The 461,373-nt window shown below is 62.0% G+C and carries 396 protein-coding genes, 3 tRNA genes, 8 pseudogenes, 2 riboswitches and 1 other annotated feature (2 of these 410 cut by a window edge); of the genes and pseudogenes, 228 read left to right on the forward strand and 179 right to left on the reverse strand.

All coding sequences use genetic code 11. The features are described 5' to 3' along the window. Positions 1–286 carry the 3' portion of an alpha/beta hydrolase gene (locus GC125_RS06470; protein ID WP_151984739.1) on the forward strand. 1,157 nt of this gene lie to the left of the window's left edge, so only the last 286 of its 1,443 coding nucleotides appear in the window; the start codon falls outside the window, past its left edge; it ends in the stop codon at positions 284–286. A 374-nt stretch (positions 287–660) separates the two neighbouring features. Here the strand turns inward: GC125_RS06470 and GC125_RS06475 are convergent, their stop codons facing one another. After that, entirely contained in the window at positions 661–1,257 is a 597-nt protein-coding gene (locus GC125_RS06475; RefSeq protein ID WP_151984741.1) for a hypothetical protein, read from the reverse strand. Next, positions 1,250–1,770 (reverse strand): annotated as a pseudogene (locus tag GC125_RS20215) (DDE-type integrase/transposase/recombinase); the annotation flags it as partial. The gene GC125_RS06475 and the pseudogene GC125_RS20215, both read right to left, overlap by 8 nt. Before the next feature lie 159 nt (positions 1,771–1,929). Between GC125_RS20215 and GC125_RS20220 the strand changes: the two are divergent. The 5 genes and pseudogenes from GC125_RS20220 to GC125_RS06505 form a co-directional block, all read left to right on the forward strand. Beyond that, positions 1,930–2,171: pseudogene (locus tag GC125_RS20220) on the forward strand (IS481 family transposase); the annotation flags it as partial. Further along, the gene (locus GC125_RS20340) at positions 2,172–2,438 is read left to right on the forward strand and encodes a transposase (protein ID WP_353617101.1); all 267 of its coding nucleotides are present in this window, start codon (positions 2,172–2,174) and stop codon (positions 2,436–2,438) included. A gap of 243 nt (positions 2,439–2,681) precedes the next feature. Beyond that, entirely contained in the window at positions 2,682–3,521 is an 840-nt protein-coding gene (locus tag GC125_RS06500) for a hypothetical protein (protein WP_151984749.1), read from the forward strand. 393 nt (positions 3,522–3,914) lie between these two features. Further along, positions 3,915–4,121, forward strand: a pseudogene (locus tag GC125_RS20145) (IS481 family transposase); the annotation flags it as partial. A 46-nt stretch (positions 4,122–4,167) separates the two neighbouring features. Beyond that, positions 4,168–4,308: pseudogene (locus GC125_RS06505) on the forward strand (IS630 family transposase); the annotation flags it as partial. A 136-nt stretch (positions 4,309–4,444) separates the two neighbouring features. On the opposite strand, the gene GC125_RS06510 reads toward GC125_RS06505, so the two are convergent. The 4 genes from GC125_RS06510 to GC125_RS06525 form a co-directional block, all read right to left on the reverse strand. Beyond that, positions 4,445–4,816, reverse strand: a complete 372-nt coding sequence (locus GC125_RS06510; protein ID WP_151984751.1) for an excisionase family DNA-binding protein — start codon at positions 4,814–4,816, stop codon at positions 4,445–4,447. Positions 4,817–5,602: 786 nt separating this feature from the next. Then, a complete protein-coding gene (locus GC125_RS06515) occupies positions 5,603–7,585 on the reverse strand; it encodes an AAA family ATPase (protein ID WP_151984752.1) in 1,983 nt (660 codons plus the stop codon). After that, entirely contained in the window at positions 7,582–8,010 is a 429-nt protein-coding gene (locus GC125_RS06520; protein WP_151984754.1) for a hypothetical protein, read from the reverse strand. The genes GC125_RS06515 and GC125_RS06520 overlap by 4 nt, the downstream gene beginning before the upstream one ends. 103 nt (positions 8,011–8,113) lie before the next feature. Continuing rightward, positions 8,114–9,073, reverse strand: coding sequence for a hypothetical protein (locus GC125_RS06525; RefSeq protein ID WP_151984756.1), 960 nt, complete (start codon positions 9,071–9,073; stop codon positions 8,114–8,116). 1,059 nt (positions 9,074–10,132) lie between these two features. On the opposite strand from GC125_RS06525, the gene mbhE reads away from it, so the two are divergent. The 11 genes from mbhE (at position 10,133) to GC125_RS06580 (ending at position 22,420) form a co-directional block, all read left to right on the forward strand. Next, positions 10,133–12,451 (forward strand): hydrogen gas-evolving membrane-bound hydrogenase subunit E, encoded by a 2,319-nt coding sequence (gene mbhE, locus GC125_RS06530; RefSeq protein WP_151984758.1) that lies wholly within the window; start codon positions 10,133–10,135, stop codon positions 12,449–12,451. A 6-nt stretch (positions 12,452–12,457) separates the two neighbouring features. Further along, on the forward strand, positions 12,458–12,862 hold the full coding sequence (locus tag GC125_RS06535; RefSeq protein WP_151984760.1) for an MnhB domain-containing protein: 405 nt from the start codon (positions 12,458–12,460) through the stop codon (positions 12,860–12,862). Next, positions 12,859–13,245, forward strand: coding sequence for an NADH-quinone oxidoreductase subunit K (locus GC125_RS06540; RefSeq protein WP_151984762.1), 387 nt, complete (start codon positions 12,859–12,861; stop codon positions 13,243–13,245). Before GC125_RS06535 ends, GC125_RS06540 begins: the two co-directional genes overlap by 4 nt. Next, entirely contained in the window at positions 13,238–14,743 is a 1,506-nt protein-coding gene (locus GC125_RS06545) for a Na+/H+ antiporter subunit D (RefSeq protein WP_199864477.1), read from the forward strand. The genes GC125_RS06540 and GC125_RS06545 overlap by 8 nt, the downstream gene beginning before the upstream one ends. Then, a complete protein-coding gene (locus tag GC125_RS06550; RefSeq protein ID WP_151984766.1) occupies positions 14,740–15,075 on the forward strand; it encodes a Na+/H+ antiporter subunit E in 336 nt (111 codons plus the stop codon). The genes GC125_RS06545 and GC125_RS06550 overlap by 4 nt, the downstream gene beginning before the upstream one ends. Further along, complete coding sequence (locus GC125_RS06555) at positions 15,072–15,365, forward strand: MrpF/PhaF family protein (RefSeq protein ID WP_151984768.1); 294 nt, start codon at positions 15,072–15,074, stop codon at positions 15,363–15,365. Before GC125_RS06550 ends, GC125_RS06555 begins: the two co-directional genes overlap by 4 nt. Continuing rightward, positions 15,362–16,594 carry a monovalent cation/H(+) antiporter subunit G gene (gene mnhG, locus GC125_RS06560; protein WP_151984770.1) on the forward strand — a complete coding sequence of 411 codons (1,233 nt, stop codon included), beginning with the start codon at positions 15,362–15,364 and terminating at the stop codon, positions 16,592–16,594. The genes GC125_RS06555 and mnhG overlap by 4 nt, the downstream gene beginning before the upstream one ends. A gap of 40 nt (positions 16,595–16,634) precedes the next feature. Then, positions 16,635–18,077 carry a sensor histidine kinase gene (locus GC125_RS06565; protein ID WP_199864478.1) on the forward strand — a complete coding sequence of 481 codons (1,443 nt, stop codon included), beginning with the start codon at positions 16,635–16,637 and terminating at the stop codon, positions 18,075–18,077. Between the two features lie 4 nt (positions 18,078–18,081). Next, positions 18,082–19,407 (forward strand): sigma-54-dependent transcriptional regulator, encoded by a 1,326-nt coding sequence (locus tag GC125_RS06570; protein WP_151984773.1) that lies wholly within the window; start codon positions 18,082–18,084, stop codon positions 19,405–19,407. Positions 19,408–19,532: 125 nt separating this feature from the next. Continuing rightward, positions 19,533–20,990 carry a phosphohexomutase domain-containing protein gene (locus GC125_RS06575; RefSeq protein WP_286165390.1) on the forward strand — a complete coding sequence of 486 codons (1,458 nt, stop codon included), beginning with the start codon at positions 19,533–19,535 and terminating at the stop codon, positions 20,988–20,990. Further along, a complete protein-coding gene (locus tag GC125_RS06580) occupies positions 20,990–22,420 on the forward strand; it encodes a mannose-1-phosphate guanylyltransferase/mannose-6-phosphate isomerase (RefSeq protein ID WP_151984775.1) in 1,431 nt (476 codons plus the stop codon). Before GC125_RS06575 ends, GC125_RS06580 begins: the two co-directional genes overlap by 1 nt. A gap of 12 nt (positions 22,421–22,432) precedes the next feature. Here the strand turns inward: GC125_RS06580 and GC125_RS06585 are convergent, their stop codons facing one another. The 7 genes from GC125_RS06585 to GC125_RS06615 all read right to left on the reverse strand — a co-directional run bounded on the left by GC125_RS06585 (position 22,433) and on the right by GC125_RS06615 (position 30,909). Beyond that, positions 22,433–24,046 (reverse strand): ABC transporter ATP-binding protein, encoded by a 1,614-nt coding sequence (locus GC125_RS06585; protein WP_151984777.1) that lies wholly within the window; start codon positions 24,044–24,046, stop codon positions 22,433–22,435. 1 nt (position 24,047) lies between these two features. After that, a complete protein-coding gene (locus tag GC125_RS06590; protein WP_151984779.1) occupies positions 24,048–25,178 on the reverse strand; it encodes an ABC transporter permease in 1,131 nt (376 codons plus the stop codon). Between the two features lie 11 nt (positions 25,179–25,189). Beyond that, on the reverse strand, positions 25,190–26,113 hold the full coding sequence (oppB, locus tag GC125_RS06595; RefSeq protein ID WP_151984781.1) for an oligopeptide ABC transporter permease OppB: 924 nt from the start codon (positions 26,111–26,113) through the stop codon (positions 25,190–25,192). 116 nt (positions 26,114–26,229) lie between these two features. After that, on the reverse strand, positions 26,230–27,801 hold the full coding sequence (locus GC125_RS06600) for a peptide ABC transporter substrate-binding protein (RefSeq protein WP_286165609.1): 1,572 nt from the start codon (positions 27,799–27,801) through the stop codon (positions 26,230–26,232). Positions 27,802–28,071: 270 nt separating this feature from the next. Next, positions 28,072–28,605, reverse strand: coding sequence for a hypothetical protein (locus tag GC125_RS06605; RefSeq protein WP_151984785.1), 534 nt, complete (start codon positions 28,603–28,605; stop codon positions 28,072–28,074). A gap of 243 nt (positions 28,606–28,848) precedes the next feature. After that, the gene (locus GC125_RS06610) at positions 28,849–30,624 is read right to left on the reverse strand and encodes a sodium:solute symporter family protein (protein WP_151984786.1); all 1,776 of its coding nucleotides are present in this window, start codon (positions 30,622–30,624) and stop codon (positions 28,849–28,851) included. Between the two features lie 21 nt (positions 30,625–30,645). Further along, positions 30,646–30,909: a DUF4212 domain-containing protein gene (locus tag GC125_RS06615; protein WP_199864479.1), complete on the reverse strand. Its 264-nt coding sequence runs from the start codon at positions 30,907–30,909 to the stop codon at positions 30,646–30,648. A 218-nt stretch (positions 30,910–31,127) separates the two neighbouring features. Between GC125_RS06615 and ggt the strand changes: the two genes are divergently transcribed. Together ggt and GC125_RS06625 are read left to right on the forward strand one after the other, a co-directional pair. Beyond that, complete coding sequence (ggt, locus tag GC125_RS06620) at positions 31,128–32,882, forward strand: gamma-glutamyltransferase (RefSeq protein WP_151984788.1); 1,755 nt, start codon at positions 31,128–31,130, stop codon at positions 32,880–32,882. 58 nt (positions 32,883–32,940) lie between these two features. After that, positions 32,941–34,782, forward strand: coding sequence for a monovalent cation:proton antiporter-2 (CPA2) family protein (locus GC125_RS06625; RefSeq protein WP_151984789.1), 1,842 nt, complete (start codon positions 32,941–32,943; stop codon positions 34,780–34,782). A gap of 3 nt (positions 34,783–34,785) precedes the next feature. Here GC125_RS06625 and GC125_RS06630 read toward each other — a convergent pair whose 3' ends face one another. From GC125_RS06630 to GC125_RS06640, 3 genes are read right to left on the reverse strand one after another with little or no spacing between them, the layout of a single operon-like run. Next, the gene (locus GC125_RS06630) at positions 34,786–35,664 is read right to left on the reverse strand and encodes an NAD(P)-dependent oxidoreductase (protein ID WP_151984791.1); all 879 of its coding nucleotides are present in this window, start codon (positions 35,662–35,664) and stop codon (positions 34,786–34,788) included. 22 nt (positions 35,665–35,686) lie between these two features. Then, entirely contained in the window at positions 35,687–36,526 is an 840-nt protein-coding gene (locus tag GC125_RS06635) for a hormone-sensitive lipase (protein WP_151984793.1), read from the reverse strand. Then, entirely contained in the window at positions 36,523–38,040 is a 1,518-nt protein-coding gene (locus tag GC125_RS06640) for an NAD(P)H-hydrate dehydratase (protein WP_286165392.1), read from the reverse strand. The genes GC125_RS06635 and GC125_RS06640 overlap by 4 nt, the downstream gene beginning before the upstream one ends. A 49-nt stretch (positions 38,041–38,089) precedes the next feature. Between GC125_RS06640 and GC125_RS06645 the strand changes: the two genes are divergently transcribed. Both GC125_RS06645 and GC125_RS06650 read left to right on the forward strand, forming a co-directional pair. Further along, positions 38,090–38,893: an HAD-IIB family hydrolase gene (locus GC125_RS06645; protein WP_151984795.1), complete on the forward strand. Its 804-nt coding sequence runs from the start codon at positions 38,090–38,092 to the stop codon at positions 38,891–38,893. After that, positions 38,890–40,107 carry a glycosyltransferase family protein gene (locus GC125_RS06650; protein ID WP_151984796.1) on the forward strand — a complete coding sequence of 406 codons (1,218 nt, stop codon included), beginning with the start codon at positions 38,890–38,892 and terminating at the stop codon, positions 40,105–40,107. Before GC125_RS06645 ends, GC125_RS06650 begins: the two co-directional genes overlap by 4 nt. 3 nt (positions 40,108–40,110) lie before the next feature. Here the strand turns inward: GC125_RS06650 and GC125_RS06655 are convergent, their stop codons facing one another. The 8 genes from GC125_RS06655 to blh form a co-directional block, all read right to left on the reverse strand. Continuing rightward, positions 40,111–41,862 (reverse strand): sugar phosphorylase, encoded by a 1,752-nt coding sequence (locus GC125_RS06655; RefSeq protein ID WP_151984798.1) that lies wholly within the window; start codon positions 41,860–41,862, stop codon positions 40,111–40,113. 57 nt (positions 41,863–41,919) lie between these two features. After that, positions 41,920–43,113, reverse strand: coding sequence for an MFS transporter (locus GC125_RS06660; RefSeq protein ID WP_199864480.1), 1,194 nt, complete (start codon positions 43,111–43,113; stop codon positions 41,920–41,922). A 19-nt stretch (positions 43,114–43,132) separates the two neighbouring features. Further along, positions 43,133–44,368, reverse strand: a complete 1,236-nt coding sequence (locus GC125_RS06665; RefSeq protein WP_151984802.1) for a cation:proton antiporter — start codon at positions 44,366–44,368, stop codon at positions 43,133–43,135. Between the two features lie 86 nt (positions 44,369–44,454). After that, a complete protein-coding gene (locus GC125_RS06670; protein ID WP_151984804.1) occupies positions 44,455–46,161 on the reverse strand; it encodes a SulP family inorganic anion transporter in 1,707 nt (568 codons plus the stop codon). Positions 46,162–46,193: 32 nt separating this feature from the next. Next, positions 46,194–46,622, reverse strand: a complete 429-nt coding sequence (locus tag GC125_RS06675; RefSeq protein WP_151984806.1) for a YeeE/YedE family protein — start codon at positions 46,620–46,622, stop codon at positions 46,194–46,196. A gap of 5 nt (positions 46,623–46,627) precedes the next feature. Then, on the reverse strand, positions 46,628–47,056 hold the full coding sequence (locus tag GC125_RS06680) for a YeeE/YedE family protein (RefSeq protein WP_151984808.1): 429 nt from the start codon (positions 47,054–47,056) through the stop codon (positions 46,628–46,630). Positions 47,057–47,076: 20 nt separating this feature from the next. Then, positions 47,077–47,394, reverse strand: a complete 318-nt coding sequence (locus tag GC125_RS06685) for an ArsR/SmtB family transcription factor (protein WP_286165393.1) — start codon at positions 47,392–47,394, stop codon at positions 47,077–47,079. Then, positions 47,391–48,701, reverse strand: coding sequence for a bifunctional sulfur transferase/dioxygenase Blh (gene blh / locus GC125_RS06690; RefSeq protein ID WP_151984810.1), 1,311 nt, complete (start codon positions 48,699–48,701; stop codon positions 47,391–47,393). The genes GC125_RS06685 and blh overlap by 4 nt, the downstream gene beginning before the upstream one ends. Before the next feature lie 109 nt (positions 48,702–48,810). On the opposite strand from blh, the gene GC125_RS06695 reads away from it, so the two are divergent. After that, a complete protein-coding gene (locus GC125_RS06695) occupies positions 48,811–49,398 on the forward strand; it encodes a GNAT family N-acetyltransferase (RefSeq protein WP_151984812.1) in 588 nt (195 codons plus the stop codon). A 4-nt stretch (positions 49,399–49,402) separates the two neighbouring features. Here GC125_RS06695 and GC125_RS06700 read toward each other — a convergent pair whose 3' ends face one another. From GC125_RS06700 to GC125_RS06720, 5 genes are all read right to left on the reverse strand, one after another. Next, positions 49,403–50,101 carry an ABC transporter ATP-binding protein gene (locus GC125_RS06700; RefSeq protein WP_151987640.1) on the reverse strand — a complete coding sequence of 233 codons (699 nt, stop codon included), beginning with the start codon at positions 50,099–50,101 and terminating at the stop codon, positions 49,403–49,405. Continuing rightward, complete coding sequence (locus tag GC125_RS06705) at positions 50,094–50,837, reverse strand: ABC transporter ATP-binding protein (protein WP_151984815.1); 744 nt, start codon at positions 50,835–50,837, stop codon at positions 50,094–50,096. Before GC125_RS06705 ends, GC125_RS06700 begins: the two co-directional genes overlap by 8 nt. Beyond that, positions 50,830–51,834 (reverse strand): branched-chain amino acid ABC transporter permease, encoded by a 1,005-nt coding sequence (locus tag GC125_RS06710; protein WP_151984817.1) that lies wholly within the window; start codon positions 51,832–51,834, stop codon positions 50,830–50,832. The genes GC125_RS06705 and GC125_RS06710 overlap by 8 nt, the downstream gene beginning before the upstream one ends. A gap of 11 nt (positions 51,835–51,845) precedes the next feature. Next, a complete protein-coding gene (locus GC125_RS06715) occupies positions 51,846–52,706 on the reverse strand; it encodes a branched-chain amino acid ABC transporter permease (RefSeq protein ID WP_151984819.1) in 861 nt (286 codons plus the stop codon). Positions 52,707–52,816: 110 nt separating this feature from the next. Then, on the reverse strand, positions 52,817–53,980 hold the full coding sequence (locus tag GC125_RS06720; RefSeq protein ID WP_151984821.1) for an ABC transporter substrate-binding protein: 1,164 nt from the start codon (positions 53,978–53,980) through the stop codon (positions 52,817–52,819). Positions 53,981–54,325: 345 nt separating this feature from the next. Here GC125_RS06720 and GC125_RS06725 point away from each other — a divergent pair, with 345 nt between their 5' ends. The 9 genes from GC125_RS06725 (at position 54,326) to GC125_RS06765 (ending at position 64,889) form a co-directional block, all read left to right on the forward strand. Continuing rightward, positions 54,326–55,882, forward strand: a complete 1,557-nt coding sequence (locus GC125_RS06725) for a benzoate-CoA ligase family protein (RefSeq protein ID WP_199864481.1) — start codon at positions 54,326–54,328, stop codon at positions 55,880–55,882. Continuing rightward, positions 55,879–56,703, forward strand: coding sequence for an alpha/beta fold hydrolase (locus GC125_RS06730; protein ID WP_199864482.1), 825 nt, complete (start codon positions 55,879–55,881; stop codon positions 56,701–56,703). Before GC125_RS06725 ends, GC125_RS06730 begins: the two co-directional genes overlap by 4 nt. Then, complete coding sequence (locus tag GC125_RS06735) at positions 56,700–58,265, forward strand: 3,4-dehydroadipyl-CoA semialdehyde dehydrogenase (RefSeq protein ID WP_151984823.1); 1,566 nt, start codon at positions 56,700–56,702, stop codon at positions 58,263–58,265. The genes GC125_RS06730 and GC125_RS06735 overlap by 4 nt, the downstream gene beginning before the upstream one ends. Continuing rightward, complete coding sequence (locus tag GC125_RS06740; RefSeq protein WP_199864483.1) at positions 58,249–58,767, forward strand: DUF309 domain-containing protein; 519 nt, start codon at positions 58,249–58,251, stop codon at positions 58,765–58,767. The genes GC125_RS06735 and GC125_RS06740 overlap by 17 nt, the downstream gene beginning before the upstream one ends. 106 nt (positions 58,768–58,873) lie before the next feature. Then, a complete protein-coding gene (gene boxC / locus GC125_RS06745; protein ID WP_151984827.1) occupies positions 58,874–60,535 on the forward strand; it encodes a 2,3-epoxybenzoyl-CoA dihydrolase in 1,662 nt (553 codons plus the stop codon). Positions 60,536–60,565: 30 nt separating this feature from the next. Beyond that, entirely contained in the window at positions 60,566–62,017 is a 1,452-nt protein-coding gene (gene boxB, locus GC125_RS06750) for a benzoyl-CoA 2,3-epoxidase subunit BoxB (protein ID WP_151984829.1), read from the forward strand. Positions 62,018–62,220: 203 nt separating this feature from the next. Further along, positions 62,221–63,426, forward strand: coding sequence for a benzoyl-CoA 2,3-epoxidase subunit BoxA (gene boxA, locus GC125_RS06755; RefSeq protein ID WP_151984831.1), 1,206 nt, complete (start codon positions 62,221–62,223; stop codon positions 63,424–63,426). Next, a complete protein-coding gene (locus GC125_RS06760; protein WP_151984833.1) occupies positions 63,426–63,866 on the forward strand; it encodes an acyl-CoA thioesterase in 441 nt (146 codons plus the stop codon). Before boxA ends, GC125_RS06760 begins: the two co-directional genes overlap by 1 nt. Positions 63,867–63,974: 108 nt before the next feature. Continuing rightward, positions 63,975–64,889: a helix-turn-helix transcriptional regulator gene (locus tag GC125_RS06765; protein ID WP_151984835.1), complete on the forward strand. Its 915-nt coding sequence runs from the start codon at positions 63,975–63,977 to the stop codon at positions 64,887–64,889. A 3-nt stretch (positions 64,890–64,892) separates the two neighbouring features. On the opposite strand, the gene GC125_RS06770 is transcribed toward GC125_RS06765, so the two are convergent. After that, positions 64,893–65,705: an enoyl-CoA hydratase-related protein gene (locus GC125_RS06770; RefSeq protein WP_151984837.1), complete on the reverse strand. Its 813-nt coding sequence runs from the start codon at positions 65,703–65,705 to the stop codon at positions 64,893–64,895. Between the two features lie 84 nt (positions 65,706–65,789). Here GC125_RS06770 and GC125_RS06775 point away from each other — a divergent pair, with 84 nt between their 5' ends. Both GC125_RS06775 and GC125_RS06780 read left to right on the forward strand, forming a co-directional pair. After that, complete coding sequence (locus tag GC125_RS06775) at positions 65,790–67,859, forward strand: FAD-dependent oxidoreductase (RefSeq protein WP_151984839.1); 2,070 nt, start codon at positions 65,790–65,792, stop codon at positions 67,857–67,859. A 475-nt stretch (positions 67,860–68,334) separates the two neighbouring features. Continuing rightward, the gene (locus tag GC125_RS06780; protein WP_286165394.1) at positions 68,335–68,613 is read left to right on the forward strand and encodes a PIN domain-containing protein; all 279 of its coding nucleotides are present in this window, start codon (positions 68,335–68,337) and stop codon (positions 68,611–68,613) included. 9 nt (positions 68,614–68,622) lie between these two features. Here the strand turns inward: GC125_RS06780 and GC125_RS06785 are convergent, their stop codons facing one another. The 4 genes from GC125_RS06785 to GC125_RS06800 form a co-directional block, all read right to left on the reverse strand. After that, positions 68,623–69,324, reverse strand: coding sequence for a glutathione S-transferase family protein (locus tag GC125_RS06785; protein WP_151984841.1), 702 nt, complete (start codon positions 69,322–69,324; stop codon positions 68,623–68,625). A 72-nt stretch (positions 69,325–69,396) separates the two neighbouring features. Continuing rightward, complete coding sequence (gene gtdA, locus GC125_RS06790) at positions 69,397–70,437, reverse strand: gentisate 1,2-dioxygenase (protein WP_151984843.1); 1,041 nt, start codon at positions 70,435–70,437, stop codon at positions 69,397–69,399. 74 nt (positions 70,438–70,511) lie between these two features. Beyond that, the gene (locus GC125_RS06795) at positions 70,512–72,137 is read right to left on the reverse strand and encodes a benzoate-CoA ligase family protein (RefSeq protein WP_151984845.1); all 1,626 of its coding nucleotides are present in this window, start codon (positions 72,135–72,137) and stop codon (positions 70,512–70,514) included. After that, positions 72,134–73,276 (reverse strand): FAD-dependent monooxygenase, encoded by a 1,143-nt coding sequence (locus GC125_RS06800; RefSeq protein WP_151984847.1) that lies wholly within the window; start codon positions 73,274–73,276, stop codon positions 72,134–72,136. The genes GC125_RS06795 and GC125_RS06800 overlap by 4 nt, the downstream gene beginning before the upstream one ends. Before the next feature lie 96 nt (positions 73,277–73,372). Between GC125_RS06800 and GC125_RS06805 the strand changes: the two genes are divergently transcribed. The 4 genes from GC125_RS06805 to GC125_RS06820 all read left to right on the forward strand — a co-directional run bounded on the left by GC125_RS06805 (position 73,373) and on the right by GC125_RS06820 (position 76,051). Then, entirely contained in the window at positions 73,373–73,795 is a 423-nt protein-coding gene (locus tag GC125_RS06805; RefSeq protein WP_151984849.1) for an acyl-CoA thioesterase, read from the forward strand. Beyond that, positions 73,788–74,606, forward strand: a complete 819-nt coding sequence (locus tag GC125_RS06810; RefSeq protein ID WP_286165395.1) for an IclR family transcriptional regulator — start codon at positions 73,788–73,790, stop codon at positions 74,604–74,606. Before GC125_RS06805 ends, GC125_RS06810 begins: the two co-directional genes overlap by 8 nt. A 97-nt stretch (positions 74,607–74,703) precedes the next feature. Then, positions 74,704–75,264 (forward strand): DUF2076 domain-containing protein, encoded by a 561-nt coding sequence (locus GC125_RS06815; protein ID WP_151984852.1) that lies wholly within the window; start codon positions 74,704–74,706, stop codon positions 75,262–75,264. Between the two features lie 91 nt (positions 75,265–75,355). After that, the gene (locus GC125_RS06820) at positions 75,356–76,051 is read left to right on the forward strand and encodes an exopolysaccharide biosynthesis protein (protein WP_502706040.1); all 696 of its coding nucleotides are present in this window, start codon (positions 75,356–75,358) and stop codon (positions 76,049–76,051) included. Positions 76,052–76,079: 28 nt separating this feature from the next. On the opposite strand, the gene GC125_RS06825 is transcribed toward GC125_RS06820, so the two are convergent. Next, a complete protein-coding gene (locus tag GC125_RS06825; protein WP_199864484.1) occupies positions 76,080–76,970 on the reverse strand; it encodes a LysR family transcriptional regulator in 891 nt (296 codons plus the stop codon). A 110-nt stretch (positions 76,971–77,080) separates the two neighbouring features. Between GC125_RS06825 and GC125_RS06830 the strand changes: the two genes are divergently transcribed. Beyond that, positions 77,081–77,521, forward strand: coding sequence for a c-type cytochrome (locus GC125_RS06830; RefSeq protein WP_151984856.1), 441 nt, complete (start codon positions 77,081–77,083; stop codon positions 77,519–77,521). Positions 77,522–77,920: 399 nt separating this feature from the next. Beyond that, positions 77,921–78,610, forward strand: coding sequence for a response regulator (locus GC125_RS06835; protein WP_151984858.1), 690 nt, complete (start codon positions 77,921–77,923; stop codon positions 78,608–78,610). A gap of 240 nt (positions 78,611–78,850) precedes the next feature. Here the strand turns inward: GC125_RS06835 and GC125_RS06840 are convergent, their stop codons facing one another. Beyond that, positions 78,851–80,338 (reverse strand): sensor histidine kinase, encoded by a 1,488-nt coding sequence (locus tag GC125_RS06840; protein ID WP_151984860.1) that lies wholly within the window; start codon positions 80,336–80,338, stop codon positions 78,851–78,853. Between the two features lie 418 nt (positions 80,339–80,756). On the opposite strand from GC125_RS06840, the pseudogene GC125_RS06845 reads away from it, so the two are divergent. The 5 genes and pseudogenes from GC125_RS06845 to GC125_RS06860 all read left to right on the forward strand — a co-directional run. Then, positions 80,757–86,543, forward strand: a pseudogene (locus GC125_RS06845) (peroxidase family protein); the annotation flags it as partial. Between the two features lie 348 nt (positions 86,544–86,891). Then, positions 86,892–87,689 (forward strand): annotated as a pseudogene (locus GC125_RS20410) (M10 family metallopeptidase C-terminal domain-containing protein); the annotation flags it as partial. Between the two features lie 103 nt (positions 87,690–87,792). Beyond that, positions 87,793–89,559 (forward strand): type I secretion system permease/ATPase, encoded by a 1,767-nt coding sequence (locus GC125_RS06850; protein ID WP_151984864.1) that lies wholly within the window; start codon positions 87,793–87,795, stop codon positions 89,557–89,559. A gap of 21 nt (positions 89,560–89,580) precedes the next feature. Continuing rightward, the gene (locus tag GC125_RS06855; protein ID WP_151984866.1) at positions 89,581–93,903 is read left to right on the forward strand and encodes a cadherin-like domain-containing protein; all 4,323 of its coding nucleotides are present in this window, start codon (positions 89,581–89,583) and stop codon (positions 93,901–93,903) included. Between the two features lie 46 nt (positions 93,904–93,949). Continuing rightward, complete coding sequence (locus GC125_RS06860; RefSeq protein ID WP_286165396.1) at positions 93,950–95,266, forward strand: HlyD family type I secretion periplasmic adaptor subunit; 1,317 nt, start codon at positions 93,950–93,952, stop codon at positions 95,264–95,266. Between the two features lie 98 nt (positions 95,267–95,364). Here GC125_RS06860 and GC125_RS06865 read toward each other — a convergent pair whose 3' ends face one another. Next, positions 95,365–96,426, reverse strand: a complete 1,062-nt coding sequence (locus GC125_RS06865; RefSeq protein ID WP_151984870.1) for an SCO family protein — start codon at positions 96,424–96,426, stop codon at positions 95,365–95,367. A 21-nt stretch (positions 96,427–96,447) separates the two neighbouring features. After that, positions 96,448–98,664, reverse strand: a complete 2,217-nt coding sequence (locus tag GC125_RS06870; protein ID WP_286165397.1) for a multicopper oxidase family protein — start codon at positions 98,662–98,664, stop codon at positions 96,448–96,450. A gap of 452 nt (positions 98,665–99,116) precedes the next feature. Here GC125_RS06870 and GC125_RS06875 point away from each other — a divergent pair, with 452 nt between their 5' ends. Genes GC125_RS06875 through GC125_RS06915 form a run of 9 tightly spaced genes read left to right on the forward strand, consistent with a single transcriptional unit; the run spans position 99,117 to position 105,152 of the window. Beyond that, on the forward strand, positions 99,117–100,316 hold the full coding sequence (locus GC125_RS06875; protein ID WP_151984874.1) for a type II secretion system F family protein: 1,200 nt from the start codon (positions 99,117–99,119) through the stop codon (positions 100,314–100,316). Continuing rightward, positions 100,313–100,774 (forward strand): type II secretion system major pseudopilin GspG, encoded by a 462-nt coding sequence (gspG, locus tag GC125_RS06880; protein WP_151984876.1) that lies wholly within the window; start codon positions 100,313–100,315, stop codon positions 100,772–100,774. The genes GC125_RS06875 and gspG overlap by 4 nt, the downstream gene beginning before the upstream one ends. Beyond that, on the forward strand, positions 100,752–101,210 hold the full coding sequence (locus GC125_RS06885) for a pilus assembly FimT family protein (protein ID WP_151984878.1): 459 nt from the start codon (positions 100,752–100,754) through the stop codon (positions 101,208–101,210). Before gspG ends, GC125_RS06885 begins: the two co-directional genes overlap by 23 nt. After that, positions 101,207–101,599, forward strand: a complete 393-nt coding sequence (locus GC125_RS06890; RefSeq protein ID WP_151984879.1) for a hypothetical protein — start codon at positions 101,207–101,209, stop codon at positions 101,597–101,599. The genes GC125_RS06885 and GC125_RS06890 overlap by 4 nt, the downstream gene beginning before the upstream one ends. Next, entirely contained in the window at positions 101,596–102,240 is a 645-nt protein-coding gene (locus GC125_RS06895; RefSeq protein WP_151984881.1) for a type II secretion system protein, read from the forward strand. Before GC125_RS06890 ends, GC125_RS06895 begins: the two co-directional genes overlap by 4 nt. Next, a complete protein-coding gene (locus tag GC125_RS06900; protein WP_151984882.1) occupies positions 102,237–103,115 on the forward strand; it encodes a type II secretion system minor pseudopilin in 879 nt (292 codons plus the stop codon). Before GC125_RS06895 ends, GC125_RS06900 begins: the two co-directional genes overlap by 4 nt. After that, on the forward strand, positions 103,115–104,161 hold the full coding sequence (locus GC125_RS06905; protein WP_199864485.1) for a PilN domain-containing protein: 1,047 nt from the start codon (positions 103,115–103,117) through the stop codon (positions 104,159–104,161). The genes GC125_RS06900 and GC125_RS06905 overlap by 1 nt, the downstream gene beginning before the upstream one ends. Beyond that, complete coding sequence (gspM, locus tag GC125_RS06910) at positions 104,158–104,694, forward strand: type II secretion system protein GspM (RefSeq protein ID WP_151984886.1); 537 nt, start codon at positions 104,158–104,160, stop codon at positions 104,692–104,694. The genes GC125_RS06905 and gspM overlap by 4 nt, the downstream gene beginning before the upstream one ends. Continuing rightward, positions 104,691–105,152 carry a hypothetical protein gene (locus tag GC125_RS06915; RefSeq protein WP_151984888.1) on the forward strand — a complete coding sequence of 154 codons (462 nt, stop codon included), beginning with the start codon at positions 104,691–104,693 and terminating at the stop codon, positions 105,150–105,152. Before gspM ends, GC125_RS06915 begins: the two co-directional genes overlap by 4 nt. Positions 105,153–105,171: 19 nt before the next feature. On the opposite strand, the gene GC125_RS06920 is transcribed toward GC125_RS06915, so the two are convergent. Further along, positions 105,172–106,869, reverse strand: a complete 1,698-nt coding sequence (locus tag GC125_RS06920; protein WP_199864486.1) for a GspE/PulE family protein — start codon at positions 106,867–106,869, stop codon at positions 105,172–105,174. Positions 106,870–107,077: 208 nt separating this feature from the next. Here GC125_RS06920 and gspD point away from each other — a divergent pair, with 208 nt between their 5' ends. From gspD to GC125_RS06940, 4 genes are all read left to right on the forward strand, one after another. After that, entirely contained in the window at positions 107,078–109,225 is a 2,148-nt protein-coding gene (gene gspD / locus GC125_RS06925; protein ID WP_286165398.1) for a type II secretion system secretin GspD, read from the forward strand. Between the two features lie 4 nt (positions 109,226–109,229). Beyond that, a complete protein-coding gene (locus GC125_RS06930; RefSeq protein WP_151984891.1) occupies positions 109,230–109,829 on the forward strand; it encodes a prepilin peptidase in 600 nt (199 codons plus the stop codon). Positions 109,830–109,957: 128 nt separating this feature from the next. Further along, positions 109,958–111,328 (forward strand): sensor histidine kinase, encoded by a 1,371-nt coding sequence (locus tag GC125_RS06935; protein ID WP_199864487.1) that lies wholly within the window; start codon positions 109,958–109,960, stop codon positions 111,326–111,328. After that, positions 111,325–111,990 carry a response regulator gene (locus GC125_RS06940; protein ID WP_151984895.1) on the forward strand — a complete coding sequence of 222 codons (666 nt, stop codon included), beginning with the start codon at positions 111,325–111,327 and terminating at the stop codon, positions 111,988–111,990. Before GC125_RS06935 ends, GC125_RS06940 begins: the two co-directional genes overlap by 4 nt. Before the next feature lie 110 nt (positions 111,991–112,100). On the opposite strand, the gene GC125_RS06945 is transcribed toward GC125_RS06940, so the two are convergent. Beyond that, positions 112,101–112,319, reverse strand: a complete 219-nt coding sequence (locus GC125_RS06945; protein WP_151984897.1) for a hypothetical protein — start codon at positions 112,317–112,319, stop codon at positions 112,101–112,103. 12 nt (positions 112,320–112,331) lie between these two features. Here GC125_RS06945 and GC125_RS06950 point away from each other — a divergent pair, with 12 nt between their 5' ends. The 4 genes from GC125_RS06950 to GC125_RS06965 all read left to right on the forward strand — a co-directional run bounded on the left by GC125_RS06950 (position 112,332) and on the right by GC125_RS06965 (position 119,294). Further along, positions 112,332–112,655, forward strand: a complete 324-nt coding sequence (locus GC125_RS06950; RefSeq protein WP_151984899.1) for a hypothetical protein — start codon at positions 112,332–112,334, stop codon at positions 112,653–112,655. 363 nt (positions 112,656–113,018) lie between these two features. Continuing rightward, complete coding sequence (locus GC125_RS06955) at positions 113,019–114,260, forward strand: metallophosphoesterase family protein (protein WP_151984901.1); 1,242 nt, start codon at positions 113,019–113,021, stop codon at positions 114,258–114,260. Positions 114,261–114,262: 2 nt separating this feature from the next. Next, positions 114,263–117,736, forward strand: coding sequence for an ATP-binding protein (locus GC125_RS06960; protein WP_199864488.1), 3,474 nt, complete (start codon positions 114,263–114,265; stop codon positions 117,734–117,736). A gap of 61 nt (positions 117,737–117,797) precedes the next feature. Next, positions 117,798–119,294 carry a PAS domain S-box protein gene (locus GC125_RS06965; RefSeq protein WP_286165399.1) on the forward strand — a complete coding sequence of 499 codons (1,497 nt, stop codon included), beginning with the start codon at positions 117,798–117,800 and terminating at the stop codon, positions 119,292–119,294. Here the strand turns inward: GC125_RS06965 and GC125_RS06970 are convergent. The 7 genes from GC125_RS06970 to coxB form a co-directional block, all read right to left on the reverse strand. Next, positions 119,291–120,142, reverse strand: a complete 852-nt coding sequence (locus tag GC125_RS06970) for an SDR family oxidoreductase (protein ID WP_286165400.1) — start codon at positions 120,140–120,142, stop codon at positions 119,291–119,293. The genes GC125_RS06965 and GC125_RS06970 overlap by 4 nt on opposite strands. 59 nt (positions 120,143–120,201) lie before the next feature. Then, positions 120,202–120,600, reverse strand: coding sequence for a hypothetical protein (locus GC125_RS20225; protein WP_286165401.1), 399 nt, complete (start codon positions 120,598–120,600; stop codon positions 120,202–120,204). A 298-nt stretch (positions 120,601–120,898) separates the two neighbouring features. Then, a complete protein-coding gene (locus GC125_RS06980; protein WP_151984907.1) occupies positions 120,899–121,531 on the reverse strand; it encodes a hypothetical protein in 633 nt (210 codons plus the stop codon). A 368-nt stretch (positions 121,532–121,899) separates the two neighbouring features. Beyond that, positions 121,900–123,219, reverse strand: coding sequence for a ferredoxin reductase family protein (locus tag GC125_RS06985; RefSeq protein WP_151984909.1), 1,320 nt, complete (start codon positions 123,217–123,219; stop codon positions 121,900–121,902). Positions 123,220–123,238: 19 nt separating this feature from the next. Beyond that, positions 123,239–123,595, reverse strand: a complete 357-nt coding sequence (locus GC125_RS06990; RefSeq protein ID WP_151984911.1) for a hypothetical protein — start codon at positions 123,593–123,595, stop codon at positions 123,239–123,241. Beyond that, positions 123,592–126,129, reverse strand: coding sequence for a cytochrome c oxidase subunit I (ctaD, locus tag GC125_RS06995; RefSeq protein WP_151984913.1), 2,538 nt, complete (start codon positions 126,127–126,129; stop codon positions 123,592–123,594). Before ctaD ends, GC125_RS06990 begins: the two co-directional genes overlap by 4 nt. Next, complete coding sequence (gene coxB, locus GC125_RS07000; protein ID WP_286165402.1) at positions 126,126–126,815, reverse strand: cytochrome c oxidase subunit II; 690 nt, start codon at positions 126,813–126,815, stop codon at positions 126,126–126,128. Before coxB ends, ctaD begins: the two co-directional genes overlap by 4 nt. Before the next feature lie 54 nt (positions 126,816–126,869). Between coxB and GC125_RS07005 the strand changes: the two genes are divergently transcribed. After that, on the forward strand, positions 126,870–127,370 hold the full coding sequence (locus tag GC125_RS07005) for a DUF2231 domain-containing protein (protein ID WP_151984917.1): 501 nt from the start codon (positions 126,870–126,872) through the stop codon (positions 127,368–127,370). Here the strand turns inward: GC125_RS07005 and GC125_RS07010 are convergent. The 3 genes from GC125_RS07010 to katE all read right to left on the reverse strand — a co-directional run bounded on the left by GC125_RS07010 (position 127,351) and on the right by katE (position 130,891). Then, a complete protein-coding gene (locus GC125_RS07010) occupies positions 127,351–127,848 on the reverse strand; it encodes a CopD family protein (RefSeq protein WP_286165403.1) in 498 nt (165 codons plus the stop codon). The genes GC125_RS07005 and GC125_RS07010 overlap by 20 nt on opposite strands. Beyond that, positions 127,848–128,606, reverse strand: a complete 759-nt coding sequence (locus GC125_RS07015) for a cytochrome c oxidase assembly protein (RefSeq protein WP_151984920.1) — start codon at positions 128,604–128,606, stop codon at positions 127,848–127,850. The genes GC125_RS07010 and GC125_RS07015 overlap by 1 nt, the downstream gene beginning before the upstream one ends. Positions 128,607–128,776: 170 nt before the next feature. Continuing rightward, positions 128,777–130,891, reverse strand: a complete 2,115-nt coding sequence (katE, locus tag GC125_RS07020) for a catalase (RefSeq protein ID WP_151984921.1) — start codon at positions 130,889–130,891, stop codon at positions 128,777–128,779. Between the two features lie 205 nt (positions 130,892–131,096). Here katE and GC125_RS07025 point away from each other — a divergent pair, with 205 nt between their 5' ends. The 8 genes from GC125_RS07025 (at position 131,097) to GC125_RS07060 (ending at position 141,715) form a co-directional block, all read left to right on the forward strand. Continuing rightward, entirely contained in the window at positions 131,097–131,726 is a 630-nt protein-coding gene (locus GC125_RS07025; protein WP_151984923.1) for a TetR/AcrR family transcriptional regulator, read from the forward strand. Between the two features lie 138 nt (positions 131,727–131,864). Then, entirely contained in the window at positions 131,865–133,094 is a 1,230-nt protein-coding gene (locus GC125_RS07030; RefSeq protein WP_286165404.1) for an efflux RND transporter periplasmic adaptor subunit, read from the forward strand. Between the two features lie 2 nt (positions 133,095–133,096). After that, positions 133,097–136,252, forward strand: a complete 3,156-nt coding sequence (locus GC125_RS07035; RefSeq protein ID WP_151984925.1) for an efflux RND transporter permease subunit — start codon at positions 133,097–133,099, stop codon at positions 136,250–136,252. Between the two features lie 126 nt (positions 136,253–136,378). Continuing rightward, on the forward strand, positions 136,379–136,888 hold the full coding sequence (locus GC125_RS07040) for a Dps family protein (RefSeq protein ID WP_151984927.1): 510 nt from the start codon (positions 136,379–136,381) through the stop codon (positions 136,886–136,888). A 289-nt stretch (positions 136,889–137,177) separates the two neighbouring features. Then, entirely contained in the window at positions 137,178–138,260 is a 1,083-nt protein-coding gene (locus GC125_RS07045; protein ID WP_151984929.1) for a TRAP transporter substrate-binding protein, read from the forward strand. A gap of 6 nt (positions 138,261–138,266) precedes the next feature. Beyond that, positions 138,267–138,803 carry a TRAP transporter small permease subunit gene (locus tag GC125_RS07050; protein ID WP_151984931.1) on the forward strand — a complete coding sequence of 179 codons (537 nt, stop codon included), beginning with the start codon at positions 138,267–138,269 and terminating at the stop codon, positions 138,801–138,803. A 1-nt stretch (position 138,804) separates the two neighbouring features. Continuing rightward, positions 138,805–140,130, forward strand: a complete 1,326-nt coding sequence (locus GC125_RS07055; protein WP_151984933.1) for a TRAP transporter large permease — start codon at positions 138,805–138,807, stop codon at positions 140,128–140,130. Positions 140,131–140,134: 4 nt separating this feature from the next. Beyond that, entirely contained in the window at positions 140,135–141,715 is a 1,581-nt protein-coding gene (locus GC125_RS07060) for a gamma-glutamyltransferase family protein (RefSeq protein ID WP_151984935.1), read from the forward strand. A 14-nt stretch (positions 141,716–141,729) separates the two neighbouring features. Here the strand turns inward: GC125_RS07060 and GC125_RS07065 are convergent, their stop codons facing one another. Together GC125_RS07065 and GC125_RS07070 are read right to left on the reverse strand one after the other, a co-directional pair. Continuing rightward, a complete protein-coding gene (locus GC125_RS07065; protein WP_151984937.1) occupies positions 141,730–142,374 on the reverse strand; it encodes a GntR family transcriptional regulator in 645 nt (214 codons plus the stop codon). Positions 142,375–142,510: 136 nt separating this feature from the next. Continuing rightward, positions 142,511–143,368, reverse strand: a complete 858-nt coding sequence (locus GC125_RS07070) for a DMT family transporter (RefSeq protein WP_151984939.1) — start codon at positions 143,366–143,368, stop codon at positions 142,511–142,513. 195 nt (positions 143,369–143,563) lie between these two features. Between GC125_RS07070 and GC125_RS07075 the strand changes: the two genes are divergently transcribed. Continuing rightward, positions 143,564–144,508, forward strand: a complete 945-nt coding sequence (locus GC125_RS07075; RefSeq protein WP_151984941.1) for a LysR substrate-binding domain-containing protein — start codon at positions 143,564–143,566, stop codon at positions 144,506–144,508. Positions 144,509–144,510: 2 nt separating this feature from the next. Further along, positions 144,511–145,566 carry a pyridoxal-phosphate dependent enzyme gene (locus GC125_RS07080; RefSeq protein WP_151984943.1) on the forward strand — a complete coding sequence of 352 codons (1,056 nt, stop codon included), beginning with the start codon at positions 144,511–144,513 and terminating at the stop codon, positions 145,564–145,566. Positions 145,567–145,569: 3 nt separating this feature from the next. Here the strand turns inward: GC125_RS07080 and GC125_RS07085 are convergent, their stop codons facing one another. Then, positions 145,570–146,043 carry an Lrp/AsnC family transcriptional regulator gene (locus tag GC125_RS07085; RefSeq protein WP_151984945.1) on the reverse strand — a complete coding sequence of 158 codons (474 nt, stop codon included), beginning with the start codon at positions 146,041–146,043 and terminating at the stop codon, positions 145,570–145,572. A 109-nt stretch (positions 146,044–146,152) separates the two neighbouring features. Here GC125_RS07085 and GC125_RS07090 point away from each other — a divergent pair, with 109 nt between their 5' ends. The 18 genes from GC125_RS07090 (at position 146,153) to GC125_RS07175 (ending at position 164,617) form a co-directional block, all read left to right on the forward strand. Then, positions 146,153–147,613 (forward strand): aminotransferase class V-fold PLP-dependent enzyme, encoded by a 1,461-nt coding sequence (locus tag GC125_RS07090; protein ID WP_151984947.1) that lies wholly within the window; start codon positions 146,153–146,155, stop codon positions 147,611–147,613. An 18-nt stretch (positions 147,614–147,631) separates the two neighbouring features. Beyond that, positions 147,632–148,255 (forward strand): helix-turn-helix domain-containing protein, encoded by a 624-nt coding sequence (locus GC125_RS07095; protein ID WP_199864490.1) that lies wholly within the window; start codon positions 147,632–147,634, stop codon positions 148,253–148,255. 124 nt (positions 148,256–148,379) lie between these two features. Next, positions 148,380–149,576 (forward strand): glycine C-acetyltransferase, encoded by a 1,197-nt coding sequence (locus tag GC125_RS07100; RefSeq protein ID WP_151984949.1) that lies wholly within the window; start codon positions 148,380–148,382, stop codon positions 149,574–149,576. 17 nt (positions 149,577–149,593) lie between these two features. Then, on the forward strand, positions 149,594–150,664 hold the full coding sequence (gene tdh, locus GC125_RS07105; protein ID WP_151987658.1) for an L-threonine 3-dehydrogenase: 1,071 nt from the start codon (positions 149,594–149,596) through the stop codon (positions 150,662–150,664). Further along, positions 150,661–152,169 (forward strand): NAD(P)-binding domain-containing protein, encoded by a 1,509-nt coding sequence (locus tag GC125_RS07110; RefSeq protein WP_151984951.1) that lies wholly within the window; start codon positions 150,661–150,663, stop codon positions 152,167–152,169. The genes tdh and GC125_RS07110 overlap by 4 nt, the downstream gene beginning before the upstream one ends. Next, positions 152,166–152,675, forward strand: coding sequence for a CMD domain-containing protein (locus GC125_RS07115; RefSeq protein ID WP_151984953.1), 510 nt, complete (start codon positions 152,166–152,168; stop codon positions 152,673–152,675). Before GC125_RS07110 ends, GC125_RS07115 begins: the two co-directional genes overlap by 4 nt. Next, positions 152,672–153,253, forward strand: a complete 582-nt coding sequence (locus GC125_RS07120) for a peroxidase-related enzyme (protein ID WP_151984955.1) — start codon at positions 152,672–152,674, stop codon at positions 153,251–153,253. Before GC125_RS07115 ends, GC125_RS07120 begins: the two co-directional genes overlap by 4 nt. 50 nt (positions 153,254–153,303) lie before the next feature. Then, positions 153,304–154,428 (forward strand): NAD/NADP octopine/nopaline dehydrogenase family protein, encoded by a 1,125-nt coding sequence (locus GC125_RS07125; RefSeq protein WP_286165406.1) that lies wholly within the window; start codon positions 153,304–153,306, stop codon positions 154,426–154,428. A 118-nt stretch (positions 154,429–154,546) separates the two neighbouring features. Then, positions 154,547–155,659: an extracellular solute-binding protein gene (locus tag GC125_RS07130; protein WP_151984957.1), complete on the forward strand. Its 1,113-nt coding sequence runs from the start codon at positions 154,547–154,549 to the stop codon at positions 155,657–155,659. A 100-nt stretch (positions 155,660–155,759) separates the two neighbouring features. After that, on the forward strand, positions 155,760–156,746 hold the full coding sequence (locus GC125_RS07135) for an ABC transporter permease (protein ID WP_151984959.1): 987 nt from the start codon (positions 155,760–155,762) through the stop codon (positions 156,744–156,746). Beyond that, positions 156,743–157,528: an ABC transporter permease gene (locus tag GC125_RS07140; protein ID WP_151984961.1), complete on the forward strand. Its 786-nt coding sequence runs from the start codon at positions 156,743–156,745 to the stop codon at positions 157,526–157,528. Before GC125_RS07135 ends, GC125_RS07140 begins: the two co-directional genes overlap by 4 nt. A 1-nt stretch (position 157,529) precedes the next feature. Then, positions 157,530–158,621 (forward strand): ABC transporter ATP-binding protein, encoded by a 1,092-nt coding sequence (locus GC125_RS07145; RefSeq protein ID WP_151984963.1) that lies wholly within the window; start codon positions 157,530–157,532, stop codon positions 158,619–158,621. Positions 158,622–158,834: 213 nt separating this feature from the next. Then, positions 158,835–160,709: a DEAD/DEAH box helicase gene (locus tag GC125_RS07150; protein ID WP_151984965.1), complete on the forward strand. Its 1,875-nt coding sequence runs from the start codon at positions 158,835–158,837 to the stop codon at positions 160,707–160,709. A 117-nt stretch (positions 160,710–160,826) separates the two neighbouring features. After that, a complete protein-coding gene (locus GC125_RS07155) occupies positions 160,827–161,894 on the forward strand; it encodes a YeeE/YedE thiosulfate transporter family protein (protein WP_151984966.1) in 1,068 nt (355 codons plus the stop codon). A 176-nt stretch (positions 161,895–162,070) separates the two neighbouring features. Next, the gene (locus GC125_RS07160; RefSeq protein ID WP_151984967.1) at positions 162,071–162,535 is read left to right on the forward strand and encodes a thiosulfate oxidation carrier protein SoxY; all 465 of its coding nucleotides are present in this window, start codon (positions 162,071–162,073) and stop codon (positions 162,533–162,535) included. A gap of 14 nt (positions 162,536–162,549) precedes the next feature. Further along, positions 162,550–162,873 carry a thiosulfate oxidation carrier complex protein SoxZ gene (gene soxZ / locus GC125_RS07165; protein ID WP_151984968.1) on the forward strand — a complete coding sequence of 108 codons (324 nt, stop codon included), beginning with the start codon at positions 162,550–162,552 and terminating at the stop codon, positions 162,871–162,873. A 34-nt stretch (positions 162,874–162,907) separates the two neighbouring features. Further along, positions 162,908–163,264, forward strand: coding sequence for a c-type cytochrome (locus tag GC125_RS07170; RefSeq protein ID WP_151984969.1), 357 nt, complete (start codon positions 162,908–162,910; stop codon positions 163,262–163,264). Between the two features lie 39 nt (positions 163,265–163,303). Next, the gene (locus tag GC125_RS07175; RefSeq protein ID WP_151984970.1) at positions 163,304–164,617 is read left to right on the forward strand and encodes an NAD(P)/FAD-dependent oxidoreductase; all 1,314 of its coding nucleotides are present in this window, start codon (positions 163,304–163,306) and stop codon (positions 164,615–164,617) included. 102 nt (positions 164,618–164,719) lie between these two features. On the opposite strand, the gene GC125_RS07180 is transcribed toward GC125_RS07175, so the two are convergent. Continuing rightward, on the reverse strand, positions 164,720–165,346 hold the full coding sequence (locus GC125_RS07180) for a TetR/AcrR family transcriptional regulator (protein ID WP_151984971.1): 627 nt from the start codon (positions 165,344–165,346) through the stop codon (positions 164,720–164,722). Between the two features lie 116 nt (positions 165,347–165,462). On the opposite strand from GC125_RS07180, the gene GC125_RS07185 reads away from it, so the two are divergent. The 8 genes from GC125_RS07185 (at position 165,463) to GC125_RS07220 (ending at position 173,791) form a co-directional block, all read left to right on the forward strand. Continuing rightward, complete coding sequence (locus GC125_RS07185) at positions 165,463–166,572, forward strand: extracellular solute-binding protein (protein WP_151984972.1); 1,110 nt, start codon at positions 165,463–165,465, stop codon at positions 166,570–166,572. A gap of 28 nt (positions 166,573–166,600) precedes the next feature. Then, positions 166,601–167,452, forward strand: coding sequence for an ABC transporter permease (locus GC125_RS07190; protein ID WP_286165407.1), 852 nt, complete (start codon positions 166,601–166,603; stop codon positions 167,450–167,452). Continuing rightward, positions 167,449–168,222, forward strand: a complete 774-nt coding sequence (locus tag GC125_RS07195; RefSeq protein ID WP_151984973.1) for an ABC transporter permease — start codon at positions 167,449–167,451, stop codon at positions 168,220–168,222. Before GC125_RS07190 ends, GC125_RS07195 begins: the two co-directional genes overlap by 4 nt. After that, positions 168,219–169,244, forward strand: a complete 1,026-nt coding sequence (locus tag GC125_RS07200; RefSeq protein ID WP_151984974.1) for an ABC transporter ATP-binding protein — start codon at positions 168,219–168,221, stop codon at positions 169,242–169,244. The genes GC125_RS07195 and GC125_RS07200 overlap by 4 nt, the downstream gene beginning before the upstream one ends. Further along, the gene (locus GC125_RS07205) at positions 169,241–169,984 is read left to right on the forward strand and encodes an MBL fold metallo-hydrolase (RefSeq protein ID WP_151984975.1); all 744 of its coding nucleotides are present in this window, start codon (positions 169,241–169,243) and stop codon (positions 169,982–169,984) included. Before GC125_RS07200 ends, GC125_RS07205 begins: the two co-directional genes overlap by 4 nt. Next, the gene (locus GC125_RS07210; RefSeq protein ID WP_151984976.1) at positions 169,981–171,426 is read left to right on the forward strand and encodes an aldehyde dehydrogenase family protein; all 1,446 of its coding nucleotides are present in this window, start codon (positions 169,981–169,983) and stop codon (positions 171,424–171,426) included. The genes GC125_RS07205 and GC125_RS07210 overlap by 4 nt, the downstream gene beginning before the upstream one ends. Beyond that, positions 171,423–172,385 (forward strand): agmatinase, encoded by a 963-nt coding sequence (gene speB / locus GC125_RS07215; RefSeq protein ID WP_151984977.1) that lies wholly within the window; start codon positions 171,423–171,425, stop codon positions 172,383–172,385. Before GC125_RS07210 ends, speB begins: the two co-directional genes overlap by 4 nt. A 71-nt stretch (positions 172,386–172,456) precedes the next feature. Next, positions 172,457–173,791: an ABC1 kinase family protein gene (locus tag GC125_RS07220; protein WP_199864493.1), complete on the forward strand. Its 1,335-nt coding sequence runs from the start codon at positions 172,457–172,459 to the stop codon at positions 173,789–173,791. A gap of 148 nt (positions 173,792–173,939) precedes the next feature. Here GC125_RS07220 and GC125_RS07225 read toward each other — a convergent pair whose 3' ends face one another. From GC125_RS07225 to GC125_RS07240, 4 genes are all read right to left on the reverse strand, one after another. Next, positions 173,940–175,832, reverse strand: a complete 1,893-nt coding sequence (locus tag GC125_RS07225) for a bifunctional sugar phosphate isomerase/epimerase/4-hydroxyphenylpyruvate dioxygenase family protein (protein ID WP_151984978.1) — start codon at positions 175,830–175,832, stop codon at positions 173,940–173,942. Continuing rightward, on the reverse strand, positions 175,829–176,668 hold the full coding sequence (locus GC125_RS07230) for a shikimate dehydrogenase family protein (protein ID WP_151984979.1): 840 nt from the start codon (positions 176,666–176,668) through the stop codon (positions 175,829–175,831). The genes GC125_RS07225 and GC125_RS07230 overlap by 4 nt, the downstream gene beginning before the upstream one ends. 122 nt (positions 176,669–176,790) lie before the next feature. After that, complete coding sequence (locus GC125_RS07235) at positions 176,791–177,465, reverse strand: GntR family transcriptional regulator (RefSeq protein ID WP_151984980.1); 675 nt, start codon at positions 177,463–177,465, stop codon at positions 176,791–176,793. A 64-nt stretch (positions 177,466–177,529) separates the two neighbouring features. Then, a complete protein-coding gene (locus tag GC125_RS07240) occupies positions 177,530–178,213 on the reverse strand; it encodes a GntR family transcriptional regulator (protein WP_151984981.1) in 684 nt (227 codons plus the stop codon). A gap of 208 nt (positions 178,214–178,421) precedes the next feature. Between GC125_RS07240 and dctP the strand changes: the two genes are divergently transcribed. The 4 genes from dctP (at position 178,422) to GC125_RS07260 (ending at position 181,748) form a co-directional block, all read left to right on the forward strand. Next, positions 178,422–179,411: a TRAP transporter substrate-binding protein DctP gene (gene dctP, locus GC125_RS07245; RefSeq protein WP_151984982.1), complete on the forward strand. Its 990-nt coding sequence runs from the start codon at positions 178,422–178,424 to the stop codon at positions 179,409–179,411. Between the two features lie 71 nt (positions 179,412–179,482). Then, a complete protein-coding gene (locus GC125_RS07250) occupies positions 179,483–179,995 on the forward strand; it encodes a TRAP transporter small permease (protein WP_151984983.1) in 513 nt (170 codons plus the stop codon). Then, the gene (locus tag GC125_RS07255; protein WP_151984985.1) at positions 179,992–181,293 is read left to right on the forward strand and encodes a TRAP transporter large permease; all 1,302 of its coding nucleotides are present in this window, start codon (positions 179,992–179,994) and stop codon (positions 181,291–181,293) included. Before GC125_RS07250 ends, GC125_RS07255 begins: the two co-directional genes overlap by 4 nt. Positions 181,294–181,310: 17 nt before the next feature. Next, positions 181,311–181,748 (forward strand): type II 3-dehydroquinate dehydratase, encoded by a 438-nt coding sequence (locus tag GC125_RS07260; protein ID WP_151984987.1) that lies wholly within the window; start codon positions 181,311–181,313, stop codon positions 181,746–181,748. Positions 181,749–181,772: 24 nt separating this feature from the next. Here GC125_RS07260 and GC125_RS07265 read toward each other — a convergent pair whose 3' ends face one another. The 13 genes from GC125_RS07265 to GC125_RS07325 all read right to left on the reverse strand — a co-directional run bounded on the left by GC125_RS07265 (position 181,773) and on the right by GC125_RS07325 (position 197,644). Next, on the reverse strand, positions 181,773–183,290 hold the full coding sequence (locus tag GC125_RS07265) for an aldehyde dehydrogenase (NADP(+)) (protein WP_151984989.1): 1,518 nt from the start codon (positions 183,288–183,290) through the stop codon (positions 181,773–181,775). 7 nt (positions 183,291–183,297) lie between these two features. Beyond that, on the reverse strand, positions 183,298–184,224 hold the full coding sequence (locus GC125_RS07270; protein WP_151984991.1) for a Gfo/Idh/MocA family protein: 927 nt from the start codon (positions 184,222–184,224) through the stop codon (positions 183,298–183,300). Then, positions 184,211–185,953 carry an L-arabinonate dehydratase gene (araD, locus tag GC125_RS07275; RefSeq protein WP_151984993.1) on the reverse strand — a complete coding sequence of 581 codons (1,743 nt, stop codon included), beginning with the start codon at positions 185,951–185,953 and terminating at the stop codon, positions 184,211–184,213. The genes GC125_RS07270 and araD overlap by 14 nt, the downstream gene beginning before the upstream one ends. A 3-nt stretch (positions 185,954–185,956) precedes the next feature. Beyond that, positions 185,957–187,153, reverse strand: a complete 1,197-nt coding sequence (gene mmsB / locus GC125_RS07280; RefSeq protein ID WP_151984995.1) for a multiple monosaccharide ABC transporter permease — start codon at positions 187,151–187,153, stop codon at positions 185,957–185,959. 3 nt (positions 187,154–187,156) lie between these two features. Then, a complete protein-coding gene (gene mmsA / locus GC125_RS07285) occupies positions 187,157–188,686 on the reverse strand; it encodes a multiple monosaccharide ABC transporter ATP-binding protein (RefSeq protein WP_151984997.1) in 1,530 nt (509 codons plus the stop codon). A gap of 82 nt (positions 188,687–188,768) precedes the next feature. Further along, positions 188,769–189,836: a multiple monosaccharide ABC transporter substrate-binding protein gene (chvE, locus tag GC125_RS07290; RefSeq protein WP_151984999.1), complete on the reverse strand. Its 1,068-nt coding sequence runs from the start codon at positions 189,834–189,836 to the stop codon at positions 188,769–188,771. Between the two features lie 149 nt (positions 189,837–189,985). Continuing rightward, positions 189,986–190,840 (reverse strand): SMP-30/gluconolactonase/LRE family protein, encoded by an 855-nt coding sequence (locus GC125_RS07295; RefSeq protein WP_151985001.1) that lies wholly within the window; start codon positions 190,838–190,840, stop codon positions 189,986–189,988. Further along, entirely contained in the window at positions 190,837–191,805 is a 969-nt protein-coding gene (gene yjfF, locus GC125_RS07300; protein ID WP_199864685.1) for a galactofuranose ABC transporter, permease protein YjfF, read from the reverse strand. The genes GC125_RS07295 and yjfF overlap by 4 nt, the downstream gene beginning before the upstream one ends. 2 nt (positions 191,806–191,807) lie before the next feature. Beyond that, positions 191,808–192,830 carry an ABC transporter permease gene (locus GC125_RS07305; protein WP_151985006.1) on the reverse strand — a complete coding sequence of 341 codons (1,023 nt, stop codon included), beginning with the start codon at positions 192,828–192,830 and terminating at the stop codon, positions 191,808–191,810. Then, positions 192,830–194,332: a sugar ABC transporter ATP-binding protein gene (locus GC125_RS07310; RefSeq protein WP_151985008.1), complete on the reverse strand. Its 1,503-nt coding sequence runs from the start codon at positions 194,330–194,332 to the stop codon at positions 192,830–192,832. The genes GC125_RS07305 and GC125_RS07310 overlap by 1 nt, the downstream gene beginning before the upstream one ends. A 61-nt stretch (positions 194,333–194,393) precedes the next feature. Beyond that, positions 194,394–195,341: a galactofuranose ABC transporter, galactofuranose-binding protein YtfQ gene (gene ytfQ, locus GC125_RS07315; RefSeq protein WP_151985010.1), complete on the reverse strand. Its 948-nt coding sequence runs from the start codon at positions 195,339–195,341 to the stop codon at positions 194,394–194,396. A 164-nt stretch (positions 195,342–195,505) separates the two neighbouring features. Beyond that, on the reverse strand, positions 195,506–196,498 hold the full coding sequence (gene araD1, locus GC125_RS07320; protein ID WP_151985012.1) for an AraD1 family protein: 993 nt from the start codon (positions 196,496–196,498) through the stop codon (positions 195,506–195,508). A gap of 165 nt (positions 196,499–196,663) precedes the next feature. Continuing rightward, positions 196,664–197,644, reverse strand: coding sequence for an aldose epimerase family protein (locus GC125_RS07325; protein ID WP_286165611.1), 981 nt, complete (start codon positions 197,642–197,644; stop codon positions 196,664–196,666). Between the two features lie 105 nt (positions 197,645–197,749). Here GC125_RS07325 and GC125_RS07330 point away from each other — a divergent pair, with 105 nt between their 5' ends. Next, positions 197,750–198,733 (forward strand): LysR family transcriptional regulator, encoded by a 984-nt coding sequence (locus tag GC125_RS07330; RefSeq protein WP_151985015.1) that lies wholly within the window; start codon positions 197,750–197,752, stop codon positions 198,731–198,733. Between the two features lie 73 nt (positions 198,734–198,806). On the opposite strand, the gene GC125_RS07335 is transcribed toward GC125_RS07330, so the two are convergent. After that, entirely contained in the window at positions 198,807–199,703 is an 897-nt protein-coding gene (locus GC125_RS07335; protein ID WP_151985017.1) for a LysR family transcriptional regulator, read from the reverse strand. 102 nt (positions 199,704–199,805) lie between these two features. Between GC125_RS07335 and GC125_RS07340 the strand changes: the two genes are divergently transcribed. Next, positions 199,806–200,915 (forward strand): aldo/keto reductase, encoded by a 1,110-nt coding sequence (locus tag GC125_RS07340; RefSeq protein ID WP_151985019.1) that lies wholly within the window; start codon positions 199,806–199,808, stop codon positions 200,913–200,915. A gap of 30 nt (positions 200,916–200,945) precedes the next feature. Here GC125_RS07340 and phnF read toward each other — a convergent pair whose 3' ends face one another. Continuing rightward, entirely contained in the window at positions 200,946–201,680 is a 735-nt protein-coding gene (gene phnF, locus GC125_RS07345) for a phosphonate metabolism transcriptional regulator PhnF (RefSeq protein WP_199864494.1), read from the reverse strand. A gap of 79 nt (positions 201,681–201,759) precedes the next feature. Between phnF and phnG the strand changes: the two genes are divergently transcribed. The 11 genes from phnG to phnE (GC125_RS07400) all read left to right on the forward strand — a co-directional run bounded on the left by phnG (position 201,760) and on the right by phnE (GC125_RS07400) (position 210,715). Next, a complete protein-coding gene (gene phnG, locus GC125_RS07350; protein WP_286165408.1) occupies positions 201,760–202,200 on the forward strand; it encodes a phosphonate C-P lyase system protein PhnG in 441 nt (146 codons plus the stop codon). Between the two features lie 2 nt (positions 202,201–202,202). Continuing rightward, positions 202,203–202,802 (forward strand): phosphonate C-P lyase system protein PhnH, encoded by a 600-nt coding sequence (gene phnH / locus GC125_RS07355; protein ID WP_151985023.1) that lies wholly within the window; start codon positions 202,203–202,205, stop codon positions 202,800–202,802. Position 202,803: 1 nt separating this feature from the next. Next, a complete protein-coding gene (locus tag GC125_RS07360) occupies positions 202,804–203,910 on the forward strand; it encodes a carbon-phosphorus lyase complex subunit (protein ID WP_151985025.1) in 1,107 nt (368 codons plus the stop codon). Beyond that, positions 203,907–204,785, forward strand: a complete 879-nt coding sequence (locus tag GC125_RS07365) for an alpha-D-ribose 1-methylphosphonate 5-phosphate C-P-lyase PhnJ (protein ID WP_151985027.1) — start codon at positions 203,907–203,909, stop codon at positions 204,783–204,785. The genes GC125_RS07360 and GC125_RS07365 overlap by 4 nt, the downstream gene beginning before the upstream one ends. Next, a complete protein-coding gene (gene phnK, locus GC125_RS07370) occupies positions 204,782–205,558 on the forward strand; it encodes a phosphonate C-P lyase system protein PhnK (RefSeq protein WP_151985029.1) in 777 nt (258 codons plus the stop codon). Before GC125_RS07365 ends, phnK begins: the two co-directional genes overlap by 4 nt. 9 nt (positions 205,559–205,567) lie before the next feature. Continuing rightward, positions 205,568–206,275, forward strand: coding sequence for a phosphonate C-P lyase system protein PhnL (phnL, locus tag GC125_RS07375; RefSeq protein WP_151985031.1), 708 nt, complete (start codon positions 205,568–205,570; stop codon positions 206,273–206,275). Between the two features lie 2 nt (positions 206,276–206,277). Beyond that, a complete protein-coding gene (locus GC125_RS07380) occupies positions 206,278–206,889 on the forward strand; it encodes a DapH/DapD/GlmU-related protein (RefSeq protein WP_151985033.1) in 612 nt (203 codons plus the stop codon). Between the two features lie 143 nt (positions 206,890–207,032). Continuing rightward, entirely contained in the window at positions 207,033–207,950 is a 918-nt protein-coding gene (gene phnD, locus GC125_RS07385; protein ID WP_151985035.1) for a phosphonate ABC transporter substrate-binding protein, read from the forward strand. A 119-nt stretch (positions 207,951–208,069) separates the two neighbouring features. Then, positions 208,070–208,930: a phosphonate ABC transporter ATP-binding protein gene (gene phnC / locus GC125_RS07390; protein ID WP_151985037.1), complete on the forward strand. Its 861-nt coding sequence runs from the start codon at positions 208,070–208,072 to the stop codon at positions 208,928–208,930. A gap of 4 nt (positions 208,931–208,934) precedes the next feature. After that, positions 208,935–209,861 (forward strand): phosphonate ABC transporter, permease protein PhnE, encoded by a 927-nt coding sequence (phnE, locus tag GC125_RS07395; RefSeq protein WP_199864495.1) that lies wholly within the window; start codon positions 208,935–208,937, stop codon positions 209,859–209,861. Beyond that, on the forward strand, positions 209,858–210,715 hold the full coding sequence (gene phnE, locus GC125_RS07400) for a phosphonate ABC transporter, permease protein PhnE (RefSeq protein ID WP_151985039.1): 858 nt from the start codon (positions 209,858–209,860) through the stop codon (positions 210,713–210,715). The genes phnE (GC125_RS07395) and phnE (GC125_RS07400) overlap by 4 nt, the downstream gene beginning before the upstream one ends. Before the next feature lie 81 nt (positions 210,716–210,796). On the opposite strand, the gene GC125_RS07405 is transcribed toward phnE (GC125_RS07400), so the two are convergent. The 4 genes from GC125_RS07405 to GC125_RS07420 all read right to left on the reverse strand — a co-directional run bounded on the left by GC125_RS07405 (position 210,797) and on the right by GC125_RS07420 (position 216,220). Then, a complete protein-coding gene (locus GC125_RS07405; RefSeq protein WP_151985041.1) occupies positions 210,797–212,179 on the reverse strand; it encodes an aldehyde dehydrogenase family protein in 1,383 nt (460 codons plus the stop codon). A gap of 42 nt (positions 212,180–212,221) precedes the next feature. Then, complete coding sequence (locus tag GC125_RS07410; RefSeq protein ID WP_151985043.1) at positions 212,222–213,877, reverse strand: acetolactate synthase large subunit; 1,656 nt, start codon at positions 213,875–213,877, stop codon at positions 212,222–212,224. 129 nt (positions 213,878–214,006) lie between these two features. Continuing rightward, positions 214,007–215,002, reverse strand: coding sequence for a saccharopine dehydrogenase family protein (locus tag GC125_RS07415; protein WP_199864496.1), 996 nt, complete (start codon positions 215,000–215,002; stop codon positions 214,007–214,009). Between the two features lie 99 nt (positions 215,003–215,101). Continuing rightward, positions 215,102–216,220: an alpha/beta fold hydrolase gene (locus tag GC125_RS07420; protein WP_286165409.1), complete on the reverse strand. Its 1,119-nt coding sequence runs from the start codon at positions 216,218–216,220 to the stop codon at positions 215,102–215,104. 165 nt (positions 216,221–216,385) lie between these two features. On the opposite strand from GC125_RS07420, the gene GC125_RS07425 reads away from it, so the two are divergent. Then, positions 216,386–216,973: a TetR/AcrR family transcriptional regulator gene (locus GC125_RS07425; RefSeq protein ID WP_151985047.1), complete on the forward strand. Its 588-nt coding sequence runs from the start codon at positions 216,386–216,388 to the stop codon at positions 216,971–216,973. Between the two features lie 20 nt (positions 216,974–216,993). Here the strand turns inward: GC125_RS07425 and GC125_RS07430 are convergent, their stop codons facing one another. The 4 genes from GC125_RS07430 to GC125_RS07445 all read right to left on the reverse strand — a co-directional run bounded on the left by GC125_RS07430 (position 216,994) and on the right by GC125_RS07445 (position 220,905). Next, complete coding sequence (locus GC125_RS07430) at positions 216,994–217,779, reverse strand: phosphodiester glycosidase family protein (RefSeq protein ID WP_151985049.1); 786 nt, start codon at positions 217,777–217,779, stop codon at positions 216,994–216,996. 121 nt (positions 217,780–217,900) lie between these two features. Further along, entirely contained in the window at positions 217,901–219,592 is a 1,692-nt protein-coding gene (gene lhpI, locus GC125_RS07435; RefSeq protein ID WP_151985051.1) for a cis-3-hydroxy-L-proline dehydratase, read from the reverse strand. A gap of 116 nt (positions 219,593–219,708) precedes the next feature. Continuing rightward, a complete protein-coding gene (locus GC125_RS07440) occupies positions 219,709–220,347 on the reverse strand; it encodes a hypothetical protein (RefSeq protein WP_151985053.1) in 639 nt (212 codons plus the stop codon). Between the two features lie 99 nt (positions 220,348–220,446). Continuing rightward, positions 220,447–220,905 (reverse strand): metallophosphoesterase family protein, encoded by a 459-nt coding sequence (locus GC125_RS07445; RefSeq protein WP_151985055.1) that lies wholly within the window; start codon positions 220,903–220,905, stop codon positions 220,447–220,449. Between the two features lie 113 nt (positions 220,906–221,018). On the opposite strand from GC125_RS07445, the gene GC125_RS19965 reads away from it, so the two are divergent. Further along, positions 221,019–221,174, forward strand: coding sequence for a hypothetical protein (locus GC125_RS19965; protein ID WP_199864497.1), 156 nt, complete (start codon positions 221,019–221,021; stop codon positions 221,172–221,174). A gap of 155 nt (positions 221,175–221,329) precedes the next feature. Then, positions 221,330–222,319, forward strand: coding sequence for a ribosome small subunit-dependent GTPase A (rsgA, locus tag GC125_RS07450; RefSeq protein ID WP_151985057.1), 990 nt, complete (start codon positions 221,330–221,332; stop codon positions 222,317–222,319). A gap of 72 nt (positions 222,320–222,391) precedes the next feature. Here rsgA and GC125_RS07455 read toward each other — a convergent pair whose 3' ends face one another. Continuing rightward, positions 222,392–223,630, reverse strand: a complete 1,239-nt coding sequence (locus tag GC125_RS07455) for a sensor domain-containing diguanylate cyclase (RefSeq protein WP_286165410.1) — start codon at positions 223,628–223,630, stop codon at positions 222,392–222,394. A gap of 130 nt (positions 223,631–223,760) precedes the next feature. Continuing rightward, positions 223,761–224,504, reverse strand: a complete 744-nt coding sequence (locus tag GC125_RS07460) for a L,D-transpeptidase (protein ID WP_199864498.1) — start codon at positions 224,502–224,504, stop codon at positions 223,761–223,763. A gap of 166 nt (positions 224,505–224,670) precedes the next feature. Here GC125_RS07460 and GC125_RS07465 point away from each other — a divergent pair, with 166 nt between their 5' ends. Continuing rightward, complete coding sequence (locus GC125_RS07465; RefSeq protein ID WP_151985059.1) at positions 224,671–225,573, forward strand: LysR family transcriptional regulator; 903 nt, start codon at positions 224,671–224,673, stop codon at positions 225,571–225,573. A 185-nt stretch (positions 225,574–225,758) separates the two neighbouring features. Here the strand turns inward: GC125_RS07465 and GC125_RS07470 are convergent, their stop codons facing one another. After that, positions 225,759–226,724: an MBL fold metallo-hydrolase gene (locus GC125_RS07470; RefSeq protein WP_151987676.1), complete on the reverse strand. Its 966-nt coding sequence runs from the start codon at positions 226,722–226,724 to the stop codon at positions 225,759–225,761. 155 nt (positions 226,725–226,879) lie between these two features. Between GC125_RS07470 and GC125_RS07475 the strand changes: the two genes are divergently transcribed. Further along, positions 226,880–227,806 carry a LysR family transcriptional regulator gene (locus GC125_RS07475; RefSeq protein ID WP_199864499.1) on the forward strand — a complete coding sequence of 309 codons (927 nt, stop codon included), beginning with the start codon at positions 226,880–226,882 and terminating at the stop codon, positions 227,804–227,806. A gap of 12 nt (positions 227,807–227,818) precedes the next feature. Here GC125_RS07475 and GC125_RS07480 read toward each other — a convergent pair whose 3' ends face one another. Both GC125_RS07480 and GC125_RS07485 read right to left on the reverse strand, forming a co-directional pair. Further along, positions 227,819–229,231, reverse strand: a complete 1,413-nt coding sequence (locus GC125_RS07480) for an ATP-binding protein (RefSeq protein ID WP_151985063.1) — start codon at positions 229,229–229,231, stop codon at positions 227,819–227,821. Continuing rightward, positions 229,228–229,953: a response regulator gene (locus GC125_RS07485; RefSeq protein WP_151985065.1), complete on the reverse strand. Its 726-nt coding sequence runs from the start codon at positions 229,951–229,953 to the stop codon at positions 229,228–229,230. The genes GC125_RS07480 and GC125_RS07485 overlap by 4 nt, the downstream gene beginning before the upstream one ends. Before the next feature lie 356 nt (positions 229,954–230,309). Between GC125_RS07485 and GC125_RS07490 the strand changes: the two genes are divergently transcribed. The 5 genes from GC125_RS07490 (at position 230,310) to GC125_RS07510 (ending at position 235,890) form a co-directional block, all read left to right on the forward strand. After that, a complete protein-coding gene (locus GC125_RS07490; RefSeq protein ID WP_151985067.1) occupies positions 230,310–230,771 on the forward strand; it encodes a (2Fe-2S)-binding protein in 462 nt (153 codons plus the stop codon). 9 nt (positions 230,772–230,780) lie between these two features. Beyond that, a complete protein-coding gene (locus tag GC125_RS07495) occupies positions 230,781–233,093 on the forward strand; it encodes a xanthine dehydrogenase family protein molybdopterin-binding subunit (RefSeq protein WP_151985069.1) in 2,313 nt (770 codons plus the stop codon). A 178-nt stretch (positions 233,094–233,271) separates the two neighbouring features. Further along, on the forward strand, positions 233,272–233,877 hold the full coding sequence (locus GC125_RS07500) for a DedA family protein (protein WP_199864500.1): 606 nt from the start codon (positions 233,272–233,274) through the stop codon (positions 233,875–233,877). A gap of 113 nt (positions 233,878–233,990) precedes the next feature. Continuing rightward, the gene (locus GC125_RS07505) at positions 233,991–234,374 is read left to right on the forward strand and encodes a DUF2231 domain-containing protein (protein ID WP_151985073.1); all 384 of its coding nucleotides are present in this window, start codon (positions 233,991–233,993) and stop codon (positions 234,372–234,374) included. Further along, positions 234,367–235,890, forward strand: a complete 1,524-nt coding sequence (locus GC125_RS07510; RefSeq protein WP_151985075.1) for a PQQ-dependent sugar dehydrogenase — start codon at positions 234,367–234,369, stop codon at positions 235,888–235,890. The genes GC125_RS07505 and GC125_RS07510 overlap by 8 nt, the downstream gene beginning before the upstream one ends. Positions 235,891–235,937: 47 nt before the next feature. Here GC125_RS07510 and GC125_RS07515 read toward each other — a convergent pair whose 3' ends face one another. The 26 genes from GC125_RS07515 to GC125_RS07635 form a co-directional block, all read right to left on the reverse strand. Continuing rightward, a complete protein-coding gene (locus tag GC125_RS07515; protein ID WP_151985077.1) occupies positions 235,938–236,951 on the reverse strand; it encodes an SIS domain-containing protein in 1,014 nt (337 codons plus the stop codon). Next, on the reverse strand, positions 236,948–237,922 hold the full coding sequence (locus GC125_RS07520) for an eIF2B alpha/beta/delta subunit family protein (protein ID WP_199864501.1): 975 nt from the start codon (positions 237,920–237,922) through the stop codon (positions 236,948–236,950). Before GC125_RS07520 ends, GC125_RS07515 begins: the two co-directional genes overlap by 4 nt. Next, a complete protein-coding gene (locus GC125_RS07525; RefSeq protein WP_151985081.1) occupies positions 237,915–238,877 on the reverse strand; it encodes a carbohydrate kinase family protein in 963 nt (320 codons plus the stop codon). The genes GC125_RS07520 and GC125_RS07525 overlap by 8 nt, the downstream gene beginning before the upstream one ends. Continuing rightward, positions 238,877–239,857 carry an ABC transporter permease gene (locus tag GC125_RS07530; RefSeq protein ID WP_151985083.1) on the reverse strand — a complete coding sequence of 327 codons (981 nt, stop codon included), beginning with the start codon at positions 239,855–239,857 and terminating at the stop codon, positions 238,877–238,879. Before GC125_RS07530 ends, GC125_RS07525 begins: the two co-directional genes overlap by 1 nt. Continuing rightward, positions 239,854–240,834: an ABC transporter permease gene (locus GC125_RS07535; protein ID WP_199864502.1), complete on the reverse strand. Its 981-nt coding sequence runs from the start codon at positions 240,832–240,834 to the stop codon at positions 239,854–239,856. Before GC125_RS07535 ends, GC125_RS07530 begins: the two co-directional genes overlap by 4 nt. A 72-nt stretch (positions 240,835–240,906) precedes the next feature. Then, a complete protein-coding gene (locus GC125_RS07540) occupies positions 240,907–241,893 on the reverse strand; it encodes an autoinducer 2 ABC transporter substrate-binding protein (protein WP_151985087.1) in 987 nt (328 codons plus the stop codon). 72 nt (positions 241,894–241,965) lie between these two features. Continuing rightward, positions 241,966–242,706, reverse strand: coding sequence for an ATP-binding cassette domain-containing protein (locus tag GC125_RS07545; RefSeq protein ID WP_286165412.1), 741 nt, complete (start codon positions 242,704–242,706; stop codon positions 241,966–241,968). 41 nt (positions 242,707–242,747) lie between these two features. Then, a complete protein-coding gene (locus GC125_RS07550; protein WP_151985091.1) occupies positions 242,748–243,938 on the reverse strand; it encodes a carbohydrate kinase family protein in 1,191 nt (396 codons plus the stop codon). 245 nt (positions 243,939–244,183) lie between these two features. Further along, positions 244,184–244,864: a response regulator gene (locus tag GC125_RS07555; RefSeq protein ID WP_502706041.1), complete on the reverse strand. Its 681-nt coding sequence runs from the start codon at positions 244,862–244,864 to the stop codon at positions 244,184–244,186. Beyond that, positions 244,864–247,554, reverse strand: coding sequence for a DUF4118 domain-containing protein (locus GC125_RS07560; protein WP_286165413.1), 2,691 nt, complete (start codon positions 247,552–247,554; stop codon positions 244,864–244,866). Before GC125_RS07560 ends, GC125_RS07555 begins: the two co-directional genes overlap by 1 nt. A 2-nt stretch (positions 247,555–247,556) precedes the next feature. Further along, on the reverse strand, positions 247,557–248,141 hold the full coding sequence (kdpC, locus tag GC125_RS07565) for a potassium-transporting ATPase subunit KdpC (RefSeq protein ID WP_151985097.1): 585 nt from the start codon (positions 248,139–248,141) through the stop codon (positions 247,557–247,559). A 9-nt stretch (positions 248,142–248,150) separates the two neighbouring features. Further along, complete coding sequence (gene kdpB / locus GC125_RS07570) at positions 248,151–250,187, reverse strand: potassium-transporting ATPase subunit KdpB (RefSeq protein ID WP_151985099.1); 2,037 nt, start codon at positions 250,185–250,187, stop codon at positions 248,151–248,153. A gap of 9 nt (positions 250,188–250,196) precedes the next feature. Beyond that, on the reverse strand, positions 250,197–251,903 hold the full coding sequence (gene kdpA, locus GC125_RS07575; RefSeq protein WP_151985101.1) for a potassium-transporting ATPase subunit KdpA: 1,707 nt from the start codon (positions 251,901–251,903) through the stop codon (positions 250,197–250,199). Positions 251,904–251,923: 20 nt separating this feature from the next. Further along, entirely contained in the window at positions 251,924–252,013 is a 90-nt protein-coding gene (gene kdpF / locus GC125_RS07580; RefSeq protein ID WP_151985103.1) for a K(+)-transporting ATPase subunit F, read from the reverse strand. An 8-nt stretch (positions 252,014–252,021) separates the two neighbouring features. Further along, positions 252,022–252,153, reverse strand: a complete 132-nt coding sequence (locus tag GC125_RS20230) for a hypothetical protein (protein ID WP_286165414.1) — start codon at positions 252,151–252,153, stop codon at positions 252,022–252,024. A 190-nt stretch (positions 252,154–252,343) separates the two neighbouring features. Continuing rightward, positions 252,344–252,997, reverse strand: coding sequence for a class I SAM-dependent methyltransferase (locus GC125_RS07585; protein WP_151985105.1), 654 nt, complete (start codon positions 252,995–252,997; stop codon positions 252,344–252,346). Positions 252,998–253,007: 10 nt separating this feature from the next. Next, positions 253,008–253,805: an ABC transporter ATP-binding protein gene (locus GC125_RS07590; RefSeq protein WP_151985107.1), complete on the reverse strand. Its 798-nt coding sequence runs from the start codon at positions 253,803–253,805 to the stop codon at positions 253,008–253,010. Continuing rightward, positions 253,802–254,866 carry a FecCD family ABC transporter permease gene (locus GC125_RS07595; RefSeq protein WP_151985109.1) on the reverse strand — a complete coding sequence of 355 codons (1,065 nt, stop codon included), beginning with the start codon at positions 254,864–254,866 and terminating at the stop codon, positions 253,802–253,804. Before GC125_RS07595 ends, GC125_RS07590 begins: the two co-directional genes overlap by 4 nt. Beyond that, a complete protein-coding gene (locus GC125_RS07600) occupies positions 254,863–255,876 on the reverse strand; it encodes an ABC transporter substrate-binding protein (protein ID WP_151985111.1) in 1,014 nt (337 codons plus the stop codon). The genes GC125_RS07595 and GC125_RS07600 overlap by 4 nt, the downstream gene beginning before the upstream one ends. A 129-nt stretch (positions 255,877–256,005) precedes the next feature. Further along, positions 256,006–256,201, reverse strand: a riboswitch (cobalamin riboswitch). Positions 256,202–256,370: 169 nt separating this feature from the next. Beyond that, on the reverse strand, positions 256,371–257,072 hold the full coding sequence (locus tag GC125_RS07605) for a class I SAM-dependent methyltransferase (RefSeq protein ID WP_151985113.1): 702 nt from the start codon (positions 257,070–257,072) through the stop codon (positions 256,371–256,373). Positions 257,073–257,176: 104 nt separating this feature from the next. Next, the gene (locus GC125_RS07610) at positions 257,177–258,460 is read right to left on the reverse strand and encodes a metallochaperone AztD (RefSeq protein ID WP_151985115.1); all 1,284 of its coding nucleotides are present in this window, start codon (positions 258,458–258,460) and stop codon (positions 257,177–257,179) included. Positions 258,461–258,868: 408 nt separating this feature from the next. Then, a complete protein-coding gene (gene phnE / locus GC125_RS07615; protein ID WP_151985117.1) occupies positions 258,869–259,690 on the reverse strand; it encodes a phosphonate ABC transporter, permease protein PhnE in 822 nt (273 codons plus the stop codon). Positions 259,691–259,700: 10 nt separating this feature from the next. After that, on the reverse strand, positions 259,701–260,498 hold the full coding sequence (gene phnC / locus GC125_RS07620; protein WP_199864503.1) for a phosphonate ABC transporter ATP-binding protein: 798 nt from the start codon (positions 260,496–260,498) through the stop codon (positions 259,701–259,703). Between the two features lie 113 nt (positions 260,499–260,611). Then, positions 260,612–261,493, reverse strand: coding sequence for a phosphate/phosphite/phosphonate ABC transporter substrate-binding protein (gene phnD, locus GC125_RS07625; RefSeq protein ID WP_151985119.1), 882 nt, complete (start codon positions 261,491–261,493; stop codon positions 260,612–260,614). Between the two features lie 232 nt (positions 261,494–261,725). Continuing rightward, positions 261,726–262,757: a CNNM domain-containing protein gene (locus tag GC125_RS07630; protein ID WP_151985121.1), complete on the reverse strand. Its 1,032-nt coding sequence runs from the start codon at positions 262,755–262,757 to the stop codon at positions 261,726–261,728. Further along, positions 262,754–264,127 (reverse strand): hemolysin family protein, encoded by a 1,374-nt coding sequence (locus GC125_RS07635; protein WP_199864504.1) that lies wholly within the window; start codon positions 264,125–264,127, stop codon positions 262,754–262,756. The genes GC125_RS07630 and GC125_RS07635 overlap by 4 nt, the downstream gene beginning before the upstream one ends. 330 nt (positions 264,128–264,457) lie before the next feature. Here GC125_RS07635 and GC125_RS07640 point away from each other — a divergent pair, with 330 nt between their 5' ends. From GC125_RS07640 to GC125_RS07655, 4 genes are all read left to right on the forward strand, one after another. Next, a complete protein-coding gene (locus GC125_RS07640) occupies positions 264,458–264,955 on the forward strand; it encodes a phosphatidylglycerophosphatase A family protein (protein ID WP_151985123.1) in 498 nt (165 codons plus the stop codon). A gap of 244 nt (positions 264,956–265,199) precedes the next feature. After that, the gene (locus tag GC125_RS07645) at positions 265,200–266,213 is read left to right on the forward strand and encodes a Tim44 domain-containing protein (RefSeq protein ID WP_151987682.1); all 1,014 of its coding nucleotides are present in this window, start codon (positions 265,200–265,202) and stop codon (positions 266,211–266,213) included. A 241-nt stretch (positions 266,214–266,454) separates the two neighbouring features. Further along, complete coding sequence (locus GC125_RS07650) at positions 266,455–268,077, forward strand: ABC-F family ATP-binding cassette domain-containing protein (RefSeq protein WP_151985125.1); 1,623 nt, start codon at positions 266,455–266,457, stop codon at positions 268,075–268,077. A gap of 175 nt (positions 268,078–268,252) precedes the next feature. Beyond that, positions 268,253–269,707 (forward strand): sensor histidine kinase, encoded by a 1,455-nt coding sequence (locus GC125_RS07655; protein WP_151985127.1) that lies wholly within the window; start codon positions 268,253–268,255, stop codon positions 269,705–269,707. Positions 269,708–269,905: 198 nt separating this feature from the next. Here GC125_RS07655 and GC125_RS07660 read toward each other — a convergent pair whose 3' ends face one another. Both GC125_RS07660 and GC125_RS07665 read right to left on the reverse strand, forming a co-directional pair. Then, complete coding sequence (locus GC125_RS07660) at positions 269,906–270,757, reverse strand: universal stress protein (RefSeq protein WP_151985129.1); 852 nt, start codon at positions 270,755–270,757, stop codon at positions 269,906–269,908. Positions 270,758–270,772: 15 nt separating this feature from the next. Further along, positions 270,773–272,257, reverse strand: coding sequence for a SulP family inorganic anion transporter (locus GC125_RS07665; RefSeq protein ID WP_151985131.1), 1,485 nt, complete (start codon positions 272,255–272,257; stop codon positions 270,773–270,775). 78 nt (positions 272,258–272,335) lie between these two features. Continuing rightward, positions 272,336–272,391, reverse strand: a sequence feature (sul1 is cis-regulatory element that is thought to sense ions involved in sulfur or methionine metabolism; They are found in Alphaproteobacteria). Positions 272,392–272,864: 473 nt separating this feature from the next. Here GC125_RS07665 and GC125_RS07670 point away from each other — a divergent pair. After that, positions 272,865–273,128: a DUF1488 family protein gene (locus GC125_RS07670; RefSeq protein ID WP_151985133.1), complete on the forward strand. Its 264-nt coding sequence runs from the start codon at positions 272,865–272,867 to the stop codon at positions 273,126–273,128. Between the two features lie 16 nt (positions 273,129–273,144). Here the strand turns inward: GC125_RS07670 and GC125_RS07675 are convergent, their stop codons facing one another. Together GC125_RS07675 and GC125_RS07680 are read right to left on the reverse strand one after the other, a co-directional pair. Then, a complete protein-coding gene (locus GC125_RS07675) occupies positions 273,145–274,989 on the reverse strand; it encodes a heavy metal translocating P-type ATPase (RefSeq protein ID WP_151985135.1) in 1,845 nt (614 codons plus the stop codon). Between the two features lie 356 nt (positions 274,990–275,345). Continuing rightward, positions 275,346–276,263 (reverse strand): alpha/beta hydrolase, encoded by a 918-nt coding sequence (locus GC125_RS07680; RefSeq protein WP_151985137.1) that lies wholly within the window; start codon positions 276,261–276,263, stop codon positions 275,346–275,348. A 105-nt stretch (positions 276,264–276,368) separates the two neighbouring features. On the opposite strand from GC125_RS07680, the gene GC125_RS07685 reads away from it, so the two are divergent. Then, the gene (locus tag GC125_RS07685) at positions 276,369–276,779 is read left to right on the forward strand and encodes a MarR family winged helix-turn-helix transcriptional regulator (RefSeq protein WP_151985139.1); all 411 of its coding nucleotides are present in this window, start codon (positions 276,369–276,371) and stop codon (positions 276,777–276,779) included. 173 nt (positions 276,780–276,952) lie between these two features. Then, positions 276,953–277,429, forward strand: a complete 477-nt coding sequence (locus GC125_RS07690) for a hypothetical protein (RefSeq protein WP_151985141.1) — start codon at positions 276,953–276,955, stop codon at positions 277,427–277,429. Positions 277,430–277,542: 113 nt separating this feature from the next. On the opposite strand, the gene GC125_RS07695 is transcribed toward GC125_RS07690, so the two are convergent. After that, positions 277,543–278,307, reverse strand: coding sequence for an alpha/beta hydrolase (locus GC125_RS07695; RefSeq protein ID WP_199864506.1), 765 nt, complete (start codon positions 278,305–278,307; stop codon positions 277,543–277,545). 636 nt (positions 278,308–278,943) lie between these two features. Here GC125_RS07695 and GC125_RS07700 point away from each other — a divergent pair. Genes GC125_RS07700 through GC125_RS07710 form a run of 3 tightly spaced genes read left to right on the forward strand, consistent with a single transcriptional unit; the run spans position 278,944 to position 281,034 of the window. After that, positions 278,944–279,633, forward strand: coding sequence for a CPBP family intramembrane glutamic endopeptidase (locus GC125_RS07700; RefSeq protein ID WP_151985143.1), 690 nt, complete (start codon positions 278,944–278,946; stop codon positions 279,631–279,633). Between the two features lie 46 nt (positions 279,634–279,679). Next, positions 279,680–280,060: a nuclear transport factor 2 family protein gene (locus tag GC125_RS07705; protein ID WP_151985145.1), complete on the forward strand. Its 381-nt coding sequence runs from the start codon at positions 279,680–279,682 to the stop codon at positions 280,058–280,060. 32 nt (positions 280,061–280,092) lie between these two features. Beyond that, entirely contained in the window at positions 280,093–281,034 is a 942-nt protein-coding gene (locus GC125_RS07710; RefSeq protein ID WP_151985147.1) for an alpha/beta hydrolase, read from the forward strand. Positions 281,035–281,055: 21 nt separating this feature from the next. Here GC125_RS07710 and GC125_RS07715 read toward each other — a convergent pair whose 3' ends face one another. After that, the gene (locus GC125_RS07715; protein ID WP_151985149.1) at positions 281,056–281,277 is read right to left on the reverse strand and encodes a hypothetical protein; all 222 of its coding nucleotides are present in this window, start codon (positions 281,275–281,277) and stop codon (positions 281,056–281,058) included. Between the two features lie 227 nt (positions 281,278–281,504). Here GC125_RS07715 and GC125_RS07720 point away from each other — a divergent pair, with 227 nt between their 5' ends. Further along, complete coding sequence (locus tag GC125_RS07720; RefSeq protein WP_151985150.1) at positions 281,505–282,188, forward strand: DUF8692 domain-containing protein; 684 nt, start codon at positions 281,505–281,507, stop codon at positions 282,186–282,188. On the opposite strand, the gene GC125_RS07725 is transcribed toward GC125_RS07720, so the two are convergent. The 4 genes from GC125_RS07725 to GC125_RS07740 form a co-directional block, all read right to left on the reverse strand. Further along, complete coding sequence (locus tag GC125_RS07725) at positions 282,164–282,508, reverse strand: hypothetical protein (RefSeq protein WP_151985152.1); 345 nt, start codon at positions 282,506–282,508, stop codon at positions 282,164–282,166. The two genes, GC125_RS07720 and GC125_RS07725, sit on opposite strands and share 25 nt — an antisense overlap. A gap of 83 nt (positions 282,509–282,591) precedes the next feature. Beyond that, entirely contained in the window at positions 282,592–283,881 is a 1,290-nt protein-coding gene (locus tag GC125_RS07730; protein WP_151985154.1) for an O-antigen ligase family protein, read from the reverse strand. Between the two features lie 12 nt (positions 283,882–283,893). Then, complete coding sequence (locus tag GC125_RS07735; protein ID WP_151985155.1) at positions 283,894–285,147, reverse strand: polysaccharide biosynthesis/export family protein; 1,254 nt, start codon at positions 285,145–285,147, stop codon at positions 283,894–283,896. A gap of 44 nt (positions 285,148–285,191) precedes the next feature. Continuing rightward, positions 285,192–285,872, reverse strand: coding sequence for a sugar transferase (locus GC125_RS07740; protein ID WP_151985156.1), 681 nt, complete (start codon positions 285,870–285,872; stop codon positions 285,192–285,194). A 585-nt stretch (positions 285,873–286,457) separates the two neighbouring features. Between GC125_RS07740 and GC125_RS07745 the strand changes: the two genes are divergently transcribed. Continuing rightward, positions 286,458–286,712: an exopolysaccharide production repressor protein gene (locus GC125_RS07745; RefSeq protein WP_286165417.1), complete on the forward strand. Its 255-nt coding sequence runs from the start codon at positions 286,458–286,460 to the stop codon at positions 286,710–286,712. A 107-nt stretch (positions 286,713–286,819) separates the two neighbouring features. Beyond that, positions 286,820–287,842 carry a glycosyltransferase family 2 protein gene (locus GC125_RS07750; protein ID WP_151985157.1) on the forward strand — a complete coding sequence of 341 codons (1,023 nt, stop codon included), beginning with the start codon at positions 286,820–286,822 and terminating at the stop codon, positions 287,840–287,842. Positions 287,843–287,860: 18 nt separating this feature from the next. Here the strand turns inward: GC125_RS07750 and GC125_RS07755 are convergent, their stop codons facing one another. After that, positions 287,861–288,814: a polysaccharide pyruvyl transferase family protein gene (locus tag GC125_RS07755; RefSeq protein ID WP_151985158.1), complete on the reverse strand. Its 954-nt coding sequence runs from the start codon at positions 288,812–288,814 to the stop codon at positions 287,861–287,863. Beyond that, positions 288,811–289,785 carry a glycosyltransferase family 2 protein gene (locus tag GC125_RS07760; protein ID WP_151985159.1) on the reverse strand — a complete coding sequence of 325 codons (975 nt, stop codon included), beginning with the start codon at positions 289,783–289,785 and terminating at the stop codon, positions 288,811–288,813. Before GC125_RS07760 ends, GC125_RS07755 begins: the two co-directional genes overlap by 4 nt. A 108-nt stretch (positions 289,786–289,893) precedes the next feature. Here GC125_RS07760 and GC125_RS07765 point away from each other — a divergent pair, with 108 nt between their 5' ends. From GC125_RS07765 to GC125_RS07800, 8 genes are all read left to right on the forward strand, one after another. Next, entirely contained in the window at positions 289,894–291,360 is a 1,467-nt protein-coding gene (locus GC125_RS07765; protein ID WP_151985160.1) for a lipopolysaccharide biosynthesis protein, read from the forward strand. 166 nt (positions 291,361–291,526) lie between these two features. Further along, entirely contained in the window at positions 291,527–292,327 is an 801-nt protein-coding gene (gene exoK / locus GC125_RS07770) for an endo-1,3-1,4-beta-glycanase ExoK (RefSeq protein WP_151985161.1), read from the forward strand. 8 nt (positions 292,328–292,335) lie between these two features. Continuing rightward, positions 292,336–293,493, forward strand: a complete 1,158-nt coding sequence (locus GC125_RS07775; protein WP_151985162.1) for a glycosyltransferase family protein — start codon at positions 292,336–292,338, stop codon at positions 293,491–293,493. Further along, positions 293,490–294,518 carry a glycosyltransferase family 2 protein gene (locus tag GC125_RS07780; RefSeq protein ID WP_151985163.1) on the forward strand — a complete coding sequence of 343 codons (1,029 nt, stop codon included), beginning with the start codon at positions 293,490–293,492 and terminating at the stop codon, positions 294,516–294,518. The genes GC125_RS07775 and GC125_RS07780 overlap by 4 nt, the downstream gene beginning before the upstream one ends. Then, complete coding sequence (locus GC125_RS07785; protein WP_151985164.1) at positions 294,515–295,432, forward strand: glycosyltransferase family 2 protein; 918 nt, start codon at positions 294,515–294,517, stop codon at positions 295,430–295,432. Before GC125_RS07780 ends, GC125_RS07785 begins: the two co-directional genes overlap by 4 nt. After that, positions 295,422–296,372, forward strand: a complete 951-nt coding sequence (locus tag GC125_RS07790; RefSeq protein WP_151985165.1) for a glycosyltransferase family 2 protein — start codon at positions 295,422–295,424, stop codon at positions 296,370–296,372. Before GC125_RS07785 ends, GC125_RS07790 begins: the two co-directional genes overlap by 11 nt. 58 nt (positions 296,373–296,430) lie before the next feature. Next, complete coding sequence (locus tag GC125_RS07795; protein ID WP_151985166.1) at positions 296,431–297,336, forward strand: UTP--glucose-1-phosphate uridylyltransferase; 906 nt, start codon at positions 296,431–296,433, stop codon at positions 297,334–297,336. 107 nt (positions 297,337–297,443) lie between these two features. Then, positions 297,444–299,738, forward strand: a complete 2,295-nt coding sequence (locus GC125_RS07800; RefSeq protein ID WP_286165418.1) for a polysaccharide biosynthesis tyrosine autokinase — start codon at positions 297,444–297,446, stop codon at positions 299,736–299,738. 16 nt (positions 299,739–299,754) lie between these two features. On the opposite strand, the gene GC125_RS07805 is transcribed toward GC125_RS07800, so the two are convergent. After that, positions 299,755–300,534, reverse strand: a complete 780-nt coding sequence (locus GC125_RS07805) for a metallophosphoesterase family protein (RefSeq protein WP_286165419.1) — start codon at positions 300,532–300,534, stop codon at positions 299,755–299,757. A 105-nt stretch (positions 300,535–300,639) separates the two neighbouring features. Between GC125_RS07805 and GC125_RS07810 the strand changes: the two genes are divergently transcribed. Continuing rightward, positions 300,640–301,752, forward strand: a complete 1,113-nt coding sequence (locus tag GC125_RS07810; RefSeq protein WP_151985168.1) for an acyltransferase family protein — start codon at positions 300,640–300,642, stop codon at positions 301,750–301,752. Between the two features lie 241 nt (positions 301,753–301,993). On the opposite strand, the gene GC125_RS07815 is transcribed toward GC125_RS07810, so the two are convergent. The 5 genes from GC125_RS07815 to GC125_RS07835 are packed head-to-tail and all read right to left on the reverse strand — an operon-like array spanning position 301,994 to position 306,578. Continuing rightward, on the reverse strand, positions 301,994–302,884 hold the full coding sequence (locus GC125_RS07815; protein WP_151985169.1) for a polysaccharide deacetylase family protein: 891 nt from the start codon (positions 302,882–302,884) through the stop codon (positions 301,994–301,996). A 23-nt stretch (positions 302,885–302,907) separates the two neighbouring features. Beyond that, complete coding sequence (locus tag GC125_RS07820; RefSeq protein ID WP_151985170.1) at positions 302,908–303,894, reverse strand: asparaginase; 987 nt, start codon at positions 303,892–303,894, stop codon at positions 302,908–302,910. Next, positions 303,894–304,724, reverse strand: a complete 831-nt coding sequence (locus GC125_RS07825; protein WP_199864507.1) for an ABC transporter permease — start codon at positions 304,722–304,724, stop codon at positions 303,894–303,896. The genes GC125_RS07820 and GC125_RS07825 overlap by 1 nt, the downstream gene beginning before the upstream one ends. Beyond that, positions 304,702–305,526 (reverse strand): ABC transporter ATP-binding protein, encoded by an 825-nt coding sequence (locus tag GC125_RS07830; RefSeq protein ID WP_151985172.1) that lies wholly within the window; start codon positions 305,524–305,526, stop codon positions 304,702–304,704. Before GC125_RS07830 ends, GC125_RS07825 begins: the two co-directional genes overlap by 23 nt. Further along, entirely contained in the window at positions 305,523–306,578 is a 1,056-nt protein-coding gene (locus GC125_RS07835; protein ID WP_151985173.1) for an ABC transporter substrate-binding protein, read from the reverse strand. The genes GC125_RS07830 and GC125_RS07835 overlap by 4 nt, the downstream gene beginning before the upstream one ends. A 238-nt stretch (positions 306,579–306,816) precedes the next feature. Here GC125_RS07835 and GC125_RS07840 point away from each other — a divergent pair, with 238 nt between their 5' ends. The 3 genes from GC125_RS07840 to GC125_RS07850 all read left to right on the forward strand — a co-directional run bounded on the left by GC125_RS07840 (position 306,817) and on the right by GC125_RS07850 (position 309,284). Further along, on the forward strand, positions 306,817–307,560 hold the full coding sequence (locus GC125_RS07840; protein ID WP_199864508.1) for a GntR family transcriptional regulator: 744 nt from the start codon (positions 306,817–306,819) through the stop codon (positions 307,558–307,560). Positions 307,561–307,587: 27 nt separating this feature from the next. Continuing rightward, on the forward strand, positions 307,588–308,604 hold the full coding sequence (locus GC125_RS07845; protein WP_199864509.1) for an amidohydrolase family protein: 1,017 nt from the start codon (positions 307,588–307,590) through the stop codon (positions 308,602–308,604). Between the two features lie 383 nt (positions 308,605–308,987). After that, positions 308,988–309,284, forward strand: coding sequence for a PRC-barrel domain-containing protein (locus tag GC125_RS07850; protein ID WP_151985175.1), 297 nt, complete (start codon positions 308,988–308,990; stop codon positions 309,282–309,284). Between the two features lie 689 nt (positions 309,285–309,973). On the opposite strand, the gene GC125_RS07855 is transcribed toward GC125_RS07850, so the two are convergent. Continuing rightward, positions 309,974–310,050, reverse strand: a tRNA-Met gene (locus GC125_RS07855). A gap of 229 nt (positions 310,051–310,279) precedes the next feature. On the opposite strand from GC125_RS07855, the gene GC125_RS07860 reads away from it, so the two are divergent. Next, positions 310,280–311,248 (forward strand): Gfo/Idh/MocA family protein, encoded by a 969-nt coding sequence (locus GC125_RS07860; protein ID WP_151985176.1) that lies wholly within the window; start codon positions 310,280–310,282, stop codon positions 311,246–311,248. A gap of 15 nt (positions 311,249–311,263) precedes the next feature. On the opposite strand, the gene GC125_RS07865 is transcribed toward GC125_RS07860, so the two are convergent. Next, the gene (locus GC125_RS07865) at positions 311,264–312,640 is read right to left on the reverse strand and encodes an MFS transporter (RefSeq protein ID WP_151985177.1); all 1,377 of its coding nucleotides are present in this window, start codon (positions 312,638–312,640) and stop codon (positions 311,264–311,266) included. 452 nt (positions 312,641–313,092) lie between these two features. Here GC125_RS07865 and GC125_RS20235 point away from each other — a divergent pair. From GC125_RS20235 to GC125_RS07925, 12 genes and pseudogenes are all read left to right on the forward strand, one after another. Next, positions 313,093–313,398, forward strand: a pseudogene (locus GC125_RS20235) ((2Fe-2S)-binding protein); the annotation flags it as partial. Beyond that, complete coding sequence (bfr, locus tag GC125_RS07875; protein ID WP_151985178.1) at positions 313,370–313,855, forward strand: bacterioferritin; 486 nt, start codon at positions 313,370–313,372, stop codon at positions 313,853–313,855. The pseudogene GC125_RS20235 and the gene bfr, both read left to right, overlap by 29 nt. A 240-nt stretch (positions 313,856–314,095) precedes the next feature. Then, complete coding sequence (locus tag GC125_RS07880; protein ID WP_151985179.1) at positions 314,096–314,860, forward strand: DeoR/GlpR family DNA-binding transcription regulator; 765 nt, start codon at positions 314,096–314,098, stop codon at positions 314,858–314,860. A gap of 144 nt (positions 314,861–315,004) precedes the next feature. Beyond that, positions 315,005–316,534 (forward strand): glycerol-3-phosphate dehydrogenase, encoded by a 1,530-nt coding sequence (gene glpD, locus GC125_RS07885; RefSeq protein WP_151985180.1) that lies wholly within the window; start codon positions 315,005–315,007, stop codon positions 316,532–316,534. Positions 316,535–316,584: 50 nt separating this feature from the next. After that, a complete protein-coding gene (locus GC125_RS07890; RefSeq protein WP_151985181.1) occupies positions 316,585–317,667 on the forward strand; it encodes an ABC transporter ATP-binding protein in 1,083 nt (360 codons plus the stop codon). 10 nt (positions 317,668–317,677) lie between these two features. Beyond that, positions 317,678–318,742 carry an ABC transporter ATP-binding protein gene (locus tag GC125_RS07895; RefSeq protein ID WP_151985182.1) on the forward strand — a complete coding sequence of 355 codons (1,065 nt, stop codon included), beginning with the start codon at positions 317,678–317,680 and terminating at the stop codon, positions 318,740–318,742. A 2-nt stretch (positions 318,743–318,744) separates the two neighbouring features. Further along, entirely contained in the window at positions 318,745–319,611 is an 867-nt protein-coding gene (locus tag GC125_RS07900; RefSeq protein WP_151985183.1) for a carbohydrate ABC transporter permease, read from the forward strand. Between the two features lie 109 nt (positions 319,612–319,720). Further along, positions 319,721–320,539 (forward strand): carbohydrate ABC transporter permease, encoded by an 819-nt coding sequence (locus GC125_RS07905; protein WP_151987692.1) that lies wholly within the window; start codon positions 319,721–319,723, stop codon positions 320,537–320,539. A gap of 16 nt (positions 320,540–320,555) precedes the next feature. Next, complete coding sequence (locus GC125_RS07910; RefSeq protein ID WP_151985184.1) at positions 320,556–320,837, forward strand: DUF2160 domain-containing protein; 282 nt, start codon at positions 320,556–320,558, stop codon at positions 320,835–320,837. Between the two features lie 73 nt (positions 320,838–320,910). After that, a complete protein-coding gene (locus GC125_RS07915; protein WP_151985185.1) occupies positions 320,911–322,740 on the forward strand; it encodes an ABC transporter substrate-binding protein in 1,830 nt (609 codons plus the stop codon). A 78-nt stretch (positions 322,741–322,818) separates the two neighbouring features. Next, positions 322,819–324,321 (forward strand): glycerol kinase GlpK, encoded by a 1,503-nt coding sequence (gene glpK / locus GC125_RS07920; protein WP_151985186.1) that lies wholly within the window; start codon positions 322,819–322,821, stop codon positions 324,319–324,321. A gap of 197 nt (positions 324,322–324,518) precedes the next feature. Further along, on the forward strand, positions 324,519–324,722 hold the full coding sequence (locus GC125_RS07925) for a hypothetical protein (protein ID WP_151985187.1): 204 nt from the start codon (positions 324,519–324,521) through the stop codon (positions 324,720–324,722). A gap of 149 nt (positions 324,723–324,871) precedes the next feature. Here GC125_RS07925 and GC125_RS07930 read toward each other — a convergent pair whose 3' ends face one another. Together GC125_RS07930 and GC125_RS07935 are read right to left on the reverse strand one after the other, a co-directional pair. Next, entirely contained in the window at positions 324,872–326,974 is a 2,103-nt protein-coding gene (locus GC125_RS07930; RefSeq protein WP_151985188.1) for a putative bifunctional diguanylate cyclase/phosphodiesterase, read from the reverse strand. A 134-nt stretch (positions 326,975–327,108) separates the two neighbouring features. Further along, positions 327,109–327,777: an SDR family oxidoreductase gene (locus tag GC125_RS07935; protein WP_286165420.1), complete on the reverse strand. Its 669-nt coding sequence runs from the start codon at positions 327,775–327,777 to the stop codon at positions 327,109–327,111. Positions 327,778–327,957: 180 nt separating this feature from the next. Here GC125_RS07935 and GC125_RS07940 point away from each other — a divergent pair, with 180 nt between their 5' ends. Both GC125_RS07940 and rirA read left to right on the forward strand, forming a co-directional pair. Next, entirely contained in the window at positions 327,958–329,586 is a 1,629-nt protein-coding gene (locus tag GC125_RS07940; protein WP_151985190.1) for an alpha-D-glucose phosphate-specific phosphoglucomutase, read from the forward strand. A 142-nt stretch (positions 329,587–329,728) separates the two neighbouring features. Continuing rightward, positions 329,729–330,190: an iron-responsive transcriptional regulator RirA gene (rirA, locus tag GC125_RS07945; protein ID WP_151985191.1), complete on the forward strand. Its 462-nt coding sequence runs from the start codon at positions 329,729–329,731 to the stop codon at positions 330,188–330,190. Between the two features lie 12 nt (positions 330,191–330,202). Here rirA and GC125_RS07950 read toward each other — a convergent pair whose 3' ends face one another. Together GC125_RS07950 and GC125_RS07955 are read right to left on the reverse strand one after the other, a co-directional pair. After that, the gene (locus GC125_RS07950; RefSeq protein ID WP_151985192.1) at positions 330,203–330,604 is read right to left on the reverse strand and encodes an ArsR/SmtB family transcription factor; all 402 of its coding nucleotides are present in this window, start codon (positions 330,602–330,604) and stop codon (positions 330,203–330,205) included. A gap of 60 nt (positions 330,605–330,664) precedes the next feature. Further along, positions 330,665–331,441, reverse strand: coding sequence for a HugZ family pyridoxamine 5'-phosphate oxidase (locus GC125_RS07955; protein ID WP_151985193.1), 777 nt, complete (start codon positions 331,439–331,441; stop codon positions 330,665–330,667). A gap of 133 nt (positions 331,442–331,574) precedes the next feature. On the opposite strand from GC125_RS07955, the gene GC125_RS07960 reads away from it, so the two are divergent. From GC125_RS07960 to GC125_RS07970, 3 genes are all read left to right on the forward strand, one after another. Next, positions 331,575–332,177 carry a thymidine kinase gene (locus GC125_RS07960; RefSeq protein WP_151985194.1) on the forward strand — a complete coding sequence of 201 codons (603 nt, stop codon included), beginning with the start codon at positions 331,575–331,577 and terminating at the stop codon, positions 332,175–332,177. Between the two features lie 82 nt (positions 332,178–332,259). Beyond that, positions 332,260–332,646, forward strand: coding sequence for a c-type cytochrome (locus GC125_RS07965; RefSeq protein WP_151985195.1), 387 nt, complete (start codon positions 332,260–332,262; stop codon positions 332,644–332,646). Between the two features lie 227 nt (positions 332,647–332,873). Next, on the forward strand, positions 332,874–333,524 hold the full coding sequence (locus tag GC125_RS07970; RefSeq protein WP_151985196.1) for a hypothetical protein: 651 nt from the start codon (positions 332,874–332,876) through the stop codon (positions 333,522–333,524). On the opposite strand, the gene GC125_RS07975 is transcribed toward GC125_RS07970, so the two are convergent. Further along, positions 333,496–333,957: an Lrp/AsnC ligand binding domain-containing protein gene (locus tag GC125_RS07975; RefSeq protein WP_151985197.1), complete on the reverse strand. Its 462-nt coding sequence runs from the start codon at positions 333,955–333,957 to the stop codon at positions 333,496–333,498. The two genes, GC125_RS07970 and GC125_RS07975, sit on opposite strands and share 29 nt — an antisense overlap. A 113-nt stretch (positions 333,958–334,070) precedes the next feature. Here GC125_RS07975 and putA point away from each other — a divergent pair, with 113 nt between their 5' ends. The 3 genes from putA to GC125_RS07990 all read left to right on the forward strand — a co-directional run bounded on the left by putA (position 334,071) and on the right by GC125_RS07990 (position 339,678). Further along, the gene (gene putA, locus GC125_RS07980) at positions 334,071–337,190 is read left to right on the forward strand and encodes a bifunctional proline dehydrogenase/L-glutamate gamma-semialdehyde dehydrogenase PutA (RefSeq protein ID WP_151985198.1); all 3,120 of its coding nucleotides are present in this window, start codon (positions 334,071–334,073) and stop codon (positions 337,188–337,190) included. 129 nt (positions 337,191–337,319) lie between these two features. After that, positions 337,320–338,999, forward strand: coding sequence for a formate--tetrahydrofolate ligase (locus GC125_RS07985; protein WP_151985199.1), 1,680 nt, complete (start codon positions 337,320–337,322; stop codon positions 338,997–338,999). A gap of 4 nt (positions 339,000–339,003) precedes the next feature. Then, positions 339,004–339,678: a spermidine synthase gene (locus GC125_RS07990; RefSeq protein WP_151987694.1), complete on the forward strand. Its 675-nt coding sequence runs from the start codon at positions 339,004–339,006 to the stop codon at positions 339,676–339,678. Between the two features lie 4 nt (positions 339,679–339,682). Here GC125_RS07990 and GC125_RS07995 read toward each other — a convergent pair whose 3' ends face one another. Beyond that, positions 339,683–340,633: an extensin-like domain-containing protein gene (locus GC125_RS07995; RefSeq protein WP_151985200.1), complete on the reverse strand. Its 951-nt coding sequence runs from the start codon at positions 340,631–340,633 to the stop codon at positions 339,683–339,685. A 324-nt stretch (positions 340,634–340,957) separates the two neighbouring features. On the opposite strand from GC125_RS07995, the gene GC125_RS08000 reads away from it, so the two are divergent. Both GC125_RS08000 and GC125_RS08005 read left to right on the forward strand, forming a co-directional pair. Continuing rightward, a complete protein-coding gene (locus GC125_RS08000) occupies positions 340,958–343,144 on the forward strand; it encodes an anthranilate synthase (protein ID WP_151985201.1) in 2,187 nt (728 codons plus the stop codon). Positions 343,145–343,156: 12 nt separating this feature from the next. Beyond that, positions 343,157–344,068: a cation diffusion facilitator family transporter gene (locus GC125_RS08005; protein ID WP_151985202.1), complete on the forward strand. Its 912-nt coding sequence runs from the start codon at positions 343,157–343,159 to the stop codon at positions 344,066–344,068. 52 nt (positions 344,069–344,120) lie between these two features. Here the strand turns inward: GC125_RS08005 and GC125_RS08010 are convergent, their stop codons facing one another. Continuing rightward, positions 344,121–345,287 carry an acyl-CoA dehydrogenase family protein gene (locus GC125_RS08010; RefSeq protein WP_151985203.1) on the reverse strand — a complete coding sequence of 389 codons (1,167 nt, stop codon included), beginning with the start codon at positions 345,285–345,287 and terminating at the stop codon, positions 344,121–344,123. A 156-nt stretch (positions 345,288–345,443) separates the two neighbouring features. On the opposite strand from GC125_RS08010, the gene GC125_RS08015 reads away from it, so the two are divergent. The 8 genes from GC125_RS08015 (at position 345,444) to GC125_RS08050 (ending at position 352,526) form a co-directional block, all read left to right on the forward strand. Further along, positions 345,444–346,139 carry a winged helix-turn-helix transcriptional regulator gene (locus GC125_RS08015; RefSeq protein ID WP_151985204.1) on the forward strand — a complete coding sequence of 232 codons (696 nt, stop codon included), beginning with the start codon at positions 345,444–345,446 and terminating at the stop codon, positions 346,137–346,139. A 68-nt stretch (positions 346,140–346,207) separates the two neighbouring features. Further along, positions 346,208–346,322: riboswitch (TPP riboswitch) on the forward strand. After that, on the forward strand, positions 346,315–346,926 hold the full coding sequence (locus GC125_RS08020; RefSeq protein WP_151985205.1) for a YkoF family thiamine/hydroxymethylpyrimidine-binding protein: 612 nt from the start codon (positions 346,315–346,317) through the stop codon (positions 346,924–346,926). It overlaps the preceding riboswitch by 8 nt. 53 nt (positions 346,927–346,979) lie before the next feature. Further along, positions 346,980–347,561: an ECF transporter S component gene (locus tag GC125_RS08025; RefSeq protein WP_151985206.1), complete on the forward strand. Its 582-nt coding sequence runs from the start codon at positions 346,980–346,982 to the stop codon at positions 347,559–347,561. Beyond that, positions 347,554–349,212, forward strand: a complete 1,659-nt coding sequence (locus GC125_RS08030) for an ABC transporter ATP-binding protein (RefSeq protein WP_151985207.1) — start codon at positions 347,554–347,556, stop codon at positions 349,210–349,212. Before GC125_RS08025 ends, GC125_RS08030 begins: the two co-directional genes overlap by 8 nt. Next, complete coding sequence (locus tag GC125_RS08035) at positions 349,206–349,949, forward strand: energy-coupling factor transporter transmembrane component T family protein (protein WP_151985208.1); 744 nt, start codon at positions 349,206–349,208, stop codon at positions 349,947–349,949. The genes GC125_RS08030 and GC125_RS08035 overlap by 7 nt, the downstream gene beginning before the upstream one ends. A 138-nt stretch (positions 349,950–350,087) precedes the next feature. After that, entirely contained in the window at positions 350,088–351,083 is a 996-nt protein-coding gene (locus GC125_RS08040) for an ATP-binding cassette domain-containing protein (protein WP_151985209.1), read from the forward strand. After that, positions 351,080–351,901 carry an ABC transporter permease gene (locus GC125_RS08045; protein WP_151985210.1) on the forward strand — a complete coding sequence of 274 codons (822 nt, stop codon included), beginning with the start codon at positions 351,080–351,082 and terminating at the stop codon, positions 351,899–351,901. The genes GC125_RS08040 and GC125_RS08045 overlap by 4 nt, the downstream gene beginning before the upstream one ends. A gap of 82 nt (positions 351,902–351,983) precedes the next feature. Next, the gene (locus GC125_RS08050; protein ID WP_151985211.1) at positions 351,984–352,526 is read left to right on the forward strand and encodes a hypothetical protein; all 543 of its coding nucleotides are present in this window, start codon (positions 351,984–351,986) and stop codon (positions 352,524–352,526) included. A 160-nt stretch (positions 352,527–352,686) separates the two neighbouring features. Here GC125_RS08050 and GC125_RS08055 read toward each other — a convergent pair whose 3' ends face one another. Beyond that, positions 352,687–353,058 (reverse strand): DUF2019 domain-containing protein, encoded by a 372-nt coding sequence (locus GC125_RS08055; RefSeq protein ID WP_151985212.1) that lies wholly within the window; start codon positions 353,056–353,058, stop codon positions 352,687–352,689. A gap of 1,198 nt (positions 353,059–354,256) precedes the next feature. On the opposite strand from GC125_RS08055, the gene leuA reads away from it, so the two are divergent. From leuA to GC125_RS08070, 3 genes are all read left to right on the forward strand, one after another. Next, complete coding sequence (leuA, locus tag GC125_RS08060) at positions 354,257–355,999, forward strand: 2-isopropylmalate synthase (RefSeq protein WP_151985213.1); 1,743 nt, start codon at positions 354,257–354,259, stop codon at positions 355,997–355,999. Further along, positions 355,996–356,811 carry an alpha/beta fold hydrolase gene (locus GC125_RS08065; RefSeq protein WP_151985214.1) on the forward strand — a complete coding sequence of 272 codons (816 nt, stop codon included), beginning with the start codon at positions 355,996–355,998 and terminating at the stop codon, positions 356,809–356,811. Before leuA ends, GC125_RS08065 begins: the two co-directional genes overlap by 4 nt. 95 nt (positions 356,812–356,906) lie before the next feature. Further along, positions 356,907–357,599: a hypothetical protein gene (locus GC125_RS08070; RefSeq protein WP_151985215.1), complete on the forward strand. Its 693-nt coding sequence runs from the start codon at positions 356,907–356,909 to the stop codon at positions 357,597–357,599. Positions 357,600–357,695: 96 nt separating this feature from the next. On the opposite strand, the pseudogene GC125_RS08075 reads toward GC125_RS08070, so the two are convergent. Beyond that, positions 357,696–358,559 (reverse strand): annotated as a pseudogene (locus tag GC125_RS08075) (metallophosphoesterase family protein); the annotation flags it as partial. Between GC125_RS08075 and GC125_RS08080 the strand changes: the two are divergent. After that, positions 358,542–359,072, forward strand: a complete 531-nt coding sequence (locus GC125_RS08080) for an NUDIX domain-containing protein (protein ID WP_502706042.1) — start codon at positions 358,542–358,544, stop codon at positions 359,070–359,072. The pseudogene GC125_RS08075 and the gene GC125_RS08080 overlap by 18 nt on opposite strands. Positions 359,073–359,080: 8 nt before the next feature. Here the strand turns inward: GC125_RS08080 and GC125_RS08085 are convergent, their stop codons facing one another. After that, positions 359,081–360,070, reverse strand: a complete 990-nt coding sequence (locus GC125_RS08085) for a glutathione S-transferase family protein (RefSeq protein ID WP_151985218.1) — start codon at positions 360,068–360,070, stop codon at positions 359,081–359,083. Between the two features lie 259 nt (positions 360,071–360,329). Between GC125_RS08085 and GC125_RS08090 the strand changes: the two genes are divergently transcribed. Then, the gene (locus GC125_RS08090; RefSeq protein WP_151985219.1) at positions 360,330–360,830 is read left to right on the forward strand and encodes a GNAT family N-acetyltransferase; all 501 of its coding nucleotides are present in this window, start codon (positions 360,330–360,332) and stop codon (positions 360,828–360,830) included. 117 nt (positions 360,831–360,947) lie between these two features. Here GC125_RS08090 and GC125_RS08095 read toward each other — a convergent pair whose 3' ends face one another. The 4 genes from GC125_RS08095 to GC125_RS08110 are packed head-to-tail and all read right to left on the reverse strand — an operon-like array spanning position 360,948 to position 367,780. Beyond that, positions 360,948–363,005 (reverse strand): hypothetical protein, encoded by a 2,058-nt coding sequence (locus GC125_RS08095; protein WP_151985220.1) that lies wholly within the window; start codon positions 363,003–363,005, stop codon positions 360,948–360,950. 13 nt (positions 363,006–363,018) lie between these two features. Further along, positions 363,019–365,832, reverse strand: coding sequence for a DUF4159 domain-containing protein (locus tag GC125_RS08100; RefSeq protein ID WP_151985221.1), 2,814 nt, complete (start codon positions 365,830–365,832; stop codon positions 363,019–363,021). Further along, positions 365,832–366,749, reverse strand: a complete 918-nt coding sequence (locus GC125_RS08105) for a DUF58 domain-containing protein (RefSeq protein WP_151985222.1) — start codon at positions 366,747–366,749, stop codon at positions 365,832–365,834. Before GC125_RS08105 ends, GC125_RS08100 begins: the two co-directional genes overlap by 1 nt. A 14-nt stretch (positions 366,750–366,763) precedes the next feature. Next, complete coding sequence (locus GC125_RS08110) at positions 366,764–367,780, reverse strand: AAA family ATPase (protein WP_151985223.1); 1,017 nt, start codon at positions 367,778–367,780, stop codon at positions 366,764–366,766. A gap of 213 nt (positions 367,781–367,993) precedes the next feature. Here GC125_RS08110 and GC125_RS08115 point away from each other — a divergent pair, with 213 nt between their 5' ends. The 3 genes from GC125_RS08115 to GC125_RS08125 are packed head-to-tail and all read left to right on the forward strand — an operon-like array spanning position 367,994 to position 370,565. Further along, the gene (locus GC125_RS08115; RefSeq protein WP_151985224.1) at positions 367,994–368,599 is read left to right on the forward strand and encodes a DUF1285 domain-containing protein; all 606 of its coding nucleotides are present in this window, start codon (positions 367,994–367,996) and stop codon (positions 368,597–368,599) included. An 8-nt stretch (positions 368,600–368,607) separates the two neighbouring features. Further along, the gene (locus tag GC125_RS08120; protein ID WP_151985225.1) at positions 368,608–369,267 is read left to right on the forward strand and encodes a CoA pyrophosphatase; all 660 of its coding nucleotides are present in this window, start codon (positions 368,608–368,610) and stop codon (positions 369,265–369,267) included. Next, a complete protein-coding gene (locus tag GC125_RS08125; RefSeq protein ID WP_151985226.1) occupies positions 369,264–370,565 on the forward strand; it encodes a CCA tRNA nucleotidyltransferase in 1,302 nt (433 codons plus the stop codon). The genes GC125_RS08120 and GC125_RS08125 overlap by 4 nt, the downstream gene beginning before the upstream one ends. On the opposite strand, the gene GC125_RS08130 is transcribed toward GC125_RS08125, so the two are convergent. Next, complete coding sequence (locus tag GC125_RS08130; protein ID WP_151985227.1) at positions 370,566–370,760, reverse strand: DUF1059 domain-containing protein; 195 nt, start codon at positions 370,758–370,760, stop codon at positions 370,566–370,568. A gap of 85 nt (positions 370,761–370,845) precedes the next feature. Further along, on the reverse strand, positions 370,846–371,757 hold the full coding sequence (gene hemF, locus GC125_RS08135) for an oxygen-dependent coproporphyrinogen oxidase (RefSeq protein WP_151985228.1): 912 nt from the start codon (positions 371,755–371,757) through the stop codon (positions 370,846–370,848). A gap of 167 nt (positions 371,758–371,924) precedes the next feature. Between hemF and GC125_RS08140 the strand changes: the two genes are divergently transcribed. Further along, positions 371,925–372,185: a hypothetical protein gene (locus GC125_RS08140; protein ID WP_126012931.1), complete on the forward strand. Its 261-nt coding sequence runs from the start codon at positions 371,925–371,927 to the stop codon at positions 372,183–372,185. A gap of 24 nt (positions 372,186–372,209) precedes the next feature. Here GC125_RS08140 and GC125_RS08145 read toward each other — a convergent pair whose 3' ends face one another. Then, a complete protein-coding gene (locus GC125_RS08145; protein ID WP_151985229.1) occupies positions 372,210–372,680 on the reverse strand; it encodes a tRNA (cytidine(34)-2'-O)-methyltransferase in 471 nt (156 codons plus the stop codon). 255 nt (positions 372,681–372,935) lie between these two features. Here GC125_RS08145 and GC125_RS08150 point away from each other — a divergent pair, with 255 nt between their 5' ends. The 6 genes from GC125_RS08150 to GC125_RS08175 all read left to right on the forward strand — a co-directional run bounded on the left by GC125_RS08150 (position 372,936) and on the right by GC125_RS08175 (position 380,481). Next, positions 372,936–374,789, forward strand: a complete 1,854-nt coding sequence (locus GC125_RS08150) for an ABC transporter ATP-binding protein (RefSeq protein ID WP_151985230.1) — start codon at positions 372,936–372,938, stop codon at positions 374,787–374,789. Between the two features lie 66 nt (positions 374,790–374,855). Beyond that, entirely contained in the window at positions 374,856–376,721 is a 1,866-nt protein-coding gene (locus tag GC125_RS08155; RefSeq protein ID WP_151985231.1) for an ABC transporter ATP-binding protein, read from the forward strand. 244 nt (positions 376,722–376,965) lie between these two features. Then, positions 376,966–377,541 carry a ubiquinol-cytochrome c reductase iron-sulfur subunit gene (petA, locus tag GC125_RS08160; protein ID WP_151985232.1) on the forward strand — a complete coding sequence of 192 codons (576 nt, stop codon included), beginning with the start codon at positions 376,966–376,968 and terminating at the stop codon, positions 377,539–377,541. A 20-nt stretch (positions 377,542–377,561) separates the two neighbouring features. After that, positions 377,562–378,863, forward strand: a complete 1,302-nt coding sequence (locus tag GC125_RS08165) for a cytochrome b (protein ID WP_151985233.1) — start codon at positions 377,562–377,564, stop codon at positions 378,861–378,863. A 29-nt stretch (positions 378,864–378,892) separates the two neighbouring features. Continuing rightward, the gene (locus tag GC125_RS08170) at positions 378,893–379,747 is read left to right on the forward strand and encodes a cytochrome c1 (protein ID WP_151985234.1); all 855 of its coding nucleotides are present in this window, start codon (positions 378,893–378,895) and stop codon (positions 379,745–379,747) included. A gap of 191 nt (positions 379,748–379,938) precedes the next feature. Then, positions 379,939–380,481: an adenine phosphoribosyltransferase gene (locus GC125_RS08175; protein ID WP_151985235.1), complete on the forward strand. Its 543-nt coding sequence runs from the start codon at positions 379,939–379,941 to the stop codon at positions 380,479–380,481. 15 nt (positions 380,482–380,496) lie between these two features. On the opposite strand, the gene GC125_RS08180 is transcribed toward GC125_RS08175, so the two are convergent. From GC125_RS08180 to GC125_RS08200, 5 genes are all read right to left on the reverse strand, one after another. Continuing rightward, the gene (locus GC125_RS08180; RefSeq protein WP_151985236.1) at positions 380,497–380,964 is read right to left on the reverse strand and encodes a MaoC family dehydratase; all 468 of its coding nucleotides are present in this window, start codon (positions 380,962–380,964) and stop codon (positions 380,497–380,499) included. Further along, a complete protein-coding gene (locus tag GC125_RS08185; RefSeq protein WP_151985237.1) occupies positions 380,961–381,440 on the reverse strand; it encodes a MaoC family dehydratase in 480 nt (159 codons plus the stop codon). Before GC125_RS08185 ends, GC125_RS08180 begins: the two co-directional genes overlap by 4 nt. A gap of 18 nt (positions 381,441–381,458) precedes the next feature. Next, complete coding sequence (gene ychF, locus GC125_RS08190) at positions 381,459–382,562, reverse strand: redox-regulated ATPase YchF (protein ID WP_151985238.1); 1,104 nt, start codon at positions 382,560–382,562, stop codon at positions 381,459–381,461. Between the two features lie 82 nt (positions 382,563–382,644). Continuing rightward, complete coding sequence (gene pth, locus GC125_RS08195; RefSeq protein WP_151985239.1) at positions 382,645–383,376, reverse strand: aminoacyl-tRNA hydrolase; 732 nt, start codon at positions 383,374–383,376, stop codon at positions 382,645–382,647. 102 nt (positions 383,377–383,478) lie between these two features. Beyond that, positions 383,479–384,153: a 50S ribosomal protein L25/general stress protein Ctc gene (locus GC125_RS08200; RefSeq protein WP_151985240.1), complete on the reverse strand. Its 675-nt coding sequence runs from the start codon at positions 384,151–384,153 to the stop codon at positions 383,479–383,481. A gap of 303 nt (positions 384,154–384,456) precedes the next feature. Between GC125_RS08200 and chrA the strand changes: the two genes are divergently transcribed. Further along, on the forward strand, positions 384,457–385,797 hold the full coding sequence (gene chrA, locus GC125_RS08205; RefSeq protein ID WP_502706043.1) for a chromate efflux transporter: 1,341 nt from the start codon (positions 384,457–384,459) through the stop codon (positions 385,795–385,797). A 114-nt stretch (positions 385,798–385,911) separates the two neighbouring features. Further along, positions 385,912–387,747 (forward strand): dihydroxy-acid dehydratase, encoded by a 1,836-nt coding sequence (gene ilvD / locus GC125_RS08210; protein WP_151985241.1) that lies wholly within the window; start codon positions 385,912–385,914, stop codon positions 387,745–387,747. 78 nt (positions 387,748–387,825) lie between these two features. Here ilvD and GC125_RS08215 read toward each other — a convergent pair whose 3' ends face one another. From GC125_RS08215 to lgt, 6 genes are all read right to left on the reverse strand, one after another. After that, positions 387,826–388,758 carry a ribose-phosphate pyrophosphokinase gene (locus GC125_RS08215; protein ID WP_151985242.1) on the reverse strand — a complete coding sequence of 311 codons (933 nt, stop codon included), beginning with the start codon at positions 388,756–388,758 and terminating at the stop codon, positions 387,826–387,828. 89 nt (positions 388,759–388,847) lie between these two features. Continuing rightward, a complete protein-coding gene (locus GC125_RS08220) occupies positions 388,848–389,450 on the reverse strand; it encodes a hypothetical protein (RefSeq protein ID WP_151985243.1) in 603 nt (200 codons plus the stop codon). A gap of 88 nt (positions 389,451–389,538) precedes the next feature. After that, positions 389,539–390,690 (reverse strand): M24 family metallopeptidase, encoded by a 1,152-nt coding sequence (locus tag GC125_RS08225; protein ID WP_151985244.1) that lies wholly within the window; start codon positions 390,688–390,690, stop codon positions 389,539–389,541. A gap of 5 nt (positions 390,691–390,695) precedes the next feature. Further along, complete coding sequence (gene pgeF, locus GC125_RS08230) at positions 390,696–391,490, reverse strand: peptidoglycan editing factor PgeF (RefSeq protein ID WP_151985245.1); 795 nt, start codon at positions 391,488–391,490, stop codon at positions 390,696–390,698. A gap of 70 nt (positions 391,491–391,560) precedes the next feature. Further along, the gene (locus tag GC125_RS08235; protein ID WP_151985246.1) at positions 391,561–392,700 is read right to left on the reverse strand and encodes a class I SAM-dependent methyltransferase; all 1,140 of its coding nucleotides are present in this window, start codon (positions 392,698–392,700) and stop codon (positions 391,561–391,563) included. Position 392,701: 1 nt separating this feature from the next. Further along, on the reverse strand, positions 392,702–393,562 hold the full coding sequence (gene lgt / locus GC125_RS08240; protein ID WP_151985247.1) for a prolipoprotein diacylglyceryl transferase: 861 nt from the start codon (positions 393,560–393,562) through the stop codon (positions 392,702–392,704). A 175-nt stretch (positions 393,563–393,737) separates the two neighbouring features. On the opposite strand from lgt, the gene GC125_RS08245 reads away from it, so the two are divergent. The 5 genes from GC125_RS08245 to GC125_RS08265 all read left to right on the forward strand — a co-directional run bounded on the left by GC125_RS08245 (position 393,738) and on the right by GC125_RS08265 (position 397,376). Beyond that, positions 393,738–394,010: an accessory factor UbiK family protein gene (locus tag GC125_RS08245; protein WP_151985248.1), complete on the forward strand. Its 273-nt coding sequence runs from the start codon at positions 393,738–393,740 to the stop codon at positions 394,008–394,010. 386 nt (positions 394,011–394,396) lie between these two features. Beyond that, a complete protein-coding gene (locus GC125_RS08250; RefSeq protein WP_151985249.1) occupies positions 394,397–394,897 on the forward strand; it encodes a type III secretion system chaperone family protein in 501 nt (166 codons plus the stop codon). Between the two features lie 10 nt (positions 394,898–394,907). Then, complete coding sequence (gene proC, locus GC125_RS08255; protein WP_151987698.1) at positions 394,908–395,735, forward strand: pyrroline-5-carboxylate reductase; 828 nt, start codon at positions 394,908–394,910, stop codon at positions 395,733–395,735. Beyond that, entirely contained in the window at positions 395,735–396,085 is a 351-nt protein-coding gene (locus tag GC125_RS08260) for a tRNA-binding protein (RefSeq protein WP_151985250.1), read from the forward strand. Before proC ends, GC125_RS08260 begins: the two co-directional genes overlap by 1 nt. A gap of 139 nt (positions 396,086–396,224) precedes the next feature. Continuing rightward, entirely contained in the window at positions 396,225–397,376 is a 1,152-nt protein-coding gene (locus GC125_RS08265) for a GGDEF domain-containing protein (protein ID WP_151985251.1), read from the forward strand. A gap of 17 nt (positions 397,377–397,393) precedes the next feature. On the opposite strand, the gene GC125_RS08270 is transcribed toward GC125_RS08265, so the two are convergent. The 3 genes from GC125_RS08270 to GC125_RS08280 are packed head-to-tail and all read right to left on the reverse strand — an operon-like array spanning position 397,394 to position 400,097. Beyond that, positions 397,394–398,833, reverse strand: coding sequence for an ATP-binding protein (locus GC125_RS08270; protein ID WP_151985252.1), 1,440 nt, complete (start codon positions 398,831–398,833; stop codon positions 397,394–397,396). 15 nt (positions 398,834–398,848) lie between these two features. Then, positions 398,849–399,559 (reverse strand): response regulator, encoded by a 711-nt coding sequence (locus GC125_RS08275; protein WP_286165424.1) that lies wholly within the window; start codon positions 399,557–399,559, stop codon positions 398,849–398,851. 55 nt (positions 399,560–399,614) lie between these two features. After that, positions 399,615–400,097, reverse strand: a complete 483-nt coding sequence (locus GC125_RS08280) for a MarR family winged helix-turn-helix transcriptional regulator (protein ID WP_151985254.1) — start codon at positions 400,095–400,097, stop codon at positions 399,615–399,617. A 184-nt stretch (positions 400,098–400,281) separates the two neighbouring features. On the opposite strand from GC125_RS08280, the gene GC125_RS08285 reads away from it, so the two are divergent. The 3 genes from GC125_RS08285 (at position 400,282) to GC125_RS08295 (ending at position 403,055) form a co-directional block, all read left to right on the forward strand. Next, a complete protein-coding gene (locus GC125_RS08285) occupies positions 400,282–401,172 on the forward strand; it encodes a branched-chain amino acid aminotransferase (protein WP_151985255.1) in 891 nt (296 codons plus the stop codon). Between the two features lie 118 nt (positions 401,173–401,290). Then, the gene (locus GC125_RS08290; protein ID WP_151985256.1) at positions 401,291–402,304 is read left to right on the forward strand and encodes a YrzE family protein; all 1,014 of its coding nucleotides are present in this window, start codon (positions 401,291–401,293) and stop codon (positions 402,302–402,304) included. A gap of 103 nt (positions 402,305–402,407) precedes the next feature. Further along, the gene (locus GC125_RS08295; protein ID WP_151985257.1) at positions 402,408–403,055 is read left to right on the forward strand and encodes an MBL fold metallo-hydrolase; all 648 of its coding nucleotides are present in this window, start codon (positions 402,408–402,410) and stop codon (positions 403,053–403,055) included. Positions 403,056–403,122: 67 nt separating this feature from the next. Here the strand turns inward: GC125_RS08295 and GC125_RS08300 are convergent, their stop codons facing one another. The 3 genes from GC125_RS08300 to GC125_RS08310 all read right to left on the reverse strand — a co-directional run bounded on the left by GC125_RS08300 (position 403,123) and on the right by GC125_RS08310 (position 405,206). Next, entirely contained in the window at positions 403,123–403,599 is a 477-nt protein-coding gene (locus GC125_RS08300) for a BA14K family protein (RefSeq protein ID WP_151985258.1), read from the reverse strand. Between the two features lie 215 nt (positions 403,600–403,814). Next, positions 403,815–404,030: a cold-shock protein gene (locus GC125_RS08305; RefSeq protein WP_126009215.1), complete on the reverse strand. Its 216-nt coding sequence runs from the start codon at positions 404,028–404,030 to the stop codon at positions 403,815–403,817. Between the two features lie 282 nt (positions 404,031–404,312). Continuing rightward, the gene (locus GC125_RS08310; protein WP_151985259.1) at positions 404,313–405,206 is read right to left on the reverse strand and encodes a DMT family transporter; all 894 of its coding nucleotides are present in this window, start codon (positions 405,204–405,206) and stop codon (positions 404,313–404,315) included. A 138-nt stretch (positions 405,207–405,344) separates the two neighbouring features. Between GC125_RS08310 and GC125_RS08315 the strand changes: the two genes are divergently transcribed. After that, positions 405,345–406,406 carry a DUF1176 domain-containing protein gene (locus GC125_RS08315; protein ID WP_151985260.1) on the forward strand — a complete coding sequence of 354 codons (1,062 nt, stop codon included), beginning with the start codon at positions 405,345–405,347 and terminating at the stop codon, positions 406,404–406,406. A 7-nt stretch (positions 406,407–406,413) separates the two neighbouring features. On the opposite strand, the gene GC125_RS08320 is transcribed toward GC125_RS08315, so the two are convergent. Together GC125_RS08320 and GC125_RS08325 are read right to left on the reverse strand one after the other, a co-directional pair. After that, the gene (locus tag GC125_RS08320; protein WP_151985261.1) at positions 406,414–406,899 is read right to left on the reverse strand and encodes a DUF1499 domain-containing protein; all 486 of its coding nucleotides are present in this window, start codon (positions 406,897–406,899) and stop codon (positions 406,414–406,416) included. Positions 406,900–406,954: 55 nt separating this feature from the next. Next, positions 406,955–407,914: an EAL domain-containing protein gene (locus tag GC125_RS08325; protein WP_151985262.1), complete on the reverse strand. Its 960-nt coding sequence runs from the start codon at positions 407,912–407,914 to the stop codon at positions 406,955–406,957. A 199-nt stretch (positions 407,915–408,113) separates the two neighbouring features. On the opposite strand from GC125_RS08325, the gene GC125_RS08330 reads away from it, so the two are divergent. Beyond that, positions 408,114–409,316: a pyridoxal phosphate-dependent aminotransferase gene (locus tag GC125_RS08330; protein ID WP_151985263.1), complete on the forward strand. Its 1,203-nt coding sequence runs from the start codon at positions 408,114–408,116 to the stop codon at positions 409,314–409,316. Positions 409,317–409,637: 321 nt separating this feature from the next. Here the strand turns inward: GC125_RS08330 and GC125_RS08335 are convergent, their stop codons facing one another. Next, positions 409,638–410,540, reverse strand: coding sequence for a LysR family transcriptional regulator (locus tag GC125_RS08335; RefSeq protein WP_151985264.1), 903 nt, complete (start codon positions 410,538–410,540; stop codon positions 409,638–409,640). A 31-nt stretch (positions 410,541–410,571) separates the two neighbouring features. Then, entirely contained in the window at positions 410,572–411,546 is a 975-nt protein-coding gene (gene trxB, locus GC125_RS08340; protein ID WP_151985265.1) for a thioredoxin-disulfide reductase, read from the reverse strand. Positions 411,547–411,765: 219 nt separating this feature from the next. Here trxB and GC125_RS08345 point away from each other — a divergent pair, with 219 nt between their 5' ends. Continuing rightward, positions 411,766–412,236: an Lrp/AsnC family transcriptional regulator gene (locus GC125_RS08345; RefSeq protein ID WP_126009231.1), complete on the forward strand. Its 471-nt coding sequence runs from the start codon at positions 411,766–411,768 to the stop codon at positions 412,234–412,236. Between the two features lie 99 nt (positions 412,237–412,335). On the opposite strand, the gene greA is transcribed toward GC125_RS08345, so the two are convergent. From greA to GC125_RS08360, 3 genes are all read right to left on the reverse strand, one after another. Next, complete coding sequence (gene greA / locus GC125_RS08350; protein ID WP_151985266.1) at positions 412,336–412,812, reverse strand: transcription elongation factor GreA; 477 nt, start codon at positions 412,810–412,812, stop codon at positions 412,336–412,338. A 209-nt stretch (positions 412,813–413,021) separates the two neighbouring features. Next, positions 413,022–416,522, reverse strand: coding sequence for a carbamoyl-phosphate synthase large subunit (gene carB / locus GC125_RS08355; protein ID WP_151985267.1), 3,501 nt, complete (start codon positions 416,520–416,522; stop codon positions 413,022–413,024). Positions 416,523–416,698: 176 nt separating this feature from the next. Then, on the reverse strand, positions 416,699–416,923 hold the full coding sequence (locus GC125_RS08360) for a helix-turn-helix domain-containing protein (protein WP_151985268.1): 225 nt from the start codon (positions 416,921–416,923) through the stop codon (positions 416,699–416,701). Positions 416,924–417,578: 655 nt separating this feature from the next. Here GC125_RS08360 and GC125_RS08365 point away from each other — a divergent pair. The 7 genes from GC125_RS08365 to GC125_RS08395 all read left to right on the forward strand — a co-directional run bounded on the left by GC125_RS08365 (position 417,579) and on the right by GC125_RS08395 (position 442,742). Next, the gene (locus GC125_RS08365) at positions 417,579–418,094 is read left to right on the forward strand and encodes a response regulator transcription factor (RefSeq protein ID WP_199864511.1); all 516 of its coding nucleotides are present in this window, start codon (positions 417,579–417,581) and stop codon (positions 418,092–418,094) included. A gap of 475 nt (positions 418,095–418,569) precedes the next feature. Continuing rightward, the gene (locus tag GC125_RS08370; RefSeq protein ID WP_151985270.1) at positions 418,570–435,942 is read left to right on the forward strand and encodes a carbohydrate-binding protein; all 17,373 of its coding nucleotides are present in this window, start codon (positions 418,570–418,572) and stop codon (positions 435,940–435,942) included. Between the two features lie 144 nt (positions 435,943–436,086). Continuing rightward, entirely contained in the window at positions 436,087–437,814 is a 1,728-nt protein-coding gene (locus tag GC125_RS08375; protein ID WP_151985271.1) for a type I secretion system permease/ATPase, read from the forward strand. Beyond that, positions 437,804–439,114, forward strand: coding sequence for an HlyD family type I secretion periplasmic adaptor subunit (locus tag GC125_RS08380; RefSeq protein ID WP_199864512.1), 1,311 nt, complete (start codon positions 437,804–437,806; stop codon positions 439,112–439,114). Before GC125_RS08375 ends, GC125_RS08380 begins: the two co-directional genes overlap by 11 nt. Next, entirely contained in the window at positions 439,111–439,776 is a 666-nt protein-coding gene (locus GC125_RS08385; protein ID WP_151985273.1) for a hypothetical protein, read from the forward strand. The genes GC125_RS08380 and GC125_RS08385 overlap by 4 nt, the downstream gene beginning before the upstream one ends. A 211-nt stretch (positions 439,777–439,987) precedes the next feature. Next, positions 439,988–440,902, forward strand: a complete 915-nt coding sequence (gene ypfJ / locus GC125_RS08390; protein WP_151985274.1) for a KPN_02809 family neutral zinc metallopeptidase — start codon at positions 439,988–439,990, stop codon at positions 440,900–440,902. A 145-nt stretch (positions 440,903–441,047) separates the two neighbouring features. Further along, positions 441,048–442,742, forward strand: coding sequence for a TadE/TadG family type IV pilus assembly protein (locus GC125_RS08395; RefSeq protein ID WP_151985275.1), 1,695 nt, complete (start codon positions 441,048–441,050; stop codon positions 442,740–442,742). Positions 442,743–442,751: 9 nt separating this feature from the next. On the opposite strand, the gene carA is transcribed toward GC125_RS08395, so the two are convergent. Further along, positions 442,752–443,963 (reverse strand): glutamine-hydrolyzing carbamoyl-phosphate synthase small subunit, encoded by a 1,212-nt coding sequence (gene carA / locus GC125_RS08400; RefSeq protein ID WP_151985276.1) that lies wholly within the window; start codon positions 443,961–443,963, stop codon positions 442,752–442,754. A gap of 302 nt (positions 443,964–444,265) precedes the next feature. On the opposite strand from carA, the gene GC125_RS08405 reads away from it, so the two are divergent. The 5 genes from GC125_RS08405 (at position 444,266) to GC125_RS08425 (ending at position 451,293) form a co-directional block, all read left to right on the forward strand. Further along, complete coding sequence (locus GC125_RS08405) at positions 444,266–444,715, forward strand: GatB/YqeY domain-containing protein (RefSeq protein WP_151985277.1); 450 nt, start codon at positions 444,266–444,268, stop codon at positions 444,713–444,715. Positions 444,716–445,008: 293 nt separating this feature from the next. Further along, entirely contained in the window at positions 445,009–445,248 is a 240-nt protein-coding gene (locus GC125_RS08410) for a hypothetical protein (RefSeq protein WP_151985278.1), read from the forward strand. A 150-nt stretch (positions 445,249–445,398) separates the two neighbouring features. After that, on the forward strand, positions 445,399–447,378 hold the full coding sequence (gene dnaG, locus GC125_RS08415) for a DNA primase (protein WP_151985279.1): 1,980 nt from the start codon (positions 445,399–445,401) through the stop codon (positions 447,376–447,378). 473 nt (positions 447,379–447,851) lie between these two features. Continuing rightward, complete coding sequence (rpoD, locus tag GC125_RS08420) at positions 447,852–449,888, forward strand: RNA polymerase sigma factor RpoD (protein WP_151985280.1); 2,037 nt, start codon at positions 447,852–447,854, stop codon at positions 449,886–449,888. Positions 449,889–450,012: 124 nt separating this feature from the next. After that, on the forward strand, positions 450,013–451,293 hold the full coding sequence (locus GC125_RS08425) for a glycosyltransferase (protein WP_151985281.1): 1,281 nt from the start codon (positions 450,013–450,015) through the stop codon (positions 451,291–451,293). 47 nt (positions 451,294–451,340) lie between these two features. Here the strand turns inward: GC125_RS08425 and GC125_RS08430 are convergent, their stop codons facing one another. Continuing rightward, on the reverse strand, positions 451,341–451,940 hold the full coding sequence (locus GC125_RS08430; protein WP_151985282.1) for a TetR/AcrR family transcriptional regulator: 600 nt from the start codon (positions 451,938–451,940) through the stop codon (positions 451,341–451,343). A 65-nt stretch (positions 451,941–452,005) separates the two neighbouring features. On the opposite strand from GC125_RS08430, the gene GC125_RS08435 reads away from it, so the two are divergent. Continuing rightward, positions 452,006–452,434, forward strand: a complete 429-nt coding sequence (locus GC125_RS08435; protein WP_151985283.1) for a VOC family protein — start codon at positions 452,006–452,008, stop codon at positions 452,432–452,434. Between the two features lie 76 nt (positions 452,435–452,510). Here the strand turns inward: GC125_RS08435 and GC125_RS19970 are convergent. After that, the coding region (locus tag GC125_RS19970) for a transposase (protein ID WP_210251654.1) at positions 452,511–452,717 on the reverse strand (207 nt) is incomplete at its 5' end. Positions 452,718–452,741: 24 nt separating this feature from the next. Here GC125_RS19970 and cysC point away from each other — a divergent pair. The 5 genes from cysC (at position 452,742) to GC125_RS08465 (ending at position 455,850) form a co-directional block, all read left to right on the forward strand. Further along, positions 452,742–454,172 carry an adenylyl-sulfate kinase gene (gene cysC, locus GC125_RS20345; protein ID WP_353617102.1) on the forward strand — a complete coding sequence of 477 codons (1,431 nt, stop codon included), beginning with the start codon at positions 452,742–452,744 and terminating at the stop codon, positions 454,170–454,172. Between the two features lie 127 nt (positions 454,173–454,299). Continuing rightward, on the forward strand, positions 454,300–454,920 hold the full coding sequence (locus tag GC125_RS08450) for a L,D-transpeptidase (protein WP_151985286.1): 621 nt from the start codon (positions 454,300–454,302) through the stop codon (positions 454,918–454,920). 148 nt (positions 454,921–455,068) lie between these two features. Further along, a tRNA-Gln gene (locus GC125_RS08455) sits at positions 455,069–455,142 on the forward strand. Between the two features lie 78 nt (positions 455,143–455,220). Next, complete coding sequence (locus GC125_RS08460) at positions 455,221–455,679, forward strand: MaoC family dehydratase (protein ID WP_151985287.1); 459 nt, start codon at positions 455,221–455,223, stop codon at positions 455,677–455,679. 94 nt (positions 455,680–455,773) lie between these two features. Beyond that, a tRNA-Pro gene (locus GC125_RS08465) sits at positions 455,774–455,850 on the forward strand. Positions 455,851–456,509: 659 nt separating this feature from the next. Here GC125_RS08465 and GC125_RS19975 read toward each other — a convergent pair. The 3 genes from GC125_RS19975 to GC125_RS08485 all read right to left on the reverse strand — a co-directional run bounded on the left by GC125_RS19975 (position 456,510) and on the right by GC125_RS08485 (position 460,311). Continuing rightward, entirely contained in the window at positions 456,510–457,256 is a 747-nt protein-coding gene (locus GC125_RS19975; RefSeq protein WP_199864515.1) for a hypothetical protein, read from the reverse strand. Between the two features lie 84 nt (positions 457,257–457,340). After that, the gene (locus GC125_RS08480; protein WP_151985288.1) at positions 457,341–457,781 is read right to left on the reverse strand and encodes a hypothetical protein; all 441 of its coding nucleotides are present in this window, start codon (positions 457,779–457,781) and stop codon (positions 457,341–457,343) included. A gap of 250 nt (positions 457,782–458,031) precedes the next feature. Beyond that, entirely contained in the window at positions 458,032–460,311 is a 2,280-nt protein-coding gene (locus GC125_RS08485) for an MHYT domain-containing protein (RefSeq protein ID WP_151985289.1), read from the reverse strand. A 269-nt stretch (positions 460,312–460,580) separates the two neighbouring features. On the opposite strand from GC125_RS08485, the gene GC125_RS08490 reads away from it, so the two are divergent. Beyond that, on the forward strand, positions 460,581–461,373 hold the 5' portion of the coding sequence (locus tag GC125_RS08490; RefSeq protein ID WP_151985290.1) for an extracellular solute-binding protein. The gene runs 335 nt beyond the window's last position; 793 of the gene's 1,128 nt are visible here — the first part of the coding sequence; the start codon lies at positions 460,581–460,583; its stop codon lies off the right edge, out of view.

The raw sequence follows: 461,373 nt of genomic DNA on the forward strand, positions 1-461,373 counted from the left end.
GAATACGGCGCGCCTGCCGATCATCGCCGCCATTGCCGTCGGAACCGTGCCGTACATGGTCGCCGACAGTCTGGCGCTGAGCGGTGGTTATGCCCCGCTATGGCGTGTGCTGGTTGCACGTGGGGCTTTTCTGGCATCGCTCGCGGCAGCGGTGGCACTGGATTTCGAACGGCTGTTCTTCCTCCTCATCATCATACCCGTGATCGTCCTGTTCTTTGTCGTCTTCGGTCTGATGGGCGGGTGGGTGGGCCACACGCCGCCCATGGCGGACAGCCGCCCGCCGTGATCTACTTCACCAGCATCGAAACCGATCAGCAGGTGCAGGCAGTAGCTTAAGTCACGCCGAAATCTGTCCAGGGATCGGGGGGTAGCTCAAATTTCAATTGTTCCAGAGCCCGCATCAGAACGTATCGCTAAAAAAACTAAATGCTCGTGGTTCAGTCTGCAGCGTCCTGCGAAGCAGACGAGAGGGGATATAAACACCTAGATATAGTTGTACCGGAGCTAACGGGATAAGCCTTAAAACGAGATCGAGCATAATTCGCGCCATACTAAAAATCTCGGAATTTGGAGACAGTCCTACGTTTAAACCAGCAATGTTCTCTCATGTTTGAAAGTGAAACTGGTGCGATTTCGGAATTATTCCTCTCAACTTCAATATTAATCACATTTTGCTGCGGCTGTATCTTCGATATATTCCAGTGCGGCGTTGTAAATTGGAAAAATAAATGCAGTCCGATGGAGAGTTGGTCTCCTAACGTCGCCGATGTGCCGAGGCATGGCATCAGACAGAGTCGCTTTGTAAGCGAGATATATATCAAAGCAGCCGACGGACGATTGGATATCTAAAATCCAATTGCCCGGTTCCCAGGTTTCCCCGTAAAGGATGTAGTGCATTGGTTCATGGTAATAAAATAATATATTATTCATAGCGGCATCAATATTGTCGTGCATTGAAATGATCGTGCCATCTTTGCGCGTGACGAGGTTGGTCAATTCAGTTTCCCGAGGGATATTCATCAAATCGTGAAAATCAATTATTCTCATTTTTGTTCCTTTTAGGTACTTAAGTGTGCTGATACAAAAATCATTGCTTGCGTTTTCATCGGCTGCAACTCTTTTCTTGCAGATTTCGAAATTTATGGAACATCGACGATCACGCTTCAATGTCAGGAAAGCGCCGCGCGCGGAAATGCTGAGGCGGCCATGTGGAGTAGACCCCGTTTCACCGGACAGTCGGCGGTTGGGTTTAGGCACTAAGACGCAGGAACTCGCGTGGTGAGCGGAACCTGAGCCCGGAGTGCGGGTGGACTCACAGTAGTCGTCGATCCAGTCGGGCAGCAAGGCCAGGATGGTATCGGCGTCTGGGAGGATGGCGGTCGAGGCGTAGTCTCTCTTCAGTGTTTGACGAAGGCCTCGGACATGCCGCTACTCTGCGGGCTTCGAACCGGAGTGAAGAGCAGATTGATGCCGAGGGCAGCGGCGACCTGCGCGGTCTGCCTGGCAATATAGGCGCTGCCATTGTCCGAGAGCCATTCCAGTCGGTGCGGGACCTTAAGGGTCTTGAAGCGGCGTTCCACCGCGGCAAGTCACAGACCATTTCACCACAGATGCCGGCATTGGCCACGGCTGACCAGCGATGATCTCCCGGTCGCAGGCATCGATGACGAACACAATGCGGACCACCTCGCCATTGCGGGCACGGATCTCCAGATGATCTGAGCACCAGCGGATGTTGGAACTCAGCGCAACGACGACGCCGTCGTGGGTGTGGGTATCCGAAAGGTCGCCGCGTGCCAAAACCGCCTCCTAAAAAGCAGTCGTGAATCACGCGTCTGCTGATTTGGGAGTCCACTTTGTCAACAGGGCCTAGGTGTTTGATCCAGGAGTTTGATGGTGCAATGTTTTCGATCGATGGAAGGAGGCACTATGGACCAGGTTCATGGGAGCGCCACGACGACAGAGGCGATCCGTCGAGCGATACAGCATAGTCAAGAGAGCCTGAGGGCGCTTTCGAAGCGCTACGGCATCAACCAGAACGGTTGCGAAGTGGAAGAAGCGGACCTCGGTCGCCGACGTGCCAACTGGGCCGAAAGACCCCAAGTCAACTGTGCTGTCGATCGAAGATGAGGCGATCATCGTCGCTTCGCAAGCACACGCTGCTTCCGCTGATCCCGAAAGCCTACACAGCGACATCAGCCCGATTCCTCGATCGTTTCGTCTCACCGGACGCCCGCATCGTGTCAGATGCAGACCCTGCGATCCGTAAGACCGCGAAACCCTTCAAAGGCTATGCCTCAGTCGTCCATGGGGACGATGTCTTCGCCCAGGGCGACGTCCATTCAAATACGGCCGAGAGCGTGATCTCGACGCTGAATCGGGCTCAGATCGGCGTATTCCATTGGCTAAATCGGGAGCATCAGCAACGGTATCGATGAGATTGTCTTTCGCCGAAATCAGAGGGAGCTGATCGTCAGACAGCTTGGCCGCGATGAGCCTGAGTCCGTCGAACTGAGATACCGTTCGTTCACATCGCAACTGCAGGACTTAATTGCTCGCGCTCTTGGTCGGCAGGTTAGTAGGTCTAAGATTGGCGGGATGGATTGGCCGCCGCCGATCGCCTTTTTTGATTGACGTCGTGAAAATTTGCGATGACCATACTGTGATGATTGAGGACAAACATGTTTCAGATCGACCAATTACCTGTTTATGGGGACGTCACACATCTCTGCAGGGTCGCGCGTGGGCATCGCGACCATCTCATAGGCGACCCTCTCCTTGCCGGGGATGACATCGAGATCAAGATTAGCTCGGACAAAGGGCCGTATATCGACGCAAACGCTAAGTTCCTGGCTTCCGAGCACGGCAGGAAGGCTGCGACAGCGATCGCCGAGGAACACGCATTACTGAAGAATTTGTCGGATCACATCGTGGTCCGCTCCAACGAGATCGCAGACATGCGAAAATGTTGGACCGTCTCAATTCTTGCACGCGTCTCTACGGTGTCAGGACAGATTTTTGGTCGTGAATTCGCCGACCCGACGTCTATCATTCAATCGCTGTTCTTCTCGCTGGATACAGACGAGGATCATAGGATCGTGAGATATCCTGTTGCGATAACCGCCTACGACCAGGCGAATTGGCTCCCTCGGTACAAACTCGATACCAGCAAGGTCGAAATCTGCGAACGGGCGGCGATTGAGGTCGCCCAGGGTTTCGCCGACACAATCCGCAGCGACGCTGGCGATCATGGGACTATATTTGACGGAATTTTGTGGTCCCTGGATTCCGGTGACGTCGTAAGTCAATGGGTTAAGATGTCGCCGCCGGTGGGCAGAAGCGGAATGCCAACGTGGCGTTCTCCGCAGCCGCTCGACGTCGATATCGCCAGTCCTGGATTGGCATGTCAGTCCAGTGATTGGATCTTCGGAATGGAGAGACTGGCAGGTCCTGCGGACAAGCATGTGTCTGATGAAGGTGGGCGGCATTGGTCAAGTTCGCCTTTAACAACACGCCATTGAACGACTACGATTGATGACTGGCTTTCATTGATACTTCGAGCTTTCCGCGCCGTTCTGCAATCCATCTTAACTCATCGAACGAAACAGTGCTGCAAGTTGAGCGTCGAAGCTTACCGTGGTGCCTGCAGAACGGGTCGCGCGTGCTTTTCCTCAACGTTGGCATCAGGAAATTTCCTCCCACCGTCTGCAGATGTTTCTGTTTCATATTTGCTGAGGTAGCCGGAACCAGAGTGCCAGCGCAAATGAAATGCGGAACCACGCGGCGTTATTGTCTCTGGCGGCGTACTACACTTGAAGACTGATCCCGATGTCTGGTCCCAGGCTTTGATGGTGCTCTGTTTTCCAGACTGAGAGGGACGCACTTAGGCCAGGTTCTACGTGGCAACGCCACGGCTTCGACAGAAGACCGTACCGAAGTGGAAGAAGCGTTGCTCAGTCGGCGATCTGCCGACCGGAACGAAGGAGGCACTATCCGCTGTCTTGTTGCCGGAGAAGCAGGCGGTCCGCGTCGCTTTCCGGAAGTACACATTGCTGCCGCTGGACAACTGCGCCTACGCGCTCCAGCCGACTATCTCGCAGCTGACACCTTATCTCTGCCACGCAGCCTGACATAGAAGGTGTCGAAGCACCCAGTGGCCGCGTTTGGACGTATAAAAAAGACGCACACGCACTGTAGCAGGACCGTCCCGACATCCGGAAGCGGAGGCAGGCCTGGTTCGACGGCCAGCTCGCTCTCGATCCAACAAAGCTCGTCTTCATCGACGAGACGGGATTGTCGACGAAAATGGTCCTGTCGCCCCATTCTGCTTCGATCTCAGCGTCCAATGGAGACGAACAGGTTTTCGACAGCCAACTTCATCAGGATGTTTCGCTGCTCTTGGCCAAACAGAACGTTGGCGTTGGCTAGGACAACAGGACAAGATTCAGGGCTTGTGGGGAGCTTCAAAGTCTCCAATCTCGTCAAAGTTCTGGTAAATTTCGTTCATCAGATCGTTCTGCTCTTCCTCTTTCGCCTTCAGCGCGATCACGTCTGCCAATGTGCTGCGCCGATGGGTGCCGACGTAGTGAAAGGGAAGACGCCCATCCTCCATTCTTCGGACGACCATCGGCCGTGACACACCGAGTATCTTGCCTGCTTGGACAGGCGTCAGTTCAGTGCCGAGCGGACCATATGCAACCCCTCCCTTCTTTAATGCAGTCGACAAAAAGCGTGAAAAGACTAATGCTAATGGCGGATCAAGCGATACGGTCAGGGCGTCGCCCTGCTGACCTTCCTGCACGGTGAGCGCAGCCAAGGCCTTTTATGCGGCCTGCTTCATTCGATCATCAAAATCCTCGAAAACGATGTGTCGATTGCTCATTGAATGGACCTCCTAACTGAAATAAGTGAAACGGGTGAGAAAGCGAATGATGAAACACCGTCTTAGGCAAGGCGGGGTGGATCGAATTCAGAGCCGTAAAAGGGGCTTCTACCGGTGTTTGGAGGACAGGCCCGTCCGCAATAAGGCTTAGTGTTTTATAAGGGGGATGGGGTTGGATGCGCGCTCGCGATCACTGAATCTTCGCGCTCGCCAGCTTGAAGATGTCCGGCGCAAATGAGACACCGATTGACCGGATGACGCCGATCAGGCCGAGCCTCGGGCGACGCTTTCCGAACCTTCCCACGATGTGGAACCCCTCTGATAGAATCGAACTCCTGTGCGGGCTGAATCGCATTTCTCAGCTGCGGAATCGCGGATGTAGATCGTTGAATCGCCGAAGCGCGCATTGATCTGGTTTGTCATTGCATCATCCGGATAGATCCTGCTCTGTATTCAAATGGCAATGCTTGTCGCTGCGATGCCAAAGGATCAAGGGCGGCAGCGCGCCGGGAGAAGCGTCGCATCTTCTCAGGACAATGATCGATCGGCGTGGAGTCGTTGGCCTCCATGGCAATACTCAGCATTGCCGCGATAGATCGTAGGTTCTTCAACGCCGTTGGCCGGTGGATCAGCATCCCAAACCTTTGCGGCGGTTTTAATTAAGGGGCAGCTGTCACTGCGAGTAGAAGCTCTTTTTTAAGCCACCACGGCGCGCCGCGATCATGCTGCAGTCGCCGTCTGGGTCTCAGAGGCTTGGCCGACGTCATTCTGCTGCCCACTGACCCGTCTTTTGACCTCAGGCTCATTCATCGATCCAAAGCGGATAAGATGGCTCGCAATTGCCTCGATCGCTTCTCTGTTGGCAGCGACTAGATCAGTTGCTTTATCGAGGCTTGATTGGAGGATGGTATCGACCCGCTTCTTCAGTGTTGGATCAGAACAACGAAGGCGGTCGAGCGCAGCCGGGTCTTGTGCGTCGTGATAGACCAGAGATGGTCCGAAACCCAAACTTGCTTCCATCAATGTCGCGAGATCGGTGGCCATCTGCAAATCGCTGCCATGAAGTGCGCCCGCACCATCAGCGTGATCACCGAAATAAAGCGTCTCAGCTGCAATTCCCGCCATCAGGATTGCGATTTCATCGAGGTAGTTGTCCCGTGAGCGGCGCTTCAGCGGCTGCGACTTGAGCGTCACATGGCCACCGAGCCGGGATTGATCGCGTCGGACAGTCCGGCTGATATGGACTGCTTCTACGCCACGCCCAAGCACTGACGCGACAACAGCATGTCCAGCTTCGTGAATGGCCATCACTTCGACCAGTTCATCGGGCACGGCCACCTCCTCGGGAAGCTCTGACAAGAAGTCATCGAGCGCTACAGTCCGGCGCGCTTTCCTCGCATGTCTTCTTGCTCGTCGGCAGAGCGCTTCGATGTCAGCACCGGTCCAGCCATCAGTTGCGGCAGCGACCCTTTCAAGAATTTCAGCGTCCAATTGATCCGGCTGATGAACGCGCAAGATGGCCTGTCGAGCATCCTCATCGGGGAGTGGGATAGCGATTTGGCGATCAAGCCGCCCAGAGCGCAGAAGCGCCGGATCGATGCCATCGCTCATGTTGCAGGCACCAACGATGATGACACCTTCCCGATCATCCAAGCCGTCGATGCATTCGAGCAGCCCATTGACGACCTGAATCGAATAGCTCGCGTGCTGATCACCGAAACGGGCCCGATCGCCGATGGAATCGAATTCGTCGATGAATAGGATACTTGGCGCTTGTTTCCGGGCTTCCGCGAAGTCATGGCGCATCGCTTTGAGCAGCTCGCCCAAATGTCCGGCGGCTTGCCATCTTGCAACCGATGCCGCGATGAGTTGGGCATCACAAGTGGCTGCCAGTGCTGCTGCAAAAGTCGTTTTGCCGGTGCCGGGAGGGCCTGACAGGAGAACGCCGCGATCGACGTCAGCCCAGTCGAGCGTTCCCTCTTTCCACGCCGCAAGGTCTGCCGCCAAATCGAGCCCCCATGTTTTCGCGGGACCATAGCCAGCCAACTCTTCGAGCGTCATCGTGCGCGGCTGGCGCGAAGGCGGACGTTCGGTCGGTTGATCTTCTGCCAGATTATCTTCTGCGATCGCAGCTTCGACATCATTGATGATTTCGGTAACAGAACCACGCCTTCCGGTGGCGAGTGCAACAAGGTCCATCGGCAGCTGCGAGATGCGATCGATTTCGGCGTTGTTTGCCGTGAGACCAAGACAAGCCTTGAGCGCTGCCCGCCAGTGCGCTGGGGTCGGCGGCTGCACCTGGAGCACCGCATCAAAGCCCAGTCGGGACTTATGTGGAATGATCTGCAAGTTGTCGGTCATCAGAATGTAGCGAGGTGTGTCGACGAGGCGCACAGGAAGTTCGCGAAACCATCTTGATGGTGTCTCCGCGTCGACGACATCGACGTCATAGTCGTAGAGGTTCTCAAGGTCGGGCTTGCACTCAAGCAGCACGCGGGTTGCTGCGTCAGTGAGCGTTCTCGGTTTGAGTGTCGGCGGCACAATCAGGATGTAGCGACCTGGTTGGCCCGAGCGGAACTCGCTCTCGTCGCGCAGAGCACGGACGATCATCGCGCGACGCAGAAACCTGGCGAGGCTCATGAAACTCTTTTGACCGGCTTGCGATGGAGAAACGCGGTGGGGGAGCATTCTGTAAGGCTTCATAGTGCACCTCCGATTTCGCGTTCAGCCTTCGTCTTGAGATGGATGCGTCCATCGGAGCCTTGAATTTGTTGGAGCCCGCGACTGTGGATGTAGCCGAGAACCCGAAGTGCATTTTCATCTCCCGCCAGGCCCTGGCGGCCGAGTTCGGACAGGATCGCGCGCGGCACGCAGCCGGGATGAAACCTGCCTGCTCTGGCATGCCCCATGGCGAGACCGATCAAAGTGGTAGTGTCAGTAAGCCCATCAGTCAGGCGTGCAATTTGGTGAGCGCGCCGCGCCTGCTCACCGGTGTGGCCATCAATATCGGTGATCGGACGCTCTGACGCGGCGGATGAATGCGCCACAGATGTCGGTCCGGTCGGCGAGGTAAGGCGCGCATTGCGAATTCTTGCTGATTTCGAGGGCAGTTTGGTACGTTTTGACATGACAAAGCTCCGCTGCAGCCGCTGCTCTCTGGCGCGGCGCAGTTCTGGGAAAGATCATTGGAAGAATGAGGCGGGGGCGTAACTTACGTTCGGCTCGCGAACCTCAAGCGTTTGCGCTGGCTGCACGAAGCCGCGCAAGACCCACGGGCGCGATAGTCGCCCCTCGTAGGTGCGACGATATTCGTCTCGTGTCGTTGACGGCGCCATTCTCTTCTGCATCTGCCGCAGACAACGTTCCGATCGCTTCCGATGTCGATCCGCTCGCCGCTGAGGAGCTGACAAGGTTAAAGGTGCCCTCCGCCATCTCGCGCAGAAACGCATCGACTGCATCACGGTAAACCGCGCGGCACCGCTGCAAATCAGATGCCAGGCCGGGCGTACCGAGCAGCGCATCGAGATGGCAGAGACCGAAAATACCATCGCCATAAGACGCGCGACTGTCGGCAAGATCGACGATCGCAATCTCGGTGCGTGTCACCATCGTCCGTTGGTGTTCGGTGTAAAGGATCTGCGGCGCGACCAGTGCTGCAGCCAGCATTTTTGTTTTTAGGTGATTGAGCTGCCGGTTGCCGGAATAGGATGACAAGGATCGTTTGACATCGATGAGAATGGCGCGGCTCGTTTCCTTTTCGATCGCGATCAGATCTGGTCGGTAGTGTCGCGTCGCGCGTCGGTTTGGATCCACCGCCAGACTTGCGAGGTCAGCCCATTCGTTGAGCGCAAGCATACGTTCCGCGTCATCGAGCACCGGCAGCTCAATGCCTCGGTCCAGGAGCTTAAATCTCGGCTCTGTGGAGACGCGTTCACGCAACAGGTGTTCCAGCATGCGGCCTTCTGCTGCCGTGACCTGGGCGGCGGCAGCAATAAGACCAGCAGAGAGCCAGCAGGCATCGGTGCTCGCGGAATAGCAGGAGCGCAGTTGACGAACAGCTTCGTCAACAAAGAGCCGATGCTGAGGGTCGATTTTAGACGACGAGGAGGTCGGCGCTGGTCGGTGTGATTGCATATGGGGTTCGGGCGCGGCAAGGCGCACGTCATGGGAAAATGACATGATGAATTTCATCCTGAAAAGATCGCATCAAGCGGAAGGCAGGCGCGGATCAAGCGACGTCAGACTCCACACAACGCAAGTTGTTGGCGGATTTGGCGCGAATGACCGGCAACCAAAAAACCGGATGCGGAGATTGAACTGATGGGAGCTTGTGTGTGGGAGTCCGCGATTACAGCGGATGACCGGATATACCGATAGGGCGTGCATCGGCATGGTACGCGGACGCTGTCCGCAAACCGATACTGCTCTCGGCACGCTCACGCAGTTCTAGGCAGGATGGGGGAATCTGAGTATGGGTGTTCATAGCCTGTTGGACCTTCACAAGAGGTTTGGCGGGTCAGGCCTTCGTTCGGTGTTGGCGCACCGGCGGAGGCCGTCTCTCTGATGAGAGATCGTTAGAATATTCACGCGCGCATTGAAATCAAGCGGAAAAAGCGCTCACTGTTTTGCTTTTGTTCTCATGGTTAACGGCGCTAACGCGTTCTGTTGCCCAAGAGCAGGTCTATCTGCTGAGCCGACTGGTTCGCTCCCTTCATTATGCGCTTCAACAACGGAGGCTGGTCCAGGCGACCGGGCTGTCCTCCTCATCCCGGTGCGCTGCGAGCCATCGTGGGTCAAGACTAGATGGGGGGGGGGCATGTGGCGCGCTGAACTCGGAACTCTTTCCCTTGCATGGTCTTCCGTCATTCTTCATCCAGGCTGCTCCGCCGTTCGATGCCTTGCATTGTTATGGCTGACGCCATCCTTCCGGATTCCGGTCTCAGGTGTCTGAGCGTGCGCTTCGGAGACAGGGAAGGACCCCAAAAGGATGCCCCGGATGGAAATGTCGTCGCCCTCCAGGGCCATTTGGAGACTTGGACGCTTGCTACAAGATCTGGAACGCGGAGAATCTGCCTCACGGATCGCATGGGCAGCGGATGTTCAGAATTCCCGACATTGACCGCGCTTCCATGTTCAGTTTTCTGAACACACCTTCACCGCTTTCGGCCTAACTCACTGTAAAATAGATACTTTCAACTCTGGCATGCCGCTTGCTGCTCTGATTGTCACGAGCAAAGAGGAACGCGTGCCGTGACATTTGAGTGGAGCATATTGATCGCTTTGGCGGGCGCCGTGATCGCGCGACCGGTCTCGTCGGTACTGGGGCGTCATACGGGTTGGGCGATCAGTCTCATCCCGCTGTTCATTTTCGTGTCCATCTTCCTTCACGTCACTGAGGTGGCGGGCGGGGAGGTGTTGTTCGCGCAGCTTTCCTGGGTGCCTTCGCTTGGCGTCGAACTTGCCTTCCGACTGGACGGTTTCTCGCTGCTCTTTGCGTTGCTCATCACTGGCATAGGCACGCTGGTGACGATCTATGCAGGAGCCTATTTCGCCGAGAAGCCGAGCGCAGAGCTTGGCCGCTTCCTCAGCCTCATCATGTTGTTCATGACAGCGATGCTCGGCACCGTTCTGTCCGACAACCTCATTGTCATGTTTGTCTTCTGGGAACTGACGAGCCTTGCGTCCTTTCTCCTGATCGGCTTCGACGGTCACAAGGAGGCCGCCCGCAAGTCCGCGCTTCAATCGCTGATCGTCACCGGTGGCGGCGGGCTTGTCCTCTTCGCGGGGATCGTCGTGATCGGCATGACGCTCGGTACATTCTCCTTCACCGAGGTGCTGGCACGTTCGGACGAGCTAATCGCAAGTCCCTGGGCGAGCACGATCGCGGTGCTGATCATGATCGGCGCTTTCACTAAAAGTGCCCAGTTTCCCTTCCATTTCTGGCTGCCCAATGCCATGGCCGCGCCCACACCTGCATCGGCGTATCTCCACTCCGCCACGATGGTGAAGCTCGGCGTCTTTCTCCTGGCGCGGTTCGATGGCGTCTTCGCCGATATGCCTGCTTTCGGGAACACGCTGGTCGTCGTCGGTTCCCTCACGATGATCGTTTCAGCGCTCCAGGCGCTGCGCGCGGAAGGCTTCAAGGCAGTGCTGGCGCAGTCCACCGTGGCGTCGCTCGGCATCCTCGTCATGTTGATCGGCCTCACCGGCGAAGTTGCTGCCGTGGCCACTGTGGGCTTCATCCTAACCCACGCTCTCTACAAGGCCGCACTTTTCTTCTGCGCCGGTACGGCGATACACGCGACGGGCGAGGCAAGCCTCGGTCGATTGGGGGGACTTGCTCGCTTCCTGCCGATCACCGCCGTTGCGGCCGTGCTAGCAAGCCTGTCCATGGCCGGTCTGCCGCCGTTCGTCGGCTTCATATCGAAGGAATATCTGTTCGAGGCACAGCTCGCCAATGACTGGAACATCATTCCCATCGCAGTGGCGGTGCTCGTCAATGCGGTGATGGTCGGTGTGGCCGGTGTCGTTTCGATCCGACCGTTCTATTTCAAGCCGGAGCGGGTTTCGGAAGTCCACCACGGGGAGACGACCGGCTTGCTCGTCGGCCCGATGCTGCTTGCCACCGGCGGCATCCTGATCGGTCTCGTGCCCGCGCCGGCCGCGCAATGGCTGATCGGCCCGGCCGCTTCGGCCCTCTACGGGCAGCCGATCGACGTGTCGTTCTCGCTCTGGCACGGGCTGACCCCAATGCTTCTCCTGTCGGTTCTGGTCGTCTCCATCGGCGCGTTGATCGCCATCAAGTGGACCCAGATCCATACGGCGCTCAAGAGCTTCGATCATCTTTACGCCTGGCTCGGCGATCGGCTCTACCACGGTGCCCTCAACGGTGTTCTCGGCGCTGCGCGGATATCGACGCAGACCCTGCAGAATGGCGACCAGCACCGCTACACAACGATCGTCATGCTGACCGTCATCGCCGGACTGGTCATTGCCTTCTTCGCGGCGCCAAGTGGAGATTTCCTGGCGGGCGAGGGCGATATCCGCATCTCAGTGGCGTTGGTTCTCCTTCTCACCGTCGTTGGCGCTTGTGCAACGATCGTCGTACGCTCGTTGATCGCAGGTCTCGTTTCCGTGGGTATCGTAGGGTTCGGTTCTGCGGTCATTTTCATGCTGAATGGCGCACCCGATCTTGCCCTGACGCAGGTCGCGGTCGAAACGCTGATCGTAATTCTCATGACGGCCGTTCTGCTGAGGCTACCCTCCCGTAGCCGCCACTCTCGCACCGTCTCTGAGCGTCGGCGCGACGGGACGATCGCCGCTGTCTTCGCAATGGTGATGTTCGTGGCGCTGGCATCCATTGGCGTTACGCCCATCGACCTCAGGCTATCCGACTATTTCGGGGAGACCAGCTACCTCGAAGGATATGGCCGAAACGTCGTCAACGTCATCCTCGTCGATTACCGCGCGATCGATACGCTCGGCGAAATCGCCGTCGTCGCACTAGCCACCATCGCAGCCTGGGGCCTGCTGCGCGGTGCTCTCAAACCTCTTCGCACAAAGGAGTAAGCGGCCATGTCCGTCATTTTCTCAACGATGTCGCGTCTCTTCTTCGTGCTGATGCTGGTCGCCGCGGTTTACATGCTGTTTCGCGGTCACAACGAGCCCGGCGGAGGGTTCATCGGCGGGCTCTTTGCGGCGCTTGCCTTTGCACTTCTGGCGCTTGCAGACAGCGTGAAAGCCGCCCGCAAGGCACTCATCGTGCATCCGATGGTGCTGATCGGTTCGGGCCTCTTCCTGTCGTTTCTCAGCGGCCTGCCAGGCCTTTTGTCCGACCAGTCTTACCTCACCCATTGGTGGGCAGAACTCGGTTCGACGCATGTCGGCACCGCGACGGCGTTCGACATCGGCGTCTTCATGGTCGTCATTGGGGGCGTGCTGGCGCTGGTCTTTCGATTTTATGAAGGAGTGGAGCAGTGAGCCTGATCTACGCATTCGCCGTCGCCGCCCAGATGGGTGCCGGCGTCTATCTTCTCCTCTCGCGTCATGTGATGCGCATCCTCTTCGGCGTTGTTCTGCTGTCGACCGCCGCAAACCTGCTGATCTTCGTATCGGGCGGGCTGCAGTTCACGGCTCCCCCGGTTATCCAGCCGGGCAATCAGACGCTGGGCGAGGGTGCTGCCAATCCGCTGCCGCAGGCGTTGATCCTCACTGCGATCGTCATCGGCTTCGCGCTGGTCGCCTTCGCTGCGGCTCTGGTGCTCAAGGCGTACCAGGCCCTCGGTTCAGTCTTCACTGACGAACAAAACGACGCCGAGGCGCTCGGTTCGCCTTTCACGAAAAAGGCAGCTGACCATGTTTGAGACGCTTCTTCTCTGGCCCGTAATCCTGCCGCTTGCGGGCGCAGCGCTCGCAGCTGCCCTTCATGCATTTCCCGCAGCTCAGCGGGTCGTCGCGCTGACCGCGATGGTGCTGACCTTCGGCGCCTCGCTGTTCCTCGTCGACGCGGTCATGTCGGGCCTCATTCTCACCAAGGCTTTCGGCGGCTGGATGCCCCCATTCGGGATCGTCTTCGTCGCGGATCGCTTCAGCGCTGCGATGGTGGTGATCTCGAGCTTGCTGGCGCTCTGCGCGCTGGTTTTTTCGATGGGAGATCTCCGCAAGCGCCAGATACGCTCGGGCTTCTATCCGCTTTTCCTGGGGCTGATGATCGGCGTCAACGGCGCGTTCCTGACCGGCGACATCTTTAACCTATACGTGTGGTTCGAAGTCATGCTGATCGCGACGCTCGGTCTCATCACGCTGGACCGGACGCGGGCGCAGATCGACGGCGCAATCAAATACGCCGTCCTCAACCTCTTTTCCACGATCCTGTTCCTGATGGCGGTCGGGCTGCTCTACGGGGCGACCGGCACGCTGAACATGGCGGATCTGGCGGTGGTGCTGCCGCAGACCGAGCCATCGGCTGCGCTCACGCTTACGGCGATGATGTTCCTGCTGGCATTCGGCATCAAGGCCGGGTTCTTCCCGATGTTCTTCTGGCTGCCGGCGTCCTATCACACGGCGTCCATCATCGTTTCCGCGGTCTTTGCCGGATTGCTGACGAAGGTCGGCGTCTACGCGCTCTTCCGCGTCTTCACGCTGCTGTTCGAGGTGGATAACGGCACCTTGAAGCCGCTGATCGCGGTGATCGCCGCCGGAACCATGCTGTTCGGCGTCTTCGGCGCGGCAATTCAGTGGGACGTCCGCCGCATCCTGTCGTTCCATATCATCAGCCAGATCGGCTACATCATGCTGGGCCTTGCGGTCGCCACGCCGCTCGCGCTCGCCGGCGCCGTTTTCTACATAATCCACCACATCGTGGTGAAGGCGAACCTGTTCTTCGTCGCCGGCGCCATCCATCGCGCCACGGGATCGTTCGACTTGCGCAAATCCGGCGGACTGATGAAGTCGTCGCCGCTGCTGGCGGTGCTCTTCGCCATCCCGGCGCTGTCCCTGGCGGGGATACCGCCATTGTCGGGCTTCTGGGCGAAGTTCATGGTCGTCGATGCGTCGTTCCAGGGCGAAGCCGCATGGCTGGCCGCCGTCGCGCTGTTCGTCGGCCTTCTGACGATCTTTTCGATGAGCAAGATCTGGATCGAGGCCTTCTGGAAAGAACCGCCGCGCGCTGTGCGTGCCCGGCCGGTTCCGGTCGCGATGCTGGTCCCGATCGCGGCGCTTGGCATCATCACGCTCGCCATCGGTTTCAATCCCGAGCCGCTCGTCGCATTCTCGAACCTTGCTGCGGAAAGCATGGGCGATCGTACGCAACTCATCGGGGCGTTCTTCGGTGGGGAGCACACGGCAGGAGTAGCGCCATGACCATTCTAAATCGTGGAGTCCAGACCGTCGTCCTTTCGGGCGTGTTCATCAAGGAACTGGTCATGTCGTCCGTCGCCGTCGCGCAACAGGTGATCGGGGACAGCTCCGCGCTGAAACCGGCGATCCTCGCGGTCCCCGTTGGGCTACGCAGCCGGGCCGGCATCACGACCCTCGCAAATTGCGTGAGCCTGACGCCCGGCACCACCTCGCTGCATGTCAGCGAGGATCTGTCCACGCTCTACGTCCACGTGCTCGATGCGCCGGACCCGGACGCGGTGGTGCAAAGTATCAAGGACACATTCGAGACGCGCATCAAGGAGATTGAAGGATGATCGAGTTTCTGGACGGCATTCTGTCGACCTTCGCCGCCGTCATGATCGTGATCCTGATGGCGCCACTGACGCTGGCTGCCATCCGCATGATGACGGGCCCGGGCTATGCGGATCGCTTCGTCGCGCTCGACATGCTGACGGGGATAGCCGTGGCGATCGCGGCGCTGACGATGATCGTGACCGGGCGCCGGGAGTTTCTCGATATCGCCTTCGGCATCGCGCTTATCGGCTTTCTCGCGACATGCTCGCTGTCGGCCCTGCTCGAGAAGAAAAAGGAGAATGAACAATGATCGCGCTCCTATCCATTCTTTTCAAGCTGGCAGGCGTCATCTTCCTGTGCATTGCGGCACTGGGCGTCATGCGCCTGCCGGATCCATTCCAGCGCATGCATGCCGCCACCAAAGCGGGGACTCTCGGCGCCGGCCTCGTCATCATTGGCAGCGTGATCGCCCATGGGGCGCTCGATGCGACCATCATGGGTCTCTTCACCGTCATATTCCTGCTGCTGACGGTGCCTGTCGCCGGCCATCTGCTCGGCCGGGCTGCCTACGTGTCCGGGGCTCGACTGGCGCTCAGCGGTGAAGACGCGCTCGATGGTGTTCTTGAGCGGTCCAGCCTGCCGCTCGACGAGCGCTTGGGCTGGCTCCCTACAAGCGTTGATACCCCGAAGACACCGGAACCGAAGAGCGTCGCGCCGCAGCGATCGCGCGCGTCGTTGCAGCGCCTCGAGGCGGTTCGATTTGCGGTGATCGATGGTAATGTCGATTTGGTCGCGCAACGTGCGTCCGCCGTCGCAAAGCAGAACGAGGCGAAGCTTTCCGCCCATGTGTTGATCGATGGCCATGCGATCGATACGGCGGAAGACCCCGCACAGATGCGACGGCTGATCCGCGATCGCGCGAGCAAGGCCGTCAACACGCTCAAAGGCTTCATCGGCGTCGATGCTGTGCTCAATTACAGCGAAGGCGATCCGGAACGGCTTCTCGCTTGCGACGGACTGGGCGAGGAACTTCTTGTTTTGCCGTGTGAAGGCTGGTTCCATCACCAGGTCGAAGGGCGTCGCAGCCTGACCACGTGGGAGCCGGACGGTCTGTTGCGGCTGCCTGCCGTTCACCGTGGGCCCGTGCTTTTTGCCGGCAAGCATCCCGCACAGGGGTCTGCGAAAATCGTGGTGCGCGACTGCGGGGAGAGCCATCTGCCGGCATTGGTGGAGTGGGCGCTGATGGCGCAGTTGTGGCCCGTGGACAGCCTCGTGCATGTCGCGGATCGCGGCGCCGACACGAGCGCCGTCGAAGACATCGCCAGGAACTTCCGTGTCGGTTACAGGCTTGTCGAAGCCACGGCCGAGGGGTGCGCGGTACCGGATGACCTCGGTGATGCAGACGCCGTTATCCTCGGCGCGACGCCCAGGCCGCTGCGCACCAACTGGTTCGGTGCGCATTGGCGGTCGCGCATCGCACCCGACATGGGCGGCGACGTTCTCATCATGGAAGCGCCGGAGGGCGGCGCCTCTGCCTGAGTCTGGTGCAGCAGCGGCAAGGTGATGTATGGCTGGCTCCATGCAGTCGCGACTTCGCCAGACCTTGCCGCTGACCCTGGCTTTGCCGCTGTTCGTGGCGGTCGCGATTTTCGTCGTCGCGGTGGGCACGACGCAACTCGGCGTGAGGCTGCTTCAGTCCAACAGTGAATCGGCATTGCGCGATCAGGCAGTCGTGTTTCTTGACGCGCTGGCGGGCAACATCGCAGCGGAAACGAACGACACGCCCGAAGCGGTGCGCCAACAGCTTGAGGCAGCCCTGACGTATCGGACGGCGCTTCTCGAAGAAGCCATGGCGGCGCGCTGGAGGGATGTGTCCGGCACCACGCAGACCATGGTTCTCGGCGAAGCGCATCGACCGCTTCTGGTCGCAGCTCTGGATGACGCGGCAACGCTTGGCGCCGGGGAGACCGCATTCAGCGAGTTTCCCGATCGCGGTCTGCTGCTCGTTCTCAGAACCTATGCGTTGGATGATCGCATTCTGTTCCTGGCCGCTACCTTCGACACGACGCCCGTCAAGGAGACGGCCGACACCGCTTCGGGCGTCGCTCTCGGGATCGATTTTCTGGTGGCGATCATCGCGGCCATCGCGGTATACGCGATCACCCGGCGCGCGCTCGCCCCGCTCGACACATTCATCAACCGACTGGCCGATCAGGACGCGCTGACGACCGCGCTGACCTCGTGGCGCCAGGGAGACGAGTTGCGCCAGCTGGAAGCGGCTTTGGCGCTGCGCGAGCGATCGGAAGCCGAACGCATGAAACTGCTCGAACAAATGGCGCAGCAGGAGCGCGATGCGTTGCTCGCGCGCATGGCGGCCGGCATCGCCCACGAGGTACGCAATCCGCTCGCAGGCCTGAAGAACGGCATCTCGACATTGAAGCGCTATGGTGAGCGTGCCGACGTCCGCGAGCAGACGCTCGACCTCCTCGAAAAGGGTCTCGACAGCATCGGTCGTGTCGTCGACGTGACCCTTTCGACTTATCGGCGACGGTCGGGCACAAGCCGCCTCTTCGCGCGCGATATCCGCGACCTCGATCTTCTCATTCAGCCCGAGGCAAGGCGCTTCGGCGTCCAGCTTCGGTGGGTGCTCGACGAAGCGGTGGCGATCGATGTCGATGGCGACGCATTGCGGCAAATCCTTATCAATTTGCTGCTCAATGCCGTGCGCGCGTCGCCCGCTGATGGAACCGTCACCGTAACGCTCGCGCGTGACATGCGGGAGAACACGGTTTCGATCGAAATCCAGGATGAAGGCCAGGGCATGCCGCCTGAAATGGTCGCCGCGATCATCTCGGGCCAGTTGGAAGCGATCCCGGCCGAGCGCGGCATCGGCATTTGGGTCATTGCCAATCTGGTCGAGCAGATCGGTGCCAGCCTTTCCATCCGCAGCGAGGATGGCGCCGGGACGATGGTGAGGATAACGCTTGCCGCACCATCCGCTCCAGCGGCAACCAACGGGTGACTTGATGTCGGGCGCACTGATTTTGCTGGTCGAAGACGATGCCACGCTCGGAGCCTCCCTGCGGCAAAGGCTGGAACTTGAAGGGTTTGGCGTGAGCTGGGCGCGCTCCGCCGCCGAGGCGCGCGCTTTGCTTGCATCGCTGCAGCCGGCGATCATCCTGTCCGACATTCGCCTGCCGGACGGAGATGGCGAGACAGTCATGCGCAGCCATTTCGATCGCAATGGTCTCGTGCCCACCATCTTCATGACGGCATTCGGCGATATCGACCAGGCCGTGCGGCTCGTGCGGGCCGGTGCGCTGAACTACGTGACCAAGCCGTTCGACCTCGATCAGCTGATCGAGGAACTTCAAAACATCACCCACAGATCGCTTGTCAGGGAAACACCGGCCGATCCGTTCGAGAACAGCCCGGTAATGCGCGAGATCGGACAGATGCTGAAACGCGCGGCTGCGACAGACATGCCGGTGCTGCTTCTCGGCGAGACGGGCACGGGCAAGGAAGTTGCTGCGCGATATCTCCATGCCAGCGGTCCACGGGCGTCGACGCCCTTCGTCCCGGTCAATTGCGGTGCGCTGCCGGCTGATCTTGCCGATTCCATGATCTTCGGTCACGAGCGCGGTTCGTTTACCGGTGCCGTCGGTGCGCATCGCGGCTTCATCGAGGAAACGGAAGGCGGCACGCTGTTCCTCGACGAGATCGGCGATTTGCCGCTGCCGCTCCAGGTGAAGCTTCTGCGGGTGCTGGAGTCGCGGGAATATCGCCGGCTTGGCGGGAGCGATACGCGGACGTTCAACGGCCGCATCGTTTGTGCGACGAACCAGGATCTCGCGGTACTCATCGGTGAGGGCAAGTTTCGCGAGGACCTCTGGTTTCGCATCAATGTGATCACGCTCGAGCTTCCCCCCTTGCGCGACCGGGCGGACGATATTGGCGGGCTTCTCGAGACCTTCGTCGCCTCGGCGGCGCAAAAAGCGGGTCGCATGCCGCCGGATATCGACGCGGAAGCAATCGACGCTGCCTTGGCGCATCGCTGGCCGGGCAACATCCGCGAGATGATCAACCGCGTCGATCGGGCGGTGGCGCTCGGCAACGACACCGTGCTGACCGAGCGCGACCTCTTTCCCGACGGCAGCGTGGCGCGATTGAAGATACGGGCGCAGCCCGCGGACGACACGCTTCTGGCGGCCCGGGAGGCGGCTGAACGTTCCCAGATCGTCTCGGCTCTGGCCAAGACCGAAAGCTCGCTCAAAGACGCTGCCGAGTTGCTCGGCATCTCGCGCACGACATTGTGGGACAAGATGCGCCGCTACGGTCTAAGCGATCAATGACGTTCGCGTGTAAGACTGGCTACCCTTGCGGGAAACGCTATCTTCATTGCACCGCGCCTTAATTCCAGGATCATGTATTCCATCATGCATTTTGAACCCGCCTGTGCTCATCGAGTGGCTTTTTCGTGAACGAACGATCCGTGCCTGAGGGCGTCAAATTCGGCACCAGCGGCGTTCGGGGCCCGGCCGATCGGCTGCTGAGCGGCGACGCCGGCATCTATACAAGTGCCTTTATCGAGCATCTCCTTCGCTCCGGCCTGGTCGGAGAGGGCGGTTCGATCGCCATCGGCGAGGATCTGCGGCCAAGCTCGCCCGCCATCGGCGAGGCGGTGTGCGCAGCGATCCTGCGAGCTGGTTTGAAGCCCGTGCGCTGCGGCGTCGTGCCGACGCCCGCTCTGGCGTGCTTCGCCATGTGGCGCGATATGGCGGCGATCATGGTCACGGGATCGCACATTCCAGCGGACCGCAACGGCCTGAAATTCTATCGACCGGACGGCGAAATCGACAAGCAGGACGAAGCTGCGATCGTGCACCTCGTCGCCAAGCACGCTGCTCTTGCCGTGACACCGCAGGCTTGGGGGCGTGTCGCTGCGGCCGAGGCCGACGCGCTTGCGCCCTATCGCGAACGGTACCGCGGCTTACTCCCGAGCACGGCACTTTCCGGCCGCCGCATCGGCATTTGGGAGCAATCCTCCGTCGCGCGGTCGCTGCTCGCCGAGATCGTCTCCTCGTCCGGTGGCGAGCCTGTGCTGCTCGGTCGCTCCGCGCAGTTCGTACCTGTCGACACGGAGGCGTTGAGCCCGGCCGACGCGGCTCGGATTGCGTCCTGGATTGAGAGCGAGCGGCTCGATCTCATGATCTCGACCGATGCGGATGCCGATCGGCCGCTCGTCATCGACGAAAAGGGGCGGCAGGTGCGCGGAGATGCGCTTGGCCTGATCGCAGCGAAGATCCTCGATGCCGGTGCGGTCGTGACGCCCGTGACGTCGAGTTCCGGCATCGAAGCAGGCCTCGCGGCGCCTGTGCTGCGCACCAGGGTCGGCTCGCCATTCGTGATTGCCGGCATGTCAGACGCCGTCTCCGCCGGCCACCGAAACATCGTCGGCTTCGAGGCCAATGGCGGATTTTTGACCGGCAGCGACATCACATATTCAGGCCATGTGCTGAGGGCCTTGCCGACGCGCGATGCGTTTTTGCCGATTCTGTGCCTGTTTATCGCCTTGGACCAGACCGGCGCTGCAGCCTCGGAAGTCATCTCGGGGCTTGGCCTGCCGGCGGCGCTCAGCGATCGGCTGCAGGATTATCCGGTCGCCAAGGGGCAGGCGCTCATGCGCCGGCTGGTGGAGGATGAGGCGTTCTCCGGACAGTTTCTCGATGGTCTTGGTCCCGTCGAAGGGAGAGACACGACCGACGGCGCGAAGTTTTTCCTGCGAGGCGGAGCGATCCTGCATTTTCGGCCTTCGGGTAACGCTCCCGAAATGCGTTGCTATGCGGAAGCGTCGAGCCGCGATGCCGCGGAGGTACTCCTCGCCGAAGGACTGCAGCGCCTGCAGGCGTTCGATTCCGCGGGAGGGGAGAACTGATGTCTGTATCGGCTCCGCTCATTCCAGTGCTTCTGGCCGGTGGTTCAGGCTCGCGTCTCTGGCCGCTGTCGCGTCAGCTCAATCCGAAACAGTTCCTGCCGCTCACCAGCGATCGCACCATGCTGCAGGAAACGGCGCTGAGGCTCACCGGCATGGCGGCCGATCCGATCCTCATCTGCAACGAGGAGCACCGCTTCCTGGCCGCCGAACAGTTGCGCGGCATCGGTGCGAGGGCGCAGTCGATCGTGCTCGAGCCGGTCGGTCGGAACACGGCACCGGCAATCGCTGTAGCGGCGCTGAAGGCGCTCCAGGTGCATGAGGATCCGCTTCTCATCGTTCTGGCTGCGGATCATCTGATCCAGAATGTCGCCGCCTTCCGACAGGCGGTCGAAAGGGCGCTGCCGCTGGCGCAGGCAGGCCGGCTGGTCACCTTCGGCATCGTGCCGGATCGTCCCGAGACCGGCTACGGCTATATCCAGCAGGGCACTCCGCTTGGCGAGGTCGGCTTCGAGGTCGCCCTTTTCGTCGAGAAACCGGATCGGACGACCGCTGAGGGATACATCGCTTCAGGGGATCATTTGTGGAACAGCGGCATGTTCCTGTTCCAGGCAAGTGATTATCTCGATGAGCTGGAGCGTCATGCGCCGGAGATCGTCGCGGCGTGCCGCCAGGCGCTCGACGGGGCCGTTGCGGACCTCGATTTCCTGCGCCTGGACCGGGCTGCATTCGAGGCGTGCCCCGCGGTCTCCATCGACTATGCCGTGATGGAAAAGACGACGCGGGCGGCGGTGGTGCCGCTCGAGGCAGGATGGAGCGATATCGGATCCTGGTCCGCGCTCTTCGATATTCGCGCCAAGGACGATGACGGCAACGCCTTTCGCGGCGACGTGATCGCCACGGGAAGTTCCCGCAGCTTCGTGGAGGCTGACCACCGGCTGGTCGCCCTTGTCGGCACGACCGATCTCGTCGTGATCGAAACGAAGGACGCGGTTCTCGTTGCGCACAAGGACCGGGTTCAGGACGTGCGCCACATCGTCGATGCCATCAAGGCCGACGGGCGGCACGAGCATCTGAACCATCGCGAACTCTACCGTCCCTGGGGCGCGATCGACACGGTGGACCAGGGCGGGCGCGATGTCGTGAAGCGTATTACGGTCAAGCCGGGCGCGGCGATGTCGACGCAGATGCATCACCACCGCGCCGAGCACTGGATCGTCGTGAAGGGCACGGCGAAAGTGACGATCGGTGACCGGGTCGTGGTGCTGTCGGAAAATCAGTCCACCTACATTCCGGTGGGCGAGGTCCATCGGCTCGAGAACCCCGGGCTGATCCCGCTCGAAATCATCGAGATCCAGACCGGCAGCTATCTTGGGGAAGACGACATCGTTCGCTTCGCGCCGCCGAAGCTACTCGGAGACGACGATCGTTAGGCCAACGATCTGTCACGCAGAACGGCTGAACCTCGTCTGGTCGACCGCCGCCGCCATCAGCGCCTGGGTATAGGCTTCCCGCGGATGGTCGAAGATCGCGGCCGTCGCGCCTTCCTCGACGATTCTTCCCTCCTTCATCACGATGATGTGGTCGGCCATGGCCCGCACCACCGCCAGATCATGGCTGATGAAGAGATAGGCGAGGTCGTGCGCCTTCTGCAGATCGCGTAGGAGATCGACGATCTGTTTCTGCACCGAGCGGTCGAGTGCCGAGGTCGGCTCGTCGAGCACGACGATCTTCGGCTTGAGGATCATGGCACGGGCAATCGCGATGCGCTGGCGCTGACCGCCGGAGAATTCGTGCGGGTAGCGGTTGCGCATCAGAGGATCCAGCCCGACCTCGGCCAGGGCCTCGATCGCACGCGCATCGCGTTCGCGTCGCGTCAAATGCGGCTCGTGCACCAGAAGGCCCTCCGTCACGATCTGGCCCACCGTCATACGGGGGGACAGCGAGCCGAACGGATCCTGGAAGACGAGCTGCATTTCATGGCGCAACGGCCGCATGGCTTCGCGGTCAGCATGGGAAATGTCTTTTCCCTCGAAACGCACTTCGCCCTTGGATGGCGCGAGCCTCAGGAGCGCTCGCCCGAGCGTGGATTTGCCGGACCCCGATTCGCCGACGATCCCGATCGTCTGGCCTTGCCGCAGCTGCAGCGAAATGCGGTCGACCGCCTTCAGGTCGACGGCCGCACCCTTCATGAAGCCGCCGCCGACGCGGAAGGTGACGGCAACATCGCGGCCTTCGAGCAGGACCGGCGCCGTCGGTGGCGGAGGTGCCTTGATGCCGGTCGGCTCGGCCGCCAGCAGCATTTGCGTGTAAGGGTGGGCAGGGGCAGTGAACAACATCTCGGCATCGTTCGTCTCGACCACCTCGCCCTTCTGCATGACGTAGACGCGGTCTGCGAAGCGCCGGACGATGCCGAGGTCGTGGGTGATGAAGACGATTGCCATGCCGAGGCGCTTCTGCAGATCGGCAAGAAGCTCGAGGATCTGCGCCTGGATCGTCACGTCGAGTGCCGTCGTCGGTTCATCGGCAATCAGGATGTCAGGGTCGTTGGCGAGCGCCATGGCGATCATCACGCGCTGGCGCTGCCCCCCCGACAGTTCGTGCGGGTAGGCATCGATCCGTCGTTCCGGGTCGGGCAGACCGACGAGTTTCAACAGCTCAATGATGCGGGGCCGCACCTCGCGTCGCTTGAGCTTGCCGTGATGGATGATGGGCTCCGACAGCTGCCGGCCGATCTTGTAGAGCGGATCAAGCGAGGTCATCGGCTCCTGGAAGATCATGGTGATCTTCTCGCCGCGGATGCGGTTCAGCGCCCGGTCGGAGAGGCCGATGATTTCCTTTCCGCGGTATTGCGCCGAGCCCTTCGCCCGGCCGTTGCCGGCGAGCAGGCCCATGATCGCCATCATGGTCTGGCTCTTGCCGGAGCCGGATTCGCCGACGATCGCCACGGTTTCACCCGGCATCACGTCGAGGTCGACGCCTTTGACGGCGTAGACCGGGCCATCATTGGTGCCGAATTCGACCTTCAGATCGCGCACTTTGAGGATCGGGTCGCTCATCTCATCGGTCCTTCGGATCGAGCGCATCGCGCAGGCCATCGCCGAGGAAGTTCAGCGCGAACAGGATGATCGTCAGCGTCACCGCCGGATAGATCAGGAGCCAGCTCGCGCCGCGCATGTTCGCCGCGCCATCGGAGATCAGAAGCCCGAGGCTCGTCAGCGGCGGCTGGACGCCGAGGCCGAGGAAGGAGAGCAGGCTTTCCAGCAGGATCGCCTTCGGCACCAGAAGCGTGACGAAGACGATCACCGGGCCAAGCGTGTTCGGGATCACGTGCCGTCGCAGGATGCCCCAACTTGTGACCCCCATGGCCTGGGCGGCTTCCACATATTCCTGCCGCTTGATGGTGAGCGTCTGCCCACGCACGATCCGCGCCATGTCCAGCCATTCGGTGCAGCCGATGGCGATGAAGATCAGCACGAAACTTCGGCCGAAGAAGACCACCAGCAGAATGACGAAGAAGATGAAGGGCAGCGAATAAAGGATATCCACGAAGCGCATCATGACGTTGTCGACGCGGCCGCCAAGATAGCCGGCGACAGCGCCGTAGGTGACGCCCAGCACAAGCGCCATCAGTGAGGCGAGAAGCCCGATCGCAAGCGAGATGCGGATGCCGATCATCGTGCGGGTCAGCACGTCCCGGCCATTGGCATCGGTGCCGAAGATGAAGCGCAGCCGCTGCACGTCCGCCACCATCTCGGCACTCAGGCCGTCGGCGCTGAGGTTTTCGATGCGTGCATTGGAGAACAGGTCGGAGCGGTCGACATAGCGGGTGATGCGGTCGTCGATGGGCTCGTCGTTCGAAATCAGCGCCCGTGCGGTCTGGCCCTCGATCGTGATTTCGCCGATCGTAACACGGCCGCGTTCGATCGCGCTTTCGAGGGCTGGCGTGATGTTTTCGGCGCGGGGATAAGCCTCGAAGCTGGCCGGCGCGCGGACGAATTGCGGGTAGATGCGGTCATAGGGGTGTGGCGAAAGCATCGGCCCGAAAATACCCGTGAGGGCGAGGGCGATGAGCACGATCATCGAGACGACGGCAGCCTTGTTGCGGCGCAGGCGAAGCCAGGCATCCTGGCCGAGCGAGCGGCTCTGGCGATAGTCGAGTTCGGAATGGGCTGAGATTGTTTCGGTCATCGCGATGGGCCTCAATCGTAACGCACGCGCGGGTCGAGCCACGCATAGAGGATGTCGACGATCAGATTGAAGATCACGACGAACACGGCGATGACGATCACCGTGCCCATGACGAGCGTATAGTCTCGTCCGAGCGCGCCCTGGACGAAATAGCGTCCGATGCCGGGTATCCCGAAGATGGTTTCGACGACGACGGAGCCGGTCAGCAGCGCAGCCGCCGTCGGACCGAGATAGGAAACGACGGGCAGCATGGAGGCACGCAGCGCATGGGTGACGACCACGACGCGGGTGGGAAGGCCATAGGCGCGGGCGGTGCGCACATGGTTCGATCGCAGCGCCTCGATGGTGGCGCCACGCGTCAGCCGGGCGATGATCGCGATTTGAGGCAGGGCGAGCGTCGCTACGGGCAGGACGAGATAGCGAAACTGCCCGCCGCCCCACCCGCCGGCCGGCAACCAGCCGAGCATGACGCCGAAGAACAGCGACAGGACTGGCGCGATCACGAAGGGCGGTATGGTGATGCCGAGCGTCGCGGTGCCGACCACCATATAGTCGATCCAGGTGTTCTGCCGCAGCGCCGCGAGCGCGCCGAGAGCCGTGCCGACGACGAGGGCAAGCGACAGCGCCATGGCTCCGAGCTGGATCGAGACGGGCAGGCCGGTGCGGAACAGATCCATGACCGTGAAGTCACGCCGGGTGAAGCTTGGTCCGAGATCGCCCTGCGCCAGATTGCCGAGATAGAGCAGATATTGCTGCCATAGCGGCTTATCGAGATTGTAGGCGCGGTTGATGTTTTCCATGATCAGCGGATCGAGCGGGCGTTCGAGATCGAACGGACCGCCCGGTGCGATGCGGATCATGAAAAAGGCAAGCGTGACGATGATGAACACCGTCGGTATGGCGCTCAACAGGCGCCGCAGCACATAGCCGACCATTTAGGGTTTCCTGACGACGCCCACAGGCGAAGAGTGGCGCTTAGGCGCTCAGATCGAATGCTCCCGGCGATGGAAGCCAATGACTGGCCACGCGTCGCCGGGAACGGGCTGAAAGCCTATTGGGTGATGGACATCCAACGGCTGCCGTGGACGTTCATGACGTTGTCTTCCCAACCGACGAGGTTGTCGGAAACCAGCGCATTGGCCGTATAATAAAGGATCGGAATGATCGGCACTTCCTGGAGCAGAAGCGTTTCCGCCTCCTTCAGGATTTCGGCGCGCGTATCGACATCGGTTTCCACGGATGCCTGATCCATCAGTTCGTCATAGTCCTCGCTGACCCAGCGCGAATAATTGAAGCCGAGATTGTCGCTCTCGTGCAGGAAGAGGAAGTTTTGCGGGTCGGAATAGTCGCCGATCCAGCCGGCGCGAGCGATGTCGAAGTCGCCGTCTTCGCGCAGATAATTGAAGTAGGTGGCGCCTTCCATTTCGACAGTCGTTGCCTGGATGCCGATATTGCCCAGCATGTCGGCGATGGCGGTCATGGTGTTCGCGTTGTTTTCCGACGTGTTGTAGAGCAGCTCGACGGATAGCTCGTTCTCGCCGTAGCCGGCTTCTTCCAGAAGCGCGATCGCGGCATCCTCGCGGTCCAGCATGTCGTCGTTGGCATAGGGCATCTCTGCCGGCTCGCCGTAATTGCCGATGCCCTGCGGCACGTAGGAGTGCGTCGGGATCATAGCGCCCTGCCAGATCTCCTCGGCAAGGAACTCACGGTCGATCGCCATGGACATCGCCTGGCGGACGCGTGAATCGGACAGACCTTCCTTGGTCGTCTTCACCGGCAGGTAGTAGGTGCCGAGATAGGGGACGATTCGCAGCGAGTCGCCGAGATTGGCTTCCATATAGTCCATCTGCTCGAGAGGAACGTCGGAGCAGGACTGCACTTCGCCGGCCTCGAAGCGGCGCAGGCAGGTCGCGCGCTCTTCGAAGGGGATGTAGTTCACGACGTCGATGGCGACGTTGTCCGCATCATGGAACTCGGAGTTCTTGCGCAGCACGATCTGGTCGTTCGGCGTGAAGCTTTCCAGCATATAGGCGCCGTTGGTCACCAGATTGTCGGGGCTGGTGTAGTCCGAGCCGTGCTCCTCCACCGACGCCTGGTGCAACGGCAGGCCGGTCTGGTGGGTCAGAAGCTCAAGGAAATAGGGAGCTGGCGTCTTCAGCGTGATTTCCAGCGTGCGATCATCGATGGCGCGGGCTGCGATGTCCTCGAGCGCGCCATCGGCAGTGTTGGCCTCTTCAGCGCCTTCGATCACATAGAGCATGTTGGCGTAAGGTGCCGCCGTTGCCGGATCCTGGATGCGGCGGTAGGCGAAGACGAAGTCGTTCGCGGTCACCGGATCGCCGTTCGACCAGCGTGCATCTTCGCGCAGATGGAACGTGTAGGTCATGCCATCTTCGGATATGTCCCACCTCTCGGCCACGCCCGGCACCACTTCGGCCTCAGCGCTTTGCACCACGAGCCCTTCGTAGAGATCGCGCATGATGTGGCCTTCCGCCACCGTCGACGTGAGATGGTGATCCAGCGTCGAAGGGTCAGTGTCGTTGCCGCGATTATAGACCACCTCTGCATCCTGTGCGGACGCGCCTGTCGGGAGGGCGGAGATGGCCAGCGCGGAGGCCAGCATCGTCGAAGTGAAAAGGCTCTTGAGCATCGATCGGTGTTCCCTGTTCTCTTGTTCTTCGATTGCCCCTGCATCTGCGTGCAATCACGCCTTCTGCATCCCCCACCTGCGAAGGTGTTGTAATAAAATTTCGGAGTCAAGCTGAAGCGAACCGGCCGCGCCCCCATTCAAAGGGCTTTGAATGGATCGAACGTTTGGCGCCGAATTAGAATCGTAAAATTGCGCAGCCCTAGAAGTCGCGGCAACGATCACCGCATTGCCGCGTGGCAGGCATCAACCGATGGGTGCTGGCTCGGCGCAGACGATTGGGATCAGCGGGTGATCGTTTTCGAGATCGACCCAGTTGACGTTCTGCGGCATCCCGCTGTCGTCGAATTCGGTTGAATCCGTGAGGTCAGCCCGCCGCGTATCGCCGCAATCGAAAATCTGGCGTGCCTGCAAGGTCGGCTGATAGCGCTGGACGAAGATGATGTCGGCCATGACGTAGCCCGGCAGCGCTTCGTTGCGCTGGATCGATGCCCGATCGACTGCCGTGAAACGGTTGATGCGCGGCTTAACCAGCGTCCAAGGCTGGAGGGCCCCGCTATAGGTGAAACTCTCGACGACGGCGACGCGCTCGGGCAGTTCCGCAACGGTACGACCATACCATGAATAGTCGTTCCAGAGGACGAAGACGAGGAGCGATATACCGCCTACGATCGGCATCAACCCGCGGGGCACCGGCCTCTTGGCAAGGCGATACGGCAGGGAAGCGATCGCCCCGGCGCTGACGGCCACCAGAAGGCCCCCGATCAAGATAAAAAACATCGTCTCTTCCCGCCAGGATCGCGTCGGTGCTCCCCCAAGCCCGTGCGTGATCCACCCCGTTCATCGCGCGGACGAAGCGTCCCACGCCGCAGCGTATTCCAAAGCCCTCATCGCCCGAATCATGTTTCGGATCAACCGATCGTGGGCCAGAAGATGAAAAGACCCCGCAAACAGAGGCTTGCGGGGTCTTTTCCTGGTGATATTCGACCGTTCCCGACGTGGATTGCCGGGGCGTTCTTTTGCTTAGTGATCCAGCGCGGTGCTGGCGCCACGCGGCGTGCGAACGCTTTCGACGAGATCCTGGATTTCGCGCGGCGGTGCTTCGGTCGCATTGGACACGAAGTAGGCGACGCCGAAGTTCAGGATGGCACCGATCGTACCGAAGGATGCCGGCGAGATGCCGAAGATCCAGCCAGCCGGGTTGTCCGGCAGGATGTTGGTTTCCGGAATGAACAGGAAGCCTTTGTACGCGAAGACGTAGGCGCAGGTCGTGATCAGACCGACGAGCATGCCCGCAATCGCACCCGACGAGTTGATGCGCTTGGAGAAGATGCCCATCATCAGTGCCGGGAAGATCGTCGCCGCAGCAAGGCCGAAGGCAAGAGCCACGGTCTGGGCTGCGAAGCCGGGCGGGTTGAGCCCGAGCCAGGTAGCAAGCGCAATGGCACCGGCCATGGCGACACGCGCGGCCAGCAGCTCGCCCTTTTCAGAGATGTTCGGGTTGAACACGCTCTTGATCAGATCGTGCGAGATCGCGGATGCGATGGCGAGCAGCAGACCTGCTGCAGTGGACAGAGCGGCTGCGAGACCGCCGGCAGCGACAAGCGCGATTACCCAGCCCGGAAGGTTTGCGATTTCCGGATTGGCGAGAACCATGATGTCGTTGTTGACGGTGAGTTCGTTGCCCTGCCAGCCGCGAGCCGTTGCCGTTTCTTCGTAGCCTGCATTGGTGCCGTTGTAGAACTGGATGCGGCCGTCACCATTCAGGTCGTTGAAGGTGAGAAGACCAGTGGTTTCCCAGTTGCGCATCCACTCTGGACGATCCTCATAGACCAGTGCGGTCTCTTCCACGGCGCCGTTGCCGGGATAGATCGTCTCGATCAGGTTGAGGCGCGCCATTGCGCCGACGGCCGGAGCCGTGAGGTACAGGATGGCGATGAAGACCAGCGCCCATCCGGCAGACCAGCGTGCGTCGGAAACCTTCGGCACGGTGAAGAAGCGGATGATGACGTGCGGCAGGCCGGCGGTACCGATCATCAGGGACATGGTGAACAGGACGATGTTCAGCATGGAGTCCGTCGAACCGGTGTACTGGTTGAAGCCGAGATCGGTGACGATCTGGTCAAGCGTCGTGAGAAGCGGCTGGCCCGATGCCGTGTGCTCGGAGAAGAGACCGAACATCGGAAGCGGATTGCCCGTCAGCTGCAGCGAGATGAAGATCGCCGGGATCGTGTAGGCGAGAATGAGCACGATGTACTGGGCGACCTGCGTGTAGGTGATGCCCTTCATGCCGCCGAAGACCGCATAGAGGAACACGATCGCCGAGCCGATCAGAAGACCGGTCGTGGTATCGGTTTCCAGGAAGCGGGCAAAGGTGACGCCGACGCCGGTCATCTGTCCGATAACGTAGGTGACCGAGACGACGATGAGGCAGATGACGGCGACGATGCGCGCGGTGCGCGAATAGAAGCGGTCGCCGATGAATTCCGGCACCGTGAACTTGCCGAACTTGCGCAGATATGGCGCAAGCAGCATGGCCAGGAGCACGTAGCCGCCGGTCCAGCCCATGAGATAGGTCGAGTTGTCATAGCCGACCGAAGCGATGAGGCCTGCCATCGAGATGAACGACGCAGCCGACATCCAGTCCGCGGCAGTCGCCATCCCGTTCATCACCGGGTGAACGCCGCGGTTTGCGGCGTAGAATTCGCCGGTCGTTGCGGCGCGTGAATAGATCGCGATGCCGATATAGAGCGCGAAGCTCAGGCCGACGACGATCAGATTGAGTGTATATTGATCCATGTTACCCCTCCCTATCGCGGTCTATTGTTCGTCGACGTCGAATTCCCGGTCGAGCTTGTTCATGCGCCAGGCATAGAAGAAGATCAGAACGAGAAAGACGAGGATGGAGCCCTGCTGGGCGAACCAGAAACCGAGATCAGTGCCACCGACGGGAATGCCGGAGAGCAGAGGGCGCAGAATGATGCCGAAACCGAACGAGACCAGCGCCCAGATAACGAGCGAGATCTTGATGATCCGGAGATTGGCCTGCCAATAGGCATCGGCCTGTGCGGACTTGGGATCCAAAACGATTACCTCCCATTTCGAGCCGTGGCGCGGCCACGGCAAACCCCTGCGGCAAGCCTATGCCACCGCAAACGGACCCTACTGCCGTGCCGGAAATGCAACCAGTTAGCCGTTCGGATTATAAACGAATGGCGAATACGACCGAGAGCGGGCGTTTTGCTCTTTCGGGTTGGAGCGCTTAGGATGCACTCCGGTTGGGGCTAGAGGAGAAATCGACAATGATCCCAAGGTCTTGGGCTGTGTCCACCATTGCCTTCGTCGCTGCGGTGGGCGGCGAAGCGCTCGCGCAGGAGGCGCGCCCTGCGCCCGAGCAGGCAACGGGTCGGATCCAACAATCAGCTGTTTACGCACAGGATTTCATGGTCGCCGCCGCACATCCTGCCGCCAGCGAAGCCGGATTGGCGGTTTTGGAAGCGGGCGGCAACGCAATCGACGCCATGGTCGCCGTGCAGATGATGCTCAATCTCGTCGAGCCGCAGAGCTCCGGGATCGGCGGTGGGGCCTTCCTCGTCTATTTTGACGCCGAGACCGGGGCGGTTCGCACATTCGACGGGCGCGAGACGGCTCCGAAGGTTGCGGGCCCCAACCTCTTCCTCGGGCTCGATGGGGAACCGATGGAGTTCTTCGATGCGGTGGTCGGCGGGCGATCGGTCGGTACGCCCGGTACGCTGAAGCTGATGGAAGCGACACACGCGCTTCACGGCACCATGCCTTTTGCGGAATTGCTTCAGCCGGCCATCGACCTGGCCGAAGAAGGGTTCGAAGTCGGTCCGCGCCTTGCCGGGCAACTCACCGGCGATGGTGCCGCGCGGCTCCATACATTCGAGACGGCCCGCGACTACTTCTTTCCCGGAGGCACGGCACTTCAGGCCGGCGATATGGTTCGCAATCCGGAATTCGCCGAGACGTTGCGGCGCGTGGCCGAGGAAGGGACCGACGTCTTCTATGGCGGCGAGATCGGGCAAGCGATCGTCGAGACGGTGCGCACCGCGCCCGGTCGTCCCGGGCTGCTGTCGATCGAAGACCTTGAAGCTTACGAGATCGTGGAGCGCGCGCCGGTGTGCCATCCCTACCGCGTCTACGAGGTTTGTGGCATGGGCCCGCCGAGTTCGGGGGCAACCACCGTTGGCCAGATCCTTGGGCTCCTCGAACATTTCGATATGGCCTCGCTCGGGCCCGGCGACCCGGATGCCTGGCATCTCTTCACAGAGGCAAGCAAGCTCGCCTTTGCCGACCGCGCGATGTTCCTGGCCGATGCCGACTTCGTCGACGTGCCCGTCGACGGTCTGCTTGACCCGGCCTATCTGACGGCGCGGGCCCAATCGATCTCGCTCGATGAAACCGCCGCGGCACCTGTCGCCCATGGCAATCCGCCTTGGCGCGCATCGCGCAGCCAGGCACCCGACACGTCGCCCGGACGCGCCGGCACCAGCCATGTCTCGATCGTCGACGCTAGAGGCAACGCGGTATCTCTGACGACCACCATCGAAGGCGGGTTCGGCTCCCAGCTGATGGTCGGCGGATTTCTTCTCAACAATGAGCTTACCGATTTCTCCCTCTCGCCGCGTGACGATGCAGGCCGGCCGATCGCGAACCGCGTGGAAGGCGGGAAGCGGCCGCGCAGCTCCATGGCGCCGACCATCGTGCTCGAGGATGGTGACCTTGAACTGGTGATCGGCTCGCCTGGCGGCGTCTCGATCATCGGCTATGTTGCGCAGGCGCTGGTGGCGACGCTCGATTGGGACATGGACCTGCAGGCCGCCATCGATCTCGGCCACATCTTCAATGCGAACGGGAGGACGACGCTGGAAGAGAGCACCGACGCAGAGCGCTTTGCCGACGAGCTTACCGCCCGCGGCCATGAGGTGCGTATTGCGGAAATGAACAGCGGCCTGCATGCGATCCGCGTCGACGATGGCGGCTTTGTCGGTGCGGCCGATCCAAGGCGCGAAGGTCTCGTTCTGGGACGATAGACAAATCCGGGTGGTCGTTTAGAGGTTCCTTTTCGAACGACCGACGAGAGGACGCACAATGGCAGTCGAGGGATCCGGATCCGATCTGGCGCAAGTCGTCGTGCTGCTCAGCGCCGGCGTGCTGGCCGTGCCGATCTTCAAGCGCCTTGGCCTCGGCTCGGTGCTCGGCTATTTCACGGCGGGCCTCATCATCGGGCCGTTCGGGTTCGGTTTCTTCTCCGATCCGGAGGCGATCCTGCACATCGCCGAACTCGGCGTCGTCATGTTCCTCTTCGTCATAGGGCTGGAGATGCAGCCCTCGCGGCTCTGGAACCTCAGGCGCGAGATATTCGGTCTCGGCCTGTCGCAGGTGTTCTTCTGCGCGTTCCTGCTGACGCTGATCGGGATCTATCTTCTCGACCTGTCGCCGGTCATCGCTTTTGTCGCGGCCTCCGGTTTTGTCCTGTCGTCGACGGCCGTCGTCATGCAGATGCTCGACGAACGGGGCGAGACCTCCACGACGGAAGGGCAGCAGGCGGTGTCGATCCTGCTTCTTGAAGACCTGATGATCGTGCCGCTGCTCGCCATCGTCACCTTCCTTGCACCCGGCGAAAGCGCCACAGCGACCGAACGGCTTGTCGACATCGCGATCGCGATCGGCGCGGTTGCTGCCCTCATCCTCGCCGGACGTTTCCTGCTCAATCCGTTCTTCAGCATCCTCGCGGCGGCGCGGGCGCGCGAGGTGATGACGGCCGCAGCACTTCTGGTGGTGCTCGGGTCGGCACTGCTCATGGATGTTGGCGGCTTGTCCATGGCGATGGGCGCGTTCCTGGCAGGCGTGCTCCTATCGGAATCGACCTTCCGACATCAGCTGGAGGCAGATGTCGAACCTTTCCGCGGCATCCTGCTCGGTCTCTTTTTTCTCGCGGTCGGCATGTCGCTCGATCTCTCGGTCATCGGTGACGAGTGGCAGATGATCCTGCTCGCCGTTGCGGCCTTCATGGTCACGAAGTCGATCGGCATCTACGTCATCGCGCGGATCTTCGGCACGGCCAATCACGCGGCGATCACCCGCGTGGCACTCTTCGCGCAGGGCGGCGAGTTCGCCTTCGTCCTTTATGCGGCAGCGCTTGCCGGCGGCATCTTTGACGCACGCACCAATGCGATATTCTCCGCAGTGATCATTCTTTCCATGGCGCTGACGCCGTTGATCGGGATAACGCTGCAACGCCTGATGCCGCGCGCGCCGACCGATCTCGACGGTATCGACAAGGCCGATGGGCTTGAAGGGAACGTGTTGATGATCGGCTTCGGCCGGTTCGCGCAGGTGGCGAGCCAAGGCCTGCTCGCGCGAGGCTTCGATGTGTCGATCATCGAAAACGACGTGGAGATGATCCGGGCCGCAGCCGATTTCGGCTTCAAGGTCTACTATGGCGACGGGACGCGGCTCGATACGCTGCATGCATCGGGCGCTCGCGAGGCGGAAGCGATTCTCGTGTGCGTCGACGATCGTGCTGCCGCCGACCGGATCGTGGAACTGGTCAAGCACGAGTTTCCATTGGCCAAGCTCTTCGTGCGTGCCTTCGATCGTGGCCACGCGCTCGATCTCATCGCCAAGGGCGTCGATTACCAGATCCGCGAGACCTTCGAATCCGCGATGCGCTTCGGTGAGGCCGCGATGATCGAGCTTGGCGTGTCGATCGAGGATGCGCAGGCGATCAGCGCGGATGTGCGCCGGCGAGACGAGGCGCGGTTCGAGCTACAGATCGTCGGCGATATCTATTCCGGCAGCGATCTCATGCGCGGCAACATGCCGAAGCCGACGCCGCTCACGACGCCGAGGCGGGCCGGCAAGGTCTATGGCGCCGATACGCTCAACGAACCCGCCGGTCCCGATCGGGAGAACGAGCGGATCGAATAGAGTTCAGCTTTTGGCGCGGCCGATCAGCTCGAGATAGAGCGCTGCGTGATCGAGATCGGGTTCGTTCATCGCATGGACCAGCGTCTCGTAGCGTTCGCGAATGCTGTGTGCGAGCGGCAGCTCGATGGCGAGCGCATCGGCTTCCTTCACAATGTTGTTCATATCCTTCAGCTGGATCGAGGATTTCGCGCCGGGCGTGAAATCGCGGCTGTCCATGCGCCAGCCATGGAGCTGCAGGATCGCGGAATCGGCAAAGCCTCCCTTCAGCGCGTCGCGAAACGCCTCCGCGTTGCCGCCGCCTGACTGAACGAGCAACGTCGCTTCAGCCACGGCACCGATCGTGATGCCGACGATCGCCTGATTGGCGAGCTTCGCCAACTGTCCCGTGCCGGATGCGCCGACGCGGACCGGACGTCCCAGTGCTTTGAGGACCGGGGCGGCATCATCGAATGTTTCTTCCTCGCCGCCGGCCATGATGGCGAGCGTTGCGGCTTCGGCGCCCTTGGTGCCGCCGCTGACCGGGGCATCGAGGTGACGAAGGCCCATCGCCTGAAGTTTTGCTGCATGGTCGCGGGCTTCCGCCGGGGTGATCGAGCTCATGTCGATGAAGATCGCACCACTTTTCATGGCGGCCGCCACGCCCTGCGCGAACAAAAGATCCGCGACGGCCTCGCCATTGCTGACGATGGTGACGACGATGTCGGCTTCTTTCACCGCGTCGGCGGCGCTTGCGGCAATATCGGCACCGAGCTTGCCAAGTGGCTCGGCTTTCTCCTTGCTGCGGTTCCAGACCGTCAGGCGGTGGCCGGCCTTCAGGAGGTTGGTGGCCATGGGCGCACCCATGAGGCCGGTGCCCAGGAAGGCGATGTGTCGCGATGTCATGGTGAGATGCCTCGAAAGCTCGTCAGAAGGAATGGAGAAGTGCCTGCGTCAAGGCGCTGTCGCGCAAAGCCAGGCCGTCGATGACATCGAAATGGTGCGTGCCTTCATCGACGTGGAGCTTGGTCTCGACGCCGAAACCGTCCCAGAGTTCGGGAAGGATGCGGCTCTGGCGCAGAAATTCCGGCCGTTCCTTGGCGCCGACCCAGGCAAGAAGCCGGGTTCCGGGAAGGGGGCGCAGAAGTGCCGGGCTTTCACGGTAGGCCTCGTCTTCATCTATGGCGAGGATCGCGTTCATCTCCGTCAGCATCAGCGGGCGAAGATCGTGTACGCCCGAGATCGAAACCACGTGTTCCACGCGCTCAACGAGCGGGGCGGCAAGCGGCGAATTCTCCGAGACCATGCGCGAGACGAGATGGCCGCCGGCCGAATGTCCTGCGAGCCGGATCGGACCGGCGATCGTTTTGCTTGCCGTACCGATTGCCGCGGCGACCTCGCGGCCGATCCGGGTCAAACGCGCGTCGGGTGCCAGCGTGTAGGAGGGCAGCGCCACCGCGAAGCCGTGATCCACCGCGCCGCGTGCCAGGTGCGACCAGAAGGATTTATCGAAAGCCTTCCAATAGCCGCCATGGACGAAGACGACGAGGCCCTTGGGTGCACCGACCGGCAGGAACAGGTCCAGAAGGTTGCGCGGTTGCGGGCCGTAAGGAACGTCGATCTGCGCGCGACCGTCCTTCGAAAGCTCTGCGCGGAAGGCCGCCGCCTCGGCCGCCCAGCGATCGGGATAGGCTTCGGCGCCGTCGATATAGGCACCGTTCGTATAAGCGTCGTCCCAATTTGTGATGGGGTAATTCGGTCTCGTCATGTCGTCCTCCCGGGATCGGCCGTTGCGGCGTGATCCTCGATCAGAGCGCCTATCGCCTGATGCAGGGCCTTGTCCAGATCGTCCGCCGTCAGTCCCGGTCCTGCGACTTGCCCCGCACGCCCGTGAAGCCATGCGGCAGCACATGCGGCTTCGAACGGGGCCATGCGCTGCGCGAGCAGTCCGCCGATGATGCCGGCGAGCGTATCGCCGGAACCGGCGGTGGCGAGCCAGGGCGGCGCGTTTGTGTTCACTGCTGCCCGGCCCTCGGGCTCTGCGATGACCGTGTCACCGCCTTTCAGCAGAACGGTCGCGCCGCTCAAGGCAGCAGCCCGCTCGGCGCGTTCGATTTTCGAAAGGCTTTCGTCTGTTGCCAGATTGGGGAAGAGGCGCGCGAATTCGCCGGAATGGGGCGTCATGACGACCGGCGCGCGGCGATCGCGGATGCGTGCGAAAAGCGCCTGCGGATCGTCCTTGAAGACTGTCAGGGCGTCGGCATCCAGAACGAGGGCGGCGCCGCTTTGCAATGCCGCCAGCACCAGGTTGCGGCTGGCGTCGTCTACACCGAGGCCCGGACCGATGACAACCACATTCAGGCGCTCGTCTTCCAGCAAGGTTTTCAGATCGGCAGGGCCGTCGCAGCGGGCGAGCATGATTGCGGTCAGGTGCGCGGCATTCACCAGAAGCGCGCTGCCCGGCGAAGCCACCGTCACCAAGCCGGCGCCGGCGCGCAGGCAAGCGGTTGCCGCAAGACGCGCGGCACCGGTGCGGGTGGGGCCGCCGGACACGACGATGGAGTGGCCGCGCCCGTACTTGTGACCTTCCGCCGTTGGAACCGGATAGGCGGTGGCCCAAAGCCCCGTGGTATTCTCGAAGCGCCCGATGCCGAGGGTTTGCAATGCCGCGTCCTTGATCCCGATCTGCGCCACGCGGATTTCGCCGCAATGTGCACGGCCCGGAAAGAGAACGTGGCCAAACTTCTTCCGGAAGAAGGTGACGGTCCGCGCGGCGTTGATCGCAGTCCCCCGTACCTTGCCGTTCGTCCCATCGATTCCGCTCGGCAGATCGACGGCCAGCCCGGGGATACCGGCTCGGTTGACGGCATCGATCAGCTCGGCAGCCTGCCCTTCGATCGCGCGATCGAGACCGGCACCGAAGAGCGCATCGATCACGAGCCCGAAACGGGTGAGGTCGGCCGGCAAAGCCGCGGACGTATCGCCCTGCCAATCGGAGAAAGCCAGTGCCGCATCGCCGCGAAGCCGCTCGCGATTGCCGACGAGGATAACAGTCACAGGAAGCCCCTGCAGACGCAGCGCTTCGGCTGCCACGAAGCCGTCGCCGCCATTGTTGCCGATGCCGGCAAGGACGAGCACACCGCGTTGCGCCGACGGAAAGAGCAGCGCTTCCTTCGCCACGGCTTGCCCTGCCACGCGCACGAGATCGATGCCGGGCGTGCCCGCCTCGATCGTCAGGCGGTCGGCTTCGCCCATTTCGCTCGGTGTCAGAAGTTCATGCATCACAATTCAGGGTCGTGTCATTTGTGCGCAGCACAAAATCTGGTAGCTCATGAAAATGATCATCTTTTCCGATCTCGACGGGACGCTGCTCGATCACGCGACCTACTCCTTCGACGCAGCCCGGCCTGCGCTCGATGTCATCAAGGCTAACGGCATCCCACTCATCTTCGCAACCAGCAAGACAGCTGCGGAAATCGCGCCGCTGAGGGAAGCCACCGGCATTGACCTGCCTGCGATCGTCGAGAATGGCGCTGGTATCGCCTGGCCGGGCTATGCCGACGGGCAGGACGATGCCTACCGGCAGATCCGCGCGGCGCTGGACAAGGTGCCGACGCCGCTTCGCGCATTCTATCGCAGCTTCGGCGACATGAACGATGCCGAGGTGGCAGAGCGCACGGGCCTTTCGCTCGATGCAGCCGTCTTGGCCCGTCGTCGCCATTTTTCCGAGCCGGGACTGTTTTCGGGCAGTGCCGATGCGCTCACCGCGTTTCTGGATGCGCTACGTGACGAAGGCTTATCCGCGGTGCAGGGCGGACGATTTCTCACGATCTCGGCCGGCGCGAGCAAGGCCGATCGCATGGCGGAGATCATCGCCTGGCACGAAGCTGAAACAGGGCGAGCAGGCGGGCCGACGCTCGCGCTCGGCGATGCCGCCAACGACATCGCAATGCTCGAGGCAGCCGATTTCGGCGTGGTCGTGGCAAACAAGGCCCACCCGCCCCTTGCGCCGTTGGCAGGCGAGCATGCAGGTCGGATCAGCCGTACCGAAAAAGAAGGTCCGGCCGGATGGAACGAGGCGGTGCTCTCGTTCATTCGGCGCGTCGGAACGATCGAGAAGGGGACAGACAATTGACCGATTTCCACCAGACAGGCGCGATAGCGACCTTGCACAATCTCACGCGCCGGCCGGTCGAGGAGATGGAGCGCGAACTCGTCGCCTTCAGCGAGAACCGGCCGATCTCGTTGATTTTGCCCTCGCTCTACTCAGAGCTCGAAGGCGAGGCGCTGCCGCTCATTCTCGACCACCTGACGAAGGTGCCCTATCTGAAGGAAATCATCATCGGCCTCGATCGGGCGAGCGAAGCGGAGTTCCACAAGGCTAAGGAGTTCTTCGGCCGCCTGCCGCAGCACCATCGCATTCTCTGGAACGATGGGCCGCGACTGACGGCGATCCATGACAAGCTGATGGAATACGGCGTTGCGCCGACCGAGTTGGGCAAGGGCCGCAACGTCTGGTACTGCATGGGCTACGCGCTGGCGTCCGGACGATCGGATGTGGTGGCGTTGCACGATTGCGACATTGTCACCTATCACCGCGAGCTGCTGGCGCGCCTGGTCTATCCCGTCGCCAATCCGCGCTTCGGCTATGTGTTTGCCAAGGGTTTCTATTCGCGCATCGCGGACGGCAAGCTCAACGGGCGCGTTTCGCGCCTGCTGGTCGGGCCACTGCTCGATGCGCTGGAAAAGACGATCGGCCCGCAGCACTACATCGATTATCTTGCCGCCTTCCGGTATCCGCTCTCCGGCGAATTCGCGATGCGCATGGCGACCATTCCGGATATTCGCATTCCCACGGACTGGGGTCTGGAAATCGGCGTTCTCTCCGAGATGCGCCGCAATGCCAGCCAGCGCTCGATCTGTCAGGTCGATATCGCCGACGTCTACGATCACAAGCACCAGGACCTGTCGCAGGACGACGCGGAAAAAGGCCTGTCGCGCATGTCGATCGACATCACCAAGGCGGTGTTCCGCAAGCTTGCGACGGAAGGCGTAACCTTCACTTCCGGCACGTTCCGCTCGGTCAAGGCCACCTATTACAGGGCGGCGCTCGACATGATCGAGAGCTATAACGCCGACGCGGTGATGAACGGTCTGCGGCTCGATCGCCACCGCGAGGAACAGGCCGTCGAGCTTTTTGCCGGCAACATCATGAAGGCCGGCGAGATGTTCCTTGAAAACCCGATGGAGACGCCGGTCATACCCAATTGGCGCCGCGTGAACTCTGCCGCTCCGGGTATCCTGGACGATCTGCGCAACGCGGTCGAAGCCGACAACCGCAACGATTGATGATCATCCCGCCTTGTTGGCGAGCCAGACGCACTGATAGGGCTGAAGTTCGAGGGCACTGCCGATTTCGGCATCGATCTCCTCGCCATTCAGGAGATCGGTCCACGTCTCGCCCCTGATCAGGTTCAGGCTAACAAGCGGCAGCGTGATCAAGCGATCCGTCACGTTGTGGATGGCAAAGATCGACTGCTCGCGGTCGATGCTCTGGCGCCAGACGCCGAACAGGCCTTCGCCCAGTTGCAGCGTGAACTGCGTTGCGTTCGGGTGAAACGCCTTCTGGGCGATGCGAATTTCGACTTGGCGCTTCAACTCGCCAAGCACGATTGCCTGCTCGCTTCCGGGGTTCGATAGTCGCTCGGTCAGCGCATCGTAGTCCCATTGGTGGCGATTGAGCGACCGGTTGTGGCCGGTACTGGCGCGCCGGTCGTGGTCGTTCGGGGTCGCGAGAAGGCTGTGGATGTAGAAGGCGGGAATGCCTTCGAGCGCCATCATGATCGTCTGCGAGCACAGGAAGCGCACGCGGCGCCACTCGTCCGGTGTGCCGTCGATCTTGCCCTGGAAAGCATCGAAGAGCGCGATGTTCATTTCGTAGGGCCGGTAGGTGCCGTCCGGCATGGCTCGCAGGGATACCGCGCCGCCGAAGGCTTCCACGGCGTCGATCATCTTCGCGATCTCCTCGTCCGGCAGAAGGCCTTCGGCCGGTCTGAGGCCGATGCCGTCATGGGACGCGACGAAGTTGAAATAGAAGCAGCCGGCGGGCGCCGGAGGCATCGTCATCTGCCAGCGGTTGAGCGCGGTCGCATCGCCGGACAGCAGCGCGTGGACGACCAGCGGCGGGAACGAGAAATTGTAGACCGCATGGGCCTCGTTGCGGTTTCCGAAATAGGAGAGGTTCTCCATGTTCGGAACGTTGGTTTCCGTGATCAGAAGCAGCGGCACTTCGGCGTAATCGGCCAGCGTGCGCATCAACCGGACGATTTCGTGCGTCTGCGGCAGGTGGATGCAGTTGGTGCCGATTTCCTTCCAGACGAAGGCGACGGCGTCCAGCCGGATGGTGCGCACGCCGCGATCGATGTGGAAGCGCATGATGCGCAGGAACTCGATCAGCATTTCCGGATTGGCGAAGTTCAGATCGACCTGGTCTTCGGAGAAGGTGCACCAGACGTGCCGCTCGCCATTTGCGGTCTCCACCTTCCGCAGCAGCGGATGCGGACGCGGGCGCACGACGGCGGAGAGATCGATCGCGGGGTCGACCTCGACGAAGAATTCGTTGCCGGGGCTCTCGCCGCGCAGATACTGCTTGAACCAGAGTGACGCCGAGGAGACGTGGTTTAGGACCAGATCAGCCATCATCCGGTAGCGCCGGCCGAGCCGCTGCAAATGCTTCCAGTCGCCGACGTCCGGATTGACGCTGTAATAGTCGACGACGGCGAACCCGTCATCCGATGTGTAAGGAAAGAACGGCAGGACGTGGACGCTGTTCACGCTGCCGTCGAGATGCGTGTCGAGGAAATCCTGCAGCAGCGCCACGGGGGCGGTCTTGCCGTCTATCAGCGAATTGCCATAGGTGATCAGAACGGTGTCGCGCTGGCTCCAGGGCGGCTGGTTGGTCAGGCGGCCTTTGTTGCGCGGCCTGGCCTTGCCGCCTTCGGGCCAGAAGGCCGCAATCATCGCATCAGTCAGAGCAACGCTGTCGTGCTCGGGATAGATGAAGGCGAGATGACTTTCCAGGCGCGAACGAAGAAATGAGGGCATCGATCAAGCTTACCGCGCTGCAACAACAAAACTCAATGGGTTAAGCAGGAACGTGGCTCAAGTGCGGCGGGGAGCCCTGTGGCGGGTCGCGAGATACACGCAGATGCCGCCGGCGGAGACGGCTGCGAGAATGATCACGAGCACGGTGTCGTAGCCGCCGAATTCCCAGACGAGCGATCCGAAGAACGGCGCGACGGCAACCCCGAGCAGGTATGGAACTGCCATCGCGCCTGCAACCGCGCCGAAATTCGCCGCACCCATCGTGTCGCGCGTGATCGCCGGCTTTGCGATGCTCATGACGCCGAAGGATGCTCCGTGGAGCAGGACGAAGCCGGCGATAAGCAGCGGGAAACCGGCCGCGCCGATCAGGGCGAGCGTCGCGAAAGTGATGCCGACGAAACAGGTCAGCACGATCGCCCGCGTTGACACGCGGCTTGGCGTCATCATCATCACGATGCGGCCGACGACCTGCATCGGGCCGATCATCGACGCGGCGAAGACTGCGCTTGCCGCATCGAAACCGCGCTCGCGCAAAAGCGGCAGGATGTGGTTGAGGATCACGCCGTGATTGACGGCGAGCAAGGTGAACCCGGCGGCGAGCAGCCAGAACGGCACCGAATGCAGATGCACGTTGCTTGGATCGGACCTGGGAAGGGCGTGCATCTCTAAATTCGATCGAAATCCATGCTCGAAATGCCGCGCCCCCCACCACATCAGCGGTGCAGCGAAGGCGATGATCAACGCCGCGTAGGTCAGGGAGGCTGCCCGCCAGGATGACAGCTCCGACACATAGTGGCCAAGCGGAAAGGACAGCGTGCCTGCAAAACCGGCGAACAGCGTGACGAGGGTGATGGCGCGCGTCGCAGTCCTGCCGATCGCTCGGGTCATGAAGGCGAAGGTCGGTTCATAGAGCGAGCCGCCCATGGCGATGCCGATCAGTGCCCACACAAGATAAAACTGCCAAAGCGTCTGAACCTGCGACAGGATGAGCATCATCAGGCCGCCGAGAAGTATGTTGCTGGTCAGGACATGAGGCCCCAGGCCACGATCGATCAGCCGCCCGAAGAGTGGCGAAACGAGCGCGGAGGCAACGATCGCGACCGTCAAGGCGCCGGTGATCGCTGGTTTCGACCAACTGAATTCTGCTTCAAAACGCACGAAAAGCGCTGGAAACGCATAGAATGTGCCGCACCAGATCAATGTTTCGGCGATGGCGATGGCGGCGATCGCCCATTTGTCAGTGCGGTGCATGTTGTATCCGTCTCGCCCTTCAGGTGGGCGTGTCGGTATAACGCTTGACGACAATGCCCGCCGTGAAACCATGCACAATCGATGACAGCACGATGACAAGAGCCGTCGCCGCCCACAGTTTTTCAATGTCAACGAACGACGCGTGCCCGGCGGCGAAGGCCATGTAATAGATCGAGCCGACCCCGCGAACGCCGAAAAAGGCGACATCGTTGCGCGCCTGTCCGCGCAGCGATGTGCCAATGAGCGACAGCCAGGCGATGACCGGGCGGATCACGAAGATCAGAAGAGCGGCAAGTGTTGCGAGCCGCCAGTCGATGAAGGGCAGGAGATCGAGGAATACGCCGCCAAGCATGAAGAGCATGACCGCGGTCAGCGCATATTCCAGCGGCTCGATGAAGTCGTGGAGCTTGCGGTGATAGACGTTTTCCGGCTCGTAGCGGCGGATCGTCAGGCCGGCAACGAAGACTGCGACGAAGCCGTAACCTTCCACCAGCTCCGTCGTGCCGTAACACAGGATCACGGCCGCAAAGGCGATGACGCCGGCGCCGGACTTGGCGATCGGATTGTGGCTCGGGATGGAGAAGACGATGCGCGAAAGAATGAAGCCGGTGACGAAGCCGCCGGCGATGCCCATTGCGATGCGGTAGACGACATCGCGCAGCAGCCATTCGAGCCCCCATTGGGTGGGTTCGAAGCCTTGTGCCGCTACGATGATCGCTAGATAGACGAAGGGAAAGGCGAGCCCGTCATTGAGGCCAGCTTCGGTCGTCAGCGCCAGGCGCACTGGATGCTCGTTGCCGCGCTGCGGTGGGCCGACCTGAAGATCGCCCGCAAGGACGGGGTCGGTCGGCGACAACGCGGCACCAAGCAGGATCGCGCCTGCGATCGACAGGCCGGCGAAGGCCCAGCCGGTAAAGGCGACGGCCGCGATCGTCAGCGGCATGGCGATGAGAAGCAGTCTCATGGTCGGCGCGAGAAGCTGGCGATTGAAACGGGTATCGATCCGGATGCCGGCCCCGAACAGCGCGACGATGACGGCAAACTCGCTGGCTATTTCCCAGAGATAGCCTTCGTTGATCGGATGAAGAATGTCCGGCATGCCGGGAATGAACGTGTAGGCGACCACTCCGGACGCGATGAGCAGCGCCGACGCGGCCGGCTCCCAACCGGGAATGAACCTTGGAAACCAGTAGGAATTGACGACGCTGGCGCCGATCACGAGAAGCAGGATATGGTAGCTGCTGAAATCGAACATGCGTGTCCAGGGCGGCGGTTGCCTTTGGAAATTGGCCGCTCAACCCGTCTATAGCGGTTCGGCGCGCTCGATGACGACCGCTTTTCTCAATCGGTCGCGCGCATGGCTTCAAATTGGGAGAGATGGACGCCGCCGGATAGATGCGCGAGAAATTGCGTGGTTCGCAAGCGGTCCATGACGGGGCCTTTCACCTCGCTCAGATGGAGGCGAATGCCGGAATCCTTCAGCCGCTGATTGATCTCCTCAAGGCTTTCGAGAGCGCTTGAGTCGATGGCGTTTACGGCGGAGCACATCAGGATGACGTCGCGCAATGCCGGCCGTTCGGTGACCAGTTCGGCAATGCGATCCTCGAGAAAGCGGCTGTTGGCGAAATAAAGGCTCTCGTCGACCCGGAGCGTCAGCACATGGGGCACGGTCTGCACCCGATGGCGGTCGACATTGCGGAAATGCTCCGTGCCTTCGACATTGCCGACGATGGCGATGTGGGGGCGGCTCGTGCGGTGCAGATGCAGGACGAGCGAGAGGACGACGCCGAGCACGACACCCGGCTCGACACCGAGCAGCAGCGTACCGAGGATCGTGGCGGCCATTGCCGCGAAGTCGGTCCTCGAATAGGCCCAGAGCCGCCACAGCGCGCCGAGATCGACAAGCGACAGGACGGCGACGATGATGGTGGCGGCAAGCGTCGCCCGGGGCAGGTCGGCGAGGAATGGCGTCAGGAACAGGGTTGCCAAAGCGATACCGACAGCGGTGAAGAGACCTGCGACGGGCGTCTGCGCCCCGGCATCGAAATTGACGACGGAACGGGCAAAGCCGCCGGTGACCGGATAGCCTGCCGAAAGTCCCGACGCGATGTTGGCAGCGCCGAGCCCGATGAGTTCCTGATCCGGCACGATGCGCTGGCGGCGCTTGGCGGCGAGCGTTTGCGCGACCGAAACCGATTCGACGAAGCCGATCAGGCTGATCAGGAGCGCCGGGACAAAGAGTGCCTGAACGACACCGAGATCGATTGCGGGCAGGCCTGGGACCGGCAGACCTTGCGGGATTTCGCCGACAAGGGCGACGCCGCGCGAACCGAGATCGAGAAGCTTCACGGCGATGACGGTGACAACAATAGCGAAAACAGGACCCGCTTTTGCAAGCATGTCGGCCGGGCGCGAAGCGAGACCCAGGCGCATCAGCATGGCTTTAAGGCGCAGGCGGATGGCGTACAGGAAACCAAGCGTGAGCACGCCCAGAACAAGCGTCGGGACATTGATTGCGTGCGCGTTGCCAAACAGCGCAGCGCCGATTTCCGGCAATGTGTCCCCGCGCACGGGAACGCCGAGGATTTGGCCGAACTGGCCGATGGCAATCAGCAAGCCCGATGCGGTGATGAAGCCGGAGATCACCGGATGGCTCAGGAAATTGGCGAGAAAGCCGAGGCGCAGGATCCCCATCACGAGCAGGATCGCGCCGGAGAGAAGTGCAAGCACGATCGCAGCGGTCAGATAATCTGCCGTGCCTGAGGCCGCTACCTCGCCCACGGCCGACGCCGTCATGAGTGAAACGACGGCAACCGGGCCAACGGCAAGCGTTCGGCTTGTGCCGAAAACAGCATAGGCGACGAGCGGCAGGATCGATGCGTAAAGCCCGACCTCCGGTGGTAGGCCAGCGAGCATGGCGTAAGCCAGCGATTGCGGGATCAGCATGATGGTTACGATAACCGCCGCCAGCAGATCGTCCGCAAAGGTCACGCGACTATAGCTGCGGCCCCATGTCAGAATCGGGAGATAGCGGTGGAGCGCGGCCATGGACCAAGTGCCTTTCGTCAAAAATCAGCCGATCAGGCCCTGCGCGGTTGTGGCAGGGCGCCGATCATGCGTGCGCCCCACATACCGACCAGCATGGCTGGGACAAAGGCGAGCGTGCCTATCGCACCGAGGCTGAGCGCGGTCAGTGCCGGCCCTGGGCAGAAACCGCCAAGGCCCCAGCCTATGCCGAAGATCGCCGGCCCGACGAGGATGCGGCTGTCGATGTCTGTGCGCGTCGGCAAATGGAAGCGCTCGGCCAGAAGCGGCCTGTCGCGCTTCAGTACAAATCGGTAGCCGACGAAGGCGACGATGACGGCGCCGCCCATAACGAAAGCGAGCGACGGGTCCCAGGTGCCGAAGACGTCCAGAAAATTGAGGACTTTGGCAGGATCCGACATGCCGGAGATGACCAGTCCGACGCCGAAGAGCAAGCCGATAAGAAGATTGATGAGGATGGACATGGTGCTCAGGCTCCGAGGACGTGGCGCGTCACGAAGACCGTGACGAAGGCGGTGGCCATGAAAATGATCGTCGCCACGAAGGATCGGGCGGAAAGGCGCGAGAGGCCGCAGACGCCGTGGCCGGAAGTGCAGCCATTGCCGTAAACCGAGCCAAATCCGACGAGGAGGCCAGCCGCAACCATCAACGACACGTTGGATGAGATGGTCTGCTCCACAGGTACGCCCGTGACGAGACCATGGGCAAGAGGCGCGGCGACGAGGCCGACGACGAAGGCCATGCGACTTGCAAGGCCATTGTCCTCATAGGGCGGAAGCAGGCGGCCGGCGATGCCGCTGATGCCGGCGATGCGGCCTTCGAAGGCCATGAGCAGGACGGCCGACAGGCCAATGAGCGCGCCGCCGAACAGCGAAGCGATGGGCGTGAATTCAGTCATGATCCAAAATCCGTTCGTTGTCAGGGTTTCTGGCAGAACATGCGGTGCATCATGGTGATGAACTCGGCCACGCGGGCATCCGCCAGGCTGTAGAAGACCGATTTCGATTCCTTGCGGCCGGCGATGAGGCCGGCTTCGCGCAGCTCGGCCAGCTGCTGAGAGAGACCGGGCTGGCGAATGCCAAGCCCATCTTCCAGTTCGCGAACCGACCGCTCGCCCTCGACCAGCGCACAGACGATCATCAGCCGGTTGGGGTTCGAGAGCTTTTTCAGAAAGTCGGACGCCTCACCGACATTTTTCAGCATGTCCTCGACGGCGGCGGTCGTGAGTTCGTTCATGCGTCGGTGTCCCATGGTGCGCCGCCGAGGGCGTCGAGCGGCAGCTTCAGATAGCGCCGGCCGTTTGCTTCCGGCTCGGGCAGGCGCCCGCCATTGATGTTGACCTGCAGCGAATGCAGGATGAGCTTGGGCATGGGCAGGGTCTTGTCGCGTGCCTCTCGAATGGCGACGAACCCGGCCTCGGTCTTCGCCTTCGAGATGTGCGTGTTCTTCGCCTTCTGTTCTGCGACGGACGATTCCCAGAGCGGCTCGCGGCCATCCGGCTGATAATCGTGCCCGGTGAACACGCGCGTGTCGTCAGGCAGGGCGAGGATCGCCTGGATCGAGTTCCAAAGCCGCGAAGCGCTGCCGCCAGGAAAATCGGTTCGCGCCGTTCCGCTGTCGGGCATGAACAGGGTGTCATGCACGAAGGCGGCATCGCCGATCACATAGGTGATCGATGCGAGCGTGTGGCCGGGTGAGAACATGATCTTCCCGTCGATCCCGCCCAGCTTGAAGGTCTCGCCCTCGGCGAAGACCTTGTCCCATTGCGACCCGTCGGCCGGGAAGTCCGGCCAGTTATAGATGTCTTTCCAAAGCTTCTGCACCTGGACCACCTTGTCGCCGATGGCCGTCGGCGCGCCGGTCTTTTCCTTCAGATAGCGGGCGGCGGAAAAATGGTCGGCATGGGGGTGCGTGTCGAGGATCCATTGTACCTTCAGCCCGTGCTTTTTCACGTAGGCCAGGATCGTGTCGGCGTTTTCGGTGCCCGTCGAGCCGGATTTCTCATCGAAATCCAGCACCGGATCGATGATGGCGCAATTCTTTGTTGCCGGATCGGAAACGACATACTGGATGGACGAGGTGCGCTTGTCGAAGAAGCCGGCCACATCCGGACGCTGCGGCTTGGCCGCGCGCCTGGTGAGCCATGCCTTGATGCTGCCGAGGTCGGCGCCGTGTTCGGCTGCCAGCGCGTCGAGATCGTCGATCGTCATGCGGCCATCCAGCACTTCGCCCGCCGCCCAAAGCCCGAGCGAGCGGCCACCGAGCCTACAATGGGCGAGAACTGGACCCTCCGACCCTTCGAGCGCACCTTGGAATTGGCGTATGCGATCTTCCGTCAAGACGCCCGGCGTCATCGGGATGTAGACGAAGTCCATGTCGCGCGATTTTGCCGCCTGGCGTGCAGCTGCCAGCGCCGGCTGGTCGTCGGCCTCGCCCGACACGCGATTATTGATCACGCGGGTGACGCCTGCCTGCCGGGCGCGATCGAAGTCGGCCTCGCTGGGTTGGCCGGAGATCCAAAGCTTGTCGGTGATCTTTTTCATGTCGTCATCTTTTCAGTAGTGTCATAGGGCCGGATGTCGGTTTGATGATTACTACGTAGTTTCGATTGCAAAAAAACGCAATAGAAAATTTGCATGCGATGAGGTTGGGATGAGATTGGAGGTTCTCAAGGGATCGGCGATCAGTCCGCATGTGGGGGATCTCGCGCGGTTGAGACCGACCGTCTTTCGCGCCTTTCCGTATCTTTACGAGGGCTCGGATGCCTATGAGGAGCGCTATCTGGCATCTTATGCCCGGTCCGAAGACAGCGTCTTCGTGCTTGCGTTTGATAGCGACCGGGTCGTTGGTGCGTCGACCGGCATTCCCATGGCGGATGAGACGGACGAGGCGCAGGCTCCGTTCCTCGATGCCGGGTGGGACGTCGATCGCATCTTCTATTTCGGGGAATCGGTGCTCTTGCCCGACTATCGCGGGCAGGGAATCGGCGTACGGTTCTTCGAGGAACGGGAGGCCCATGCGGCGGGCCTCGGTCGGTTCGACTGGGCGGTTTTCTGCGGTGTCGTTCGCCCGCTGGATCATCCGGCACGGCCGGCCGACTACATATCGCTCGACGAGTTCTGGCGCCGACGGGGCTATGCGCCGTTAACGGACCTGCAGACGACGTTCAGCTGGCGCGACATTGGCGACGATGCGGAGACGGCCAAGCCCATGAGGTTCTGGGGCAAGCGGATCGGATAGACCCTCAAACCCCAAGCCATTTCTTCTGGACGGCCTTGTCGGCGATGATGTCGGAGGAAGAGCCCTTCCAGACGGTCTCGCCGCGGCCGATCACATGGACGTCGTCGGCAAGCTCCGTCGCAAAGCCGAAATTCTGTTCCACCAGCACCATGGTCATGCCGGCGGCCTTCAGTTCCGACAGCTTCTCATGGATCTGGCGCACGATGATCGGCGCAAGGCCCTCCGTCGGTTCGTCGAGCAGGAGCAGTCGCGGGTTCATCAGAAGGGCGCGCGCGATCGACAGCATCTGCTGTTCGCCGCCAGAGAGCTCGTTGCCGCCATTGGTCAGGCGCCGCGAAAGGTTCGGGAAGAAATCAAGCACCCGCTCCATGGTCCATTCGGCATTGGCCGGCGCCAGGCGCGTGGCGAGCTGCAGGTTCTCCTTGACCGTCAGCGACGGAAAGATGTCGCGCGTTTCCGGCACGTAGGCGATGCCGCGACGGGCAATGTCGAACGTGCGCTCGCCGGCTATATCCTTGCCCTCGATCCTGATCGAGCCGCGCGTTGCCGGCAGCAGGCCCATGATAGCCTTCATGGTCGTCGTCTTGCCGGCGCCATTGCGGCCGAGAATAGCGAGCACGCGCCCTGCGGCGGCGCGCAGGTTGAGGCCGTAGATGACCTGGGTTTCTCCGTAGCCGGTGTGGAGGTCGTCGATCTCAAGCATCGGCGCGCCCGCCCAGATAGATTTCATTGACGAGGCTGCTGCCTCGCGTCTCGTCGGGCGTGCCTTCGAAGACGAGTTCGCCGTAATTGAGCACGCTGACGCGATCCGCGACATCGAGCGCGAGATCCATGTCGTGTTCGATGATCACCACCGTCAGGTCGCGGGGCAGCGTCTTCAGCAGACGGTGAAAGCCGTGGATCATTTCGGGGCCGACGCCGGATGTCGGCTCGTCCATAAGAATGACGCTCGGATCGGTCGCCAGAGCAAGGCCGACTTCCAGCTGCCGCCGCGCGCCGTAGGAGACGGCATCGACCGGGTGGTCGAGGAGATCCGACAGCCCGACCTTGGCCGCCACGTCCTTGACCTTGGCCGAAATCTCGCCATCACTCAGCGTATCGCGCAGGAACCAGCCCGATGCCCCGGAAGCCGTGGCAACGGCGAGCGCCAGGTTTTCCTTGAGCGTCAGCTCGGTGAACAGGTTGTTCTTCTGGTAGGAGCGCGCAAGCCCGCGCTTGGCCCGCGCTTCCACTGTGTCGCCCGTGACGTCGCGGCCATTGAGGTGAATCGTGCCGGCGGACGGTTTCAGTTCGCCGACGAGGATGTTGAAAAGCGTGGTTTTGCCGGCGCCGTTCGGCCCGAGGATGACCCGGCGTTCGCCTTTTTCGACAAGGATCGTCACGTCATTGGTGACGTCGATTTGGCCGAAGGATTTCTTGAGGCCGCGTGCTTCAAGCATGGCTGGCATCCTTCTCGGCGTCGACTTCCAAGGCAGACGGCTTGGGCGTCACCTTTCTGCGGCGATCCAGCAGATGTTCGATCTGGCCGTAAGCGCCCCGGTTGCCGAGCACGACGACGAGGATGAGGACGAGGCCGACCACCATGTGCCAGTAGCGCGTGAACTCGCTGACCTCGTGCTGGAGAAAGACGAAGAGCACGGCGCCGACAGCGGCGCCAACCAGCGTGCCGAGCCCGCCGAGAATGACGATGACGAGCGCTTCGCCGGACATCATCCAGCTCATCATCTCCGGCGAAACGAACATGGTCTGTTGGGCAGCGATCGTTCCGGCAAGGCCTGCCATCGCACCGGAGATGCCGAAGGCGAACGCCTTGTAGCGCAGCACCGGCAGGCCGAGAGCGCGCATGCGCACCTCGTTGGAGCGGATGCCGACGAGCGTGCGGCCGAAGCCGGAGCGCATGATGAAGGCGGCGACAGCGTAGGACAGCGCCGCGAAGACGATGGCGAGAAGCGCGAATTGCAGGGAGTCGTTCGTATCGATGCCGATCATGGACAGATCGAGGCGGGCGACGCCCGACATCCCGTCGTCGCCGCCGAGCGCGCGGTTCTCGAAGGTGTAGACGTAGACCATCTGGCCGAAGGCAAGTGTGGTCATGATGAAGAAGATGCCGCTGGTGCGCGACGTGACAGCGCCGACGAAGAGGCCGAACAAACCGCTCGCCGCCATGGCGGCAATCAAAGCGATGAAGGGCGAAACGCCCATCATGCCGGTCAGAGCGGCAAAGACATAAGCACCGATGCCAAAGATGGCGCCGTGGCAGAGCGAGACCATGCCGCCATAGCCTGCGACCATGTCGAGGCTGATTGCGAGGATGACGAGATACGCCGCCTCGATGACCAGTTCGCGGCCGTAGAAGCCGGCGAAGACGGTGTAGATCGCCATGCCGATGAAGAGGAGGAGGATGGTGACGGTCTTGGTGGTCGTCTGGTGAAACATGATGCCGCCCCTTACGCCTTCGCCGGAAACAGGCCGGCCGGCCGGAAGATCAGCACCGCCGCCAGCAGGGCGTAGATTGCGACTGATGCCAGTTGCGGCGCAAGCACGGCGCCGAAGGTCTGGATGAAGCCGACGAGCAGCGAGCCGGCGATGGCGCCCTTGAGGCTGCCGAGGCCGCCGATAACGACGACGATCAAGACCGGGATGAGAAGCTGGGTGCCCATGCTGGGTGTCACCGACAGAACCGGCGCCGCGACCGCTCCCGCAAGTCCAGCCAGCGCGCAGCCGATGCAGAAGACGATGAAGAACAGGCGCTCCACATTGATGCCAAGGCAGGCGGCCATCTGGTCGTTGTCGACGCCGGCGCGGATCATCGCGCCGATCTGAGTGCGCGAGAGCAAGAGCCAGAGGCCCGCCATGACGGTGAGGCCGAGGCCGATGATGAAGAGACGGTAGGTCGGATAGGCCACTCCGAGCAGCTCCGATCGGCCCGTGAACAACTGCGGCTCAGGTATGGACAGTGCAAGGTCGCCCCAGATGATGCGCGTGATGTCGAGAAGCACGAAGATGAGGCCGAAGGTGACGAGCACCTGGTTCATCGGCCCGGCTTTTCGCATGCGCCTGATGAGGCCGACATAGAGCACGACGCCGGCAAGAGCGACCGCGATCGGCGCCAGCAGGAACGCGCCCCAATACATGCCGGTCAATGCGAACGCCGACACGCCGACATAGGCGCCAAGCGCGTAGAGCGCGCCATGGGCAAGATTGACGAAATGCATCAGCCCGAAGATGACGGTCAGCCCGATCGACAGGAGAAAGAGCAGCATCGACAGCTGGAGCCCGTTCAGGGCCTGCACGATCCAGAAATTCATGGCATCCGCTTCGGTCCGGTAGGGATAAGGGTGGCGGGAACCCTGAGGCTCCCGCCATGCACTCAAAGTGCGCATCGCGCAAAGCGATGCGTCAGGTGAGCGATCGCGTCTTAGAGTTCGCAGCCGTTCGGTTCGTCACGCACGGCTTCGACCGTGTCGAGCAGTTCCTGCGTCAGCTTGCCGTCTTCGCCTTCGACGATATCGTAGATGTAGACGTTCTGGACGATGTTGTTGGTGGCCGGATCGATTTCCAGCGGACCGCGGGGACCCGTATACTGCACTTCGCGCAGCGCATCCTTGATGGACTCACGATCCGTGGCGCCGGCATTGACGGCTTCGACGAGCGCGCGGCCGGCGTCATAACCCTGAACGGCGTATTCGGACGGCAAGCGGTTCGCCTTGGCCTGGAAGGCTTCGACGAAGGCCTGGTTTTCCGGCGTGTCGAGCGTCGGCAGGTAGTGCAGCGAGGTGACGACGCCCACTGCGGCCGGGCCTTCGGCGTCGAGATAAAGCTGCGACGTCAGGAAGCCGGAGCCGTAAAGCGGCGTCTCTTCCTTGATGCCAAAGGAATCGTACTGCTTCACGAAGTTGATCGCTTCGCCGCCAGCATAGAAGACGAAGATCGCATCCGGATCGGCCGCCTGCGCCGTCGTCAGATAGGGTCCGAAATCCTGCGTCTGGCCGAAGGGCGTGTAGTCCTGGCCGAGCACTTCGCCCCCGGCGGCCTCGAAGGCCGTCACGAAAGCGCCGATATGCTGGCGACCAGCCGCGTAGTCGGGGGCGAGCGTGTAGACGGTGCGCACGCCCTGGTCATAGAGCCACTGGCCCATGGGGCGGTTGACCTGCGCATTCGAGAAAGACACGCGGGTGATATAGGGGCTGCAATCGGCGCCGGTCGCTTCGTCGTTGCCGGCGTTGGAAACGATCAGCGGCGTCTGTGACTGGTCGACGAAATCGCGGATGGCGGCGAGGACGCCGGACGAGACGAGGCCCGTCAAGACGTCGACTTCGTCCTGCAGGACGAGCTTGCGTGTGGCCGCGACGCCGACCTGCGGCGAGGCTTCGGTGTCCTCGCGGATGATGTTGAAACGGTCCGTCATGCCGGCTTCTTCGAGCGCCAGCACGAAGCCGAGGTCGATCTCTTCGCCGAGCGAGGCGTAGACGCCGACATAGGGCAATATCATGCCGACATCGATGACGTCTTCCTGCGCCATCGCCGTCGTCGCGCTGAGCGCGAATGCGCCGGCCAATGCAGATTTCACTGTCAAATTCATCGTGTTCTCCTCCCGTTTTTTCCTCGACCGAACTTTCCCGTTCGCGAACCGGAAAGCAAGCGGTCGTCTCCTCGACCCAAACTCTAATCAAGCAGCGGGCGGCATTCAAGCAATATAATGCATAAGCATTGGAATTTCCGTGTGACCAACTCATCCGCATGAATTCAAACAATAATTCCGGAATGAACAAGTGCCATTTCGCCGAGCAGGCGTCAAAGTAATAGGCATTATCTTGCAACATAGCTTTTGCTGGGTCATAGTGCGGGCATCGGAGGCGGCGGGGGAGATCGTCGTTTCAGCCGCTTAAGCGGTGCCGATATGTCTGGAAAAATGGGAGGACTGGCGTTGCGTAGGGAGAACGCGAACGCTGCGGAATTCTTCGTGGATCGCCACGTGGAAACGCAAGCAGCCGACAAGAACGCATTCGTTGAAGGCGTCGATCCGGGCAGGTCCATGACCTATCGCCAGCTCGCCGAGCAGGCGGGGCGCATGGCGGCGCTTTTCGAACGTCATGGGCTCGCGCGGGAAGACCGCGCCGCCATGATCGTGCTCGATACGATAGAGTTTCCAGTAATCTTCTGGGGTAGTTTGAAGACGGGAATCGTGCCGGCGCCTTTGAACACGCTGCTCTCTGCCGATCTTTACGCGTTCATCCTGCGTGACAGCCGCGCCAAGGCGCTTTTTGTCTCCAAGGCGCTGCTGCCTGTGGTCGAGCCCGTGCTGAAGGACATGCCGTTTCTCAGGGCCGTCTTCGTGATCGGTGGGGACGGCAGCGAAGGCTACCTCGATTTTGCGGCAGAACTCGATGCCAGCGCATCGTCGCCGGCAACGCTGGATGCATGCAGCGACGAAACCGCCTTCTGGCTCTATTCTTCCGGCTCGACCGGTGCGCCGAAAGGGGTTCGACACGTCCATTCCAGCCTTCGCGCGACGTATGAGACCTACGGCGTCCAGGTGCTCGGGATCCAGCCCGACGATGTCGTCTTCTCGGCGGCGAAGCTGTTCTTCGCCTATGGCCTCGGCAACGGCATGACCTTTCCAATGGGAGCAGGGGCGACCGCCGTCCTTTATCCGGGTCGCCCGGTGCCTGCGGATCTCTTCGCTGTTACCGAGCGCGTGCAGCCGACGATCTTTTATGGTGTTCCGACGCTCTACGCCTCGATGGTGCAGGCGATGCGGGATGCACGTCCTGCAGGTTTCAAGCGCCTGCGCCAGTGCGTTTCCGCGGGCGAGGCGCTGCCCGAGGAAGTCGGAAAGCGCTGGCATGCGATCACCGGCGTCGACATTCTCGACGGTGTCGGGTCGACCGAGATGCTGCACATCTTTCTCTCCAATGCGCCCGGCGCCGTCGCCTACGGCACGTCCGGCTTTGCTGTGCCGGGCTACGAGCTCCGCCTCGTCGACGAGGCCGGAGCGGACGTGCCGGTCGGTGGTGTCGGCGAACTGCTCGTGAAGGGGCCATCGGCTGCCGACGGCTACTGGAACCAGCGGGAAAAATCACGCAGCACGTTCGAGGGCCATTGGACGCGGACAGGCGACAAATACGAACGGCGGGCCGACGGGCGCCTCGTTTACTGCGGCCGTACCGACGACATGTTCAAGGTTTCCGGCATCTGGGTGGCGCCGTTCGAGATCGAGCAGGCGCTGATCACGCACCCCGCCGTGCTCGAAGCCGCGGTCATTGCGCAGAAGGACGAGACCGGTCTCGACAAGCCGAAGGCTTTCGTCGTCGTGAAAGACAAGCCTGCACCCGCCGATCTCCATGAAGTGCTGAAGGAGCATGTGAAGGAGAAGGTCGGGAAATGGAAATATCCGCGCTGGATCGAGATCGTCGACGAACTTCCCAAGACGGCGACGGGCAAGATCCAGCGGTTCAAGCTGCGCCAGCAGGAGGTGGCATGACCATGCGCTGGGAGACGGGCAGAGACCTCCAGATCGAGGCAGGCGGCAAGACGCTGGAGGCGCGGTGCTTCGGACCGGCGCCAGGCGTCAGACCGACGATCGTCATGTTGCATGAGGGGCTCGGCTCGGTCAGCCTCTGGCGCGATTTTCCGGAGCGGCTTGCAGAACGGACAGGCTGCGGCGTCTTCGTCTATTCGCGCGCCGGCTACGGCAAGTCCGATTCTGCGGAGCTGCCGCGTCCGCTCGACTATATGACGTGCGAAGCGGTCGACGTGTTGCCGGGCGTTCTCGACGCCATCGGCTTTCAGGAAGGCGTGCTTCTCGGCCACAGCGATGGCGCCTCGATCGCCGCGATCTATGGCGGCAGCGTTCAGGACCACCGGGTTCGCGGTCTCATCCTGATCGCTCCGCATTTCTTCACCGAACCGGAAGGTCTCGATGCCATCGCCGCGGCCAAAGTCACCTACGAGACCGGTGATCTTCGTGAAAAGCTCGCGCGGCACCACACCCATGTGGATGTGGCGTTCAAAGGGTGGAACGACGCTTGGCTCGATCCCCGATTCAATGCCTGGAACATCGCCGAGGTGATCGACTATCTGCGCATCCCTGTGCTCGCGATCCAGGGTCGGGACGATCAGTACGGAACGCTCGCGCAAATCGAAGAGATCGAGAACCGCATCTATTCCCCGGTCGACGTCGAGATCCTAGCCGAATGCCGGCATGCGCCCTTCGTCGATCGGGCGGACAAGACGCTCGACGTCATCTCCGAGTTCGTCGCACGGCTCGACCGGATCGAGCACAGCCAAGTGGAAATCGCATGAAACTGGAAAGCTATGTCGGCGGCCAATGGCGCGCCGGTGACGGTCACGCACGGGCGTTCATCAATCCGACCACCGGCGATGCGCTCGGTGAGGTGGTCGATGGTGGCTTCGACGTTGCCGAGGCGCTGAGTTTTGCGCGCGAAAAGGGCACGCCCGCATTGTCATCCATGGGCTTTGCGGAGCGCGGCAATCTCCTGCGGGGCATCGCCGACGTGCTTGCGGCAAATCGCGACAAATATGGCGAGATCGCGCGGCTGAACTCGGGCAACACTGCGGGTGATGCGGCGATCGATATCGATGGCGGCATCGCGACGCTCAAGGTCTATGCGCGCTACGGCAAGACGCTGGGTGACGCGCATTGCCTGCTGGAACCGGGCCAGGATCAGCTGGCCAAGGAGCCGGGTTTCTTCGCGCGGCATTTCTGGACGACGCGGCCGGGCATCGCGCTGCAGATCAACGCGTTCAACTTCCCATCCTGGGGCCTGTGGGAGAAGGTATCGACTGCGTTGCTCTCTGGCGTCGCCAGCGTCGCCAAGCCTGCCTCGGCGACGGCGTGGCTTTCGCACGAAATGGTGCGCGACGTGATCGCCGCCGACATTTTGCCCGCCGGCGCGCTTTCGCTCGTCTGCGGCAGCGGGACCGGGCTTGCAGACCATCTCGGCCCGATGGACAGCCTCGCATTTACCGGCTCTGCCGATACGGGGCTGAAGCTGCGTTCGGGCAAAAGCCTGTTGGAAAGCGGTGCGCGGGTCACGATCGAGGCCGATAGCGTCAACGCGACGATCCTCGGGCCAGACGCAGCGCCGGGAACGGCCGTGTTCGATCTCGCGGTTCGGGAAGCGGTGAAAGCGCTGACCGTGAAAGCGGGGCAGCTTTGCACCAATATCCGGCGCATTCTCGTTCCGGCGCAGCATCGGGCGGCATTCGAGGAGGCCGTCGCGGCCAAGCTCGACCAGATCGTGGTCGGTGATCCGGCACTCGAGACTGTCCGGATGGGCCCGCTTGTCGATCTCAAGCAGCGCGATGCGGCGCTTCGCGGTATCGAGGCGCTGACATCCGAGGCGCGCGTCATTCGTGGCGGTGACATCGGGAAGGTGGAGGCCGCGGACGCGCAAAAGGGCGCCTTCCTGCAGCCGACGCTGCTGCGATGCGACGATCCCGGTGGTGCGCGGATCGTGCATGAGACGGAAGTGTTCGGGCCGTGTGCAACGGTCATGGCCTATGAGCATGCAGACGACGCGGTGCGGCTCGCGGCAAAGGGTGGCGGTTCGCTCGCCGTCAGTCTCTTTTCCGATGACGTTGCGGTCCAGTCGCGCATGGTTGCCGGGCTCGCTCCGTGGCACGGCCGGCTTCTGGTCGTCGACGAGATGGTCGGTAAGAACCACACGGGCCACTCGATCGTTATGCCGCAGTGCGTGCATGGCGGCCCGGGTCGTGCCGGAGGCGGCGAGGAGTTGGGCGGCCTTCGCGGGCTTCGCTTCCACATGCAGCGTTCCGCCATTCAGGGCTCGCCTGGTCTTTTCGAAGCGCTTCAAAGCGATGCGGTTGAAGCCAGTCTTTGAAACCGCGCGAGGGCAGGCGGCCCATCGGGCGGCGCATGAATGGCCGCTGCCACGGGAGCCCTATCTCCCGGGCCTGACGAAGCGGCCGGATGGTGACGACGACGTGCATCGGATTGCGGCGCTGGCGCCGAACCCGACCGATCCGCTGCTCTGGCGCGAGAATGTCGCCTATCTCGCAGGCTTCAGGCTCTACGGGGAGGGTTTTGGGTGGGAAGCGCATGAAGTCTGGGAGCCGGTCTGGATGCATGCCGTGCCCCACACCGCAGAACGCTACCTGCTGCAAGGGCTCATCCAGCTCGCCAATGCCCGGCTGAAATTCGCGATGAAGCGCGAGCGTGCAGGTGGCCGGCTGTTGGGGATCGCGGCCGGGCTGATTGAGCAGGCTAGTTTTGCGGGCGGGGAAGAGGAGGTCATGGGCGTCGATCTCCCGACGCTTCTGAGAGACACCCGTCTCGCCAGCGATATGCCGGGGCGAACACCTGAAATGCATTATAATGCATGAATTGACTTCACGATTTCATAATATTGCAGGTTTACGCCCAAGGTGGGTGGACAGAATGCACTAAATTGCATTAAACGTCATCAGCGAACGACAAGGGAGGACAGTCGTGTCCAAGCGCATCGATTTTCAGGTCGACCCGGAGAGCTATCGTCACTGGCGCGTGGCCTATGAGGGCGATGTCGCCAAGCTCTTCATGGACGTGGACGAAAAGGGTGGCCTTTTCGAAGGCTACGATCTCAAGCTCAATTCCTACGATCTCGGCGTCGACATCGAGCTTGCCGACATCGTGCAGCGGATGCGGTTCGAGCACCCCGAGGTAAAGGCCATCGTGCTGCAGTCAGGCAAGGATCGCGTGTTCTGCGCCGGTGCGAACATCCGCATGCTCGGCAGCGCAACCCACGCCCACAAGGTCAATTTCTGCAAGTTCACCAACGAAACGCGCAACACGTTCGAGGCGGCCGGCCGCGAGTCGGGCCAGTACTACATCTGCGCCGTGAAGGGTGCCTGTGCGGGTGGCGGCTATGAACTCGCGCTTGCCTGCGACCACATCATGCTCGTCGATGACGGGGCGTCGAACGTGGCGCTGCCGGAAGTGCCTTTGCTGGCCGTGCTTCCCGGTACGGGCGGACTGACGCGTGTCACCGACAAGCGCAAGGTGCGCCGCGATCTGGCCGATGTATTCTGCTCGATCGAGGAAGGCGTTAAGGGCAAGCGCGCCGTCGACTGGAACCTCGTCGACGAGATCGTCGCCAAGTCCAAGTTCGAAGAGACGATCTCCGAGCGCGCCAGCGAATTCGCCGGCCGATCGAAGCGTGCAGCGGCCGAAAAGGGCGTCGCGCTGACGCCGCTCAACCGCACATTCAACGACGATGGCGGCGTGATCTATTCGACCGTCGAGGTGGACCTCGATCGCTCGAAGGGCATCGTCACCATCACCATCAATGGCCCCGATGGAGAAGCGCCGAAGGATTCCGCGGACCTGCTCGCACAAGGCGCCGATGCATGGATCCTGCGGGCAGCGCGCGAGCTCGACGATGCGATCCTGCATCTGAGGCTGAACGAACTCGAACTCGGCACCTGGGTCATCCGCAGCCAGGGCGATCCGGCTGCCGTGCTGGCGCACGAAAAGGTGCTGACGGACAACGCCGACCACTGGCTGGCCAACGAAATTCTTCTCTACTGGAAGCGCGTGCTGAAGCGTGTGGACGTGACCTCGCGCTCGCTCGTGGCTCTCGTGGAGCCGGGCTCGTGCTTTGCCGGCGTCCTGGCCGAACTGCTTTTTGCCGTCGACCGTTCCTACATGGCCGAAGGCGATTTCGAGGGTGACAACCGTCATGTCGCGTCGATCACGCTGTCCGACACGAATTTCGGGCCGTTCCCGATGGCGAACGATCTGACGCGTCTTCAGACGCGGTTCCTCGGTGAACCGGCGAAAGTCGATGAAGCCAAGGCGCGGATCGGTGAAGCGCTCGAAGCCTTTGATGCCAACGAGCTCGGCCTCGTCACCTACTGCTTCGACGACATCGACTGGGAAGACGAAGTCCGCATTTTCCTCGAAGAGCGCGCCTCGTTCTCGCCGGATGCCATGACCGGGATGGAAGCCAATCTGCGCTTTCCCGGGCCGGAGACGATGGAAACGCGGATTTTCGGTCGGTTGACCGCCTGGCAGAACTGGATTTTCCAGCGGCCGAACGCCGTCGGGGAGAATGGGGCACTGCAACGCTACGGGACGGGGATCCGCGGCGATTACGACATGCGCCGCGTGTGACGGCGTCGGACATCATCGAGGAGAAGACGAATGCTTGATCTCATCAATGTCGCCTACGATACCCAGATCCCGAACAATGTGGGTCTGTCCTCCGACAAGCGCGTCCTGAAGGCGCTGGAAAAGTGGCACCCCGGCTATATCAGCTGGTGGAACGACCTTGGACCGGACGGCTTTCAGGAAAGCCTCGTCTATCTGCGCACCGCCGTTTCGGTCGATCCGAAGGGCTGGGCGAAATTCGATTATGTGAAGATGCCCGAATATCGCTGGGGCATTCTCTTGGCTCCGCAGGTCGAGGGTCGTACGATCCCGTGCGGCGAGCACGCAGGCCAGCCGGCCTGGCAGGAAGTGCCCGGAGAATACCGCAACATGCTGAAGCGGCTGATCGTCATTCAGGGCGATACCGAGCCGGCGTCGGTCGAACAGCAGCGCCATCTCGGCAAGACCGCGCCGTCTCTCTACGACATGCGCAATCTCTTCCAGGTGAACGTCGAGGAAGGCCGCCACCTCTGGGCGATGGTCTATCTGCTGCAGAAATACTTCGGTGCCGATGGCCGCGAAGAGGCAGACGACCTGCTGCGCCGCACCTCGGGATCGGAAGAAGCCCCGCGCATGCTCGGCGCCTTCAACGAGGCGACGCCGGACTGGCTGTCCTTCTTCATGTTCACCTATTTCACCGACCGCGATGGCAAGATGCAGCTGGAATCGCTGGCCCAATCGGGCTTCGATCCGCTGTCGCGCACCTGCCGCTTCATGCTGACGGAAGAAGCGCACCACATGTTCGTCGGCGAGACGGGCGTCGGCCGCGTCATTCAGCGCACCTGCGAGGCGATGAAGGAAGCCGGCATCGACGATCCCTACGACACTGAGAAAGTTCGCGCGCTCGGCGTGATCGACCTGCCGACCATCCAGAAGAAGCTGAACCTGCACTATTCGCTGTCGCTCGATCTCTTCGGCTCCGAAGTTTCGACCAATGCGGCGAATGCGTTCAATGCGGGCATCAAGGGCCGCTATCAGGAAGCCAAGATCGACGACGATCACAAGCTTCACAACGACACCTATCCCGTGATCCAGCTGAAGGACGGCAAGATCGTTTGGGAGGAAGTCGCGGCGCTGTCGGCCATCAACATGCGGTTGCGCGATGACTACGTCCGCGATGCATCCGGTGGCGTTAAGCGCTGGAATGCGACGATCGAAAAGACCGGCATCCAGTTCGAGATGAAGATGCCGCACCAGGGCTTCTACCGTCACATCGGCGTCTTCGCCGACGTCAATGTCGATCCGGACGGCACCATCATCTCCAAGGAAGAGTGGGACGCCAAGAAGGACGACTGGCTGCCGACCACGGCGGATGGCGACTTCATCCAGTCGCTCATGAAGCCCGTCTGGGAGCCAGGCAAGTTCGCCGGCTGGATCGCGCCGCCACGTGTCGGCATCGACAACAAGCCGGGTGATTTCGAATATGTGAAATTGCACATGGCTTGAGACTGGGCCGAAAGTCGCTGCAGCGGCCATCTGGCGGCCTGTTCTGCGCTGCCGGTGCTCACGGACCATACGTCCGCTGCGCTCCGGTTCTCGAACAGACCGCCATCTGGCTCTCCGCACCGACTTTCCATCCCAGTCTCGATCAAGCGGGCGGCAGCAACCGCCCGCTCTCGACTGTCGGAATTGTGGGAGGCATCAGCATCATGACTGCGCCGCTGAAACAGCACCTGATCGACCCGGAAATCTGCATCCGCTGCTATACCTGCGAAGAAGCCTGTCCAATCGACGCGATCACGCACAACGAGGACAATGTCGTCGTCGATGCGGCGAAGTGCGATTTCTGCATGGCCTGTATTTCGCCTTGCCCGACCGGCTCCATCGATGCGTGGCGGGTCGTCATGGAGCCCTATTCGCTCGAAGAGCAGATGGGTTGGATGGAGCTTCCCGAGCAGGAAGAGATCACCAAGCCCGATGGGACGGGGCCGGCTGAAGGCGGTGACGTCGAGGCGCTCGAGGATTCCGTCGAACGGTTGCTCGCCGAAGCTCACGCGGGTGCCGGCGGCAAGGCTCGTGCGCCCGCGACCGCCTCGAAGCCTTCGATCAATCTCTACAATCTCAAGAAGCCTGCGGTCGGCATCGTGCAGGGCAATTACCGGCTGACGAGCGAAAGCGCCGACAGCGACGTGCGCCACATAATCATCGATCTCGGCAATCAGCACTTCCCGGTTCTCGAAGGCCAGAGCGTCGGCATCCAGCCGCCCGGCACGGACGCCAACGGCATTGCTTACTTGCCGCGGCTTTACTCGATCTCGAGCCCGCGCGATGGCGAACGGCCGAACACCAACAACATCTCGCTGACGGTCAAGCGCGAGGAGCAGGGGGTTTGCTCCAACTATGTCTGCGACCTGCAGAAGGGCGACGAGGTTCGGTTGACCGGGCCGTTCGGTGCGACGTTCCTGATGCCGAACGATCCACAGGCGCAGATCGTCATGATCTGCACGGGGACAGGCTCGGCACCGTTTCGGGCGTTCACCATGCGCCGGCAGCGGCTCACGGCAGATGGCGGCGAGCGCATGCGACTCTTCTTCGGCGCACGCACATCCGATGCGCTGCCTTACTTTGGGCCGCTCAAGAAGGTGCCCGATACGATACTGGAAAAGCACCTCGTCTTCTCGCGTGCCGAAGCGGTCGAAAAGGAATATGTGCAGGATCGTATGCTGAAACAGCGCGCCGATCTCGCCGATCTGCTCTCAGCGCCGCACACGCATATCTATGTCTGCGGGCTGAAAGCCATGGAGCACGGTGTCGAGGCTGCTTTCGAGCAGATCGCCAAGGATATCGGGAACGACTGGGTGAGCCTGCGCGATCAGATGCGCGAAGGCGGCCGCTATCACGTCGAGACCTATTGATGGCAGCAGCTGACATGCAATCGGATCCGTTCGTTCACGCCATCATTGTGCAGTGGGCGGACTGCGATCCCGCGCGCATCGCCTATACCGGCCAGATTCCGAAATTCGCATTGTCAGCCATCGATGCATGGTGGGCCGAGCGGGTGGGGATCGACTGGTTCGCGCTCAATGTTGATCACCGAATGGGAACACCCTTCGTCCATCTCGACATGGATTTCCGTTCGCCGATCACGCCGAGGCACCCGTTGCTCTGCACGGTGACGCTTACCAAGCTGGGAACGACGTCGCTGACGTTCACGGTCGTTGGCCGCCAGAACGACACGGTTTGCTTCGAAGGCAATTTTGTCTGTGTCGCCGTGTCTGCCGACGATTTTCGGCCGGGATATCCTTCCGCTGACATTCGCGCCAGGCTCGAAAGGCTTGTGCTGGCGGGCGACTGAATGGGCGCTCGCTGTGGACCGGTGAATTAAAATACTGGTCAACAAGCAATATGAAATATAATGCATATAGGCGTTGGCTGCGTCGGCCCGCTGCATTATGGTTCGGCTATGGATGAGATCGTCACATTTGGCGGCAGAGTGACGCTGGGTCAAGAGCGCCAGGCGAATGACACCGAACGTTTCCTCGAAATGGTGGGCGATCGGGTGCGCGCTGCGCGCAACCGCCGCAGCATTTCCCGCAAGACGTTGTCGGAAATTTCCGGTGTTTCCCAGCGCTACCTTGCGCAGTTGGAGAGTGGAACGGGCAACATCTCGATCCTCCTGTTGCGGCGCGTGGCGGAGGCGCTCGACCACAAGATCGAATGGCTGGTGGGCGAGGAAGATCCGTACACTTCCGACGCGGTCGCCATGATGTCGCTCTATCGCCAGGCAACCGGCGAACAGCGTATGCGCGTGCTGGAAATCCTCGATCCCGACAATCCGCATCTGCGGCGCTCGCGGCGGCTGGCCTTTATCGGTCTGCGCGGTGCGGGCAAGTCCACCATCGGGCGTCTCGCCGCAGACCGGCTCAAACTGCCGTTCCTCGAACTCAACGAAGAGATCGAGCAGGCGAGCGGCATGCCGGTCAACGAGGTCATCGCGCTTTATGGTCAGGAAGGCTACCGGCGGCTCGAGAAGCAGTCGGTCGAGCGGATTGCAGCGACATACGATTCGATCGTGCTGGCGGTTGCCGGCGGCATCGTCTCGGAGCCCGAGACGTTCAACTACCTGCTGCGGCACTATCACACGATCTGGCTTAAGGCGCGGCCGGAAGAGCACATGGGCCGCGTGCGCGCACAGGGCGACGAGCGCCCCATGGCTGGCAACCCGGCGGCAATGGATGAATTGCGCAATATCCTGATGAGCCGGGAAGCGCTTTATGCGCGTGCCGAAGCGCAGATCGACACCAGCGGACGCGGTCTCCCCGAAACGTTGGATGCCGTGCTCGACCTGATCGAGAAGCGCGGCTTCCTGCGCAACTGACAGTCAGCGTCCCCTGAACGCGGCAGGACGCTTCTCCAGGAATGACAGCACGCCTTCGCGGTAATCTTCCGAGCGACCCGCGACGCCCTGCAAGCGTGCCTCTTCGGCGAGGTACTCATCGAACGGCATGGTCTCGGCTGCAGCGACGGCTTTCTTGATCAGCCCGTAGCCGAGCGTCGGTCCTTCCGCGAGGCGGCGGGCAAGGGCGCTTGCCTCGGCTTGGAGTTCGTCTTCCGGCATGCTTTTCCAGATCAGGCCGGCGGCGGCGGCTTCACTGCCCGACAGGCTGCCTGCCGTTAGCAGCAGTGCGCGCGCCGTTGCCGCGCCGAGCGCTTGGACGAGGGTTTGTCCGGCCCCCGCGTCGACCGATAGACCGACTTTAGCGAACGACCAAATGAACTTGGCATCATCGGCAGCGAGCACGATGTCGCCGGCGATGGCGATCGATGCGCCGGCACCTGCAGCAGCGCCATGAACAGCGATCACGACGGGCTTATCCATCGTGCGGATCAGCGTCACGATCGGATGGAAGAGCTGTTTCTGGATCGCTTCGAGATCGAACGGCTCGGTGAATTTCCGCGGGTCGCGCGCCGAAAGGTCTTGGCCCGTGCAGAAGGCACGGCCGGCGGCCCGAATGAGCACCGCGCGGATGGCCCGATCGGCGGCGGCACGATCGAGGGCTTCGCGGAATTGGAGGAGCATCGCTTCGGTCAGCGCATTCATTCGCTCCGGCCGGTTCAAGGTGATGGTCATCACGCCAGCTTGGATGGTCTCATCGATCAGGCGGGCGGCCGGATCGTCATTCTCTTTTGACATTCGTCGGGAATCCACGCAGGTGGCAGGTTGAATGCTGTCACGATGCACTATAACGCATCTCCCAACAAGGCTTGGAGGAACATCATGGCCGTCACCGTCGCGCGCGAAGGATCCATCGCTATCGTCCGGCTCGACAACCCGCCGGTAAATGCGATCGGGCTTTCCGTGCGCCAGGGCCTGATGCTGGCGCTGGAGGAACTGGCCGAGGCTTCCGATCTCAAGGCGGTGGTGCTGACCGGGTCGGATACGATCTTCGCCGCCGGCGCCGATGCGCGCGAATTCGATGCAGATCCGGTCGCGCCGCATCTTCCCGATATCCTGGATGCAATCGAGAATGCCCCTCAGCCCTGGATCGCCGCATTGACGGGTGCGGCGCTCGGTGGTGGCTGCGAACTGGCCCTTGCCTGCCACAAGCGGATAGCCGGCCCGAAGACCACGATCGGGCTGCCGGAAGTGACGCTTGGCGTCGTTCCGGGTGCCGGCGGAACGCAGCGCTTGCCGCGTCTGGTCGGTCTCGCCTCCGCACTCGACAGTATTGCGAACGGTCGCACGCTGAAGGCCCGGGAAGCGCTCGAGCTGGGGATGATCGATGAGATCACTGATGATCCGCTTGCTCGGGCGCGGCAGATTGCCGAAGCGGAGAACCTGTCGGCGATCGTGCCTCTGTCGCAGCGACCGCAGGTGGCGGACGATCAGGCAGCGGTGGATGCGGCCAAGGAAAGGGCAGCCAAGCGCATGCGCGGACAGGACGCGCCGCAGCGCGCGATCGAACTTGTCGCGCTTTCCAGCTCCATGCCGTTTGCGCAAGCGATGCTGGAGGAGCGGCAGACCTTCCTGACGCTGCGGCAAGGCGCGCAGGCGAAGGCGCTGCGGCATGTGTTTTTCGCCGAGCGAGGGGCGAAGAAGCCTGCATCGGTCGAAGCGCCGCCGGTCGATGTGAAGACGGTCGTCGTCATCGGTGGCGGGACGATGGGCGCGAGCATCGCCTATGCGCTCGACAGTGCCGGATATGGCGTGGCGCTGGTGGAAACCGACGCGGATGCCAAGGAGAGGGCCAGCCATAATGTCGGCCGGCTGTTCAAGGATGCGGTGAAGCGTGGTCTGATGAGCGAGGCCGATGCCGCCGAGCGGCAGGAGCGCATCCGGCTTCTCGTAGGCTACGACGATCTGCCCGAGGCGGAACTGGTGATCGAAGCCGCTTTCGAGAGCATCGAGGTGAAGCGCGACATCTTCGGCACTCTCGACCGCGTCATGCCGGCCCACGCGATCCTGGCCACCAACACCTCCTATCTCGACGTCAACGAAATTGCGGCGTCGACATCGCGGCCGGAGCGCGTGCTCGGCCTGCATTTCTTCTCGCCGGCCCATATCATGAAGCTTCTGGAGATCGTTCGCGCCGACCGGACGTCACAGGAGGCGCTGGCAACGGGCTTTGCCGTCGGTGCCAAACTGCGCAAGATTCCCGTCCTCGCCGGCGTGTGCGATGGCTTCATCGGCAACCGCATTCTGTTCCGCTATCGCGAGGAAGCGGACATCCTGATGATGGACGGTTCGCTGCCGTGGCTCATCGACGAGGCCATGGTCGAGTTCGGCATGGCGATGGGGCCCTACGAGGTGCAGGATCTTTCGGGCCTCGACATTTCCTACGCCCAGCGCAAGCGCCGGGCACCGACGCGTGACCCGAAGCGGCGCTATATCCCGATCGCCGATCGCATGGTCGAGGAAGGCCGGCTCGGCAAGAAGGTCGGCGTCGGCTGGTACCGCTATCCCGGCGGTGGCGGCTCCGTCGTCGATCCCCTCTTGGAAGACCTGATCACGGAAGAAGCCCATTTCGGCAAGGTCGCGCGCCGCGACGTGTCGGATGCAGAAATCCGGGAACGGCTGACGCTCGCCATGATCAACGAAGCAGCCGACATCCTGCATGAAGGCATCGCGGAAAAGGCTGCCGACATCGACCTGGTGATGATCCACGGCTACGGCTTCCCGCGCTGGCGCGGCGGCCCTCTGCACTACGCCGACACGCTGGGCGCAGCCGCCATCCTCGCGCGGATCGAAGAGCTCGAGAAACAGGATCCCGTCATGTGGAAGCCGAGCCCCCTGATCCGGGAACTGGCAGACACCGGCAGTCGATTTGCCGATGTGAAGCGTGGTTGAGGCCGATTACAGTCAGACTAGAGTTCCGGTAAGATTTCCGGAAATGTTCGGAGCTCGTAATGGCAGGGTCAGCACAATCTCTCGCTAGGCATCGTCGCCGTCAACGCGCAAAGGGCGTCGTTCGTGTTGAGGTTCAGGTGCCGGCCGAGGACGCGGCTCTGCTGCGCTCTGTTGCTCAGGTTCTCAATGATCCATCCAGGCGTGATGAAGCACGACATTTCTGGCGCGAGCGCTTCGGTGTTCCTTCACTGCAAAGCCGCAAGGCTTTGCTGGCTGCCGCTCCGCTTGACGACATCGATCTGTCACGCAGCGGGGATCGGGGTCGGGCGATCGATCTCTAGATGTACCTGGTCGACACCAACATCATCTCGGAGCTCCGCAAACGCGATCGAATGGATCGCAACGTAGCTTCCTGGTTTGCTGCGGTGAAGATGACGAACTCTATCTGAGCGTGGTGGTGCTCGGAGAAATCCGCATGGGTATCGAACTTGCTCGCCCGAAAGATGCAGAACAGGCGGAACGCCTCGACCATTGGCTTACCGAGCTAGTCATCGCGTTCGATGGGCGCATTCTTTCCATAGATGGCCCGATCATGGATATATGGGGCCGAATGAACGCCATTCGCTCGGTGCCGGTCATCGACGCGATGCTTGCAGCCACGGCACAAGTCCATCGACTAACGCTCGTAACCCGCAATGATAAGGATGTCGTCGGGCTCGGCACCGAAATTCTAAACCCGTTCAGACCTGCCTAACAACGGCGTCTACCCGATATCCAGCAGGTGCCGCGCGCTCTGGTTATAGAGCGTGGTGTTGTTGCCCGAGTTGTGCTCGCCCTTGTTCTGGCGGTCCTTCATCAGCGCTATGGCCCGTTGAACGGCCGGGCGGGCCTTGATGGTTTCGCGCCAGCGCTTCACTTCGGGGAATGGCTCGAGCGAGACATCGAGGTTCTTGGCGATGAACGCCCAGGGAAAAGCCAGCATGTCGGCGATCGAATAGCTGCCGACGATAAATTCGTCCTGCCGCAGGCGTCGTTCGAGGACTGCGAGCGACCGCTCATATTCGCCGCGATAGCGTTTCAGGGCGTAATCCTGTCCGCCGGTCGGCCCGAACATGCGGAAATGGGCCAGCTGGCCGGCCATCGGGCCCTGATTGCCGGTTTGCCAGAAGAGCCATTCCATCGTCTCTTTCCGGGCGATCGGATCATTCGACATGAAGCGACCGGTCTTTTCGGCGAGGTACCAGAGGATGGCGCCGGATTCGAAGACCGGGATGGCTCCGCCATTTCCGCCATGATCGACGATCGCGGGCATCTTGGCGTTGGGGCTGATGGCCAGAAATCCGGGCGTCAGCTGTGCGCCGTGGAAAATGTCGAGAAAGCGGGCCTGATAGGGCAGGCCGCATTCCTCCAGCATGATCGTCACTTTCCACCCATTGGGGGTCGGTGCGTAATAAAGATCGATCATCCCGCCTCTCCCTGATCGCAAATGCGAGGCCTTTGAAGCCTTCGTCCTCTTATCAGGTTCGAGTTTCCCGCGTCAGGCGTTGCCGCGGGCTTCGCGCCAAAGGCCAAGCTTTTCCTGCACCGCGCGGTCGGAATAGGAAAACAGAACCGTTTCCTCCGCGGGTTCATGGACGATCGTCTTCCAGGACGGAGCGACGAAGATGTCCTGCGGTCCCCATTCGATGACCGCGTCGCCGATCCGACTTTTGCCGCGGCCTTCGACGCAGACGAAGATCGTGGCATCGGTCGAGCGATAGGGCGTGGTCGGCTCCGGCGCCAGAAGTTGGATGGAGGTCGCGATCGTCGGCATGGCGAAGCCGCCGTCGAGCGGGTTCGTATAGCGCAGCTTGTAGCCGTGGCAGGGGTGCGGATCGCCGCCCTTCTTCATGGCTTCGAGCGTCGCGCGGCTCTTTTCGTAAGGGTAGTTGAAGATCGGCGAGACGTGGCCGCCGCGAGGCGCGTCGACCGGCATCAGGTTGTTGCCGAACTCGTTGTAGGATTGACCCGTCTGACGGGTGATCTTCTGCGTATCCTCGCCAAGACCTTCGGCGAAGGATGCGTCGAGGAAGGATACGAGCGGGATATCGAGGCCGTCCAGCCAGAACATAGGCTCGTCGGTCTCGTTGCCGTGGTCGTGCCAGGCCATCTGCGGCGTGATGACGAAATCACCGTAATGCATCACGGTCTTCTCGCCGTTGACCGCGGTGTGGGCGCCGGAGCCTTCTAGCACGAAGCGGAGGGCCGATTGCGTGTGGCGATGCGCCGGCGCCACTTCACCCGGCAGCACCAGCTGCACGCCGGCATAGAGCGAGGTCGTGACCTTGGATTCGCCGCGCAAACCGGGGTTTTCGAGGATCAGAACGCGCCGCTCGGCCTCCTTGGCGGTGATCAGTCCGCCGGCTTCCATCATGGCCGTGCGGATTTCCGAGAATTTCCAGCCCACGGCCTGGCACTTCGAGACTGGCTCGGGCGTGACGAGCGCGCCCAGTACGGTCCAGAGCGGCGTCATGTTCTGCTTGTCGATCTTCTCGTAGAAGGCGCGGCGCTCGGGCGTATCCTGCGGCTTGGGGTGCATGGGGTTTCTCCTCAAAAGCGTTTCCAGGGGAAGTGGAACCGGTTCACCGTTCGGAAACGCGACAAACCAGGAACCTAGAGTTTCGCGAGCGCCTGACGGTCTAGCTTACCGGTTCCGGTCTTCGGCAGTTCCGGCAGATAGGTCACGATGCGTGGATATTTATAGGGCAGCAGCCGCTGCTTCACATGGTCCTGCAGAAGCTTCGTCGTTGCGGCATCGGGCGTGAACCCATCGCGCAGCCGGACGAACGCCTTCAAGGTCATGCGCCGGTCGTCCATTTGGTGCGCGAGCACGGCGCATTCATGGATATGGGGATGTTCGGCGAGACAACGCTCCACTTCGAGCGGCCAGACCCATTGGCCGGACACCTTGATCAGATCGTCGGCCCGACCCTGGAAGAAATAGAAGCCGTCCTTTTCGATGAAGCGGTCACCGGTGTAGAGCCAGTCGCCGCGCATGGTCTCGGCGGTCTTGTCGGGCCGGTTCCAGTAGCATGGGGCCGTCGATTGGCCGCGGACCCACATCACCCCTTCCTCACCTGGCGCAACTTCGCGGTCGTCCTTGTCCTTGAGCAGGATTTCGTAGCCCGGCACGCGCTTTCCAGCCGACCCGATGCGCTTTTCGTCGGGCAGGTTCGACAAGTAGATGTGCAGCACTTCGGTCGAGCCGAGCCCTTCCATGACGTCGAGCCCGGTCAGGTTCTTCCATGCGTTGAAGATGTCCTCCGACAAGGTCTCGGCGGCAGAGACGGAAAGTCGGATCGAACCGAGGTCGCGGTGATCAACCTGGTCGGCGCGGCAGAGAGCAGTGTAGAGCGTCGGCAGGCCGAAGAAGATCGTGGGGCGGAAATCCTCAATGGTCGCCAGGATCCTGTCGGGCTCAGGCCGGCCCGGCATCAGAAGGCTCGTTGCGCCGGCTGCGAATGGAAACGTGATGCCGTTGCCGAAGCCATAGGCGAAAAAGAGCTTCGGTACGGAAAAGCAGATGTCGCCGGGTGCGACATCCAGGAAGTGCCTGGCGAAGCTCTGCACCGTGTACGCCATGTCGTGCTGGAGGTGGACGATACCCTTCGGGCGTCCCGTCGAGCCTGACGAGTACATCCAGAAGCACATGTCGTCCGGGCCGGTGTCGGCTACCGTAAGGGTGTCACTCTGGCCGCTGACGAACTCGCTCGCATGGACGAAGCGCTCGTCCGGTGTCGCGCCTTCGCCATTGGCGACCACGATGTAATCCAACGCGATACCGACCAGTGCTTCGTCGGAGAACTTGTCGACGAGATCGGATTCGCACAGCGCGATCCGGGCGTCGGTATCGGCGAGAAAGAAATTGAGAAGGTCGGGGGTCGTCAGCGTGTTGAGAAGCACGGGAACGAAGCCGGCCCGCGCGGCTCCGAAGAATGCAGCCACGAACACGGGGGTGTCGTCGAGGAAGAACGGAATCCGATCGCCGCGCTGCAGGCCGGCGGCGATGAAGGCATTGCCCCAACGGCAGGCCGAAGCGCACAGTTCCGCATAGGTGAGCGTGCCGGCCGGACCGGTAACGGCGACGGCCTCGGGATTGCGATCGAGATTGTCGAAGAGGATCGCCGATGCGTTCGGATGATCTTCCTTGATGAAGCCGATTTCCCGGCCGCCGGATGTGTCCCCAACGGGATCGGTAATGGGAGAGACCGTGGCCGCGCGGATGGCTGTCGCACTCATGCCGTGCTCCTCAGTTTCGATGCTTCGTATTCGGCCATGAAATTCGGCGCGAGCATACGCAGCCTCGCCATGTCGATGCGGCCGGATCTGGTGATGTAGTCGAAGCCGAAATCCAGCGGGTCCAAAGCCATTTTCTCAGCGAACCGGTCGTACCATTCGGCCGACGTGTTTGCCGCGGTGACGATCTTCTTCGCGATGGGCAAACGCTCCTGCTGATAGGCTGCAAGCGCGTCATCGAGCGTATCGCTCGCGCCAAGGGCGCGGGAAAGCGCGATTGCGTCTTCCATGGCGAGCCGGGTGCCGGAGCCGATGGAAAAATGCGCCGTGTGGGCCGCATCGCCCAATATGACGCGGTTGTCGCTGACCCAGCGCTCGCACCACAGCTTGGGGAAGCGCCGCCAGACCGAACGGTTAGTGATGAGGCGCGCACCGGCGAGCGTATCCGCAAAGATTTTCTCGCAGATACCCGCAGAAGCGTCCTCATCCAGCCTGTCGAAATCGTAGGCGGCGAATGTTGCCGCGTCGCATTCGACGATGAAGGTCGAGCGATCGGGCGTATAGCGATAGTGGTGCGCGTTGAACGCGCCGCGCTCGGTTTCGATGAACGTCTGGGTCAGGGTGTCGAAGGGTCGATCGGTTCCGAACCAGGCAAAGCGATTGTCGAAATGATCGAGCGTCGTGCCGAATGCATCTTCGTCCGATCTGCGGACCAGCGAATTCAAACCATCCGCGCCGATAACAAGGTCCGCTTCAACAGTATCGATATCGGAGACGGGCTGCCCGAACAGAAGTTCCACACCCTCGGCGCGCGCGCGTTCCTGCAGCAATTGCAGGAGATGGAGCCTGCCGATCGCGGCGAAGCCGATACCATCAATGACGATGCGCTCGCCCTTCAGCACTAACGTCATGTTGCGCCAGCGCTCCATATGCGGCGTGATGAGGTCGTGGGTCTGCGGATCGTCGGCTTTCAGGAAATCGAGCGCCTGATCGGAAAAGACCACGCCGAAGCCGAATGTGGCGTCGGCAGGGTTCTGCTCGCGAACGACGATGCGGGCATCCGGCATCGTTCGCTTGAGCAGGATTCCGGCGTAAAGACCGGCCGGGCCGGCACCGATGATGTCGACTGTGGAAAGCTGCAACTCGCTCCGCCTCCTCTCCTGCGATACGAGCCATAGTTATTGACAGTGAGGCTAACCAAGGATTGCATGATATGCAAATAATTTTACGGAGCGGAAATGACCACTGAGACCTTCAAGACGGACGTCACGGTCAGCTTCGGTCATTGCGACCCGGCCGAGATCGTTTTCTATCCGAACTTCTTCCGCTGGTTCGACGCTGCGTTTCACGCATTTCTGGAAAGTCGCGGCTGCGGGCAGAAGCGGCTTAAGCACGATCTCGGCACTGTCGGTACGGGCCTCATCGATGTCGGCGCGACCTTCCGCTCGCCCGTGACCTTCGGCGAAACGCTGACGCTGTCCCTGACGATCGTCGAGTGGACGAGCAGGACCGTGAAGATCACCTATGAAGGGCATGTCGGCACTCGCCTGGCCTTCACCGGCCATGAGGTGCGCGGGCTGTTCATGGCGGAGGAGGGCGGCCGTCTTCGCGCGGCGCCTATCGAGCCGTTCAGGCAGATGCTGGAGCGAGGCCGTGGCTGAGAGCGACGAACAGGGCCTAGCGACCGAGGCGACGGGCGGTATCCAGTCGCTCGATGCGGCGTTGCGGGTCCTGCTGGCCATGGGCGAGATGAAGGGCGCGGTGGGGCTTTCGGAACTCGCCCGCGCCTGTCACATGCCGGCGAGCAAGGTGCATCGCTATCTCGCGTCCTTCATCCATGCTGGTCTCGTTCGGCAAAACGGCCGGTCGGGAACCTACGACCTCGGCCCGCGCGCGATCGATCTGGGCTTGGCTGCCCTCGGCCGGCATGATTTCGTCAATTCGGTTGCCGAAGGCATGCCGGAGTTGACGGCGCAAACGGGGCTGACCTCACTTCTGTGCGTCTGGGGCAATTCCGGGCCGACCGTCGTTCGCTGGGAGCGGGCGGCGTCATTCATCGTCACGTCGCTCGGTCTTGGCACGACCTTGCCGCTGCTGACGTCCGCGACGGGCCATGTCTGCCTCGCCTATCTGCCGAGCCAGGTGACCGAGCGCCTCCTCGAAACCGAACTGGCCCGGGCGACGGCCAGCCCGCGGATCTTCGACGGGCAACTGCCGAACGGAGCCGCGATCGCAACGTTGACCGAAGACATTCGCCGAAAGGGCTATGCCACGGTGGACGGCCGCTTCATTCCCGGGCTCGTGGCGATGGCCGCCCCAATTGTCGATTGGCAGGGGCAGGCACAGGCGGTTGTGACGCTGATCGGAGCTGACCCTTCCAGCATTGCCGAAGGGTCGGCAGCGCTGTCTTCTCTTAAGAGCTTCTGCGCCCGCGAGGCGGTTCCGGCTGGCAAGCCGACTGGCATCGCCTGACGACTGAAGATGGAACGATATCCCTCTCGTCGTCTTTTCGTCACGCAAATCAGCACCTATGTGGTTCAACACTGAAAGCATCGAGGAGGCCCTGGGCATGGACGGCAATGACAAGAAGGCAATCGAGGATCTGTTTGCCCGACTGACCGAGGTCGAGCGCCAAGGTGTCGCGCGCGACGGTCAGGCCGAGGCTTTCATTCGCGATCAGATCTCGGTCCATCCCGGCGCGCCCTATTACATGGCGCAGACGATCGTGGTGCAGGAGCAGGCCCTCCAGGCCGCGCAGGCGAGGATCGAGGCGCTCGAGCAGCAACAGGAACAACGCGAGCCGGAGGGCGGCGGGTTTCTCGGCGGGCTCTTTGGTGGGCAGCGGCCTTCGGGCCGGGTCCCCAGCATTCCGCGCCGCAGTGCTACGGGCGCGGTGCCGCCACAAGGCTCTGCCTTCGGTGGGCGCGGCGCGGGCGGTGGCGGCTTTCTCGCAGGTGCCGCACAGACCGCGATGGGTGTCGCCGGTGGCCTGCTTTTGGGCAACATGATCGCTGGCGCCTTTGCCGGTGACGAAGCTGCCGCAGCCGAGGAGGTGCCTGCCGACGATGTCCCTGCGGACGATTTCGGCGGCGACGACATGGGCGGCGATTTCGGCGACATGGAATTCTGATCGCTTCAATCCGGCTTTTCCGGGTGGGCCGAAGCAGCTATCACTTTGCGCGGAATGGGCGGCCGGGAAGGTCGTTGGGAGCTCTGGCAGCATGACCGGTCCGGTGGAAGATCCAACGGTTGACGATATCCCGATGGATGGCGACAGACGCTCCCGTCGTCGGTTCCTGAAGCGGCGCAAGAAGCGGCGCCCGCGCTTTTCGCGCATCCTTGAGGGACTTGCGGGCGATCCGACGCGCGAACGCGTGTCTGTCGGAGATATCATCGCGGCAATGGGCGACCGTGCTTTCGGCGCGCTCATGCTGGTGTTTGCGCTTCCGAACGCGATCCCGACCCCACCCGGAACATCGGCCATCCTTGGCGCTCCGCTGATCTTTCTGGCAGCACAAATGATGTTCGGGCGGCGACCATGGCTGCCTCAGTTCATCGCCAATCGGTCCATGGCACGGCAGGACTTCGCAACTCTCGTAGGCCGGCTGGCGCCTTGGCTGTCACGTGCTGAAAAACTGCTGCGCCCGCGTCTCAGCACGCTGACGTTGCCGCCGATGGAATACCTTATCGGCTTTGTCTGCCTTGTTCTGTCGCTTGTGCTCGTCCTGCCGATCCCGCTCGGCAACATGTTGCCGGCCATCGCCATTAGCATCTTTGCCTTCGGCGTTCTCGAGCGGGATGGTGTTTGGACGATCGCGGGACTGATCGTTTCCGCGATCTCGCTCTTCGTCGCGGCGGGGGTCGTCTACGCGCTGATCAAGGCCGTGTTTTACCTCATCACCAACGCGTTGCATTGAAAGCCTTCGCTCCAGCGAAAGCGCAGGTCTAAGGCCGACCCTCCATTGCGGACTTGCGCCGTCTCAGCGCCCGCGCAAGGAAATCGCACAGCGTTCGCACGCGCAGCGACGACTGGTGGCCTTGCGCCGTCAGCACCCAGACAAAGCTGTCCATGTCACGCCGCACCGGGCCTATGCGCATCAGGCCGTCGCTGGAATCGCCCATGCAGCATGGCATGATGCTAAGGCGTCGCCCCATCAAGAGCATCGTGGGAACAAGTGCGAAGCTGTCAGCGCGAAGGACGATGCGCTCGGGTAGAACGTTCTCGCTGATCCAGCCATGAGGGGGAGAGCCAGTCAGCGCCTCTCCAAGTCCTACCCAGGAGCATTGCTCAGCGAGCGGATCGTCGACGCCCGCGAACTCGTCGCGTGCGCCGTAGAGCGCAAAGGATAGTCCGCACACGCGGCGGCCGGTTAGCCATTGTGGTGGCGCGCGCGAAGGGCGCACGGCGATGTCGGCCGCATAGCGTCCGATATCCAGCTTGGCGTTGGTCACATGCGTCTCGACGACGATATCGGGGTGCAGCGCACCGAATTCCGCGAGGATTTCTTCCAGACCACACAGATAGATCGTGTCGGTCGTGGTGAGCTTGACGCGACCCTCCAGACGTCGGTGCCGCCCTATGATCTCTTGCTCGATCTCCGACACTGAGTGGCTGACCGAGCGCGCGATTTCGACGATCGCGTGGCACGTGGGCGTCGGGCGGTAGCCGGACTGGTCGCGATCGAAGAGCTTTACGCCATATAGCTTTTCCAGCGCGCTGACCCGGCGGAGCACTGTCGTGTGGTCGACGTCCAGCGCTGCGGCAGCGGCCTTGGCAGAGCCGCCATCCACGACGGCAAGTACGAACCGAAGATCGTCCCAGTTGGCGGAATGCATAATCGCACAGCCTGACTGCATTGTTGCAAATTGTCGAGCTTAGATGCGGCGTCTACAGTCGAGATACGACCTTTTTCCTTCGACCAACCAATTCAATGGGAGGACAATCGATGAACAAGCATTTTAGTCTGGCAGTGGCATGCGTTCTTGTTTTTGCAGGAGCGGCTGCCGCCGATGAAATCGAGGATCGACAGGCGCTGATGAAGCGCAATGGCGACACCATGAAGATCCTTGCGCCAATGGCCAAAGGGGAGGCGCCGTACGATCAGGCAGCGGCGATGGAGGGCTTTCAGCAATTTGTCGACACAGCTGATCGGCTGCCTGATCTATTCCCGGAAAGCTCGCAGACCGGCGGGGACACGGAAGCAAGTCCAAAGATTTGGGAAGACCAGGCTGGCTTTGAGACACAGATAGATGCGTTCCGCGAGGACTCGGAAGCGGCTCTCGCTGCTGCGCCGGCCGATCTTGCGAGCTTCCAGGCGGCGTTCGGTGCCGTGGCTGAGAATTGCGGTGACTGTCACGAGACTTACCGCGTCGAGAAGGAAAATTGACATTTCTCTACCAGGTCCAGCTCGAATGTAACAATTGCCGAGCGCAATCCTGAGTGGAGGCCCGTTGATGGGCAGGTGATGCCGACCCGACCCGGCTGGTGTTCCAAGCTGGGTCGAACGAGGGGTCTTCGCCCGCTCCGCGAAGGCCGGTCGCGCGAAGTTAAGCTTGCCCATCAACGGGTTGTTGTTCGTCTCGAAATAGGAAACTTCCGTTCGGAAATGTCAATTATGCTGACTTACTTGGAGCCTATACACCCACCACCGGTGGCAGGGGGATGTGTACAACACCCAAACTGTTGAATTCCAGAATAGGCCAGTTAATCACAAATTAACAAACCCGTTTACAGCAAATCCCTGCGCGCGTATTATGCTGAATAGTTGAGACAGCGGGGGTTCAACATGTCGGCGATTTCTATCGCGTTCGTCGACGATCATCCTATCCTGTTAGAGGGGATCGTCAGCGTCTTTTCACGCAGCAGTGAACTGAATATCGTTGCGAAGGGCTATACCACCGAAGACGCCTTGAAGATTGCAGAGACCCATTCTCCGGATATTCTCGTCGTTGATCTGAGTATGCCCGGTGATATTTTCGATGCGATTTCCAAGATATCAGGGCGGCAGACTAACACCAAGGTCATCGCTTTCACCGCGGCGACAGGGATCGATCAAGCGGTTAGGGCGCTCGATTCCGGAGCAAGCGGCTACGTGCTCAAGGGCAGCACCGCAGACGATCTCCTTAATGCCGTCCATGCAGTCCGCTCAGGCGAGACCTTCATCACCCAGGGTTTTGCCGGCAAGGTGATTGCTGCTCTACGCAATGCGTCGCTCCGTAAGGCTGCGGTTCAAGCCATAAAGCTCAGCATCCGCGAAGAACAGATCGTACGGCTTCTCATGCGTGGCCGGACCAATCGCGAGATCGCCGAGCAACTTCACATCAGTGAGAAAACGGTCAAGCACTACATGACCGTGCTGATGCAGAAGCTGAACGTGCGCAATCGTCTTGAAGTCGTCATCGCAGCACAAAAACTGGGCGATGTAGTCGACCCGGGAGCTGCCGCGGCTTCCGCCCATCAGAGCTACTTGAACTGACCTCAGTTTAAGCATTCTCGAGACATTTGGGGATGTCTTTCAGCGCCATGCGTAGCCTGATCCCTTAACGCGACAGGCGTTCTGGGCGGACAGGAACAATCGACTGGTTGGGGCACTGGCGTCAGAACGCGGCGCCTCTTCCAGCGTAGACCAAGCCTCATGGCGCCGTCGCTTCGATTCATATGGCAAAGAAATATCGTAAGACAGGGACGGGTCCGGCTTTGATCGCGCAGCAGCCATTCAAAGTTGCGGGATATGCGCGGTGATGCGGGTGCCGCCCTCCCGCGAGCTCTGAACATCGAGGCGACCGGCGAAGGCGCGAATGCGGTTGCGCATTCCCTTCAGGCCAAGACCCTGTGATGCGGCGGTGCCTTTGAAGGCATCAGATGCCTGAGCATTCATGCCTGGTCCTTGATCGGACACCACAAGCTCAATCTCCTCGGCGTTCGAGTGTGCCGCGACATGCTGGCCAACGCCGCCAGCATGTTTCACAGCGTTCGACAGGCCTTCCTGCACGATGCGATAGGCGCATATCTTTACTGGATGCGATACCGAAGAGGGGAGCGGTCCGATGTCGGTGATAACGCTTGTGCCAGTGAGATTTTCGTGGCGATTGACAGCAAGGCTCACCACTTCTGCCAGCGACAAATGTTCAAGCTCGGGCAGCGAGAGGCCGGCTGAGACAGTGCGGATCTCGTTCATGATCTCTTCGGCCAGTGCGATGATCTCGCGGTCACTGTCGGCCCGCTCCTCAGAGGTCATGTGCCTGTCGGCGAATGCGCCCGATCGCGCACCGAGCTTGAGGATGAGCAAACTCAGCAGTTGTACGGGCCCGTCGTGGAGGTCCGAGCCGATACGTCCAAGCAAGGTTTCGTTTGTGCGGGTCGAGTCCACGCGCGCCTTGTCCGCACACCGGCGCAGGCGGGCGTTCTGAGCGGCCAGTTCGTTGGCCTCCTGAAGCTGTATGCGCAGTTGCAAATCCTGTACTTCGATCCGTTTGCTGCCGCGCCGGACAAGTAGATGCAGCAGGCCGAGCATAGGAATGGCGGTTACCCCGACCAGCAACCAGGTCCATGTCTCCAGACGGCGTATCTCTGCCTTCAGAGATTCTGCCTGCTGATAGAATTCGCCGACGGCAACGATTTCGCCGGTCTCGCGATCGCGCAAGGGGGTGTAGATTTCGACGAGTGGAACGCCGACCTTGACGGGTTCGGCGGAGTCGTCGTTTTCGCTTTCTTCGTAGTTGGTCACGACATGGCCAGCGAAAGCGTTGGCGAGGTCGTCGCTGCCGGAATGCAGGCCGATATTATTTTTGTCATCGCTGTAAATGACAATGCCGTCACCGTTCCAGATCTTCACTTCGACGATCTGCTGTTGGTCGACATTGGCATGCATTCGACTGTCGATCTGATGATGGACGTAAAGCGGCAACGTGCCTTGGGGCGTCATCTGCTGAACGTAGCGTTCCAGAAAGCTCTCAATATAGACCGCGCCGAATTCGCCGGCGGATCTCAAAATGGCTCTTTCCAGCCTGCTGTTCGCCCAGTAGCCCAAAACGATCATGAGCGTCAAAACCACGGCTGTGGCGCCGAGCATGAACTGGCTGGCCAGGCTCCCGGGAAAAAGCCTTCTCCAACCGGCGCGCCACAAGGATGCGACAGAGCGCGTGTTCGCGCCTTCCAAACCGAAGCGGCCCGTCTCGATATCGGTTCTGATGCGCTCAGACATCCGATGCTATCCGAGGCGAGACAGTCATACCGAAATTCCCCAAGTGAAGTCGGCGGCAATTTCCGTAGTTTATAACACAAAGCTTAGCGAACGATGGAACCAAACTGCCAAACCTTGGCCGTCAGCGTTGCCAAGCAGCAAAAGCTGGGGATGTCATCAGACCAAAGTCCGTGATCGTCTCTCCTCCAAGGTCGATATTCGTCCTCTCTGAAGTCCTCCAACACCGTTCGACCTTGTGTGCTCGCAAAGAAGCTCGCGTCACGGGATTATCCTTTCAAGCTCAAGCCAGTCCCGGTCCGGGGAAAGATCGGGGGTGGTGGGGGGCTTCAAGGTTCAAACCAAGGGCGTCCGATCGGTTCGGAACCGGTGCGAGAGCACCGGTGGGAGATCGGCCCCATTTCATCCGATGGAGGGCAACATGACCGTCAAGCTCAATCTCGCCGACATGCAATTCATCCTCAAGCAGATCAAGATCGCTGAGGGCAATTCCACCGCGCATTCCGGGAGCAACGCTCTTGAGCTGACGGACATTTATGTCGACGCGCTCGGGAATGTCGTCCCGCAGGGAACGCCCGGCGCGGTGCTCGCCATTCCGGATCCGCATACGCCCTTTGGCCTGAGAACGGTTGACGGCAGCTACAACAATATCCTGCCGGGCCGCGAATTCTGGGGCGCATCGAACCAGCCGATGCCGCGTCTCTTCGAACCGAATTACATCAACGACAGTGACTTGGACAGCATCGACCTCAATGGACCGGCTCCCGGTGGCAATCTGGTACAAGGCAATTATGCGCCCGGCCAGAGCGTCGTCGATGCTGATCCGCGCACGATCTCGAATCTGATCGTCGACATGTCGATCAACAACCCGGCGGCGATCTACGCCGCTCTGGTCTTCGCGGGTTCCGAAGATCCGCAGGCGGATCTTGAGGAAATCCTCGCCCGAAATATTTCAGTAGCCGACGCCGCCGAAAACGTGACGGAAGCGCAGGCTGCAGTCGACGATGCCACTGCAGCCTTGACGGCGGCCGTCGGCGCTTATTCGGCCGCAGTGCCTGCCACGATCGACGCTATCCAGGCGGCGGCGGTCGATCTGGCGGAAGCCGAAGCCACGCTGGCGACGGCGCAGACGGTCGCGGCCAATCCCCAGGCGTCGATGAAGGCGCTCGCCGAAGAAAAGGGCATCACGTTCAACGGCAACACGATCGACATTCCGAACGTCGCGCCGGACGAAGGCCTGTCCGCGCCCTTCAACGCGTGGATGACGTTCTTCGGGCAGTTCTTCGACCACGGCCTCGACTTGATCACCAAAGGCGGCGCCGGCACGGTCTATGTGCCTCTTGCCGCTGACGATCCGCTGGTCACGCACGGGCCCGACGGCATTCTCGGCAATGGCGACGAAGTTCCCGAAAGCTCGCAGTTCATGGTGCTGACGCGGGCGACGACAGTTCCGGGTGCAGGTGGCGTTCCCACACAGGTCAACGTCACGACACCCTTCGTCGACCAGAACCAGACCTATACGTCCAATGCCTCCCACCAGGTGTTCCTGCGCGAATACACCATGGTCGAGGGCGAACCGATGGCGACCGGCAGGTTGCTGACCGGCACCAGTGGCGGCCTCGCAACCTGGGCCGACGTCAAGGAACAGGCCCTGGAGATGCTCGGCATCCAGCTATCCGACATGGACGTGTTCGCCGTGCCTCTCTTAAGAACCGACGCCTATGGCGAGTTCATAAGAGGTGACGATGGCTTCCCGCAGGTCATTCTCTCTCTCGGCGCCGACGGAATTCCAAACACCGCCGATGACGGCGTCGCCAGCGGAACTCCCGATAACCCGGTCGTTCTTCATTTTCCAGTCACCGGCGTACCTGTTCCGCCTGGAGCCGTCGTGCCCATTCGAACAGCCAACGCCTTTCTCGACGACATCGCGCACAATGCTGTGCCGAAGCTCTTGGTCGACCACGACCGTAATCCAGGCACGCCGCCATTGGCCGTCACGCCTGACGAAGACGATGTCCCTGGAAATGTGATTGAACCAAACGAATTCGGCGTCAACCTGACCTATGACGACGAGCTGCTTGATCACCACTTCATCACGGGTGATGGCCGTGGGAACGAGAATATCGGCCTCACAGCTGTCCACCACATCTTCCACTCGGAACACAACCGCCAGATCGACGCTCAGAAACTCACGATCCTACAGAGCGGCGACCTCTCCTTCATAAATGAGTGGCTGAACGACGACCTTCCCGCAGGCACGGTGCTGCCAACCAATCTCGCCGAGGCTCAAACTCTGGCGACGCAGTTGAACACTGCCGCAGCTTGGGATGGCGAACGCCTCTTCCAGGCCGGCCGTTTCGCAACGGAAATGCAGTACCAGCACCTGGTCTTCGAAGAGTTCGGTCGCAAGATCCAGCCGATGATCGACGTCTTCGTCTTCAACAGCATCACCGACGTGGATCCATCGATCTTCGCGGAGTTCGCAAACGTCGTCTATCGCTTCGGCCATTCGATGCTGACGGAAAACATGCCCCGCATCGATGCGGCTGGAAACGTGCTCGAGGATGTCGGGCTTGTCGAAGCGTTCCTCGATCCGATCCTGTTCGACGAAGGCATGTCGTCCCACGACGAAGCTGCGGCCTCCATCATCCGCGGCATGACCACCGAGCGCGGCAATGAAATCGACGAATTCGTCGTCAATGCGCTGCGCAACAACCTGCTCGGCCTGCCCCTCGATCTCGCGGCGATCAACATCGCCCGTGGCCGTGACACCGGCATGCCGACACTGAACGAGGCGCGCGAACAGCTTTACGCAGCCAGCGGGTCTTCGTTCCTGACGCCCTATACCAGCTGGTCGGAGTTTGCCGCCAATCTGAAGAACCCGATCTCGGTCGTGAACTTTATTGCGGCCTACGGCAAGCATCCGGCGATTGCCGGTACATTGGAGCAGAAACGCGCAGCTGCGCTGGAGCTTGTTCTCGGTGTGGACGCCGCAGGCAATCCGACGGCTCTCGCTGGCCGTAGCGACTTCCTGAACAGCACCGGCGCTTGGAACGCTGAACTGAGCGGCCTCAACGACATCGATCTCTGGATCGGCGGCCTTGCCGAAAAGAAGATGCCGTTCGGCGGCATGCTCGGCTCGACCTTCAACGCGGTCTTCGAACTGCAGATGGAAAACCTGCAGGACGGCGATCGCTTCTACTACCTCACCCGCACACAGGGCCAGAACTTCCTCAACGAATTGGAGCAGAACTCCTTCTCCAAGATGATGCTGGCCAATACGGCTCTGGCGCAGGCAGGACCCGACGGCATCCGAGGCACGTCCGACGACATTGTGAACCGTCATATCGGGGTCGATTCCTTCGCCCGCTACGACTACGTGCTGGAAGTCAACGAAGCCAACCAGGCAGATCAGAACGGTGATCTCGCCGGCAAAGACCCGGTTGGTACCGATCCGTTTCTGGAAGCGATGGGTCTTGGCAAGGTCGTCCGTGACGATCCCGGCACGATCGAAGTCGATGAGAACTACCTTCGCTTCTTCGGTGGCGAGCACGTCGTCTTCGGCGGCACGAACGGCAACGACACGATCATCGCCGATTTCGGGGATGACGGCATCTGGGGCGACGCCGGCGACGACCGGATCGAAGCGGGCGCAGGCGTCGATCTCGTCAATGGTGGTGCCGGCAACGACATCATCACCGACTCCGGCGACACGGGCGACTTCCTGAAGGGCGAGGAAGGCGACGACGTCATCGCCAATTCCAACGGCCTCGACATCATCATGGGCGGTTCCGGCAAGGATGCGGTCTTCGTCGGTGTCGATGCGACCGAAGTCTTCGGCGGTGAAGGGGATGACTTCATCCTCGGCGGCGACGACATGGACTTCCTGATGGGCAATGAAGGCAACGACTGGATGGAAGCCGGAGCCGGGTTCGATACCACGGCCGGCGATAACTCGGAGTTGTTCTTCAACTCGGCCATCAAGGGCCACGACGTGATGTTCGCCGGTAGTGACGAGCATGATTTCGACGCCGAATCCGGCGACGATATCATGGTCCAGGGCGAAAGCGTCATGCGCAACGAAGGCATGTTCGGTTTCGACTGGGCAATCTTCAAGGGCATGCAGTTCGACGGCTATGCCGACATGCGCATCCCGATCTTCACGACCGAAGCGGAAGACATCCTGCGAAACCGCTTCGACAAGACAGAAGCGCTGTCCGGTTGGAACAACAACGATACGCTGATCGGCGACGACCGCGTATTCGGCGAACTCGCTCCGGGCGATACGGTGGCCACGACCGAAAACATCTTCTTCAACGATGGGCTCGACGCGGAGGGCCTGGCCCGAATTGAGGGTCTGTCGGAGATCGTTTCCCTAGGGGCAAGCGGCCTCTTCGAGAGCGGCAACGTGCTCCTCGGCGGCGCCGGCAACGATCGGCTTCAAGGCAATGGCGGCGACGACATCATCGATGGCGATCGCTGGCTGAACGTGCAGATTGCCATTACGAGCAGCAGCGGAAACGCCGAGGTTGCCGTCGATACGATGAAGCATGTCTTCACCGCGTCAGAAGTGGCGACTTTAGGCCTGCAGTCTGAATGGGCGAACAAGTCTCTGTTCGAACTGATGGTGGCGCGGCAGATCGAGCCGGCACAGATGCGGATCGTCCGCTCTGTGGTCGACAGTAACGATGCGGCATCGACCGACGTCGCGGTCTTCAACGACGTCATCACGAACTACACGATCACGCACAATGCCAATGGCAGCCTGACTGTTACGCAGAATGCCGTGACCAACGTGGTCGATCCACAAACGGAGCGCAATCTGGTCTCCGACGGGACCGACACGGTCTGGAACGTCGAGGAACTGCACTTTGCCAATGGCGTCGTCTATACGGTCGATCAGCCGGCACAGGGCAATCTGGTACTCAGCACCACCACGCCAACCCAAGGCCAGGCGCTGACGGTCGCCATAGATGGGATCACCGACGCCAACGGCACGACGGGCGCAACGTTCGCTATAAGTTGGCAGAGGCTGGTAGACGGCACCTGGGTCAACCTTCCAGGCGCAACAACGGCAACGTTCACGCCGGGTCTCGGGGATGTCAATTCCTCGATCCGCGCAGTGGTGAGCTTCATTGACGACGCGGGCAACGCCGAGCAGATATTCTCGGAACAGACCGAAGTGGTTGGCATGCTCTATAATGGCAATGGGCAGGCCAACAACGAGCTCGGCACTGCCGGCGCCGACTTCATGAACGGTGCTGGCGGCAACGACATCCTGAACGGTCTCGGCAGCGGCGACACGCTGCTCGGCGGCGGTGGCAGCGACACGCTCGTCGGTGGCGACGGCGACGACACCCTGAACGGCGAAGGTGGTGCCGACACGCTCAGCGGCGATGCCGGAAACGATATCCTGCTCGGTGGCGCAGCCAACGACGTTCTGACTGGCGGCATAGGCGATGATACGCTGAACGGCGAGGCCGGTGCGGATACGCTCAACGGTGACGATGGCGATGATCTACTAGATGGCGGCGCCGGCAATGACACGCTGAACGGCGGCGCCGGCAACGACGCACTGAGTGGTGGTCTTGGCAGGAACACGATCAACGGGGGCGATGGCGACGACACGATCACCTGGAACGTCGGCGACGGACGCGACATTATCGACGGCGGGGTCGGCGGTACGGATACGGTCATCATCAACGGTGATGCGTCGGAAGAAATCTACCGTGTCTGGACGCGACAGACCTGGGACGAGTTCCCTGGCAACAACATCGTCGCGTTGCATGCAGACACCGAGATCGTAATCACGCGCAACGGGGTCAACAATGCCTCGGTCATCGCGGAACTCCGCAATGTCGAAGAGATCGTCATCAACACAGGCGACGGGGCCGACACCATCCTGACCAACGGTGATTTCGAACCGACACAGCTCAGTCAGAACACCATCCGGGTGAACTCGGGCGTCGGCGACAAGACCATCGATATTTCCGGTCTTCTGTCATCGCACCGCCTCCACTTCACTTCGCTCGGCGGCAACGTCACGCTGATCGGCACGCTCCGTCCGCAGGACGTAGTTGTTCTCGCGCCTGGCGACGATCTGTCGACCTATACGCTCGCCACCAACACCGACGGTTCAAAGACGTTCGGCAACGGGACAAACTCGATCACCTTCACGGGCGACGTGCCCCCGCAGTTTCAGCAGGCTCTGCCCCCTGAAGACAATGACGACGAACACGAAGACGACGAAACCGAAAACGAAGACGGAGATGACAACGGCGTCGGCGACGGTGACGAAGAGCATGAGGACGGCGAGGGAGACGACGACGACTCCGATGATGATGGAGACGACGAAGCTGAGGACGAAGACGAAGACGAAGACGAAGACGAAGAATCAGAGTCCGAAGATGATGAGGATAATTCCGAAAACGACGACGATGATGATGACGATGGCGACGCCGACCAAGGCACGGTTACCATCGGGGGCACCAATCCAGGCGAGATCATCGGCGGTCATGGTGCGGACGTCCTGATCGGACGAGCTGTCGCCGATACGATCATCGGTCTTGGCGGCAACGACAAGATCAGTGCCGGCGACGGCGAGGACGCGATCTTCGGTGGCGATGGCGACGACACCATCCATGCCCATGGCAACCAGGACGAAGTCTTCGGCGGGGCCGGAAACGACCAGATCGATGCCGGCTGGGGTCATGATACGGTCTATGGCGAGGATGGCGACGACATCCTCACCGGTGCCGAAGGCAACGACAAGCTCTTCGGCGGGGACGGCGACGACCTCTTCATCGCTTCGGTCAGCGACGAAGCCGACACCTATTGGGGCGGCGAAGGCATCGACACGATCGACTACGCAGCTCTCACCGAGGACCTGACGATCAATCTCGGCAACGGCCTCAACGAGCGGGGCAGCGTGACGACGGCGGCGGGTGTCCGCGACGTCATCTACTCGATCGAGAACGCGATCGGCGGTGGCGGCAACGACACCATCACCGCAAGCGACGCGATCAACGTGCTCGATGGCGGCGAAGGGTCGGATGTCTACCGCTTCCTGTCGACGCTCGCAGCCGATGGCGACACGATCATGAACTTCGAGCCGGGCGACCGGATCGACGTCTCGGCTATCGACGCGAATGTGGGGGTCGGTGGAAATCAGCAATTCCAGCTGGTCTCAGGGGGATCGTTCACGTCGGCAGGCCAGATCAGGCAAAGCCACATCACGACGGCGGACGGCGAGTTCACCATCCTCTCGGGCAATGTCGACGGCAACACGGACGCGGACTTCGAGATCGCGATCAAGGGCCGGCATCACCTGACAGACACCGACATTCTGAGCTGACAGTGCATGAGAAATGCCGATCCGCCGGTCGAGGAACCGGCGGATCGGTCGCAAGAAAAGGCAATGGTTCCAACGCAGTTGCCATTCTCCGGGGGTTCGTTCAATGAACAAGACCAGCAAGAAGACCAATACTGCCGCAAGCGCCAAGGTGCCGAACGTTCTCGGCAAGATGCGCTCTATCGGCATCTACCTTTTCGCCCTCTCGGGCATCATCAACATCCTGGCGCTCACGGGCGCCATGTACATGCTTCAGATCTACGACCGGGCCCTGACGTCCGGTAGCATGCCGACGCTGATCGCGCTCTCCGCGCTTGCGATCGGCCTTTATCTGTTTCAGGGCATCTTCGACATCCTGCGTTCGCAAATCCTGGTGCGCATTGGCGCACGCTACGACAGCGAGCTGGCGCCAATGGCGCACAGCGTTGTGATCGAGATGCCGCGTTTCGGCTATTCCACGTCCGAGGCGATGGAACGCGGCCGTGACGTCGATACGATCCGCGGGTTCCTCGCCAGCCAGGGTCCGGTTGCGTTGTTCGACCTGCCGTGGATGCCGGTCTTCCTGATTTTTATCTATCTGTTGCATCCGATGCTCGGGCTTCTGACGCTTGGCGGCGCGATCGTGCTGGCCTGCCTGACGATCGCGACGGAGATGCTGACGCGCCGCTCGAGCCGCGAGATGAACAAGGCGGCATTGACCCGCAACACGCTTGCCGACGGCCACGCCGCCAACGCCGAAATCCTGAAGGCGATGGGATTCACCGGGCGCGCGGTGGAGCGGTTCGAAGAGGCCAACAAGGCGCATCTCGCATTACAGACGAAGACAAGCGACATCACTGGCACGTTCAGCGGCCTTTCCAAGGTGCTGCGCATGATCCTGCAGTCGGCGGTCCTCGGTATGGGCGCATTTTTGACCATCCAGGGCGAATTGTCCGCAGGCGGCATCATCGCCGCGTCCATCGTGTCTGCCCGTGCTCTGGCTCCGGTCGATCTGGTCATCGGCCAGTGGAAGGGCATGCAGGCGGCCCGGCGCAGCTTCAAGCGGCTGGGCGAAACGCTGGCGGCAATGGAGGACAAGTCGGCTCTTATCGACCTTCCTGCACCGGCACGCAGTCTCAAGGTCGAGAACGTCACGATTGCCGCCCCGGCGTCGGGTGCAGTCCTCCTCGGCGAAGTCAGCTTCGAACTGAAGGGTGGACAGGCGCTTGGTCTGATCGGCCCGAGTGGCGGCGGCAAGACATCGCTGGTTCGGGCCATGGTCGGCATCTGGCCGCTGTTGCGTGGTGCGATCCGTCTCGACGATGCCGATCTCGAACAGTATCGCGAGGACGTGCTGTGCAAGGCGATTGGCTACCTCCCGCAGGACGTGGCGCTGCTGGACGGCACGATCGCCGAGAACATCTCGCGGTTCGACCGCGAGCAGAACGCCCGCAAGATCGTCGTGGCTGCAAAGGCGGCCGGCGTGCACGAGCTGATCGTGAGGCTGCGCGAAGGATACCAGACACAGCTCGGTTCGAACGGCATGGCGCTTTCGGCCGGCCAACGTCAACGCATCGGCCTTGCCCGTGCGCTCTATGACGATCCATTCCTGGTCGTGCTCGACGAGCCGAACTCCAACCTCGACGGGGAAGGCGAAGCCGCGCTCACAGCGGCGATCACCGGCGTGCGCAACCGTGGCGGCATCGTTGTCGTCGTGGCGCATCGGCCGAGTGCGCTTGCTGCGGTCGACATGGTCGGCATGGTTCAGAACGGGCGACTGGTCGCATTCGGGCCGAAGGAGGAAATCCTCCAGGACACGCCACCGCGCCGCAAGCCAGCCTTGGCGGAGCGTGGCGAACTCGCGCGCCGATCTCTTGAACGCACCAACGCCTGAGCAGATTGAGGGACTGAGACAATGGATGAGCGGCTCTTTCTCAATCGGTGGCAGAACACCAACCCGACGGCGGCCAAGAAGCGCTTCGAGGAGACCGAGGGCGGCGGGCGCATGCAGACGATGGCCATGATGCCCTTCATCGCCGTCGGCCTGTTCACGGCGTTAAGGAAGCTCTTCGCCAACGAGGTGGAGCCTTTCTCGTCCGACAAGCCGCTGCGCGACCTGGCACAGGCTACACCGGAGCCGGAAAGTGACCCGCTGTCGTTCGAGGCCGACCTCGATCGCATCGGGCAAATCGCCTCGTCGCTCAACCAGCTCTCGGTCGACATCGCAGCCGGCGTCGGTGCGCGCATCTCATTTCTGGGTCAGACGGGCGACGCCGTTGCTTTCGAGGCTGGCCTGCGCGCGGCCGGAGGCGGCTCCTTGCGTCCTTTAAAGCCGGGGAAAGCTGGGCGGGCGAACGACAACCACGTTGAAGGCACGCCATCTCCTCGCAAGGTGAAGTCGGATGAACGAGCCACCAAGCGGCGCGACGACGATGACGGCAAGGACAAGACGCCGAACCGGGCCCCGACGCTTGCAGGACCCGTGAGCCTGAAGGACAGTCTGGTCAACCAGGCGATCGTCATCGCAGCTGCGGATTTGCTCGTCGGTGCATCGGACGCCGACGGCGATGTCCTGACGGTTCAGGATCTTTTGGCTTCGTCCGGCACGATCACGCAAACGGCGCCGGGCAAGTGGCTCTATACGCCCGCCTACGACTACGTCGGCGAAGTCATCTTCACCTACAAGATCAGTGACGGAAAAACGTCCGTCCAGCAGGTGGCCTACAGCGATCTCGATCACGAAAATCCCGACATCATCGGAACGAGCGGCAACGATATCCTGATCGGCACGCCGGATCCGGACCGTATGTTCGGTCTCGATGGCGACGATCTGATCTACGGCCGGGCCCAGAACGACACGCTGTTCGGCGGCAACGGCAACGACCGGCTCTATGGCGAGGATGGCGACGACACGCTCTTCGGGGGTTTTGGCGACGACATGCTGTTCGGTGGCCGGGGCAACGACCGGCTCTTTGGCGAAGACGGCAATGACAAGCTCTTCGGCGAAGACGGCGATGACACGCTCGTCGGTGATGCGGGCCACGACCATCTTGAAGGCGGCGCGGGCAAGGACAATCTCGACGGCGGGATTGGGGACGACGTTCTCGATGGCGGAACCGAAGACGACATTCTCCTGGCAGGTCTCGGCAACGACCTGGCTCGCGGTGGCGACGGTGCCGACCTCATCCGGGCAGGTGCGGGCGACGACGTGGCTGAAGGCGGAGCGGGCGATGACGTCATCGAGGGCGAGGCGGGCGACGATCACCTTTCGGGCGGCGATGGCGCAGACCAGATCTCCGGTGGCGACGGCGAGGATCAGCTGAGCGGCAACGATGGCGACGATATCCTCGCGGGCGATGCAGGCGACGACGTCATTTCCGGCGGTGATGGCCGCGACGAGCTGTCCGGCGGAAGCGGCGCAGACGAATTGTCCGGTGGAAACGGGAACGACGATCTCAGCGGTGACGCCGGGGACGATGTGCTTTCAGGTGATGCCGGCAATGACGTTCTCGACGGTGGTGAAGGCCGTGACACGCTCGATGGCGGCGAGGGTGCCGACCTGATCCTCGCCGGTGCTGGCGACGACGTTGTCGAAGGCGGGACAGGTGACGATGTCATTCAAGGCCAGGCCGGGGACGATGAGCTTTCGGGGGGCGAGGGCGCCGACCAGATGTCTGGCGGTGAAGGAGCCGATCAGCTGAGCGGGGACGCGGGCAACGACGCGCTCTCGGGTGATGCCGGCGACGACGTTCTCGACGGCGGCTCTGGCAACGACGAGATCGACGGTGGCGATGGTCACGACACGATCGATGGCGGCGAAGGTGCCGACATAATCCTGGCCGGCGCAGGCGACGATGTCGCCGATGGTGGGTCGGGTGACGACGTCATCGAAGGCGAGGCAGGCGACGACGAGCTTTCGGGTGGCGATGGCGCGGATGACATTTCAGGCGGTGACGGCGCGGATCAGCTGAGCGGCGACGCAGGCGACGATGTGCTTTCGGGCGACGCAGGCAACGACTTGCTCGACGGTGGTGATGGCCACGACACGATCGATGGCGGCGAAGGCGCCGACATGATCCTGGCTGGCGCCGGTGACGATGTCGCCGAGGGCGGGGCTGGTGATGATGTCATCGAAGGCGAGGCAGGCGACGACGAGCTTTCGGGTGGCGATGGCGCGGATGACATTTCAGGCGGTGACGGCGCGGATCAGCTGAGCGGCGACGCAGGCGACGATGTGCTTTCGGGCGACGCAGGCAACGACTTGCTCGACGGTGGTGATGGCCACGACACGATCGATGGCGGCGAAGGCGCCGACATGATCCTGGCTGGCGCGGGTGACGATGTCGCCGAGGGCGGGGCTGGTGATGATGTCATCGAAGGCGAGGCCGGCGACGACGAACTTTCGGGCGGCGACGGTGCGGATGACATTTCCGGCGGTGACGGCGCGGATCAGCTGAGCGGCGACGCAGGCGACGATGTGCTTTCGGGCGACGCAGGCGACGATGAGATTGACGGTGGCGATGGTCACGACACGATAGATGGCGGCGAAGGTGCCGACATGATCCTGGCTGGTGCCGGTGACGATGTCGCCGATGGTGGGGCTGGTGATGATGTCATCGAAGGCGAGGCCGGCGACGACGAACTTTCGGGTGGCGATGGCGCGGATGACATTTCAGGCGGTGACGGCGCGGATCAGCTGAGCGGCGACGCAGGCGACGATGTGCTTTCGGGCGACGCAGGCAACGACTTGCTCGACGGTGGTGATGGCCACGACGCGATCGATGGCGGCGAAGGCGCCGACATAATCCTGGCTGGCGCCGGTGACGATGTCGCCGAGGGCGGGGCTGGTGATGATGTCATCGAAGGCGAGGCCGGCGACGACGAACTTTCGGGCGGCGACGGTGCGGATGACATTTCCGGCGGTGACGGCGCGGATCAGCTGAGCGGCGACGCAGGCGACGATGTGCTTTCGGGCGATGCCGGCGATGACGTTCTCGACGGTGGCGACGGCAGTGATGACCTCTCGGGCGGGACCGGCGCTGACGAATTGATCGGCGGCGAAGGCGATGACAGTCTGGATGGCGGCGAGGGAGCCGATGTGATCCTCGCCGGCCTTGGCGATGATGTGGCAGACGGTGGATCCGGCGACGATGTCATCGAGGGGAATGAGGGCGACGATGTCCTGTCCGGCGGCACCGGCAACGATTGTGTGGACGGCGGTGCAGGCGATGACCTGATCCGCGGCGGCGCGGGCGGCGACCTGCTTCTTGGTGCTGAAGGCGACGATGTCGTCGAAGGCGGTGACGGCAACGATACCGTCAACGGTGGCGAAGGCGCCGACACGCTGAGCGGCGAGCAAGGTGACGACGTCATCATCGGCGGCGCCGGTGACGATACGATGGCCGGCGATGAAGGCGACGACGTCCTTCATGCGGGCGTCGGAGAGGACGTCCTCGATGGCGGCGACGGTAGCGATATCCTGCACGGTGACGAAGGCGATGATATCGTCGACGGCGGTGCAGGCGATGATGTCATCGATGGGGGCGAAGGCGACGATGTCCTGGCTGGAAGTGCTGGCGACGACATCGTTTCCGGTGGCGAAGGCCAGGACGTTCTCAGCGGCGGCGAAGGGTCCGACATGCTGTATGGCGACGAAGGGGACGACCTTTTCATCGCGATCTCGGAAGACGGCGATGATCTGATTATCGGCGGCACCGGTACCGACACCTACGACCTTTCCCAGATCGTCGCTGACGTGCTGGTCGATCTGCCGGGCGGCTTCGTGCAGAGCCTCGACACGGGCTATGACGAAGTCTTCGATATCGAGAACGTGCGCGGCGGTCGGGGCAACGATTGGCTTGTTGCCGATGATGAAATCAACGTCTTCACCGGTGGATACGGTAATGACACCTTCGTCTTCCGAAAGATGAGCGATCTGACGAACGAGGGTGGCCCGCGCGACGAGATCACCGACTTTACGGTTGGAGACCGCATCGATTTCTCGCGGATATCCGGCCCGGAAGGCCAGCTCTTCGTCGATATCGCAGGCGCGACATTCACCGAGGCCGGCAGCGTCGGCTTCCGCCATGAGCGGTTCGGCGACAGTGATTACACGATCGTTTCGGGAACGACCGACACCGACCCGGACGCAGAATTCGAACTTGCACTTCTCGGACACCATCAGTTGACGCGTGAAGATTTCATTCTCGCGGCACGAGACGTCGACGCACAGGCCTGACACGCGGCAGCGAACGCGCCGCCCCTTTATCCAGTGGAGCATGAGCATGGGAATGATGATCGGTAAATCGCAGGAAACGCGAAACGTTGGCACCTTCGGGATTCGCTCACGCGTGATCATGTCGGCGTCGCTTGCGGGGCTTTTGATCATCGGATGCGGCGGCTGGGCCGCGCAGGCAAGTCTTGCCGGCGCTGCGATCGCGCCGGGCCAGATCGCGGTCAAGCGTCAGGTGAAGGAAGTCCAGCATCGTGATGGTGGCATCGTCGCCGAGATACGCGTCTCGAACGGAGATCGCGTGCAGGAGGGCGACGTCCTGGTCAAGCTGGACGAAACCGACACACGGGTCGAGCTGTCGATCATCCGCTCGCAGCTGGCGGAACTGACCGGTGTCTATTCCCGTCTGCAGGCCGAGCGGGATGGCCAGGCAGAGGTCGCGTTTCCCGAAGGCTTTGACGCGACGGGTACGACATCCGGCGTCATCGCCGGCGAAATCAAACTCTTCCTCGACAATCGCGCGATGCGCGACAGCCAGAAAGAGCAACTGTCGCTTCAGGCCGAACAGTTGCGTGACCAAATCAAGGGGATGGAGGCGCAACTCGCTTCCAATCAGGCTGAGCACACGCTGCTGTTCGACGATATCACTCTCATGCGCAAGCTTCTGGAGCGCAAGCTGACCGAAGGTTCGCGCGTGCGGCAGATGGAACGGGAACTGGCCCGCATCGAAGGGCAGAGGGGCGAGATCGAATCGCGCGTCGCCCAGGCGCGCGGCCAGATCAGCGAAACCGAGTTGAAGATCCTCGCGATTGACCAGGAACTGAAGGCAACGGCGCAGACGCAGATCCGCGACATCGATGCGCGCATCGCAGAGCTGCACGAGCGTGAGATCGCTGCGGTCGACCGCCTTTCGCGGACCGAGCTGCGGGCGCCCGCATCCGGCCTCGTCTACGATCTGGCGGTCCATACCGTCGGCGGCGTCATAGGTTCGGGTGAGACGATCCTTTCGCTCGTGCCCGAAGACGAAGAAATGATGGTCGAGGTACGCGTGTCGCCGACAGATATCGATCAGGTGACGATCGGCCAGCCGGCGCGTCTTCGCCTGACGGCCTTCAACCAGCGCACGACACCGGAATTTGAAGGCCAGGTCACGGCGATGGCTGCGGCCGCGACCCGAGACCCTGCGTCCGGACGCGACTTCTATTTGGGTACTGTGGAGATCACGTCCGATCTCGCTCCGCTCGGCGACAAGGTCCTGATTCCCGGCATGCCCGTCGACGTGCTTCTCGTAACCGGTGAGCGTTCCGCGCTTTCCTATCTCGTGAAGCCATTTACGGACCAGATGGCCAAGGCATTCCGTGAAGAATAAGGGCGGGCTCCCGAATCGATCGCGGCGGGCCTGTACAGCGTCCCGCTAAAACGGCCGGTGTCCTGAAGGACACCGGCCGTTTTGTTTCACTCGAAAATTCAGTGATGGTGTGGCGTTTCTTCCGGCCCATGTTCGTGCGGGGCGCCATGGGCTGCATGGGCATCCTTTGCAGTGGGTTCGGCAGAAGCCTGGCCGCCATGTTGGTGTGCGGGATCCGCATCATGCGCGATCGCATCCGCGCGGGCCGTCATTACTTCTTTCGTGCGCGTTTCGAGATAGCTGATGAGGTCTGCCGCATCGTTTTCAGTCAAGGCGAAAGACGGCATGCGGACGCCCGGGAAACGCGCTACCATTTCCAGCGCGATCGGATCGCCGGCACGTCGGCTCGTTTCCGGGTCGCGGATGAAGGCTGCGAGCCAGTCGCGTTCGCGCCGTTCCGTCACGCCCATCAGGTCCGGTCCGACCATGTCGCCCACGCCAACGGTGTGGCAGGGTGCGCACATCTTCTTGAAGAGCGCCTGACCCGGTTCCGGACTGATCTGCAGATGCGCGAAATCGGCCGGATCGAGATAGGCCTGATTGGGCATGCGGCGCTGCTCGCGCCACACCGGGTCCAGATCGAGAACCGCGCTGGTCAATATCCCGATTTCGCCGAACGGCGTGTTTCTCGACCAGTCGCCGGTCTTGGCATTGCCGAGCACGACCTCGTTGCGATGGTTCGCCGGCACTTCGGAATTGTTGCCGAGCTTCGAGCCGATCAGTCGCAACGTCTCCTCGTCGCCGGTGATGAATGTCCAGCCGGGGCCGTCATAGAACGCGTCGGCGAAAGCTTTCAGGCGCTCCGGCGTGTCGTTGACAGGATCGACGCTGATCGACACGAAGAAGATGTCCTTGCCCATTCGGCCTTCCAGACGGCGGGCGACTTCCGCCAGCCGTGCCGTGTTGATGGGACATAGGTCGCGGCAGGAGGTGTAGATGAAGCTGATCAGCACCATGCGGTCGCGGATCAGATCATCGAAGAACCGGACATCCGTGCCGTCTTGTGTGACAACGGTACTGTTGGGGAAATAATTTTCTCCCCAGGGCGATGCGGCGTGAACCGCCGTTGTCGCAAGAAGACTGGCGGCCAGCGCCGCCAGCATGCGTTTCGTCTTGCCCATGTGCCGAGCCCCTTCGGATGGTCAGTTCTTCGGAATGAGATCGGTGACAGAGGCCAGTTCTTGCGGATTGATGTCGCGTGGCACGCCTTCCGGGATAATCTCCGGCGTCGTGAAGAAGACACCATCCGGCGTCGGATTTGGCGTCGGTGTGATCGAGCGCTGCGGCGAACCCGGGACGCCGGTCAATGCCTGGAAGCGAGACAGCATCGCAAAGTCCTCGTGAACCGTATTGTGGCAATGGTTCACATAGGAGCCGCCGAATTCGCCGAACTGGACCTGGAAGGTGACGCTTCCGCCCTCGCCAAGCCGCCAGACATCCTTGCGCGCGCCATATTCGAAGGACGGCATCGACATGCCCTGACGGCCGATGGTGACGCCTTCCTCGAAATGAAGGTGGATCGGATGGTCCCATCCGCCGCCGCCATTTTCATAGGTCCAGTGCTCAACGTCGCCTGACTGCGGGATGATCATCGAGATTCGGTTGGCGTTGAAGGAGTGGTGGTCTTCGCCGTTGATGCGCACCGTCCACGGGAAAGTGGCGTGTTCCGGGCAATCCGGCGTGCACGAACCGTCCGGACCGCGCGAATTGCCGCCTGACTTCTTGAATTCCACATGGCGGCGCCGCACCGGCTCCACGATTGGGATCTGTTCGGTCAGTTGCATGGGCACGCGGCTCGGATCAGGATCGGTCCATTTGAGCATGACGCTCTTGACGTCGACGCTGCGCACCCGGTCGACGATACGGAATTCCATGATCGAGCCGACGACCGGATCTTCCTCATCCCCGCGCATTGAGGACTTGATTGACAATTGCTCCTTCATGCGCAGTCCGTCGACGTGCTTTGCCTGATTGACGAGGTAAAATCGCTGGGCCAGCGGGAAGGCAGAGAAATCGACGACGATATCAAAGCGCTCGCCCATGCCTTGCGGCGGGAGGGTCGAGAGGGTGTACGGTTGTGTCAGGAAGTTGCCATCCGTCGCGATCAGCTGGAACGGTACCGGATTGCCGTTCTGATCCGCGATTGCGAGTTTCCAGAAACGCGAAACGCTGGCATTGAGGAGTCGGAAGCGGTACTTGCGCGGCAAAACTTCCATGTAGGGTGCATAGCCGCCATTGATGAGCGGGATGTCGCCGACAAATCCATCGACATCAAAGATGTCGAAGAAGAGCTGTCCGCTTGCGTCACAAGCGCAATCCGAGATGATCAGATTGACGTCGAAATCGGTATTGCCCCAGTCGAGAAGCGAACCACTTGGAAGCCTGAGATTCACGCCGTCTTGCAGCGTCTCGTTGCCACGGTCCGGTCCGCTGTACATGTTCACGGCGCCGAAATTGCCCTTATAGACATTTTCGGCGGTGAAGAAGAAGCGGTGATCGTGGGCCCACATGGAGCTTTGGATTTCGCGGAAATCGCCTTTCACGTGCACAAGGCCGCCGGCCCCGTCCGGTCCCGATGCGCGCGGATCGCTGGCGTCGGTATTGATCTTGTCGGCACGCGCAAGGGTGGTGCTCCAGCGATAGTCGTAGAAGGTGCCGGGGAAATGGTGCGTATTGGCGCCACCATCGCTTTCGGCGCCATTGTGCGCGTTGTGAAAATGCAGCTGCGTTTCGTTTCGCCCGAAGCCGTTGTTCTGCGATCTGTCGACGGGCATGTTGTTGTAGACGCGTGTGACGACTGGCTCGCCATAGCGCATCTTGATCAGGAACGGCGGCATTGATCCGTAGCTGTCCTTGCCTGAACCGTAGCACCAGAAACTATCCGGCGACTGGGTCGGAAAGAGATCGTGAAGATACGTGTCGCCGGCGCACTGCCCGATCGACATGACATAGGCGGCCTTGGGGAAATATTCGTCCCACCGCTGATGCGCAAAGATTTCACCCGGCGGCCGGCCTTCGATCGGGCCCCGATGAGTTTTCGGGTTGACGTAAGCCATATTGGCGTAGGGATTTTTGCTGAACTCGGTGTGATAGGAAAGCCGCCTTGCCGGCGGCTCTTCGAATCTGGCCGGGAACACCGCGTTGAATTCCTTGCCGGCCTGAAGTGTGTCACGCTTGCGCCTCAAGGGAATTGGCTTCTGCAATTGTGTTCTGTGCATCGGCTCGGTGAATTTCTTGACGCCGAAGAGCGGGCTCCTTGGAGCGCCGGTCGGCACGGATGCGTAGGCGCTCGTGGCGAACGGGCTCAGGCCGTTCTTCAGTGCCAACGCGCCGGTGGCGGTAAAAATGCCCCAGCGCATGAGGTCGCGTCGCGATACTTGCTCTTGATTGAGTGCCTGAACGATCTCTGCTCGGTTCGCCCGCGCCCGTTCAGCTTCCAACTTTCGGATTCTTGAAGCGTTTTCCGCTATATACATTGGCTAGTCCCCGCTCGGAACACGTTGAAAATTGATTTTTTTGTGATTTTGTGACTTCTATATTACGCCGCATCTTCAGAGATTCAATTATTAGCTAAGTCTATTTTGTATAGGACCAAAGTCCAAGCCGGTGCGGACCTTTGTCTCTTCATATATTCGACATCGGAGTATTCGCTTTCCTTGCTTATCGCCTTAGTCTGCAAGTCTGTTCTCGTTGGGAACGGTCAAGGAAATTAGGGGGTTAGAATTCCTCCGGCCCAAGGTCCGATGCAGGGGCACAAGCGTCAGCCGTAGGGCCGAAAGGAGCTTCCACAGGCGAGCGGGCGCCAGGGAACATGCAGGGATTTCGGTTCAAGGCACTGACGCCGGACGGCCAGGTCGTCGAGGGCGTCGAACACGCCATATCGCGCACCCAAGCGCTCGTCGCGCTCGAAGCGCGCTCGCTTGTTCCTGTGCTCGTTCAGGATGCCGCTGCCGAAATCGCGCCGGTGAAAACAAGTGGGCATGTCGCCCGGCGCGAGATCACCGACACCACCGAACAATTGGCGTTGCTTCTGCGCGCAGGCGTTGCCCTCGACCGCGCGCTTGCGCTTCTGGCGCAGGGCGCATCGCGCAGCCTCGCACGGGTCCTCGATCGGATCGCCCGGTCCGTTTCTTCCGGCGCCGCACTTTCGGAAGCCCTTGCACCCTACACGGCGCAGTTCGGAACCACCTATCTCGGCGTCGTTCGCGCCGCCGAACGGTCTGGCGCGATGGAGGCATCGCTCGAGATGCTCGTCGTGGAGAGGCGGCGGGTCGAGCGCCTGCGCGAACGGCTGTTTGCCTCACTCGCCTATCCGGCCTTTTTGGCGGTGGCAGCCGTCGCGGTCCTCGCCTTCGTGCTTCTCTACGTGATCCCGCAGTTCAAATCGGCGCTGTCGGATCTCGAGATCGCTGCAGGCGGCCAGGCTTCACTGGTCTTCGCGCTTTCCGACTTCGCGCTTCATCATCAAACATCACTTCTTGCGGTGGCAATCCTTCTGCTCATCGGCGCCCTGGTGGTCATGCGCAGTGCCGCCGCGGCAGACCTGTTCTTCGACACGGCCGGTGCGCTGCCCGGCTTGAAGCGCATTCTCGAATATGAGCGGACGGCGAGCCTGACGGCGATCCTCGGGTTGTTGCTCGCAAGTGGCGCGGATTTGCCATCTGCGCTGCGCCACAGTGGCGACGTGCTACGCCAATCGCGCCATCGCAGGGACCTAGCGGACGTAGTGCGCGCCGTGCGCGGCGGCACGCGGCTCAGTGCGGCGTTTGCGCGGGGCGAGATCATCGCTCCGGCGGCCGGCCAGATGGTCAAGGTCGCGGAAGAAAGCGGCGAGCTTGCCGATGCGTGCCTGCGGGTTTCGAGCGTTTATCAAACGATGCTGGACAAGGCGCTGGATCGGATGACGGCGGTCGCCGCACCGATGCTGCTCCTGCTCGTCAGCGCGCTCATCGCCTGGATGATCGTGGCCGTCATCGGCGCGCTCCTCAGCGTCAACGAGATCGTGCTATGAGAATCCGAAAAGCCCCAGCTGCAAAGCCGACATCGACGGACGCTCAGCGCCGCACCCGGCGTGGCGAAGAAGGGTTCACACTCGTCGAGCTGCTGGTCGTGCTCGTTATTCTCAGCCTCATCTCCGGTCTCGTGGCGCCGAGGGTTCTCGGCTATCTGACCGATGCGAGGGCACGGGCAAGCGCGCTTCAGATGACCGCCCTGACCGCAGCGCTCGATCTCTTCTACCTGGATACAGGACGCTACCCCTCCGACGCCGAGGGTCTCGGCGCGCTCGTCGATGGCAACGGGATCGCCCGCTGGTCGGGTCCCTACATCCAGCAGGCTGCCATCCCAACCGATCCCTGGGGCAACGCCTACGCCTATCGGGCGGAACCGGGTGGACAGTACCGTATCGTTTCTTTCGGACCGGATGGCGTGGAGGGGGGAGGCGACGATGCCGACAGCCAGACGCCCTGATGACGGAACGGCCGGTTATGCTCTCCTGGAGACAATGATCGCGATCGTGATCTTCGCTTTGGCAGCCGCTCTCGTGGTTCCGCCGGCACAGGCGCTCGTGGCATCGGCGCGTCTCGAGCGCACGACGAGTGCCGTCGTCTCGTTGCTGCGGGCGGATCGCAATGCGGCTTTGCGCAGCGGCAGGCTGGTCGCAACGACCGTCGATACCGCGGGCCTGTTTGTCCATTCCAGCGCGAACGGGATCGTCGTCCCCATCCCCAGCGGCGTCCTGGTAGATGTGCAGGCACAATCGTCCGGCGTCGTCTTCTATCCGGACGGACGCTCGTCAGGCGGTTGGTTTCGTCTGGCACAAGCTCAGTCCCTGAACGTCATCACCATCGATCCTGCCACTTCCGCCGTCCGGCTGTCCGCTCCGGGGACCGGGAGCAGCCAATGAAAACCTCAGCACGCGACAGCGAGGCCGGCTTTACGCTGATCGACAGCCTCGTCGCCGTCGCGACGCTCTCGGCCATGACGGCTCTTCTGCCGCAAGCGATCGTGACGGCGCGGCAGATGTCGAGTGAGACGGCAAGTTTGGTGAGCGCGCGGCTGGCCGCCGATAGCGTTTTGGCCGATCTGGCGCAAAGCGCTCCCCATGCTGGCCAACTGACGGGCGCAACCGACGGCCATAGCTGGCGCACGGAGACGAAGATTCGCGAAGCCGGACTGAATTCCAGGACGGAAGACGGCGCGTCGCCTGCGCTTTTCACCACGCGCATCAGCATCCAGGTGAGCGGCAATCGAACGCTCGTGATCGAGCGCCTTTCCTATGGAGCGGTCGAATGAGCGGCACCGTTTCTACCGGACGGGAAGATGGTTTCGCACTCCTGGAAGCCGTCGTCGTGCTGGCGATCACCGCGTTGGTGTTCGTCGCGCTCGCCGTCTCGACCGGTATGGTGGTGCGCAACGCCAAGGCGATGAGCGAACGAACAAACCTCGCCGAAACGCTGATCGGCGGCCTGGAGGCCTGGCGCCACGATGTCGCCGCCGCCTTCATCCCCGGAGACGTCGTCAACGGTCCGGCCATGACCGGAAGCGCCAATGCGATGACCTTCGTTGCAGCCCGCTCCGGCATCGACGGCATTTCGGCACTCGTTACGTATCGGGCGCAAGGCGTGCGGGTCGAGCGATCGGTTGCGAACTATACCTCCGTCGAGGCTGATCAACGCGCTGCCGCAACCGCCGAAGCGGTGCTCAACGGTCCATGGCGTTTTCGGTTCGCCTATCGTGCCCGCCACGGCGAAGGCCGATGGCTCGACAGCTGGACCCGGGCAAATGAACTGCCCGCGTTCGTCCGGCTGAGCGTCCTCACCGGGCGCGCGCCTGAAACCATCATCGCCGAAGTCGTGGCGCCCATCCGCGCCAACCGCACGACCGTTTGCATCGGTGCCTGCGTCGCGGTTCTCGACAGAACGGAGCGGCCATGATGCGCGCACCGGTTGGTTACGATGCGAGAGGGCATGATGCGGGATACGTCACCATTTCGGTGCTGCTCGTCTGCTCGCTGCTTGCGACGATCGCGGCCGGTCTGCTGACGACGCCGCGACCCACGCTCGGCCGATCGCTGATCGAACTGCAAATGGTCGAGGTGGAAGCGCTGCTCGACAGTGGGCTCGATGTTGCCGCGTTTCGTTTGTTCGGGGCTGAGGCCGGCAATGAGGATTGGCAACCCGGCGCTGAAACGATCGTGCTCGAGAATGGCCGCGTGGTGGTCGAGACATCATCGGAAACCGGTCGGGTCGATGTGAATTGGGCCGATGCTGCTTTCTTGGCGAACCTCTATTCCGAGGTCGGCGCAACCTCCATGCCAGCGGCAAGCTTTGCCGACCGCGTGCTGGCGCTGCGTTCAGCCGGTGATCCGCAAGCGCAAGCATCCGGAGCCTTGACGACGATCGGCGATCTGGCTGCGATCGAAGGTCTTGCGCCGGCGGATTTTGCACGCCTTTCCCCCTATCTCACCGTGTTCGGCGGCATGGGGCAGGTCGATCCGTGGAGCGCCGACAGGCTGGTGCTTCGCGCCGTGCCGGAGATCTCGCTACGGGAGGTCGAGCGAATTCTCTCGGCGCGCCAGGCGCGAAGCGCGACCGCCGATGAGACGATTCTCGAGATTGCCCGCGATCACGCCGATTATCTTTCCACGCAGACGCCGCAACGGTTTCGCGTGACCGTCGATGCCTGGGCCGGGAACGGGCTGGCAGGCCGGGCCGAGGCCGTGATCGAGGACGGAACCGACCAGGATCCTTTCACCGTTCTCGCATGGGCGCGGCGCCCGATCGCCGATACCGGACGGGGAGGACGCTGATGCGCGCGCTCGTTTCGCCCCTACACGGCATTTGGAGCCTGCTGGTCGACGAGACCGCCGGACTGATCGCGCCGACGCACGGGCGTCGTTCGCGAAGCCGTCATGTGCTCACACAGACCGCCGGTGGTTTCGTTCTGCAGAAGCGGCGCGGTCGCAAGCTGGTGACCGTGGCCGAAGGGTCTCTGGACAGCATCGGCTCCGTTCTCAAACGAACCGCCAACCAATCGGCGCTTGATGTCGATGTTCGCCTCGGCGATCGCATGGTGATGCGGCGTGTGGTGCAATTGCCGCCGACGCCTGCTGAGCACATCCCAGCGGTTGTCGGGCTGCAGATCGAGAAGCTCAGTCCCTGGAACAACGGCAGCGCGCTGCATGCTTTCCGGATCCAGCGAGACGGCACGCAGGCGCCAGGCGCGCTGATGGTCCGGATCGCCATCATGGCGCGCAAGTTCTGGGAGCGGATGGAAAAGGACTTGGCTGCAGCCGGTCTGCGCGCGGTGACCCTCGGGCCGATTTCCGAAAGCCTGGCGGATGGACCGGCGCTGGATTTGCTGGCCGATCCGCAGGCTCGCCATGCGAGGGCGCGGCGCAGCGCTTCCGCCATCATTCTGCTCCTGGTTGCCGGAGCGCTGGCGGGCAGCACCTTCGCCTATCTGCAGGTCGCCGCTTCGCAGAGTGCGCTGGCGGTCAGAGTGGCGCAGGCGGCCGAGCTCCGCGCAGAACTCGAAACGCGGCTAGCGAGCAACGCGCCCGGTGAAGGTGCGCAATTTTTGCTGCAGGCAAAATTGGCAGACGAACCGCTGGTAATGTTGCTCAACGCTTTGAGCGCGACATTGCCCGATGGCACCTACCTGACCGCATTCGAAGCGTCCGGAGCGGAAATCCGTCTTTCCGGTTATTCGGATGACGCGGGCGCGTTGATCCCGTTGCTCGAAAGCGATCCAAATCTCGATCAGGTTCGCTTCGCCTCGTCGGTCTTCGTCGATCGCGACACGGGGTCGGAGCGTTTCGAGGTCGTGGCTGTCCGGGCGGGAGACACGTCATGAGCCGCGCTCGCGCCGTCACAATTGCCTGCCTGGCGCTGCTCGCGACAGCGCCTGTCGCTGCATTTTTCTGGGCTCAAGACCGGCTTTCCGATCTGCGACAAGAGACGTCCATCGTCGACAATACCATTGCCCAGCTGCAGCAGCGGCTGCAACCGAGTGCCAGGGGCGACGACCGCTCTGGCGAGGGGATGCTTGTCGATTTCTATTTGGATGGGGCGACCGAGGCCGTCGCTGCGGCTGGTCTCCAGGCCCAGTTGGCGACGCTTGCGCGTGAGGCGGGGATCGACATCGATGAATTCGAAGTCATGCGCGCCCTGGATGCGGAGACCCAGGCAGCGGCCAAGCCGGGCATCCGGCTTCGGTTGGCGTTCAAAGCCGAGAACGATGCTTTCCAGGAAATGCTCTACGCGATCGAACAGGGTCGGCCGGCGATGCGTGTCCAATCACTGCGGTTGGCAACGTTCGATGCCGATGAAGCACCGATTCTCAACGCCGATCTGGTTGTGGAAGCCTATCGGAGGATGGAGCCATGAGATGGCGCATCGCGAGCTTGGCTTTCGCTCTGATCTGTTCAGCCCCGGTCTGGACAGCCGCAATGGCCGACGGCACCGAGGAAACGGCCGCAGAAACACCATTCTTTCCGCAGATGTCGCTTGAGACCTTGGCAGACATGCGGGAGAGACCGCTGTTTGCGCCCTTTCGGCGACCGACCGCCCCACCGCCGCCCGCGATCATCCAGCCGGTGGCGATCGCCGAACCCATGGCGCAACCGCCTGCGCCGCCACTACCCGAACCAGCCGTACGGCTGGTCGGCGTCACGATTGGCGACCAAACAGGCTTTGCGATCATCGAGCATCAGCCGACGGGCGAGGTGCTGCGGATGGAGGATGGCGCCTTGCTCGATCTCTGGGTGCTGTCGGTCGTCGATGCGCGCACCATCGCCTTCGAGCATGAGGGGAGGCGCGCGGTCTATGCATTGTTCGAGCGATAGACGAAATCCGTCCCGCGCCTCAGATGGTTGCCTTCAGCAGCTCGTCCACGCTTGTCTGGCCGGTACACACTTTGGCGTATCCGTCCTGCAGCATGGTGGTCATGCCGCTCGAGACGGCCGCGGCTTCGATGTCGCCGGCGGAGTGGCCCGATCGGATCATGCCGCGCAAGGGTTCGTCCATGCTCAGAACCTCGAAGATACCGATCCGTCCGCGGTAACCGGTCTGTGCGCACTGGCCGCAGCCCTCGGCACGGTAAATGACTGCGTCGGCCTTCATCGTCAGACGACCGCTGTCGGCAAAGGGCTTGAGAGCCCTTCCGGCATTCTCGTCGACCGTCCGGCAATGCGGGCAGAGTTGCCGCACGAGGCGCTGGCCGACGACGCATCGAAGCGTCGCGTTGATCAGGAACGGCTCGACGCCGAGGTCCACCAGTCGCGTCACGGCATCGGCGGCACTGTTGGTGTGCAGCGTCGTCAAGAGCAGATGGCCGGTCAGCGCGGCCTGGATGCCCACAGCCGCCGTCTCGCCATCACGCATTTCGCCCACCATCAGGATATCCGGGTCGTGGCGCAGGAAAGCGCGCAGCGCGGTGGCAAAATCGAGCGCGATTGCCGGCCGAACCTGGGTCTGGCTGATGCCGGGGATCTGGTACTCGATCGGATCTTCGACCGTCATGATCTTGCGGTCGGATCGGTTCAGCGCGGCGAGCGCTGCCGTCAGGGTCGTCGTCTTGCCGCTGCCGGTCGGGCCAGTCACCACGATCATGCCATGCGGTTGCTCGAGATGCGCGCTGAAGCGTGCAAGGTCGTCGGGCGCCATGCCGAGGCGGGCGAGATCGAGCGCATGGGCTCCGCGCGCCAGAAGCCGCATGACGAGGCTTTCGCCGTGAAGGGCAGGGGCAGTCGCCACGCGAATGTCGGTCTCCAGCGTTCCGATGCGCATGCGGGCGCGACCGTCCTGCGGCAGGCGGCGTTCGGCAATGTTGAGGCCAGACAGAATCTTGACGCGCGAGATGATGCCGCGCGCGGTCTCTTCCGCGACGCGCTCGTGCAAACGCAACACACCATCTACGCGCAAGCGGATGCGTGCGCCGGATTGCTCCATCTCGACATGGACATCGGTGGCACCCGCAATCAGCGCCGCCTCCACGAGCCCGTCGACCGCCGTGACGATCGGCGCATCGCTCGCAAGATCGTGCAGGCGCTCGCTGTCCCCTTCGCCGATGGACAGCGGACGCTCAGCAGCTACGGCAGCCCCGGTGTGGCGGCGCTCCGACGTCGCCTCGTCGAAACGTGCAGCCAGCGCGTCGAAGGACGCGACTGCCAGCGGCACGTCTTCGCCCATGGCAAGCTGCAGGACGACGATGTCATCGGTGCGTGTCGGGTCGGCGGTCGCGATGGCAACCGAGCCGTTCAATCGACACGGAAACAGCCAGCTGCCGCGCAGGAAACGGATCGACAGGCTTTCCAGGAGCTCGGGGTCGTAGATGATCGCCTGGTCGTCGGCACGCTGCAAGCCGTGGAAGGCGGCGACGGCATCTGCAAGTCGCGGAGCAGGTATCAGCGCGGCATCGTGCAAATCGCCGTAAGACGTGCGTCCAGCCTGGCGAAGGTTTCCCAGAATAGGCTCGTCGCCGGACATGTAACCGTTGTTTTGCAGGAACGCGATAAAGGGCGCCGAATCCCTGATTTGAGCATCTGTAACGAAAGCATCCATGTGGATTTTCCGACGCGTTGCCGAACGGAGCTGCATCAAGCCCATGGCTTATTGCAGACTTTGACAATACCATTACCGCACTCGCCTTACGAATCAGTTTTCGGAAAAGTCGAGCGGGCGTTTTCTGTTTGGGGGCAGAAGATGTCGGGGATGCTTGCTTCGGTAATACATGCGCGGCGCGGCCGGTGGTGGGCCAGGAGGGACGGCGTTGCATATCAAGCGTAGTATGGGCGCTCTGGCCGCCATCCTGCTTTCGTTGCCCATGGCTGGCGGCTGCGCGAATTCCGAGGGCGGTGCCACTGCCGAGCGGCCATCGGTTCTCAGCCAGGTCTTCCGACCGGATTTTTCGGCGCGTTCTCCGCGCGGCAGTGGTAATTCTTCCGGCGGCTCGCAGGGCAATCAGGAGATTGCCGCCTCTCGCATCTTTGGCGCCAGCAGCCCGGGCATCGATGGCACGGTTACCGGCCAGACGCCGACTTCGACCAATGGCGGCGTGCAGCTGAATTTCGAGGATGCCGACCTCCTCGAATTCATCGACACGGTGCTTGGTCAGACGTTGCAGCTGAATTACACGGTCGACCCCAATGTTTCCGGAACCGTGACGTTGTCGACGGCCCGGCCGATCGGTCGTGACAGCCTGCTTGAGCTTCTGGAAGCCGTTCTTCGCGTCAACGGCGCGGAACTGACGCGCAGCGGCGAGACCTACCAAGTGGTCGAGGCGACGTCCGCGACGACCTCTCGGGTGGACTACGGCATGGCAGGTGCCGGCTACGGGCTCAGCATCATCCCGCTGCAGTTCATCTCGCCACAGACGCTCAGCCAACTGATCAACGGCTTCGGTGCGCGGCCCGGCTCGCTCCGCGTTGAGACCACGCGCAATCTCTTGATCGTGCTCGGCAGTTCCGCGGACCGACGGTCGGCGATCGAAACGGCGCTCGCTTTCGACGTCGACTGGATGCAGGACCAGTCCGTTGGCATTCTGACCATGCGCACTGCAAAACCGGAGGCTGTGATCCCCGAACTGGAGCGCATCTTCGCAGCGCAGGGCGGCGGCAGCGGCTCCAATGTCATCCAGTTCATGCCGATGCCGCGGCTGCAGGCCGTTCTCGCCGTTTCCCAGAACAGGGAGCTCATCGAACGCGCGCAGACCTGGGTGGAACGACTGGACCGGGAGAATGCCGATCTGGACGAAAGCGTGCATGTGTATCGGCTGAAATATCGCGAAGCCTCCGTTGTCGCCGAACTGCTCAATCAGTTGTTCCAAGGCCAGAGTGCTAGCCCGTCAGCCCCGTCGCTTGCGCCGGCGGAGGATTTGACGCTGGCGGGCAACGAGCCCTTGACGCAAGGCGAGCAACTGATCGATGCCGCTTTCGGCGATGATAATGGGGTTTCGGGCGCCTTCACCGTTGCCTCGCAGCCGGTCCAGATTTTCAATGCACCGACGGCAAGCGGTGGAATACCGCGCATTCAGCCGGATACGTCGAACAACTCGATCATCATCTATGGCGATCTGGATGCCCGGCAGAGGGCCCTGTCAGCGCTCGGGCGCATCGACGTTCCACAATTGCAGGTGGCGATCAACATCACCATGGCCGAAGTCCGGCTGACTGACGAGTTGCGCTATGGCGTTCAGTATTTCGTCAAGAGCCAGAATGTTGGGCTCGGCAGCGACAACGGATCGATCGGGCTGTTCAACACGCTGGCCGACAACATCGGGCGCGAACTGCCTGGCTTCAATTTCGTGGTCGGCAGCGAGTCCAGTCCGGACATTATCATCAATGCACTCGATGCCGTGACCGATGTGCAGGTCCTCTCATCGCCGTCGCTGGTTGTCATGGAGAATGAGGAAGCCCGTTTTCAGGTCGGCGATCAGATACCGATCGTCACGCGCACCGTCACTTCGGTCGAGGACGCGAATGCGCCGGTCAGCAACCAGGTCGAATATCGCGACACGGGGATCATCATGCGCGTGCGGCCCCGTATCTCGGAAGACGGCATCGTGACAATGCGGATCGAGCAGGAGATATCGGCGGTATCTTCCAACGCGGGAACGCTCACGCCCGTCATCTCCAACCGTTCGATTTCGAGCAATGTCGCGGTCGTCGATGGACAGACCGTGCTTTTGGGCGGTCTAATCCGGGATCAGTCGGAAGCTGGCAAGGACGGTATTCCGGGCTTGCGGCGCATGCGCGGCATCGGCAATCTTTTCGGCAGCACGAACCGGTCCAACGAACGCACGGAACTTCTGATTCTGATCCGCCCGTCGGTCATTCGCGATGGCAAGGATGCGCAGACAGTTGCGGAAGAGCTTCAGTCGCGCATGTGGGAATTGGGACCGCGTACCATCAAGCGCTGAACCGATGTCCAAGGTGTCGCGGCGAGAGCTGATCGGGATCTGTGCCGGAGCATTTGGATTGGTGATTGCTGTCGCCTTGACCGTAAAAGGCGGCATCGACCCGACCTGGCCGTTCGGCCTTTGGCTCGGCGCTCTTTGCCTCGCCATCGCCGTTGAGGATGTGCGGCATCTGCGCGTCGCCGATAGCGCCAACGGACTGTTGTTTGTCGGTGGTTGCGCTTGGCGGATTCTGCAGTCGCCAGCGGCGGGTTACGAAGCGCTCGTGCTCGCACTGTTGGCATCCTTGGTTTGTGGCGGGGCACTTCTCGCGCTGCGTGCGCTGCATGCGCGAATATCCGGACGCATCGGCCTCGGGTTTGGCGATGTCAAATTCTGCGCCGCTGCAGCCACGTGGACCGGCCTGGCCGGATTTCCGTTCATGCTCCTGCTGGCAAGCCTGACGGCATTGATCGTCGTCGGCCTGATGAGCGTGTCACGTTTTGGATGGAACATGCAGCGGCGATTGCCCTTTGCGGCCTTCCTCGCTCTAGCGTTGCTCATGCTCTGGCTTGCGGTCAGCCCTCTCGCAGGTTCGCTCGTGGATGGGCTGCTTCAGCACCCTTGATGGTTGCGGGTTCGGCCCTTGGTCGCTTTTCAGGCTGACTTTCGTCCAGTTGTTAGAGGCGCCTCGCGAACGTAGAGTTTTTGCAACTGATCCGCTGCTGGAGTGCATCAACGATGCTTGGCGGGCCCATGGGACGCTTGTCGCTTTCGCTTCGTTTTGCTCTGGCCGGTGCAGCGGTTCTCATCATGGGGACGCTGATCATCGGAAACTGGGTCGTTGCCCGGATTTCCAGTGGCGTGACGGCCAATGTCGCCATTTCCACGGCTCTCGTCGTCGATGGTCTGGTCACGCCGATCGCCCAGGAACTGAAGGACAAGAACGTCCTCTCCATCGGGCCCGTGCGCGCGCTCGACGAATTGCAGAAAAGCGCGCCGCTCGCGGGCCGGGTCGTCGGCATGCGCATCTGGAAACCCGATGGTCGGGTCGCATACAGCAACGACTTCGATATGATCGGTATGCATTTCACGCCGTCCGACGAACTGCTGCGGGCAGTCGCGGGCGAGGTCGTGGCCAGCCGCGACTCGTTGCACGATGACGAGAGCGCCCGGGTTGCCGCTCTCGGCGTGCCGCTGCTTGAAATCTACAGTCCCGTGCGAGACCGCTGGACCGGTGAGGTTCTGGCGGTGGCCGAGTTCTACGAGGACGCGACGAAGCTCGAGGCGATGTTGGCGCAGGCGCGCGGGCAATCCTGGCTCGTGGTCATCGCCACGATGAGCGGCATGGGGCTTCTCTTGTTCGGCGTCGTGCATGGCGGCAACCGGCTGATCGAACGACAGAAGACCGCGCTGCAGGACGAGATCGAGCGCGTCGCCGCGATGTCTCACCAGAACGCCACGCTGAGGGAGCGGATCGAGCGCGCCTATACGCTCTCGACCGAACTCAACGAGCGCTACTTACGCCGTGTAAGCGCCGATCTGCACGACGGACCGGCGCAACTCGTCGGGCTCGCATCTCTGCGGATCGGGAGCCTTCGCGACAGCGCCGACGAGATGCGTCGCCGCTCGGAAGCAGGGCTCGTGCAGCAGGTCCTGGGTGAAGCGATGAGCGACATTCGGACTATCTGCAATGGACTATCCCTGCCGCAGATCGAGAACCAGTCTTTGACCGAGCTGCTTTGGGATGCCGTCCGATCACATGAACGTCGTACCGCTACGAAGGTGGAGCTCAGCGTCTGCAACGACGATCTCGATCTGCCGGTTCACCTGAAGATCTGTTGTTATCGCTTCGTGCAGGAAGGTCTGAACAATGCTTTTCGCCACGCGGGCGGAAACGACCAAGCGGTGCTTTGCCATTTGGAGCGCGGCGTGCTGCATCTCAGCGTAACGAACGGACCCTACCAGCCAGACCACCTCAGACCTCCCAACGACCGAAAAAGCCTTGGATTGGAAGGGCTTCAGGGTCGTCTGGAGGCACTGGGGGGCCTGTTCCATTTCGAGACATTTCCCCAGACCGGCAGCCGGCTGGAGATGTCCGTCCAGGTTGAAAGGATTGCGGCATGAACAGTGCGATACGGCTTGTGGTGGTGGACGATCATCCGCTTTATCGCGACGGGGTCGTCCGCACGCTTAGCGAGCATGACGGCCTGGAAGTGGTCGGGCAGGGTGGCTCGGCCGATGATGCGGTGCTTCTGTGCATGGCGCACAAGCCGGATGTCGCCTTGCTCGACGTTTCGATGCGCGGTGGCGGTATCGCTGCAGCCGGGCGGGTGATGGACGCGGTTCCGGACACGAAGGTGATGATGCTCACGGTCTCGGAGCAGGACACGGACGTCATTAATGCGCTGGAGCAGGGCGTCAAAGGCTATGTCTTGAAGGGTGTGGAAGGCAGCGAACTCGTTTCGATTATTCACCGGGTAGCATCTGGCGAATCCTACGTCGCGCCATCGCTTGCCGCCGGCCTTCTGGTCTCCATGAAGCTGACGATGAAGCGCAATGGCGAGAGCACGCGCGCGAACATGTTGACGGAGCGGGAGGAGGGCATTCTCCGGCTCGTCTCGCTTGGATGTTCAAACAAAGAGATCGGCCGCCACCTCGATCTGCAGGAAAAGACGGTGAAGCACTACATGACCGGCATCCTGCAGAAGTTGAATGTGCGCAACAGGGTCGAAGCGGCCGTCGTCGCACGCGAACAGCTCGGCATGCGTCCTGTTGACAGCGCCTGAACGATTCTGCGTCCAATCGCGCCAGACAAAACCGCGGCCTCATCGACAAAAGAAAACCGGCAGCGGCCTGAGCCGCTGCCGGATCGCTGAACCCCTTGGGGGGCGGGGGGCTAGAATGCGGAGTTCAGCCGATCTATGTCAGACTGGGTCGCCGGTCTTTCGACGACTGTCTGGTTGGTGGGATCCTTGAGTTCATAACGGCCGTTTTCGACTTCTTCCTTCCAGCCGTCGCTATAGGTCACTTCGAGGGCGGAACCCTCGCTTTCCGCTTTCGCTACCGAACCGCGTTCGCGATCCGGCGAGAAGAAGTCGGCCAGGTTGACCGGCATGCTGTCACGACCATGTCTGCCACGGTGGTCGTCATCATCGTCATTTCGGCCATGACGGCTCTCGTCGTCATCGCGATCATTGTCGCGGCCACGGTTGTCGGCACGATCACCACGATCATGGTCGTCGCCGCCACGGTCATCACCGCCACCACGATCGCTATCGCTGTCGCCACCTCTATCTCCTCCGTGGCCACCGTCGCTATCGCCATCGCTATCGCCGCCGCCACGACCGGAGCTGTCGCCATCCTTCGCAAAGGACTGGCCGAACTTGAACTCCAAACGCATCCCCCCATCGCTTTCCTTGACGAGACTGCCGTTCAACGCCAATCCGGCTGATACGACTGCCATCGCCAACAGTGTCCGATTGAGTTTTGCCAATTTCATCGAATGCTCCTCAGCTATCCGCCACGTTCATTCGTAGTTGCTTTTATATCTGCCGAAAATCCGGCCCGGACCGATGCGCGGGGGTGCGGCCCCTGGGTCGGTCGCGCTTTCAGACCATGGGCTGAAATGTTTCGGACCGGCACGCTTGGACGCTATGGAGCCTCGTTGAGAGAAAGCAGCCCCATTTGCATCAAACTGCCTGTGGATTGGCAGCCTGAAGGGCCTGCAAAGGTCGCTTGCGGTCCGGTTTGCACCTAGTATCGATTGTTTCTGTCATTGCGTCAGGTCTGATGCTGTCAGCCCGCTGAGGACAATTTGAGCCGATTCAGATTCATCCACGCCGCCGATCTGCATCTTGGGAGCCCTTTCGAAGGGTTGGCGATCAAGGATCGCGTCATCGCCGAGCGCTTCGCTGCGGCCACGCGCGACGCCTTCTCCGAGCTGGTCCGTCGCGCGATCGAGGAGGAAGTGGCGTTCTTCATCGTCGCCGGGGATGTCTATGACGGTGAATGGCGCGACAATTCGATCGGGCTTTTCTTCAACCGCGAAGTGGCGCGGCTCGACCGGGCAGCCATCCCTGTCTTCCTGCTGAAGGGCAATCACGACGCCGACAGCGTCGTGACGAAGAGCATCACGCTGCCGACGTCCGTCAGCCAATTCGACACCCGCAAGCCCTCGAGCTTCGCGTTGGATGACTTGAAGGTCTCGCTGCACGGGCAGGGATTTGCGGAGCGGGCGGCAAGCGACAATCTCGCGCGGGCCTATCCGGCGCCGGTGCCGGGGCATTTCAATATCGGCGTGCTTCACACATCGCTTACCGGCAGGCCTCCGCATGCGAATTATGCCCCTTGCTCCGTCGATGATCTGAGGGCGCGCGGGTACGACTACTGGGCGCTCGGCCATGTCCACGACCACGAAATCGTCGCCAACGATCCGCCGATCGTTTTTCCAGGCAATTTGCAGGGCCGAAACATCCGCGAGAGCGGGGAAAAAGGCGCGGTTCTCGTCAGCGTCGAGGACGGCCGCGTTGCGTCGATCGACCGCCTGGTCGTGGATCAGGCGCGCTGGCAGCTGGTGAGCGTCGACGTTTCCGCAGCCGAGACGGTGCCGGCGCTTCTGAGGCTGGTGGAAGATGCGCTCGGTTCAAGCTGTGGTGATGGCAACGGTCGGCTGACGGCGCTTCGTGTCGCGCTCATCGGTGCCAGTGCGCTGCGACCGCAGATACTGATGGGCCGCGCCGAACTGGTCGACGAGATTCAGGCTGCGTGCCATCGCATCGATCCGGATATCTGGCTGGAGAAGCTCGATCTTCGGGTCGGGCCGATCGAACGGCCACTGGCGGTCGATGAAGGAGACGCGCGCGTCGATCTGCAGCCGCTGCTCGCCGATCTCGTCCATGATCCGGCGCTCGTCGATGCCGCCGAGGCCGCGTTGCGCGAAATCCTGGCGAAGCTGCCTGCCGCTTCCGGGTCAGGAGATGCTCCACTCGGTGCGACCGTCGACGACCTTCTGGCAGAAGCGCGCGACGTGCTGCTTGCGCGCAGCGGGAGCGACTGACCGTGCGGCTCTTGCGCCTCCATCTGCTGCGCTACGGGGCCCTTACGGACCGCGTGCTCGATTTTCGACCTGATGCGCGCCTCCACGTGGTCTACGGGCAGAACGAGGCGGGCAAGAGCTCGGCTCTGTCGTCGCTTTCGGATCTGTTCTTCGGCTTTCCGCACCATGCCCACTACGCGTTTCTGCACAATGCGCAGACGTTGAGGCTTGCGGCGACGATCCGGGCCCGCTCCGGCGATGAACTTTCCTTTCGCCGCCGCCGGGGGAAGAAGGATACGCTACTCGCAGACGACGAAGCGGAAACGCCGCTCAAGGACGACGCGCTTGCTCCTTTTCTTGGAGGTTTGTCCCGTGCGGTCTTCGAACGGGCCTTCGGGCTCGATTCCGAGCGGCTGCGTCTCGGTTCGCGGGCGATGCTAGACGCCGACGGCGAAGCGGGCGACCTGCTCTTTGCAGCCTCGGCCGGAATTCTGGGGCTGCGGCAGGTCAAGACGGCCATGGATGAAGAGGCGAACGCGCTTTTCACGCCAAGAGCCGCCGCCGGGAAGGCATTCTACCAGGTGCTTGCCCGCCATGACGATGCTCGGCGCCTGGAACGCGACCACGAACTGCGTGCCGGCGATTGGAAATCGGTTAACGAGGCCATCGACGATCTTTCGGAGCGCCACGCCGCCAAAGTGCTCGAGCGCACCCAGCTTCGACGGCGCGAGCAGGGCCTGGTTCGGCTGAACCAGTTGCGGCCGATCCTCGCCGAGATCGACCGCGAAAGGGAGCAACTTCGCGCGTTTGCGGATTTGGAGCAGATCGCCGAAGGGCAGGGTTCGGCGATTTCAGCGGCACTTGCGGCGCTGCGCCACGCGAGCGAGGGGGTCGCAGCTGCCGAAAAGGCGCGGGAACGGGCGGAAGCCAAGCGCGCCGACATCCCCATCGATGTTGCCTATCTCGACCACAGCGATGAGATCGCTCAGCTTCTGTCCCAGTCTGCGTCTCACCTCAAGGATCTTCGGGATCTGCCGCGTGTGGTGGGTGAGCGCGACGACTTCAGCCGCCTGTTGGAGGATCTTGCCCATCGCCTGGGGTTGGTGCGCGGCGATCTGGACCGTCTTCAACCGACCGACATGGCAATCGCTGGCCTTGCCGAACGTGCCGCGGCCGCCCGGCAGGCGGCGGAGCGCGTCGGTCTGCTGGACGAGCGGTTGGCGGCGGAGCAGGAGCAGGTCAACACGCTCGAAGGCCAGGCCACACAGGTCGCCGCCATCGATCCACGCCCTTGGCTCGACCGGCTGGAAGCGTTGCGCCCTGATATCGAGGCCTTGGGTGATGTGGAGGACCGAACGGTCAAGCTCGAGACGGAGCGGCGCCGGATCGCGGAAGCAGTGAGCAGGCTCGTTCCGCCCGTCGGGGATCTCGATGCGTTGGCAAAGACCAGCCTGCCGGACGAAACAACGCTTGCCGCCCAGCGTGATCGCATGCGCGATCTGCAGCAGGGTGCGCGGGTCGTTCAGGAACGCATCGACCGGGAGCGCGCGGAAATCGAGGCGCTCGAAGCCGAAGCGCGCGCCGAGGCGCATCGCGGGGTGACGGCAAGTCCGGCTGCAATCCATCAGGCGCGTTCAGATCGCGATGGTTTGTTCAAAGAGATCGCCGCTTCGCTGACAGGCGAGGATCCGCCGATCGAACCGGCGAGCGCTTCAGCCTCGATCGGGCGATATCGCTCTGCCGTGACAGCGGCCGATGCGCTTGCCGATGCCGCATTGGAGCAATCTGACCGGCTTGCCGACGCGGCCGCGAAGTCCCGTCGGCGGGAAGATCTGCTGCGCAGCTACGCCGCTCTTTCGAAGGACCTTGAAGCCAACGAAGCCGAGCGGGCAAAGGCGCAGGCCGAGTTCGCCGGACCCTTCGCCGCGCTTGGGCTGGCTGCCGGTCTGCCGGATGACATGATTGTCTGGAGCCGAGCGCTCGCTGCTCTGCTTGCTGCGCGAAACGCTCTCCTGGAAGAGACCGACCGTTTGGCGAGCCTCAGGCAGATTGCGCAGCAGCTGCGCGAGCCGTTGGAGGCAATCGCCCACGGCATCTGGCTTGAGGGGAGTGAAAGCCTTCCGCTGCGTGCGCTCGATCGTGGCCTGCGCGAACGGCTGCGCCAACTTGGCGAAGCGTGGGATGCGAGCCGGGATCTGGCCGCGCGCAAGCGCGATACGGCGCGCAGGGTCGAGGATCTCCGCGAAAGGCGGTCCGTTGCGGATCAATCAGCTCAAGAGGCGCTTGCCGCGCTGAGAGCCGAAACCGCGCGTCTCGGTCTTTTCGAGCCAGGTTCGCCAGCAGAGACCGAAGCCGCACTTGCCCTGTGGAAGAAGGTGCCCGACCTCAGGCGCGAAGAGGACAACCGGGCACGACGGGTCGCGGGAATCGAACGCGACATCCGCGGGTTCCAAGAGAGCGTCGAAGCGCTCGTCGCGAAGCTGGATCCGTCCATGTCGGGCTTTCCACCGGCGGAGGCGATCCGTGTCTTTCACGACCGGGCGCAGGCAGCGCGAACGGCCGATACGATGGACCGTCAGGCGCGGAAGGATATCTCGGAGGCGGAAAAGGGGCTGACCGAGGCAAATGCAGCGCGAGACGACGCGGCAGAGCTTCTGGCCGCGTTGGTTGCCGGGTTTGGGGACGCGCCGGATGCGGAAGCAATTGCGGCGCGGCTCATCGAGCGCGACGGCCTCCGTGTCAGCCTGTCGCGGTGCCGCACCCGGCTTGGCCAAGTGGCTTCGGGAGAAGACGAAGTTTCGATCCGCGCCGCCATTCAGGCGGCAGACCAGGACACGGCGCTGCCGGACCTCGCGCAGCTCGAGGAAGATATCCATCGTATCGATGGCGAGGTCGACGAACTCTTTGCCCAGCTTTCCGCGGAAAAAGCGCGGCGGGAGGGGATGATGGGCGCCAAGGGGGCGGAGCTTGCAGCTTTCGAGCGGAAGGCCGCCGAAGCCGAACTCGTGCAGGTCGCCCGCCAATGGGCCGTGCTGAAGTTCGGGTCTTTACTCCTTGGGGCGGCCATGGAACGGCAGCGGGCGGCGCAAAGCAACCCGATGCTGCAGAGGGCGGGCGCCTTGTTTTCAGCCATCACCGAAGGCCGGTTCGACGGGCTTCGCCAGCAATTCGACGAGAACGACCGGCCGACGGTCGTCGCCGTTCGCAACAATGCCGATTTCGTCGGCGCTTCCGGAATGAGCGATGGCACGCGCGACCAGCTTTATTTGGCGCTCAGGCTTTCCTATCTGGAGGATTATGCGGAGCGGAACGAACCGGCGCCCTTCATCGCGGACGACATATTTCAGACGTTCGACGATGAGCGCACTCTTGCCGCCCTGAAGGTCCTTGGGGAAACCTCCGAACGGGTCCAGCCGATCGTTTTCACGCACCATCGACGGGTCGTGGAACTTGCACAGGCTGCTCTCAGTTCTGCGCTCGACGTCGTCGAGCTTTGATGGCACCTCCGAAATATCAGGGGTCGGCGCATGCTGTGCGCTGGTCCTATGTTAATGTGAAATGACTATATCCGGTCCAGATGAGGTGATCGCCGAGATCGCGGAAGAAGAAGCAATGCCGCCTGCTGAAAATGGCGTGCTGACGGGCGCCCATTGGGGCCTGTCCAGCGCCGAATTGATGAACGCCATGCCGGTTGCTGTATACACCACTAACAGCGACGGTTTCATCACGTCCTATAATGACGCCGCGGAGAAACTCTGGGGCAAGGCGCCGAAGCTGAACGAGACCCGTTGGTGCGTCTGGGAAACATTCTTCGACGAGATTGGCGTACGCATCCCCACCGACGAGTGCCCAATCGCGAAGGCACTGACCGAGAAGCGCGATGTGGAGCCTGTCGAGCTTTGGGCCGTCCGCGAAGACGGCAGCCGCGTCGCTTTTCTTGCCCATCCCAAGCTTCTGCGCAACGCGGAGGGCGAGGTCGAGGGGGCCATCAACACGCTGGTCGACATCACGCCGCACAAATCGGCCCAAGCCGCCGAATCGCGGCTGTCGGCGCTCATCGCGTCATCGGCCGATGCAATCGTGAGCAAGGATCTCAACGGCGTCATCACCAGCTGGAATGATGGCGCCATGCAGCTTTTCGGCTACGCGCCGAACGAGGCGATCGGTCGGTCGATCCGGATGCTGATACCGGAGGACAGGGCAGGCGAAGAGGATCTGATCCTCACGCGCATTCGGTCCGGCGAAAAGGTGGAGCACTTCGAGACCCGGAGGCGCCACAAGGATGGACGTCTCATCGCGGTCTCGCTGACGATTTCACCGATCAGATCCCGGCACGGCCACATCATCGGTGTTTCGAAGATCGCCCGCGACATCTCCAGCCAGCTGGAGCGTGAAAGCCGGATCCGCTCATTGATGGGCGAAGTCAACCATCGCGTGAAGAACCAGTTCGCCGTCATCCTGTCGATGGTTCGCGAGACGCATCGGCGCAGCGGCGATGCCGGGGATTTCGAAAGTCAGGTTCAGGACAGGATTCTGGCACTGTCGCGCTCGCACGATCTCCTGGTGCAGGGCGACTGGCGCGGCACGACCCTCAATGAACTGGTACGAGCCCATGTGCTTCCCTTCGGCCTGGAGGAGAGGATCGAACTTTCAGGACCCCGTGTCCTGCTGAGGCCGATGGCCGTCCAGTATCTCGGCATGGCGTTCCACGAACTCGCCACCAACTCCGCAAAATACGGCGTCCTGAAGCAAGACAACGGCAAGATCCTGATCAGCTGGGCCTTCGTCGAGGGCGAGAACGGACTGCGCTTTCTGTTCGACTGGCAAGAAGGATTTGAGGGGCGCCGCCCCGAGGCCGTGGAAAAGCGATCGGGTCTCGGCATGGCCGTGCTGGAGCGCATCGCACCGTCGGCCGTGGGTGGCAAGGGTTTTATTGAGATCGACGCTGAGCACGCCCAGTGGTCCCTAAACGCTCCTGCGCGCCAAGTCGAAGTCGCTGAAAGCGACCTCGACGAGACGAGCCCCTGGTCCAATCTCGGGGCGCAGCGGATTTAGCTGACGGGCGTCCCGCCATTCGGGTGCAGGACCTGCCCGGTGATGTAGGACGCATCCTCGCAGGCGAGGAACAGCAGCGACGGTGCCACCTCATTCGGCTGACCCGGGCGCTGAAGCGGCGTGCTCTTGCCGAAATCCTCGACCTTGTCTGCAGGAAACGACGCCGGAATGAGCGGCGTCCAGATCGGACCCGGCGCGACGCCGTTCACGCGAATGCCCTTTTCGGCAAGATTGGCCGACAGGGCCCGGATGAAGGCAAGCAGAGCCCCCTTCGTCGAGGAGTAATCCAAAAGTACCGGCTGGCCCCGATAGGCGGTGATCGATGTGGTGCAGATGATTGAAGAGCCTTCCTTTAGGTACGGCAGCGCGTGCTTCGTGATGTGAAAGGCGCCGAAGACGTTGGTGCGGAACGTGCGCTCCATCTGCTCTTCAGAAATGTCGGTGAGCTCTTCCTGATAGTGTTGCTCGGCGGCATTGTTGACGACGATGTCGATCCCGCCGAATTCCTCCACCGCCTGTGCGACGAACGCTTCGGCGACGCCGCTCGAGCCGATGTCGCCCATTTTGGCGAAGCACTGTGCGCCTTCTTCCCGGACGAGCCGCATCGTTTCCTCAGCATCGGCCGTCTCTTCCTCGTCTTTATAAAGAATGGCGACCTTTGCGCCTTCGCGGGCGAACAAAATCGCGGTGGCGCGGCCAATGCCGGAATCGCCGCCGGTGATGATCGCGGCTTTGCCGCTGAGCCGGCCGGAGCCGGGGTAGCGCGGCATGAAATCGGGCTCGGGATGCATTGCTGCCTCCGAGCCCGGTTGGTGGTCCTGTTCCTGACGTTCGGGTGCCTTGTTCATCGTCGAGATCGCTCCTTTGGGTTCATCAACCCAACAGAAGCGCGGCGATGAAGTTCCTCTCAGCGGAGACCGGCTTTGCGTTCCATGGCGGCACCGGTCCGCTCGGCTACCGTCTCGACCTTCTCCGCCACCGTGCGGCCACCGCGGGTGGAAGAAGGGGCGAGCCCTTCGTCCTGCATGGCATCGCGGGCTGTTCGCAGCGTGTCTTTGACCGCATCTGCCGTATCGTGGCGGACTTTGCGCGCGCGTTTCTGGACACCTTCCACCGCGTCGTCATGGAGTTCGCCGAGCAACTCGTCTTCACGCCGCGTCGATGGCAAGGCAGCGCCGATCGCGATGCCGGCAAGGACGGCTCCAAGACCGATGATCAGCGGATCGTTATCGAATATCCGGCCGACAGCCGTGTCGCGCCATGTCGAACGCTTCGACGTCACAGGTAGATTTTCAGGATTGTTCATGGGCTTAATCCTCTTGGGCGGTTGTCGCCTTTTTGGTCCTGTCGATTCCGACGATGCCTTGTAAATGAGCCAGCCGAGGCCAGCGCCGACGGCAGCAAGAGCAAGTGGCTGACGCGAAAGTGTCTCGGGGAGATTTTCGTCGCCGAGCCCCGTTCGATGGGCAGCCTCGTCGACGATGCTTCGGACGGAAAACTGGTCGCGCAATGCGTCCAGTCTCAGGCTCAATTGGGCGCGCTTCAGCTCGACTTCCTGCGCCAAATCGGCTGACGATTGTCGGATTGCGGACATCGGCTCTGCCTCAGGCACGATCATCGGTGCCAAGCACCGATGTCGAGCGAGCCGCATCGGTTTCACGCTCGAACGCGCTCATATCCAAGCCGACGTCTTCGTCGACGTAAGGACTATCCTCGTCGTGATAGTCTTCGATGTCGTCGTCTTCGTACTCGTATTCCACTGCCCGGTCGCTGCTCGCTTTCAGGAAGCGCGCAAGGGTGAGACCGGCCAGCAGGCCACCGGCAACGAAAAGCAGGGGATGGCGGCGGCCGATATCGCGCAGGTCGTCGGCTGCGTTGACCAAAGAACGTTCCTGGATCGAGCGCGAAAGATTATCAAGGCCATCGGCGGCTTCGCGCGCAAGGCGCCCGGTCAACGCAGCGCCGGTCGTGTCCTCGCGCACGGATCCACGAACGCTGTCCGCGATATCGTGCAGGCCTTCGGCAAGCGCATCCTTGCGCTGGTCTGCTTCGTCGATGGCCTTTAGCCGCATTTTCTCGCTGAACGATGCCGCCTTCGAAAGGGTGCGCGAGCCAGCGTTGGAAAGCTTTTCGCGGGCATCCTCCATCTCGGCATCGAGCGCGTCGCGAATGGGCGTGTGCTTTTCCGACAGGTGATCGCTGGTGTCGAGGTCGGTCGGGTTGGGATAGGTTGCCATTGGCTGATCCTTTCAAGTGCGGTTGGCCGCGCGTCTTGCGATCTCAACCGCTCCTGAAGAGAATTGTTCCTCGATTCCGTGCCCGGAAAAATTCGATCTCGGTGGAACATCAGCGTCTAGAGCCGGTTCGACTGCCAGCGAACCGCGGCTGCGTCAGCCGGACGCGGCGATATAGGACACAGGCTGGTTTTTCCGGCTTCCCACCTGGCCTCGGGATTGGCACCCATCCTTGTCCCGCCCAGCCGCGGTTCGCTGCTTTCCAGTCGTTAGTTCAGAACCGTCGAGAAGATCGTCGCATAGCCGACGACGATGGCGATGATGCCGATGGCGAGTGACAGGGCCACAATGGGTCGCATCTCTGTTCTCCCTCAGACCATGTCGAAGATTTCGTTGGTGATCGTGTTGAAGGGCACCCCGAGCTTCAGGAGATCCTTGCGTGCCGCGTCGGTCAGCGGCTTCGGTCCGCACAACATATGCGGCCATTCGCGACTGTTTTCGGGAAGATGCTGCTTCAGGATCTCCGCCGAGAGCCTACCGGTTTCGCCGTCCCAGTCTTCTGGAGGCTCTTCCAGCACGTGCACGACCTTGAGATTGATCCGGCCTGACAGCTCAGCGAGTTCGTCGCGGAAGGCGGCGTCATCCCACGCCTTGTTGCAGTAGAAGAGGACAGCAGGCCGCGTGTCGTGACGGGCATCCATGGCATGGAGGTTTGACATCATCGGCGTGATGCCCACTCCGCCCGCAATCATCACGAAGCCGCCGGCGTCCGGGTGGGTGTCGATCGAGAACGTGCCGTAGGGACCATCGAGATAGGCGACGGCGCCGTTTTCAACCTCAACGGCTTGTTCGGTGAAATCGCCCAGCGCCTTGATCGACAGCGTGACGTCGGGGCCATGCTCGGGCGGGGACGAGATCGTGAAGGGATGCTCCCCCAAGCCGAAGGGCGATCGCTCGAGCGTCAACCAGGCGAACTGGCCGGGCTTGTGGTTGCTCAGCGGCTTGCCCTGCGGCCTCAGCACGAGTTGGTGAACGCCACCGTGATGGGCGATGTTGTCGACGACGATCCAGGGATTTCGCTTCTGGCTCCAGGGCTTGCCGATGCGCACCCAGAGCAGCATGGCCAGCCAGCCGAGAGTTACGCCCAACCAGAGTACGCGTGTGCTCGGATCGGCGGTGAACCGCCCGACGCCGAGGACATGGGCGATGGCGGCACCGAAGCCGATAATGGCGAGCGCGACGTGCAGATAGCGCCACCAGCCGTATTCCAGCTTCAGCCATTTGCGCAGCTCGGACGTCGCTACCAGGCCAACGAAGCATAGCAGCGCGAGGCGGGCGGCGGTGAGTTCCCAGCGCGCCTCGAGAGGATTGAGGATGCCCAGCGCTTCCTCGAACCAGAAGTACAGAATGCCGAAATGAGCGAGCATAAGGCCGAGCGCGCCGATCGCCATGTAGCGGTGGAAGACGTAGACGATGTCGATGCCGAAGGGATGGGAAAGGCGCCGAAATCGGGCGGTCAGGGCAAATTGCAGGCCGGCCACGGCAAGTGCGCCGAAGCCGAAACCCATCGACAGATCGAACAGGAAGCCGTTGCCCTCGACCCGCTCGCCGCGAAGCAGGACGACGAACGGCAACGCCAGCACCGCCGGAATGGCCGCAATCCAGGCGATTTGCCTTAAGGTCCGGCTCATGCGCGGTTCCTTTGCATGGTCAATGACATGGGCTCAGCGCCACGACCGGGCCGAAGGTGAAGATGATGCAGATAAGAGCCGCGATATTGAGCCTGTCCGCTGCGACGCCGATGGTATCGCGGCGCTCGTGCACGTCCGATCTTCGGTATAGGCGGATCATCCCGATATTGGCGACGCAGGCAAGGAGCGCCAGCGTGACGAGCACGATGCGCTGGAGCGACAGGCCGAAAGCATATTCGGTCATGTGCCAGCGAAAGGCGCAGCCGAGCGTCAGCACCATGTAGAGAGTCAGGAAGGTCAACGACCAGAGGCCGAAACCGGCCACCAGCCATAGAATTGGGAAGCGTCTGGCGGTTCCAGTTGCGGGGCCGGTCATGGCTGATCTCCGCTCGGGATGTTGAAGCCGATCAGAAGCGGCAGCAAGAGGACCAGGCCGACACCCGCCAGGACGGACACGGCCGTATAGTCGTGCCACAGCTTGCCGATCCTAAGGTCGAGCGTCCGGCGCGCCGAAACATAGCCTGCGTGCTGACGCCACGCGCCGAAGCCGGCAAAGATCACTCCAAGGCCTGCGTGCAGTGCGCAGTAACCCAGTACGACGAAGCTCGCAGCCAGATAGGCGTGGCTCGTCGGGTCGGGAATGGCGGTTGCCATCAGAAAGACGAGGATCAGGCAGGTTGCAAGCTGGGCCGCCGTTGCCAGCACCTGCGGCACCAGTGCCGAAGCGGAGTTTTGGGCCGCGGCAATGCCGCGTCGCGCCAAAAGCGTCGCCGCTGTCGAAAGCAGGACCGCTGCAAGAGGCAGGACAAGGCCAGGCTCTGCAATGGCGGGTGGCGGCCAGCCCGGGGCGACGAGCCAGAGGAACAGAACGCCGAACAGCAGCGAGGTATAGAGCGTCGTGTTACCGACGAGCGCAAAGACCATCGCCCACCAGGAGGGAGGACGGTCCACCTCATAGTGGATCGGGAGGTCCAGCCCGTTGCCGATGGGCAGACGGCCGTGATCTTTGCGGAAGCCGCACGGCACCGTCCAGGCCAGCAGAAGAACGACGACGCCGGCCAGAGGGACGAGCGAAATCCAGTAGAGCTTGAAAAGCAGGCACAGCACGAAAGCGCCGGTTGCGATCGCGGTATAGAGCGGCAGAAAGGTGGAATTCGGCAAAAGCACGATGTGGTCGGGCTTTCCGGTCGTCATGTCGACGGCGAGCGTTTCCATCCACCCATTGCGCGTGAAGCCGAGATAGCCTTTGCCGGCCGCAAGTTCCGGGCCGATCTTTGCCGGCTCCAGTCCGTCGGCTCGCCGGTCGATCTCCGGCAGCGATGCGAACGCATAGGAAGCGGGCGGGGTGGCGGTCGCCCATTCCAACGTGCCGGCTTTCCACGGATCGCGGCCATGCGCCTTGCCGAACCGGACCTGAAGGATGATGTCGACGACGACGAGCGCAAAGCCGATCGTCATGATGAAGCCGCCGACCGATGACAGGAAGTTCAGCCACTCCCAGCCCACGCCATCCGGATAGGTGTGGACACGTCGCGGCATGCCCCGAAGACCGGTGAGGTGCATCATGAAGAAGGTGATGTGGAAGCCGACGAAGATCAGCCAGAATGCCGGCACGGACAGATGGTGCACCGGGAATTTGCCGGTCATGTGCGGGAGCCAGTAATAGGCTGCCGCCAGCATTGGGAAGACGAAGCCGCCGACCAGCACATAATGGAGGTGGGCAACGACGAAGTGGGTGTCATGCGCCTGCCAGTCGAAGGGCACCATCGCCAGCATCACGCCGGTCAATCCGCCCATCACGAAGACGACGAAGAAGCCCACCAAATAAAGCATCGGCACATCGAAGCGTGGCCGTCCTTGCGATAACGTCGCGAGCCAGGCGAAGATCTGGACGGCGGTGGGGATGGCGACGAGGGCACTCGCCGCCGAAAAGAAGGCCAGCGCGAGATGCGGAATGCCCACCGTGAACATGTGGTGGACCCACAGGCCGAAAGACAGGAAGCCCACCGCTATTGCCGCAACGACGATCGCGCCATAGCCGACAAGGCGCGTCTGGGCGAAGACGGGCAACATGGTGGAGACGGCACCGGCTGCGGGCAGGAAGATGATGTAGACCTCGGGATGGCCGAAGAGCCAGAAGAGGTGCTGCCAAAGCAGCGAATCGCCGCCCCGCAGCGGGTCGAAGAAGGGCAGGTCGAAGGCTCGCTCCAGTTCCAGGAGCACCGAGGCGAGGATCATCGGCGGGAAGCCGACCAGCATCATCAGCGCGACGACCAGCAGATACCAGGCGAAAATCGGCATGCGGGTGAGCGACATGCCCGGCGCCCGCAATTTGAGGATCGACACGGTGATCTCGACGGCGGCCGACATGGCCGAAATCTCGACGAAGGTGATGCCCAGCAACCAGACGTCCGCATTGATCCCCGGCGTATAGGTCGACGAGGATAGCGGCGTGTACATGAACCAACCGCTGTCGGGCGCCACTCCGAAGAGCAGCGCGACGATCAGGATCGAGCCGCCGAAAATGTAGCAATAGAAGCCGAAGGCGGTGAGCCTTGGGAAGGCAAGGTCGCGGGCGCCCAGAAGCTTCGGCAGCAGATAGATCGCGAACCCTTCGAACATCGGGATCGCGAAAAGGAACATCATCACCGTGCCGTGCATGGTGAAGACCTGATTGTAGATATCCGGTCCGAGGAAGGCGCTGTCGGCGGTCGCGAGCTGGATGCGGATCAGCATCGAGAGCACGCCGCCGATCGCGAAAAAGGTGAAGGCTGCGATGATGAAGCGGCGGCCGAGCACGGTGTGATTGACGGCAGCCAGGCGCCCGAGCCCAGGCTTCGTGTCCCAGATTTTCGCCAGCGCGTGGTGCAGGCGGATTGCGTCGCTGGCTGGCTCTGGCGTCGTCGTCATTGCGATGCTTCCGTAGCGGCGCCGCTTACGGTGGCGACGTAGTCTTCTGGTTGATGGGCCTCCACGGTGAAGTCCATGTTGGAATGGCCGACGCCGCAAAACTCGGCGCAGACGCCGCCATAGGTCCCGGGTCGTTCGGCCTGGAGGCGCAACACGTTCTCATGGCCCGGAATGGCATCGAGCTTGCCGCCGAGCCGCGGTACCCAGAACGAATGGATCACGTCTTCCGCAGTGATGACGATGTCGACCGGCTCGCCGGCAGGGATGTGCAGCACCGAGATCGTGTCCGCCGCGCCTTCGCGGTCGGGGTAGGAAAAGGTCCACGCCCACTGGCTCGCGCGCGCCTCGACGCGCTCGGGTGCGCTTGCAAGGGGGCTGGCGATCAGCCTTTCGCCCATGGCCAGGGCGAAGATCACGAGAGCGGTCAGCACGACGGTGGGCATCGCAAGTCCGCCCCATACGATCCAGCGGCGGGGCGACAGGCTTTTGCCGAAGCCCGGCTTGAGGAGTGTGGCCAGAAGCAGGCCGATGGTCAGGACAAACAGGATGACCGCGCCGGCGAACATGACGTAGAAGAGATTTGCGATGGCACCTGCCGATGGTCCGGCCGGGTCCAGCGTGGACAGCGGACCTGAGCAGCCGGCAAGAACGACGCCACCGAAGGCAGGGATCGTTGCCTTGATCAAGGTCCTGCAGGCCGGCAAGTTGCCCCGGCGGAAACGACCGAACGGAGTGATGGAATGAGCGAAACGGAAAATCTCGAAAGCCCGGTGATCAAGAAGGTCGCCGAAAGCAAGATCGATTCCGCTATCGCCGTTGCCGGCCATCCCATTCACGCCATGAGCGTGCACTTTCCCATCGCGCTGGTCTTCGCCACGTTTGGTGTCGATGTCTTCTATTGGTGGAGTGGCGATCCCTTTTGGGTCCGCGTTTCGGTCTGGTCTTCGGGTTTCGCCTTCGCGACGGGCGTGGCGGCCGGTCTCGTCGGCACGGCAGAACTGCTGTTCGTGCGCGGTATTCGCATTCGCGTGGCGAGCTGGACCCACGCTGTTGCTGCTATGACCCTGATCGCCATCATGGGCACCAATTGGGGCATGCGCCTTGCCGATGACAGCATGGTCCTGCCGCACGGGCTTCTGCTGTCCGTTCTGGCGGGCATCATGGCCGGCATGGCGGGTTGGCATGGTGGCAAGCTGGTGTTCGATCATGGCGTCGGACTGGTCATAAATAGCGATCAATGAGCGGTTGGAGCATCTCGCCTAGAGCGCCGGGCTCCGACAAAATGCCAGGCAGGAGTTGATCTCCGAGGTCCGGCTTCAGCAGAACCACGCCGATGATCGCCGTCGCGATCACCACGGTCAAAACGGTGACCACCACGGCGCGCCAAGTCGAGTAGGTCTCGCCTTTCTGGAACAGACGGATGATGACAAGACCCGTCAGCACATGGACGACGACCAGGAGCGCGACCAGAACAAGCTTCAGGTGAAACCAGGGCTCGAAGGTTTCCTGGACGAGGATCAGCGCCGTTCCCGTGGCGATCGCGACGAAAGCGGCAGGCGAGATCAGGGCAACATAGGCGTATCGGACCATGCCCTGCAGGCGATAGAGCGTATCATCGTCCCGTGCGTGGGCGCGCTGCACATAGAGACCCGGCAGGCTGACGAGCCCGGCGCTCCAGACCGCAATCGTCGCGATATGAAGGAACTTCAACCATACCATCATCCTCGGTCATGCCCGGCGGATGCGGCGAAGCGCTCTTGAACCAGCGCAGACGAGAAGATCAGCGCGACGATGAGGTAAGGCAGAGCGGCCGGTACCCACATGAGGATGCCTGCCAACTGCTGGTCGGCCAACGGCGACAGACCGAACGCCTCCGTCGTCGCAATGTGGTCACCGTAAAGCGGCGCGCGGGCGAAGGTCAGAAGGGCTCCCAGCATGCCCATCTGCACGATTGAGCCGAAAAGGGCAGCCAGAGCCGGCAGGCAATGCTCGCGGCGTGCGCCGAAGATCAGTTGCCACAGGACGATGGCCGAACCGAGCAGCGTCAATTCCATCGCCCAGTAGGCCCAGTTGGACGATAGGGCGAACGCATAGGGGGCCGGTGCATGCCATATCCAGACGAAGATCGTGTGGACAAGGAAGGCAGCAGAGAGCAGACCAGGCGTGCGCCGTCGGCGCATTGGCAGGGCGAGCGCGACCAGCGGTGCGGCAATCGCAATCAGCATGACATGATGGAAGATGCGCGCCGAAAAGAGCGCGGAGCTCAAGGCGCAAAGTGGAGACACGAAGGCGATGAAAAGTGTGACGAAGGCGGCTGCGGCGTAGAACCGGCCGTGCGGCGTGCCTGCAGTTTTCGCATTCGAGATGAGAAGGCCGGTTGCGACGAACAGGGCACTCAAGAGGTATGGGTCGAAGTTCCAGGCTTGCCAGAGCGTGTCCGGCGTCGGGCTTGGGCCGCAATAGACCTCTGAATTCATGTAAAGCGCTTCCTTGCTGTCACGTGCATCCTTGTCATTTCACGACGCGAATTCATACTGATTTTGGTCGAAAAAATACGACCGGGCGGAGATTGGTCCGCCCGGTCGTGGAGATATTGGACCATTCCGATCAGATGACGTACCGATCGGGGAATGGGCTTCGACGACGGTTAGAGCTTGACCTTGGGCTCGCGCGCCCAAAGACGCAGCTTGCCCAGCATCTCGATGAAATCAGGGATGCCGTCGGCGCTTTCCAGCTCAACGACGCCTTCGTCCATCTCGATCCCTGCCTTTTCGAGCAGCGGCCGAGCGCCATCGACGAAAGCGATGAACTTGCAGTGGGCGAAGGCGTCGGCGACGAAATCGCGTGCCGCCGATTCCTTCGACAGCTTTTCACCGCCATCCGGACCGAGGATCAAGGCCACTGCGTCATATAGAACAGAGGGGCCGCCATCGATCATTTGGTCACCCTCGATGAACGATCCGTCGGATGCTTCGACGCCGCCGACCTTCGGAGCGATGATCTCCATGGTTGCACCTTCGTCGGCAAGTGCCGAGCGCAAGCCTTCCACCAGGTCGGCATCGCAGCCATCGCTGACCATCACACCCAATTTGCGGCCTTCAAAGCTTTCAGGACCGTTCTGTATGATCGACAGAGCAGGAGAAGGTTCCAGATCGTCGCGAGGGGCCACTGCGGCCTGCGCAGCTTCCGGCATGTCACGGATACCTAGGTTTTCGGCGACCATCGTTGCCAGAGCTTCGTCGATGTTGAGCAGATGGGCGACCATCCGTAACCGGATCGGCAACGTTTCAACTTTCGACAACTCGAAGGTCAAAGCCATGGCGATGTGTTTCTGCTCGACGGCTGTCTGGCTGTTGTAGAACTGACGCGCCTGGCTGTAGTGATCGGCAAAGCTTTCGGCGCGCAGCCGGACCTTCGGTCCTTCGACCTCGTCACGATAGGAGCGGAATCCACGCTTGGGATCTTCGCGGGGGCCTTCACCCCAAGAGTTGGGCTGATAGTTCGCCCGTCCGACGGGATTGCGCATCGCCATGTGCCCATCCTGCTGGAAATGGTGCATCGGGCACTTCGGCGCGTTGATCGGCAGATGGGTGAAGTTCGTGGACCCCAACCGCTTCAGCTGCGTGTCGAGATAGGAGAAATTTCGGCCCTGAAGCAGCGGATCGTTCGAGAAATCGATGCCGGGCGGGACGTTTTGGGTCATGAAGGCGACCTGTTCGGTCTCCGCAAAGAAATTGTCCGGCATGCGATCGAGAACAAGGCGGCCGACCGGGATTGGCTTGATGACCTCTTCCGGGATCAACTTGGTCGCGTCGAGTACGTCGAAGTCAAAGCTGTCCGCGAATTCCTGGTCAAAGAGCTGAACGCACAGCTCCCATTCCGGGAAATCGCCGGACTGGATCGCGTTCCAGAGATCTCGACGATGAAAATCGGGGTCCGCACCGTTGATCTTCACGGCCTCGTTCCACACGACGGACTGGAGACCGAGCTTCGGCTTCCAGAAGAATTTGACGAAGGTGGACTCGTCATTTTCGTTCAACATCCGGAATGTGTGGACGCCGAAGCCTTCCATGAACCGGAACGACCGTGGGATCGACCGATCGGACATGATCCACATGATCATGTGCATGGATTCCGGCGTCAGCGAAATGAAGTCCCAGAAATTGTCATGGGCCGACTGGGCCTGCGGAAAGCCGCGATCGGGCTCGGGCTTCACCGAGTGAATGATATCCGGGAACTTGATCGCATCCTGGATGAAGAAAACCGGGATGTTGTTGCCGACGATGTCCCAGTTGCCCTCCTGGGTATAAAGTTTGACGGCAAAGCCACGCACGTCGCGGGCAAGGTCGGCGGAACCTTTCGACCCAGCTACGGTCGAGAACCGCACGAATGCGGGCGTCCTCTCGCCGGCGCGCTGGAAAATGTCGGCACGCGTGTATTTCGCAAGCGACTCGTATGTCTCGAAATAGCCGTGCGCACCGTAGCCGCGCGCGTGAACCACGCGCTCCGGAATGCGCTCATGGTCGAAGTGGAACATCTTTTCGCGGAAGTGAAAGTCTTCGATGAGCGACGGCCCGCGTTCGCCGTACTTCAAAGAGTTCTGATCGTCTGCGACGGGTCCGCCCTGGGCTGTCGTCAGGATCGGTTGGCCTTCTTCAGCGACCTGGTGAAGTTCGCCGCCATTCCCTCGCTGCAGCGTCAGATCATGCACGGTGGTCGTCGCATCGGATTTGCGCGCGCTCCGTTTTCCATTGTCGGCCATGGTGGAGGATTTCCTTATTTTGAGCTGGTCTGCCCGCGTAGAGGCATGGCGGCCCAAGCTGCGAATAACCGATATGTTCCAGGTTGGCGGCGAGGGAGCCGCAGCATGATTCATTTCGTGATCAGCTAAAGAATGAAGGGCCGTTGTCAAAACCCGCGCGCTGTGCGAATGAACATTCGCTCTCATTTTGGATCGCGCAAATCTGATGAATATCTCAGTCCTTCTCAAAGCGGCCGATGCGCCGGAAACCGCCCAGGACTGCCGCCGGCGTCACATCATGGAATCCGCCGAGCGATGCTTCGCGCGATCGGGATTCCACAAGACGTCGATGCAGGAGATTTGCGCGGAGGCTGCGATGAGCCCCGGCGCGCTCTATCGCTATTTCAAATCCAAGGAAGCGATCATCGAGGCGATCTGCCTGGATGAGCGGCAGCGTTGCCATGGCACGCTGGAGCCACTTCTTGTGGAAGGCGATTTCACCGAAGCATTGGTGGACATGGCCATGGCCTATTTCGAGCAGATGCGCAGGCCTGGTGCCACTCCCATGATGCTTGAAGTCTTTGCGGAGGGCCTTCGCAACGGCGCAGTCGGCCGAAACTTCTTGGAAAACGAAGCAATGGTGCGCGAGCACATCAGTGAATTTGTCCAGCGGGCAGCGGATCGCGGCGACATCGATGCATCGGTCGACCACGATGCGGCGATCGGGATGATGATGGCGCTGGGGGAGGGCATCGTCATGCGTTCTGCCATCGATCCAGCGCTCGAGCCGGAGCGTATCCGCCCCATGCTGGCCGCGATGATCGACGCGGTGTTCGGGCGCGGAAAGCGGGGCTGAAGATTTTTCGTCGCCGCCGACCTTTGGCGGATGACGCAGACTGAATGGCATGCATTGTCGGAAACACGACCGCTCGATGGCCGCAGAGTCCTTGTACTCTTCAAAGCCTCGATGCGCGCTTTCGCGGAACCAGTAACGATGACCGAAGCCTTGGACTATCCTTCGCACACGCCACGCGCGGGTGACATTGGGGGGATGCGCGGATGGGCAATGCTCGTTTTCGCAGCATCGCTTCTCGCTGCACCCATGGCCTTCGCGCAGGAACCGCCTCAGACTCCGCAAGTGCGCGCCCCGGCTATTTCGACAGTCGAGGCACGTGAAGGCGAGATCGCGACGACAGCCACGGTCACCGGGACCCTGGTTGCCCGCGAGGAAGTCATCGTCGGCGTCGATGTCGAGGGCTTCAAGATCATGGAGGTCCTCGCGGAGGTCGGAGACACCGTGAAGGCCGGTCAAGTGCTCGCGCGTCTCGACGGGGCGACCATCGACATCCTCCTTGCCCAAAACACCTCGCAGCTAGCGAGGGCGGATGCCGGCATTGCTCAGGCGCGGGCGACGATCGCTCAGGCCGAAGCCGCCAAGCTCGAAGCGGACTCGGCCCTGGAGCGTGCGCAGAGTTTGACGGGCAGCGGCGTGACGGCACAGCAGACGCTGGATCAGCGGATTGCTGCGGCAAGTTCGGCCGAAGCGCAGCTGAATTCGGCGCGCCAGGGCCTGGAACTTGCGCTTGCCGACAAGACCCTGGTCGAAGCGCAGCGGCGCGAGATCGATCTGAACATGACCAAGACGGAGATCAAGGCACCGACCGACGGACTTGTGCTGTCGCGATCGGCGAGGATCGGCGCGGTCGCATCGCCTGCAGCAGAGCCGCTTTTCCGACTGGCCGAGGACGGCGACGTTGAATTGAGCGCGGATGTCACGGAAACGAGCCTTGCCTCGCTGACAACCGGTATGGCGGTCCACGTCACCCCGGCGGGGTTCTCGAAGCCCGTGGAAGGCGAAGTGCGGTTGATCTCCCCGCAGATCAACGCCGCAAGCCGGCTTGGTGAAATGCGCGTCTCACTCGAAGCCGATCCGGCGCTTCGGCCAGGCGCGTTCGCGCGCGGTGTCGTCGAAGTGGCCAGTTCCAACGGTGTCATCATACCTCTATCCGCGCTTGTCGTGACCGATGGTGAGGCCACCGTGCAGGCCGTGGTGGAAGGGCGCATCGAAACCCGCACCGTGACGACGGGCTTGCGGACGGCTGATCGTGTCGAAGTGTTGACGGGCCTCGAGCCCGGCGAGGTGATCGTCAGGCGAGCCGGATCTTTCGTGCGGGACGGCGACGCCGTGACAGCTGTGGCTCAGGCCGAGAGCGGGGACCAATAGCCATGAACTGGAACATCTCCGCCTGGTCGATCCGCAACCCGGTTCCGTCCATTCTTCTCTTCGTCGTGCTGGTGGTGCTCGGTTGGGTCTCGTTCCTGAACCTGCCCATCACGCGCTTTCCGAACATCGACGTGCCGGTCATCTCCGTCGTCATCACCGAGTCCGGTGCTGCGCCAACGGAGCTCGAAACCCAGGTCACCAAGCTTGTCGAGGACAGTGTTGCCGGCATTGCCGGGATCGACGACATCCAGTCGACCGTCACGGACGGTCAGTCCATTACCTCGGCGATCTTTCGGCTCGAGGTGGATACCGATCAGGCGCTGAACGACGTCAAAGACGCGGTCGCCGAAATCCGGGCAGACCTGCCGCGTACGATCGACGAACCGATCATCAGTCGCGTCAACGTCGAGAACCAATCGATCGTCACCTATGCCGCTTCCGCGCCGGGCATGACGCCGGAAGAACTTTCCTGGCTGGTCGACGACGCAGTGATCCGCGAGCTGCAAGGCCTGCCGGGTGTCGGTCAGGTCGACCGCATGGGTGGCGTAACCCGCGAAGTCCACGTCGAGCTCGATCCAGATCGTCTTCTCTCGCTGGGCATCACCGCGGCAGAGGTCAACGCGCAACTGCGCGCAACCAACGTGAACCTGCCCGGGGGACGCGGCGATTTCGGCGGGCAGGAACAAACCATCCGCACGCTCGCCTCCGCCGATTCCATCGAAACGCTGTCGCAGACGAGCATCGCACTGTCGGGTGGGCGCACGGTGCGCCTTGGTGACATCGGAACCATCTCCGACAGCTGGGAAGAGCCGCGCGCGTTTGCCTCGCTCGATGGCAATCCGGTCGTGTCTTTCTCGATCTACCGCGCCAAGGGCGCAAGCGACACGTCGGTCGCCGATGCCGCTGCAGCCAAGGTGGCAGAACTCGCCGCGCTCTATCCGGACGTCACCTTCTCGAAGATCGACGACAGCGTCACCTATACCTACGGCAACTTCGAATCCGCGATGCATACGCTGGTCGAAGGTGCCGCGCTCGCCGTCATCGTGGTGTTCCTCTTCCTGCGCGATTGGCGGGCGACGCTGGTCGCGGCGATAACCTTGCCGCTTGCAGCCATTCCCACTTTCTGGGCACTCGACATGATGGGCTTTTCGCTCAATCTCGTCAGCCTGCTCGCCATCACGCTCGTCACCGGCATTCTGGTCGACGATGCGATCGTGGAAATCGAAAACATCGTCCGACACATGCGCATGGGCAAATCGCCTTATCGCGCGGCGATGGAGGCGGCCGACGAGATCGGTCTCGCCGTCATCGCGATCACCCTGACCATCATCGCCGTATTTGCGCCGGTGTCCTTCATGGGCGGCGTTGCGGGCCAGTATTTCAAGCAATTCGGCCTGACGGTGGCCGTCGCCGTGTTCTTCTCGCTGCTCGTCGCGCGTCTCATCACGCCGATGCTCGCGGCTTATTTCATGAAGAACCATGGCGAGGAAGACGAGCGCGAAGGCTGGCTGTTGCGCGGCTACACCCGGTTCCTCAGAGCCACGCTGCGGTTTCGCTTCGTGACGCTCGCTGTCGGTGTCGGCCTTTTCGCGGCCTCGGTCTGGAGCATCGGCTTCCTGCCGACCGGCTTCATTCCACGCGAGGATTCCTCGCGTGTCGTGACCTCCGTCGAGCTGCCGCCGGGCTCCACGCTCGACGATACCCGCGAGACCACCAACGCGATTGCCGCCAGCCTCAAGGATATTCCCGAAGTCGCATCGGTAATGGTCGTCGGCGGCTCCAGCCCGACAGGCACGCTCGAAGTCCGCCGTGCGTCGATCATCACCAATCTGGTGCGCAAGGGCGAACGCGAACGGACGCAGTTCGATGTGGAGGAGGAGATGGCTGCCCGCATGGCGCAGGTGCCGGATGTCCGTTTCTTCAACGTCAATGAGCGTGGCGAACGCGAATTGTCGGTCGGCGTTCTCGGCCAGGATGGCGCACAGGTCGCGGAAGCGGCGCGGATGCTGGAAGAAGAAATGCGCGATGCGCCGATGTTCTCCAATCCATCCGCCATGTCGGCCTTCGACCGCCCGGAAATCCGCATCACGCCTAGGCTCGATCAGGCTGCCGATCTCGGCATCGCCCCCGAATTGATCTCGCAGACGATCCGTGTCGCCACCATCGGCGATGCGGGCGCCAATCTCGCCAAGTTCAATCTGCCGAACCGGCAGATCCCGATCAAGGTGCAGTTGAACGACACCGCGCGCAACGATCTCGCGACCATCCAGTCCATGCGCATCCCGACCGGCAATGGCGGGACCGTACCGCTGACGGCAGTGGCCGATGTCGGCTACGGCCAGGGTGCATCGACGATCGACCGGTTCGACCGCGAGCGGCTGGTGAAGGTCGGCACGGGCATGGCCGCCGGCTACGAGATCGGGCAGGGCACGGAATGGATCATGGCCAGTGAGGCTGTGAAGAATTTTCCCGCCGGTGTGCGTATCCAGGAAACGGGTGATGCGGAAATCCAAGCGGAGGTATTCTCCGGCTTCGCGACCGCCATGGGCGCCGGCATCATGATGGTGCTATGCGTGCTCATCCTGCTGTTTGGTTCGTTCTTCCTGCCGATTACGATCCTGGCGTCCCTGCCACTGTCGATCGGCGGCGTGGTGCTTGCGCTTCAGCTGACCAACAACGCCGTCTCCATGCCCGTCGTCATCGGTATCCTCATGCTAATGGGCATCGTGACGAAGAACTCGATCATGCTGGTCGATTTCGCGGTCGAGCAGGAAAAGCACGGCATGCCGCAGATGGATGCCATCGTCGATGCAGGCCGCAAGCGTGCGAGGCCGATCATCATGACGACGCTTGCCATGGCGGCTGGCATGATCCCGGCAGCGCTCGGCACGGGCGAGGGCGGTGAGTTCCGTGCGCCCATGGCGATCGCCGTCATCGGCGGACTGCTGGTCTCGACGCTTCTGTCGCTGATCTTCATCCCGTCCTTCTACACGCTGATGGACGACCTCACGCACCAGGCCTCGCGTCTGGCCGGCTGGATACTCAAGCCCAATGCGCCGGACGAGCCTGACCTTCCGACCGGTGGTCATGGGGGTGGTGACGAGGCGGATGAGCGGGACGACCGGAAGCGTTATCCGATGCCGATTGCGGCTGAATGAAACTTGCCAAAGCCGGTTGCGTCACTGAACGCGGCCGGCAAGCTGTCGCGTCAAAACGTCCATTGGCAAAATGCAACCGCGCTCCATCTTACGAGTTACTAAGATAACAACAAGAAGGAGCATTCCATGAGCAAAGCAACGAAGGCGCTGGATCCCAAGCCCCGGGAAGAAAACGTCAATTTCGGCCTCGACGCCAAGGCGCGCGAGACAATCGCGCAGAACCTGTCGGCCATCCTGGCGGACACCTATGCGCTTCTGGTCAAGACGCATATCTATCACTGGAATGTCGTGGGGCCGCTGTTTCACTCGATCCACGAGATGACTGAAGTTCAGTACAACGACCTCTTCAAGGCGACGGACGAGATTGCCGAACGCATTCGTGCGCTGGGCTACCGCGCGCCGGTCGTTGGCAACAAGGGCCATGATATCGTCATCGAGCTTGGTGCCGAGAGCAAGACCGCCCATGCCATGATCGACGACCTGATCGCCGATCACGAGAGCACGATCCGCAAGATGCGCGAAGCCGCCGAAGTCGCCGAAGAGGCAGACGACTTCGTGTCGCACGACATGCTGGTCGGTCGCATGACCATCCACGAAAAGACCGTCTGGATGCTACGCGCGCTCGTTACCGAGTGAGCGCCGCCATCCTTGCGTCGTAAAGAGAGCCGCACGCCGACCGCGTGCGGCTTTTTCTGTCGAGGTGGAGGTGTTCGCGCGGCGATGGTCGATGCCTCCGGTGACGCCTTCCTGTTCATCCGCTGCCGAATTTGTACGCAAAATGCGTCTTCAAAGGGCTTCTTGTATACAATTTTCCGGCGTTGATCGGCTTAACAGCCTTCTAATTCATGATCTTCTGATCTGGCATGGGCATTGCTTGCGTTGGTTCGCATCTTCCCAAGCGCACTTCCAGATCTGAGGACATCCCATGAAACGCCGCAACTTCCTGACAGCATCCGCGCTCGCAACGGCAAGCGTTCCATTGGCCGCCCCGTCCATCGCGAGGGCGCAGGACACCTTTACCTGGCAGATGACGAATGCCTACGGACCCGGTTCGCCTTTCTACGTGGAAGGCCCGGGCAGCCCGACGGATTTCTGCGCCAAGGTCGAGCGCATGTCGGGCGGACGGTTGCGCATCCAGCATTTTGCCGCCGGCGAACTGATCCCGGCGCTCGAGGGCTTCGATGCGGTCTCATCCGGGACGGTCCAGATGAATGCGGCCAACTCCTACTTCTGGGCCGGGCGCGTGCCTGCCGCGCAGTATTTCACCACGGTCCCGTTCGGCCTCAACTTCCAGGGCCAGAACGCCTGGCTCTATCATGGCGGCGGCATGGAGCTCTGGGACGAACTCTACGAGCCGCTGGGCGTCAAGGCGCTGCCCATGGGCAACACCGGCGTGCAGATGACCGGCTGGTTCCGCGAGCCGATCGAGACCGTCGAAGATTTCCGCGGCCTGGTCATGCGCATTCCGGGTCTCGCTGGACGCGTCTATGCGACGCTCGGCGTCGATGTCCGCCTTCTGCCGGGCGGTGAAATCTTCCCGGCGCTCGAGCGCGGCGTCATCGACGCGGCCGAATTCGTCGGCCCCTACCAGGATCGTCGTCTCGGCCTGCAGAACGCGGCGAAGTACTACTACACCACCGGCTGGCACGAGCCGTGCAACGTCACGGAGCTTTTGATCAATCGGGCAGCCTGGGATTCGCTGCCGGACGATCTGAAGGCGATCGTCGAAGCGGCCGCCATGGCCTGCAACATTGAAAGCCACACCTGGTGCGAAGCCACCAACGCGGAAGCGCTGGCCGACCTCGTCGAAAACGAAGGCGTCATTGCCGACACGCTGCCGGAAGCTGTCGTCGAGGCACTGCGCGAAGCCACCATGGCCGTGCTGGAAGAGGGTGCCGCCGCCGATCCGAGCGTTCGAAAGGTCCACGACGCGTTCATGGCGTTCAAGGCCCAGCACGACCAATGGTCAGGTGTTTCCGAGCGGCCGTTCCACAATATGGCCGGCTGACGTGGCATGATCGCAATCATCGAAAAGGCTGCGAACGGCACTGCGCGTGTCGTTCGCATCGTCGGCCAGACGGCGGCGTGGCTCGGTCTCGCGCTTGTGCTTCTCGTCGCGTTCAACGTGCTGTCGCGCTACGCGTTCGGCATCAGCAGCGTCGCGACGCAGGAAGCCGAGTGGCACCTGATGGCGGCAGGTGCTCTGTTCGGCATGTCCTATGGATTGAACCAGGGCGGCGAAGTCCGGGTCGACGTTCTTTACGACAAGTTTTCTCCCGAGCTGAAAGCAACGATCGACATCATCGCAGCGCTGATGCTGATGCTCGCGTCGATCTTCATCGTGTGGCTGTCGATCAACTACGTGCATCAGAGCTACGCGATCGGCGAAATCTCCCCCGACCCTGGCGGCCTGCACTATCGCTTTCTGCTGAAGGCCCTCATTCCCGTCGCCTTCGTTCTGCTCGCGCTTCAGGCGCTGTCGATGATGCTCGAAAACATCGTGCGGCGCGCACATCTGAAGCAGCCTCTCGCCAATCCGGACACGCACTGACATGCCATTCACCGAGTTTCTGGCGCTCGCCATGATCGGCGCCTTCTTCGTCATGCTGATGGCCGGCATTCCTGTCGCCATCTGTCTTGCGGTCACTGGGTTCGTGTTCGGTTATGCGGGCTTCGGGCCCATGCTGTTCAATCTGGTGCCGGCGCGCATCTACGGGGTCATCACCAACTACACGCTGCTGGCATTGCCGCTCTTCATCTTCATGGGCCTGATGCTGGAGCGATCGAAGATCGCGGAGCAATTGCTTGACGTGATCGGCTTGGCGATGGGCGGCATTCGCGGCGGCATGGCGCTCGCGATCATCATCGTCGGAGTCCTGATGGGCGCGGCGTCCGGCGTCGTCGGCGCCACGGTGGTGACGCTTGGCCTCATCGCGCTCGCTCCGGTGCTCAACCGCGGTTACGATAAGGGTGTCGCGACCGGCGTGATCTGCGCTTCGGGCACGCTCGGGCAGATCATTCCGCCGAGCCTAGTCTTGATCCTGCTGGCCGATATTATGGGCCAGTCGGTCGGCACGCTGTTTGCCGCGGCGCTCATTCCCGGTCTTCTGCTGTCGGGCATGTTCGTCCTCTACATCATCGTGCTGGGCCTGATTAAGCCCGGCTCCATGCCGCCGATCCCGCAAGCCGAGCGGGATGCCATCTCAGGCCGCGAACTGGCGGTGAAGCTTCTGCAGGTCGTCGCACCGCCCATCGCTCTGATCTTTCTGGTCTTGGGCTCGATCATCGGCGGCGTCGCGGCGCCGACCGAAGCAGCCTCCATGGGCGCGCTCGGCTCCATCCTGCTTGCGGCGTTCACCGGTCGGCTGACCTACCCGATGATGCGCGAGGTCGTGCGGGCGTCGTTCATTGCCTCGGCCATGGTGTTCATGATCCTGATCTTCGCGCAGCCCTTCGCATTGGCATTCCGCGGTCTCGGCGGCGAGCGTCTTGTCCATGACGTGTTCACGATGGTGCCCGGCGGTCTGGACGGCCAAATCCTTTTCCTGATGATCCTGATCTTCTTCCTCGGTTTCTTCCTGGAATGGATCGAGATTTCCTACATCGCGCTACCGCTGTTCCTTCCGGTTTTCGCCAGCGCAGGCGCCGACCTCACCTGGATCGCCATTCTCGTTGCGGTGAACCTGCAGATGTCGTTCCTGACACCGCCCTTCGGCTGGGCGCTCTTCTTCCTAAAAGGCGTCGCGCCGCCGGGCGTGACCACGCTCGATATCTATCGAGGAGTTGTGCCCTTCATCGCGATTCAGGCATTGGCGGTGCTGATGGTCTATCTGTTCCCGGGCCTTGCGACATGGCTGCCGGAAGCAATCGGTTGGTGATGACATGCTGAAGAGTGCGTTGGGTTACAAGGGTGCCTTCACGGCGCCGCATCGTGCGGCGGCGCTTGCCGGGCGCGATATCCTCGAAGCGGGCGGCACCGCCGTCGAGGCGATGGTGGCTGCAGCGGCGACGATCGCCGTCGTCTATCCGCACATGAACGGCATCGGCGGCGATGGCTTCTGGCTGATCAAGAAGAAGGGCGCGCCGCCCATCGGCATTTCCGGCTGTGGGCGGGCCGCGGCTCTGGCAGATGTCGCCTTTTACCGGAACGCCGGCCATGCCGACGCCATCCCTGCGCGCGGCGGCCTGGCGGCGCTGACCGTGCCCGGGACCATCGATGGATGGCGGCTGGCCTTGCAGCATGGCGGCGGACGCTTGCCGCTTGCCGATCTGCTCGCCGCGGCGATCGGCTACGCCCGCGATGGCATCGCCGTCACCGGCAATCAGTCCGACTGCACGCGCGACAAGCTGTCGACGCTTAAGGACGTGCCCGGATTTGCCGAGCACTTCCTCGTCGAGGGTGCACCGCCTCGGGCCGGGCACCGGATGAAGCAGGTGCCGCTGGCGGATACGCTGTCGCATCTCGCCGAGCAGGGTCTCGAAAGCTACTACAAGGGCGACATCGCAGCCGCGCACGCGCGCTATCTCGAGGCCAATGGCAGCCCGTTGCGGCTTTCCGACTTTCACGGCTTCGAAGCGACGGAGGTTGTGCCTCTGTCGCTCACGACATCGCTCGGCACGCTTTTCAACATGACGCCGCCGACGCAAGGCATCTCGTCGCTGATGATCCTCGGGCTGTTCGACCGCCTGGGTATCACGCAAGCCGAAAGTTTCGACCATCTCCACGGTCTGATCGAGGCGACCAAGCAGGCATTCATCAAGCGCAATGCCGAGCTTGGCGATCCAGACGCGATGGCAGAGCCGGCGCAGTCCTGGCTCGATGCCGCGGGGTTGGATGCCATGGCCACACGGATTGACCGCAAACGCGCGTTGCCCTGGCCTTATGAGCCGAAGGAAGGCGATACGATCTGGATGGGCGCGGTCGATGCCGAAGGCACCGTCGTTTCCTTCATTCAGAGCGTCTTCTGGGAATTCGGTTCCGGCCTGACCTGCCCCGAGACGGGCGTGTTCTTCCAGAACCGTGGCGCAGGGTTCTCCCTGAAACCCGGGCCGAACGAACTCGCCCCCTTCAAGCGGCCGTTCCACACATTGAACCCCGCGATGGCCGAGCTTTCCGACGGGCGCGTCTTCGCCTACGGCACGATGGGCGGTGAAGGCCAGCCGCAGACGCAGGCAGCCGTCTTCACCCGCTACGCGCAGTTCGGTCAGGATTTGCAGCAGGCCATTTCTGCGCCACGTTGGCTGCTCGGCAAGACGTGGGGCGATGCGACGACGACGCTGAAGCTCGAAAGCCGGTTTCCCGCGGATTTGATCGAAGATCTTGGCAACGCAGGCCACGACGTGGAGATCATTCCTGAATTCTCCGATCTTGCAGGTCACGCCGGCGCCGTCGTTCTCCACGCCGATGGGCTTATGGAGAGTGCTTCAGACCCGCGCTCGGACGGTGCCGCCATCAGCTATTGATGCGTTTCGGCGGATCAGTTCCGCCGATCGAGCACGGCGCGCGCCGCACTCTGCAGGTGCCGGCGGAGCGCCTTTTCGGCGTCGCGGGCATTGCGATCGAGGATTGCAGTGACGATCGTGTCGTGCTCGGCACAGGAGCGGGCGATGCGCTCCGTCATCCGGAACTGCGAGGAGCGGAACGGCGCAAGCTTCAGGCGCAGGGACTGCGCGATCTCGACGACCTCGCAGTTGTGCGATCCGTCGAAGATCATGCCGTGAAAATCGGTGTTTGCCAGATCATAGCTTTCGAAATCGCGCTGTTCGGCCATGCGCTGCATCTTGAGGTGCAGCGTTTCGAAGGCTGCACGCTCGCTGACCGTCATCCGCTCGGCAGCCAGCCGACCGCATAACGCTTCGATCTCGCCCATCGCCTCGAACATCTCGCCGATCCGCTCGCTCGACTGCTCCGAGACGATGACGCCGCGATAGGGGACGCGCTGCGCGAGCGATCTGGAGACGACCACATGGAGAGCTTCGCGCACGGGTGTTCGGGAGACGCCGAAGCGCTTGGCCAGCGCATTTTCATCGAGCTTGCTGCCCGCCGGCAGAACCTGATTGACGATTTCCCGTTCCAGCTCGGCGGCGATGAATGCGCTGTGGACATTCTTGTGCATGTGCATGACGTAATTTTTCGACCAGACGCTCGGCGGCAATTCATTCAAGCTTTCGCCACGAAAGTGTCTTCCGAACGGCCGCGCCGCGCAACATGCATTCCGTCTTGTCCTCGCCGGAACTTGGCCCTGGTGGGTCCGATGACTAGGTGGCATTCTTCCTGCGCTTGCTCTCGCGCCAGGCCAGGAGCAAAGCCCCGCTGACGATCAGGGCCGCGCCGATGAAGCTCGTTGCCGGCGGCACGATGCCGAACAGGGCAAAGTCGTAGATCGCTGCAAATATGAGCGTCGCGTAGAAGATCGGCATGACGAGGCTGGCATCGCCGCTCTTCATGGCCTGGATGAAACAGGCCTGGGCGCAGACCATGATTGAGCCGAGCAGCGCGAGCATCATCCATTGCGTAGGGGTCGGCCAGATCCAGACGAAGCTCGCGGCCGTGACAGCGATGAGCATGCCGATCGTGTTGTTGATGACGAGGATCCGCAAGGGCGGTTCTCCACCTGCGAGCACCTTGATCATGATGGCTTCGAGGCCGAGGAAAAGCGCGGAGGCGAGGGCGACGAAGACCACCGGCTGGAACGCCTCGCTTCCGGGCCTGATCAGCACCATGGCTCCGATCAGCGCCAGACCGGCGGCAGCCCAGCGCCACGGCCCGACGCGTTCGGACAGGAGCGGGATGGCAAGGACCATCGCGACGATGGGATTGAGAAACGAGATCGCCGTAGCGTCGGCAAGGCGCATATAGGACGATGCTGCGAAAAGGCACGTGACGCCGGCCCAACCGGCGATCGAACGACCTAGATGATACGGGAGCTTTGCGCTCTTGAGCGACGGGCGCAGTATCGCGACGATCGGCATCAATGCGAGCCAGGCGAACAAAAAGCGGCCGGCGCTTACTTGCAGGGGATGCAACGGCCCGCCGCCCCCTGCACCGATGCCCTGACCGAGCGCCTTGGCAATCAGCGTCGTCGCGGCGATCAACGCACAGGCAAGAAGCATCATCACGATGCCTCTTATGGCGCTGCCTGCCGGTTCGGCTGGGCGTGGTGCGGCATGGGGCGTGGTGGCTTGGGGGTGCTGGGCGTGGGTCGAGGACAAGGTAGACTCCGATACGGTGCGTCGGCGCCTCAATGCCATTGTTTTCCATACGCAACCAATAGAGACTGACGCGGTATCTATTCATTTCGGATATGGATAATGCGTCCGTCGGCCCACCAACTCGAATGTTTCTCCGCCGTCATGCGGCTCGGCACCGCGACTGCAGCTGCCAACGTTCTCAACACCTCGCAACCGAGCGTCACCCGGGCGCTCAGGCAACTGGAAGATGTGACGCGGCTCCAGCTGTTCGAGCGTCGCGAGGGGCGTCTGCATCCGACCGCGGAGGCAAGAGAGCTCATGGCGCAGGTGGAGGCAAGCTTTGCCGGGCTCGAGCGGATAGGTCATGCAGCCGAGATGATCCTGCGCCGCCGTCGCGGCACGGTCCGGATCGGTTGCCTGCCGGCTTTTGCGCAAGGCTTCATCGCCCGTGCAACGGCATCGTTTTTGCGCGACGAGCCGGATCGTCACGTCTCACTGGTGCCGCTGACCGTGCGAGAACTCATGAAGGCGATGCGGGACCAGGAGCTGGACCTCGGCATCGTGGCGTTCGAGGTGGCTGCGTCGGACGAGCTTGATGCGGAGCGGTTCACCGACATCAACGAGATCGCGTTGCTGCCACCGGGGCATCGGCTTGCGGGGCGGGATGCGATCGGCCTCGCAGACCTCGACGGCGAGGCGATGATTGCGATTGCCGGAACGGATCCCTATCGGCGCCGAACGGAAGCGATCATGGCTGCGGCCGGCGCTCGTCCGCGGCATGTGGTGGAAACGGCGACAAGCCATGGTGTCGGTGCGATGGTCGCAGCCGGGCTCGGCATCGGGATCATGAACCCGATCACCGCTCTCGACTTCCTCGGCTCCGGCGCAACCATGCTGCGCCTGACCGACCGGCTGCCATTCCTCACGACGTTGGTGACGCCACGACGGCTTGAACGGCCTGGCGCAATACGGCACTGCATCGAAGCTCTGAACGCGGAGCGGGCGGCATCGCTCGAAAGGGTCGACGTACTGCTCGGGCAAATGAAGCCGGCAAAAGAGGACTGACGATGTATCGCGCGAACCCTTGGAAGGCGAAGGATCTGCCGGCGGATCTGGCGACACTGCCACAGGTCGCGGACGATGCCGGTCCCGTGCTCGCGCTTCTGTCGCGGTGTCCAGCATATCGGCCGACGCCGCTGCTGCCCATTCCTTCGCTCAGCGAAGCGATCGGTGGTGCAAGCCTTTGGGTCAAGGACGAAACGGCGCGGATGGGGCTCGGATCGTTCAAAGCTCTCGGTGCCGCCTATGCGATTGCGCGCGACGCCGTTGCGGTCGCGGGCGGAGGCGATCTTGCGTCGGCGCTTGTCGGCCGCACCTATGTGACGGCGAGTGCGGGCAATCACGGCATGTCGGTCGCTGCCGGAGCGCGCGTCTTCGGCGCGAATGCCGTCATCTTCATCAGCGAGACAGTGTCGGGCGCGATCGCCGAAAGGCTGCGTGGAAAAGGCGCGCGGGTGATCCGGCAGGGCCATGACTACGAAGCGAGCATGGCTGCGGCGGCAGAGGCTGCCGACGTCAATGGCTGGATACTGCTCTCCGATTCCACGTGGCCCGGTTACACGACGCCGGCGCTCGACGTGATGGCCGGTTACCTGGCGCTCGCCGAAGAGATCGTCGGCGAGATGGCGACGCCGCCGACGCATGTCTTTCTGCAGGCAGGTGTGGGCGGGTTTGCGGCGGCGATGCTTGCGCGCTTCAGAAGCGCTTGGGGACGCGATGGCTTCGAGGCGATCGTCGTCGAGCCGGCATTCGCGCCGTGCATCATGGAGAGTCTTCTCGCTGGGCGCGCAGTGCGGGCCGACGGACCGGTCTCTGCAATGGGCAGGCTCGACTGCAAGGAGCCGTCGCATGTCGCTCTCGCCACGATCGCCCGGCTCGCCGACGGCTGCCTCACCGTGACGGAAGAGGAGGCCGCGGAAGCCGCCAGCATGCTCGCCACGGTGGAGATTGCAACGACGCCTTCCGGCGCTGCCGGATTTGCCGGCGCCATCGGCTGTCAAAGTGCGGTTGGTGCTCTTGGGCCTAAGGCCCGTGTGCTGGTTGTGGTCACTGAAGGCACGTGACGCTCAACGATAGGGGTGGATCGTCAGCGGACGCTGTTCCTCGATCGCTTCCATCGCAAAGTAGGACGTGACGGATTCGAGCTCGACCGCCTCGATCAGGCGCTGGTAGACGGCGTCGTAGCTGATCATGTCGCGGGTCACAATTTTCAGCATGTAGTCGTAGTCGCCGCCGATGCGGAAGAAATCCGTGATGTCGGGGATGGACGATACATGGGTGCGGAAGGTCTTCAGCCAGCTCGTCGAGTGATGGCGCGTGCGCACCATGACGAAGACGACGAGGCCGAGTTCGACCTTGTGCCGGGCAACGCGGATCGTGCGACCGGCGATGATGCCGTCGTCTTCCAGCGCCTTCAGCCGTCTCCAGCAGGCGTTTTGCGACAGGCCGATCTTCTGGGCCAAATCGCGTTGCGACAATCCCGCATCGAGCTGAAGTTCCCGCAATATTCTTGCGTCAAATTGATCTATCTTTCGGGTCATATCCGATCATTTGACCCAATTATCGATGTTTGTGCAAACATTTTGATGAACATTTCCCACCTTGCTTGCGTCAGAATCGTTTTAGCCAATTGAAGCAAGGCATGCGCAGATGGATGGTATCCTGGAGACCTGGGCCAGAACACTGGGGGAAGCGGGCGACCTGATCGGACGGCTCCGTGAGGGTTTGATCGGCGAGGGCGCCTTGATCGACGGGCCGCACGGACCCCGTCGGCTCGTTTACGCAGACTATACCGCGTCCGGTCGGGCGCTGCGGCAGATCGAGATGTTCGTGATGGAACAGGTTCTGCCGTTCTACGCCAACAGCCATACCGAAGCATCCCATTGCGGCGCCTACTCCACCCGCCTGCGCGAAGCGGCTCGAGCATCGATCGCCCGCACACTTGAGGCGGGCAGTGCGCACAGCGTCATCTTCACCGGGTCAGGCGCGACGGCGGCCATCAACCGGCTCGTTGGATTGCTGGCGATCCCGGAACGGATCGCGCGCGGCGAAGCGGTGACTGTCATCATCGGTCCATACGAGCATCACTCCAATCTCCTGCCGTGGCGGGAGAGCGGGGCCCAAATCGTGGAGATCGCCGAACAGCACGGTGGCGGCCCCGACAAGGCGGATCTGGAAGCAGCGCTCGTCGATGCGACGTCCCGTGGCTTCACTGTTGCTGCGTTCTCCGCGGCGTCCAACGTGACCGGCATCGTCAGCGACGTCGTCGGCGTGACGCGGCTGGTTAAGGCACATGGCGCGATCGCCATCTGGGACTACGCAGCCGGTGCACCCTATCTGCCGATGTCGATGGTGCCTGCGGATGACGCAGCCATCGATGCCATCGTGTTCTCCCCGCACAAGTTCATCGGCGGGCCGGGTGCGTCCGGCATCCTCGCATTGAAGAATGACATTGTCGCCACCGCGCGGCCGACGCTTCCAGGTGGGGGGACAGTGTCTTTCGTCTCGCCCTGGGCGCACCGTTACAGTGATCGGATCATTGCGCGCGAGGAGGCCGGAACGCCGAATGGGATCGGCGATATCCGCGCCGCACTCGTGCTTCTGGTCAAGGAAGCGGTCGGTCAGTCCTTCATCACCAGGCGCAACCGTGAACTGCGGGAGATGGCGCTCAAGCGCTGGCTGAACAATCCACGGCTCGACGTTTTGGGCCGTCAAACGGCGGAAGCATTGCCCGTCGTGTCGTTGCGCGTGCGGGATGGTCGAGGCGGCCATGTGCACCACCAGCTCGTCACCCGCATGTTGAGCGATCACCACGGCATTCAGGCACGGGGCGGATGCGCCTGCGCCGGCCCTTATGCGCACCGACTTCTCGGTATCGACGAGGCAGCTTCGCGCGATCTCGCGGCGGCGATCGATGCGGGGATGGAGATGGAAAAGCCCGGTTGGGTGCGGTTGAACTTCAGCTATCTGCTGAGCGACGAGAAGGCGCGCTTAATTATCGATGCGGTGGACGAACTGGCGTCAAAGGCTGCGGATCTCGCTGCCGACTATCGCTCCGATCCCGCAACCGCGCGCTTTGTGGCAGGCCGCGAGAGCAGTGTCGCCGCATGAGATGAGGGGCCGCCATTGATGCTTGCCGCACCGTCTCAGCTCGGGCATGATATCTTCCAATATATTGGAGGAGGGACTGTCCGTATGGATCTGGGGAAAAGGATTTCCGAGCGCCTGAAGGAGATCCGCCGTGAGCGCAATCTGTCGCTCGATGCCGTCGCCCGGCTATCGGGTGTGTCGCGTTCGATGCTGTCGCAGATCGAACGCGGAAGCTCCAGTCCCACCGTCTCTACCTTGTGGAATTTGACGCGCGCACTCGACGTGGATTTCGCGGGATTGATCGACGGAAAGGTGCCGGTCAATGACGGTTTCCGGGAAATCGTTAAAGCTGATCGAGTCCCCACGATCGAATCGAAGGGCGAAGGATGCCGCCTGAAAATTCTCAGTCCGCCGGATTACGCGGGCGACTGCGAGCTTTACGAGGTGATTTTCGATGCTGGCGGGGCGCTGCGGAGCGAACCTCATCGCGATGGCTGCGAGGAGCACCTGACCATTCTGGAAGGAGCGATCACCGTCAAGTCCGGTGCGCGCTCGCTCGATCTCGAAAAGGGCGATACGGCCTGCTACCGGGCGGATAAAGCCCATGCGCTGGAGGCCAAAGATGGTCCGGCGCGCGCAATTCTCATGGTGCGCAACTCTTAGTTTGCATCAATCGCGGGCAGTGAAGGTCCGTGCATTCTTATTGCTCACCATCGATTGACATGTCCGCTATATTGGATAACCTTCTTAGTCGAAAGTGTTAGCCGGCGTCTGCAAGGAGACCGTCTTGTCCGCATTTCTCGCCCGCATCGATGCCGAACTGGCGGAGATCCGCGCTGCCGATCTGTTCAAGACAGAGCGGCCGATCCGGTCGCCTCAGGGCGCCCGCGTGTCGATCGAGGGCCGGGCCGGCGACGTCATCAATCTCTGCGCCAACAACTATCTCGGCCTTGCGGACAATCCAGAACTGGTCGCTGCAGCCACCGCGGCACTTCAATCGTCCGGCTACGGTATGGCGAGCGTGCGCTTCATCTGCGGCACGCATGATTTGCACCGGGAACTGGAAACATCGATCGCGCGCTATCTCGGCAAGGACGACGCGATTTTGTTCGCCGCGTGTTTCGATGCCAATGGCGGGCTGTTCGAACCGCTCCTGACCGACCAGGATGCGATCGTTTCCGATAGCCTGAACCATGCCTCCATCATCGATGGTATCCGGCTCTGCAAGGCGAAGCGCTATCGCTATGCAAATTCCGACATGAACGAACTGGAATCCGCGCTCAAGCAGGCACGGGCCGATGGTGCGCGCACCATCATGATCGCGACCGACGGTGTCTTCTCCATGGACGGCTATCTCGCCAAGCTGCCTGAGATCGTGGCGTTGGCGCAGGCTCATGACGCCGTCGTTATGGTCGACGATTGTCACGCGACGGGCTTCATGGGTGAGCGCGGCGCCGGCACGCATGTTCACCATGGCGTTGCCGACGGGATCGATATCCTTACGGGCACGCTGGGCAAGGCGCTCGGCGGCGCGATCGGCGGCTATATTGCGGGCCCGCAGGCCGTCATCGATCTTCTGCGCCAGCGCGCGCGCCCCTATCTCTTTTCGAACGCGCTTCCGCCCATGGTCACGGCTGCCAGCATCAAGGCGATCGAACTGGCCGAGAAGGGCGACGATCTGCGCGCGCGGCTTTTTGCAAATACGAAAAAGTGGCGCTCGGGCCTCGAGGCGCTCGGCTTCCGCCTGCTGCCGGGCGAGCATCCGATCGTGCCGGTCATGTTCGGCGAGGCCGCCATTGCGCAGGCCATGGCCAAGCGCCTTTACGAGGCGGGCGTCTATGTCAGCGGCTTCTTCTATCCCGTCGTGCCGAAAGGCCAGGCGCGCATCCGCACCCAGATGAACGCGGCTTTGACCGAGGACGATTTGGACACAGCACTTGCCGCGTTCGGCGAAGCGGGCCGCGAATTGAAGGTGATCTCGTGATCTCGAATACCGGAACCATGTTCGCTCTGGCCAAGTCGGAACCCCGCGAGGGTCTCTGGCAGACGGAAGTGGCGATTCCGGAGATCGGCCCGGATCAGGTTCTGATCAAAGTCTCGAAAACCGGCATCTGCGGCACCGATGTGCACATTTGGAAATGGGACGAGTGGGCGCAGCGGACCATTCCTGTGCCCATGGTCGTCGGGCATGAATATTCCGGCACCATCGTCGATGTGGGGCGTTCCGTCACCAATCTGAAGGTCGGCCAACGGGTGTCGGGCGAAGGCCATATCGTCGGCAATTCGAGCCGCGCCGCGCGGGCGGGCCGCTTCCATCTCGATCCCGAAACGCGCGGCATCGGCGTCAATATTCCGGGCGCCTTTGCGCAATATTTGGCTCTACCGGCGTTTAACGTCATTCCGTTGCCCGATGAAGTGGACGACGAGATCGGCGCGATCCTCGATCCGCTCGGCAACGCCGTGCACACGGCTCTCTCCTTCGACATCATCGGCGAGGATGTGCTGATTACAGGCGCCGGTCCGATCGGCATCATGGCGGCGATCGTGGCTCGGCATGTCGGGGCACGGCACATCGTCGTCACCGATGTGAACCAGTCTCGGCTCGATCTCGCCGCCAAGCTCTGTGACGTCGTTCCCGTGAATACCGCGACCCAAGATTTGCGCAGCGAAATGGGCCGCATCGGCCTGCGCGAAGGTTTCGATGTCGGCTTGGAGATGAGCGGTTCGGACGTGGCTTTCCGGCAGATGGTCGACACGCTCGTCATGGGCGGCCGCATCGCGTTTCTTGGGCTCCCGGCTAAGCCCGTGCTCGTCGACTGGTCGACGATCGTGCTGAAGAGCCTTGTGATCAAGGGCGTTTACGGCCGCGAAATGTTCGAGACCTGGTACAAGATGCTCGCCATGCTGCAGTCCGGGCTGGATGTGCGCGGCGTGATCTCCCATCGCCTCGCTGCCGCCGATTTCGACAAGGGGTTCGAGGCCATCAAGCGCGGCGAAGCAGCAAAGATCGTGCTGGACTGGTCGGATGCGGGCACAAGCGGCTTCGCGGCGCAGAAGGAGGCGGCGCAATGAGCCGTTCTTTCGAGAGTGATCACTCCGCTGCCGATGGGCTCACTGCCCTAAATGCACGCGTGCGCAAGGATCTCGAACTTTTGTGCCGTCCGCCGGCCAATTGGGTTCCTCCACGCCAGACGGTCGGCCAGCCGGTCGTCGATGTTGTGATCATCGGCGGTGGCATGTGCGGCCTTGTCGCTGCGTTTGCTCTGCACTCCGCCGGCATTCGCAACGTGCGCATCTTCGACCGCAATCCCGCCGGGTACGAAGGGCCGTGGGTGAATTACGCGCGTATGGAAACGCTGCGCTCGCCCAAGCAATTGACCGGGCCTGCCTATGGCATTCCCTCACTGACATTCCGCGCCTGGTTCACCGCACAGTTCGGCGCGGCGGAATGGGACGCGCTGGACAAGATCCCCCGTCCGATGTGGATGGACTATCTGCGCTGGTATCGCGCTGTGCTGGAAATCCCGGTCGAGAACGACGTCAATGTCGACCGCATTCTGCCTGAAGGCGATTGTCTGAAGCTCGAACTCTCGGGCTCCGGCACGCATGACGTCCAGGTTTTCGCCCGCAAGGTCATCATGGCAACAGGCCGCGACGGGACTGGGCATCCGAATATCCCGGCCTTTGTGGAAGGCCTGCCAAAATCGGCATGGGCGCATTCGTCGGAAGCCATCGACTTCAAGGCACTCAAGGGCAAGCGCGTCGCCGTTATCGGGGTCGGCGCATCTGCGGTCGACAATTCCGCCGAGGCGCTCGAGGCCGGCGCCGCGGAAGTGCGCCATCTGATCCGGCGCAAGCAGATGCCGACCGTCAACAAGATGATGGGGATCGGCTCCTTCGGCTTCACAGCTGCGTTCTCGCGTCTCTCGGATGCGTGGCGCTGGCGCTTCATGCATTATTCATTTCTGACGCAGACGCCATCGCCGCGCGGTTCGACCTTGCGGGTCAGCCGCCATTCCAATGCCTATTTCCACTTCGGCAAAGGTATCGCGCGCGTCACCCATGATGGTCACGAACTCGATATCGCGATGCAGGACGGCAGCCGTCTGAAAACCGACTTCCTCATTCTCGGCACGGGCTTCACGGTCGAGCCCTTGGCCCGCACCGAGCTCGATGGCTATGCCGACAAGATCCTGCTTTGGGGCGATCGCTACGTGGCACCTGCCGAGTTGCGGCATTCCGAGCTCGCGAAGTTTCCCTATCTCGCCGACGATTTCGCATTCCAGGAGCGCGAAGCGGGCGCGGCACCTTGGCTCTCGGCGATCCACTGCTTCAACTACGGCGCGTCGGTCAGCCTCGGTAAGGTCAGCGGCGACATCCCCGGCATCAGCGAGGGCGCCGCTTGGCTTGCCCGTGAAATCGCCGCCACGCTTTATCGCGAGGATGTCGAGGCCCATTTCGCGGCCATGGAGGCTTACGACAAGCCGGAGCTTCTGGGCGACGAGTGGACCGAAACGCCGCTCGATCCGGAAGGCGTCGATCTGCCGGAATTGAAGACGGGGAGCGACGCCCGATGAGCACCGATTTCGACACCAATGTCGTGACGCGGCTCGCTTCGGTGCGCGATGATGGTTCAAAGGTCGCGGCTGCTGTGGCGTTGCGCTTCGATGTCTTCGAGATGACACAGGCGGCGCACGATGCGGCGCTGAAGCCGCACGATACCGGCGGGTTCACCCACGTCGAGCGGGCAGCGCTTGCGACGCGGATTTCGAAACTCAACCACTGTGCGGAGCTGGCCGAGCACTATTCGGAACTGCTCGCCACCTACGACGCCAATGAAGACACGCTCGCGATCGCCGATCCGGCCTTCGATGGTGATGCGTGGTCGCGCATCAATGCCGTCTTGACGTTTACGGACCTGGTCGCCGCCAACCCGAAGGCAACGCAGCCCGACGACGTCGCGTCGCTTCAGGCCGCCGGCGTTTCGGATGCGGATATCGTGCGGCTGGCCGAGCTCAATGCGTTTCTCGCCTATCAGATCCGGCTTCTGGAAGGGCTGAAGCTAATGCGGGGTGCGGCATGAGCGCGGTGATCCATACGTTCACGACCGAGGTTCCCGAATGGCGCCCGCGGGTCAAACCCATCGACCTCGCCGAGGCGACACCTGAACAGCTCGATGCGCTCAAGGTGACGCCTTCGAACACGAAGGTTTCCGACTACGTCCTGGTTCTGGCAAACGACGTAGAGACGCTGAAGGTACGTACGCCGCTCTTCAACGCGATCATGTACAACAAGGGTGGTTTGAGCCGCGCGGAGCGGGAGATCGGTGCTACCGCCGCGTCGGTCGTCAATCGCTGCGTCTATTGCGCTGCCGTCCATTCCAGCCGCTACAACCAGCTTGCCAAGGACGAGACGGTCATGCAGCGCATCTTCGCGGACGGCGAAGAGGCGCCCCTTGACGACCGGGCATCCGCGATCTTCAAATTCGCGACCAAGCTTTCCAAAGCCCCGAGCGAGACCGCCCCGGAGGACATGCAGCGCCTACGCGACATCGGCATGAGCGAGGAGGAAATCCTCGATCTCATCCTGTCGACGGCGCTGTTCGGTTGGGCAAACAGACTGATGCACGTGCTTGGCGATCCGGTGGCGGAAGCGGACTGATCATGGGCCCACAAAAGCCCATTCGAATTATGAAATGAAAGGAATTGAGAGTGGAACAGGGCAATCAGGGGATCGGAAAGGTCGGCATCGTCGGGGCAGGGTCCATTGCATTCGGTGCTGCCGCCTACCTGGAAAAGGCCGGTCACCGCGCCATGCTCTGGTCGCCATCCGGCGATCGCACGAAGCGTCTTGCGAGCGGTGAAGCGCTCATCGCTTCCGGCGCGCTCGAAGGGACGTTCTATCCGGCGGTGGCGAAGTCAGCGCAGCAACTCGTCGAAGCCAACGACGTGCTGATGATCGCCTTACCGGGATATGGGCACAAAGCCGTCATGGACGCGATTGCACCCTATATCCGCGAAGGTCAGAGCGTCCTGATCAGTTCCCATGCATCTTTCGGCGCGCTTTATCTCAACCGGCTTCTCGCCGAGCGCGGGGTTGTCGTTCCGATCGTTGCCTGGGGCACCACCGTCACGACTGGGAGGCAGCCGAGCCTGGTCGAAGCGCAGATCAACACCGTGCGCAGCAAGGTCGATGTCGCCACGCTGCCCGAAAGCATGAGCGCCGAGGGGCTGGCAGTTTGCCAGAAGCTCTTCGGCGACCGCTTCGTCCAGCGGGACGGGCTTCTTGCGATCGCGCTCTCCAACCTCAATCCGCAGAACCACATGGGCATTGCGCTCTGCAACATGACACGCATGGAACACGGCGAAATCTGGCCGCAGGGCCTCAATGTCACGCCGCATGTCGGACGGCTGCTCGAAGAACTTGACCGCGAACGCATCGCCATTGCGGAAGCGCTGGGGCTCAAGGTGCGGGACATCTTCGAGCACTTCCATCTGTCGTTCCATGTGCCGAAGGACAGCGTCTCGGCGATGAATCAGGAGATGCACCGCGAGGGGCGTGGCGGCACCGGCCCCGCGACGGCGGATTCACGCTATGTCACCGAAGACGTGCCGTTCGGCCTCCTCATGACGGTGAAGCTCGGCGAACTCACCGGTCGCCCGGCAGTCCTCCACGACGCCGGCGTGCGCATCTTCTCGGCGATGTATGGCCGCGATTTTGCGACCGAAAACACGCTGCTCGACGCGATCGGCATGTCGGATCTTTCGCTGGAAAGATTGCGCAAGCTCGCCCGCGACGGCTTCGAAATTGCGTCGGGGGCCCGCGCCGCCGGATGAAACTTGCACACGGGACGACAGAAGCCCGGTCCAACAAAAGATCAAAACAGGCACTGGCCGCTTTAGCTCTCACATGCGAGACGGCCGATCATCACCGGAAACAGAGGGAGACTATGAAATGACGAAATTCCATATCAACCGCCGCAGGCTGATCCAGACGTCGGCAGCCGGCGCAGCAATTCTGGCGGCACCGGCAATCCTGCGGTCGCGCGAAGCGCGTGCCCAGGAAGGCACCGTCAACATCTGGACCTATGCCAACTTCATTCCGCAGGACTTCATCAGCGAATTCCAGAACGAGACCGGCATTCAGGTTCAGGTTCGCCTGGTCGACGATCAGGGCAAGCAGTTCAATCTGTTGGCTGCCGAACAGCCGGAGCCGACCGTCGACATCCTGACAGTTGCCGGCCATCGATTCCTGCAGTTCATCGAGTCGGGCTTGCTCGCCCCGATCGACACGGGCCGTCTGACAAATTGGGGCAACATCAACACCATCTATTCGGAAAGCGATTGGGGCACGATCAACGGCGAAAAGTGGGGCGCTCCCGTGCTCTCCGGCGCCGAGGTGCTCGCCTGGAACACGGAATTGGTCGACGCAGCAGAGACGGCTAGCTGGGACGTCATGTTCGACCCGAAATACCAGGGCCAGACCGCTTACATCATCCAGGACATGATGTCCGTGCTGATGCTCTACAAGGGCTATGACGGCAACATGATCGAGTACATGGACGATCCCGAGCGCGCTGCCGAGATCGTGCGCGAAACGCGCGATTTCATGATCGAAAACAAGGGCATGGTTCGGAAGTTCTACGATTCCGGCGCCGAGATCCAGCAGATGTTCATCAACCAGGACGTCGTGCTTGCCCACGCCTGGAACGGTCCGATCTCGAAGCTGATCATGGATGGCTTCCCGATCGACATGACGATCCCGAAGGAAGGCTCCTACGGCTTCATCTACACGTTCAACATCGCCGAAAACGCACCGAACGCCGACAACGCCTACACCTTCCTCGACGCGCTTCTCGCCCGTCCGGAAATCGGAGCTGCGATGACCCGCGCTTCGGGCTACCTGTCGACCATGAACGGCGTGAACGAGCACCTGAGCGAGCTCGAACAGCGCGCTTCGTCCTTCACCGAAGAGGAGTTGGAAGGTCTGCAGTTCTTCCGCGCCGAGGCCAACGAGATGAAATACGAACTCGTCGACCCGGCCGTCGAAGAAGTGAAAGCAGCCTGATCCTTCACCGGAGCGGGCGGTCTGACGTCCGCTCCGGTCCCTTACGCACTTCAAAGCAAGACGGTACCGCACGCCGGTAAGCGTCGAAGGAGCATCGCTGATGGCTCAGAGCCAGTCCTCCACGCTCGAAAAGAGCGGCGAACGGTCATCGACCGGGCGGCGCAGCTTCTGGGGCGCGCTCGCGCAGAACGGAACCTACAACGCGGTGACGGGCGTGCTCTTCAAGACGCAGCGGCGCCAGTTCCTGCTGCTTGCCAGCTTTCCCCTGATCTGGGTGTTCGTGGCGCATCTCGGGCCCATCATCCAGATGTTCTATATCAGCTTTGTGGATTCCTACCCGCCGCGTGTCGGCTATGAACCGCAGTTTACGCTCGACAACTGGGCGACCTTCTTCGGCCAGAGCATCTTCGTAACCCCGTTCATGCGAACGCTGGTCTATGCCTTCACCTTCACCTTCGCGACGCTGCTGATCACCTATCCGGTGGCCTATTTTCTTGCCAAGCACGTGAAGCGGCAGAACCAGCTCATCTTCCTGCTTCTGCTTCTCATCCCGTTCTGGGTCGGGGAGATCGTGCGCACCTATGCGATCATGATCCTGCTCGGCAACACGGGCGCCGTAAACCGTCTGTTGATGATGCTGGGCATGATCGAACGGCCGATCCCCTTCATGTATACGAGCTTTTCGCTGGGCGTCGGCATCGTCTACCTGACGTCGCTCTACATGCTGCTTCCACTCTATTCCGCGCTGGAAAAGATCCCGCGCAGCTATCTGGAAGCGGGCGCCGATCTCGGAGCGGGCGCCTGGACGCGGTTTCGCAAGATCACGCTACCGCTCTCCAAGGAGGGCATCGCCTCCGGCTGTACGCTCGTTTTCCTGATTTCGACAGGTTACTACGCCACCCCGGTTCTTCTCGGCGGGCCAAGCACCACGGTCTTTGCCGAAACCATCGCAGGCTTCTTCCATGTGGCAGGCGATCAGTGGCCGACCGGTGCCGCGTTCTCCTCGATCATGCTGATCGCCGCGCTGTCGATCACCGGCATCTTCCTGAAACTCATGGGCCGCTCCGGGAAAGGTCTGATGAAATGACCAAGTCCACCCGCATTTTCATGTCCGTCATCTACTGGGCATTCGTGGTCTATCTGTTCGTGCCGCTGGTGCTGATGGTGGTCATGGGGTTCAAGGATTCCGCCTTCATCGGCTTCCCGATCCAGTCCTGGACGCTCGACTGGTACAGGGGCGTCTTCCAGGACACCGAGGTGATCAACGTCTTCATCTATTCGATGACGATCGCGATCACGAGCACGCTGCTCTCGCTGGTGATCGGCACCTGGGTGGCGTCCTTCCTCGGACCGTACAAGTTTCCGGGCAAGGTCATCATCTTTGCCATCACCTGCCTGCCGGCGGTCATTCCCGGCATCATTTCGGCGATCTCGCTGCGCATCTATGCGCGCTTCCTGGATATCGATCCGGGCATGCTGGCTATCATTCTCGGCCACACGGTGCACAACGTTCCGTTCGTGGCGCTGGTTGTCATGGCGCGGCTCGCGACCTTGCCGAAAAGCCACATCGAAGCGGCGCGCGATCTCGGCGCCGACAGCTTCATCGCCTTCTTCCGCGTGACGCTGCCCTATCTCCGTCCGGCGCTCATCGGGGCTGGCATCTTCTGCATGCTGCTCAGCTTCGACGATTTCGTCCGCGCCTTCTTCCTCGGCAGCTACCAGCCGACCCTGCCGGTGCTGATCTTTGCGAAGCTGCGTTCGGGCATGTCGCCGGAAATCAACGCTATCTCCACGGTCGTGCTCGTCATGACAGCAATTCTGGGCATCTGGGCAGAACGCTCGATGCGCCGCATGAACAAAGGGGCCTGACATGGACCAGCACGGCAGAAAAACGATCGTTCACATCGAGAACGTGTCGAAGAGCTTCGGTCAGACAAAGGCCATCGACAATCTCGACATGAAGATCATGGCGGGCGAGTTCGTCACCTTTCTCGGACCGTCGGGCTGCGGGAAGTCGACGACGCTCCGCATTCTCGGCGGTTTCGAAAGCCCTGACCAGGGCCGCGTCATTCTCGATGGCGTGGATGTGACAAAGCAGCCGCCGAACAAGCGCAACGTGAACATGGTGTTCCAGGACTATGCGCTTTTCCCGCATATGACGGTCGGCGAGAACATCGCGTTTGGTCTTGAGCTCAAGGGCCAGCAGCGCGGCGAAATCGACCGGCGCGTCGAGAGCCTTCTCGATTTCCTGCAGCTTTCCGGCTTTCGCGACCGGACGCCGGATCAGCTTTCGGGCGGCCAGCGGCAGCGTGTGGCGCTTGCCCGCGCGCTTGCCCCAGATCCGAAGCTTCTGCTTCTCGACGAGCCTCTTGGTGCACTCGATGCAAAGCTGCGCGGTCAGGTTCAGGTGGAGCTGAAGGACATCCAGCGGCGCACCGGCAAGACGTTCTTCTTCGTCACCCATGACCAGGAAGAGGCGCTGACCATGTCCGATCGGATCGTCGTCATGAATGCCGGTCGTGTGGAACAGGATGGTACGCCGGAGGATCTCTACTACCGGCCGGCGAGCCGCTTCGTTGCCGAGTTCATCGGCGAAACGAACCTGCTCGAAGGCACGGTGCGCGGAAGTGACCAGGGCGCGGTGATCATCGATTGGCAGGGCCACAACGTCTATGGCTCGGCCCATGGCGGCCAGCCGCAGACAGGGACGAGCGTTGCCGCGTCGATCCGGCCGGAAAACGTGATTTGCCTGCCGCAGAAGCCCGCTGACGATCGTGCGCTTAAGGGGCGGATCGTCAACCGCGTGTTCAAGGGGAGCAAGACGACCGTCGACGTCCAGATCGATGAGCGGGATCCGCTGATCATAAAGGCCCATGTGGATCCGGCCGTTGCGCATCAGTTCGCCGATGACACGGTGTGGCTCACCTGGGACACGCACCGGCTGGCCGTACTCGCCGGCTGACACAGTCTCTCCCCGACGGCGATCGGTGACTTGGGGCAATTTCGCTTTTCTTTAAATCGCTCAATTGCTCTAAGTTTTTGATTTGGCGCGTTTCCGAACGGTGGACCGGTATCCACTTCATCTGGAAACGCTCTAATTTGTCCCGAATCGCCGTCGAAGGCTGGCTCTTTGCGTGCTTCTTCTGGTATGCGGCACGACAAAGAGGCCTCATTCATGACATCGTCCACCGAAAATGCGCCGGCAGCACTGCCGGCAGCCATCCATCCTGCTCTATCTTCCGCGCTCGAAGCGCACGGCTATGCCCAGCTGACGCCCGTTCAGACGGCCATGCTCGACGACGATCATGCGGGAGCCGACCTGCTCGTCTCGGCACAGACCGGATCGGGCAAGACAGTCGCCTTCGGGCTCGCCATCGCTTCCACGCTGCTCGACGGCGCGGAGCGGTTCGGCGCTGCCGGCCAGCCACTCGGCCTCGTCATTGCACCGACCCGCGAGCTTGCGCTTCAGGTCCAGCGAGAGCTCGACTGGCTTTATGCGGTTGCCGGCGTTCGTACGGCGACCTGCGTCGGCGGCATGGATATGCGCGACGAACGGCGGGCGCTCGAACGGGGCGCGCATCTCGTCGTCGGCACGCCCGGTCGTCTGCGTGATCATATCAACAAGCGCGCGCTCGATCTCGCGGGTCTGCGCGCTGTCGTGCTCGACGAAGCTGACGAGATGCTCGATCTCGGCTTCAAGGACGATCTTGAGTTCATTCTCGCCGCAGCGCCCGACAATCGCCGGACGCTGATGTTCTCGGCAACCGTTTCGCGTCCGATCGCCGAGCTTGCCAAGACCTATCAGCGCGATGCGGTGCGCGTCGCCGTCACCGCATCCACCGAGCAGCACGCGGACATCGACTATCAATTGATGCTCGTGCGCCGCGACGAGCGCGAGCATGCCATCATCAACACGCTGCTGCATTCCGACAGCAAGAGCGCGCTCGTCTTTTGCCATACGCGCGAATCCGTGCGTCATCTGACGGCACGGCTCGGCAATCGCGGTTTTGCGGTCGTTGCGCTGTCCGGCGAGCTCGCACAGTCGGAGCGCTCCAGCGCGCTTCAGGCCATGCGCGATGGTCGGGCGCATGTCTGCGTCGCTACCGACGTCGCCGCTCGCGGCATCGATCTGCCCAATCTCGATCTCGTCATCCATGCGGATGTGCCGAGCAATCCGGCCACGCTGCTTCATCGTTCGGGACGTACTGGTCGCGCGGGACGCAAGGGCGTCTGCGTGTTGATCGTTCCCGAACATCGCCGTGGCGCGGCGGCGCGTGTGCTGTCGCTTGCCAAGCTCAATGCGACGACCGTTCCGGCGCCGGGCATCGCCGCCATCGAAGCGCGCTACCGGGAGCAGATCCTGGAGGCGGCCGCTTCCGCTCCGCCAGCGGAAAGGGCCGATCAAGCTTTCATTGCCGAGTTGCTGGAGAAGGTCACGCCGGAGCAACTCGCAGCCGCCTACCTGCGACAGCAGCTCGCATCGCGTCCAATCCCCGAAGACGTGGCGGAGATCCCGATCCGTCCGATCATGCCGCGTCCTCCGAAGGGTGAGCGCAGCTTCGATCATGACGGGAGCGGCCCACGGGAGCCACGTGAGCCAAGGGAACCGCGCACGGAGATGGCCGGTGGCGTCTGGTTCAAGCTGTCGCTCGGACGCAAGCAGCGGGCCGATCCGAAGTGGCTGTTGCCGATGATCTGCAAGGCGGGCGGCGTCACGAAGAAGGACGTCGGCTCGATCAAGATCGACGAAACCGAAACGCGCTTCGAGATCGCCGGCGACAAGGCTGCGGCCTATGTCGAGCATCTGGCGGAACGCGGAACCGGTGAAAAAGGTGTGACGATCGTGCCGCTCGATGGTGCGCCCAGCCATCGATCTGCGCCACGCGGCAAGCCGTCTGGTCCGAAACCGTCAGGCCCGAAGCCGGCCAAGCGAGCTGCCGAAAAGCGGCCCGACTGGTCCGATCGCCCCGATCAGGCACGCAAGGGACCCAAGCCCGGCAAGCCCGCAAAGCCCGGGAAGTTCAAAGGCGCAAAGCGTCGGGACGACTGAATTTGCCGCGCTGAGAAGGAGCGTGCGATCTCTCCATCCGTCGGGCTTCAGCAAATCGTCTGCGTGATGTAAGGCGGGTTGTCCGCACATCGCGCTGCAAGAGCTGGGGTTGCTTCGATGGATTTCGTGCCGCTGATCGATCGGGTCGGTGAAGAGATGACGGCGACGCTCGGTGGCGGCGTCATCGGTTTCATTCTCGGTTTCGCACTGCTGAAGACCGGCTTTTGCACGCGGATGGCGGTGATCGACACCGTGCGGGGCAGAAGCCTCGTCGGGCCGGCGACATGGCTTCTCGGCTTTGCCGCCGCGCTTCTTGCCGTGCAGGCAATGCTCTATTCCGGTGTGATCGCCGTTGACACGAGCCGCTTCTTCGCCACCGGCCAGAGCTTGTCCGGCGCGCTCATCGGCGGCGCCATCTTCGGCATAGGCATGGTGCTGACACGCGGATGCGTGTCCCGGCTGCTCGTTCTCGGTGCGGCCGGCAATCTACGCGCGATCTACAGCCTCGTTTTCGTTGCGCTGGCGGCCTATGCGACGCTCTACGGCTTTTTAACACCGGGCCGCGATGCGATCGCACCGCTTCTCAGCACGGCTGCGATCGGCGGCAATGCGCTCGTCGACCACACAGGCGGCGGCAACGTCACGGGCGTCATCCTCGGGGCCGTCGCGGCGGTGATCGCTTTTGCCCTGGCCGCCCGGGCGAAGCTCGGTTTCGGCCAGTCTATCGGTGCGGTGATCGTCGGGCTCACAGTGGCGGCGGCCTGGTACTTCACCGCGACACTGACGGCGCAGCTTTTCGAGCCGATCGCCATCGATAGCATCTCGTTCATCCGTCCGCTCGCCCAGACGAGCGGCGCGCTCATCGGCACCGTTGCATTGCCAACATTCGATTTCGGCCTGGTGATCGGCACCTTTGTGGGCGGGCTTGTTGCCGCGCTCGTCCTCGGTCGGTTCAAGGTCGCGACGTTCTCCGAGCCCGGCGCACCGCATATTCTGCGCTACACGATCGGCGCGGTCATGATGGGCTTCGGCGGCGTTCTCGCCGCAGGCTGCTCGATCGGGGCCGGATTGACCGGCGGATCGGTACTCGCTGCATCAGCGCTCTTAGCACTGCTCTCCATGGCGATTGCCGGAGCAGTCACCGATACGGTGTTCGATCGCCCGCGAGAGCAAAGCTCCGGTTGAGGGTGCGAGGTGCCGCGTGCCGATAAAATCTCCCACCGCACTGCGTCTCTGGAGAAGAGTTTTGCGCGAACGCCGGTGATCGCGCACGTCGTTCCTTTGAGCTTTGGCCGCGTCTCAACGATATTGGGAGCACACTGGTCGGACTTTGCCGGCCGGCCGCTTGCTGGGGATTGTTCATGATATTGGCCACACGACGCCATGTGCTCACGCTGACCGCAGGCGCGGTCGCCGCTTTTGCTGGCGGTGCGATGATCGGCATCGCGCCGGCACGTGCCGACGAGGAAGCCTTTCAGGCGGCCATTCGCGACTTTACCGGCGGCGTCGAGCCTCAAGCCGGCCGTGTTGCACTGACACTTCCCGATGCGGTGGAGAACGGCAGTTCCGTGCCGGTCTCCGTGACGGTCGAAAGCGCGATGAGCGATGGCGATCTCGTCGAAGAAGTCGCGATCTTTGCCGACGGCAATCCGCTACCGGGCGTTGCGACTTTCGCCTTCACAGCGAGCAGCGGCGTGGCATCGGCCGGAACGCGCATTCGGCTGGCTGCGTCGCAGACAGTCGTTGCCGTCGCGCGCTTTGCCGACGGTTCGGTTTTTATGGACGGCCGCGCGGTGGAAGTCACCGTCGGCGGTTGCGCAGCCTGAGCGGGGAGAAATTCATGTCATCGAGACCACGCGTCAGCGTTCCCGCCACGGCCGCCTCGGGCGATATCATCGAGATCAAAGCACTGATCTCGCACACGATGGAATCGGGCCAGCGCCGCGACGCCTCGGGCAACCGCATCCCGCGCAAGATCATCAACCAGTTTGCCTGCAGCTTCAACGACGAGCCGGTCTTCTCCTGCGCCATCGAGCCGGCCGTCGCCGCCAATCCCTTCCTGTCGTTTTCAGCGCGGGTGACGGAAAGCGGAACCTTCCGCTTCACTTGGACCGATGACGATGGCTCCGTCTATGAGGCGGAAGAGGCAATCGAAGTTAGCTGACGAAAGTTGATGCGGTGTAGCCGAGGGGGGGCGATTGATCAGGGCAGCAACCATTCTTTCCGCAGCGATGCTGGTCGTCCTTGTGACGCCGGCTGGCGCCGAGGAAACGGCCGGATCGGTATCTGGGGTCGAGGCGTATGTCGGGCAGGTAAGCGGATTGTCCGTCGACCCCGCCTATGGGGATTACCTCTCGTCGCAATGCACATCCTGCCACGGGACGAATGCGGCAAGCGGCATTCCCGCTATCCAGGGTCAGCCCGCCGAAGCGATTATTGCAGCGCTCTTCGAATACAGGACAGAATTGCGCGAGAATGCCGTGATGCGTTCGGTCGCGTCGGCGCTTTCGGACGAGGATGTCGCAGCGCTCGCTGCGCATTTTTCGGGGCAGTGAATTTCAGCGAACACCACATTCATCATTGGGGGCAATCACATGACAATCTTTAAACAACACCGCGGCGCTGGGCCGCTCCTGACGCGCAGAACATTTGGTCTCCTTGCCGGCGCAGGTGCCGCCTCGCTTGCCCTGCCATCCTACCTGCGTGCGCAAGACAAGCCGCGTGTCGTCGTCATCGGCGGTGGTGCCGGCGGTGCGACGGCCGCCCGCTATCTCGCCAAGGACAGTGATGGTGCGCTCGACGTCACGTTGATCAACAACACCGAGACCTACACGACCTGCTTCTTCTCCAACATCTATCTCGGCGGTTATCGCGACCTGCAGTCGATCACCCATGGCTACGATGCGCTCGTTTCGCAGTACGGGATCAACAAGGTCACCGGCACGGCCGTCGCCATCGATCGCGACGCCAAGACGGTCCGTCTCGAAGACGGTACTGATATCGCCTATGACCGTCTGGTTGTCGCACCCGGCATCGATATCATTTACGATTCCGTCGCCGGCTACTCCGAGGAAGCGGCCGAGACTGCGCCGCATGCCTGGAAGGGCGGTCCGCAGACGGAGATCCTGAAGACTCGTCTCGATGCGCTGGAAGACGGCCAGAACATCGTGATGGTGACGCCGCCCAACCCCTATCGCTGCCCGCCCGGACCCTATGAGCGCGTATCGATGATGGCGCATGTCCTGAAGGCGAAGGGCTACACGCAGTCGAAGATCTTCGTGCTCGATCCGAAAGAAACCTTCTCCAAGCAGGCGCTCTTCCAGGGAGGCTGGGAAGCGCATTACCCGGGCATGGTGGAGTGGTACGGTCCCGACGTCATCGGCGAAATCGCCGGCGTCGACGTCGCAGCCGGTGCGGTGGAGACGGGCTTCGACACGTTTGAAGGCGCTCTTCTCAATATCATTCCGGCACAGCGGGCCGGTGCCATTGCGATTGAGGCGGATCTCGTCAATGAGACCGGCTTCTGCCCTATCGATGCCGCTTCGATGAAGTCGTCTGCCGACGAAAACATCTATGTCATCGGCGATGCGAGCATTGCCGGCGACATGCCGAAGTCCGGCTTCTCGGCCAACAGCCAGGCGAAGGTCGCGGCGATGAACATTCGTGCCGAACTCACCGGCTCGAGCGCATTTCCGGCCCGCTACGCGAACACCTGCTGGAGCCTCATCGAAACCGATGACGGCGTGAAGGTCGGCGCACAGTACGAGCCTGCGGAAGGCAAGATCACGGCGACCTCGACCTTCGTCAGCCAGCCGGGCGAGACCGCTGAGCTGCGCAAGGAAACCTACGAGGAATCCGTCGTCTGGTACGACAGCATGATCGCCGACACGTTCGGCATCACGGCCTAAAAACAAAAAGGGCCGGGCTGCATCCGCCCGGCCCTTCAATTCAAGGTTTTCGTCGATCTCGACAAACTGCTTCGGTCCAAAATCAAGAGAACAACTCGATTGTTAGGACGCCGCCGAGGAGCGGATCAAGCGCAGAAGCGGAGCGTTCTGCTGGGTCACCCGGTCCTTCAGCAGGCTGAGCGGCATGCGCTCTTCCTTCACGAACTCCATGAACATCATGTTCAGATTGTTGAAGATCATCTGCCCGATCGCCGACGTGTCGAGACCCGCCGTCACAAGGCCGGCGATCTGTAGCCGCTTCAACAACTGGCAAATCTGGTCGGCCAGTTGCTGGTCGAGCGCGGTGTAGCGCCGGCTGACGGCACCGTTCGGATCGCGGATCGAAAGTGCCATCGCCATGCGCCACATCTCCTTGTTCAGGTAGACGAGCGAGTGATCGTAGTAATGCGTGACGAGAGCACCGACCGCATCTTCGACGGAAAGGTGCGGCCGGTCGATCATCAGAGCACCGTCGGCGAGGATCTCCTCGACTTCCATCGCCACGATGGCGACGAGTACGTCGCCCTTGTAACCGAAGTAATTGTAGACCGTGCCCGGCGACACGCGCGCCAGTTCCGCGATGTCCTCCATGCGGGCGGCTTCGTAGCCGAGATTGCGGAAAAGGGCCGATGCCGCATCGAGAATGCGCCGGTGCCGATCCGCCTTCTGCTGTTCGCGCAAGCCCGCCAAAACCGTCTCTCCGAAAATTTGTAGTCCACTTCAAAATTCAAATTGACTTCAAAAATAACTCGCGTCAACCTCGCCTCCAGCATCGAAACAAGGTGCATCCAACAGAGGAGAGAACCATGACTGCCGCGCCATCGTCTTCGCCTTCTTCGCCGTTCCGCAAAGCCATTTTCTTGTCGCTGCTTGCCGCCACGGCACTGGCCGGCGCAGCACCGCTTGCCGTTCAGCCTGCCTACGCACAGAGCCAGGAACTCAACGCGCTCGTCTGGTGCGACCATACCGATCCGGAACTCGTCCAGCCGTTCGAGGAAGAGCACGATGTGCGCGTGAACCTGCGCGAATATGAGGGTACTGCCGCGGGCCTTGCGATCCTCGATCAATCGCAGCCGGGCGATTGGGACGTGCTGGTGATCGATGCCGTCGATGTCGGCCGTGCCGTCGATCTCGGCATCATGGCAGCGCTGCCGGCGGACGAATTGCCGACGGGCGACTTCTTTCCCGAACTCGTGATGGAAGACCTAAACGCGCGTGACGGCACGACCTACGCGGTGACCGAGAAATTCGGTTACAACACGATCGCCTACAACAAGGCCGCCGTCGATCCGGCCGACATGACCAATTTCGAGAATCTCTTCTCCGGCAAATATGACGGCCGCATCGCCATCTACGACTACTATCTCCCGGTGCTTGGCATGCTGTCGCTCAGCGAGGGCATCGATACGGGTGATCTGGATGCCGAAGCTCTCGAGACCCTGCGCGAGCCCCTTTTCGATCTGCGTGCTCGGTCGAGCCAGGTCAGCGAAGTGGTCGCGAGCCAGACGGCGCTTGCAACGGGCGAAGTCGATATTCTGGTCGGTGGCGGCGAATGGTTGACGGCGGTTCTCGCAGGCGAGAATGCCGATCTCGATTGGACCATCCCGGAACAGGGCGGCGTTCTCTGGGCGCAGTCGATCGGCGTTCTGGAAAGCAGCGAAAACAAGGATCTCGCGACGGAATTCGTGAAATACATCGTCAGCCCGGAAGGTCAGGCACGGCTTGCGACCTCGTCCTGCTACTGGGGCATGCCCTCCAACGCGGCCGCAGGCGACGTGCTGACGGATGAGGAGAAGACGGTTCTGCGTTGGGACGACCAGGCGGACTTCCTCACGCGCGTGCAGCGTTATCCGGTGTCGGATGCCGAACTCGACACCGCCATGCAGGATCTCTGGACCGACATGCTGCAGCAGTAACGCGGGCTGAAGCCGGAGGCTGACGAGCGTGGCGTATCCACACAACAACCGCCAGGGCTGGGGCCTCGTTGCCCCCGCCCTGCTCTGGACGATCGCCTTCTTCGTCGTGCCATTCCTGATGATGCTGGCCTTAAGCTTCGCCAAGATGGAAGGGCGCAGCGTCGTCTCCGGCTTCTTTCCGGACAACTATATCCGCATCTTCACCGAGCCGTCGCTTTTGCGCGGACTCGTCGTATCGCTCGAGATCACTGTCACCGTCACGGTGATCTCGATGGTACTTGCCTATCCGCTCGCCTGGATCATCGCGTTCCGGGTTCCGGAGCGCTGGCAGCGGCTCGTGCTGATCCTCACGATCCTGCCGTTCTGGACGTCCTATGTGGTGCGGTCCTATTCCTGGCTGCTGGTGCTCGGCCAGAACGGGATCATCAACAAAACGCTTATTGCGCTCGGCGTGGTCAGCGAGCCGATCTCCATGTCCGCGTCGCGCTTCGCCACCGTGACGGGCTTCGTGCACTTCTTCGTCATGCTGCTGACGCTGACGATCTACGCGAATTTGAAACAGCTCTCGCCGAACTACGCCCGCGCCGCGCAGGACCTCGGGGCAGGGCGCTTCGCCACGTTCAGGCACGTGATCCTGCCGCTGACGCTGCCGGGCCTTATGACCGGTGCGTTTCTCACCTTCGTGCTCTGCATCGGCGACTACATCACGCCGCAGATTTTGGGCGGCAACAACGAGCTGACCTTGCCGCAGCTCATCATGATGCAGCTTGGCCGGCGCGGTGATTTTCCCATGGCATCGGCGATGGCCGTGGTGCTGATGGGGATCGTGACGCTTGCCTATCTCGCAAGCGCGCGCTGGTTGCGGATCGACCGACTATGACGCGCGCCTTCTCCTGGATCTATCTCGCCATCGCGTTTGCCTTCATCTTCCTGCCGGTCGGTGTACTTCTGCTGTTTTCCTTTCAGGATGGCCGCCTGCCGGTGCCACCCTTCAACGGGCCGTCTCTGCGGTGGTATGCCGATGTGCTCGGCGACCGGCGGCTGATGTCGGCGCTCGGCAATTCGATGCTCGTCGCGGCCATATCGTCGGCGATCGCGCTTCTTCTCGGGTTCCTCGCGGCGCAAGGGCTTGCGCGCTACCGCCTGCCGGGAACGCTGGCGATGCGCGTTGTGCTGATCGCGCCGTTTACCGTCAGCTACCTGATCATCGCGCTCGGTCTACTCAATCTCTACAACCGGACCGGCACCGGCCTGTCGCTGTGGACCGCCGGCGTCGGCCATGTGGTGATCAACCTGCCGCTCTGCTTTGCGATCCTTTACGCTGCGATGGGTGACCACCACCGTAATGCGGAGCGGGCGGCGCGCGATCTCGGCGCGTCGGAATTCAAGATTCTCGCGCTCGTCACCGCGCCGATGCTGATGCCGTCGATGCTGGCGGCCTATTTCCTGGCGTTCACCTTCAGCTGGGACGAGTTCATCATCGCGTTTCTGCTGACCCGGTTCGACGTCACGCTGCCGGTGGAAATCTGGTCGCTGCTGCGATCGGGCCTGACGCCCCGCGCGAATGCGGTGGGCAGCCTCGTCTTTCTCGTCTCCGTCAGCCTGCTCCTCATTCTGGAGCTCGCCGTCTTCCGCAAGGTTCGCCGATGACCGCCGCTCTCTCGATTCAGTCCATCGACATGAAGTTCGGCGAGGTACGGGCGCTGCATGCCGTCGATCTCGAGATCGGAGCCGGCGAGTTCATCGTGCTTCTCGGACCATCGGGCTGCGGAAAGACGACGCTTCTTTCCATCCTCGGCGGCTTCCTGCAACCGACGAGCGGCAAGGTCATGATCGGCGGGCGGAACATGACGCACGTTGCGCCTAAGGATCGGCCGACGACGACGATGTTCCAAGACTACGCGCTCTTTCCGCATATGAGCCTGATCGACAACGTGGCCTTTGGCCTGAGGATGCGCGGTGTCGGCAAGAAAGAGCGGCATCGCCGTGCGGGCGAGTTGCTTGCTCTCGTCGGCTTGCCGGATGCCGGGCATCGCCGGCCGCACGAGCTTTCCGGGGGCCAGCGCCAGCGCGTCGCGCTTGCCCGTGCCCTTGCCGTCGACCCCGATGTGCTGTTGCTTGACGAACCTCTCGGAGCGCTCGACCTGAAGCTGCGCCGCCAGATGCAGGACGAACTGAAGGCGATCCAACGGCGCGTCGGGACGACGTTCATTCACGTCACGCACGACCAGGAGGAAGCGATGGCGCTTGCCGACCGGATTGTGGTGATGAATGCCGGCCGCATCGTGGATGTCGGCGCGCCACAGCATATATATCTGCAACCGCGGACGCTCTTTTCCGCCGCCTTCATGGGCGAGATCAATCGGATCGACGGACAAGGAACCGACGCAGGGCTCGAAACGCCACTCGGGCGCCTGCCGCTCGCAGCGAACGGCAAGACCGCGCTGCTGATCCGCCCGGAAGCGATCGGCGGCAGCGGGGACCTGGCGCTCGGGCCGGCGACGCTCGTCGATGCGGCCTTCTTCGGAACGCATCACCGCTGCCATTATGCGCCGCTTTCCGCGCCCGAGCTCATTATCGTCGCGCATCTGCCCCAATCGGCCGTGCCGGTCGAGGGAAGCGTCACCGAGCTCTATGCCGACCACCATGTGCTGATTGCGGAGGAACGATGAGCGCGCTGCAACGGGCGAGGCCCGAAGACTGGTACCGCATCCGTTCGCTCTCCGATGGCGTGACCTGGATCGACGAGCCGCATATCCTTGAATTCTTCCGCTGCAATGTCTGGCACGTGCGGGGACGCGACCGCGACATGCTCATTGACAGCGGCATGGGGGTCGTCTCCTTGCGCGAATGGGTGCCGCTCGTGACGGAGCGCGCGCTGGATGCCGTCGCGAGCCACACGCATTTCGACCATGTCGGCTGCCATCACGAGTTCGAGTGCCGGCTTTGCCACGCGGCCGAGGCGGACATTCTCGCCAATCCGGACCGGGTCAACACGCTTGCCGCTGACTATGTGACGGACGACATTTTCACGGCGCTGCCACCGGAGCCCTACAGCTCGGTGCTCTACGACCTGAAGGCGGCGCCCGCGACGCGCATTCTGCAGGAAGGCGACGTGATCGATCTCGGCGACCGCGCCTTCGAAGTGATCCATACGCCGGGTCATTCGCCGGGCGGCATCGCGCTCTTCGAGAAGGCGACCGGCATCCTGTTTTCCGGCGACATCGTCTATGACGGTGAACTGATCGAGGGGCGCACAGCCGAAGATCAGGCCGACTACATCCGAAGCATGGAGCGCCTTTTGACGCTGCCGGTAACGACCGTGCACGGGGGACATTTTCCAAGCTATTCGGGTGCCCGACACCGGGAGATCATCACGCAATGGCTGAAGACGAAGGAGACGGGCGCATGATCGAAAGACGCCAGTTTTATATCGGCGGCGCCTGGATCGATCCGGTCACGCCGCGCGATCACGCGGTCATCGATCCGGCCACTGAAGAGCAGATCGGGGTGATTTCGCTCGGCACCGCGGCCGATATCGACCGGGCGGTGGCGGCTGCGAACCGGGCGTTTCCGCTCTGGTCGGCGTCATCACCGGCGGAGCGACGGGCTGCTTGCGAGCGGCTTCTGGCGGTCTATAAGCGTCGCTACGACGAGATGGTGGAGACGATCACGCTGGAGCTCGGCGCGCCGGCCACGATGTGCCGGGAGCAGCAGGCCGATGTCGGCATCGGGCATCTGCAAGGTTTTCTGGCTGCCTTCGACCGGTTGAAATGGCGCGAGGTTCTGCCGAACGGCGATACGATGCTGCGCGAACCAATCGGTGTCTGCGGACTGATCACGCCCTGGAACTGGCCGATGAACCAGATCGTGCTGAAGGTCATCCCGGCGCTTCTGACGGGTTGCACGGCGGTGTTGAAGCCATCCGAGCTGACCCCGCTCAACGCCATGCTCTATGCCGACATGATCCATGAGGCGGACATACCGGCCGGCGTCTTCAACCTCGTCAACGGCACCGGGCCGGAGGTGGGTGCCGCACTTTCGCGCCACCCGGACGTGCAGATGATGTCTTTCACCGGCTCGACGCGCGGCGGCACGGCCGTGGCGCAGGATGCGGCGCCGAGCGTCAAGCGCGTGACGTTGGAACTCGGCGGCAAATCGCCGAACATCGTCTTTGCGGACGCCGATCTCGCCACCCGCGTTCCGGCCAGCATCCGCGAGGTCTTCAACAACACTGGGCAGAGTTGCGACGCGCCCACCCGCATGCTGGTGGAGCGCAGCGTTTACGACGAGGTTGTCGCGCTCGCGCGTGAAACGGCGGAAGGGCAGGAGGTCGGCGATCCGAAGCAGGAAGGCGACCGGATGGGACCGCTTGTCAGCGACACGCAGTTCCACCGCGTGCAGGCGCTGATCGAGGCCGGCGTCGCGGAAGGCGCACGGCTCGTGGCCGGTGGTCCGGGACGGGCGGAGGGCCTAGCCAAAGGCTATTTCGTGCGGCCAACTATCTTTGCCGATGTCGACAACGGGATGCGCATCGCGCGCGAGGAAATCTTCGGGCCGGTGGTCTGCCTGATCCCCTTCCACGACGAGGCCGAGGCGATCGCAATCGCGAACGACACGCCTTATGGGCTTGCCGCCTATCTGCAGACCGGTGATCCGGACCGTGCCGAGCGCGTCGCCGCCCGCCTGCGCGCCGGCATGGTGCACATCAATGGTGGGCCGCACCGTTACGGCAGCCCGTTCGGCGGCTACAAGCAGTCCGGCAACGGACGCGAGGGAGGTCTCCCCGGGCTCGAAGATTTCCTTGAGATCAAGACGCTGCATTTCCCTCAAGAGGTTTCAGAGCACGCATGACGACGCATCGATTCAACCAGCCGCTGGGCGGCAACGAGATGCCGCGTTTCGGTGGCCCGGCGACGATGATGCGCCTGCCGACCCAGCCGACTGCGGAGGGGCTCGACGCCTGCTTCGTCGGCATCCCGATGGACATCGGCACCTCGAACAGGCCAGGCACGCGCCTCGGCCCGCGCCAGATCCGCGACGAATCCCGAATGCTGCGGCCTTACAACATGGCAACGGGCGCCGCGCCATTCGAGTATCTGCAGGTGGCCGATATCGGCGACGTGCCGATCAACACCTTCGATCTAAAGAAATCCGTCGACATCATCACGGAGTTCTATCGCGGCATCCTTGCCCATGACGTGATCCCGCTGACGCTTGGCGGCGACCACACGCTGACTTGGCCGATCTTGCGGGCGATCAAGGAAAAGCACGGGCCGGTCGCGCTCATCCACGTCGATGCGCACGCCGATATCAACGACGAGATGTTCGGCGAGAAGGTCGCCCATGGATGCCCGTTCCGGCGCGCCTACGAGGATGGCTGCCTGATCAACGACAAGGTTTTTCAGATCGGCCTGCGCGGCACGGGCTACGGGCCCGCCGATTTCGACTGGGGCCGCGAGCGCGGTTGGCGCGTGGTGCAGGCGGAGGATTGCTGGCACAAATCGCTCACGCCGCTCATGGCCGAAATCCGCGCAACCATCGGCGATGCGCCGGTCTATCTCAGCTACGATATCGACAGTCTCGACCCCGCATTCGCGCCGGGCACGGGGACGGTCGAGCCCGGCGGGCTGACGATCTGGCAGGGTCTCGAGATCGTGCGCGGTGCCGCTGGCCTCAATCTCGTCGGGTGCGACCTCGTCGAAGTATCGCCGCCCTACGATCCTTCGGGCAACACGGCGCTTATCGGGGCGAACCTGCTCTACGAAATGCTGTGCGTCCTGCCGGGCGTCGGGGTCGGCCGGACAAGCTAAAACTGCTTTCCCGCTCGACTTGCGACCATGTCGCTCCAGATATCTGCTTGCAGGCAACGAGGCGGCATCTCTTGAACGATCGAACAAGACGAGAAGGATCCGCGATCCCGAGCGGCCGGCTGTCGCGGCTCTTCAGCCTGGGCGGGATCGCCGCTGGTATTGCCGGTAATGCTGCCGCATCCGGCTTGCGGCAGGTGGCGTCGGGCCAACGACCGCAGCTCGGCAACATGTTCCTCACGCCCGCCAACGCGCTGCGGCTAACGGAGGGCCTGTCGCACATGCGCGGGGCTGCGCTGAAGCTCGGCCAGATGCTGTCGATGGATCCGGGCGTCCTCCTGCCGCCCGACATGGCGTCGATCCTCGCCTCGCTTCAGGCCGATGCGCGTCACATGGCGCCGCACCAGTTGAACCAAGTGCTGGCTGCCGAATGGGGCGAGGGTTGGCGCGCCCGCTTCGCGCATTTCGAGGACGTTCCGTTCGCCGCAGCATCGATCGGCCAGGTCCATCGCGCCCGCACATCGGATGGACGCGACCTCGCCATCAAGGTCCAGTATCCGGGCGTACGGGACAGCATCGACAGCGATATTGACAACATCGCCACGCTCGTTCGCGTGCCGGGCCTCGTGCCACCCGGCATGAATCTCGCGCCGCTGCTTGCCGATGCGAAGCGGCAGTTGCACGACGAGGCGGACTACGAACGCGAAGCTCGCTGGCTCGTGCGCTTCGGCGAGCTTTTGGTGAATTCGGAGCATTTCATCGTCCCAACGCTTGATGCGGACTTCAGCACAGGCCGCGTGCTCGCGATGGACTTCGTTGAAAGCCGTCCCCTCGATGCGCTCGTTGCCGAACCGCAAGCGCTTCGCGATCAGGTGGCGGGGCGGCTGATCGATCTCGTCTTCCGCGAGCTCTTCGCGTTTTGCGCGATGCAGACTGATCCCAACCTTGCGAATTACCGCTTCGAGCCGGTGTCCGGGCGGATCGTGCTTCTGGATTTCGGCGCCGTCAGAGGTTTCGATGCCGAGCTCAGCGAAGCGTTCCGCGGGCTGCTCAACGCCGGGCTCGATAATGAGCGTGAGATGATCCGGGCCGCGATGCTCGCCATCGGCTATTTCGGCGAAAGAACGCCCCTGATGCAGCGCGAACTGATCATCCGCATGTTCCAGACCGCGATGGTGCCGATGCGCCAGCCGACGCCGTTCGATTTCGGAAGTTCGGACCTGCTCGAACGTTTGCGCACCATGGGCCAGACGATTGGGAGCGACCGCGATCTCATGCACGTGCCGCCGGCCGAAACGCTTTTCTTGCACCGCAAGATCGGCGGCATCTATTTGGTGGCCGCCAAGCTGCGCGCTCGCGTCGATCTCAGCGCAATCGCTGAACCTTATCGGGTGCCCGTTGCGGCATGACATCCGCGCGAAGTGCTACTGCTTCGACTAGGGCACGACGTGACCGGCCGGTCGCGATCCTTGTCGGACGTCGGTCGCCAAGCGTAATCGCCGGCACGGCCAAGAACCTGCCGAAGCTTAAGTGAGCCGTCGGTGAAGCTGGTCGTTCTTAAGCGGCAGGCATGCCCTTCGGCCGCATATGCCGCTTTTGTGCGGCGATGCGGAACGTGGCGTTCGGGGCGCCGTAGCCGCGATAGTCACCGCGCCGTTCGATGATCTCGAAGAGGAAGCCTTCGCCCCAGGTGGGAGCGTAGAGCTGGAAATATTCGCCATTCTCGTCGCGGTCGTAGAGAATGTTTTCCGCCCTCAGCCGGTCGGCAAGTTCGGGTTCCAGTCCGAAGCGGGCTTCGACGTCGTCATAGTAGTTCGGAGACAGCGCCAAAGGCTTGAAGCCGGCTTTGCGCAGGGACGCCGCCGTCGCGAAGATATCGTCCGTTGCGAAGGCAATGTGCTGGACGCCCGAGCCGAAGCTTTGGGAAATGAAGTGGCCGGCCAGTGTGCGCTGGTTGTCCGCACCGTTCAATGTCAGGCGCAAGCCGCCGTCTTCGGACTCGATCGCCTGGCTGCGCACCACGCCCGCTGGATCGACGACGTCGACCGTCGGAGTTTTGTGGGCGCGGAAGATGGATGTGTAGAAGAGAAGCCACGACAGCATCTCGCCATGCTCCATCGTCTGGCCGACATGGTCGATGCGGGTGAGCCCGGCGGTATCGGCAGGTGATGCGCGATCGCTGCGGGCAAAGTCGATGTCCCAGAGCTTGGAGAGATCGGAACCCCGGTCGAGGAAGTAGATCACACCGCCGCCGGCGCCGCGGATGGCGGGGATTTTCAGTTCGCCCGGGCCGACTTCCTGTTCGAAGGGCTCGGCGCCGAGCGCGCGGGCACGCTCGACGGTTGCTTTCGCATCGTCGGTCCAGAGCGCAAAGGCGTAGACCGACGTGCCATGGACCAGGAAGGACGAGTGCGCGAAGCCTGAATTGTCGGTGTTGACGACGATGTTGATATCGCCTTGGCGCCACAGCGCGACGTCTTTGGAGACATGCCGGCCGACTTCGGAAAATCCCATCGCGGAAAGAAGCGCGGCAATGTCGGCCGCTCCCTTCTGATCTGTCGCGAATTCAACGAAGGCGACACCCTCGACGCCGATCGGTGCCGGCATGGCTGGCAGGTCGACCGACAGAGCGGGTTCGTCGCGCCGGATCCGGTCTATCAGCCAGATGAGCGACCGATGTCCATCGACGGCGATCGCACGCGGCGAACCACCGCGGAACTGGTCGTTGAAGATCTCGAGCGAGAGATAGCCGTCATAGCCCGTCGCGGCGACGGCTGCCATGAATGCCGGGACGGGCAGGTCGCCTTCGCCCGGCATATTGCGATAATGGCGGCTCCAGTAAAGCAGATCCATGTCGATCGCCGGCGCATCGGCGAGTTGCACGAAGAAGATCTTGTCCTTCGGGATCGAGCGGATGGACTTTAGATCCGTGCGGCGCGCAAGCGTGTGAAAGGAATCGAGGATGAGGCCGACATTGGGATGATCGGCGCGGCGCACGATTTCCCAGGCGTCGCGGTGGTCGTTGACATGCCGCCCCCAGGCCAGCGCCTCATAGCCGATGCGCAGGCCTCGCTTGGCGGCACGCTCGCCGAGTTCGCTCAGATCATCGGCAGCGCGGTCGATGCCGCCCATGGCGATCGGCGATACCGACGAGCAGACGAGGATGAGGTCGGTTCCTAGTTCCTGCATGACGTCGAACTTGCGTTCAGCCCGGTCGAATGCGCGGGCGCGCTGCGGCTCCGGCAGACCTTCGAAGTCGCGGAAAGGCTGGTAAAGCGTGATCTCAAGACCGGCATCGGCTGCCATCTTGGCGACATCGCGCGGCGACCCGTCGAAGGCGAGGAAGTCGTTCTCGAAGATCTCGATGCCGTCGAAACCGGCGCGGGCTATGGCCGCGAGTTTTTCGGTAAGATTGCCGCTGATCGAAACGGTTGCGATCGATGTCTTCATGCCTGCTCCAGCGCCTCTGCTGTAAGCGCATGGCGCAGTTCCTTGGTATCGACACGGGCGCCGGTGAATGCGTGGAACGCGTCGACGCCCTGATGGAAGAAGAGTTCGTAGCCGCTGATGGTCGCCAGTCCGCGCTTCTGGGCGTCCAGCAGGAATTGCGTTTCGACCGGCGTGTAGACCGCATCGAACGCCCAGCCAGCCTTGGGCATCAGGCCCAAGGGAACAGCCGTGCCGGGAATGCCGGTCATGCCGAGCGGCGTGCAGTTGACGATTCCATCGGCGCCGGCCGTCGCGTCTTCGATCGTCGGTGAAACCGATACGGCCAAGCCAGGGGCGTTCACTCGCAGCGCGTTCGCGAGGGCTTCGGCGCGTACAGGGTCGGTGTCAAAGATGTGCAGCGCACTGGCTTTGAGTTCGGCCAGCGCAAAAGCCACCGCTTTGCCGACCCCACCTGCGCCCGCCATGGCGACAGTGCCGGGCTTCATACCCGGCATACTTTCACGGAAAGTGGCCACGAAGCCGGTGTAGTCGGTGTTGGTGCCCGAGGAACCTGTGGGATCGAAGATCACCGTATTGCAGGCAGCTATCGCGCGGACACGGGGATCTGGAACGTTCAGCGCGGGGAACACGCGCTCCTTGTACGGATAGGTGATGTTGATGCCGCGAAAGCCGCTCTCACGGCATCGATCGAACACCGCATCGAAATCGAGACCCATGTCGGCCGGGATCAGCGGCTCGTAGCTGACATCCATGCCGCAGAGCCGTCCCGCCAGCCGGTGCAGCATGGGCGACTTGGAGCGCTTGATGTTGTCACCGATTAATCCGAGCCGAAACATGTCCTGTAATCCTGTCGTCGCAACGCACGGCGCTCCGATGCGCCATTACAATGGCAACAGACATAATCCATTTCATCGGATATTTTCAACTTTGAATGATCAACGCGCGATCAGGTTCTGTGTCAGGTCTTGATCGTTCCCGTGGCCAACGCGTGCTCGACCCCTCCGCCGACGTGCTTTTCGAGCATCGACTTGGCCGTCGGGGCATCGCGATCAAGCGCAGCTTCCAGCATCACCCGGTGCTCGCGTGCGGCGATGTCGCCTCGAAACGACAGCGCGATCATCTGATAGCGCAGGTATTTGTCGAAGACGGCGGCATGCGTATCCATCAAGACCTTGGAGCCACAGGCCGAGATGAGTGCCTGGTGAAATTCCCAGTCATAACGCTTCCACATCTCCGTCTGGCTCATGTCACCGTCGCGCATGCGCTGCTCCAGCGCCGCGAGCTTGTGGTGGGCGGCAACGACGCGGCCTTCCCATTCCACATCGCCGGCCGCAAAGGACTGCTCGAGCGCAAATCCCTCGAGAAGCTGGCGCAGCGCCGCAACTTCGCGCAGGTTCTCCACCGACACCGGGGCGGCTTCGAAGCCACGCTGGCCTTCGGCGACGACCAACCCTTCCGAGGTCAGTCGGCTGAGGATTTCGCGCAAGGTACTGATGCTTGCACCGTAGACATCCTTCAGCTTGTCGAGCTTCAGCTTCTGGCTGGGTGCGATGCGGCCGAAGATGATATCGGCGCGGATGCGGCGATAGGCATTGTCCCCGATCGTTTCGGTATGAATAACCGGTTCAGTCATCTTTCACTCTCTGCCGCAGATTTCCACAGAAGCTGCCCGAGCACGGTGAGCAATTCAACTGATCTTACTGAGCTGCCAATGGAAAGAGCCCTTGCTCGACTGTGTAATCCACGCAGGCGTGGATGTGTCGATCGAGCGTGCGGAGGGCCGTCTCGGCGTCGCGGACAAGGGCGCATTCCAGCAGCGTCCTGTGTTCGTCGACCGCGATCTCGCCGCGGAAACGCACGGCCAGGATCTGGTAGCGCAAGAACTGGTCGAAGATGATGCCGTGCGTGTCCATCAGCGCACGGGACCCGCAGGCCGATATCAGCGCATGATGAAACTCGCGGTCGTAGTGCTTCCATGCCGATGTCTGGTGAAGATCGCCCGCAAGAATCAGCGTTTCCAGCCGTGCGAGCTTGTGATGGGCTGCGACGACTCGGCCTTCCCATTCGATGTCGCCGGCGGTGAACGACTCTCTCAGCGCATGGCCTTCCAATAGGCCCCGCATTGCGGCCACTTCGCGGAAGTTCGCAACCGAGATCGGCGCGACCTCGAAACCGCGTTGGCCTTCGGCGGTGACCAGACCTTCGGACGAGAGGCGGTAGAGCACTTCGCGCAACGTGCTGACGCTCGTCGCATAGCGTCCGCGCAACCGCTCCAGCCTCAGGCGTTCGCCTGGGCCGAGATGGCCGAAAATAATATCGGTTCGAATGCGGCGATAGGTTGCGTCGCCCGCAGTCTCCGTTGAATGGAAGTCGCCGCTCACGCTCAAGTCCTCCTCAGCGTCCAGCCCATCTGCCCGACATGAGAGCTGCAGGCAAGCTTGGCGAGCGCGTCTCAGTGACCAGATATAATCAATAATCTCATATGAAATCCACGACGCCTATTGAAATGCGCTTTGTCGAGTGGCATGAAAAGCGGTATCCGCCGGCTGGAGGCCATGGGCGGGCAAGAAATTCAAAGGGAGGACCCTCATGTTTTCGAAGTTTTCACGCCGCTCCATCCTTGCGGCCGGTGCGCTGGTGTTGTCGGCTGCCGTCAGTGTTCCGGCGATCGCCCAGGAACCCGTCGAACTGCGTTTCTCGGCCGTATTCTCGGATCAGGACATTCGTGCGCGCATGATGGAGCGCTTCACTGAAGAGCTCGGCGGCGAGTTCCAGTTCCAGGGCTATTACGGCGGCAACCTGTTCAAGCAGGGCACCGAACTGGTCGCGCTTCAGCGCGGCAATTTGGAGATGGGCAACATCGCCCCACAGGACATTTCCAACCAGATCCCGGCCTGGTCGATCCTGACATCGGCTTACCTTTTCCGCGACGCCGACCACCTGCGCGCCTTCTTCGCCAGCGAAGCCGGCGATGAGATGAAGCAGATGGTTGAGGACCAGCTCTCGGTCAAAATCCTCGGCCCGACCTATTTCGGCGCGCGCCATGTGGGCCTGCGCACCGAAGAGCGTGTCGAGACGCCGGAAGACCTGCAGGGGATCAACCTGCGCATGCCCGGTGGCGATGCCTGGCAGTTTCTCGGTCAGGCGCTCGGCGCAAACCCGACGCCGATGGCCTATGCCGAAGTCTACACCGGCCTGCAGACCGGCGCGATCGACGGCCAGGACAACCCGCTTCCGAACGTTCAGAACATGAAGTTCTACGAAGTGATGTCGCAAATCGTGCTGACGTCTCACCTCGTCGGCTTCGACCTTCTGACGATCTCGCTGGATGCTTGGAACGGGTTGACCCCCGAGCAGCAGGAAACGCTGCAGACGGCCGCCGATAACGCGATCGACTGGAGCCAGGCCGAGCATGTGAAGCAGGAAGAGGAACTCGCCGCCTATTTCGAAGAGCAGGGCCTCGAAGTGTACGAGCCCAATCTCGATGCTTTCCGCGAGTATGCTCAGAATCTCTACCTGGAATCGAGCCTCGCCGAAAGCTGGCCCGAGGGTATGGTCGAGACCATCAACGGCATGTGATGCGATAACGGCCAGCCGTGGCTCGTTGAATAGCCACGGCTCGCCGGCTTGCAATCATCGAGGAGGTCGCGATGCAACTCATGCCCGTGTTGCGCTGGCTCTACCGGCGCGCCGAGAACATTCTCGCCATCATGATGGGCGTGATGTTCGTAGCGTTCATCGCGCAGATCATCTTCCGATACTTCCTCAATTTCCCGATCGGCTGGACGTCCGAACTGTCGGTCATCATGTGGCTGTGGATGGTTCTCTGGGGCGCGGCCTTCGTGATCCGCGAAGATGAAGAGATCCGGTTCGACCTTCTGTTCTGGATGGTCCCTCCCGTAGCGCGTCGCGTCATGCTGATCGTCGGCGGCGTCTTGCTGATCGGGCTTTACGTCTTCTCGCTGCCGGCAGTCGTCGATTACGTCACCTTCATGAAAGTGCAATCGACGGCTTACTTGAAAATCCGCTTCGACTGGCTCTTCTCGATCTACGTGTTCTTCGCCGTCGCCGTGATCTGCCGTTACGCGTACCTCGTCTGGCGCGCTATCCGGGGTGGCGAGACCCGTGACGCCGACCCCACAGAAGCGAGTTCGGGTCTATGAGCCTTTCCGATCCTTTCACGCTGTGCATCGTCACGCTCGTTGCGATGAGCGTCCTCGGCCTGCCGATCGGCCATGCGATGATCGGCGCATCGATCCTCTATCTCTTCGCCGCCGGCCTCGACATGGGCACGGCCGCCGAACAGCTGTTGAACAGCATGTTCACGAGCTACACGATGCTTGCCGTGCCGCTGTTCATCCTCGCCGCCGAGCTGATGAATTCCGGCTCGATGACCATCCGCCTTCTGAACTTCTGCAATGCGCTCGTCGGGCGTTTCCGCGGCGGTCTGGCGCAGGTCAACGTTCTTCAGAGCCTTATCTTCGCGGGCATGTCCGGTTCGGCGATCGCCGATGCCGCCGGCATGGGCAAGATGATGCAGAAGATGATGACGGAGAACAACAAGTACACGCCGAGCTTTGCTGCGTCGCTTACGGCCGTATCGGCCGTCATGGCGCCGATCCTGCCGCCGTCCATTCCGCTCGTCATCTATTCGCTGGTGTCGAACGCCTCCATCGGCTTCCTGTTTCTCGCCGGTATCCTGCCCGGCCTGCTCATCGCTCTCAGCCAGATGGTTATTGTCGCCTGGAGCGCGCGCCGGCAGAATTTTCCGACGGAAGCGCCGGTGCCCCTGCGGAAGCTACCCGGGATCACCATTCGCGCGTTGCCTGCATTGATGCTGCCTGTGGTGCTTCTCGTCGGTCTGCGCGGAGGCGTGATGACGCCGACGGAAGCGGCCGCAGTCGCGGCTGCCTATGCGCTGGTCGTCTCCGCCATCATTCACCGTGACGTCGGCTTTCGCGAGTTCTTCGGCTCGTTGCTGTCGGCCGGCCGCATGACCGCTTCCGTCGGCATGCTGATCGCCGGTGCGATGGTCTTCAACTATGTGGTGACGGTCGAGAATATCCCCGCGTCGCTCAGCGCTTTTCTTTTGAGCTTCGAACTCACGCCGCTGACGTTCCTGCTGCTCGTCAACCTCGTGCTTCTGCTGCTCGGCTGTTTGCTGGAAGGAACGACGATCATTCTCGTGATCGTGCCGGTGCTCGTGCCGACCGCCCAGGCGCTGGGCATCGACATGGTGCATTTCGGAATCGTTGTCGTGTTCAACGTGATGCTCGGCCTGATCACGCCGCCCTATGGGCTACTGCTCTTCGTCGTCGCCCGTGTCTCGGGCGCGCCGCTGCGCGATATCGTGCGTGACACGATGCCGTTCCTACTCGGCATGTTCGTCGCGCTGGCGATCATCACCTTCATCCCGTCGGTCGTGCTCTTCGTGCCGCGCCTGTTCGGCTACTCCGGCTAATCTTGGAAGTCGTGTCCATGCCCCATCCGATCTATGTTCTGAACGGCCCGAACCTCAACCGGCTCGGCAAGCGAGAGCCCGAAATCTACGGCCACACGACGTTGGCCGAAGTCGAGGCCATGTGCCGCGATGCGGCAGGGGATAGCGAGATTGTCTTCCACCAGTCGAACCGCGAATATGAGCTCGTCGATTGGATCCATGAGGCGATCGATCAGTCGGCCGCGGGCATCATCATCAATCCGGCGGGGCTGACCTTCACGTCGGTGCCGATCATGGATGCGCTGAAGATGTTTCCTGGCCCGATCATCGAGCTCCACATCTCCAACATCCATCGCCGCGAAGCGGTCTACCACAACTCGCTGATGTCGAAGGTTGCGACTGCCGTCATCGCGGGGCTCGGTCCCAAGGGTTACCGCACGGCCGTGCGTGCCATGGGTGATCTCGTCGACGCCTGACCTTCGCCAGGCGCAGACGGATGCTCAGACCATGTCGGCGGGAAGAAGCGCCTCAGGCAGGTTCTGGTAGGCGACGGGGCGCAGGAACCTGCGGATCGCGAGCGTCCCGACGGACGTGGCCGCAACGTTAGTGCTGGCGGGGTAGGGGCCGCCATGCATCATGGCATCCACCACCTCGACACCCGTCGGAAAGCCGTTCGCGAGGATGCGGCCAGCTTTCTGTTCCAGGATCGGCATCAACCGCTTCGCGGTGTCGGTATCCGCCTCATCCATTTGCAGGGTAACGGTGAGCTGGCCTTCCAGCGCATTCGCGATCGTCAGCAGGTGATCCTCGTTGCGGGCCCGCACCACGATACCCGCGGGGCCGAACACTTCTTCCGCCAACTCCGGGTTCGAGATAAACGTGTCGGCGTCGGTTACGAAGAGGCCGGCGGTGGCTGCGCGTCCGCTGGCTTCGGGTGCGCAGATCGTGCGCACGGCATTGCCGGCAGCGAGCTTCCCGGCATTGCGTCCGAAAGCCTGAGCGATGCCGGCCGACAGCATTGTCTGCTGAGGCACCTGACGAAGCTGATTGGCCGCTTCGGTCTCGATGAGGTCGGCGCTCGCTTCCGGAACGATCAGGACGCCGGGATTGGTGCAGAATTGGCCCGCACCCATCGTCAGCGATGCTGCCCAGTTGCGTGCGATATCGGCGCCACGGGCGTCGGCTGCTTGAGCAAGCACGAAGACGGGGTTGACCGAACCCAGTTCGCCGAAGAACGGAATGGGCTCCGGCCGGCTGACAGCCAGATCAAAGAGGGCGCGCCCGCCGCGCAGCGACCCGGTGAAACCGATCGCCTTGATGAGGGGATGCTTGACGAGAGCCGCACCGGCTTCATTCGTATCTGACTGGACCAGCGCGAAAATGCCCGGGTGTTGATCCGTCGCACGGATCGCCGCGAGGATTGCGTCGGCAACGATCTCCGATGTTCCGGGGTGCGCTTGGTGGCCCTTAACCACGACCGGACAACCGGCGGCGAGCGCCGAGGCGGTGTCGCCACCAGCCGTCGAGAATGCCAGAGGGAAATTGGATGCGCCGAACACGCCGACGGGGCCGATCGGGCGCTGGACGAGGCGGATCTCCGGGCGCGGCAGCGGCTTGCGCTCCGGGTCGGCCGCGTCATGGCGCCGGTCGAGATAGGCGCCGTCACGGACATGCTTTGCGAACAGCCGCAACTGGCCGGTGGTGCGACCACGTTCGCCTTCGAGGCGTGCGGCCGGAAGTCCGGTCTCGGCCATTGCAACGGCAGTGATTGCCGCGCCGCGCTCTTCGATGGCATCGGCGATCGCTTCGAGAAATTGAGCCCGGCTTTCGCGGCTGGACTGGCTGTAGGGCAGGAACGCCGCCGCTGCCGCCTGGACGGCACGGTCGATATCGGCGGCGCTGCCGCGTGCGAACCTGGTCTCCACTCCGTCAGTGCGGTCGGCCGTGAAAAAGTCTGAGCCCTCGACCCAGGCCCCTTCGATCAGATGGCGGCCGTGGAGTGTGATGGGATCGGTCATGGAAATCTCATTCCTCGAAGGGTTCGACCGTGATCTTACGGCCGAGCATGAAGGCATCGGCGACATGAACGAGCGGGGCGAGATCCACATCGATCTCGCGCGCGTCGATCAGTTCGGCGAAGCGGCGATAGATGCCGGCATATTCGACATCGGCTTCCGTCATCTCGCGCCGCCCGCCGATCGTCAACTCCGCTCCGCCCTTGGATAGGCTGAGGGAGCCCGTGTCGGTCCCGATTTCGATGTCCCAGGTTTGCGGACCGGTCTGGCGCCAGTCGAAATCGGCCTCGACCGTCAGGCCGGCGGGGCCCCGGAACCGCAGCGCTGCGGCAATGGGGGCTTGGCGTCCGTCCGGCACTTCGAGCGTCGATTGGACGAGATGGACGGGTTCGGGCAGGATTTCGGTGAGGATCGACAGGGCGTTGATGCCGGGGTCGAATACGCCGAGGCCGCCCGGTTCCCAGATCCAGGCCTGGCCGGGGTGCCAGCGCCGCACGTCTTCCTTCCAGGTGATGCGAACATGCCGGACCATGCGCTCGGCAAGCCAGGCGCGGGCAGCGGGAACGCCCGCCGCGAAGCGCGAGTGCCACGTCGCGAAGAGGCTGACGTTCTTGGCACGCGCTCGTTCGACGAGGTCCTGAACTTCGGCAATGGTTGCGCCCGGCGGCTTTTCCAGCAGGACATGCCGGCCAGCTTCGATGGCGAACCTCGCCGCCTCGTAGCGCATCTGCGGCGGCATGCAGAGGGCGACTGCGGGGATGTCGGGTCGCTTTTTCAGAAGATCGGTCAGCTGAGCGTGGTTCTCGATGCCGGGCAGGCCGTCGCGGCTGCTGACAGTTGCCGCAAGCTCGAAGGCCTCGTTGCCCTTGATGGACGGAACGTGCTGGTCCTGCGCGATCTTCCCGACGCCGACGATCGCGATCCTAGTGGCTGTCACGGCCCACATCCTTGCCGCGGTGGCCCTTGAGGAAGTCGAAGTCGGCTCCGGTATCTGCACCTTGCACATGGTCATGAAAGAGGCGCGCATAACCACCCGTCGGCTTCTCGACCGGCGGTGTCCACGCGGCGAGCCGCGCTTCGATCTCCGCGTCGGAAACATCCAGGTGCAGACGGCGACCCGGGACGTCGAGCTCGATCATGTCGCCGGTGCGCACGATCGCGAGCGGCCCGCCGACCGCCGCCTCCGGTGTCGTGTGCAGGACGACCGTCCCGTAGGCGGTGCCCGACATCCGCGCATCCGAAATGCGCACCATGTCGCGAACGCCCGTGCGCAGCACCTTCGGCGGCAGGCCCATATTGCCGACCTCGGCCATGCCGGGATAACCGCGTGGTCCGCAATTCTTCATGACCATGATGCAGGTGGCGTCTATGTCGAGGTTCTCGTCGTTGATCTTCGCCTTGTAGTCGTCGATGTCCTCGAACACCACGGCGCGGCCGCGATGCTGCAGCAGTTCCGGGCTCGCAGCCGATGGCTTGAGGACGGCACCATTCGGCGCAAGGTTGCCTTTCAGTACGACGATACCGCCATGGGGCGTCAGCGCGCGATCGACCGGCAGTATGACGTCCTCGTTCCAGTTGCGGGTGTCCTTGACCTCGTCCCAGATGGCAGCGCCCGAGACCGTGATCGCATCGCGGTTGAGCAATCCCGCTTCGCCGAGCCGCTTGATCACCACCGGCAACCCGCCGGCGTAGAAGAACTCCTCCATCAGGTATTTTCCGGACGGCATGAGATTGACGATCGTCGGAACGTCGCGGCCGAGCCGGTCCCAATCGTCGAGCGTGAGGTCGATGCCGACACGTCCTGCAATAGCCAGAAGATGGATCACGGCATTCGTCGATCCACCGATAGCGCCGTTGGTGCGGATGGCGTTCTCGAAGGCCTCGCGGGTCATGATATCCGATGGCTTGAGGTCGTCCTTGACCATGTCGACGATGCGACGACCGCTCAAATGCGCCATCACGCGGCGACGCGAATCCACCGCAGGAATCGCGGCATTGCCGGAAAGCGCCATGCCGAGCGCTTCCGCCATGGAGGCCATTGTGGAGGCTGTGCCCATGGTGTTGCACGAGCCGGGGCTGCGCGACATGGACTGTTCCGCCTCCAGGAATTCGTCGCTGGTCATGGTGCCGGCCTTGATGGCCTCGCTCATCTGCCAGAGCGCCGTGCCGGAGCCGACACGCTCGCCGCGGAACCATCCGTTCAGCATCGGGCCACCCGAGACGGCGATGGCCGGGATGTCGACGCTGGCGGCCCCCATCAGCAGCGCCGGCGTGGTCTTGTCGCAACCGACCAGCAGAACGACGCCGTCGATGGGGTTGGCGCGCAATGCTTCCTCGACATCCATGGCGCAAAGGTTGCGGTACATCATCGCGGAGGGGCGCAGAGCGCTTTCACCCGGCGAAAAGACGGGGAACTCGACCGGCAGGCCGCCGGCCTCGTAGATGCCGTGCTTCACGCGCTGGGCGAGATCGCGTAAGTGCGCGTTGCAGGGCGTGAGTTCCGACCAGGTGTTGCAGATGCCGATGACGGGGCGCCCGTCGAACAGGTCGGCCGGCAATCCCTGGTTCTTCATCCAGGAGCGGTGGTAGATGTGGTCGCGGCTCGTACCACCGAACCATTCGGTCGATCGCAGTTTGCGCGGCCACTCAGCCTTCTTGAAGGTCATCGGTCAGGCCTTGTTCTTGTTGTAAACGTCGAAGATGACGGCAGCGAGCAGCACCAGGCCCTTGATGACCTGCTGGTAGTCGATGCCGATTCCGAGGATCGACATGCCGTTGTTCATCACACCCATGATGAAGGCGCCGATGACGGCACCGACGATGGTGCCGACGCCACCGGACATCGACGCACCACCGATGAACACGGCGGCGATGACGTCGAGCTCGAAGCCGAGGCCGGCTTTCGGCGTCGCGGTGTTCAGCCGGGCGGCGAAGACGAGGCCGGCAAGCGCGGCCAGCATGCCCATATTGGCGAATGTGAGGAACACGAGCCGCTCTGTGCGAATGCCGGACAGCTTCGCGGCCTTTTCGTTGCCGCCGATCGCATAGATGCGGCGTCCGACCGTCGTGCGATTGGCGACGAAGGAATAGACCGCGATCAGCAGCGCCATGATGATGAAGACGTTCGGCAGGCCGCGGAACGACGCCATGAGATAGCTCATATAGGCGATTGCGAGGGCGATAAGCGCGTTCTTGACGGTGAAAATCGCGGCCGGTTCGGTCGGAAGACCGCGCTTGATCTCCTGGCTGCGGGTGCGCATCGCGAGATAGAGCAGCAGCGCGGCCACGCAGAGGCCGATGACGAGCGACAGAATGTTGATGCCGTCGCCGCCGAAAAGGTCCGGCAGGAAGCCCGAAGACATCAACTGGAAGGTCGGCGGGAAAGGCCCGACCGATTGGCCGGCGAGCAGCCAGAGCGTGAGGCCCTTGAAGACCAGCATGCCCGCGAGCGTGACGATGAACGAGGGAATGCGGAAATAGGCGATCCAGAAGCCTTGTGCCGCGCCGATCGCGGCACCGACGCCAAGGCACAAGATCGAGGCCAGCACGTAGTTCATGTCCCACTGGACGATCATGACCGCGGCGAGCGCGCCGACGAAACCGAGCACCGATCCGACCGAAAGGTCGATATGGCCTGACACGATGACCAGCAGCATGCCGACGGCCATGATGACGATGTAGCTGTTCTGCAGGATCAGATTGGTCAGGTTGACCGGTCGAAGCAGAATGCCGCCCGTTGCGAACTGGAAGAATGCCATGATCACGACCAGCGCGATCAGGATCCCGTATTCGCGCATGTTCGCGCGGAAGAAGCTGACGCCGGAAGCGCGGACGGGTGTGGGTTCGGTCGTTACGGTCTGGTCCATGGGTCAGCCGCCCGCCTTGATGATGATGGACATGATCTTCTCCTGGCTGGCTTCGACCGTCGGCAATTCGCCGACGAACCGGCCCTTGTTCATTACGTAGAGACGGTCGGTGATGCCGAGCAGTTCCGGCATCTCCGACGAGATGACGATGATCGATTTTCCCGAGGCGGCGAGGTCGCGGATGATCGTGTAGATCTCGAACTTGGCGCCGACATCGATGCCGCGGGTCGGCTCATCGAGAATGAGAATGTCCGGGTTGGCAAAGAGCCATTTGGACAGCACGACCTTCTGTTGGTTGCCGCCGGAAAGATTGACCGTTGCCTGTTCGATCGACGAACTCTTGATGCGAACGCGGTTGCGGTAATCCTCCGCCACATGCGCCTCGCGGTGACGATCGACGATGCCTTTGTTGGCGATGCCATCGAGATTGGCGAGCGGGACGTTGCGGCGGATCGTCTGGTCGAGCACGAGGCCGAAGGTCTTGCGGTCCTCGGTTGCGTAGGCGAGGCCTGCATCGATCGCAGCCGGCACGGTCGACAGATCGACCGTCTTGCCGCGGATCAAAGCCTCCCCGCTGACATAGGTGCCGTAGGAACGGCCGAACATATTCATGGCGAGCTCGGTTCGACCCGACCCCATCAGGCCGGCGATGCCGAGCACTTCGCCTTCGCGAAGCGTGAAATTGACCTTGTCGACCACGAGCCGACTCGTGTCGATCGGATGCCGTACGGTCCAGTCGCGCACATCCAGGATCGTCGGGCCGATCTTCGGGTCGCGCGAGGGATAGCGGTCCGAAAGCGAGCGGCCGACCATGTCGCGTATGACGCGGTCTTCCTTCACCGGGCCTTCGGAGCAGTCCAGCGAGGACACCGCCATGCCGTCGCGCAGGATCGTGATCGTATCGGCGACCTTCGAGACCTCGTTCAGCTTGTGCGAGATGAGGATCGAAGAAATGCCGCGGCGGCGGAATTCGAGCAGGAGTTCCAGAAGCGCGTCGCTGTCGTGTTCGTTCAGCGAAGATGTGGGCTCATCCAGAATGAGCAGCCGCACTTCGCGCGACAGCGCCTTGGCGATTTCGACCAGTTGCTGCTTGCCGAGGCCGAGATGCATGACCTTCGTTTCGGGCCGTTCGCGCAGTCCGACGCGGGCGAGCAGTTCGCCGGTCCGCCGGTTTGTCTCGCGCCAGTCGATCACGCCGTGCGATGCGCATTCGTTGCCGAGAAAGATGTTTTCCGCGATCGACAGTAGCGGGACGAGCGCGAGTTCCTGATGGATGATGATGATGCCGTCGCGCTCGGAATCGGCGATGCCTCGGAAGGCCTTGACCTCGCCCTCGTAGACGATGTCGCCTTCATAGTCGCCATGCGGATAGACGCCGGACAGCACCTTCATCAGCGTCGATTTGCCAGCACCGTTTTCGCCGACGAGGGCGTGGATTTCACCGCGTCTTACCGAGAAAGAGACATCGTCGAGTGCCTTCACGCCCGGAAACGTCTTGGTGATGTTGCGCATCTCAAGGATGGTTTCGCTCATGGCGCGCTCCAGATCGCCGTCGGTTGCCGTCCCATGGTCTGCAGGCCCCGGCTGATGCCGGGACCCGCTGTCCTTGGGAGGATCACTCGATCTCGGATGCTTCGTAGTAGCCGCTGTCGACCAGCAGTTCGCGCCAGTTCGCTTCGGTTACCGGAAGCGGCTCGAGCAGGTAGGACGGCACGATCTTGACGCCGTTGTCATAGGTCTCCGTGTCGTTGATCTCGGGCTCGCTGTCAGAAAGCACCGCATCCACCATGCCGACGGTGACGCGGGCAAGTTCACGCGTATCCTTGAAGATCGTCGAATACTGCTCGCCGGCGAGGATCGACTTTACCGATTGGACTTCGGCGTCCTGTCCGGTCACGATCGGCATTTCCATATCGCCGGATCCGTAGCCGACGCCCTTGAGCGACGAAAGGATGCCGATGGACAGGCCGTCATAGGGCGAAAGCACGCCATGCACCTGATCGTCGGTATAGTTGGCCGACAGAAGGTTATCCATGCGTGCCTGGGCAACCGAGCCATCCCAGCGCAGCGTGCCGACGGTCTGCATGCCGGTTTGTCCGGACTTCACCACGATATCGCCGCTGTCGATCAGCGGCTGGAGCACGGACATGGCGCCGTCGTAGAAGAAATAGGCGTTGTTGTCGTCCGGAGAGCCGCCGAAGAGCTCCACGTTCCAGGTTTCGACGTCGCCGAAACGCTCTTCCAGTCCGGCAACCAGCGTTTCAGCCTGCTGCACGCCGACCTGGAAATTGTCGAAGGTCGCGTAGTAGTCGACATTCTCGCTTTCGCGGATCAGCCGGTCATAGGCGATGACCTTGATCCCGGCGGCAGCCGCATTGGCGAGAGCGTTGGACAGGGTCGTGCCGTCGATGGCTGCGATTACGAGGACGTTGACGCCCTTGGTGATCATGTTCTCGACCTGAGCGAGCTGGTTTGGAATATCGTCTTCGGCGTATTGCAGGTCGGTTTCATAGCCGGCAGCTTCGAACTGCTCGACCATGGAATTGCCGTCCGAAATCCAGCGTGAGGAGGACTGGGTCGGCATGGCGATGCCGACGTAACCTTTGTCCTGGGCGAAGGCCGGCACCGCCAGCGTAGATGCAGAAAGCAGCGCTGCGGCAATCGCAGCTGAAAGATAGCGCATGAGTTCCTCCCATTGGCCGCGCGACAGCGCTGGCCTCGATCCGATCTCCTCATCGGACCCCGAGGGTTAGGCAAAAGAGATATGACGGTCAAATTCCGTATCGGACGAGTGATATATCGCCGCCGGTATACCTGAATGGCTGCCGGATCTCAGTCGATACCAACGGCCGGCTCGGCCCGCCCCCTGAGATCGAGACGGACCGCGTAGGTCAGGCCGTCTGCGGGACGGGGAGACGCGATGTTTTCGAGAGCACTCGTCACGAAGAGGGTCGAGAAGTCGGCTCCGCCGAATGCGGGGCACGAAACGTGCGCGGCCGGCAGAGGTACAACTCGCTTCAGCGTGCCGTCCGGTGCATAGCAGGCGACACGCGAAGCGCCCCATTGGGCATTCCAGAAACAGCCCTCCGCATCCGTCACGGCTCCGTCCGGCGAAATGTCCTCGGAGGCAAGGTCGAGGAATATCTCCGGCTCGCCCGTCGGCCACCCTTCAGGGTCCAATGCTACGGCGCGCACGATCCCGGATGCGGTGTCGGCGAAATAAGCCCTGCGTCCATCCGGCGCGAAACAGATGGCGTTGGGGATCGTGATGGCGCCGTAAAGCTTTTCGACGCGGCCCTGGAAGAAGCGGTAGATCGCACCTTTTCCTGGCTCGGCCTTCTTGCCCATCGTGCCGAACCAGAAGCCGCCGAATGGATCGGCGCGACCGTCGTTGGAACGGGTCGAAGCATCATCCGCCTCTACGGCAGCGATCGTCTTTCGCTCGCCGGTCGCGACGTCGAAGAGGCTGAGGCCGGTTTCACTGGCGATCAGCAACCGATCACGGTCGATCCAGCCTGCGGCCGATACGCATTCTCCGAAGCTCCATTCGAGAGGGCCGTCAGCTGACCGGCTGAGGAACTTGCCCGCGAGAATGTCGAACCAGAAGAGCTGGCCGCGCTCGGGATGCCAGAGCGCGCCTTCGCCCAGCATGCACGCGCGTCCGTCATGGACCGTGACCTCACTCATGCGCGCGCCGCGCCGAAGGCTGTCAGGCGAAGAAGGCCCTTCTGAAGCAGGATGAAGAGCAGGAGCAGCATGCCGATCACGATCTTCGTCCACCAGCTGGAAAGGCTCCCGTCGAAGACGAGGTACGTCTGGATGAGGCCCATCGTCAGCACGCCGAACAGAGTGCCGATCACGTAGCCGGCGCCGCCTGTCAGGATTGTCCCGCCGATCACGACGGCGGCGATCGCCGTCAGTTCGGTGCCGACGGTGGCGAGCGGGTAACCGGAGCCGGTGTAGACGGAGAATACCACGCCGGACAAGCCCGCCATCAGGCCGGAGAATGCGTAGATCAGGACGGTCGTTCGCCCGACATTGACCCCCATAAGCCGTGCGGTCTGTTCGCCGCCACCGAGGGCGAACACGCTTGCCCCAAACCGTGTGCGATGGCCGAGCAGGGCGCCTGCCAGTACGACCACAACCATCAGAACGCCGATCAGCGTCAACCGTCCCTTGCCAGGCATCAGCCAGTAGGCGTTTTGAATCGCAGCAAAGATGGGGTCGGTGATGGCGATCGAGTCAATCGTCAGCATGTAGGCGGCGCCGCGCGCGAGGAACATGCCGGCAAGCGTGACGATGAAGGCCGGCATGGCAAGCGCATGGATCAGCCACCCCATCGCTGCTCCGAAGGCGCTGGTGATTACCAGCAGTATGACGATCACGAGCGGCGCCGGCAGGTCGGTATCGCGCAGCATCACGGCGATGAACACGCCGGAGAATGCGATGACGGAGCCGACGGACAGGTCGATGCCACCCGATAGGATGACGATCGTCATCCCGACCGCCACGATGCCGAGATAGGCGTTGTCGGTCAGCAGATTGCCGACGACCCGGGTCGACAGGATGTTCGGGAACTGCAGGTAGCAGAGGAAATAGCCGACGATGAAGATGCCGATCGTCGTGAGCAGGGGATAGAGGCGCGGATTGATGGTCATGACGCTTCCTTCCGCTCTGCGCGTGCGGTGCGCCGTTCGCTGATCAGCGCCTTCAGATAGAACCAGTCGGCCGAGAGGTTCGGCGACTGCATCACGAGGATCACGAGGACCAGGCCGGCCTTGATGACGAGATTGTATTCCGACGGAAAGCCGGCAAGCACGATGCCCGTGTTGATCGTCTGGATGATCAATGCGCCGATCATCGCGCCGGCGATCGAGAAGCGTCCGCCGAGCAGCGAATTGCCGCCGATCACGACGGCCAGGATCGCGTCGAGTTCAAGCCACAGCCCGGCATTGTTCGCATCGGCGCCGCGGATGTCAGCTGTCGCTACGATACCTGCCAGCGCCGCGCAGAAACCGGATGCCATGTAGACCGCGACGAGGATGACGGTGGCGTTGACGCCGGCGAGCGCGCTTGCCGCACGGTTAATGCCCGTTGCTTCGATCAGAAGGCCAAGCGCGGTTCGCCGCATCAGTGCGGCGACAAGGATCGCCGTTGCAAGCCAAAGGATGGTGGGAAACGGGATGCCGTAGACCGTTCCCGAGCCGATAAACGCGAAATCGTCGTTGGAAAAGGTCAGGATGCGACCTTCAGTTATCAACTGGGCGATGCCTCGACCAGCCGTCATCAGGATCAGCGTCGCGACGATGGGCTGGATGCCGATGAGCGCGACGAGACAGCCGTTCCACAATCCGGCGGCGAGACCTGCCAGCAGCGCCAAGGCCAATGTCGCGGGCAGGCCGAAACCGGACGTGATCGCGTAGGCGGCGACGGCGCCGGCGATCGCCATGACGGTGCCGACGGAAAGATCGATCCCGCGCGTGGCGATGACGAGCGTCATCCCGACGGCGAGCAGTGCGACGGGTGCCGATCGCTTGAGCACATCCACGATCGGTCCGACAAAGCGTGTGCCATCGTAGGAGATCGAAATGAAGTTCGGGAAGAACATCGTCACGAGCGCGATGAGGGCTGCCAGCGTCAACAGCTGGGGCGTGATGCGTCGGAGCGTGCGTATCATCAAGCAGCCTCGGGCTGGGCAATGGCGCGGACGATGGCGTCCGTGCTGATGTCGGAGCCCGCGAGTTCGGTGACATGCCGCCGGTCGCGCACCACGATGACGCGATCGCAGACCGCGACAAGTTCCTCGAGTTCGGACGAGATGACGAGCACGGCCATGCCGGTTTTCGTGATCTCCTGGATCAGCCGGACGATCTCGGCATGGGCGCCGACGTCAATGCCGCGGGTGGGTTCGTCGAGGATCAGGAAGCGGGGGTTCATCGCCAGCCAGCGCGCGAGGACCACCTTCTGCTGGTTGCCGCCCGACAGCTCTCCGATCGGCTTGTCCGCGCTCGAGGTGCGGATATCGAGGCGCCCGATATAGCGTTCGGCAAGCGCATCCTGCTCCTGGCGCGAGATCTTCGACATCCAGCCGCGTTTGGCCTGCAGCGCCAGAATGATGTTTTCGCGCACCGACAGGTCGGCGATGATGCCATCGACCTTGCGGTCTTCCGGCGCAAAGCCGAAGCCGGCAGCGATCGCCTCGCGCGGGCTGCCGTGGGCGACGCGCCCCTGCTGATCGGACGCGCTGCCGGTATCGCTGGTGCGAACGCCGAAGAGAAGCTCTGCACTTTCGGTGCGCCCGGAGCCGAGCAGGCCGGCAAGTCCGATCACTTCGCCTTTGCCGACAGCCAGGTCGAAGGGTTCGATCATGCCGGCGCGGCCGACGGCTTTGAACGTGAGCAGCGGCCCGCGCTGAGCGTGATCCGAATCGGCATGCTTGCGGTGCTCGTGCGCCGCTTCCTCCAGATCGCGGCCAAGCATATGCGAGATCAGGCGCACGCGGTCGAGATTGGCGGTTTTCTCCGTAACGATCTTGCGTCCGTTTCTAAGCACGGTGACGCGATCGCAGATGGCGAAGACCTGATCGAGAAAATGCGAAACGAAGATGATGCCGAGGCCTTCGGCGCGAAGCTTGCGCACGATGGTGAACAGCATCCGCACCTCGGCCGCATCAAGGCTCGCGGTGGGCTCGTCGAGAATGAGAACCTTGCCCGAAAGCGCGACGGCTCGCGCGATGGCGATGATCTGGCGGATGGCGACCGAATAGGCGCCGAGGTCGCGGTCGACATCGATGTCGAGCCCGTAAGGCTCCAGCATCGCACGGGCCTGCGCTCTTTGCGCCCGCGCATCGACAAGGCCGAAGCGGCGTGGCTCGCGGCCGAATGTCAGGTTCTGCGCGACGGTGAGATTGGGCAGGAGGTTCACCTCCTGATACACGGTGCCGATGCCGAGCGCCTGCGCTTCGGCGGTCGACGATGGGTCGATCGACACGCCGTCCAGGCGGATTTCGCCAGCATCGCGTTCATAGGCGCCCGTCAGGCATTTGATCAGCGTGGATTTTCCTGCGCCGTTCTCGCCGAGCAGCGCGTGCACCTCGCCGGCTGCAAGCTCGAAATCCACGCTCTGCAGCGCCTTGGTGCCGACGAAGCTTTTCGACAGCGATGTGATCGACAGGAGCATCGGTTCTTTCCCGCAAGAAAACCGGGGCAATTGCTGCCCCGGTTCTGGTTGGCAGGATCTCTCAGTAACCGAGATCCTTGCGAGCCTCGTATTCGCCTGCCGGATCGTCGCCCTGGGTGTAAAGGCGCGATTCCGTCTGGATGAACTTCTCCGGTTCGGTGCCGTCTGCCCAGTAGGCTTCAAGAGCGTCGAAGGCAGGGCCGGCCATGTTCGGCGTCAGTTCCACCGTCGCATTCGCTTCACCTGCAGCCATGGCCTGGAAGATGTCAGGGACGGCGTCGATCGAGACGATCTTGATCTCTTCGCCCGGTGCAAGACCGGCTTCCTTGATGGCCTGGATGGCGCCGATCGCCATGTCGTCATTGTGGGCGTAGAGCGCGCAGATGTTTTCGCCACCGCCTTCGGCCTGCAGGAAGCTTTCCATCACGCTCTTGCCGCCGGCGCGGGTGAAGTCGCCGGTCTGGCTGCGAACGATCTCGACATTGGCATTGCCTTCGATGGCATTGCGGAAGCCTTGTGCCCGGTCGATAGCGGGCGACGAACCAGTGGTCCCCTGCAATTCGACCACGCGGCACTCCTCTTCACCGATCTCACCGAGCAGCCATTCGCCGGCCACTTCGCCTTCGTGAACGAGATCCGAACCGACGGCCGTCAGATAGAGATCGTCGGAGGAATCGACCTGACGGTCAAGAAGCACGACCGGAATCTCGGCCTCCTGGGCTTCCTGGAGCACGCTGTCCCAGCCCGTCGCGACGACAGGCGCGATGAGAATGGCGTCAACGCCCTGAGCGATGAATGAACGCAATGCTGCGATCTGGTTTTCCTGGCGCTGCTGCGCGTCGGAGAACTGAAGCGTATATCCGCGCTCTTCGGCCTGCTGCCGCGTGAGCGTCGTTTCGGCTGCACGCCAACCGGATTCCGATCCGATCTGCGAGAAGCCGACCGTCTGTGCTGATGCTGCTGCCGAAAGAGCGAGCAAGGCCGCTCCGGCAAGAAGTACTCTGGTCATGGTGTTCCTCCACTGTCCACGGGTGGGGCTATCGCGCCCAGCCATGCTCCTCCTCGGACCCGTCGGCGCCGGCCCCCTCGCGCTTGCGAACCGGCAGCTCGGCCGGATCGTGTCTTTTCCCGACATCGAAAGCGCAGCAAAATGCGCTTCGATGCGTCCTAAACTCAAAGCATGCGCACCGCTTGGCGCTTCTCCTGATGGAGCTGTCTTGCGATCGTCAGCCGGTTGGTCAGGGGCAGCCCGAAGGACGCAGCCTCGATCTCGAAAACATCGCCATCCTGCGCAGCGAACCCTTCGGCGAAGGACAGCGTCGCCGTGCCGAACATGTGGACGTGGACGTCACCCGGCCGGCGGAAGATGCCGTATTTGAAGTGATGATGCTCCAGATTGGCGATCGAATGGGACATGTTCGCCTCACCCGAAAGGAACGGCTTTTCAAAGACGACTTCTTGGCCACGCCGTATACGGCTCGTCCCTTCGATGCTGTCCGGCAAGGGGCCGACGAGCAGTTCCGGCCCGACCGCCGCCTGGCGCAGCTTGGAGTGCGCGAGATAGAGGTAGTTCCGCTTCTCCATGATGTGGTCGGAAAACTCATTGGCGAGCGCGAAGCCGACACGATAAGGCTCACCATCGTTGCCAATGACATAGATGCCGGCAATTTCGGGCTCTTCACCGCCGTCTTCGGCATAGGCAGGGCATGCAAGCGCGCCACAAGGCGCGACCAGCGCGTCGCCATTGCCTTTGTAGAACCATTCCGGCTGCACGCCCGGTGCGCCGTTCAAGGGCTTGCCGCCTTCGAGACCCATGCGGAACATCCGCATGGAATCGGTCTCGTTATCGCTAGCCTTCTCGTGCATGGCCGCGCGTGTCGATGCCGATCCCAGATGGGTCAGCCCGGTTCCCGTCAGGTGCAGGTGGCTCGGATCCGGATGCAGGACGGGCGGCAGGAGCCGGCCATCGGCGCAGAGCGATGCCAGGTCCACGGCTTTGCGCAGGCCAAGATCAAGGATCGACGATCTGAGATCGGCGCCATCGTTCGCGCAGGCTAAGGCCAAATCGTAAAGCGATGCATCGGTCGCGACGTCGTAGGCTTCCGTGCCCTCGCGAGCAACGATCTGAGCCTTCCCATCCTCGCGACGGTACTGTGAAAGCAGCAATTCGGACCTCCTCCATACCCTCTCGGCGACCGCGGCGGCGCGGTGGCGAAGAAGTGCGGTCCGCAGTCTCCCCCCGCAGACCTCATAATGTGAGCCCGTGGGTACCATCGGCTGATATGCGGTACAAATTCCGATATTTGCCGAAGCTATACCACTCCGGCCATATCACTTGTCAAAGCGGCGGAATTCGAAGTGCGTTTCGTTCTTGTAGACATCTCCCGGGCGCAGGATGGCATCTGGAAAATTCGGGCGGTTTGGCGCATCGGGCCAAGCCTGCGTTTCGAGGGCGAGGCCGGCGAATGACGGGAGGCTGGTTCCCGCTTCGTCGACGGAAAATTGCGTGTTTTCGCCATCGTAGAATTGCAAACCGGGCTCGGTCGTCGAAACATGGAGCGCGATACCCGCGACAGGATCCTCGAGAATGGCCGCCAGGCGAAGTGGTGCGGGATGTTCGCCAAGACAGAAATTGTGGTCGTATCGATGCTCGCCAATGCGGCGTGGTTGCCGAAAGTCGAAAGCGGTTCGTTCGACCGGCGCGATATCGCCGGTCGGGATCAGGTCTGCGTCGACCGGCAGATAATGCGCGGCGTTAATGGTCAGCATCTGCTGCCGGATGTCTCCTTTGCCCAAACGGAAATAGGCATGGTTGGTAATGCTGCAGGGTGTGGCGCGGTTCGTCCTTGCCGTCGTCGTGACCCTGAGGGAGGAGGGCGCCTCGACCTCATAGCGCGTGTCGATGTGCATCTTGCCTGGAAACCCCTCGTCGCCGTCCGGCAACTCGATCGTCAAGGTGACATGCCGATCGCTATGGTCGGCGAGGTTCCAGATCCGGGCGTGCAGACCAGTGCTTCCGCCGTGCAGTGTGTGGCGGTCGAGAAAATTCGGGGTTGTCGCAAAGGGGGCGCCATCGATGGAGAATCGTGCGTTGCCGATGCGATTGGCAAACCGGCCAACCATCGCTCCGAAATAAGCCATGGAGCCGAGATAGGGTTCGAGCGTTGGAGCGCCGATGACGAGCGACTGGTCGAGCCCCACCATCTCGAGCGACTGCAGCCGTGCACCATGGGTCAGGATGCGTGCCTTCAAGGCTCCCGCCTGAATGTCGAGCCCGACGACCTCTTGCCCATCGGGCATCGTTCCGAACACAGCCAAACCGTTCACTCCGTTGCATGCTCTAAGCCAGCGTTGCTAGAAGTCGACATGCGCGTCAAATCGCGTTTCAGCTTCGAGAAATAACAGTATGGTCATGTCATGAGCCAGGCCGAGGGTCTTAACAGCCAGAACCACCTCGTCCGCAAGGGACTGAAATTCTCGCAGTTGCGCCTGCTTGCGGTTTTGCGGGACACGGGCCAGATCGGGGCGGCGGCCGAACAGGTCGGCATGACGCAGCCGGCTGCTTCGCGTCTCATGGCACAGCTGGAAGAGATGATCGGAACGCCGATCTTCACCCGCCATGCGCGTGGCGTCTCCTTGACGGAAGCCGGCCACATCATGGCCGATCAGGCGGTTCGGACCCTGCGAGAACTCGACCTCTCCCAGGAGCGGGTTGTCCAAGCCATCCAGGGAACGCGCGGTCTCGTGCGCATTGGATCGGTGACCGGCCCTTCGCTAGAACTGATCCTGCCACTGGTGCGCGAAATCCGCGTGCTCTCGCCAGCCGTCGAGATTGCGGTTCAGGTCGATACGTCGAACAAGCTCGCGGAAGCGCTGCTTGCGCGTGAACTGGATTTCTACGTCGGCCGCATTCCCGATGGCGTCCATGCACAGCCTTTTGCGGTGTCCGATATTGGCGACGAACCGATCGGCCTCGTGGTGCGCGCCGATCATCCCCTGACACGGATCGATCCGTTGTCGCTCGACCGGTGCCTCGATTACGATTGGGTCATGCAGCCGCCGGGCGGCCTTCTGCGGCGCACTGCGGAGGATTACATCCTGTCCAAGGGGCTGCGTCTTCCCCGCCGCGTGCTCGGCACCGCGTCCACGCTATTCACCCTCGCGCTCGTGCAGAAAACCAACGCTATCGCGCCGCTGGCGCGGGCGGTTGCGGAATTCTTCATCGACAGCAGTGGCCTCGGTAGCCGGCTCGCCACATTGCCCGTGGCGCCCGACCTGACGGTCAAGACCTACGGCATCGTAACCCGCCAGGAGCGCGATCTTTCTCCCGCCGCCGAGACGATCCTTGCAACGCTCCTGCGCCGCTGTTCGCCCGGGAAGGACGGCGTGGACGCCGGCTGAGGCCAAGCGGCAATGACCGACTGATATGAGTGGAACTGCCATCGGCTGCTGCGATTCCGCAGAGCCGTCCGGATCACGCGTTTCGTGTTCTCAGCGTTTCGATCAACGCACGAAGGGCTGGCGGGCTCTGGCGCCGGCTCGAATGGTAGAGGTAGCAGCCTGGGAAGATCGGGCACCATTCGTGCAGGACCTGGACGAGGCGACCCGAAGCCAGGTCGTCGGCCACGTCCTGCTCCAGGATATAACCGAGTCCAGCCCCTGCACGCACGGCTGCGGCAGCAAGGGGGCCATCGTTTACAACGAGAGGGCCCGATGTCTGGATCCGAATGTCTTTTCCCGCGTGAGAGAATTCCCAAGGCAGCAAGCCGCCGGACGTGGAAAGCCGATAGTTGATGCAGGCATGACGCTCGAGGTCATAGGGCGAAGTCGGCGGCGGATTTCGCCGGAAATAGTCCGGTGTGGCCACGACGATGGTGCGCAGATCCGGGCCAACCCGCACCGCCACCATGTCCTTCTCCAGCGTCTCGCCGAAACGAATTCCAGCATCGAAGCCGGCACTGACGATATCGACCAATGCGTCTTGGATGTCCACTTCGACCCTCACCTGCGGGTTGGCGATCAGGAATTCGGGAAGCCGAGGCTCAAGCACTGTTCTTGCCGCCCAGCCGAACGTCGTTATCCGCAACAAGCCGGATGGATTGTCTCGCCATTCGTCGAGATCCGAGACGCCGCGTTCGATTGCCGAAAGTGCCGGCGCGAGCGAAGCCAGAAGCTGCTCGCCTGCGGACGTCGTGGACACACTTCGAGTGGTGCGCGACAGCAGTCTGACCCCTAGACGGGCCTCCAAGCCGCGCATGGCATGGCTGAGCGCCGACGGCGATACGCCCAGCATCGCGGCCGCGCGCGTGAAACTGCCCTCGCGCGCAATGGTGGCGAACAACGCAAGATCATTGAATGGCAAGCGTTCCATTGCTGCAATCTGCTCACAAGCTTATGCGGCGCGCAACGGCTAATCCGCATGGGGGGACCGCCCTATCTCCGGGTCGACATATGGCCAAAGAAGGGAATTCTCATGAGCCTCGCGTATCATCGAACACTCGGCGCTTCCGGATTGATCGTCAGCCCGCTCGCGCTCGGAACCATGACCTTCGGCACTGGACGCTGGGGCACCGACGACGATGCCTCGCGTGCCATTCTGCACGCTTATGTCGATGCGGGCGGCAATTTCGTCGACACGGCCGACATCTATTCAGGCGGGCAAAGCGAGGACATGCTGGGCCGCTATATTGCGGACGCCGGATTACGCGACAGGCTGGTGATCGCCACCAAGTCCGGCTTCTCCCGCACGGAAGGCACGGCGCTTGCCGGCGGCAACGGCAAGAAGAACATTCGCGCAAGCCTGGAAGCCTCGCTGAAACGACTTCGTACCGACTACATCGACATGTACTGGATGCATGTCTGGGACCGCACGACGCCTGCGGAAGAGGTTCTCGGCACGTTGACCGACGCGGTGCGCGCCGGAAAGATCCTGCACTACGGCTTTTCCAATACACCGAGCTGGTATGTGGCCAAGATCGCGACGCTCGCAGCCGCGCACGGCCTGCCGAAGCCTGTCGGCCTGCAATACAGCTATTCACTGATCGATCGCGGCGTGGAACTGGAGATCGCTCCGGCAGCGGCAGAGTTCGGCCTGGGTCTGGTGCCCTGGAGCCCGCTCGGGGGCGGCCTGCTGACAGGCAAATACGGTCGCGACATGCTTGCCCGGGCGAGCGTCATGCCGGCGATGCCCGATAGCGCCAGCACTGCGGAGCCCGAAAGCAGCACGGGTCGCCTTGCCGGCGACAATCCGTTTGGCGGTATGCTTTTCACCGAAAGAAACTTCGACGTCGTCGACGAAGTTCGAAAAATCGCTGAGGAAACCGGCAAGTCGATGGCCCAGGTCAGCCTGGCCTGGGTGGCCGCTCGTCCGCTTGTCTCCTCGGTGTTGATCGGAGCGAGCAGTGCCGACCAGCTTAGGCAAAACATCGGTTCGCTGGACGTCTCGATCTCGGCAGAGCAGTTGCAGAGGCTTGATGCGGCGACGGCCATGCCGCTTCCCAACCCCTATTACATATTCCAGCTGCCTCGCCCCATGCTGTTCGGAGGCAGTGCGGTAACGCCTTGGGCCGTGGCGCCGCACTGACCGTCGCTTCGGTCGCCTCGATGCCTTGCCTTAGTGCTCGATCCGCAATTCGATACGGTCGGCGGCGAAGCGGGTTCGGGTGAGGTGGAAGACCTTGCCGTCGAGCGTGGCGTTGGTCCCGGTCGCCACGAGGACGATCGAGCCCTTGGGCAGGTCGAGATGGACGAGCTCGGCCTCGCCGGCGCCCTCGGCCAGCACGCGGGTTTCGCGGCGAATGTAATCGTCGATTCCGAAATGGCTGAAGGACGCGGTCATCGATCGCGTCCTGGCAAACGTCTCGGCAAGGCCGTTGAATCTGCGGGCGTCCAGCCAGTGCGTCGCAAGCGAGATCGGGCGGTCTTCCGCTATGCTCATCGTCTCCAGCTCGAGCACGCTATCGCCCGGGCTGAGACCGAGCTCTTCGGCGATACTCGGTATAGCGTCGTGTTCCTGCGCGTTCAGCAGTCGACTTTCGACCGACGCGACCTGACCGGATAGACCGGTGCTGAGCCTTGTGCGAAGGCGTATCGGGTAGGACAGGCGCCCTGAGCGGGTGACGATGGTGCCGAGACCGTGTCGGGTCTCGACCAACCCCTCCGCGGCGAGATGCGCGATTGCCGCGCGTACGGTGTGTCGATTGACCCCGAACTGTCGTCCGATCTCGAATTCGGACGGCAGCTTGGCAGCGGGCGGGAACTCGCCGCGATCGATCGCGCCACGCAGCTGATCCGCAACCTGCCGCCAGAGCGCGACGCCGCTTCTGGAAATGCTCACCCTGCCTACCATCGTCACAGCCTTGTCATGGATCATCCGTAGTGTAGGCTACAGTTGTCTATATAAACAGACAAGTGACGGGATGGTTTCGATGAGTTGGGACGGCCGCAAGGAAGCGATGGGTCTACTTGCCCGCGCGGACATGACAGTACTGGATCGCCTGTGCCAGCAGGCTGGCCTGCCTCGGGAAACGCGCGTCGTTCGCCCGCCGGAAACCGGCCTTGTGACCCTGCGCGGCCGCATCGGCGGCGGCGGTTCACCGTTCAACGTCGGAGAGGTGACCGTAACCCGGGCGAGCGTCGAACTCGACGGATTCGTCGGCCATGCCTATGCCCTCGGCCGCGACCGAAAGAAGGCTCTGCAGTCGGCCATTTGCGACGCACTTTGCCAGGACGAGACGCGGCGCGAGACGATCGAGCGGCAGATCCTCGACCCACTCCGCACCGCGGAGCGGGAGGCCGACACGAGGCGTGCAGAAGAGACCGCCGCGACGAAGGTCGACTTTTTCACCATGGTTCGCGGCGAGGACTGAGCATGACCGCTTTTGCAAGACAGCAACCGGCCGATCCGGTCTTCCGTGCGCAGGCCAACTTTCGGGCATTGATGGACGCACTGTCTCGTCCGGGCACAATTCAGCGCCTGTCTGTCGACGATGGGGCCATGGGGCTCGATGCGGATCTGGCCGCCGTCGCACTGACGCTCGTCGATCACGAGACTTCGGTGTGGCTGAGCCCGTCGCTCAGCGACGATCGCAAAGCTCGGGAGTGGCTCGCCTTCGCAACCGGCGCTCCGCAAGTCGATGCGCCGGAACTCGCCGCCTTCGCGCTCATTGCCGAGGCCGATCCGCTTCCGGACTTCAAATTCTTCGGGCAGGGCACGCAGGAATATCCCGACCGCTCGACAACCATCGTCAAAGCCTGTGGGGGCCTGACGCATGGACCGCGCCTGACCTGCTCCGGGCCGGGCATCAAGTCGACACTGACCATCACGCCTGCCGGTCTCGGCACGGACTTCGTCGAACGCTGGTCAGAGAACCGCGCGCAATATCCGCGCGGTGTCGATCTCATCTTGTGTGCCGGGGGCGCCGTGATGGGCATGCCGCGCACTCTCACCATCGAACGCCTGGAGGTCTGATATGTATGTTGCCGTCAAGGGTGGCGAAAAGGCGATCGTCAATGCGCACCGGCTTCTGGCTGACCGTCGTCGCGGCAGCCGCGACCTGCCGGCGATCGGGCTCGACCAGATCGTCGAGCAGCTGGCGCTCGGGGTCGATCGGGTGATGTCCGAAGGATCGCTTTATGATCGCGAACTCGCAGCACTCGCCGTTCGGCAGGCGCGGGGCGATCTGATCGAGGCGATCTTTCTCCTGCGAGCCTATCGGACCACGCTCAGCCGCTTTGGCTATTCGCGCCCGGTCGAGACGGGAGAAATGCGGATAGAGCGGCGCGTTTCGGCAACTTTCAAGGATCTGCCCGGCGGACAGCTGCTCGGGCCGACCTTCGACTACACGCATCGCCTGCTCGATCCGGCGCTGGCCGGCGACGATGCGGTTCCCGAAGGCACGCGGCTGAGCGTCGAAGATGAATCACCGCCGCCGCGCGTGTCCGCGCTTCTTGCCGAAGAAGGACTGGTGGAAGAAGACGGCAGCGTGGACAGCGACCATATCGCCGACATCACCCGCGAGCCGCAGGAATATCCGATGGGTCGCGACGGTCGGCTTCAATCTCTGGCACGCGGCGATGAAGGCTTCCTATTGGCGCTCGCCTATTCGACGCAGCGCGGCTTCGGTCGCTCTCATCCCTTTGCCGGTGAAATCCGCATCGGCGAGGTGGAGGTGGAGCTTGATATTCCCGAACTCGATTTCGCCGTGCCGCTCGGGCGTGTGCGCGTCACCGAATGCCAGATGATCAACCAGTTCAAGGGCTCGGCAAAGGCACCGCCGCAATTCACCCGAGGGTACGGCCTCGTCTTCGGCCAATCGGAGCGCAAGGCGATGGCGATGGCGCTGTGCGACCGGGCGTTGAGGGCGCAAGAGCTGGGTGAAGAAAGTCGCGCGCCGGCGCAGGACGAAGAGTTCGTGCTTTCCCATTGCGACAACGTGCAGGCCACCGGATTTGTCGAGCACTTGAAGCTGCCGCACTACGTCGATTTCCAAGCTGAACTCGATCTCGTGCGCCGCATGCGCGCGGTACACGAAACACAAAACGAGACTGCCGAAGACCAGCGCGAGGCCGCGGAATGACCGGGGAACCCTTCTACAATTTCGCCTATCTGGACGAGCAGACAAAGCGCATGATCCGGCGCGCGATCCTGAAGGCGATCGCGATACCCGGCTATCAGGTGCCTTTCGCCAGTCGCGAAATGCCGATGCCCTACGGCTGGGGCACCGGAGGCGTCCAGGTGACTGCCGCCATCATCGGCCAGGACGACGTGCTCAAGGTGATCGATCAAGGCGCGGACGACACGACGAATGCCGTCTCAATCCGTGCATTCTTCCAGAAAGTCACCAATGTCAGCGTGACCACCGACACCGCCGCCGCGACGATCATCCAGACCCGTCACCGCATTCCCGAGCATCCGCTGAGCGACGGCCAGATCATCGTCTACCAGGTGCCGATCCCCGAGCCGCTACGCTTCCTCGAGCCGCGCGAAACCGAGACGCGGACGATGCATGCGCTTGAGGAATACGGACTAATGCACGTCAAGCTCTACGAGGACATCGCCCGTCACGGCGAGATCGCGACGACCTATGCTTATCCGGTAAAGGTGGAGGGTCGCTATGTGATGGACCCTTCGCCGACACCGAAATTCGATAACCCGAAGATGCACATGTCGCCGGCGTTGCAGCTTTTCGGGGCAGGGCGCGAGCGTCGCATCTATGCGATCCCACCCTATAGCGACGTCGTGAGCCTCGATTTCGACGATCATCCCTTCACCGTCCAGAGCTTCGACAAGCCCTGTGCATTGTGTGGCGCGGACGATGTCTATCTCGACGAGGTGATCATGGACGATCGCGGCACGCGCATGTTCGTCTGCTCCGACACGGCGCACTGCGATGGGCGACGCTCGGAAGGTCATGTCGGGAAACAGGCAACTGTCGAGGAGGCACGGCGATGAGCGATCTGCCTCTGATGACGGCACGCGGCGTCACGAAGATCTATGGAGAGCGCATCGGCTGCGAAGCCGTCGACCTCGACATCCATCCGAGCGAAATCGTCGCGATCGTCGGCGAATCCGGATCGGGAAAGACCACCCTCCTAAATTGCCTTTCGGCGCGGCTCGCCCCTTCGTCCGGGAGCATCGAATACCGCATGCGCGATGGTCGGCTGCAGGATCTTTATGCGATGGGCGAGGCCGAACGCAGGTTCCTCATGCGCACCGACTGGGGCTTCGTGCACCAGAACCCGGCCGATGGCCTACGCATGGGTGTGTCGGCCGGCGCCAATGTCGGCGAGCGCTTGATGGCTGTCGGTGAGCGCCACTACGGGCGGATCCGCGATACCGCTCTCGACTGGCTGGAGCGTGTCGAAATCGCGACAGACCGCATCGACGATCGACCGAATGCGTTCTCCGGCGGCATGCGCCAGCGGCTCCAGATCGCGCGCAACCTCGTCACCGGGCCACGCCTCGTCTTTATGGACGAGCCGACCGGCGGTCTCGATGTTTCCGTCCAGGCCCGGCTTCTCGATCTGCTGCGCGGGCTCGTCGGCGAATTGGGCCTTGCGGCCATCGTCGTCACTCATGACCTCGCCGTGGCGCGCCTGCTCTCGCAGCGGATCATGGTGATGAAGGACGGCCGCGTCATCGAGCACGGTTTGACCGATCGCGTGCTCGATGATCCGCGCGAGCCCTATACGCAGCTTCTCGTCTCTTCCATCCTGCAGGTGTGAGTGCAGACCATGTCAGATCCACTCGTCGTTTCGGGCGTCGCCAAGAGTTTCACCATGCATCTGAGGGGCGGGCTGCGTTTGCCCGTCGTCGACAATGTCGATTTCCGTGTGGCGCGCGGAGAATGCGTCGTGCTCGGCGGCCCTTCGGGCGCCGGCAAAAGCTCGATCCTCAAGATGCTCTACGGCAACTACGTCGTCGACGCCGGCCAGATCCTCGTTTCCCATTTGGGCGAGACGGTCGATCTTGCCCAGGCGTCACCGCGCCAAGTGCTGCAGTCACGCCGCGATGTCATCGGCTATGTCAGCCAGTTTCTGCGTACGGTGCCACGCGTTTCCGCTCTCGACGTCGTCGCCGAACCGCTGATCGCACGCGGCCATGATGGTGATGACGCGCGGCGGCAGGCAAGCGCGCTGCTCGAACGACTGAACCTTCCCCACGCGCTCTGGTCGTTGCCGCCGGCGACGTTTTCCGGTGGCGAGCAGCAACGCGTGAACATCGCACGTGGCTTCATCACCGAACATCCGGTGCTGCTTCTCGATGAGCCGACCGCGTCGCTCGACGCGCAGAACCGGCGCGTGGTCATCGCCATGATCGACGAGAAGAAGCGCTCGGGAACGGCCTTGCTGGGCATCTTCCACGACGAAGAAGTGCGCGAGGCGGTGGCAGATCGGATCATCGACGTCACGGCCTTTCGGCCGACGCAACGGGCTGCCTGACCATGGGACGGCTTTCGCTTGAGCCTTCCGTCCACGAAACGGCCGAGCTCAAGGGAACCACGCTCGGGCGCTACACGGAAATCAGCGCCCGCAGCCGTGTCGCTGAAACGCAACTCGGCGATTATTCCTATATCATGCAGGATTGCGACGTGTGGTGCACGACGATCGGCAAGTTCGTGTCGATTGCCGCGGCCGTACGCATCAATGCCACCAACCATCCGACCTGGCGGGCGAGCCAGCACCATTTCACTTACCGCGCCGGCGACTATTTCGACGGTGCCGAGAACGATACCGCGTTCTTTTCCTGGCGCCGGGAAAACGCCGTCATGATCGGCCACGACGTCTGGATCGGCCATGGCGCGACACTTCTTCCAGGCGTCACGATCGGCAATGGCGCAGTGATCGGCGCGGGTGCCGTCGTGTCGAAAAATGTCGAGCCTTACACGATCGTTGGTGGTGTTCCGGCCAAGCCGATCCGCAAGCGTTTCGGAGCCGATATCGCTGCCGAACTTGACGCGCTTGCCTGGTGGGATTGGGAGCATGACAAGCTTCAAGCGGCGCTTGACGACTTCCGCACGCTCGCCATCGGCGACTTCATCTCCAAGCACCGCTGACGCGTCCGGCTCGAGCACCGCGAGCCTTCATCAATCTGTTGCAATACCGTCAACGCACTGTCGTGAACGCCCGGTACGGATTGGATGTCAGGCCGGATGGGGTGTCCGGACCGCAACAATTCCAATTGATCATGGAGATCATGATGATCGCTCAAATTGCTCGCGGCGCCGTCAACGTAGCGCTCGCAACCAGCCTTCTCGCCGGCTCGGCACTTGCCCAGGACATCGACGTTTTCCGCGTTGGTCTTCTCGGTGGTGAAAACGAAGCAGACCGCCTGCGTGACAACGCCTGCATGGTTGAGCAACTCGGTGAGGTTCTCGGCGTGCCGGTCGAACTCTATCCGGCTTCGGATTACGCCGGCGTGATGCAGGGCCTCGTCGCAGGCCAACTCGATGCCGCCCAGCTCGGCGCCTCCGGTTATGCCGGCATTTACCTTCAGGATCCCGAAGCTGTCGAGCCTGCCTTCGTTGCGCTCGAAGCCGACGGATCAGATGGCTACTACGCCATGATGTACACCAAAGCCGACAGCGGCATCGAGTCCCTGGAAGACATGGAAGGCAAGTCTCTCGCCTTCGCCGACCCGAACTCCACGTCCGGCTACCTCGTGCCGAAGGCCGAACTCGAAGCCCAGGAAATCGTCATCGAGGAGTATTTCTCGCAGACCGGTTTCGGTGGTGGCCACGAGCAGGCGGTCGTCGCCGTTCTGAACGACCAGTATGACGCAGGGGTCACCTGGACCTCGGGCGTTGGCGAAGAGTCGGAAGGCTTCTCGCGCGGCGCGCTGCGGTCGATGGTCGATAAGGACCTTCTCGACATGTCGGACCTGCGCATCATCTGGCAGTCGACCCTCATCCCGAACGGCCCCTGGGTAAATCGCAAGAGCCTGCCGCAGGACGTCAAGGACAAGGTCAATGGCTGGCTGGAAACTCTGAACGAGACCGATCCGGACTGCTACTTCAACGTCTCGCAGGGAGAAGGCCAGGGCTTCAAGGCTGTCGACCATTCGTTCTTCGAAGGTGTCGTTGCGATGCGAGAGCGTGAACTCGAAGGTTCGCGTTGATCTGATCGCCTAAGGCCGCTTCGGCCGGGACAGGTCCGCAGGTTCTGCGGGCCTGTCGTTTTGCGAAAACGGATCGCCTCGGCATCCGTCTCAGCATTGGCAAATCCAAAGGACATCCCATGCTTGCGATCAAGAACCTGACCAAGAGCTTCAAGACGCGCAATGCCGTCGACAATATCTCGCTCGATATCACCGACGGCCAGATGGTGGGGGTCATTGGGCGTTCCGGTGCCGGCAAGTCGACGCTTCTGCGCATGATCAACCGGTTGGCCGAGCCGACCAGCGGCTCGATCATCTTCGACGGCCGCGACGTGACGGCGCTGAAAGGCCGCGAGCTGCTCGAATGGCGGGCAAGCTGCGCCATGGTGTTCCAGCAATTCAACCTTGTCGGTCGCCTGAATGTCCTCACCAACGTCCTGACCGGACGTCTTTATCATCATGGTTTGATCGCGAGCATGTTCCAGGTCTTCACGCCTGCCGAACGTGCCTTCGCGATCCGCGCGCTCGATCGGCTAGGCATGGCCCACACGGCTCTGCAGCAGGCCGACACGCTGTCCGGTGGCCAGATGCAGCGCGTCGCCATCGCCCGTGCACTGGCCCAGGAACCGAAGATCGTGCTTGCGGACGAGCCGATCGCATCGCTCGATCCTATGAACGCGAAAGTCGTCATGGACGCGCTGCGCACGATAAACCGCGAAGACGGCATCGCCGTCATCTGCAATCTCCATACACTCGACACGGCCCGCAATTATTGCGACCGCGTCGTTGGGCTTTCGGAAGGCCGCGTCGTGTTCGATGGGCCGCCATCGGCGCTGACGGAACAGGCAGCACGTGAAATCTATGGCGCGGAGGCCGACGAAGCCTTCAGCGAAAGCATGACATCGACGACGCTGAAGCCTGCAGGCACCGAAGTGCCTGCGGAGCGCCTGACGGAGCTGGACTTGCAGCAGCGCGCCCGCGCAGAACTCCTGGCAGGCTGAGCGTATGGCCTCCGTCGATATGAACGCAGGTCCGCAGCAGGACGATGCGGTTACGGTTTTCGAGCGCCATCGCAGCGAATTGCAGCGCCAGCGCCTCGGCATGAACATCCTGTTCGTCGGAGGATTCTTGCTGGCGCTCGGCCTATCAATCTGGGTGTCGCGCTTTTATCCCGAGCGATTGGCCGGTGGCCTGCCGCGTATTTTCGAATATTTCGGCACGATCATGCCGAATCTGCAGTTCGATGTCCTGTTCGAAGGCCGCGGGGCGGATGGCCGTGCGGTTCCAGGCTCGCTCACCTACTGGTATTCGGATTTCAACGATTACATCCGCCTGATCGTCGAGACGATCTTCATGGCGCTGACGGCAACGATCCTCGGCGCCGTCGCAGCCTTTCTACTTTGCTTTCCGGCTTCGCGAAACCTCGCACCGAACAGCTTCGTCTATATCCTCTCGCGACGCTTCATGGAAATTTGCCGCGGCGTCCCGGAAATTCTCTACGCCCTGGTCCTCGTTTTTGCGATCGGCATCGGTCCGCTCGCCGGGGTGCTTGCTATCGCGATCCATACGGCCGGGGCACTCGGCAAGCTTTTTTCCGAAGTCAATGAAAACGCTTCGATGCGCGCCGTGGAGGGTATCCGTGGCGTCGGTGGGAATTGGTTCGAGGAAATCCGTTACGGCATCGTGCCACAGGTGATGCCGAATTTCGTTTCCTACACATTGCTGCGTTTCGAGATCAACGTGCGAGCGTCCTCCATCGTCGGCTTCGTCGGCGCCGGTGGCATCGGGGCAGAGCTCAACCGCGTCATAAGCCTCTATTCCGATGACCGCGTCGTGGCTGTCCTCCTGCTGGTCGTGATCACCGTCACGCTGATCGACCTTCTCTCGGAACAGATGCGGACACACTTCATCGGCCGGGAGAATCTGCAATGACCGCGATGACGCTCCAGTCGATCTCGGAGACCGAAATCAACGCCGCTCGACAAAGCAATCCGAAGGCATTCGGATCGGTATCGTCGACGCTGACCCAATGGGCACTTTGGCTTGCGGTCATCTTCTACGTGATCGGCTCGCTCTACTATTTCGAGGTCTACCGGCTTCTCGACGCTTCAGGCCGCGCGCTCAGTCTCATTGCCGCATTCTTCATCTGGGAAGACATGGGCGAGTGGCAGTACCGGCAGATCTATATCGGGATAGCGCAGACCCTCGGCATGGCGTTTCTCGGCACGCTGCTCGGCACGTTCATGGCGCTCTTCATCGGGTTCTTCGCGGCGCGCACGACCATGCCGTTCGTCGTCGTGCGGCAGATCGTGCGACGCATTCTCGATGTCCTGCGCGGCGTCGACCAGCTGGTCTGGGGTCTCGTCTTCGTCCGGGCGGTCGGGCTCGGGCCGCTCGCCGGCGTTCTCGCCATCGCGATCTCCGATACGGGCACGCTATCCAAGCTTTACTCCGAGGCGCTGGAAAACGTGGACCGCAAACAAGTGGAAGGCATTCGATCGACGGGCGCCGGTCCGCTCAAGATCGCGCGTTATGGTTATCTGCCCCAGGTGCTGCCGATCTTCATTTCGCAGTCGCTGTATTTCTTCGAATCCTCCACGCGCAGTGCCACGATCCTCGGTCTGGTCGGCGCGGGCGGCATCGGCATGATCATCATCGAGCGCTTTCGCGCGAACCTCTTCGATCAGGTCGCATTTGTCGTACTCAACGTGCTCGTCTGCATCTTCGTCATCGACTGGCTGTCGAAGAAGATACGCACGCGGCTGATCGGCGAGATATCCCACTAGGGACAAGCTTTCCGAACCAGATCGGCCTCGCCATGTCTGGCCTGAAGGAGTAGCGCGCATCGATGATCCTGTGGAATGTGCTCAGCTGTTGCGCATCAGGATCATCTTTTCCTGCGTCAGGTCACGCATCGTGTAGGGGATGCCGCCGGTGCCATATCCGGATTCCTTGCGGCCGGAGAAGGGCATCCAGTCGGTTCTGAAGGCGGTGGGATCGTTGATCATCACGGCTGAGGCGTCGATACGATTGGCGGCGCGCATTGCGACATCGATGTCCTGTGTGAAGATGCTGGCCTGGAAGGCTGTCGGCAGCGCGTTCGCCTGCGCAATCGCGGCATCGAGATCGCCATAGCGATAGACCGCGACGACCGGACCGAAGACCTCCAATTTCGATATCTTCGCGTCGGGAGCGGGATCGAGTAGCACAGCAGGCTGAAGGGTCGTCTCGGAAAGCCGCTTGCCGCCGGTCGCAAGGGTGGCGCCGCCCTTGACTGCCTCCTCGATCCATTGTGCCACACGGTCGGCCTCGCGCGGCAGGATCAAGGGTCCGACTTCGGTGTCCTTCAGCGTGGGGTCGGCGGTGCGCAGTTTCTCGACACGCGCAACCAGCATCCCGGTGAAGTCGTCTGCAATCTCCTCGTGGACGTAAATCCGTTGGGTGGAAACGCAGACCTGGCCAGCGTGGTAATAGCTGCCCTTGACGATCGGCTCGATGACCTTGGCCAGATCAGCTTTTCGGTCGACGATGGCAGGTGCTGCACCACCATGCTCCAGCGCCGAGCGCGTGCCTGGCGCGAGCTTGGCATGCAGCGACCAGCCGACCTTGGCCGAGCCTATGAAACTCAGAAAGGCGATGCGCCTGTCCGTCGCCAGCTTTTCGGCGAGTTCGTTGCCGTCGGGGATGAAGCTCTGGCACAAAGGCTCGGGCAGGCCGGCCTCGTGGACCAGCGCTATGAAGTCGAGGCAGGAAAGTGGCGTCGTGCCGGCCGGCTTGACGATGACCGGACAGCCGACGGCAATCGCGGGTGCGACCTGGTGGACGATCAGGTTCAACGGATGATTGAAAGCCGAGATCGCTGCGACCACGCCGATCGGCTCCCGCGTGGTGAAGGCCCAGCGGTTCTCGGCCGCCGACGAAAGACCCATCGGGATCTCCCGTCCGGCGAAATTGCGCAGCTCGTCTGCGGCATTGTTGACGCCGTCGATGGCACGGTTGGTCTCGATGATGGCGTCCGGCAGAGGCTTACCGCCTTCACGCGCGATCTGCATGGCAAGATGATCACGCTTGCCCTCCATCAGCGCCGCCAACTTCCGCAGGATCGCGATACGCTGGTGCGGCGTGAGCCAGCCGTCGCGATCCTGAAAGGCGCGCTCGGCGGCTTGCAGCTTGCGTTCCAGGGCAGCCGCATCGTCAGTCTCGATCTCGGCGATGGGCGCGCGGTCGAAGGCTTGCACGACCTTCAGCATTGTCGCTCTCCTTAAATGGTCGGGCCTGGTTCGCGGTCGTGCTCACATGCAGTTCACGTCGGGCGTGCGATTGCGCAACTCGTCGACCAGCACGCGCGTGTTCTCGGAATAGTCGATCGGGACGTCGACCAGGTGCACACCGCCGCCGGCGAATGCAGCCTCGAGCGTCGGCACGAGGTCCTCGACTGCGTTCACGCGGGACCCCTTTGCGCCATATGCCTCGGCATAGCGCACGAAATCGGGATTGTCGAAGCTCATGCCGAAGTCCGGGAAGCCATCCACCGCCTGCTTCCAGCGGATCATGCCATAGGCGCTGTCGTTCAGGATGACCACGACGAGGTTCAGGCCGAGCCGCACCGCCGTTTCCATCTCTTGGGAATTCATCATGAAACCGCCGTCACCGCAGACGGCGAGCACGCGCCGATCGGGGTAGAGCATCGCCGCCATCATCGCCGAGGGCAGACCGGCGCCCATCGTCGCCAGCGCATTGTCGAGCAACAGCGTGTTGGCGACATGGGTGCGGTAGTTGCGGGCAAACCAGATCTTGTACATGCCGTTGTCGAGGCAGACAATGCCGTCCTCCGGCATGACCTTGCGGACATCATGGACGATGCGCTGCGGAATGATCGGAAAGCGATCGTCCTCGGCGCGGTCGTTGATGCGGGCGAGGATCCGCTGGCGCAGTTCGAGGATCCCATCGTCGGAGGCCAACTGGCCGTCGAGCCGCTCGCCGAGCGCCTCGACGGTGGCCCTGATGTCGCCGATCACCTCCATGTCTGGATGGTAGACCTGCTCGACCGTGGCGGACTGGTAGCCGATATGGACGACCTTCGGGCCGCCTGCACTCTTCATCAGGAAAGGCGGTTTCTCTACCGTATCGTGGCCGATGGCGATGATCAGGTCCGCGCGCTCTACCGCCTCATGGACGTAATCGCCTTCCGAAAGGGCGGCGGTGCCCATGTAGAGGTTGGAGCCCCCGGTCACGGCGCCTTTGCCCATCTGCGTGTTGAAGAAGGGCAGGCGGGTGCGGGCGACGAAGGTCGACAGCGCGTCGATCAGCGATGGCCGGTTTCCTGCCGCGCCGATCATCACCAGAGGCCGCTTGGCGGCAAGGATCGCCTCTGCCGCACTGTCGAGCGCAGCCGATCCGGCAACGGGACGCTCCAGCGCGTGGCGCGGAATGACGAAGGCGTTCTCGACGTCCTCACCCGCAACGTCCTCGGGCAATTCCAGATGTACTGGACCCGGCCGCTCGTCCATCGCCACCCGGAAGGCATCGCGGACGGTGGCGGGAATGCTCGAGGCGCTGATGATCTGGCGCGTCATCTTGGTGAGCGGCTTCATCGAGGCGACGATGTCGACGATCTGGAAGCGGGCCTGTCGTGCGCTCATCAGCGGCTTCTGGCCGGTGATGAGGATCATCGGCATCGCCCCAAGATGGGCATAGGCGGCACCCGTCGCGAGATTGAGCGCGCCGGGTCCGAGCGTCGCGAGGCAGACGCCGGGCTGGCCGGTCAGTCTGCCATGCGTCGCGGCCATGAAGGCCGCCGCCTGCTCGTGACGCGTGAGGACCAGTTCGATGCGAGAGGGGCGAAGCGACTCCAGGAGGTCCAGGTTCTCTTCCCCCGGTACACCAAAGACGCGCTCCACGCCCTCGTTTTCCAGCGCGGCGACAAACAGGTCGGACCCTTTGGGCATGGCTTCGATCCTCATGGTGCATTCGACGGAACTGGCAACGATCATACACATGCGGGCGCGATTGCCACATGACGACCATACAGTCTTTCCGGAATGACGCCCTAAGCGCCTCCCGGTAGGTCGAGACGCCTATCGCAAGTCGACGTCGATCGTCGCGCCTTCCCGCCGCAATTCGTCCAGGAACCAGTCGGGATCCATGAGCTGTTCGGGGAAATATAACCCAGGAGGAGCGGCAGGTTGGCGTTCCAGACCGAGAACGGTTGAAAGCGAGAGCACGGCGCTGAGGCCGGTCAACGTCGCCTGTCCCTTGGTGAACTCCAAGCTCGAACGCCGCATTGTCGTTCGCCCGTCCGTCTCGCCCTCGATTTCGAGAACGATTTCCGTTCCAACCGGGCCACCGCGCATCCGGCTGGAGGAGATCCCGCTTGCGATATCGAAGCGAATGGTTTTCGCCGCGGTCGCAGCGTGAAGACTGACGATATCGTAAGGCGCGAACGCCTGTGCGGGAAGCGTTCGGCCATCTATTGCCGTGATCTCTCTGCGGGCGGTGTCGCCCTGCAGCCAGACGCGTCGTCCGTCCGCGAATCCCAAGACGTTGCCCTCTGCGCCGTGTTCCATGTCTTCCAGTGCCGTCGGGCCGGTGGGGTCACGTTCATCCACCACCGCACCGACTTTCACCGAATGGATGGTGTCCAACCCTTTGGAAGAAGCTATCGCCAGGAAAACCGTGGGCCCGCCATGCCAGTGGCTGGAAAGAACGACCGGCGACGCATCGGGGCGACGGATGAAATGGGCCATTTCTGCGCCCACTTCGATCAACCAGTTCCCGATGCTCAGATAAGGAATACGGCTGTCCTGCGCCAAGGCGAGACCGTGAAGGCCTGCGTCCGGTACCAGCATCACCACGGCGGAAACCGCGATGTTGGGCGCAAGACCAAGCCGGGGTCGGCTGGTATCGATCCTGACTGCTTCGGCCAGACCGACCTCATCGGCGATGGCCGCCGCCTTGTCGAAATCCCGTCCACCGACGAGGATTTCCAGTTCGGGATGTCTCTGGCGAAAAAGGCGGACCGCCTGTTGGCCAACGATGCCTGAGCCGCCTGCGAAGAGTAATCTTCCAGTCACTGAATTTCTCCTGTCGATGCGCGTTAAAGACCGAATTCGAAGGCGTGCCCCGCAATGGGCACTTGGATGATCGGCGCTGCCTAGGGGAGTGGATCCGGATCAGGAGGGGAAACGGCTCTCCAGCCAGCCGAGGACGATGCGGTTCACCTCCTCCGGCCGTTCTTCCGGGGTCCAATGCCAGGCATCGGGCACGACGTATTTTTCCAGATCAGGCACATGGGCATCCATGCCGTCCGTCATGCTCGGTCGAAGCACCACATCGTTTTCCGCCGACACCATCAGCGACGGCACGCGGATCGTCTGGTCGATCTCCAGCCCCGCCTCCCAGTTGCTGGTGATGTTGCGATACCAGTTGATGGCGGGTGTGAAGCCCGTGCGCTCGTAGTGGCTGACATAGACGTCGAGCTCTTCGGGAAGGAGCACATCCCGGCCCGGGAATTCTTCCGGCGCGGGTTGCCCGTCATATTCCATGTTCTTCGCGGCGGCCGGCAATCGGTCCCAACCGTCCGGCGTGCCGAGGTCTTTGCGTAACGCGCTGCGTAGCGTGCCGCGCGGATCGCTGTTCATCACGCTGTCCGCGGCGTCGCGGTCCTGGAACATCAGAACGTACATGTCCGTGCTGTAGACTTCGCGCATCTGGGCAATGGGGTCGATCGCAGGATTCGCTTCGAACTGGCCACCTTCGGGCAGTACCGGATCGACGAGATCCGGATGTAACCAGAGCCCCCAATGGGGAATGTGCGGCGTGTTGAGCGAGATGACACCCGCGGTTTTTTCCTCATGCAGGAGCGCCATCTGCCAAGCGAGCAAGCCGCCCCAATCATGCCCCATGAAAACAGCCTTCTCGACGCCCAGGCCATCGAGCAAGCCCGCGACATCTCCAGTCAGATCGTCAATGTCGTAGTCCTCGACAGCCGGCGGCGCATCGCTGAGGCCGTAGCCGCGCAAATCGGGAACGATGACGCCATACCCCGCTTCGACGAGCGCGGGTATCTGATGCCGCCAGGTATAGGCCAAGCCCGGAAAGCCGTGGAGCAATACGACCGCCGGACCGTCGCCGGCCTCGTAGACGGCCAATTCGATGCCGTTCGTGCTCACCATTTCGACAGGGGGCATTGTGGGTGGTGACGTGCCTTGGTCGCCGAAGGCCGGTACGGCTGAGGTCAATGCGGCCGCAGCAAATCCTGCGAGAACTGCTCTTCGTGCGAATCGGGTCAAGGAAACAACCTTTCAGATTTGTCGCGCAACTTGCGCGGTCCTTCGGAAGCCGGCAGGACCTGTCGGTCGATGGGCTGGCGGAAAAAGCTAGTCGGTGTTACTTTATGTAAGTTACCAAACGTAACATGTGGGATGCGTCGTGCAGAGTCAAACGAGGAGCAAATGATGCCGAAGAAACTGCCAAGGGCCGATCGCCGTGCTCAACTGCTCGATGTGGCGCACACGATCGTCCGGGAGCAGGGCACCGATGCTCTGACACTGGGGGCGCTCGCCGAGCATGCGGGGGTGAGCAAGCCCATCACCTACAATCACTTCGAGACCCGGGCTGGTCTCATGATCGCGCTCTACCAAGAAATCATGGATCGCCAGGTTCGTGCCCTGGCTGCCGCGATCGAAGACACGCCCAAGCAATTGGCCGCCGTCGCCCACGTGCTCGCCGATGCCTATATGGACTGCTATCGCGCAGTCGGACCGGAATGGCATGCAATCGGTGCGGCTCTAAGAGGCGACGCCCAAATGGATGCCGCGCAACGGCAGATGATCGACGGACACATCGCCTTCTTTGCGAAGGTATTGACGCCTCTTTCGAGACTGTCGCCCGAGATGACGCGCCGGCGCTGCATCGGGATCATCGGCGCGGGCGAAGCCTTGTCCGATGCTATGGTTCGGGGAGAGATCAGCCGAGACTGTGCCGTGCAGGACTTTACGGATCTGATTACGAGCTGGCTGACTTCGAATTCCAGCGCTTCATAGTCACACGACTGTTGCCTCAGCTATTCGACGACCCCGAGGATCGGGCCGTAGCCCCCGTGCCAGGAAAAGTCGTTGCGTCTCTTCTCGGGAAGGAAGAGTCCGGCGCCGCGGCCGCCGTCGAGGAAAAGCGCGTTGGGACAGGCCAGATGGTCGCGAAAGAGCCTGGCGAATTCATGAAAATTCACGCGCCAGTCGCTGATCGCGAACCGGACGAGCCCGCCTTCGCAGACGCCCACGCCGCTGCGGCGCGTCGTGTCCGTCGAGCCGGGAATGAGCGCCGGGTGCAACGCATTTTCGATGACGAGCATCGGTCCCGATTGGGTCGCGAGACGCACATTAGGTCTCAGTTCGAGAAATTCTTCCGTCGGCAGAATGCCCGCTTCGGCATCGCCGAGAAAGAAGACGCCGTTGGGCTTCTTGTAGAAGTTAGGCACCTGTCGCGGCGGGCCGTCGATGGTGGCGGTATCGGCTACCTGCAGTTCCTCGCCATTCTCGACATAGAGCCCGAGAGGGGCGAAGTCGGTCTGATACATGCCCGCATTGATCGCGAAGACAAGGTCCTGCTCCTGCTCCCGTAGCGCCCCGGCCAGGCTGGAGAAACGGCGATAAGGCTGACCGTCGCTATCCTTCCAGAACAGACGCAGGTCGGATGCGGCCGGATCGATCGTGCAGACGACGTAACCGGACCCTTCGAAACGCTCGTCGGTGCACTGCAGGGCCTCAGACTCCGGCGTCGTGACGAACACAGCGATGACCGCCAATACGGCCGCGAACGACGGACTGGCCAAGTCTCGTATTGCAATCATGCGCTGCCCTCGCTTGCTTTGACGGATTGCTCGATAGCAGGAGAGTCCTGATATTCTGAGACCATCTTTTGCCCGCGCTGAGGAATTTCTGCGAATTCGGCGGGACGATCGAGAACGGCTGTCAGCGAAGCCATTCCGGCAGCCGGGCAGGGACGCTGCCGGAAACAATCGCATCCACGCAATCTTGGAGCGCGCCAAGGCGAACGGTGCAGCCCGACAATCCCGGGCCGTAATGGGCGTACTTCCCTGAATTCGTCATCACTGTCGCCGCGTCGGGCGGAAAGACCGGCCGTGAGATCGAACACCAGCAGAGGTCTGGAATGACGTCGACGCCGCTGGCGCGCAGAATTGCACGGGTTCCGTCGGCTTCCGCCATGGCAATCACATGGCGTCCCGCCGTCACGATCGCGGTGATGTCGGGGTGGCGCGATTTCCCGTCCAGCAAAGCGGCAAGCGAGCGGCATTCGTCGAGCGAGGCGTGCGGACTGCCGATCGCAACGAGGTCGATCTTGTGCGGGCCATCATTGAGACGCCGCCAACCCTCGATGAGGTCCATGCGCGTGAGTGCGATCCGAGTGGCATCGGGGGGCGCGGCATTGGCAGCCTCGGGGGTCACGCCCTCGACGTGCAGCATGGGTGCGGCGGAGGTCGTGCCGAAGGCCGCGCAGAGCGCCTTGAGGTCATCGCGGCGGGGCGTGGCCTTGGCAAGGCCTCTCAGAAGCGGGATCCTGTCAGGCGCTGCAAGGCCGGCAAGGTAGCCGACGAGGGGCCAGGCCGAGGCATCGGCGTTGTTCCCGAGATCGATATCGATGACCACGCGCGCCCTTCGCTCCTCGTCCAGAAAAGGGCCGACGAGCGGAGCGCGCCCGGTGATGGCGATGCAGAAATCCAGGAAATCGGGGTGCTTGGCGGTGCGGGCTCCGAGAACGCTGTTGGCAAAGATGACGGCATTGGATTCCGACCAGCCAATCGTTTCGCCAAACCCGGGCGGATGTTCCAGAAGATAGGGCGCGCACGTGAATGTCGGCTTGCAGCCCATCCGCACATAGGCGTCCGCGAGCCGCGCTGCCGGTTCCCCGAAAGTGGATGGAACGCGTTGCTGCCGCCAGTTCTCGCGATCGACCGAGATTGCATTCATTGTGGTCGGGACGCGCACGCGCGCGCCCTTTGCCTCCATGGTTTCGGCAAAGACGAGATTGGCAGGTCCGGCATAGATGCAGCCGTCGATATGGGCACGCGAGACGTCGACGAGTGCGCCGGCGCCTTGCTGCCTTGCTGTGGCGATGACGATGCGCATCGCCTGCATCGCAGCTTCGCCCTCAGCGCCCGACAACAGGGCTTCGTCACCGGCCGTCAGCGTCAGCGGCGCAGCGGGCATGGGAACAATTGGAATGGAAAGGCCCATCGCAGCGATGGCGTCCGGCAGGATGTGGGCGTGCGATCTGGCTGCAATCTCGGCAAACACAGGCTCCGGGAGCCGCAGCACGGGAAGGGCGATCTCGAACATTTCCAAAGCCACCAGGGCGCCAAGCGTCGCCACTTCTTCCGGTTCGGTGAAAATGAGCGTGGCGGGGCCTTTGCCTGCGAGCAGAAGGTCTAGGAGCACGCCCGACCCGGAGCAGGAGCCACGGGTGGTCGGCATCATCACCACGGCCCCGCTCAAGCCGACGCCGTGCTGGGGATGATGCACATCGATGATGCGGCCGGTGGCTGGATCGACGCCTCCCCATAGGCTCAGGCCCTCCGACAAGGCCACGATGGGTCCTTCGGCGTTACCGGCGAGGATCGAATATGCTGCGGTGACGAGGCTCATTTCGCGATGACCGTTCAGGTGTCCGAAGCCGGTCTTATCACGGGCGGTTGGCGCAATGCAGGAGATCGTATCTGGAGAACATTCGTCTCTGCTCCGCACATCAGCACTCGGTCCGACTAGCGGAGCAATCCGTCGAGGTCGAAGTCGTCCCACCCCTTCAGCCCGGAGGACTGTTTTTCACGGCCGACTGCGCCATTGGTGTCGGGGGATGTGCTGCCAAGTTTACCCGCTTTCTTCAGTGCGGCCTTTTGGGCACCGCGCCGTCTGTTTTCGGCTGCGGTAGCCAAGTCTTCTTCACGCCAAACCTCCGGGAGGTCGCGGTCAAGGACGTCCTCGATATGGCGCGGATCGAAGACATGAAAAGTGATCTTTCGCGCCCGGCCACGCAGTTTGACGGTCCGCGTTCCGGCGCTCTCCAACCGGCCATCCTTCAGCCAACGAAGTCGCTCGGCCGGCTTGATGGTGAGGATGTCCTCGACCTCGCGGGGGATCACGGCGAGACTTTCGATGCCGACAAGCTTGCTTGTGATGGTTGTCACCGTTTCGAGGTGCTCGTCGTCATCGTCCTCCGGCACTCGGAGCACGATGGCTCCGGTTTCGATGTCGACCTTCTTGCGCTCCTTGAAAGGAAGCTGCGCGCGGATTTCGAGGAGAATGCCCTTCATGCGGACCGCCGACCCCAATGTCGCGGTCGGCGAAAGTGGCCATTCCTGGATAAGTCTGGTCGGTGGTTTCGGTTTGGGTGATCGAGGCATGATGCTCAGATGGAGCCTGACGGAGCGGCCTTCAATCGGATTCTTGCGGTCGTCTGAAGTCCTTGCCAATTCACGGCAACCGGAACTTGCCCACTGGCCTCATGCGATTTCGTGGATCTGGGGCACCAACCGCCCGTTCGAGATCTGCACCGTTGCCAATGTGATGGGCAACTTGAACCTGCGCGGGCCAGTACTGCCGGGGTTGAGGTAGAGCACGCCATCCAGCATTTCGATGTTGGAACGATGGGAATGTCCCGAGATCACGAGATCGATGTCTGTTTCGCCGGGAGAGAACGCCAGATCCTTGCGATCGTGGATCACGAAGATCTCAGAATCGAAAAGCCGCATCCGCAGCGTCTCGGGATAGGTCGCTGCCCAGTGGTCGCGATCGATGTTGCCGCGGATGGCCGAAACCGGGGCTATGGTTTCAAGTCGTTCGATGATCTTGGGGTCTCCGATGTCGCCGGCATGTATGATGTGATCGACGCCTTCCAGCAGCGCGATGGCCTCATCGCGGAGAAGACCGTGCGTATCCGAGATGACACCGAGCGTGGGCATGGCAGGCAGGTCCTTTTCGTTGCCTTGGAATTCGAGCAATCCTCGCATTCGCTACGCAGGTCTGGCACACCATGTATCGGGGTGCGGACGACACCGCCCCAGTTGGAGGACCGATGCCGAAGAACAAGGGCCAGAGCATTCTCGACAAAGAGCGTGCGAAGACGGAGAAACTCCTTAAGAAGGTTGGATATACCGCTTTGAAAGAGGCCGGAGTCAAATCGATGCGGCCCAGCCTTCCGAACCTGAAGACCGCAAAGCGCGAGCCGTAGCCTGGCCAGCAAATACCGGCTCCCTTTGCTCCCAACAGGCCCCGAACATGCAAGCACGGCATGTTGTGCTGTGATAAGCAGGCGTCGCATGTCGGCGAACGCATCTTCTGCGTCGTCCAAGATCTCGGCTGCGCAGGTGTAAAAAGAGAACAACAATGGTTGAACCGACCGGCTTAGCCGCACTTGGTGCTTTGGGCTGGGCTTCCTTTTTCAGCGATCAGATCGGCGAGGGCGACGCCCATCTCGTGCCCGTCCGCATCGCGAATATCCATCGCGCACGCGTAAGCGGATACTCCGCCCATGGCCCAATCGATCTCGTTCTGCCGGCGAACGAAGCCGTCGGCGACTATGCGGTTGGCGATTTCGTGTTGGCAGAGTCAGGTAATCATCTCGTTCGGCGGCGCCTTCAGCGTACATCTCTTCTGGCGCGGCGCATGAGTGACGGTAGCACGCAGCTGTCCGGCGCTAATGTCGACACGCTGTTCATTGTCACCTCATGCAACGACGATTTCAGTGTTCCGCGGCTCGAGCGCTATCTGGCCATGGCAGCCCAATGTGAAATCCCTCCAGTTCTGGTGCTGACCAAGGCCGATACCCAGGAGGATGCGGGTCCGTTCGTGGCACTTGCCGCTGAGCTGGCGCGCGACCTGCCTGTCGTCGTGGTCGATCCGCGCAGGCCCGACGCGGTTATGAAACTTCAGTCCTGGTTCGGCGTCGGCAAGACCGTGGCGCTCACAGGCTCTTCGGGGGTGGGCAAGTCGACGCTCGTCAATACGCTCGCTGGTTCCGGCGCCGACACCGCTCAACTCACCGGTGCCGTTCGCGCAAACGATTCCAAGGGTCGGCACACGACAACCGCGCGCTCGCTTCATGCGGTGGCCGGCGGCGGCTGGGTGCTGGATTCGCCGGGTATCCGGTCTCTGCATCTCGGCGAAATGGCCGAAGGTCTCGATGTGGTGTTCGCCGAGATCACCGAACTGGAGAGCCAGTGCAAGTTCAGAAATTGCACGCACAGCCACGAACCGTCCTGCGCGGTGCTCAAAGCCGTCAATGACGGGCGGATCGATCCCGAGCGCTTTGCCCGTTGGCGCAAGCTGCAAGACGAAAACAATGCTTTCGGCGCGCACAAGTCACCGCGGCGCTAAGACTGCCCGATTAGACGAATGAGATCAGGTGTCCGGTGGGTGCGGGCCAAGACACGTTCGGGTGGGTGACGGTCATCCAAAGTCCACTTCGATGCGTCGATCGCCCCTCACTCGGACCCGGCAAGCGCGCGAGACATCGTCGGCCATGATGAGAAGCTTGAAGCGGTCGGGTACGTCCGCCGTGCTGATGAAATCGATCCCGGCACCACTGTCGGATAAGCTGCGCACGGTGCAGTCCATCGTCGATCTTCCTCCATTGAACGCGATGCGTCCGCCTTTCAACACGCGGCGACGCACATCTCCTGGAATGGGCGTTGCAGGGGTTTCCCATCTGATACAGCGGTTTCGTCCGTCCGACTTCGCCGCATAGAGCGCGGCGTCTGCCCTTTCCAGCAGAGTGTCGATGTCTTGCGTCGTCCGATCCAGACCAGCAACGCCGACACTGATTGTCGCCCCGACGGCTCCGTCGACATGATCGATCCGAAGATGGGCAATTGCCGAGCGGAGCTTTTCTGCGACTTCGAGCGCTGCTGAAGCGCTGGATTGATGGAGGACGAGCCCGAATTCCTCGCCGCCAAGTCGGCCGATGATGTCCGATTGACGGGCGTTCGACCTGAGCGTGGAAACGACCTCGACCAAGAGGCGATCGCCGAACTGATGCCCATAGGTGTCGTTGACGAGCTTGAAGTGGTCGAGGTCGACCATCAGGACGCTGAGTTCGGTGGCATGGCGTCTGGCCAGTGCGATGGCTCTTGCGGCCTCCTCGCGAAACGCCCGGCGCGAGAGGGCACCCGTCAACGCATCGGTCATCGCCAGCGTTCTCAGTTCCAGTTCGCTGACGACGAACTGCGCAAGATCGGCGAGGATACCCTGGTCGCGCTGCGAGAAGGCGCGCGGACTGGTATCTGCCGCGCAAAGCGTGCCGATGACGTGGCCATCCGGCGTGCGCAACGGCATCCCGGCATAAAAGCGGAGCTTAAGCCCATCGATGACAGCCGGATGATTTTGAATTGTCCGGTGAGCAAGCGCGTCTTCAACGATCAGGGGTTCGCCTTTCACGACGGCGATATGGCAGAGCGATTGCGAAAGATCGGTTTCCGCCACATCCACACCCTGGCGGGATTTGAACCACTGCCGATGGCCGTCGATCAGCGTCACCGTAGAGATCGACACATCAAAAATCTGGCGCGTCAGCCGGGTAATCCGATCGAACGCTTCTTCTGGAGGCGTGTCGAGCACGTCATAGCGTTCGAGGACAGCGAGACGCTCATCTTCATCGCTGATCTGGCGTACTGCGTCGCGCTCACTCACGCTCGGAATCCTTCAGCTGGTTGATTGAAACCGTGCTGCCAGAAAATTAAGGATGAATTAACCCCCCGCTCGCAATTTAGCGGGTTGATCGAGACAGACAGCGCAAGGGCATCAGCCCGCGTTGAGGCGTTCAGACGGTCAGCGGCGATTGGCTGACAACGATCGGCGCGTGATGCGGCACGCGCTCGTAGAGGTCTATCACATCCTGATTGGTCAGTCGCACGCAACCTGACGAGGCTGCGGTTCCCATGGTCCACCATTCGGGCGAGCCGTGGAGGCGATAGAGCGTATCCTGCCCGTCCTGATGAATATAAAGCGCGCGGGCACCCAGCGGATTGCCAATTCCCGGCTCCATTCCGCCGTTAGCGACGGAATAACGCTCCAGATCGGGCTGACGGGCAATCATCTCGGCAGGTGGCTTCCAGCGCGGCCAGTGCTGCCGCCAATGCACGACGCCTCGCCCTTGCCAGGTGAAGCCGATCCGGCCGATGCCAACGCCGTACCGCATCGCCGTCCCGCCGGGTTCCACCAGATAGAGGAAGCGATTGGGCGTATCGACGACTACGGTCCCGGGAGCCTCGCCTGTCGGGTCTGGAACCTGCTGTCGATACAAACTCGGATCGATCTTCCAATAGGGCACCTCCGGTATCTCATGCCCGTCGTCGAGAACCGCTGCGTAACGCGCGTCCAGTTCAGGCGTGCGTCGGGCTTCGTATGCGGTAGGCTCGACGATAGCTGGTTGAGGCGCCGGCGTCGGCGCCCGCGAAGTCAGGAGAGGCCGATTGATCGGCGAAACGGCACAGCCGAAGGAGAGTGCGTTGATTGCGAGCGCTCCAAACACGAGGCTGCGGCGGGAAATACTGTCTGTGGTCAAGTCTGCTACCCGGCTTCAAAGGGAGGCCGATACCTACAAACTTTGGTGGGTATTCATATCGGCTCTTGCCTTATCCTAGCCATAACCAATTGGAATGAATGTTGGCTGATATGCCGTATCAGCCTTAGCGCGAGTAGGCGGGATGATAGCCGAGAGGTGACGACGGATGGATCTGGCAGCCGCTCTCAGAGCTTTCACAAGAACCGTGGAGCGCGGATCGATCACCGCCGCTGCTCGCGACCTGTCTCTTTCCCAGCCCGCCGTTTCCAAGCATATCGCAAACCTCGAACGGCGCGTGCACGCCCGCCTGCTTGAACGATCGAACCGCTTGGTCCGCCCTACACCCGAGGGGCAGGCGCTCTATGATGCGAGCCGGTCGGCACTGGCTTCCATCGATGCCGCGGTGGAGGGGCTGAATTCCGTGTCCGGCACCATCGAGGGCGCGATCCGCGTTCATGCTCCTTCCTGTATCGGCGGCAAATACCTTCACCCGATGCTCATGCGGTTCCAGGAGGTCCATCCCGGCGTCTCGTTTGAATTGATGCTCGAAAACCGCACGATCGATCTCGTCTACGAGAACTTCGACATGGCGTTCATCCACGGGCGCCCGAGTGCACAGGATTTGATCGTGCGTCGGCTGGGCATGACGCGGCGCGTCCTCGTCGCCAGCCCTGCCTATCTCGAAAGATATGGTCCTGTCGAAACGCTCGAGCGATTGTCCGAGATACCGCTCGTCACGACATCGCGCTCAATGACCACGAAGAACCGGTTGGCGCTGCTCTCAAAGGGAGCGTCGACTGAGCTGGAGGTGCGTTCGATCTTGCAGACAAACGATGCGCACGTGATCGCCAGAACACTATTCGATGGGCACGCAGCCGGGCCGGTTCAGTATCTCCTCGTATCGGAGGAGATCGCGAATGGTCGCTTGGTTCATATCCTTCCCGATTGGGAAGTGCGCCCGACCGAACTGTTCATGGCCTATCCGTCCGTTCGCTTCATGCGACCGGCAGTCCGGGCCTTCTCCGATTACGTGCTGAACCATATACGGTCGGTCGAAGGACTCGACTGAATGCCGAGTGATGTCGCCCTTGCCGGAGTGCCACGGCATCGTGCCAATGGCGTAAAAGCCGGGGCTCGCCTCCATGTCGCGCCGCATGGCCTCATCGGGCAGAGGACCGCACGGCATGCATCAATCGCGCTTTTTCCAGAACGAACAGAGCCATCGTTCAAATCATCAGAGGAAAAAGGAGAAATTCAGAACTGCCAGCCTGCGGGGACCCAGGCGTAGGCGTTGTCGGTCCGCAAGATCCGGCCGAGGCCTGGGAACGGGTAATGAAAGCCGAGAACGAGCATGCGGTCGGCCGCAGCCTGATCGAAGATGCGCTGGCGGGCCTGTGCAGCCGCTTCCGCATCCCGGTCGGGTCCAGGTCGCCAGTTCCGGTCGATATTGACCACGGGGTGATAGGCGAGGTCCGCGGTCAGCAGCAATTGTTCGCGTCCGGACTGGACCAGGAACGTGGCCATGCCCGGCGTGTGCCCCGGCGCGGCGATGGTGGTCAGGCCAGGCAGGATTTCCGTGCCGGCTTCATAAAGTTCGATATCACCGGCAAATGGTTCCAGGCTCGCTCTGATATTGGCTGCAAAGCGCTGTCGGAATTCCGCGGGCACGGGCATGTAGGACAGATCCGGCTCGTCTTCGATGAAGAACGCCCAGTCCGCCCTTGGTGCCATGACCGTCGCCCTCGGAAACGCTCGGCTGCCGTCCGGCATGAGCAGATTGCCGACATGATCCGGATGCGTGTGGGAGATGACCACCAAATCGATGTCGCTCCGGGACAGTCCGATGGCTTCGAGATTGGCGAACAGGCGCCCGCCATTCGGGCCCATCGTCGTTCCGGCACCCGCTTCGAGGAGGACGCGTCGTCCGTCGATTTCGAGCAGCAGCGTGTTCAGGTTCAGCGTCATGAGATCGGTCGGCAGGAATGCGCGACGCAACACCTCTTCCAGTTCCGCTTCCGGCGCATCGCCGGCATAGACGGTCGGAGGACCGCTGATATTGCCGTCGCTGAGCACAGTCGCCGCGATGTCGCCGATGGTGAAGCGATAATGGCCGGCATTGTCCAGCCTCGTCGCCGGCCCGGGTGCGGGCTGGGCAGCAACGGTTCCCAGAAGCGGATTGGTCAGCAGTGCCCCCGATGCGCCGGCCATGGCCGTCAGCATGATCTTGCGTCGGTTGATCGTCAGCATGGTCGTCTCCTCATCAGTGGTCGCAACGAAGCGCAAAAGGCTGCTCCGCGATTTTTGCGAGGATGACGGGTGATGGCTGCGCTGATAAGATCATCAAAGACAAGCAGGCTGATCTGAAAAACAGAGCAATGAAATCCATCCGGCTGGACCATCTCGAAACCTTCGCGATGATCGTGCGATGCGGCGGCTTCCGGGCGGCGGCAGCTGAACGCGGCGTTTCATCGTCGGTCATGAGCCAAACGATGTGTGCCTTGGAGCAAGCGCTCGGCATTCGGTTGCTGAACCGGACCACCCGCAGCATCGGCCCGACGGAAGCCGGCGAACGCCTGCTGGAAAGGCTTCGCCCGGCGCTCGATGACATCCGCCTTGCGCTCGTCGAACTGGATCAGTTGCGCGAGACGCCTTCCGGGACGCTACGCATCAACGCGCCGGCGCCAGCAGTCGATCACATCCTCTGCCCCTTGGCTTTCGAGTTCATGGACCTGCATTCCGAAGTCGACGTCGAGATCATCAGCGACGCCGCGATCATCGACATCGTCGATCAGGGTTTCGATGCCGGTGTCCGTTTCGGCCAGCAACTTGCACAGGACATGATCGCCGTGCCGCTCGGCCCAGCCTTGCGCTATGCGATCGTGGCATCTCCGGATTACCTCGCACGTTACGGAGAACCGAAATCTCCTGCCGATCTCGTCGACCACAATTGTATCCGGCGCCGCTATCCTGGCGGGCGCCTGGCGATGTGGTCGTTCGAGCGAGCTGGTGAAGCGATGGAGATTGCGCCGTCCGGGCGACTGACCCTCAGTTCAGCGCAGGGAGAGCTTCAGGCCGCGATTGCCGGGCAGGGCGTTGCCCATGTCTTCGACGATTATGCAGAAGCCGCCATCGCGGACGGCAGGCTGATCGAACTGCTGGTGGACTGGAGCCCCAAGCTGCCGAGCTGGTATCTCTACTATCCCAGCAAGCGGCACCACAGCGCAGCCATGAAGGCGTTTCTCGACTTTGTTCGCAGGTCGACGCGGACACCTGAGGCCAACGCGCCGGGCCAGGTCCGGTAATCGCGGAAAGCTCTAGCCGGGCAGAACGACTGCGGCCTGAAGACCGGGCTCGCGCGAGGACAAAATGATGTCGCCGCCATGCTGGCGAGCGATGGCACGGGCGATCGACAGGCCGAGGCCGATGCCGCCGGTCTCGCGTGAACGGGAGCTTTCCAGCCGGAAGAAGGGCGCAAACACCTCCTCGACGCTGTCGAGCGGGATGCCGGGGCCGTCATCCTCTACCAGAATCTTGACGGTCGATGCTTCGACGACAAGCCGCACTTCCGCGCCGCCGGCATAACGCACGGCGTTCTCGATGAGGTTTCGAATGACCCGCCGCAATCCTTCCGGCCGGCAGCGATAGTTCAGGCGTTCGCTGGGCAAGAAGCGCACGGGCTGGCCGAGTTCGGCGAGGTCGTCGCACACGCTTTCGACCAGAGCGCTGAGATCGATGGTCCGCGTCTGCTCTGCGCTGGTCTCCTGGCGCGCAAGCGACAGGGTGGATTCCGTCATCGCCTGCATCTCGTCGATGGTATCGAGCATCCGTTCCTGCAGTTCGGCGTCTTCGACAAGTTCAGCGCGCAGCCTGAGCGTCGTCAACGGCGTCCTCAGGTCATGACCGATGGCGGCAAGCATTCTCGTCCGGTCGGCGACGAAGCGGTGGAGCCGCTCCTGCATGCTGTTGAAGGCGATCGTCATTCGCCGGATGTCTTCCGGTCCGCTCTCACGCAGCGGTGAAACCGGCTCACCGCGCCCCAGCGTTTCCGCCGCCTGGGTGAGCTGGCGCAGAGGGCTCGCTATGCGCCTGATGGTGAGAACGCCGACGAGCGAGACGAGAATGGCCGTGAGTGTGAGAGACAGCGGCAGATGGGTTCGCCAGATCGAGGGGTTGATGGCCTTGTAGAATGCGGCGTTCAAAACCTGGCCGTCATCGAGCGGCACGATAACCCCGGCGCCGCTTCGTTTTGCGTAATCGAGATAGCGGGCCATCACCGGCAGTTCCGCCTGGCCAGCCGCAGGCATGGTCCAGGTGGCGCCGTCCAGGAAGTATTGTGCGTCGGCACTTGCCGGCAGCCGGTTGGCATTGTCGACCCTGTCCTCGTCGCTCAACATCTCGCTGAGCGGGATCTGGAACTGGGCGAATGCCTGCTGCACCCATTGATCCAAGGCGACAGGCCGTCCGTCGGAAATCCAGAAGCGGGACGTGTCGGTGCTGCTGATGCGAATGAGATCGTAGCGCAGCTCATCGGGCGCGGTCTCGACCAGCCGGGATACGGCGGCGGCGCGGTTGCTTAACTCGGCCCGCGCCGAAGCACGCAGATCGGCCTGCAGATAATCCCACATGATCACAAGCCCGATGGCCTGCGACGCGAAGAGGGCGATCAGCATCCATGACAGGAGCTGCGCGGTGAGGCTCTTTTGCCAGAAGCCGAACAGGTGCCTCATACCGCGTAAACCTCCGGCATGAAGCTGTAGCCGCCGCCGCGGTGGGTCTGGATGATCGTCGGGTTCTTGGGGTCGACCTCCACCTTGCGGCGCAGGCGGCTGATCTGGTTGTCGATCGACCTGTCGAAGGGATCGGCTTCCCGCCCGACAGTAAGGTCGAGCAACTGGTCGCGGCTTAAGACCATTCCGGGGTGTTCGACGAACACTTTCATCAAACGAAACTCAGCCGTCGACAGGGGGACGCCGACGCCGTCGTCGCTTTGCAGTTCGCGGCGCCCCAGATTGAGTATCCAGCGATCGAAGCGCATGGATCCCGTGCGCCGGGCGGCACGCTGCGGCGGCAGGCTGTTGACCCTGCGCAGCACGGCCTTGATGCGCGCCAGAAGCTCGCGGGAGGAGAAGGGCTTCACGAGATAATCGTCGGCGCCGAGTTCCAGCCCGATGACACGGTCTGTCTCTTCTGTGCGGGCCGTCAGAAAGATGATCGGGATGTCCGGACCGGACCGGGCACGCAGTTCGCGGCACAGAGTAAGGCCGTCTTCGCCGGGCATCATGATGTCGAGAACGACGAGGTCCGGTGCTCCTCTTTCCACAAGGCGGCGCAGTGCCGTGCCGTTCTCGGCCGTGCTCACCCTGTAGCCCTGTTGCTGCAGGTATTTGCCGACCAGCTCGCGGATTTCGCGATGATCATCGACGACGGCAATGTGCGGCACGTGCTCCATGGCGGGCCTCAGAGTCTGAAGGACGATTTTCTTATAGCGCCGTCATGCCCACGACGCTCGCGCGAAACTGTATCCGTTTGTAACGGCGCTGGCGCGGAGCCGGGGTGCGGGCGCCGGGGCGGATACAAATCAGTACAAACGGCGACACTGCCGGCACAGCCCCGCGACCGACGGCGCATAGCTTGCTCCTCGAAGCAGCGGTCACCCCCATCTTTGCCCCGTGGATGCGCCCGGGACACTGACCTCCGCCGCTGCTTTCGGAGGCGCGGCTGGCGCAAAGCCAGCGCGTCTCCGTCCCTGTCATCCGGCCCTGGTGGGATCTCCCATACGGGCCGCACTGCCGATGCGGAGCTGTCATGGTCGCCTTTACCGTCAACAACAGACCAGCCGATGTGGCGGTCGATCCGGACAAGCCCCTGCTTTGGGTACTTCGGGAAGATCTCGAGGTGCTCGGGCCCAAATATGGCTGCGGCATTGCCCAATGCGGCGCCTGCCGGGTGCTCGTCGACGGTGTCTCGACGCCTTCCTGCATGGTTCCGGTGGGCAGCATTGCCGGTGCGTCCATCATCACGGTGGAAGGCCTCGCCGACGAGCAGGGCAACCTGTCGCCGGTCCAGCGAGCCTGGATCGAGGAGCAGGTGCCGCAATGCGGCTTCTGTCAGCCCGGCTTCCTGATCGCAGTGACCGAACTGCTGCAGCAGAACCCCGATCCGACTGACGATGAGATCGATGCCGCAATCACCAATATCTGCCGCTGCGGAACCTATCCGCGCATCCGGCGCGCCATCCATCGCGCAGCCGCACTGGCACGAGACTGAGGAGCCGACATGCCACGCTTCCTATCCAGACGCGCGTTTCTCCTGACCGGAGCCGCCGCTGGCGGTACAGCTCTTGTCGCCGCCGTAGGCGGGATCGGCTATCTGTCGACCGTCGATGTCGACGGCCTGCATGGTGGCTCAGTGGAGGGCGAAAGCGCGACCTTGAACGCCTTCGTCGTACTCCATGCCGACGGAAGCGTCGTCATCAACGTGCCGCGGACCGAGATGGGGCAGGGTATCCACACCGGCCTCGCAATGGTCGTGGCGGAGGAGATGGACCTGCCGTTCGACGAGCGCATCCGGGTCGAGTTTCCAACAGAAGCCCATCCTGCCTACTCCACATGGTTCAACGTGCTGCAAATTCGACCGGAAGAAGCGTCCGGTCCGGTGGTCTGGCTCGGACGCCGGGTGCTCGGGCAGATGGGCTTCATCGCCACCGGAGCATCCGGGTCGACCATGGGGTTGTGGCATCCGATGCGTGTTGCGGGTGCGGCAGCGCGCGACATGCTGGTTTCTGCCGCCGCGGCGCGGCTGGGAGTGCCGGTGGGCGAACTCGTCACGCGGGAGGGCATGGTCCACCACGACGCGACCGGGCAGAGCCTTGCCTATGGCGATCTCGCCCAGGCTGCGGCACTGTTGTCTCCTCCCGACGATCCGGTGCTCAAGCCGCGCAGCGAATGGCGTCTGATCGGCCGGTCACAACGGCGCGTGGACATTCCGGCCAAGGTGCGCGGCGAGCCCGTTTTCGGCATGGACGTGGTCCTGCCGGGCATGCTGCACGCATCGATGCGCCACGCGCCGGTTTTCGGGGCCGGCGTTGCCCGCATCAACAATGAAGCTGCGGTGCGTGCCGCATCCGGCGTCGTAGATGTGGCGGTGATCGACGGGCGTCATGTGGCGGTCGTCGCCGGATCTTGGTGGCAGGCCGAACAGGCGGCGTGGCTTCTGGATATCGAGTGGGCGAGCACCGACGCCGATCGCGAAGACAGCGCAACCCTTGCCACGCGGCTGCAGGCGGCGCTTTCGTCCGAGGAACCGCACGGCCATATCGATGATGGCGATGCCGCAGCAGCAATAGCCGAGCCCGGCGCTGCCGTGATCGAGGCCGATTACTCCGTGCCTTTCGTGACCCATGCCTGCATGGAATCCATGAACGCCACTGCGATCCTGCATGACAGTGGCATGGCGGAAGTCTGGGCGCCCTCGCAGAACCGCGTGACCATGCGGTCTGGTGTGTCGCGCGGGATGGGTTGGGCAGACGTCAGCTTCGACGACCTGACCCTGCACATCACGATGAATGGCGGCGCCTTCGGCCGGCGCAGCGACCAGGACGTGATCGCCGAGGCCTGTTTCCTGGCCGCACGCCACAGGGGCCGCGCGGTGAAGGTGATGTGGTCGCGCGAAGAGGATATCGGCCGTGGCCTCTATCGCAGCCAGGCCGCCGCCCGCCTTCGCGCAGCGCTCGGACCTGACGGGTTGCCGGTTGCCTACGACGCGCTCGTCGCCTCACAGTCGATCTTGAACGCCATGGGCAGCCGCAACCTGCCAATCGCTCCGGGCCCCGACGGCGACTATCTTACCACCGAGGGGCTGGACAAGCGGCATTACGCCATCCCCAGCAGACGCACGCGCACCCAGCACGTTCCCTCCCACATGCCCATCCACTTCTGGCGCTCCAACGGGTTCTCCTTCAACACCTTCTTCACCGAGAGCTTCATCGATGAATGCGCGCTCGCCGCAGGGGCCGATCCGCTCGCCTATCGGCAGGCCATGCTTCGTGACAGCCCGCGCCATCTCGCTGTCCTCGATCGCGTTGCCGAGATGTCTAACTGGGGAGCACCCATGGCGCCCGGTCGCGGCCGCGGCATCGCCATCGAAGAGTGCTATCGCAGCGTCGTCGCCCAGGTCGCGGAAGTCACGGTCGCCGAAGATGGAGCCTTGCGCGTCGATCGCATCTTCTGTGCGGTCGATGTGGGCCTCGTCATCAACCCGGACCAGGTCGTTGCTCAAATGGAAGGCGGCGCACTTTTCGGCGTGACGAGTGCCTTGATGAGCGCGGTTACCGTGCAGAACGGCGCCGTGATGAATACGAACTTTCACGATTTCCCCATGCAGCGCCTGGCCGACGCGCCGGAGGTGAGCGTGGAGATCGTCGACAGCGATCTGCCGCCTGGAGGCGCAGGCGAGCCGGGCATCGTGCCCACCGCTGCCGCGATCGCCAACGCGATCTTCGCCGCAACCGGCCAACGCCTGCGATCGCTGCCGCTGGCAATCACCGAGACAGTCGGCGAACGCCGGACGCGGTCGGTTCTTCAGAGCTGACCAACGCCACCCCTACCGGACCGAGGTGCCCTCGCGCCCGGTCTGGCCCGAACGAGATCGCCAAAATGTGCCCCCCTAGCCCCGCTGGCGATCTCTGCGGCCACCGAAGTCCTCTCACCGAGAGCTTCGGTGGCCAGATTTCCAAAGACCCACTCTCGACGCCATGAAGGACAAGCCGATGGATCTGGATATTGCCACCTCTCTCCTGGCGTGGGCGAGCGCCTACGGGCTGTTCGGCGTCTTCATGATCGGCATGGCCGAGCGCTTCGTGCCGATCTTGCCGTCGACCGGCTTTCTTCTGGCGATCGGCGTCGGTGCATCGAGCGGGGCCTGGTCACTGCCGTCTGCAATTCTGGCCAGCACGGTCGGCAGTCTGATCGGCTGTGCGGCCTGGTACTTCGCGGCGAGGGGGATGGGGGATGTGCGCTCGACCCGTATTCTGGCCCGCGCGGGTCGCCTGTTCGGACTATCATCCGAACGTGTGATGACGGGCACGGATGTCTTGCAGCGAAAAAGCACGGCTCTTGCGTTCTCATCGCAGCTTCTGCCCACGGTTCGGCTTTTCTCTCCCGCATTTGCCGCCATCATCGGCACGAACTGGCGCCCATTCCTGACGGCATCAGCCGCAGGGATACTGGTGTGGAACGCCGTGTTCATCCTGGCCGGCTACAAGGCCTCCTACTGGATGAACCCAGCCGATACGATGCTGGTCTCGATCGCCATTTACGGCGCGTTGTCGATCGGCGGTCTCGGCTGGGTCTGGATGCGCCGGCCCGCCATATGAAATGGTCCCCCTGATCTCACTGCAAATAATCCCGGCCGGTTCCCGAAACATAGGGAACCTACGTGGCTCGCGGGAGTAGTGTCGGTAGCGAGGTCGAGAGGGCTTATTCAGACATGGCGAACGCTGTTCACTACATCCTGCGGTCAGTGCCACTGACGTGTTTCACCTTGGCGCTGATTTCCGATGTCGCCTATTTGCAGACGTCCAACCTGCTCTGGTTGCATTTTTCGGAATGGCTGCTCTTGGCCGGCGTGGTCTTTACAGGTCTGGCGCTTCTGGCGCTGCCTGTCGACCTGATGGTTCGCCATGTGCGTCCAAGTTGGTGGGCCGTTTTCGCCGGCGTGGTGGTGCTCGTGCTCGCCATCATCAACAATCTGATTCACACGGCCGATGGCTGGACTGCCGTGATGCCTTGGGGTGTCGGACTTTCCGCCGCCACGGTGCTCGCCATGATCGTTACCGGCTTTCTCGCAAGCAAGGGAGAGCGTCATGTTTAAGGTCCGCACTTCGTTTCTTCTCGCCGTATCCGCCCTTGCATTGACCGCCTGCGGCCAAAGCGAGTTCGACACCTCCACCCAGATCGGGCCTGACCCCTTTCTGCCGGAGCCGGAATTCTACAACATTGTGCCCGATCTCAAGGTCGCCGGCGTCGTTGGCTGGCAGGAAGGCGAGACGCCGACTGTGCCCGAGGGGCTGACGATCACGGCCTATGCGCAGGACCTCGTCAATCCGCGAACCGTGCACACCCTGCCCAATGGCGACGTGCTGGTGGTCCAGTCCAAGGCGCCGCCCGGCAAGCCGCTCAACCGACCCAAAGATATCATCCGCGATTGGATCATGGCGCTTGCCGCAGGCGGCGGTGGCGGCGGAGAACCGCCCGCAACCAATCTGATCACCCTCCTGCAGGACACCGATCGCGACGGCGTGGTGGACGAACGCAGTGATCTGCTGACCGATCTCACGTCGCCCTTCGGCGTTGCATGGTACGAGGACACGCTTTATGTCGCCGCCGCCGATGCGGTGCTGGCCTACCCCTACGCGCTGGGTGATACGGAAATCACGGGAGAGCCGCGCGTTCTCACGCCTTTGCCAGGCGGGCCGATCAACCACCACTGGACCAAGGATCTGGCTCTGAGCCCCGATGGGCGATATCTCTATGCCTCGGTCGGCTCGAACTCCAATGCCGGTGAACGCGGCATGGAGGCCGAAAAAGGGCGTGCCGCCATCTGGCAGATCGATCGCGAAACCGGCGCGTCGCGCGTGTTCGCTTCGGGGTTACGCAACCCCAACGGTCTCAATTTTCATCCGGACACCGACGCTCTTTGGACCGTTGTCAATGAGCGCGACGAACTCGGACCCAACCTCGTACCCGACTACATGACTTCGGTGCAGGAGAACGGCTTCTATGGCTGGCCCTACAGTTACTACGGTCAGCATGTCGACGAGCGTGTGCATCCGCCACGTCCCGATCTGGTGGAAACGGCGATCAGTCCCGACTATGCCCTTTCAAGTCATGTCGCAGCTCTGGGTTTGGCGTTCACCGACGACTCCGCCATGCCCGAAGCGTATGCGAGCGGTGCGTTTATCGGAAATCGCGGCAGTTGGAATCGAGACCAGTTCAACGGCTATAAGGTCGTCTACGTGCCTTTCACGGATGGCAGCCCCTCCGGTGTGGCAGTCGATGTCGTCACCGATTTCCTGAACGGAGAAGAGGCGCGTGGCCGCCCCGTGGGCCTCGCCATGGATGGCACCGGCGCCTTGCTGATCGCCGATGACGCGGGGAACACCGTGTGGCGCGTCGCTGCGGCCGATGGAACGATCGTTCCTGAACCCATTCCATCGGATCGTGTGACCGCACTCGATCAGGGAACCGTATCCGGAGAAACCGCGCCCGAAGCATCAGCAGGCGATGACATCGCGGACGATATCGCTCCGGCGACTGGTGAAGAAAGTCCTCCGCAAACCGACATAGCGCCGGCGATCGGGCCCGAGGATGGTGCAGCCGCCGAGTGATCGGAGCAGGTTCGACGTCCGTCGGTACCCGCGGCCATACTGTCAGCTCAGAATGACATAGCCTGCCTTTGAGCCTCGGAATGGGCGGCGGCATTGTCGCGTCCGGCGCGGGGTTCCTCGAGCCGGAGCGCCAGTTGATCGGCGATGGCGAGGCAGAGCAATTGCATGGTGAACGTCTGGGCAAGGAGCCGGCGGAAAGCTCCTGCCGGGCTTGGGTCTTCGTCGGTCTCTCTGACGAGGTGGGTCCGGCAGATTCCACTGAAGGCTTCCGCCACCGTCCGCGCACGCGGTTCAGCCGCATTGGTGGAGGCGAGCGCGATCAGCGTGTCATCTGGCTCGAGCATGAAGTTCATGCCGTGGATGAAATTCTCGGTCTCGGCGGATACTGCCAGCAGGCCGCCGGCTTCGTGGAATTTGGCGGCGGCGTAATTGGCCGTGCCGAGATCACAACCGGCACCGAGAAGAACGAGCTTGCCGGACGGGTCGAATGTTGCAGCAAGCCCGCGTGCACGCTCCTCGGATGTGGCAAGACGCTGCTGAAGATCGCTGGCATCGCATGAGAAAACGTTACGGTCTAGCCCGGCCAGCCCACGCGCGATTTCGGCCAACGCCAGCAGGGTGACGGCATAATCCAGCGAATGCGGCGTCTTGCGCGACAGCGGCGCGAAGGGCAGCACGATCGTCTGGCTCGCTGCGGCGGCGAGCGCGCTTTCGCCGTTGCAGGTGATGGCGACCACCTCGGCGCCGACCGCGCGGGCGGCGTTTGCGGCCTCCACTGTGCGCTTTGTGCCTCCGGATATGGAGGACAAAAGCACGGTGTCTGTCTCCTTCAATGTCGTAAAGGCGGCGATCTCCATCGATGTCTTGGCTTCGACGTCCACACCAAGCGCGCGGAACACATCCTGCAGCGCCTGGGGCGCAAACGCTGAATCGCCGCAGCCGCCAGCCATGACGCGCCCGGTGGCTCGCGGCAGCCGATCGGCCGCTTCCGCGAGCTGAGGCTGAAGCTCGGGCAGGAGGGTCGCCTGCGCCTCGATCTCGCGTCGCATCATCTCGTTCATGGGCGTTCTCCCAAGCTGAATTTCTCACGGCCGAGCGCCCAGATCGCCGACGGAGGCACGATGCCGTATTCCGTGATCAATCCGGTCGTCAGGTTCGGCGGAATGACCTCCAACTCGGGAGCCGATGTGTCGACGTCCTCGATGCCGGATATCTCCAGCCCGGCCTTCAGCATCTTGTCATAGGTCCTGATCGCCGGTTCCGGCCGGTGGCCACCATAGCTGCGGCGGTCGAGCTTCATGAGATCCGTCGCGCCATAGATTTCGACCCCCATCGGGGCCGCCAACCGCGCGATCATGCGGCTGCCGATGGTGTTGAGGAAGCTGCCATCCGCGCGCAGCGTTTCCACGCCGAACAGTGCCGCATCACACACCGCAAGCCCGTGCTCGATCGCCGCATCGGGGATGAAGCGCGCGTTGATGCCCGCCGGCAGAAACTCTTCCAGATAGCGTGCACCGCCGGCGATCGCCCGGCTTTCTGGCACCACCACGAGAAACTCGGGCCGTGTTTTCGCGATCTCGATGACGATGGCCGCCACGGTGCTGGAATAGTCGAATGCCATGACGCCGCGCGTTTGCGACAGATGGCGGACGCCCGCCTCGACGAGCGCGGATTTGCGCGAAGCCGCAGCCTTGCTCCAGTCCTCGATGCGGGCCCGCAATGTCGCGCCCTGTTGGTCTGCCGGCAGGCTTTCGAGGCCGGCAAGCAGCAGGTCGAGGCTGTTGCCGATCACGGGCGTGTCGTGCCCACGGGTGCGCGCGATGAAGGCGGCAGCGCGCCGGGCGCGTTCCACGCCGTCGGGCCCGGATCCGATCAGATGCAGGATAAGCTGGTTGCCCAGTTCGACGTGACGGCTTGCACCCAACACGCCTTCGTCGACGATCTGCCAGAGGAAATGCATCGTCTTTTCGTCCGGCGGGGCGAGACCAAGCGCTTCCAGTTCGCGGGCATGGTCGAAGCGACGTTCAGGCATGCAAATCTCCCGTGGCCGGAAGGATGTCTTTATCCGGCAGTCTTTCCCTGTGCCGAGCGATGAAGGCATCGACGTCTGGCCTGCGCGGCATCGCAGTTTGGGCGCCGATGCCGGTCGTGGCGAGTGCTGCGGCGCCGTTGGCCACGATCATCGCGTCTTGCGGCCGAAGGCCCTCAATCCGGGCGGCCAGGTAGGCGCCAGCGAAGCAGTCACCGGCGCCGGTGGTGTCGAGCGCATCGACTGCGAAGCCCGGCTGCTCCAACCGGTCTTCCCCGAACAAACGCCGGCATCCCGAGGCGCCGAGCGTCACGAGGATTTCCCCGTCGTCGTGGAGATGCGCAGGGAGAAGCACTTCGCCCAAAGCGGAGGCCGCCATCGCATAGGCTTCGGCATTGAGGAACAGGGTGTCGATCAGAGGCAAGATCGATCGCAGGAGTTTCGGATTGCGTGCGATGTCCGGCGGCTCGAGATCGAGCGATGTGGTGATGCCATTGGCGCGCGCCATGGTCAGCGCTTGGTGGGCCAGTTCGGGTCGGCCGAATGTCAAATGCACATGGCGCACGCCCTCGAAGGCATCGTCCTTGAGTTCGTGGGCATAAGGCAGATAGGCGTCGGTCTCGAGCTTGATGAGCGATTTCTCACCGGACGGCGAAATCAGCACCACGCACATGAAAGTGTTGGTGTCATTGCGGTAGATCAGGTGGTCGACATCCACGCCGTCGGTCTGGATTTTTTCGACCGCGAAACTGCCTGAGGCATCGCTGCCGACAGCGGCGACGAGCCGTGACTTGAGCCCCAGACGAGCGACCGCGACCGCGCAATTGGCCGACATGCCGCCCGGCATCTGTCCATGGTTTTCGCCAGCAATCTTCTGGTCGAAGCCCGGGATCGCTGGCACGGAAATGAACATGTCCACATCGAGATCGCCGATGCAGAGAACATCGATGGCACGCATCAGGATTTGGCGCCTTTCGTGCGGCGCCGCTCGGAGAGGCGGGAGACAGAGACGATGAGCAGGACGCCGATCAGGCCGAGCTGCCAGGCGGCTGAGATATTGGCGAGCTGCAGTCCGATCTGCAGCGTCGTGACGATCAGGATGGCGACGATGGTACCGGGCACGCCGCCCATGCCGCCGAAGATGTGGGTGCCGCCGAGAACGGCGATGGTGACGGCCAGGAGTTCCATGCCGCGGCCGGCGTCTGGCCTGGCAGCAAGGAACCATGACATGGAGATGATGCTGCCGAGTGCCGCCAGCGTGCCGGAGAGCGCATAAAGACCGATGCGCAGGCGCACAACGTTGAGGCCGGAAAGATGGGCCGCGCGATCGTCATTGCCACAGGCCACGATATGCCGCCCGATCGTGGTGCGCGTCAGCATGACGTGCAGGATCACGGCGACCGGCAGAAGCACGAAGAGGAATGCGTTCGGCAGGCCGAATGTGCGGCCCTGACCGAGCCAGGCGAATTCGGGCGGAAAGCCACCGATCGGCCGGCCGGCGGTCGTTGCAAGCGCGAGCCCGCCGAAGGCGAACATCGTTGCAAGCGTCGCCATCAGCGATGGGATCCGCAGGACGTTGACGAGGAAGCCGTTGATGAAACCGAGTGCGGTGCCGAGAAGAAGGCCGATGGCGGAAGCAACCCAAATGTCGACGCCCATCGTGAACAGCCCGCCGACGGCGACGCCGACCAGCGAGACGATGGAGCCAACCGACAGATCGATGCCCGGGCCGCCAGCGAGGATCACGAGGGTCTGCCCGAGCCCGAGAAGGCCGAGGATCGGCACGTATTGCAGGAGATAGGGGACCGTGCTCGCCCGGAAGAAATACGGGGAGAGCACGGCCATCGCGGCGATCGCCACGAGCCAGAGCGCAAGGAGGAGGATCAGGCGCGCCCTGAGAGGATCGTTGACGGCAAGAACGGTGGGGCGTCCGGTCATAGGGCCCTCGGATTGTTGCGGTTGCGCAGCGCATCGGCGGTCAGCACGACGATGAGCAGCGAACCGATGATCACGGTTTCCCAGAGCGAGGAGACGCCCGTCAGCACGAGGCCGTTCTGCATGATGCGGATGAAGGCGACGCCGAGCAGCGTGCCGAGCAGGCTGCCTACGCCGCCACGAATATTCGTGCCGCCGAGGATCGTTGCGGCGATCGCCTCCAGCGCGATGGTCGTGCCGATGTTGATCTCGACATTGCGCAGGCGCGCGACATAGAGCAGCGCTGCGACACCGGCGAGAAAGCCGAGAAGCGCGTAGGTCATGATCTTGGTGCGGTCGACATTGATGCCAACGAGACGGGCCGACTGCTCGTTGCAGCCGATTGCATAGATGTGGTTGCCGAAGGGCAGCTTGCGCAGGATGATCCAGGCAATGAGGTAGACGACGGCGATGACCAGCGCGGATGCCGGCACGACGCCGACCCAGCCGTTGACGAGCGGCGACAGTGTGCCCGGCAGACCCGAGATCCACGCCCCGCCGATCACGATGAACATGATGGCTGAGAAGATGTACATCGAGCCAAGCGTCGCGATGATCGGTGGCACTTTCAGCTTGGCGGTGACGAAGCCGTTGAAGGCGCCGAGCGCCGTCCCTGCCATCAACCCGAGCGGCGTGACGATATAGACCGGCAGACCGGCCTGATAGGCCTTGCCGATCACGATCGCCGAAACCGCAACGATGCCCCCGACGCTGACGTCGATGCCGCCCATGATGATGACGAGCGTCATGCCCGCCGAGACGATGGAGAGCTCCAACCCGGCGCGCATGGTCTGCACGAGGTTGTTGACCGTCAGGAAATAGGGCGAGGCGGTCGCGAACACGACGCTGACCACGACGATCGCCGCGAGCAGCGCGAGCTCGCGGGATGCCGTCGGCGAAACGAGGCGCAGTGCAGGGCGGGTGTCACCCACGGAAGCCATGATCAATCCTTCGAAGCGCCCGGCCGCCATCCGGTGGCGATGGCGGCGCGGGCGTGCTGCTGCAGGCGGTTCTTAGAAGTCGAACTGCTCGATGTTCTCCTTGGTGAAGACCATCGGGTCGCCAAGCAGCAGGATCTTTTCGTCTTCCAGCCAACGGACGTTGGCTTCCAGTCCCTCGACCGAAGGCTCGGCCTCGAAGGCGACGCCATCGGCGACCTGCTTGCCTGCCCAGACGGTGAGGTAACCGAGGTCGGCCGGGTTCCACAGAACCGAGTAGGTCATCGCGTCGCTGAAGACGTAATCCTTCACGGTGTTCGGCGAGCAGAAGCCGGCAGTGACGATCTGACCCTGGCGGCCGGCCGCCTCCACTGCCTGGCCGATGCCGGGGCAGGTGGTGGACGCAATGCCGATGATGCCGGCGAGATCGGGATTGCGCGTCATCGCGTCGGTCGCGAACTGGAAGGCACGCGAGGCGGTGCCGTCGGTGTGGTCGACCGAGACGATCTCGAGATCCGGATATTCGCTTTCCGCGCGTTCCTGGATCGCAGCGATCCAGGCATTCAGGCTGGCGATGGTCGGAGCGTCGGAGATGATCGCGATCTTGGCATCCGGACCAGTGCGCTCGACCATTTTGTCGAGGATCGTGTAGCCGAGATCCTGGTCCATGGCCTGGGCGACGTAGAATTCGCGCTCGCTGCCGGCGGCATCGGCGTCCGACGTGATCACGTGAATGCCTTGCGCGCGGGCGCTGGCGATCGCGGGCTTCAGGGTCTCGACATCGACCGGAGAGACGCCGACCACGTTGACGCCCTGGCTGACGAAGCTTTCGAAGATTCGCAGCTGGTCAGCAGCGTTCGTGCTGGTCGGCCCCTGCTGGATGTACTCCACACCGAACGCTTCGGCGGCGCGGTTCGCGCCTTCTTCCATGGCGACGTAGTAAGGGATGCCCTGGATCTGCGGTACGAATGCAACGCGCACGGTGTCCTGCGAGAGGGCAGCGCCGACGATCGCGCTGGTGGCAAGCAGGCCGAGTGCGGCACTTTTCAGAATGCTCTTCATGTCGATGTTCCCTTGGTTCTGGTTATGCCTTCACGGATCTTTTTGAGGCCGTCCGCTGGCCTTTTCGCGCCGTCACGATGCGGCGGCGCGCACCTCATGGGCCCCGGTGATGAGACCTATGATTTCCTGTGGCGTCGTCTTCGCCGTCTCCCGAACCGCGATGCAGCGCCCGTGGCGCATGACCGAGATGCGGTCGGAGACTTCGAAGACGTCCTGAATGTTGTGGGAGATGAGGACGACCGATTTGCCTTGGGCCCGGAGGTTCTTGATGAATTCCAGAACCTTGCGCACCTCCGCAACGGCGAGGGCAGCCGTCGGCTCGTCCATGATGATCAGGCGGGCGTCCATGTTGAGCGCGCGCGCGATCGCCACGCCTTGGCGCTGGCCGCCAGACATGGATTCCACCCATGAATCGATGCTCGGCACATGGACATCGAGCTGGCTCAGCAACTCGCTGGTGCGCTTGCGCATCGCCTGCCGGTCGAGAAACGGAATGCCGAGAACGGGCTTCCTGATCTCGCGGCCGAGGAAGATGTTGTCGACGACCGTCATCTTCCCGGCGAGCGCCAGCTCTTGGTAGATCGTCGCGATCCCGCTCGCCCAAGCTTCCTGCGGGGAACGGAAGTGGACGAGCTTGCCTTCCATCTCGATCGTGCCTTCGTCGGGTACGTGTGCGCCCGACATCGTCTTGATGAGCGTCGATTTGCCTGCGCCATTGTCGCCGACGAGCGCCATGACTTCGCCTTTGGCCACACTGAAATCGACGCGGTCGAGAGCGACGAGGCCGCCGAAGCGCTTCACGATGCCGGACATTCTAAAAACCATGGATCGACCTTTTTATGCGGATGGCCATGTCATGAAGCCTGCCGAAGTTCGTGTTCTTTGAGGGATTCAATGAGTTCTTCATGGGTCGCCGTGCGGCCCTGCGCACCTTCCGTCGTGACGGTGAGGCTTGCGCTGGCAGCGGCATATTGTGCCGCCTCCCGAAGGCTGGCGCCGTTCAGGTGATAGGCGAGGAACGAGCCCGCGAAACTGTCGCCAGCCCCAGTCGCATCGATCGGTCGAACCGGCAGGGCTGCGACCGCGAAGGGTGGCTCGCCGCTCGCCGGGAAAACGATGGCGCCCATCGGACCGAGCGTGAGGACAAGCGTGCCTCGCTTTTCGAGCCGTGCCAGCCGCACATCGATGGCGTCGATGAGATCTTGCCCGGACACCCGGATGTCGAAAATTTCGCGAAGCATCGCGTCGCCGATGAAGACGACATCGAGCTCACCGATCAGGTCCTGGAACCCCGCCTGGGTCCGGGCTGCGCTCGGCAGTCCGGCGCTGTGAAGGGTCACCAACCAGCCCGCCTCGTGAAACCGGCCGATCGATCCGCGCATGCGGTCGAGATGGTAGCCTTCGATATGCAGGCAGGACGTTCGGTCTTCGCGATCCAGTTCGAAATGGTCCGTCAGGTCCATTTCGGACAATTCGAAAGGCTCGTTGACGATGGTGCGGCTGCCGTTCGGTTCGATGAACACGATACAGCGCGACAGGCGATTATTGGCAGGCCTGCGAATGGCGACTGCATGGACACCCTTGGCAGCGAGTTCGACGATTGCCCATTCACTGTCGGGATCGTCGCCAAGCGCCGTGGCCAGTTCGACGTCCAGGCCGAACGTTCCATTGGCACCGATGCCGGCGGCGGCGACGGCGAGGTTCGCGGCGGGACCGCCCAGTCCCTTTTCGATGTGGTGGGCCGTCACGCGGTCGTCGCGATGCGGCAGCACATCGACCCGGCACATGTAGTCGACGCTCGTATAGCCGACGACGATGAGCCGCGGCATGGCCGACCGGTCACCCTCTCGCCCCCCGGAGAAGCCGGTCGACAGTGCCCGGGCGAACGTGCTCGGACGGTAGGCGAGCCGGCGGATGGCGCCGTCGATCCTAAGCTTCGTCGCCGGCCGCACATTGGCGGTGCCGTTGAGGTAATTCGACACCGTCCCAACCGAGACGCCAGCCTCGCGGGCAACATCAGAAATGGTCGGGCGAGCGCGTTTCATCCGGTCTCTCAATTTGAAGCGCTTCAAATTTGAACAGGATTAAGTGGTTTTGCAAGCTCGAATTATGGGCAAAATTGGAATTTAGGATCACTCAGGAAGTTATATATTGAATATTCTTCAATTGAGGCTTCGATCGTCCGATGTTTGCGAGGGCTTGAAGGCAGCGGAATTTGTCGTCGACTGAGAATGGCACCACCCGGCTTTACTTCCGGCAGAGCCAAGGTTCCGACCTTCTGGCTGCCGATCTAATCCAGAAAGCGGTATCCGACACCCGGCTCGTTCAGTAGGAACCGGGGTGCGGAGGGGTCGTCACCGAGCTTGGCACGGAGGCGGCCGACAAAGACGCGCAGATATTGAAGGTCGTGCTCGTGGGCCGGCCCCCAAACATCGGCGAGCAATTGACGGTGGGTGACGATGCGGCCGGCGTTGCGCGCGAGCAAGGCGAGAAGGTCGAACTCCTTGCGCGTCAGTTTGATCGGCTCTTCGGCAAGCGTGACCTCATGGCGGGCGAGATCGATGCGCAAATCGCCTCGTACGATCTGGGGTTCAGGCACCGTTCCCGAGCCGCTGGTGCGAAGCAGCGCCCGCACGCGCGCCAAGAGTTCGGCGATGCCGAATGGCTTCACGACGTAATCGTTGGCGCCGGCGTCGAGCGCAGCCACCTTTTCTTCCTCTGCCTGGCGGACCGAGAGGATCAATATCGGCACGTCAGACCACTCGCGGATGCGTGCGATCACGGCTTTTCCGTCCATGTCCGGCAGACCGAGATCGAGGACAACGAGATCGGGGTGCGCGGTCGCTGCCCGGGCGACACCGCTTTTGCCCGAGGCTTCTTCCTCCAGGACAAATCCCTGCGCTTCGAGTGCGACCCGCAGGAACTTCCGAATCCCGGGGTCGTCCTCGATCAGAAGAATCCGCCCGGTCATCATGTCGTGTCCTCGGGTGCCTTCGAGATCGTAGGCAAGGTCAGGACCATCCGTGTTCCAGTGCCGTCCGCCTTGGCCGGCTCCGTGCGGATCGACCCGCCATGCGCCTCGATGATCCCTTTGGCGATGGCGAGCCCAAGGCCGGTACCGCCCGGTTGGCCGTCACCAGCCCGCACGCGGAAGAACATGTCGAACACGTGCGCGCGATCGGCTTCGGGGATGCCCGGTCCTTCGTCGGCGATGGCAACCGATACGAACTCGGCAGTCGCTTCGGCGGACAATGTAACCTGCGAGCCCGGCGGCGCGTATTTGGAAGCGTTGTCGAGAATGTTCATCACCACCTGCTCCAGGAGGACTGCATCGCCGGACACGTCGGGCAGCGATGCCGGCAGAGTGCGAACGACACGATGTCCGGCCAGATCGCTTTCCAGACACCGGAGCGCCCGGCCGATCACTTCGCGCAAATCGACTGGCTGTCGCGCCACCTTGAGCGCACCGTAGCCGAGCCGGGTCATGTCGAGAAGGTTCTGGACGTAGCGATTGAGGCGCTCTCCCTCGTCGCGGATGGTTTCGGCCATCGCATGCCTTCCCGCCACGCCGAGTGCTTCGTCCGCGTCGACGAGGGAGGTGGCCGCACCGATGATCGATACGAGCGGCGTCCTGAGATCGTGGCTGACAGACGACAGCAGTGCCGCACGCAGGCTCTCCGTCTCCGCCAAAAGGCGGGATTGCTCCATGTCCGAGGCGAGCTTCGTGCGTTCTATGGCGAGACCCACCTGGTCGACGAGCGAGTCAAGCAACCGGCGTTCCTCGGTCGTGATGTATTGACGGGTGCCGAACTGCACGGCCAGCAGCCCATGCACACGGTCCGCGCTCTTCATGGGAAGGAACAGCCACGTGGCTGACGGCAGGGTAGGCGAGGACCAACCGGCCGGCTCTCGCTTGTCCCAAGCCCACTCCGCTGCCCCGCGGTCGCGCGCCTCGAGCCGGTCTTCCGGCGGCATGCCGCCCACGATGGCCAGTTGTCCCGATGCGTCCGGCATCAGGATCATCGAGGAACACTGCATGGTCGAAGCGACATGCGTGACGGCGGCCCACACCACGTCGTCCAGCGAGGCAACGCTCGCGACCTTGCGGGAGAAATCGAACAGGTTGGCAGTGCGTTTTGCAATGGCGCGCTGCGTTCGAGCCTGGTCGCGGAGCCGCGCTGCCAGATTGCCCGTGACGATCGCAACGAGAAGGAAAAGGAAGAGCGTCAGAACGAGATCCTGATTGGCGATCTCGAAGGTGAAGAAGGGCTCGGTCAAAAAGAAGTTGTAGCTCAGGAATGCGAGACCGCTGGCGAAGATGGAGGGCCACAATCCAAATCGCGCTGCAACGCCCAGAACCGCGACGAGAAAGAAAAGCGAAAGGCTCTCGACCGGAAACAGGCGGTTGACGAAGATCGCGACGGCAGTGGCCGCAATCACGGAGAGTGCCGACCAGAGATAGGCTTTCGGATCGCGCTCCGAAACAAGCACCTTGCCGCGAATGACGGCCTTCCGTGCCTCGCCGGGATCGGCGGAGATGATAGTCACTTCGAAATCGTCGGCCTTGCGGATGATCTCCTCGGCGACCGTCTCGCGCGTGAACCAAGCCGTGAAGCGCCGAGGTCGCGGCCGACCGATGACGATCCGCGACACGTTGCGGCTGCGGGCGAATGCCAGGATTTCATCCGCGACGTGGCTCTCTGAATGGATGGTCGCGATGTCGGCCCCAAGCGTTTCGGCCAGCCGCAAGGTCTCGGCGATCGCGTCTTTGGCCGCATCCGGCAGGTGCTCCGATTGCGGCGTCACGACGCTCGCGGCGATCCAGTCCGTGCGCGAACGCTCCGCCATGCGTTTGGCAGCACGTACGAGCGCTTTGGACACCGGTGCCTCGTTGACGCAAACGAGGACGCGGTCCTGCGCGGGCCATGGGCCGGCAATGGCATGGCTGCGCATATGCGCAGCCATTTGCGCGTCGACGCGGTCGGCCGCCACCCGCATGGCGAGTTCGCGCAGCGCAGTCAGATTGCCTTTGGAAAAGAAGTTCTGGATGGCCCGGGCGATCTGCTCCGGCACATAGACCTTTCCTTGGCGCAGCCGCTCGATCAGTTCTTCGGGTGGGAGATCGACGAGCTCGATCTCGTCGGCGAGTTCCAGGACCTTGTCCGGCACCGTTTCACGCACCTTGACGCGCACAATGCGGGCGACGACGTCGTTGAGACTTTCGAGATGTTGGATGTTCAATGTCGAATAGACATCGATGCCGGCATCAAGGAGTTCTTCGACGTCTTGCCAGCGCTTGGCGTGACGGCTGCCCGGCACATTCGTGTGGGCCAGTTCGTCGACCAGAGCAAGGCGCGGGCGCCGGGCAAGCAGGCCGTCCAGATCCATCTCGGCCAGTGGTCGGCCGCCATAGGCGATTTCAGTACGCGGCAGGACGTCGAGACCGGCGACGAGCTGCTCGGTTTCGGCGCGACGATGGGTCTCGACGACGCCGACCACGACGTCCACGCCTTCCGACTTGCGCCTCTGGGCCGCCTCCAGCATGGCATAGGTTTTGCCGACACCGGGGGCCGCGCCCAGAAAGATCTTCAGCCGCCCACGCCCTTCCTTCCTCGCTTCCGCAAGCAGGGCTTCGGGCTCTGGGCGGCTGTCCTTGTTCACGGTCACTCGCTTTGTGGCTGCCCGAAGCGTTCTTCGAGTGCGAGATTGAGCGCCAGCACGTTGACGCGGGGCTCGCCAAGCAACCCGAACGTGCGGCCCTCGATGACAGCGTAAACGACATCCCGGATCATGGCGGGATCGGCTCCGCGTGCAGCTGCGACGCGGTCGACCTGCACCATCGCCGCCGCTGGCGAGACATGCGGATCGAGTCCGGATCCTGACGCGGTGACGAGATCGATCGGCACGCGCGTGGCACCGTTTTCGGCGCTGAGACGGGATGCGTCTGCAGTCACGCGCTCGACGAGCACCCGAGATGTCGGTCCGAGATTGCTGCCGCCGGTGGAAGACGCATCGTACCCGTCGCTGCCCGCAGCGGAGGGTCGGCCGTGGAAGTAAGCCGGGCCGGTAAAGGACTGACCGACGAGCGTCGATCCGATCACCACACCGTCCTTTTCGATCAGGCTGCCGTTTGCCTGTGTCGGAAAGAGCGCCTGTGCCGCTCCGGTCATAGCCAGTGGGTAGGCGACGCCGGTCAGAACGGTGAACAGCGCGATCATCGAGATAGCGGGTCTGATTTCCGAAAACATTGGATTACCTCACACGATGCCGACGGCGTTGACAATCATATCGATCGCCTTGATGCCGACGAAAGGAACGATCAGGCCGCCCAGGCCATAGATCAGGAGATTGCGGCGCAGCAGGCTGGCCGCCGTCGCGGGCTTGTAGGCGACCCCTCTCAAGGCAAGCGGGATCAGGGCGATGATGATCAGCGCGTTGAAGATGACGGCCGAAAGAATCGCGCTGGCGGGGCTCTCAAGCTGCATGACGTTGAGGGCGTCGAGCGCCGGATAAGCGGTCACGAACAAGGCGGGAAGAATGGCGAAGTACTTCGCCACGTCGTTGGCGACCGAAAAGGTGGTCAGCGAACCTCTAGAAATCAGCAGCTGCTTTCCGACGAGCACGATCTCGATGAGCTTGGTGGGATCGGAATCGAGATCGATGAGGTTGCCCGCCTCCTTGGCGGCCGGCGTTCCCGTGTTCATGGCCACGCCCACATCCGCCTGGGCAAGCGCCGGCGCATCGTTCGAGCCATCGCCGCACATCGCGACAAGCTTGCCTTCGGCCTGCTCCTTGCGGATCAGTTCCAGCTTTCGCTCGGGTGTGGCTTCGGCGAGGAAGTCGTCGACTCCGGCTTCGGCAGCGATGGCTGCAGCTGTCAGCGGGTTATCGCCGGTGATCATGACGGTGCGCACGCCCATTCGACGCAGTTCCGCGAAGCGCTCGCGGATACCGGGCTTCACGATGTCCTTGAGGTGAACAACGCCGAGAACCCGCTTGTCTCGGCCGACGAGCAGCGGCGTGCCGCCCGATTTTGCGATACGCTCGACGATGGTGCGCAGTTCCGGCGTGGCGGCCATGCCTGACCAAGCAAGGATCGAATCCGCCGCGCCCTTTCGAAGCTCTGTACCGTCAACCAGATCGGCGCCCGATACGCGCGTGTTCGCGGAAAATTCAATTGCTTCCGCAACTTGTTCTGTCCCTTGAACATCGCGGCCAAGTTGACTGCGTGCGAAGTCGACGATGGAGCGGCCTTCAGGCGTTTCGTCAGAGAGCGAAGCAAGCAGTGCCGCTTCGGCGAGGTCTTTTGCGCTCACGCCCGGCAGCGGCTCGAAGGCATCCGCCATGCGGGCACCGAACGTGATCGTACCGGTCTTGTCCAGGAGCAGGACATCCACGTCGCCGGCCGCTTCAACCGCGCGTCCGGACTTGGCGATCACGTTCGCCTTCACCAGCCGGTCCATGCCGGCAATGCCGATCGCCGAGAGAAGCCCACCGATCGTTGTCGGGATGAGCGTGACGAGCAGCGCTACGAGGAACACGACCGGGATCAGCGTTCCAGAATAAGCGGTAAAAGGCTGCAGAGTGACCACGACGATCAGGAAGATGATCGTCATGCCGGCAAGCAGGATGTTGAGCGCGATTTCGTTCGGTGTCTTCTGGCGCTGCGCGCCTTCGACCATCGCAATCATCCTGTCGAGGAAGCTCTCGCCCGGCTTGGCCGTGACGCGAACCTTGATCCAGTCGGAAACCACACGCGTGCCGCCGGTGACGGCTGACCGGTCGCCTCCGGCCTCGCGGATAACCGGTGCCGACTCGCCGGTAATGGCGCTTTCGTCGACCGAGGCGATGCCCTCGACGATCTCGCCGTCGGCGGGCACGATGTCGTTGACTTCGACCAGCACGAAGTCGCCCGGCTTCAATCCGTGGCTCGAGACGGCCACGTGATCGGCCGCATCGATTGTGGCAAGCTTCTTCGCCGGCGTTTCGCTCTGCGTGCCGCGAAGGCTGTCCGCCCGCGCTTTGCCTCGGCCTTCAGCGACGGCCTCTGCGAAATTTGCAAAATAGACCGTGAACCACAACCAGGCTGCGATCTGGCCGGTGACGGCAAGGCTTTGGCCGGCGGTGACGAGATCGCGAAGGAAGATGAGCGTCGAGAGAGCCGCGACCACTTCGGTGACGAACATCACCGGGTTCCTGGCCATGATCCGTGGGTCGAGTTTGGCGAGTGCGGCTCGAAACGCGGGCCGCGCTATCTGCCAGTCAAGAACGGAAGTGTCCTGTTTGTTGCGCATAAGAATGCCTCAGAAGGTTTCGCCGGCGAGCATCGAGACGTTCTCGGCAATCGGCCCCAGCGCCAGCGCCGGGAAGAAGGTCAGCCCGCCGAGGATCAGGATCACGGCGACGAGCAGGGTGACGAAAAGCGGGCCATGCGTCGGGAAGGTGCCGCTCGACGCCGACGCGGATTTCTTGGCGGCCAGCGAGCCTGCAACTGCCAGCATCGGCACGATGTAGAAGAAGCGGCCGAGCAGCATCGCGATGCCCTGCATCGTGTTGTGATAGGGCACGTTGGCGCCGAAGCCGGCAAATGCAGAGCCGTTGTTTCCGGTTGCGGACGAGTAGGCGTAAAGGATCTCCGACAGTCCGTGCGGACCCGTATCCTGCACCGACGACAGGGCAATCGGCAGCACGGCCGCGAGCGCACCAAGTCCGAGCACGCCGACCGGCATCACCAGAAAAGCGATGACCGAGAGCTTCACCTCGCGCGCTTCGATCTTCTTGCCGAGATATTCCGGCGTTCGGCCGACCATCAGGCCAGCAAGGAAGACGGTCAGCACCACGAAGGACAGCATGCCGTAGAGGCCGGAACCGACACCTCCGAACACGACTTCGCCCACCTGCATCAGCAGCATAGGCGCCAGGGCACCGAGTGGCATGAAGCTGTCGTGCATGGAATTCACGGAGCCGTTCGAGGCTGCGGTCGTTGCCGTTGCCCAGAGCGCGGAGTTACCTACGCCGAAGCGAACCTCCTTGCCTTCCATGTTCCCGGCCGCCTGGTCCACCGGCAGCGACGTAAAGGCCGGATTGCCGGCAATTTCAGAGCTGTAGGTGAGCGCAAGAGCCCCGATGAAGAGGATGCCCATCGCCGCAAAGATCGCGATGCCCTGGCGCATGTCGCGCACCATGCGGCCGAACATGAAACAGAAGGCGGCCGGGATGAGCAGGACCGCGATCATCTCCACAAAATTGGAGAACGGGGTCGGGTTCTCATAGGGAACCGCCGAGTTGGCATTCCAAAAGCCGCCGCCATTGGTACCCAGTTGCTTGATCGCGATCTGCGAGGCGGCTGGCCCTTGCGCTATCGTCTGCTGCGCACCTTCCAGCGTCGACACTGAAACGGAGGCCATGAAATTCTGCGGCACACCCTGCCAGACGAGGAACAGCGTCATGAGGATCGACAGCGGCAGGAGCACGTACAAGACGCTGCGGGTCAGATCGACCCAGAAATTGCCGAGCGTCTTCTGCTCACGGGCGAAGAAGCCGCGGATGATCGCCGCGCAAACGGCCATGCCAACACCCGCCGACACGAAGTTCTGCACCGCAAGTCCAACCATCTGGCTGAAGTACGACATGGTCGTCTCGCCGCCATAGGCCTGCCAATTGGTGTTCGTGATGAAGGAGACGGCCGTGTTGAAGGCGAGGTCGGGCGACAGCGGCCCAAAACCCTGCGGATTGAAAGGCAGCAGGTGCTGCATGCGCAGCATCGCGTAGAGAACCGCGAAGGAGCCGAGGCTGAAAGCCAGGACGGCAAGGGCATAGCGAGTCCAATGCTGGCCCTGGTCTGCCTTGATGCCCGCGATGGCGTAGAAGCCGCGCTCAAGTGGAGCGAGTACCGGCGACAAGAATGTCGCTCGGCCTTCGTAAAGACGGGCAATGTAGAGGCCCAGAGGCCAAGCGAGCGATGTCAGTATCGCGGCATAGAGCGCGAATTGAAGGAGGTCGGGTGTCATGAGAGATGTCCTGTCTTCGCTCAGAACCGTTCCGGCCGGGCGAGCGCGTAGACCAGATAGACGAGAAGAAGAATGGCAACGGCGCCGCCGATAATGAGGTCCAAGGTCATACCGGGCCTCAGAGACGTTCGAGCAGGCGTACGGAGGCCGCCGCGGCGAGGAAAAAGCCGCCAGCAAGTGCGAGGTAGAGAAGGTCGAGCATGGGACGCTCCAGTGTTGCAGGAGCGTCCTGTCTATTGCCGCGTGCCATCAATGGGCGATGCGTGATCAGACCCTTCGGCATAAACGGCGCATAAACAGCCGGAGCCTCGATGCGTACAACGATCGCAATATCGCGATGCCGAAGGTCGCACGGCTCTGACAGCCGTGCATCCAAGGTATCCACGGTTAGAGCGTGGGGCATGATTGCCGATGGAAGAGCGGGGTGCTTGGACCGACGTCTACGAACGCACGGCTGAGATCGCAAAGAAGGGCGGCGATCCCATGGCCTGGTATGGAGGCTCTTCGAACTGCGCCGAAAAATCGCGAATCTCACTGAAGCCGGCTGCATGCAGCATGGCGCTTATTTCGTCCAGCTTGATCCCGGCATGTCGTGGCAGCCTGCTCGCCGTCCGGGCATCGTAGTCGGCGCGGTTGGTGGCCTGCGCCCAGTCGGCGTCGGTCACGAAGAGAGTTCCGCCGGCGCACAATCCGTGGCGGGCGATCGAGAGCACCTTCTCGGGATCCGCGACTGTCCAAAGAACATTGCGGAGGGTGACAGCGTCGAATGAGCCAGGCTCAATCTCGGCCTCCTCGATCTGCGCATGGACAAATGCTATGTCCACAGATCGGCTTTCGGCCTCCCTTCGGGCAACGTTGAGCATTCCTTCGGAACCATCGATCGCCGTTACCCGGTGACCAAGCTCGGCAGCGATGATGGCGCAGGCGCCTGTCCCGGTTCCCAAGTCAAGCATCCTCAGCCCGGTTCGGTTTCCAAGTGCCTCCGCAACAACGCGCTTCCACACTTCATGATGGCGCACATGCGAGGCGCGTCCGTCGAATGCGTCGGCGACGCGGGTCCAGTATCTGCTTACGGCGTCGTTCACGGTTTCCATAGGTGTCGTCCTACGCGGGCATGCTGATGAAGCGTTGGTTGTCGGTGGCGAGGGGCGAAAATCTCATCGTGATCTGTCGATCGTGTGGATCTTCGATGAAGCGCACATCCACCCGAAAGACCTCTCGGATCAATTCAGGTGTCAGGACGTCACGCGGGCGGCCGAGCGCGGCGCGTGCACCGCCTTGCAGAACACAGATGCGGTCGCAGCCCATTGCCTGATTGAGGTCGTGCATCGCGATGATGCTTGTGACAGCGAGCTGCTTCATCAGCCGAAGGATGCCAAGCTGGTGCTCGATGTCCAGATGGTTCGTGGGTTCGTCGAGCAGAAGAAGGCTCGGCTGTTGCGCGAGAGCACGTGCGATATGAAGCCGCTGTCTTTCGCCACCCGAAAGAGTTTGCCATTCACGGTCGGACAATTCCTGCATGCCGACCTGACTCAAGGAACGCTCGACGACGAGATCGTCTGCTCCCGACCAGCTTTGCAGGGCCGATAGCCATGGCGTCCGGCCCAGTTCCACCGCGTCGCGGGCGGTCATGCGTTCGGATGTGTCGGCCATCTGTTCGACGAATGCGACCTTCTGGGCAATCTCGCGCCGCGAATAGGATTTGAGCGGCTTGCCATCGAGTTCGATCGTTCCGTGTGACGGCACGAGCATGCCGGCCAGCAATCGCAGCAATGTGGACTTGCCCGAACCGTTCGGACCGACCAGACCCAGGGTCTCACCAGGAACGATGTCGAGATCGATGTCCGAAACAATCCGGGTGGCACGAATGCGCCACCAAAGCTCACGTGCCGAATGCATCATGCCGATCTCCGCGACCGGACAAGGATGATGGCGAAGGCCGGCGCTCCCACAAGCGCGGTGACCACCCCGATCGGCAGAACCTGGCCGGGCACGATCACCCTTGAAACGATGTCTGCCAGCACCAGGAACAGCCCGCCGGTAATTGCCGAAACCGGCAAGAGGCGTCCGTGCCGAACCCCGACGAGAAAACGGGCGGCGTGTGGGATGACAAGGCCGACAAAGCCGATCGATCCAACGATGCTCACCATCGTCGCCGTCATGAGAGCCACGGTGCCAACCAGCATGATCTGAATGCGGCGTACCGGTACGCCGAGCGAGGCCGCCGATTCCGAGCCGAATGCGAATGCATCGAGGGCGCGGCGGTGCCAGCAGCAGAAGAGTATCCCAAAGAGCGCCACTGGAAATGCCAGCTGGACGTCCGGCCAACGCACCGAACTCAAATTGCCGAGCAGCCAAAACGTGATGCCGCGGACCTGCTCTGCGCTTGCGGAATGCGCGATGACGAATGAGGTGATCGCGTTGAAAAGCTGAGAGCCCGCGACGCCCGCCAAGATGATCAAGCCGGTGGCTCGTTGTGCAGCGCCGCCACCCGCGGCCTGGGCCAGGATTGCTACGAAAGCGAAGGCGAGAATGGCGCCCATGAAGGCGCCAAGCGAGATGGAGATGAGGCCTGCCCCCAGGCCAGCGACCATAACCCCCACGGCGCCTGTGGATGCGCCGGCGGAAATACCCAGGATGTAAGGATCGGCAAGCGCGTTGCGCAGAAGGCTCTGCAGCACGAGACCCGAAACGGCGAGCGCCGCGCCACAACAGAGCGCCACGATCGCACGCGTCAGCCGGTAGTTCCAGATGATGCCCTCGTCGATCGGCGGCACGGCATAGCCTCCGCCAGCCAGGCGATTGGCCAGGGTGGCGAAAACGCTGCCAAGCGAGATGGGCGTTTCCCCGATAGCCGTCCCGGCCAGGATGGCGGCCAGCATCAGCACGATCGCCCCCGAAGTCAGCAGAGCAATGCTGCCGCCGCTCCATGAACGTCGCCCGCCGGCCGCCAGAAGCCTCATTGCGCGAGACCTGCGTTTTCGAGGCCATCCGCCATCGCTTCCAAGCCTTCGAACATGCGGACCGATGCATGGACGGCATGGGCGTCGACGATGATGATCCGATCGTTCTTGACCGCGGTCATCTGGCTCGTGACAGGATCCGATTTCAGGAACTCGAGCTTGCTTTCGAAATCATCCGCCGCGTAACGCCGCCTGTCCATGCGGGCGATCATGATGACATCTGGGTCAGCGCGAGCGATCGTCTCCCAGCCGACCGTGGGCCATTCCTCCTTCGATTCCACAACGTTCGTCATTCCGAGCGTCGCCATCATGGAGGCAGGGATGCCGCGTTGCCCGGCCACGAAGGGATCGGAACCTGCCTCGACGCTGGAGAACCAGAATACGCCACTGACATCGCCAAGTCCGAGTTGCTCTGCGCGGGCGGTGGCAGCTTCCTGGCGCTGCTTCAGTTCAGCGGTCAGAGTTTCTCCACGATCTTCGATATCGAAGATCGTGGCCAGTTCGGCGATCGCTTCATAGACGGTCTCGACATCGAAACTGTCGCTTCTTACACCGTCGCCAACAGAGTTATCCTTTCCGACGCAGTCAGCCGGCATCACGTAGGTCTCAACGCCCAGCTCGTGAAACTGTTCGCGCGTGGCGACGCCGCCTTGCTCGCCGACCTGGCTTGAAAACTGCGCCACAACGAGTTCCGGTTGCGTGGATAAGACGCTTTCGAAACTGGGCTCATTGTCCGCAAGTCTTGGAATTTTCGCGTCTGTCTCAGCAAATTCGCCGCTGATGTCATTGAACCAGACCGAAGTTCCCTGAACGGTTTCGGCGAGGCCAAGCGCGTAGAGCATTTCGGTGGCGGACTGGCCGACGGCGACCGAGCGTTTGGGTGCTTCATCGAAAGTGAGTGTATGCCCGCAGTTTTCGATCTGCAGCGGATAGTCCGTCGCGTTTGCTGATATGGACGCCGAAAGGATCGCGACGGAAATGACCGCCACGGCGAGAGAAACGTTGTTCATTTGGATCGACCCCGATCTGTGTTGAAGAGACGGGAATCCGGCTGAGGACGATGTGATTGAAAGTTGGCTCGGCGCAATCGGCCTGTGGCTGCAAACACACGACTTCCCCTCCGGACACCCCGCCGGCGTTAACGTTCAAGCGTGTCGGTAGGTCTCCTGACTGACGGGTCGCTGCACACCCCTTCCTTCCCAGATCAACCGATCCAGTGGATTTTTGGGGGAGTACTCGCCGCCTACAGTTGCGGGGGCAGTTTCGTTTGACGACCGAGGTCGCCTGCGAATTCCCTGTTATTTCCTTTCGGAAACCGACACCGACAGCGGTAACTCAATCGTCCCGCGTGCACAATGCTGAAACAGAGACACTCTTGATCACGATCGGTCCGACGCCAACGGGATGGGACGAAGCCGATGCAATCGATAGAGCCGAAGCGTTCATGAACTTCCTGAGAGCCGCGATCGCGCAGCATATCGATCATGTCGATCAACAGGGTCCGTCATTTGGTTGAGTACCAGCCGTGGACAAGAAACGTCTGAAAGAATTGGATGGGTGGATTGAAGCCTGTTTCTTGAAGAAGCTGCTCGGTCGCTTCGGGCGACAACAGGCTGAGTTCGTTGCGGAGGATCATGGGCAAATTGCGCAGGGCTTCCGGAGTGGCACCCATCAATGCCTGTATTCGCGCCCAGTCCCTCAGCATGGGCGGGAAGTCAGCTGCTTCCAGATCGGCACTGATTTCCGTGCTGACAAAATACCCACTGCTCCTGAGGCGGTCATAGACGTTTCGATAGAAGTTCGGTCGATCATCGCGAGATATGAAATGCGCGACCATGACCGTGACGATGGCGTCGAACCCCTTATCGGCCGGCACGTCATCGATGTATCCGGTGATCAGTTCGCACCGGTCGAGCAGGCCGGCACTCGTCAGCTTCTCGCGGCACACCGCGAGCATTTCGGCCGATGGATCGACACCGACAAAGCGCCAATCCGCGTGAGATCGAGCCAGCGACAGTATTTCCGCGCCGGTTCCGACTCCGATACAGAGAATGCGCGCGTCGGATGGCAGGTCGTCCAGAACCAGCCGAATGGCAAAATGCATACCGGCGCTGAGTTCGCCGAGCTCGCTGTTACGCTCATCATAGCGGCGTGCCAGCTCGCTGCTGAAAAAGCTCTCTGCTGCGGGTGTGTGAGGATTGGGCATTTTGAAATTCTTTCATCCAGGAAATGACGAGCCACTCTGTGCTGTGAGCAGCTCAATACAGCCGGAGCGCCCGGCCTATTGACCGAGCGCAAATGGAGCAGCCCTCAATCGTGGCTGTGGTTCTCGTGTCCGGATGTATCGCGCGCTTCGTCGCCATCCTCATCGTGAACGACGCCGCTGCCACCGACGATAACAATGTTGTAGGGCGTGCCCTCGACAGCGACTGTTTCGATCTCATCAAGCGTGTCCTTCGCGATGCGGCGAACCAGACCCTCGTTCGGGTCCGTCATCACGATCTCGTCGCCTGCCATTGCCAGGCGCGGCCGCGGATCGTTCCAGTGGCCGTCCATGGAGTAAGGCGATGTGATCCGTGCGCTGTTGGAGATGCTGGCATCCAGAACGTCGATCTGATGCAGCGTCCCATCTTCCGTCAGAACGTAGCCATATCGGACATTCACAGGATCGAGCACGAAATCGATTCGGCGGAAGGGCAGCTCGACGTACCGGAAATGCGGTTCATCGGCGGGATCGACGACGACAAGCCCATCGGCGCCGTAATTGCCGAGAAAGGCTTGCATGCTCCTGGCGCCGAGAAGCGTCCCGGTGCTCTCACCTGCCGGCAGGTCTTCCGGATACGCAAGCATCTCGAATACAGGCCCGGCCGCACTTGCCGTTACCGTCAGAATGCCTTCATCGCACCCTGCGGCCAAGTACTCGCCTGAGAAGGCCTCGCCATGAATTGCCGTGCAGGTGGCGACGTCGCCGATGGCAGTGCCATCCTCGTCGACCTGCTGAAGGCCGATACGCGCAGGCGCCGCATCCCCTTCGCCGGGGGCGTCCGAGGCAACAGTCGTCACCCAGTCTCGACCCACTGGAGCGACGAATCCGTGGTGAGCACGCGCCTGTGTAATGCGAGTGGTTTCCAGCTCGCCCTGGGACAATTCATGCGCGTCGATGATTTCGGCGAAGCCGCCCCGGTCGAAATTGATGACGATCTTGCCGTCATGATCGATTACGTGAAAGGGGCGGGGGCCGGTCAGGGTCGCTTCGACGGCGACGGGATCCGCGATTTCAATGTCGGAATGCTCCCCGTGGGAATGGAGCGAGATACCGCTCCTTATAAAGTGGACTGCGTCATCATCCGACTGGACTGCAACGACGGCTGCTCCGTCGTCCGCTCCGTAGAGTTTGGCCTGACCTGTGGTCTCGAACGTCCAGCGGTTGTCCGCCTTGCTCAAATCAAATGCGGTGACCCTAGGGGCGGAATGATCGCCGACAAACACGCGGTAAAAGGTGACATCGCCGGTATCATGCCCTTCGTCTTGCGCCAGAGCGCCGGTCGTCAAGATCAGTGCGACCCCGGATGCGTAGGCGATCGATCGTAGCATTATTGTCTCCTTGCGATTGAACGGATGGATGGTTTCGGGGCCGTCCGAGCGTCGAAGTCTTTGAATGAGGCAAGCACAGAACCATCGCCCGTCATCCCACCAGCCGAAGGCAAAGACGGCCGCCGCATGGACAAGCCGGTCCGTCGGCACCCTGATAGCCATTTACGTAACGATATTACATTCGTCAATGGAAAAGTAATGTTATCACATATCGCGGCGTGAGCCGGGCTTGTGGCGGCATCAAGCCGCCGCTTCGCATCGCGCCGTACAAGCGCCCACGCGTCGACAGAGTTAGGCTAGGTCATGTTGATTGGCTGTCGGCCAGCCGAGTGTCAGTTCGACTTGCGAGCGATTTCAGGCGGGTCGTTTCAAGTCTATCGAGCGCTCGACGCGCTTGTTCGGCGCGAACTAGATCACGCGGCGTCGGATCACCGCGGAAATTTGCTCGAAGCCCACCACGACGACCAGTATGACGATGATGATTGCTGCTGCCTCATCGAAGTTGAAAAGCCGCATGGACGAGGACAGCTCGACCCCGATGCCGCCTGCGCCGACGAGGCCGAGCGTGACGGCCGAACGGATGGCTTTCTCAACCGCATAAAGGCTTGTGCCGGTCATAGATGCCAGCGTTTCCGGCACGATGGCACCGAAGATGACGGACAGGCGGCCACCGCCCGTTGCCGTCAGCGCTTCCGAAGGTCCCGGACGCACCTCTTCGATCCGCTCCGAGAAGAAGCGTGCGCAGAACCCGATCGTGTCGACCACGATCGCCAGGATACCTGCGAGCGGTCCAAGACCCACGGCCACAACGAAGATCAGCGCCCAGATCAGATCCGGGATCGTGCGCATCGTGGCGATCACCAGTTGCGTCACCGGCCGCACCAGCCGGTGAGGCGTCGTGTTCGATGATGCCAGAAGAGCGAAAGGCACACTGAGAACGACACCGACGGCGACGCCCACGATCGCCATGTTCAGCGTTTCAAGCATCGCATAGGCGATCACATCGAGCTTCGTGAAATCCGGCGGCATCGACAGCGCGATGAAGCGGCCGAGATTGACGACACCGCGCATCAGGCGCTCCGGTGTGATCCCGGCCAGCAGAACCCCTTGAATGAAGAACGCCGCAAAAGCGATCACGACGACGAATGCAAAAGCTGACGGCCGCTGAAAGCGCGGCGGCGCTGCGGGCCGGATGTCGGAAGCACTGGTGTGCAGGTCGGTCGTCGTCATGCCCTTGATCCTATTCCGCTGCCTGCCGGACGGCTGAGGGTGCGCTGGTCGCCACATCCGTCCGGTAGAGCGATTCAAGTTCGGACATGGGAATGGTGTCCGTCGGTGCGTCGATCACGACGCGCCCGGCCTTCATGCCGATGATCCGTCGGCCGAACTCCCTGGCGAGGTCGAGCTGGTGCAGCGTGCAGAGGACCGTCAGGCGTTCTTCCGAAACGATGCGAAAAAGGAGTTCCAGCACTTCGCGCCCGGCTTTTGGATCGAGACTGGCGATCGGCTCATCGGCGATCACGATCGTCGGCCGTTGCATCAACATCCGTGCAATGGCCACGCGCTGCTGCTGGCCGCCTGAAAGCGCACTGGCGCGAGAGGGCGCCTTGTCAGCCAAGCCGACGCGCTCCAAGCAGTGCATCGCGCGGTCGCGCTCGGCCTGTGGCGCGAATGCCGAGAGTGAATTGATCAGTCCGCCGCCTGGACGTCCGAGCGCTCCAAACAGCACGTTTTGGAAGACAGATACGTTGCCGACGAGATTGAACTGCTGAAAGACGTAACCGAGTTCCCTGCGCACGGTCTTGAGCTTGACGCCGGAGACCGTTGATACGTCCGTGCCATGCACCCGGACGCTGCCGGATTCGAAAGGTGTCAGCCGGTTGAGACAGCGCAGCATCGTGGACTTGCCGCAGCCATTGGCGCCGAGCAGAACGACACCTTCGCCCTGCGCCAGCGTGAAATCGACGCCGCGAAGAACGGTCACGTCTCCGTAGCTCTTCTTCAAGCCTTCGACTTCAAGCGCTGCAACCATGGTCATGTCCAATAATCGGAGACGCGTCCTCGGGCCCGGCCGCAGCCGGAGCCCAAAGACGCGTTCGATGGTGTTTTAGAAAGGCCCAGCAGCGCGCTGCCGTGCCTTAACGCGGAGGATCAGTTCAGCTCGATGCCGGCAGCTTCGTAGGCTTCGCGGACGATGTCGTAGTCGGCAGCCGTCATATCGAAGGTCAGGCTGGCATCGTTGTCGAGAAACTTGTCGTTGTTGCGCGGCGTCTCGATAAGGGCGGTCCAAAGCGCATCGGCATTGGCAGAAAGCACTTCGCGAAGCGCCGTCTTGCAGGCCTCATCGAGCGTTCCACGCATGATGATCGGATCGCCGGGCAGGACATCGCTCTTGGCGATGACGCGGTATTCGAAATCGGGATCGAAGGCCGTCACGTCGTCGATGTCGCGGTTTCCGCCGCCCATGGCTGCAACGTCGCCATTGACCAACGCCGCAACGCGGGCGTCGCCTGCCATCACGATTTCGAGGTCACGGTCGAGATCGAGACCGGCGGAGACGAGCATCTGGCTCGGGAAGATGTGACCGGACGTGGATCCGACATCCTTGAGCGCAACGCGCTTGCCGCGCAGGTCCTCAAGCGACTGCACGTCGCTGTCCGCCGGGACGAAGAAGCTCGTGCCGTAGTGAGGGCGGTTGATGGAGAAGAGAATTTCGATATCCGGCGTGCGCTCGGCGAAGAGAACGAACTCCGACGGGCCGGCGAAGACCAGGTCGACTTCGTCGAACTGCAAGGCGGTGCCTGCGGCCGTACGGTTGGAAAGGCCAAACATCTCAAGCTCGACGCCCGAAAACTCCTGAAATTTTTCGGCAAACGGACCGAAAGCCTCTGCCAGGCCACCCATGCCTTCGATGCCGGTGTCAGCCATGCGCAGCGACGCCGGGCAGACGTCTGCTGCGGTCTGGGCAGCCGACATCTGCGTCGTACCAACGAGTGCGGTTGCGGCAACAGCCGCCGCGTAGAACATCTTCATAGTTCAAATCCCCTGTGAAACCCCTTGTGGTGGTTGGGGTCTCCCATCCGGGCGTTACACGGCGGTGACAGTTGGATGACGGTTTTATGAATGCCGTGGCGCCCGGTTTTCGTGCCGTTGCGCCTGACCAACGGACACATGGAGCATGCAGCCAGCCATGCCGGACGCTGGTATCTGGTCACGATCCGCGTCTGGACAACCAACTAAAAACCGGCAGGCAGAACCTTTAACCTCAGGCTGCCGCAGCGCTCTTGGAGCGCTCATCGTCGGGGAGAACATGCTTGAGGATGTCGGCCAGCGAAACGACACCGCTGACGGCGTTGTCTTGCATGACGACCGCAAGCTGCACGCTCTTGGCGCGCATCCTCGTCAGCGCTTCATAGACCGGCGTGTCCGCATCGAGCTTGAAGGCCGGCCGGGCGCAATCCTTGGCCTGAACGTCATCCTGAAGCAGGAGGGTGTCACGCACATGCACGACCCACGGATGGCCGCCGCTGGCGTCCAGAACCAGGATCCGCATGTGTCCCGAATCGAGCGCGGCAGCGCGGATCTGTGCGACCGTGGCCGTCGGTGGGACGTGTGTCGTCGGGCCGGGAGAAAGCAGCTCTTTCACCGGGATGGTGCCGAGATTGATAAGACCGGAGAGTTGGCGCTGTAGTTGCGGCTCCAGCGTTCCGACTTTCGCCGAGTGTTCGACCAACTGCCTGATCGTTGCGCTGTCCTGTCCTCCGACGGCAGCGCTTTCCACCGGTTCCACTCCGCTCGCGCGCACCAGACCGTTGGCGAGATAGTTCACCCAGGACAAAAGTGGCCGCAACGGCCAGATATAGGCGCGCGAGATAACGCCGATCGCCATCACGGATGTTTCGGGATGGGCGATGGCCCATGATTTCGGTGCCATCTCACCCACCACGAGATGCAAGAACGTGACGAAAAACATGGAGAGTGCGAACGCTGCGCCGCCGGCGACCCATTCGGGAAGGCCAACTGAAATCAGGGTCGGCCCGAGCCAGGCGTCGACGGCAGGCTTCGTTATCGCACCAAGCGCAAACGTGCAGACGGTGATGCCCAGTTGCGCGCCGGCCAGCATCAAGGTCAGATCATTCATGCCTCTCAGTGCCGCCCGGGCTGATCTGCTCGACAGCGCACGCTCTTCCAGTCGATGACGGCGTGCTCCGAGCAGCGCAAACTCGATGATGACAAAAAAGGCGCTCAGAGCAATCAGCGCGATCGTGGCGAGCGTGACGAGCAACGGGTCGGTCATTGATCGTTCTCCTCAGTCACCTGCTCGACAAGGCGCACGCGCACCTCCGTCGGAACATGGCGCTCCACGCGCAGGACATCGATCTCGAGTCGCCGACTGACCACCTGGCCCGCAGCGAGCTCTGACGTATCCGTCGGCAATTGGATCTCGACCATGTCGCCCTCGGCTGGCAACGATCCCCGCTCCTCGATCACCAGCCCAGCAACCGTCTCGACGTCGGTTTCCGGCAGATCGAAACCTATTGCACGAGCGACCTCGTCGAGATGGACGTCCCCGTCCATTGTCCAGGTGTTGTCGCCGGTCGAGATCACCGCATCGCCGATGCCGTCATCGTGCTCGTCGGTGATCTCCCCGACGATCTCCATCGCAATGTCTTCGATGGTCAAAAGGCCGGCGAAACCGCCATACTCGTCGATGACGCACGCAAGCTGGCTGTTGTTGTTGCGAAGTGCACTGAGCGCATCGGGAAGCGACATCACTGTCGGGATGACCGTGACAGGGCTCATGATATCCGAAACGACCGTGTCGCCATTCGATTGCTGTATATGACCCAGCAGATCAGCAAGCTGCACAAACCCGACCGGCGCATCCTCATCGTCGATGACCGGATACCGCGTATGCGCTCCGGCCATGAGCTGGCGGACGTCGTCCAAGGTGGCCTCGGGCCGCACCCAATCGACCTGCGAACGCGGAATCATTGCATGTTCCACGTCCTGTTGCGGAAAATCGAGGATGCGGTCCATCATCAGAGACAATTCAACGGGGATGTCGCCGCTGTCTCGCGAGTCCGCGATAATGTGGGGCAGGTCTTCAGCGGAGGCGCTGACATCGAGGTCGTGCACGGGCTCGATGCGCAGGGCGCGCAAGAATAGGTTGGCGGATTTGTCGAAAAAGCCGATCAGCCATCCGAACACGGTGAGATAGATCAGCGTGGAGCGGGCGAGGCTTCGGGCGAGGGGGTCTGGGTTCGCGATGGCCAGGTTCTTGGGATAGAGCTCGCCGAAGATCATCTGGATGATCGTTGCAAGAACCAGTGCTGCAATGGTCCCGCCCGCAACGCCCACCTCAGTCGGAACACCCACGCCTCCGAGAAGGGCACCGAGCGAGCGTCCGACAAGCGGTTCGGCCACATAACCAACCAGAAGGCCCGTAACGGTGATTCCGAGCTGCGCTCCGGACAGCATGAAGCTGGTTCGCTTCGTGACTTCCAGCGCGCACTTTGCGGCGGCATCGCCTTCGGCTGCCCGTGCTGCCAGCCGTGTCCGATCGACCGCCATGTAGGCGAATTCCTGGGCCACGAAGTAGCCATTGGCGGCGATGATGGCGAGAATCACGATGATCCCGACCAGCAACAGCAAAAGCGCTTCCATCAGCTGTCCGATCCCCTGCGTACAAACGGGGTGTGAACGAGCCGTCGCTGAGTCTGTTCCACGGTTGCAAGCGCATCCCCCGCGCGGCTGAGAACATCCATTGGCGAAACCCCCTTTGTGTCGAGCCGTACGGCACTGAAAAGGCTTCCTGACCCAGTGGGGTAAAGCTAATAGACCTGCCAAGCTGTACATCGAAACTGCGTGACTCGGTCTGGCAATCACGGAAACGTGAGCTTTCTGATTGGCGAACAGGACCCGAACTGTCCTGTTCGGTCGGTCTCGATAACTTGCACATAAGCTCGAAGGGAACTTCACCTGACCCTCCTCACGATGCCGGACGGCATCCATATCCAACAAATCTTGATGTGGCTGGCCACGTGGGGCGGCTCAGGACTCGTCGAGCCACTGCGGGCCGGTCTTGCCGTGTTCACGATCGTGGGTGTCGCGCTCTTCTTTCCCAAGTTGGGAAGGCCTCACTGGAGTTGGGCGTTGCTGATAGTCACGCTCGCAGGTTGGTGGGCCGCCGAACGTTGGGCGGCTGAAAGCGGTCTTGCCGACGATCGAAGGATCGTCATCGATGAAGTCGCCGGCTTCCTCGCGGTTCTTGCCGTAGCCGGCGTCAAAGGATGGCTGATAGGATCTTCAGCGCTTCTGTTCTTGGCGTTGGATCGTCTCAAGCCTTGGCCATTCAGCCGGCTGGAAGACTTCGGCGGTGGCTTTGGAGTCATGCTCGACGACGTGATGCTGGGCATCGTTCTCGGCGGAGTAATTTTCGCTGCCCGCTGGCTCGCATCGTCATCAGGAAAAACTGCCCATCCTCCGGATTGAATCTCCTCCAAGTCTCTGTTCTCGGCGGGCCGGCCAATGCCGACACACCGGCAGCGTGTTGTTCAACTGACGTGCGGCATCCCAAGTTTCGCCTCCTTGCATTGGGGGAAGGATGTTGCCATATCCCGTTCAGCGGACCGGGCCCCTCTGGCGAACTTTTCGAAGTGTCGCGATGTCGGACCGTTTGGATATCGGCCCGCTTTGCACTGTTTCTCAGCGGGCAACTGGAGGAACGGTTGCCATGATGCGTTTTGGACGCTTTCGATTTCTTGCTCTGTTGTCGGCAGCCTTTGTCGCCTTGACGCTTGTCTCGGTCGACTTCGCCGAGGCGCGTCGTGGCGGCAGCTTCGGTAGCCGCGGCTTCCGCACTCAGCAGGCCGCACCGCCCACGCGAACCGCCCCGAATCAGACCGGCCCCGTCGAGCGCAGCATGACGCCTGCGCCAAGCACCGCGCCGCGCCAACAGCAAACGACCGGCCAGCAGCAGCGACCAGGCATGTTCAGCGGTCTGGGTGGCGGGTTGATGCGTGGCATCCTGATCGGCGGCCTGTTCGGCATGCTGCTCGGCTACGGCTTCGGTGGTATGGCAGGTGCGCTCGGCTTCCTGATCCAACTACTCCTGATCGGCGCGCTGGTCTGGCTGGCGATGGCTTTCTTCCGTTCGCGCCGCCAGCCTGCTGTCGCGGGCGGTGGACGGGCGCCAGCGTCGGCCGGCGGCCCCGCCCTCGGACAGCCGTCCAGGCGCGATGCCGCACCTCAGTCGGCGCCGGCCACATCGTCTTCAGGCTTTACGCTACCCCGCATCGGAGGCGGCGCCACAGCCGCGGCATCGCAGACGTCCGACATCATCGTCGAGCAGGCCGACCTCGATATGTTCGAGCGCCGTCTGGGCGAGGTACAGCGCGCCTTTGCTGATGAGGATCACGCCGCTCTTCGCCGCCTCTCGACGCCGGAAATGGTCTCCTATTTCTCCGAGGAACTGGCCGATAATGCCAAGCGCGGCGTGCGCAACGAGGTCACCGGCGTGCAACTGCTGCAGGCTGACATCGCCGAAGCGTGGAACGAGGGCGCAGACGATTATGCCACGGCCGCCTTCCGCTATGAGGCGATCGACGTCCTGCGTGACCGCGCCACCGGCGCCCTGGCCGGCGGAGTGGACGAGCCGACCGAGACGATCGAGCTGTGGACATTCGTTCGGAATAACGGTGGCGAGTGGAAGCTTTCGGCGATCCAGGAAGCAGGCGCTCAAGGCGCCTGATTCCGCGGCCTTTCCGGAGCATTCTTTTTGCGATCAAGGCTCTACGGCGTGGCGCCCTGAGGACACTGTTGCGCGTCTTTTGCAGTGCGTCTTTCTCAAAGCCGAGCGATCACATCTCCCCATACAATGATGCGCGCTCGGGCTCCTGCAAAACTGACGATATGACGCCACGACCCCTTGCGCGGCGTCGGGTGGGATGGTTTGAGGCGGCGTCCTCTTCGCGCCAACCTGGAAGTCCCGCATGATCCGCCTCGAAAGCATCGGCAAGCAGAACGGCAAGCAGATCGTCTTCATCGAGGCGTCGGCGGCGCTTCAGCGCGGCGATAAGATCGGCCTCGTCGGCCCGAATGGTGCGGGCAAGACGACTCTTTTCCGCATGATGACCGGCGAGGAACTACCGGACGAGGGGCAGGTCTCGGTCGATAAGGGCGTCACGATCGGCTATTTCAGCCAGGATGTCGGCGACATGGCGGGGCGCAGTGCGGTGGCCGAGGTGATGGACGGCGTTGGGCCGGTCAGCGCGCTGGCAGCCGAGATGGCGGAGCTCGAAGCCGCCATGGCGGATCCTGCCCAAGCCGACAAGATGGACGAGATCATCACCCGCTACGGAGAGGTTCAAGGTCTCTATGACGAACTCGACGGCTATGCGCTGGACGGGCGCGCCCGTGAAGTGCTGGACGGCCTCGGCTTCAGCCAGGAGATGATGGACGGCGATGTCGGCAAGCTGTCCGGTGGCTGGAAGATGCGCGTGGCGCTGGCCAAGATCCTGCTGATGCGGCCCGACCTCATGCTGCTCGACGAGCCGTCGAACCATCTGGACATCGAAAGTCTCATCTGGCTCGAAACCTTCTTAAAGGGGTACGACGGCGCTATCCTGATGACCTCGCATGATCGCGAGTTCATGAACCGCATCGTCGGCAAGATCATCGAGATCGATGGCGGCGCGCTGACGTCCTATTCGGGCGACTACGAATTCTACCGGCAACAGCGTGCCATAGCCGAGGTGCAGCAACAGGCGCAGTTCGAGCGCCAGCAGGCGATGCTCGCCAAGGAAGTGGCCTTCATCGAGCGTTTCAAGGCGCGCGCCAGCCATGCAGCGCAGGTGCAGAGCCGGGTGAAGAAGCTCGACAAGATCGAGCGCGTCGAGCCGCCCAAGCGCCAGCAGACGGTGCGCTTCGAGTTTCAGCCAGCACCGCGTTCCGGCGAGGACGTTGCCACGGTCAAAGGCGTGCACAAGCGTTACGGCGAGCGCACGATCTATGACGGGCTGGATTTTCAGGTGCGCCGTCGCGAGCGCTGGTGCGTCATGGGCGTCAACGGGGCTGGCAAGTCGACACTGCTCAAGCTGATCGCAGGCGCTTCCGAGCCAGATGCCGGTACAGTGACGCGTGGCCCGAGCGTTAAGATGGGCTATTTCGCCCAGCACGCGATGGAACTGCTGGAAGGCGATCGCACCGTGTTGCAGTCTCTGGAGGACTCGTTTCCGCTGGCGGGGCAGGCGCCGCTGCGCGCTCTTGCCGGCTGCTTCGGTTTAACCGGCGACGAAGTCGATAAGAAGTGCCGCGTCCTGTCGGGTGGCGAAAAGGCGCGTCTGGTCATGGCCAAGATGCTGTTCGATCCGCCGAACTTCCTCGTTCTCGACGAACCCACCAACCACCTCGATATCGCCACCAAACAGATGCTTGTCGAGGCACTGTCTCGGTTCGAAGGCGCCATGCTGTTCGTCAGCCACGACCGCCATTTCCTGGCTGCGCTCTCCAACCGCGTGCTGGAGCTGACGCCGGAAGGCCCGCATCTCTATGGCGGCGGCTACACCGAATATGTGGAGCGCACGGGACAGGAAGCGCCGGGCCTGCGGAGCTGAGCCTCCCATCACTCCGAGCGCTGCATGACTAAAAGGTCTGCAATCAGGCTGGATCGTCGAGGGTAACGGAAACCTTGAGCGTGTTGTCGATATGGCCAAGCTGTTGCAGGTTCGCTGCAATAGTATATCTAGCCCAAGCTGGCGCAACGTCCAGTCTGAAGCTGATTGACCGAGCATGCCAAAACAATTGTCCGACAGATTATCGGCCATCAGAAGGTCTGGACTTCTCGATCGTTCGGGTCGCGAACAGTTCCATCACCTGACCGAGCATGTGCGCGTAGCGTTGCAGGTGCCCGTTGCGATCATTTCCATTGTCGATGAAGACCGTCAGGTGTTTGCGGGCCATTGCGGCTTGCCTGCACCATGGGACGATCGCGGCGAGACGCCTTTGACACACTCATTCTGCCAACACGTGGTGGAACGGGCCGAAGTACTTGAAGTGAATGACGCCGACCTGCATGAGCTCGTAAACAGCAACCACGCGATCGCGGATCTGGGTGTAAGGGCTTATCTGGGCGTGCCGATCGCGTTGCCGACCGGCGAGTTGGTCGGAGCGTTGGCCGCTATCGACACATCCCCCCGTCAATGGTCCGAGCAAGACCTTAAGGTGCTGGAAAGCCTCGCGCTCGTGGTAGAGCGAGAAATATCGGTCGGGATGTCGGAGCTCAAATACCGACGGCTCTTCGAAGATATGCAAGAAGGCTATTACGTCGCCGAGCCATTGCGAGATGGTGCTGGCAATGTCACGGACGTTCTCTTCGAAGAGGCGAACCCAGCATTTGAGCGTCTGACCGGGTTTGAAACAAACACCATTCTGGGACGCCGACTGAGCGTCGTCATGCCAGAGCTCGGTAATGAGATGCTGCCGATCTTTCGAAAGGTGCTTCGTACCGGCCAGTCCGCGCTGCACGTCAGCGCCCAAGAGATTGGTGGACGTTGGTTCGAGAACCGAGTTCGACGTCTGGAGGGCGACCGCGTTGCTACTGTGTTCACCGATGTCACGCAACGCAAGCTGAACGAAGAGCGACAACGGGTCCTGCACCAGGAAATGATGCATCGCGTCCAAAACACCATGGCAGTGGTGAGCGCTGTGGTGACTGCGAGTTTGCGCAACGCGCCGACCTTAGAAAAGGCTAGCGAAGTGATCGCCTCGCGTATTCAGGCGATGTCGCGCACGCAGATGCTGATTACCCGACAGGAGGGGAACACTGATTTTGCCGAGGTGGTTCGCGAAGCCATCGCTCCTCATGTGGATAATGAAAGCAGACTGACGATCGCGGGCCCCTCGATCGCCATTTCGGCCCAGCAGGCAGTAGGCCTGTCGCTGGCGATCTATGAGCTTTCCACGAACGCGGCAAAATACGGCGCACTGAAATCGGATGAGGGTCAGATTTCAATCCGATGGAGTGCCGGGCCGGATCGGGCTTTCGAATTCTGTTGGAAGGAAAGCAAAGGTCCGGCTGTCTCCTTGCCACTGCGTTCAGGATTCGGCTCGAAACTGACCGACCGGATCGTCGCGGGGTATTTCAGTGGCTCAGGCAAAACCGCTTATTTGCCTGAGGGTGTGGAGTACGTTCTGCGCGGCGTGACCCGCACTGAGAACGCAGATGAGCCCGACAACGAAGACTGAGGGGGGCCGATGTGTTCGATCCCGAACTTGGTGGCGCACATTTATCGCCATAGTCGAGAGCATCGAGGCTAAGCGCAACCGAAGGCGCGCCCAGCCGTTTTAGTCCAGCTTGACCGAATGGCTCCTTATCGCGGCATCTCAACCTCAGTCCGCAGCCGAAACGTGACCGCAAGCCAAAATCGCTTGAGAGACTGATCGCTACCTGAACAGCACGACCGGAATTCTACAGGAGCGCATCATTTCGGCTGTGGTCGAGCCGATGATCAGCGCGCGGATGCGCGAATGGCCATAGGCTCCCATGATGAGGAGGTCGCTGCCGTCGCGCTCAGCGACATCGGAAATGACCGTATCCGGCTCGCCGGAGACAATCTCAACCGAAACATTGTGCCCCCCAGCGCGTAAGATAGCCTGAGCCCTTTCGAGGTGCTGACGGACTTCGTTCGTTTCGCGTCCGACTGTCAGCACCTTGATGTCGAGCCCGGCAAAAAGTGGAGCTCTGGCAATATGCTCCACAGCCCTGGTGGCGCTGGTGCCGCCATCATAGGCAATAAGCACCCTCGTGATTGGCCGGAAGGCGCGAGCTGCGACAAACACAGGCTTCCGAGCCGTCCGGGCAATGCGTTCGAGATTCGAACCGAGATGCAACTTGGCAAAGTCCGCAGCTTCGCCTCGCTTGCCAATCACGATGCCGCGCGAGCCGGTCTCCGCCTCCGCCACGGCCTCCAACAGATCACCTTGACGCAGGCGCGACGTCAGATGCTCGACGCCTGCCGCCCGCAAGGTTGCCTCGGCCTCGTCCAGAATGGCGCGACCGCGCTTCTGTGCCAGTTTCGCACGCTGTTCGTCGAGCGTTGTGAGTTCCCGCAGCAATGCAGTCCGTGCACCAAGCGCAATCGAACCGGAAAGATCGGTCGAAGTCGTTTCGCGGCGGCCGATCACATGAAGCAATTCAACTGGCGCGCCTGTGCGGTTGGCGATCCACGCAGCATTTTCACACACGCTGTTGGAATAGATCGAACCATCGACGAGGGCTATCAGTTTATCCGTCATCAGATTATCCTGTCCTCAATGAGCCATCAGCTTGTCGAGTGCGCCCGGTTTGTCATGGGCGGCCAGTCGATCGACGATGGTTTCGCTTGCCTCGTTCATGCCGACGATCTCGACCTCGGCGCCGTCGCGGCGGAACTTGAGCACCGCCATGTCGAGGGCGGCGACGCTCGAGATATCCCAGATGTGGGCGCGAGAAACGTCGATGGTCACCTTTTCCAGCACCTCCCTGAAATCGAAGGCGGCCATAAAATTCTCCGCCGACGCAAAAAAGAGCTGGCCTTCGACCGTGTAGGTCCGGTGGCGTCCATCGTCGCTCAAGGTTGAGGACACGCCGAAAAGCTGCGCGATCTTCCACGCGAAGAAGATGCCCGAGAGCAGAACGCCAATGAGCACGCCATAGGCGAGATTGTGCGTGACGACGACAGTCACCACGGTCGCCAGCATGACGATCGAGGATGAGCGCGGGTGGTCCCTCAAATTGACGATGGAGGACCAGGAGAAGGTGCCGATCGATACCATGATCATGATTGCCACGAGCGCCGGCATCGGGATCTGGCTGACGAGATCGCCGAGCACCAGGATCATGAAAAGCAAAAAGATGCCGGCTGCGAATGTCGACAGGCGCCCGCGTCCACCCGATTTCACGTTGATGATCGACTGGCCGATCATCGCACAGCCCGCCATGCCACCGATGAACCCGGTGGCCGTGTTGGCTATGCCCTGGCCGATGCATTCCTGATGGCGATCCGACGGCGTGTCGGTCAGATCGTCGACGATCTGTGCCGTCATCAAGGACTCCAGCAAGCCGACCACTGCAACCGCCGCCGAATAGGGCAGGATGATCATCAGCGTCTCGAACGTCAGCGGAATGTCCGGGATCAGGAATATCGGCAGGGTGGAGGGCAGTTCACCCATGTCTCCCACCGTCCGAACATCCAGGCCGAAAGCGATGGCGAGGGTGGTGAGCACGATGATGCAGACCAGCGGCGATGGAACGGTCCTGGTCAGATACGGAAACAGGTAGATGATGGCGAGGCCGGCCGCGACCATGACATAGGTCAGGTTCGGCACACCGACGAGTTCGGGGATCTGCGCCATGAAGATGAGGATGGCCAACGCATTGACGAAGCCGGTCATGACCGAACGCGAGACGAAGCGCATGAGCGCACCGAGCTTCAGCAAACCGAACAGAATTTGCAGCAGCCCGGCGAGGACGGTGGCGGCCAGCAGGTACTGAAGCCCATAGTCGCGCACGAGCGTGACCATGAGTACGGCTGTCGCGGCGGTTGCCGCCGAGATCATTCCCGGGCGTCCACCGACGAAGGCGATCAGCACGGCGATCGAGAAGGACGCGTAAAGGCCGACCCGCGGATCGACGCCGGCGATGATGGAAAAGGCGATGGCTTCGGGAATGAGCGCGAGGGCAACGACGAGGCCCGAAAGCAGGTCGCCGCTCACATTTCCGAACCATTGCGCGCGGTAAGCGGACAAGGAGGTCATGAAAATCCAGATGATGAAAGAACCAAACCAGCGGCCTCTGCTGAGAGAGGGGTCGCACCGGGAGACGGTATTTGATCTAGTTGTCCGGCGGATCGGCGGCCGGAAGAGCCACCCGGAGTTTCACCGGGTCCTGATGGATGACGCTTCTTAGCGTTCCGAAACACCGTTTGGCAACGGGCGTTTCGCCACTATTCGTCGTTACGATGCATAGGCTTCCATAAGTGTCATGGCTATGCGATCCCGGTCAGCGCTTTGGTCAGGACGGTTCCACGACGGTTTATCCGTTACCGCGCGGGGATGGGGCTTTGACTGCGCGTCGCCTTATGTTGGCGCGAAGCTGGCCGGCGTCAGGCAAGGCGTCTGCGATGGAAGCGAAGCTGCTGGCGCACCACGGCCATATCCGTGTACATTGCCCGAGATCCTGTACTGGCAATGGCACCCAGCAGCTGCATCTCGACTAGTCGCGGCGCAGCGCAGCAATGCGTGCTTCCCGCAGCGCCGCAGGCTCAGCGACATCGACACGACCGACTGAAACGCTGGACGCGTTGCCCATGCCGTGCGGCGAGCGCTGGCCGGGGCAAGCATGATCGACTGATGGAGAGACGTCTTGAGCCTGGAATTCCCCAATCGCAGCCGAAGCTTCGACGACGTGCGCAATGCCGTTCGTTTCATGGGCCATGACGGCCTGTTCGAAGTACCATTCTTCGTTGAGGCGGGTGCACTTGCGACACGCAGCAGAGCAAACCCATCCGAGGCCGACTACCTTTCTGCCTTCGATGCTGCCCGATATTCGATCTACGACGTTGCGCGGGAGGCTTATTCACGGGGGCGTCGCAGCGCCTACATGCTCACGGCAAGCGATTTTCGATAGAAGCGAAGGTTAAAGGTCACGTCTCCGAAGGCGTTATTCGGAGCGCGCGTAGCGCGTTGAGAATCACCGCGACGTCGATCGCCTCCTGGAGGAGTGCGCCCTGTATGGGCGTGAGATATCCCAGAGCTGCTGCGATCATCCCCAGCACCGAGAGACCGATGCCTGCAACCACGCTTTCGATGGCGATGCGACGCGCGCCGCGTGCGATCTCGATGCCTGGTCCGAGACGGTCGACGCGATCGACCAGCAGGACCACGTCTGCGGCTTCGGCGGAGGCTGCCGCGCCGCGCGCGCCCATTGCGACCCCGACATCCGCCGCCGCCAGCGCCGGAGCGTCGTTGACACCGTCGCCCACCATCATGACAGGGCCGCGTTTGCGCTCTTCAAGCACAAGCAGCACCTTCTGGTCAGGCGTCAATCCCGCCCGGATTCCGTCGAGCCCGAGACCTTCGGTAACACGTTCAGCCACCTCATGCCGATCGCCCGTTGCCAGCAGGATATGCTCGATGCCCTGACGGCGCAGTCGCGCCACCATCTCGCGCGTGCCGCTGCGAAGCGGATCCGCCATCACCAGATGACCCGCCAACCGTCCGTTGATGGCGACGGCTACAAGGACCGACCCGGCAGCCAGTTCGGCGTAGTCGGCCATGTCCTGACCGACACGGCCCGCCACGAAGTCGTGTCCGCCAACCACGACCGATCTGCCGTCGACCTGCCCAGTCAGGCCTTCACCGGGCGATTCGGTGACGTCCGTTGGGACAGCCAACGTGAGGCCGCGATCGTGAGCCGCCGCAACGATCGCCTGCGCCACCGGATGTCTGGTGGCCTGGTCGAGCGCAGCGGCAAGGCGCAGAACCTCGTCTGGGTCCGTGCCGTCGTGACTGTCGATCTTGACGATCCGTGGTCGGCCTTCCGTCAACGTGCCGGTTTTGTCCAGGATCAGCGTCCGCGCCCTTGCCATCGCTTCGAGAGGGCCGGCGCCCTTGACCAGCACACCGAAACGCGCGGCCCGAGAAAGGCCCGCCACGAGCGCAACGGGAACCGCCAGGATTAACGGGCAGGGGGTGGCAACGACGAGGACGGCAACGGCGCGGATCGGGTCACCTGTGAACCACCATGCGGCAAAGGCGATGGCGACCGTGACGGCCAGGAAGCCGAGCGACCAGCGGTCCGCCAGCCGCGCCATAGGCGCCTTCGACCGCTGTGCTTCTTCCACGAGCCGCACGATGCCCGCGTAAGTGCTGTCCTTCGCCAGCCTTGTCGCGACGACGTCGAATGCTTCCCCGGCATTGGTCGAGCCGCTCATCGCGTCATCCCCATTGCCTGCGCGCAGGGGAAGGGATTCGCCTGTCAAGGCGGACGTGTCGAGAAAGGCCGACGCTGATGCCACCTTGCCGTCGACGGGGATCGTGTCGCCCTGGCGAATGAGCAGGCGGTCGCCGGGGACGATATCGTCGACCGGGATATCCTCCAGGCCGTCTTGCCCGTGACGGGTGGCCGTGCGGGGAGCACGTTCGAGCAATGCACGCATCTCACGACGCGCTCGTCCCTCTGCAAAGCTTTCGAGGAAAGTGCCGCCAGAATACATGAGAGCGACCACAGCCGCTGCCAGCGTCTCGTCGAAGAGGAGCGCAGCTGACATGGAAAGTGCCGCAACGATGTCGAGGCCGACTTCGCCGCGCGACAGGCTGCGCAGGATTTCCACGAGGAGGGCGGCGAGGACCGGGACGACGCCGATATGCCAGACGATCGACGCGATCTCGGGGCGGCCAGTGAAGTAGAACCCCAGCCCGCCGAGCAGGCCGCCCAAGGCAACCACCAGGAGCGCCACCTTGATGCGGTCTGAATTAAAATGCTCCACGACATCGGCCTGCGTGTTCGAGGAAGGGCATTGAGCCGCAAGCTATCACGGCTGGCCGCTGCAAGGATGGATCGTTCACAAGCCGGACAGCGTGTCGTCTTTCGCTCAACTGCGTGGCGGCGGCGATCGATGCGGCGGAACGGGAGGATCGTGCAGCCGCTCTCCTATCAGATCGAGTGCCAATCGGCCGACGCTACGCTGGTGCGGATCCTGCAGGACTTCGGGCGAAGGCAGCGCCGTGCCCTGCTTCAGATTAGATCGCCAAATGGCGGGTCAACTCAACCGCTGAAGCCATTGCTCGATAGGAGTTCAATTGTGGATCGCCCTTGCCGTGTCCGACCTATCTTCCCTTCGCCTCAGCCGCCAAGGTGCTTGGTGTAGAAGGGTGTAAGACGGTCAATCGCCGGGGTCACGTATTCGGGCTTGTAGTACATATCGTAGTGGCCAGCACCGTCGACAACGAAGAAATCCTTATCGTCTGCGGGAGAAAGCTCGATCAGCCGCTGCCCGGCCTCGTATTGTCCGGTGCTGCCACGCTTGCCTCCGACAATGACCTGAAGAGGCTGCGTCAGCAATTCCGGAACGAGATTAAAGGCGTCGAAGCTCAGGAGTTGGCCGTAGCTCGTGAACAGCAATCTGTTGGTGGAGTTCGGATGCCGGTGGTGCGACTCTCGATAGAAGGTGACGGCATCCAGCAGATCCGGGTCTGTGATGTCAGCAGCTTGCGCCTGGCTCAGGCTGTCGGGGATCCAAGGATCGCGTCTCGGCACGCCGCCGCGCGCTGCGGCAGTCCGTTGCTTGCCGACCTCTTCCAGTGTCTGACTTACGTCCGGCAGCATGCGGCGGAATGCTTGCCCTATGTTGCTGGCAACGACAGTCCCGATCGCCTTGAAGCGGCGTTCGGTCAATGCCGCGTTGATCGCATATCCGCCGCCGGCGCAGATGCCGAGCAGTCCGACACGTTCTTCGCCTACAAAGGGCAGGGTCATCAAATAATCAACGGCGCACCTGATATCCTCGACACGGGTCGCCGGGTCTTCCAGATCGCGGGGCTCACCGCCACTTTCACCCTGGTATGAGGGATCAAAGGTGAGGGCGACGAAGCTGCGTTCCGCCAACTTTTCCGCGTAGACCGCGCCAATCTGCTCCTTCACGCTGCTGCCGGGCGTCGCCAGAACCAGTGCGGCATAGGAGCCGGCCGGGTCGAAGTCATTCGGAAAATGGATATTCGCGGCAACGTCGATATTTCTGTTTTTGAATGATACCCGCTTCACGGCATCTGCCCTTTTATGATTGTTTGAGCCGTCACCAATGAGGTCGTATTCCGTTCATGGAAAAGATAGTTCAGATAATAAACAAGTTCAAGGCTGGAACGATACATGCCTGAAGCGGACGCTGGCTATGTGTTCAGGCTGAACCTTCGTCTCTCGACGGAGACTCTTGCTTCGGCAACACCCGAGATCGAGGCGCTGGGTCTAGAGGCCAAGGAGTTCTTCGTTCTGGACGGGTTGGAGGAACAGCCCTACCCAGCGGAATTGGCTCGGCATCTGTCGGTGCCAAAGCCGACGATCACGCTTTATCTGAAAAACCTTCAGGCGAAGGGTTTGATCGCCCGGGCGATCGATACTCGAGACCTGCGCCGTCATCGCATTGAACTGACGGCGCTGGGGCTTGCGACACTCGCGCAGGCTCGCGCTCGGCTGGCCGATCGGTACGGCGAAAAGCTTGCCCGATTGAGCCGGCCTGAGCAGGACCAGTTCGTCAGGCTTTTGGAGAAGCTGAACGGCTGAACGTCCGGGCGCTGAATGTCGCCACGAGTGAAGCTGGGCCGGGTCTCACGAGCCGGCTTGCAAACCGCGTCGTTGCTCCTCGTCCTGTCGATCGATGCAGTCATGACGCTTTGCATTAACGGGTGACGGGATATTGCTCCGTTTCAACCGTAGATGGCGCATTGGGAGGCATCATGGACGAAACGGATGGGCGGTTCCTGCGCTCCGTGTTTGCAGCCGAGCTCATCTTTCTCGCTGTCCCGACGCTGGGTGCGTTGGGAGTATTTCTCGCGGTTTTGGCGTTCGCCGCTTTCCACGGATTTCTCGGGATGATCTACGGCCTCGCCGACTCGTACCGCAGCGTCACGACCTCGCAACTCGTCCTGACGGGGATTCTGTCTGTTTTCGTCGCGGCAACGCTTATTGCCTTGTGGCATTTTTTGACGCTTTCGATCGCATACCTTTCCGGCCGAAACATCAGGACGGCGAGACACCGTCGGAAATTCTGGATTGGCTTCTGGGCAGCGGCGATTCCGATGCTGTCGCCGCTGATGGTTGCGTTGAGCCAGCTCTCTTCGAGCGACAACCCCCTATTTCTTTTCTATTTCAGCGGCCTGCCAATGCTGGTGCCTGTGCTGCATCTCAAGATCGCGACAAGCCTCGACGATTGATAGGCCCGGGCCGGAGGCCAACTCGTCGGATCGAGAGGCAGCAGGCCCGACACACGGCGACCGGGTCAGAAACTGCGCGGACCGCTTGAACGGACCGCGCAGGATCGACCTGCCTATTCCACGGCCTCTGCGGCCTCACGGATCAATTCAGCGACGTCATCGGGGCTGGTCATCGGCAGCATGTGACCGTTTTCGATTTCCACGATGGTCGAACCGGCGCGCTCGGACATCCGTCGCTGAAGTTCCGGCGGAATGGTCCGGTCCTGCGTCGCGATGGCTGACCAGCTTGGCTTTTCGCGCCAAGCCGCCGCGTCGATCTCGTGAGCGAGAATTGCCGTGTTGGACATGGCCTGAGATCTCGCCACGAAGGTGGCATCGTCTTCGGAAAGACCGTTGCCGACCAGCGACATGAAGACCTCTTCCTTGACCAGATAGTGGCCGTCTTCAAAGACTTCGAGGACATCAGGCGTAAAGTCGGTCGACGTGGAGGCGAGCAGGCTGCTGCCGCTTTCACCGGTGTCGGGCTGGAAGGCGGCGATGTAGACCAGACCTTTGACATCCGGGTCGACGCCGACTTCACTGATCACGACTCCTCCATAGGAATGGCCGACCAGCAGCACCGGGCCGTTCTGGACGTCGAGGTTCCGCTGGACCGCGGCAACATCGTCCTCGACGGATGTGAGAGGCAGTTGCACGACCGTCACCATGTAGTCGTCCGCCGTCAACCGGTCATAGACATCGCGCCACGTCGTCCCGTCGACGTTGGCGCCGTGAACCAGAAGGATGTTCTGCACCTGCGCAGATGCCGCGCTCGGCTGTCCGATCATGGCGCCGAGTGCGATGCTTCCGGACAGCAAAAGAGTGTGTAGTTTGGTCATTTCGGATTTCCTTTGACAGTTGATCTCACTGCTATCGATGGAGATGGGCCCGGTCCGGGCGGATCACTAGACCGATTAACGTGATACAGCTTATCAGCGGGAATTATGAATGGACCGAAGCGACCTGGCCGACTTGTTCCTGGCCGTTGCCAACTTGGACAGCCTAGGACTTCCTCATCAGGCCTATCAGCGGACGGATTCCCGGTCTGGCCGGCAGCAGCAGCGGGTCGTGATCGCCCGCGTGGTCTGTGGAGGAAGCTGCAACTGGCGGGCGAGCCGGTCTCCAGTCTCAATCCTGAAGCCGTCAACCTCAAGCTGCAGCGCTTGCATACGCTCCGCCGCGGGCATGGGATCGGCGTTCCCCGCAGACTGCACCAGTTCCAACTGGCCTGCCAATTTGCCGACAGGATCGTCGGCGGGAGTGGGCATTGGATAAAGCGGCCGAGGCATTTGCAGCTGCGATCACCTCATCTCGTTGACCGAACAGTCTGAGACGCGCTTCACACGTTGCCAAAACTGTCACTAAGTGACATATTGATTTGTCACTTAGTGACATGTCGCGTCTATGCTGTTGGTTCAGCCCTTATGCGACATCGGCGAGGCAATTCACGAGCACGGATATCAGGCTTATTTCACATGAACCAAATCGATGACGCGCCCATTCATCCGGGCATGCTGGAGATACGCATTGGATTGATCACACTCGCCATCGTCGGGATCGGCGGCTCGATCGCGATTGCGCAGGTGCTGACCGACCCCGTGCTGATCGGGCTGATCCTCACGGCGATGTCTGGCATCGGTGGACTGGCAGGCTTTGCGGCCGCCTATCGTTGGCGGATCCGGTCGCTGGCGCCGTTCGGCATTCGCTCGACGACCACGCGCTGGCTGTCGCTGGCGGTGGGTGCCGGCATTCTCGCGTTCATCGCCAAATCGATCGCCATTCTGATCATCATCTCGATCGTTGGCCAGGGCGATAGTCCGCAGGAAGTGTATGCGACCGGCGCGAGCGGTGGATGGTGGACGATCATCCTGGCGACGGTCTTCCTTACGGTTCTCACGCCGATCGGGGAGGAGTTCCTTTTCCGCGGCGTGGTGCAGACTGCTCTGTTCCGCCGCTATGGGCCCATCGTCGCTGTTGGCGCAGCCGCCTTCTGTTTCGCGATCTTCCACGGCATCAACATCGTGTTTCCGGTCGCTTTGATCAAAGGCGTGATCGCCGGCGAAATCTTTCGCCGCAGTGGGTCGATCTGGCCGGCTGTCGTCGTCCACGGCGTTGTCAATCTTCCGACGATTCCAATGATGGTGCTGGCCAATGCGGCGCAATGAGGAGTCGGTGCGGCCATGCAAGAGAAACAAAGAGGAGTTCTAAAGAATGGAACACACCGTCCACATGCATCCGGAGCAGGCTCTGGAAAGATTGAGAGACGCGATCGGTTCGCATGACGTCGAGCAGGTCATTGCGTGCTTCTCGCCGGAATTTCGAGGCGAGCATCCGGCCCACCCGGAAAGGAACATCAGCGGCCACGACCAGATTCGCACGAACTGGGGTGGCATCTTCAGGGCGATACCCGACATCCGGGCCAGCATCTTGAACATGGCGACCGTCGACAGTGTCGTTCTGGTCGAATGGCGATGGAGCGGACGACAATTGGACGGAACCCCCTTCAGTGTGGGAGGCGTGACGGTTCAAGAAGTGTCACGCGGCCTCATCGCCTGGACAAGGCTCTATATGGAGCCGATCCCGACCGCTTAGCGGACGAAAACCCAATTCTAAGGAGACGCGACATGCTTTCAGCCGTTTTAGCAATGGCGCTCATTGCCGGGGCAGCCGTCCCTGCGGGTGGTGAGATCGAAGCTGCAGGACCTGAGGGACCGTTGAGGGGAACCATGATCCTCCCGGCTGAAGATGCGCCGGTCGTCCTCGTCATTCCGGGCTCCGGACCCACTGACAGGGACGGCAACAGCCCGCTCGGTATCCGCGCGTCGTCCTATCGCATGCTTGCCGAAGAATTGGCCCAACAGGGGATCGGCAGTGTGCGCATCGACAAGCGCGGGATGTTCGGGAGCAACGGCGCGGTGGCAGATGCCAACGCGGTGACCATCGATCACTATGTCGATGATGTCGCGGCGTGGGTCGACGCGGTACGAACGCAAACCGGACGCGACTGCGTCTGGCTTCTCGGCCACAGCGAAGGCGGTCTGGTCGCTTTGGCTGCGGCCGAAAAGGTCGAGCATCTCTGCGGCCTGATCCTGGTTTCCACAGCGGGGCGCCCGCTCGGGGATGCTTTGAGGCAACAGCTGCACGACAACCCGGCGAACCAACCTCTGTTGCGTGACGCCGATCACGCGATCGACGAATTGTCGGCGGGACGGACCGTGGATATCGGAGATATGCCGCCGGCGCTGGCGTCCTTGTTCAACCCCGCGACGCAAGGCTATCTCATCAGCGCTTTCGCCCGGGATCCCGCACCCTTGGCAGGCAACACCAAGAAGCCGATGCTGATTCTTCAGGGAGAGCGAGACCTTCAGGTATCGACGGCTGATGCCGAGCGGCTGAAGGAGTCGGCCCCGCACGCGACGCTCGTTACCTTGCCGGACGTAAACCACGTGCTGAAGCAGGTCGATTCCGACAGCAGAAGTGAAAATTTGGCGACTTATGGCGATGCCGATCTGCCGTTGGCAGCAGGGGTGTCGGAGGCCATCGCTCGGTTCGTGAAGTCACATTGAACACGGCTCTGATCGGCGCAGCTAGCGAACGATGGGCGTGCCGTCCGATTGCCAGATCGTCGCGCCGGTATCAGGGGCGACGATCTTTTCGATCTCATCGGTGAAGAACATGTCGACGGTGGCGCCGCCTATCCCAGGTGAGATGTTCGTCGTGACATGTTCGAAATCGTCACCGAGATCCTGGCCCCACGCGATGTTGTGGACACGGACAGTTCGCTCGCCCGCAAGCAGCACGTCGGTCAATTGCCCATTTCTCGCGCGAAGCGCCGGAACGACGAGGCTGCAATGCTGGGGCGTAGGTCTGCTCATCGCTCAAGTGTAGCAGACCTACCGGCCGACCACGACGCCTGCGTTCCAGAGGCCGACAGAGCCGTCATGCAGCTGTCGCAATGAATGTCACAAAACTGTCATGAACTGGGTGATGATCGTGCTCGACGTGGAATGTCGCGTTGGGATGGAGATTGTCGGCCATGGCTGTACCTGCGGTTCCCATCGCCTCTTCGCGACTGCCGATCGCATCCGTGGATATCAAGGTCGCGGTTGGCATCGTCATTGCCGCCACTGCAATCTGCACTCTCGTGCTCGTCGCCGACCAATGGTGGGGCGTGGACCATTATCAGCTGGTGCGCGATCCCAACGCGATCGCCAACAACCCGAACTATTTCGGCCTCGTCTCAAATCTCGGGATCGTGATGTGGATTGCCGGAGCAGTTGGCGCGCTTCAGGCCGTCGCTGCTTTAAGACAGACCCGGGAGAAGGCGTTCAGCGGTCTGCTCCTGGCCGGAGGCTGCTTTGCCGCGGTCATGGGTCTGGACGATCTTCTGATGCTGCATGAATCGATTGCCGCGACCGGCATCCCGGAAATCCTGGTGCTTGGGCCCCATGCCATTCTCCTTGCTGCAACGTGCTATCGTGCCTGGCTTTTACAGGGAAGAACGCCATGGTTGCTGCTGGTGGCCTGCGTGGCAGCATTCGGCTGTTCGATGGTCGTCGATGTCGTGCCGGTCGAGTTCGCGGGGCAGGTGTTCATCGAAGAAAGCTTCAAGCTTCTCGGCATCATGTTCCTCACCGCCTACCTTGTGATCACGAGCCAGAAGGCGTTGCGCAGCGCTCCGCACGACGGCTTTCGTCAAACTTCGTTCGAAGATCTGTAGGCGGCAATCCGCTCCAGAATGTCCTTGTAGAAATCGGCCTGGACGTCGAGGTCGCGCAGGCGCGCCTCGCAGGACAACACCGTCCCTGTGAGATCGTCGATGCGGCCATCCAGTTTCCGCTGATCGTTCTCGGCAGCCTGGGCTTCCATCGCAAATGCTGCATCCCCCACTGCGGCCTCGTATCGCCGGCGAATGCCTTCGCGCTCTCTCCGCGCTTCATGAAACAGGGACGTCGACATTTCGGCGAGACGATCGAGGCGTCGCCTGTCGGTGTCTCTGTCGCGGTCCTTGGATCGGATCCGGAAACTCCAAGCATTCATTTTCCCTGTCCTTCTGGTGTCCATTCCGGAGTCGATATGCGGCCGAAGCAATCGCATGAGACATCACGTGCGCGGTTTGTCGGCTAGCGCATGCGCGCAGCTTCCAGGCTGGCCCCGGCAGGCCCGACATCGACGCGTGGCGCTGCAGTTTTGGCGCTCCGCGCGGTTTCCTTCAGCGCCAGGCGACCGCCGGCGAAATAGACCAGGAAGGAGCCGACGGAATAAGGATAGAGGCTGTCGACCTCGGCGAAGGAGCGGATCACCATCAGCACCATCAGTCCGAGAAGAATATAGGACGAGCGGTCGTGGTCGCGATTGAGCACCCGCAGGAGATGGCCGACCACGATGGTCAGCAAGGTGGCGACAAGCAGCACCAACCCGATGGCCCCGAGTTCGACCAGCGCTTCGATATAGGTGTTGTGAAAGTGGAAGCCGTTGCGCGAGCCGATGTAGAACTCGGCCCACAGGCGTTCGGCCTCCGCAAATCCCTGCACCCAATAGGCCTGATAGCCTGTCCCGAGAAGCGGAGCCCCGCGAAACGCAGCCAACCCCTCCGACCAGAGGTAGGTGCGGCCGGTAAGCGTCGCATCCTTTCCGAAGAGGCCGAGCACGGTATCGATCGCGCCGGCATTCACCGCGACGACCGCGAAACCGACACCGAGCAACAGCGCTGCGATGAACCCTGCTCGCCGCGTGGAGGGCCGAAGCGCGAGGATCGCCCGCAGCAAAACGAGCACGCCGACCGTAAGCGCAACGCCGATGATCGAGGTTGCCGACTGCGAAGCGACCAGGGCGTAGGCCGATAAAAGCCCGGTGGCGGCGGCAAAGCCTTTCGCCACCAGGCCGAATGGAAGAGCAAAGATGCAGATGCCGGCGAAGAACACGCCGAGCGAGGCGTAAAAGCCCAACTGGTTCTTGGAGGCGAAAGCACCGACGAAGCTGTAGGTCCCATCGATGGCGTCGTAGTGATACCCGCCGAAGGCAAAGGAATAGAGCAGCACGATCAGGACGCCGACGAGGACGCCTATCGTCAATGTCCGGTCAGCGCAGACCCGCGCCGCGATGATCGCGCAGAGAATATGCGAGGCGTACTGCACCGCTCCGCGGGCGCTGACGCTGGGCGCGAGCGACCAGAATACCGAGAGGCCGCAGAAAATGCAGAAGACGAAGATCCAGACGTAGTTCCAGGGATTGCCGAGCGCCCGGCGATAATCCACGGCGACGAGAAGCATCCAGACGCCATAGAAGGCGAGCACCGCTATCGGGCCAAAGATCGTCGAATAGGCAAAGACCACGATCGATAGTGCCAGCGCCCCCACGCCATAGGGGCCGTTGGACCGTGGATCGAGAAAGTGCGCCTTCGCGATGCGCATTCAGATGTCCACCTACTGGCTTGCCATAGGCTGTATATCGACCTTGACCACGTCGCCCGGCAGGACCGGAGTGCTCTCGTCCGCCGCGAGTTCGCTGACTTCACCGTTGTTGTCGCGCACGATCACATAGCCGACCTGGAGTTGATCACCGGAAGATGCACCGGCGGCCGCTTCTGGAGCGCGTGCCAGCGCTTCGAGGATCAGGTTGCCTTGCGTCGTGATCTTCAGCTCCGTCGCGTTGAGTTCGGCTTCCGTTTGCTGCAGATCCTGAGAGATCCCCGTCTCGTAGTCATCCCGAAGCGCATTCGCGTCCTGGGTTGCCTCGGCGATCGACTGGCGCGCACGCAGCGCAGCCGTTTCCATGTCGAGAACGCGTCCTTCCAGATCGGCAATCTGGCGTTCGAGAGACAGAACGCGCTCATTGACGACCAGCCCGCGCGTCGCGAGATCGCCGATGCCCGTGAGCTCATCTCTTGCAAGATCGGTCTGGCGCTGCTGGGTTTCGATCTTCCGCTCCAGGGCGGTTATTTCGCTCTGGAGCAAGGCCTTGAGATCGTCGATCTCGGCGAGTTGTACGGACAGGCGCTGCGCGCGCGACGTCATGAAGGCTTTTTCGCTCTCCATCAAACGCTGGCCTTCTTCGCTCGAACTCAACTCGGCAGGAAATTCGATGTCGTCACTGCCTGAACTCTCGGCGTGGAGCCGGGCGCGTTTGGCGATCAGCCTTGACCGTTCCACGGCCAGGACATCCCGCTCGCCGCTCGCATTGATGAAATCGCGCTCCAGCCGCATACCCGTGTCGGAAGATCGACGTATGCCGCCGGCGATGCTTACTGCCTTCAGGACAGTCAGATTGGGGTCGAACGGGTAGCGCCCGGGTGTTTCGACATCGCCGGCCATGAAGATCGGGCGAAACTCGGCAAGCTCGACCGCTGCCTCGGGACGATCCATCAGGCCGAGCGTCTGCTGAAGCTCGTTGCCGATCGCCGTGGCAAGTTCCGTCGTGGTTTTGCCGGCCGCGTCGATGTCCCCGACGAACGGTACCGAGATGCGACCGGAAGGTCCGACGGTGTAATCCCCGGATACGGACGACCAGTCGCGCACCGCACCTTCGGTCGTTTGCCATTCAACAACCCGGACCGTGACCTTGTCCATGGTTCCGAGCGTGTATTCCTGGGCCGCTGCGGTCAGTGGCACCCCAGAGGCGACCAGGATACCAACCAGATAGGCGAGGAGGCGTTTGTGCGTGCCTTCAAAGAAATGCATCGACTTTGTCCTTGGATTTCATCCGTACCCGTCGCGCCAAGGCGTCAGTAGCTGCCGCGCGACGTGCAGACGACGGGTATCGTCATCGCGATGATCTTGATGTCGGTATAGAACGACCAGTTCTCGACATAGTGCCGGTCGAACTCGATGCGCTGCTGGTAGGACACGTCATTGCGGCCCGACACCTGCCATAGGCCGGTGAGGCCCGGACGCGACTGAAGATAGTGCGCGGCGGCATTGCCGTAGAGGTCGAGCTCGGACTGCACCACCGGACGCGGCCCGACGACGCTCATGTCTCCAAGCAGAATGTTGAAGAGCTGCGGCAGTTCGTCGAGGCTGAGCTTGCGCAGAACCCGCCCGACCCGTGTCACGCGCGGATCTTCTTTCAGCTTGCGGGTCTTCTGCCACTCGAGGCGGCTTTCCGGGCAATCTGCCAGGTGCTGCTTGAGCAACTCGTCGCCGTTTTCTGCCATCGTGCGGAACTTCAGGCAGCCGAACAGCAGCCCATGCCGGCCGATGCGCTTGTGCGCGTAAAACACGCTGCCGCCATCTGAAGACTTTACGAGAAGCGCGAGCAGACATAGCAGCGGCGCAAGAAGAATAATGGCTGATAATGCACAGACGATATCGAATCCACGCTTTCCCGCTCCTCCAATCGCGGGTGGCATGGACGACAAGGTACTGAGGTGGTCCGCGCGAGCGGACCATCTGGCGACTGGCTTCATGACACTCTCCAACTTCAACACCGCGCTTCTGCTGCGGTGCATCATAAACACCCCTGAGTGTGCTGGTTAAGTCAGATGTGTGCCGTTATTCAGACGCCCGAGCATTTGATGATCATATTTTGTGACGCGAAGATATAAATACGTAATAGCCGCATTGATAAAAATCAAAAACAAAATTAATTTCCTGAAAAATTTTGGATATAGATCAAGTTATATTGTGTTTATTTATGAAAACTAGTCGATAAATAACAGCGACAATTGGGATATACACAATTAAACATGAAGATGAGCGTCGCCGAGTTGATCGAATATTTCTGTTTTTGCTTAATTATCCTAGCCGGAAATGATGCAGTGCAACCAAGCAAATCAGTAAGAACATTGCGATAGCAGTGCCACTTGCGATATGTTGAGGAATGGGCTTGCAGATCGGACGGCTTGTCATTGGAGGATGAAGCCGGTCAATCCGATTTTCTGTGAGTGGGTGGGTTCAGGGCTTGGCGGGCCGCTGCAACCATCTCTGATGTTTGCGCGAGGCGGGTGATGTCCTTTCTGCTTTTTTTCCGCGGTATGATCGCAACGCTTGTCGTGTTTGCGATTGCAACCTTTGCGTTGACGCAATCCGCCTGGACAACCTTTGTCAGCACCGCGATTTGCGCTGTCACGATCCAGGTCGGCTATTTCGCGGCCATCCTGTTCATCGTCTGGCGCGACAGCGGCAATGAGAACGAATCCACTGAGCGGGCCGAGCGAGAAGGTCGGTCGCAGCACGCCGGCGCCACAGAAGGCCCGGATGCATCGTCTTCTCGGCCGATGAGCACCATTTCTCGACCACGGCGCTAGGCACACGCCCTGGGTTGCTGCACAGCACCATTTCGCCATACTTTTCGGAAATCACGGAGGATAAACGTCGATAGCGGCGTGTAGCTCCATGACGAGAGAGGCCCGAGATGGCAATTCCCGCGGGCAGCATGCCCGAGGCTCCAGTCTGCGTCATCATCGCAGCGATGGACGCCTCGGCAACAATCGGCCGGGCTGTTCGGTCAGCTCTGAACGAGCCGGAAGTCGGCGAGGTCATCGTGGTCGACGACGGCTCGAGCGACGCGACGGCCGCGGTGGCCGCGTCGTCCGATGACGGCAGCGGTCGCCTGAAAGTCATTTCGCTGCCTGAGAATGCCGGCCCTTCACATGCCCGCAACCGGGCGCTCGAATTGTCCAACTGCGCGTTCGTCGCCATTCTGGATGCCGACGACTTCATCCTGCCGGGACGTTTTCGCAGACTTCTCCGCCAGTCCGCCGACTGGGACTTCATCGCAGACAACATCCTCCTCATCGATGCCGCCCATGCTGACGCGCCGCTCGACGTCGCCGACATTGCCGAAGATGGCTACATGCTGACGACCCTGCAATTCATTCAGGGCAACATCTCGCAGGCCGGTGTCGAGCGCGCAGAAATCGGATTTCTCAAGCCGGTGATGAAACGGGCGTTTCTCGACCGGCATGGGCTGCGCTACGACGAGACGATGCGGCTGGGAGAGGACTATGACCTCTATCTCCGCGCGCTGGCGAGCGGAGCCCGATATCGCGTCGTTCACGCGTGCGGCTATGGCGCGACCGTGCGGGCGAATTCGCTCAGTGGGCGCCACCGCACGGCAGACCTGAAAATGCTCTACGAGGCCGATCAGCGCATTCGTGCAAAGTTTCAGCTGACCGCTGCGGAACAGGAGGCACTCTCCCGGCACGAAGCGCAGATCCGCCGGCGCTACGACCTGCGAGCCTTCCTCGACCAAAAGAAGGAGATCGGTCTCGGTGCTTCAGTTGCTCAGCTTCTCGGCCGACCGCGCGTCTTCTGGCACGTGATGGCCGGTGTGCTGAGAGACAAGAAGCAGGCCCATCTCTTGCGCAGCAACGCCGGTACGCCGATGACCTTGCCCCGCTATTTGCTGCCGACGCGAATGGCGCACAAAGAATAGACGTCCAACTGCATCGACCTAGAAATAGTCTCTCCGGATCTCGTCGAGAACGGCGGCGAAGCGATCCTTGCGTTCATTCAGGCGGGCATCGTCGCTGATCCTCGCCGGAGCGCGCGCAGCGCGCCATAGGGCAAGGGTGGCCGGACCCGACAGGATTTGCTTCGTCAATTGCCGCAATCCGGAACCACTGGCCTGCTCGACCCCGGCGTGACGCTCGAGCACGGTCGTATTGTCCGGTGAAGGTGCTGCAGCCACCATTTTCCGATCGGCGAAATCAAAACCCCAGAAGGAGGCGCCTTTTGCGATGGCCTCGGCGCGCGACGAGATCGGCAACCGTCTGGGTGCATACTCAACGCCGACGGAGCGCGCCCAGTCGGTCCATTTGAAGCTGTTGATGCTTTGCGAGGTCGTCACCGCGACCCACGGCACGCGGAATGCGTCGGCGAGGATCGCCGCATGCATCGATTCCGCCACAACGAGCTCTGCGCTTGCGATGGCGCGGATGACCGATTTGGCTTCCCCGCACGGGTCGACATATCCGATCCCTGCCAGGCGGCAGAGTTCGGGCCAGAGGCTGCCGATGGTCGATTCCCAGTGCGGCACGAAGATTGTGCCGCCGTTTCGCTCGATCGATTGAAACTCCGGCATGTCGGCCACCATCACCGCGGGGTCGATGATGCCGAATGCCTCCGGCAGTCCGACCTTCTCGGCCGTCAGCGGGCCGCGCACGCAGCGGATGTCCCAGAGCGTTTCGTCCCTCATGTCTGGCAGAGCGCCGTAACCAAAACCGGAGCCGACGACCAGCTTGCGCCCGCCGGTTTTCAGAAGGTCGGCGTTCAGCACCGTTCCGACGCCGACGAGCAGGACATCGGGAGTGACATCGCGGAAGCCCGGCAGCAGGAAATCCCAAAGCCAGAGATTGAGGTCGTCACCGAAATTGCCGTGATCAGATTCCCAGTAGAAAGGTGTCATGACCGCTCTGCCTGCTTTTTGAATTTTGAGACTGCGAGGTCGAGCGCGCTCGCCATGAGCTTCGGATCGCGCCAGGCCCATTTGACCAGTTCGCCGAGCTGGGGAGAGCGGCGGCGTTTGATCAGCTTTGCCTGCCCCCACAGCGCTTGGCGCCGCGCAGTCTGCTTGTAGCATTCGATTGAGGCGAGGTCCTTGGGCGCATGTTCGAACAGGCGCTCCAACCTGTCGAGTGCAGCCCAGGTGTTGAACTGCTGCTTCAGGAACTGCGGTGACGTGTTGTCAACGCCATGGAAGATGTTGAGCCCTTCGCCCCGCACCGCGCCGGGTGTGTCGCTGAGGATCGACCGACTGGCCTTGCGCACGCACTCATAGAAAAAGAGCACATCCTCCGCAGCGAGGCGCAGGCTCGATTCGAAGCGAACTGTTCGAAAGAGCGGGGCTGCAATCACCATGCAGGACAGGTGCATGAAGCTCCAGTTTTCCAGCATGACGCCCGGCAGGTCGGCCGCCTCGAAGATCGGCGGATCATCCGAGAGCCGGGACAATTCAGTCCTCTGGCTGAGGGCAGTCATGTCGAAATGATAGTGAAAGGCGTCGCCGCCACCGATCGCGGCGAAATAACACTGCGCATCAAAAAGTGACAGCGCAGCGAGCGCTGTTTTCAGATGGCCGGGCGTCCATTCATCATCGGAATCGAGGAAGGCGACATAGTCGGAATCCGCTGGAACACGGTCTAACCCGGCGTTTCGCGCGGCTCCCGGCCCGCCATTCTGCTGTTTGACGATGATCAGCCGATCCCGCTGGGCCGCATCGAGGCCTTCGAGCTCCGTTTCGATGGCCTGAGGGGATTCGTCATCCACCACGATGACGTCAAAATTGGCGTGCGTCTGGGAGAAGACAGAGGCTAGCGCACGGCGCAGTATGCCGGGCTCGCGCTGGTAATATGGAATAACGACGCTGCATTTCGTCATGTCTTTCAGCCTCTTGGCTCCGCGGCTTGAGCCGGGGAGATGGAAACGGAACGTGGCTTCCCGCCGATCGGTGACCGGCGGAATCCGACAAGACGAAAGAGCCCCCTGATGCCTCCCGCCATCTCGTTGAAGACTGTCACGAACAATGTCGGATGGAGCGTCCTGTCAAAGACGAGCACATTCGGGCTGAAGTTTGTCACGGTTCCGATCCTGGCCCGGCTGCTGTCGCCGGAAGAGTTCGGTATCGTCGCCGTGGCGCAGACCGTCGTGCTGTTTCTGACGATGGTCGGCGGGGCAGGGCTCGCTGCAGCACTCATCGTCGAACGGACGGAGGACGAGGAGACCATTCACTCGGTCTTCTGGACCAATCTCGTCATCGCCATCGTGATGGCTGCTGCCCTCTATGTTTTTGCCGAAGAGCTTTCGACTTTGATGGGGGCGCCCGGCGGTGGGGTGGTGCTGGAAGTGCTCGCCTTCCTCATCCCGATCCAGCTTTGCGGGGATGTCGCCTACGCGCTGCTCGCCCGGCGCATGGCCTTCGACCGGGACGCCTTCTGGAGCGTGCTCTCGGAGTCGGCCGGCGCGGTCGGTGCCGTCGTGCTCGCGCTGGTCGGTTTCGGGCTTTGGGCGCTCGTCGCGCAGCTCTTCATCTCGGCAATGCTGCGTCTCGCCGGATTGTTCATCGCGACCGGCTACCGGCCGCGCCTTGCCTTCTCTCTGTCCCGTGTCCTGTCGCTCGGCCGCTTCAGCGCCGGGCTGATGGGGTCGGAGGTCTTCAACTTCATCACCTTCCAGTCGCCGCTCATCGTCATATCCCGGCTTCTCGGCATCGCGGACGCAGGCGCCTATTCGGCCGCCAACCGGTTCTCCAGCATTCCGAACCAGGTGGTGCTCGCGGCTTTGATGGGCGTGCTTTTCCCCACCTTCAGCCATATGGCCGAAGACCGTGACCGGCGCTGGCGCGCCCTTTTCCTCTCGACGCAGGTCTGCTCGCTCATATTGGCGCCGATGATGTTCGGCCTGTGGGCCGTGGCAGAACCCGCCATGCTGGTGATCTTCGGCGAACAATGGGCCTGGGCCTGGCCGGTGCTCGGCCTGCTTGCTCTGTCGAAAGGCATCCTGGCTCCTTGCAGCACGTTTATTCCCTATCTCAAGGGCATCGGTCGCAGCGGTGTGCTGTGGTGGGTGGCTGTCGTGCGCGCTCTGATCGTCACCGTTGCGGTTGCCTATGGCGCGATCAGCGGCGGTCTTGTCACGGCCATGGTCTGGCTCTGCATCGCCAATGGGCTGACGCTTTTCTTCTACAGCTATGCGGTTTTCAGAGCCGATGGTCGTCCGTTCTGGCGCAGCTTCCTGATCCTTTGCCGGCCTATGATGGTCGCCTTCGCCATGGCGTTGGCGACCCGCGTCCTGCTTGAGATGACCGGAGACGCCATCGGCGGGCCCATCATGCAGCTCGCCGCCGCGGGTCTGTTCGGCGCCGCGCTCTACGCCGTGATGATCGTGCCGCTGGAATGGACGCTCCTGAAAGACCTTGTCCAAAGCATTCGCAGGTCGCGTTTGGCAAAGGCATGACCCTGCTGCGGCCGGAGCGGGTAACGCGCGATCATAAATCGTTATCGACGGACGGCCCGTTTCACTCGCCAAGTCACATTGTGCACCGCAAACTGAATTAAAGATTGCCGAAGGGAGGTCGTGGTGCGGTCCGTGACGAGGCGGGCCGAAGTTGGAGTGGTGTATCATGCGTTCGTCCCAGTCTGCAGCCAGTGGCTGCAAGCTCATTCTGCCTGCCTTGCTGGTTTTCGCCGCGTTGCCGGCCGAGGCGCAGGAAGTCCAGCGCAACGAATCCTTCGTCGAGAATTTCGACGATCGTCTCCATCCTGCCCGCTGGTACATCTCCGATGGCTGGAACAATGGCGACCACCAGAACTGCACGTGGTCCAAGGATCAGGTGAGCGTTGAAGACGGGCTTCTGAAGCTCGCTTTCGAAAGTCGCACGCTCGGCGAACGGGACCATGTCTGCGCGGAAGCACAGACCCACGCCCGCTTTCATCACGGCACCTACGAAGTGCGCATGAAGGCTGTCGAAGGCTCCGGCCTCAACACCGGATTTTTCACCTACATCGGACCGGTCCACAAACAGCCGCATGACGAGATCGATTTCGAGGTCCTCGGCAAGGATCCGTCGCGCGTTCAGGTCAATCAGTACGTCGATGGTGAGAATGTCGGCGCAGAAAAGCTGGTGCCCGTCGACGGTGGGGCTGCGAGCGACTTCAACGACTACGCCTTCGTTTGGGAAGAAGGCCGGATCGCCTGGTATGTGAATGGCGACCTCGTGCATGAGGAAACCGATCCGGCGAGGCTCCCGAGCCATCCTTCCAAGATCTACATGAGCGTCTGGGGCTCCGACACGCTCACATCCTGGATGGGCGCTTTCGAAGACAGCGACGCGCCTCGGGTCGCGGAAATCGACCGCGTGTCTTTCACCGCGCTTGGTGAAGAGTGCCAGTATCCGGAATCCCTCGTCTGCATGATGGATTGAGGCGCCCCATGCTCGCCATTCTCTATCTTGTCCATGATTTGACCGACCCTGCCGTCGCGCGGCGCGTGACCATGCTGACGGCGGGCGGTGCGACGGTGAGAGTGGCCGGGTTCAGGCGGGAATTGCGGCCGGCCCCGGCGGAGCTCGGTGCCGGCGCACCGATCGACCTCGGCATGACCCGTGATGGCCGATTTGCCCAGAGAATTGCCGCGGTGGCCCGTGCAGCGCTGGGCCTTAGGCAGGCACTGGCGGGCATGGCGGCGCCCGACATCATCATCGCACGCAACCTCGAAATGCTGGCGCTCGCGCATCGCGTCGCCGGCCTTTACCGGTTGCCCCCGGCAATCGTTTATGAATCGCTCGATATTCACCGTCTGCTGCTCGGCAGCGGCGCCGTTTCCTCGACGCTTCGGACTGTCGAGCGCAGGCTTGCCGCAGATGCCGCGCTGCTGATGACGAGCTCTCCCGCATTTCTGCGCGAGTATTTCGGGCCCTATGGCCAGGTCAGCGCACCCGTCGAACTGGTGGAAAACAAGGTGCTGGCGCTTGAAGGAGAGCGTGGAATGCCGCAGGTCGGCCCGCGTTTCGAGCGCCCATGGGTCATCGGCTGGTTCGGAGCGCTGCGTTGCAGTTGTTCGCTCGCCATCCTCAAGGACGTTGCCAGCCGGATGGACGGCGCGATCGAGGTGGTCATGCGCGGCCGCCCGGCCTACAGCGAAATTCCTGATTTCGATGCGCAGGTTCGTGATGCGCCACACCTGCGCTTTGAAGGTTCATACCGGCCCGAAGACCTGCAGAGCCATTACGCGGCGGTGGATTTCTGCTGGGCGATCGACTTCTTCGAAGCGGGTCAGAACTCGGAATGGCTGCTGCCGAACCGGCTCTACGAAAGCGGCGCCCATGGTGTCATGGCGATTGCGCGCACCAACACGGAGACTGCGCGTTTCCTGCAGGCGCGGAATATCGGCATCGTGCTCGACGAAGGCTCGGCCGATGATCTCGTCGCAAGGCTTTCCGCTCTGACCGATGAAGAGTTGGTAGGACTCAGCGCGCGCCAGCAAGCGCTCGATGCATCGACATGGACTTACGGCGTCGAAGACTGCCGGGCGCTCGTAAAGCGGCTTGCAGCGCTTGCGCCAAGCCAGCACATGGAGGCCGCCGCATGAGCGATACGATGCTTGCCATGCCAAGATGCTTCGTCGTGATCCCGACGCTCAATGAGGAAGCGCATATCGGCGCTCTTCTTGAGCGGCTGATGCCATCGGCCGAGCGGCTCGACCTGACGGTCGTGGTCGCAGACGGCGGGAGCGACGACGCGACTTGCGAGATCGTCCGCGCTTTCGCGGCAGCCGCGCCGCGGGTCAGGCTTCTCGCCAATCCGCGCAAACTCCAGGCTGCAGCCCTCAACCTCGCGGTCGCCCAGTTCGGGGATGCATTCGATTGCGTTATTCGCATCGATGCGCATGGCGATTATCCGCAGGACTATTGCGACCGCCTCATCGAGGAATTCGTCGTGACCGGTGCCGATGGGGTCACGGTTTCGATGATGACGAAGGGCGAGGGGCCTTTCCAGAAGGCGACCGCGATCGCGCAGAATTCACCGCTCGGCAATGGCGGTTCCAAGCATCGCGAAGGGGCTGCCGGTCATTGGACCGACCATGGCCACCATGCGCTGATGCGAATCTCCGCCTTTCGCGCCGTCGGCGGTTATGACGAGAGCTTTAGCCACAACGAGGACGCGGAACTCGACTATCGCCTGCGGCAAGCGGGCTATCGCATATGGATGACCGATCGGACGGTCATGACCTACTATCCGCGCGCAAGCATTCTGCCGCTTTTCAGGCAGTATCTAGGCTATGGCCGCGGACGAGCAAAGAACATTCTGAAACACCGCGCCGTGCCGAAGCTGCGCCAGATGATCCCGATGATGGTGCTGCCGGCCGTTGTCGGAACGTTGCTGGCCGTCATCCACGCGCTCGCCTTCGTGCCCGCACTGGCATGGATCGGTGCCTGCCTTGCCTATGGAATATGGATCGCCGTGCGCGAGCGCACGCCACTCGGTCCACTCGCAGCCCTGTCGGCCATGGTCATGCATCTGGCGTGGTCCATCGGGTTCTGGCTGCAATTGGTGGGGATCGGGCGAACACCGAAGGCCGCTGCGCATCCGGCGACGGAGGGGTTGGTACGATGACCAGCGTCGACATCTGCGTCTGTACCTATCGCCGGCCGCAACTGGCCGACACGCTGGCCTCGCTCGCGGCGTTGACCGTGCCGGCGGGAACGACGCTCAGAATCATCGTTGCAGACAATGACGCAACGCCTAGCGCCGCGCCGCTGGTCGCACGTATCGGTGGCTCTCATCCGTTTCCGATCCGATACATTCATTGCCCGGCATCCAATATCTCGATCGCCCGCAACGCGTGCCTCGACGCGGCAGAAGCCGGCTTCATCGCCTTCATAGACGACGATTGCACGGCTTCGCCCCAGTGGCTGGCAGCGCTTTTCCACGAGATGCAGAACAGCGGCGCGGACGCGGTGCTCGGGCCAGTCGAGGCGATCTATGCCGACGGGGCGCCGGGCTGGATGAAGAGTGGAGATTTTCATTCCACGCTGCCCGTCTTCGTGCGTGGGGAACTGCGCACGGGCTATACCTGCAACGTGCTCATGCGCCGGACGGCTCCGTCGCTGGCTGGGCGTCGTTTCGATCTTGCACTTGGGCGAACCGGCGGCGAGGACACGCAATTCTTCACGGAGATGCGCGAAGCCGGCGGAAGGCTTGCTTTCGCGCCCGATGCCCATGCCAACGAACCGGTGCCTGCGGCACGGGCAAGCCTGCCCTGGCTGGCGAAGCGGAAGTTTCGCACCGGACAGACCCATGGACGGCTTCTGGCAACGTCGCTGCAGTCGTCCAGGCTGAGGCAGATCGCAGTGGCCGGTTCAAAGGTTGCCTTCTGCGCCGTCGCCGCCGCCATTTTCGCCTTTTCGCCCGTCAGGCGAAACAGGCAGGCACTGCGCGGCGTGATGCATGCCGGTGTTGTCAGCGGCCTCATCGGCGTTCGCGAAATCGTGCTTTACGGCGAAGGTGGGCAAAGCCATGCAGCCTGATGTCAGCATCATCATTGCCGCCTATAACGCGGAGGACACCGTCGCCCGCGCGGTTCGCACTGCGCTCAAGCAGGACGGCGTGCAGATCGAGGTCATCGTGGTGGACGACGCCTCCGTCGATGACACGCCCGATATCGTGTCGCGGATCGACGACGACCGGGTGCATCTTATCCGGCTTGCTGAGAACGGCGGGCCGGGGGCAGCGCGGAATGCGGGCCTCGAAGCCGCGTCGGGTCGCTACATTGCCGTGCTCGATTCCGACGATACGATGCATCCCGATCGCATGGCCCGGCTTGTTGCCTGCGCCGACCGCGAGCAGGCCGATATCGTCGTCGACAATATCGAGATCGTGGGTGATGCGGCCCCGCAGGGCGAGTTGATGTTCCCGCCGGACGAGCTTTCCAGACGAGACCGGCTCGATCTGGCGGCCTTCATCGCCGGCAACCGGATGTTCGACCGGGGCTATTCACTTGGTTACATGAAGCCGATGCTGCGCCGCGATTTTGTCGAGATGCACGGTCTTCGCTACGACACCAGCCTGCGCATCGGCGAGGACTACATCCTGATCGCGTCCGCGCTCGCGAACGGCGCCCTTTGCGTCGTCGATCCCCGGCCGGGCTATGTCTATCACATCCGCGAAGGCTCGATTTCGCGCGTGCTGGAACAGCGGCATGTGCACGCGATGCTGAGCGCCGACGAGGCGTTCGTTGCAAGCCATCACCTCGACGACCGGGCCCGGGAGGCGCAGGCGCGACGCACCCGCAGCCTGCAGGAGGCCGCATCCTTCCTGCGCCTTGTCGACGATATCAAAGCCTTGGCGCCGATGCGGGCTCTGCGGACCGCGCTCCGTGATCCGCGCGCCGTGTTGCATCTGAAGATGCCGATCATGGCGCGCGTGCGGCGCTTGCTACCAAGAGGGCGGCTTTTGGAGAGCCGTTGACGAAGAACCGATTTTGCAGGGCTGGGGGCGCTCAAGACCAAACGGAAATGGACAGCCGATGACCAAAGTCAGAAAAGCCGTAATCCCCGTGGCCGGGCTGGGGACGCGGTTCCTGCCCGCCACCAAGGCGATGCCCAAGGAAATGCTCACCGTCGTCGATCGTCCGGTGGTGCAATATGCCGTCGACGAGGCCTACGCCGCCGGCATTGAGCACATCGTGTTCGTGACCGGGCGCAACAAGCACGTCATCGAGGACCACTTCGACATCCAGCCGGAGCTGATCGACACGCTCGAGCGCGCCGGCAAGACGGCGCAGCTCGAAGCCATTCGCGAAATCCAGCCCAAGGCCGGCACGGTGAGCTTCACCCGCCAGCAGGCGCCGCACGGGCTTGGCCATGCCGTCTGGTGCGCCCGTGACATCATCGGCGACGAGCCATTCGCGCTGCTCCTTCCGGATATGGTGTCCTACGGCGAGCGCGGCTGCCTGTCGGTGGCCATGGATCTCTACGAGCAATCGGGCGGCAACGTCGTCACCGTCGAGCAATGCGACCCGACCCAGACCAAAAGCTACGGTATCGTGGGCCGGGGAGAGCCGGTCGGCAACGGTTTCGCCATCACGGAGATGGTGGAAAAGCCCGAACCGAAAGACGCGCCGTCGAACCACTACATCAACGGCCGTTACATCCTTCAGCCGGAGATTTTCGGCATTCTGGAAACGCAGTCGCGCGGAGCCGGTAACGAAATTCAGCTCACCGACGCCATGTTGCGCCTGTCCGAGCACCAGAGCTTCTACGCGGCACCGTTTGCCGGCCGGATGTTCGACACTGGCTCGAAGGAGGGCTTCATTGAGGCCAATGTCGCCTTCGCGCTGATGCGCGCGGACATTCGTGATCGCGTCCTCGGCCCGATTTCCGACCTGGTGTCGCAAGCGCGGTCGAGCGGGGTGGTCAAGCGGTCTGCTTGATCGGTTCCGGCCATCAACCTGTCCGGTCCAGTGACCGGGCAGGGTCAACCCCTCCGAAGAGGTGGCGCTGCCAAGCGTCTGAACAGATGCATCAGAGAAATTTCGCATTGGATCGTCGCCTTGCCGTGACGCCCGAACAGCCAGAGGACAAGGACCAGTTTATCGATCTGGACCGGTTGCTCAACATTGCGTGGCGGCGCGCGCGGGTCGTGGCAGTGGCGGCGGCGATCGGCCTGGCGCTCGGTGTTGCCTATCTCCTCATGACGCCTTCGACCTACACCGCTGCGACGCGCATCCTGCTCGATGAAAACCTGACGCGCTATGCGCGGGAAGAGCAGAATGGATCGGGTCCGATGCAGATCGACACGATGATGTCGAGCGAGGTCGAAATTCTCCGCTCCTCGCGCCTTGCGCAGGAAGTCGTCAAGGAACTGGACCTTCACCGAAACGAGGCGTTTCTCGATCCGCCGATGTCTCCGGTAGCCTGGCTGCGCTCGCAGATACGCTCGACGATCTCTTCGCTCGCAACAAGCGGGGAGAAGGGCGGCGGCCTGTCGGAAGCAGCCCAGATCGGCCGAGCCTCTGCGATCCTGCAAGCCAACCTCACTGCGGAGCGTGTCGGGCGAAGCTTTGCCATCGAGGTGCGCTACAGCGCCAAGGATGCCGCGCTCGCCGGGGCGATCGCCCGTGCCTATGCGGGCCAATATCTGGCCGACCAACTCAATGCCAATTTCGATGCGACGCAGCAGGCCACCGTCTGGCTGCAAAGTCGGCTCGAAAATCTGCGCACCGAATGGCTCGCCGCATCGTTGCGCGCCGAGCGCTTCCGGGCGGAAAACGACCTCACGGCGGTGAGCGGCGAACTCGTGTCCGACCAGCAGCTCTCCGAAGTCAACGAGCAGCTCATTCTTGCACAGGCGGAAACGGCCAATGCTCGCGCGCGATACCAGCGGTTCCAGGCCATCATCGAGGAAGGCCCGGAGCAGGCGGTGCTCAGTGCCGTAATCCCGACCGACATTGCCAACAGCGCATCGCTCAACGAATTGAAAAGTCGCTACCTCAACATGGTCGAGCGCGAGAGCGAAATTTCGGAGCGTTTCGGCGAGGACCATCCGCAGGCGGTGACACTCCGGCGCCAGTCGGCCGATCTCAGCCGGCAGATCTATCAGGAACTGCAGCAGGTTACGGCAAGCTACCGTAACGAATACGAGGTTGCGCAGGCACGCGAAGAATCGCTCCGGCAAAATGTGGGCGCGCGGACCGGCGAAAACTCGGTCGCCGGGGAGGCGCTGGTCGAGCTGCGTGAGCTGGAGCAGCAATCGGCGGCACTCGGCACCCTCTACCAGACCTTTCTCGCCCGCTACGAGGAGGCCTCGCAGCAACAGACATTCCCCATAGCCAAGGCGCGGGTCATCTCGGAGGCATCCAATCCGACGCGGCCATCCGCTCCGAGCAAGACGATGACGCTCGGACTGGCGCTTGTCCTGGGCATGTTCGCAGGGGCAGGGATCGGCGCGGTGCAGGAATTCCGCGAGCGCTTCTTCCGCACGGGCGACGACATTCGCCGGGCCTTAGGGATCGATTTCCTCGGCTATCTGCCGCTTGTGTCCAAGGATGGCAGCGAAGGTGAAACTTCCGCCACCGATGAAGATCCCGGCCCGGCCCTCCTGAAGCTTGCCGTCAACGCGCCCTCGTCGCTCTTTGCCGAGACGCTCCGCAACGCCCGCCTTGTGGCCGATGTGGTGCTGCAGGAAAAGCAAAGTCGTGTCATCGCATTCGCCTCGGTTCTCCCGCGTGAAGGCAAGACCACCGTTGCTGCGAACTTCGCAGGGATGCTGGCCGCGTCCGGTCAGTCAACGCTGCTGATCGACGGGGATATGCGCAATCCGGGGCTGACCCGGCGTCTGGCAATCGAGCCGAAGAGCGCGTTGGTCGATGTGCTCTTGAACGGGCATGACTGGCGCGATGCGCTGCTGGTTAGTCGCCAATCGGGGCTTGCCATCCTGCCGGCGACAACGAGCCAGCGGCTTTCGCACACGGCCGACCTGGTCTCGAGCAAGGCCATGCGCACTCTGATCGAAGAAGCCCGCGGCAGCTATCGCTATATCATCGTCGATCTGCCGCCACTCGGGCCGGTCGTCGATGCACGCGCCTTCGCGCCGCTCGCGGATGCGTTCCTCATCGTGACCGCCTGGGGCACGACACCGCGCGCATTGCTGCGGGCAACGCTCGAAAACGAGCCGCAGATTACTGGCAAGACGCTCGGTGCGATCCTGAACAAGACCGACATGGCGCAACTATCGCAATACGGCTCGTTCGGCGGGGCGGAGCGGTACATGGGTGAGTATGCTGACTACTATCTGGACGGAGCGGCGGGCCGCCGTGTTGGGACGGGTCGCTAGGAGACGCGGCGAGCGGCTATGTGGACAACACACGCCCGCCGCCGCGCCAAATGCGCAGGGCCGAAAGACGCCCGGTGAAGCAGGCACCGGTATCGACGTTGATGCGCCGGTTCTCCATTGCAACACGCGCGACGGGCGTGTGACCGTGCACGATGTAGCGATCCGGCAATTGCGTTGCCTGAGCCGGCGGAAGCCGCAGCGACATCAGCGATCGATCGCTCTGCTCGGCGGTCGGCACGTCCGGCCTGAGGCCAGCGTGTACGAACACATGAAGGCGGGTGCTGAGCAGCACCGGCAGGTCGCGCAGGAATGTGAGATGCGTGACGGGCACCGCAGCGCGGACCATCTCGCCGATTTCATCGCTCGAACTGCCGAGCCGCAGAAGTCGTTCGCTGTCGATGCCGTAGGAGGTGAGCGTCGCTTCGCTGCCGAGTGCCCGCCAGCGCTCGAGGCTCGCACGTCCTTCGAGAACGTCGAGCATGAGCTGCTCGTGATTGCCCGCAAGGCAGATGCGGTCGAAGCCCTCAGGCGGCGCTTCAAGCAGATGATCGATGACACCCGCCGAATCGGGGCCGCGATCGACATAGTCGCCAAGCATCACGATCAGCTTGCGTCCTTCGATAGCCTGGGCATCCGCGACGATCTTGTTTTCGAGCAGTCGAAGCGCGTCCAGACAGCCGTGCACATCGCCGATCGCATAGATCGGTCGATCGTCGTCCTGCAGCGTCAGGCGCGCCCGAGGCGGTGGCATCACGCTCGAACCGCCACGGCTGAATATCGACAATCCCTTCCTCATCGTCTGATCGATGTTCGCCGCGCGGACGTCGGATCGAGCGGTTGGTTCACTCCGCTTCCGAGTGCCGACCCGTCCGGGCGCTGACCCGACAGGAGTAGTCTCACCGTGGACAAAACCTTGCCATTCGCCATGACACTTCCCGACATCACGCCGGTGTCTCGGTCGACCTCGTTGCGCATTTCGATTGCACGCGTCCTCTGCATCGTTCTCGTCACTTTCGTGCACGTTCAGCCAGGCATCGCGGAAAATGTATACACCCAGCCGGTGGATGCATTCGGTCTCGTCTATTTTCTGCTGACCCGCGTGATCGGCTTGAGTTCGGTTTCACTTCTCGGAATCGTATCCGGGTTGCTCATCGCAGGGAGCCTCACCAAGGGACCTCTCTCCACCATCACCAGTAAAGTTCGCTCGCTCGTCGTTCCCCTCATCGCGTGGAACGTGGTGATGTTCGTCCTTATCATCATTTACGCGCAACTCTCCGGCAACTGGGAGAAACTGCCAGAAGCAAGCCCGCTCGGGATTGCAAACGCCTTTCTCGCTCTCCGCGAATGGCCGCTTGTCGTGCCGTTGTGGTTTCTGCGCGATCTCTTCGTCTGTAGTCTGCTGGCGCCTCTCCTCGTCAGCGCCCTTTGGCGTGCGCCCACGGCCACGTTCGCCCTTTTGATCGGCTACATGCTATTCGGGCAGGACACGTGGCTGCTGCAGCGACCGCAACTTCTGCTGTTCTTTGCAATCGGTCTCTGGCTGCGCATTGGTGCGTTCAATGACGATCAGATCGACCGCGTGACGAAGGTCTTCACTCTGGGCCTCGCTCCCATGGCGGCGATCTTCTTCTACATTCGTATCGAAGGCATTCCGTTAAACAGCCTGAACCCGCAATTTCTTGCCGCGCTGGACACGTTGTTGCGGATCACCACGGCTGCCACGATCTGGCAGGTGACGCTGCTCATCGCCGGGTCTCGGATCTGGTCGAGGATCAAACACTTCGAACCCTATGTGTTTGTTCTTTTTTGCAGCCACGCGATCGTCTTCGAATTCGCCGGCATCCCGCTGCGGCGTGTGTTCGGAAACTTCGGCGATCCCCTGTTCTCGATCTCGTTTTTTCTACAGCAGCTCATCGCCATCGCCGCCGCCTGGATCGGCGTGATGATCCTGATGCGGCTTCCCGCAGCCGTCGGCAAAGCGCTCAATGGCGGCAAGGTGCGCCTATCGAGCTGAGGGCTGTTCTGCTTGATTTTCCGAGGATGTTCGTACCTGTTCGCCAGAAGGCGCTCAGAGAGCAGACGATGCGTGCTCTAATCGTCGGCTGAAATTTGAGTGGAGTTCGCTGGAAAATGGCGGGCCGAGCACGACGATACCCAGAACTCCATTCTCCAGCACGGTTCTTCTGCCGACGCCGGGTGTGTGTGTGCTGATTGAAAGAGGCACACCCGGGCGCGGTCACTGTTCAATCAAGCTATCAACGGGCTTCCCGATACCAGTTCAAAATCTCCGAGCCGGTCATCAGCGCGACGTCGGGGTGGCTCAGGATGTGGTCGTAGAGCATTTCGAGATACTTGATCCGGTGGGGTGCGCCGGTGAGGTAGGGGTGGATGGAGATCGCCATCACGCGGGCGTTGTCGGCGCCTTCCTGGTAAAGCCGGTCGAACTGGTCGACACCGCGCAGGTAGATCTCGTCGGAGCGGTGGCCTTGCACTGCGGTGATCACGACGTCGTTGATTTCCACTGAATAGGGCACCGAGACGATCGGTCCCGATCGCGTCGAAAGCGTCACCGGCTGGTCGTCGAGGCACCAGTCGCAGACATATTCTATGCCCGCTTCGGCCAGGAGATCGAGCGTATCCTCGGTTTCGGTCAGGCCCGGGCTTTCCCAGCCGCGCGGAGCCTTGCCGGTGAAGGCGCGGATCGCCTCGACCGTGTCGACGATGGACTTCTTCTGGTCTTCGACCTTGTGCATCGGGCGCTGGATGTAGCCGTGGCCGACGAAGTCCCAGCCGGCTTCGAGGGCTGCGCGGCAGGCGGGCTCATAGACGCTCAGTGCCGTCCCGTTGACGGCGAAGCTTGCCTTGAGGCCGCGGCTCGACAACGTTTCGAGGAAGCGCCAGAAGCCGACGCGCATGCCGTATTCGTGCCAGGCCCAGTTCGGAATGTCGGGCAGGAGCGGCTGGCCCATGGGCGGCGAGAGGACGGCGCGCGGCATGGCACCGGCGGGCGACCAATTCTCGACATTGACGATCGTCCAGACCGCGACGCGCTTGCCGTCCGGAAGCTTCAGTTTCGGCCGCTGCGTGATCGGTTCATAGGGCAGGCGGTCGCGGATGCGTTCCGCATCGATAATCGGATCCGACATGGGCTAGGTCCTTCAAGTATCGGTCAGGAAAAGGCCTGGAATTGCGTTTGGATTTCTTCGGTCGTGAAGCCGGCGCCGAGGAGGCAGGCGAGGAGAAGCCGCGCCTTGTGGGGTGGCAATATGCCGGACGGGATGAGGCCGCGGCGAATGAGGTCGATCTCCGAGCCGGGAAATCCGTAGCTTGCGGTGAAGACGGCGCCGCCGGGAACGCGGGTCGAGAGAACGACCGGCATCTTCCCGGCCAAAGCTTCGAGCTTCGGCACGATCGAGGCGGGCACATGCCCGGCGCCCATCGCGGCGATCACGGCGCCCTGGAAACAGGCGTCGGCAATGGTGTCGATGAGGCGGCCATCGTCGCCCAGCCCGGTCTGGACGATCGCGACCGGCACGGCATCGGCAAGCGACAGTGCGGGAAACGCCAGCGTAGTGGGGATGAGGCGCAGGCGGAAGGCCTCCTCCGTCACGGTGCCGATCAGCCCGAGACCGGGCGCACCGAATGCGGAAGGCAGTCCTGTGTCCATCTTCTGTGCGAAACGCGCGGCGTGAACCTCGTCGTTGAGGACGACGAGCACGCCCAGACCCCGGGCTTGAGGCGCAGCGGCAACGGTGACGGCGGCAAGGAGATTGGCATGTCCATCCGCACCGGGTGCGGTGGCACCACGCATGGCGCCCGTCACGACGATCGCAGCGCTGTCGGCGCCAGTGTCGCAAGCGAGCTCAAGCAGGAAGCTCGTCTCGTCGATCGTGTCGGTTCCCTGGACCACGACGACGCCATCGGCGCCGTTCTGACCTGCCGCCGTGACCATGTCAGCCACGGTCGCCATCTGCGCGAAGGAAAGCGACGCGCCGGGCACCAGGAACGGCGTCACGACGTCGATCGCGGCGACATCGACCAGAGCGGGGACTGCGGCGACCAGATCGTCGCCGCTGACCGAAGGCGCGATGCCGCCGGAAGCCTGCGGCACCATGGTGATGGTGCCGCCAAGCACGATGATGGTGACGCGCGGCATCACTTGCCCTGGGCGTCGGTGCGCCAGAAGATCAGCTTGCGGTCGAGCCATTCCAGGAGGAAGTAGCCACCGGCGCCGATCGTCGCGAGGATCACGATCACGGCGAAGACGCGGTCGATGCGCAGCTGGTTCTTGTAGAGCTCGACGAGGTAGCCGAGGCCTTCCGATGCGCCCACGAATTCACCGACGATTGCACCGATGACGGCGAAGGTGAGGGCCGCCTTGACGCCGGCGAAGATGACCGGCAGCGCATGCGGCAGCGACACCTTGCGGAAGGTCTGGAGCGGCGTGGCCTTGATCGACCGCATCAGCCGGCGGGCATCCTCCGGCACGCTTTCCAGGCCGACCAACGTGTTGATCAGGACCGGAAAGAACGAGATCACCACGGCCATGACGACTTTGGAGCTCATGCCGAAGCCGAACCAAGCGATGAAGAGCGGCGCGAAGACGATCTTCGGGATGGCCTGGAACCCGACGACGAACGGGTAGGCGATGCGCTTGGCCGTGGGCCAGACCGCAAGTGCGATGCCGAGCGCCAGACCGATCGAGGTGCCGAGCACGAAGCCGATGAGGATTTCGGTCAGGGTCACGGAGAAGTGGCGCAGGAAGAAGTCCTGCTGGACGAGCGAGATGAGCGCGCCGACGACGGCCGAGAAGGACGGCAGGATGATCGGCGAGACGAGGCCGAGGCGCGGTGCGAGTTCCCAGGCAGCCAGGATCACGACGATGATCGCCAAGGTGTAGAACTTGTAGCGCAGTTCCTGGTTGGCGTTCTTGTAAGGCGAGGCGGCTTTCACCGGCTCGGCATCAAGCGTGACTGTCTTGGCCATGGCCGAGGATTCCCCTGACTTTGAAGATGAGATCGGTGAAGGTCTGGCTCTGCATCTGATCGATCGTGCGCGGACGCGGCAGTTCGACATCGATCACGCCGGAGACCTTGCCGGGACGCGGCGTCATGACAACGACGCGGTCGGCCATGAAGACGGCCTCGGTGATGTTATGCGTCACGAAGAGTACGGTGATTCCCGCCGCCTGCGTGATGCGCATCAGCTCCAGGTTCATCGCTTCGCGCGTGAATTCGTCGAGTGCGCCGAACGGTTCGTCCATCAGGAGAACGTCGGGCTCGTAGGTCAGCGTGCGGGCAAGCGAGACGCGCTGCTGCATGCCGCCAGAAAGCTGGCGCGGATAGGCGTTCATGAAATCGCCAAGACCAACAGCTTCCAGTACGGTGCGCGCCTTCTGACGTGTGGCTTCCGTCTTGGTGCCGAACACTTCCGCCGGCATCAGAACGTTTTCCTCGACTGTGCGCCATGGCAAGAGAACCGCCGTCTGGAACATGAAGCCCACTTGGCGGGACGGCTCGTTGATCGCGCGGCCGTTGAGCGTCGCTTCGCCTTGGGTTGCTGGCAGAAGCCCAGCCACCATGTTCAGCAAGGTCGACTTGCCGCAACCGCTGGGACCGACGAAGGAAATGAACTCACCCTTGCGGATCGTCAGATCGACGCTCTCGAGCGCGATGACGGGCCCGGAATCGAGGGTGAACGTCTTGCCGAGACCCCTGACGTCGATGATGGTTTCGGCAGGCGCCGCTCTTTCGAGCGGCGCCTTGTCTTCGAGACGTACGGCCATCATTGCGCGGCTTCCACGGCAGCCCGGTCGAATTCATTGGCAGCTTCGATCAGCGAGCTGTCGAGTGCAACCGAGAGGTCGACGTCTGTCGGCAGGGCGCCTTCTTCCTCGGTGCCCTGGCGCAGGAAGTCGTGATAGGCCTGGAAGCCTTCGAGGTAGTGGGTTCCGAAGGGCTCTTCGGCGAGTGCTGCCGGAGGAGTCTTCAGGCGGCGGGCAACTTCCCAGTTCGGAGCGGCGATCGCTTCGTCTTCGAACTCTTCCGGGCGGATTTCCTTGGCCATGGCGAAGGCGCGCTCGTCATTGGCGGCTGCGTAGACGACGCCCTTGGCAACGGCGCGCAGGAAGCCCTCGACCTTGTCCGGGTCGCTTGCGAGAAGCTCGGCCGAAACGACGACGCCGTTTGCCGGGAAGTCCTGGGCCTCCTGCGGCAGGATCGTGACCATGTCGATGCCGCGCGACTGGATGGCGGCGATGTCGAAGAGGCTGGACGAATAGGCGTCGACCTGACCGGACTCGAGCGCCTGAACGGTGAGGGCCGAACCGTCGCCGACGGGAACGAGGCTGACATCCTCACCCGTAAGGCCGGCTTCTTCGAGCACTGCGCGCACGAGCGGTACTTCACCACCCGACAGATCGGACACGCCGACGCTCTTGCCCTGCAGATCCTCGATCGTTGTGATGCCCGACTCGGCGGTCGCGGCCAGCGTGAAGATGTTGGCGTACTGGTAGGAATAAACCCACTTCAGGTCGAAGCCCTGGGCGACGGCATTGAGGAATGCGCTCGGTGCAGGCAGTGCGGCGTCGGCATTGCCGGCAATGACCTGCTGGATGGCCGCGCTCGATCCGCCAGCGTCCTGGAACGACACTTCCAGGCCTTCCTCGGCGAAGAAGCCAAGTTCGTCGGCAATATAGAAGGGGTGGAACTGGTTCACGCTCTCGACGGGGAACATGAAGGTGAAGGTTTCCAGATCCTGCGCAGCGGCGAAGGAAACGGAGAGCGCGAGCGCTGCGGAAGCGGCTGCGGTGATGCTGACGGCGCGAAGAGTGTGCAACATGTTGATTGATCCTGGCCTCTGGTTTTCGGGTCGATCGCCACGGCTCTGCGTCCGTCTCGTAGAAGCGATCCTGCGCGGGAAAATCCGCTTGTGATCTGACGACTAATATATTAGATCACGGATATCAAGATGATTTTTGGGCATGCGTATTCGACGCCTAGAAATTGAGCGAAGTGCGCGCGATTGCAAACTGCGTGGCTTTGCTGAACAAAAGACCGTCGGGCGAGGAGCCGAATTGATGATCGAACTTTCCCAGGAAGAGGCGCGGCTGATCAGCCAACCCATGAGCCGCAAGGACATCGTCCTCGGCCTCATCCGCTCGGCTATCGTCGACGGGCGGCTGCCTGCAGGGATCAAGCTCGACCAGAACGAGATTGCTGCCACGCTCGGCGTCAGCCGCATGCCGGTTCGCGAGGCGCTCAAGCAGCTGCAGGCCGAGGGTCTGGTGGTCGTCTACCCGTATCGCGGCGTTGAAGTGGCACGGCTCGATCCTGCCGACATCCGCGAGATGTTCGCCATTCGCGGCACGCTCGAGCGCTTGGCGGTGGGAAAGGCGCTGGAAAATCTGCGTCCCAAGGATTTTCGCGGCATGCGCGAGACGCTGGAGGCCATGGACCGACTGATCGACGACGAAACCGCGAACGACACCTGGCCGGAGCTCAACCGGAAGTTCCACGCCGCGATCAACGATGCCTGCGGCTGGCCGCGGCTTCTCGAAACCATCGACCAGTTCCGCTCGAATGTTGAGCGCTATGTGCGGCTCTATATTTCGGTGCGCGGGCGGGAGCAGTCGCAGCGCGAGCACTGGGATCTGCTGACGGCCTGCGAGCGCAACGATGTCGCCAAGGCGCAGGAAGTCATTGAAGCCCACTCACGCAACACGGCGGAATATCTGATCAGCGCGATCGAGATGTCGGAAGCCCAGGCACGCCGCCAGCCGGCCAACCGTTCCGCAGCCGAAGCCCTCAGCGGCAAGGCCTAGACCTCTTCCTAACCACCAGGGTGACATGTGACAGACACGAGCGAAAACCGCGCGCGCCGGATCGATATCCATGCGCATTATTTTCCGGAACGCTACATCGCGGCGCTCGAAACCGAGGGCTGCAAGTGCGGTGCCTGCGTGCGGCGCGATCCGCGCGGCCCGATCATCGATGTCGGCCCGCTGCATGCCGGACCGCTCGAGCGGCGCTTCATCGATCTCGACATGCGCATCGCAGACATGGATCGTCAGGGTGTCGACGTACAGGCGCTCTCGCTGACCCAGCCGATGGTCTATTTCGCCGATGCGCCGGTGGCGCGTGCGCTGTCCGTGGCCTTCAACGATTCCCTCGTGGAGGCGCATGAGCAGTTCCCGGATCGCCTTGTCGGCCTGGCAATGATCCCGGCAAACCACGCCGAGGAAGCCCTTGCCGAACTGGAGCGCGTCAAGGATGCGCCGGGCATGTGCGGCGTCTATATGGGCACGGCGATCGGTGACTGGGATCTGTCGGACGAGCGGCTACTGCCCGTTTTCGAGCGCATCGAAGCAATGGGTTGGCCGATCTTCCTGCATCCCCTGAAGGTCATTGGCATGACCGACCGGCTGAAGCCCTATTTTCTGGCAAACCTGCTCGGCAATCCGTTCGACACGGCTGTCGCTGCCGCGCATCTCATTTTCGGCGGCGTCATGGATCGCTTCCCGAAGCTCGATATCGTCCTTCCGCATGCTGGCGGCGCGTTCTCGTTTCTCGCCGGGCGTTTGAACCATGGCTGGGCCATGGGGCGGCCCGAACTGAAGCATATGGACAACGGTGCGCTCAGCTATCTCAAGCGCTTTCATTACGACACCATCGCCCACTCGGATGCCGGCCTTGCTTTCCTGGTCGAACAGGTCGGCGCCGATCGTGTGATGCTGGGTTCGGACTATTGCTTCGACATGGGCCATGATGCCCCGGTCCAAATCGTCGACCGGCAATTGGGTTTGGGACAGGGAGAACGGCGAGCCGTCTTGGGTGACACGGCCGAGAAACTGCTGAAGCTAAAGTGAAAGTGCGACTTCAGCGGGAATGAGAACCGCGTCAAGGTCGAGTCGGTCGGTGGCAAATCAGTTCGATATCCTAGAACCCCCGACTGATCGGCACCTCCTGAAAGAAGGCGCCGACAATCACGATTAGCATAGCGACAGTATTGACGACTTAATTGCTATACCCAAACCCTCGGTCGTTGCAGCCTGCAAGCTTGAATCCTAGGGGCAATCCAATGGTTCTGGTGGAGTTGCGCAAACATGGCGCCACCTGCCAGTGGGTTGAAAGCCTCAGGGCTTTGCCTCCACGGTCTGCAGTTGCTGCCAGCTCATCGATTGCCTTTGTCATTTGGAACAGAGATGCCTCTCCGATGTTGCCCCCTCTGCGTACAAGAGGAGACAGCACTATGGATCACAGCAAACACGTCAGGCTCTCGGACATCGAACTCACCGAGCACAATCTCAAAGGGGCCACAGTCTATGGCGCCAATAACGAAAAAGTCGGCACCGTCGCCCACTTGCACGGGGTAGGTCGTTCCGCACGGGTTGTCATCGATGTCGGCGGCTTCTTGGGCTTCGGTGCCAAATCCGTCGCAGTATCGGCGAGCGAACTCGATATCATGCGTGACGAGAGTGGCACTGTTCACGCGGTTACGACTTGGACCAAGGACCAGCTCAAGGATATGCCTGAACACACTGACTGAATGGCGGGGCCCGGATAATGCCGGGCCTTTTGCCCCTTCAAAGGCTGCTTTTTTTGGGCCATCACCGGAGGCTGATGAAAAGAGCAATCCGGTGTCTAACTACTCGACACCGTTTTCGACACTTCAACTGGTATAAAGCCGGAGAAGCACATGGCGAAGTTTGCTTGGCCGGGCACCTCGGATGACCGACCTCGATGGGAATGGCCAGAGGAAAGGCGGCCTCGTAGCTAAAACCCTGCTGTGGACTATCCCAGCCACGTTCCCAATGCCGCTCGTACAGTCCCAAATTATTCGTCGGATGGATGTAATAATTTTTTCCTCTAAGGATTCATCCGGAATATTAGGCATGCCGGCCAGCTTCCTAGGTCGGTACTACGGATATCCGTCTGCTCCGTCTTCTTCCAGCGCAGTTGATCTGGTTCTCCGTGCCGGACTTTGGAGCGACGAAACTCGGATCAAGCGCTCGATGCTGCCGCCAAACTTTGGCCGGTGAGGTCGAAGGTAAGGCCTACGAAAACGCTCTACAAAGCGCTTGGCGGAGACGCTCTACTAGGCCGTGCACTAGCCTTTTTGCCGCTGACGACTTCATAATTGAAAGCCGTGCAGGCGCCGAAATGTCGGCCTTGAAGGACGCAGACAGCTCGCTGATCGCATCGCTATGGGGTCGGGGCGATTGTTTGGGGAAACGTTGGTAGCGGAGGAGGGATTCGAACCCCCGACACAAGGATTATGATTCCTCTGCTCTAACCTACTGAGCTACTCCGCCGGGTCCCGTGCGACAGGTCTTGGTGCGGATGAGCCGCTGCGTCGCTGGGGTCGGCGGCATATAAGGTGTGGCGGTTTTCAGTGTCAAGCGGCAGCGGTTGAAAAGCTTGGGACCGGGGAATGTCCCATGAGCGGGGGGGTGGCCGCGGCATATGCGGTATTCGAGTGCCGACTTGCGCTTCAGTGGCTGGATCACTATCCCAGCGGCGAGCAAGGAAAGGCGTAGAACCATGACGGAACGGGACGTGCCGGCCATCGCGGTCATCGGGGCGGGGTATTGGGGCGCCAACCATGCGCGGACGCTGCGCGACCTCGGCGCGCTGGTGGCGGTCGCCGATCGCAATCCGGAGCGGGCCGCCGCGATCGCCGAAGAGACCGGAACAGTCGCGCGTACGCCGGCAGAGGTTCTGGCGGACCCCGACATCGACGGCGTCGTGCTTGCACTGCCTCCCCAGTTCCACGCAGAAAATGCGCTGGCCGCGATTGCCGCCGGCAAACATCTTCTGGTGGAAAAGCCCATCGCGCTCGAGATCGCGGATGGCGAGGCCATCGTGGCGGCCGCGCGCGCAGCCGGCGTCGTCGCCATGACCGGCCACGTGTTGCGCTTCCATCCCGCTTTCGAGGGGCTGATGGACCTGATCGACAGCGGCACGCTGGGAGAGATCCGCTACATTCACTCGCACCGTGTCGGGCTCGGCAAGTTTCACCCGGAAAACGATGCGCTCTGGGATATCGCGCCGCACGATCTGTCGCTGATTCTGGCGATCACGGGGGAAGAGCCCTCGCGGGTTTCCGGCGAAGGCACGGCCGTCATCGATCACTTGAGCGATTTTGCCCATCTGCACCTGACGTTTCCCTCCGGACTTCGCAGCCACGTCTTCACCTCGCGGCTCAATCCCTACCGCGAGCGTCGGCTTTCGGTTATCGGCGATAAGGCGATGGCGGTGTTCGACGACGTGGTGCCGTGGGCGGAGAAGCTGCAGCTCTATCCGCACCGGGTCTGGCGCGAGGACGGCAGCATTCATTTTGAAAGTGCCGAGCCGATCTATCAGCCGATCGCGGAAGGCCTCCCGCTGACGCGCGAATGCGCGCACTTCCTGCATTGCATCAAGACGGGCGAGGCGCCGCGGACCCCTGTTTCCGACGGCCTGGCGGTGATGCGCATCCTGACGGCGGGCATGGTGCGCCACCAGAGGTGATGCGCCTCGCCTTTTTCAGGCGGTTGCGGGCACCGAAGGCTTGCCGCGCGAACGCATCATGATGAAGGTGATGATCGCGACATTGAGCACGTTCCAGGCGATGCCGTTGATGAAGGCGGCATGGTAGGAGCCGGTCCACTGATAGATCGCGCCGGACAGCCACCCACCGAGGGCCATGCCGAGCACTGTCGCCATGATGACGATACCGACGCGACGACCCGCTTCTTCAGCCGGAAGGTATTCGCGCACGATGATCGCGTAGCTCGGTACGATGCCGCCTTGGGATAGGCCAAAGACGAGAGACACGATATAGAGCGACGTCAGGCCATCTGAAGGCAGATAGAGCGTGAGTGCGATCATCTGGCCGATCGTGCCGAGAAGCAGGGTTCGGATACCGCCGATCCTGTCGGCGAGCACTCCTGACAGGAGGCGGCTGACGACGCCACCCGCCACCATGACCGCGAGCATTTCAGCGCCGGCGGTGACGCCATAACCAAGATCTGCGCAGAGCGCGACGATATGCACCTGCGGCATCGACATCGCCACGCAGCAGCCGACGCCGGCGATAGCCAGCAACCATTGCAGTTGGCGCGGCGTCAGCGTCATGCGCTGGCCGGTCGCCGGGTCGATCCCGACCCGGTTGGCATCGGCCTTGAAATTGGCGGGAATGCGCGGGCGCAGCAGAAGCGCGCCGGGTATCATCACGCAGAGCGAGATGACGGCGATCGTGAAATAGGCGGTGCGCCAACCGTCGACCGCGATGATGTCTTTCAGGATAAGCGGCCAGATGGAGCCGGCGAGATAGTTGCCGCTTGCAGCAGCCGCGACCGCCACGCCGCGGCGTCGGCGAAACCAGTGCGAGACGTCGGCAATCAGGGGGCCGAAGGATGCCGCCGTTCCGATCCCGATGAGAAAGCCCTGGATCAGCGTGAAAACAATGAGGCTCGGTGCCATCGCTGCGCTGGCGAAACCGATCGCGAGCGCAATAGCCGCGCCCATCAGGCATGGCGCGATGCCGAAGCGGTCGACGAGGCGGCCAAGCAGCAGATTTCCGACTGCAAAACCCAGCATCGTTGCCGTATAGGGCATCGATGCCATCGATCTGCTGATCTCGAATTCAGCCTCGACGGCGGGCATGACGAGAATGACCGACCACATGCCGGCGCTGCCGACCGTACCGATCAAGGCGGATATGGCGAGTCTCGTCCAGGAATAGCGGCCATCGAGCGCGAAGGATGCGGGGACGCGCCCGGAAAGAAATGACGAAAACACTTGGACGACCCCGCTCGCGACCGGGTGGGGCAAGGCCGCGACATGCTGGGCAGAGCCCGGAACGACGCTGACTGCGACGCCCGCCTGCTGCCCGGCGAGAATGCAACCGCGACCTTCCATGCACAAGTTTTAATCGCTGTTGGTTCTTTCAGAAATTCTGATGGGTCTCAAGAGCCTGGATTTCCGGCTTTCGCGCCGGTTGGCACGCTGGTTGCTTTGTTTTGTTCAAGGTCCAGAGGGGACCAGCAAGACGGCATCGAACGATGCCAAAATGACAGGCCGCTGGATCCGGCACTCGACCTCGGATGGACAGGCGCGAACCGGGCTCCAGCGGCCTTTCATTCTCCTCAAAAATCGAAATCCGATGTGCTCAATAGTTTGGAATAATTCTAAACTATTGATTTCATGACGCGATCTGTCTGCAGGCTTTGACAAAGTTGATCCGCTGGCTCATATAAGGCTGATGAGCCCAGCCGATCAGGCGCCTCCCGCCGCCCACGCGATGCGAGAAGGATACCCGTTCGGCGATCATGGTCGTCGCTGAACGTGACGGCATTGCAGAGTGGTTGGACATGATCGTTTGTCACTGCAATTACATCAGTCAGAACGACATCGAGTCGACGATCGTGTCGCTGCTCGACGAAGATCGTTGGCAGTTGATCGTACCTGCAAAAGTCTATCATGCGCTCAGCAAACGCGGTAAATGTTGCGGATGTTTCCCCAATGTGGTGGATACGATCCTCAGGGTGACCGAAGAGTATCACACCCGCAACACACCGAGCGCTGAGGTCCTTCCTTTCATGGAGCGGCTGAACGCGCTGCTCGATCAGTATGGAAGGACGAGGCATCATGAAGGGCGACGAACGGGTCATCGAGCGACTGAACAAGGCGCTGTTTCTCGAATTGGGGGCGGTGAATCAGTACTGGCTCCACTACAGGCTTCTCGCTGATTGGGGCTATGGTCGCCTCGCCAAGAAGGAGCGTGAAGAATCCATCGAAGAGATGCAGCACGCCGACAAGATCATCGAGCGCATCATCTTCCTGGAAGGCCATCCGAACCTGCAGTCTGTAGCGCCGCTTCGCATCGGGCAGAACGTCAAGGAAGTTCTCGAATCCGACCTCGCCGGTGAATACGACGCGCGCACGTCCTACAAGGAATCGCGCGACGTCTGTCACGATTGCGGCGACTACGTCACGATGGAGCTTTTCGAAGAACTCCTGAAGGACGAGGAAGGCCACATCGATTTCCTCGAGACGCAGCTCGAGCTGATGGCCAAAATCGGCGAAGAGCGCTACGGTCTCCTGAACGCACTGCCGGCCAACGAAGCCGAATAATCATCAACCGGCGGCATGCATCTGCCGCCGGTTTTTCTTTGAGGGTCGATCTATTGGGGTCGCATCCACGCCGCGTTAGCCGCGCAAATCCTCCACTTTCGATTTTCTTTCGTTTGGCGCATAGTGCGCTTGAAATGTTTGCTTTTGCATTGTGCGTGGGGGCGAGTTCGACATCATTTCGGCGTCGCTGACCGGATCTACGCAGTCGACGCAAATTCTGAGTGAGGAGAGGCGTGCGTCATGTTTCTGTCGGTTCGGCAGCAGCAAATTCTCGATATTGCCAAGGCTGACGGCCGGGTCATCGTCGACGACCTTGCCTCGAAGTTCGGGGTCACCCCACAGACCATCCGCAAGGATCTCAACGACTTATGCGACCATCGCCAGCTCGTCCGCATTCATGGCGGGGCTGCGTTGCCGAGCGGCAGCGAGAACCTGCAATATGAAAAGCGCCGGCTGATCGCATCGCGAGAAAAGATCGCCATCGGCCGCGAAGCAGCGCACCTCATTCCCAACAACGCATCGCTGTTCATCAATATCGGGACAACGACTGAGGCCGTCGGCGAGGCGTTGACCGACCACACCGAATTGATGGTTATCACCAACAACATCAATGTAGCCAACAGGTTACGACTTTACCCTTCGATCGAAGTCGTGATCGCCGGCGGCGTGGTGCGCGGGTCGGACGGTGGCATCGTCGGTGAAGCTGCTGTCGATTTCATCCGTCAGTTCAAGGTCGATTACGCCGTGATCGGCGCCTCCGCGATTGATGAGGATGGAGCATTGCTGGATTTCGATTTTCGCGAAGTGAAGGTCGCGCAGGCGATCATCGCCAATGCACGCCATGTCATTCTCGTATGCGATTCCACGAAATTCGAGCGCACCGCACCGGTCAGGATCGGCCATATCTCGCAGGTCGACAGCTTCATCACCGACCGTTGTCCTGACCCCAGAATCCGGGGGATCTGCAAGGAATCGGACGTCCGTCTTGTGGAAGTCGCGATCTGATTTTCTTCCTCTTTGGCCGATCCGCCAGGCAGAATGACGTGTGTGTCGGCAATTCGCCTTTGACATTCGTTTTTGGTTCGTTATTCTTTCGCTAACTTTCGTGCGGCGCAATAGAATGCTGCATTGCGAAGTGGGAGGGGTTTCGTGTCCGGTTCGAAGGCGTTCGACATTTTCATTGTCGGCGGTGGCATCAATGGATGCGGCATCGCGCGGGATGCCGTCGGACGCGGGTACAGCGTCTGCCTTGCCGAAATGAACGATTTCGCCTCGGGAACCTCGTCCTGGTCGACAAAGCTCGTGCATGGCGGCCTTCGCTATCTCGAGCATTATGAATTTCGCCTTGTGCGCGAAGCGCTGATGGAGCGTGAGGTGCTTTGGGGCATGGCTCCGCACATCATCTGGCCGCTGCGCTTCGTGCTGCCCCACCACAAGGGCCTTCGCCCGGCTTGGCTGCTGCGCCTCGGGCTCTTTCTTTACGACCACATTGGCGGACGTCGCCGTCTGCCGGCAACGAAGACCCTAGACATGAAGCGCGATCCGGCCGGAGAGCCGTTGAAGCCGCTCTTCTCGAAGGCTTTCGAGTATTCCGACTGCTGGGTCGACGATGCGCGGCTGGTGGTGCTCAATGCCCGTGATGCGGCCGACAGAGGCGCGGTCATCCGCCCGCGCGCCAAGCTCGTTTCCGCCCGCGCCGAACAGGATGGCTGGCTTTTGACGATCGAGGATCAGGCGAGCGGCCGGCGCGAAGATGTGCGGGCGCGTGCGGTCGTCAATGCGGCAGGCCCCTGGGTCGATCAGGTTTTGTCGCGTGCGGTCGGTCGCAATGACGTTCACAATGTCCGGCTCGTGAAGGGCAGTCATATCGTCGTGCGCCGGCTTTTTGCGCACGATCGGTGCTATATTTTCCAGAACGCCGATGGCCGGATCATCTTCGCCATTCCCTATGAGGGCGATTTCACCCTGATCGGCACGACCGATCTGGACTATGAGGGTGATCCGAAGGACGCTGCCATTTCGGAAGCGGAAATCGACTATCTGTGCGACGCCGCCAGCGAATACTTCGCCGATCCGGTCAAGCGCGACGACGTGGTCTGGACCTATTCGGGCGTGCGGCCGCTTTATGACGATGGTGCCAGCAAGGCGCAGGAAGCAACGCGCGACTACGTGTTGAAGCGCGATGGCGCGAATGGCGGACCGGCGCTCATCAACGTCTTCGGCGGCAAGATCACGACCTATCGGCGTCTGGCGGAATCGATGATGGACAGGATCGCCGAGGCGATCGGGCCGAAGGGCAAGCCATGGACGGCCGGCGCGAAATTGCCGGGCGGTGATTTCGATGCGGAAGCCTTTCCGGCGGAAGTGCGCCGGCTGATGGGCGACTATCCTTTCCTGAGCGAGCGGCAGGCGCATCGCCTTGTTCGGCTCTACGGGACGCGCGCCTGGAGATTGCTCGGCGCAGCCCGGCAGACGAGCGATCTCGGCCATCATTTCGGGGCCGATCTTTACGAACTGGAGGTCGCTTACCTGATCGAGCAGGAATGGGCACAATCGGCCGAGGACGTCTTGTGGCGTCGTACCAAGCTCGGCCTCAAGACGCGCGCGGAGGAGGCAGCCGCGCTCGATCGGTTCATTCGGGAAAAGAGAAGCGGCATCAGCCATTCGGCGGCCGAGTAAGACGGGCAGTCGCGGCTAGGCCGCGAGACTGCGCGAAGGGAGGAGGAAGAATGCTGGAGCTCAAGGGCGTCACCAAGATGGTGGGTGCCGAGACCCATATCAGCGACATCAACCTGATGCTGGAGCCGGGAACGCTGAACGTCCTGCTTGGTCCGACGCTGTCCGGCAAGACGAGCCTGATGCGGCTGATGGCGGGGCTCGATCAGCCGACCAAAGGGCAGGTGTTCTTTCGGGGCAAGGATGTGACCGGCGTTTCCGTCCAGAAGCGCGACGTCGCCATGGTCTACCAGCAGTTCATCAATTATCCCGCGCTGACCGTTTACGAAAACATCGCTTCCCCCATGCGGGTCGCAGGCGTCGACAAGGCGACGATCGACAAGGAAGTGCGCAAGACGGCCGAGTTGCTGAAGCTGACGCCGATGCTCGATCGCACGCCGCTCAATCTCTCCGGCGGGCAGCAGCAGCGCACGGCGCTTGCCCGCGCCATCGTGAAGAACGCCGGTCTGGTGCTGCTCGATGAGCCGCTCGCCAACCTCGATTACAAGCTGCGCGAGGAACTGCGCCTCGAGCTGCCGCGCATCTTCGCCGAAAGTGGCGCCATCTTCGTCTATGCGACGACCGAGCCAAGCGAAGCGCTGCTTCTTGGCGGCAACACGGCGACGCTCAGCGAAGGCCGCATCACGCAGTTCGGACCGACGATCGACGTCTACCGCGAGCCCGCCGATATCCTGACGGCAGAAACCTTTGCCGATCCGCCGCTGAACGCCATCGATGTCGTCAAGCGCAACGGGCGCTTCGTCATGGAAGGCGATGCCAGCGTACCGGCGCAAGGCGCGCTCGGGTCGCTTGCCGACGGTCCGTACCGCATGGCTTTCCACCCGCATCAATTGCGGCTCGAGCGGATCGGCGAAGATCATGCGCCGATCACTGCGCGGGTGACAGTGACGGAGATCACCGGTTCGGAAAGCTTCATCCACCTCGATTTCGCCGGCCAGAAATGGGTGGCGCTGGTGCACGGCATCCACGAGTTCGAACCGGATGCGATGGTCGAAGCCTATATCGACCCGCGCCACATCCTCGTCTTCGACGCGCAGGGCCGACGGGCCACGGCGCCATCATCGCTTGCGGCGTGAGGAGAAACCGATGGCACGCATCGAGCTCGACCATATCCGTCACGCCTACATGGCGAACCCGCAATCGGCCGACGACTACGCGCTGAAAGAGGTGCACCACCAGTGGAACGACGGCGGCGCCTATGCGCTGCTCGGACCATCGGGTTGCGGCAAGACGACGTTGCTCAACATCATTTCGGGGCTGTTGCGACCGTCGGAAGGACGTATTCGCTTCAACGGCGCCGACGTCACCACCCTGTCGACCGAAGAGCGCAACATCGCTCAGGTGTTCCAGTTTCCGGTCGTCTACGACACGATGACCGTATTCGACAATCTGGCCTTTCCATTGCGCAACCGCGGCATGGCAGAGGCGGACGTGAAGAAGCGCGTCACCGAGACGCTGGAAATGCTGGATCTTTCCGATCGCGCCGACAAGCGGGCGCGGGGCCTGACCGCCGACCAGAAGCAGAAGATTTCGCTCGGGCGCGGCCTGGTGCGCCGCGACGTGAACGCCATTCTCTTCGACGAGCCGCTGACCGTCATCGATCCGCATCTGAAATGGGTGCTTCGGTCGGAATTGAAGAAGCTGCACCGCCGCTTCGGCTTCACGATGGTCTACGTCACGCACGACCAGACGGAGGCGCTGACCTTCGCCGACAAGGTCGTCGTCATGTATGAAGGCGAGATCGTCCAAATCGGCACGCCGGACGAACTGTTCCGCAAGCCTGCCCACACCTTCGTTGGCTATTTCATCGGCTCGCCGGGCATGAATATCGTGCCGATCAAGCTCGATCAGGGGCGCGCGCGCCTCGGCGAACATGTGATCGATATTCCCGGGGCGACGCCCATGCCGGGCAAGATGGAACTCGGCATCCGGCCGGAATTCGTCACGCTCGGTCGCGAAGGCATGTCCATCTCGATCTCGAAGATCGAAGATATCGGCCGCCACCGCATCGTACGAGCGCAACTCGCTGATCATGATATCGCGGTGGTGGTTCCCGAGGATGGCGACATCCCGGCGGACCCGCGGGTCACCTTCGTGCCCGAGGGCATCAATCTCTATGCCGACTCCCGGCGCGTCGAGACGAGGGCCTGATCATGGAAAAGACCTACAACAACAAAGCTTGGTTCCTCGTTCTTCCGGTTCTAATCCTGGTGGCGTTCTCGGCGGTCATCCCGCTGATGACCGTCGTCAACTATTCGGTGCAGGACACGTTCGGGAACAACGTGTTCTTCTGGGCCGGGACCGAGTGGTTCGAGCAGGTCCTGACGTCGAGCCGCTTCCATGGTGCGCTGATCCGCAGTCTCAGCTTCTCGCTGGTGATCCTCGCGATCCAGATCCCCCTCGGCATCTTCGTCGCGTTGAACATGCCGCGCAAAGGCATCGGCGTGCCGATCTGTCTCATTTTGATGTCGTTGCCGCTGCTCATTCCGTGGAACGTCGTCGGCACGATCTGGCAGGTCTTCGGTCGTGGCGACATCGGATTGCTCGGTTACACGCTGCGCATGCTTGGCATCTCCTACAACTACGCCACCGACCCATGGCATGCCTGGATCACGGTAGTGGTCATGGATGTATGGCACTGGACGTCGCTGGTCGTGCTGCTTTGCTACGCCGGTCTCGTCTCGATCCCGGATGCTTATTATCAGGCGGCGAAGATCGACGGCGCGTCGCGCTGGTCCGTCTTCCGCTACATCCAACTGCCGAAGATGAACCGCGTACTGCTGATCGCCGTGCTGCTGCGCTTCATGGACAGCTTCATGATCTACACCGAGCCATTCGTCGTCACGGGCGGCGGACCGGGCAGCGCCACCAACTTCCTGTCGATCGATCTCGTGAAAATGGCGATCGGACAGTTCGACCTCGGACCGGCGGCGGCGATGTCCATCGTCTACTTCCTGATCATCCTGGCGCTGTCCTGGGTCTTCTACACCGTCATGACGAATTACGGGACGGAGCGCTGACATGGCCGAACGGGAGGCAAGTGCTGTGGCAACCACCACGACCCTATTGCGCGAGAGTGCAGGTTCGCATCACGAAGCGCTCGGTCAGAGCGAGGCGGTGGCGCGCAAGATGCGCCGCCGAGGACGGGAATCCCGCTTTTCCTGGCTCGTCCCGACGCTCTATATCGTGTTCCTGATGTTGCCGATCTACTGGCTCGTCAACATGAGCTTCAAGACGAACACCGAGATCCTCGGCACGTTCTCGCTGTGGCCGCAGAACCCGACGCTGCGCAACTACATGGTGATCTTCACCGACCCGGCCTGGTACTCCGGCTACATCAACTCGATCATCTACGTGACGCTGAACACGATTATTTCGGTGGGTGTCGCGTTGCCTGCGGCCTATGCGTTCTCGCGCTACAAGTTCCTCGGCGACAAGCATCTGTTCTTCTGGCTTTTGACGAACCGCATGGCGCCGCCGGCCGTCTTCGCGCTGCCGTTCCTGCAGCTCTATTCGTCCTTCGGCCTGATCGACACGCACATCGCCGTCGCGCTCGCGCACTGCCTGTTCAACGTGCCGCTGGCGGTCTGGATCCTCGAAGGCTTCATGTCCGGCGTGCCGAAGGAGATCGACGAGACCGCCTATATCGATGGCTATTCGTTCCCGCGTTTCTTCGTGAAGATCTTCATGCCGCTGATCGCGAGCGGCATCGGTGTCGCTGCATTCTTCTGCTTCATGTTCTCGTGGGTCGAACTGCTGTTGGCGCGCACGCTGACGACAACCGAGGCAAAGCCGATCGCCGCCACGATGACACGTACCGTCTCGGCGTCGGGCCTCGACTGGGGCGTGCTGGCGGCGGCAGGTGTGCTCACCATCATCCCCGGCGCGCTCGTGATCTATTTCGTGCGCAACTACATCGCCAAGGGCTTTGCCCTGGGCCGCGTCTGAGCAGAGGAGACCGGACATGGATTTTTCGTGGATGGCATGGACGGGGCCTACGGCGCTGTTCTTCCTTGGTATTCTGACGTTGCTGCTCGGCATGGGAGTCTGGGAATACTTTTCGCCCGGCGGCAATCCGCGGGTCGGCGTCCTGCGTTTCGAAACGACCCGTGGCGACCGGCTGTTCCTGTCGCTTTTGGGATCGGCATTCATTCATCTCGCATGGCTGGGGCTCGTCGGTCCCAATCTGTGGTGGGCTCTAGCCCTGTCGGTGGTCTACGCGATCGGCGTGTTCCGCTTCGTCTAGGGAGAGGCAACGGGTCGCCGACATGGCGGCTCTCGGACGGCAAACTGCAATCGCACTCAAAGGGAGGAACCTCATGCGAAAGCAACTGTTCTCAACGACCACGGCGCTCGCGCTGCTTTGCGGAATGGGCGTTGCCCATGCCGACATGGAAGCAGCCCAAGCGTTTCTCGATGCCGAAATCGGCGACATGTCGTCGCTTTCGCGCGAGGAACAAGAAGCAGAAATGCAGTGGTTCATCGATGCGGCCGAACCGCTCGCCGGCATGGAGATCCGCGTCGTTTCGGAAACGATCACCACGCATGAGTATGAAAGCCAGGTTCTGGCTCCGGCTTTCACCGCAATCACCGGTATCCAGGTCACTCACGATCTCATCGGTGAAGGCGACGTCGTTGAACGTTTGCAGTCGCAGATGCAGACCGGAGAAAACCTCTACGACGCCTATGTCAACGACTCGGATCTGATCGGCACGCACTGGCGCTACCAGCAGGTGCGCAATCTGACCGACTGGATGGCAGGCGAGGGCGCCGACTTCACAAACCCGGACCTCGATCTGGAAGACTTCGTCGGCATCTCCTTCACCACCGGCCCGGACGACAAGGTCTATCAGCTTCCGGTCCAGCAGTTCGCCAACCTCTACTGGTTCCGCTACGATCTCTTCACCGATCCGGAGATCATGGCTGAATTCGAAGCCGAGTACGGCTACGAACTCGGCGTGCCGATCAACTGGGCGGCCTACGAGGACATTGCCGAATTCTTCACCGGCAAGGACATCGATGGCACCTCGATGTACGGCCACATGGACTACGGCCGCCGCGATCCGTCGCTCGGCTGGCGCTTCACCGATGCTTGGCTTTCGATGGCCGGCAATGGCGACAAGGGCCTGCCGAACGGCTTGCCAGTTGACGAATGGGGCATCCGCGTCAACGAAAACTCGCAGCCGGTCGGCTCGTGCGTCGCCCGCGGCGGCGATACCAACGGCCCGGCTTCGGTCTATGCCATCCAGAAATATCTCGACTGGCTGGCAGCCTACGCACCGCCGGAAGCTCAGGGCATGAACTTCTCCGAATCCGGTCCAGTGCCGGCTCAGGGTAACATCGCCCAGCAGATCTTCTGGTATACCGCGTTCACTGCCGACATGGTCGGCGAGGGCGCAGCCGCGGTTCTCAACGAAGACGGCACGCCGAAGTGGCGCATGGCTCCCAGCCCGCACGGCGTCTACTGGCAAGAAGGCATGAAGCTCGGCTACCAGGATGCCGGCGCTTATACGCTGATGGAATCGACCCCTGTCGACCGTGCCCAGGCAGCCTGGCTCTACGGCCAGTTCATCGCCTCCAAGACCGTGGACGTGAAGAAGAGCCATGTCGGCCTGACCTTCATCCGCGAGTCGACCATCCAGCATGAGAGCTTCACCGAGCGTTCACCGGAACTCGGCGGTCTCGTCGAGTTCTACCGTTCGCCGGCCCGAGTCCAGTGGTCGCCGACGGGCACCAACGTGCCGGACTATCCGCGTCTCGCACAGCTTTGGTGGCAGGCAATCGGCGATGCGTCTTCGGGTGAGAAGACCGCGCAGGAAGCCATGGACCAGCTCTGCGCCGAGCAGGAAGCGGTGATGGAGCGTCTTGAGCGCTCGGGTATCCAGGGCGACCTGGGTCCTGTCCTCAACGAAGAAGAAAGCCTCGAGTACTGGAACGAGCAGGCACAGGCCAACGGCACGATTGCGCCGCAGCTCAAGAAAGAGAATGAGGACGAAGAGCCTCAGACGATCTCCTATGACGAGCTGATCCAGAGCTGGCAGGCAGCGGACGCGTCCGCACCGGCCGATGCTGGGGCCATGGAAGAGGAAGCAGCACCGGCGGAAGCCGACGCTCCGGTCGAACCCGAGGCTGAAGGCCAGCAGAACTGATCCTTCTGCAGCGAACAGGGAGGCCGGGGTTCATTCCCCGGCTTCCGTTTATGCGCATAGGCACGAATGGGCGAATTCATGACGGCGAAGCACATCCTTGCGATCGATCAGGGCACGACATCCAGCCGCGCCATCCTTTTTGACGAAGCGCGTCGCATCGTTGCCGTGGGCCAAAGGGAATTCCCGCAGCATTTCCCGCACTCCGGTTGGGTCGAACACGATCCGGAAGACATCTGGGAGAGCGTGATCTGGTCCGTTCGATCGGCGCTTGAGAAAGCTGGCCTGGAGGCCGGCGACGTCGCAGCCATAGGCATCACCAACCAGCGGGAAACGGTCGTCGTCTGGGATCGGGCCACGGGCAAACCGATCCACAACGCGATCGTCTGGCAGGACCGTCGCACCGCTCCGCTCTGCGCCGAGTTGCGCGAGGCGGGGCATGAGCCGATGGTCACAGAACGAACCGGTCTGCTGCTCGACCCGTATTTTTCGGGCACGAAGCTCGCCTGGATTTTGGAGAATGTTCCCGATGCGCGCGCCCGGGCGGAAAAGGGCGAGCTGTGTTTCGGCACGATCGACACGTTTCTCATCTGGCGCCTGACGGGCGGCCAGTCTTTCGTGACCGATGCGACCAACGCATCGCGCACGCTTCTCTGCAACATCGATACGGTGAGTTGGGACGGGGACTTGCTGTCGCTCCTCAACATCCCGTCGCAGGCGCTAGCCGAAATCCGCGACTGTTCCGGTGAGTTCGGGGTCACGGATGCAGGCATTCTCGGCGCCGCCATCCCGATCCTCGGAGTAGCCGGCGATCAGCAGGCAGCCACGATCGGCCAGGCCTGCTTCAAGCCGGGTATGTTCAAATCGACTTATGGGACAGGGTGTTTCGCTCTGCTCAACACCGGCGCAGATCGCGTTGCGTCGAACAACCGCCTGTTGACGACCATCGCCTACCGCCTTGATGGTGAGACCACTTACGCGCTTGAAGGTTCGATCTTCGTTGCGGGTGCAGCCGTTCAGTGGCTGCGCGATGGGCTCAAGATCTTGAAGGATGCTTCAGAGAGCGGGTCGCTCGCGGAAAAGTCGGATCAGCAACAGGATGTTTATCTGGTCCCGGCCTTCACCGGTCTTGGCGCACCCCATTGGGATGCGGACGCGCGTGGCGCGATCTTCGGTCTGACCCGCAGCACGGGACCGGCAGAACTCGCGCGCGCTGCGCTCGAGTCTGTCTGTTTCCAGACACGCGATCTCCTCAACGCCATGCACCGCGACTGGTCCGGCGCCAATGGCGATACGGTGCTGCGCGTCGACGGCGGGATGGTGGCGTCCGATTGGACGATGCAATGCCTTGCCGACATTCTCGATGCGCCTGTCGATCGTCCGCGGATCTTGGAAACGACCGCACTCGGCGCGGCGTGGCTCGCCGGGTCTTATGCCGGTATCTGGCCGGATCGGGCAGGCTTTGCCGAAGATTGGGAACGTGATCGCCGCTTCGAGCCTGAGATGAGCGCCAAGACCCGTGAGCAAAAAATCTCCGGTTGGGACGATGCTGTCTCAAGAACGCTCTCCAAGCCGCTGGGTTAGCCGTTTCAAAAGATTGTTTGTGACTTTCTTAACGTTGAAGCCAGTTCACGGTGGGTCAATACCTTGAAGTTGGTCCCCGTTCCTTTGCCGCGCGCCGAGATTGGACTACACAACCTGCGGATGTTGTTGCTTGGGAGATCGCGGTTGTGGAACGAGCAGACGTTGACAGGGGAAGCATCGGGATTGGTTCGGTGGAGATGATCGAACCGGAATACAGGTTGGCCCTGCTGCGGGAGTGGCACGGCGCGCTGACGACGATCGTCGCTGCGGACCCCGCCGCCCATGAGACGCGCCGGACGATCGACACGATCGAGGGCGAAATCGCCAAGCTCGAAATCGTCTGCAAAAAAAATTGCAAAAGTGCGGAACCGATAATCGGGTCGAATGTTATTGGGTCGTAGCGTTCACAACGACGGGTTCTTTCCCCACCCCCCGAAACGCCCTGTCCGACGCTTACATTGCCTTGATGCCCGCCCCGAACCTCAAGGCAACCATAAAAACCGGCTCTCCCCCCAGAGCCGGTTTTTTATTGTCCAGATTTCAGGGATCGTCAGGCGACCTTCTGCTGCAGAGGGGTGGCGGCAACGATCGCTTCCGGCAGATCGAGCACAACACTCGTCGCCTTGGGCGCATTTTCCGCCAGCATCACATCTAGCGCCTGCTTGGCCAAAGGCCGGCCAAAAAAGAAACCCTGTACTTCGTGGCAACCCTCGGCGTTCAGGAAAGCGAGATGCTCCTCGGACTCCACGCCTTCGGCGAGGACTGGAATATCGAGGCTCGACCCGAGAATGATCGTCGCCCGAACGATGGCTGCCGCCTGTCGGTCGGTGTTGACGCCATCGACGAAGGACCGATCGATCTTGATCTTGTCGAACGGGAAGTTCTTGAGGGTGGCGAGCGACGAATATCCCGTGCCGTAGTCGTCCATGGCGATACGGACACCGAGGCTTTTCAGCTGTCGAATGACGTGCAGGGCGCGTGTCTGGTCTTCGATAATGCCCGTTTCCGTGATCTCCAGCTCCAGCCGCGATGCGGCTAGGCCGGAATTCAGCAAGGCCTCATGCACGACCGTGGGCAAGTGGGTCTGCGCCAGCTGCAGCGGAGCGACGTTGACGGCAATTCGATAGGGCTGGGCCCAGGTCGCAGCCTCTCGACAGGCCTCACGCAGCACCCATTCGCCGATTTCGCAGATCAGCCCTGATTCCTCGGCTATCGGGATGAACTCGACCGGCGATACCATACCCCGTTCGGGGTGGTTCCACCGCAGCAATGCCTCGAAGCCAACGAGTTGGCGGCTCGCGGCGTCGTTTTGCGGTTGATAGTACAATTCAAGCTCACCCTTCGCCACAGCCTGACGGAGACTGACCGCCAACGCGCGCCGCGAGCGTTGCCCTTCGTCCATGGACTTGTCGTAGAAGCACACTGATGGCCCCTCGAGCGACTTTGCGCGGTACATCGCCAGATCGGCTTTGGTCAGCAGTTCCTCGGGCTTCTGGCCGTCGAGTGGGAAGATACTGATGCCGATGCTCGCACCGATCGACAGAAGGTGCTCGTCATAGGGGAACGGCTCGCAGACTGCAGCGACGATATCGTCGGCAAACTGGGACGCTTCCGCCTTGGTGTAGATGCCCGATTTGACCGCTACGAACTCATCGCCGCCCACGCGAGCCAAGAATTCACCCGGCTTCATCATCCGCTGGATACGAGCGGCCAGTTCGCGCAGGAGCATGTCGCCTGCGGCATGGCCATGCACGTCGTTGACCATCTTGAAGCGGTCGAGATCGAAAGCGAAGAAGGCCGTTCGCGAAGCGTCTATGCCCCTGTCGCTCGTCAGCTTTTCCAGCTTGGAGTTGAGATAAGAGCGGTTCGGCAGGCTCGTCAGCGGATCATGGAGCGCGAGGTGACGATAGCGATCCACCGCTTCGTTCTGCGTCTGGATGTCGATGAAGTGAATGGCAGCGCCCGTCGCGAGGACCAGGACCATGATCGAAACAATGCCAACGGCAAGTACCGATTGCGGGATCAGCATTTCCGGACGGAACGCACCTGCATCGGGAATGATGGTCATCGCGCCCATGGCTGTGAAATGCGTGCCGCAGATCGCGAGGATCAAAGCCGCGACGCTTCCATAGCGGCAGAACCGCGTGACCGGACGAACAGCGCGGTTCATGGCCAACGCTCCAAACATCGCGCCGATGACCAACGAGGCGATCACGAGGTTCTCGTCCCAGACGACCGAACCCTGCAATTCATAAGCGTTGACGCCTGAATAATGCATGGTGCCGACGCCGAGACCCAGGATCGCTCCACCGGCTTCGGCCAGGTAGCTTTCTCGTCCGAGCGCCGTAATGAAGAAACCGCCAAAGGTTGCCGCGATGCCGATCAGCAGTGACAGGAAGGTCAGCTGCGGTTCATAGCCGTGCGGCACGCCGGGGTCGAAGCCCATCATGGCAGTGAAATGCGTCGTCCAGATCGTCGCTCCTGCCAGGAAGCTTGCCAGGAACAGCCAGGCATAGCGCCGGCCACCTTCCGAGCGGCGGACGCGGGAGAACAATCGGATCGAGATCAGGCACCCTGCCACGCAGATGAGTGCCGCCAGCAGCACGAACCGAAAATCGTGATCGATAACCAGGCAGGATAGGACTTTGACCATGCGACGGTGCCTCTTGTGTACACGATCCGCATAGCCCCTAAATTCCCACCAAATTACAAATTGTGTCGAAGTTCCCGCTGGATGTGAGATCAAGATGTCTAAAACAGTAGGACGTGATTAATTGATCGTTGCGGCTACCACGTGATCGGTAAGCCGTTTTGGTCGAAGAAGCCTGCGTTGTCTTCAAACCGTAGTCGATCGATGACTGCCAGAAGCTTTTCGGCGGCTTCATGGGGCTGCTGGATCGACAGCCCCTGCTTGGAAAATGGCGCAGAGAGGTCCGTCGCAACCGTGCCTGGATGCAAGGCGCAGCAGATGGCATGCGGGCGCGTGCGTCTCAATTCGATCGCCGCCGTACGCGTCAACTGGTTCAGAGCGGCTTTCGACGCGCGGTAGGAATACCAGCCGCCGAGCGCATTGTCCCCGATGCTGCCGACCCGTGCGGATAGCGTCGCGAATACGGCCTTTCCCTCACGTGGCAGCAGCGGCAGATAATGCTTCATGATCAGGGCAGGGCCGATGGCATTGAGCGCGAACGCTTTGGCCATGTGGTCGGGAGTGAGCTCGCGCAGAGCCCTTTCCGGCGTGTGGACGCTATCGTGCAGGAAGCCCGTGGCATCGATGACGAGGCGGATGGGCCCATCGCCCTGTCCGATTGCTCGGGCTGATCTGGCGATGCTCTCCTGATCCTGAAGTTCCAGCGCCGGATCAGTGCGTCGCCCGAGCAATGTGACGTCGGAAAACGCAGAACTTGCTTCGAGTGCCTGAGCCAGCGCCGTGCCGATGCCGCCGGTGCCGATCACGACGGCGCGACCGCCTGTTTCAAAAGATGTAAGGATCATGCGGGGTGAAATGGAACGCGACCACCCGATGTCCATTCCCCTCGCGCGAAATGCGTCCTAATCATCGAACTGGCGCATTGCCGCGGCTCGACTATGCTCGCGTCGCGGATCGACCATATTCATCAAGCGAGTTTCCCCGACATGATCGACACTGTTGAGACCACGCCCTTTCGTGATCAGAAGCCCGGCACGTCGGGGCTTCGCAAGAAGGTCCCGGAATTCCAGAAGCGTGGCTATGTGGAAAACTTTCTGCAATCCATCTTCGATGTGCAGGAAGGCTATGAGGGCGAAACCCTGGTCGTCGGTGGAGATGGCCGTTTCTACAACGAGGACGTCATCCAGATTGCGATCCGCATGGCGCTCGCGAACGGGTTCGGACGCGTCCTCATCGGGCAGAATGGCATTCTGTCGACGCCTGCCGCGTCCAACGTCATCCGCAAATACAAGGCCTTCGGCGGCATCATCCTCTCCGCCAGCCACAACCCGGGCGGCCCGAAGGAAGACTTCGGCATCAAATATAATGGCGCCAATGGTGGGCCTGCCTCTGAAACCGTGACCGGCGCAATTTTCGAGCGCAGTCTGGTCATCGATCGCTATAAGACGATGGACATCCCCGCAGTGGATTTGTCGCGTATCGGCAAGCTCGAAGTTGCCGGTGGCGTGGTCGAGATCATCGACCCGGTCGCCGATTATGCCGAATTGATGGAAACGCTGTTCGACTTCGCGGCCATTCGCGATCTCTTCGCTTCCGGCTTTCGAATGGTCTTCGACGCGATGAGCGCCGTGACGGGTCCTTACGCGGAAGAGATTTTTGTGAAGCGGCTCGGCGCCGATCCTGCCGCGATGATGAACACCACGCCGCTGCCGGACTTCGGCGGGCATCATCCGGACCCCAATCTCGTGCACGCCAAGGAGCTTTACGCTGCCATGATGGCGGCCGACGGGCCTGACTTCGGTGCCGCTTCCGATGGGGACGGGGACCGGAATCTGATCATCGGAAAGGGTATGTACATCACCCCTTCGGACTCGCTTGCCATGCTGGCTGCGAACGCGCATCTCGCGCCGGGCTACGCCAAGGGCATTGCCGGCATCGCGCGATCGATGCCGACGAGCCAGGCCGCGGATCGCGTCGCCGAAGCACGCGGTCTTCCATGCTTCGAGACACCGACGGGCTGGAAATTTTTTGGCAATCTGCTGGATGCCGGCAAGGTGACGATATGCGGCGAGGAGAGTGCCGGGACGGGATCAGATCATGTACGCGAGAAGGACGGGCTTTGGGCAGTTCTCCTCTGGCTGAACGTGCTGGCCGTACGGCGCCAATCGGTTGCCGAGATCGCACAGGACCATTGGGCGACCTTCGGCCGAAACTATTACGCCCGTCATGACTACGAGGCTTTGGAAACGGCGACGGCCGACGACATGGTTGCGGCACTGCGCGAAAGACTGCCGAGCTTGGTCGGGCAGGCTTTCGGTGGCCGCACCGTCAATGCGGCGGACGATTTTGCGTATCACGACACCGTCGATGGATCGTCGAGCGCCAGGCAGGGCATCCGGGTGTTCTTCGACGACGGCGCGCGGATCGTCTATCGGCTTTCAGGCACCGGGACGACCGGAGCAACCTTGCGTGTGTATCTCGAACGCTATGAGCCGAAAATCGGTGATCTTGCGATGGAAACATCCGATGCACTGGCCGACTTGGTGATCGCTGCCAACGAAATCGCAGAGATATCGGCGAGAACGGGCCGCACATCTCCAGATGTGATTACCTGAAGGCGGAAAAATACATGAACAGCCGGTTCAAGCGCTGGTCCAGACGCTGGACCGGCCCATCTTAGGCGTGCTAGGAAAAGCCATACTCTGGAATTATTCTAATGTTCCCTAACCGATTCACGTTGGACGGATTAGACACCCGATGCGCCTGACCAAGCAGACCAATTATGCAGTTCGCATGCTGATGTACTGCGCATCCGCGGATACGGGCAGTTTGAGCCGGGTCTCGGATATCGCCAAGGCATACGGCGTCTCGGAATTGTTCCTGTTCAAGATCCTGCAGCCGTTGGTCGAGGCTGGGCTGATGGAAACCGTGCGTGGACGCAAGGGTGGGGTGCGTCTGGCGCGCCTCGCTGCGGACATCACGCTTTACGACGTGGTCCGCGTCACCGAAGACAATTTCGCGATGGCGGAGTGCTTTGAAAACGACGCGGCCGAATGCCCGCTCGTCGAATCCTGCGCGCTGAATGCTGCGCTGTATAAGGCGTTGAACGCCTTCTTCGCTGTTCTTCAGGATTACACCATTGCAGATCTGGTGCAGAACCGGCCGCAGATGCGGATGCTGCTCAACATGATGCAGGCTGAGGCCATCACAGTTCAGTAGGGTCGGCTGATGTCAGCCGACCGTTGCTGGTTTCGCTGTCGCTTGGGCCATGCGTGTCGGCCGGCTGGACAGGAAGATATCTCCGATCGTTTCCAGCACCTGATAGACGCTTTCCGACGCGATCGAATAATAGATCGTCTGCGCGTCGCGCCGTGTGCTAACCAGCTTTCGGGCTCGCAATTTGGCCAGATGCTGCGACAGAGCCGATTGGCTTAGCCCTACCGTTTCAGCCAATTGGCCTACCGGCATCTCACCTTCGACCAGATTACACAGGATCAACAGGCGTTTCGCATTGGACATGGCCGAGAGCAGGTCTGCTGCCTCGTCGGATTTCAGTTTGAGTGCCTCAGCGTCGGATTTGAGGGACGATGAGGGGCTATCTGACGTATTCTTGTTGTGTGCTTTCGTGCTCATCATGCCCCAATAACGGACTTTGATGAGCCAAGTTCCAGCATAGGTTAAAGGCATTCGAATTTAATCGTTTGCTCTTGCACTTTTTGCGAGGTCGGCAAGAACCTTTCGCAGACCTGCCGCTTTTTTGAGCGGTTCGGGGAATCGGATGCGTCGCAACTGATCTCCACGCAGGATTTCGAAGCCCGCGGGATCAATGCCGCAGATGCGCCAGCCGCTTTCCTTTTCGCCGGCGAAGCGTGCCGCGTAGAGATCGATCGCGTCGGAGTGGTCGGCGTTCATATGAGCGATAGCGCCTTCTTCCATCTCAGCCAGCTCGGATGCCGCGGGCGAAGCGATATCAAGGTCTTCTTCCATCAGCTCATAAGCTTTGCCAAACCCGCCATTGAGGCTCGCGGATACGGGGACCAGCCGGAAGAAGCTGAAGTCCGGAAAGTCGATGTAGAGCGCGGATTTTGGATGGCGTGCCAGAAAGCGGCGTCTCAGGGCCGGACGTTCGCTCGAATCAAACGTGATGTGCTCGGCGCGGCATTTCAGAGTGATTCGAGGATGCGCCAGCGGATCTCCCTTGCCCGGTTCGCCGAACAGAAGGCCAGCCCGCTGATCGGCACCGAGCGCCTTGGTATGGCTCGACAAGGCCGATACGAGAATGATCGGTCGACCGCCACTGTCGGTCGCCACCAGGGTTCGGCTGACGGTCGGGTGGCCCGTGCCGGGCTCGAGGACGGCCAAAGCCGCGTGGCGAGAGCCGCGGATCAATCGGTCGGATTCAGCCAGCGCGAAATCGTCTGTTTCACGGATCGTTTTCGCCGTTTCGGGCTTGCTCGTCTGCTCGGCCATGCTGTTCCGTGCGCTCCCCGTAGTATTCCGCAAGCTGTTGATGGTCGGCGGGTCGGCCCGGTAACCACTGGTAACCTCTGTCACCAGCAGGCAGATAGAGTGCACACCGACCCTGAACCAGTGGACGTTCGCTTTGGCCAAACTCTATTTTCACTATGCCTCCATGAATGCCGGCAAGTCGACGTTGCTGCTCCAGGCATCGTACAATTACGAGGAACGGGGGATGCGGACGCTTCTTTTGACCGCCGCCCTCGACGATCGGGCTGGCCACGGACGCATAGCCTCGCGGATCGGGCTCGGATCGGACGCGCTGACCTTTACGAAAGCCGATGATCTTTATGACGTGGTCCAGCGCGAGGTCGGGCGGGAGAGCGAAGGTCGCTTGGCCTGCGTCTTCGTCGATGAGGCGCAGTTCCTCAGCGAGCCACAGGTGTGGCAGCTCGCGCGCGTTGTCGATGTGCTCAACGTCCCGGTCATGACCTATGGACTGAGAACCGATTTCCGCGGCGAACTCTTTCCAGGCTCGAAAGCGCTGCTCGCCATCGCGGATAGTCTGAGAGAGATCCGCACGATCTGCTTCTGCGGAAAGAAGGCCACCATGGTCGTTCGGGTCGATGCAAACGGCAACGCCTTGAGCGAGGGCGCCCAGATCGATGTCGGCGGCAACGACAAGTACGTGCCCTATTGCAGGGAACACTGGATGGAAAAGACCGGGCGACGACCGGACCGCGGATAGTTCTTTAGATCGGGGGACTTGCCGTTATCAGGTGCGGCGTTATGTCTATCAAGTCTCACGACAGTCGTGATGGGAGAGAGATATGGTTCGTCATTTGCTTGCCGCAGGTTTTTCCGTACTCGCACTGACTTCAATGGCTTCAGCGCAAGATGCTGCAGCCGGTAAGGCAACATTCCGCCAGTGCATGGCCTGCCATGTCGTTGATCAGGAGCAAAATCGCGTAGGTCCGCATCTGGTCGGTATTGTTGGCCGCCCGGTAGCCTCTATCGAAGGCTTCAACTACTCCGACGCCATGCGCGCCTACTCCGAAGATGGCGCCAAGGTGTGGGACGAAGAGACCCTCGCCACCTATCTCGCCGATCCCCGCGGCGTCGTTCAAGGCACCCGCATGGCTTTTGCCGGCGTGAAGGACGAGGCCGCCTTGGCGAACCTCATTGCCTACCTCACCGATCCTTCGGCCGCCGAATAGCATTTCGGACGGCGTCTTTTTTCGGTATCGGTCATCGACTCGTCCGAGAGGTCAGATGATTGCCGATGCCCGCTCCATCTTCGAATGATCATTGGATCGAAGCGCTTCTGGCGCTTCGATCCCTAACGTTGCATGTCGTTCACGAAGCGGATGGCATCATTGCTTCTGTCACTCGGAGTTCGGACAACGCCGAGGGACAACCTGCCTTTGGCGACCGAACGCGTTCGTTGAACGAGGCCGTGGCGGACGTGCATCACCAAGCGCTGACGCTTCTGCAGCGCCTCGGCAGTGCCGTGGATCATGCCGGAGATGGTGCAGATCGCCCACAGAAGCGGACCGCTCTGGGGTTGTCCCGCTCAACGCGTTCTTCAAAGGCGGCGCATGACGACAAACTCGCCGCCGATCTCCAAGCCCTCTCGCGAATGATCGCATTACTCGACGAGCACCGCGATGCCGTCGTCCACCGATTGTCTCTCATTGAAACTCAGTCAGAGGCTGCGGTCCGCACGGTTGCGGATATGCGCGCAGCGGCAAGCGCGGGAAACGACGCTGGTCGTGCAGTGGATGCCATGTCCGACCTGATCGGAAATGCCGAGGCTGCGATCGGCGTGCTTCTGCACGATCTGCGGATCGTCGATGCCATGGCGGCGCTGGCGCGGCTTCACACGGAGCGTGGCGTGCTCGTCCATGCCGCGTGCGGTCACGCGGCGATCGAAGAGCCCGAAGGCTATCTCGCCGAGGTTCTGGGTCTGCATAAGCGGCAGTTGTTGTCTGCAAGCGACGTCGAGAACCGCCGACAGAAAGCGGGCGATCTGCTCCTGGCGCTGACAGCATCACCGATTGCCGAGATCAGACGGGAAGATGCCCCGTCGTCTTGACCTCTTCCATGACGGCGTAGGTGTGCGTTTCCCTGACGCCAGGCAGCGACAAGATCACGTCGGAGAGGAATGTACGGTAAGCGTCCATGCCGGCGACACGTGCCTTGACGAGATAGTCGAAGCCACCCGCCACCATGTGGCATTCCATGACATCGTCGCTCGTCTTGACCGCCTTGGCGAAGGCGTCGAACACGTCGGGTGTGGTGCGGTCGAGCTTGACCTCGACGAAGACCAGAAGGGTGCGGCCGAGTTTCGCCGGTGAAAGCCGCGCGCCGTATCCTTCGATATAGCCCTCGCGTGTCAGCCGCTTGACCCGTTCGGCTGTGGCCGTCGGCGACAGGGCGATGCGGTCGGCGAGTTCCGTGTTGGTCAGCCGGCCGTCCACTTGGAGAGACCGCAATATCTTCCGGTCGATTCGATCAAGATCCTTCATGAGGAAAGAGATAGCCGCAATTAATGGAGAAATCCACCAATTCGCAGATGAAATATAGCGGATAACGCGGTATCTGCTTTGGTAGGATCGCGACAGATGTTTGGAGATCCACGATGACTGCTGCGCCGCGCCTTTCCACCCTGCGATTCGACGCACCCTATGGGGGCGATGACGATACCATCATCCGCGGCCATCTCGGCTTGATCGGCATGGACCAGGCGCAGGACCGCGCTATCGATCAAAGGGCTACCCGGTTGATCAATGCGATCCGATCGGAATCGGGGTCGATGGGCGGTGTGGAGGATTTCCTGCGCGAGTACGGGCTCTCCACGCGCGAAGGTCTCGCGATGATGGTGCTAGCCGAGGCTTTGCTGCGCGTGCCGGATGCGGCGACACAGGACAAGCTCATCGAAGACAAGCTGCGCGAGGGCGGCTGGAGCGAACACGAGTCGCATGGTGAAACGTGGTTCGTGTCAGCCTCCGCCTGGGCGCTTGGTCTCTCAGCCCGTGTCCTGAAACCCGGCGACACGCCCGAAGGCGTGATGCAGGGCCTCGTGCGGAGGCTTGGCATGCCGACGGTGAGAACCGCGACACGGCAGGCGATGCGGTTCCTCGGCCATCATTTCGTGCTCGGCGAGACGATCGAGGACGCGCTGTCGCGCGCGGCGCGCAACGAGGCGAAGGGTTATCGGCATTCCTTCGACATGCTCGGCGAGGGCGCACGCACTGCGGACGACGCGGCTCGCTACTGGCGCTCCTATGCCGAGGCGATCGAGGCGATCGGCAAGGCGCAGGCCAAGAGCGGCAAGGAACGACGCCTGCCCGAGCGCATGGGCATCTCGGTCAAACTTTCCGCGCTGCACCCGCGGTATCTCGCGACCCATCGCGACCAGGTCCTGGCGGAACTGGTGCCGGATGTGCTGCGGCTCGCACAGCGGGCGAAGGCGCATGATCTCAATTTCACGATCGATGCCGAGGAAGCGGATCGGCTGGAGCTTTCGCTCGACGTGATCGATGTCGTCTTCGCCGATCCATCGCTGGCGGACTGGGACGGCTTCGGTCTGGCGATCCAAGCCTACCAGAAGCGGGCGCCGATTGTGATCGAGCACATCGACATGCTGTGCCGGAAGCTTGGCCGGCGGATGATGGTGCGGCTCGTCAAGGGCGCTTACTGGGACACCGAGATCAAGCGCGCTCAGGAACGCGGACTTGCGGATTATCCCGTTTTCACGCGCAAGCCGGCGACGGACGTTTCGTACCTCGCCTGCGCCCGCATGATGCTGGACCGCCGGGCGCATCTCTATCCGCAATTCGCCACGCACAACGCCCTGACGATCGCGACCATCCTCGAGATGGCCGGCAGCGACCGCTCGGGCTTCGAGTTTCAGCGCCTGCATGGCATGGGGGAGGCGGTCTACGCCGATCTCGCCAAGAGCAACGAGCGCGTGCCCTGCCGCATCTATGCGCCGGTCGGCGGCTATCGAGACCTGCTCGCCTATCTCGTGCGCCGTCTTCTGGAAAATGGGGCGAATTCTTCCTTCGTCGCCGTGGCGGGGGATGTGAAGATCCCGGTGTCCAAGCTTCTGGTCAGGCCACAAAACCATCTCGCCATCGACAAGGGGCATTCGGCCCGCCACGAGAAAATCCCGTTGCCTGGCGCGCTATATGGCAACCGCCGCAACAGCGCCGGCCTCGAGTTCGGTTATCGCGCCGATTTGGACCAATTGGTCGCCGGCCTGGGTCGCGAAACCGCGACGGTGAACGCCCTGCCGCTTATTCCGGGAATCGCTTCGTCCGGAAAGGCCCAGCCCATTGTCGCGCCTGCCGATCCCGGTCGACAGGTTGGAACGGCAGTCTTCGCGACGGCCGCGGACGTCGACAAGGCCGTGACGGCGGCGCGCGGGGGCTTTGCCCGCTGGTCACGCACGCCGGTGCAAGATCGGACCGCGGCGCTGGAGCGGGCTGCGGACCTTCTGGAAAAGAACCGCGATGCACTGATGGCGCTTCTGGCACTCGAGGGCGGCAAGACCCTCGACGATGGGCTGGCGGAGATCCGTGAAGCGGTGGATTTCTGCCGATATTATGCGGCGCAGTCCCGGGAGCTTTTCGCCACGAAGGAGCGGATGCCCGGGCCGACGGGCGAGGACAATCATTACGGCTGGCGCGGGCGTGGCGTCTTCGCCGCGATCAGCCCATGGAATTTTCCGCTGGCGATCTTCCTGGGCCAGGTGACGGCAGCGCTTGCCGCCGGCAATGCGGTCATCGCCAAGCCTGCCGAGCAGACGCCGCTGATCGCCTATCGCGCGGTGCAGCTTCTCCACGAAGCAGGTGTTCCGCAGGACGTGCTCATCTTCCTGCCTGGGGCCGGGGATGTCGGTGCGGCGTTGACGGCGCATCCTTCAATCGCCGGTGTCGCCTTCACGGGATCGACGGACACAGCGCGGGCGATCAACCGCACGCTCGCCGGGAAGGACGGACCGATCGTTCCGCTGATCGCCGAAACCGGTGGTCTCAATGCGATGATCGTCGATGCCACCGCGCTTCCCGAGCAGGTGGCGGATGACGTGGTCATGTCGGCATTCCGTTCGGCCGGCCAGCGGTGTTCGGCGCTGCGGTTGCTCTTTCTCCAAACCGATGTTGCCGACCGCATGCTGGCCATGATCGAGGGGGCTGCAAGCGCCCTGAAGATCGGCGATCCGATGAACCCTTCGACCGACATCGGTCCGGTGATCGACGACGCGCAGAAGGAGATGCTCGAGAGCCACATCAAGGCAATGCGGGCGAGCCACACCGTTCGCACCACCGGCAAGGCGCCCGAGGCCGGAACGTTCTTCGCACCGCATATCGTCGAACTCGACCGTGCGGACCGGCTGGATCGCGAAATCTTCGGACCCGTCCTGCACGTGGTCCGCTATCGGGCGAAGGATCTGGATCAGGTCGTGGAAAGCATAGCGGCATCCGGCTACGGGCTGACGCTCGGCATCCATTCCCGGGTGGATTCCACCGTCTCGCGCATCATCGATCGGCTCGATGTCGGCAATGTCTACGTCAATCGCAACATGATCGGGGCCGTGGTCGGAACCCAACCCTTCGGTGGCTCCGGGCTATCGGGTACCGGGTTCAAGGCCGGTGGACCGCACTATCTGACCCGCTTTGCGCAAGAGCAGGTGGTTTCGATCAACACGGCCGCCGCCGGCGGCAATGCGAGCCTGATCGCCATGGGCGACGGCTGAACCACGTCCCGGTTCAATGCCCTGACTGCTGAATAAGTGATGCGCCATCTTGCGCGATGGCGTATCGCCGGGGCACCGTGGCGCTTGTCGAACTGCGGTGACCGCAGCCGTGCAAGCGAGGGGGAATTCATGACGAGTGTCCAGTCCGACATCAAGATTGCACGCGCTGCCGCGAAAAAGCCGATCATGGAGATTGGTGCCGCCCTCGGCATTCCAGCCGACCAGCTTGTGCCTTATGGCCACGACAAGGCGAAGCTCTCGGCGGACTTCATCGGCAGCTTGAGCGGCCGCCCGGACGGAAAGCTGATCCTCGTCACGGCCGTCAACCCGACGCCGGCGGGTGAAGGCAAGACGACGACGACGGTCGGCCTCGGGGATGGGCTGAACCGGATCGGCAAACGCGCGATTGTCTGCGTGCGCGAACCATCGCTCGGCCCATGCTTCGGCATGAAGGGCGGCGCAGCCGGCGGCGGATATGCTCAGGTCGTGCCCATGGACGACATCAACCTCCACTTCACCGGCGACTTCCATGCCATTACGGCAGCTCACAATTTGCTGTCGGCCCTGATCGACAATCATCTCTATTGGGGCAATGCGCTTGGCATCGACAGCCGCCGGGTCGTGTGGCGCCGTGCGCTCGACATGAACGACCGGGCGCTGCGCGATATCGTCAGCAGTCTCGGTGGCGCGTCGAACGGCTTTCCGCGCCAGACCGGGTTCGACATCACCGTCGCGTCGGAAATCATGGCCATTCTCTGCCTTGCATCCGACCTCGAAGATCTGGAGCGGCGCCTGGGCGACATCATCGTCGCCTATCGGCACGATAAATCTCCCGTCTTTGCGCGCGACCTGAAGGCCGATGGCGCGATGACGGTCCTGCTCAAGGACGCGATGCAGCCCAACCTCGTGCAGACGCTCGAGAACAATCCGGCCTTCGTCCATGGAGGGCCGTTCGCCAATATCGCTCATGGCTGCAACTCGGTGGTGGCAACGCGCACGGCATTGAAGCTTGCCGATTACGTCGTGACCGAAGCGGGGTTCGGCGCTGACCTCGGCGCGGAGAAATTCTTCAACATCAAGTGCCGAAAGGCCGGCTTGAAGCCCGCGGCCGCCGTCATCGTCGCGACGATCCGGGCCCTGAAGATGAATGGCGGCGTGGCCAAGGCCGATCTCGGCCACGAGAACGTCGATGCGGTGAAGGCAGGCTGCGCCAATCTCGGCCGCCACATCGAGAACGTGAAGCAGTTCGGCGTGCCGGCCATTGTCGCCATCAATCATTTCTCAGGCGACACCGACCGCGAGATCGATGCAGTTCGGGACTATGTCGCGGGCTTCGGCGAGGAGGCGATCGTCTGCCGCCACTGGGAAAAGGGCTCGGCCGGCATCGTCGACCTGGCCGAAAAGGTCGTGGAGCTGGCAGAGACCGGCCACGCGCAATTCGCGCCGCTCTATCCGGACGAGATGTCGCTGTTTGGCAAGATGGAGACCGTCGTCAAGCGCATCTATCGCGGCGGGGAGGCCGTCGCCGAACCAACCGTGCTCGATCAGCTGTCCCAGTGGGAAGCGGCCGGATACGGCCATCTTCCGGTCTGCATGGCAAAGACCCAGTACTCCTTTTCCACCGATCCGACCGCGCTGGGGGCTCCGAAAGATCACACTGTGGCGATCCGCGAGGTTCGGTTGTCGGCCGGTGCCGGTTTCGTCGTCGCGATCACCGGCCAGATCATGACGATGCCGGGCCTGCCGCGGACGCCGGCGGCGGAGACGATCCATCTCGATGACCGCGGCCAGATCGAAGGCCTGTTCTGATCCGATGATCCCCTGGGTACATCTCGATACGGCGATCGTGCCGGGCGATGGCACGCCGCTGAAGCTGATGCAGCGCGGCCATGAGTTCTCGATCATGACCGGCGCCACCGAACTGATGAACAGCCGCTTGAGCGGTTCGGAAGAGGTGCTCGCGGAACGGTCCTGCGCGCTTGTCGCGGATCGCGCCCGGCCGCGCATTCTGATCGGTGGTCTCGGCATGGGCTTCACGCTGCGTGCCGCGCTGAAGGCCTTGAAAACCGAAAGCGAGATCGTTGTCGCCGAACTCGTGCCGGCGGTGGTGACGTGGGCGCGGGGACCGTTGCAGCCGATCTATGGCGAGAGCCTCGGCGACCCGCGCGTGACGATCATCGAAAGCGATGTAGGCGCCGTCATTTCAGCCGAGCCCGGCCGCTACGATGCGATCCTGCTCGACGTCGACAATGGCCCGGACGGGCTGACACGCGATGCCAATGAAGGGCTCTATAGCTTCGCCGGCCTGGAAAGGGCGAAGCGTGCCTTGGCCAAGAACGGGGTTTTGGCCGTCTGGTCTTCGGCGCCGGATGCGGGCTTTTCGCGCAGGCTCAAATCATCGGGGTTTGCCGTGGAAGAAGTGAAGGTGCGCGCCAGGCGCTCACGCGGGGCGCGGCACCTCATCTGGCTCGCAACGCGCACGGACTAGCCCGTCACGGCGTCTGGCAGAGACGGTAATCGCTCGAGCGTTTGGCGATGTCGAGATGCAGATGATCGTCGTGATAGGCGTCCGAGCCGGGTCCGAGAACTGTCGTGAAATGCAAACAAGCGCCCGAGCCGACCGCCTTCTGGAAGGCTTCGCTGGCATCGCCGTCACCTTCCTTGGGTGAAACGGTGATGGCTTCTCCGCTTTCGAAGGTGAAGCTCATGATGTCGATGGCGTTGCCCAGCGCATGTTCCGAGATGTCGGCTTCTTCGACGTTGTTGCGCGGACGGCAGACATAGGTCGAACCGTGGTTGAGTGTCGTGAGCTGGCCGAGTTCGAGCGCGCGGGCGGCGGGCAGGACTTCTCCACGCACCCATTTCGCCAGCGCCAGCGCGGTTGCACAGCGCATCTGCGTTTCCGGTTCGAGCGCGATGCCCGGCAGGATGCTTGTGACGGCGAAGGGCGTGTCGACTCCGCATCCAGCCTGTTCGGCACCTTCGGGTTCGATCGTGTCCAACAGCGTAAATTCCGCACCCAGGCCGCGCAGTTCGGCACGGCAGGCACGCAGTGCGGCTGCGTCTTCGGGCTCCGGGGGGAGGGGCTCGGTGATTTCCTCCTCGACGGGCTCTTCCTCGACTTCACCGGCATCCGCATCCGCATCGGTACCGGCGTCAGCGTCTGCGTCATCGGAATCTTCGTCGACATCCTCCTCGGGACGCTCATCCGGGACCGGCACGTCTTCGGGGGCTTCCTCTTCCGCTTCCCCGCCGTCGACGGGCTGATCGGCATCATCGCTTGGTTCGGCATCGCCGGGAAGCTCCGGTCGCTCTTCTGGCAAGGGCGCGTCGCTGGCTTGCGGCAAAGTCGGATCGGGCTCGGTTTCCTGAGCAGTCGCAGGCGTCATCAGCGCGAGCGCGAGAATTGCGGCGGCTACGCTGCAGGCAAATCGAGTGTCCATGAAGGATTGATCCTCTCCCACGGCGCATCTGCGCCGAGCGCTCCCCGGTCCCTGAACGCATCGTTTGAGTCCGGGTTCCCATGGTCGACGGAAGAGTGGTGCCTGCGCTCGCGAATCCAGTTGCGGCTGGCCGCTTTCGCCGGTAATGAGAATTCATGAACATGGCACGCGCAAACAAGAATTGGTGGTGGGCACGCTGAAGCGGCCGCGACCAGTCGTGCGTGACTGATAGACCGAAGCCGCCCAGGATCACTCCCGGCGGCTTTTTCGTTTGAGCCCGCCGGACAGGGTGTCCGGGCTGAACGAAAAGGGTGGGCAGCGACGATGGCTCGGATTGACGATGACGGCGCGCAATCTTTCATGACGGAAGGTGGCGTGGAGGTTTCCCGGCTGCGGCGGGAGGTCGGCTATGGTGGTGCGATCGACAGCTACATCGATCGTCTCGATGAGCGGCGTGGTGCCGTTTTCTCGTCGAACTACGAATATCCGGGCCGCTACACCCGTTGGGACACGGCGATCGTCGATCCTCCGCTGTCGATCACGGCACGTGGCCGTGCGGTGACGCTCGATGCCTACAACGATCGCGGCGCCGTGCTGCTGCAGATGATTGCAGCGCGGCTCGCCTCCGAGCAGGAGATGACGCTCGGCGAGCGGACGGAACGCAAGCTTTCGCTGCTGGTGCATGAGCCGAGCCGCCTTTTCACAGAGGAGGAGCGCTCCCGCGTCCCCACCGTCTTCACGGTGCTGCGCGCGATCGTCGATCTGTTCCGGTCGTCCGAAGACAGCAATATCGGTCTCTATGGCGCCTTCGGCTACGATCTCGCCTTTCAGTTCGATCCGGTGAAGCAGTCCCTGCCGCGGCCGGACGATCAGCGCGACCTGGTACTTTTCCTGCCCGACGAAATTCTTGTCGTCGACCATTATTCGGCCAAAGCCTGGATCGATCGGTACGATTTCGCCAAGGATGGCGCGACGACTTTCGGTCGTGACGGATCGGTTGATGCCGAACCGTTCCAGGACACAGGCACGGTTCCGGAAAAGTGCGATCACCAGCCGGGCGAATACGCCGATCTGGTTCGCCGCGCGAAGGAAAGCTTCAAGCGTGGCGATCTGTTCGAAGTCGTACCGGGACAGATGTTTCGCGAACGGTGCAAGTCGAAGCCTTCGGCGATCTCGCGCCGGCTGAAGGCGATCAATCCGTCGCCCTATTCGTTTTTCATCAATCTCGGAAACCAGGAATATCTGATTGGCGCCTCGCCGGAGATGTTCGTGCGGGTCAATGGCCGGCGTGTCGAGACCTGCCCGATCTCGGGCACGATCAAGCGCGGCGAAGACGCAATTTCTGATTCAGAACAAATCCTCAAGCTGTTGAATTCCAAGAAAGATGAGTCCGAGCTCACCATGTGTTCGGATGTCGATCGGAACGACAAGAGCCGCGTTTGCGAGCCCGGTTCGGTCAAGGTTATCGGTCGTCGTCAGATCGAGATGTATTCGCGCCTCATCCACACGGTCGACCATATCGAGGGACGGCTCAGGGACGGGATGGACGCGTTCGACGCTTTCCTCTCGCATGCCTGGGCCGTGACCGTTACCGGCGCGCCGAAGCTCTGGGCGATGCGCTTCATCGAAGCCAACGAAAAGAGCCCGCGCGCCTGGTATGGCGGCGCGATCGGCATGGTGAACTTCAATGGCGACATGAATACCGGGCTCACGCTGCGCACCATCCGCATCAAGGCGGGCGTGGCGGAAGTGCGCGCCGGCGCGACGCTGCTCTATGACAGCGATCCGGAAGAAGAAGCAGCCGAGACCGAACTCAAGGCTTCGGCGATGATTTCGGCCATTCGGGACGCTGGCAACGCATCGGTGGCCGCGGGGGCGCGCAAGACTGATCGGGTCGGCGACGGCGTATCGATCTTGCTCGTCGATCATGAAGACAGCTTCGTGCACACGCTGGCCAACTATCTGCGCCAGACCGGTGCCTCAGTCACCACCGTGCGTTCGCCGGTGGCCGACGAGGTGCTCGATCGCATCGATCCGGATCTGGTGGTGCTTTCGCCGGGGCCAGGCAGTCCGAAGGATTTCGATTGCAAGGCGACGATCAAGCGTGCGCGGGCGAGGGGCCTGCCGATCTTCGGCGTCTGCCTGGGGCTGCAGGCACTGGCGGAAGCCTATGGCGGCCAGTTGCGCCAGCTGGCCTTGCCCATGCATGGCAAGCCATCACGCATCCGCATCATCGATCCGGGCGCGGTCTTCGACGGCTTGCCCTTCGAAGTGACGGTCGGGCGGTATCACTCGATCTTCGCCGATCCGGCGAGCCTGCCTGCGGACTTCCGGATCACGGCGGAAAGCGAGGACGGCACGATCATGGGTATCGAGCATGTGCGAGAGCCGGTCGCCGCGGTGCAGTTCCACCCGGAATCCATCATGACGCTCGGCCAGGATGTCGGCATGCGCATCATCGAAAACGTCGTGGCGCGGCTCGCGCGTCGTGCCGATGTCGCGGCCGCCTGAAGGACGACGAGCGTGGTTCCAAGCAACAGCGCGCGGGTGAGGCAACTCGCCTTCTGGTCGATCCCGATCGCACTTGTCGTGACGGGCATGAAGCTCGTCGCCTGGTGGGTGACCGGGTCGGTCGCGCTGTTGTCGGATGGCTTGGAATCGATCGTCAACATCATCGCGGCGTTGATTGCATTTTACGCCGTCTCCTACGCCCATAAGCCGGCCGATGCGGATCATCCGTTCGGGCACCACAAGGCGGAGTATTTTTCGGCCGTCATCGAAGGCGTGCTGATCGTGGTGGCGGCGATCGCCATCATGCAGCAGGCGATCCCGGCACTGCTTGCGCCGCAACTGCCGGAAGCCGCAGGACTTGGTCTGACGATCAATCTCGCCGCTGCCGCCATCAACGCGGCTTGGGCCTATATCCTCATCCGCGAGGGGCGCGCCTACCGGTCGCCCGCACTCGTCGCCGACGGGCACCATATCGTGTCCGACGTCGTCACCTCGGTCGGCGTTTTCATCGGTCTCGTTGCGGCGCTCGTCACGGGCTTCGCAATCCTCGATCCGCTGCTTGCCATCATCGTCGCCATCAACATTCTCTTCCAGGGCTGGAAGGTGATCTCGAGCTCTGTCGGCGGCTTGATGGACCGCGCCGTCGATGCGCAGGACGACGCCCTGATCCGCGCTGCGATTGCCGACCACGCCGAAGGCTCTGTGAACGTGCACGACCTGAAAACCCGTCAGGCGGGACCGGCGACCTTCGTCGATTTCCACATGGTCGTGCCGGCCGACATGACGGTTGCCGCCTCCCACGTGATCTGCGACCGGATCGAGGATGCCATCCGGGCCGCAGTACCGGGCGCCCGCATCGCCATCCACGTGGAGCCGGAAGGCGTTAAGGCCCACGGGGTCCGGGTGATCCCGCAGGAGGGCTAACGGAACAGAGATGATGGGCTGCGACACTGTCGACCCATCATCCTGCCTAGTCTCAGAAGACCGTGTCCACCGGAAGCCCCAACGCCATCGCGCCGGCATAGGCGGCTTGCGGTCCCCGCTGCAGGGGATGGAAACGGGCCCCCTGAATGTCACGGAAGCACCGTTCCAGCCCCGCTCTGCGGTAAAAGCCCGTTCCGCCGGCAAGCTCCAGCGCCAGCTCGACCGCCTCGATCGCTTTGTCCGCCACCAGCGTGCGCCCCATCATCACAGCGTTGACCGTCTCGGCCGAGGCTTCGCCGCGCATCGCGGTTTCGACCATGAAGCGGTGCGCCAATTGTGCGGCCTTGAGGCTCGTCTCCATCCTACCTGCAAGATCGAGCGCGTGGGACGTCGTCGGTTTACGGGAGGCGATATCGATGGCGATGTCACGCGCCCGCTCCGCGACACCGAGATAGACAGCGTAGATCAAGGGAAATGCGACGGTCGCGATGATCTGGAACACCGGATGCCACCGACCCGCCGGGCGCTTGAAGGCTATCGCGGCATCGGCCACGAAAAGCCCGTCAACCACGACATCATGCGACCCCGTACCCCGCATGCCGAGCGCGCGCCAAGTCGGCTCGATCTTGACCTCGGCCGCCTTCATCGGGATGCCGAAATGGATCACCGACGACGTTCCATCGCCCTCGTCGACGAGCGCTCCCGACATCAGGATATCGCCTGCGGGCGCTGCGGAGGTGAAGACCTTGCGCGCCTTGATGCGATAGCCGCCTTCGACGCGCTCTGCCGTCCCGGATCCGCCGATCCAGTCCGACCCGCCGCTTGAAAGCAGGATGATGTGTTCGCTTGCCACGCGGCGCAGAAGCGGTTCCACGGCCGCGACCTGTTGATGGCGCCACCGCCAGGAGGGAACCGCCACTTGATGCGTGTGCATAGAGAAAGCGAGTGCCGTCGAGCTGCAGCCATGGGCGAGCGCGCGCAGCATCTCAGCCAACTGCTCGACATTTGCTCCACCTCCGCCGAACTCGGCCGGCACGCCGGCCTCGACAAGACCGACTTCTTTGAGAAGAGCAACATTCTCCGCGACGAATGCATCCTGTTCGTCAGAGTCTTCGGCGCGCTTCTTCAGCTCCGGAATCAGTGTCTTGGCGATTTCCAGCGGATCCCTGCCTGCGCTTCGAAAGCGTGATGCTTCGGTGTCCTGAACAGCCAGTGCCATGATCATTCTCCCTCGATTGCGTTGATCGTGGCGTGATGGTCGGCCTGCACGAGCTCGAAATCCAGTTCAGGAACTGTACTGGGCTTTTCGTATCGCAGGTCTCGTGAACGCGGTATGATCCGCGCTGGGCGACGGGGCTATGGCGAGGGCCAGCCCATGACGGAGCATGCCGGTTACGGACAATTCTGCCCGGTTGCGATGGCAGCCGAAATCCTCTGTTCACGATGGACAGTGCTGATCGTGCGCGAGCTGATTTGCGGGACAACGCGCTTCAACGATCTCCGGCGCGGGGTACCGCGCATGTCGCCAGCGCTTCTCTCGAAACGGTTGAAGGAACTGGAGCAAGCCGGCGTTATCGAAGCCGTTCGACGCAACGACGGAACTGTCGTCGAGTATCAACTCACGCGCTCGGGCCGTGACCTGGAACCCTTGGTGATGGGCTTGGGCATGTGGGGTCAGCGCTGGGTGGAGTCCCGGCTTTCGCTCAAGAACCTCGATCCGTCGCTGCTGATGTGGGACATGCGCCGGCACCTCAATCCAAAGCCGCTTCCGCCGCGCCGGTGTACGATTCAATTTCTGTATCCCGAACTACCGACAAATCGCCAGAGCTGGTGGCTGGTCGTCGATCGCGGCCAAGTCGATCTCTGCAATTTCGATCCGGGCTTCGATCTCGACCTGTTGGTGACCGGAGATCTGCGCAGCATGACGGCGGTCTGGATGGGACTTGCCCAGATCCGCGGCGAGATCGACGCGGGGAGGCTCGCCGTCGATGGTGATCCGACCATCGCAAACGCCATGCAGCAATGGCTTGGCTTAAGCCCTTTTGCACCCCACGAACGGCAGGTCGCCTGACGGCAGCCGGAAATTTCTTCGCAAAACAAATGGGTCTTGCACCGACCAGAAGAGCACGATAGCTTTCGCTCATTCGACAGGGGTGCTCCGTATTGCCGGGGCTGAGATGCGAGGCGCATGAAGCCTCCGGACCCTTTAGCTGATCTGGTTAATGCCAGCGGAGCGAGGCGACGACATGTTTTCCGGTGCACAGATTTCCCTTTATCCGATGTCCGACGATTTCGTGCGGATCATCCTCGATGCGGTTCAGGCACTCGATCCTTATCGGGACCGGTTTCGCATCGAAACCGATGACGTGTCGACGCTGATCGTCGGTCCGCCGGAGGATTTGTTCCCCGCCATGCGCGACGTTTTCGTGCGTGCGGCGCAATCCGGCGTCCACTGCGTGTTTTCGGCAACCGTCTCGCGCGGCTGCCCCGGTGAGCCGGACGATCCGATCTGCACGCCGATCTCGGGTGCAGGCAACGCGTTGCCGCTGGCAGAGCGGATCGAGGCAGCCTGTGCGCATGTGGCCGATGCGCCCGTGACCGGACAGCATGTCGCGGCCCAGTTTTCGCTCTATCCGCTCGGCGAAGGGCACCACATGGACGAGATCTATGGGTGCATCGATTTCCTGAAATCGTCGGGCGTGTTCGACCGTTCGAAGAACTTCTGCACTAAGCTCGGGGGCGATGCCGGCGCGGTGTTCGCAACGCTCTCGGAAGCCTTCCTGCGTTTCGGCGATGCGCGCGGCCATGTGGCGCTCGACATCACCGTTTCGGCCAACAGTCCGAGCAAGCGCGCCTGAGGGCGCGGCGCTAACCCATTCTCCCGTTTCATATTTCCTTCAAGAGGCCTGTCATGCACAGCAACAGCTGGACCCTGCGCGAAATCCTGATCGTCGCCTTTCTCGGAGCCGTTTTCGGCGTCCTTTACCTGGCCTGGGTTCAGGTCTGGCTCATCACGCAGGCGATCTTCGGGCCGGTGACGATGGATGTCGTCATGGGCTTCTGGTTCATCGTCTCGATCATCGCCGCGTCCATCATCCGCAAGCCGGGTGCGGCGCTTCTGTCGGAAGTTCTCGCGGCGGTGGTCCAGGTGCTGCTCGGGAGTCCGGCGGGCCTGCTGCTGATCGTCACCGGCCTGGTCCAGGGAGCCGGTGCGGAAGCCGTCTTCGCGGCCACGCGATGGAAGAACTACCGCTTGCCCGTGCTCATGGCGGCAGGCGTGGGCGCGGCAGTCGCTTCCTTCATCTACACGTGGATCCGCTTCGACTATGGCGCGCTCGCACCCGGCCTGCTGATCGCAATGTTCGCTCTCAGATGCCTGAGTGGCGCTCTGCTCGGCGGCCTTCTTGGCCATTGGGTGACGCAGGCGCTCTATCGCACGGGCGTGCTTTCCGGTCTCGGCATCGATCGCGACCGGCGGGTCGTCCATGGCTGAACAGCCTGCCGCGGTTCTCATCGACGGGGTCTCGGTCACCTATGCCGCGTCGGACACGGCGGCGGTCGGGCCGGTCGATCTCGTCATCCGTCCGGGCGAGCGCTGGCTTCTGCTTGGCGCGTCCGGATCCGGCAAGTCTTCGCTGCTCAATGCGCTGACCGGCCTCATCCCGCACTCGATCGCGTCGGAGCGAACCGGTGAGGTCAGGCTTCTTGGCGAAGATGTTGCGGCGCGCACTCCGGCGGGCTGGAGCAGTTCCGTCGCGCGGCTTTTCCAGAAGGCGGAGCAAACGCTGTGCGGCATGACGGTTGCCGATGAGGTCGCCTTCGCGCTTGAAAATCAGGGCCTGCCTGCCGACGAGATCGCTATGCGCGCGGAAGCGGCGATGCGCTCGATCGGCCTGCCGCAGGACTGGCTCGACAGACGCTCAAGCCACTTGTCAGGCGGCGAAAAACAGCTTGTCGCGATTGCTGCCATCATGGCGCAACAGGCGCCGATCATCGTTGCCGACGAGCCGACGGCGCATCTCGCACCCGAAGCGGCGCGCCGGCTGGAGCGCCTCTTGCTGGATGTTCCGCCTCATGGCGCCGCACTCATCGTCGATCACCGGCTCGATGATCTCATCACGCTCATCGATCGCGTCGCCATCCTCGGAGGCGATGGACGCATCGTCGCCAGCGGGCCTCCGCGCGCAGTGTTTCGCGACCATGGGCGCACGCTCGATCGTCTGGGCATTTGGCGGCCGATCGGCAGCCGGCTCGACGACCGGCTGATGGCGATCGGTCACGAGGTCGAGCCGCCGCCTTTGACCTTTGCCGAAGCGCTTCACGCCATGGACCGGCTGCCCCCTCCGCTGATCGACCGAGCTCGTGCCGCGCTCGTCGACTTCATCGCGCCGCGGATCGCACAAGCAGGGGCAATCGGCGCCACCGTCGCCCGGCTCGATGGGGCTTCCTGCGCGCCGCTCTTCGCCAAGCCGGTCCTGCATGATGTGACGGTTTCGATTGCAGCGGGCGAGGTGGTCGCGATTCTCGGCGCCAACGGAGCAGGCAAGTCGACGCTCGCTGCCAGTTTGGCGGGGCTCCTGCGCCTGAAGGCGGGACGTCGGGAGGGGGCGATGGGTGGCATCTCTTTCCAGAATCCCGACAGCCAGTTCATCGCGGGATCGGTCGGCGAAGAGCTTGCCGCCGCTCTTGATGCCGCCGGCGTGCGGGCGGAGGTGGCCGACGTAGAGGCGCTTGCCGAGCGTTGGAGGCTGGTGGCACTTCTCGATCGCCATCCGATGCAGCTTTCGGAAGGGCAGAAGCGCCGTCTCTCGCTTGCCCTGTTGATGGCCGGCGATCGGTTTCCGCTGATCGTGCTGGATGAGCCGACCGGGGGGCTCGATGCAGCGGGCAGCGATGCGCTCATCGCTGAAATCGACCGGCTTCGCGATCGGGCGAGGGCGGTGGCGATCGTTACGCACGACATGGATTTTGCGCTTGCGACGGCAGCACGCTGGATCATCGTCGGCGATGGCCGCATCCTTTCCGATGGCCCGGCCTCCGAGCTCATGCGCGATCGCGCGCTCATGAAACGGGCAGGGCTTGCGCCACCGCACCTTCTTGCGGCGCTGGACTGGCTGGAAAAAGAGCCGGTGCCCGCATGTTGAGAACGGTTCATCCGCTGCCGAAGCTTGTCGTCGCGCTGATCTGGCTTGCCGCCTCGATCTTCATGTTCGACGCACCGTTCCAGATCGCGGTGATCCTGACGTGCGTGACAATCCTGATCGCTCTCGAGCGTCTTTCGCCGCTGCTCGTGCTTGCGTTGATCGTACCCTTCGCGCTGTTCGGTGCGGGCTTCATCACCACCAGTGTGCTCTTCCGGCAGGAAAGCGAATTCGCGGTGCAGATGGCGAAGGAAACGCCGTTCGGCGACGGGCGGCTGCAGGCCGGCATCGTGCTTTTTCTGCGGGCGATCGCCTGCGGGATGGTGTCGGCGGTCTTCGTGCTGACCACCAACCCGGGCAGTTTCGTGAAGGCGCTGATGGTGAATTGGCGTCTTTCGCCGCGCATCGGCTATGCGCTTTTCGCGGCGCTGCAGCTGGTGCCGGACCTTGCCGCCGAATTGCAGCAGATGCGGCTTGCTCGCGCCATGAGGCGCGGCGCTCCGCCACGGCGCATTCCGGGGCCTCTGGAGGTGGGATCGCTCGTCGTCCCCCTCATCGCCTACGCCATCCGGCGGGCGGGTGACACCGCGTTGGCGATGGAAAGCCGAGGCCTCGGCGCATCGCCCAGGCGCACCGTCATCGGCGCGCCGGTCTCATCCAAACGTGACGCCATCTTCTGCTTCACCGGGTTGGCCTGGCTTCTGTCGCTTTACTGGATGACCTTGAGAATGCCTCTTTAGACAGGTGCTGTCTTCAAAATTGGCCTGGAACTGGTGTAAGGCAGCGCGATCGATCGAAAATTCGGATCGCCTGTCGGCTGACGGCTTTTGCCTTCGTCCTTGGCAGTATCGACCACAGATTGAGACGGGCTAGCCATGATGTCAGACACCTACCAAGCAGGCGAGGCGAGACATGCCATCGTCGCCAAGGGCCTGGTCAAGCGCTTCGGCGATGTGACCGCCGTTGCCGGTATCGATCTCGTCGTGCCGCGCGGCATGATTTTCGCCATTCTCGGCCCGAACGGTGCGGGCAAGACGACGCTAATGCGCATGCTGGCGACGCTTGCGACCCCGGATGGCGGCTCGGCGATGGTGATGGGGCATGACCTGATCCAGGATCCGGACGCCGTGCGCAGTGCGATTGCCATGACCGGCCAGTTCGCTTCGCTCGACGAGGACCTCACGGGGCGCGAGAATCTCATTCTCATTGCGCGGCTCTGGGGTTTCAAGAGCCGGGCCGCGCGCGAGCGGGGCGACGAGCTTCTCGCCGCCTTCGATCTTTTCGACGCGGCGACCAAGCAGGTGAAGGATTATTCCGGCGGCATGCGTCGGCGGCTCGATATCGCCGCATCGCTGATCGTCACTCCGGGTGTGCTCTTTCTCGATGAACCGACGACGGGTCTGGACCCAAAAGCGCGGCAGGGCGTGTGGCGGATGATCCGAGGGCTCGCCGACAGCGGCGTCACCATTCTTCTGACAACCCAGTATCTCGAAGAAGCCGACCAGCTCGCCTCCCGCATCGCCGTAATCGACCATGGGCGCAAGATCGCGGAAGGCACCAGCCGTGAGTTGAAGGCGGAGACCGGCTCCGGCTTCCTGCATGTGGCACTCGCCGATCCCGCGCATCTCGACCGCGCCGCATCGGTTCTCGAAGCACAATTGAAGAATTCCGTGCAGCGCTCGGCAGAAGGCGCGACGCTGTCGATCATCGCTGGTTCGCCGGAAACGGCGAATGCCGCTCTTGCCGCGCTGATCGCCGAAGGCATCGCGCTCGCCGATTTCTCGATGGGGCAGCCGACGCTCGACGAAGTGTTCTTCGCGCTGACGGGCGAGCGCACCGCTACGGACATGCCGGAGAGGGAGGCTGCGGAATGAGCGATCGACCGATGGATCATCCGGTGGAAACCGCCGGCCTCAGACATGTCGCCCGGCCGCCGAAGCCTTCCGCATTCTCCAACGCGCTTGTCTTCGGCTGGCGCGCTGTCCTCAAATTCAAGCACGTGCCCGAGCAGCTCTTCGATCTTGTCATGACGCCGATCATGTTCACGCTGCTCTTCACCTTCGTTTTCGGCGGCGCGCTGGCGGGTTCGACGGGGGACTACCTGCAGTTCTTCCTGCCGGGCATTCTCGTTCAGACCGTGATGTTCAACTCGGTCTATTCCGGCATGGGTCTGTCGACCGATCTCGGCAAGGGCCTCTTCGATCGTTTCCGCTCGCTGCCGATCTGGCCGCTGGCCCCCTTCGCCGGGCTGATGGTGGGCGATATCCTGCGCCACCTGATCGCCGCGACGATTATCCTGACCATCGGGCTGATCCTCGGCTACCGGCCGGAGACGGGGCTTCCCGGTGTCATCGGGGCCTTCGCGCTGCTCGTCGCCATCGGCTTCGGCATGGGCTGGATATTCATGGTGCTCGGACTTCTCATCCGCACGCCGACGACGGTGATGACGATGGGCTTCACCTTCCTCTTTCCGCTCGTCTTCGCCTCCAACATCATGGTCGATCCGGCGACGATGCCCGGCTGGCTGCGGGCTTTTGTCGACGTCAATCCGGTGAGCCTGATGACGACGGCGATCCGTGGACTGATGAACGGCGGCGGCAGTTTCGCCGAGGTCGGTCTCGCTTTGATCGCGCCTGCGCTGGTGACGGCGATCCTCGCGCCGGTCACCCTGATGCTCTATCGAAGGCGTTGAGGTCTTCCTTCGGACCCACGTTTGCGTCATAGACCACAAGGGTGCGGTCCGGCCGGCCGCAGTGGGGAGCTCGCCGCCGCTTATGCATGATTTCAGCCTGTTCGACTTCAGCCCGCTCGTCATTCTCGACAGCCGGATGGATGCCGTTCCCGTCGAGAAGCGCGTCGCGATCGCCGAGCGCGAGCGGCTCAAGCCACGCGACAAGCCGCCTATCGTCGAGATCGATGGCCTTGTGCTGAAGCGTCCGATCAGCCGTATCTTCGAAAAGGAAATCTATCTCTCCGACCCGAAGCTGAAGGATGCCGAAGACCGCCGCGTCGTGGCCATCGGCCGGCCGCACGAGGGCAATTTCCACCTCTACAACTACATCATCCCCGAGACTGGCGCGTCCTTCACCAACCGCGCGCTGACGTCCGGGCCGCGCCTGCGTCAGCTTGTTCTGCTGGCCGTCGCACTCATCATTACTTTCGCCATGGCCTTCTTCTCGATCGGCTTCTTCCAACGTGGCATTGTCATGGGCCTGGTCTGGCTAACCCCCGCCGTCGTGTTCCTATCGGTCGCCAAGCACTTCTGGGAGCAGTACAAGGCGGACCGGATGCTGGCGGAGTATGTGGAGCGGGCGTGAAGCGCGGGCATCAGCTCACCGGTATGCATTGCGACTTTTCATTCGGGAAGTCGGCGACGGCTTCAGGCAGCACTTCATGCAATTGCAGCACTAGAGCATGAGGAGCATTACGTGAACATCCGGGCTCATGCAATCAAAGATTGCGGGCAGTTCTCCGATATCAATCTGGCTCCCAAACACCTGAATCCCAAGCATGAAGCGACATTCCCGCCGAGCCGGCCTGTGGCCAGGAAGATGCGCTGATGCGTTCCAAGACTCGTCGCGCTTCTACTGGGGCAACAGATCGGGTGGCCTGTGCGGCGAGGAAGCGGACTTCCATGCTGGGGTGGTCATAAAGAGCCAGCAGAGCGATGCGCTGATCGCCGGGCCGCGCCCGCAGTTCCGTTTGGATCGCTACCTTCTGCCGATAGAGTTTCTTGTAGAGCGCCAAGCGACCATCGATGTCTGCCTGCTCCATCCTGAGCGCGACATCTGCGAAGTTAGCCACAAGCGCATCAACCTTTGTACTTGATAGATCAGGTACAGTTGTCATGGCTTGAGCACTCCGAACTTCTGCAAGGCCCTTAGGCCCTCGCGTCTCTGCTCCATCCAAGATCTTGCCATAAGGAAAGCGCGAGGGCTTTTGCCTCCGTAATCATCATTCGGTCTGCATACCATCGATTAATCAGCCAGTGCCGCATCCGCGGTATCAGCACGATGTTGTTAGGATCATTGATCATATCCTCGGAAAAACCGCTCAGTCTAGCAGTCGATCGTTCGACGATGTGGTGTCTGTCATAGCCCGCCAATGGCGTTTTCGCTCTGTTGAGCAGTTCCTCAAGCGTGCGTGGGGCATCGCGGTAGGATTCGATCAGCGGAAGTCTGTCATACAGTCAATGTCCGATCGTGATTGCTCGACCCCAGGGCGTCGCTCGCCAAGCGTTGCGCGCGATCCATTCTGCGACCCGTATAGCGATGCGCGTTCTTTCTCGCGAGCTACGAGGGCGCGGGTCAGGAATTCCCGGCCAGTCATCCGGTGGTTCGGACGGATCAAAGTTCGCTGCTAGCGCAGGAAAATCTCTGTCGGCGGTCGATTGAGCGGGGGATCGATTGGCCGATTGCTCTCCGTCCACCCGAACCCATCTGCCACCCCTTCGGCTGCCCCGTGGCACGCGCGGTTGGTTCGGGTCGAAATTCGCCTTGGCCAGAAGATATCTGACATAGTTTGCGTGGATCAGCACCGCATGGGCGCTCAGATGCCAGCGTTGGCGCAGCAGATCGTCGATTTCTCTTCGGTTGGCATTTGCCATGGAAGCCCCCAGCAACCGTTCCAGAATACGGTCGGCGCTGCGGGCGGGGATGAAGTCGATGACTATTCAGGCGTTCCGCCGGCGGCGCGTTCGAGATTCCAAAGCCCTTGCGTAGCACGTCCCCCGCTTGCCTCTCCTTCCATCCTCGGCTATCACTCCTTCCATGAGCAAGAGGCGCAACACGGCTGGATCTTTCCGCGACATGGGCATTTCGTCCGTGTCAGTCCGTGCGCGTACGCTCAGCTCGCTTCTTCTTCTCGGCCTTACGCGCGGTTGCCGGGTCCTTTGAGGAGCGCCCGGCGGCCGTAGAGGCTTTGCCGGCAACAGCTCCTTATCCCTTTGACACTGCCAGTGAATTGACCGATTGAGGTCCCGCTTATGCGATGTTTCGTGCCCCGCTGAGGGCACGCGCGTCGAGCGGAGGAGACGGAGACGAAAGCCATGACTGTCCACGCCAAGCAAGAAAAGTCCGCAGTCCGCAGCCGACAGGGCATGCCGAGCGCGCCCGAGAAGTACCAGCCCTATCCGCAGATCGATCTCTCCGACCGGACCTGGCCGTCGCGCCGGATCGAGAAGGCGCCGATCTGGTGTTCTGTGGATCTGCGCGACGGTAACCAGGCGTTGGTCGACCCGATGGGCCACGATCGCAAGGAGCGCATGTTCAAGCTGCTGCTCGACATGGGTTTCCCGGAAATCGAGATCGGCTTTCCATCTGCGTCGCAAACGGATTTCGATTTTGCGCGCTGGTGCGTGGAGCAGGGCAATGTGCCGAGCGACGTCTCGCTGCAGGTGCTGGTGCAGTGCCGGCCGGAACTGATCACGCGGACATTTGAAGCGCTCGAAGGCGCACACCGGCCGATCGTCCATTTCTACAACTCGACATCGGAGTTGCAGCGCCGCGTTGTGTTCCAGAAGGATGTGCGCGGCATCAAGGAAATCGCGACCGATGCCGCAAAGATGATCATGGACATGGCGTCCAAGGTCGGCGGCGGCGCGGACAGTTACCGGTTCCAGTATTCGCCGGAGAGTTTTACAGGCACCGAGCTCGAGGTTGCGCTCGAGATCTGTAACGCGGTCACCGAGATCGTGAAGCCAACCCCCGACAACAAGCTGATCATCAATTTGCCGTCGACCGTAGAGATGTCGACGCCCAACATCTATGCCGACCAGATCGAATGGATGTGCCGCAACCTCGATAACCGCGAGAACCTGATCATCTCGCTGCACCCGCACAACGATCGCGGCACCGGCATTGCCGCAACCGAACTCGGCCTGATGGCCGGAGCGGACCGTGTCGAAGGCACGCTCTTCGGCAATGGCGAGCGCACCGGCAACGTCGATGTGGTGACGCTGGCGCTCAACATGTTCACCCAAGGCGTCGATCCCGAGCTGGATTGCTCGGACATCGAGCGGATGAAGGCCGTCTACGAATATTCCAACCAGATGACGATCGCCGAGCGCCACCCTTATGTGGGTGAACTCGTCTACACCGCATTCTCCGGCTCGCACCAAGATGCGATCAACAAGGGTATGAAGGCGATCAAGATCGCCAACAAGCCGCTCTGGGAAGTACCCTATCTGCCGATCGACCCGAAGGACGTCGGCCGGAGCTACGAGGCCATCATTCGTATCAACTCGCAGTCGGGTAAGGGCGGCATCGCCTATATCCTGCAAGAGGATTACGGGCTGAATCTGCCGAAGAAATTGCAGGTGGAATTCCGCGAAGACATCCAGCGTATCACCGACGAGGAGGGCAAGGAGTTGCCGTCCCGCCGCATCTATGAGCGCTTCATGGAACGCTATGTCGGCCAGCCCGGCTCGCGGCTTTCCTTTGTCGACCACCACACCTATGCGGAAGGATCGGTAAAGGGCAGGCGTATCGTCGCTGCCGAAATCACTGATGGCGGCGAGACGAAGCGGATCGAAGGCAAGGGCACAGGCCCGGTCGACGGGTTCGTCGATGCGCTCAACAAGTATCTCGGCATCGAGATGACGGTCGCCGACTATTCGGAGCATTCGATGCAGCACGGATCGAATGCGGCAGCGATCTGCTACATGGAAATGGAGCATGACGGGCGCACCATCTTCGGCGTCGGTGTGAACCAGAACATCGTTGCCGCATCGCTCGAGGCGATCGTCTCCGCTGCCAATCGCATCATCGATCGTATCGGTGGTGCCGGATGACGGCGGACAAGGCCAAGGCGGATCGATCCGAGACACCGCTTTTCGCCATCACCGAGGGAGATGCGACGGCGCGCGCGCCGGTCGTCTTCCTGCACGGCTTCGGCGGCTCGGCGGATGTCTGGGCCGATGTCGCCGCCGCCATCGCCGTCGATCATCCGACGGTCGCCTATGATCTGCCCGGGCACGCGCGCTCGCTCGCATCTTCCGGCATCGGCGGGGCAGGGCGGATGGCGAAGGCGATCGCAGCCGATCTGGACAGCCGCGGCATCGCCGGCGTGCATCTCGTCGGCCATTCGATGGGTGGCGCGGTGGCGGCACTTCTGGCGCTTCGCGATCCAAACCGAGTCGTTTCTCTGACATTGCTCGCGCCCGGTGGCTTCGGGTCGGAGATCAATCATCGGCTGCTTCAGCGCTATGCGCAGGCGGCCGATGCCCATGCCATCCGGCTTGCGCTCGAGGAGATGTATGGCTGGAACCGGCCGTTCAGCGATGCGACCGTCGAGGCCTATGTGGCTTTGCGTGCGCAGCCGGGTGCGATCGAAACGCTGCTCGCGATTCATGAAACCATGACGACGGGCACTGGCCTCGATCGGCGACAGGGCATGATCGCGCGTGCCGATCTCGAAACGCTGACGATGCCGGTCAAGGTCCTCTGGGGCAAGCAGGATCGCGTCCTGCCAACACGCCAGGCGCATCGGTTACCGCCGCTATTCGCGGCCCATGTCTTCGAGGACACCGGGCATATGCTAATCGACGAGCAGCGCGAAGCGGTCATTACGCTCGTCGAGCAATCCATCAAGACGGGTGGCTAGCTCTTCCGCGTGACGGCCGTCTCCCTCGCCAAGGCCGCTCGCATTGTGTTAATAAACAGTTAAGCCGCTTTCTGGCTCAGCGAGGGTTCTGCGTGATGAGCGATCAGTCCAGATCTGCGCGCCAGCGGCGCCTCTCGGAGATCATTCGAGAAGTGAAGGTGGCCGCAGCCGAGCGAGACGACGTGGTCGTCGACATGCGCGATGCGGATCGGGCGCGCCTGGAACTGCTCGCTCAGGAACTTGAACCCGTCATCGCCGACGTGCCGGCCGAGGACGATCAGTTCGATTTCGCCTTGTCCTCCGGACTACAGCCACGGTTCTGGATCGACGCCGTTGCACATGTCCATATGGCCCGCGACCGGCGGACCTATCGCTTCGTGCGCGACACCAGGCTTGGGCGCACCCTCATGAGCGAAACGGCAGACATGGCGGAGACGGCGGACTCCGTCTCGCGCTATATTGCCGAGCGGATCATTCAGCGCCAACGTCTGCTCGAAGGCGATTTCGAAGCAATGCGGACGTCTTACGAGACTGAAGTACGATCAAGCGCGCCAAGCGGACGGCGTGGCCGGTCACTGCCGGCTGACAACGCCAAGGCGGATGCTGCTCACCCCCCGTTGTCGAGCGCGCCGACATCACCGTCGGCTCTGGCTCTGCCGACCACAGAACGATCGCAGGGCTCCAATTCGAGAAGCCTACTTGTCGGCTTCATCTGGTTCCTGAGCGGTTGCATATTGGGCGGCCTGCTTCTGATGGCGTCGTTCGCCGATCGCTTCCTGCAGCAATGATGCCCGGTCCTGGCCAAGCGCCGGGTCGATGTGACCGGGCGGAACCGTTTCGGGCCGGGTCAGATCGTCGTCGCTGATCCGGATCGGCTTGTCGCCGCCATCCTCCGGCAGTTGAAACCGTTCAAGCCGGCACTGCCAATCGTCGGGTTTCCCATCGATCGAGAAGTAATTGTAGGTGGCCGTCGGTTTGACGCCGCCTGGGCCTTGGCTCGCCGAGGCGATGCCGACCACGGGGACGAGCCCGCCAGGCGAAGGCAGCCAGTGGATCGTGTTGAGATGGGTATGGCCGTGCAACACCAGTTCGGCGCCTGCGTCGCGCAAAACTCGCGAGAAGCGCCCGATGCCGATCATGCGCTTGTGCCAGATCGCGGCGCGGCGAACCGGCGGATGGTGGATCATGACGATCCGAAAAAGCCCGGCGTTCTTGGCCTGCTTCAGCAACTCGACTGTGCGTCGTGCTTGCGGAATGCCGAAATAGCCGCTCGCCACGAAGGGCGGAGTTGCGGTGGCGGTCGAAATGCCGATCAGCGCAACGTTCTGGCGAACGCGCATGAACGGAAACAGCCCATTGTCTGGCCGGATCAGGCGCTCATCGTCGCTGGTCATGTAGCTGCGCCAAGCAACGGCCACCTTGTCGTAGGCGCCGGGCACATAGGCATCGTGGTTGCCGGGCACCACCGACGTCGAGAGCCCATCGCCGATGGCCTCAAGCCACGCGGTCGCGACATCGACTTCGTTGTCGGTTGCGAGATTGACCAGGTCGCCAGTGATCGCGAGGTGGTCGGGCTTCTTCTCGAAGATGTCGTCGAGCAGCGCTTCCAGCACATTGCCGAACAGCGCCTTGCGCCGATGGCGCCGCCAGTTCACATAGCCCGTGATGCGCTTGGATGCGAGTTCGCGCATGGACGGGACGTGTTCGAGCCCCAGATGGATATCGGAAATATGAGCCAGCCGAAACATTCAGGCACCGATCCGGAGCTGCGTCAGGCCGAACCGCCGAGCTTTGGTGTGCGTCAGTTGGCGCGGCGCTTGCGGCTGAGACTCTATCATTTCTTCTTCCTGGTCAGGCGACCGATGACGCTTGGCGTGCGCATGCTGGCATTCGATCGGGATGGCCGCATCTTCCTGGTGCGGCACACCTATGTGAGCGGATGGCATTTGCCGGGTGGCGGGGTGGACCCCGGCGAGACGGTTCTGCAGGCCGTTGAAAAGGAACTTCGCGAGGAAGGCAACCTCACGCTGATCGAAGCGCCACGACTCGCCGGCGTCTATTTCAATCGCGGAGCAAGCAGGCGGGATCATGTGGTCCTTTATCACTGTTCGCTCGTGGCGCAGGAACGTGCCAAGCGTGCGGATCGCGAGATTGCCGAGGCTGGGTTCTTCAACGTGGATGCTTTGCCGGAGGGAACGACCCCGGCCACACGGAAAAGGCTCGCGGAGCTCAATGGTTCCGAAGCCTCTCCCTATTGGTAGGCCGGCTGTCAGGCAGCCTGTGCCAGATGGTCCCGACCGTGGGGCGCATCGTAATCCAGTGCGGGGCCGACGGGAACGATCCCCGTCGGGTTGATGGTGGCATGGCTGCCGTAATAGTGCCGCTTGATGTGAAGCAGGTTGACGGTCTCGGCGATGCCCGGCATCTGGTAGAGTTCGCGCATGTAGCCCGAAAGGTTCGGGTAATCAGCGATGCGGCGCAGATTGCATTTGAAGTGGCCGACATAGACCGGATCGAACCGGACCAGTGTCGTGAAGAGCCGCCAATCGGCTTCCGTCACGCGCTCGCCGACCAGGTAGCGATTTTTCGAGAGACGTTCTTCGACCTCATCCAGCGCATCGAAAAGAGCCGTGAAATGCTCTTCATAGGCTTCCTGGGTCGTGGCGAAACCACATTTATAGACGCCGTTGTTGATCGCGTCGTAGACAAGGTCGTTGATCTCGTCGATCTCGCCGCGCAGCTCCTTCGGGTAGAAATCTAACTTGTCGTCACCGATCTCGTCGAAGGCTGAATTCAACATCCGGATGATGTCGGCGGATTCGTTCGACACGATCGTCCCGCGCTCCTTGTCCCAGAGCACCGGCACGGTGACCCGGCCGGAATAGACCATGTCGGCCTTGGTGTAGACCTGCCAAAGCTTCGAGAAGCCGAAGAGGTGATCGACTGTGCCGCCGTCACGGTCTTTGAACTCCCAGCCATTCTCGCCCATGTGGTAATCGACGACCGAGACGGAAATCGCGTCCTCGAGCTTCTTGAGCTTGCGGAAGATCAACGTGCGGTGCGCCCACGGGCATGCATAGGAGACATAGAGGTGGTAGCGGCCAGCTTTGGCCTTGAAGCCCTTCTCTCCGGTCGGCCCGGCGGAGCCGTCGGCTGTCACCCAGTTGCGAAACTGCGATTCAGACCGCTTGAAATGGCCTTTCGTTTCCTTGGTGTCGTACCAGACATCCTGCCATTGTCCCTCGACGAGCAAGCCCATTCACCGATCTCCATTATTTTAGCGTCTTGTATCCATTGTAGGCGGAACGCGGCTCTGCGGGAAACGATGCACCGAAGACAGTCTGTTTTTCCTGTTGGCGGTGGCGCAGCCCCATGCTATCGCCGCGATGCCCTGACAGCGGGGCACTAGGAAAGCAGCTTTGCATCAGCCGACCAGACAGCGACGATCCTGATTGTTCCCGTGCCTCGAGAGAGGGCGCGGCGCACCCTCGTTGCGGTTCATTGCTGGTCCAGCCTTCATGCTTAATCCCGATATCGTCTATCTGACCGAAGACCCGTCGCACGACGGCATCATTCAATTGATCAACCAGGAAGCCTTCGGGCCGGGCCGTTTCACCCGCGCCGCCGAACGTGTGCGCGAGCAGGGGCCGCACGATCGCCGCCTTTCGTTCGTTGCAAGCGAGAACGGCGCGATCGTGGGTTCCGTGCGGCTCACGCCCGTGCTCGCCGGCGGAGTGAAGGCGCATCTGCTCGGCCCGCTGGCCGTACGGCCCACGCACAAGAACCGAGGGATCGGGCGGGCGCTCGTCGCCATATCGGTCGGTCGTGCACTCGATCAGGGCAGCGAAGGCGTGATCCTCGTCGGCGATCCGCCCTATTATCAGCCACTCGGTTTCGAGCTGGTCGCGATCGGGACGCTGGCGTTCCCCGGCCCCGTCGATCCATCCCGCATTCTCATCGCCGGCTGCTCGCCGACGGCCCGCGCGAAGCTTGCGGGCACGATCGGCTGGCGGACTTAGGGCAATTTCGCTGTTTTTCGAACCGCTCAATTGCCCCCAGTTTTTGGTTAGTCGCGTTTCCGAACGGTGAACCGGTATCCACTTCACCTGGAAACGCTCTAGCCAATTGATCCGCGATCAGCGGCCTTCGCGGTACCAGGTCGAGCCGAGCGCCAAAAGCAGCAGTGCCAAGCCAAGGAAGCCCGAGAAGAGCGGGATGCGGTTGACCCCGATCAGGACGGTCTCGTCGGTGACCCGAAGCGGCATGCGGCCGGCGCCGGTATCGCGCACGGCACCACGCACCGGCAGGATGGTCGGAAGCTCGTTGCCGGAAACGCGGGTGACGAAACCGCCGGTTTCCGCGGCTATCGGCTGAAGCAGCCCTTCGGTGGATACGGTGGCGCGAAATTCCGGCGCATCGATCGCGCCGATATGAGCGAGTGCCGTCAGATCGCCGTTCGCCACTTCGAACAGGCCGACCTCTTCGGTTTCGATTTCGGCGCGGAACAGACCCTCTTCGGCCCGCGAGAGGGCAAGATCGATCACTTCGCCCGCCGGCGTCGTCACGGATGCAGGGCCAGGTTCGTCGCCCATGGTCTGGCGTTCGACGATGAGCGTTCTGCCGCGTGCGCGGGCCGTCAGAGCCTCTTCTTCGAGAGACGGCTCCTTCATGAGCCAATGGGCCACCCGGCGATAGAGATCGACATGCGGGCCGCCGCCTTCGAAACCGCGCGCCCACAGCCAGCCGTGGTCGGAGAGTAACATCGCGACGCGACCTTCGCCTGTCCGGTCGAGGACGAGAAGCGGCGTACCGTCGGGACCATTGAGCACGGTGTTGCCCTGCGGAGCATCCACTTCGACGGCGCGGAACCAGCGGCCCCAGGAGGGCGGTTCCTGCTCGCTGCCCGGCAGGTCGCGTGTCACGGGATGCTTGCGGCCATCTTCCGAAAGGCGCGGGAAAAAGCCGACATCGTTCACTTCGCCGGTCGGCATTGCGGGCAGGACCGGAGCGAGTGGGGTCGTCGCGATCGACTGCGAGCCCGCGTGTTCGGGGCCGGCGGCAATCAGAAGCGCGCCGCCTGCTTCTACATATTGGGCGATGTAATCGTAATAGAGCACAGGCAATACGCCGCGCCGCTGGTAGCGGTCGAACACGATCAGATCGAATTCGTTGATCTTCTCCACGAACAGTTCGCGCGTCGGGAAAGCGATCAACGACAACTCGTTGATCGGCGTGCCGTCCTGCTTTTCCGGCGGGCGCAGAATGGTGAAATGGACGAGGTCCACTGAAGCGTCCGACTTCAGGAGGTTGCGCCACGCACGTTCGCCCGAATGCGGTTCACCGGAGACCAGCAGAACGCGCAGGTTTTCCCGGATGCCTTCCAGTTCCATCACGGCACGGTTGTTGGCCGGCGTGATCTCGTCGTCGAGCACGCCCACCTCGAATTCGAGAATGTTCTTGCCACCGCGCGGGACTTCGAAGCTCAGACGCTCTTCATTGCCGACCGTAACGGGTCCGTTGGCGATTTCTTCGCCGTTCAGCCGTACCGCGACGGAGGCCGGCTCGCTCGATGGCTGGCCGTCGTCGATCACGCGGTAGCGCACCGTCTGTTCTTCGCCGACGATGCCGAAACGCGGCGTCTCGATCAGCTGGATCCGCCGATCGACTTCGTCCGGATGGCCGGTGACGAGCGCATGGATCGGCGCATCGAAGCCAAGTGCCGCGGCATTCTCGGGAATATCGTGAACCTGGCCGTCGGTGATGAGAATCGCGCCGGCAAATCGCGATGTCGGGACATCTTGGATGGATGAAGACAGTGCTTCGAACAGCCGCGTCGAGGGCGCTTCCTCGCTCTCGTCGGTGCGGCTTTCGACAACGCGCACGTCGAAGCGGCTCTGCCGCTCGAGCCGTTCGGTCAGCTGGCGCAAGGCGTCGTTGGTCTGCTCGGTCCGTTCGAGCGAGTTCTGGCTCTGGCTGCGATCGACCACCACGCTGACCACGCTTTGCAGTGGTTCGCGTTCTTCCTGGTAGAGCACGGGGTTGACGAGTGCCATTAACACAGCGGCGAGCGCTGCAACGCGCAGGATGCGGCCGCGTGCGCCCTGCACGATCAGGCCAGCGGCAACCAGCACGGCGCCAAGCGCCAATGCGACGAGCGCGTAGAAGGGCAGCAACGGGGCGAAATCGAGTGTCATCCGACGGGGTGCCTCATTGGCCAAGCCGTTCGAGAAGCGCGGGAACGTGCACCTGGTCGGTCTTGTAGTTGCCGGTCAGCATGTACATCATGATGTTGACGCCGGTCCGGTAGGCGAATTCGCGCTGGGCGGGATCGGCGGGGACGGTGGGATAGATCGGCACGCCATTGCCATCGATCGCCCATGCGCCGGCGAGATCGTTGCCGGTGATGATGACGGAGGTCACGCCATCCGCCGAGGTCATCGTGCGGGTTTCGCCGGCCTGGGGCAGTTGCTCTATCCACATTTCGCCGCCGCGATACCGGCCCGGAAAATCCGGAAGAAGATAGAAAGCCTTCGTCAGCACATGGTCTTCGGGCACGGGTTCCAGCGGCGGAATGTCGAGGTCGGCGAGGATTGCCCGCAGGCGATCGGTCTCCGGGCTGGCCGCATTGCCAAGACCGGAGAACTGGTCGCGCGTATCGAAGAGAACGGTGCCGCCGGCCTTCATGTAGGCGTCGATCCGGCTGATGGCCTGGGCGCTCGGCATCGGCGCTGTCGCACTGACGGGCCAGTAGATCAGCGGAAAAAACGAAAGCTGGTCCGTTTCGATATCGAGACCGGCCGGAGCGCCGGGCTCGAGCGACGTCCGGTAGGCCAGGAACTCGGCCAGTCCGGCTAGGCCGCGCTCAGAGACATTGTCGACGTCATCTTCGCCGGTAAGAACATAGCCGATCCGGGTGGTGTTGAGCTGTTCCAGGATGATGTCGTCGCCGGCGCGTGTATCGTCTGTCTGGGCGCTCGCTTCGGGTGTCATTGTGAGTGAAACCGCAAGGATCGCGGCGATGCCAGCCGCCGAGCGGCCAAGAGCGGGGGACCCCATCCGCAAGCGTCGGGCAAAGCCGGCCATGAAGAGAACGATGGCGCTATCGAGAAGCAACAGGATCATCGCGGCTGTGAACAGATGCGGCCTCAGCGAAACGGCATTGTCGGTTCCGTAACCCATCCGGGTGGCGGAAATGACGTCCGGCCAGGCGACAGGTTGCAGCGCGTCGCGTCCGTCCATCAGGTTGAGCGCGATGAAGCCATCCTCGGTGCCGTAGAGACCAGGCGGATTTTCGGGGCTGACTGTGGGCACTTCATTCGAGAGCACCAGCGGACGTGCTTCGCCGGATGGTGCAACCAACTGGCCGGCGGCGTCGAGCAGTCGATAGGGCGGCAAGGATGCGGGTTCGCCGGCGCTGCCGCCGTCAGGCTGGCCGCCAGCGCTGGACAGCATGACCGTTCGTCGCAGCATTTCGACGAAATCACCGGAGATCGGCAGGCTCGACCAGGTCGCTTCGGCGGTGACGTGGAAGAGTACCGTGCGACCCTCGCCGATCTGGCGGGTTGTAACGAGCGGCGTGCCGTCTTCCAGGCTTGCCCAGGTGTTGGCGGAAAGCTCGGGCGAGGGCTGCGCGAGTACCTGCCGATTGACGACGATGTTCTCGGGCGGCGGCATTCCGGCAAAAGGTCCCTGATCCGGATAGGGCGCAAGGTTCTGCGGTTCCGTCCACGACAGGGCACCGCCGAGCGCACGCTCGCCCTGACGAAGCGTCACGGGAATGAGGGGATCGTTTTCGTCGGCGCCCGCGAGCCGCGGCCCGGCGAAGCGCAGGAGCAGGCCGCCGTCCTCGACCCATTCGGTCAACGGGCCATAGACGTCATCCGGCAAGGTGCCGATGTCGGCCATGACGATGACGGACGGATTGGTCGCGATCAGTTCGGGAATAGCAACGGACAGTTCCGGATCGCGCGGGCGCACGATGTCGGCAAAGGGTTCGAGCGCGCGTTCGATGTAATAGAGCGGGGCGAGCAGCGGCTGTGCGAGGTCGGCCGAGGCGCCCGAGAGCAGGGCGACGCGCCTGCGGCGGAAGCTGTCGTCGAGCAGATAGGCGGCGCCGGCGCTGCGAATGCCCGGCATTGCAAAGCGCGCGAAATCGTTGCGCAACTCGAACGGCGCCGTGATTGAGCCGGTTCCAGCTGTCTCGCCATCCGCGAAATCGATGCTGCCCTCGGCAATCGCTCGGCCCTGAATGTCGTGGGCATTGAACGGATAGCTCACGGCTCCAGCAGCCACCGGCCGCTGCGCTTCGACGACGAAGGCGTCGGCGCCATTCTCGGCGTCGACGAGCGCGACGGCATCCGGTCCGTCTTCGAAGAGCAGAACCGACGCCGCGCCGATCGCTTCCAGCTGTGCAGAGAGACGGTCGGTCTCTTCCGTGTCCGACGTGACGCCATCGCTCAGGATCGCCAAAGTGCCGGGCGCAGTGCCACCTAGCGTGTCCGCCACAGCTGCAAGCGTGCGGGCACGGTCGCCATGCTGGGGCAGGGCGCTTGCAGCCTGCAAGCGCTCCAGTGCCTGGGCGGCCGAGCGCGGGTTCGCGTCATGGGTGGCGTCGGCGGTGAAGACGAGCGAAACGGGTATTTCGCTTTCCTCAGCGTCGGTGATCAGGCGGGATGCAGCCGAGACGCGATCGTCCCAGTCGGCGGCAGTCGCCCAGCCATTGTCCATCACGATGACGAGCGGCCCGCCGGTCGAGATGCTGTTTTCCCGTGGATTGAGGATCGGGTCCGCAAGCGCCAGGATGATGAAGCCGGCAATCGCAAGCCGCAGAAGCGTCAGCCACCAGGGGCTTTTCGACGGCGTCTCCTCACGCTTCATGACCCGCGCGAGAATCCTCAGCGGCGGGAAGATTTCGGCTTGGGGACGCGGCGGCGTCAGGCGCAGCAACCACCAGATGACCGGCAGGGCGAGCAGGCCGAACAGCACCAGTGGCGCGGAGAAGGCGAGTGGCAGCCCGAGCATCAGCCAGCCCTCGCCAAAGTCGTCGCGGGCATGCCGGACAGGTGCATGTGCAGCGCGACGAGCGCCTCGGAAGCGGGCCGGTCTGTGCGATGCGTCGTGAAGCTCCACCCCAGTCGTCGCAGCGCGCCACCGAGAACTTCCCGTCGTGCGAGGTAGGCGTTGCGGTATTCGGCGCCGGCCGTTTCCGCTCGCCCAAGCGTCAGCTTGCCGCCGGTTTCCGGATCGACGAATTCGGTTCGTCCGGCATAGGGGAAGATTTCTTCCACCGGATCGCAGACTTCCAGCACATGGCCGCGGATACCGCGCTTCGCCAGCGGCGCAAGCGTCGCGAGAACCTCTTCGGGTGGATCGAGGAAATCGCTGACGACGATGATGTCGTTTCGAGTGGCAACACGGGTGAGATCGGGAAGCGCCGTGCTCGGCGGTGCCAAAACCAACGCTCCAGCGAGCCGCTCTGCCGCATTGCGCGCCGCGACCGGTTCCATCGCGCCCGGGTAGGCAATGCGTTCACCAGACCGAGACAGGATTTCCGCCAGCGCCAGTACGACGACGAGCGCGCGGCTTTCCTTGGAGACCTGCCCCAGATCGGACTTGAACATCATCGACGCGGATGCGTCCGCCCAGAGCCACAGCGTGTGTGCCGCCTCCCATTCGCGGTCGCGCAGATAGGTGTGGTCATCGCGGGCCGAACGGCGCCAGTCGATGCGCGACAGGCTTTCGCCGGGAACGTAAGGGCGGAACTGCCAGAAATTTTCGCCGATGCCCCGGCGGCGGCGACCATGCCAGCCGGCGATGACGCTGTTGGAAACCCGGCGCGCTTCAACGAGGCAATCCGGCACGAGCGCAGCGCGCTGACGCGCCCTCGCCAGCGCTTCGCTGCTCGATGTGGGTTGAACCGTCTTTCCGAGGGCCGCCATCAGGATCGCTTCACTTACCGCCTCGCTTTTGATTTCACGAGATCGGCGATCACGTCGCGCAGGCTCATGCCTTCGGCGCGCGCTGCAAAGGACAATGCCATGCGGTGCTGCAGCACCGGCTCGGCCAAGGCGTGGACATCGTCGATCGAGGGCGCAAGCCGGCCGTCGTAGAGGGCACGGGCACGGGCGCATAGCATCAGAGCCTGACCGGCACGCGGACCGGGACCCCATGCGACATGCCGGTCGGTGGCCTCGTTGCCGTTGCCGGGCCGCGCGGCGCGCACCAGCGAAAGGATGGCGTCGACCACGGTTTCGCTGACCGGCATCTGCCGAATGAGCGCCTGGATCTCCTGGAGACGCGTCGCATCGAGTACCGCGCCGGCATTGCTTTCACGCACGCCGGTGGTCTCAAGCAGGATCTGGCGTTCCGCGTCGAGTTCGGGATAGCGCACGTCCACCTGCATCAGAAAGCGGTCGAGCTGTGCCTCGGGCAGCGGGTAGGTGCCTTCCTGCTCCAGCGGGTTCTGGGTTGCCAGCACGTGGAACGGGGCCGGCAGATCGTTGCGCTCCCCGGCCACTGTCACGTGATATTCCTGCATTGCCTGCAAAAGAGCCGACTGGGTGCGGGGCGAAGCGCGGTTGATTTCGTCCGCCATCAGCAGTTGCGTGAAGACAGGGCCGCGTACGAAGCGGAACGAGCGCTTGCCGCTTTCATCCTGGTCCATGACTTCCGAGCCGATGATGTCCGACGGCATCAGATCCGGCGTGAACTGGATACGGTTGGCGTTGAGCCCGAGCACCGTCCCGAGCGTCACGACCAGCTTGGTCTTGGCCAATCCTGGAACGCCGACGAGAAGCACGTGACCGCCCGAGAGAATGGCGAGCAGGGTCTGCTCGACCACGCTGTCCTGCCCGAAGATAACCTTCGCCACCTCTGCGCGAATGCGAGCGATATCTTCCAACGCCTGCTCGGCGGAGCGAACGATCGCCTTTTCATCCAGCGGCGTGGCGGTCGGTTGCATGGCGCCCATTGGGTCGAGGCCCTTTCGATCGATTGCTGACGGAGCTCTGGCGAACGGCCGGAACGCTTCTCTCGTTTGTCCCGCATCAAGGATCACGTGACCGCATAACGGAACCGAAGCCAAGCTTATTCCGACGCCCTTCGCTGGCAAGCATGTTTCGAATAACTATGTGGTGAGGTAGCGGGCAAGCTGGACGGAACAATGGCAGGAAGCAAACCAGATATGACGCAGCATGACCCCGCCGGATCCGACAAGGGCGAAAGCGATCTCGCCGCTTTGATCACAAGGTCCGTCACGGGAAGGGGTCTGCCGCCCGTCGAGAAGTGGAATCCGGATCATTGCGGCGACATCGATATGCGGATTGCCGCCGACGGCACCTGGTTTTACCAGGGTACGCCCATCGGCCGGGAGCGGCTCGTGCGCCTCTTTTCCACCGTTCTGCGCAAAGATGAGGATGGGCAGACCTATCTCGTCACGCCTGTGGAAAAGGTCCTCGTCCATGTGGAAGATGCTCCTTTTCTCGCTGTCGAGATGAGCGCAACGATGCGCGATGGTCACGAGGTGCTGACGTTTCGCACCAATGTCGGAGATCTGGTCGAGGCCGGGCCCGAGCATCCGATCCGATTCGAGGCCGTCGAACCCGATGGTGCGCTCAAGCCCTACCTGCATGTGCGTGGGCGGCTCGAAGCGCTCGTCACCCGGGCGCTGACCTATGACCTCGTCGAGCGCGCCGTGACGGACGACCTGGATGGAAAGGCGACTGTCTGCCTGCGATCGGGTGGTGCCGTCTTCCCGATCATGCCTGCCGCCGACCTGGCCGCCGGGTGACATCGACCATGTGTTTCGAAGATCAGGTGGGGCTGCAGCGCTTCAGCGCCGAGACATTCCGGCAGCGTGCCGTCCAACACGAGCGCAGCGCCAACGAAATCGCGGAAGCGTTCCGCCACCATGGCGATCATGCCTTGAACCCGGATATCGCAGATCAGCTCGAGGCGGTTGCGCGGCGGGATGCGGCCGTTTTGATACCGGTGATCGACGATGGCGCGGCCGATGCGCGCCTTATCCTCACGCAGCGCGCCGGAAGTCTGCGGCAGCATTCCGGACAGGTCGCTTTTCCTGGCGGTAAGATCGATCCCGAGGACGGCTCGCCAGAGGCGGCTGCAATCCGTGAGGCGCAGGAAGAGATCGCGCTCGATCCTGCCTTCGTCACGCCTGTCGGTCAGCTTCCGCCTTATCTGACCATGTCGGGATTCCGGATCGTGCCGGTTCTTGCGATCGTGAAACCGGGATATTCGCTCGTTCCCAATCCGGATGAAGTGGCCGAGGTCTTCGAGGTGCCGCTTTCTTTCCTTATGACGCCTGAGAATCATATCCGCGAAAGTCGGGTGTGGCAGGGACGCGAACGTCATTATTACACAATGCCGTATGAGAATCGGTTCATCTGGGGGGTGACCGCGGGGATTTTGCGGATGCTCTATGAGAGGCTTTACGGATGAATACGGACGTAACGGGGGATGTCGCTTCGAGCGCTGAAACGCTGCGCGAGGCGCCGTGGTTCACGGCTGCCGCGGTTCAGCGCGTTCTCGATCTGCTCAACGACGATGCCGCCGATACCCGGATCGTCGGTGGTGCAGTGCGTAACGCGCTTATGGGGCTGTCGGTGGTCGACATCGATCTCGCCACCAATCTGAAGCCGGAAGAGGTCGTCGCGAGGGCCGAGACGGCGAAGATCAAGTCTCTGCCCACAGGCATCGAGCACGGGACGGTCACGCTGGTCGTGGATGGCCAAACCTTCGAAGTGACGACGCTGCGCACCGACGTGGAGACGGACGGGCGACGGGCTGTCGTCGCGTTCGGCACCGATTGGGCCGAGGATGCCGCGCGGCGCGATTTCACGATCAACGCGCTCTATCTCGACCGCAACGGCGAACTCACCGACCTGGTCGAAGGACTACCCGATATCGAGACGAAGACGGTCCGGTTCATCGGCGACGCCGATTTGCGGATATCCGAGGATTACCTGCGCATTCTCCGGTTTTTCCGCTTCTTCGCCCACTTTGGCGGCGGCCGGCCGGACGCCGATGGGATTCGTGCGGCTGCGCGCCACAAGGACGGCATCGCCAAGTTGTCGGCCGAGCGGGTCTGGGCCGAGCTGAAGAAGCTCCTTTCCGCGCGCGACCCATCCCGTGCGCTTCTGTGGATGCGCCAGTCGGGTGTTTTGACGGAGGTTCTGCCGGAAACGGAAAAATGGGGGATCGATTCCATCCATGGCCTCGTCCACGCCGAGGAGGCGTTCGGCTGGGAACCCGACCCGCTCTTGCGGCTGCTCGCAATCGTGCCGCCGGACGAAGCGCGGCTGGAGGCGATGGCCAAGCGCCTGAAGATGTCACGCGTGGAGGCGCGCCGCCTGCAGGCCTATGCGCGCGCGGAAGATCCGGCCCATGGCGCTACGGACGTCGTCTTCCACAAGCACGCTTACAGGGCGAGTGGACCGGCCTTGCTGGATCGGCTCAAGCTCAAGCTTGCATCTGCCCGGATGCGGGCGAGGTCGGAGACGGGCGCACTTGCGGAGGCAGCCGGCTACGCGCGGCTCATCGAACGGCTGGAAAAATGGCAGAGGCCGGTTTTTCCAGTCAGCGGAAAAGACCTGTCTGAGCTTGGGGTGAAGCAGGGCCCGAAGCTCGGTGCTATGCTGGCGGACCTCGAAGAGGCATGGATTTCGAGCAATTTTCTCATGACGCGCGACGACCTGCTTGCAAGGGCCGCCGCGCAAATCGCTGATAAGGAAAGCTGATCAACAGGCCTGTCGGCTCGCTGGTCCGTCTTCTATGCGCTGCTTGATGTTGTCGACCATCGATTCACGAATAACGGTTTCGCCGTGGGTCGTGCGCATATGGTCGACGGCGCGGCGCACGACTTCCGCCTCTTCATCAGCGCTCGTCTGCCAGGAACAGCCAGGCACGAGCGATCCGCACTGGAACGTCTTCATGATCGTTTCCTCCTTTGTCCGGAACTTGAAGACTACCAGAAAAACGCGCTTCAGCCCAATTTGTTCGTGACAAAGGTGGTCGCGGTCAGGGCCAGCGCACGACCGGAGGCAGCGACGACAGGATGGAATCGACGTTTCCGCCGGTCTTCAAACCGAAAATCGTTCCGCGATCGTAAAGCAGGTTGAATTCGACGTAGCGACCGCGCCGCACGAGTTGCTCGTCGCGGTCTTCTTCCGTCCAGCCCTCGTTGAAATTTGCGCGCACGAGCTTCGGATAAACGATCGCGAAAGCGCGGCCGACATCCTGCACGAAAGCGAAGTCGGCGTCCCAGCCGCCCTGTTCCTCGTGCGTGCGGAGCCAGTCGAAGAAGATCCCGCCGATGCCTCTGGGCTCGTTGCGGTGCTTCAGGTGGAAGTATTCTTCGCACCAGGCCTTATAGCGCGGGTAATCGGCAACCTTGTGCCGGTTGCACGCGATCTCCATCGCCCGGTGGAAGAGCTGCGTGTCCGGATCTTCCTGCGTCCGACGGCGGTCGAGCACGGGGGTGAGGTCGGCGCCGCCGCCGAACCACTGGCTCGAGGTAACGACCATGCGCGTGTTCATGTGCACGGCAGGCACGTTCGGATTGACCGGGTGCACGATCAGCGAAATGCCCGACGCCCAGAACCGCGGGTCTTCGTCGGCGCCAGGGATCTGGCTGCGGAATTCGGGCGAAAACTCCCCGAAGACGGTCGAGGTGTGGACACCGGCCTTCTCGAAGACGCGTCCGTTCAAGAGCGACATGACACCGCCACCGCCCGCACCATCATCGCGGCTCCAGGGCGTCTGGACGAACCGACCCGGCTCTTGGTCGGAAAGGGGACCCTGAACTTCATCCTCCAGCGTTTCGAAAGCGGCGACGATCGTGTCGCGCAGCGTTTCGAACCAGGCGCGTGCGCGCACCTTCTTGCCTTCGATGTCATCTGGATGTGTGGCCGGAAGGTCCGGTCGTTCCATAGCTCAATGCCCCCGTGCGGGCGGCCCGTTCCGCCCAATCCGCAGTTTGCCCGGCAAGCCGCGATTTGCAACCTGCTTGGCGTAGCTTCGCCGCGACGATTCGACTCGCTTTCGCCAATACCGATGTCTATCTTTTGATGATCAGGACTGGAAGTCGCGAGGACATGATGGTTCGTCGACAGCCGCAACCTCCAATGGAGGGCCTGCGCAGGCAGATCAGCAAGGGGCGGCGCGAAGGCGCCACGGGCTCCACGTCAACCTTCGTGCGCGAAACCTTCGTGCTGCCGCGCATGGCGGCTCGTGCCAAGGCACGCGAATGGCTCGATACCTGGCCCAAGGCTGCCTACTGGACGGAGATCGAGACCTGGCGGCAGCTTCCGGACGACCGGATCGAATTCACCATGCGGCGTCTGCCAACCGCCGACTGATCTCTAACGCGTTGCCCTTCACTACTATTCGACGGCGAATGCACCCGTCTGTCGGAGGGCCTCACCGGCGACCATCGCTGCCGAAATCGCCAGATTGAGCGATCGCATACCGGGCTGCATCGGTATGAGGATGCGGGCATCCGCCAGCGCATGGACATCATCCGGAACGCCGGCGCTTTCGCGCCCGAACAGAAGAACGTCGCTCGGATCGAACCGGAAATCCGTGTAGCGGACGGCGCCTTTCGTCGTCGCGAGCACGAGGCGCCGCTTCTCTTGTGCCCGCCACGCTTCGAAGCCGTTGAAATTGATGTGGCGCACCAGCGCTGCCTGGGCCGCATAATCCATGCCGGCGCGCTTCAGCGCCTTGTCGGAGAGATCGAAGCCCGCAGGCTCGATGATGTGGACGGACAGGCCGAGACACGCGGCCATTCGGAGGATCGTCCCGGCGTTTCCCGGAATGTCGGGCTGATAGAGGGCGAGTGAGAGGCTGTTCATGCGACGCGCCTATGCCAGTGTCACAATGCGCTGGCAATGGGATGTCGGAAGCGGACCAGATCGGTCTGGCGAAATCGGTATCGACGCACTATCTGGCTGAAACAATCCTTCTGCCCTATCGGCGATCTCCCACGCGCGGCCGGACCGATCTCTCGGTTCCATTCCGAGAACATTGTTCATGCGGTGCCGTCTTTCAGATCGCTTGTCGCGGGCACGGTCCAGCGCTTGCTGGAAGCAATTTTGAAAGACTTTCTGATGTTTTCGTGGTTCGAACGCCGTCTCAATCCCTATCCCGAGGCTGATCCCGAGCGTCCGCCGCAGGGCTTCATGGCGTTCTGCTGGCATTATTCGAAGGATGCCGCACCTTATCTCATCGCTATGGCCTGCCTGACGGCGATGATTGCGGTCGGGGAAGTGTTGCTCTTCGGCTTCCTCGGCTCGATCGTCGACTGGCTGGCGACGGCCGACCCCGAAGGCTTCCTTGCGCGCGAAGGCTGGACGCTTTTCGCCATGGGCGCGCTCGTCCTGATCGGCCTGCCAACGGTGGTCTTCCTGCAATCGGTGCTGATCCACCAGACGCTGCTCGGCAACTACCCGATGATCGCGCGCTGGCAGATGCACCGCTACCTCCTGCGCCAGAGCCTCACCTTCTTCGCCAATGAGTTCGCGGGTCGCGTCGCCACGAAGGTGATGCAGACCTCGCTTGCCGTGCGCGAGACGGTGATGAAGATGCTGGACGTGTTCGTCTACGTCTCGGTCTACTTCATCTCGATGATCGTGATGATCGCGGCGGCGGATATCCGGCTGGCTATACCGCTGGTTTTCTGGCTCATCATCTATGTGTCGCTGGTCGTTTATTTCGTGCCGCGCATGCGGGCAGTCTCCAGCGTCCAGGCCGACGCCCGCTCGATGATGACGGGGCGTGTGGTCGACAGCTATACGAACATCTCCACGGTGAAGCTCTTCTCCCATGCGGGCCGTGAAGAGGCCTATGCACGCGAAAGCATGGATAGCTTCCTCGGAACGGTGCATCGGCAGATGCGTCTGGTCACCATGTTCCAGGTCCTGATCTACGTGAACAACGCGATCTTGGTCTTTGCGGTGGCTGCGCTTTCGATCGGTTTGTGGCTTGGCAATGCGGTCTCCGTCGGGGCGATCGCCGTCGCCATTGGCCTCGCACTGCGCATGAACGGCATGTCGCAGTGGATCATGTGGGAAGTCTCGGCGCTCTTCGAGAATATCGGCGTGGTCATCGACGGCATGGACATGATGGCGAAGGAGCGCGAGGTCGTCGACAAGCCCGGTTCCAAGCCGCTGCAGACGCGGCTGGGACGCATCGATTTCGAAGGCATTCGATTCCATTACGGCAAGGACAACGGCGTCATCGAGAACCTGACATTGTCGATCGCCGCCGGCGAGAAGATCGGGCTGGTCGGGCGGTCGGGCGCCGGCAAGACGACGCTGATCAACCTTCTGCTGCGCTTCTACGACGTCGAGGCGGGCCGCGTTCTGATCGACGGGCACGACGTATCGGAGGTCACGCAGGACAGCCTGCGTTCGCATATCGGCGTCGTGACGCAGGATACCTCGCTGCTGCACCGTTCCATCCGCGACAACATCGCCTATGGCAAGCCGAGGGCGAGCGATGAGGATATCATCGAGGCGGCCAAGCGGGCCAATGCATGGGGCTTCATCTCGGAACTCAGCGACCAGCAGGGCCGGACCGGGCTCGACGCGCATGTGGGCGAGCGCGGGGTGAAGTTGTCCGGTGGCCAGCGCCAGCGCATCGCGATCGCGCGCGTGTTCCTGAAGGATGCGCCGATTCTCGTGCTCGACGAGGCGACTTCGGCGCTCGATTCTGAGGTGGAAGCGGCGATCCAGGAAAACCTGTTCGATCTCATGGAAGGCAAGACGGTCATCGCGATCGCGCACCGCCTGTCGACGATCGCGGAAATGGACCGGCTGGTCGTGCTGGACGAGGGCCGGATCGTCGAGACCGGCACGCACGGCGAACTGGCGGGACGCGGCGGTCTCTATTCCGACCTGTGGTCGCGCCAGTCCGGCGGCTTCATCTCCACGGATCCGCGGCGCGACGAGGCGGCCGAGTAGGCTTTCCTCAGCCAAACGCGCGCTTCCACGATTGCGGGAGCGCGCGTGCGCATTATATGCGGAACGATGGTCAAACGCATTTTCCGGCTCTTCGAAGGCTGGGTGGATCCTTTTCGCGAAACGCAGAACCTCCAGCCGCCCTCCAGCGTGCTGGCCTTTATCTGGTTCTATATCCGCCAGGCCCGCTGGCCATTCTTCGCCATGCTCGTACTTGGCGGCCTCGTTGCTCTCTTGGAAGCGGCGCTGTTTTATTTCGTCGGTCGGATCGTCGATCTGCTCGACACGGTCGAGCGTGCCAGCGGCTGGGACGGTCTGATCGCCATACATGGTCCCGAACTGCTCTTCATGCTGTTCGTCATCGTCGTGGCCCGCTTCGTGATCACCGCGCTTGCGGCACTCGTCGAAGAGCAGACCATCGTGCCCGGGTTCTACAATCTGGTCCGCTGGCAGGCCTATTCCCACGTCGCGCGCCAGAGCCTCAGCTTCTTCCAGAACGATTTTGCGGGCAGGGTGGTCACCAAGGTCTGGCAGGCAGGCCAGGCGACAGGCGATTTCATGGTCAGCCTGCTGCAGGTCGTGTGGTTCGTGATCATCTACACCGCAACGACCATGGCGCTGATCGCACAGCTCGACTGGCGCCTGTCGGCAATGGTCGGGCTCTGGATCGCGGCGTTCTGTGCGCTCGCCTACGTATTCGTGCCGCGCATCCGCCGCTGGGCCCGTGCGTCCGCCGAAGCCTCGTCGATGCTGAACGGGCGGCTCGTCGACAGCTACCAGAACATGCAGACGTTGAAGCTCTTCGCCCGCGAGGATGAAAACGACCGCTACATTCGCGACGGGTTTGATCGCTTCATCGCGGCCATCATCCCGTTTACCCGAAACCTGACCGCGGTCCGCGCGACACTCGCGCTTCTGTCGGGTCTGATGATCGCGATGATCGGCGCGTTTTCGGTTCATCTCTGGTTGACGGGCGCTGTCACCAGCGGCGCCGTCGCATTCACCATGGCGCTCGTTTTGCGGCTGAACATGCTGCTCGGCCGCATGATGACGCAGCTCAACGGCCTGATGCGCAATTTCGGCACGATCCAGAATTCGGCCGAACTGGTGGCCCAGCCGATCGGCCTCGTCGACGAAATGGGGGCCGAGACTCTCACCGTGAAACGTCCGAGCATCGCATTCGAGAACGTCACCTTCCACTATGGCAAGGGTTCCGGCGTCATCGAGAACCTGTCGCTGATCATCAAGCCAGGCGAAAAGGTCGGCGTGATCGGCCGGTCGGGCGCCGGCAAATCGACGCTGGTCAACCTGCTCCTCCGATTCTTCGACCTGGAGGGCGGTCGCATCCTGATCGATGGCCAGAATATCGCGCAGGTGACCCAGGAGAGCCTGCGCGCGCAGATCGGCATGGTTACGCAGGATACCTCGCTGCTGCATCGCTCGATCCGCGACAATATCCGCTTCGGACGTCCGGATGCCGACGATGCCCTGTTGCTGAAAGCTGCGGAGCGCGCCGAGGCGGCGGGCTTCATCGCCAAGCTCGAGGATGTCCGGGGACGCACGGGTTTCGATGCACATGTCGGCGAACGCGGGGTGAAGCTTTCGGGCGGGCAGCGACAGAGGATCGCGATTGCGCGCGTAATGCTCAAGGATGCGCCGATTCTCATCCTCGACGAGGCGACGTCGGCGCTCGATTCCGAGGTGGAAGCCGCGATCCAGGACAATCTGGCGCGTTTGATGGAAGGCAAGACGGTGATTGCCATCGCCCATCGCCTCTCAACGATCGCGGCGATGGACCGGCTGATCGTCATGGATGAGGGGCGGATCATCGAAGACGGCACACACAGCCAGCTTGTCGCCAGCGGCGGCCTCTACTCGGAGCTCTGGTCGCGCCAGTCGGGCGGCTTCATCGCGGGCGAAATGGCGGCCGAATAGGGCTGCGTTCACCGCTCCGATGTGTCCAGGCCACCAAGAGCTTGTGGAACCTGCGTCTGTGGGCGCGACAATCTGCCCACATGACTGTGACGAGACTGGACATAATTTCACTGTGAGCATAGAACCCGCCCAATTGACGGGCGATCGGCGAGGGCTGTCGCACGGGGGGCTTGTCTCCTGTTCACAGACCGCAGCCGCGTTGCTGCGACGTCCGCCATGATCATGCGCAAAGGATGTTTGAGCCGTGAGCGAACACGAAACGACAGCAGACCACAGCGGTGAGCCAACCCGCCGGGACTTTCTCTATCTGACGACGGGCATGGTCGGCGTGGTCGGAGCGGCGGCAGTGGCCTGGCCGTTCATCGACCAGATGCGTCCCGACGCCTCCACCCTCGCGCTCGCCTCGATCGACGTTGACGTATCAGGCGTTCAGCCTGGCATGTCGCTCACGGTGCAATGGCGTGGACGCCCGGTCTTCATCCGCAACCGCACCGAGGAAGAAGTCGCCGAGGCCCAGGCCGTCGAGCTTTCCGAGCTGAAGGATCCGACTTCGCAGAATGAAAATGCGCCGTCCGAGCCTGCAACGGACCTCTACCGTTCCGCTGGCGAAGGTCGTGAAAACTGGATCGTGATGATCGGTTCGTGCACCCATCTGGGTTGCGTTCCGCTCGGCCAATCGGGTGATTTCGGTGGCTGGTTCTGTCCGTGCCATGGATCGCACTACGACACCGCGGGCCGCATCCGCACCGGTCCGGCACCGCTCAATCTGCCGATTCCCCCCTATACATTCGCATCCGACACGATGATCACGATCGGCTGAGGCGAGGAGAGATTTCCAACATGAGCGGTGACCACTCTACCTATGTACCTGCGTCCGGCGTCGGCCGGTGGATCGATAGCCGGCTGCCACTGCCGCGTATGCTGCACGATTCGTTCGTGTCCTATCCGGTCCCGCGCAACCTGAATTATGCCTACACCTTCGGCGGCATTCTCATGGTCATGCTGGTCATCCAGATCCTGACCGGTGTCGTCCTGGCCATGCACTACGCTGCGGCAACGGGCGTCGCTTTCGACTCCGTCGAAAAGATCATGCGTGACGTCAATTCCGGCTGGCTGCTGCGCTACATGCACGCCAACGGCGCATCGTTCTTCTTCATCGCCGTCTACATCCACATCGCTCGTGGTCTCTATTACGGCTCCTACAAGGCGCCTCGCGAAATCCTCTGGATCCTCGGCGTCGTGATCCTTCTTCTCATGATGGCGACCGCCTTCATGGGCTACGTGCTGCCCTGGGGCCAGATGTCCTTCTGGGGCGCGACCGTGATCACCGGCTTCTTCACCGCGTTTCCAGTCATCGGCGAGCCTATCCAGCAGCTGCTGCTCGGCGGCTTCGCGGTCGACAACCCGACGCTCAACCGCTTCTTCTCGCTTCACTACCTGCTGCCGTTCATGCTCGTCGGCGTCGTCATCCTGCACGTCTGGGCGCTGCATGTGACGGGCCAGACGAACCCGACGGGCGTAGACGTGAAGACCAAGACCGATACGGTCGCCTTCACGCCCTACGCGACGACGAAGGATGCGTTGGCACTGGTCGTGTTCCTCGCGGTTTATGCCTACTTCGTCTTCTACATCCCGAACTATCTTGGTCACGCGGACAACTACATCCCCGCAAACCCGCTGGTGACGCCGTCGCACATCGTTCCGGAATGGTACTTCCTTCCGTTCTACGCGATCCTGCGCGCCATCACCTTCAACATCGGACCGATCGACTCCAAGCTCGGCGGCGTTCTGGCCATGTTCGGCTCGATCATCGTCCTGTTCTTCCTGCCTTGGCTCGATACATCGAAGGTTCGGTCGGCTGTCTATCGTCCTTGGTACAAGCTGTTCTTCTGGCTTTTTGCCGTGAACGCTGTGTTCCTCGGCTGGCTTGGCTCGCGTCCGGCGGAAGGCTGGTACGTCACGGCTTCGCAGCTTTCAACGCTCTACTACTTCGCCTTCTTCCTGATCGTCATGCCGCTCCTCGGCATGTTCGAGACGCCGCGTCGCGTTCCGAACTCGATCTCGGAAGCAGTGCTCGCCAAGAAGGCTGGCGCATCCGGCAGACCTGCCGCAGCGCCCGCCTCCCCGGAACACCGCGGTTGACGTCCAGACGAGTCTGAAAGGAAATTCTCATGAAAATTCGTCTGGCCAGCCTTCTGTCTGCCGCCCTTGCCGTCGGTATCGCCTTCTCGGCGACGCTTGGCGTGAAGGCTGCGGAAGGTGAGACCCCGCATTATCCGATCAACAAGCCGCGCCATGTCGACTGGTCGTTCGGGGGCCCGTTCGGTACCTATGACAAAGGTCAGCTTCAGCGGGGCTTGAAGGTCTACACGGATGTTTGCGCCGTCTGTCATTCCATGAACCGCGTTGCTTTCCGCAATCTCGCGGACCTCGGATATTCCGAAGACCAGGTCCGCACGTTTGCGGCCCGGTACGAGGTTGAGGACGGTCCGGACGCCAATGGCGACATGTTCACGCGTCCAGCGACGGGTTCGGATACGTTCCCGGCACCGTTCGCTAATCCCCAGGCCGCCGCTGCGGCCATGGGCGGCGCCATTCCGCCGGATTTCTCGCTGATCGCCAAGGCACGCGCCGTCGAGCGCGGGTTCCCGACCTTCGTCTTCGACATCTTCACGATGTATGCGGAAAACGGTCCCGACTATCTTTATTCGCTGCTGACGGGATACACGGATGCGCCTGAAGGTGTGGAAATCCCCGAGGGCACTTATTACAACCCGTACTACATCGCCGGTCCCTCGCTCGCGATGGCACCGCCGCTCTCTGACGGTGTCGTCACCTATGACGATGGTTCGCCCGAGACGCTCGACCAGTACGCAGCCGACGTCAGCGCTTTCCTGATGTGGTCGGCAGAGCCGCACCTCGAAGATCGCAAGCAGACCGGTTTCCGGGTCATCATCTTCCTGCTGATCTTCGCCGTGCTGCTGTTCTTCACGAAGAAGACCGTGTGGTCGCGCACGGATCATTGATCCGCCTTTGAAAACCAGTCATTGAGGAAAAGGCGTCACACGCGTGGCGCCTTTTTCATGTCGGCCACTCGGGTGATCTCGCTTCTTTTCGAAGCGTTCAATTGCTCTCAGTTTTCGATTTGTCGCGTTTCCGGCCGGTGAACCGGTATCCACTTCACCTGGAAGCGCTCCAGGGCCCGCAGGAGAGCTTGATGGAAAACCGCTACCGCGATCTTGCCTCATCCATCCGCGCCATCCCGGATTATCCGAAGCCTGGCATCGTCTTCCGTGACATCACAACGCTGCTTGGTGATCCTCGGGCCTTTCGCCGTGCGGTGGACGACCTCGTCCATCCCTACGCCGGGACGAAGATCGACAAAATCGCGGGGATCGAAGCACGCGGCTTCATTCTCGGCGGCGCGGTCGCACACCAGCTTTCGGCCGGCTTCGTGCCGATACGCAAAAAGGGCAAGCTGCCGCATGACACAGTGCGGATCGCCTACAGCCTGGAATATGGCGTGGACGAGATGGAGATGCACCGTGACGCCATAACGCCCGGCGAGAAGGTCATCGTCGTCGACGATCTGATTGCCACTGGAGGGACGGCGGAGGCCGCCTGCAAGCTTCTGACGCAGATGGGGGCGGATATCGTTGCGGCTTGCTTCGTGATCGACCTGCCGGACCTCGGCGGCCGCAAGAAGCTCGAAGACATGGGCATCGACGTGCGAACACTCGTTTCCTTCGAGGGGCACTGAGCCCGCCGGTCGGCGTCAGATCTGGATCAGGACGGCGCTGTCGAATTCCATGACTCGCTCGCCATTCGCGTTTTCTGCGAAGTTGCGCGTCTCGACGATACCCCAGCCTGGCTTGGATTTCAGCGCGCGGGCATTGACGACGTCGCAGCCGAAATGGATCGTCTCGCCGGCAAAAACAGGCTGCAGCCAGCGCATATTGCGGATGCCGGGGGAGGGGCCGAGGACCGGCGGCTTGCCGCCTTCGGCTGTGATGCGCGCGGTCTCTCTCTCGCGGAAATCGCAGATTTTGCGCATCCAGACGGCGCCCGTATGCCAGCCGGAAGCGCAGAGGCCGCCAAAGAGGCTCTGCTTCGCCGCATCCGCATCCACATGGAACGGCTGAGGGTCGAACTTCTTGCCGAAGGCGATGATTTCGTCGGCGGTGAAGGTGTGCGTGCCGAAATCCTGACGCGCGCCGATCCGGTAGTAATCAAGGGGGCTCATGCCGTGACCCCTGTCGTCGTGTGGTCGCGCCGCCGGATCATAGTCGGCTGCTTGGTTTCGCAGACCAGTTCGCCGCGCTGGTTGTAAAGCTTGTTCTCGATGGTCACGATGCCGATCTGCGGCCGCGACGCTGACGGGCGTGCCTCCAGCACCGTGCAGGTGCCGGTGAGCGTGTCACCGGCGAGCACGGGTGTCTTCCACTCCGCGTAGTCGATGCCGGGGCCGCCTTCGGACGCGGTCCGGCTGACCATGGCATCGCAGAGCATGCGGTGCAGAATGGCGCAGGTGTGCCAGCCGGATGCCGCGAGGCCGCCCAGGATGCTGGCCTTGCCGGCTTCTTCGCTGAGATGCATCGGCTGCGGGTCGAATTCCCTTGCGAAGGCGATGATCTCTTCCGCGGAAACAGTGACCGGACCAAGCTCGAACGAGCGACCGGGTTCCATGTCCTCGAAATGGATGAAGCTCTGGTCGTACATGGCAGGGCTGGCCGTTGCTCAGGTGTTGAAGCGGAACAGGAGCACGTCGCCGTCCTGGACGACATATTCCTTGCCTTCGTCACGCGCCTTACCGGCTTCCTTGGCAGGTACTTCGCCGCCGAGACCGACATAATCGTCATAGGCGATGGTCTGCGCGCGGATGAAGCCGCGTTCGAAGTCCGAATGAATGACACCGGCAGCCTGGGGCGCCTTGGAGCCACGCTTCACCGTCCAGGCACGCGTTTCCTTGGGGCCGGCGGTGAAATAGGTGATGAGCTCCAGCAGGCGGTAGCCGGCACGGATCAGGCGATCGAGCCCGGGCTCTTCGAGGCCCATGGCATCGAGGAATTCCCGTGCCTCGGCTTCCGGCAGCTGGGCGACTTCCGACTCGATTGCGGCGGAAATGACCACCGCTTCGGCGCCCTGTGACGCGGCCATCTCGGCGACGGCTTTCGTGTGCGCATTGCCGTCCGCCGCATCACCTTCGGCAACGTTGCAGACATAGAGCACGGGCTTCGAGGTCAAAAGGTTGAGCGAGCGCAGAATTTTCAGGTCTTCGGCAGCCATACCTTCGAGCAGGAGGCGCACCGGCTTGCCTTCCTGCAGAAGCTTCAGCGATGCCTCCATCAGGGGCAGCATCAGAGCTGCTTCCTTGTCCTTGCCGGTCGCACGCTTGCGCGTCTGTTCGGTGCGGCGCTCGAGGCTTTCCAAATCGGCGAGCATCAGCTCGGTCTCGATCGTCTCGGCATCGGCGACCGGGTCGATCCGGCCTTCCACATGGGTGATGTCGTCATCCTCGAAGCAACGCAGCACGTGGACGTTGGCGTCCACTTCGCGGATGTTGGCGAGGAACTGGTTGCCGAGGCCTTCGCCCTTCGAGGCACCGCGCACGAGGCCTGCGATGTCGACGAAGGAGATGCGCGTTGGGATGATCTCCTTGGACTTGGCGATCGCCGCGATCTTGCGCAGCCGCTCATCGGGCACGGCAACTTCGCCGGTGTTCGGCTCGATGGTGCAGAACGGATAATTCGCTGCCTGGGCTGCCGCCGTCTTGGTCAGCGCGTTGAAGAGCGTCGACTTGCCGACATTGGGCAGTCCGACGATGCCGCATTTGAAACCCATGGATGGTGCGTCCGTTATTTCTCGAGAAGTGGTTGGGTGGCGTATGCGGGAAGGCGTCGACGATCGTCAACCGCTTTCACCGTCACTCGCCGTTCTTGTTGCCGAAGAGCCGCTTCAGCATGTCTGCCATAGGGCCGGAGACCGGCTGACCTGCGCCTGTCGGGCGATTGGCCTGTCGGATATGGCTTTTCGCCTTGCCAGCGCTCGGGGCCTTCGCGGCAGGCGCATCGCCGGTTTGAGCCGACGAGCCGCCGATCGCGGTGGCGATCTTGTTCATGAAGCCGGCATCGTCGCCGGCGACCAGGAGGCCCGCATGCGCGCCGATCGTGTCGAGCATCGGATCGCGCCAGACTGCATCAGCCTTCGCAAAATCGCCCAGCACATGGTTGTGCACGAGTTCCTTGGCGCCCGGATGGCCGATGCCGAGCCGGACGCGACGATAGTCCTTGCCCACATGGGCATCAATCGACTTGATGCCGTTATGGCCGCCATGGCCGCCGCCGGTCTTGATTCTGACCTTGCCGGGCGCGAGGTCGAGTTCGTCGTAGATGACGGTCAGTGCATCCGGGCCGAGCTTGTAGAAGCGCAGGGCCTCGCCGACGGATTCGCCCGACAGGTTCATGAATGTCTGCGGCTTGATCAGAAGAACACGCGTGCCGCCGATCTCGCCCTCGGCGATCTCGGCCTTGAACTTCTTGGACCAGCCGGACATGCCCTGGGCGCGTGCGATCGCGTCGACGGCCATGAACCCGATATTGTGGCGGTTTGCCTGATAGCGCGAACCGGGATTTCCGAGCCCTGCAATCACCAGCATGCGCGTGATCCTTACCTTGCGGCTGTTTCAAGGTCGTATAAAGCGATCGGCCCGGAGCGCCAAGCGTCCGGGCCGATCCGAAAGACAGAACGGAGGGGAGAATTACTTCTCTTCGCCGCCTTCTTCTTCTGCTTCGTCGTTCTGCTCGATGGCTTCGACTTCATCGGCTTCCGGCGCTTCCTGGCCTTCAGCTTCTTCCTCAGCCGTCAGAACAGCCGGAGCAGCGATCGTTGCGATGGTGAAATCGCGATCGGTGATCGTCGGCTCGACGCCCTTCGGCAGATCGATATTGGAGATGTGAATGCCGTCGCCGATTTCGAGACCGGTGAGGTCTGCAACGAAGGCGTCCGGGATCTTGTCTGCCGGGCAGTGAACTTCGACCGTGTGGCGCACGATGTTGAGAACGCCGCCGCGCTTGATGCCGGGCGATGCTTCTTCATTTTCGAAGTGAACGGGGACTTCGACCGTAACGACCGTGTTCTTGCCGACGCGGAGAAAGTCGACATGCATGGTGAAGTCACGGACAGGATCCAGCTGGTAATCCTTGGGGAGGACCTGGATCTTCTTGCCATCGACGTTGATCGTCGCAACCGTGGTCATGAAACCACCGCCGCGGATCTTCAGCGTCAGCTCCTTGATGGGAAGCGTGATGGCCATCGGGGGCTGCTTGTCACCGTAGATGACTGCAGGGACTTTGCCGTTGCGGCGGAGTTCACGGGCGGACCCCTTACCAACCCGTTCGCGCGCCTCGGCCTTGAGCTCGTATGTGTCGCTCATGGCATTTCCTTTCGAGGTATGATCTGGAGCGCCCCGCGTTTCCGTTTCGGGAAAGTCGCGGAACGTGGAACCGCTCATGTCGAGTGATCCATCCGCGTTGCCTCCAAGGGTGTCTACGCGGACGGCGCGTCTATAACCGACAGGCGGAAAAAGCGCAAGCACGGCCGGCATTCCGGGACGTTCACGCTCGAAAAGATGTTGATCGGCATTGTGATCAACGCCTGCGCCGCTAGAACGACATGGAACTGTTACGTGACAAGGCCATGGCTTCGATCTCAAGCCGGGCTCGCAGGATCATAGGCAATGACGGTGCAGCATCCGACGACGACAAGCGACGACCTCGCCGCAGATCAGCCGTCTGCCGGCATGGGCGAACTCGTTCAAACCTTCGGCAAGATCGGGCTTCTCTCCTTCGGTGGGCCTGCCGGTCAGATCGCGCTTATGCATCGCATCCTGGTGGACGAGAAGCGGTGGCTTTCCGAACCGCAATTCCTCCATGCGCTGAACTTCTGCATGCTGCTGCCCGGCCCCGAAGCCATGCAGCTTGCCACCTATTCGGGCTGGCTTCTGAAGGGCGTCCGCGGCGGGCTTCTGGCCGGGCTTCTCTTCGTTCTGCCAGGCTTCTTCGTGCTTTTGGGGCTTTCGATTCTCTACATCACGGTGGGCGATGTCCCGATCGTCGACGGGCTGCTGTTCGGCTTGAAGGCGGCGGTTCTTGCCATCGTGCTTGAAGCGATGATCAAGGTCGCCAAGCGGGCGCTTAACGGACGGTTCGCCTATGCGATCGCGATCGCCGCTTTTGTCGCGATCGCGTTCCTGCAGGTGCCGTTCCCGCTGATCATCGCTGCGGCGGGCCTTCTCGGGGTACTCCGCCATCGGGTGTTCGGCGCCGGTCCCGGCAATGCCGACGATGTCGTCCTTGCAGAACCCAAGGTTCCTTTTTCGTCGACGCTGAAGACGCTCGCCGTCTGGGGTGCGCTTTGGCTCGTGCCGCTCGCTCTACTGCTCGCTCTGTTCGGTCGAGGGCAGGTCTTCGCCGATCAGGCGCTGTACTTCTCGCAAACCGCGATCGTCACGTTCGGCGGGGCTTATGCGGTGCTGGCCTATGTGGCGCAGCAGGCCGTCGAATTTTACGGCTGGCTGCGACCGGACGAAATGCTGACGGGGCTTGGACTGGCCGAAACGACGCCGGGGCCGCTCATTCTGGTGCTCGTCTTCGTCGGCTTTCTCGGTGCGTCGCGTATGTCCGGTCTCGATCCGATCACGGGCGGCATTCTAGGGGGCACGACCGCGCTTTTCTTCACCTTCGTTCCTTGCTTCCTCTGGATCTTCGTAGGCGCGCCTTACATAGAGCGCCTGCGCGGTGTGAAATGGCTTGCCGCGGCGCTCTCCGCCATCACGGCCGCCGTCGTGGGCGTCATCGCCAATCTCGCCGTCTGGTTCGGACTACAGGTTCTTTTCGGTGAAACATCGACGGTCGATTGGGGGCCGTTTTCTCTGCCCTCATTTGATCCGGCTGCACTGGATCTTGCGGCGCTTGCGATCGCAGTGGCTGCCGGCGTCGCGCTCATTCGTTTTCACCTCAACATCTTTCTCGTGCTGGGCGCAGCGGCCGCAGCAGGCGCCATCGTTACGATCGGCTGAAGGCGGGTACCAAAATCCGGACTGTCATCGGTGGACAAAGCGGCATGCTTGACCGAAGGTGCGGCCCGAATTAGGCAACGGCATTTCCTGACACCGACACGGATTGAAATAATCATGCCCGCATATCGCTCCCGCACCACGACCCATGGCCGCAACATGGCCGGCGCGCGCGGCCTTTGGCGCGCCACCGGCATGAAGGACGGCGACTTCGGAAAGCCGATCATCGCCGTGGTGAACTCCTTCACCCAGTTCGTGCCGGGCCACGTGCACCTCAAAGATCTCGGCCAGCTCGTCGCACGCGAAATCGAAGCAGCCGGCGGCGTCGCCAAAGAGTTCAACACGATCGCGGTCGATGACGGCATCGCCATGGGCCATGACGGCATGCTCTATTCACTGCCGTCGCGCGAGATCATCGCCGACAGCGTGGAATACATGGTCAACGCGCACTGCGCCGACGCCATGGTCTGCATCTCCAACTGCGACAAGATCACGCCCGGCATGCTGAACGCGGCCATGCGCCTCAACATCCCTGCCGTCTTCGTTTCCGGCGGTCCGATGGAGGCCGGCAAGGTGGTGCTCAACGGCAAGATCAAGGCACTCGACCTCGTCGACGCGATGGTTGCTGCCGCCGACGATAGCGTGTCGGACGAGGACGTCCAGGCGATCGAGCGTTCGGCCTGCCCGACCTGCGGCTCCTGCTCGGGCATGTTCACCGCCAATTCTATGAACTGCCTGACCGAAGCGCTCGGCCTTTCTCTGCCCGGCAATGGCTCCACGCTCGCCACGCATGCGGACCGCAAGCGGCTGTTCGTCGAGGCCGGTCATCTGATCGTCGATATCGCCAAGCGCTACTACGAGCAGGAGGACGAGAGCGTCCTGCCGCGCAATGTCGCGAACAAAAGGGCGTTCGAAAACGCCATGTCGCTCGATATCGCGATGGGTGGTTCGACCAACACCGTCCTGCACATTCTTGCCGCCGCCCATGAGGGCGAGATCGATTTCACGCTGGACGACATCGACCAGCTTTCGCGCAAGGTGCCGTGCCTCTCGAAGGTCGCGCCGGCGAAGTCCGACGTTCACATGGAAGACGTTCACCGTGCCGGCGGCATCATGTCCATCCTGGGCGAACTGGAAAAGGGCGGGCTCATCCATCGCGACAGCCCGACGGTGCATGCCGCCACGCTCGGCGACGCGATCGACCATTGGGACATCGGGCGCACGTCGAGCGAGACGGTGCGGAAGTTCTTCAGCGCAGCCCCCGGCGGCATTCCAACCCAGGTGGCCTTCAGCCAGGAAGCGCGTTGGGAAGAGCTCGACATAGACCGCGAAAACGGCGTCATCCGCTCCGTCGCCAATCCCTTCTCGAAGGATGGCGGCCTGGCCGTGCTCAAGGGCAATATCGCGCTCGACGGCTGCATCGTGAAGACGGCGGGCGTCGACGAGTCGATCCTGAAATTCACCGGGCCGGCAGTCGTCTTCGAAAGTCAGGATGCAGCGGTGAAGGGCATTCTCGGCAATGAGGTGAAGGCCGGTGACGTCGTCGTCATCCGCTACGAAGGCCCGAAAGGTGGGCCCGGCATGCAGGAAATGCTCTACCCGACGAGCTATTTGAAGTCGAAAGGCCTCGGCAAGGCCTGCGCGCTTGTTACCGATGGCCGCTTCTCGGGCGGCACGTCCGGTCTCTCCATCGGCCATGCATCGCCGGAAGCGGCGCAGGGCGGGATGATCGGGCTGGTGCGGGACGGCGACATGATCGAGATCGATATCCCGAACCGGACGATCAATCTCGCCGTCTCCGAAGACGAGCTCGCGGCGCGTCGCACCGAACAGGACAAGCTCGGCTGGAAGCCGGCGGCACCGCGCAAGCGCAATGTCACCACCGCGCTCAAGGCCTATGCAGCTTTCGCATCGAGCGCCGACAGGGGCGCTGTGCGCATTCTGCCGGAATAGAGGGCTTCCTACTTCTGAATACGAAAAAGGCCGGACATCGTGTCCGGCCTTTTTCATGAGAGCAGTTCGGATCGGCGATCAGTCGAAGAGGCTGGAGACCGATTCTTCAGCAGCCGTCCGGTTGATGGCTTCGCCGATCAGGTTCGCCGTCGTGATGACGCGGATGTTGTGGGCAGCCTGGACTGCCGGCGACGGCTGGATGCTGTCGGTGATGACCAGCTCTTTCAGCTTGGACGAGGTGACACGGGCCACGGCGCCGCCGGATAGCACGCCGTGCGTGATATAGGCGGTGACGCTCGTCGCACCCTGGTTCAACAGCGCTTCGGCCGCGTTGCAGAGCGTTCCGCCGGAATCGACGATGTCGTCGATAAGCAGGCAGTCGCGGCCGACAATGTCGCCGATAACGTTCATCACTTCGGACTCACCCGGGCGATCGCGGCGCTTGTCGACGATGGCGAGCTGCGCATCGAGGCGCTTGGCCAGCGAGCGGGCACGCACCACGCCGCCGACGTCGGGCGAAACGACCGTGATGTTCGACAGATCGTAGTGCTCCTTCACGTCGCGCGACAGGATCGGCACGGCGTAAAGGTTGTCGGTCGGGATATCGAAGAAGCCTTGAATCTGGCCGGCGTGGAGATCAAGCGTCAAAACGCGATCGGCACCGGCATGCGTGATCAGATTGGCGACGAGCTTTGCCGAGATGGGCGTGCGTGGACCGGGTTTGCGGTCCTGGCGGGCATAACCGAAATAGGGCAGCACCGCCGTGATGCGCCGAGCCGACGACCGGCGGAACGCGTCGATCATGATCAACAGTTCCATCAGGTGGTCGTTGGCGGGATAGGAGGTCGACTGGACGACGAAGACGTCCTCGCCGCGCACGTTTTCCTGAATCTCGACGAAGATTTCCTGGTCCGCGAAGCGACGGACGCTGGCCTTGCCGAGCTGCAGGTTGAGATAGGTGCAGATGGCATCAGCAAGCAGCCGGTTGGAGTTGCCCGCGAAAATTTTCATGATTGTCCGCCCGTGATGCGCGCCGTTGCCGGCCTTTTAGCCAGTCTCGTCTCGATTGCAAGCCGCAGTGGTGGATTGATGTCCGACGATCAGCCCTGCCGCTGGCTTTCCCACAGTGTGAAAGCTTGAAGACTCTGCTCCGCCACGCTCTCCATGGCCGCGCTCGGGATGTCATCCCAGGACGTCGCACCTGCCTGGCTCGGCTTTTCGGCCTCGATCGTTCCGCGAATGCGGTGAAGCCTCGTGCCACTGCCGTCGAGCACGTCCCAAACGTAAAAGACCGTGTTTGTGGTCTCGCCGCGCTCCGCCGACAGGTAGCCCTTCAGAACATAAGCGCTGGTCTCGTCCTGAAAGGGCAGGACGGTCAGGCCCAGCCGTCCGGCCTCGGTGCGCAGCCGGCGCGACATGGGCGTCACGGCTTCAAGCGGGGCGCCGATGATCGGCATGAAGCGGATGGTCGGCGTTGCGGACTGGTCCGATGTCGGTGGCACGAGCGCCAGCTCGGCGCCGTCTCCATCTCCAGCCGGCGTCGCGTAGGTGGCAGCGTCGATCTCGATCGGGCTGGTCGGATTGCTGCTCTCGCCGGCCGTCTCGATGGCGGCGACGGGGCCGTCGGTAGATGTGCAGGCGAACAGTCCGGCCAACAGGCCGAGAGCCAAGATTGTCCGGATCGATCCGGGGGCAAGCTTCATGCTTTCGTCCCTATCGCGTCGTCATCCAGCTGGTAGGCGGGCATCTTCTTCCGTCGAATGAACTTATGGTGCGGTGCGATCAGCAGTGTCAACGCTGAATAAGTTCAAGCTTATGTTTGGACAGCGCTTCCGGTGCGCCGGGCGTCGTCAGGTAGGTTTGTCCGAGCGTCATTGCGACTCCCGTGTCGGAATCCATGATGATCATGTGGACGAAGAGCGACATGTCCGGCTCGATCGGCTGCGGGCTTCCCTGATAGAACATCTGGTGTTCCATCCATGACGGCGCGAAACGCGCGCCAAGCGAATAGCCGCAGGCATTCAATCGGTGGCGAGCAAGGCCGCGCTCGTCCATCACGCGGGCATGGACGTCGAAGACATCGCCGAAGGTGTGGCCCGTCGTCAGCACCGGCTCGATCTGCTGGATCGCGTCGAGACAGGCGTCGAAGAGCTCGATGTGGCGCTGCTTGGGCTTGCCGACCATGATCGTGCGCATCATGGCCGCATGGTAGCGCGCGCTGGTGCCTGCCCATTCGAGCGTCAGCTGGTCGGTCTTGTTGAGCTTCCGGCGACCCGACTTGGAGCGGCAGAGCAGGGCATCGTCGCCCGAGCCGATGATGAACTCGTTGCCGGGATATTCGCCGTCGCCGGCCAGCACTGCGCCTTGCATCGCCGCCAACAGGTCGGCTTCGCGCGCCCCGGGCTCGATCAAGGGCAGGGCGGCATCGAGCGACGCATCGGCAAGCTTCGCGGCCTTTCGCACATGGGCGATTTCGGCCGGGCTTTTGGTCAGGCGCAGATTGCTGACGACGTACGACGCATCGATGATCTTGGCGAAGGACTGGAGCTGGTTGTCCAGCCGGCGGGTGTTCGTGCCGGTCAGGCCGTGGGTGTCATACTCGACGCCGATGCGGGCGCCGAGCAGGTCCATCTCATCGAGCAGGTTCTTCAATTCCACCGTCGGATCGGCGTTGGCGCGGTCGGTCCAGACGGTGATGTTCTCGATCGTAGAGGTATGGCGCGCCTGACGAAGATCCGCCGAGCGCGTCAAAAGGCTCATCTGGCCGTCAGCCTTCACGATCAGGGTCTGGAAGAAGCAGAAGCCGAAGGTGTCGTAACCCGTCAGCCAATACATGCTTTCCTGGGCAAACAGCAGCAGCGCGTCGAGCCGCTCCTCCTTCATTGCCATGAGCAGCCGTTCGAGACGGCCGGAATATTCTTCCGGGGCAAAGCGCGGGGCCATAGGGATTACTCCGTGATTGCAATCGCTGCGATCTGCCGACCGTAGTCCGGCTCGCCGCGATGCGTGGTCCGCCTGAAGGAGAAGAAGGCAGACTCGTCTTCATAGGTGCAGTGGCCGGTCCATTCGGCTGCAACGCCGGCCTGTTTCAGCCGCGACAGCGTGTAGGAGGGCAGATCGAACATGGCATGCCCGACACGATCGGCATCGGCAAAAAAGCGCTGGTTGTCCGGATCGGACTCGGTGAAGCGCTCCACGAACTCCGGGCCGACCTCGTAATTGCGTACACTGATGGACGGGCCAAGACTGGCCCGGATCGCGGTGCGGCTGGCGCCGAGCTCCTCCATGGCGGCGATGGTGTTTTCCAGCACGCCGCCCAAGGCGCCGCGCCAGCCCGCATGGGCGGCACCGACGACCCCTGCTTCCGGATCGCAGAACAGGATGGGCCCGCAATCGGCCGTCAGAACGCCGATGACGACGCCGGGGATATTGGTGACGACGGCGTCCGCCTTGGGGCGTTCGTCGCCGAACGAACCGGTTGCGACAACGACATCCGGCGAATGGATCTGATGCGGCGTGGCAAGATCCTCGATCGACCGGCTGAAATGGCTGCAGACGCGCACGCGATTCTCGATGACCGCCGCCCGTTCGTCATTGGAGCCGAGTCCCACATTCAGGCCCTGGTAGATCCCTTGAGAAACGCCTCCGTGACGGGTGAAAAACCCATGGCGGATAGGGGTTCCGCTCGTCGCTTGCGCGATCAGGTCGCTCTCGATCGGCTGGGGTGGTGAACTGGCAAGCATCAATCGTCCCGTCCCTTGGTCGAAGCGCGGCGATGGTGGCGACGGCTCGACAGTCTGTCAATCATCAAGCTCAACGGCGCTTGCTCGCCGGTTCACCGATGCGCGCAAAGGGGGCGAAGTCCATCGGCTGGCCGGAGATGGCAAGCACCTTGAACAATTCGCCCATCCGCCCAGGGCCCGTTCCCGCGATGCGTTCGACCGCGACTTCGATCGCCTTTTGCGTTTCGCGGTCCTTGTCCGCGCCAAGGCGTCCGGCGCGATCGATCAGGCCGAGGCCGAGGAGAAAGTCGCTCTGGCAGGTCAGGCCAAGCACGTGGGCGCCCGAGCCGTGCGCGGCCGCGCCGAGGCTCGCGAAATCCACATGGCTGGTCAGGTCGGCTTCTCCGGGATGCGCAAGCGGGTCGTCGAAGCCGTGGTTGCGCATGGCCTGGAGCGTGTCGCCGAAGCCCGGCACGCGGTGGCCATAGTCGATCACGGCCGCCAGCCCGCCTTCAGCGCGGAGCTTCGTCGCAAGCGCTTCCATGAACGCTTCACGGATGGGGGAGGCTTCGAACACGGTTCCCTCGGGCTGGTTTTCCCAGTCATGGGGAAGGGCGCTTGCCTCGATGACGGCCGGTCCGATGCCGAACGTCAAATCGCCCGCGGCGTCGAGGCCTATTACCTTCTCGCGGAACGCCGATCCGGATTTCACGAATTGCCGGATGGGGAGCGCGTCAAAGAGCTCATTGGCGGCAAGCAGCAGGTGTCCTCGCGGCAGATCCTCCAAGCGCTCGTGCCATGAGCAGAGATCGGAATAGTCCTGTAGCGTCTCGGCCTGGATGGTGCGCAGGCGAGGACTCGTCTCCACCAGGTGAGCGCTCCAGCCGGCCATGTCGGCGCCCAGCACCTTGCGGATCGTGCGGAGCATGTCCTTCATCAGCGTGCCGCGGCCCGGTCCCAGTTCCACCAGGCGCACGGGTCTCGGCATCCCGGCAGCCTGCCAGCCGCCGAGCAGGAAGATCGCGATCATCTCCCCGAACAGTTGGGTGACTTCCGGCGCGGTGATGAAATCGCCGGATGCGCCGAACGGCTCGCGCGTCATGTAGTAGCCGTGTTGAGGATCGGACAGGCAGATGTGGAAATAGTCGGAGACGCTCAGCGGTCCGCCCGTTTCGATCAGGCGGACGATCTTGTCTGCAAGAGGCGTCTTGCGCGGTGGGCGCCCGCTCATCTCAGGATGGAGAGCCGCTTGTCGACACCACTTTGCGGCCACCGGCGGTGGCCATGGCCCACAGGCCAGCGGCGAGCATCGGCAGCGACAGGAGCATGCCCATGGTGAGCCAGCCGCCCGAGAGGTAGCCGATATGGGCATCCGGCTCGCGGAAGAACTCCACGAAGATGCGCGAGGCTGCGTAGCCCGCCACAAAGGTGCCGGCAATGAAGCCCGGCTGCTTCAATTTCCGGCCGAAATGGATCAGCAGCCAGATCACGAGAAAGAGCACGATGCCTTCGAGCGCCGCTTCGTAGAGCTGGCTCGGATGTCGCGGCTCCGGACCACCGGTCGGGAAGACGAATGCCCACGGCACGTCCGTCGGACGTCCCCAGAGCTCAGAATTGATGAAGTTCGCGAGACGTCCGAAGAGAAGGCCGATCGGAACGACCGCTGCCACAGTGTCGAGGAGCGTCCAGACGGGGATCTGGCGCGATCGCGCAAAGAGGATGATCGCTATCGTTGTCCCGAGGAAGCCGCCATGGAACGACATGCCCCCGGTCCAAACGGCGAAGATCGACAGAGGGTTCGCCAGGAAACTGGCGAAATCGTAGAACAGCACGTAGCCGATGCGGCCACCGGCGACGATGCCGACCGCTGCCCAAAGCAGGAAATCGTCGAGGTCCGTCAGTGTCATGGGCGCGCGGCCCGTCGGCCACAGACGATCGTTTGCGACGAGCCTGCGGGCATAGAACCAGCCGAGGATGATGCCGGCCACATAGGCCAGTCCGTACCAGCGAACGGCAATGGGGCCGAGTTGCACGATGACGGGATCGATCGTCGGGAAGGGAAGGACCGCAAGCGGTGTCAGGAGATAGTCCAAGCTCTCGGAACCCTGGTTGATGGCGGGCGGAAGATGACGATGGAACGTGGTGCGGTCAAGGCAGGAGACACAAACGCCCCGACCGTCCTCTATTCGCTTGAATTTGGGGCCTCGCGCTCCTAGTTCGAAGGCTTAAAGGTCGTGGTCGGCCTGACACAGACAGAAAGGGTATTCCATGGCCTCCGGATCAAACCGAATCCTCGACGAATTCGCCAAGCTGATGACCGACGCCGCTGGCACGGCGCAGAGCGTTCGGCAGGAATTCGAAACTGCCTTTCGCAGCCAGGCCGAGCGCGTCATGAACACCATGGACGTCGTCAAGCGCGAGGAATTCGAGGCCGTCCGCGATATGGCGATCAAGGCGCGCGACGAGAACGAACGTCTTCTGAAACGCATCGAAGCCCTCGAAGGCAGGGCCCCAACGAGCACCGCCGACAAGATCGGCTGATCAGTCGTGCCTTCCCGGGACGTGTCCCGAGGGGCCAGAGCACTTATCCATAGTTTTTTAACCACAGCCTTCCGGCATCGGCTGGAAGCAAAAAGACGAGGCGGCAGAGTCAGTTATGACTCACCGCTGAATCTGTCTTGCAGGAACTGTCCACACCCCATTTCCATCCTCTGTCGTGACAGGGCTGGCGCAAGCAATCTCCCGTTATAGACTGATTTTTAATGATGATTCGAAACGGGCTCTTTGAGTTCGGCTTGGCGCATGATGCGCTTGGTGAATACGGATCGTCGTCCAAGGGGTAGGTCCGGCAAGACTGTCGTAGAAGCGCCGCGGTTCCTGATTGAAGGGATGCGGGTGCGACGGTTCCGGCTGACAAAGGGTGTGGCATGAGCCTTCATGAAGTGAGCTTCGAACGCGCAACGAATCCGGTCGATATGATCGAGTTCGTGGCTGCGACGAACCAATGGTCGTTCGAGCGCTCAGGCGAAGACGAAATCGCCATGACGGTCGAAGGTAAGTGGTCCGACTACCACATCTCCTTCTCCTGGATGGAGGAGTTTGAGGCGCTGCATCTGGCTTGCGCATTCGATATGAAGGTGGCGCCGAGCCGCGTCACCGAGGTCGTGCGGCTTCTGTCGCTGGTCAACAGTCAGGTGCTGATGGGCCATTTCGATCTCTGGGAGCAGGAAGACGTCGTGATCTTCCGCCAGTCGCTGCTTCTGGCCGGCGGGGCGGAGCCCACCAATCAGCAGGTGGAAGTGTTGCTTTCGAGCGCGCTCGAGACTTGCGAGATCTATTTCCAGGCTTTCCAGTTCGTGGTCTGGTCCGGCATGGAAGCCAAAAGCGCTCTGGAAACGGTCCTGTTCGAGACCGTCGGCGAGGCTTAAGGCCTTGGCGATCGACGATATCGCAGCACACGGGCCTGTCGTCCTCGTCGGCGCAGGCAACATGGGCGGCGCCATGCTGCGCGGCTGGGTTGCCGCCGGTCTGACGGGTGCGGATATCCGCATCGTCGATCCGAAACCATCTCCATCGATGGCGGCCTATTGCGAAGCGGCGGGTATCCAGGTCGATGCCGCGGCTTCCGGTGACGTAAAGGCCGGCATCCTCTTCGTCGCGGTCAAGCCGCAGGCCATGGCGGCGGTGCTGCCGACCCTGCGGCCGATGGTGGACGCGCAGACGGTTGCCGTATCGGTCGCCGCCGGCACGACGATCGATACATTACGCGACGGCCTGGGCGCCGAAGCCATCGTGCGTGCCATGCCGAATACGCCGGCGATGGTGGGGCGGGGTATCACGGCAGCCGTTCCTACGGATGCGGTCGATGCGCAGCAGAAATCGGCAGTCGATGCACTGCTTGCCGTTTCCGGCCCGGTGGAATGGCTCGAGGACGAAGCGCTGATTGATGCGGTCACGGCGGTTTCGGGCAGCGGCCCTGCCTACGCTTTCCACCTCGTCGAATGCATGGCCGAAGCCGGGCGCAAGGCAGGACTGCCTGCCGATCTCGCGATGCGCCTGGCGCGCGCGACGGTTTCGGGCGCCGGAGAGCTCATGCACCGCTCCACGGATGATGCCGAAACGCTGCGCAAGAACGTGACCTCGCCGAATGGCACCACGGCGGCGGCGCTTTCCGTGCTCATGGAAGATGGGGCGATGCAGCACCTCTTCGACAGGGCAGTTGCGGCCGCCAAGAACAGATCCGAAGAATTGTCCAAGAGCGAATAATGAGCGAAGAGACAAGTCCCGAGATCGCCTGGAGCGACTTCGAGAAAGTCGATATCCGCGTCGGCACCATCGTGGAAGCGGAGCCGTTTCCCGAGGCGCGGAAGCCGGCAATCAAGCTCAGGATCGATTTCGGGCCGCTCGGCATCAAGAAGTCATCGGCCCAGATCACCAAGCATTATGCGCCCGGTGAACTGATCGGCCGTCAGGTGATCGCGGTCGTGAACTTTCCGCCAAGGCAGATCGGGCCGATGCGGTCCGAAGTGCTGACGCTCGGATTGCCCGACGAAGAGGGCGAGGTGGTGCTGGCGGCCATCGATAAGATCGTGCCGAACGGTGGCCGTCTGTTTTGAGACGGGCGTGTCTTCAGTTTAACCATTTGAGCACCACGGATGGCAAAACCATCCAACAATTGCGTCGTTCTCCGGCAGATTGACTCGCTCTTAGGGTATCAGGCCCGAAGGTGATGCCGTTATCGGGCAGGGCGTGGGTATGGGCTTCGATCAAGTGTCCCTTCTCGCGGCGATCGGTTTTTCCGGTGCCGCATTGTGCGTCACCCTGCTGGGGGCTTGGATGGGTGCGCGCGCCGATCGCTTCCTGCTCAACTGGTCTGGCGGCTTGGCAGCCATCGTCACCGGCGTGATCCTGTTTTCGATCCTGGGCGAAAGCTACAACGAACCCCTCCAACTCGCATCGTTCCTGGCCTTCCTCGCCGGTTTCGGCCTGATCTATGGCGGATCCATGCAGTTTCGTACCGGACGCGCCAACTGGCGCCTCGTCGGATTTGCCGTCTTTGCGGGTGTCGCGCCCACCACCGTTGCCTTCCTGCTCGGTTACTCCGGCATCGGGACAATCGTCGGAAACACGATGATCGGTACTCTCCTGCTTCTGATCGCCCGAGAATATTGGGCCGGCCGGCAGGAAGTGCCGCTCGCCATGACGACCGGCGCGATGCTCTACGTCGCCACTGCGATCTCATTCTACCTCTGCGGTTTCGTCCTGGCTGCCGAGGGGCGGTGGGTCTTGACCGAGCGGCCATCGAACTGGGCGGAAGACCTGAATTCGATCGTCGCCATCGTTGGCCTTACGGGCATCGGCGCGCTCTCGCTCGGCGTCAACCAGTCGCGCATCGCCCGTTATCATCATCTTCAGGCGCAGACCGATCCATTGACCGGGCTTTTGAATCGGCGCGGCCTTTCAGAGCGCTATGGCACCGTCACGCACAATGCTCGTTCAGCCGTGATCGTCTTCGACCTCGATCGCTTCAAGGCGATCAATGATCTCTATGGCCATGGCGTCGGCGACCTCGTGCTCTCGCGTTTTGCAGGCGTCGTAATGGCGAATATCCGTTCGAGCGACATTGCTGCGCGGTTCGGAGGCGAGGAGTTTTGCGTGATCCTCCAGGACGCCGACCAGCGGACGGCCGTCGCGATCGCCGAACGCATCCGCCACGAGCTGGCGTCGCAACTCTTTGCATCCGAAGGCCGCGGCATTGCAGCCACCGTCAGTGCCGGTGTTGCCGTCGGCTCGAAGCGTGGGCAGCCTATCGAGGGGCTGATCGCAGTCGCCGACGATGCCCTCTATCGGGCAAAGACCGAAGGACGTAACCGCGTTCGAAGCGGCCCCTATCCCAGAGCTGCCTGACCGTTCTAGCTACTTGTTCAGGCCGGCACGCGGATGATTGAGCGAAGGCCGCCGATGGGGCTCTCATCCAGTATCACGTCGCCGCCGTGGCTGCGTGCGATGTCGCGGGCGATGGCGAGGCCGAGCCCGGTGCCGCTCTCGTTGAGGTTTCTCGCCTCATCCAGCCGAAAGAACGGCTTGAAGACATCTTCGCGCGCCTCCGGCGGGATGCCGGGGCCGTCGTCGTCGACCGTGATGGTCAGCCAGCGCGGTCCGTGATTGGCGGAAAGCCGCACATTGTCGGCATATCGAAACGCGTTTGACGTGAGGTTGTGCACGAGCCGCGAGAAGGCATTTGGGCGGACATTGACCAGCGGATCGCCCTCGATTGAGATCATGATCCCGGATTCGAGGAGCGCCGCTTCGTCGCGGATGCGGCCGAACAGGGTCTCGATGTTCAGCGTGCCAATGTCTTCCTCTGCTTCGCCCTTGGCGAAGGAGAGGTAGCCCTCCAGCATCAACTGCATGTCCTCGACATCCTGGTTCAGGCTCTTGACCTCGGGACCGTCGCCGAGGAAGGCCAGTTGTAGCTTGAAGCGCGTCAGGATGGTGCGCAGATCGTGGCTCACGCCGGAAAGCATCGCCGTGCGCTGTTCGATCTGGCGCTCGATGCGCTCGCGCATCTGGATGAAGGCCTGACCCGCCCGTCGCACTTCGTCGGCGCCACGCGGCTGGAACCCGGTCAGCTTCTGGCCCTTGCCGAAATGCTCCGCCGCTTCGGCAAGCTTCAGGATCGGCCGGATCTGGCCGCGCAGGAACAGAATGGCGATGGCGAGCAGAACAAGCGAGGTGATCACCATCCAGAGCAGGAAGATATGGGTGTTGGACGCATAGGCCTGGCTGCGCCGCGCGAAGATCCGGAGAATTGAATTGTCCATCTGGATGCGGACTTCGACGAGATCGGAGTTTCCGACCGTGTCGATCCAGAAGGGACGGCGCACCTGGCGGGACAGTTCCTGCGACAGGATGCGATCGAGGATCGAAAAGAACGGCTTGGGCTGGGGCGGGGGCAGGTCGCCCGGCGGTTCGATGGCGATGTTCAGCGCCAGGCGCTCGCGCGCAATCCGGATGATCTCGGCGTGGTCCGGCGTTTGCGGATAGGTTTCGATGACGTCGATGATCGCCGCGATGTCCCGCGTGACGGCCGTCGACAGACGCTGCGTCACGGTCTGCCAGTGACGTTCCATGAAGTTGAAGGCGATCACCGACTGCAGGATCACCATCGGCAGAATGATGATCAGAAGCGCGCGTGCGTAAAGACCGCGTGGCACGCGCCGTTTGAGCCAGCGCGTTACGCGCCGTAGGCCGCTGACCGGGCGGCGATCTTCCTGCGTAGTCGCAGACAAGGACGGCTGGCCGGGAACCGCCTGTGGCGGTGCCTTGGCCGCATCGGTCGGCTGTCTCTCATGCCGGCCCATCGGCCAAGCCTCCGTCTATTCCACGCTGAGGCGATAGCCGATGCCCCTGACGGTCTGCAGCCAGATGGGGTTGGCGGGATCGGTCTCGATCTTGCGGCGCAGGCGGTTGATCTGCACGTCGATCGTGCGCTCGCCCACTTCCGCATCGGATCCGACGAGTTCGTGCCGGGGGATCGTTTCACCGGCGCGTTCGGCGAACTGCGTCATGATTTCCTGCTCACGGTCTGTGAGGCGGATCGGCTCCCCGGCGCGTTTCAGTTCGCGCTTTGTGATCACGAAGGTGTAGGGCCCGAAGACGACCTGTTCGATCTTCGGCGTTGTCGGCTGGGCGCCGCGCTTCAAGATGTTGCTGACCCTGAGCGCCAGCTCCCGCGGCTCGAACGGCTTCGGCAGGTAATCGTCGGCGCCGGCTTCCAACCCTTCGATGCGGTGGTCGGCTTCGGTCAATGCCGTCAGCATGAGGATCGGCACGTCTTTCACGGCCCGCAGGCTGCGCGTGAGGTCAACGCCGGACTCACCGGGCATCATCACGTCGAGGATAAGCAGATCGAAATCGATCCCCTCGAGCTTGCGGCGCGCTTCGGCTGCGTCCGCTGCGGTAGTGACGCGGAACCCACGCTCGGAGAGATACCGCTTCAGGAGATCGCGGATACGGGTGTCGTCGTCGACAACGAGAAGATGGGCGGCATCGTCGGAAATCGGCTCAGGCGATGGATTTTGCGTCACGCAGTACCTCTCCAATCCTTTGCGCGCCGGGCGGCCTTGATCCGCTTGCCCACCGCTACTTGCCCCCATCCAGCATGCCGCGCAGAAAACCCACGATGGTATCGCGGCTCCCGGCAGGCAAATCGCGCAATGCCTTCGCGATACGGCGAGACTGTGGCTTCGCCAGATCGAGGGCGAGTTTGCGCCCTTTTTCGGTCGTATACAACTTCCGCTGCCGCCTGTCTTCAGCACCCATGACCTGATGGATATGGCCTGAATCAACCAACTGTTTCAGCACGCGGGCGAGGCTCTGTTTGGTGATGCGCAAGGTGTCGAGCAGATCGGCAACAGTCAGGCCGGGTTGGCGATCGACGAAGTGGAGCACGCGGTGGTGCGCCCGTCCAAACTCGATGCGCTGGAGGATCTGGTCAGGGTCCGAGGTGAAGTCGCGATAGGCGAAAAACAGAAGCTCGATGAGTTCCGTGTCGATGGATGCGAGTTCCGAAGCCTGGCTTCTGCCTGCCTCGGCTTCCTGCGGTTTTGTTGCGCCTGGTGCCATCGTCGCGTTCGATCCTTTCAGATATGTCAGGCATATTGACATATTTTGACCGGATTGCTAGCTTTTCGTTCTGCCTCACACTGTACCAGCTGGGTTCGACGCGCAGCCGGGTTCATGCAGATGGGCGTCCACAACTAGAGCCGCAACCGATCCACAAGAGCTCCGGCGCGGCGGAGGAAACACGATGGCTTCCGTTCCTTTCGATCAACTCGATGGCCACATCTGGTTCAATGGCGAATTCGTGCCCTGGAAGGATGCGAAGATTCACGTGTTGACGCATGGTCTTCACTACGCGTCGTCGGTGTTCGAAGGCGAGCGGGCCTATGGCGGTCGCATCTTCAAGCTGACCGAACACACCGAGCGCCTCATCAAGTCGGGCGAAATCCTCGGGTTCGAAATCCCGTACAGCGTTGCCGAAATCGATGACGCGTGCATCAAGCTTCTGGAAATGCAGGGCTTCCAGGATGCCTATGTTCGCCCGATCGCCTGGCGCGGGTCGGAAATGATGGGCGTCTCGGCTCAGGCCAACCGCATCAATGTCGCGATCGCCATCTGGCAGTGGCCGAGCTACTTCAAGCCGGAAGAGAAACTGAAAGGCATCCGTCTGGACATGGCGGAATATCGCCGTCCGGATCCGCGCACCGCTCCCTCCAAGTCGAAGGCTGCCGGCCTCTACATGATCTGCACCCTCTCGAAACACGCAGCCGAGAAAAAGGGCTATGCCGATGCGCTGATGCTCGACTGGCGCGGCCAGGTTGCCGAGGCGACGGGCGCCAACGTGTTCTTCGTCAAGGATGGCGTCATCCACACGCCGACGCCCGATTGCTTCCTCGACGGGATCACGCGCCGCACGGTCATCGATCTCGCCAAGCGTCGCGGCTATGAAGTCGTGGAACGGGCGATTATGCCGGAAGAACTGGAAGGCTTCGAGCAGTGCTTCCTGACCGGCACGGCGGCGGAAGTGACGCCCGTATCGGAAATCGGTCCCTACAGCTTCACCGTCGGCGAAATCGCGACCAATCTCGTCAACGACTACGCCGCCGAAGTGCAGCCGAAGCGTCTCGCCGCCGAATAGACCTATCGTTCCGGCGGATCACGAAATGTGATCCGTCGGAACGATTTCTGAGTGAACCTCGTTTCAGAGACGTCACGCCGCGCAATTCGCGCGGCTTTCTCTATCTTGGAAAACTCAGATGATTGATCGACACGGCGTTGTAACCCCCGTCGCTTCGTGGGGCAGCATTTTTGGCGGCGCAGTGACTGTCATTGCTGTCTCCATTCTCCTTTCACTCCTTGGTGCCGGCCTCGGTTTCGGTGCCGTCGATCCACAGTCGAACGACCCGATGGGCGGTATCGGTGTCGGCTTCGGCATCTGGTCCGTGCTGTCGCTCTTCATTAGCCTTGCCGCAGGCGGTTTCGTCGCCGGCTATCTCTCGCTGCAGGCGGGTTGGGTTCACGGGCTTCTCTCATGGGCGACGGCCCTGATTGCTGCTGTCGTTCTGTCGGCATTCGCCATCAGCGGTGCGGCGCAGCTCGCAGGATCGGCGATCGGTTCGGTCGCATCGCTGACGGGCTCGGCCGTTTCAGCCACGGCAGGCGTCGGCGGCGACGCAATTTCCGCCGTCGTCTCCAATTTCGACGAAGACCAGTTCACCGATGTGGACGTGGAAGGTGCCGCAGACGACATTCGCGCGCTGCTTCAGGATACCGACATCGAGGCGCTCCAGCCGGAAGCGATCGGCGAAGAGCTCGAAGGCGCCCGGAGTGATGTTGCCGACGCTTTCGAAGCGCTCCGCAGCAACCCGACCGAGTATGCGGCGGTGCTCGAAAACCTCGGCAATGACCTGCAAACGCGTGTGGAAGGGTTCGGCGAAGAGATCGATCGCGATGCTGTCGTCGCTTCGCTTACCGAAAATACCGATATGACCCAGCAGGAAGCGGAGCAGGCGACAGACCAGGCGATTGCCCGTTACGAAGAGTTCACGACTTCTGTGCGCGAACAGGTCGATGCAGCAGTCCAGTCGGTCCAGGATCTCGGCACAGAAATAGAGCAGTTGGAAGCGCGGGCGCGGGAGCAGGCGGCTCAGGCAGCCGATGCGATTTCCAGCGCGTCGCTCTGGGCGTTCCTCGCTTGCCTGATCGGTGCCGCGATTTCAGCGGTCGCAGGATATGCCGGCAGCCGGACGCGTGAGCTCGCCGAACTTTAAGCATTGCGCTTTCGATGGGGATTTCCAGGGCCGTCTCTTCGAGGCGGCCCTTTTCACGTTGGGCGCAAGGTGATAGCCCGCGTCAGCAACAGGGTATGAGCAGATGGGACAACTTCAGGCGGGCATCATCCCGGTCACTGCATTTCAGCAGAACTGCACGATCCTCTTCGACAGCGAGACCAAGCGTGGCGTTGTCGTCGATCCGGGTGGTGAGGTGGACAAGATCCAGGAGGTGATTGCGCAGAACGGCCTTGTGATCGAGGCGATCTGGCTGACGCATGGACATATCGACCATGCGGGCGGTGCCATGGAGCTGAAGGAAGCGCTTGGTGTCGATATCGTCGGCCCGCACAAGGATGATGATTTTCTTCTTCAGGGGCTGGAAGAGCAGGGTCGCCGTTTCGGCGTCGACGATCCGGTACGCAATTGCACGCCCGATCGCTGGCTCGAGGATGGTGACAGCCTGACGGCTGGCGGTCACGTCTTCACCGTGCGGCATTGCCCGGGACATGCGCCTGGCCACGTCATATTCGTCAATGACGACGCGAAGTTCGCGCATGTCGGCGACGTTCTCTTTCGCGGTTCGATCGGCCGGACGGATCTGCCGGGCGGTGACCACGATACGCTCCTGCAATCGATCAAGGACAAGGTCCTGCCGCTCGGCGACGATTTCGGCTTTCTCTGCGGCCATGGGCCTGGCGGCCGCATCGGCGAAGAGCGCCTCACCAATCCCTATCTGAAGGGTCTTTGACCCAGAAAACGAAAAAAAGGCCGGTTCCCGCGAACCGGCCTTTGTCGTTGGGGCATTCAATCGATCGTCAGTTGGCGACGCAGAAGCGTTCCTGACCGTCATAACCGACGAAGGTGCCCGAAGACGGGTCGAAGGACCGGTAGCGGCTCGAGCAGTAATCGTACCAGGCCGGGCTCCAGGGCTGATAACCCTGGCTGACGACCGGCCGGTAGACCGGTGCCGGGCGATAGGCTGGTGCCGGATGGTAGACGGGCGCAGGCCGGAAGGCAGGCTGATAGCTGGGTGCCGGCGGGTAATAGGTTGGCTGCGGCGGATAGTAGGTCGGCGCCGGGTCGATGTAGACGCGGCGATTGTTGTTGCTGTCAACGATCGCGCCGCCGATGATGGCGCCTGCGGCGAGACCCAGCACGCCAAGGGCGACTGCGTCGCCGCGATCACGGTTATTGTGCCAATGGCGATGGCCGGCTTCGGCAGGAGCCAGCGTGGTGAAGAGGGTCGCCGCTGCGGCGACACCGAGAACAAGCATCTGCGACAATTTCTTCATGGTCTCAATCCCCAAGGAGCCTCGCTCCTGAACACAACCCCCGCAGCCAATGGAAGCGCCGGGCGATGATGAGAATTTATCCACCGCTGCCTGAACGCTGGCTGAACAAATTCCATGGGTCCATCGCCGGGTGACTTTTCATATGCGAGAGGATCGCCCGGCCACGCATGACCGGGAGCCCTTACTCTCTCATCCAATTACCAGGAACGGGCCGATCAGCCGTCCACGGCGAGATTGACTGCTTTCGGCCCCTTTCCGTGCCGATCGGGCTCGGTATCGAACTTGACCTTCTGGTTCTCGGCCAGTCCCGACAAGCCAGATGCCTGCACTGCGGATATATGGACGAAGATATCGGCGCCCCCCCTGTCGGGTTTGATGAAGCCGAAGCCTTTTTCGGAATTGAAGAATTTGACTGTACCGGTCTCGGGCATTCTACGCAGTCCCTTGTTCCGCCGCCCGCTGGGTGGCGTGCGGCCATGCCTGAACGACCCCACTGCATGCATGGGGCATGCGTCGGTCTCGATCGGTAATGAAGGGAAAAGTTTTCGTGTTGTCGCGGTTGCCAATGCTTTTGAGAAGCAAGGTCAAGTCTTTCCGCCCGGAGGATTCTTGCGTCTCCGGAACGCATCTTTCCTTCGTTCGCGACGGGTCCGAACAATAGGAAGACTGATTGAACTCTTTCAAATTCGCAAGTGAAAGTTTCTTGCGTTTTCTCAATCGGAGACGGCCGATTTTCTGGCTTGCCGCGCAGGCAGGACCTCGATGAGCAGGATGGCCAAGAAGATGAGCAGGCCGCCGAGATAGCCGAGGCCACCGATGGTTTCGCCGAGCAGCACGGCACCGAAAAGGGCGGCAAAGAGCACTTCGGTTGAGAGCAGAATAGCGGCGGTGGCGGGTGCTGCATAGCGCTGGCCGATGGCCTGCAGGGTAAAGGCGAGGCCGCTCGCGATGGCGCCCGCGTAAAGAATTTCCGGCAATGCCGCCTGGATGGCGGTCCATTCGATCGGTTCGAAGGTGAGGGCGGCTGCAAGGCCAAGCAGGGTGCAGACGCTGAACTGCACGAAAGCCAATGCGATCGGGCGGCCGGTCATCGATGCCTGACGTCCGACCAGGATCACCTGCATGGCCCAGAACACTGCGGCGAGAATTGTGAGGAGGTCGCCCGGTCGGAGCGAGGCGAGCGCGCCATCGGAGAGGAGCACGAGGCCGGCAAAGGCAAGAATCGCACCCGGCCAAACGACTGGATGCGGCGGCCGCCGCAGGATGACCGTCATAAGGATGGGAACGAAGACGACGTAGAGACCGGTCAGAAATCCGGAATTTGTCACGGTCGTGGTCACCAGGCCGATCTGCTGAAAGACGATGCCACCGAAAAGCGCGAGGCCAGCGAGAATGAAGCCGGGGCTGAAGACGATGACGGCGCCACTTGCCGCCCTTCGACCTTCGGCGATCGCAAAGGGAAGCGTGACAAGCATGGCGATGGCGGAGCGCAAGGCAACGAACAGCAGCGGGCCAATCGCGTCCATCGCGGTCGATTGTGCCACGAACCCCATACCCCATATGGCGCCGGCGGTCAGCAGCATCGAGTTGGCGAACAGACGGGACATCGAAAACCGGCGGAAAGGAGGGGGGCAGGACGACTGGAGGGCTGGCGGATTGCTATCGCCTCCGCTTCGGCTAACAGTTGGACATAGCCGCTGCAAGACGCGCGGCTTCGTCGTCGTCGATCCGAGGACCCCCGCTTGATGAGAATGGCCACCACACAGCATCTTTCGCTCGCCGCAATCGGCTTTTTCATGTTCGTGGATGCCGCGGTCGCAGCCGGGTATCGCGAGTTTCGGGATTGGCAGGTGAACTGCTCCTCCGCGCTGACCTGCCGGCTGACGGCGACCGTGCCGGAAGACGCACCTTTCTATGGGTTCTCGTTCAGCCGCAGCAACGCGCCTGATGCCCCGTTGGAACTGACCGTCGGCTTTCGGAACGCGCTTCCGGACGCAAGCGCGCGCATGGATATCGAGGTTGCGGACGGTCCCGCCTTGTCGCTCGAGCTTTCAGGGGCGGAGCGGCGCGAGGACTATTCCGAATTGCGCTTCGATGACGCTGCGGTTCTGCGCAGCCTGATCGAGGCCATGAAGAGCGGCACGTCGATGACTGTCTCGGTCTCGTCCGACGATCCTTCGGCGATCACCGAATTGTCGCTCTCGGGCGTGACCGCGTCGCTGCTCTTCATCGACGAAAGCCAGGACCGTCTGGAGCGCACCGATGCCTTGCAGGCCGTCGGCGATCGCGAGCCGCCGGCTTCATCGTTGATCAGCGCGATCACCTCATTCGACGAACTGCCGGCCCATATCGCCGAAGATTTCACCGACGAGATGGGTTATTGCGGCGGCCTCGACGCGGAACGCTTCGCCGCGATGGAAGGCGTGCTCGTGGATCGCGGCGACGATGGCGTCATGCTGCTTCTGCCCTGCGGGCTCGGTGGGGCCTACAATTTCCCCTATGCCGTCTACATCGGTGCGGGTCTGGACACGGTGCGCGCACGCGATTTCCCGGTGATGAGCGATAATGGGCCACAGTCGGAGCCATTCGCCTACAACATCGATTTCGACCAGAAGACAGGGCGGATCACCTCCTTCTTCAAAGGGCGCGGCATCGGCGATTGCGGCACGCTGTCGCTGTGGTCCGTGGAGAGCGACGGGTACGGGCCCTCGCTTACGCTTGCCGAGCAAAGAGTGAAGGGGGAGTGCGACGGCGATTACGGCGACGGCCCGGACTCTTGGCCGCTCGTCTGGCCAAACGGTCAGTAGTGATCGCTCACCTGACGTCGAAAAGTTGTGCCAGCCGCTTCTTGTTCGTGCCGAAGTCCGAGCGCCCAAGTTTCGAGCGGGAGTAGGCGCGGATGTCGGATGAACCACCCGCGCGTTCTCTCACTTCGACATCGATCGTGTCCGGAAAGCGCAGCAATGGCGTGTAAACGACGAAACGCGCATAGCCTGGATCCGAGCGGTCGTCGACGCGCCGAACATGTGCTTCGATGGTGGCAAGCCGCTCGGAAAGTCGTTTGACGACGGTTGCAGGTGGTCCTGCCGTGTCCGGTATCGTGAGGTCGGGCGCAGTACAGGTTCCGGCTGTGCAAGCCAGCGCATCATTCGGCGTCGCGTTTCGCTTGGCTTCGGCAAAGTCGTAGCGACCAATATCCGCCGGGCCGCCGAGACGCTCCCATAGCCGTTCGCGCCCATAGAGAACGACAGCCAGAACGCCGAGACCGATGAGGATCGTGATTGCGAGGATGATCTTCATCTCTGTGGCGTTTCCGTTGAACCGACGCTGCTTTCGTGGATGAAGCAGATGTCCGTCAAAGGCCGCGCTTGCCAAAGGTCTTTCGAGCCAGCGCCGGCCGATGCGGGACCGGCGCGGCAGCCACCGTCGAAGGTTGTTCGGGCATTACTGGCGCGGCGATGGGGTCGTTCAGCGTAATAGGCGTAATAGGCGTAATTGCAGTTTGCGCCAAAGCCGATTGCTCCGGAAAAAGATCGTTGAATTTGCCCAGGAGCGTGTCCGGCTTGGCGAGCGCGTAGCCTTGCAGCAGGTCGACTTTCAGTTCGATCGCCAGATCTACCTGCCATGGATGTTCCAGTCCCTCGAACAACGTCGCGATGCCGTTTGCCCGGAAGCGCTGCACAGAGTCACGCAGTAAATCTACACCGGGCGAGTGCTCCATGTAGCGCAACACCCAATCGCCGTCGAATTTCACGATATTGGGCTTGAGCAGTTCGATGCGCGCGATGTCGGAATCCTCCGCGCCATAATCGTCGACCGCGATACGGAAGCCGCATTGACGGAAATCTTCGACCACCGCCACGAGCGCTGCGCGGTTGGCGGCCTTCTTTTCGGTGATCTCGCAAACGATCTGCCGCGGCGGCAGGCCGATCTGCGAAGTCAGATCCAGCAGGCGCGCAACTTCCGTTGCGGTCGTGCGGGCGTCGTTGAAGAGCCTGGGATCGAAATTGAGGAAAAGCGTGGCGGATGGCCGATCAAGCTGGCCCATGTTGAGAAGGTGCAACTGACGACAGAGCGCATCGACCAGACCACCGTCTTCCGGTGGTACGCTGGAAAAGAAGGCATAGGGCGACACGCTTTGGCCGCTCTTCGTCGGCCGGATCAGGCCTTCGAAGGCTTCGAGGCGCAGCTTGCCATGCCCGATCTGGCGAAAGATCGGCTGAAACGCCGATTTGAGCGCAAAGGGACCGTAGACGGCAGCGTACCAGCCGTCCTGCTGCCGAATGATGTTCTGCGAGAGCGCATGGTTCTGCATCGCCCCGTCTCTCTCCCAAGCGGTCGATCCGGCACTGTCGCAGCTTCAAACTGATATCTTCTTAACGGAGCGGCACACTGATCTTGCCGGTGCGCTTGAAAGTCGCGGGCAGATTGGACATACCAGACCGGCATTTTCCTCGCCGGCGCGTGCGGCATTTCATTCGGCGCACCGGTGCAATCGAACCGGAGTTAAGAGCATGGCTTTTCTCGCCGACGCGCTCTCGCGCGTCAAACCATCGGCAACGATCGCTGTCAGCCAGAAGGCCCGCGAATTGAAGGCCCAAGGCCGCGACGTGATCGGGCTTGGAGCAGGCGAGCCGGATTTCGATACGCCGGACAACATCAAGAACGCCGCAATCGCTGCGATCAATCGCGGCGAGACGAAGTATACGCCTGTTTCCGGCATTCCGGAACTGCGCAAGGCGATCGCCGACAAGTTCAAGCGCGAGAACGGCCTCGACTACGATCCGTCACAGACGATCGTCGGAACGGGCGGTAAGCAGATTCTTTTCAATGCCTTCATGGCAACGATGAATGCCGGAGATGAAGTCGTTATTCCGGCACCCTATTGGGTCAGCTACCCGGAGATGGTCGCCATCTGCGGCGGCACGCCGGTCTTCGTTGAAACGACGATCGACAACAGCTTCAAGCTCACGCCCGAAGCACTCGACAAGGCGATCACACCGAAGACCAAGTGGCTGATCTTCAACTCGCCTTCGAACCCTTCCGGCGCAGCCTACAGCGAGGCCGAATTGAAGGCCCTGACGGACGTGCTTTTGAAGCACGAGCATGTGTGGGTGCTGACCGACGACATGTACGAGCATCTCGTCTATGGCGACTTCACCTTCACGACGCCGGTCCAGGTGGAGCCGAAGCTCTACGACCGCACGCTGACGATGAACGGCGTCTCGAAGGCCTACGCGATGACGGGCTGGCGCATCGGCTATGCGGCAGGGCCACTGCAACTGATCAAGGCCATGGATATGATCCAGGGTCAGCAGACGTCGGGCGCCTGCTCGATCGCGCAGTGGGCCGCCGTTGAAGCGCTGAATGGGACGCAGGATTTCATTCCTGAAAACAAGAAGATCTTCGAACGCCGTCGCGACCTCGTCGTCTCCATGCTGAACCAGGCGAAGGGCATCGATTGCCCGACGCCCGAAGGCGCATTCTACGTCTATCCGTCCTGTGCAGGACTGATGGGCAAGACGGCGCCGAGCGGCAAGGTCATGGAAACGGACGAGGACTTCGTCAGCGAGCTCCTGGAAGCCGAAGGCGTGGCCGTCGTTCACGGCTCGGCATTCGGTCTTGGACCGAACTTCCGCATCTCATACGCCACCTCGGAAGAGCTTCTGGAAGAGGCTTGCAGCCGCATCCAGCGCTTCTGCGCAGCCTGCCGCTGAAGCAAACCATCCGATGCGAATTGGAGCGCCGTTCCCGGCTTCGGGGGCGGCGTTTTTAATTGATGGCCCGAATTTCGGGCAAAAAAAGAGGGCCACGGGAAAACCCGGGCCCTTTTAAGTTTGAAGGTCAAAACCTCCAGAGGGGAACAGCAAGATGCGATGACGTGGGAGGAAAGTAGTCACCGTGTGCATCTGCTATAGGCGATATGATGCTTCGGTAGGCAAACGGCAAGTTCTTGCCGCGCATTTCTGCCATGCGCTCTGCACATATCGCATGGAAATTGAGCAAAGCCGACTTGGCCTCAACCCTCGACGGTGCGTCTAATAGTTCCAATTCCGGGCTTTTGAGATCAGAAAATCGCGAAATGCCTTCAGCTTTGCGGCGTTCTTTATTTCTTCCGGATAGCAGAAATAGGTGTCGAAAGACGGGGCGTCCGCCGTCGTTTCCAGCTGCACGAGACCGGAATCGCGGCCGACCATGTAGTCGGGCAACATGGCGATGCCGATGCCCATCTGAACCGCGCGCTTCACAGACGTGAGATTGTTGATCTGCAGATGCGGGACACGTGGATTGTCGGCGGTCCGACCGGCGACTTCAAGCGAGTTCAGGCCGAGAAGATAGCCGGGTGCCGGTTCGCCGAAGGTGATGATGCGGTGGCCGTCGAGATCGTGCGGCGACTTCGGTTCGCCGAAGCGGTTCAGGTAGCCGGGCGACGCATAGACGTGCAGATGCACCGTGAAGAGCTTGCGCTGGATGAGGTCCGGCTGTTGCGGCTGACGCAGGCGGATCGCGCAATCGGCGTGGCGCATGTTCACATCCAGCTCCTCATTGTCGAGGATCAGCTGGAGCTGCATTTCCGGATAGAGCTCCAGGAACTCCTGGACCTTCTCGGTTAGCCATCCCTGGCCGAGGCCCACCGTCGTCGTCACGCGCAGCTTGCCGCTGGGCTTGTTGCTGGTCTCCGTCAGCCGGGCGCGCACCGTTTCCAGCTTGAGCAGCACGTCATGCGCCGTGTGATAGAGCATTTCGCCCTGTTCGGTAAGGATCAGGCCGCGGGCGTGACGGTGGAACAGCTTGGTGCCGACTTCATGCTCAAGCGCGCTGACCTGGCGGCTGATCGCGGACTGCGACAGATGCAGGGCCTCCGCCGCGTGGGTAAACGAACCCGCCTCGGCGGCTGCGTGAAAAATCCGCAGCTTGTCCCAGTCCAATGGAGCTACCATGTGATCAGACCATCCCCTCAGGTCGTCTTATTTATTCGGCCGCTTCCGCGATGTGGACGTAGCCTGCAAGGTATCGTTCCACCTCGAGCGCTGCCATGCAGCCCATGCCCGCTGCCGTAACGGCCTGTCGATAGATGTCGTCTGTGACGTCGCCCGCGGCGAAGATACCCGGCACGTCGGTCGCCGTCGAATCCGGTGCGCTCCAGAGATAGCCGTTCGGCTTCATCCGGAGCTTGTCCTTGAACAGATCCACGGCCGGCGCGTGCCCGATCGCGACGAAGACGCCATCGACAGCCAGATCCTTGATCTCGCCCGTCTGCGTGTCCTTCAGCCGAACGCCCGTGACGGACGGGGGCATCGGATGCTTGGCCGGCGTCCCGGTGATCTCGTCGATGACGGCGTTCCACACGACCTTGACGTTTTCCTTGGCGAAGAGACGGTCCTGAAGAATGCGCTCCGCACGAAAACCCTCGCGCCGGTGAATGAGCGTGACGGATTTCGCGAGATTGGAAAGATAGAGCGCTTCCTCGACGGCGGTGTTGCCGCCCCCGACGACCGCGACGTCCTTGCCGCGATAGAAGAAGCCATCACAGGTGGCGCAGGCAGAGACGCCGAAGCCCATGAAGGTCTGCTCCGTCTCGATGCCAAGCCATTTCGCCTTGGCCCCGGTGGCGATGATCAGGGCATCGGCCGTGAAGACCTGCCCACCATCGGTGCGCACGCGGAAGGGGCGGCGGTCCGTCTCGACTTCGACGACGAGGTCGTTGACGATTTCGGCGCCCACATTGATGGCCTGATTGAGCATCTGCTCCATCATCCAGGGGCCTTGGACCGGATCGGCATAGCCAGGATAATTCTCCACATCCGTGGTGATCATCAACTGGCCGCCCTGTTCCATGCCGGCGATCACGATTGGCTGCAGCATGGCGCGGGCTGCGTAGATGGCGGCCGTGTAACCCGCGGGGCCGGAGCCGATGATCAGGACCGGCGTATGACGCTCGCTCATGTCGGTAATGTCCTATTGGTCTTTGGTGACAGTGCATACCACCACTGTCGCTAATCTACGAATGGGGGCGCTGCCGTTTCAAGGCGTACCCACGAGTTTCTCACAAGAGGTATCTCGCATTTGCGGCGATTGTGCTACTTGGAGACACAAGAATCGCCTCGCAATAAAGTTGCGCGAAACGGCGAAATGAACGCAATCTTATTGCCAGAGGCATCAGGAATGGTATTTCGCGCTGATCTCGACGCGATCGATATGAAAATCCTCCGCGAATTGCAGCGCGAAGGCCGGATCACCAATGTCGAATTGTCCGAACGCGTCGGGATCTCTGCTCCGCCTTGTCTGCGCCGGGTGCGCAAGCTGGAAGAGGCGGGGATCATTCGCGGCTACCGGGCGCTTATCAATGCACAGGCGCTGGGATACGACCTCGTCGCCTTCACCATGGTCGGCCTGATCCACCAGTCAGACGGGAATCTGAAGGAGTTCGCCGCCATGACCACGACTTGGCCGATCGTGCGCGCGGCGTGGATGGTGTCGGGCGAAAGCGACTTCCTGCTGCATTGTGTGGCAAAGGACCTGTCGAGCTTCCAGGATTTCGTCGTGGACACGCTGACGGCAGCACCGAATGTCGACACCGTCCGCACGATGCTGACCATCCGCCAGATCAAGGACGAAGGCGAAGTCGCCATCTAAGGCCGCACTACGAACGATCGAACTTCGAAAACGATCGAGGCGCAGCGGTTTCCCGCCACGCCTTGGTCGATCATCCTGCGATGGGGTAGGGCTTTTGCCTCAGCCCCAGTTGATCGCGAGGATTTCGTAGGCCTTGGAGCCACCCGGCGCGTTCACCTCGATCGAATCTCCGACGCTCTTGCCGATGAGGGCGCGCGAGATCGGTGAGGAAATCGAGATCCGGCCATCCTTCACGTCGGCTTCCTGGTCGCCGACGATCTGGTAGGTCTTTTCTTCCTCGGTATCTTCGTCGACGAGCTTGACCGTCGCGCCGAATTTCACCGTGTCGCCCGACATCTTGGTCAAATCGATCACTTCAGCGCGCGCCAGCAGGTCTTCGACCTCGGCGATCCGGCCCTCATTGTGGCTCTGCGCTTCCTTGGCGGCATGATATTCCGCGTTTTCCGACAGATCGCCATGGGCGCGAGCCTCGGAGATCGCCTCGATGATGCGCGGGCGCTCTTCCTGCTGGCGCACGCGCAGCTCTTCCTGCAGCTTCTTGAAGCCGGAAGGCGTCATGGGCACTTTGTCGACCATCGTCGTATCCCTTTCCGTATCGTCCCCGAACCCACAGCACGATCCCGCGGCCCGGTGCTCGGACCGCTGCTAAGTGCTGTGTCGGGCAAAAAAGAAAACGGTTCTCGAGCAGTGATCTCGGAACCGTTCTCGCTGTCCATCGCCAGTGATTATCAAATAATGCCGTCGACTTCACCTGAAAAGATGCGATCGCACGGATCGCACTCTTCTTAAGCGTTGAAATAACTCTGCAGAGGCCGCACTTCAAGATTTCCGGCCTTTAGTGCCGCAATCGCCTTGGCCGCAGCGACCGATCCGGCCATGGTGGTGAAGTACGGCACCTTCTGCATCAGCGCTGCGCGGCGCAGCGATTTCGAATCAGACACGGCCTTGGCGCCATCGGTCGTGTTGATCACAAGCTGGATTTGACGGTTGCGGATCGCGTCTTCGACATGCGGCCGACCTTCGAGAACCTTGTTCACCCGCTCCACCGCGATGCCGTGCTCCTTGAGGAAGCTGGCCGTGCCACTCGTCGCGATGACGCGGAAGCCGACAGAGACCAGCGTTTCGATGGCGGGGAGTACACGCTCCTTGTCGTCGTCCTTGACCGAGACGAAGACCGCACCGTCTCGGGGCAGCTCCACGCCGGCGCCGAGCTGCGCCTTGGCGAAAGCCAGCGTGAAGTCACGGTCGAGGCCCATGACCTCACCGGTCGAGCGCATTTCCGGGCCGAGCAGCGTGTCCACGCCGGGGAAGCGGGCGAAGGGGAAGACGGCTTCCTTGACCGCGATATGGTCGAGCTTCTTGGGCTCAGCGGAGGCGCCGTAGGCAGCTAACGCTTCCGACAGCGTTTCGCCGGCCATGATGCGCGCGGCGATCTTGGCGATCGGCGCGCCGATGGTCTTGGCGACGAAGGGCACGGTGCGCGACGCGCGTGGATTGACCTCCAGCACGTAGATCGTGCCGTCCTTGACCGCGTACTGGACGTTCATCAGGCCGCCGACATGCAGCGCCTTGGCCAGCGCTTCCGTCTGCGTCTTCAGTTCGGCGACGATGTCGTCGGGCAGGGAGTAGACCGGGAGCGAGCAGGCGCTGTCGCCGGAATGGATGCCGGCTTCCTCGATGTGCTCCATGATGCCGCAGACATAGACGTTCTTGCCATCGCACAGGCAGTCGACGTCCACTTCGATGGCGTTGGTGAGATAGCTGTCGAAAAGCAGCGGGTTCTTGCCGAGTAACGTGTTGATCTGGCCCGTCTTGTCGTTCGGATAACGCGCCTTGATGTCTTCCGGTACCAGTTCGGGCACCGTGCCGAGCAGGTAGTTGGAAAGCGTCGTCTCGTCGCGGATGATCTGCATGGCGCGGCCGCCGAGCACGTAGGACGGGCGAACGACGAGCGGAAAGCCAATCTCAGCCGCCACGATGCGCGACTGCTCGACGGAGTAGGCGATGCCGTTCTTAGGCTGGGCCAGATCGAGCTTGACGAGAAGCTTCTGGAAGCGATCGCGGTCTTCGGCAAGGTCGATCATGTCGGGCGCCGTGCCGAGGATCGGGATGCCGGCCTTCTCAAGCGCGTCGGCGAGCTTCAGCGGCGTCTGGCCGCCGAACTGGACGATGACGCCGTGAAGCGTGCCCTTGCTCTGTTCGACCCGCAGAATTTCCAGGACATCCTCGGCCGTCAGAGGTTCGAAATAAAGCCGATCGGAGGTGTCGTAATCGGTGGAGACGGTCTCGGGGTTGCAGTTGACCATGATCGCCTCGTAGCCGGCATCGGCGAGCGCGAATGCCGCGTGGCAGCAGCAGTAATCGAACTCGATGCCCTGGCCGATCCGGTTTGGGCCGCCACCGAGGATGACGACCTTCTTGCGGTCCGACACGAAGGCTTCCGAGCGCAGTTCTCCTGCAAAAGGCGTCTCGTAGGTCGAGTACATGTAGGCGGTAGGAGAAGCGAATTCGGCTGCGCAGGTGTCGATGCGCTTGAAGACGGGATGCACGTCGAGCCGGTCGCGCAGCTTGGTGACGTCCTTCTCGTTCTGGCCGGTGATGTTTGCCAGGCGGGCATCGGAGAAGCCCATGCTCTTCAGCATGCGCAGGTTTTCCGCATCCTGCGGCAGGCCATGGGCGCGTACGCGCGCTTCCATGTCGACGATCGCCTTGAGCTGGGCAAGGAACCACGGATCGATCTTGCAGCTCGCATAGATTTCGGCTTCGCTCATGCCGAGACGCAACGCCTGGGCGACCATGCGAAGGCGGTTCGGCGTGGGCGTGCCGAGCGCGGCCTTGATCGCATTGCGGTCGTCGGATCTGTCGCCATCGGTGCCGAGGCCCGGGATCTCGATCTCGTCGAGGCCGGTCAGGCCGGTTTCCAGGCCGCGCAGGGCCTTTTGCAGGCTTTCGGCGAAGGTACGGCCGATCGCCATGACTTCGCCGACCGACTTCATCGCCGTGGTCAGCGTCGGTTCGGCGCCCGGGAACTTCTCGAACGCAAAGCGCGGGATCTTGGTGACGACGTAGTCGATCGACGGCTCGAAGGAGGCAGGCGTCGCACCGCCGGTGATGTCGTTGTCCAATTCGTCGAGCGTGTAGCCGACCGCAAGCTTCGCCGCGATCTTGGCGATCGGGAAGCCGGTGGCCTTCGACGCGAGCGCGGAGGAGCGCGAGACGCGCGGGTTCATCTCGATCACGACCAGGCGGCCATTGTCCGGATTGACGGCGAACTGCACGTTCGAACCGCCGGTCTCGACCCCGATCTCGCGCAGCACCGCGATCGAGGCGTTGCGCATGATCTGGTATTCCTTGTCCGTCAGCGTGAGCGCCGGCGCGACAGTGATAGAGTCGCCGGTATGCACGCCCATCGGATCGATGTTCTCGATGGAGCAGACGATGATGCAATTGTCCGCGTGATCGCGCACGACCTCCATCTCGTACTCTTTCCAGCCGAGCACGCTTTCCTCGATCAGCACTTCGGTGGTCGGGGAGGCATCGAGGCCGGACGAGATGATGTCGAAGAATTCGGTGCGGTTATAGGCAATGCCGCCGCCGGTGCCGCCCATGGTGAAGGAGGGGCGGATGATGGCGGGCAGGCCGATCGTGTCGAGCGCCTGGGCAGCGATCGCCATCGCGTGGCTCATGTAGCGCTGCTTGCGGTCGCTTTCGCCGAGGTTCCACTGGGTTTCGAGGTCGTCGAGCGCCTTGTCGAGCGCGTCGCCCGAATGCTCGGCGCGGATGTTTGCCTTCAGCGCATCATGCGCCTTGCGGTCTTCTTCCTTGATGGCGGTGGCATTGGCGAGCAGAGAGCGCGGCGTCTCGAGGCCGATCTTCTGCATCGCTTCGCGGAAGAGGGCGCGGTCCTCCGCCTTGTCGATCGCCTCGGGCTTGGCGCCGATCATCTCGACATTATAGCGTTCCAGCGTGCCCATGCGCTTCAAGGAAAGCGCCGTGTTCAACGCCGTCTGGCCACCCATGGTCGGGAGCAGCGCATCTGGGCGCTCCTTGGCGATGATCTTGGCGACGACTTCCGGCGTGATCGGCTCGATATAGGTCGCGTCCGCAAGCTCCGGATCGGTCATGATCGTCGCCGGGTTGGAGTTGACCAGAATGACGCGGTAGCCCTCTTCCTTCAGGGCCTTGACGGCCTGTGTGCCGGAGTAGTCGAATTCGCAGGCCTGACCGATGATAATGGGGCCGGCGCCGATGATCAGGATCGATTGGATATCGGTTCTTTTCGGCATGGGTCATCCATCTGTCAGGTCGGCATCGGGTATGGCACGGCCGAGAAGGCTCATGCGGCACCCGCGCTCGTCTATCGATTTTGAGGCTAGGCCGGCCTTATAGGGTAAAGGGTCCGTCAGGAAAACCCTGTGCGCGCACGTTCCGACGCTTTTTCAGGCAGGACTGAAACCTGCAGTCAATCGTTCTCGTAAATGAGCTCGGACGCATCGTAGCGGGTGATACCTTGAGAGATCGCATAGCAGGCCAGCGCGACTGCGACCGGAATTTCAACCGCTTTGCCGTCCCTGTCGCCTTTCTCGTAATATTGGATGACACGTTTCTTAAGCCCGAGCGCGTCTGCCGCATCTTTCTGCTTCAACCCGAGCGCCTTGCGCCAACGTCGGAAATCATTCGGCGTCATGTCGTGTCGCTGCCCGTTCCTGGTGCCGACCATGTTTGCCAGCAATTTCGATACCGCCAACGGACGCACTCAATCCGAATCGGCATGCACTTAAAAAGCATAGTCTTAAATACACTCTGGTGTTTCAACCGTTATGCATCGTCGGGACGGCATCTATCCGCCGGTGCTGCGTTCGACCCCACCATTACAAAAGTTGTGTGACATCTATGTCTGGGCGAGGGGACGCCGGGATTGCGGTCATGAGACAACGCTTTGTCGCCGAAATCAGCGCCGAGGCTGGGCTTGCCGGGAAAGCGTGCTGATCAGGCCCATAGATTATGTTTAGGTTGACTAAAAAATTCGGAAAATCAAAACGTTTATTGGCTGAGATTTGGCGGTTGCTTGAGCCAATGAGTGCTTTCGGAACTTAGGCAAACAGACCGCGTTTAGAGTTAAGGTTAATAAAGCTTTAAGCGGACAAGAAATCCAAGTTACGGTATCAAGTGCGTGCCATTAGGGTTGTGCCGAGTTGTGTATGTCCAACGTAGCCATCATCACAGACAGTGCTTTGCTATCGACGGTCATTGATCGGGCGGTTTCTGCGTCCTTCGATGGAACGCGGCGGCAATTCGGCTTTCGGTCAATTCCAGCAGGCGAGGACCTCCGTGACTGCATCGTGATCATTGATGCGGTGTCGCCGGAAGCGGTGACGCAGCTCCTGGAGGCACGTCGCGAGACCGTTGATCTTGAACGCACGATTATTCTGATGCGATCCGATCAATACTGTGAAGAGTTTTCGTCGCTGGTGGGTCGCGTGGGCGGCCTATTACCGGCCGATTTCACGGTGGAAGAAATCGCTCTGGCGGCGAAATTGGTCCGCCGCGGGCTTTCGATGGTTCCGTCGGCCGTGTTCGCTGTACTGGACTCCGACGAATTCGACGATATCGCTCTCGATGAGACACCTTTGACGGAGCGAGAAGACAGCGTTCTCAACCTCATCGCCGAAGGTGCGGGAAACAAGACGATCGCACGGCGGCTGAACATCAGCGACAGCACGGTCCGCGTCCACGTTCGGTCGATCATGAAGAAACTTGGCGTCCAGAACAGGACGCAAGCTGCGCTGCGCGCCGTTCGCCAGCGCACACCAGCGCGTGCAAGCGCTTCGGCGAAGGCGTCTTCCGCCAAACGCTAGGACCACTCTTCAAGCGGAAACGAAACCACCCGCCGTTTACCGCCATATCGGTGCTGAGGCGCGAGCACCTTAGCCATTGATCGATGCATGCCTCAGAATCAACTCTGAGATTATCCGCCGCGGTCGCCCGTATTTCAACCCATCTCTATGATGGGCTTTGGCTCACTCCCAGCACGGTTTGCACGCTCCAGTCTCGAAAAGCTTAGTCGAGAAATCGGGAAGCTCCTTCAAGCACAAGTGCGCGCTTATATATGTCCCGATTGTCCGATGGTCTCCTGCATTGTGCTTATGAAAGTGACCGTCACTAGTCGTTTCGCTTAGGACTAGCCGGTTCGACTAGGTCATTTGAGCCACGCAAGCAGACCATTCTTCTATATCGGCCCACCACGGCCCATGAAATCCTTAAGGTCAAGTTAACACCTGTGTGTCCGGGCATGAGGGACGTGCGTCAGCGCCGTCTTTCAAAGGGGGAATTATGGATAAAGAATTCGGTTTCGAGCTTGGCTCGAACGACGTCGTCGATGGCACGACATTTGCCGCTGATCTGAATTCGCCGTTTGGCAACCAATCATCGGCTCAGGGGTCCAGCGAGAATTACGTTCTCGATATCCCCACCGGCGGGTGCGGCGAACTGGTCGTCCAATACGCCAATGGATGGTCGGATGAGCGGGAAGCGACCTTCACCGTCGACGGCGGCAATCCTCATGTGATCACGTTCCCGAGCACGGGCGGTTGGCAGGCTCTCGGCAGCGTCATTGTCCGGATCGGTCTGGACGCCGGAACGCACGCGATCAGCGTCGCTTCGCTCAACAACTCCGGACCGCGCATCCTGGCGATAGCAGCGAGCGACGGCACGCCAGCAGCAGGCACGAAGATCGGTGACGGCCTCGGGCTGATCAACGCCTTGAACCTTGCCGGTATCGCCGCGCTTGCTCTCGCCACCAAGGTTGAAGAGAGCACCGCGAACACGCCAAGCGATTTCGACGATCTTCTTCCTCTCGCAAGCCTGCCGGCGCTCGACAGCGACGCAGGTATTCCGCTCGAAGAAGACGACGTCGCCCAGCTCGACGGCTATCTGCCGCCGCTCGACAACGGTTATGGCGACTATATGGGCCCCCAGGGCGATGGCGGATCCGTCGGTTCCGGTTCGCCGCTGCAGCGGGGTTCCGCCTCGGGCAATGGTGCCGGTGGTTCCGATCCCACAACGCTCCAGGCGCCTGTCTACACGGAGGTCGCCAGCTTCTCCGATCCGGTCGACATGCCGATGATGAGCGCTTTCGCGGTCGACGAGGGTTTCGCGACGGCAGCGCTGGCCGCGGAACCTGACGTCAGCCTTGGGAACCTCGTGCCGGGCACGACGCTTCGGCTCGAAGCTGAGAATGCGTATGTCGGCAATGCTATCCCGACCAGCACGTTGGGTAATCCAACCGCTGTTTCGACCACGACTGCGTCGCCAACCGATGTCCCAAATGCGGATGCTGCGAGCGGCGACGCGTATGTTGATTTCGCAGGAATACCCGGCAACAACAGTGCCGGTTCCGGCCAGTACATCGAATGGACGTTCACTGTCGACGAAGCTGGCTTCTACGACATCGATGTCGGCTACGCATTCCTCGCGGCCGGAATCAATCGCTCCATGCGTCTCGATGTGAACGGCGAGCTTTGGGATCGCATCTTCGACATGAAGTCGACGAATGCGAACACGACCTATTCGGAAGCCACTACGCGGGTAGAGCTTCTCGCAGGTGAGAACACTATCCGGTTGACGGCCAATGGCTTCAGTGGACCGAACATCGACTATTTGGACATCCGCGAAGCCGATCCAAACGTCATCGTGATTCAGGCTGAGGATCTGGCGCCCAACACCACGATCACCACATCCACCAATTCCAATCGTGCAATCACGCCTGAGTTCCTGGCTGCGCGGAACCCCACGGTCACCTCCAACGAGAATTTCCGCGTCGGAGCAGAAGGCGAGTCTTATCTCGACTGGGGTATTGCCAGCACGTTTGCCGAGTTCGCTATCAATGCACCTACGGCAGGAACGTATACGATCACAATCGTCTACACGAACGGTGACGGGGGCTCAGCTGCGCGTCCGTTGATCCTCTCCGGTCTGCCGAATGGGGCGACAGCGCAGTTCGCGATCGTGGCCACAAATGCCGGTGCCCGCACTGTGTTGCCGAGCGATGTTTCCGATATCGACCCCACCCCGGGTGGCAGCGGAGAGGACGCAAACGTACCCGCAACCGCAAGCGGCTGGGAAAATTGGACCAGCGAGACGATCACGGTCACGCTGCCGGCTGGTGTCTCTACTCTTCGGTTGACATCGACCACTGCAAACGGCCCGAACATCGACAAGATCGTCATTGCTCTCGATGAGCCGACGGTTCCGGTCGAGCCGGTCAACACGGCGCCGACCGCCGATGACGTGACGATTGGCGATGCACAGGAAGACACGGTCCGTCGCATCGACATCACCGATGCCATCAGCGACGCTGATGCGGGCGACACGCTGGAAGTCGCCGCTTCCGTACCGGTCAATCAAGGCGCTGTCGTCGTGGTGGAGGTGGAAGGCCGCACTTACATCGAGTTCACGCCGGCCTTGAACTTCAACGGCCAGGCGACCATCACTTATACCGTCACCGATCAGGATGGCGCCGCGAGCGCACCGGCTACGATCACGGTCGCCGTGGCAGCGGTCAACGATGCGCCGGTGCTGTCCGGCTCCATCGCCGCGCAGACGATCCCGGCCACGGGCGGCTCCTTCTCGCTGTCGGGTTTCACCAAAAGTGATGTCGATGGCACGGTCCCGACGTTCGAATTGGGTGGCAACTTGCCGGCAGGCGTTACGCTTTCCGGTGAAACGGTCAACGTTGCGGCGAACGTTGCTCCGGGCACCTACACCATTCAGGTGAATGCGACGGACGGCCAGGCAGATTCCGGAACGCTTTCCTTCCAGCTGACGGTGCAGGCACCGATCGTGGAAGAGCCCGAGGAGCCTGTTAACACGGCGCCGACCGCCGGGAATCTGAACATTTCGGATGCTCAGGAAGACACGGTCCGCCGCATCGACATCACGGATGCAATCAATGACGTCGACGCGGGCGACACGCTTTCGGTCGCCGCTTCCGTGCTGGTCAATCAAGGCGCTGTCGTCGTGGTGGAGCTGGACGGCCGCACTTATATCGAGTTCACGCCTGCCTTGAACTTCAACGGCCAGGCGACCATCAGCTACACCGTCACCGACCAGGCGGGCGCTTCAAGCGCACCGGCTTCGATCGCGGTCACTGTCGCTGCAGTCAATGACGCGCCGGTCTTGACAGGCACCATCCCGACGCAAACCGTTCCGGCCACCGGCGGGACGATTTCGCTGTCCGACCTTACATCGGTGAGCGATGTGGAAGGCAACGCGACAGTGCTCGAATTGACAGGTTCAGGCCCCGAAGGTGTGTCGCTCTCGAACGGCATTCTCACGGTCGCTCCGACCGTTGCTCCCGGTACGTATCAGTTGCAGATCGTCGCATCGGATGGCGACTTGGATTCCAATACCATCCCCTTCACGCTCACGGTCGAAGCTCCGATCGTGGAAGAGCCAGAGGAGCCGGCGCCGTTCACGCAGATACTGATCCAAGCCGAAGCCGGCGTTCTGAGGATTCTCGACCAAGACACCAACGTCAACGACACCGTCATCCGGAATCCGTCGAATCCTGAGAATCCAGCACCGGCCGGTACGGTCAATGGACTGCGCCCCGGTCTTACCGGTAGTGGCTATCTGGATTTCGGCGATACGCCTGGTGACAGGGCGACCTACAGTTTCACAGTTGCCGAAGCGGGCACATACGATCTGCACATCCGCTATGCCAGCAATTCGGCGCGGCCGCTGGCATTCTCCATTGATGACAGCGCACCAACCAACCTTGCTTTCGTAGCGACAGGAACTACAGCGGCTGGTTCAGCAGGCGAAGGCTTCAACAACTGGTCGATCCAGAAGGTAACCGTATCGGTCGGCGCTGGCACCCACAGCTTCTCGCTGGCCATCCCCGCCGGGGCCAATACCGGTCCCAATGTCGACGCCATCGCGATTACGCAGACCGGCGTCGCAGCCGTGTTCCCCGTTACAAACTCGGCGCCGATCGTCTCCTCCGAAACCTTTTCGATCGTCGAAGGTGAAACCGCGATCGGCACCATCGTTGCCGGCGATATCGACGGCGATGCCGTACGCTATTCGCTCGCCACTGCCTCGGGCAACGACAATGCGCTGTTCACGATCAACCCGCAGACCGGCGCTTTGTCCTTCATCGCGGCACCCGACTTCGAAACGCCTGTCGGTGGCAGCAACGATTATACCGTCGTCATTCTCGCCTCGGATGGCGCGCTGACGACGCAGAAGACCATCACCGTCACCGTGACCAACGATCCGGCTGACGATGTCGTGCCGGACACGACCGCCGACGAAAATGGCGATCTCGCGCTCTCGGTCGTCGACATCTCCAACCCCGCCGCCGCTGCTTTCGCGATCGCCGGTGCGGATGCCGACATCGTTTCGTTCGCCGTTTCAGTCAATGGCGGGGCGGCTGTTGCCGTCACTCCGGTCGGCGGCCAAATCACGCTCGATCTCGGCGATCTCGATCCGGGTTCCGTCGCAATCGTATTGACGGTCACCGATGGCGAAGGGAATACGGCAACCGCCGGGACGACGGCCACGATCGATGAGGATAATTCCGCACCGTCGATTTCCAGTGAACCCGGCTTCACCGTGGCCGAGAACACGACCGCCGTCGGCGCAATCGTCGCGACAGATCTGGATGGCGACACGCTGACCTATCAGCTCTCGGGTGCTGATGCCTCCAAGCTGTCGATCAACGCCAATGGTGTCATTTCGCTCAATGCCGGCGCCAATTTCGAAGCGGCCGACGACGCCGATGGCGATGGTGTCTACGAAGCAACGGTCACCGTCAGCGACGGCACGACCTCGGCGACGCAGGAAATCACCGTCACCGTTTCCAACGTCAACGAGGCGCCGACCGTAATCTCGCTTTCGGGCGCGCAGTCGCTCTCCGAAGATGCCATCGCCGGCACCGTCGTCGGTGTCGTTGCGGGCGTCGATCCGGAAGGGGATGCGCTTACTTTCACCGTCAGCGATGGTCGTTTCGTGATCAACAGCACCGGCCAACTGGCAATTGCCGACGGTGCGACATTCGATTTCGCGGCGGAGCCGCAGATTGCATTGACCATCATTGCAACCGACCCCTCCGGTCTGTCGACCACGCAGGACTTCACGCTCGGTGTCGTCGATGTTGCCGAGCCGCAAGAGCCGATCGGCATGGTCTTCGACCCATCCACGCTGACATCCTACAGCACTCAGGACCGAGGCGTAGGCGCGTCGGTCACTGATGGTGGTGCGACGCTGACGCTTGATGGAAATCTCTGGAAGCGTGCGCCGCTGCCGGAAAGCTACACGATCACCGAAGGTACCAAGATCACGCTGACCGTGACCCTTGGCACCAATCTGTCGGAAATCGTCGCCATCGGCTTCGATGATGACAACTCGCCGTTTGAAATGAGCGATCAGTCCGTCTTCCAGATTGCCGGCACGGAGAGCCAAGCGGCCTTCGTCGACCTGCGCAACGGCAACAACGGCACGCCCGGCACGACGTTCACCGTGACGATCGACCTGTCGGCCCATGCCGGCAAGACGATTTCCTCGCTCGTGTTCGTCGCCGATGACGACCAGGCAAGCAACGGTGTCGGTTCAGTCTCCTTCAGCAATGTCCAGATCATCGAAGGGCCGGTCGATCCCGACCAAAACGTAGCCCCGACCGTGATCGGTGGCGGCATTGCCGATCTGACGCTGCCGGAACGCAGCCAGCTAGAAATCGACATGCCGTTCGTCGATGCGGATGGGGATGCGTTGACCTACAGCTTCACTGTCGAAGATGCCGACGGCTTGCCGGTTGCCGGCTTCGAGAACCTCGTGTTCTCGCAGGGCACGCTGAGCGGCGTCATCCAGGCGGCCCCGAGTGCGACGCCTTACACGATCATCATCACGGCCGATGACGGTCGCGAAGGGATCACCACCACGGAATTCCAGCTCACCGTAGAAAACGTCAACGACGCACCGGTGGTCAACGCCATCGCCTTCGAGCCCTATTTCGCGGTTGTCGGAGAAGAATTCAGCGGAATCGATCTTTCGATCTTTGCGGATGCGTTCTCCGATATCGACGGCGACAATCTCGTTCTGACGGTCGAAGGCCTGCCCGCAGGTCTCAGCCTCAACGACGAAGGCGTCATCGTCGGCACGCCGACTGAAACGGGCGACGGCACGATCACGATCGTTGCCACGGATCCGTCTGGCGCCCGTGCATCCTTCGAGCTCGACCTCACGATCGACGGGCCGGCATTAGGCGACGTCACCGTCGTGGAAGCCGAAGCCTTCACCGGTCTAGATGAAGCTGATGCGTTCTACGTCGCCGCCGCACCTGGTGCTTCAGGAAATCAGGCAATCCGCACCAACGCCAACCAGACGGGCACCGTCTCCACGGTCCTGTCCGAAAACGGCCTGTCTGAAGGCTGGTACGAAGTGTCCATCACCGTCTTCGACGAAACCGACGGTGAAGCGACGTTCAGCCTGACGATCGGCGACACGGTTCTTGCGAGCGGACTGTCGTTCGATGATGCCGGGATCTTCGACAATCCCAGCCAGGCGCGTGGTAACGGCGGCCAGGTCGGAAATCTGAAGACCATCACGTTCACCACTCCAGTCTTCATCGACGCAGCCACCATTGCGACCATCACGGGCGTTGCCGACTCCGGCGAATTCCTGCGGATCGACAAGCTCACCTTCAAGAGCGTCGAGCAGCCGGAGCTTGCCCCGGTCAACATCGCGCTCGACACAGCGACGGTTGCTGAAAACGCAGCGGGCGCCGTTATCGGCACGCTCGCCGCGACGGATCCCGACGGGAGCTCGGCTGCCATCATCTACACGACCACCGATGAGCGCTTCGTCATCGAGGGAACACAACTGCGCCTCGCGCCCGGTGTCAGCTTCGATCATGAAACCTCAGAAACCGTTACGGTTTCGATCACGGCAACAGACGCGGCTGGCCTCTCCACCACCAGCGTCCTGACCATTGCGGTCGGCGACGTCAACGAAGCACCGGTACTCGGCGCCACGGCTGCAATCGAGGATGTCACGCTCGTCGAGGGCACCGCCCAGACGATCGACGTCGCGGCGGCGCTCGGTGCTACCGATCCGGATGCCGGCACGACGCTTACTTACTCTGTCGCCCTCCAGGGCGGCGGCACGCTGCCTGCGGGCATTTCGCTGGCGGGTGGTGTCTTGACGATCGCCGGGACCGTTGCTGCCGGTACCTATGCACTTGAGGTTCTGGCGAGCGACGGCACGCTGAACACGGCACCGGTTGCCTTCACGGTCACCGTCGGCGAGACGCCCGCGTTCACGCCGATTGTTTTCCAGGCAGAAGATGGTGCGATCGCACTTGCTCCGGCCAACAACGGCAACGCAACGGTCACGGTCGTGCGTGATTCGAGCAATCCTGAAGCCGGCGGTTTCTCCGGCCTGCGACCTGATTTCAGCGGCACTGGCTACCTCGATTTCGGCGATGATGCTGGCGACACGGTCACCTATACTTTCACGGTCGCTCAGGCCGGCACCTATGATCTGAACGTGCGCTATGCGTCGCAGGATTTCTCCGGTGCTCCGCGCTCTCTCGCCATCGGCGTCAATGGAACGGTTGCCAATACGGTCTTCCCGAACACCGGGCCCGCCACGGGCGATCCACTGCTGCAAGGCTTCAACTTCTGGAACTTCCTCACCCAGACCGTGACACTGCAGGCCGGCGTCAACACCGTCACCTTCGCCATCCCGGCAGGCGCTGCTTCCGGGCCGAACCTTGATCGCATCGAGATCACGGAAGCAGGCACCGGACCGATCGTCGTCGACGTTTCGGCCGACGAAGACGGCAATCTCGTGCTGTCCGCCCCTGAAACCTCTGTCGATATTGCGGATGCAGATGCCATCACCTTGTCGGTTGCAGGTCTCGACGACGATATCGTTCAGGTCGAAATCACCCTCGACGGTGGCGTGACCCGGATCGACGTCACGGACCTTCTGGACGTCGACGGCAGCTTCGTTTTCGATGGGAGCGCTCTCGCTGCAGGCACGACCGAAATCACCGTCATCGTCACAGACGAAGCTGGCAACGAAGCCGAAGCGACGGATACGCTGACCATCGCCGACGAAGAAACGCCGATCGTCGTCGCTCCGTTCACCATCCAGGCTGAAGACCTGACGCAGGTTACGGTCAACGATACGACGGCCACCGGTCAGGGCGCGCTCACCCGCGTCGTCACTCAGGCGAACCCCGATGACTTCGGCAATTTCCGCACCGGTGCCGTGGGCAACGCCTACATGGACTTCGGCGCTCAGGTCGGCGATGCCATCACGATCAATGTCGATGCTCCGGCGGCCGGCACCTATCTCGTCACCTTCCGCTACGGCAACGGTGCGGTGGATTCGCGCGCTCTCAACCTGACCTTGAACAATGGCGAGGTGATCAGCCTGCCATTTACCCGCGGTCCGGGAACGGGTGACCTGGCCTGGAATAGCTGGGTCGAGCAGACAGTCGAATTGACGCTTGTCGAAGGATCGAACCAGATCCGTCTGGCGATCCCCGCTGGCAATATCGGCGGCCCAAACATCGACGAGATCAGCTTCGAGTATCTCGACGGGACCGATCCGGTCGATCCGGTCGAGCCGTTCTCGCTGACGATCGAAGCTGAAACGTTCACGATTGCGGACATCGAGGCGGTTGCCGGCACGCCGGCCGACACCGTCGCCCGCGTTCCAGGTGATGACACGAATGAAGGTGGCGCCAACGCCGGCAATAGCGGCCCTGGCCAGATCTACGACTCATTCGGCCTGCGTCCGGGTTACGAAGGCATCGGCTATCTGGATACCGGTAACGATATCGGCGATGCAGCCAGCTTCACGCTGACGGCGCCTGGCGCTGGCACCTATCAGTTGACCGTGCGCTTCGCCAATGGTGGTACGACCGATCGACCGATGACGCTCACGGTCAACGGCGTGGAGCAGACCATCGACTTCCCGTCCACTATCCCCGCCGGCGGCACCGCCGATGCGGGCTGGTCTAACTGGCAGGAGATCACGGTCGACATCGAGCTTTCGGATGGCCCCAACACGATTTCCGTCGCCAACGAGATCGCCAATGGCCCGAACATCGACAATGTCACGATCAGCCGCGATGGTGACGCTCCGGTCGACCCGGAGGTTCCAAGCGAGCCGGGCGATCGTGAAACCATCCTGATCAATTTCCAGGACGGCACGGCACCGAAGGCTCCAGGCTACCTCGTCGCGAACTTCGTCGGCTTCGGTGACCGCGGCAACGGTTATTCCTACGGCTTCGTCACGGAAGCTTCGGCGACCGATGCGGACGGCACGACTGCCACGCCGATCAATGGCGCTGCGTATCCGGCCGTCGCGATCAACGAGCGAACAGGGCAGGGCGAGAGCTCCAACGTCGACGACGGACGCAACTTCGACAGTTACGATCCACGTCTTACAGGCTACGCGCATTTCGATCTGCGTGGCACCTTCCCGGCCGGTGAAGCCAACCGTGTGGCATTCGAAGTCGCGCTTGAAAACGGCTGGTATGAAGTCACGGTCGCCGTCGGCGATACCGGGGGCGCCAACGACAGCGACAACAAGCTGGAGATCGAAGGCGCACTCGTCTCGGATTTCGTGCCAACCAACTTCTACAAGACCGAATTGAAGACGGTTCAGGTCAAGGTCGAGGATGGTTTCCTGACGCTCGCGGCCCCGGATGGCGAAGTCACGGAAATCCAGTATCTGGAAATTCGCGAGTTGCCGGATCTGACGCCGGACGACGAACGCGAAGCGCCTGAGGACTACGCTCGTTTCGTCGGACCTCGGGCCATTGCCGGTGTCGGCGAAGGCCAGATCGTCGTCGATCTCGATCAAGCCAGCGGCGCAATCACGACGGTCGATCCAACGTCGGACATCATTCTGGGCATCGAAGTCGCACCGAACCGTGGTGGCGCTCTTCTCGAAAGCCTGACCGACGGCTCGATCAAGCTTTATGAAACGCTCACCGGCCAGCAGGTGAATTTCAGCATCAACACGACCGCCGGCTTCGACTCGCTGACGATCTCGCCAAGCGGCGGCCTGAAGGCTTTCACCAGCTACACGCTGGTCATCGATGGCTTCCAGGATCGTGGCTCAAACGAAAACATCGATGCTCCGACACGTGAGTTCCTAAAGTTCAGCTCGACCTTCACGACCACGGCGCAGCCCGAAGTCGAGGCCCGTGAAGTGGCCTTCGTCGAGACGATCGAACTCAACGGCTATGCCGACAACGCATCGCTCTACACATCGATCGAGATTTCACCAGATGGCCAGCATCTCTATGTCGGCACCCTGAACGGTCTCATCAAGCGCTGGGATATCGATCCGCAGGACGGCTCGCTTTCCAACGAGCAAACGCTCGAGCTCGACTATCTGCAAGAAGGTGATCGCTCACGCGGTATCATCGGTTTCGTCTTCGACCCGACCGATCCCAACGTCATCTGGATCACGGACAATTTCCCGGTTCCGCTCGACGGACGCGACAATGCCGTGCCGGAGTTCTCGGGCCGAGTCTCGAAAGTGACGATCGGCGAGGGCGATGCGTTCACCGGCACCGCAGAGACCTACATCACAGGCCTGCCGCGCTCGAACGGTGACCATGTCACCAACAGTCTCGAGTTCCGCGCCAACCCTAATGCCGGCCTGCCGGACGAACCGGACTTCCTGCTCTACCTCATCCAGGGGTCCAACTCGGCGATGGGCCAGGCGGACTCTGCCTGGGGCTTCCGTCCGGAGCGGCTTCTCAACGCCGCGATCCTCGAGATCGATCCGACCCGCGAAGCGCCTCCCGGAGGCTTCGACGTTTCGACCGAGCCGATACCGGCAAACGGTACCAACCGCCGCTTCGGCTACGAGAATGTGCAAAACGGCCAACTGGTGCCAACCGACGATGGAAATCTGAAGAATGGCGGCATCGCCATTAACAGTGGCGAGTTCACTGGCAACTTCCTGCACTTCAACGCTGATGGCGTTGCATCAGTGCGCTCCGGCACGAACTTCAACTCGACCGTCATCGAGGAGTTCTACAATCCCTACGCGGACGACGCAGTCCTGAAGATTTTCGCCACCGGCCAGCGTAACGGCTACGACTTGGTCTGGCATTCGAATGGAAAGCTCTACGTCTCGGCCAACGGTTCGGCAGCGGGCGGCAACGTCCCGAACAACCCGAACACGCCGCAGAACGAAGCCATCAACAATGTGGGCGTGCAGAACGACTACTTCTTCACGATCAGCGAAGGGTCCTACAGCGGCCATCCGAACCCGCTGCGTGACGAGTTCATTCTCAACGGCGGCAATCCGACTGCAGGTACCGATCCGAACCAGGTCGGCAACTACCCCGTCGGAACACTGCCCGATCCGAACTACAATGCGGACAATGCCTATTCGCTTGGCCAGAACCGGTCCCCGAACGGCGCGATCGAGTACAAGAGCAATGTCTTCGGGACGGGCCTCCAGAACGCGGTCATTTTCACCGAGTATTCGAGCGGCAACGATCTGCGCGCCATGATCCTGGATGATGATGGCAACGTCATCGACGATTTCGTCATCCGCGATCCGGATGGTCGGGTCATCAGCCACCCGGATCCACTGGACGTCATCGAAGGTCCCGGCGGACGCCTCTACCTGCTCACGCTGAACCGCAGCGATGGCTCGAGCCAGATCGTTCGGCTGGAGCCCGCTCCAGGCGGCATCATCGCCGACAACACGGCCGATGCCGGCGGCGATCTCGCGCTCGTGCTTTTCGACGGCAGCGACGTGGATGCCACCGTCTTCCAGGTCAACGGCCTCGACGACGACATCCAGACCATCCGCGTCAGTTTCAACGGCGGCCAAGCGCAGACCGTGACGCTGAACGCTCAGAACCGCTTCACGGCGGATGTCAGCGACTTCGGTTCGCCGGTCACGGCAACGTTGACCGTGCTCGACGACGCTTCGAACACCGCGGTCGATACGCTCACCTTCACGCCGGGGCAGGCGCCGACGGAATTCGTCAGCCTCATCGTCATCCAGGCGGAGGATGCTACACCGGGCGATGGCACGTCGGTTTCGACGCCGAACGACGTCGACGCCCAGATCGAGATCCGCTCCGCCGGCAACCTCGAAACAGGCACTGGCGCTGGCTATGTGAACGGCTTGCGTCCGGGCGCCTTCGGCAATGACGGCAACACCGACAACCTCGACGGCACGCCGGGCGGCTACGCCGACTTCGGTTCCACCAACGCCGACTTCATCTCGTTCGCCTTCAACGTGCCGAGCGACAGCGCTGGCGAAGCCTTGCTCCGCTTCCGTTACGCCAACGGCGCCACGACGGACCGTCCGCTACAGGTCGAAGTCAACGGCACCATCGTCACGGTGCAGTCCTTCGTTCCGACGGCAGTCGCGCCGACCGATGGCTGGACCGTCTGGTCGTTCGTCGAAATCCCGGTGACCCTGGCCGCTGGCCAGAACACCGTGACGCTGCGCTCGGTCGCCAATACTGGTCCGAACATCGATCAGCTGGAAGTTCTGGTTGCTCCGGATACGGCGACGGGTCCGAACGATGGCGAGGAAATCGTCGATGGCATTACCTACGCCATCTACGAGGCTGAAAATGCCTCCTTCACAGGCGATCCGGCGGTCGTCACAACAGACCGCGACCAGTCCGGCGACTTCGTCGACTTCGTCGGCCCGGATACGGAAACCATCACCTGGACGGTGTCGGCCAGTGCCGCCGGCGTCCACGGCCTCGACATCCTCTATGCGCTGGGTGCCGGCAAGGCCGCCCGTCCGATGACGCTCACCGTCAACGGACAGGTCGTCGAAACGCTCGCCTTCACTGCCAACAGCAACGCGGCGGAATCGGTCTGGGGTCCCCAGTCGTCGCTCGTCAATCTGGTTGCGGGAACGAACACGATCACGCTCACCGCTCCCGGCGGCGTTGGTCCGAATGTCGACTATCTGCGCGTGACCACCGAACCACTCTCGGTGTTCGAGCCTGACTATGCCGAGATCATCGGCACCGGCCGTATCGAACTGGAGACGACGGACGGTTCGGCCAACATCGTCAATGGCAGCACGGTCGACTTCTACTTCACGGTTGCGGCAGACGGCATCTACAAGCTGGATACCGCTGCCAACGCGACCGCGACCAACGGCCAAGGTCTGACCTGGCTGCTGAACGGCGTCGAGCTTGACGAAACGGCGTTCCCGGGTGTCGGCACTGCCGGCGAGGAGTCCGTCTACATCCAGCTGACTGCCGGAACGCAGTATCAGTTGCGCGTCATCTCGGATGCACCGGGCGCCAATGGCATCGACTATCTCGATGTCCAGCCGGCACCGGGCAACGCCAACGCGGATATCGGCATCCAGAGCCTCGATCCGGTCTTCTTGGATAATCGTCTTCACTTCTCGTATCTCGAAAATCCGGACGCAGTGTTGCCGGACGAAGCCGATCGGGACTTCAAGGACACCGGCGTCGTTCGGATCTCTAATACTGGGACGGAGCCACTCGAGTTCCTGGAAAGCGAGCTCACAGGGCCTTTCGTTCTCGCAAATCCTTCAGTTTTCGAAGGATTGACGCTCGCTCCGGGTGCGTTCGTAGACGTCACGGTTCTCTTCAACCGAGCTGCCTATACCCCGCCGACAACCAACGTCGACGCGACTTCGACCACCTTCTTCGGTGAACTGACACTGCGAACCAACGATGCCGACAGCCCGATTGCGACGGTCGATCTTGCTGGCTTCTGGCAGGCACGTGACGAAGGGGGACAGGAACCCAACGTCAACGAGATTTGGCAGATATTCGGCTTTGGCAACCGCATCGAGGGCTTGCGTTTACAGGGCGGGGGAGAGAACTCCACACTCAGCACGAACGACGTCTTTGCGAAGACGGACGATACGGAGGTGCTTTCGCCATACTGGAGGATCGCCGAGGGCTTTACTCAAGCGAAAATCACCCAGATTGCTGCTTTCCACGGTACGGGCGGCGCCACGATGGGTATCCACAACCCTGGCAATAAGGGCCAGGGCACCACGTTCTGGAATCATGAAGGCACGGACAACCAGCGTCTTCTGCCGAACTCGGTCAATGACAACACGTTCTCGACACGGACGTTCAGCAACGCCGACATCAATGACGGCTGGCTGGGCAACGAAGTGTTCGGTATCAACGTTGCCGGTCTGTCCACGGACCCGAGACTGAACCCGACGGGCGGTGTCATCGTTCCAGGAGCGCAGCAAGGGCACACGGTCAAAGTCTTCCAAGCGCTCGATGCTGACGGCGACGTAATCCCGAACGTCTATCTCGGCGTGATGGACTACACCGGCATCAACTACGACTATAACGACAACCTTTTCGTCATCGAGGGTGTCGAACCGGTGGGCTTCGGCCAGGAAATGGTCGTCGAAGGTCTCGATGATGCGGCGGCAGACGATCGCCTCGTCTTCACCAACATCGACAATCCGGCGAACGCGCAGCAGACCTTCCGCAACGAAGCGACGTTCACGATCTCCAACGACGGCTTCGTGCCGCTGACGATCGAGGACATCCTGATCGGCAACGGCGATGCGTTTGAAATCGTCGGTGCGGTTCCGACGACGATCGCGGCAGGCGGCAGCGCCCAGGTCACCGTGCGGTTCGTCGGCGACCACACCGGAACGTCGTCCGGTGCCGATCTCATCACCTCCACGCTGACGATCGTTTCAAACGATTTCGCCAACGGCCAGAAGGTGATCCAGCTGGCAGGTCTCGCACAGGAGTTCTCGGAGAACGGTTCCGAGCCGACTGTCGCGCAGATCGTCGAAGCCTTCGGATACTCCACAGACGTGGCCCAGGGCGAACTTGCGGCCAATGGGGCGGTGGAAGCGGTCGGCGACGAAGTTCTGATGCCTTATCTGCAGCGTCTCAACAACGCTCAGCCGATCGAAATCATCCAGATTGCGGCCTTCCTGACGCAGGGCAATGTCGCGCGACTCGGCTACCATGGTCTCGGCTCGTCGGATGTGACCAATCTCTTCGCCAATGACGATCAGCAGGGTCAGACGGTTCTGCCGGATCAACTCCAGGCCGGAGCGGGCGCAGGGGCGAATGTCGCACGCGGCACGATCAACCAGAACGGGCCGTTCGGTCTCTACATCTCCGTCGATGGGCGTCCGACCTATTCGTCCTGGACGGACCCGGAGGCAAATAAGATCGATCCCGACTTCGGCCAGTTGGTCGGGGACAATCAGGGCCATCTTCTGCGCTTCTTCCAGGCGATCGACGCTGCGGGCAATGTGATCGAAGGGACGTATATCGGCATTCAGGATTATCCGGGCGCCGGGAACTACGACTACAACGACCACATGTTCATCATCAAAAACGTTCAGCCACACGCGCTGACCGCCGCGAACGATGCCAACAACAATGACGTCAACGATGCGCTCGAAAATGACGCGGACGATGACGGCACGGTGGACTTCTTCGATCCGGATATCGACCCGATCGATCCCGTCGATCCGGGCAGTAAGGGTGCCTATGTGCTCGGCGTCAACTTCGGCGGCGGCGCGATCGCCAACGATCCGGTTCTCGGCCTCGCTCTCGTGGCGCAGACCGATCCCCGGGTGACGCTGACGGGTTCGGTGAACACCGGACCCGGCGTCGATGCCCCTTCGAACCCGAATGGTGCAGGCGCAACACCCGGCTCGGCTTTTACCACCTACGAGGACGGTTCCGACTGGACGGCAACGATCGATGTCCCGAACGGCACTTATGTCGTGACGATCTACACCCAGGAAACCTACTGGAACGCACCGGGCCAAAGGCAGTTCGATATCGCGGTCAACGGCCAGCAGGTCGCCACGAACCTCGATCCGTTCGCCGAAGCCGGCGGTGACGAGCCGATCGCCATCGAGACGATCGTCACAGTCACCAATGGCGAGATTTCCATCGATCTCTCCGCCGACATCGACAACGCCGCGATCAACGCGGTGACCGTCCACCAGTTCGTCCAGCCTGGGGGCAACCAGACGCCGTTCCTCGGTACGCCGTTCCTCGTTGATGCGGATGGTGTGACGATCGATGCCGACGACTACGACAATGGCGGCCAGGGGATCGCCTACAACGATACTGCCGGTCTCCAGGGCGGCACGAACGGCGGTCGCGCCGGAAGCTCCGTCGAAGTTACGGGCGGCGGCGATATCGGCTGGATCGATAACGGCGAATGGCTTGAGTACACCATCAACGTCGCAAGTGCTGGGGAGTACGATCTCGACATGCTGCTCGCCAACGGCGGCGGTGCGGGTCGTGCGGCATCGGTCAGCTTCTATCGCCCCGGCGAGGCAAGCCCCTATGCAACCACTGGCACGATCGCCAATCCGAGCACGGGAGGCTTCAACACCTTCGTCAATCGCTCGGTGGATGGCATCGATCTCGAAGCGGGCACGCAGATCGCTCGTGTCACCTTCACCGGCGGCAGCCAGGACTTCCGGTCCTTCTCGCTGACACCCGTGACACCGGTCGTGGCACAAACGCCATTCAGCGGGACGGCTCCGAGCTTCAATGCCCAGGGCATCCTGACGGTCGACGCGACGAACTTCGACAATGGCGGGCAGGGCGTTGCCTATAACGACAACCCAGGCCTCGACAACGCAGCGAACGGGGTTCGCCCCGGCCGTGCCGTCGAATTCGTCGGAACGCAGAACGATATCGGTCACGTTCTTCCCGGTGAGTGGGTCGAGTATACGATCAACGTGCCAGCAGGCGGGCTTTACAGCTTCTCGGTCAATGCGAAGTCCCCGGTGACGGGCGCGACCGTTGCCGTTTCCCTGGCTGGCGGGGCTCAACTTGGTACGGTGACGCTCGCTGACGGCCATGCCGGTGGCAGCAACTTCGCCAACGCCCCGTTCGTTCAGAGCAGCGAGATCGACCTGGCACTCGGTGCCGGACCGCAGACGCTGCGCCTGACCTTCAACGGACCGCTTGCCTCGAATGGTTACGTGCTCGACCTGCGGTCGTTCACGCTGGAGGCCAACAATCTCCAGACACCATTTGGCGGCATTGCACCGGTTCTGGACAGCGACGGCCTCACGGTCGAGGGCATTGCCTACGACAATGGTGGACAGGGCATCGCCTACAACGATGCAGCCGGTCTGCAGGGCGGAACCAACGGCGGAAGAGCCGGAAGTGCGGTCGAAGTGACGGCAGGTGGCGACATCGGCTGGATCGGCGGCGGCGAATGGCTGGAGTACACGATCAACGTGGCGGAGGCTGGCAGCTACCTGTTCAACCTCTCCATGGCGCTCGGTGACGCCGCGGGCCCCAATCGATCGGTCACGGCGACCTTCACGAACGGGACAGCAGTCGACAGCGTGACGGTGGGAACGCCGCGGACGGGAACCTGGTCGAACTTCCAGGATACCAACTCGGCCGAAGTGAACCTCGATGCCGGAACAACAGTCGTGCGGCTGACCTTCAACGGCGGCTCGCAGGACATGGCGTCCTTCTCGCTCGAACCTGCGGCCGCACCGGCCGCAGCCGCAGCGGCAGCGCCTATGGCCTTTGCGGCCACAGCGCTATCACCGTTCATCTTCGACGAACCGGATGTCTCGCCCCCGGACAGCCAGGATGCATGGCAGTCGGTCAATGACGACGACGGTCCAAGCAATCTCTGGTCGTCGTTCGGCTACGATCTCATGAACTGATGAACAGCGCTCCGGTGGCTCGAAAGTGACCGCCGGAGCAACTCCAAGACTTGGACGGGTGAGAATTAACCTTGATCAAGTTTCGACGTGTCGCACTGCGGAATAACGTGCTTAATGTTGGGTTAATCCTTTCGGGGCGGGGCTATGTACAAGCGTAAATCTGAAGTCTCTGTCGCCAGCGCGATCCGCACCTGTCGGTCGGCGTTTCTGGGAATCTTCATCGTCAGCGCGGTGATCAACCTTTTGATGCTGACCGGCCCATTGTTCATGCTCCAAGTCTATGACCGCGTGCTGGCAAGCGGCAGCGTTCCGACGCTCATCGTTTTGTCAGGCATCGCTTTGGCGCTCTACTTGTTCAGCGGCGTGCTCGATATCCTTCGGTCCCGCGCCCTGACGCGCATCAGCATGAGGGTCTACGCGCGGCTGTCCGATCCGGTGCTTCGCGCCAATATACGGATGCCGATCGTCGGCGGCCACAAGGCGGCGGGCGTTCATCCAGGACGCGATCTCGATGCGGTGCGCCGGTTCCTGGCGTCCCCCGGTCCGGCGGCGATCTTCGATCTGCCGTTCATGCCGTTCTATTTCATGATCATCTTCCTGTTCCATTTCTGGCTCGGCATTCTGTCGCTGGTGGGCGGCCTTTTGATCTTCGGCCTAGTCGTCGCAAATGAGCTGATGTCGCGTGAACCGACGCGCGAGCTCGGCAGCCGCAGCGGCGCTCAGTCGAAGGTCATGGACAGCGCCCGGCGCAACGCCGAAGTCGTCAGCGCCATGGGTATGCTTGGACGCCTGTCGGATCGCTTTTCCGACCTCATGGCGCCACATGTGGCGGCCCAGCAGGCCGCTGCAGATCGCAGCAATTTCTTCTCATCGGCCATCAAGCTGCTCCGCCTCGTGCTGCAGTCGGCCATGCTCGGTCTGGGCGCCTATCTCGCGATCCTGCAAGAGATTACGCCCGGCGTGATGATCGCTTCTTCCATCATCATGGCCCGGGCGCTCGCGCCGATCGAACAGGCCGTCTCGCACTGGCCTTCCTTCGTGGCCTCCCGTCAGGCAACTTCGCGGCTCGACCAGGCTCTTCAGGACACCGGTGGCCAGACGGCACCCGGCGGCCTGCCTCTTCCGACCCAGGACGTAACCATTACCGAGTTGGCCACGAGTGCGCCTGGCGAGCCGGTCGTGCTGCTTCAGGGAGTGGCGCTGCAGCTGAAAGCCGGCGACGGCCTTGGCGTCATCGGCCCATCGGGCTCTGGCAAGACCAGCCTCGCCCGTGCGTTGGTCGGCGTCTGGCCGCATCTGCGAGGCGCGGTACGCCTTGATGGATCCACCTTGGATCAGTGGAACGAGGACGAGCGCAGCAAGATCATCGGCTACCTCCCGCAAGACGTCGAGCTGTTCGACGGTACCGTCGCCGACAACATTTGCCGCTTCGAGAAAAAGCCCGACATGTTGGCCATCGTTCAGGCGGCCAAGCTGGCCGGCGTTCACAGGCTGATCGCCAATCTTCCCGATGGCTATGGATGCGTGGTTGGAGATAGCGGGGCGCGGCTTTCGGCCGGCCAGCGTCAGCGTCTCGGCCTTGCGCGCGCGCTTTACGGCAACCCATTCATGATCGTGCTCGACGAGCCCAACTCCAACCTCGATATCGAGGGAGAGCAGGCACTGACTGCGGCCATCCAGGAGGTGCGCGCCCGCGGTGGGATCGTGATCGTCATCGCGCACCGCACCAGTGCGCTTTCGGCCGTCAACAAGGTTCTTATGATTCAGAATGGTCAGCAGGTCGCCTTTGGCGAACGCGATGACGTTCTCACCGGCCTTGCGGTTCTCGACCGCCCCGCCACCAACCAGAAGGCATTCAGCCATGCGGTCTGACGATCTCGACCGGGCCATCGGCGGCTCGATCACCAAGCAGCTGTCGACATCGCTGCTCGTCTGCGTCGCCCTGGTGGCGGGCTTCGGCGGCGTGGCGGCTTATGCCGAAATCAACGGTGCTGTCATCGGCTCGGGACAGATCATCGTCGAGGGGCGCACCAAGCATGTGCAGCACCCGGATGGCGGCATCATCGGCGCGATCGACGTGAACGAAGGCGATCGCGTCGAGGCAGGACAGGTTCTGTTCCGGCTCGACGATACGATGGCGCGGGCAAGCCTCGGCATCGTCGACAGCCAGCTGGAGCAGTTGTTGGCGCAGGAAGCCCGGCTTCTGGCGGAGCAGGCACGAAGCGATGGGATCATGTTCCCCGAACCGCTCCTTTCATCGTCGACCGATCGCGCTGCACTGCTGATGGACGGACAGCGGGAACTGATGACCGCTCGCCGCTTGACGCGCGAAGGCCGAAAGGCCCAGCTTGCCGAGCAGATCGGCCAGTTCGCCGAGCAGATCGCGGCGCTGGAATCGCAGCAGCAGGCAGTTGTCGAGAACATCGAACTGCTTGACGAGCAGATTGCAGACTTTGCCCATCTGCATGAGCGCGGCCTCGTGGTGGACTCCCAGATGATCACGATCCGCCGCGAGCGAGCGTCCCTGACGGGCAGCCATGCCGCGTTGACGTCCGAGATCGTAGAAATCCAGCAGGCGCGCACCGCCACTGAACTCGAGCGGGTCCAGGTCGACGAGGAATTCGACCAGGCAATCCTGACCGAACTCGACGAAAAGCGCGGCGAGATCGCGCGACTCCAGGAAGAGCGCATCACCGCCATCGACCGCATGCGCCGGCTCGATGTGCGCGCGCCGCTGACGGGCTTTTTGCATGAACTCAATGTCAGCACGATCGGCGGGATCGTACAGGCGGGCGAAACGCTTGTGAGCGTCATTCCGATGGACGACGATCTGATTGTCGAGGCGAAGCTGTCGCCCGGTGATGTCGACCAGGTAATGGCCGGGCAGATCGCGCGTATTCGCTTAACCGGGCTGAGCCAGCGCGTAACGCCCGAGCTTTCGGCAGGGGTGATCGATGTCGCGCCGGATTTGACGGTCGAGGAGCAGACCGGCCAGTCATTCTATACTGCACGTCTGCGTATTTCTGAGGATGAACTGGCCAAGGTGGGCGCCGACAAACTTCGGCCCGGCATGCCGGTAGAGGTGTTCTTCGTGACCACCCGCCGGACCATCCTCTCCTATCTGGTCAAACCGGTCACCGATCAGTTGCATCACGCGATGCGTGAGGAATGACCGGCCGTACCAATGCAGCAGCCAATAAACGCGGGGGCGTCGAAGTGGTAGAGAAGAACAGTCAGGTCGAAAGTTTCGGAACGAGCGATCTCATCCGTTTTGACGAAGGCTCAGCACAGGCGGTTGCGGTCGATAGCGAACAGACCGGGTCAGGACCATCTGGACCAGACGCCCAGGCAGGCAGCAAGCGGGTGGTGCGGCTTGGGCGCGAACGCCTTCAGGCGGCGCGCAACGTGCGACCTGTCAGCGACGTCCCGCCGTCGACGGATGATCTGCAATTGCAGATCGTCCGTCTCGCCGAGGCCGTGCGTGCCATCGAGCGATCCGAGACGCTTGAGAATTCAACGCGTCAGCTCAGCATCATGAACGACAAGTTGACGTCCATCGCGAGTTCGGTCGAGTACACCGAAGCCTATGCTTCAGTCGGTATGGCAGACCGCATCGTGGAGCGATTGGGTTCGGAGCTCAAGGATCGGCAGGGGGACCAGCGGCGCATCGAGCAACTGCGACGCATCTGCGCACTCTGCATGGTCATGGCGGTGGTGTTGGCAGTGCTGCTCGTTGCGGAGATCCGCGCCGACGTGGTGACACGAGGGGTTCCGCAACTCGCCGATACGGTTCGCGACTGGGTGGGCGCAGTGTTTTCGCGCTTCCCTCGGTGATCGGCAATCTGCCGCTGGCCGAGTTTCGGACACCCACTGCGCCTTTGTCCTCCGGTAGCCGGTCATTGACATTCCCGAGATGCAGGTCAGTCGAAGGCCTGCCTCTACGTGCGGGAATTCGCTAAGATCATCATCAACTGAATTAAGCCGGAACCAAAATGGCGTCCGGCAATTTCGGTCGATTGACGAACTTACTCGGGGAGATATCCGGATGCGTTGGCGGGGCAGGCGGCAGAGTTCCAATATCGACGACCGACGCGGTGGAGGCGGCGGGCTTGGCGGTTCGCGCATGCGCATTCCAGGCGGCATCATTCGCGGCGGACGAGGCGCTGGCGGCATAGGGTCCATCTTCGTGCTCATCGTGCTCGGCATCATCCTGTGGGCGGTCGGCATCAACCCGATGATCCTGCTCGATGGTGGGAGCGGTACCTCGACGAGCGTCGAGCAGCAGGCAGGGCCGTCGACGCAGGGTCTCGCACCCGGTCAGCGTGACGAAGCGTCGGAGTTCATCGCGACTGTGCTCGCTGAAACCGAAGACACCTGGAACGGCATCATGGAAGCCGAGGGGGCCGATTACCCGGAACCGACGCTGGTGCTCTTCGAAGGCGCAGTCTCATCGGCTTGCGGCCAGGCGAGTTCGGCCGTCGGACCGTTCTATTGTCCCAATGACCAGCAGCTTTACATCGATCTCGGCTTCTTCAACGAGTTGGCCGAGCGGTTCGACGCCGCCGGCGATTTCGCGCAGGCTTATGTCGTTGCCCATGAGGTCGGGCATCACGTTCAAAACGTGATCGGCGTTCTTCCCCAGTTCAATCAGATGCGCCAGCAGATGGGTGAGACGGAAGCCAATGCCCTTTCTGTCCGGGTCGAACTCCAGGCGGATTGTTTCGCAGGCATCTGGGGGCATTACACCGCGGAGCGCGGGTTGCTCGAAGCGGGCGACCTCGAGGAAGCGTTGAATGCCGCGACGCAGATCGGCGACGACACGCTGCAGCGGCGCACGCAAGGATATGTTGTCCCCGACAGCTTCAATCATGGGACGTCCGAGCAGCGTCGGGAATGGTTTCAGCGCGGTTTCGACAGTGGTCGTCTGGAGGACTGCGACACTTTCAATGGACAGATGTGAGCAACACATTCATTTAGAGTAATCTAATGTTATGAGAGCTTTCCGGTCTCGTTTTTACGCAGCATCGCTCTTATTCGATACTTCAGATTCACGGAAATTTTAATGCCCTCGTGTTGATTGGGTGCATCCGAGGAGATGCCCCAAAATGATGCAGCGGTTTTTGGCGAACACATCCGGCAGTTTTGCCATCATGTTCGCGCTGGTGCTTGTTCCCATCGTCGGCGCAGTTGCGCTGGCGGTCGATTATACGATCGCTTCGCGCCAACGTACCGAACTTCATAATGCGGCCGATGCCGCAGCTCTGGCGCTCGCGCGGCGTGGGTTGGAGATCGAGCAGGACGAGGCCGAGCGGGTCGCGGGCGAGTTCGTCCACGCAAATTATGCGGGGGCGTATTCCAATCTGCGCGTCGCCAAGACCGAAACGACGTGGACGGTTTCCGTCGATGCTTCCTCTCCGACGCGCTTCGCGGGCATTTTCGGAATTTCGGCGTCGGAGATTTCCGTCGAATCCGCCGCCACCTTTGCGTTGAACACCTACGAGATCGGTCTGGTCCTCGACACCACCGGCTCGATGCGGGGCGAGAAACTGGAGCGTCTCAAGGACGCTGCCACGACCTTGATCGACACGATGTCCGAGCATGATGGTGGCGACGACATGGTGAAGTTCTCGCTGGTGCCATTCTCGTCCTTCGTGAATGTCGGGCCGCAATTTGGACCGACGTTCGATGACCGAGGGAAGGTCGTGCGGCCGGCGGCGCCATGGCTCGACATGCGCGGTGCCAACCCAATCGAGCAGGTCGAACTGGCAAAAAACCTTAGCCGTTTTGAAATGTACGATCATCTTGGTCAGGAATGGGACGGCTGTATCGAGACAAGGCCGCCGCACAAGGGCACAGCTTATGACGTGACCGACACGCCGGCGAAGCGATCGGATGCACGCTCGCTGTTCGTCCCTGCCTTCTCGATCGACGAGCCCGACGACGTCAGCCGCTCTGGCAGACCGCAATATCCGAACAGCTATCTGCGCGACAATGGTGCCGATCTGCGAGACCCGCGTCAGAAACGTCTTCGGGAGAAATACAACGTCGCGCTGACCGGTACGGCCTCAGCAGGTGACGACGACGATGATGATGATGATGACGATGACGACGACGACGACGACGATGATGAAGGCGGACTGGTGGGTGGTCTTCTCGGGGCGCTGAGCGATGCTCTGTTCTATGCTCCGCCGACCATCGACACATCGAATTCGACCTTCTGGCGCGGCGAGGCATTGCCGAAGGGGCCAAACCACGATTGCCAGGTGCAGCCGATCGTTCCGCTCACAAGCGATTTCGATTTGCTCAAGGAACGGATTGGCGAGCTGACGGCCCAAGGCGCGACCAACATGATGGAGGGTGTCATGTGGGGCTGGCGGGTGCTCTCGCCGGGCGAGCCCTTCGCGGAAGGGCGTGCCAAAGCTGCTGGCGACAACGAAAAGGTCATGATCTTCCTGACCGACGGCGCCAACACTTGGAATCAGCTCGGCAACGACCTCGGCTCAACCTATTCGAGCTTCGGCTATTCGGTAGACGGCAGGCTCATCAACCCAGGGGCCGGCGTCGTGACGGTCACGAATTCGATGGACCAGAAGACGGAGGCCGGCTGCACCAACGCCAAGGCCGACGGCATCACCATCTATGTCATTCGTCTGGAATTGCAGGATACATCGACCGGCGACCTCCTGAAGCGTTGCGCGACGTCCGAAGCACACTATTTCGACGTACCGGACGCGGCCACGCTCGAGGATACCTTCAAGGAGATCGCCCAGAACATCCGGCGCGTCCGGATCAGTTCGTGAAGCGATCGATCAGGCAGCCTGCTTTGCCTGATGCGTTTCGACCATGTCCATGAACCTGCGGAACAGGTAGTGGCTGTCCTGCGGGCCGGGTGAGGCCTCTGGGTGGTGCTGGACCGAGAAGATGGGCTTGCCGTTGACCGCCAACCCGCAATTGGTGCCGTCGAACAGCGAGATATGCGTTTCCTCGACCCCTTCGGGGAGCGACTGCGTGTCGACCGCAAAGCCGTGGTTCATCGAGACGATCTCGACCTTGCCGGTGGTGAAGTCCTTGACCGGATGGTTCGCGCCGTGATGGCCCTGGTGCATTTTCACGGTTTTCCCGCCGAGCGCGAGCGCCAGCATCTGGTGTCCTAGGCAGATGCCGAAGATGGGGATGCCGCTTTCCATGAGCTTTTGGATGGTCGGAACCGCGTAGGCACCGGTAGCGGCAGGATCGCCAGGGCCGTTCGACAGGAAGATGCCGTCCGGCGACAGCGCCAAGATATCCTCGGCTTCCGTTGCGGCCGGCACGAGCGTGATGCGCGCGCCAAGCCCGGTGAGGAGGCGGAGGATGTTGCGCTTCACGCCGTAGTCGATGGCGACGATGTGCGGGCCGGTCGCGTCCTCGCCGACAGTCTCATAACCCTTGTCCCATGCCCAGGGACCTTCGTTCCAGCGCGAGGACTGACCGCTCGTGGCTTCCTTTGCCAGATCGAGATCGACGAGACCATGCCATTGGCTGGCCTTCTCCTTCAGCGCATCAATATCGAACTCGCCACGCAGATCATAAGCGATCACGGCGTTCGGCGCACCATTTTCGCGGATCCATGCCGTCAGGGCGCGCGTGTCGATGCCCGTCATGCCAACGATGCCGCGTGCCTTCAGCCAGGCATCGAGATGCTGGATGGAGCGGTAGCTCGATGGCTCGGTGACGTCGGCCTTGAAGATCGCGCCGACTGCACCGCGGCGCGCGGCCGGTGTCAGGTCCTCGATGTCCTCGTCATTTGCCCCGATATTGCCGATATGGGGGAAGGTGAAGGTGACGATCTGGCCGAGATAGGAAGGGTCGGTAAGGATTTCCTGGTATCCAGTGAGGGCGGTGTTGAAACATACCTCAGCCTCGACCGCGCCCGTTGCCCCGATACCGCGGCCCTTGATGACCGTACCGTCGGCCAGCACGAGAACCGCAGTCTGCGGTTCGGCGGTCCAAGGGGCAGGGCTTTGCACGGGGGTCGCGGTCATCGGTTCAGGTCCTTCTGTGTCCCGGTCGGCTCTTGAAGAATTGCAGCGTCAGTGCCATCTGATGCTGCTGGTGGCCGAAGCCGCGTTCCGGCCCCCAGTCATTGATGATGACAGGTAGGAGACGCGGCACTATGTGGATGCTGTGGCCGGAAAATAGAGATTGCGTTGCGGATCGTCAATGAGGCGCGCGCACCTATCGGCAAACGAAAAACTCTTATCAATACAAGTTCTTAGTTCGGCTGCCTTTGCCCGAGTGGCAATGCGCGCTATGGTTAGATGTTCAATTCCAGGAGTTCAGGGCGATGCGCGATATGTTCGCACAGTCGTTGAAAGATGCATTGAAGGCGCGGGACAGTCGCAAGGTTTCGACCCTGCGGCTTATTCAGGCTGCCATTAAGGACCGCGACATCGCAAATCGCGGCGCTGGCAAGGATCATGTGAGTGACGACGACATCACGCAGATTCTTGCCAAGATGATCAAGCAGCGCGAGGAATCGGCCAAGATCTACGATGAGGCGTCACGCTTCGAACTGGCCGAGCAGGAACGCGAGGAAATCGCGATCATCAAGGAGTTTCTGCCGGCGCAGCTTTCCGAGGCTGAGGTTGAGAAGGCGTGTGCCGAGGTCGTCGAGGAAACCGGTGCTCACGGACTGCGTGATATGGGCAAATGCATGAATGCTCTGAAGGAGCGTTATGCGGGCCAGATGGACTTCTCCAAGGCCTCCAATAAGGTCAAAGGTCTGCTGCGCTAGTCACGAAGCCGCACCGTCCGATCAACTGGACGTGCGCATGTCGAGATCGACGCCGACAACCTGCATTAGAAAGCCCGGTTCGCCGGGCTTTTTTCGTTATTGCCGTTCACAATCACTGCGGCTCACCATCCGCTCAAGTCCATGTGACGCGACCGGATCAAACGTCGAGACTATATCTTTGTCATCTGATTGTAAGCGCGGCGGTGGTCGCGGCGCTGCAGATAATCGAGGCGAGAGAAGCCGGTAATTGTACAGCTTCATTTTCGCCGTTGATCGTAAAAGGGATGACTCTGATGAAAACTCTTCTTATCTCTGCAATCGCTCTCGCTGCTCTTTCGCAGGCTTCATTTGCCCAAAGCACGCACAATCGCGTCATGTCCTTCGAAGGGCCGGTCTACGAAAGCCCGCTCGGCGGCAACCCGACCGGTATCGACCGCACGACCACCGGCAGTGTCTCGAACGATGCTCGCTCCGATGGCCCGATGAATTCTTTCGTCATGTCCACGAACGGCCCGGCTTACCTGGACAAGTAAGACAATCCAGATTGTTCGGCTCTCCAGCCGGTCCGGCACCATGCCGGACCGGCTGGAGGCGTCTAAACTATTGCAGCGTGAAGCCAGTCGGGCCATGGTCAAGCGGGGACGCGAAGTGTAGGTCACGCGATCCCAGTAGCTGGATGAACCATGCGCTTTTCACCCGCCTTTCTCGATGAGATCCGCGAACGCGTTCCTATCTCGGACGTCGTCGGCAAGCGCGTTTCCTGGGACAAGCGCAAGACGAACACCGGTCGTGGCGACTGGTGGGCCTGCTGCCCCTTCCACGGCGAGAAGTCGCCGAGCTTCCACTGCGAGGATCGCAAGGGCCGCTATCACTGCTTTGGCTGCGGGGTGTCCGGCGATCATTTCCGCTTTCTCTCCGAACTCGAAGGGCTGTCGTTTCCCGAAGCCGTCGAACGGGTCGCGGATATGGCCGGTATCGCCATGCCGATCGCCGACCCGCAGGCGGAGCGCCGCGAGCGCGAGCGCGCAAGCCTGCTCGATGTCATGGAGATGGCGGTCGCCTGGTTTCAGGATCGGTTGCAGAGCTCCGACGGCGCGAAGGCACGCTCATATTTGCGCGATCGCGGGCTGACCGGGCGGTCGTTGGAGACCTTCGGACTTGGCTATGCTCCGTCCTCTCGCAACGGACTGAAGGAGCATCTGGCATCCAAGGGGATAGAGCTGCAGCAGATGGAGGCATGCGGGCTTCTCGTCCACGGGCCCGACATTCCGGTGTCCTACGATAGATTTCGCGATCGCATCATGTTTCCGATCCTGTCCGCGCGGGAGAAGCCGATCGCCTTCGGCGGTCGTGCCATGGCTGCGGACGCACCTGCCAAATATCTGAATTCCAACGAGACCGAGCTTTTTCACAAGGGGCGGGTGCTCTACAATTTCACCCGCGCGCGGCGAGCGGCCCAACAGGCCGGTGCCAGTGGTCAGATCGTGGCGGTCGAAGGCTACATGGACGTGATCGCGTTGCATCAGGCCGGGTTCGAACAGGCGGTTGCGCCCCTGGGAACGGCGCTGACGGAAGATCAGCTGGAACTTCTGTGGCGCATCGCTCCAACGCCCGTTCTCTGCTTCGACGGCGACGGTGCGGGTCAGCGCGCGGCATTTCGCGCGGTCGATCTCGCGTTGAAGGGTCTTAAGCCCGGCCGGTCCGTCCAGTTCGCGATGCTGCCCGAGGGCAAGGATCCGGACGATCTCGTTCGTCGCGAAGGCAGGGCGCCCTTCGATGCCGTGCTCGCTGCGGCACGGCCGCTCGCCGACATGGTGTGGCTGCGCGAACTCGGTAGCGGGTCCTACGATACGCCCGAGCGGCGCGCCGAACTTGAGGCAAGGCTCAAAACCGTAACGGCGGCGATCCCGGACGACAGCGTGCGTTATCATTACGCTCAGGACATGCGCGAGCGGATGCTCGGCTATTTCCGCGCGGCACCCCAAGGGGCAGGCCAGCAGCGTGGCGGCCAGCAGGGGCGTCGATCAGGCGGCGGGAGAGCACAGAACGCGGGTGGGTTCGGGACAACGCCGGCGCGTCTGACGCCATCGGATCGCCTGACGCGTTCTGCACTGGTCCGCGGAGTCTCGGACGTGCCGGCGCTGCGCGAAAGTGCTTTGGCGCTGACCGTCGTCAATCATCCCGGGCTGATCATCGAGGAGTTCGACGAGATCACCGGCGTCGAATTCGATAATGCCGACCTCGACCGCCTCTGGAAGGCGATCCTCGGCGCCTCGACCGACAGTGCGCGCGTCGATCGCGAGCGTATGCTCGCGCATCTGGAGGCACAGGGGCTTTCCCCGCTGGTCGCCACGCTGGAGCGCCAGATCCGGAATGCGCGCCTTTGGGTAGCGACGGAAGAGGCGGCGCTCGAGGATGCGCGGGAGGGGTTCTTCCAGGCGCTGTCGCTCAACAAGCGCGCCCGCATCCTCAAGTGGCAGAAGCAGGAGCTGGAGCGCGATATCGCCGAAGCGACAGAGGCCAGCGATGGAGACCTGATCTCGACGCTGCTGATCAATCTCGAGCAGGTTCAGATGGAAATCACCCGTTTCGAGAATCAGCACGCGATCATCGATGGTTTTGGGGTGCTGTCCGGACGGTCGAAGGCCATCGCCCGAGTTTGATCGAATTCCGTCCCGTATCGAGAAGAACTTGCCCGAATAGCAGGTAAAGCATGGCGTCAGCCCTTGCGAAATGGGAGTCGCCACCTAAATCTAGGGCTGACTGTACAGCCGCTCGCAAATTGGCAGGCGCGCCACTGGCTATCGTTATTCTCGTTGCGGCGTCTGGCCGGAGTGGAAATCGGGCTAAACCGCCCTTTTTTCAGTGTGAGCCTTGACGACGACCGAATTTGTGGGAATCACCATTGCCTATGGCATTAACCCAAAATCTTACGATATTCGGGAGACCCGATTTTCCCGGAGCGGTTGCCGCAACGTCATTGGGATCGCATTTTTTGGACCCAGCGGCGTTACCTTATCAGATTGTGAACCAAAAACTTGCAGATAGCCGTGAGCGCAGCCCGCGCGCCGTAGCCGATTTGGCTTCGGAATGTGCGCCTCGCTCAATCGGCGTCGAAGGAAAGTGATCAGACCATATGGCCACAAAAGTTAAGGAAAACGAGGAAGCCGAAGTCGAACGCGAGGGTTCCGGCGATGGTCCGCTTCTCGATCTTTCCGATGACGCCGTCAAGAAGATGATCAAGGCCGCCAAGAAGCGCGGCTATGTCACCATGGACGAGCTCAATGCCGTCCTGCCTTCCGAGGAAGTCACGTCCGAGCAAATCGAAGACACCATGTCCATGCTTTCGGACATGGGCATCAATGTGGTCGAGGACGAGGAAGAGCAGGAAGAGAAGCCGGACGACAGCGCCGACGAAGAGAGCGACGGCACCGAGATTGCCACGAGCAGTGGCACTGCGCTCGCCGCCGCCAAGAAAAAAGAGCCGACCGACCGTACCGATGACCCGGTGCGCATGTATCTGCGCGAGATGGGCTCGGTCGAGCTTCTGTCGCGCGAGGGCGAAATCGCGATCGCCAAGCGCATCGAGGCTGGCCGCGAAACGATGATCGCAGGGCTTTGCGAAAGCCCGCTCACGTTCCAGGCCATCATCATCTGGCGCGACCAGCTGAACGAAGGTTCCACGCTGCTGCGCGAGATCATCGATCTCGAAACCACCTATTCCGGTCCCGAGGCCAAGGCTGCACCGCAGTTCCAGAGCGCCGAAAAGATCGAGGCCGACCGCAAGGCCGCCGAAGAAAAGGAAAAGGTGCGCCGCGAGCGCGCTGCCAGCGACGACGTGACCAATGTCGGCGGCGAGGGCCTTCCCGGCGAAGAGGAAGAGGATGACGACGATGAGTCGAACCTCTCGCTCGCCGCGATGGAAGCCGAGTTGCGCCCGCAGGTCATGGCGACCTTCGACCTGATCGCCGAGACCTACAAAAAGCTGCGCAAGCTGCAGGACCAGCAGGTGGAAGCCCGCCTTGCCGCTTCGGCCACGCTGTCTCCGAGCCAGGAACGCAGCTACAAGAAGCTGAAAGAAGAGCTGATCACGGCTGTGAAGTCGCTGGCGCTCAACCAGAACCGTATCGACAGCCTTGTCGAGCAGCTCTACGACATCAATAAGCGCCTCATGCAGAATGAAGGTCGCTTGCTGCGTCTGGCCGAGAGCTATGGCGTCAAGCGTGAGTCCTTCCTCGAAGAGTATCGCGGCGCAGAGCTCGACCCGAACTGGATGAAGTCGATCGCCAACCTTTCGGCCAAGGGTTGGAAGGAATTCGCCAAGAGCGAGAATGGCGCGATCAAGGATCTTCGCGGCGAAATCCAGAATCTCGCGACCGAGACCGGCATCTCGATCACCGAGTTCCGTCGTATCGTGAACATGGTGCAGAAGGGCGAGCGCGAAGCCCGCATCGCCAAGAAGGAGATGGTGGAAGCCAACCTCCGTCTCGTGATTTCGATCGCCAAGAAGTACACCAACCGCGGTCTGCAGTTCCTGGATCTCATCCAGGAAGGCAATATCGGCCTGATGAAGGCCGTGGATAAGTTCGAGTACCGCCGCGGTTACAAGTTCTCCACTTATGCGACGTGGTGGATCCGGCAGGCGATCACCCGTTCGATCGCCGACCAGGCGCGCACCATCCGTATTCCGGTGCACATGATCGAGACGATCAACAAGATCGTCCGGACATCGCGTCAGATGCTGCACGAAATCGGCCGCGAACCGACGCCGGAAGAGCTGGCCGAAAAGCTCGCTATGCCGCTCGAAAAGGTCCGTAAAGTCCTGAAGATCGCCAAGGAGCCGATCTCGCTCGAAACGCCTGTCGGCGACGAGGAAGATTCGCACCTCGGCGATTTCATCGAGGACAAGAATGCGATCCTGCCGATCGATGCGGCAATCCAGGCGAACTTGCGTGAAACCACCACGCGCGTGCTCGCTTCGTTGACGCCGCGTGAAGAGCGCGTGCTGCGCATGCGTTTCGGCATTGGCATGAACACCGACCACACGCTGGAAGAAGTTGGCCAGCAGTTCTCGGTAACGCGCGAACGTATTCGCCAGATCGAGGCGAAGGCACTGCGCAAGCTCAAGCACCCGAGCCGGTCGCGCAAGCTGCGGAGCTTCCTCGACAGCTGATGCGGTCGTCCTTCGGGTAACCGCGTGACCTACCTAGTCTGGAAACGGAAACATTTCCTCCAGGCTAGGGGGTTGCCTCTTACTTGCATATTGCATTTTAAGCTCTCTCTTTAAAAGCTCTGTGATGTTGTACTTCGATATCACAGAGCTTTACGTCCTGGCCCATAGTAAACTCAAATACTATGGAATTGCGCGCGTCGTTGCTGAGCTGGCCTACGAGGTCCATCTGCTTCGACCGGACACCAAGTTCGTCGTCTTTGACGAAACGCGCGGCATTTTTCTTCTGGCGCGTCCCCGGTTCGGCCGGGCTTCGCTGAACGGTCTCGTCGATCCCAACGTTCCTACCTCCGCCATTCCAAGGCTCTTGAAGGGCCGCAAGGCCGGCCGCAATCTGGTCGGAAGCACCTATGCGAAAGTGTTCGACATCTTTCGTCGGGTAGCCAACCGGAGACTCTGCCGTGAGCTCGATCTCCACATGCCACCCCATGTACCTAACGGGGGCGTCCTCTTCTCGGCTGCCCGGCCGCGTCTCATCGCGCAGTACATCGAGTCCTTGCGCAAGACCGGGTCGCTTACGCAACTCGTGCCGCTTCTGCACGACGTCATTCAGCTTCATGAGCAGATCCCCGCCTCCAAGCGTCATGCGTTAACGTTCCTGGCCGACAACAACGAGATCCTTCGACAGACGCGCCTTATCCTCGCTAACTCGCAGTTTACAGCCAAGGACATCGCAGAGAAATCGCGTGCGGGTGTGCTCGCGCCATTGCCGGAGATGGCCGTCGTGCCGCTTGCGCACGAATGCAGGGATGACGGGGAACAGCCGACGATTGTCCTACCCGACAGGCCATACATCATGGGTGTCGGCATCACGCTTGGCCGCAAGAATCTCGATCTGGTGTTCGAGGCACAACGGCTCCTGCTCGCCAAGGGCCAGCGGCCACCGCTGATGGTCATCGCCGGTGTCAACAAGCCGCGTACAATGGCGAGGCTCGCCCAAGCTCCATATCGCGGACTGGCCGAGCACTTTCTCCTGGTTAACAGCCCGACGCAGGCAAACCTGATCGCGCTCTATCGAAATGCGCTCGCCACGGTGACGCCAAGCCGGCTGGAGGGCTGGGGTCTACCTGTCGGTGAGTCTTTGTGGCTGGGCACGCCTGCGATCGCAGCCAAAGCGTCCAGCCTGCCGGAGGTGGGTGGAGATCTCGCTTGCTATATCGATCCTGATTCACCGCAGGACCTCGCCGAATTGCTCGAGCGGCTTCTCACTAACGAGATCTATCGCGAAACGCTCGTGGCCAAAATTCGCGCAAGGCATTCGACCTTGCGAAGCTGGCGTGACGTCGCCGTTGATCTCCTGGCCGCTTTGCCGCTCGAAATGCCTGAAAGTGCAGCGCATTCGGCTTGAAGTCGCTGGATCCAGATGCGTGTCTGGCGTCTTTCTTTCAGTTCACGCTATTTTTTGCCTTGGGTCAGGCCTTCAATCAATGCGCCCAACGCGGCGCGATGGTCATCGGCGTCGTCGCCCATTTCGATACCGAGCGCCGCTGCGTCGAAAGCTGCCGACAACTGTGACGTCAAAGCGCCGACGGGGAGGGCAGGTAACGCGCCGTTCGCGATCGCTTCCTCGATGCCCTCGCGCAGCGCCTTGCGCGCATGACGTTCATCGATCGTGCGCATCGTCGTTGGCCCTAAAACCGCGGGTCCATCGAGAAGCAGAAGCCGGGTGCGGCCTGGTTCGTTCATGGCGGTGACGAAAGCTTCTCCGCCCTTGATGAGCGCGCCGATTGCGGTCGGCTCGTCGACGCTCGACGCGCCGATCGAGCGCGCTACGGCCTCCGCCTCAGCCTCCACCACCGCCTGGAAGAGCGCCTTTTTGTCCTCGAAATGGTGATAGAGCGCGCCGCGCGTCACGCCTGCGGCGGCAACGATCTCGGGAGTCGATGTTTCCGCATAGGATTTGGCGAGGAAAAGTGCCCGCCCGGCTTCGAGAAGAGCGCTGCGCATCGCGTGGCTGCGCGCTTCATTCGTTATACGAGGTCGTCTCTCTTGCATACATTCAGCCTGTATGTTATTTACGTGCAATCAGTATGTATGTTTCTAGAGAAAGAGGGAAGACCATGCACATCAAAAGCTATTATCCCGTCATCATGACGGACCAAGTGACCCACACCGCCGCGTTCTATCAAACGCATTTCGGCTTCGAGCCGGCGTTCACGAGTGATTGGTATGTGCATTTGACGATGCCCGAGCAACCCGACGTCAACCTGGCTGTCCTGGAGCGCAATCATGAAACCATTCCGCAGAGCGCGCGGGGAGGATCGGCATCGGGGCTGCTCCTGAACTTCGAAGTCGACGATGTCGATGCGGAATGGGAGCGGCTTCAAAGTGCCGGCTTGCCCATGCTGCTTTCGATCCGCGACGAGGCATTCGGCCAACGTCATTTCATTACGGCTGATCCGAATGGCGTTCTGATCGACGTCATCAAGCCCATCGCGCCGGCAGCGGATTTCGCTGACGCCTATGCTCCGGGATCGGCCGCGTCATAGCTTGAGTGTTAGCATTTGCTACAGCGCCGTTACGGAAAATTCACCAGCGATAGTGCCTAGGCTCAGGACTCATTGATCAGAGCCAGAAGATGACGGCGGCTGCGATGCAGATGGCCGAGAAGAAGGTGTGGGCACATCGGTCGTAGCGGGTTGCGATGCGCCGCCAGTCCTTGAGCTTGGCGAAAAGGTTCTCGACCTTGTGGCGCTGGCGGTAGAGGGCCGTGTCGTAGGCGTAGGGGATTTTGCGGCTTCGGCTCGACGGGATGCATGGCTCGATGCCTCGNCGCTGCTCGGCATCCGCCACATCGTGCTGGCCGTGAACAAGATCGACCTGGTCGATTTTTCGCAGGAGCGCTTCGAGGCGATCCGGCGCGACTACGAGGCATTTGCCGCTTCGCTGGGTTTCCGCTCCATCGTGGCGATTCCGCTCTCGGCCCGCTTCGGCGATAATGTGATCGCCCAATCGGAAAACATGGCCTGGTATGACGGGCCGTCCCTGCTGGGACACCTGGAAACGGTGAATGTCGACGACGATCTCGCCGGCAAGCCGTTTCGTTTCCCGGTCCAGTTCGTCAGCCGGCCGCATCTCAATTTCCGTGGCTTCCAGGGCCAGGTCGCGTCCGGCCGCGTTGCGGTTGGAGACACCGTCGCCGTTGCCAAATCCGGCGTGACGACGCGCATCAAGCGCATCGTCACCATGGCGCCCGACGGCACCGATCTCGATCTCGAAGAAGCGCGTGACGGACAGAGCGTCACCTTCGTGCTGGCCGACGAAGTCGACTGTTCGCGCGGCGACATGCTGGTTGATCCGCAGGCTGCGCCGGTGATCGCAGACCGGTTCGATGCCCGTCTCGTCTGGTTCGCCGAGCGTGCGCTCGTGGCCGGTCGCCAGTATATCCTGCGCACCGAGACTGACCAGACCGCGGCGGCCGTGGCGGTGCTTCAGAACCGGATCGACATTTCCCAGCTCGAAGAGGTGAAGGCCGATACGCTTGCCCTGAACGACGTGGGTACCGTGACGATCGCCGCGCAGCGCCCGATCGCCTTCGATCCATATCGTGCCAACCGCGCGACAGGCGCCTTCATCCTGATCGACCGCATATCCAACCAGACGGTTGCGGCCGGCATGATCACGGCACAGGCGAATGGGTCTGCAGGGCAGCACCGCCTCTTCGACGTGACGCAGAAGGACCGCGCCGCCATAAAGCACCAGAAACCGGCGATCCTCTGGTTCACCGGGCTTTCAGGCGCAGGCAAGAGCACGATCGCCAACACGCTCGAGCGGCGCCTGCATGGCCTTGGGTTGCACACCTATGTGCTGGATGGCGCCAACACGCGCCAGGGCCTCAATCGCGGTCTTGGTTTCGACGCGGCAAGCCGTCGCGAGGAAGTGCAGCGCATTGCCCATGTGGCGAAGTTGATGGCCGATGCCGGCCTGGTCGTCATGGCGTCCTTCATCTCGCCGCTGCGGGAAGAACGCCAGATTGCCCGCGATATCGCCGGAGACAACGCATTCCTCGAAATCTTCGTCGATGCCGACCTCGAGGACTGCATGCAGCGCGACCCGAAGGGCTTTTACAAGCTTGCGCTCGAGGGTGAGTTGAAGCACTTCACCGGCGTGGACGAGCCCTACGAAGCCCCGGATGCGGCCGATGTGCATCTGCGCGTCAAGGGTCGCACGCCGGAGGAACTGGCCGCCGAGATCGAAGCCGCCTTGAAGGCCAAAGGTCTGCTGTAGCCGCTCGATGTAGAACGGACGGGATGGATGCGGCAACGATAAGTGACTGCTTCCATCGAAACCAAGCGTTAACCACGACCCCGTATTCAGTTAACGATTACGGGGATCAAGGTTATTTGGGGGCACTATGTCGATCACACGCAGAGGCATTCTTTTCGGGATGCCACTCTTCCTGGGCGCCTGCACCGCGTCGTCGGAATATCAGACGGCCCGGCTGAACTATGCGGCGCTGCCGGAAGAGCGGTTCCCCCTCGATGCCGTGCCGCTGCAGGAGATCGACCCGGAGCTGCGCCGCCAGGAAGTCGCCTTCGACGGCGACTACGAGGCCGGTACCGTCGTGGTCAACACCCCTGAACGCCGGCTCTACTACGTGCTGGGCGGCGGCAGGGCGCTTCGCTATGGCATCGGCGTCGGACGCGAAGGGCTCGCTTTGCGGGGCAACGCCACCGTCGGACGCAAGGCCGAATGGCCGAGCTGGACCCCGACGGCCAATATGATCCGGCGCGATTCGCGCAATCTTCAGTTCGCCTCCGGTGTTCCTGGCGGCCCGACCAACCCGCTCGGCGCGCGTGCGCTCTATCTTTATCGCAATGGCCGCGACACCATGTTCCGTATCCACGGCACCAACCAGCCGCGGTCCATCGGCCAGGCCATGTCGAGCGGCTGCGTGCGCATGCTGAACCACGACGTGATCGATCTTTACGAGCGCGTTCCGACCGGCAGCCGCGTCGTTGTGATCCAGGCCTGATCAAGCGCCTGCCGCGGATCGAGGAGGTATTCCTCGACGCGGCATCCCGCCCGCGATCGACCCTGTGAAATTTGTGATCCGCTCTTGATTCCTGCCGGGATCAAGGTAAACCGGCCACGGTCGCATTGCCCGAAGGGCAAGCCGCCATTGGGGCGTAGCCAAGCGGTAAGGCAGCGGTTTTTGGTACCGCCATCCCTGGTTCGAATCCAGGCGCCCCAGCCATTTCCAGATTGATCGACACTTCCCCGATTTGTCCCAACAGCTTAAGCCTGTTGGCGACAATGGATGATGGAGGTCGTCATGGCCGGTCTTTTCTACGAGCAATTCAGCGTCGGCATGACGTTCGATCATGCGATCCGTCGCACTGTCACCGAGATGGACAATGTTCTGTTCTCGGCGATGACCCATAATCCTGCGGCACTGCATCTCGATGAGCACTATTGCCAGACGCAGACGGAATTCGGCCAACGGATCGTCAACAGCGCGTTCACGCTGGGGCTGATCGTGGGCATTTCGGTGGGCGACACCACCCTGGGCACGACGGTTGCGAACCTTGGATGGGACGAGGTGCGTTTTCCAAGGCCGCTCTTCCACGGCGACACTGTGCATGTGCGCTCGACCGTGCACGAGATGCGCGAAAGCCGCTCCAGGCCGGAATGCGGGGTTGTGATTTTTTGGCATGAAGGGTTCAACCAGAAGGATGAATCGATCGCCACATGCAAACGCTCGGCGCTCATGCTGCGCAAACCGATGGAATGAGCAGCCGAGATGCACCGAATTTCCTCCAACCGTGATTTTCCGGCTTGCATCGAACAGACCAAATCGCTAGTGAAACCGGGCCTTCGGGCCATGTCGGAGTGTAGCGCAGCCTGGTAGCGCACCTCGTTCGGGACGAGGGGGTCGCAGGTTCAAATCCTGCCACTCCGACCATCATTTCCCGCCTGTTTGATCCCGTTTTTTGGCGCCTTTGCGCGAACGTCATCGGTGCTTCTGGACGTTTGACCCCGCAGCTGCCTGACGACAACGGCCACAGGCCGGCGTTGAACTCAACGCGTCAATCAGGTTCAAATTTCGCTTATGCGGCGAGAAGCCTCCGGCACTTGCATCTCTACCCATGCTGACAGCTGTCAGCGCCGGATCTGCAACAGGTCTTTCGCAACTCCGAGACGGGGTCGTCGGACAAAATTCCGCAAAAGTGACCATTCCGATCAGACCAAGGTCGTCGATTGCCGATCCTCAAGGTCGCCATTCACTTACGTCCAAGTGCTCCAATACAACGCGACCTTGTATGCTCGATAAAAAGCCCGTCTGACGGGATGATCCCCGCACGCTCAAGTATTTCCCGCCTCTGATGAAAGTCCGAGGGGTAAACCGACATGATGCATGCGGCTCGATCAGGCAATTATGCTTGGCGATTATTAGGATCAGATAAAATGGCGATCGGCAGACTTAAATTCGCACGCGCTGCGGCGCTCGGTGGTGTTGTGCTGATGGGCAGTAGTATTGCTGCTCATAGTCAGATGTTTACGACGGCGGAGTGGCGCCTGGCGGCGGACCAGGCTTGCCAGGCCGCTCTCGATAGCGGTTCATCAGCGATGCTGGAGGACTTTCTCGATCAGTATCGGCGAGCGAGAACGCCCTGCAACGTCGTCGCGTCGACTGCCCAAGCGGAGAACGCGAATGGTGGGGAAAATTCCGACCAGCCCGGCAACGGGAATGACGGCGGGAATGACGGCGGCCCCGGGGAGGACGGCGGCCCCGGGGATGACGGCGGCCCCGGTGATGGCGGTGACGACGGCGGGGACGGTGAAGGTCCCGGCGACGGAGATGGCGACGGGCCTGGCGATGGTGACGGCCCAGGCGATGGTGATGGCCCAGGGGGTGGCGACGGTCCCGGTGATGGCGACGGTCCCGGTGATGGTGATGGTGACGGCGGCCACGGTGGTGGCGACGACGGCGGCCACGGTGGTGGTCACGGCGGAGGCCATGGCGGCGGCCACGGGGGTGGCGATGATGGAGGCCATGGTGGTGGTCACGGTGGTGGCGATGATGGAGGCCATGGTGGTGGTCACGGTGGTGGCGATGACGGCGGCCACGGTGGTGGTCACGGCGGAGGCCATGGCGGCGGCCACGGGGGTGGCGATGATGGAGGCCATGGTGGTGGTCACGGTGGAGGCCATGGCGGCGGCCACGGGGGTGGCGATGATGGTGGTCACGGTGGTGGCGATGATGGTGGCCACGGTGGTGGCGATGATGGTGGCCACGGTGGTGGCGATGATGGTGGCCACGGTGGTGGTCACGGCGGAGGCTATGGTGGCGGTCATGATGGTGGCCATGGCGGCGGCCATGGTGGTGGTCGCGGAGGTTATGGAGACTGAAAGGTAAAGCTCGGCGGTGCGGGGAAGCGCTTCTTGAGCGCGCTACAACGTCCGGCAATCTGGCAGAAATTGCCGGGCGTAGTCGTACCCCATGGACTTCAGATGCTGCGTCAGTCCGCCGTGATCCGAAATCCAATCACGCACCCAATTGGGGTAGGAGCTCAGCATCATCTGGGCGACTGCCTCATTGGCTTTTGGGTTTCCCCCATGAGGAAGGTGAAATCCGAAAACGGCATTTTCGACGACGCAAGCGCGTGTTTCTGGAATGGCTAGGTAGAGCGTACAGGCCGAATCACACCGACCGACAAACCGGACTTGGCGGTCCGATCGGATCAACTGTTTCACCTTGATCGCATAGAGGGCGACATATCCACCGCGATCGTCGCGCACGTAGAAATCGTCTGGAGATGGGTTTGAGCGAGCCGTCTGCGCACTGCAGACGACCCATGCCGTTGCGATCGCTAATGCAACGAGCAGACGCATTCGCTTATCGCGCTGTAGGACCAGCTGATGTCTCCGAAGCAGCATAATTGAATATGCTTATCAGCTAAATCATTAAGAAATCGCCCGCTAGACACATAGTTTTTCGGGCTGTCTCATCCCGTTTCGCATGGTCGCGAAATGGCGATGGATACCGTCATCAGGCGCTGATTCAACAAGCTGCAGCGCAATCAGTCGCCGATCAGAGCGCGCGACGCCGACATTTCTATTTCAGTGGCCCACGGTCATTTTTTTAGTGGATAGACGTCAGCGTCGTCGCTGCGGCCTGGGGATCTGGCCCCTTCATGAGCGCGCTCGTCACCGCGTCCCTCAGCTGGTCGTGCGTGAACGGCTTGCCGAGCATCGGCAGTTTGAGCTGCTCGTTTTCGGGAATTTCCGCGTAGCCGGTCACCACGAGGATGGGCAGATCAGGACGGCGCTGGCGGATCGCGCGGGCGAGCTCAGTTCCGGTCATGCCGGGCATGGCGTGGTCGGTCACGAGCAACTCGATGGCGGCGTCCTTTTCCAACATGTCCAGCGCCATGCTGCCGGATGAAGCCTCCATGACGTCGTGGCCGAGTTCCTGCAGAAGATCAACGGTGTTCATCAGGACGAGGAAGTCGTCGTCGACGGCGAGGATCTTGAGCGGCCGCGAAATCTCCTGATGCGCCGGCATCGCTGTATCGGCGGCGCCAACCTCTTCGTCGGCTGCCGGCAGCCAGAGCGTCGCGAGCGTGCCGGTGCCGAATTCGCTTTGAAGCACCAAGGCGCCGCCGGATTGTTCTGCGAAGCCATGCACCATGGACAGGCCAAGCCCGCTGCCGCGTTCGAGGCCTTTGGTCGTGAAAAACGGATCGCGGGCCCGTGCCAGCGTCTGCGGGTCCATGCCGATTCCATCATCGGCGATGTCCAGACGGACGTAGGCGCCGGGCCTCAGGCCGTCGACGTTGCCGCTCTGCAGATGGCGGCGTGTGGCGGAAAAGCGGACCGTGCCGCCGTCCGGCATGGCGTCCTTTGCGTTGACGGCGAGATTGATGATGCTGATTTCGAGCTGGTGCGCATCCACCTGCGCCGTCGCGCCCTGCGGATCGAAATTCGTGTCGAACTGGATCTGCGGGCCAAGCGAGCGCTGCAGCGTGGATCGTATGGATTGGAAGAGATGTGGCACCGAGACCGGTTCGGCCTGCAGCATCTGCTGACGCGCGAAGGACAGCATGTGCTGGGTCAGCACCGAGCCCCGCCGCGCGCCCTGCATCGCATTCTCGATCAGGGCCGTCGCCCGATCGTCCTGCGCGTAGCGGCGTTGGAGAAGTTCGAGATTGCCGAGAACCACCGACAGAAGATTGTTGAAGTCATGGGCGATGCCGCCGGACAGCTTGCCGATCGCTTCCATTTTCTGCGTCTGACGCAACGCTTCTTCCGCACGCTTGCGGGCCGTCACGTCGATCAGGCCGCCGGAGATCGACAGGGTGTCGCCATCGCTTTCTAAGCGCGACGACATCAAAACGTCGATAGGCACGCCGTCCTTCGTGCGGAAACGATATTCCACGTCGTCCATCGCCTGGCCTTGCAACAGAAGCGGCCAATCGTGATCGAGAAATTTCTGCGCTGAATCCGGCTCCATGAAGAAGGTGAGACGTTCTCCGTGCACGTCGTTCCGGCTCTGACCGAGAAGCTGCAGCCAAGCGTCGCTTGCTTCCAGGATGATGCCTTTGCTGGACAGAGAATGCAGCGGCAAAGGCGTATGGCGGTAAAGCGCGCGGAACTGTTCTTCGCTGCGGCGAAGCCGGTGCGCTTCCTGCGCTGCCATCTGAGCAAGGCGTCGATCGACGATGGCGGCGGCGAGCGCCAACGCCAGAATGACGAAGGTGATGACGGCGACGCCTACGGCGAGATTGGCATGGTCCAGTCCGAAGCCCGTGATAGCCTGCTCGGACTCGGGGGAAGGTACGAAGTGCGCCGCATGCATGCCAGCGTAATGCATGCCTGAAACGGCAGCTCCCATCGCCAGCGCTGCGCCAAAACGCAGGATGGGGCGTGTCTCGACGAGCGCAAGCCAAAGGGCCGCGATCGATGCCCCGATGGCGATGACGACTGAGATGCCGACCCAGACGGGATCGTAATGCATCTCCATGGGCATGCGCATTGCGGCCATGCCCGTGTAGTGCATCGTCAGGATACCGGCGCCCATGAGGAGACCGGCGACGAGAAGTGGCCGAACGCCGCCATCGACATTCCGTGCGACCGCAAAGCCGAGTCCTGTTACGCCGATGGCCAGAACCAGCGAAAAGAGCGTCAGAGCCGCGTCGTAGGTAATTTCTATGCCGGGCAGCGACAGCGCGAGCATCGCGATGAAGTGCATCGACCAGATGCCGCCGCCCATGGCGAGTGCTGCCGTGCCGAGCCATGCCATCGATGCGCGATTGCTGGCGGCGGCCCTCAGCCGCCCGGCCAGGTCCAGTGCCGTGTAGGAAGCCGCGATGGCGATCAGGATCGAGAGCGCGACGAGGGCGGGATCGTGATGGCCATGCATTCTTTAATTTTTCCGACGGGCAGCTTGTCCGGGCTTTAGCACCTAAAGCGACAGCTTACGAAGTCAATTCGCGAGCAATGGTCCGATCGTGCAATAACATGGATTAACCCGGGTAAGCTGAGAGACGCTTTTCTTTCCGCTGTATATTCTTTAGCACTATCTCATCAATCCGTCACACGTCATGGGCCTTGTCATCTGATTGTAACGGATCAAGAATATCGGCAACGCGCGGTCAGTCCTGCCCGCGACGATCAAAAGGGGAGACGTCCATGAACTTCTTCAAGCGCCGCACCATCCTGTCGGGCGCGGCATCGGTGGCTGGCTTGTCGCTGGCTTCGCCATTCGTTTCGCGCCGAAGCTTTGCGCAAGGCTCCTCCGGCTCGGTCAACATTTTTGCCTGGGCCGGCTATCTCAACGACGAGATGCTTGCCGCATTCACCGAAGCGACTGGCATTCAGGCCAATTACACGCCTTACGGCACTAATGACGAGCTGTTGAACCAGCTGCGCGCCAATGACGGTGCCGGCTTCGACATCATCTGGCCGACTGTCGACCGCGTCCCGAACTACGTGGAATTCGGTCTCGTACAGCCGCTCGACATTTCCAAGATCGAAGTCGATCGCTGCCTGCCGAGCGCCTGGACGAGTTCCGAGACGCTCGGCGCAGTCATCGAAGGCGAGCGCTATCAGGTCCCGACCGACTGGGGCACCGAAGGCGTGGCGTTCGATCGCGACCAGATGCCGCTGGAATACGGTGCAGCGTCCTACGGCGATATCTGGAAGCCGGAAGCCGAAGGTCTTGCGACCGTGCGCGGGCATTCCGGTCTCGTCGGTCTCGGCCTTTGGCTGGAAGCCGAAGGTCGCCTGCCGATGCCGATGCGCGACGCATTCGCCTCCGAAGAAAACATGGTTGCGATCTATGACGTGATCCTGGCGGAGGCGACTGCCCGCAAGGCCAACATCGCCCAGTTCTGGACGAATGAAAACGAAGCTCAGGGCGCATTCCGCGTCAATGGCTGCGCCGTCGGCCAGACGTGGGATTCCACGGCTGCCGCGCTCGCCA

It is taken from the genome of Rhizobium sp. EC-SD404 (genome assembly GCF_902498825.1).
In the GTDB taxonomy this organism is placed as follows: domain Bacteria; phylum Pseudomonadota; class Alphaproteobacteria; order Rhizobiales; family Rhizobiaceae; genus Georhizobium.

Excerpts from the sequence above, each read along its gene's own strand:
- GC125_RS06500 (WP_151984749.1), top strand. The coding sequence starts at position 2,682 with ATGTTTCAGATCGACCAATTACCTGTTTATGGGGACGTCACACATCTC.
- GC125_RS06515 (WP_151984752.1), bottom strand. The coding sequence starts at position 7,585 with ATGAAGCCTTACAGAATGCTCCCCCACCGCGTTTCTCCATCGCAAGCC.
- GC125_RS06520 (WP_151984754.1), bottom strand. The coding sequence starts at position 8,010 with ATGTCAAAACGTACCAAACTGCCCTCGAAATCAGCAAGAATTCGCAAT.
- GC125_RS06525 (WP_151984756.1), bottom strand. The coding sequence starts at position 9,073 with ATGAAATTCATCATGTCATTTTCCCATGACGTGCGCCTTGCCGCGCCC.
- GC125_RS06535 (WP_151984760.1), top strand. The coding sequence starts at position 12,458 with ATGTCCGTCATTTTCTCAACGATGTCGCGTCTCTTCTTCGTGCTGATG.
- GC125_RS06545 (WP_199864477.1), top strand. The coding sequence starts at position 13,238 with ATGTTTGAGACGCTTCTTCTCTGGCCCGTAATCCTGCCGCTTGCGGGC.
- GC125_RS06550 (WP_151984766.1), top strand. The coding sequence starts at position 14,740 with ATGACCATTCTAAATCGTGGAGTCCAGACCGTCGTCCTTTCGGGCGTG.
- GC125_RS06555 (WP_151984768.1), top strand. The coding sequence starts at position 15,072 with ATGATCGAGTTTCTGGACGGCATTCTGTCGACCTTCGCCGCCGTCATG.
- mnhG (WP_151984770.1), top strand. The coding sequence starts at position 15,362 with ATGATCGCGCTCCTATCCATTCTTTTCAAGCTGGCAGGCGTCATCTTC.
- GC125_RS06565 (WP_199864478.1), top strand. The coding sequence starts at position 16,635 with ATGCAGTCGCGACTTCGCCAGACCTTGCCGCTGACCCTGGCTTTGCCG.
- GC125_RS06570 (WP_151984773.1), top strand. The coding sequence starts at position 18,082 with ATGTCGGGCGCACTGATTTTGCTGGTCGAAGACGATGCCACGCTCGGA.
- GC125_RS06580 (WP_151984775.1), top strand. The coding sequence starts at position 20,990 with ATGTCTGTATCGGCTCCGCTCATTCCAGTGCTTCTGGCCGGTGGTTCA.
- GC125_RS06585 (WP_151984777.1), bottom strand. The coding sequence starts at position 24,046 with ATGAGCGACCCGATCCTCAAAGTGCGCGATCTGAAGGTCGAATTCGGC.
- GC125_RS06590 (WP_151984779.1), bottom strand. The coding sequence starts at position 25,178 with ATGACCGAAACAATCTCAGCCCATTCCGAACTCGACTATCGCCAGAGC.
- oppB (WP_151984781.1), bottom strand. The coding sequence starts at position 26,113 with ATGGTCGGCTATGTGCTGCGGCGCCTGTTGAGCGCCATACCGACGGTG.
- GC125_RS06600 (WP_286165609.1), bottom strand. The coding sequence starts at position 27,801 with ATGCTGGCCTCCGCGCTGGCCATCTCCGCCCTCCCGACAGGCGCGTCC.
- GC125_RS06605 (WP_151984785.1), bottom strand. The coding sequence starts at position 28,605 with ATGTTTTTTATCTTGATCGGGGGCCTTCTGGTGGCCGTCAGCGCCGGG.
- GC125_RS06610 (WP_151984786.1), bottom strand. The coding sequence starts at position 30,624 with ATGGATCAATATACACTCAATCTGATCGTCGTCGGCCTGAGCTTCGCG.
- ggt (WP_151984788.1), top strand. The coding sequence starts at position 31,128 with ATGATCCCAAGGTCTTGGGCTGTGTCCACCATTGCCTTCGTCGCTGCG.
- GC125_RS06625 (WP_151984789.1), top strand. The coding sequence starts at position 32,941 with ATGGCAGTCGAGGGATCCGGATCCGATCTGGCGCAAGTCGTCGTGCTG.
- GC125_RS06630 (WP_151984791.1), bottom strand. The coding sequence starts at position 35,664 with ATGACATCGCGACACATCGCCTTCCTGGGCACCGGCCTCATGGGTGCG.
- GC125_RS06635 (WP_151984793.1), bottom strand. The coding sequence starts at position 36,526 with ATGACGAGACCGAATTACCCCATCACAAATTGGGACGACGCTTATACG.
- GC125_RS06640 (WP_286165392.1), bottom strand. The coding sequence starts at position 38,040 with ATGCATGAACTTCTGACACCGAGCGAAATGGGCGAAGCCGACCGCCTG.
- GC125_RS06645 (WP_151984795.1), top strand. The coding sequence starts at position 38,090 with ATGAAAATGATCATCTTTTCCGATCTCGACGGGACGCTGCTCGATCAC.
- GC125_RS06655 (WP_151984798.1), bottom strand. The coding sequence starts at position 41,862 with ATGCCCTCATTTCTTCGTTCGCGCCTGGAAAGTCATCTCGCCTTCATC.
- GC125_RS06660 (WP_199864480.1), bottom strand. The coding sequence starts at position 43,113 with ATGCACCGCACTGACAAATGGGCGATCGCCGCCATCGCCATCGCCGAA.
- GC125_RS06665 (WP_151984802.1), bottom strand. The coding sequence starts at position 44,368 with ATGTTCGATTTCAGCAGCTACCATATCCTGCTTCTCGTGATCGGCGCC.
- GC125_RS06670 (WP_151984804.1), bottom strand. The coding sequence starts at position 46,161 with ATGGCCGCGCTCCACCGCTATCTCCCGATTCTGACATGGGGCCGCAGC.
- GC125_RS06675 (WP_151984806.1), bottom strand. The coding sequence starts at position 46,622 with ATGTCCATCCTCATCAATCTTCTTATCGGCTTGCTCTTCGGCGTCGGA.
- GC125_RS06680 (WP_151984808.1), bottom strand. The coding sequence starts at position 47,056 with ATGACTGAATTCACGCCCATCGCTTCGCTGTTCGGCGGCGCGCTCATT.
- GC125_RS06685 (WP_286165393.1), bottom strand. The coding sequence starts at position 47,394 with ATGAACGAACTCACGACCGCCGCCGTCGAGGACATGCTGAAAAATGTC.
- blh (WP_151984810.1), bottom strand. The coding sequence starts at position 48,701 with ATGAAAAAGATCACCGACAAGCTTTGGATCTCCGGCCAACCCAGCGAG.
- GC125_RS06695 (WP_151984812.1), top strand. The coding sequence starts at position 48,811 with ATGAGATTGGAGGTTCTCAAGGGATCGGCGATCAGTCCGCATGTGGGG.
- GC125_RS06700 (WP_151987640.1), bottom strand. The coding sequence starts at position 50,101 with ATGCTTGAGATCGACGACCTCCACACCGGCTACGGAGAAACCCAGGTC.
- GC125_RS06705 (WP_151984815.1), bottom strand. The coding sequence starts at position 50,837 with ATGCTTGAAGCACGCGGCCTCAAGAAATCCTTCGGCCAAATCGACGTC.
- GC125_RS06710 (WP_151984817.1), bottom strand. The coding sequence starts at position 51,834 with ATGTTTCACCAGACGACCACCAAGACCGTCACCATCCTCCTCCTCTTC.
- GC125_RS06715 (WP_151984819.1), bottom strand. The coding sequence starts at position 52,706 with ATGAATTTCTGGATCGTGCAGGCCCTGAACGGGCTCCAGCTGTCGATG.
- GC125_RS06720 (WP_151984821.1), bottom strand. The coding sequence starts at position 53,980 with ATGAATTTGACAGTGAAATCTGCATTGGCCGGCGCATTCGCGCTCAGC.
- GC125_RS06730 (WP_199864482.1), top strand. The coding sequence starts at position 55,879 with ATGACCATGCGCTGGGAGACGGGCAGAGACCTCCAGATCGAGGCAGGC.
- GC125_RS06735 (WP_151984823.1), top strand. The coding sequence starts at position 56,700 with ATGAAACTGGAAAGCTATGTCGGCGGCCAATGGCGCGCCGGTGACGGT.
- boxB (WP_151984829.1), top strand. The coding sequence starts at position 60,566 with ATGCTTGATCTCATCAATGTCGCCTACGATACCCAGATCCCGAACAAT.
- boxA (WP_151984831.1), top strand. The coding sequence starts at position 62,221 with ATGACTGCGCCGCTGAAACAGCACCTGATCGACCCGGAAATCTGCATC.
- GC125_RS06760 (WP_151984833.1), top strand. The coding sequence starts at position 63,426 with ATGGCAGCAGCTGACATGCAATCGGATCCGTTCGTTCACGCCATCATT.
- GC125_RS06765 (WP_151984835.1), top strand. The coding sequence starts at position 63,975 with ATGGATGAGATCGTCACATTTGGCGGCAGAGTGACGCTGGGTCAAGAG.
- GC125_RS06770 (WP_151984837.1), bottom strand. The coding sequence starts at position 65,705 with ATGTCAAAAGAGAATGACGATCCGGCCGCCCGCCTGATCGATGAGACC.
- GC125_RS06775 (WP_151984839.1), top strand. The coding sequence starts at position 65,790 with ATGGCCGTCACCGTCGCGCGCGAAGGATCCATCGCTATCGTCCGGCTC.
- GC125_RS06780 (WP_286165394.1), top strand. The coding sequence starts at position 68,335 with ATGGGTATCGAACTTGCTCGCCCGAAAGATGCAGAACAGGCGGAACGC.
- GC125_RS06785 (WP_151984841.1), bottom strand. The coding sequence starts at position 69,324 with ATGATCGATCTTTATTACGCACCGACCCCCAATGGGTGGAAAGTGACG.
- gtdA (WP_151984843.1), bottom strand. The coding sequence starts at position 70,437 with ATGCACCCCAAGCCGCAGGATACGCCCGAGCGCCGCGCCTTCTACGAG.
- GC125_RS06795 (WP_151984845.1), bottom strand. The coding sequence starts at position 72,137 with ATGAGTGCGACAGCCATCCGCGCGGCCACGGTCTCTCCCATTACCGAT.
- GC125_RS06805 (WP_151984849.1), top strand. The coding sequence starts at position 73,373 with ATGACCACTGAGACCTTCAAGACGGACGTCACGGTCAGCTTCGGTCAT.
- GC125_RS06815 (WP_151984852.1), top strand. The coding sequence starts at position 74,704 with ATGGACGGCAATGACAAGAAGGCAATCGAGGATCTGTTTGCCCGACTG.
- GC125_RS06820 (WP_502706040.1), top strand. The coding sequence starts at position 75,356 with ATGACCGGTCCGGTGGAAGATCCAACGGTTGACGATATCCCGATGGAT.
- GC125_RS06825 (WP_199864484.1), bottom strand. The coding sequence starts at position 76,970 with ATGCATTCCGCCAACTGGGACGATCTTCGGTTCGTACTTGCCGTCGTG.
- GC125_RS06830 (WP_151984856.1), top strand. The coding sequence starts at position 77,081 with ATGAACAAGCATTTTAGTCTGGCAGTGGCATGCGTTCTTGTTTTTGCA.
- GC125_RS06835 (WP_151984858.1), top strand. The coding sequence starts at position 77,921 with ATGTCGGCGATTTCTATCGCGTTCGTCGACGATCATCCTATCCTGTTA.
- GC125_RS06840 (WP_151984860.1), bottom strand. The coding sequence starts at position 80,338 with ATGTCTGAGCGCATCAGAACCGATATCGAGACGGGCCGCTTCGGTTTG.
- GC125_RS06850 (WP_151984864.1), top strand. The coding sequence starts at position 87,793 with ATGAACAAGACCAGCAAGAAGACCAATACTGCCGCAAGCGCCAAGGTG.
- GC125_RS06855 (WP_151984866.1), top strand. The coding sequence starts at position 89,581 with ATGGATGAGCGGCTCTTTCTCAATCGGTGGCAGAACACCAACCCGACG.
- GC125_RS06860 (WP_286165396.1), top strand. The coding sequence starts at position 93,950 with ATGGGAATGATGATCGGTAAATCGCAGGAAACGCGAAACGTTGGCACC.
- GC125_RS06865 (WP_151984870.1), bottom strand. The coding sequence starts at position 96,426 with ATGGGCAAGACGAAACGCATGCTGGCGGCGCTGGCCGCCAGTCTTCTT.
- GC125_RS06870 (WP_286165397.1), bottom strand. The coding sequence starts at position 98,664 with ATGCGCTGGGGCATTTTTACCGCCACCGGCGCGTTGGCACTGAAGAAC.
- GC125_RS06875 (WP_151984874.1), top strand. The coding sequence starts at position 99,117 with ATGCAGGGATTTCGGTTCAAGGCACTGACGCCGGACGGCCAGGTCGTC.
- gspG (WP_151984876.1), top strand. The coding sequence starts at position 100,313 with ATGAGAATCCGAAAAGCCCCAGCTGCAAAGCCGACATCGACGGACGCT.
- GC125_RS06885 (WP_151984878.1), top strand. The coding sequence starts at position 100,752 with ATGCCGACAGCCAGACGCCCTGATGACGGAACGGCCGGTTATGCTCTC.
- GC125_RS06890 (WP_151984879.1), top strand. The coding sequence starts at position 101,207 with ATGAAAACCTCAGCACGCGACAGCGAGGCCGGCTTTACGCTGATCGAC.
- GC125_RS06895 (WP_151984881.1), top strand. The coding sequence starts at position 101,596 with ATGAGCGGCACCGTTTCTACCGGACGGGAAGATGGTTTCGCACTCCTG.
- GC125_RS06900 (WP_151984882.1), top strand. The coding sequence starts at position 102,237 with ATGATGCGCGCACCGGTTGGTTACGATGCGAGAGGGCATGATGCGGGA.
- GC125_RS06905 (WP_199864485.1), top strand. The coding sequence starts at position 103,115 with ATGCGCGCGCTCGTTTCGCCCCTACACGGCATTTGGAGCCTGCTGGTC.
- gspM (WP_151984886.1), top strand. The coding sequence starts at position 104,158 with ATGAGCCGCGCTCGCGCCGTCACAATTGCCTGCCTGGCGCTGCTCGCG.
- GC125_RS06915 (WP_151984888.1), top strand. The coding sequence starts at position 104,691 with ATGAGATGGCGCATCGCGAGCTTGGCTTTCGCTCTGATCTGTTCAGCC.
- GC125_RS06920 (WP_199864486.1), bottom strand. The coding sequence starts at position 106,869 with ATGGATGCTTTCGTTACAGATGCTCAAATCAGGGATTCGGCGCCCTTT.
- GC125_RS06930 (WP_151984891.1), top strand. The coding sequence starts at position 109,230 with ATGTCCAAGGTGTCGCGGCGAGAGCTGATCGGGATCTGTGCCGGAGCA.
- GC125_RS06935 (WP_199864487.1), top strand. The coding sequence starts at position 109,958 with ATGGGACGCTTGTCGCTTTCGCTTCGTTTTGCTCTGGCCGGTGCAGCG.
- GC125_RS06940 (WP_151984895.1), top strand. The coding sequence starts at position 111,325 with ATGAACAGTGCGATACGGCTTGTGGTGGTGGACGATCATCCGCTTTAT.
- GC125_RS06945 (WP_151984897.1), bottom strand. The coding sequence starts at position 112,319 with ATGCCGGTCAACCTGGCCGACTTCTTCTCGCCGGATCGCGAACGCGGT.
- GC125_RS06950 (WP_151984899.1), top strand. The coding sequence starts at position 112,332 with ATGTCTGCCACGGTGGTCGTCATCATCGTCATTTCGGCCATGACGGCT.
- GC125_RS06965 (WP_286165399.1), top strand. The coding sequence starts at position 117,798 with ATGACTATATCCGGTCCAGATGAGGTGATCGCCGAGATCGCGGAAGAA.
- GC125_RS06970 (WP_286165400.1), bottom strand. The coding sequence starts at position 120,142 with ATGAACAAGGCACCCGAACGTCAGGAACAGGACCACCAACCGGGCTCG.
- GC125_RS20225 (WP_286165401.1), bottom strand. The coding sequence starts at position 120,600 with ATGAACAATCCTGAAAATCTACCTGTGACGTCGAAGCGTTCGACATGG.
- GC125_RS06980 (WP_151984907.1), bottom strand. The coding sequence starts at position 121,531 with ATGGCAACCTATCCCAACCCGACCGACCTCGACACCAGCGATCACCTG.
- GC125_RS06985 (WP_151984909.1), bottom strand. The coding sequence starts at position 123,219 with ATGAGCCGGACCTTAAGGCAAATCGCCTGGATTGCGGCCATTCCGGCG.
- GC125_RS06990 (WP_151984911.1), bottom strand. The coding sequence starts at position 123,595 with ATGACCGGCCCCGCAACTGGAACCGCCAGACGCTTCCCAATTCTATGG.
- ctaD (WP_151984913.1), bottom strand. The coding sequence starts at position 126,129 with ATGACGACGACGCCAGAGCCAGCCAGCGACGCAATCCGCCTGCACCAC.
- GC125_RS07005 (WP_151984917.1), top strand. The coding sequence starts at position 126,870 with ATGAGCGAAACGGAAAATCTCGAAAGCCCGGTGATCAAGAAGGTCGCC.
- GC125_RS07010 (WP_286165403.1), bottom strand. The coding sequence starts at position 127,848 with ATGGTATGGTTGAAGTTCCTTCATATCGCGACGATTGCGGTCTGGAGC.
- GC125_RS07015 (WP_151984920.1), bottom strand. The coding sequence starts at position 128,606 with ATGAATTCAGAGGTCTATTGCGGCCCAAGCCCGACGCCGGACACGCTC.
- katE (WP_151984921.1), bottom strand. The coding sequence starts at position 130,891 with ATGGCCGACAATGGAAAACGGAGCGCGCGCAAATCCGATGCGACGACC.
- GC125_RS07025 (WP_151984923.1), top strand. The coding sequence starts at position 131,097 with ATGAATATCTCAGTCCTTCTCAAAGCGGCCGATGCGCCGGAAACCGCC.
- GC125_RS07030 (WP_286165404.1), top strand. The coding sequence starts at position 131,865 with ATGACCGAAGCCTTGGACTATCCTTCGCACACGCCACGCGCGGGTGAC.
- GC125_RS07035 (WP_151984925.1), top strand. The coding sequence starts at position 133,097 with ATGAACTGGAACATCTCCGCCTGGTCGATCCGCAACCCGGTTCCGTCC.
- GC125_RS07040 (WP_151984927.1), top strand. The coding sequence starts at position 136,379 with ATGAGCAAAGCAACGAAGGCGCTGGATCCCAAGCCCCGGGAAGAAAAC.
- GC125_RS07045 (WP_151984929.1), top strand. The coding sequence starts at position 137,178 with ATGAAACGCCGCAACTTCCTGACAGCATCCGCGCTCGCAACGGCAAGC.
- GC125_RS07050 (WP_151984931.1), top strand. The coding sequence starts at position 138,267 with ATGATCGCAATCATCGAAAAGGCTGCGAACGGCACTGCGCGTGTCGTT.
- GC125_RS07055 (WP_151984933.1), top strand. The coding sequence starts at position 138,805 with ATGCCATTCACCGAGTTTCTGGCGCTCGCCATGATCGGCGCCTTCTTC.
- GC125_RS07060 (WP_151984935.1), top strand. The coding sequence starts at position 140,135 with ATGCTGAAGAGTGCGTTGGGTTACAAGGGTGCCTTCACGGCGCCGCAT.
- GC125_RS07065 (WP_151984937.1), bottom strand. The coding sequence starts at position 142,374 with ATGCACATGCACAAGAATGTCCACAGCGCATTCATCGCCGCCGAGCTG.
- GC125_RS07070 (WP_151984939.1), bottom strand. The coding sequence starts at position 143,368 with ATGATGCTTCTTGCCTGTGCGTTGATCGCCGCGACGACGCTGATTGCC.
- GC125_RS07075 (WP_151984941.1), top strand. The coding sequence starts at position 143,564 with ATGCGTCCGTCGGCCCACCAACTCGAATGTTTCTCCGCCGTCATGCGG.
- GC125_RS07080 (WP_151984943.1), top strand. The coding sequence starts at position 144,511 with ATGTATCGCGCGAACCCTTGGAAGGCGAAGGATCTGCCGGCGGATCTG.
- GC125_RS07085 (WP_151984945.1), bottom strand. The coding sequence starts at position 146,043 with ATGACCCGAAAGATAGATCAATTTGACGCAAGAATATTGCGGGAACTT.
- GC125_RS07090 (WP_151984947.1), top strand. The coding sequence starts at position 146,153 with ATGGATGGTATCCTGGAGACCTGGGCCAGAACACTGGGGGAAGCGGGC.
- GC125_RS07095 (WP_199864490.1), top strand. The coding sequence starts at position 147,632 with ATGCTTGCCGCACCGTCTCAGCTCGGGCATGATATCTTCCAATATATT.
- tdh (WP_151987658.1), top strand. The coding sequence starts at position 149,594 with ATGTTCGCTCTGGCCAAGTCGGAACCCCGCGAGGGTCTCTGGCAGACG.
- GC125_RS07110 (WP_151984951.1), top strand. The coding sequence starts at position 150,661 with ATGAGCCGTTCTTTCGAGAGTGATCACTCCGCTGCCGATGGGCTCACT.
- GC125_RS07115 (WP_151984953.1), top strand. The coding sequence starts at position 152,166 with ATGAGCACCGATTTCGACACCAATGTCGTGACGCGGCTCGCTTCGGTG.
- GC125_RS07120 (WP_151984955.1), top strand. The coding sequence starts at position 152,672 with ATGAGCGCGGTGATCCATACGTTCACGACCGAGGTTCCCGAATGGCGC.
- GC125_RS07130 (WP_151984957.1), top strand. The coding sequence starts at position 154,547 with ATGACGAAATTCCATATCAACCGCCGCAGGCTGATCCAGACGTCGGCA.
- GC125_RS07135 (WP_151984959.1), top strand. The coding sequence starts at position 155,760 with ATGGCTCAGAGCCAGTCCTCCACGCTCGAAAAGAGCGGCGAACGGTCA.
- GC125_RS07140 (WP_151984961.1), top strand. The coding sequence starts at position 156,743 with ATGACCAAGTCCACCCGCATTTTCATGTCCGTCATCTACTGGGCATTC.
- GC125_RS07145 (WP_151984963.1), top strand. The coding sequence starts at position 157,530 with ATGGACCAGCACGGCAGAAAAACGATCGTTCACATCGAGAACGTGTCG.
- GC125_RS07150 (WP_151984965.1), top strand. The coding sequence starts at position 158,835 with ATGACATCGTCCACCGAAAATGCGCCGGCAGCACTGCCGGCAGCCATC.
- GC125_RS07155 (WP_151984966.1), top strand. The coding sequence starts at position 160,827 with ATGGATTTCGTGCCGCTGATCGATCGGGTCGGTGAAGAGATGACGGCG.
- GC125_RS07160 (WP_151984967.1), top strand. The coding sequence starts at position 162,071 with ATGATATTGGCCACACGACGCCATGTGCTCACGCTGACCGCAGGCGCG.
- soxZ (WP_151984968.1), top strand. The coding sequence starts at position 162,550 with ATGTCATCGAGACCACGCGTCAGCGTTCCCGCCACGGCCGCCTCGGGC.
- GC125_RS07175 (WP_151984970.1), top strand. The coding sequence starts at position 163,304 with ATGACAATCTTTAAACAACACCGCGGCGCTGGGCCGCTCCTGACGCGC.
- GC125_RS07185 (WP_151984972.1), top strand. The coding sequence starts at position 165,463 with ATGACTGCCGCGCCATCGTCTTCGCCTTCTTCGCCGTTCCGCAAAGCC.
- GC125_RS07195 (WP_151984973.1), top strand. The coding sequence starts at position 167,449 with ATGACGCGCGCCTTCTCCTGGATCTATCTCGCCATCGCGTTTGCCTTC.
- GC125_RS07200 (WP_151984974.1), top strand. The coding sequence starts at position 168,219 with ATGACCGCCGCTCTCTCGATTCAGTCCATCGACATGAAGTTCGGCGAG.
- GC125_RS07205 (WP_151984975.1), top strand. The coding sequence starts at position 169,241 with ATGAGCGCGCTGCAACGGGCGAGGCCCGAAGACTGGTACCGCATCCGT.
- GC125_RS07210 (WP_151984976.1), top strand. The coding sequence starts at position 169,981 with ATGATCGAAAGACGCCAGTTTTATATCGGCGGCGCCTGGATCGATCCG.
- speB (WP_151984977.1), top strand. The coding sequence starts at position 171,423 with ATGACGACGCATCGATTCAACCAGCCGCTGGGCGGCAACGAGATGCCG.
- GC125_RS07225 (WP_151984978.1), bottom strand. The coding sequence starts at position 175,832 with ATGAAGACATCGATCGCAACCGTTTCGATCAGCGGCAATCTTACCGAA.
- GC125_RS07230 (WP_151984979.1), bottom strand. The coding sequence starts at position 176,668 with ATGTTTCGGCTCGGATTAATCGGTGACAACATCAAGCGCTCCAAGTCG.
- GC125_RS07235 (WP_151984980.1), bottom strand. The coding sequence starts at position 177,465 with ATGACTGAACCGGTTATTCATACCGAAACGATCGGGGACAATGCCTAT.
- dctP (WP_151984982.1), top strand. The coding sequence starts at position 178,422 with ATGTTTTCGAAGTTTTCACGCCGCTCCATCCTTGCGGCCGGTGCGCTG.
- GC125_RS07250 (WP_151984983.1), top strand. The coding sequence starts at position 179,483 with ATGCAACTCATGCCCGTGTTGCGCTGGCTCTACCGGCGCGCCGAGAAC.
- GC125_RS07255 (WP_151984985.1), top strand. The coding sequence starts at position 179,992 with ATGAGCCTTTCCGATCCTTTCACGCTGTGCATCGTCACGCTCGTTGCG.
- GC125_RS07260 (WP_151984987.1), top strand. The coding sequence starts at position 181,311 with ATGCCCCATCCGATCTATGTTCTGAACGGCCCGAACCTCAACCGGCTC.
- GC125_RS07265 (WP_151984989.1), bottom strand. The coding sequence starts at position 183,290 with ATGACCGATCCCATCACACTCCACGGCCGCCATCTGATCGAAGGGGCC.
- araD (WP_151984993.1), bottom strand. The coding sequence starts at position 185,953 with ATGACCTTCAAGAAGGCTGAGTGGCCGCGCAAACTGCGATCGACCGAA.
- mmsB (WP_151984995.1), bottom strand. The coding sequence starts at position 187,153 with ATGGACCAGACCGTAACGACCGAACCCACACCCGTCCGCGCTTCCGGC.
- mmsA (WP_151984997.1), bottom strand. The coding sequence starts at position 188,686 with ATGAGCGAAACCATCCTTGAGATGCGCAACATCACCAAGACGTTTCCG.
- chvE (WP_151984999.1), bottom strand. The coding sequence starts at position 189,836 with ATGCGCTATCTTTCAGCTGCGATTGCCGCAGCGCTGCTTTCTGCATCT.
- GC125_RS07295 (WP_151985001.1), bottom strand. The coding sequence starts at position 190,840 with ATGAGTGAGGTCACGGTCCATGACGGACGCGCGTGCATGCTGGGCGAA.
- GC125_RS07305 (WP_151985006.1), bottom strand. The coding sequence starts at position 192,830 with ATGATACGCACGCTCCGACGCATCACGCCCCAGCTGTTGACGCTGGCA.
- GC125_RS07310 (WP_151985008.1), bottom strand. The coding sequence starts at position 194,332 with ATGCTCCTGTCGATCACATCGCTGTCGAAAAGCTTCGTCGGCACCAAG.
- ytfQ (WP_151985010.1), bottom strand. The coding sequence starts at position 195,341 with ATGACCAGAGTACTTCTTGCCGGAGCGGCCTTGCTCGCTCTTTCGGCA.
- GC125_RS07330 (WP_151985015.1), top strand. The coding sequence starts at position 197,750 with ATGAGCCAGGCCGAGGGTCTTAACAGCCAGAACCACCTCGTCCGCAAG.
- GC125_RS07335 (WP_151985017.1), bottom strand. The coding sequence starts at position 199,703 with ATGGAACGCTTGCCATTCAATGATCTTGCGTTGTTCGCCACCATTGCG.
- GC125_RS07340 (WP_151985019.1), top strand. The coding sequence starts at position 199,806 with ATGAGCCTCGCGTATCATCGAACACTCGGCGCTTCCGGATTGATCGTC.
- phnF (WP_199864494.1), bottom strand. The coding sequence starts at position 201,680 with ATGGTAGGCAGGGTGAGCATTTCCAGAAGCGGCGTCGCGCTCTGGCGG.
- phnG (WP_286165408.1), top strand. The coding sequence starts at position 201,760 with ATGAGTTGGGACGGCCGCAAGGAAGCGATGGGTCTACTTGCCCGCGCG.
- phnH (WP_151985023.1), top strand. The coding sequence starts at position 202,203 with ATGACCGCTTTTGCAAGACAGCAACCGGCCGATCCGGTCTTCCGTGCG.
- GC125_RS07360 (WP_151985025.1), top strand. The coding sequence starts at position 202,804 with ATGTATGTTGCCGTCAAGGGTGGCGAAAAGGCGATCGTCAATGCGCAC.
- GC125_RS07365 (WP_151985027.1), top strand. The coding sequence starts at position 203,907 with ATGACCGGGGAACCCTTCTACAATTTCGCCTATCTGGACGAGCAGACA.
- phnK (WP_151985029.1), top strand. The coding sequence starts at position 204,782 with ATGAGCGATCTGCCTCTGATGACGGCACGCGGCGTCACGAAGATCTAT.
- phnL (WP_151985031.1), top strand. The coding sequence starts at position 205,568 with ATGTCAGATCCACTCGTCGTTTCGGGCGTCGCCAAGAGTTTCACCATG.
- GC125_RS07380 (WP_151985033.1), top strand. The coding sequence starts at position 206,278 with ATGGGACGGCTTTCGCTTGAGCCTTCCGTCCACGAAACGGCCGAGCTC.
- phnD (WP_151985035.1), top strand. The coding sequence starts at position 207,033 with ATGATCGCTCAAATTGCTCGCGGCGCCGTCAACGTAGCGCTCGCAACC.
- phnC (WP_151985037.1), top strand. The coding sequence starts at position 208,070 with ATGCTTGCGATCAAGAACCTGACCAAGAGCTTCAAGACGCGCAATGCC.
- phnE (WP_199864495.1), top strand. The coding sequence starts at position 208,935 with ATGGCCTCCGTCGATATGAACGCAGGTCCGCAGCAGGACGATGCGGTT.
- phnE (WP_151985039.1), top strand. The coding sequence starts at position 209,858 with ATGACCGCGATGACGCTCCAGTCGATCTCGGAGACCGAAATCAACGCC.
- GC125_RS07405 (WP_151985041.1), bottom strand. The coding sequence starts at position 212,179 with ATGCTGAAGGTCGTGCAAGCCTTCGACCGCGCGCCCATCGCCGAGATC.
- GC125_RS07410 (WP_151985043.1), bottom strand. The coding sequence starts at position 213,877 with ATGCCCAAAGGGTCCGACCTGTTTGTCGCCGCGCTGGAAAACGAGGGC.
- GC125_RS07425 (WP_151985047.1), top strand. The coding sequence starts at position 216,386 with ATGCCGAAGAAACTGCCAAGGGCCGATCGCCGTGCTCAACTGCTCGAT.
- GC125_RS07430 (WP_151985049.1), bottom strand. The coding sequence starts at position 217,779 with ATGATTGCAATACGAGACTTGGCCAGTCCGTCGTTCGCGGCCGTATTG.
- lhpI (WP_151985051.1), bottom strand. The coding sequence starts at position 219,592 with ATGAGCCTCGTCACCGCAGCATATTCGATCCTCGCCGGTAACGCCGAA.
- GC125_RS07440 (WP_151985053.1), bottom strand. The coding sequence starts at position 220,347 with ATGCCTCGATCACCCAAACCGAAACCACCGACCAGACTTATCCAGGAA.
- GC125_RS07445 (WP_151985055.1), bottom strand. The coding sequence starts at position 220,905 with ATGCCCACGCTCGGTGTCATCTCGGATACGCACGGTCTTCTCCGCGAT.
- GC125_RS19965 (WP_199864497.1), top strand. The coding sequence starts at position 221,019 with ATGCCGAAGAACAAGGGCCAGAGCATTCTCGACAAAGAGCGTGCGAAG.
- rsgA (WP_151985057.1), top strand. The coding sequence starts at position 221,330 with ATGGTTGAACCGACCGGCTTAGCCGCACTTGGTGCTTTGGGCTGGGCT.
- GC125_RS07465 (WP_151985059.1), top strand. The coding sequence starts at position 224,671 with ATGGATCTGGCAGCCGCTCTCAGAGCTTTCACAAGAACCGTGGAGCGC.
- GC125_RS07470 (WP_151987676.1), bottom strand. The coding sequence starts at position 226,724 with ATGCTGACGGCCATGGCCGGCGCATCGGGGGCACTGCTGACCAATCCG.
- GC125_RS07475 (WP_199864499.1), top strand. The coding sequence starts at position 226,880 with ATGAAATCCATCCGGCTGGACCATCTCGAAACCTTCGCGATGATCGTG.
- GC125_RS07480 (WP_151985063.1), bottom strand. The coding sequence starts at position 229,231 with ATGAGGCACCTGTTCGGCTTCTGGCAAAAGAGCCTCACCGCGCAGCTC.
- GC125_RS07485 (WP_151985065.1), bottom strand. The coding sequence starts at position 229,953 with ATGGAGCACGTGCCGCACATTGCCGTCGTCGATGATCATCGCGAAATC.
- GC125_RS07490 (WP_151985067.1), top strand. The coding sequence starts at position 230,310 with ATGGTCGCCTTTACCGTCAACAACAGACCAGCCGATGTGGCGGTCGAT.
- GC125_RS07495 (WP_151985069.1), top strand. The coding sequence starts at position 230,781 with ATGCCACGCTTCCTATCCAGACGCGCGTTTCTCCTGACCGGAGCCGCC.
- GC125_RS07500 (WP_199864500.1), top strand. The coding sequence starts at position 233,272 with ATGGATCTGGATATTGCCACCTCTCTCCTGGCGTGGGCGAGCGCCTAC.
- GC125_RS07505 (WP_151985073.1), top strand. The coding sequence starts at position 233,991 with ATGGCGAACGCTGTTCACTACATCCTGCGGTCAGTGCCACTGACGTGT.
- GC125_RS07510 (WP_151985075.1), top strand. The coding sequence starts at position 234,367 with ATGTTTAAGGTCCGCACTTCGTTTCTTCTCGCCGTATCCGCCCTTGCA.
- GC125_RS07515 (WP_151985077.1), bottom strand. The coding sequence starts at position 236,951 with ATGAACGAGATGATGCGACGCGAGATCGAGGCGCAGGCGACCCTCCTG.
- GC125_RS07520 (WP_199864501.1), bottom strand. The coding sequence starts at position 237,922 with ATGCCTGAACGTCGCTTCGACCATGCCCGCGAACTGGAAGCGCTTGGT.
- GC125_RS07525 (WP_151985081.1), bottom strand. The coding sequence starts at position 238,877 with ATGCGTGCCATCGATGTTCTCTGCATCGGCGATCTCGATGTGGACATG.
- GC125_RS07530 (WP_151985083.1), bottom strand. The coding sequence starts at position 239,857 with ATGACCGGACGCCCCACCGTTCTTGCCGTCAACGATCCTCTCAGGGCG.
- GC125_RS07535 (WP_199864502.1), bottom strand. The coding sequence starts at position 240,834 with ATGGCTTCCGTGGGTGACACCCGCCCTGCACTGCGCCTCGTTTCGCCG.
- GC125_RS07540 (WP_151985087.1), bottom strand. The coding sequence starts at position 241,893 with ATGAAGAGCATTCTGAAAAGTGCCGCACTCGGCCTGCTTGCCACCAGC.
- GC125_RS07545 (WP_286165412.1), bottom strand. The coding sequence starts at position 242,706 with ATGTCCGGCATCGTGAAGCGCTTCGGCGGCCTCGTCGCTCTCGACCGC.
- GC125_RS07550 (WP_151985091.1), bottom strand. The coding sequence starts at position 243,938 with ATGAAACGCGCTCGCCCGACCATTTCTGATGTTGCCCGCGAGGCTGGC.
- GC125_RS07555 (WP_502706041.1), bottom strand. The coding sequence starts at position 244,864 with ATGACCGGGCGGATTCTTCTGATCGAGGACGACCCCGGGATTCGGAAG.
- kdpC (WP_151985097.1), bottom strand. The coding sequence starts at position 248,141 with ATGTTTTCGGAAATCAGACCCGCTATCTCGATGATCGCGCTGTTCACC.
- kdpB (WP_151985099.1), bottom strand. The coding sequence starts at position 250,187 with ATGCGCAACAAACAGGACACTTCCGTTCTTGACTGGCAGATAGCGCGG.
- kdpA (WP_151985101.1), bottom strand. The coding sequence starts at position 251,903 with ATGACACCCGACCTCCTTCAATTCGCGCTCTATGCCGCGATACTGACA.
- kdpF (WP_151985103.1), bottom strand. The coding sequence starts at position 252,013 with ATGACCTTGGACCTCATTATCGGCGGCGCCGTTGCCATTCTTCTTCTC.
- GC125_RS20230 (WP_286165414.1), bottom strand. The coding sequence starts at position 252,153 with ATGGCACGCGGCAATAGACAGGACGCTCCTGCAACACTGGAGCGTCCC.
- GC125_RS07585 (WP_151985105.1), bottom strand. The coding sequence starts at position 252,997 with ATGGAAACCGTGAACGACGCCGTAAGCAGATACTGGACCCGCGTCGCC.
- GC125_RS07590 (WP_151985107.1), bottom strand. The coding sequence starts at position 253,805 with ATGATGCATTCGGCACGTGAGCTTTGGTGGCGCATTCGTGCCACCCGG.
- GC125_RS07595 (WP_151985109.1), bottom strand. The coding sequence starts at position 254,866 with ATGAGGCTTCTGGCGGCCGGCGGGCGACGTTCATGGAGCGGCGGCAGC.
- GC125_RS07600 (WP_151985111.1), bottom strand. The coding sequence starts at position 255,876 with ATGAACAACGTTTCTCTCGCCGTGGCGGTCATTTCCGTCGCGATCCTT.
- GC125_RS07605 (WP_151985113.1), bottom strand. The coding sequence starts at position 257,072 with ATGCCCAATCCTCACACACCCGCAGCAGAGAGCTTTTTCAGCAGCGAG.
- GC125_RS07610 (WP_151985115.1), bottom strand. The coding sequence starts at position 258,460 with ATGCTACGATCGATCGCCTACGCATCCGGGGTCGCACTGATCTTGACG.
- phnE (WP_151985117.1), bottom strand. The coding sequence starts at position 259,690 with ATGACGACGACCGACCTGCACACCAGTGCTTCCGACATCCGGCCCGCA.
- phnC (WP_199864503.1), bottom strand. The coding sequence starts at position 260,498 with ATGACCATGGTTGCAGCGCTTGAAGTCGAAGGCTTGAAGAAGAGCTAC.
- phnD (WP_151985119.1), bottom strand. The coding sequence starts at position 261,493 with ATGAAGATGTTCTACGCGGCGGCTGTTGCCGCAACCGCACTCGTTGGT.
- GC125_RS07630 (WP_151985121.1), bottom strand. The coding sequence starts at position 262,757 with ATGACCGACCCGTTGCTCGTCACGCTCGCCACGATCGCGCTGATTGCT.
- GC125_RS07635 (WP_199864504.1), bottom strand. The coding sequence starts at position 264,127 with ATGGAAGCGCTTTTGCTGTTGCTGGTCGGGATCATCGTGATTCTCGCC.
- GC125_RS07640 (WP_151985123.1), top strand. The coding sequence starts at position 264,458 with ATGCCGGACGGCATCCATATCCAACAAATCTTGATGTGGCTGGCCACG.
- GC125_RS07645 (WP_151987682.1), top strand. The coding sequence starts at position 265,200 with ATGCGTTTTGGACGCTTTCGATTTCTTGCTCTGTTGTCGGCAGCCTTT.
- GC125_RS07650 (WP_151985125.1), top strand. The coding sequence starts at position 266,455 with ATGATCCGCCTCGAAAGCATCGGCAAGCAGAACGGCAAGCAGATCGTC.
- GC125_RS07655 (WP_151985127.1), top strand. The coding sequence starts at position 268,253 with ATGCCAAAACAATTGTCCGACAGATTATCGGCCATCAGAAGGTCTGGA.
- GC125_RS07660 (WP_151985129.1), bottom strand. The coding sequence starts at position 270,757 with ATGACGGATAAACTGATAGCCCTCGTCGATGGTTCGATCTATTCCAAC.
- GC125_RS07665 (WP_151985131.1), bottom strand. The coding sequence starts at position 272,257 with ATGACCTCCTTGTCCGCTTACCGCGCGCAATGGTTCGGAAATGTGAGC.
- GC125_RS07685 (WP_151985139.1), top strand. The coding sequence starts at position 276,369 with ATGCCTGAAGCGGACGCTGGCTATGTGTTCAGGCTGAACCTTCGTCTC.
- GC125_RS07690 (WP_151985141.1), top strand. The coding sequence starts at position 276,953 with ATGGACGAAACGGATGGGCGGTTCCTGCGCTCCGTGTTTGCAGCCGAG.
- GC125_RS07695 (WP_199864506.1), bottom strand. The coding sequence starts at position 278,307 with ATGACCAAACTACACACTCTTTTGCTGTCCGGAAGCATCGCACTCGGC.
- GC125_RS07700 (WP_151985143.1), top strand. The coding sequence starts at position 278,944 with ATGAACCAAATCGATGACGCGCCCATTCATCCGGGCATGCTGGAGATA.
- GC125_RS07705 (WP_151985145.1), top strand. The coding sequence starts at position 279,680 with ATGGAACACACCGTCCACATGCATCCGGAGCAGGCTCTGGAAAGATTG.
- GC125_RS07710 (WP_151985147.1), top strand. The coding sequence starts at position 280,093 with ATGCTTTCAGCCGTTTTAGCAATGGCGCTCATTGCCGGGGCAGCCGTC.
- GC125_RS07720 (WP_151985150.1), top strand. The coding sequence starts at position 281,505 with ATGGCTGTACCTGCGGTTCCCATCGCCTCTTCGCGACTGCCGATCGCA.
- GC125_RS07725 (WP_151985152.1), bottom strand. The coding sequence starts at position 282,508 with ATGAATGCTTGGAGTTTCCGGATCCGATCCAAGGACCGCGACAGAGAC.
- GC125_RS07730 (WP_151985154.1), bottom strand. The coding sequence starts at position 283,881 with ATGCGCATCGCGAAGGCGCACTTTCTCGATCCACGGTCCAACGGCCCC.
- GC125_RS07735 (WP_151985155.1), bottom strand. The coding sequence starts at position 285,147 with ATGCATTTCTTTGAAGGCACGCACAAACGCCTCCTCGCCTATCTGGTT.
- GC125_RS07740 (WP_151985156.1), bottom strand. The coding sequence starts at position 285,872 with ATGAAGCCAGTCGCCAGATGGTCCGCTCGCGCGGACCACCTCAGTACC.
- GC125_RS07750 (WP_151985157.1), top strand. The coding sequence starts at position 286,820 with ATGGCAATTCCCGCGGGCAGCATGCCCGAGGCTCCAGTCTGCGTCATC.
- GC125_RS07755 (WP_151985158.1), bottom strand. The coding sequence starts at position 288,814 with ATGACACCTTTCTACTGGGAATCTGATCACGGCAATTTCGGTGACGAC.
- GC125_RS07760 (WP_151985159.1), bottom strand. The coding sequence starts at position 289,785 with ATGACGAAATGCAGCGTCGTTATTCCATATTACCAGCGCGAGCCCGGC.
- GC125_RS07765 (WP_151985160.1), top strand. The coding sequence starts at position 289,894 with ATGCCTCCCGCCATCTCGTTGAAGACTGTCACGAACAATGTCGGATGG.
- exoK (WP_151985161.1), top strand. The coding sequence starts at position 291,527 with ATGCGTTCGTCCCAGTCTGCAGCCAGTGGCTGCAAGCTCATTCTGCCT.
- GC125_RS07775 (WP_151985162.1), top strand. The coding sequence starts at position 292,336 with ATGCTCGCCATTCTCTATCTTGTCCATGATTTGACCGACCCTGCCGTC.
- GC125_RS07780 (WP_151985163.1), top strand. The coding sequence starts at position 293,490 with ATGAGCGATACGATGCTTGCCATGCCAAGATGCTTCGTCGTGATCCCG.
- GC125_RS07785 (WP_151985164.1), top strand. The coding sequence starts at position 294,515 with ATGACCAGCGTCGACATCTGCGTCTGTACCTATCGCCGGCCGCAACTG.
- GC125_RS07790 (WP_151985165.1), top strand. The coding sequence starts at position 295,422 with ATGCAGCCTGATGTCAGCATCATCATTGCCGCCTATAACGCGGAGGAC.
- GC125_RS07795 (WP_151985166.1), top strand. The coding sequence starts at position 296,431 with ATGACCAAAGTCAGAAAAGCCGTAATCCCCGTGGCCGGGCTGGGGACG.
- GC125_RS07805 (WP_286165419.1), bottom strand. The coding sequence starts at position 300,534 with ATGAGGAAGGGATTGTCGATATTCAGCCGTGGCGGTTCGAGCGTGATG.
- GC125_RS07815 (WP_151985169.1), bottom strand. The coding sequence starts at position 302,884 with ATGTCGGATCCGATTATCGATGCGGAACGCATCCGCGACCGCCTGCCC.
- GC125_RS07820 (WP_151985170.1), bottom strand. The coding sequence starts at position 303,894 with ATGCCGCGCGTCACCATCATCGTGCTTGGCGGCACCATCACCATGGTG.
- GC125_RS07825 (WP_199864507.1), bottom strand. The coding sequence starts at position 304,724 with ATGGCCAAGACAGTCACGCTTGATGCCGAGCCGGTGAAAGCCGCCTCG.
- GC125_RS07830 (WP_151985172.1), bottom strand. The coding sequence starts at position 305,526 with ATGATGGCCGTACGTCTCGAAGACAAGGCGCCGCTCGAAAGAGCGGCG.
- GC125_RS07835 (WP_151985173.1), bottom strand. The coding sequence starts at position 306,578 with ATGTTGCACACTCTTCGCGCCGTCAGCATCACCGCAGCCGCTTCCGCA.
- GC125_RS07840 (WP_199864508.1), top strand. The coding sequence starts at position 306,817 with ATGATCGAACTTTCCCAGGAAGAGGCGCGGCTGATCAGCCAACCCATG.
- GC125_RS07850 (WP_151985175.1), top strand. The coding sequence starts at position 308,988 with ATGGATCACAGCAAACACGTCAGGCTCTCGGACATCGAACTCACCGAG.
- GC125_RS07860 (WP_151985176.1), top strand. The coding sequence starts at position 310,280 with ATGACGGAACGGGACGTGCCGGCCATCGCGGTCATCGGGGCGGGGTAT.
- GC125_RS07865 (WP_151985177.1), bottom strand. The coding sequence starts at position 312,640 with ATGGAAGGTCGCGGTTGCATTCTCGCCGGGCAGCAGGCGGGCGTCGCA.
- bfr (WP_151985178.1), top strand. The coding sequence starts at position 313,370 with ATGAAGGGCGACGAACGGGTCATCGAGCGACTGAACAAGGCGCTGTTT.
- GC125_RS07880 (WP_151985179.1), top strand. The coding sequence starts at position 314,096 with ATGTTTCTGTCGGTTCGGCAGCAGCAAATTCTCGATATTGCCAAGGCT.
- GC125_RS07890 (WP_151985181.1), top strand. The coding sequence starts at position 316,585 with ATGCTGGAGCTCAAGGGCGTCACCAAGATGGTGGGTGCCGAGACCCAT.
- GC125_RS07895 (WP_151985182.1), top strand. The coding sequence starts at position 317,678 with ATGGCACGCATCGAGCTCGACCATATCCGTCACGCCTACATGGCGAAC.
- GC125_RS07900 (WP_151985183.1), top strand. The coding sequence starts at position 318,745 with ATGGAAAAGACCTACAACAACAAAGCTTGGTTCCTCGTTCTTCCGGTT.
- GC125_RS07905 (WP_151987692.1), top strand. The coding sequence starts at position 319,721 with ATGCGCCGCCGAGGACGGGAATCCCGCTTTTCCTGGCTCGTCCCGACG.
- GC125_RS07910 (WP_151985184.1), top strand. The coding sequence starts at position 320,556 with ATGGATTTTTCGTGGATGGCATGGACGGGGCCTACGGCGCTGTTCTTC.
- GC125_RS07915 (WP_151985185.1), top strand. The coding sequence starts at position 320,911 with ATGCGAAAGCAACTGTTCTCAACGACCACGGCGCTCGCGCTGCTTTGC.
- glpK (WP_151985186.1), top strand. The coding sequence starts at position 322,819 with ATGACGGCGAAGCACATCCTTGCGATCGATCAGGGCACGACATCCAGC.
- GC125_RS07925 (WP_151985187.1), top strand. The coding sequence starts at position 324,519 with ATGATCGAACCGGAATACAGGTTGGCCCTGCTGCGGGAGTGGCACGGC.
- GC125_RS07930 (WP_151985188.1), bottom strand. The coding sequence starts at position 326,974 with ATGGTCAAAGTCCTATCCTGCCTGGTTATCGATCACGATTTTCGGTTC.
- GC125_RS07940 (WP_151985190.1), top strand. The coding sequence starts at position 327,958 with ATGATCGACACTGTTGAGACCACGCCCTTTCGTGATCAGAAGCCCGGC.
- rirA (WP_151985191.1), top strand. The coding sequence starts at position 329,729 with ATGCGCCTGACCAAGCAGACCAATTATGCAGTTCGCATGCTGATGTAC.
- GC125_RS07950 (WP_151985192.1), bottom strand. The coding sequence starts at position 330,604 with ATGAGCACGAAAGCACACAACAAGAATACGTCAGATAGCCCCTCATCG.
- GC125_RS07955 (WP_151985193.1), bottom strand. The coding sequence starts at position 331,441 with ATGGCCGAGCAGACGAGCAAGCCCGAAACGGCGAAAACGATCCGTGAA.
- GC125_RS07965 (WP_151985195.1), top strand. The coding sequence starts at position 332,260 with ATGGTTCGTCATTTGCTTGCCGCAGGTTTTTCCGTACTCGCACTGACT.
- GC125_RS07975 (WP_151985197.1), bottom strand. The coding sequence starts at position 333,957 with ATGAAGGATCTTGATCGAATCGACCGGAAGATATTGCGGTCTCTCCAA.
- putA (WP_151985198.1), top strand. The coding sequence starts at position 334,071 with ATGACTGCTGCGCCGCGCCTTTCCACCCTGCGATTCGACGCACCCTAT.
- GC125_RS07985 (WP_151985199.1), top strand. The coding sequence starts at position 337,320 with ATGACGAGTGTCCAGTCCGACATCAAGATTGCACGCGCTGCCGCGAAA.
- GC125_RS07990 (WP_151987694.1), top strand. The coding sequence starts at position 339,004 with ATGATCCCCTGGGTACATCTCGATACGGCGATCGTGCCGGGCGATGGC.
- GC125_RS07995 (WP_151985200.1), bottom strand. The coding sequence starts at position 340,633 with ATGGACACTCGATTTGCCTGCAGCGTAGCCGCCGCAATTCTCGCGCTC.
- GC125_RS08000 (WP_151985201.1), top strand. The coding sequence starts at position 340,958 with ATGGCTCGGATTGACGATGACGGCGCGCAATCTTTCATGACGGAAGGT.
- GC125_RS08010 (WP_151985203.1), bottom strand. The coding sequence starts at position 345,287 with ATGGCACTGGCTGTTCAGGACACCGAAGCATCACGCTTTCGAAGCGCA.
- GC125_RS08015 (WP_151985204.1), top strand. The coding sequence starts at position 345,444 with ATGACGGAGCATGCCGGTTACGGACAATTCTGCCCGGTTGCGATGGCA.
- GC125_RS08020 (WP_151985205.1), top strand. The coding sequence starts at position 346,315 with ATGTTTTCCGGTGCACAGATTTCCCTTTATCCGATGTCCGACGATTTC.
- GC125_RS08025 (WP_151985206.1), top strand. The coding sequence starts at position 346,980 with ATGCACAGCAACAGCTGGACCCTGCGCGAAATCCTGATCGTCGCCTTT.
- GC125_RS08030 (WP_151985207.1), top strand. The coding sequence starts at position 347,554 with ATGGCTGAACAGCCTGCCGCGGTTCTCATCGACGGGGTCTCGGTCACC.
- GC125_RS08035 (WP_151985208.1), top strand. The coding sequence starts at position 349,206 with ATGTTGAGAACGGTTCATCCGCTGCCGAAGCTTGTCGTCGCGCTGATC.
- GC125_RS08040 (WP_151985209.1), top strand. The coding sequence starts at position 350,088 with ATGTCAGACACCTACCAAGCAGGCGAGGCGAGACATGCCATCGTCGCC.
- GC125_RS08045 (WP_151985210.1), top strand. The coding sequence starts at position 351,080 with ATGAGCGATCGACCGATGGATCATCCGGTGGAAACCGCCGGCCTCAGA.
- GC125_RS08050 (WP_151985211.1), top strand. The coding sequence starts at position 351,984 with ATGCATGATTTCAGCCTGTTCGACTTCAGCCCGCTCGTCATTCTCGAC.
- GC125_RS08055 (WP_151985212.1), bottom strand. The coding sequence starts at position 353,058 with ATGACAACTGTACCTGATCTATCAAGTACAAAGGTTGATGCGCTTGTG.
- leuA (WP_151985213.1), top strand. The coding sequence starts at position 354,257 with ATGACTGTCCACGCCAAGCAAGAAAAGTCCGCAGTCCGCAGCCGACAG.
- GC125_RS08065 (WP_151985214.1), top strand. The coding sequence starts at position 355,996 with ATGACGGCGGACAAGGCCAAGGCGGATCGATCCGAGACACCGCTTTTC.
- GC125_RS08070 (WP_151985215.1), top strand. The coding sequence starts at position 356,907 with ATGAGCGATCAGTCCAGATCTGCGCGCCAGCGGCGCCTCTCGGAGATC.
- GC125_RS08080 (WP_502706042.1), top strand. The coding sequence starts at position 358,542 with ATGAGCCAGCCGAAACATTCAGGCACCGATCCGGAGCTGCGTCAGGCC.
- GC125_RS08085 (WP_151985218.1), bottom strand. The coding sequence starts at position 360,070 with ATGGGCTTGCTCGTCGAGGGACAATGGCAGGATGTCTGGTACGACACC.
- GC125_RS08090 (WP_151985219.1), top strand. The coding sequence starts at position 360,330 with ATGCTTAATCCCGATATCGTCTATCTGACCGAAGACCCGTCGCACGAC.
- GC125_RS08095 (WP_151985220.1), bottom strand. The coding sequence starts at position 363,005 with ATGACACTCGATTTCGCCCCGTTGCTGCCCTTCTACGCGCTCGTCGCA.
- GC125_RS08100 (WP_151985221.1), bottom strand. The coding sequence starts at position 365,832 with ATGCTCGGGCTGCCACTCGCCTTCTCCGCGCCACTGGTGCTGTTCGGC.
- GC125_RS08105 (WP_151985222.1), bottom strand. The coding sequence starts at position 366,749 with ATGGCGGCCCTCGGAAAGACGGTTCAACCCACATCGAGCAGCGAAGCG.
- GC125_RS08110 (WP_151985223.1), bottom strand. The coding sequence starts at position 367,780 with ATGGGCGCCATGCAACCGACCGCCACGCCGCTGGATGAAAAGGCGATC.
- GC125_RS08115 (WP_151985224.1), top strand. The coding sequence starts at position 367,994 with ATGACGCAGCATGACCCCGCCGGATCCGACAAGGGCGAAAGCGATCTC.
- GC125_RS08120 (WP_151985225.1), top strand. The coding sequence starts at position 368,608 with ATGTGTTTCGAAGATCAGGTGGGGCTGCAGCGCTTCAGCGCCGAGACA.
- GC125_RS08125 (WP_151985226.1), top strand. The coding sequence starts at position 369,264 with ATGAATACGGACGTAACGGGGGATGTCGCTTCGAGCGCTGAAACGCTG.
- GC125_RS08130 (WP_151985227.1), bottom strand. The coding sequence starts at position 370,760 with ATGAAGACGTTCCAGTGCGGATCGCTCGTGCCTGGCTGTTCCTGGCAG.
- hemF (WP_151985228.1), bottom strand. The coding sequence starts at position 371,757 with ATGGAACGACCGGACCTTCCGGCCACACATCCAGATGACATCGAAGGC.
- GC125_RS08140 (WP_126012931.1), top strand. The coding sequence starts at position 371,925 with ATGGTTCGTCGACAGCCGCAACCTCCAATGGAGGGCCTGCGCAGGCAG.
- GC125_RS08145 (WP_151985229.1), bottom strand. The coding sequence starts at position 372,680 with ATGAACAGCCTCTCACTCGCCCTCTATCAGCCCGACATTCCGGGAAAC.
- GC125_RS08150 (WP_151985230.1), top strand. The coding sequence starts at position 372,936 with ATGTTTTCGTGGTTCGAACGCCGTCTCAATCCCTATCCCGAGGCTGAT.
- GC125_RS08155 (WP_151985231.1), top strand. The coding sequence starts at position 374,856 with ATGGTCAAACGCATTTTCCGGCTCTTCGAAGGCTGGGTGGATCCTTTT.
- GC125_RS08165 (WP_151985233.1), top strand. The coding sequence starts at position 377,562 with ATGAGCGGTGACCACTCTACCTATGTACCTGCGTCCGGCGTCGGCCGG.
- GC125_RS08170 (WP_151985234.1), top strand. The coding sequence starts at position 378,893 with ATGAAAATTCGTCTGGCCAGCCTTCTGTCTGCCGCCCTTGCCGTCGGT.
- GC125_RS08175 (WP_151985235.1), top strand. The coding sequence starts at position 379,939 with ATGGAAAACCGCTACCGCGATCTTGCCTCATCCATCCGCGCCATCCCG.
- GC125_RS08180 (WP_151985236.1), bottom strand. The coding sequence starts at position 380,964 with ATGAGCCCCCTTGATTACTACCGGATCGGCGCGCGTCAGGATTTCGGC.
- GC125_RS08185 (WP_151985237.1), bottom strand. The coding sequence starts at position 381,440 with ATGTACGACCAGAGCTTCATCCATTTCGAGGACATGGAACCCGGTCGC.
- ychF (WP_151985238.1), bottom strand. The coding sequence starts at position 382,562 with ATGGGTTTCAAATGCGGCATCGTCGGACTGCCCAATGTCGGCAAGTCG.
- pth (WP_151985239.1), bottom strand. The coding sequence starts at position 383,376 with ATGCTGGTGATTGCAGGGCTCGGAAATCCCGGTTCGCGCTATCAGGCA.
- GC125_RS08200 (WP_151985240.1), bottom strand. The coding sequence starts at position 384,153 with ATGAGCGACACATACGAGCTCAAGGCCGAGGCGCGCGAACGGGTTGGT.
- chrA (WP_502706043.1), top strand. The coding sequence starts at position 384,457 with ATGACGGTGCAGCATCCGACGACGACAAGCGACGACCTCGCCGCAGAT.
- ilvD (WP_151985241.1), top strand. The coding sequence starts at position 385,912 with ATGCCCGCATATCGCTCCCGCACCACGACCCATGGCCGCAACATGGCC.
- GC125_RS08215 (WP_151985242.1), bottom strand. The coding sequence starts at position 388,758 with ATGAAAATTTTCGCGGGCAACTCCAACCGGCTGCTTGCTGATGCCATC.
- GC125_RS08220 (WP_151985243.1), bottom strand. The coding sequence starts at position 389,450 with ATGAAGCTTGCCCCCGGATCGATCCGGACAATCTTGGCTCTCGGCCTG.
- GC125_RS08225 (WP_151985244.1), bottom strand. The coding sequence starts at position 390,690 with ATGGCCCCGCGCTTTGCCCCGGAAGAATATTCCGGCCGTCTCGAACGG.
- pgeF (WP_151985245.1), bottom strand. The coding sequence starts at position 391,490 with ATGCTTGCCAGTTCACCACCCCAGCCGATCGAGAGCGACCTGATCGCG.
- GC125_RS08235 (WP_151985246.1), bottom strand. The coding sequence starts at position 392,700 with ATGAGCGGGCGCCCACCGCGCAAGACGCCTCTTGCAGACAAGATCGTC.
- GC125_RS08245 (WP_151985248.1), top strand. The coding sequence starts at position 393,738 with ATGGCCTCCGGATCAAACCGAATCCTCGACGAATTCGCCAAGCTGATG.
- GC125_RS08250 (WP_151985249.1), top strand. The coding sequence starts at position 394,397 with ATGAGCCTTCATGAAGTGAGCTTCGAACGCGCAACGAATCCGGTCGAT.
- GC125_RS08260 (WP_151985250.1), top strand. The coding sequence starts at position 395,735 with ATGAGCGAAGAGACAAGTCCCGAGATCGCCTGGAGCGACTTCGAGAAA.
- GC125_RS08265 (WP_151985251.1), top strand. The coding sequence starts at position 396,225 with ATGGGCTTCGATCAAGTGTCCCTTCTCGCGGCGATCGGTTTTTCCGGT.
- GC125_RS08270 (WP_151985252.1), bottom strand. The coding sequence starts at position 398,833 with ATGGGCCGGCATGAGAGACAGCCGACCGATGCGGCCAAGGCACCGCCA.
- GC125_RS08280 (WP_151985254.1), bottom strand. The coding sequence starts at position 400,097 with ATGGCACCAGGCGCAACAAAACCGCAGGAAGCCGAGGCAGGCAGAAGC.
- GC125_RS08285 (WP_151985255.1), top strand. The coding sequence starts at position 400,282 with ATGGCTTCCGTTCCTTTCGATCAACTCGATGGCCACATCTGGTTCAAT.
- GC125_RS08290 (WP_151985256.1), top strand. The coding sequence starts at position 401,291 with ATGATTGATCGACACGGCGTTGTAACCCCCGTCGCTTCGTGGGGCAGC.
- GC125_RS08295 (WP_151985257.1), top strand. The coding sequence starts at position 402,408 with ATGGGACAACTTCAGGCGGGCATCATCCCGGTCACTGCATTTCAGCAG.
- GC125_RS08300 (WP_151985258.1), bottom strand. The coding sequence starts at position 403,599 with ATGAAGAAATTGTCGCAGATGCTTGTTCTCGGTGTCGCCGCAGCGGCG.
- GC125_RS08305 (WP_126009215.1), bottom strand. The coding sequence starts at position 404,030 with ATGCCCGAGACCGGTACAGTCAAATTCTTCAATTCCGAAAAAGGCTTC.
- GC125_RS08310 (WP_151985259.1), bottom strand. The coding sequence starts at position 405,206 with ATGTCCCGTCTGTTCGCCAACTCGATGCTGCTGACCGCCGGCGCCATA.
- GC125_RS08315 (WP_151985260.1), top strand. The coding sequence starts at position 405,345 with ATGAGAATGGCCACCACACAGCATCTTTCGCTCGCCGCAATCGGCTTT.
- GC125_RS08320 (WP_151985261.1), bottom strand. The coding sequence starts at position 406,899 with ATGAAGATCATCCTCGCAATCACGATCCTCATCGGTCTCGGCGTTCTG.
- GC125_RS08325 (WP_151985262.1), bottom strand. The coding sequence starts at position 407,914 with ATGCAGAACCATGCGCTCTCGCAGAACATCATTCGGCAGCAGGACGGC.
- GC125_RS08330 (WP_151985263.1), top strand. The coding sequence starts at position 408,114 with ATGGCTTTTCTCGCCGACGCGCTCTCGCGCGTCAAACCATCGGCAACG.
- GC125_RS08335 (WP_151985264.1), bottom strand. The coding sequence starts at position 410,540 with ATGGTAGCTCCATTGGACTGGGACAAGCTGCGGATTTTTCACGCAGCC.
- trxB (WP_151985265.1), bottom strand. The coding sequence starts at position 411,546 with ATGAGCGAGCGTCATACGCCGGTCCTGATCATCGGCTCCGGCCCCGCG.
- GC125_RS08345 (WP_126009231.1), top strand. The coding sequence starts at position 411,766 with ATGGTATTTCGCGCTGATCTCGACGCGATCGATATGAAAATCCTCCGC.
- greA (WP_151985266.1), bottom strand. The coding sequence starts at position 412,812 with ATGGTCGACAAAGTGCCCATGACGCCTTCCGGCTTCAAGAAGCTGCAG.
- carB (WP_151985267.1), bottom strand. The coding sequence starts at position 416,522 with ATGCCGAAAAGAACCGATATCCAATCGATCCTGATCATCGGCGCCGGC.
- GC125_RS08360 (WP_151985268.1), bottom strand. The coding sequence starts at position 416,923 with ATGACGCCGAATGATTTCCGACGTTGGCGCAAGGCGCTCGGGTTGAAG.
- GC125_RS08370 (WP_151985270.1), top strand. The coding sequence starts at position 418,570 with ATGGATAAAGAATTCGGTTTCGAGCTTGGCTCGAACGACGTCGTCGAT.
- GC125_RS08375 (WP_151985271.1), top strand. The coding sequence starts at position 436,087 with ATGTACAAGCGTAAATCTGAAGTCTCTGTCGCCAGCGCGATCCGCACC.
- GC125_RS08380 (WP_199864512.1), top strand. The coding sequence starts at position 437,804 with ATGCGGTCTGACGATCTCGACCGGGCCATCGGCGGCTCGATCACCAAG.
- GC125_RS08385 (WP_151985273.1), top strand. The coding sequence starts at position 439,111 with ATGACCGGCCGTACCAATGCAGCAGCCAATAAACGCGGGGGCGTCGAA.
- ypfJ (WP_151985274.1), top strand. The coding sequence starts at position 439,988 with ATGCGTTGGCGGGGCAGGCGGCAGAGTTCCAATATCGACGACCGACGC.
- GC125_RS08395 (WP_151985275.1), top strand. The coding sequence starts at position 441,048 with ATGATGCAGCGGTTTTTGGCGAACACATCCGGCAGTTTTGCCATCATG.
- carA (WP_151985276.1), bottom strand. The coding sequence starts at position 443,963 with ATGACCGCGACCCCCGTGCAAAGCCCTGCCCCTTGGACCGCCGAACCG.
- GC125_RS08405 (WP_151985277.1), top strand. The coding sequence starts at position 444,266 with ATGCGCGATATGTTCGCACAGTCGTTGAAAGATGCATTGAAGGCGCGG.
- GC125_RS08410 (WP_151985278.1), top strand. The coding sequence starts at position 445,009 with ATGAAAACTCTTCTTATCTCTGCAATCGCTCTCGCTGCTCTTTCGCAG.
- dnaG (WP_151985279.1), top strand. The coding sequence starts at position 445,399 with ATGCGCTTTTCACCCGCCTTTCTCGATGAGATCCGCGAACGCGTTCCT.
- rpoD (WP_151985280.1), top strand. The coding sequence starts at position 447,852 with ATGGCCACAAAAGTTAAGGAAAACGAGGAAGCCGAAGTCGAACGCGAG.
- GC125_RS08425 (WP_151985281.1), top strand. The coding sequence starts at position 450,013 with ATGTTGTACTTCGATATCACAGAGCTTTACGTCCTGGCCCATAGTAAA.
- GC125_RS08430 (WP_151985282.1), bottom strand. The coding sequence starts at position 451,940 with ATGCAAGAGAGACGACCTCGTATAACGAATGAAGCGCGCAGCCACGCG.
- GC125_RS08435 (WP_151985283.1), top strand. The coding sequence starts at position 452,006 with ATGCACATCAAAAGCTATTATCCCGTCATCATGACGGACCAAGTGACC.
- GC125_RS08450 (WP_151985286.1), top strand. The coding sequence starts at position 454,300 with ATGTCGATCACACGCAGAGGCATTCTTTTCGGGATGCCACTCTTCCTG.
- GC125_RS08460 (WP_151985287.1), top strand. The coding sequence starts at position 455,221 with ATGGCCGGTCTTTTCTACGAGCAATTCAGCGTCGGCATGACGTTCGAT.
- GC125_RS19975 (WP_199864515.1), bottom strand. The coding sequence starts at position 457,256 with ATGGCCACCATCATGACCGCCACCATAGCCTCCGCCGTGACCACCACC.
- GC125_RS08480 (WP_151985288.1), bottom strand. The coding sequence starts at position 457,781 with ATGCGTCTGCTCGTTGCATTAGCGATCGCAACGGCATGGGTCGTCTGC.
- GC125_RS08485 (WP_151985289.1), bottom strand. The coding sequence starts at position 460,311 with ATGCATGGCCATCACGATCCCGCCCTCGTCGCGCTCTCGATCCTGATC.